Origin of the sequence: Paenibacillus luteus, assembly GCF_006542765.1 — a bacterium.
In the GTDB taxonomy this organism is placed as follows: domain Bacteria; phylum Bacillota; class Bacilli; order Paenibacillales; family Paenibacillaceae; genus Pristimantibacillus; species Pristimantibacillus luteus.
In genome coordinates, this window is the sequence record NZ_SKCD01000044.1 from 1 (window position 1) to 351,454 (window position 351,454).

General features: G+C 46.4%; 276 protein-coding genes, 1 pseudogene and 1 riboswitch. Of the genes and pseudogenes, 215 read left to right on the plus strand and 62 right to left on the minus strand.

Annotated elements, in window-relative coordinates; all coding sequences use genetic code 11:
• Positions 1 to 247: 247 nt before the first annotated feature.
• The 12 genes from E0496_RS26130 to pdxR all read left to right on the plus strand — a co-directional run bounded on the left by E0496_RS26130 (position 248) and on the right by pdxR (position 13,877).
• On the plus strand, positions 248 to 1,096 hold the full coding sequence (locus E0496_RS26130; RefSeq protein ID WP_141504686.1) for an alpha/beta hydrolase: 849 nt from the start codon (positions 248 to 250) through the stop codon (positions 1,094 to 1,096).
• A gap of 34 nt (positions 1,097 to 1,130) precedes the next feature.
• Positions 1,131 to 2,630, plus strand: coding sequence for an ABC transporter substrate-binding protein (locus E0496_RS26135; RefSeq protein WP_161601579.1), 1,500 nt, complete (start codon positions 1,131 to 1,133; stop codon positions 2,628 to 2,630).
• A gap of 66 nt (positions 2,631 to 2,696) precedes the next feature.
• Positions 2,697 to 3,611: an ABC transporter permease gene (locus E0496_RS26140; RefSeq protein WP_141504688.1), complete on the plus strand. Its 915-nt coding sequence runs from the start codon at positions 2,697 to 2,699 to the stop codon at positions 3,609 to 3,611.
• Between the two features lie 27 nt (positions 3,612 to 3,638).
• Positions 3,639 to 4,514, plus strand: coding sequence for a carbohydrate ABC transporter permease (locus E0496_RS26145; protein WP_141504689.1), 876 nt, complete (start codon positions 3,639 to 3,641; stop codon positions 4,512 to 4,514).
• 36 nt (positions 4,515 to 4,550) lie between these two features.
• Positions 4,551 to 6,044: a CE1 family esterase gene (locus E0496_RS26150; RefSeq protein WP_141504690.1), complete on the plus strand. Its 1,494-nt coding sequence runs from the start codon at positions 4,551 to 4,553 to the stop codon at positions 6,042 to 6,044.
• A gap of 15 nt (positions 6,045 to 6,059) precedes the next feature.
• Positions 6,060 to 6,734 (plus strand): SGNH/GDSL hydrolase family protein, encoded by a 675-nt coding sequence (locus tag E0496_RS26155; RefSeq protein WP_141504691.1) that lies wholly within the window; start codon positions 6,060 to 6,062, stop codon positions 6,732 to 6,734.
• Positions 6,735 to 6,774: 40 nt separating this feature from the next.
• Positions 6,775 to 8,013, plus strand: a complete 1,239-nt coding sequence (locus tag E0496_RS26160) for an MFS transporter (RefSeq protein ID WP_141504692.1) — start codon at positions 6,775 to 6,777, stop codon at positions 8,011 to 8,013.
• 20 nt (positions 8,014 to 8,033) lie between these two features.
• On the plus strand, positions 8,034 to 8,999 hold the full coding sequence (locus tag E0496_RS26165) for a carbohydrate kinase family protein (RefSeq protein WP_141504693.1): 966 nt from the start codon (positions 8,034 to 8,036) through the stop codon (positions 8,997 to 8,999).
• A 349-nt stretch (positions 9,000 to 9,348) separates the two neighbouring features.
• On the plus strand, positions 9,349 to 10,188 hold the full coding sequence (locus E0496_RS26170) for an alpha/beta hydrolase (protein WP_241675003.1): 840 nt from the start codon (positions 9,349 to 9,351) through the stop codon (positions 10,186 to 10,188).
• 576 nt (positions 10,189 to 10,764) lie between these two features.
• Entirely contained in the window at positions 10,765 to 11,328 is a 564-nt protein-coding gene (locus tag E0496_RS26175) for an RNA polymerase sigma factor (protein WP_241675004.1), read from the plus strand.
• Complete coding sequence (locus E0496_RS26180) at positions 11,309 to 12,001, plus strand: DUF4367 domain-containing protein (protein WP_141504695.1); 693 nt, start codon at positions 11,309 to 11,311, stop codon at positions 11,999 to 12,001. The genes E0496_RS26175 and E0496_RS26180 overlap by 20 nt, the downstream gene beginning before the upstream one ends.
• 445 nt (positions 12,002 to 12,446) lie before the next feature.
• Positions 12,447 to 13,877, plus strand: coding sequence for a MocR-like pyridoxine biosynthesis transcription factor PdxR (pdxR, locus tag E0496_RS26185; protein WP_141504696.1), 1,431 nt, complete (start codon positions 12,447 to 12,449; stop codon positions 13,875 to 13,877).
• 56 nt (positions 13,878 to 13,933) lie between these two features.
• Here the strand turns inward: pdxR and E0496_RS26190 are convergent, their stop codons facing one another.
• Positions 13,934 to 14,458 (minus strand): pyridoxamine 5'-phosphate oxidase family protein, encoded by a 525-nt coding sequence (locus E0496_RS26190; RefSeq protein WP_141504697.1) that lies wholly within the window; start codon positions 14,456 to 14,458, stop codon positions 13,934 to 13,936.
• A 660-nt stretch (positions 14,459 to 15,118) separates the two neighbouring features.
• Between E0496_RS26190 and E0496_RS26195 the strand changes: the two genes are divergently transcribed.
• The 24 genes from E0496_RS26195 to E0496_RS26310 all read left to right on the plus strand — a co-directional run bounded on the left by E0496_RS26195 (position 15,119) and on the right by E0496_RS26310 (position 52,301).
• Positions 15,119 to 23,362, plus strand: coding sequence for an immunoglobulin-like domain-containing protein (locus E0496_RS26195; RefSeq protein ID WP_141504698.1), 8,244 nt, complete (start codon positions 15,119 to 15,121; stop codon positions 23,360 to 23,362).
• A 715-nt stretch (positions 23,363 to 24,077) separates the two neighbouring features.
• A complete protein-coding gene (locus E0496_RS26200; RefSeq protein ID WP_141505042.1) occupies positions 24,078 to 24,689 on the plus strand; it encodes a nitroreductase family protein in 612 nt (203 codons plus the stop codon).
• A 266-nt stretch (positions 24,690 to 24,955) separates the two neighbouring features.
• Positions 24,956 to 26,506, plus strand: a complete 1,551-nt coding sequence (locus E0496_RS26205) for an aminotransferase class III-fold pyridoxal phosphate-dependent enzyme (RefSeq protein WP_241675005.1) — start codon at positions 24,956 to 24,958, stop codon at positions 26,504 to 26,506.
• A gap of 5 nt (positions 26,507 to 26,511) precedes the next feature.
• Positions 26,512 to 27,318, plus strand: coding sequence for a DeoR/GlpR family DNA-binding transcription regulator (locus E0496_RS26210; protein WP_141504699.1), 807 nt, complete (start codon positions 26,512 to 26,514; stop codon positions 27,316 to 27,318).
• 38 nt (positions 27,319 to 27,356) lie between these two features.
• Entirely contained in the window at positions 27,357 to 28,493 is a 1,137-nt protein-coding gene (gene ald / locus E0496_RS26215; protein WP_141504700.1) for an alanine dehydrogenase, read from the plus strand.
• Positions 28,494 to 28,506: 13 nt separating this feature from the next.
• On the plus strand, positions 28,507 to 29,982 hold the full coding sequence (locus tag E0496_RS26220) for a xylulokinase (protein ID WP_206669868.1): 1,476 nt from the start codon (positions 28,507 to 28,509) through the stop codon (positions 29,980 to 29,982).
• The gene (locus tag E0496_RS26225; protein ID WP_141504702.1) at positions 29,979 to 31,052 is read left to right on the plus strand and encodes an amidohydrolase family protein; all 1,074 of its coding nucleotides are present in this window, start codon (positions 29,979 to 29,981) and stop codon (positions 31,050 to 31,052) included. Before E0496_RS26220 ends, E0496_RS26225 begins: the two co-directional genes overlap by 4 nt.
• Complete coding sequence (locus tag E0496_RS26230) at positions 31,040 to 32,431, plus strand: L-arabinose isomerase family protein (protein ID WP_141504703.1); 1,392 nt, start codon at positions 31,040 to 31,042, stop codon at positions 32,429 to 32,431. The genes E0496_RS26225 and E0496_RS26230 overlap by 13 nt, the downstream gene beginning before the upstream one ends.
• A 74-nt stretch (positions 32,432 to 32,505) precedes the next feature.
• On the plus strand, positions 32,506 to 33,399 hold the full coding sequence (locus E0496_RS26235; RefSeq protein ID WP_141504704.1) for a fumarylacetoacetate hydrolase family protein: 894 nt from the start codon (positions 32,506 to 32,508) through the stop codon (positions 33,397 to 33,399).
• 48 nt (positions 33,400 to 33,447) lie between these two features.
• The gene (locus tag E0496_RS26240) at positions 33,448 to 34,626 is read left to right on the plus strand and encodes a Gfo/Idh/MocA family protein (RefSeq protein ID WP_141504705.1); all 1,179 of its coding nucleotides are present in this window, start codon (positions 33,448 to 33,450) and stop codon (positions 34,624 to 34,626) included.
• 225 nt (positions 34,627 to 34,851) lie between these two features.
• Complete coding sequence (locus E0496_RS26245) at positions 34,852 to 36,624, plus strand: cache domain-containing sensor histidine kinase (RefSeq protein ID WP_161601581.1); 1,773 nt, start codon at positions 34,852 to 34,854, stop codon at positions 36,622 to 36,624.
• The gene (locus E0496_RS26250; RefSeq protein ID WP_161601582.1) at positions 36,617 to 38,032 is read left to right on the plus strand and encodes a response regulator transcription factor; all 1,416 of its coding nucleotides are present in this window, start codon (positions 36,617 to 36,619) and stop codon (positions 38,030 to 38,032) included. The genes E0496_RS26245 and E0496_RS26250 overlap by 8 nt, the downstream gene beginning before the upstream one ends.
• 120 nt (positions 38,033 to 38,152) lie before the next feature.
• Entirely contained in the window at positions 38,153 to 39,895 is a 1,743-nt protein-coding gene (locus E0496_RS26255; protein WP_141504708.1) for an extracellular solute-binding protein, read from the plus strand.
• A 109-nt stretch (positions 39,896 to 40,004) separates the two neighbouring features.
• Positions 40,005 to 40,910 carry an ABC transporter permease gene (locus E0496_RS26260; RefSeq protein ID WP_141504709.1) on the plus strand — a complete coding sequence of 302 codons (906 nt, stop codon included), beginning with the start codon at positions 40,005 to 40,007 and terminating at the stop codon, positions 40,908 to 40,910.
• A gap of 13 nt (positions 40,911 to 40,923) precedes the next feature.
• The gene (locus tag E0496_RS26265) at positions 40,924 to 41,802 is read left to right on the plus strand and encodes a carbohydrate ABC transporter permease (RefSeq protein ID WP_141504710.1); all 879 of its coding nucleotides are present in this window, start codon (positions 40,924 to 40,926) and stop codon (positions 41,800 to 41,802) included.
• 42 nt (positions 41,803 to 41,844) lie between these two features.
• Entirely contained in the window at positions 41,845 to 42,987 is a 1,143-nt protein-coding gene (locus tag E0496_RS26270) for an aminotransferase class V-fold PLP-dependent enzyme (RefSeq protein ID WP_141504711.1), read from the plus strand.
• Between the two features lie 15 nt (positions 42,988 to 43,002).
• A complete protein-coding gene (locus tag E0496_RS26275) occupies positions 43,003 to 44,022 on the plus strand; it encodes an alcohol dehydrogenase catalytic domain-containing protein (protein ID WP_141504712.1) in 1,020 nt (339 codons plus the stop codon).
• A gap of 93 nt (positions 44,023 to 44,115) precedes the next feature.
• On the plus strand, positions 44,116 to 44,334 hold the full coding sequence (locus tag E0496_RS26280; RefSeq protein ID WP_141504713.1) for a hypothetical protein: 219 nt from the start codon (positions 44,116 to 44,118) through the stop codon (positions 44,332 to 44,334).
• Complete coding sequence (locus E0496_RS26285; RefSeq protein ID WP_141504714.1) at positions 44,312 to 45,502, plus strand: M20 family metallopeptidase; 1,191 nt, start codon at positions 44,312 to 44,314, stop codon at positions 45,500 to 45,502. Before E0496_RS26280 ends, E0496_RS26285 begins: the two co-directional genes overlap by 23 nt.
• A gap of 2 nt (positions 45,503 to 45,504) precedes the next feature.
• Positions 45,505 to 45,894, plus strand: a complete 390-nt coding sequence (locus E0496_RS26290; RefSeq protein ID WP_141504715.1) for a RidA family protein — start codon at positions 45,505 to 45,507, stop codon at positions 45,892 to 45,894.
• Positions 45,891 to 46,634 carry an MBL fold metallo-hydrolase gene (locus tag E0496_RS26295; RefSeq protein ID WP_206669869.1) on the plus strand — a complete coding sequence of 248 codons (744 nt, stop codon included), beginning with the start codon at positions 45,891 to 45,893 and terminating at the stop codon, positions 46,632 to 46,634. Before E0496_RS26290 ends, E0496_RS26295 begins: the two co-directional genes overlap by 4 nt.
• A 15-nt stretch (positions 46,635 to 46,649) precedes the next feature.
• On the plus strand, positions 46,650 to 47,660 hold the full coding sequence (locus E0496_RS26300) for a Gfo/Idh/MocA family protein (RefSeq protein WP_141504717.1): 1,011 nt from the start codon (positions 46,650 to 46,652) through the stop codon (positions 47,658 to 47,660).
• Positions 47,661 to 47,673: 13 nt separating this feature from the next.
• Entirely contained in the window at positions 47,674 to 49,641 is a 1,968-nt protein-coding gene (locus E0496_RS26305; protein WP_141504718.1) for a DUF4838 domain-containing protein, read from the plus strand.
• Positions 49,638 to 52,301, plus strand: coding sequence for a hypothetical protein (locus E0496_RS26310; protein WP_141504719.1), 2,664 nt, complete (start codon positions 49,638 to 49,640; stop codon positions 52,299 to 52,301). The genes E0496_RS26305 and E0496_RS26310 overlap by 4 nt, the downstream gene beginning before the upstream one ends.
• Before the next feature lie 122 nt (positions 52,302 to 52,423).
• On the opposite strand, the gene E0496_RS26315 is transcribed toward E0496_RS26310, so the two are convergent.
• On the minus strand, positions 52,424 to 54,088 hold the full coding sequence (locus E0496_RS26315; protein WP_141504720.1) for an S-layer homology domain-containing protein: 1,665 nt from the start codon (positions 54,086 to 54,088) through the stop codon (positions 52,424 to 52,426).
• 44 nt (positions 54,089 to 54,132) lie between these two features.
• The gene (locus E0496_RS26320; protein WP_141504721.1) at positions 54,133 to 56,466 is read right to left on the minus strand and encodes a carbohydrate binding domain-containing protein; all 2,334 of its coding nucleotides are present in this window, start codon (positions 56,464 to 56,466) and stop codon (positions 54,133 to 54,135) included.
• 386 nt (positions 56,467 to 56,852) lie between these two features.
• Between E0496_RS26320 and E0496_RS35690 the strand changes: the two genes are divergently transcribed.
• The 6 genes from E0496_RS35690 (at position 56,853) to E0496_RS26345 (ending at position 60,018) form a co-directional block, all read left to right on the plus strand.
• Positions 56,853 to 56,990, plus strand: a complete 138-nt coding sequence (locus tag E0496_RS35690) for a hypothetical protein (protein ID WP_206669870.1) — start codon at positions 56,853 to 56,855, stop codon at positions 56,988 to 56,990.
• 51 nt (positions 56,991 to 57,041) lie between these two features.
• Positions 57,042 to 57,578: a CPBP family intramembrane glutamic endopeptidase gene (locus E0496_RS26325; RefSeq protein ID WP_206669871.1), complete on the plus strand. Its 537-nt coding sequence runs from the start codon at positions 57,042 to 57,044 to the stop codon at positions 57,576 to 57,578.
• A 41-nt stretch (positions 57,579 to 57,619) separates the two neighbouring features.
• Positions 57,620 to 57,880, plus strand: coding sequence for a hypothetical protein (locus E0496_RS26330; RefSeq protein WP_141504723.1), 261 nt, complete (start codon positions 57,620 to 57,622; stop codon positions 57,878 to 57,880).
• A 96-nt stretch (positions 57,881 to 57,976) separates the two neighbouring features.
• Positions 57,977 to 58,633, plus strand: coding sequence for a response regulator transcription factor (locus E0496_RS26335; protein WP_206669872.1), 657 nt, complete (start codon positions 57,977 to 57,979; stop codon positions 58,631 to 58,633).
• Between the two features lie 131 nt (positions 58,634 to 58,764).
• Positions 58,765 to 59,382 (plus strand): acetate uptake transporter, encoded by a 618-nt coding sequence (locus E0496_RS26340; RefSeq protein WP_141504724.1) that lies wholly within the window; start codon positions 58,765 to 58,767, stop codon positions 59,380 to 59,382.
• Between the two features lie 267 nt (positions 59,383 to 59,649).
• Positions 59,650 to 60,018 (plus strand): DoxX family protein, encoded by a 369-nt coding sequence (locus tag E0496_RS26345; protein WP_141504725.1) that lies wholly within the window; start codon positions 59,650 to 59,652, stop codon positions 60,016 to 60,018.
• A gap of 103 nt (positions 60,019 to 60,121) precedes the next feature.
• Here the strand turns inward: E0496_RS26345 and E0496_RS26350 are convergent, their stop codons facing one another.
• The 3 genes from E0496_RS26350 to E0496_RS26360 are packed head-to-tail and all read right to left on the minus strand — an operon-like array spanning position 60,122 to position 61,987.
• Positions 60,122 to 60,487 (minus strand): GntR family transcriptional regulator, encoded by a 366-nt coding sequence (locus E0496_RS26350; protein ID WP_141504726.1) that lies wholly within the window; start codon positions 60,485 to 60,487, stop codon positions 60,122 to 60,124.
• Positions 60,487 to 61,140, minus strand: coding sequence for an ABC-2 transporter permease (locus tag E0496_RS26355; protein ID WP_141504727.1), 654 nt, complete (start codon positions 61,138 to 61,140; stop codon positions 60,487 to 60,489). Before E0496_RS26355 ends, E0496_RS26350 begins: the two co-directional genes overlap by 1 nt.
• On the minus strand, positions 61,133 to 61,987 hold the full coding sequence (locus E0496_RS26360; RefSeq protein ID WP_141504728.1) for an ABC transporter ATP-binding protein: 855 nt from the start codon (positions 61,985 to 61,987) through the stop codon (positions 61,133 to 61,135). The genes E0496_RS26355 and E0496_RS26360 overlap by 8 nt, the downstream gene beginning before the upstream one ends.
• Positions 61,988 to 62,185: 198 nt before the next feature.
• On the opposite strand from E0496_RS26360, the gene E0496_RS26365 reads away from it, so the two are divergent.
• Positions 62,186 to 63,535 (plus strand): FAD-binding oxidoreductase, encoded by a 1,350-nt coding sequence (locus E0496_RS26365; RefSeq protein WP_141504729.1) that lies wholly within the window; start codon positions 62,186 to 62,188, stop codon positions 63,533 to 63,535.
• Positions 63,536 to 63,839: 304 nt separating this feature from the next.
• Here E0496_RS26365 and E0496_RS26370 read toward each other — a convergent pair whose 3' ends face one another.
• The 4 genes from E0496_RS26370 to E0496_RS26385 form a co-directional block, all read right to left on the minus strand.
• A complete protein-coding gene (locus E0496_RS26370; protein ID WP_141504730.1) occupies positions 63,840 to 64,574 on the minus strand; it encodes a hypothetical protein in 735 nt (244 codons plus the stop codon).
• Positions 64,575 to 64,788: 214 nt separating this feature from the next.
• Entirely contained in the window at positions 64,789 to 66,210 is a 1,422-nt protein-coding gene (locus E0496_RS26375) for a HAMP domain-containing sensor histidine kinase (protein WP_141504731.1), read from the minus strand.
• Positions 66,194 to 66,880 carry a response regulator transcription factor gene (locus tag E0496_RS26380; RefSeq protein WP_141504732.1) on the minus strand — a complete coding sequence of 229 codons (687 nt, stop codon included), beginning with the start codon at positions 66,878 to 66,880 and terminating at the stop codon, positions 66,194 to 66,196. Before E0496_RS26380 ends, E0496_RS26375 begins: the two co-directional genes overlap by 17 nt.
• Positions 66,881 to 67,126: 246 nt before the next feature.
• Positions 67,127 to 68,023, minus strand: a complete 897-nt coding sequence (locus tag E0496_RS26385) for an AraC family transcriptional regulator (protein ID WP_141504733.1) — start codon at positions 68,021 to 68,023, stop codon at positions 67,127 to 67,129.
• Positions 68,024 to 68,171: 148 nt separating this feature from the next.
• On the opposite strand from E0496_RS26385, the gene E0496_RS26390 reads away from it, so the two are divergent.
• From E0496_RS26390 to E0496_RS26490, 21 genes are all read left to right on the plus strand, one after another.
• Positions 68,172 to 68,882, plus strand: a complete 711-nt coding sequence (locus E0496_RS26390; protein WP_141504734.1) for a PIG-L deacetylase family protein — start codon at positions 68,172 to 68,174, stop codon at positions 68,880 to 68,882.
• A gap of 70 nt (positions 68,883 to 68,952) precedes the next feature.
• Positions 68,953 to 69,903: a sugar phosphate isomerase family gene (locus tag E0496_RS26395; protein ID WP_141504735.1), complete on the plus strand. Its 951-nt coding sequence runs from the start codon at positions 68,953 to 68,955 to the stop codon at positions 69,901 to 69,903.
• Positions 69,904 to 70,164: 261 nt separating this feature from the next.
• On the plus strand, positions 70,165 to 71,826 hold the full coding sequence (locus tag E0496_RS26400) for a sensor histidine kinase (protein WP_206669873.1): 1,662 nt from the start codon (positions 70,165 to 70,167) through the stop codon (positions 71,824 to 71,826).
• Between the two features lie 2 nt (positions 71,827 to 71,828).
• Positions 71,829 to 73,511 carry a response regulator transcription factor gene (locus E0496_RS26405; RefSeq protein WP_161601586.1) on the plus strand — a complete coding sequence of 561 codons (1,683 nt, stop codon included), beginning with the start codon at positions 71,829 to 71,831 and terminating at the stop codon, positions 73,509 to 73,511.
• A 105-nt stretch (positions 73,512 to 73,616) separates the two neighbouring features.
• A complete protein-coding gene (locus E0496_RS26410) occupies positions 73,617 to 75,302 on the plus strand; it encodes an extracellular solute-binding protein (protein WP_161601587.1) in 1,686 nt (561 codons plus the stop codon).
• Positions 75,303 to 75,383: 81 nt separating this feature from the next.
• A complete protein-coding gene (locus E0496_RS26415) occupies positions 75,384 to 76,430 on the plus strand; it encodes a phosphotriesterase family protein (protein ID WP_141504739.1) in 1,047 nt (348 codons plus the stop codon).
• Positions 76,431 to 76,446: 16 nt separating this feature from the next.
• Positions 76,447 to 77,232: an amidohydrolase family protein gene (locus E0496_RS26420; RefSeq protein WP_206669874.1), complete on the plus strand. Its 786-nt coding sequence runs from the start codon at positions 76,447 to 76,449 to the stop codon at positions 77,230 to 77,232.
• Positions 77,229 to 78,059 (plus strand): amidohydrolase family protein, encoded by an 831-nt coding sequence (locus tag E0496_RS26425; protein WP_141504743.1) that lies wholly within the window; start codon positions 77,229 to 77,231, stop codon positions 78,057 to 78,059. Before E0496_RS26420 ends, E0496_RS26425 begins: the two co-directional genes overlap by 4 nt.
• Before the next feature lie 24 nt (positions 78,060 to 78,083).
• Positions 78,084 to 79,568: a hypothetical protein gene (locus tag E0496_RS26430; protein ID WP_141504745.1), complete on the plus strand. Its 1,485-nt coding sequence runs from the start codon at positions 78,084 to 78,086 to the stop codon at positions 79,566 to 79,568.
• Positions 79,569 to 79,614: 46 nt separating this feature from the next.
• A complete protein-coding gene (locus tag E0496_RS26435) occupies positions 79,615 to 80,811 on the plus strand; it encodes a M24 family metallopeptidase (RefSeq protein WP_161601588.1) in 1,197 nt (398 codons plus the stop codon).
• Positions 80,812 to 80,821: 10 nt separating this feature from the next.
• Positions 80,822 to 81,199 carry a sensory rhodopsin transducer gene (locus tag E0496_RS26440; RefSeq protein WP_141504749.1) on the plus strand — a complete coding sequence of 126 codons (378 nt, stop codon included), beginning with the start codon at positions 80,822 to 80,824 and terminating at the stop codon, positions 81,197 to 81,199.
• Positions 81,199 to 82,098, plus strand: a complete 900-nt coding sequence (locus tag E0496_RS26445; protein ID WP_141505045.1) for an ABC transporter permease — start codon at positions 81,199 to 81,201, stop codon at positions 82,096 to 82,098. The genes E0496_RS26440 and E0496_RS26445 overlap by 1 nt, the downstream gene beginning before the upstream one ends.
• 50 nt (positions 82,099 to 82,148) lie before the next feature.
• Positions 82,149 to 83,030, plus strand: a complete 882-nt coding sequence (locus E0496_RS26450) for a carbohydrate ABC transporter permease (RefSeq protein WP_141504750.1) — start codon at positions 82,149 to 82,151, stop codon at positions 83,028 to 83,030.
• A gap of 25 nt (positions 83,031 to 83,055) precedes the next feature.
• A complete protein-coding gene (locus E0496_RS26455) occupies positions 83,056 to 85,077 on the plus strand; it encodes a hypothetical protein (RefSeq protein WP_141504751.1) in 2,022 nt (673 codons plus the stop codon).
• A gap of 86 nt (positions 85,078 to 85,163) precedes the next feature.
• Complete coding sequence (locus E0496_RS26460; protein ID WP_141504753.1) at positions 85,164 to 86,906, plus strand: beta-galactosidase; 1,743 nt, start codon at positions 85,164 to 85,166, stop codon at positions 86,904 to 86,906.
• Positions 86,907 to 86,914: 8 nt separating this feature from the next.
• Entirely contained in the window at positions 86,915 to 87,994 is a 1,080-nt protein-coding gene (locus tag E0496_RS26465) for an alpha/beta hydrolase family protein (protein ID WP_141504755.1), read from the plus strand.
• Positions 87,995 to 88,186: 192 nt separating this feature from the next.
• Positions 88,187 to 90,799 (plus strand): cohesin domain-containing protein, encoded by a 2,613-nt coding sequence (locus tag E0496_RS26470; protein ID WP_141504757.1) that lies wholly within the window; start codon positions 88,187 to 88,189, stop codon positions 90,797 to 90,799.
• A 45-nt stretch (positions 90,800 to 90,844) separates the two neighbouring features.
• Complete coding sequence (locus E0496_RS26475) at positions 90,845 to 93,079, plus strand: alpha-L-rhamnosidase (protein WP_141504759.1); 2,235 nt, start codon at positions 90,845 to 90,847, stop codon at positions 93,077 to 93,079.
• A 175-nt stretch (positions 93,080 to 93,254) separates the two neighbouring features.
• Positions 93,255 to 93,422 carry a hypothetical protein gene (locus E0496_RS26480; RefSeq protein ID WP_206669875.1) on the plus strand — a complete coding sequence of 56 codons (168 nt, stop codon included), beginning with the start codon at positions 93,255 to 93,257 and terminating at the stop codon, positions 93,420 to 93,422.
• Between the two features lie 430 nt (positions 93,423 to 93,852).
• Positions 93,853 to 94,422 (plus strand): SF0329 family protein, encoded by a 570-nt coding sequence (locus E0496_RS26485; protein ID WP_141504763.1) that lies wholly within the window; start codon positions 93,853 to 93,855, stop codon positions 94,420 to 94,422.
• 116 nt (positions 94,423 to 94,538) lie between these two features.
• A complete protein-coding gene (locus E0496_RS26490; RefSeq protein WP_206669876.1) occupies positions 94,539 to 95,450 on the plus strand; it encodes an alpha/beta hydrolase in 912 nt (303 codons plus the stop codon).
• Between the two features lie 6 nt (positions 95,451 to 95,456).
• Here the strand turns inward: E0496_RS26490 and E0496_RS26495 are convergent, their stop codons facing one another.
• Together E0496_RS26495 and E0496_RS26500 are read right to left on the minus strand one after the other, a co-directional pair.
• Positions 95,457 to 96,071, minus strand: coding sequence for a carbohydrate-binding family 9-like protein (locus E0496_RS26495; RefSeq protein ID WP_141504767.1), 615 nt, complete (start codon positions 96,069 to 96,071; stop codon positions 95,457 to 95,459).
• A gap of 349 nt (positions 96,072 to 96,420) precedes the next feature.
• Positions 96,421 to 96,765: a ribosomal protein L7/L12 gene (locus E0496_RS26500; RefSeq protein ID WP_141504769.1), complete on the minus strand. Its 345-nt coding sequence runs from the start codon at positions 96,763 to 96,765 to the stop codon at positions 96,421 to 96,423.
• 145 nt (positions 96,766 to 96,910) lie between these two features.
• On the opposite strand from E0496_RS26500, the gene E0496_RS26505 reads away from it, so the two are divergent.
• Together E0496_RS26505 and E0496_RS26510 are read left to right on the plus strand one after the other, a co-directional pair.
• On the plus strand, positions 96,911 to 98,878 hold the full coding sequence (locus E0496_RS26505) for an AraC family transcriptional regulator (RefSeq protein ID WP_141504771.1): 1,968 nt from the start codon (positions 96,911 to 96,913) through the stop codon (positions 98,876 to 98,878).
• Position 98,879: 1 nt separating this feature from the next.
• The gene (locus tag E0496_RS26510) at positions 98,880 to 99,656 is read left to right on the plus strand and encodes an IucA/IucC family C-terminal-domain containing protein (protein WP_141504773.1); all 777 of its coding nucleotides are present in this window, start codon (positions 98,880 to 98,882) and stop codon (positions 99,654 to 99,656) included.
• A gap of 152 nt (positions 99,657 to 99,808) precedes the next feature.
• Here E0496_RS26510 and E0496_RS26515 read toward each other — a convergent pair whose 3' ends face one another.
• Complete coding sequence (locus E0496_RS26515; protein WP_141504774.1) at positions 99,809 to 100,591, minus strand: SDR family NAD(P)-dependent oxidoreductase; 783 nt, start codon at positions 100,589 to 100,591, stop codon at positions 99,809 to 99,811.
• A gap of 143 nt (positions 100,592 to 100,734) precedes the next feature.
• Between E0496_RS26515 and E0496_RS26520 the strand changes: the two genes are divergently transcribed.
• Both E0496_RS26520 and E0496_RS26525 read left to right on the plus strand, forming a co-directional pair.
• On the plus strand, positions 100,735 to 101,637 hold the full coding sequence (locus E0496_RS26520; RefSeq protein ID WP_141504776.1) for a LysR family transcriptional regulator: 903 nt from the start codon (positions 100,735 to 100,737) through the stop codon (positions 101,635 to 101,637).
• A 94-nt stretch (positions 101,638 to 101,731) separates the two neighbouring features.
• Positions 101,732 to 103,180 carry an aminotransferase class I/II-fold pyridoxal phosphate-dependent enzyme gene (locus E0496_RS26525; RefSeq protein WP_141505046.1) on the plus strand — a complete coding sequence of 483 codons (1,449 nt, stop codon included), beginning with the start codon at positions 101,732 to 101,734 and terminating at the stop codon, positions 103,178 to 103,180.
• Positions 103,181 to 103,375: 195 nt separating this feature from the next.
• On the opposite strand, the gene E0496_RS26530 is transcribed toward E0496_RS26525, so the two are convergent.
• On the minus strand, positions 103,376 to 104,065 hold the full coding sequence (locus E0496_RS26530; RefSeq protein WP_141504777.1) for a Crp/Fnr family transcriptional regulator: 690 nt from the start codon (positions 104,063 to 104,065) through the stop codon (positions 103,376 to 103,378).
• Positions 104,066 to 104,148: 83 nt separating this feature from the next.
• Between E0496_RS26530 and E0496_RS26535 the strand changes: the two genes are divergently transcribed.
• Positions 104,149 to 104,928, plus strand: coding sequence for an HAD-IIB family hydrolase (locus tag E0496_RS26535; RefSeq protein WP_141504779.1), 780 nt, complete (start codon positions 104,149 to 104,151; stop codon positions 104,926 to 104,928).
• A 123-nt stretch (positions 104,929 to 105,051) separates the two neighbouring features.
• Here E0496_RS26535 and def read toward each other — a convergent pair whose 3' ends face one another.
• Both def and E0496_RS26545 read right to left on the minus strand, forming a co-directional pair.
• Positions 105,052 to 105,582 (minus strand): peptide deformylase, encoded by a 531-nt coding sequence (def, locus tag E0496_RS26540; protein WP_141504781.1) that lies wholly within the window; start codon positions 105,580 to 105,582, stop codon positions 105,052 to 105,054.
• A 2-nt stretch (positions 105,583 to 105,584) separates the two neighbouring features.
• Positions 105,585 to 105,821: a helix-turn-helix domain-containing protein gene (locus E0496_RS26545; RefSeq protein ID WP_141505047.1), complete on the minus strand. Its 237-nt coding sequence runs from the start codon at positions 105,819 to 105,821 to the stop codon at positions 105,585 to 105,587.
• Positions 105,822 to 106,400: 579 nt separating this feature from the next.
• On the opposite strand from E0496_RS26545, the gene E0496_RS26550 reads away from it, so the two are divergent.
• The 14 genes from E0496_RS26550 (at position 106,401) to E0496_RS26615 (ending at position 126,271) form a co-directional block, all read left to right on the plus strand.
• Entirely contained in the window at positions 106,401 to 106,940 is a 540-nt protein-coding gene (locus E0496_RS26550) for a hypothetical protein (protein WP_141504783.1), read from the plus strand.
• 226 nt (positions 106,941 to 107,166) lie between these two features.
• Complete coding sequence (locus E0496_RS26555; protein ID WP_141504785.1) at positions 107,167 to 108,030, plus strand: RCC1 domain-containing protein; 864 nt, start codon at positions 107,167 to 107,169, stop codon at positions 108,028 to 108,030.
• A 135-nt stretch (positions 108,031 to 108,165) separates the two neighbouring features.
• Positions 108,166 to 109,920: an alpha-glycosidase gene (locus tag E0496_RS26560; RefSeq protein ID WP_141504787.1), complete on the plus strand. Its 1,755-nt coding sequence runs from the start codon at positions 108,166 to 108,168 to the stop codon at positions 109,918 to 109,920.
• 316 nt (positions 109,921 to 110,236) lie between these two features.
• On the plus strand, positions 110,237 to 113,368 hold the full coding sequence (locus tag E0496_RS26565) for a carbohydrate binding domain-containing protein (protein ID WP_141504788.1): 3,132 nt from the start codon (positions 110,237 to 110,239) through the stop codon (positions 113,366 to 113,368).
• Positions 113,369 to 113,440: 72 nt separating this feature from the next.
• On the plus strand, positions 113,441 to 115,075 hold the full coding sequence (locus E0496_RS26570) for an S-layer homology domain-containing protein (RefSeq protein WP_161601589.1): 1,635 nt from the start codon (positions 113,441 to 113,443) through the stop codon (positions 115,073 to 115,075).
• Positions 115,076 to 115,155: 80 nt separating this feature from the next.
• A complete protein-coding gene (locus E0496_RS26575; protein ID WP_141504792.1) occupies positions 115,156 to 116,691 on the plus strand; it encodes an ADP-ribosylglycohydrolase family protein in 1,536 nt (511 codons plus the stop codon).
• Positions 116,692 to 116,806: 115 nt separating this feature from the next.
• Positions 116,807 to 118,591 (plus strand): cache domain-containing sensor histidine kinase, encoded by a 1,785-nt coding sequence (locus E0496_RS26580; RefSeq protein ID WP_161601590.1) that lies wholly within the window; start codon positions 116,807 to 116,809, stop codon positions 118,589 to 118,591.
• 42 nt (positions 118,592 to 118,633) lie between these two features.
• Entirely contained in the window at positions 118,634 to 119,368 is a 735-nt protein-coding gene (locus tag E0496_RS26585; RefSeq protein WP_141504796.1) for a response regulator transcription factor, read from the plus strand.
• A 140-nt stretch (positions 119,369 to 119,508) separates the two neighbouring features.
• Positions 119,509 to 120,813 carry an ABC transporter substrate-binding protein gene (locus E0496_RS26590; RefSeq protein ID WP_161601591.1) on the plus strand — a complete coding sequence of 435 codons (1,305 nt, stop codon included), beginning with the start codon at positions 119,509 to 119,511 and terminating at the stop codon, positions 120,811 to 120,813.
• A gap of 99 nt (positions 120,814 to 120,912) precedes the next feature.
• The gene (locus E0496_RS26595; protein ID WP_241675006.1) at positions 120,913 to 121,782 is read left to right on the plus strand and encodes a carbohydrate ABC transporter permease; all 870 of its coding nucleotides are present in this window, start codon (positions 120,913 to 120,915) and stop codon (positions 121,780 to 121,782) included.
• Positions 121,779 to 122,591 (plus strand): carbohydrate ABC transporter permease, encoded by an 813-nt coding sequence (locus E0496_RS26600; protein ID WP_141504802.1) that lies wholly within the window; start codon positions 121,779 to 121,781, stop codon positions 122,589 to 122,591. The genes E0496_RS26595 and E0496_RS26600 overlap by 4 nt, the downstream gene beginning before the upstream one ends.
• Before the next feature lie 15 nt (positions 122,592 to 122,606).
• Positions 122,607 to 123,521: a glycoside hydrolase family 130 protein gene (locus tag E0496_RS26605; protein ID WP_161601592.1), complete on the plus strand. Its 915-nt coding sequence runs from the start codon at positions 122,607 to 122,609 to the stop codon at positions 123,519 to 123,521.
• Positions 123,496 to 124,278, plus strand: a complete 783-nt coding sequence (locus E0496_RS26610; protein WP_141504805.1) for an alpha/beta hydrolase — start codon at positions 123,496 to 123,498, stop codon at positions 124,276 to 124,278. The genes E0496_RS26605 and E0496_RS26610 overlap by 26 nt, the downstream gene beginning before the upstream one ends.
• Positions 124,279 to 124,309: 31 nt before the next feature.
• Positions 124,310 to 126,271: a glycoside hydrolase family 127 protein gene (locus tag E0496_RS26615; protein WP_141504807.1), complete on the plus strand. Its 1,962-nt coding sequence runs from the start codon at positions 124,310 to 124,312 to the stop codon at positions 126,269 to 126,271.
• A gap of 319 nt (positions 126,272 to 126,590) precedes the next feature.
• On the opposite strand, the gene E0496_RS26620 is transcribed toward E0496_RS26615, so the two are convergent.
• The 5 genes from E0496_RS26620 to E0496_RS26640 all read right to left on the minus strand — a co-directional run bounded on the left by E0496_RS26620 (position 126,591) and on the right by E0496_RS26640 (position 132,962).
• Entirely contained in the window at positions 126,591 to 128,030 is a 1,440-nt protein-coding gene (locus E0496_RS26620; RefSeq protein WP_141504808.1) for an L-fucose/L-arabinose isomerase family protein, read from the minus strand.
• A gap of 33 nt (positions 128,031 to 128,063) precedes the next feature.
• Positions 128,064 to 129,284: a carbohydrate kinase family protein gene (locus E0496_RS26625; RefSeq protein WP_141504810.1), complete on the minus strand. Its 1,221-nt coding sequence runs from the start codon at positions 129,282 to 129,284 to the stop codon at positions 128,064 to 128,066.
• Positions 129,271 to 130,173, minus strand: a complete 903-nt coding sequence (locus E0496_RS26630; RefSeq protein WP_141504812.1) for a sugar phosphate isomerase/epimerase family protein — start codon at positions 130,171 to 130,173, stop codon at positions 129,271 to 129,273. The genes E0496_RS26625 and E0496_RS26630 overlap by 14 nt, the downstream gene beginning before the upstream one ends.
• Before the next feature lie 166 nt (positions 130,174 to 130,339).
• Entirely contained in the window at positions 130,340 to 131,380 is a 1,041-nt protein-coding gene (locus E0496_RS26635) for a LacI family DNA-binding transcriptional regulator (RefSeq protein WP_141504813.1), read from the minus strand.
• Between the two features lie 121 nt (positions 131,381 to 131,501).
• On the minus strand, positions 131,502 to 132,962 hold the full coding sequence (locus E0496_RS26640) for an MFS transporter (protein WP_141504815.1): 1,461 nt from the start codon (positions 132,960 to 132,962) through the stop codon (positions 131,502 to 131,504).
• Positions 132,963 to 133,341: 379 nt separating this feature from the next.
• Between E0496_RS26640 and E0496_RS26645 the strand changes: the two genes are divergently transcribed.
• From E0496_RS26645 to E0496_RS26705, 13 genes are all read left to right on the plus strand, one after another.
• Positions 133,342 to 133,740, plus strand: a complete 399-nt coding sequence (locus tag E0496_RS26645) for a hypothetical protein (protein ID WP_206669877.1) — start codon at positions 133,342 to 133,344, stop codon at positions 133,738 to 133,740.
• A 254-nt stretch (positions 133,741 to 133,994) separates the two neighbouring features.
• Entirely contained in the window at positions 133,995 to 136,286 is a 2,292-nt protein-coding gene (locus E0496_RS26650) for a helix-turn-helix domain-containing protein (protein WP_141504818.1), read from the plus strand.
• A gap of 174 nt (positions 136,287 to 136,460) precedes the next feature.
• A complete protein-coding gene (locus tag E0496_RS26655) occupies positions 136,461 to 137,981 on the plus strand; it encodes an extracellular solute-binding protein (RefSeq protein WP_141504820.1) in 1,521 nt (506 codons plus the stop codon).
• Positions 137,982 to 138,178: 197 nt separating this feature from the next.
• On the plus strand, positions 138,179 to 139,099 hold the full coding sequence (locus E0496_RS26660; RefSeq protein WP_420799845.1) for an ABC transporter permease: 921 nt from the start codon (positions 138,179 to 138,181) through the stop codon (positions 139,097 to 139,099).
• Between the two features lie 32 nt (positions 139,100 to 139,131).
• Positions 139,132 to 140,007 carry a carbohydrate ABC transporter permease gene (locus tag E0496_RS26665; protein WP_139995171.1) on the plus strand — a complete coding sequence of 292 codons (876 nt, stop codon included), beginning with the start codon at positions 139,132 to 139,134 and terminating at the stop codon, positions 140,005 to 140,007.
• A 19-nt stretch (positions 140,008 to 140,026) separates the two neighbouring features.
• The gene (locus tag E0496_RS26670; protein ID WP_141504821.1) at positions 140,027 to 141,151 is read left to right on the plus strand and encodes a glycoside hydrolase family 88/105 protein; all 1,125 of its coding nucleotides are present in this window, start codon (positions 140,027 to 140,029) and stop codon (positions 141,149 to 141,151) included.
• A gap of 50 nt (positions 141,152 to 141,201) precedes the next feature.
• The gene (locus E0496_RS26675; RefSeq protein ID WP_141504823.1) at positions 141,202 to 142,878 is read left to right on the plus strand and encodes an MGH1-like glycoside hydrolase domain-containing protein; all 1,677 of its coding nucleotides are present in this window, start codon (positions 141,202 to 141,204) and stop codon (positions 142,876 to 142,878) included.
• Positions 142,879 to 143,001: 123 nt separating this feature from the next.
• On the plus strand, positions 143,002 to 143,631 hold the full coding sequence (locus E0496_RS26680) for a hypothetical protein (RefSeq protein WP_241675007.1): 630 nt from the start codon (positions 143,002 to 143,004) through the stop codon (positions 143,629 to 143,631).
• 195 nt (positions 143,632 to 143,826) lie between these two features.
• Positions 143,827 to 145,482 (plus strand): AraC family transcriptional regulator, encoded by a 1,656-nt coding sequence (locus E0496_RS26685; RefSeq protein ID WP_141504826.1) that lies wholly within the window; start codon positions 143,827 to 143,829, stop codon positions 145,480 to 145,482.
• Between the two features lie 127 nt (positions 145,483 to 145,609).
• Positions 145,610 to 146,566 (plus strand): iron-hydroxamate ABC transporter substrate-binding protein, encoded by a 957-nt coding sequence (locus E0496_RS26690; protein WP_141504828.1) that lies wholly within the window; start codon positions 145,610 to 145,612, stop codon positions 146,564 to 146,566.
• Between the two features lie 264 nt (positions 146,567 to 146,830).
• A complete protein-coding gene (locus tag E0496_RS26695) occupies positions 146,831 to 149,434 on the plus strand; it encodes a winged helix-turn-helix domain-containing protein (protein WP_338325880.1) in 2,604 nt (867 codons plus the stop codon).
• A 111-nt stretch (positions 149,435 to 149,545) separates the two neighbouring features.
• The gene (locus E0496_RS26700) at positions 149,546 to 150,484 is read left to right on the plus strand and encodes an NAD(P)-dependent alcohol dehydrogenase (RefSeq protein ID WP_141504832.1); all 939 of its coding nucleotides are present in this window, start codon (positions 149,546 to 149,548) and stop codon (positions 150,482 to 150,484) included.
• A 122-nt stretch (positions 150,485 to 150,606) separates the two neighbouring features.
• Positions 150,607 to 151,518, plus strand: a complete 912-nt coding sequence (locus E0496_RS26705) for a poly(ethylene terephthalate) hydrolase family protein (RefSeq protein WP_141504833.1) — start codon at positions 150,607 to 150,609, stop codon at positions 151,516 to 151,518.
• A gap of 222 nt (positions 151,519 to 151,740) precedes the next feature.
• On the opposite strand, the gene E0496_RS26710 is transcribed toward E0496_RS26705, so the two are convergent.
• Positions 151,741 to 152,622: an AraC family transcriptional regulator gene (locus E0496_RS26710; RefSeq protein ID WP_141504834.1), complete on the minus strand. Its 882-nt coding sequence runs from the start codon at positions 152,620 to 152,622 to the stop codon at positions 151,741 to 151,743.
• 137 nt (positions 152,623 to 152,759) lie between these two features.
• On the opposite strand from E0496_RS26710, the gene E0496_RS26715 reads away from it, so the two are divergent.
• The 5 genes from E0496_RS26715 to E0496_RS26735 all read left to right on the plus strand — a co-directional run bounded on the left by E0496_RS26715 (position 152,760) and on the right by E0496_RS26735 (position 159,612).
• The gene (locus E0496_RS26715) at positions 152,760 to 155,432 is read left to right on the plus strand and encodes an alpha-L-rhamnosidase (protein ID WP_141504837.1); all 2,673 of its coding nucleotides are present in this window, start codon (positions 152,760 to 152,762) and stop codon (positions 155,430 to 155,432) included.
• A 164-nt stretch (positions 155,433 to 155,596) separates the two neighbouring features.
• Positions 155,597 to 156,595 carry a glycoside hydrolase family 43 protein gene (locus E0496_RS26720; RefSeq protein WP_141504839.1) on the plus strand — a complete coding sequence of 333 codons (999 nt, stop codon included), beginning with the start codon at positions 155,597 to 155,599 and terminating at the stop codon, positions 156,593 to 156,595.
• Positions 156,596 to 156,759: 164 nt separating this feature from the next.
• Positions 156,760 to 157,749, plus strand: a complete 990-nt coding sequence (locus E0496_RS26725) for a cell wall hydrolase (protein WP_141504841.1) — start codon at positions 156,760 to 156,762, stop codon at positions 157,747 to 157,749.
• A gap of 139 nt (positions 157,750 to 157,888) precedes the next feature.
• Positions 157,889 to 158,980, plus strand: coding sequence for a glycosyltransferase (locus E0496_RS26730; protein ID WP_141504843.1), 1,092 nt, complete (start codon positions 157,889 to 157,891; stop codon positions 158,978 to 158,980).
• On the plus strand, positions 158,977 to 159,612 hold the full coding sequence (locus tag E0496_RS26735; protein WP_338325881.1) for a glycerol-3-phosphate acyltransferase: 636 nt from the start codon (positions 158,977 to 158,979) through the stop codon (positions 159,610 to 159,612). The genes E0496_RS26730 and E0496_RS26735 overlap by 4 nt, the downstream gene beginning before the upstream one ends.
• A 31-nt stretch (positions 159,613 to 159,643) precedes the next feature.
• On the opposite strand, the gene E0496_RS26740 is transcribed toward E0496_RS26735, so the two are convergent.
• On the minus strand, positions 159,644 to 160,285 hold the full coding sequence (locus E0496_RS26740; protein WP_141504845.1) for a TetR/AcrR family transcriptional regulator: 642 nt from the start codon (positions 160,283 to 160,285) through the stop codon (positions 159,644 to 159,646).
• Between the two features lie 237 nt (positions 160,286 to 160,522).
• Between E0496_RS26740 and E0496_RS26745 the strand changes: the two genes are divergently transcribed.
• From E0496_RS26745 to E0496_RS26770, 6 genes are all read left to right on the plus strand, one after another.
• On the plus strand, positions 160,523 to 161,305 hold the full coding sequence (locus E0496_RS26745) for an SDR family NAD(P)-dependent oxidoreductase (protein WP_141504847.1): 783 nt from the start codon (positions 160,523 to 160,525) through the stop codon (positions 161,303 to 161,305).
• A gap of 264 nt (positions 161,306 to 161,569) precedes the next feature.
• A complete protein-coding gene (locus tag E0496_RS26750; protein WP_141504848.1) occupies positions 161,570 to 162,556 on the plus strand; it encodes a nucleotidyltransferase domain-containing protein in 987 nt (328 codons plus the stop codon).
• Between the two features lie 523 nt (positions 162,557 to 163,079).
• Positions 163,080 to 163,451 carry a helix-turn-helix domain-containing protein gene (locus E0496_RS36705; RefSeq protein ID WP_241675008.1) on the plus strand — a complete coding sequence of 124 codons (372 nt, stop codon included), beginning with the start codon at positions 163,080 to 163,082 and terminating at the stop codon, positions 163,449 to 163,451.
• Between the two features lie 34 nt (positions 163,452 to 163,485).
• Positions 163,486 to 164,103 carry an adenylyl-sulfate kinase gene (cysC, locus tag E0496_RS26760; RefSeq protein ID WP_141504849.1) on the plus strand — a complete coding sequence of 206 codons (618 nt, stop codon included), beginning with the start codon at positions 163,486 to 163,488 and terminating at the stop codon, positions 164,101 to 164,103.
• A 43-nt stretch (positions 164,104 to 164,146) separates the two neighbouring features.
• A complete protein-coding gene (locus E0496_RS26765; RefSeq protein ID WP_141504851.1) occupies positions 164,147 to 164,965 on the plus strand; it encodes a helix-turn-helix transcriptional regulator in 819 nt (272 codons plus the stop codon).
• Positions 164,966 to 165,102: 137 nt separating this feature from the next.
• A complete protein-coding gene (locus E0496_RS26770) occupies positions 165,103 to 166,065 on the plus strand; it encodes an aldo/keto reductase (protein WP_141504852.1) in 963 nt (320 codons plus the stop codon).
• Between the two features lie 153 nt (positions 166,066 to 166,218).
• Here the strand turns inward: E0496_RS26770 and E0496_RS26775 are convergent, their stop codons facing one another.
• Complete coding sequence (locus tag E0496_RS26775; RefSeq protein ID WP_141504854.1) at positions 166,219 to 166,863, minus strand: transmembrane-type terpene cyclase; 645 nt, start codon at positions 166,861 to 166,863, stop codon at positions 166,219 to 166,221.
• Between the two features lie 388 nt (positions 166,864 to 167,251).
• Here E0496_RS26775 and E0496_RS26780 point away from each other — a divergent pair, with 388 nt between their 5' ends.
• Positions 167,252 to 168,460, plus strand: a complete 1,209-nt coding sequence (locus E0496_RS26780) for an MFS transporter (protein ID WP_141504856.1) — start codon at positions 167,252 to 167,254, stop codon at positions 168,458 to 168,460.
• A gap of 17 nt (positions 168,461 to 168,477) precedes the next feature.
• On the opposite strand, the gene E0496_RS26785 is transcribed toward E0496_RS26780, so the two are convergent.
• The gene (locus tag E0496_RS26785) at positions 168,478 to 168,927 is read right to left on the minus strand and encodes an Lrp/AsnC family transcriptional regulator (RefSeq protein WP_141504857.1); all 450 of its coding nucleotides are present in this window, start codon (positions 168,925 to 168,927) and stop codon (positions 168,478 to 168,480) included.
• A gap of 48 nt (positions 168,928 to 168,975) precedes the next feature.
• Complete coding sequence (locus E0496_RS26790; protein ID WP_141504859.1) at positions 168,976 to 169,848, minus strand: AraC family transcriptional regulator; 873 nt, start codon at positions 169,846 to 169,848, stop codon at positions 168,976 to 168,978.
• 154 nt (positions 169,849 to 170,002) lie between these two features.
• Between E0496_RS26790 and E0496_RS26795 the strand changes: the two genes are divergently transcribed.
• The 4 genes from E0496_RS26795 to E0496_RS26810 all read left to right on the plus strand — a co-directional run bounded on the left by E0496_RS26795 (position 170,003) and on the right by E0496_RS26810 (position 174,775).
• Complete coding sequence (locus E0496_RS26795; protein WP_141504861.1) at positions 170,003 to 171,898, plus strand: beta-L-arabinofuranosidase domain-containing protein; 1,896 nt, start codon at positions 170,003 to 170,005, stop codon at positions 171,896 to 171,898.
• A 187-nt stretch (positions 171,899 to 172,085) separates the two neighbouring features.
• On the plus strand, positions 172,086 to 172,685 hold the full coding sequence (locus E0496_RS26800) for a TetR/AcrR family transcriptional regulator (RefSeq protein ID WP_141504862.1): 600 nt from the start codon (positions 172,086 to 172,088) through the stop codon (positions 172,683 to 172,685).
• A gap of 106 nt (positions 172,686 to 172,791) precedes the next feature.
• Complete coding sequence (locus tag E0496_RS26805; protein ID WP_141505050.1) at positions 172,792 to 173,991, plus strand: MFS transporter; 1,200 nt, start codon at positions 172,792 to 172,794, stop codon at positions 173,989 to 173,991.
• 154 nt (positions 173,992 to 174,145) lie between these two features.
• Positions 174,146 to 174,775 (plus strand): glycerophosphodiester phosphodiesterase, encoded by a 630-nt coding sequence (locus tag E0496_RS26810; RefSeq protein WP_141504864.1) that lies wholly within the window; start codon positions 174,146 to 174,148, stop codon positions 174,773 to 174,775.
• 296 nt (positions 174,776 to 175,071) lie between these two features.
• On the opposite strand, the gene E0496_RS26815 is transcribed toward E0496_RS26810, so the two are convergent.
• Positions 175,072 to 175,746 carry a helix-turn-helix transcriptional regulator gene (locus E0496_RS26815; protein ID WP_206669878.1) on the minus strand — a complete coding sequence of 225 codons (675 nt, stop codon included), beginning with the start codon at positions 175,744 to 175,746 and terminating at the stop codon, positions 175,072 to 175,074.
• Positions 175,747 to 175,918: 172 nt separating this feature from the next.
• On the opposite strand from E0496_RS26815, the gene E0496_RS26820 reads away from it, so the two are divergent.
• The 3 genes from E0496_RS26820 (at position 175,919) to E0496_RS26830 (ending at position 179,031) form a co-directional block, all read left to right on the plus strand.
• Entirely contained in the window at positions 175,919 to 177,319 is a 1,401-nt protein-coding gene (locus E0496_RS26820; RefSeq protein ID WP_141504865.1) for an MFS transporter, read from the plus strand.
• Positions 177,320 to 177,405: 86 nt separating this feature from the next.
• Positions 177,406 to 178,095 (plus strand): Crp/Fnr family transcriptional regulator, encoded by a 690-nt coding sequence (locus E0496_RS26825; RefSeq protein ID WP_141504867.1) that lies wholly within the window; start codon positions 177,406 to 177,408, stop codon positions 178,093 to 178,095.
• 93 nt (positions 178,096 to 178,188) lie between these two features.
• Complete coding sequence (locus E0496_RS26830; protein ID WP_141504869.1) at positions 178,189 to 179,031, plus strand: DNA alkylation repair protein; 843 nt, start codon at positions 178,189 to 178,191, stop codon at positions 179,029 to 179,031.
• 37 nt (positions 179,032 to 179,068) lie between these two features.
• Here the strand turns inward: E0496_RS26830 and E0496_RS26835 are convergent, their stop codons facing one another.
• On the minus strand, positions 179,069 to 180,034 hold the full coding sequence (locus E0496_RS26835; RefSeq protein ID WP_141504870.1) for an alpha/beta fold hydrolase: 966 nt from the start codon (positions 180,032 to 180,034) through the stop codon (positions 179,069 to 179,071).
• A gap of 186 nt (positions 180,035 to 180,220) precedes the next feature.
• Between E0496_RS26835 and E0496_RS26840 the strand changes: the two genes are divergently transcribed.
• Genes E0496_RS26840 through speD form a run of 3 tightly spaced genes read left to right on the plus strand, consistent with a single transcriptional unit; the run spans position 180,221 to position 183,070 of the window.
• On the plus strand, positions 180,221 to 181,759 hold the full coding sequence (locus tag E0496_RS26840) for a bifunctional GNAT family N-acetyltransferase/carbon-nitrogen hydrolase family protein (protein ID WP_141504872.1): 1,539 nt from the start codon (positions 180,221 to 180,223) through the stop codon (positions 181,757 to 181,759).
• Positions 181,760 to 181,774: 15 nt separating this feature from the next.
• Positions 181,775 to 182,662 (plus strand): carbon-nitrogen hydrolase family protein, encoded by an 888-nt coding sequence (locus E0496_RS26845; protein WP_141504874.1) that lies wholly within the window; start codon positions 181,775 to 181,777, stop codon positions 182,660 to 182,662.
• A 3-nt stretch (positions 182,663 to 182,665) separates the two neighbouring features.
• Positions 182,666 to 183,070: an adenosylmethionine decarboxylase gene (gene speD, locus E0496_RS26850; RefSeq protein WP_141505052.1), complete on the plus strand. Its 405-nt coding sequence runs from the start codon at positions 182,666 to 182,668 to the stop codon at positions 183,068 to 183,070.
• Between the two features lie 86 nt (positions 183,071 to 183,156).
• On the opposite strand, the gene E0496_RS26855 is transcribed toward speD, so the two are convergent.
• Together E0496_RS26855 and E0496_RS26860 are read right to left on the minus strand one after the other, a co-directional pair.
• Positions 183,157 to 184,956 carry a sensor histidine kinase gene (locus E0496_RS26855; RefSeq protein WP_141504876.1) on the minus strand — a complete coding sequence of 600 codons (1,800 nt, stop codon included), beginning with the start codon at positions 184,954 to 184,956 and terminating at the stop codon, positions 183,157 to 183,159.
• Positions 184,953 to 185,714 (minus strand): response regulator transcription factor, encoded by a 762-nt coding sequence (locus E0496_RS26860; RefSeq protein ID WP_141504877.1) that lies wholly within the window; start codon positions 185,712 to 185,714, stop codon positions 184,953 to 184,955. The genes E0496_RS26855 and E0496_RS26860 overlap by 4 nt, the downstream gene beginning before the upstream one ends.
• A 215-nt stretch (positions 185,715 to 185,929) precedes the next feature.
• Here E0496_RS26860 and E0496_RS26865 point away from each other — a divergent pair, with 215 nt between their 5' ends.
• The gene (locus E0496_RS26865) at positions 185,930 to 186,964 is read left to right on the plus strand and encodes a peptidoglycan DD-metalloendopeptidase family protein (RefSeq protein WP_241675009.1); all 1,035 of its coding nucleotides are present in this window, start codon (positions 185,930 to 185,932) and stop codon (positions 186,962 to 186,964) included.
• 101 nt (positions 186,965 to 187,065) lie between these two features.
• Here the strand turns inward: E0496_RS26865 and E0496_RS26870 are convergent, their stop codons facing one another.
• Positions 187,066 to 187,686, minus strand: a complete 621-nt coding sequence (locus E0496_RS26870; protein WP_141504879.1) for a sensor domain-containing protein — start codon at positions 187,684 to 187,686, stop codon at positions 187,066 to 187,068.
• Positions 187,687 to 188,392: 706 nt separating this feature from the next.
• Complete coding sequence (locus E0496_RS26875) at positions 188,393 to 190,372, minus strand: Ig-like domain-containing protein (RefSeq protein WP_141504881.1); 1,980 nt, start codon at positions 190,370 to 190,372, stop codon at positions 188,393 to 188,395.
• Positions 190,373 to 190,578: 206 nt separating this feature from the next.
• A riboswitch (cobalamin riboswitch) is annotated at positions 190,579 to 190,777 on the plus strand.
• Positions 190,778 to 190,931: 154 nt separating this feature from the next.
• Here E0496_RS26875 and E0496_RS26880 point away from each other — a divergent pair.
• From E0496_RS26880 to E0496_RS26905, 6 genes are all read left to right on the plus strand, one after another.
• A complete protein-coding gene (locus E0496_RS26880) occupies positions 190,932 to 192,554 on the plus strand; it encodes an S-layer homology domain-containing protein (RefSeq protein ID WP_141504883.1) in 1,623 nt (540 codons plus the stop codon).
• A 72-nt stretch (positions 192,555 to 192,626) separates the two neighbouring features.
• Positions 192,627 to 193,571 carry a DUF4430 domain-containing protein gene (locus tag E0496_RS26885; protein WP_141504885.1) on the plus strand — a complete coding sequence of 315 codons (945 nt, stop codon included), beginning with the start codon at positions 192,627 to 192,629 and terminating at the stop codon, positions 193,569 to 193,571.
• The gene (locus E0496_RS26890) at positions 193,571 to 194,461 is read left to right on the plus strand and encodes an energy-coupling factor transporter transmembrane component T (RefSeq protein ID WP_141504887.1); all 891 of its coding nucleotides are present in this window, start codon (positions 193,571 to 193,573) and stop codon (positions 194,459 to 194,461) included. The genes E0496_RS26885 and E0496_RS26890 overlap by 1 nt, the downstream gene beginning before the upstream one ends.
• Complete coding sequence (locus E0496_RS26895; protein ID WP_141504889.1) at positions 194,434 to 196,104, plus strand: ABC transporter ATP-binding protein; 1,671 nt, start codon at positions 194,434 to 194,436, stop codon at positions 196,102 to 196,104. Before E0496_RS26890 ends, E0496_RS26895 begins: the two co-directional genes overlap by 28 nt.
• Positions 196,086 to 196,829 (plus strand): ECF transporter S component, encoded by a 744-nt coding sequence (locus E0496_RS26900; RefSeq protein WP_141504890.1) that lies wholly within the window; start codon positions 196,086 to 196,088, stop codon positions 196,827 to 196,829. The genes E0496_RS26895 and E0496_RS26900 overlap by 19 nt, the downstream gene beginning before the upstream one ends.
• Positions 196,830 to 197,063: 234 nt before the next feature.
• On the plus strand, positions 197,064 to 197,624 hold the full coding sequence (locus E0496_RS26905) for a nitroreductase family protein (protein WP_141504892.1): 561 nt from the start codon (positions 197,064 to 197,066) through the stop codon (positions 197,622 to 197,624).
• Between the two features lie 80 nt (positions 197,625 to 197,704).
• Here E0496_RS26905 and E0496_RS26910 read toward each other — a convergent pair whose 3' ends face one another.
• Positions 197,705 to 199,054 carry a lytic polysaccharide monooxygenase gene (locus tag E0496_RS26910; RefSeq protein WP_141504893.1) on the minus strand — a complete coding sequence of 450 codons (1,350 nt, stop codon included), beginning with the start codon at positions 199,052 to 199,054 and terminating at the stop codon, positions 197,705 to 197,707.
• A gap of 659 nt (positions 199,055 to 199,713) precedes the next feature.
• Between E0496_RS26910 and E0496_RS26915 the strand changes: the two genes are divergently transcribed.
• From E0496_RS26915 to E0496_RS26930, 4 genes are all read left to right on the plus strand, one after another.
• The gene (locus tag E0496_RS26915; protein WP_175598123.1) at positions 199,714 to 201,552 is read left to right on the plus strand and encodes a UbiD family decarboxylase; all 1,839 of its coding nucleotides are present in this window, start codon (positions 199,714 to 199,716) and stop codon (positions 201,550 to 201,552) included.
• Positions 201,553 to 201,654: 102 nt separating this feature from the next.
• A complete protein-coding gene (locus E0496_RS26920; protein WP_338325882.1) occupies positions 201,655 to 202,158 on the plus strand; it encodes a MarR family transcriptional regulator in 504 nt (167 codons plus the stop codon).
• A 192-nt stretch (positions 202,159 to 202,350) separates the two neighbouring features.
• Positions 202,351 to 202,842, plus strand: a complete 492-nt coding sequence (locus tag E0496_RS26925) for an RNA polymerase sigma factor (protein ID WP_141504895.1) — start codon at positions 202,351 to 202,353, stop codon at positions 202,840 to 202,842.
• Positions 202,839 to 203,804, plus strand: coding sequence for a hypothetical protein (locus E0496_RS26930; RefSeq protein ID WP_141504897.1), 966 nt, complete (start codon positions 202,839 to 202,841; stop codon positions 203,802 to 203,804). The genes E0496_RS26925 and E0496_RS26930 overlap by 4 nt, the downstream gene beginning before the upstream one ends.
• Before the next feature lie 128 nt (positions 203,805 to 203,932).
• On the opposite strand, the gene E0496_RS26935 is transcribed toward E0496_RS26930, so the two are convergent.
• The gene (locus E0496_RS26935; protein ID WP_141504899.1) at positions 203,933 to 204,883 is read right to left on the minus strand and encodes a helix-turn-helix transcriptional regulator; all 951 of its coding nucleotides are present in this window, start codon (positions 204,881 to 204,883) and stop codon (positions 203,933 to 203,935) included.
• Between the two features lie 166 nt (positions 204,884 to 205,049).
• On the opposite strand from E0496_RS26935, the gene modA reads away from it, so the two are divergent.
• The 3 genes from modA to E0496_RS26950 all read left to right on the plus strand — a co-directional run bounded on the left by modA (position 205,050) and on the right by E0496_RS26950 (position 207,335).
• Positions 205,050 to 205,907, plus strand: coding sequence for a molybdate ABC transporter substrate-binding protein (gene modA, locus E0496_RS26940; protein WP_141504900.1), 858 nt, complete (start codon positions 205,050 to 205,052; stop codon positions 205,905 to 205,907).
• Positions 205,907 to 206,578 carry a molybdate ABC transporter permease subunit gene (modB, locus tag E0496_RS26945; protein WP_141504902.1) on the plus strand — a complete coding sequence of 224 codons (672 nt, stop codon included), beginning with the start codon at positions 205,907 to 205,909 and terminating at the stop codon, positions 206,576 to 206,578. Before modA ends, modB begins: the two co-directional genes overlap by 1 nt.
• Positions 206,579 to 206,744: 166 nt before the next feature.
• Entirely contained in the window at positions 206,745 to 207,335 is a 591-nt protein-coding gene (locus E0496_RS26950; RefSeq protein WP_141504905.1) for a YdcF family protein, read from the plus strand.
• Between the two features lie 22 nt (positions 207,336 to 207,357).
• On the opposite strand, the gene E0496_RS26955 is transcribed toward E0496_RS26950, so the two are convergent.
• Complete coding sequence (locus E0496_RS26955; protein WP_141504906.1) at positions 207,358 to 207,936, minus strand: TetR/AcrR family transcriptional regulator; 579 nt, start codon at positions 207,934 to 207,936, stop codon at positions 207,358 to 207,360.
• A 156-nt stretch (positions 207,937 to 208,092) separates the two neighbouring features.
• Here E0496_RS26955 and E0496_RS26960 point away from each other — a divergent pair, with 156 nt between their 5' ends.
• Positions 208,093 to 209,310 carry an MFS transporter gene (locus tag E0496_RS26960; protein ID WP_141504908.1) on the plus strand — a complete coding sequence of 406 codons (1,218 nt, stop codon included), beginning with the start codon at positions 208,093 to 208,095 and terminating at the stop codon, positions 209,308 to 209,310.
• Positions 209,311 to 209,576: 266 nt separating this feature from the next.
• Here E0496_RS26960 and E0496_RS26965 read toward each other — a convergent pair whose 3' ends face one another.
• From E0496_RS26965 to E0496_RS26985, 5 genes are all read right to left on the minus strand, one after another.
• Positions 209,577 to 211,121, minus strand: a complete 1,545-nt coding sequence (locus tag E0496_RS26965; RefSeq protein ID WP_141504910.1) for an ABC transporter substrate-binding protein — start codon at positions 211,119 to 211,121, stop codon at positions 209,577 to 209,579.
• Positions 211,122 to 211,170: 49 nt separating this feature from the next.
• Positions 211,171 to 212,061, minus strand: a complete 891-nt coding sequence (locus tag E0496_RS26970; protein WP_141504912.1) for a carbohydrate ABC transporter permease — start codon at positions 212,059 to 212,061, stop codon at positions 211,171 to 211,173.
• Positions 212,062 to 212,078: 17 nt separating this feature from the next.
• Complete coding sequence (locus E0496_RS26975) at positions 212,079 to 213,056, minus strand: ABC transporter permease (RefSeq protein ID WP_139995049.1); 978 nt, start codon at positions 213,054 to 213,056, stop codon at positions 212,079 to 212,081.
• 211 nt (positions 213,057 to 213,267) lie between these two features.
• Positions 213,268 to 215,604, minus strand: coding sequence for a helix-turn-helix domain-containing protein (locus tag E0496_RS26980; protein WP_141504914.1), 2,337 nt, complete (start codon positions 215,602 to 215,604; stop codon positions 213,268 to 213,270).
• A 30-nt stretch (positions 215,605 to 215,634) separates the two neighbouring features.
• The gene (locus E0496_RS26985) at positions 215,635 to 217,707 is read right to left on the minus strand and encodes a right-handed parallel beta-helix repeat-containing protein (RefSeq protein ID WP_141504916.1); all 2,073 of its coding nucleotides are present in this window, start codon (positions 217,705 to 217,707) and stop codon (positions 215,635 to 215,637) included.
• Between the two features lie 201 nt (positions 217,708 to 217,908).
• On the opposite strand from E0496_RS26985, the gene galA reads away from it, so the two are divergent.
• The 5 genes from galA to E0496_RS36710 all read left to right on the plus strand — a co-directional run bounded on the left by galA (position 217,909) and on the right by E0496_RS36710 (position 229,739).
• Complete coding sequence (gene galA / locus E0496_RS26990; protein ID WP_141504918.1) at positions 217,909 to 220,335, plus strand: beta-galactosidase GalA; 2,427 nt, start codon at positions 217,909 to 217,911, stop codon at positions 220,333 to 220,335.
• The gene (locus E0496_RS26995; RefSeq protein ID WP_141504920.1) at positions 220,328 to 222,589 is read left to right on the plus strand and encodes a hypothetical protein; all 2,262 of its coding nucleotides are present in this window, start codon (positions 220,328 to 220,330) and stop codon (positions 222,587 to 222,589) included. The genes galA and E0496_RS26995 overlap by 8 nt, the downstream gene beginning before the upstream one ends.
• A gap of 5 nt (positions 222,590 to 222,594) precedes the next feature.
• The gene (locus tag E0496_RS35695) at positions 222,595 to 222,768 is read left to right on the plus strand and encodes a hypothetical protein (RefSeq protein WP_206669879.1); all 174 of its coding nucleotides are present in this window, start codon (positions 222,595 to 222,597) and stop codon (positions 222,766 to 222,768) included.
• 161 nt (positions 222,769 to 222,929) lie between these two features.
• On the plus strand, positions 222,930 to 226,040 hold the full coding sequence (locus E0496_RS27000; protein ID WP_141504922.1) for an S-layer homology domain-containing protein: 3,111 nt from the start codon (positions 222,930 to 222,932) through the stop codon (positions 226,038 to 226,040).
• Between the two features lie 318 nt (positions 226,041 to 226,358).
• A complete protein-coding gene (locus E0496_RS36710; protein WP_241675010.1) occupies positions 226,359 to 229,739 on the plus strand; it encodes an NPCBM/NEW2 domain-containing protein in 3,381 nt (1,126 codons plus the stop codon).
• Positions 229,740 to 229,840: 101 nt separating this feature from the next.
• Here the strand turns inward: E0496_RS36710 and E0496_RS27025 are convergent, their stop codons facing one another.
• Together E0496_RS27025 and E0496_RS27030 are read right to left on the minus strand one after the other, a co-directional pair.
• Entirely contained in the window at positions 229,841 to 230,662 is an 822-nt protein-coding gene (locus E0496_RS27025; protein WP_141504924.1) for an NAD(P)H-binding protein, read from the minus strand.
• A 181-nt stretch (positions 230,663 to 230,843) separates the two neighbouring features.
• Positions 230,844 to 231,311, minus strand: coding sequence for a MarR family winged helix-turn-helix transcriptional regulator (locus E0496_RS27030; protein ID WP_139995035.1), 468 nt, complete (start codon positions 231,309 to 231,311; stop codon positions 230,844 to 230,846).
• A gap of 216 nt (positions 231,312 to 231,527) precedes the next feature.
• Here E0496_RS27030 and E0496_RS27035 point away from each other — a divergent pair, with 216 nt between their 5' ends.
• The 10 genes from E0496_RS27035 to E0496_RS27080 all read left to right on the plus strand — a co-directional run bounded on the left by E0496_RS27035 (position 231,528) and on the right by E0496_RS27080 (position 245,058).
• Entirely contained in the window at positions 231,528 to 232,223 is a 696-nt protein-coding gene (locus tag E0496_RS27035; RefSeq protein ID WP_141505056.1) for a response regulator transcription factor, read from the plus strand.
• Entirely contained in the window at positions 232,216 to 233,220 is a 1,005-nt protein-coding gene (locus E0496_RS27040) for a sensor histidine kinase (RefSeq protein WP_141504925.1), read from the plus strand. The genes E0496_RS27035 and E0496_RS27040 overlap by 8 nt, the downstream gene beginning before the upstream one ends.
• Positions 233,221 to 233,321: 101 nt before the next feature.
• On the plus strand, positions 233,322 to 234,083 hold the full coding sequence (locus tag E0496_RS27045) for an ABC transporter ATP-binding protein (RefSeq protein WP_141504927.1): 762 nt from the start codon (positions 233,322 to 233,324) through the stop codon (positions 234,081 to 234,083).
• The gene (locus tag E0496_RS27050; RefSeq protein WP_141504929.1) at positions 234,073 to 236,019 is read left to right on the plus strand and encodes an ABC transporter permease; all 1,947 of its coding nucleotides are present in this window, start codon (positions 234,073 to 234,075) and stop codon (positions 236,017 to 236,019) included. The genes E0496_RS27045 and E0496_RS27050 overlap by 11 nt, the downstream gene beginning before the upstream one ends.
• A 408-nt stretch (positions 236,020 to 236,427) precedes the next feature.
• Positions 236,428 to 237,351 carry an ABC transporter permease gene (locus tag E0496_RS27055; protein ID WP_241675014.1) on the plus strand — a complete coding sequence of 308 codons (924 nt, stop codon included), beginning with the start codon at positions 236,428 to 236,430 and terminating at the stop codon, positions 237,349 to 237,351.
• Positions 237,351 to 238,250 (plus strand): carbohydrate ABC transporter permease, encoded by a 900-nt coding sequence (locus E0496_RS27060; RefSeq protein WP_141504931.1) that lies wholly within the window; start codon positions 237,351 to 237,353, stop codon positions 238,248 to 238,250. Before E0496_RS27055 ends, E0496_RS27060 begins: the two co-directional genes overlap by 1 nt.
• A gap of 39 nt (positions 238,251 to 238,289) precedes the next feature.
• The gene (locus E0496_RS27065) at positions 238,290 to 239,819 is read left to right on the plus strand and encodes an extracellular solute-binding protein (protein ID WP_141504933.1); all 1,530 of its coding nucleotides are present in this window, start codon (positions 238,290 to 238,292) and stop codon (positions 239,817 to 239,819) included.
• 40 nt (positions 239,820 to 239,859) lie between these two features.
• Positions 239,860 to 242,244, plus strand: coding sequence for an AraC family transcriptional regulator (locus E0496_RS27070; RefSeq protein ID WP_141504935.1), 2,385 nt, complete (start codon positions 239,860 to 239,862; stop codon positions 242,242 to 242,244).
• 11 nt (positions 242,245 to 242,255) lie between these two features.
• Entirely contained in the window at positions 242,256 to 243,953 is a 1,698-nt protein-coding gene (locus E0496_RS27075) for a glycoside hydrolase family 2 protein (protein ID WP_141504937.1), read from the plus strand.
• A gap of 325 nt (positions 243,954 to 244,278) precedes the next feature.
• Complete coding sequence (locus E0496_RS27080) at positions 244,279 to 245,058, plus strand: squalene/phytoene synthase family protein (RefSeq protein WP_141505058.1); 780 nt, start codon at positions 244,279 to 244,281, stop codon at positions 245,056 to 245,058.
• 44 nt (positions 245,059 to 245,102) lie between these two features.
• Here E0496_RS27080 and mprF read toward each other — a convergent pair whose 3' ends face one another.
• From mprF to E0496_RS27095, 3 genes are all read right to left on the minus strand, one after another.
• Positions 245,103 to 247,751, minus strand: coding sequence for a bifunctional lysylphosphatidylglycerol flippase/synthetase MprF (gene mprF, locus E0496_RS27085; RefSeq protein WP_141504938.1), 2,649 nt, complete (start codon positions 247,749 to 247,751; stop codon positions 245,103 to 245,105).
• Between the two features lie 284 nt (positions 247,752 to 248,035).
• Complete coding sequence (locus E0496_RS27090; RefSeq protein ID WP_141504940.1) at positions 248,036 to 248,272, minus strand: hypothetical protein; 237 nt, start codon at positions 248,270 to 248,272, stop codon at positions 248,036 to 248,038.
• A 226-nt stretch (positions 248,273 to 248,498) separates the two neighbouring features.
• Positions 248,499 to 249,368, minus strand: a complete 870-nt coding sequence (locus E0496_RS27095; RefSeq protein WP_141504941.1) for a LysR family transcriptional regulator — start codon at positions 249,366 to 249,368, stop codon at positions 248,499 to 248,501.
• A gap of 157 nt (positions 249,369 to 249,525) precedes the next feature.
• Here E0496_RS27095 and E0496_RS27100 point away from each other — a divergent pair, with 157 nt between their 5' ends.
• From E0496_RS27100 to E0496_RS27145, 9 genes are all read left to right on the plus strand, one after another.
• Positions 249,526 to 250,266, plus strand: coding sequence for an SDR family NAD(P)-dependent oxidoreductase (locus tag E0496_RS27100; protein ID WP_141504943.1), 741 nt, complete (start codon positions 249,526 to 249,528; stop codon positions 250,264 to 250,266).
• A 23-nt stretch (positions 250,267 to 250,289) separates the two neighbouring features.
• Entirely contained in the window at positions 250,290 to 251,159 is an 870-nt protein-coding gene (locus tag E0496_RS27105) for a DMT family transporter (RefSeq protein WP_141504945.1), read from the plus strand.
• Between the two features lie 184 nt (positions 251,160 to 251,343).
• Positions 251,344 to 251,796 carry a MarR family winged helix-turn-helix transcriptional regulator gene (locus E0496_RS27110; RefSeq protein ID WP_141504947.1) on the plus strand — a complete coding sequence of 151 codons (453 nt, stop codon included), beginning with the start codon at positions 251,344 to 251,346 and terminating at the stop codon, positions 251,794 to 251,796.
• A 76-nt stretch (positions 251,797 to 251,872) separates the two neighbouring features.
• On the plus strand, positions 251,873 to 253,285 hold the full coding sequence (locus tag E0496_RS27115; protein WP_141504948.1) for an MFS transporter: 1,413 nt from the start codon (positions 251,873 to 251,875) through the stop codon (positions 253,283 to 253,285).
• 718 nt (positions 253,286 to 254,003) lie between these two features.
• Complete coding sequence (locus E0496_RS27120; protein WP_241675011.1) at positions 254,004 to 256,283, plus strand: amidase family protein; 2,280 nt, start codon at positions 254,004 to 254,006, stop codon at positions 256,281 to 256,283.
• Between the two features lie 94 nt (positions 256,284 to 256,377).
• Positions 256,378 to 258,090, plus strand: a complete 1,713-nt coding sequence (locus E0496_RS35705; RefSeq protein ID WP_161601596.1) for an S-layer homology domain-containing protein — start codon at positions 256,378 to 256,380, stop codon at positions 258,088 to 258,090.
• Positions 258,091 to 258,322: 232 nt separating this feature from the next.
• Positions 258,323 to 258,979: an SDR family NAD(P)-dependent oxidoreductase gene (locus tag E0496_RS27135; RefSeq protein WP_141504952.1), complete on the plus strand. Its 657-nt coding sequence runs from the start codon at positions 258,323 to 258,325 to the stop codon at positions 258,977 to 258,979.
• Between the two features lie 153 nt (positions 258,980 to 259,132).
• Entirely contained in the window at positions 259,133 to 260,257 is a 1,125-nt protein-coding gene (locus E0496_RS27140; RefSeq protein WP_141504953.1) for an NADH-dependent flavin oxidoreductase, read from the plus strand.
• Positions 260,258 to 260,550: 293 nt separating this feature from the next.
• Entirely contained in the window at positions 260,551 to 262,173 is a 1,623-nt protein-coding gene (locus E0496_RS27145) for an MDR family MFS transporter (protein ID WP_141504955.1), read from the plus strand.
• A 65-nt stretch (positions 262,174 to 262,238) separates the two neighbouring features.
• Here the strand turns inward: E0496_RS27145 and E0496_RS27150 are convergent, their stop codons facing one another.
• Positions 262,239 to 262,703, minus strand: a complete 465-nt coding sequence (locus E0496_RS27150; RefSeq protein ID WP_141504957.1) for a MarR family winged helix-turn-helix transcriptional regulator — start codon at positions 262,701 to 262,703, stop codon at positions 262,239 to 262,241.
• A 105-nt stretch (positions 262,704 to 262,808) separates the two neighbouring features.
• Between E0496_RS27150 and E0496_RS27155 the strand changes: the two genes are divergently transcribed.
• The 4 genes from E0496_RS27155 to E0496_RS35710 all read left to right on the plus strand — a co-directional run bounded on the left by E0496_RS27155 (position 262,809) and on the right by E0496_RS35710 (position 264,880).
• Positions 262,809 to 263,225: a MarR family winged helix-turn-helix transcriptional regulator gene (locus E0496_RS27155; protein ID WP_161601597.1), complete on the plus strand. Its 417-nt coding sequence runs from the start codon at positions 262,809 to 262,811 to the stop codon at positions 263,223 to 263,225.
• 52 nt (positions 263,226 to 263,277) lie between these two features.
• Positions 263,278 to 264,024: a GTP pyrophosphokinase gene (locus E0496_RS27160; protein ID WP_141504960.1), complete on the plus strand. Its 747-nt coding sequence runs from the start codon at positions 263,278 to 263,280 to the stop codon at positions 264,022 to 264,024.
• 65 nt (positions 264,025 to 264,089) lie between these two features.
• Positions 264,090 to 264,599, plus strand: coding sequence for a hypothetical protein (locus E0496_RS27165; protein WP_206669880.1), 510 nt, complete (start codon positions 264,090 to 264,092; stop codon positions 264,597 to 264,599).
• Positions 264,600 to 264,703: 104 nt separating this feature from the next.
• The gene (locus tag E0496_RS35710; protein WP_161601598.1) at positions 264,704 to 264,880 is read left to right on the plus strand and encodes a hypothetical protein; all 177 of its coding nucleotides are present in this window, start codon (positions 264,704 to 264,706) and stop codon (positions 264,878 to 264,880) included.
• Between the two features lie 54 nt (positions 264,881 to 264,934).
• Here E0496_RS35710 and E0496_RS27170 read toward each other — a convergent pair whose 3' ends face one another.
• Positions 264,935 to 266,017, minus strand: coding sequence for a Gfo/Idh/MocA family protein (locus E0496_RS27170; protein ID WP_141504964.1), 1,083 nt, complete (start codon positions 266,015 to 266,017; stop codon positions 264,935 to 264,937).
• Positions 266,018 to 266,269: 252 nt separating this feature from the next.
• Here E0496_RS27170 and E0496_RS27175 point away from each other — a divergent pair, with 252 nt between their 5' ends.
• Complete coding sequence (locus tag E0496_RS27175; RefSeq protein WP_141504966.1) at positions 266,270 to 267,985, plus strand: ABC transporter ATP-binding protein; 1,716 nt, start codon at positions 266,270 to 266,272, stop codon at positions 267,983 to 267,985.
• A gap of 6 nt (positions 267,986 to 267,991) precedes the next feature.
• Here the strand turns inward: E0496_RS27175 and E0496_RS27180 are convergent, their stop codons facing one another.
• Together E0496_RS27180 and E0496_RS27185 are read right to left on the minus strand one after the other, a co-directional pair.
• Positions 267,992 to 269,608, minus strand: coding sequence for an AraC family transcriptional regulator (locus E0496_RS27180; protein WP_141504968.1), 1,617 nt, complete (start codon positions 269,606 to 269,608; stop codon positions 267,992 to 267,994).
• Positions 269,609 to 269,725: 117 nt separating this feature from the next.
• Positions 269,726 to 270,718 carry an ABC transporter substrate-binding protein gene (locus tag E0496_RS27185; protein ID WP_141504970.1) on the minus strand — a complete coding sequence of 331 codons (993 nt, stop codon included), beginning with the start codon at positions 270,716 to 270,718 and terminating at the stop codon, positions 269,726 to 269,728.
• A gap of 194 nt (positions 270,719 to 270,912) precedes the next feature.
• On the opposite strand from E0496_RS27185, the gene rpsN reads away from it, so the two are divergent.
• The 7 genes from rpsN to E0496_RS27220 all read left to right on the plus strand — a co-directional run bounded on the left by rpsN (position 270,913) and on the right by E0496_RS27220 (position 277,688).
• Positions 270,913 to 271,182 (plus strand): 30S ribosomal protein S14, encoded by a 270-nt coding sequence (gene rpsN, locus E0496_RS27190; RefSeq protein WP_141504972.1) that lies wholly within the window; start codon positions 270,913 to 270,915, stop codon positions 271,180 to 271,182.
• Between the two features lie 45 nt (positions 271,183 to 271,227).
• Positions 271,228 to 271,563 (plus strand): DUF3024 domain-containing protein, encoded by a 336-nt coding sequence (locus E0496_RS27195; RefSeq protein WP_241675015.1) that lies wholly within the window; start codon positions 271,228 to 271,230, stop codon positions 271,561 to 271,563.
• A 592-nt stretch (positions 271,564 to 272,155) separates the two neighbouring features.
• Positions 272,156 to 273,256 (plus strand): Gfo/Idh/MocA family protein, encoded by a 1,101-nt coding sequence (locus tag E0496_RS27200; RefSeq protein WP_141504973.1) that lies wholly within the window; start codon positions 272,156 to 272,158, stop codon positions 273,254 to 273,256.
• An 11-nt stretch (positions 273,257 to 273,267) separates the two neighbouring features.
• A complete protein-coding gene (locus E0496_RS27205) occupies positions 273,268 to 274,158 on the plus strand; it encodes a carbohydrate ABC transporter permease (protein ID WP_238403843.1) in 891 nt (296 codons plus the stop codon).
• 12 nt (positions 274,159 to 274,170) lie between these two features.
• Positions 274,171 to 275,013 (plus strand): carbohydrate ABC transporter permease, encoded by an 843-nt coding sequence (locus E0496_RS27210; RefSeq protein ID WP_141504975.1) that lies wholly within the window; start codon positions 274,171 to 274,173, stop codon positions 275,011 to 275,013.
• A 59-nt stretch (positions 275,014 to 275,072) separates the two neighbouring features.
• Positions 275,073 to 276,437 carry an ABC transporter substrate-binding protein gene (locus tag E0496_RS27215; protein ID WP_141504977.1) on the plus strand — a complete coding sequence of 455 codons (1,365 nt, stop codon included), beginning with the start codon at positions 275,073 to 275,075 and terminating at the stop codon, positions 276,435 to 276,437.
• Between the two features lie 210 nt (positions 276,438 to 276,647).
• A complete protein-coding gene (locus tag E0496_RS27220) occupies positions 276,648 to 277,688 on the plus strand; it encodes a LacI family DNA-binding transcriptional regulator (protein WP_141504979.1) in 1,041 nt (346 codons plus the stop codon).
• 85 nt (positions 277,689 to 277,773) lie between these two features.
• Here E0496_RS27220 and E0496_RS27225 read toward each other — a convergent pair whose 3' ends face one another.
• Complete coding sequence (locus tag E0496_RS27225; protein ID WP_241675012.1) at positions 277,774 to 278,634, minus strand: AraC family transcriptional regulator; 861 nt, start codon at positions 278,632 to 278,634, stop codon at positions 277,774 to 277,776.
• Between the two features lie 323 nt (positions 278,635 to 278,957).
• Between E0496_RS27225 and E0496_RS27230 the strand changes: the two genes are divergently transcribed.
• Complete coding sequence (locus tag E0496_RS27230; protein ID WP_141504983.1) at positions 278,958 to 279,806, plus strand: sugar phosphate isomerase/epimerase family protein; 849 nt, start codon at positions 278,958 to 278,960, stop codon at positions 279,804 to 279,806.
• 26 nt (positions 279,807 to 279,832) lie between these two features.
• Positions 279,833 to 280,843, plus strand: coding sequence for a Gfo/Idh/MocA family protein (locus E0496_RS27235; RefSeq protein ID WP_141504984.1), 1,011 nt, complete (start codon positions 279,833 to 279,835; stop codon positions 280,841 to 280,843).
• Positions 280,844 to 280,978: 135 nt separating this feature from the next.
• Here E0496_RS27235 and E0496_RS27240 read toward each other — a convergent pair whose 3' ends face one another.
• Entirely contained in the window at positions 280,979 to 281,815 is an 837-nt protein-coding gene (locus E0496_RS27240; RefSeq protein ID WP_141504986.1) for an AraC family transcriptional regulator, read from the minus strand.
• 217 nt (positions 281,816 to 282,032) lie between these two features.
• Here E0496_RS27240 and E0496_RS27245 point away from each other — a divergent pair, with 217 nt between their 5' ends.
• From E0496_RS27245 to E0496_RS27260, 4 genes are all read left to right on the plus strand, one after another.
• Positions 282,033 to 283,034 (plus strand): Gfo/Idh/MocA family protein, encoded by a 1,002-nt coding sequence (locus tag E0496_RS27245; protein ID WP_141504987.1) that lies wholly within the window; start codon positions 282,033 to 282,035, stop codon positions 283,032 to 283,034.
• A 62-nt stretch (positions 283,035 to 283,096) separates the two neighbouring features.
• Complete coding sequence (locus E0496_RS27250) at positions 283,097 to 284,035, plus strand: aldo/keto reductase (protein WP_141504989.1); 939 nt, start codon at positions 283,097 to 283,099, stop codon at positions 284,033 to 284,035.
• A gap of 281 nt (positions 284,036 to 284,316) precedes the next feature.
• Positions 284,317 to 285,126, plus strand: coding sequence for a phytanoyl-CoA dioxygenase family protein (locus E0496_RS27255; protein ID WP_141504991.1), 810 nt, complete (start codon positions 284,317 to 284,319; stop codon positions 285,124 to 285,126).
• Between the two features lie 12 nt (positions 285,127 to 285,138).
• A complete protein-coding gene (locus E0496_RS27260; protein ID WP_241675013.1) occupies positions 285,139 to 285,993 on the plus strand; it encodes a sugar phosphate isomerase/epimerase family protein in 855 nt (284 codons plus the stop codon).
• Positions 285,994 to 286,152: 159 nt separating this feature from the next.
• Here E0496_RS27260 and E0496_RS27265 read toward each other — a convergent pair whose 3' ends face one another.
• On the minus strand, positions 286,153 to 287,832 hold the full coding sequence (locus E0496_RS27265) for a DUF11 domain-containing protein (protein ID WP_141504992.1): 1,680 nt from the start codon (positions 287,830 to 287,832) through the stop codon (positions 286,153 to 286,155).
• Positions 287,829 to 294,527: a DUF7507 domain-containing protein gene (locus E0496_RS27270; protein ID WP_421924786.1), complete on the minus strand. Its 6,699-nt coding sequence runs from the start codon at positions 294,525 to 294,527 to the stop codon at positions 287,829 to 287,831. The genes E0496_RS27265 and E0496_RS27270 overlap by 4 nt, the downstream gene beginning before the upstream one ends.
• Before the next feature lie 377 nt (positions 294,528 to 294,904).
• Between E0496_RS27270 and E0496_RS37005 the strand changes: the two genes are divergently transcribed.
• The 11 genes from E0496_RS37005 to E0496_RS27320 all read left to right on the plus strand — a co-directional run bounded on the left by E0496_RS37005 (position 294,905) and on the right by E0496_RS27320 (position 304,877).
• Positions 294,905 to 295,036, plus strand: a complete 132-nt coding sequence (locus E0496_RS37005; protein ID WP_277755889.1) for a hypothetical protein — start codon at positions 294,905 to 294,907, stop codon at positions 295,034 to 295,036.
• Between the two features lie 56 nt (positions 295,037 to 295,092).
• Positions 295,093 to 296,871 (plus strand): sensor histidine kinase, encoded by a 1,779-nt coding sequence (locus tag E0496_RS27275; RefSeq protein ID WP_141504996.1) that lies wholly within the window; start codon positions 295,093 to 295,095, stop codon positions 296,869 to 296,871.
• Positions 296,864 to 297,919, plus strand: a complete 1,056-nt coding sequence (locus E0496_RS27280) for a response regulator transcription factor (RefSeq protein WP_141504998.1) — start codon at positions 296,864 to 296,866, stop codon at positions 297,917 to 297,919. Before E0496_RS27275 ends, E0496_RS27280 begins: the two co-directional genes overlap by 8 nt.
• A 101-nt stretch (positions 297,920 to 298,020) precedes the next feature.
• Positions 298,021 to 299,313 carry an ABC transporter substrate-binding protein gene (locus tag E0496_RS27285; RefSeq protein ID WP_141505000.1) on the plus strand — a complete coding sequence of 431 codons (1,293 nt, stop codon included), beginning with the start codon at positions 298,021 to 298,023 and terminating at the stop codon, positions 299,311 to 299,313.
• 90 nt (positions 299,314 to 299,403) lie between these two features.
• On the plus strand, positions 299,404 to 300,288 hold the full coding sequence (locus E0496_RS27290; protein ID WP_139991546.1) for a carbohydrate ABC transporter permease: 885 nt from the start codon (positions 299,404 to 299,406) through the stop codon (positions 300,286 to 300,288).
• A complete protein-coding gene (locus E0496_RS27295; RefSeq protein ID WP_141505001.1) occupies positions 300,285 to 301,112 on the plus strand; it encodes a carbohydrate ABC transporter permease in 828 nt (275 codons plus the stop codon). Before E0496_RS27290 ends, E0496_RS27295 begins: the two co-directional genes overlap by 4 nt.
• Positions 301,113 to 301,457: 345 nt before the next feature.
• Positions 301,458 to 302,489 (plus strand): LLM class flavin-dependent oxidoreductase, encoded by a 1,032-nt coding sequence (locus tag E0496_RS27300; RefSeq protein ID WP_421924788.1) that lies wholly within the window; start codon positions 301,458 to 301,460, stop codon positions 302,487 to 302,489.
• 195 nt (positions 302,490 to 302,684) lie between these two features.
• Complete coding sequence (locus tag E0496_RS27305; RefSeq protein ID WP_206669881.1) at positions 302,685 to 303,173, plus strand: hypothetical protein; 489 nt, start codon at positions 302,685 to 302,687, stop codon at positions 303,171 to 303,173.
• 42 nt (positions 303,174 to 303,215) lie between these two features.
• A complete protein-coding gene (locus E0496_RS27310) occupies positions 303,216 to 303,680 on the plus strand; it encodes a hypothetical protein (RefSeq protein ID WP_141505004.1) in 465 nt (154 codons plus the stop codon).
• Positions 303,681 to 303,757: 77 nt separating this feature from the next.
• On the plus strand, positions 303,758 to 304,075 hold the full coding sequence (locus E0496_RS27315; RefSeq protein WP_141505006.1) for a chorismate mutase: 318 nt from the start codon (positions 303,758 to 303,760) through the stop codon (positions 304,073 to 304,075).
• A 37-nt stretch (positions 304,076 to 304,112) separates the two neighbouring features.
• Positions 304,113 to 304,877, plus strand: a complete 765-nt coding sequence (locus tag E0496_RS27320) for a DUF3891 family protein (protein ID WP_141505007.1) — start codon at positions 304,113 to 304,115, stop codon at positions 304,875 to 304,877.
• Positions 304,878 to 304,940: 63 nt separating this feature from the next.
• Here E0496_RS27320 and E0496_RS27325 read toward each other — a convergent pair whose 3' ends face one another.
• From E0496_RS27325 to E0496_RS27340, 4 genes are all read right to left on the minus strand, one after another.
• Positions 304,941 to 306,065 (minus strand): Ger(x)C family spore germination protein, encoded by a 1,125-nt coding sequence (locus E0496_RS27325; protein WP_141505008.1) that lies wholly within the window; start codon positions 306,063 to 306,065, stop codon positions 304,941 to 304,943.
• Complete coding sequence (locus tag E0496_RS27330) at positions 306,062 to 307,162, minus strand: GerAB/ArcD/ProY family transporter (RefSeq protein WP_141505009.1); 1,101 nt, start codon at positions 307,160 to 307,162, stop codon at positions 306,062 to 306,064. Before E0496_RS27330 ends, E0496_RS27325 begins: the two co-directional genes overlap by 4 nt.
• Positions 307,159 to 308,667, minus strand: coding sequence for a spore germination protein (locus E0496_RS27335; protein WP_175598124.1), 1,509 nt, complete (start codon positions 308,665 to 308,667; stop codon positions 307,159 to 307,161). The genes E0496_RS27330 and E0496_RS27335 overlap by 4 nt, the downstream gene beginning before the upstream one ends.
• Before the next feature lie 154 nt (positions 308,668 to 308,821).
• Positions 308,822 to 309,763, minus strand: coding sequence for a ribose-phosphate diphosphokinase (locus E0496_RS27340; protein ID WP_141505010.1), 942 nt, complete (start codon positions 309,761 to 309,763; stop codon positions 308,822 to 308,824).
• A gap of 163 nt (positions 309,764 to 309,926) precedes the next feature.
• Between E0496_RS27340 and E0496_RS27345 the strand changes: the two genes are divergently transcribed.
• The 15 genes from E0496_RS27345 to hisC all read left to right on the plus strand — a co-directional run bounded on the left by E0496_RS27345 (position 309,927) and on the right by hisC (position 326,202).
• Complete coding sequence (locus E0496_RS27345) at positions 309,927 to 311,159, plus strand: multidrug effflux MFS transporter (protein ID WP_141505011.1); 1,233 nt, start codon at positions 309,927 to 309,929, stop codon at positions 311,157 to 311,159.
• Between the two features lie 112 nt (positions 311,160 to 311,271).
• On the plus strand, positions 311,272 to 312,924 hold the full coding sequence (locus tag E0496_RS27350; RefSeq protein WP_141505012.1) for a GAF domain-containing sensor histidine kinase: 1,653 nt from the start codon (positions 311,272 to 311,274) through the stop codon (positions 312,922 to 312,924).
• Between the two features lie 9 nt (positions 312,925 to 312,933).
• Positions 312,934 to 313,596, plus strand: a complete 663-nt coding sequence (locus E0496_RS27355; RefSeq protein ID WP_141505013.1) for a response regulator — start codon at positions 312,934 to 312,936, stop codon at positions 313,594 to 313,596.
• A 159-nt stretch (positions 313,597 to 313,755) separates the two neighbouring features.
• Positions 313,756 to 314,382 (plus strand): FMN-dependent NADH-azoreductase, encoded by a 627-nt coding sequence (locus E0496_RS27360; protein ID WP_141505014.1) that lies wholly within the window; start codon positions 313,756 to 313,758, stop codon positions 314,380 to 314,382.
• 245 nt (positions 314,383 to 314,627) lie between these two features.
• Positions 314,628 to 315,212, plus strand: coding sequence for a TetR/AcrR family transcriptional regulator (locus E0496_RS27365; RefSeq protein WP_141505015.1), 585 nt, complete (start codon positions 314,628 to 314,630; stop codon positions 315,210 to 315,212).
• Positions 315,213 to 315,272: 60 nt separating this feature from the next.
• The gene (locus tag E0496_RS27370; protein WP_141505065.1) at positions 315,273 to 316,715 is read left to right on the plus strand and encodes a DHA2 family efflux MFS transporter permease subunit; all 1,443 of its coding nucleotides are present in this window, start codon (positions 315,273 to 315,275) and stop codon (positions 316,713 to 316,715) included.
• Positions 316,716 to 316,858: 143 nt separating this feature from the next.
• On the plus strand, positions 316,859 to 317,536 hold the full coding sequence (locus E0496_RS27375) for a response regulator transcription factor (protein ID WP_141505016.1): 678 nt from the start codon (positions 316,859 to 316,861) through the stop codon (positions 317,534 to 317,536).
• The gene (locus E0496_RS27380) at positions 317,533 to 318,942 is read left to right on the plus strand and encodes a HAMP domain-containing sensor histidine kinase (RefSeq protein ID WP_141505017.1); all 1,410 of its coding nucleotides are present in this window, start codon (positions 317,533 to 317,535) and stop codon (positions 318,940 to 318,942) included. The genes E0496_RS27375 and E0496_RS27380 overlap by 4 nt, the downstream gene beginning before the upstream one ends.
• 230 nt (positions 318,943 to 319,172) lie before the next feature.
• Positions 319,173 to 320,312 (plus strand): Fe(3+) ABC transporter substrate-binding protein, encoded by a 1,140-nt coding sequence (locus tag E0496_RS27385; RefSeq protein WP_141505018.1) that lies wholly within the window; start codon positions 319,173 to 319,175, stop codon positions 320,310 to 320,312.
• A gap of 2 nt (positions 320,313 to 320,314) precedes the next feature.
• Positions 320,315 to 321,970 (plus strand): ABC transporter permease, encoded by a 1,656-nt coding sequence (locus E0496_RS27390; protein ID WP_141505019.1) that lies wholly within the window; start codon positions 320,315 to 320,317, stop codon positions 321,968 to 321,970.
• Positions 321,967 to 322,614 carry an ABC transporter ATP-binding protein gene (locus tag E0496_RS27395; RefSeq protein ID WP_141505020.1) on the plus strand — a complete coding sequence of 216 codons (648 nt, stop codon included), beginning with the start codon at positions 321,967 to 321,969 and terminating at the stop codon, positions 322,612 to 322,614. The genes E0496_RS27390 and E0496_RS27395 overlap by 4 nt, the downstream gene beginning before the upstream one ends.
• A 268-nt stretch (positions 322,615 to 322,882) precedes the next feature.
• Positions 322,883 to 323,830, plus strand: coding sequence for a carbon-nitrogen hydrolase family protein (locus tag E0496_RS27400; protein WP_141505021.1), 948 nt, complete (start codon positions 322,883 to 322,885; stop codon positions 323,828 to 323,830).
• 112 nt (positions 323,831 to 323,942) lie between these two features.
• Positions 323,943 to 324,083 carry a hypothetical protein gene (locus tag E0496_RS35930; protein WP_175598125.1) on the plus strand — a complete coding sequence of 47 codons (141 nt, stop codon included), beginning with the start codon at positions 323,943 to 323,945 and terminating at the stop codon, positions 324,081 to 324,083.
• A 128-nt stretch (positions 324,084 to 324,211) separates the two neighbouring features.
• Positions 324,212 to 324,853 (plus strand): HNH endonuclease, encoded by a 642-nt coding sequence (locus E0496_RS27405; RefSeq protein ID WP_141505022.1) that lies wholly within the window; start codon positions 324,212 to 324,214, stop codon positions 324,851 to 324,853.
• Positions 324,854 to 325,083: 230 nt separating this feature from the next.
• Positions 325,084 to 326,202 carry a histidinol-phosphate transaminase gene (gene hisC / locus E0496_RS27410; protein ID WP_141505023.1) on the plus strand — a complete coding sequence of 373 codons (1,119 nt, stop codon included), beginning with the start codon at positions 325,084 to 325,086 and terminating at the stop codon, positions 326,200 to 326,202.
• 143 nt (positions 326,203 to 326,345) lie between these two features.
• Here hisC and E0496_RS27415 read toward each other — a convergent pair whose 3' ends face one another.
• Positions 326,346 to 326,945, minus strand: coding sequence for a CAP domain-containing protein (locus tag E0496_RS27415; RefSeq protein ID WP_141505024.1), 600 nt, complete (start codon positions 326,943 to 326,945; stop codon positions 326,346 to 326,348).
• Positions 326,946 to 327,222: 277 nt separating this feature from the next.
• Between E0496_RS27415 and E0496_RS27420 the strand changes: the two genes are divergently transcribed.
• On the plus strand, positions 327,223 to 327,423 hold the full coding sequence (locus tag E0496_RS27420; RefSeq protein ID WP_053377054.1) for a cold-shock protein: 201 nt from the start codon (positions 327,223 to 327,225) through the stop codon (positions 327,421 to 327,423).
• Between the two features lie 115 nt (positions 327,424 to 327,538).
• Here E0496_RS27420 and fabV read toward each other — a convergent pair whose 3' ends face one another.
• Positions 327,539 to 328,729, minus strand: coding sequence for an enoyl-ACP reductase FabV (fabV, locus tag E0496_RS27425; protein WP_141505025.1), 1,191 nt, complete (start codon positions 328,727 to 328,729; stop codon positions 327,539 to 327,541).
• 196 nt (positions 328,730 to 328,925) lie between these two features.
• Positions 328,926 to 329,135 (minus strand): alpha/beta-type small acid-soluble spore protein, encoded by a 210-nt coding sequence (locus E0496_RS27430; protein ID WP_141505026.1) that lies wholly within the window; start codon positions 329,133 to 329,135, stop codon positions 328,926 to 328,928.
• 130 nt (positions 329,136 to 329,265) lie between these two features.
• Here E0496_RS27430 and E0496_RS27435 point away from each other — a divergent pair, with 130 nt between their 5' ends.
• Together E0496_RS27435 and E0496_RS27440 are read left to right on the plus strand one after the other, a co-directional pair.
• Entirely contained in the window at positions 329,266 to 329,922 is a 657-nt protein-coding gene (locus tag E0496_RS27435; protein WP_161601599.1) for an ATP-dependent DNA ligase, read from the plus strand.
• A gap of 162 nt (positions 329,923 to 330,084) precedes the next feature.
• Positions 330,085 to 330,966 (plus strand): helix-turn-helix domain-containing protein, encoded by an 882-nt coding sequence (locus tag E0496_RS27440; RefSeq protein ID WP_161601600.1) that lies wholly within the window; start codon positions 330,085 to 330,087, stop codon positions 330,964 to 330,966.
• Positions 330,967 to 331,047: 81 nt separating this feature from the next.
• Here E0496_RS27440 and E0496_RS27445 read toward each other — a convergent pair whose 3' ends face one another.
• Positions 331,048 to 331,533, minus strand: a complete 486-nt coding sequence (locus tag E0496_RS27445) for a C40 family peptidase (RefSeq protein ID WP_141505029.1) — start codon at positions 331,531 to 331,533, stop codon at positions 331,048 to 331,050.
• 166 nt (positions 331,534 to 331,699) lie between these two features.
• The gene (locus tag E0496_RS27450; protein ID WP_141505030.1) at positions 331,700 to 332,680 is read right to left on the minus strand and encodes an aldo/keto reductase; all 981 of its coding nucleotides are present in this window, start codon (positions 332,678 to 332,680) and stop codon (positions 331,700 to 331,702) included.
• 256 nt (positions 332,681 to 332,936) lie between these two features.
• On the opposite strand from E0496_RS27450, the gene E0496_RS27455 reads away from it, so the two are divergent.
• The 11 genes and pseudogenes from E0496_RS27455 to E0496_RS27505 form a co-directional block, all read left to right on the plus strand.
• Positions 332,937 to 333,722, plus strand: a complete 786-nt coding sequence (locus tag E0496_RS27455; protein ID WP_141505031.1) for an alpha/beta hydrolase — start codon at positions 332,937 to 332,939, stop codon at positions 333,720 to 333,722.
• A 288-nt stretch (positions 333,723 to 334,010) separates the two neighbouring features.
• Positions 334,011 to 335,747 carry a sensor histidine kinase gene (locus E0496_RS27460; RefSeq protein ID WP_141505032.1) on the plus strand — a complete coding sequence of 579 codons (1,737 nt, stop codon included), beginning with the start codon at positions 334,011 to 334,013 and terminating at the stop codon, positions 335,745 to 335,747.
• Positions 335,719 to 337,302: a response regulator gene (locus tag E0496_RS27465; RefSeq protein ID WP_141505033.1), complete on the plus strand. Its 1,584-nt coding sequence runs from the start codon at positions 335,719 to 335,721 to the stop codon at positions 337,300 to 337,302. The genes E0496_RS27460 and E0496_RS27465 overlap by 29 nt, the downstream gene beginning before the upstream one ends.
• 174 nt (positions 337,303 to 337,476) lie before the next feature.
• Entirely contained in the window at positions 337,477 to 338,433 is a 957-nt protein-coding gene (locus E0496_RS27470) for an ABC transporter permease (protein ID WP_141505034.1), read from the plus strand.
• Between the two features lie 33 nt (positions 338,434 to 338,466).
• On the plus strand, positions 338,467 to 339,363 hold the full coding sequence (locus E0496_RS27475; protein WP_141505035.1) for a carbohydrate ABC transporter permease: 897 nt from the start codon (positions 338,467 to 338,469) through the stop codon (positions 339,361 to 339,363).
• Positions 339,364 to 339,427: 64 nt separating this feature from the next.
• Complete coding sequence (locus E0496_RS27480; RefSeq protein WP_161601601.1) at positions 339,428 to 341,113, plus strand: extracellular solute-binding protein; 1,686 nt, start codon at positions 339,428 to 339,430, stop codon at positions 341,111 to 341,113.
• Positions 341,114 to 341,203: 90 nt separating this feature from the next.
• Positions 341,204 to 343,273 (plus strand): glycoside hydrolase family 65 protein, encoded by a 2,070-nt coding sequence (locus E0496_RS27485; RefSeq protein WP_141505037.1) that lies wholly within the window; start codon positions 341,204 to 341,206, stop codon positions 343,271 to 343,273.
• Positions 343,274 to 343,297: 24 nt separating this feature from the next.
• Positions 343,298 to 345,727 (plus strand): glycoside hydrolase family 95 protein, encoded by a 2,430-nt coding sequence (locus E0496_RS27490; RefSeq protein WP_141505038.1) that lies wholly within the window; start codon positions 343,298 to 343,300, stop codon positions 345,725 to 345,727.
• A gap of 95 nt (positions 345,728 to 345,822) precedes the next feature.
• Positions 345,823 to 349,038: a glycoside hydrolase family 2 TIM barrel-domain containing protein gene (locus tag E0496_RS27495; protein WP_141505039.1), complete on the plus strand. Its 3,216-nt coding sequence runs from the start codon at positions 345,823 to 345,825 to the stop codon at positions 349,036 to 349,038.
• A gap of 58 nt (positions 349,039 to 349,096) precedes the next feature.
• Entirely contained in the window at positions 349,097 to 351,157 is a 2,061-nt protein-coding gene (locus E0496_RS27500) for a beta-galactosidase (protein ID WP_141505040.1), read from the plus strand.
• A 2-nt stretch (positions 351,158 to 351,159) separates the two neighbouring features.
• Positions 351,160 to 351,454: pseudogene (locus tag E0496_RS27505) on the plus strand (hypothetical protein); the annotation flags it as partial.

Genomic DNA, 351,454 nt, shown 5'->3' on the forward strand with positions numbered 1-351,454 from the left:
CGTCACCGGTCCTTATAGAAAAATATGGCTCTACAACAACATTCCTCCATTACCTCTAAGATGTCGATGTTGAAAATCTAAGAACGAGTGAGAATACGGGAGTAAACATTACTTTATAGTGGGAGGTGATGCAAGAAAAAAATGATGTCATTCAGGATTAATGCAGGGGGCGTTAGTTCATTGGTTTATTCAACTTTAAAGGGAAGGACAAGAATGAGAGTCGTTGGCTTTCACTTGAGCAGATGATATGGGCATACTGAGATTTAATTATCGTTCCGAAATTTTAAGCCTTACGACTAATATTACGATATGTTATCCAACGGGCAATTTGACGTCAAGTCTGGGCTATGAGGATCCTCATTCGGAAATTCGAAGGAAAAAAGCGTATTGCCCGGGCATGAAGTTTCAAACCGTTTATTTACTGCACGGGGGCGGCGAGGACGATACCGTTCCTTACCGCTATACGCAGCTGGAGGAATATGCGGAGCGCAACATGGTCATGCTTGTTTCTCCTTCGGTTAATGACAGCTTGTATGCGAATACGAAGTACGGCTTTAAGTATTTCGATTATTTGACGCAGGAGTTGCCCTTGGTGGTGCAATCGCTGTTCGCATCGGCGCCGGGCAGGAGCCATACATTTGCAGTCGGACTGGCAATGGGAGGCAACGGGGCTCTAGCGCTAGGATTGATGAGACCGGACCTGTACGAGGCCGTGGTAGACTTGTCCGGCGGAATCGGCATGACGCTGGACCGCGAGGGTTACAAGGAAAGTTTGAACTGGGAGTTTCCTCTCGTCCGCAACACACTTCCGGGCGAGGACGAGTACATTGGCTCGGAGCATGACCTGCGCTACCATGCGGAGAGAATCAGATTGGAAGGCAAGAAGGCGCCGACGTTCTTTATAGGTGTGGGTACAGAGGATTTCATCCGAGATCGCGTATACCAAGATTACGCCGTGTTGGCTGAGCTGGGATTTGACACCAGGTATGAGGAAGCACCGGGTCTCGGCCATGACTATCGGTTCTGGAACGCGTATCTCGATAAAGCGCTCAGTTCATGGCTTCCACTTAAGCGGGCACCGATTTATGGGGTCTAATAAAAAGATTTTTACAACAAGGAGGATGTATGGCATGTTGAAAAAGACCATTAGCACGATATCCGTTCTGGCATTGACGCTTACTATGTTAGCAGGCTGCGCCAAGGATAACACAGGTGCAAACTCGGGAGAAAGCTCGTCTAAGGAAGAGCCATATACCGTTAACTTTGCCTATCACGCGCCCAAAGAAGGCAATCAGGCCGAAGTAAACGAACGGATTAACGAGCTGACAATGAAGGATCTGAATATGAAAGTAAATCTGATGCCGATTACATGGGATACCTATAATTCCAAAATGCCCATGATGCTGGCCGCGCAGGAGCCGATTGACATCTCCTTTGTATTTGCTTTCAGCTTGCCGAACTTTATTGATCAAGGCTATATTGTAGACGCTTCCGACTACGAAGAGTATACAAAGGATCTGTACAATGTGGTAGGTGATGACTTGCAGGGCGGCTATATCGGCGACATGCTAGCCGGCTTCCCTATGATGAACGTTCGAGGCACGCCATCGGGTCTGTTCGTTCGCAAAGATATTTTTGAGCAGCTAGGATACAAGACATCGGACTTCAACGTAACTACGAATGATATGTCGAGCTTCAATCAAATTACGGAATTGTTCGCTAAGGTTAAGGAGAAGTATCCTGACCTGACGCCGTTTGATGGTTTCCGCACTTTCGGACTTAATACGATTACGTATGTGGACGGAGTGGGCGACAACTTCGGCGTTCTGGAAAACTACGGTCAGACGGACGAAATAACGAACTATTATGAATCCGATCTGTTCAAGCAGTTCTCGCTGGTGAACCGCGAATGGTTCACCAAAGGTTATTCCTCCAAGGATATCGCCGTAGACAAGGAGCTTGGTCAGGCCAAGATGAAAGCAGGAAAAACCTTTGCTTTCTTTGCCTCATACGGAGCAAACGCCATTACTGACGTGAAATCGCAAACTGGCTACGATACGGTTCTAATTCCGGTATCAGACAAGATGAAGTCGACAACAGCCGTTAACGGAGCGCTAAACGTTGTGCTCAACACATCTGCCGATAAAGCAAAGGCATTCCAGTTCCTGAACTGGGCTTACAACAGCAAGGAGTTTAATGATCTGATTAACTGGGGAGTTCCGGACAAGGACTGGGTTGTCAATGCTGATGGTCAAGCCGATTATCCGGAGGGCGTCGATGCTACGTCTGTAAATTATCATTCTGATTACGGATTTATCTATCCAAATCAATATTTGATGACTCCTTGGGCAGGCAGTCCGCAAGATATCTGGGAAAAATATAAAGCATTCAGCGATGACGCGTTGGCATCCCGTGCATTCGGCTTTACTTTCGACTCCTCGTCAGTTGCGACGGAGCAGTCTCAATTGGCTGCGGTATTAGCCAAGTATGAGAATGCCATCTCGTTCGGAGCGGTCGATCCCGAGCCGGCGCTGAAGAAGTTTAATGAGGAATTGTACAACGCCGGTCTGCAGACGGTAATGGACGAGAAGCAAAAACAACTTGACGCCTGGCTGGCTGAGCAGAAGTAATGCCGTTTCGGAAGCGGCCGCGATGCGGCTGCTTCCTGATGATGGACAGGAAAGGAACTGACCGATATGAATAAACTAATCGTTTTCAAGAAACTAAAACCTTTCTTGCCACTGTATTTGATGATGATCCCATGTGTCACTTACCTCATTATTAATAATTACATTCCGATGGTGGGAATTATTTCTGCTTTCAAATCGTTTAAAGCAACAGAAGGGTTACTGGGCAGTCCTTGGGTAGGTTTGAAAAACTTTGAATTCTTATTCCGGACAAGCGATATAGGCGTCATTATTAGGAATACCTTGCTATATAATGTAGCGTTTATTTTGGTCAATAATTTCGTTGGCATTATATTGGCCATTCTTATAACCGGCGTCAAGAACGATAGGCTGAAAAAGGTATATCAAAGCTCCGTATTGCTTCCCTTTACCATGTCGATGGTCGTGATTAGCTATGTGGTCTTTGCATTTCTTAGCCAACAGAACGGGATGCTGAACAACAGCATCTTACAAAACAATCCTGTTGAGTGGTACAGTGATGCAACTTGGTGGCCGCTTATTCTGACGCTTGTACAATGCTGGAAATATGTGGGATACGGTGCCTTGATTTATATTGCCGGGATATCGGTGATCGATCGTTCGTTGTATGAAGCAGGCGCGATCGACGGTGCGGGCACATGGAAACAAATGACGCATATCACGCTTCCTGCACTGGTACCGTCTATCATTACGTTGTTCCTGCTCAGCATCGGAAGAATCTTTTATTCGGATTTTGGATTGTTCTATTTGATACCGCAAAATTCCGGTATGTTGTTCGATGTGACAGCGACGATCGATACGTACGTTTACAGCGCTTTGATGTCGCCGGGAGGCATTGGTCGTTCAGCTGCGGCGGGTCTGGTGCAGGCGATTGTTGGTTTCGTCCTTGTCTTGCTAGTTAATGCTATTGTACGTAAATTCAGCTCGAAAGACGCTATTTTCTAAAGAAGGAATGAGGGGAGGCAGAAGGCCATGACATACAATAAAACGCACCAGACGGTATCCCATATCATATTGATGCTTGTCACGCTGGCTATGATAGTCCCTTTGCTGCTGTTGTTTATCTCTTCCGTGACGGATGAGAAGATACTGGTTGCCAATGGTTATTCGTTTTTTCCCGAAAAGCTTAGTTTTGGCGCATACGAGTATATTTCGGCGAATTCAAGCACGATTTTCAAAGCATACGGCATTACAATTGTTGCAACGGCGATCGGTACGGTTGTCGGTTTGCTTATTACGGGCATGATGGGGTTTGCGTTATCGATCAAAGGCTTGCCTGGCAAAAGCGTTATCAGCTTTTTTGTATTTTTCACCATGCTCTTTAACGGAGGATTGGTCCCATCCTATATCATGTGGACAAGTCTTGGAATTGTCAATTCGATCTGGGCTTACGTCATACCGTTCCTATTGACGAATGCATTTAGCATTATTCTGATACGATCGTATTTTGCATCTAACATTCCAAATGAACTTTACGATTCTGCAAAAATCGACGGGGCGGGATATTTCCGTATATTCATGGTTATCGGCCTGCCGCTGGGCAAGCCCATCCTCGTTACGATAGGCCTGTTCGCATGTCTGAACTACTGGAACGACTGGCAGAACGGCTTGTATTTCATTAGCGATCCGGACATGCTCAGCATTCAGGCGCTCCTGAATAAAATGAATCAAAACATGCAGGCTGTCATTACCTACACCAGCACGAGTTCCAGTGCCGCAGCATCTTTGCCTCATGTGTCGATTCGAATGGGAATCGCCTTTGTAGCGATTCTGCCTATTCTGGTCATGTACCCGTTCCTGCAGAAATATTTTGCGAGTGGCATTATGGGTGGGGCAGTCAAAGGGTAACAGAATGAGAGGTTGGAAGGGAGGAGACGGTGCATAATGAATGAGATAAAAAAAACGGTCGTCGGAAACGTTTATATACCTCCAGGGACGCCAAATGATGAGAATCGGGATTATTTGCCTGAAGCTATCAAAGGTTCGGATATGGTTGTCAACGAAAACGGGAACAATTCCCGGCCTTATCCCGCCAGACTTAAGGAATATACGGCGGTTGTCGATGGAGAACCACCAAGTTCATGGTACGAATATGTTCCGTCATCCTATGACGGGACGAGCAAGGTACCGTTGGTCATTTCGCTGCATGGCGGATTAATGACCGGCTGGGGACAAGCTATTTATTCGTCATGGACGCTGATATCCGAGCGGGAAGGGTTTATCGTGTTATTACCCGATGCGAGCGAGAGACGGGTATGGATGGTCGAATGCGAGAAAAAGACGCTTGACCTTTTCGGCAAGCCGAATCCGGAAGGGTTCTACCTCCACACGCCACCGCAAGATCCCGATGAAAACCGGGATATGAAGGTTGTACGGGAGCTGATGGTGCTCATGGGGCGGAAATACAGCATCGACGAAAGCCGCATTTATATACACGGTATGTCCATGGGGGATATCATGGCGAGCCAATTGGCACGCCATTATGGCGGCAGCTTCGCCGGTGCGGCCGGCTCGGCGGGTCTCACCTGGCCCGAGGTTATCTGGGATGAGCATGGCGAAGTGATAAATGCTTCCGGGGCGCTTGCGGTATGGCAATCCCGCATGGAGCATGACAGCGTGCCGCTACACGATAAAGAAACGGATCAGTTCGTCAAGCTGAACCGGGAGTACTGGAAGCATGTGAACGGTTGTCACGATTTACCGGAAATTCGGATTGAAGGCGAGAACAACTTTGCATTCTACCGCGGGGAACTGGCGGATTACGTCTATCATGAAGTCAAAAACCGGGATCACGGACAGACGTTTGACGACGCGGAACTGGTGTGGGATTACCTCTTCTCCGGAGTCCGGCGCGATCAAACGGGAATTCCATCGAGCGGCGAGCCGCTCCTGCCAAGACGCGGAGATGGTTGGGCAATCGCGCTGGCGGACGGCAGCGCTAAAGCCTATGTGCATAACCGTCTGATTTCCATAAGCGGAGCGGTCTTTAAGCATCGGAAGCTCAAATATCACGGTTTGAACGGCGATGTCATTGTCCGTGGCGAATATTTTATGGTACCGGTGTCCTTCGCTGCTTCGTTGCTAGGCGGAACGCTTTACGTATCAGAAGAGGGGCGTTCTGCAGAAATCTATCTGGACCATGGAGTCGGATTTCAATTTGCGCAAGGGAGTGTGGGATGCGTGGCGGGCAATCGGGTACAATCCATGTCTTGTGAAGCTATCTATCGTGAGGGCGAGTTGTATATTCCTATCGAGTGGATATTCCAGCGGCACTACAATCGGCACGTTACTTCCTATGGCGATGTGCTCTACATGACGGACCATTACGCAGAATTGTCGCAATATATGGCTGAACTGATTCGCGATGAGATTCTATAAAGGAGTGGCTTATTTATGGAAGGGAAGAAATCAAATCAAGTACATGGAGCTCCCGAGCTTGATATGCTAAAGCAACTGGGGACGTTTATGCAGGAGCGAAGACTGGCTAATTACACCCAACTAAACCGTTTGGCGCACAGGAACGGCGTGGTATTCGCAGGTGATTCTATAACCGAGCATTTCCCCGTACATGAATTGCTTGTATCGGAGATACCTATCTACAACCGGGGCATAAGCGGGTATACGACACGGGGCATGCTTCGCAACCTGCGGCATCTTGTCCTAGATCTCGAGCCCTCGCAAGTGTTCTTGCTCATTGGCACGAATGATCTGGGAGAGGGGGATCAGCACCAAGAAATTGTTACCCGCATCGCTGACTTGTGCTCGGCTATACGGGACGGAGCTCCAGCAGCATCCCTGACTGTTTTGTCTGTTTATCCTGTCAATCCGCACGCAGAGCAAAACATGCCGTTTCCGGTCGTGGGCTCGCGTACGAATGAAGAAATAATTGAGATGAACGAGGCTATAAGCAAGTTCGCAGACCAACTGCACATTCAATATCTGAGCTTGTATGATCTTCTAGCGGACGAAAATGGATGGTTGCAAGCTGCGTATACGTATGACGGGCTGCATTTGAATGTATCCGGATACGAGGCGGTAAGCGCGGAAATTCAGAAGCTATTGTTATGACAAGCTTGCTCAGAAATATGAGCTACGAGGGACTACAAACATGAATAAAACCAACACGCCCGTAAGCCTGTCCGGAGACAGGCAAACCATTTGGAATCCGACGTTTACTTATATTTTTATTATTAATGTCGCTTTGAACATGGCACAGTTTATGATGAACACGCTCATCCCCAATTATGCAGAGCATCTGGGAGCTACGGCTGTTATTATCGGCGTGGTCTCAAGCTTGTTCGCGGTTACCGCGCTGGGCATTCGGCCCATTGTAGGCCCCGCGACCGGCTATTTTCGGAATAATAGGCTGCTTGCGGTTGCAGTTGGCATTATTGCGCTGGCGTTTGTGTCTTATGCGTTTGCTGATAGTATATCAATTCTAATGTTAGGACGATTGCTTCATGGCATCGGCATGGGCTTTCTGGCGCCGCTGTCGTTGGCACTAGCCAGCGATGCACTGCCGAGCAGCAAACTCGCTTCCGGCATTGGTATATTTTCTCTGGGACAAGCAGTCGCAACCGCTGTAGGTCCGATGCTTGGTCTGGAGCTGGTTCATGCGTTTGGCTATTCCGCCACGTTTATTATCGGAGCCGTCATTATGCTCGCGGTACTGCTAATGGCGTTGAGGCTGAAAACGGACGTACCGGACAAGTCAGCTGGGTTCAAAATATCACTGAACAATATCATTGCTGTCGAGGTGGTCGTGCCGTCGGTAATCATGTTTTTTCTTGCGGGGGCGTACTCCTGTATTAATTCGTTTATTCTGATCTATGGCAAGGCGAACGGAGTAAAGGAAATCGGCTTGTTTTTTACCGCTTATGCTGTCTGTGTCCTGTTCTCTCGTCCATTCAGCGGAAGAATAGCCGATAAATATGGTTTGAGCACCATGTTGGTGCCGGGCATCTTCATCTTTGCCCTTTCCTTTATCCTCATCAGTTTCGCCCGCTCGCTTCCGATGTTTCTCCTTGCAGGGGCGGTATCCGCCTTCGGCTACGGCATTTGTCAACCGATTATACAAACGATGTGCATGAAGCTGGTAGACAAAGAGAGGCGCGGTATAGCGGGCAATACTAGTTACATCGGCGTTGATCTAGGATATTTGTTGACGCCTACCATTGCCGGAGCTATCGTGACGTACGTGCAAAGCCGCGGCGGAAGCCCGGTGGAGGGGTATTCTATTATGTTTCAAACGATGACCATTCCCATTATCGCAGCATTTGTCGTCTTTATGATGACACGTAAGCGCCTGTTGAAACAGGAGCATGTCACTAAGGAAGTGCAATTGTAAACGGAGGGAGTAAAGGAAGCATGAGGGATGTTATCGCGGTTGGCGAATTGTTGGTCGACATGTTTCGTGACGAATCGATAGACGGCGGCGATTGGAGGTATGTCAGTCAGGCGGGAGGTGCACCGGCCAATGTGCTGGCTGCACTAGCGAGACTTGGAAGAAAAACCACATTGATCAGCAAAACGGGTAACGATGAATTTGGTCGCTTTCTGATGGAGGCATTGCTTAGTGCCGGCGTAGACGGAAGCGGGGTGATTCGGGATATGGGGAGCAATACGATGCTTGCATTCGTCCACTTGGACAGGGATGGCGATCGTTCCTTTAGTTTTTATAGAAATCCTGGTGCGGATCAGTTGCTGGAGGAGCGGGAGATGGACTGGAGTCTGATCGACAGCGGCTCCATTGTGCATGCAGGCTCAGTGTCGCTGACGCATGAGCCATCCGCATCCGCCACGCTGGCGGCATTACGGTATGCCAGAGCCTCGGGCAAAACCATTTCGTTCGACCCTAATTTACGGCCAGCGCTTTGGTCTTCTCTCGAGCATGCGCGAACGATGATTTACGAAGCGCTGTATTATGCCGATGTGGTCAAGGTGTCAGAGGAGGAACTAAAGTTCCTGACCGGCACCGACGATCCAAACCAGGGTTCGCTCCAACTGTTGGAACGGTTTGGTACCAAAGTAATTCTGGTAAGTCTCGGCGGCGAGGGGAGCTACTGCCGAATCGGCACGTGTACATGTGCCGTAGAGGCGTATCCGGTAAACCCGGTAGATACGACAGGTGCGGGCGATACCTTTCTTGGTGCGTTCCTGCATATGCTGCTGGAGAACGATAAACCTCCGGAGCAATGGAGCCTAGAGGAGATTCAAGCGGCATTATTGTTCGCCAATGCGGCTGCCGCTCTGGTGACGACGAGGAAAGGCGCTTTGAATTCTATGCCTGATTCGGAAGAGATTAATAGGTTGATGATGAGTTGTCAGAAGTAGCATTTAGGAAGTGCTACATAGCGGTACAGGGAGCTATTCCTGCATCGCTATTTTTTATTACAGCTCATAACTATTTGTTTGTCCTCATCCTTTCGAAGAATCAATTCGTGTTCCCACTGAACGGTCATTTGATTGCACATGTATAGCACAAGATGGAAGCGCTTTATTTTTTTGCGGACAAAAGGTTGCAGTGGTGGTAATATTGTTTCTACAAGAAATAATATTATTTCAAGTGGGTATAAAATTAGGATACGTCTCACTTGCCTCCATGTGATTTTGCAAAGAAATTCTCACACATGAAGCATATTATAAACCGCTCAGGGCTAGTGGATATCATTCTGCTTGATGCTTGAGCAAAGCGAAAGGAATGGGAATGATTATGAGCATAATAGAGACAACAATCGCATCCTTTGATGGTACAAAGCTGTATTTCAGCAAAAACCTAGTTAATGATGCTAAGGGTGCAGTTGTCATCGTTCATGGTTTATGCGAGCATGCTGGACGCTACGATTATTTGACGGAAAAATTAAACATACATGGTTTTCATGTCTATCGTTTTGACCATCGTGGTCATGCTAGATCTGAAGGGTCGCGCACGTTTTACAACGATTTTCATCAAATCATTGACGATGTAAATGTCATTGTTGAGGCGACATTGCAAGAGATTGGCGATATCCCTCTTTTTGTAATCGGACATAGTATGGGAGGCTTTGCATCTTCTTCCTTTGGAACCAAATACCCTGGAAAAGTCAAAGGAATTGTTTTATCAGGAGCTCTTACTCGCTATCATACGAAAGTTGCTGGAGAACTTCCGCTTGAGATTCCTTTAGGCACGTATTTCCCGAATGAGCTTGGCAGCGGAGTATGCAGTGATCCAGAGGTTGTATCCGCTTACGTGAATGATCCACTAGTAGAGAAACAAATTTCTGTTGATCTATTCAATAGCCTAGGGTATGGAATAGAGTGGTTAAAACAACATGCTAAACAATTTGTTGATCCGGTTTTGGTTCTGCATGGAGCGAATGACGGGCTGGTTAGCGAACGTGATTCTCGTGATTTTTACGGTGATATTGCTTCTTCCGATAAGACTTTGAAAATTTTTGCTTATCTCATGCATGAAATATTTAACGAGCCAAGTCGCGATGAGGTTATTGATGAAGCTATTAGCTGGATAGAAAAACGAATCTGATCTCTGTACATGAGAGGTGAAAGGAATACCCATGAAATTAGAATGGATGGGCAACCATTGAGCACTTATTGAGAAGATCATTAAATACTCATTTAAGCGGAAATCGCAAAGATATATATGTAAAACCTTCTGCCAAAGGACGCGAGGTGTATGAAAAGTACACTAAATTTGTTTGCCAAATTGGTGCTGTAAATGTTTAATTTCGCTACCATCTGTGAAAGATGAATTATTCATCCCGCATCAAAAGGAGTTTTCCCTAAGGCTCCATATAAAAAACGCCATAACATTAAGTGGCGGCGTTTTTGTATAGATTACTACACTGACAGCGAAGAGGTCATCTAGAGAAATTAGTTTTAGTATAAACGGATATTGGGGATCTTTTAAACCAAAGATGAAGTCGAAAAGCCGCATCAACAGGCATACTGTTCATATGGCTTTTCATCGTTTGAATTCATGTTAGAAGGAGTATGGGGACTTAAGCTCAAATTCACAAAATCTTTAATGGACTGTCAGATTTAAAACGCAGTGCAGCGAAAAATGCACTCAGGCCGTCTAATAGGTGGAGGTGATAATTCAGTGAAGCCGGCCGGCTCGAATAACAAAGAAAATTTCCCGAAAGATCCCTCTCAAGCTCTAGAGCAGCTGATGGAAAGCTTTGGATCAACGATCATGCGCACCGCTTATTTTTATACTGGCGATCGGCATTTTGCCGAGGATATCAGCCAGGAGGTATTCCTTCGCGCTTATCGCAACTGGAACTCATTTCGTGGAGATAGCTCGGTTAAAACCTGGTTGACGACGATCGCCATCAACGTTTGCCGGGACAAGATGGGCGTGCGGATGTTTACGGAACAGCCAACCGATCCAAGCAAGATGGAGCAGGGACGGACATTCAACGTGGAAGAAGAAGCGCTTAAAAGATTGCAGAAAAGCGAGATTTTGCGGCATATGCTGCGTCTGCCTCTGCCGTATCAGGAGGCCTTGTATTTATATTATTATCTGGACTTGGACACACGGGAAATTGCGAAAGCGACGTCGTCGCCCGAGGGTACCGTGAGAAACAGACTGTACCGGGCGCGCGAGGCGTTGGCTCGGGAAATGCGCAAGGAGGAGACAACCGATGACGGACATGGAGCGTAATTTACGTCAACATTTGCAAAAGGAGTTGGATGATATGTTATTTTCTAAAATGGAATTGAACGATAGCATTAAACAGAAGATCAGGAAACAAGCCGCCGCGGAGCAGAGAAGCCGCCGCCGATTCGTTCTTCCGAAAGCCTGGTTTGCAGGAGCGGCAGCGTTGGTCGCAGCAGTCGTCATAGTGACAGGATTGCCGATGCTGCAAGAGCCCGCCGCAGTACCGACGCCAACGGATCATTCATCGGGAATCGCGCTGCCCGGAAATGGAGGAGCCACAGGTTCGGAGTTGTCCCAATTGATTACAACTCCGTTGGGAACGGCGGAGGCAGCGAAAGTAGCTTTCGGTTCCGGTGTGCTTGTTCCTCAAGTCTCCCCGGAAGGCTTCAAGCTGGCTGAGATCGTCGGCGTGGGAATGAAGGACCAACCGCTCAGAGATTTAAACTTCACATACGGCTCGGGCGATAAGACGGTGACGTTCAGCGCAAGCCGCATGCCGGTGGCGTCCCCGACGGACCTGTTCACACAGACCAAAGTGGGCGGAGTGGACGGCTTAATTTTCGAGCAAGCCGAGTTCACGGAGCTGTTCTGGGTGGTTGACGGCATTCAATATGGCGTGTCTGGTCCGATTTCGGGCGACGAGGCCATGAAGGTAGCCGAATCGGTGGAGCCTTAATAAGTTGATACGTGTATATCGTGAATGAATTGAACGCCCCACCCGTCGAATGCTAGATAAATGGGGGTAGTGTAATAGCCCATACGGGAGAGCGCATCGCTGGCAGCGATGAGGTCAGGGGTTCGATCCCCCTAGGCTCCACCAAAAAAACCACTTCATCTGAAGTGGTTTTTTGGTGGAGTGCAAGAAGGGGACGAATCCCCGGATTCAATCCATGCGGACGGGTTCCGACACTTATATATCTGATGTGGTAATCTATTTCTCACAGCCTTTTGCAAGTTAAGGTTTGATGTAGTTGGAATGAGTATAATCATAACGTTGTTGCTTGGGCGGCGAGCACCATGATAGTATTTTAATTAATGGAAGGTTATTAAATAGTTAAAAGAAACAATTAAAGCAATCCATATATTAATCCTGTATTCGAATTCAACTAGAGGTGAAATGGATGCTGCAAATTAACCGTGATGACAAACGCCCAATATGGCAACAACTGCTTGACCAAGCTATTCATAATATTACAACCGGCAAATGGCCACCAGGCGAATTGCTGCTGCCTTCTCGTGAACTTGCACTATTGGTTGGTGTCTCCCGCTCAACGATACAGATTGTTTATGAGGAATTATTCAGTCGTGGCTACACGGTTACTTCTAGGCGCGGGGGAACAAGGGTAAGTGACTGGACCAGCAGAATAAGTTTTACAAAGGATGCCATGCCTCAAGGGCCTATTACCCCCGAGTTGCCATCGTTAAATGACGCAGTCAGCCAATTGCAGAGCTGGTTTAGAGGAAAAGAAAATAAAAATGTTGAGATCGATTTCAGTCCGCACGAGCCTTATTTGGATCAACATTTCCAAAAAAACTGGAGACATTCATTTTTGCAAGCCTCCAAAGAAACGGACCTAGACAGTTGGGCTTACGGCAACGCATATGGCTTCATTCCGCTACGCGAACAGATTAGGCGTTATCTGTCACTCGAGCGAGGCGTCCACGTGCAAATAGACCAAATTATTTTAACTTCTGGTGCACAACATAGTCTTGATTTAATCGCTCAAGCACTATTAAACGAAGGAGAAACAGTTTCCGTTGAAGATCCCGGCTTCCCAGCCGCTTGGATGGCTATGAAATATCGGCGGATGAATGTTGTTCCTGTCCCTGTAGACGATTACGGATTACAGGTAGACCACATTCATCCACAATCAAAACTCGTCTATGTTACGCCTTCACATCAGTGTGCAGTGGGGGTGATCATGTCTGAACCCCGCAGGCAACAATTGCTGCATATGGCCGCTGAACATCAATTTTGGATAATTGAAGATGATTACGATAGCGAGTTTCGATATCGTGGCGACCCGTTACCCACGTTGTTCAGCCAGCAATCTCAGAACACATTATATATGATGAGTTTTTCGAAGATGGTGGCTCCTGGTATTCGAATATCTGCAATTATTGGTCCCCAAAAAGCTATCGGCCAGCTTGCCCAAGTTCATGAGCTCACCTATCGTCATCTTCCGATTATGGAGCAATTGACACTTGCACACTTTATTGAGCATGGGTATTTCATGCGTCATATGAGAAGAGTCAGAAACATATATCGGCGCAGACATGAAGCAATGGCGAAAGCTATCATCTCAACTGGCCTAGGAGAACGTTTCAAACTAAGCGGCGTAGAAACGGGATTGCATATGCTTCTAGAAGCTGAAGACTCGTTTGACGAAGAAGCCTTTATGAACCAAGCGCTCGAAAATGGAATCCGTGTGTATCCGCTTAGCAATTATTGTTTGAATAGTAAGCGGAAAGGGTGGGTATTAGGCTTTGCTAAAGTAGATGAGTCAGCAATAGAAGCAGGTATTTACCGTCTTGCGAAGATGCTTATTTAATTCGAGAATCTCTGTCTCTTATGTTTCACGTCTACTTTCTGTTAGCGACTTTGTATTTAATGCTTGTACATTTTTTCTTCCTCAGTCGGATTTTCTTTCGCCGTTATATGATGGGGCTCAATTCGGTACACCTGAACAGAAGTATTGAAAACAGCAGACCTGTATTTGTCTACATGTTGTTTGGACAATGGGCGGTTATAATAACCTGGCACATATTTTTGGAGCATTTCCTGCAGCATGTATGTGGCTTCGTCTAGATCAACGATGAGCTCGGCCTTGCCGAAAATCATAACACTCATATAAGCAGTGTCCGTCTTAGCTGGTACTGGATCGGTAATGGTTCCATATTCTTCACAAACTGTAAAACAGACCTCTGGATTCGCACTTATGACCTGATTGCGTCTTCCACCTGAGGCTCCATGAAAGTAAAGCTTCTCATTTGCCCAGACAAAATTGAACGGAACAACATATGGCAACTGGCCATCAACCATACCGAGATGGCCAATTCGCGCTTTACTCAGGAAAGCTTCAATTTTGTTTCTATCCAACACTTCTCTACTCTTATATCGAACCATATCCATTCTCGACCACTCCTATACTATTGAATTGTTTTCGTAAGTATATCAGGCATTGGATTGAGTTAGTACGTCCATAAACGGAAATTCAAGCAATCCATAATTCCCCTTCTAGTTAACTCTAATCAGCCTCCTGACTATAAATGAGGTTCACGAGACAGCGCTCCGTTTTCATTAAATTAATATTGCCCCCGTAAAGGATAAGACTGCCTCATTGGAACTTTATTGCAACACTCGTATGATAAGATAAGTCCCCAATATACAGATTGTGTTCCGGGAAATGATTACAGGGTTAGAAGAAGCAGTGAGATTACGTTATTTGCACGTACGCTTATCGCTCTTGGAATCCTATTATTTTTTTGAACTTGTGAAAACGCTAACATGGAGTCGGTTGTAGACGGATGCGCTTTTACAAGATTGAACATATGGCATAGTAGAGGTGATGCGGCGACGGGCATAGAAGCGGGAATGTGTGGTCAGGCCACACAGGAGTGTCTCAGATCAAGATGAAAGCAGCATAGCTGCGGGCAATTCAGGATTACTTTGTTCTGTGCACTACATAAAATCATAGAAAGTTTTGAATTTGCTATTGAAGCGATGAAGGGTTTAAAGATTTAGGGGAGATCTTCAAAACCTGAAAATATGATGTATGGAGGAAATTTGAGAATGATAAAAAGACGGTTATTAGCATTTTTACTTGTGACGTCAATGCTATTTACTTTGGCTTCTCCGCTTATGACAGTCAGCGCGGCATGGGGAGATGCCGTATCTCTTCTGACCGTAAATGCAGGTACAGATGGTAATACGGCGACAAACGCCGATGCGCCGGACGGGCAGAAAGCGTGGAGTTTAAACACCGGAACCTCTAAGGGCGGTGGCCCATGGGATAACCTCTTCACGCCGAGCGTGGCGCCTCTCAAAGATGTATCCGCTTATAAAGACGGCTACTTCGCTTTCGAGATGTATATTCCAAATGCGAGCTTTAAAAATATGCAAGGAAATAACTGGCTCGTCATCGTAAGCGACAGCAATCCCGCTGCGGATAAGTTTAACGCGGATTCACGCCTTCAACTTGATGTAAGCGGGGTTACAAATGGAGCGGTGGGGACATGGGCAACAGTCTATACGAAATTATCGACGTCAAGCGCCGTAGCTGGGAATTTCAATGACGCCTGGCTAGACCAAGTAACCAGACTGGCCATGCATTTGCAATGGGATACTAATGTCCCTAGCACTGACGTTTTCATTAAAAACCCTCGTTTCCAGAAAAGTGCGTTAGGCGTTCCGGTTTCACCGTCAACGGCTCCCGCACTTGACGCAGCAACAAAAACAGTAACGGCGAACGCACCAGCTAGCGGGCAAGCTGTGGAATTCGCAATTAGCGAAGATGGGATCGCACCCGCAGCCGGCTGGGTGGATGGAAATAAAAACGGTAATGTGTATACTCATCAATTTGCCACATTACCTTCCGCACAGACTTACTATGTATTCGCGCGCTCGAAAGCAGACAGCAGTTACAACTTCATCGGCGCATCTTCAAGAATGACTGTCACGTCTATTGACGAACAAACATTGGTAAATGAGGCGGCGGCGTCTCTGACATGGGATACGATTAAAGGTAGTAATACTTCGAATACCGATGTGAAATCACAACTTAGTCTTCCGACGGCAATAGGCACAACTAACGTAGCATGGTCTTCGGACAATGCGGCAATAAGCAATACCGGAGGCGTAAATCGTTTATTAAATAGAGAAGTAGACAAAACCGTCGTACTCACAGCGATAATAACCAAGGGCAATGCAAGTGCTACGCAAACTTTTACCATGACGGTGAAAGCCGTGCCGGCGGAGGTCAACGCCCGGGCTGCGACGTATTTTCCTAATATAGAAGAGGGGACGAATAACGCTATTGCGCCGGATGGAAATAACGCGGTTAAGTTGGGAGCCGGAAAAATAGGCGCTGGCATTGAACGGCTTTGGGATGCCCGCTTTATTAATGACAGCGGCAATCAGGATTTATCAGCTTATGCGAATCAATATTTTGTTTTTGATATGTATGTTACGCATTCGGACCTTTTAAAGCTCAGTGGAAATAACTGGATCGCCATGGCAAGTGGCGGTAACAATCTTGACACCAATTCGCGTCTTAACCTTAATGTTAACGAAATCAAAAATGGAAAGGTTAATGAATGGATTACGGTTTATGCGCAATTATCAGCAGCCAATTCACCGAATGGTTTCAATCCCGTTCACTTGGATACGGTACAAGCGGGGAGATTGCAAATGCAATGGTCTTCCGTGCCGCAAGGCGACATCTACATCAAGAACCCGCGTTTTCAAAATAACGTGGATTCGCCGAAACCCATTCCCACGGCTGTTGAGACAACGGGCAACGTTACGTTATCCTCAGCAGCGCCTGCGAACGGCCAGGCTGTGCAGTTCGCGATCAACACTACCGGTGACGCTCCGGCAGCCGGCGACTGGACAACGGGTACTCTTAATGCAGGCACGTATACTTCAGCATTTGCAAAACCAACAGGCAGCACCTATTATACATTCGCACGTACAGCTCAAAATACGCAATATCCTTTTGCAGGAACGCATACAAGAGTTAAAGTGGTGCATCTTGATGACAATCAAGCCGTAACGGATGCAGCAAATAAGCTAACATGGGACACGATCAGGAATTCGAACGCTATTCAATCCGAAGTAAGAACCGGGTTGTCTCTTCATGCAACCGGTGCGAACGATACGGCTATTGCATGGACTGCTGAACCGGCAGGAATCATTGATCCCGCAACGGGCAGCGTAACTCGCGACCCTGACGTAGGAAAAGCCGTAACCCTTACAGCAACAATCACCAAAGGGAATGCGGCACCTGCTCATGTCATTTTTAATCTGACAGTAGCCAGTACGAGCAACGAGCTTGCTGAAGTGTTCATTGACTTCAATGATCCTGAATCATTTGATGCCGTTGATGCCATTGGAAGCGGTCTCGGCGACGGTGGAGATCCGGCTGGGCCGTTTCAAGGACTTCAAGGCAACGGCATTGGCATCAGCCTTATCGGAGATGGCGGTACCGCAGTGGATGTAGTCACTCAAAGCGGAGTAGACGCTGTGAAGGTTGGAAACTTTATGTACGTCATTGTAGACGACCTTAAACTTAAGCAAGCAAACAAGGCCGAATTAGCGGTCACATACTGGAGACCGAGCGCAACGGGCGGTATTCCGTTACAGTATAACACCATATATCCCGGCAGTTTCTCTGGATTTGAAGCGTATAGATCAGCAAGCCTTCCGGCGACAGGAAGCGGGAACGCTTGGGTGACTTCAAAGGTTGTGCTTAACGGAGCTAATTTTGCGATAGGAGCACAAAATCAGGGAGCACACTTCCGTATCGGTGCAGCCGGAGCCATCATCCAGAGCATACGGATAACCGAAATTCCTCCAACGGATGAAGAAGCGGTTAAACTTGTATCGGACGCATTGACTTGGGACGCTATCAAGGGCACGAATACCAGACAGGATCTGGTTGAAACCAATTTGACGCTTGCTAAGGCGGGTTCGGCGAATACGAACATTGTGTGGACATCTACCAATAGCACGGTCATAAACAGCAACACCGGCGCAATAGATCGCCAAGGAGTGAATACAGCCGTAACCCTCACGGCGACAGTAAGCAAAGGAACGGTAACACCGGTTGTTAAAACATTTAATATTGTCGTTCGCGGAACAGGTACCGGAACGGACGAGGATGCGGTAAATGATATGCTAAATAAACTGACTTGGAATTTAATTAAAGGCGTGAATGCTTCTGAGACTAACGTCACGACGAACTTAGTTCTTCCGTCCATGGGTGAAAATATGACGGATATTACATGGACGACATCCGCTGCTACCCTCATAACCGCTGCGGGCGCGATTCTGACAAACCGTCCGGACGGCGGCGGTGAGGTAACGCTCACGGCGACGGTAAAAAGAGGCCCGGTAGCCGCTCCTGTAACCATGACTAAAGCATTTGTGCTCACGGTTCCGGATCGATATGATTACGCAAAACATATGAGAACAGCAATTGTTCAGGATCACGATGCAAAAGATTGGGCGATATCGGACTTTAACGTACTCGCTTTCGGTGCGAAAACAGCAGAGATGGCAGAAGCGGAAGGCTTAGTTAATTTCGATAACAGAGAGGCTTTCCAAGCGGCGATTGATGCGGCTTATAATGACGGCGGCGGCGTAGTCTATGTTCCAGCGGGAACCTTTGCGTTCTACACGGAAACTACCGGCACAATAAGCGTTCAAAGCACGACAGGCAGTACAAACTACGAATATAAACAGGTTTTAAATTTACGGGCAGGCGTACAGCTCCGTGGCGAATGGGATAACCCGGATGCAGACGGTTACGACGGTAAAATCGACGGAACCATTCTAGCAGTCTATGCCGGACATAATTCCGCCAATTATGACACGTATGTTGACTCTGACGAGAGAGAAAATCAAACAGGCGGCAAAAAAGTAGCTAACGTATCCGATCGATTCATAGACATGGAACAAGGCACAGGTGTAACGAACCTTTCAGTCTGGTATCCAAATCAAGATATTCATGCTACAACCACGGTTGAAAAGAGGAACGCAGATGGTCAGAAGACAGGGGAATTTGAGGATATCAAAGGAATTCCATATCCATGGACGTTCTATCAGAGAACCGGAAACAGCGTCACGCTTGATAACGTTACTCTTGTAAACGCTTGGGGTGGATTCATCTCCCTGCCAAGTGAAATGCATTACGTTGTGAACAGCAATATGACGGCTCTCTACAAGGGCATCGTGGTTCACACGTGTACAGACATCGGACGTATCGAGAACGTGGACATGAACCCGAAATACTGGGCAAATTCAGGCCTTGACGGCGCACCGTCTCTTACGGACGCGAGAGCGTACACAAGAGCGAACGCTACCGGATTCATGATGCACCGATCAGATTGGGAATATGTCTCGGGATTGAATATTTCCGGGTATAAGACGGGAATGTGGATCGGAAGAGAACCTGGCGGCGACGAAGCTCCAAACGCGCAGTTCTACGGATTGAAAATCGAAGACAGTCAAACGGGTATTTACATTGACAACGTTAACGGATTCGGCCTGCTGCTCTCGAACTCGGAATTCGGAGGCGACACGGCAGTATATTTCAACGAACGTTTCGACACTTCTGTTCAATTCAATGGAGTTGCATTCAAAGGTCCAATCGTAAGCAACGCCAGAGGCGGCGTGATATCCTTTGAGGATAGTACGTTCGACGAATATGACGATTATGCGCTGAACTTCCTGGGCCGAGGCAACGCATTAGTCAGTCAGAGCAACTTCAAACAAGCAGACAAACATGCACATTTGGGAACAAACTTCGGAACATTCAAATCGGTAAATTCCGGTTATAACCTTAACATCGAGAGCGCTAACCTTGCCGCTCACATCGATAACCTTGAACTTGATGTTAAGGCTGACGGCAATAACACCGCGGTACAAATCGTGAATGATGTTGATTATCTATTTGAACCTATTCCGAAAGATGTAAAAACAGATATTGATGTACACCCGAGACCAACATCAAGCGCAGTGCTTAGACTTGACTTCCCGCGCTCGTTAACAGGCAACGCACCGACCGTGGATATTTCTGCAAAGTTGCAGGATGCTCTCAACTATATTAAAGCTAATCACGGCGGCGGCACCATCTATTTACCGGGTGGAAGATATAGGTTGAATAGTCCTGTCATCGTTCCGGAGGGTGTCGAACTTAGAGGAACATGGGACGTACAGCATCATACTCAAGGCGGCGGCACGGCAATCTTTACAGCGTACACCGGCGGGGCTGAGGGAGAAAACGGAAATTCCCTCATACAGCTTAAGGCAAACGCAGGCCTCAGAGGGCTTAACATTACGCAATCAAATATAACCAGCGTCAATCTCGACAACCCCAACCAAACGCTAAAAACTCCGTTTTTGGTACAGGGGCAAGGTGCAGGCGTATATGCAATCAACTTAACGATCCCGATAGGGGATAAAGGCATAGATCTGGCTTCCTATAAAACCGATGGCCACTATGTCGACTATTTAGGCGGCACGCTCCTTAGAGCAGGCATCTGGGTAGGAGGAGGCGCGGAAGGCGGATTTATTAGAAATATGCAATTCAATCCGCATTACGCGTTGAGGCTTCCGGGAGGCCAAGGATATTCGGCACCTACCGGCGATTTGTACGGTTTCGTACAAAGATACATGAGTGCGCTAAAATTCGCGGATGTGGAAGACCAGACGATTTTCAACAATTTCGTTTTCGGCTCGGTATACGGCATACATTTCCTGAAAAGAGACCTGGGGAACGGCGAATTCGCATACCCCGGAAAAATGACGATGATTGGCCACGGTTCGGACGGAACCACGTACGCTCTCTATGTGGAAGACGCGGACGAACATACCAAAATCATCGCGATCAACTCGGAATTGGTTAACACGAACATTACGACGGAGCCAAGCAGAGCGTATGTCAGGATGGGCGATGCAGCTAATACCGCAAAAATCGACCAAGACGCCGAACTTGTTCTGTACAACAGCGCGTTCTGGGGAAGCCCGACCGTAGCGGGAGCGATCGTGAATAACGGTATCGTTCGTTTACAGCAAGCCAACTTCACTCAGCTGCCCGGCAACAATCCGGGTATAGATGTCCAAGGCGGTAAGGCGCATGTATACACTTCCTATTTCCAGCCGTCTAAGAACGGCCAGAATAATAATGTATATGCCATGCTGCGCGAGGGCGGAACATCGGTAGAACTTAGCAACAATTATTACGCATCCGGTTTGAGAAACAGTACCCCACCAGGCAATCCGTACGGCATTTACGGCTCGGATTTATTGGCGGAACCGTTTGTATTTAACCTAACCAAAAACGGAGATAAACAACAATTCACCGTTAAGTATAATGTTGGAGGAAGAGCCTCTGCACCCGGAACATTAACGATTGTTTCCCCGGCTGCCTATGCTAAAGATCTCACTCCCATTAAATTTAACGCGCTTGAGGCAGGCGAATCCGTAACCGTAGATTTACCGTATTATGTTGCAGGCCTGATCACATTCAAGCTTCAACTCGAAGACGGAAAAGCATACACCTATACGGCAAAATTTGACGCAGCTTACGCTGAAAAGGTAAGTTCTGCAGGCGCAGAAAATCCGGCAAAGAGTGCCGCAACTCCGGCATTTGTCATGGACACAAAAGATTATGTCACTTCGGGAACGTGGGATGGTCCTCAAGACCTTAGCGTTGGATCTCATTTCGCATGGGACGACAGCAATTTATACGCGTACATTGTCGTTACAGACGACGTTCACTTCAACAGCCAGACCGGAGGAAATATATGGAGAGAGGATAATTTGCAATTAGGCATTGATATGCGCAATCCTGCAACCGACAGTATCACGCGGAATGAATTGGGATTCGCACTCACCAATGACAAGGAAGTTATCAAATGGGCTTGGACTCGTCCTACAGGCGCCAATGCACCGACTGCTCCGACAACGGATATAGGGGCAAAGATTACAAGAGATGAAGATACGAAAACGACGATTTACGATTTAAAGATTCCGTTTAATACCGTTCATAATAATCCTGCATCGGTGCTTACGAACGGAAGAATCGGAATATCAATCATGCTCAACGAATCTGACAGCTCGCGTGAATCAGACAGCACCAGATCCACCTTTGAAGTTGAAAGCGGACAATTAAAAAATTCAAGCTCATTTACAGACGTTTATCTGTTAGGCGCAGGCAAATACAGTGAAATGCTTGAAGCATCAGCAAGGGCTGCCGTTTCAAAGGCTCTCGCGTCTGGATCGGCTGCTGATATCGCTATGGCTCGCAACTTTGTCACTATTATGGCAGACGGCAAGGTTAAGAAGGATCTTCTTAACCAAATCAAACCTATCGTTCAGGATAGCGAAATCAGCCCAACTGCTGCTGAATTCGATTTGAACCCTAGCAAGCAGCAAGCAGTTGCAATCAAGCTGGAGCTTAAAGGAAATACACTGACGGCCATTAAGAACGGGAGTGTGCTGCTGCAGGCGGGAACCGATTATGTTGTAAATAACGATCAGATCTCGATTACGACGGCTTACTTGACGAAATTGCAAAAAGGGACTGCGCAGCTAACATTTGAGTTTAGCGCAGGCCAGCCACAAGTGCTGACGATTACAGTAGTTGATACAACGCCTGGCGACAACGGGGGTAACAATGGCGGTAACAATGGAGGTAACAATGGAGGCAACAACGGAGGTAACGCTGGCGGAAATAACGGAGGCAACACCGGCGGAAATCAAGAAAATCAGATTGAATTGAAGGATATTGCCGGTCACTGGGCAGAAGCTGCGATTCGTAAAGCAGTGACAAAAGGCTTTGTGGTTGGCTACAAGGATCAAACGTTCAAGCCAAATGCGGCGGTAACACGTGCGGAATTTGCAGTGATGTTATCCCGCGCATTACCTGTACAAGGCGATGGAAAGCAGCATGCCTTTAAGGATGAAGATAACATTGCTCCATGGGCAAAAGAAGCGCTTGAGCAGGCAGTATCAGCAGGGATTTTAAGCGGTTATGCGGATGGGACGCTGCGTCCCAATAGCGGTTTGACGCGTGCCGAGCTTGCGGTTATGATTGCTCGTGCTTTGAAGCTGGAAGATCAAAAGGACAAATCAGCAAACTTTACTGACCATGCTAAACTGCCAGAGTGGGCCATGGGCGCGATTGGCGCAGTAGCTGCAAAAGGGATTATGCAAGGCAAGGAAGCCGGCAAGTTTGACTTCAATGCAGTGGCAACCAGAGCGGAAGTAATTACAATTCTGCTCCGCATTTTGGAGCTGGATGAGAATTAAGAAGACCGTCCAGCAGAATTGTAGCTAGCGGGTAGCAGAGTTTTAATCAGAGAGGATGTCAGCGGCGATTAGCCAAGGCTGGCATCCTTTTTATTTGCCTTTGTATGATTAGGCATTGAAGCACCAATGCATTGACTGTGCGTACTTGTCCCGAACACTTAATCACCGAAATTGGAAAGATAAAGCATCGATTTTATCTTTTTCTCCATCAGACAAGACGGTATACTTAAGATAATTAATGAGAAAACGGCATCGGATATGCGGAGGAGCACTGCCTTGAATAAAATAAATCAATCCTGTAGGGGATCCTGCACGTTAATGAGATACAATCCATTGAATTTGCTGAAAACGGAGAGAGGAATTATGCAAGCTCAGGCGCCTATACTCTCATTATTTGCTTGCATGGTCAAGGATTGCTGCGTTGGGGGCAAGATGCGCGATTCGATTCATTGTCGGGTACGAATTAACATGGTTTGCGATGAGGCAGGGGTCCTACCTCCTTAGGCTCCATCAATATGAAATTAAACTACATCGAAAGATGTAGTTTTTTATGTTTTTTGAGTGTTTTAGCGAGTCGAGGATGCGCTGGAAAGGAGGGCATCTGCTTCAGACCAGCTTTTCAGATGTTTTGTCTAACTTTTATTTTGAAAAAACTTGATAACCATGTTACGATGAGATGAATGTAAATAATTCCAATGCGAAAGGTGTGTTTATGATGAGTCTGGAAGTTGTTCAAACCATTGCAGAAGAAGTGCAGGGAAACCGTACGCCAGAGAATGGAATTAGTCCGTTGTTTCTTAACCGGTGGTCGCCGCGAGCATTCACGAATCAGCCTATAACGGATGAGGATTTAAATGCTATATTGGAGGCGGCTCATTGGGCGCCATCTTCGTACAATGACCAGCCATGGCGGTTTATCGTTGCCAAGACCGAAGAACATCTGGGAGTCTTCCAAGCCTTTCTTGGTGATTTTAATAAATTATGGGCTTCAAGCGCGCCAGTTCTCGTACTTATTGCCTCGGATTCCAAACGCGAGAATGGCGATCCCAATGGCGCTCATGCATTCGATGCGGGCGCCGCTTGGAGCAGCCTTGCCTTGCAAGCCACGCTTAAAGGGATTTCCACACATGCCATTGGTGGATTTGATCGTGAGGTTGCGCGCCGCGTGCTAGAAATTCCTGAGCAGTTCGAGCTGCATGCTGTAATTGCGATTGGATATCGTGGCGATAAAAGCAGCCTGCCTGAGGGCATTGCGGAGCGCGAAGTGCCGAATGGGCGCAAACCGCTCAACCAAGTTGTATTTGAAGGTAAAGTAAGCAAAGAATAACATATTTTATTTGATGGTTATCAATGATGTGAACAATTGAAAATAATAAAAAGATAATCGCCCTCTGCTTTGCCATTCTGGCAAGTTGGAGGGCGATTTTTCGTTTCTGAAGGAAACGTAAGTCACAATCGTTCTGCAGATTCGAACACCTTTCTGAAATATCTATTGCCAAAAGAAATGATAAGAAATATAATACTGTTAAAATGAAAGTTAAACGAAAGTAAAAAGAAAGTTAAAACGAATAAAGGCTTGTAGAGGAAAGTGAGATGAAAAGAATGAAATCAGTGAAAAGCTCATTGTTTCAGCTAATAGGCGAAGACTATATGGAATCAACCTTGGCTGGAGCGGCATTTCTTTCTGATCATAAGGTTTCGGAATTGGAAAAAATCGCTCATGAAGAAATTGAGTTCATGCCTGAGGAATTTGTAAGCAGAATGGATGGATTGTTATCGAAGGTAGGTACAAGAATCATTCCTGAGCTAAATCAATCGAACGCAGGCGCGCCGACAAATGCTTTTAAAGCGGCAGCAAATTTGAAAGCAAGTCCTCTTGGAGGATTGGGCTATCTAAGATTGGGGGAGGATGGGAAGCTTTATCTTGTCACCAAAAGCGAGCATTACCATACGCCCTTGGGTCATAATTTCCCCGGGTACCAACTAATCGATAATGCTAGACGTCTCGGTATTACTAATGCAACACATAACAACACGCGGGGGTATATTACTCGTTTACTGGAAAGGGAGCTTGTTCGAACCGTAAACGGATTAGGTCAAAACGACACCGAAGCGCTGGAGAACATTTTGATTGCTCAGAAGCCCCACGTCCTAAACCGTGTGATCAATTTGGAAACAGGGACGTTAGCCTGTGAAGCTGCAATAAAAATGATGCTTGCGCGGTTTTACAAGCTTGACCTGACTTTCCCGGAACCTGAATTTAAGGATAGAATTCCTGTCTTTTTAGTTATGGCGGACAATGATGGGGGGGCTAAAGCGAACTATCATGGGACGACGGTGATTGCTCAGACTATGCGTGATTTGTGGCCTGGGATGTACGAGAAGATGAGCAGCGCGGGGATTTTGCAAGCTTGTCCGGTAAAGCTTAATGACATCGAGGACTTTAAGGCGAATTTCGAGCACTATAACAAGCCTCCATTTAAGGTGGCGGGCTTCCTGCATGAAATTATTATGATGAATTATGGCGGCATCAGACTTGAACAGCACTATTTAAAAGAAGCATACGAGCTTTGCCATGCTAACGACACTCCGGTAATGTGCGATGAAATTCAATCCTGTATGTGGTATCCCGGTATGTATCTGTTTAGGGAATATGGCTTGAACCCAGATTTCGTAGTCATAGGAAAAGGCTTTCCAGGTGGGCAGTATCCAGCTTCGCGCGTCATTACGACTTCAGAGATGGATACGTTGAACCAGTTTGGCGCACTAGTAACCAATGGCCAGCAAGAATTAGCGGCATTAGCTTATTTGATCACAATGAAATTTGCCGAAGAGAATCGAACGTATATCCGCGATATGGGCCTCTATTACGAAGAAAAGCTCAAAGAGTTGACGCTGCGACACCCCTCGCTTATTGAGAAGGTAGAGGGATTGGGACATCTTTCAACCTTATTCTTTCGCGATGCGGAGAAAGTTACGCAATTTACAAGCATTCTTAATCAGAATTGCATCGATATTAGCGCTCAAACCTATAAAGCGAAATGCCCGCCTGCTGCACTGACAAAACCGCCTATTATCGCTACCAAAATAATGATAGACTTCTTTTTGGATAAGATGGATGATGCTTTAGAAAGCATAAAATAACATGGATGGATGAAGGAGAAATTATGGTAGAACAAAATAGGGATGATATTGACATCGACGAGAGAAGAAAACGGATTTTGGAATTGCTCCATCGGGATGGAAAGGTAAAGGTAGCTGAATTAAGCAAATTCTTCGGCACATCAGAGGTCACTATCCGCAGTGATCTAGATGAGCTAGGTACACAGCAATTGCTGCAGCGCACGCACGGAGGCGCGATCAGCACTTACAAATCTTATTATAATATGAACTTTCAAGAACGTGCCGAAGCCAATAAAGAAGAAAAAAGAAAAATTGCGGTCGAAGCGGCTTCCCAAATTTCTGATGGTGACACCGTCATTCTCGGCTCAGGAACGACACCGCTCTATGTGATGAAAGAATTAAAGAATCACAAAAACTTGATTATTATTACGAATTCCTTGTCAATCGCGCAGGAAGCTGGGTTTAACAGGAATGTAACTGTTGTTATTTTGCTTGGAGGAGATCTTAATTTTGAGTACCAGTTTGTTTCCGGTGATGACGCTATTGCTCAATTGTACAAATATAAGGCCGATAAGCTGATCCTCTCATCCGATGGGATAAGCTCTGAGTTTGGGATTAGCACGTATCATCATCAGGAAGCGGAATTGTACAGACAGATGATAGCTAGAGTGGATAAGACCATTCTAGTAGCGGACTACTCCAAAATCGGCAGGGCTAATTTTTCACTTATTGCCGGTATCGATAAAATCGATTGCCTCATTACGAATGAAAATGCCAACAAGGAAGAAATCGAGGCATATAAAGAAGTGGGCATAGAGGTGCGGTTGGTTTAATGGTTGGTTTAATCATTCTATAGAAGCTGGTGATGACGGTGAAAATTGGATTGGTAAAGGAAATTAAAAACAACGAGAATCGGGTGGCGCTTACACCGGGCGGGGTAAAAGAATTAATAGGCCAAGGGCATCAAATATTTGTAGAGAAGAATGCGGGCCTAGGCAGCGGATTTGACGATGCACAGTATTTGGATGCTGGAGGAATGGTGCTAGAGGATAAGCGTGAGCTATTCAACAAGTCAGATATGATTGTTAAGGTGAAGGAGCCTATAGCATCGGAGTATGAGCTTTTCAAACCCGGGCAAGCGCTTTTTGCCTACTTGCATTTATCCGCGGAACTTTCCTTGAGCAAAATGTTGATTGAAAAAAAGATTTCAGGCATAGCGTTTGAAACGGTGCAGCTCGGTAATGGGCAGTTGCCTCTGCTTGCTCCAATGAGCGAGGTTGCCGGCAGAATGTCGGTTCAGATCGGCGCCACAATGCTTCAAAAATACAATGGCGGCATGGGGATTTTATTAGGCGGGGTTCCGGGGGTAAGCAGCGCAGAAGTCGTGATCGTCGGCGGCGGGGTTGTGGGTACGAATGCCGCTAAGATGGCCATTGGGCTCGGTGCCAAGGTCACCATTCTGGACGTGGATAAAAATAGGCTTGTTTATCTCGATGATATTTTCAGAGGGCAAATTACGACTCTCATATGCAATGAATACAACGTAGCTCAAGCCGTTAAGCAAGCGGATTTGCTCATCGGTGCGGTTCTCATTCCTGGGGCGAAAGCGCCTAAAATCGTGAAGGAAGACATGGTAAAGACGATGAAAAAAGGATCCGTCATCGTAGATGTAGCGATTGACCAGGGCGGATCGATCGAGACGATTGATCGGGTTACGACACATGACGATCCGTATTATGAGAAATACGGGGTGGTCCATTACTCGGTCGCCAACATGCCAGGGGCCGTTCCGAGGACATCTACCTTTGCGCTTGAAGCAGCCATGCTGCCATATCTTGTGAAGCTTGCGAACAAAGGGATAGAGCAAGCATTGACAGAGTATACAGATTTGCGACTTGGCTTAAATACTTACGACGGCGCGGTGACTTGCAAACCAGTGGCTATAAGCCTTGGAGTTGACTATACTGACCCAATGGCGTGTATCGGTATGAAAAGCGCTTCCGTTTGAGAGGGGTTTGATGATGTCGAGCGAGGATAAAAGGGTGTATCAGGAATGCCTAATAGGAATGGATATCGGTACATCTGCCGTAAAAGGGGTACTGATCTCTGCAAGTGGATCCGTCGTTTCAAGAGAGCGGATCGAAACTCAAACGCAAGTGTTCAAGGATGGACGTATCGAGTTTGACGCTGATCTATTGTTCCGTTTGACTAGCGATGTCATTCGTAGGCTGGTCAAAGCATTGCCCGAGGGGGCATGCGTTACCGGACTAAGCATAGCGTCGGCCAGCGGAAATACTATGCTTGTAAATGCTCAAGGGAAGCCTATGCTTCCGGCGTTCAGTTGGATGGACGAACGCGTAACGAATGAAATGGAATCGACGTTCGGGGATATGGAAGCAAGCGAGGTTCACGACTTAATCGGTTGGCCGCTGCTAAAAACTTTTCCGCTTGCTCACCTATCCTGGTTGAACATACACGAGCCGGACCTGTTGAGAAGCGCGGCAAAAGTTTGTATGAGCACAGATTATTTGAACTACAAGTTAACGGGCGCATGGGCAATGGACAGCTCCACGGCCAGCACCTTCTATCTTCAGGATCAGAAAGCGATGGAGTGGCATCTTCCTTTTTTACGGAAATTAGAAATTCCCGAGGAGAAGCTGCCGCGTTTGTTAGCTCCGGGATCGGTTCTGGGCTTTATTACGGCGGAAGCTGCTGTGGAGACTGGGCTTCCGCTTGGAATGCCTGTGACCGTTGGTTCTTTCGACCACCCGAGTGCCGCAAGAGGGGCGGGGGTACTGGATGAAGGACAACTTCTCCTATCCTGCGGCACCTCATGGGTAGGCTTTACGCCAATAAAGGATCGGCAAAGCGCGATTGATCTTAAGCTGTTGGTCGATCCCTTCCTTCAGCCCAATGGACCGTGGGGCGCGATGTTTTCACTTCCTGCAATCGCCACTTTGGTGGATAAATACATCTGCGATTATATTTCCGGCGCTCCAGACAGATACCTTACGTTTAATGAGCTTGCCAGCGCAGCTAATCCTGGTGCGAGCGGACTTCGCATAAACCCCATGTGGAGAGGAGAGCTCGGCGGTTGGGATAAGTTCGCGAAGACAGATATCGCAAGAGCGCTAATGGAAGGAACGGCATATCTGTTAAAAATGCATATCGACCAATTGGATGCGGCCGGAATATGTTTTCAATCCGTAACGATGGTTGGCGGGCCTTCAGAGACGCTCCCGTGGCCGCAAATCGTAGCGGATGTTCTCGGAAAAGAAGTAAGCGTTATCAATGGGGCCTGCGCGGGGGCTGCAGGGGCAGCCATTATGGCAGGTATCGGAGCGGGGCTATATTCGGATGAAAGAGGAGCATTCCTAGAGGCAGATTTCCAAAAGCTTGTTAGGAAGCCGGATGTAGCAGCGCATGAGGTTTATAAACGAGAATATCGGAAGTTTACCAGCGAATTGATTACGAAAAATGGGGGTTTGTCGCAATGAGTTTATTTCAGATGAAGGAAGTTGACAAAGTCTATTATGATACCAAGCTTAAAGAGTTTTTGCCCGACAAAATCATTGATATCCATACACATGTCTGGCTTGACAGCATTCGTATCCAAACCGCAAAAGCGCCCGTGAGAGCGGTTACTTGGCCGTCCTTGGTTGCTGGACAAAACCCGATCGAGGATCTATACGAGACTTATCGGCTAATGTTTCCAGGCAAGCAGGTTACTCCGCTCATCTTCTCGCAAGTGAGTTTGAACTACGATATTGAAGCCGGCAATGAATATATCAGGGAGTGCGCTGAGAAGCACAGCCTTCCTTCCCTGATGGTCACAAAGCCTGGAATGAGCGCCTCGGACTTTGAAGATGGGATTGATAGGGGCGGATTTCTGGGCTGCAAAGTGTATTTGAATTTTGCCGATTCCTATATCCCCGAGAAAGAAATAAGAGTTTTCGATTTCTTGCCTCATCATCACTTGGAGATTTTGAACAAGCGCGGTTGGGCCGCGATGCTGCATATCCCGCGAGACGGCAGATTGAAAGACCCCGTTAATCTCGCGCAATTATTGGAGATTGAAAGAAAATATCCGTCAGTCAAGCTGATTGTCGCCCATGTCGGCAGAGCATACTGCCCTGAGGATATTGGGGACGCATTCGAAGTTCTTGCTGAGACGAAAAATATGGTATTCGATATTAGTGCCAATACGAACGATTATGTATTCCAACAGTTGATTAAAGCGGTAGGTCCCAAACGCATTCTTTTCGGAAGCGATCTGCCTATTCTACGAATGAGAACTAGACGAATCTGCCAAGACGGAAACTATGTAAATTTAGTTCCAAAGGGATTATACGGGGATGTATCTGACGACAAACATATGCGCGAGGTGGAGAACGAGGAGGCGGAATCGCTAACGTTCTTCATGTATGAAGAAATCGATGCGTTTAGGTTGGCCGCGCAAGCGGAGGGTTTAAAGAAGGAGGACATTGAAGACGTATTTTACAATAATGCTTACGCAATGATCAATAGTATCGATAAGAAGAGGGAGAATATCGGATGGAGAAACTAAAAATCGGATTGTTGCCCTTGTACATTAAATTATACGACGATCACTGGCCGGAGATTAGAGAAAGAGCAGATTCTTTCCATCATACGATTGCAAGCGAGCTTCAAAGGAAAGGGATGGACGTGGTTTCCGTTCGGCTATGCCGAATTAAGGCGGAATTCGAGGAGGCTATTCAGATCTTCGAGGAAGAAGGGGTTGATGCTGTCGTAACCTTACATCTGGCCTATTCTCCTTCTCTTGAATCTGCAAGCCTCTTAGCGGCTACAGAGCTTCCGATCGTAATCCTTGATACGACTCCGACATATGATTTGAGTCCGCTGCAACTGCCGGATGAAATTATGTATAATCACGGCATACACGGCGTGCAAGACCTGTGCAATCTCTTGCTGCGCAGCGGGAAGGAGTTTCAGATCGAAGCTGGGCATTGGTCCCAGTCCAATGTGCTGGATCGGGTAATGGATGGCGTGAAAGCCGCAAAAATGACAAAACGAATGAAGACAGCGAGAGTGGGAAGACTGGGACGCCAATTCGATGGCATGGGAGATTTCCAAGTGCCGACGGATATTCTGCAATCTACCATTGGCATGGAGACTTTCGAATTTGAGCTTACCGATGGCAAAACGAGGTTTGAAGCGGTAACAGACGTACAGATTGAAGAAGAGATGAGAATGGACCAAGAGCGATTTAAGTCAACTAGCTTAGACCCAGGGATTTACAAGCAATCGACGGAAGCATGTTTAATGGTAAGAAGTTTAGTGGAGAAACACCAATTAACGGCGTTTACGATAAATTTTATGGAGATAACGAAGCAGTCGGGTCTTCCCTGCATGCCGTTCATGGAAGCAAGCAAAGCGATGGAAAAGGGGATAGGTTATGCAGGAGAAGGCGATGTCCTTACCGCTGCTTTAGTGGGTGCGCTGCTTTCCGTATATCCGGATACCTCATTTGCAGAGATGTTTTGTCCAGACTGGCAAAACAACCGCATCTTAGTCAGCCACATGGGGGAGATGAATATACGCATCGCGGCAGAGAAGATGACGCTTCAAGAAAAGGCATTTCCTTTTACTGACGCGGGAAATCCTGTCGTCGCTTATGGTAGATTCCGTGGCGGCAAAGCCGTCTATGTCAGTTTGGCACCGGGGAAGGACAACACCTATTCCATGATTTTATCGCCTGTGGAGATGTTAGAGGTGCTAGGCGAGGATCGGATGCCCGAGGCGATTCGCGGCTGGTTCGAGCCTAATATGCCGGTATCTGATTTCTTGGCCTCATTCAGCAAACATGGCGGTACTCACCATGGCGTTATCGTGTATGGCGATGTTGGGAACGTATTGGAACGATTTGGCGAGAACATGGGCTGGAAAGTCGTTAACATCGGATAGCCCGGAGGGAATACTAAGCGGTAGCCAGTGATCCTTGCATAATGAAATGACTAAATGAACGAAGGAGTAAAACGATGAAACTACTTACTTTCAAAACGGGACAACAATATAAGCTTGGCATTCGGACGGACAAAGGGGTTTTGGACGTTGCATCGGCTGCGAAGCAATTCGGTGCACAAGTACCGTCATCGATTCATGAGGTGATCGAGCAAGGAACGCCGGCGATCAACGCGCTGCAAGCCTTGGAGGAGCAAGCTTTATCTGCGAACTTGTCATCTTGTTGGTTGAACGAAGCCGACCTTCAGCTAGGGCCTTGTGTCACAAATCCAGGGAAAATCATTTGCGTAGGTTTGAACTATCGCAAGCATGCAGAGGAAACGAATTTGCCGGTACCCGAATATCCGATCCTATTCAATAAATTTAACAATACCTTATCAGGGAACAAGGAGGATGTTTTCCTTCCTAGAGCTTCCCAAAAAGTCGACTATGAAGCCGAATTGGTCATTGTTATCGGGAAAAAAGCGAAATATGTACTTAAAGAAGAAGCACTGAATTATGTGTTCGGATATTGCAACGTAAACGATTTGTCTGCTCGCGATTTGCAGTTGCGGACGCCGCAATGGTTGCTTGGCAAGACTTGTGATGGATTTTCACCGCTCGGGCCTTATTTAGTTACAGCCGACGAGGTGGGGAATCCAAATGATTTAACGATCAAGTCGATCGTTAATGGCGAGGTGCGCCAGGAGTCTAATACGAGTGACATGATCTTTTACTGCGACGAAATTGTCAGCTACATTTCGCAGCATTTTACCCTATCGCCAGGAGATATCATTCTTACCGGAACGCCAGAAGGCGTCGTGATGGGCTATCCGCCAGAGCGGCAAATTTATTTGAAGGACGGAGACGTCGTAACGATTGAAATTGAGAAGCTCGGAGCATTAACCAATCGTCTCGTGGCAGAGCAATAATCACTTTATCAAGCGATTTCATATTACAAATCTTGAGGAGGGGTTTAGGTGAGCAAAGTGGTTCGGCTTGCGGTTGTTGGCGGGCAAAGAGGGGCAGCATTCGGTAATGCGCTTAGCAGCTTGTTAGGGAAGGCGGAATTGACGGCGGTATGCGATTTAAATTCGGACGTGTTGAAGGGGTGGAAAGAGAGGTTTCCGGGTATAACCACCTACACAAGCTACGAGAGATTGTTAGAAAGCTCCGAGGTCGATGCAGTATTCCTTGCAACACCGATGTTGATTCATGCAAGACAGGCCGTGCTTGCGCTTAAAGCGGGAAAACATGTGCTAAGTGAAGTAATCGGTTCGCATACCATAGAAGAAAGTTGGGAGTTAATTGAAGCGGTCAAGGAAACAGGCCTGACTTATATGATGGCGGAAAATTACTGTTATACCCGTGAAAATATGATGGTCCAGCATATGGCCGGCGCTGGGGCTTTTGGGGAAATTACGTATGCGGAGTGCGGTTACATTCACGATATAAGAGAGCTAATGCATGGCAGCGACAGCAGCTTGACCTGGCGGGGAGACTACATTCGAGATTTTAATGGTAGTACCTATCCGACCCATTCACTCGGGCCGATCGCAAAGTGGCTCGGGATTAATAAGGAGGGTGGTGACGCGTTTGAAGAGCTCATTACCGTTAACTCCAAAAGTCGGTCATCCTCCAAATATTTTTTGGAGCATTTCGGCCCAGAACACTCAGGCTCGCAAGTTGGTTATTGGAATCAAGGGGACAGCTCTAGTACTCTTATTCGCACCAAGAATGGCGTCCTGATCTCACTTCGCGTCGATATACAGTCAGCCCGTCCGCACAACATGAACCACTACGGACTGCAAGGCACGGAAGGCTCCTATTTAGCGCCACGGTTTGGTGGGGAAGACCCACTTGTATGGTTAGAGAAGGATCAAATGGCTGGGCAACATCCAGAATGGAAATCTTTATGGGCCTACGAGCAGCAGTGGGAACATCCTAACTGGAAGCAATGGTCGGAACAAGCCCTTAATACGGGTCATGGTGGAGGAGATTTCTTCGTTATGCATGAGTTTGTCACTGCTATTCTGGAGAACAGAAAGCCAGCGATAGACGTGTATGATGCGGTGACATGGAGCTCGGTATTCCCGCTATCTATACAATCCGTTGCTAGCGGCTTGCCAGTGAAGTTTATTGATTTTTTTAAGGGGTAACAGGAAAAGGACGGTTTCTTAAGATGCTTTATGAATCTTAAAATCTATTATTTTACAAAAACAAAAGTGTTGGTATAGGAATAAGCTTCCTACATCAACACTTTTCACTTTGACCATGATTTTTTTATCTTATTATAAGATTGCCTCCATTTCGTGGGGATGATATATTGGGGGAAATTGGTGAGACTCAGGTTACAATTCCCATTAGATCAGGGAGGGAGTTCGATGGATTATTTGAAGAGAAGGCCTATCAAGCTGCAATTTTTAATGATATTTATTGTTTTCGTAGCGGTTGTCGCAGTAGTCATGCTCTTAACTTATTCTCAATCTAAGAAAATGATTTATGAAAGAAATGAAGAGTACTCGATTGAACTTTTGGATAAAATCACACAATATATCCAATCTCAAATCGAGAATATTGACGGATTGCTCATTAATACCTCTTACAATATGGATGTTCATCAGTATTTGAAAACCACTGATCTAATCGATAAGATTGAATTATTTAAAAAGGTCGACTCCCAAATAACCACCATTAGTCAGCTTGAAAACGGAATCGTCGATATGACCATCATAGGTGAAAATGGCAATAATGTGAATTTCATGTCAGATAAAAACAAAAGAAAGACGGTAATGGATACCATCGCGGAAATGAAAAATAGTCCGGATTTACGATTGAAGCCCTATTATGCAGGATTAAAAGAGTTGATAGATAACGGTGTGGGCCATCAATATTTTATTATCGGTTCCCGAATTAACAACATCTATCCATTGGAAACGCTAGGTTATTTTATTGTCATATTAGACTTGAACGCACTGTTTCCGAAATTTAACACCATGCTTGAGAATGGCTTTGGAAACTTCTATGTGCTGGATCGCAGTGGAACGGTTTCTTCAAGCAACGATATGGGGATGATCGGGAAAAAACTGGATACCGCCGCGATTAAGGACAACAAAAAATACATTATTCAAAGCACGGAGTTGCCTGATCTTCAAGGGAGAATAGTGAACATCTACTCGAAACAAAATTTATTCAGGGGACTGGAAAAAATTAAGGTCATGTATTGGTGGATTATGATCATTTTTATCCCCTTCATGTGTTTACTTCTTTGGGTAATCAGCCGTAATGTACTTGAGCCGATCAAGTCTTTCATGCGGTTTATTCAGATTCAAAAGGTCAAAAATATTTATCATAGTCAAAAGAGAATAGAGTTAATAGGATATAACGAGATTATGGTAATGGCTGAGAGGTTCAACAGCATGCTGGACGAAATTGATCATTTGACCAATGAAGTCATTTCATCGGAAACTAGAATTATGAAATTAGGATTATTGAAGAAGGAAGCGGAGCTCGCTTTTTTAAAGCTGCAAGTCAATCCTCATTTTTTGTACAATATGCTCGAATCGCTTAGAGGAATGGCAAACGAAGCGGGGGCGACGGACATACGGGATATGATTGCAGCGCTGGGCAAGATGCTTCGTTATAGCATTAAAGGCCAGGATGTGGTTAAACTCGGTGAAGAGCTGGATATCGCAAAGTCCTATTTAAAGCTGCAGCATTTCAGGTTCGATGATCGATTTGAGATCCATATTGAGTTTCCAGAGGAGTTATTAAGAAATAAAATTATTAAGATGATCCTTCAGCCTATTTTGGAAAATGCGATCACTCACGGACTCGAGAACAGAATGGTAAAGGGGAATTTGTGGCTCGGAGGGCAGATGACAGTAGAAGGTGATATCGTCATATGGATTAAGGATGATGGGCTTGGAATGACAAGTGAAAAATTGAGCTCTATCCAAGCGGAATTGGCTGCGGGCGAGCACTTTCTTGAGCGGATCAACAATCACGATAATGAACATCTCGGAATTGTAAACGTTCACAACCGTATAAGAACTGCTTATGGCGCCCCTTATGGTTTAAGGATTTTCAGTGAAGAGGACAACGGTACAGAGGTTGAGCTATTGCTGCCGCAGAGGGGAGATGAAGCTAATGCTTAAAGTGCTTCTGATAGATGACGAGAAATGGATCGTGAAAAGCTTGAAGTCAATCGTTGACTGGAACTCACTTGGATATGAGATTATAGCTGAAGCATTCAATGGAATAGAAGGATATGAGAAAATAAAGCAACTTTCCCCTGATCTGGTGTTTACCGATATTCGTATGCCTGGAATAGATGGTTTGGAATTAATAAGGAAAAGCAATGAATTGAACAGAGAGATTAGCTTTATTGTAACGTCGGGGTATAAGGAGTTTGAATATGCTAGAAAGGCGATTCAATATGGAGCATTATCCTATTGTCTAAAGCCATTTGATGAAGCAGAAATTATAGAGGTATTGGACCAATTTAGCAAGAAGCAGCAAAGGCATAGAGCTGTCCTTCAGATGGAATTGTTGAATATGTTACAGGAGAGCGAAGGATATTCAAACCAGCTGCTTCTAGAAACAATGAGCAAAATAGGCTTTGATTGGGATGAGAGAATCGGTGCTGCGGCTGTCGTTGTTGTGGGTACTGCTGAGCTTGAAATTTCAGTTGATGTTCCCTATATTTCATTGCAAATAGGCAGAAGTATGAAAGCCTATATCTTTCGAGGCGACTATATTACAGTACTGTCAGATTCGTTTTCTCAAGATCTTCCAGAAGGGGTTTCAGGCATTGGAATTGGCAACTGTGTGTATGATCCTACGAACCTCATCAACTCGATCGGAGATGCCAGTGTCGCAGCAAATTGTTTCTTCATCACTGGAAATAAGGGAATTTGGAATGCTCGTTTCCCAAGCGGCAATTTGGATGAGATCAAGGAGATTCTATGGCAGTTGAATCAGACTCGGAATTTGGGTCTTGTTAACGAACTGACCGAAAAAATAGTATCTTTAATTGCGGAAGGATCGTTTACGATAAGAAACGCAGTTTCTCTGTATAATATGGTTTTATTCCATGTTTATAATCTGGAAGAAGAGCAATTATTGTCCTACCAGCAATTATCGAATAGATTCAGTCATGTGAACGAGATGATCGTTTATCTAAAGTCTCTGCTATTGAACCATTACAATCGTTCCTTCGCGTCAAGCCCCAAAATTCTTCCTCCTACTACCTTTGGCAAAATCGTGGCTTATATAGACGAGCATTTCAAAGAAGATCTATCTCTGCAAATGATATCTGAAAAGATGTTGTTGAATCCGAGTTATGTTAGTCAATTATTTCGCAAAGAAGCATCCGAAACCTTCCTGCAGTATCTGACCAAGAAAAGAATAGCGAATGCTTGTAGATTATTAAACGAAACGAGTTTTTCCATTCAAGAAATATCGGAAAACTCGGGTTATTTGGATTACTTTCATTTTGCCAAAACATTCAAAAAATGCATGGGCCTAACCGCCTCGCAGTATCGGGAAGCGCATCGTAAATAAGCGAGTAAAATATAGACATAAGGGCACTAATGTATAAACATATGAAAGAGATTGTACATCCTATATCCTATAAAGTGTAAGCGCTAACAAATAGGTTGAAAACAAAGGGAGGATATTGAATTGAAAGCATCTCGAAGGAATATGACGTTATTGGTTATGGTCGCTTTTGTTTTGTTGACCGCGGCGTGCAGTTCTGGAAATTCTACCCCATTGGCAACTGAGCCAAGCACTAGCCCGGAAAGCACTTCGAGCAGCACGAACGAGGCTAAAGTGCCTCCGCAAGAAGAATATGTAATTAAAATTCTTACCCAAGATAACGATCAGATTAAAAGAAGCGACGAAACCAAAATCGGAAAAGCGATTAAAGAGAAATTTAATATCGTATTTGATTTTGTTCAAACACCGGGCAATTATACAGATAAATTAAATCTGATGTTGGCTGGCGGAGATTATCCTGAAATCATTACCATTCGGGACAATGCCACGTTTGATAAATATGTGCGTGCAAGTGCTCTGCTTCCTTTAGATGAGTTTGTGGAAAAATCACCGGACTTTGCGAACATGTTCAGCGTACAAATTCCATTATGGAAATTGACTGCCCCAGACGGAAAGTTATACAAGTGGGAGGGCGGTGTACCGGTTGATTTCAAAAATTATATAGAGGTTCTCGATATCGGAGTGCGGACTGATGTTCTAAAGCAGCAGGGTTGGCCGAATTTACTGTCAACGGAAGATTACATTAAATTCCTAAAGCAGGCGTTGAAGGATAATCCGACTACAAACGGTCAGAAGACACTTGGAATGGTTGTACCATTCGCTGAGCCTTGGGGAATGCAAGGAATTTCCACCATCATGTATGAGAAGGGTGGAAGGTATACAGCGGCAGCCGGAAATATGGGAGTCATTTGGAATCAGGTTGACAAACAATTTGAAGACATGATGATGAATGAATATGTGAAAGAAAGCTTAGGCTTCTTCAACAAGCTTTACCGAGAAGGAATACTCGATAAGGATTCCTTCACGGATAAATATGATCAATTTGTTGAGAAACTCAATAGCGGCAGGGTGTTGTCTTCCTGGTATGTAGTATGGGGACTCTCTACTGCGAATCAGGGACTGATCGACGCCGGACATCCAGAAATGCAATATATCAACATGCCCGTTCGCAGTATGACGCAGATGGAGCGGAACGAGAAACGTCAAATTCGTGTAGAGGATACACGCCCATTTGATATTTACGCGATTACTAAAAATGCTAAGCAACCTGAGAGAATTAAGGAATTGCTGGCGTGGGCAGCGACTGAAGAAGGACGGGTCTTGCTGCAGTCCGGTTTCGAAGGAGAAGAATATACGATTGTCGATAATAAGCGAGTACCGACTGAAGCTTACAAGAAAACACTGACTGACATGGATGCACAAAGAAGCGTCGGATTCGGTTTGTTCAACTTCTTGGGTAATGTATTGACGAATGGACAGGACGGAGTTCCTTACACCATGGCCTTCGATCCAATTATTCAAGATGAATTAGGGCTGACAAAAGAAATGAGAGAAGCCTACAACGCATTAGGGTGGGAGAACTCCAAGGACTATTATTTAGAGACCGGAGAAGTGGCCAATACCGGAATTGCCGGAACGGTGTCCATTGATTCTACTTCTGAGCTGGGTACATTGCATCAGAAGATGGTTGATTTCCGCGTTAAAAATTCTACTAACTTGATTATCAAACCAAAGAACGATGAAGAATTCGATACTTTGTATCAATCCGTCATCAGCGATTATCAAAAGCTGAATCCGGATCTTGTAATCAGTGAATATAATCGACTCTATCAGGAAAAGCAAGCACAGCTAAATCAACTAAAATAAGGTGAGTTCAGGGCTTGAGGATGTTGGGAACAATGAATATTTGGATCGACATTCGTTTCAATCTTCATTGTTTCTCTTCATCTCTTCCGAGTTGCGGAAAGGATAATTTATGATCACAAAAATCGTTAGACAACGATATTTGTATGCCATGCTTATACCGGCTGTCTTGATAGTATTTACTTTCTCGTATGTTCCTCTCTTTGGCTGGTTGATTGCCTTTGTTCATTATCAGCCCGGTTATCCGTTATTCAGTTCGGAATGGGTAGGATTGCAGCAATTCAAAGCGTTCTTCACCGAAACCAATGATTATATGTACCTATTACGAAATACACTTTCCATTAATATAGGGGCTCTCATTGCCAACCTAGGAACGGCATTTCTATTCGCTCTTCTGTTGAATGAAATCCGGCAGCGATTTTTCGGTAAACTGATTCAGACCGTTACTTTCTTTCCCTTTTTCATATCTTGGATCATCATCTATTCGCTTTCAAGTGCGTTGTTTGCTACCTCTTCAGGTGCAATAAATGAAACTTTAGTGCAGTGGGGCTGGATCGACGAAGGCATTAATGTGCTGGGGGATCCTACGTACTCGTGGGCTTTTATTATCCTAATTGGAGTATGGAAGTTTTTGGGTTACAACAGCGTCATTTTTATTTCAGCCATTGCCTCGATTCCATCTGAATTCTATGAAGCAGCCCAAATAGACGGAGCTAACCGATTTCAAAGAATGTGGCACATTACGATACCCAACCTTATCCCTACGCTAATTGTACTACTCATTTTGAACAGTGGATGGATACTTAATTCCAACTTCGAGCAGTTTTATCTGTTCACCAATACAACGAATTGGGAGAAGATGGAGGTTCTCGATATATACATTTACAGATATGGGCTTCAATTGCTTAATTATCCCTATGCGACGGCGGTTGGCATTATGAAGACGGTTATAAGCCTCATTATTATCGTATCAGTCAACGCCATCGCTAAAAAATCAACGGGGAAAGCCATATTCTAGATAGGAGAACAAGATGAAGGAACGGACGATAAGCGGCACCCTATTCGATATCGGCAATTTTTTGTTTATGCTGTTCATTTTGTTGCTCATGGTATTTCCATTCATTTATATCATCAGCTATTCCCTAAGCAGTCCGAATATGCTGAAAGGCGGACTTGTTCTGTTTCCAGCAGGATTCACGTTTGATTCTTACGCGAAAGCACTTGGAGATTCTGCGGTTCTGAAAGGGGCCCTCGTATCGATCGCACGTGCATTGATTGGCCCTGCAGTCATGCTGTTTTTTACCTCCATGGGTGCATATGTGCTCACGCGCAGTGATTTGGTCGGTGTAAAATTTTTTCGCAAATATTTCGTGTTTACACTTTACATTTCCAGCGGGATCATCCCGATGTATTTGCTAATGGGATATCTCCAGCTAAAGGGAACCTTTCTAATTTATATTCTTCCAGGCGCCGTCTCCGTGTTCAGCATGGTATTAATTAAAACGTATATTGAAGGATTGCCTAAGGAGCTGGAGGAAGCTGCCGTAGTTGACGGGGCGAACGATTTCAAGCTATTTTTTCAAGTGATATTTCCGATTTGTACACCAGTGTTTGCCGCTGTTGTATTGTTTGAATGCGTCAATCAATGGAATGCATTTATTGATACACAAATCTATAACACGATGTCTCCTAATTTGTACCCGTTGCAATACGTACTGTATAACACGTTGAATCAAATCAATTCGCTGGAGCAATTGAGAGATCAGGGGCAAAAGCAAATGAGTGCCATTACACCACAAACCTTTAAGATGGCGATTACAGTCATTACAGTTTTGCCAATAGCTTGTGTATACCCTTTCCTGCAAAAATATTTTATTAAAGGTTTATTGGTTGGATCCATCAAAGGGTAAGTTCAGCGAACAATTCATTATAAAAAAGACTAGGAGAAGCCCATGAATGCATTGATCAATAAGCAGTCTTTTGTCGGATTACAAGATTGCACTTGGTTTTACAATGGAGCTGAGACTCCACCGCACCAGGGCTGTCTGGATGCCGTAGCTGAATATTTCAATTACAGAGGCAAAGGACCGCATGGACGTGATCATAACGCTGAAATCGAGCAAGCCTGCAAAGTGAATTTAGCGAGGCTCTTAAACGGCAAGCCATCTAACATTGCTTTGTTGTCCAATTCATCGGAAGTCATCTCTATGATTGCGCAATCGCTAGATTTCGATGCTGGCGATAATATCGTGATCAACGATTTGGAATTTCCTTCAGGTGTTCTGCCTTGGGTTTTGTTGAAGCAGAAGGGGCTGGAAGTTCGTGTTGTGAACCATAGGAATTGGAAAATAACCGTTGAAGACATTATGGCGCAAGTGGATGAGCGGACCCGACTGGTCATGACCAGTCATGTGAGCTATTTGAGTGGGGCTAAGTTAGATTATCGTTCCTTATATGCGCAACTCAAGAAGACCAAAACCTTGCTTTTACTTGATGCTACACAGTCGCTTGGTGCAGTTTCGGTTGATATGAATGAATCCGATTTTGTAGTATGCAGCTCCTATAAATGGCTGCTATCCATTCATGGAATGGGTATTCTCGGAGTAAACCCGGCAAGAACGGCAGAGTTTCAGTCTTGTTCAGTAGGATGGAGAAGCGTTCGCGATATGTTTGGGTCGGACCGTTTCGAATCTTTCAAGTTCCATGAAGATGCTCGCCGCTTCGAGCTAGGCTATCCGAGCTTCGCTACGGTCTATGCAACCCGGTTCTCTACGGGGCTGCTACTGGAGCATGGAACCGATCGGATTGAGAATCATATTTTGACGCTTGGCAGCAATGTCATCGATCGGCTGCTGAAAAGTGGATATGAAGTGATGACGCCAGAGGATCCGGACCAAAGGGCAGGGAACATCAGCGTAGTTGCTGAAGAAGGCGAATCCATTGCTCGTTATTTAAGCGAACAGAATATTTACGTGTGGGGCGGAGACGGACGGTTTCGGATATCCATTCATGTGTTCAATGATGAAGAGGATATCAATAAGCTATTCAAAGCATTGGAATCATACAACAATGATCGTGAGACGGCCATGAAATAGAATGGAGGTACTTTAATGAAAGCGTTAGTGTGGAATGCAGCAGGAAGAATGGACTGGGAAGAACGGGAACGTCCCATTCCCCTGTACAATGAAGTGCTGGTACGAATCGAGGTTGTTGGAATTTGCGGATCGGAAATTGAAGGATATATGGGACATAACAGCCTTCGGATCCCTCCATTGATTATGGGACATGAGTTTTGCGGAATTGTAGAGCAGGTCGGTGATGAAGTCAATCATGCGTTAATAGGCATGAAAATTGTCGTTAATCCTCTTCTCTCCTGCGGAGATTGTGCAGCTTGCCGAAAAGGATTGCCCCAATTGTGCAAGAGCAGAAAAATAATTGGTATTCATTACCCAGGGGCATTTGCGGAGTGGGCAATTGTACCGGTCGAAACTGCTGTGGTCGTTCCTGAATCGGTGAGCTCCTATCGTGCTGCTCTTGCTGAGCCTCTTGCTTGCTCACTTCGGGCAACTCGAAGAGCGATGGAGCGTCATACATTTGCCAATGTGATTGTCTTCGGAGCAGGGGGGATCGGTTTGCTCTGTGCCAAAACAGCCATGCTTCTTGGTGCATCGAAGGTCATGATTGTGGATACGAACGAGGCAAGATTAAAGATGAGCCGAAGCATTGGGATCGCAGAAACAGCCAATGCGCTCGAGGGTAATCTGGAAGAGCGGACGAGGCAAGCGTTTGGTTCCAAAGGGATCGATGTCGTGATCGATGCTGCCGGCTTCCAACCGACCAGAGAAACAGCGATGAAGCTGCTCAATGCAGGCGGCACCTTCATGAACATTGGTCTTGGAATAGATGAAACGGTACTGCCAATCAATCATTTGATACGCAGTGAAATTGAAATACTAGGATCATTCTGCTATACGGGCAAGGATTTTCATGATGCTGTAGAGCTGCTAACCACAGGAAAAATTACAGAAGAAGGCTGGACGGAGATTCGACCGCTTGCCGAGGGAGACAAGGCATTTTCTGATTTGGTTGCTGGCAAGGTGACAAGCGGGAAAATATTACTAAAGCCGTAGCTGCGAACTCTCGGGTCAACATTGTTGCAGAATAAATTTTGCTTTGGGAGAGCGGGTATACCTACGAAAGCACTAATAACGAGGCAAACTTTTTTGCAAAAACAAAGCATGAGCGTTGATTTGGTTGAGTATATAAAGCAGCAAATTCTCGATGGGCAACTAAATCCAAGTGACCGTATCGTGGAAACAAAGTTCGCGAAGGAGCTTGGCATTAGCCAGACACAAGGGAGCTGCCTGAGACGAAGGGTTGGTCATACGATGACATTAATTGGCTCTAGGAGTGAGAAGGATGGATTTATCATCGGTGATTGATTCCGAAAGTGCAGCGCATCCAGCTGTAAGAATCCTGGACGATCTGCTGCGCATCCAAAGCGTAAATCCGCATTATGAGGAGGAGGCGCGAGGAGAGCGAGACGTTGCCGATTATGTCGAGGAGCGTATGCGTAAGGCGGGGCTGCAAGTCACCCGGCAGCCCGTTGTTGATGGACGTGACAATATTATCGCTGAATTGCGTGTAGGCAAGCCAGAATCAGCCTTGCTGTTCGAGGCGCACATGGATACCGTATCCATAGGGAGCATGGAAAATGCGCTAATACCTAATTACCGTGAAGGTCGGTTGTATGGTAGAGGAGCTTGCGATACGAAGGGCGCATTGGCCGGCATGATTCACATGATGGAGAGATGTGCGCAGCATCCGGAGCATCTTAACGCGGATCTTATATTTTGCGCTTCTGTTGACGAGGAATACGCTTTCCGGGGACTTACAACGTTTATGTCGCTTCATTTACCGTTATCAGGAGCTGTTGTTGGAGAGCCAACAGAGCTTGGTATCGTCGTGGAGCATAAGGGCTGTGCTCGTTTTACCGTGCAGACGTACGGCAAGTCCGCACACAGCTCGGTTCCGCACAAGGGAGAAAATGCCATAAATGCAATGATGGATGTTGTCCGTTATATTCATGAGCGCGTGGAACCGGGGCTGGCGACGACTAAGAGTGCATTGTGCGGGAAACCAACGATTGTTGTGAGCACGATCAACGGCGGAAGTCAGATTAACATCGTTCCGGAAGCTTGTGAAATTAGCGTCGATCGTCGTATCGTGCCGGGGGAGTCGCCGGAGCAGGTGCTATCTGAATTTGAACGTGATCTTAGGGCAGAGCTTAGCCAAACGAGGCTAACCATCGAACCGCTGCTGCTCGATCCCGCATTAAACACACCGCATGACGCTGCAGTTGTGCGGTCGGCGAAGCAGGCTGCCGCTACGCTTGGCTTGAATTCATCCCTGCGAGGCGTTACGTACGGAAGCAATGCAAGCAAGCTACAAGCATGGAGCGGCATTCCTTCTATTGTGTATGGCCCAGGCTCAATCGAGCAGGCGCACTCTGCGGAAGAATGGGTACCGGTTAATGAGGTTGTGCAGGCAGCTGAATTTTATTATCAATTGGCCTGTTCCTATAAGGGCAATCAAGAGGAGAGTAGCTAGCGATGAGAAAAGAAGTTATTTGTTCAGATAGAGCGCCAAAACCTAGCGGTGCTTATTCTCAAGCCGTAAAGCTTGGCGATATGGTCTATGTCGCTGGAACATGTCCATTTGATATCGTGACGGGAGAGCTGTTGTTTCCGGGAGATATGGAAGAGCAGACGCGTATCGTACTCGAATATATGGGCGAAATTTTGTTGGCCGCTGGAACTTCGTTAGAGCATGTGGTCAAGGTGACCTCCTTTATTGACGACCTGAACGAATTTGAGCTATACAATCGGACTTACCGTGAATTTTTCAAAGAGGAACCTCCAGCACGCAGCACGATTGAAATTGGCAAGTTTCCTGCAGGCATGCGCGTGGAAATTGAGTGTGTTGCCTACATTCCGTCATGATTAAGCTCGACGAGGGCATTTTCATGGTCGGAAGCGGTAAGTTTGGCGCTCAGATCAGTGATTCGATGGATTGCAATGTCTATTTGCTGGATGGAGGCAATGGCGAGTATGCGTTGATTGATGCAGGAGGCGGAGTGAATCCAGAGCGGATCGTCGCGAATATAGAACGTTTAGGTATCGCTCCCTCACAAATCAAGTATTTGGTGCTTACTCACGGACATGGCGATCATGCGGCAGGTGCTGCTTATTTTCAACGTCAATATGGAATTGCGGTTATCACTTCAAAGGAAATTCAACCGTGGATTGAGCGGGGAGACAGAAATAAGGTAAGCATCACTGCAGCGGTAAAGGCGAATGTGTATCCAAAGGATTACCAATTCCTGCCATGTGCAGTTACCCAGATCGTACTGGAGAATGATGAGATCATCATCGGAGATATCGTACTGAAGGTAATCGAGACGCCGGGCCATGCACGAGGGCATATTGCTCTTCTGTTGGAGAGGGATGGGAGAAAGCTGCTGTTCAGCGGGGATACTGTTTTTGCCGGGGGAAAGGTCGTTATTCAGAACATCTGGGATTGTAATATTTCAGAATATGCGGATACGGTCGCCAAACTACATCAACTCCGCGTCGACAGCCTTTTTCCAGGGCATGGCATGTTTTTGTTGATCGAGGCCTGGAAGCATATTGAGTGTGCGCAGGCTTGCTTCGAAAGGTTGGAGGTTCCGCCTAATTTATAGAGAGGGAGTCAACTCATGGACAAAGTGAAAGTAGGTATTCTTGGCTTGGGTAGATGGGGGATGAATCATCTGGAAGCCTTTTGCTCGCTCGCGCAAGCGGAGGTTGTGGCTGTGTGCGATCACTCGCCAGAGAAGCTGGAACTAGCCGGGCAGAAATACGGCATTAAGCAGCTTTATTCCAATGTTGATGACCTAATTCTTAACGATGATATCGATTTGATCAGTGTAGTTACCTTCGAAAGCCAACATCTGGAGCCGACCTTGAAAGCGCTTCGATCGGGCAAACATGTCCTTGTTGAGAAGCCGGTAACGATCAGGCCTGAAGAGGCACGGGAAATGCAGACTGTCGCGGCAGACAGCGGCAGGCTGCTGCTGCCTGGTCATCTGCTCCGCTTCGATCCCCGTTATGCGGCGATCAAAGAGGCGATTCAGTCAGGTAAAGTAGGTACTCCGGTGAGCATGTATATGAAACGGGCCAGGGAGCAGTTTTTATTCGATACGTTTAAGCGAGTGCATACGGTCTATGAGCTAATGATACACGACATCGACTTGGCCATCTGGTATGCCGGTTGTCGGGTTAAGAAGGTAAAGGCTTACGGAAGAACATTATCAGGTTCCTCCTCTCCTGAAGTGCTGTGGGCAAATCTTGAATTCGAGAACGGTGCGATTGCCGTCCTTCATAGCAACTGGATGACGCCTGACGCGGCAGGCATTGAAATTGCCGATGCGATCGAAGTCATCGGTCAAAGCGGATCGGCACATTTTGAATCGAGCCATTCGGGCTTGCATATATGGGATGGAGGAGGCAGATTAACGCCTGATATCCATATACATGTGAAGCTTCACGGCGAAACCATTGGAAGTTTACGTGAGCAGTTAACTTATATTTGTCGTTGCATCGCGCAGGGTGCAGAGCCATCCGTTATTTCATTCGCTGACGCTGTTCACGGGGTAGAAGTTGCCGACGCGATTGTCGCTTCGTGTGAGAAAGGGCAAGAAATTGTGCTTGGAGTGTCAGTGCAGTGAGGGGGAGAGCAGGATGTTACGTGAATTAATCCAGCAGCATGAGAATTGTGTTTACGTCATTAAACATGATAATCAAACGATCCAATACGCAGCAGAAGAATTAGTCCGTTACGTAGGAGTGATTTCAAATTGCAGTATGATTCTCAAAATCGTTGAAAAGTATGACAAGAGAGAAAATGGTCTATGGATCGGCTTAACAAACGATTTTCTAGCTGCTTCATGCATTGCTGGTGAACAGAATCCTTACGATGATGAGATGATGATAGAAGTATCTCACGGTAAAGGAATGATAACCGGGGTAAATCCGCGGAGCGTGCTGCTTTCGGTCTATCGTTTCCTGTTTGAGCTAGGCTGCAGATGGGTGAGGCCGGGAGTCGATGGTGAATATTTACCACATACGGATTTTAGGTCCTACGCCATAAATGTAAAAGAGCGAGCTTCTTATCGATACAGAGGGATATGTATGGAAGGTGCGGTTAGTGTTGAACATGTCACCGAGATGATCGATTGGATGGCAAAGGTTGGATTCAACAGTTATTTCATTCAATTCAGAGAAGGCTATCATTTCTTTGAACGATGGTACAGCCATTTGAATAACCCACTTAAGGTTTGCAGCGACGATTTTAATGTGGAATTAGCAAGAACCTATGTCGCTGAGGCGAAGCATGAGCTTCAAAAAAGAGGAATGATTTATCAAGCTGTTGGCCATGGGTGGACATGCGCTCCTTTTGGGATCCAGGGGATGAGCTGGGAGAAATGGGAAGAGGAGATCGATCCTGGAATCACTCCGTATTTCGCTCAAGTGAATGGTAAGCGTGAATTGTGGGAAGGCATTCCCATTAATACAGAGCTTTGTTATTCGAATCCTGAAGCCCGCCGTAAAATGATAACGGAAATCGAACTCTATGCATCCTTGCATCCGGAGGTCGATTTGCTGCATCTTTGGTTGTCGGACGGTTCCAATAATCAATGTGAGTGCGAACGATGTTTGCTTGAAACGCCATCCGATTTGTATGTGAAGTTATTGAATGAATTAGATCAGGCCTTGACGAATCGTGGGCTGGAAACCCGAATTGTATTCCTCATCTATCATGAGCTGATGTGGCCGCCCGAGAATGAAAGGATTGTCAATCCAAACCGCTTCGTTATGCAATTTGCTCCGATAACCCGCACATATCGACAGTCATTCGCTGCGATTGACCATGTTCCAGATGTTCCGTTGTTTATAAGAAATAAGCTGGATTTACCGCAATCGGTGGAAGGGAACGTAAGTTATCTTAAAGCTTGGAGGAATCAATTTCAAGGCGACAGCTTTGATTTCGATTACCATTTCATGTGGGCGCATCAAAAGGATCCCGGTTATTTGCAAATTTCAAAAGTATTATATGAAGATATCCTTCATTTGCAACCGTTAGGCTTGAATGGATTTGTCAGCTGTCAGGTGCAGAGATCCTTCTTTCCAAACGGGCTTCCTATGTCGGTTATGGCCCGAACATTATGGAACAAAGAGCTAAGCTTCAATGAAATCGCAGAGGATTATTTTGCAAGCGCATATGGAAGAGACGGAATGGCATGCTTGAACTATGCAATGAAGCTGTCAGAACTTTATTTTGAGCTTAATTTGGATCAGGCCTCTGATCGGAAAGTGATTAACAGTGAAGTTTTATTTTCGAGCGTTAATTCGCTTATTCATCAATTCGAGTCTGTGATTGAGAATAATAGGAAGCAGGATAACCATTGCCACGCCAGTTCGTGGAAATATATGAAGCTCCATACAGACATTTGGAAAGAGCTGACGCATGGCTTAGAGCTGCTGGATAAAGAAGAGGTCGTGCAAGCTCAGCTTGTATGGGAGGACGTGAAAAAAAGAGCGTGGCAAATGGAGGAAAGCTGTCACCATGTATTTGATGTATATAATTTTGTTGGTGTGTTTGATCAAGTTTTTTCTGCAAGAAGGTTAGAAGGGAGAATGGGGGAGTGACAATGATACTTGAACTGCAAGCTAGCCAAGACAAGCCGGCATTGAATTTTCCGCATTTCCCGACACGTATGCAGGCAGTCATTTGGCGGAATTGGAGCTTGGTGCCTATCGCTAGAGTCGCCGAAGTTCTAAGTGCTACGGAAGCGCAAATTAGAGAAGCGGCTGGTGAGCTTGGGCTTGAAGAATCACTAGTGAATACCGAGCAGAAATGGCTTGAACGAGGATATATTACGATCATCCGAGCAAACTGGCATCTGCTATCCTTCGTGCAATTGCTGCATTTGCTCGGATGGACAGAGGAACGTCTGGCTTTCACGTTGAAAGAGGACGATTTTTTATGGATCAAGTTAGGCAGTATGAAGCCTTGGACGGAGCCTGTCCAGTATCAGCCTTTAAGCGATGAGCAGCGAGCACAAACTAGGCGCATAAAAGAAACGTTGGCTGAGCGCTTCGATAGACATGCGGAAACCTCGGCACAGCTGAGCCGATTAGAGCAGCCTTTTGATTTTCTTGATCAATATAAGGTGGAAAATAGACCAAATGCAGCAGCGGTAAGGGATGTGAGACCGGATGAGCTCAGGCTTGATACGCGGTGGACAATTGTTTATCCGCAGGGGAATTCCGCTGTGGAAATGTCGGTCAAACGATTCGTAACAAAGCATGAACAGATTTGGGGAATCAAATGGGATATTCTCCAATGCTCAGATTCTTCGAAGGCTTTATTAGAGGGTTCTGTTATGCGTATCGAAATCATAACGGATAAAACTCAATTAGCAGAGAGTCATACGATTACAGCGGATGCTCATACGAATCAGATCTTGATCAGTGCCGTTGATGATGCTGGAATCATGAGAGGGCTGCAGTGGATTGCCGCGCAGATGCAAAAACGCAGGGTTCCTTATATGATCGCAGGAGAGTACCGAAGGACAACAAAGTTTGATACGCGCATCATATATTCTTACAGCGCCTTATATGGGGATCCGCTTCTCGCGCCTGAATTAAATCCGTTCCCCGACGATCTCTTGGAAAGATTGTCCGAAACAGGCATAAACGGGATTTGGCTGCAAAGCGTTTTGTACAGCTTGGTGCCATGGAAGGTGGCGCCTGAATTATCCGTGGATTCGGACAAACGCATAATCGGCCTTCGTAAGTTGGTAGAACGAGCCGCTCATTACGGCATCGGCGTTTACTTGTACTGTAATGAACCTCGTTCCATGCCTATTTCCTTCTTTGAGGATAAGCCTGGCTGGCAAGGCCATACCGAGGATGGACAGGGCATGCTGTGTACTTCCCATCCGGATATTCAACAGCTGCTTAGCAACAGTATAGCCTATTTGTTTCACGAGGTGCCTGGTTTGGCTGGTTTAATTACGATTACAATGTCGGAGAACTGGACGCATTGTTATTCGCGTGCGGCCGGTGGCGTGACGAATTGTCCGCGCTGCAGCAAGCGCAAGGCAAGCGAGGTTGTTGCAGAAGTCAACCGTTTGATTGTGGAGGGCGCTGTTCGGGAGAAACCGGATGCGCGTATTCTTTGCTGGACATGGGGATGGTCCCATCAAGCGGGTTGGACGGAGCAGGATATCGCCTCTGCTATTGACGCTCTTCCGGAGCAAGCGATCGTCATGTGTGTGAGTGAAGAAGCGATTCATACGAATATTGCCGAAATACCGGGAGAGGTTATTGATTACTCGATGTCCATAGTCGGGCCTGGAGAAAAGGCACTGCATAGCTGGCGGGCGGCCAATGCCCGTGGGCTACGTACTGCAGCGAAGGTTCAGTTCAACAATACTTGGGAGTGCTCGGCGGTACCGTTCCTACCTGTTTTTCAGCAGCTTGAAGAGCATTTGAATCGTCTGGACGCTTCGGGGGTCAGCGCTTTAATGCTAAGCTGGACATTAGGCGGTTATCCTTCGCTCAATCTGGAGTTAGCCGCAGAATATTATTGGGATACCGAGCAGGATGACCATAACCATGAGTTAACTGGAATCGTTGCGCTGCTCCAAGGGAAATTCGGCCGTGCGGCTGGACCATGGATAGCTGAAGCAACGGACGCTTTCAGCCGAGCATTTCGAGAATTCCCGTTTGATCTGAATGTCCTATATGCTGCACCACAAAATTACGGACCTGCTAACCTGCTGCATATGGAGCCTACTGGGTTTGACGCAACCATGATCGGATTTCCATATGATGATCTTAAGGGCTGGCGGGGAATTTACCCGGAGCCTGTTTTCGCCAAACAGTTTAAAAAGCTATCCAGTGGTTGGAAGAAGGGACTGCAGCTGCTCGAAAAATCGCACAAGTTTGTACTTCCCGAGGCCAAGCGCGAGTTTGACAGCTTAATGACAGCAGCTTCCGGAGCCTATTTTCATTTTCACAGCACCTATTTACAAATCGAATTCGTCAGAACTCGCAACCGATATCATAACACGAAACAAGAGGAGACACGTCTTAAATTACGTCGTAAGCTCATTGATATCGTAGGCGAGGAAGCAGATGATGTCCTGCTGTTGTATAATCTCGTTATTAAGGATTCCCGAATAGGATTTGAAGCGAGCAATCATTATTACTATACCGTACAGGATTTAAAGGAAAAGATCATAAACGGCAACTTCATTATTCAGCAGCTGCAACAAGAAGCGGAAACAATAAAACCGTAATAAACGTCTCTCAAACCAAATAAAGAAGGCGAATTGTAGCAGTAGAGGCTGAAGATATTCAAATAAAAAGAAACCTTAGCATCGAGCAGAAGGTTTCTTTTTATTTGGATTTTGGCAATCGCCTATAGCTTTTTAAGTAGATTAACGATAATTTGCGATGATTCAGCACGCGTTGACCATTCTTTCGGTGCAAAATGCCAATCCCCGCGCCCTGAAATCAAACCAAGCTCAAACGCAGTGTTCACATCGGTTTTAGCCCACGCAGAGATTTCTTTCACATCGATAAAAGTAGTGTGCTGCTCAGCCGTTGCCTGGATTCCCGTCTTGTATTGATAAGCGCGAACAATGATGGCTGCCATTTCTTCGCGAGTAATCGTTTCATTTGGAGCAAAGACAAACTCGCTGCGCCCTTTAATGATTCCCGTTTCTTCGGCAGCGGTCACGATTGAAGCATACCATGCTTTGTTACTCACATCGGCAAATGAGGATATTCCTGCTGCTTTTAGCCCAAGAGCACGTACAACAAATGCGGCAAATTCAGCGCGCGTTATATTAGCGTTAGGAAGGAATTGGGTATCATTTACACCAATTACGACATGCTTGGCTGCTAGTTCTTTGATTGCAAGTATCGCCCAATGCGTATCGGAGACATCTTCAAACGATTTATCATATGATAGTACAGCGTATTTACTAAAATGGCTTACTTCTGCGGTCATATATCCTTCTGCAATTACGCCACCGGCGTATTCAAGTTCACCGCTATCAGTGATAAAGTAGTGGCCAAGCAAACTTGATTGTGCGCTATAGTTAACTTTTAGCTTAACCGTAATAGGCTTATTGAATGTCGTTAGGGTCTGCACTTTGCCTTTTGCAGTGATGACACATAGGCTGTAATCAATGATATCGCCGTTAGCCGTTATTTTCGCCTTTGCTTTGTTCGATGCCTTAGTCAATAAATCATTTTTCACTTCGAGAGAAACTTTATTGAAGCTGAAGGAAATTTTCGCATCCTCCATTTCATCGAAGGATAACAGATCCTGCAAGCTTTTCAGCACTTCCACCGGAAGGTAAACAGATAAGTCCTTAAACTTCAATTCGAGCTTGTTGTTGCCGATGATTTCAGCGGCTTTTGCAGGCAGCAGGACAGTTTGCTTTCCGTCCGCAACTTCAATGACTACTTTACCGTCTTTGATATTATTCAACTCTTGCTTACTCACGTCGACGGAACCCAAAACATGTGGGGGTGTTTCCATTTTCGCTGAACTAACGGAAGCACTTTCCATCAGTGAATACGTTTGATAGCCTAAATTGTGATCCACTGCTTTAATTGATTTCCAGGCGACGGTGGATTGTCCGAGTTGCTTATACTTAAAGGTTAAAGTACCGATCACAAAATCTCCACTTTTACCAAGTACATTACCGGTTTTTGTATGGGCGATGACAATTTCGTTGCTATTGATTTTCGGGGATATGGAAAAACCACCGAGAGTCGACGTCGTTTCCACCAGCTCAAGATGATTAGGGTCAAACGTAAATCGTGCTTCATAGCCATATAAATCCACCACGTTTTTACCTGTCATGCTCACGACAACTTGATTATTGGATGCTCCAATAGAGGTTATTCGGAAAGTTGGTGTTTTCTCTACATTTGCGCTCGCTGGAAACGACAAGAGCGAACTAAGCACAGTCATGATTAGAAGAGTTAATAAATTACGTTTCATAATAGTTTCCTTTCCATGGGTGCAAGCTTTGATGAATCCGTTTTCTAAGAAATTGTGTAAAAACATGCTTGCAATTAGAAAGGGAGGGAAGAAGTCCCTCCCTTTTCATTCTAGCTAATTAATTTCTTGGCAATCGCTGAGAGATCGAGGATATCAATAATACCGTCGCCGTTAATATCGGCATTCTTGACCGTTTGCCAATCAGAACTGTTGCTGTTTTTGCCGTAATTAGCGGAAACGAGGGCTAAATCGCCGATTGATATTTTACCATCCTCGTTTATATCACCCGAGCCTCCTCCTTTCATTACTTCTATAGCAACGGAAGCTGCGTCAGCTTGGTATTCATTTCCGCGTACGTCCGCTAACATAGCGTTAAGAATCGAGATTAAGCCGGATGCTGTCTGAGAAACTTTTTTTGATTTAAAAGTTAGTTCTATGATTGGCGCGTTACCGGTAATCGCGTGTTCCGGACCTTCGCTGGCAATAATTAACCGAAGCTTTCCGGTAGGTGCCTTAACCACCTCGATAAGTTTGACACCTTCCTTCAAAGACTTAGCAGAGACAAATTCCATAACGGCAGGATTATAATCCAAATTGATGTCCTGTGCGTAGACAGGGTGGGTAATATCGTTTAGTCCAAAGCTTACTTTAAATTCCGTTCCAGATGTGATCGAGCTCATATTGGCGGATAAGGTGCTTTTGAATTGTGCGGGTTGATCCGGTTTCTTCAGGCTGAAATCATCCACATAATAAATGCCGGTTCCCGCCTCCGATTCCGTATAGATTCGTGCATAATTCAGGACGCCCGTCCAAGTAATGTAAGCCGATCCGGATGAAAGTACCCATTCTCCGTTATTTGCCTCTACAAAAGAGCCATTAAAGTAATGATCACCGGTACTATCGTTAATGAAGATATTTGCATACATGGTTTGCGTATCTTCCGACTTCGTGCGAAGCATAGCTCCGAAATCATAGGTGCCTTGCCCGTTGCTTAACAATATTGATTTTATATCCTGCATCGCGCCTGTGTAGTTCATGCTCCTTGCACTTATTTCAAGCGCATTTGCACCTGATTTCACTGGATCGGTAACAGATGTCAGTGTACTTGGATTGTATGCCGTCCAGCCCGTTAATCCGTCTTCAAAGCCTGGATTTACTAGAAGCTCGCCCATGCCTTCCGTCGGCAGTGCATAAAGACGTCCCTCACCGGGAGCAAATTCAGCCGAAATTACGCCTGTTGACGCATTATAATTCGTACTTACTTCATTGCCCGTAACTTTGGAAATTTCTTTGATCGTAGTAGGGGAAGAATTGACATGGAAAGACAGCGTCGCAGTATTGGCGTAGTCTCTATTAACTGCCATAATATATTTCCTGCCGTTTGCATCGGTGAAATAAGAGATGATTACGTTATCTGTGGTATTCTCAGGCTTCCAGAAAAAGTCGGCGGGAACAGCATTCGTTCCAGCTGCCATTACTCCTGAATGGTAAACATCTTCTGAATTTAATTTCATTAAAGTGGGGCCCCATTGTTCAATTTGCGCGTTCAAGTTTTGGAAGGGTTCGTACAGATCCGTCTTTGTTCCGTCTGTATGAATGATTGCCCCTTCGAAAGGCACGCCAGGGTGCCAATACGGAAACCAATAAAGAGCCTTCATACCATACGCAAGGGATGTAAATACGTTATATCGTAATTCGTCTCCAAGCGGGCGCCGCATATCAAAGTAACCAGCAGCTTGAATGTAGGCGCCAGTCTTCAAGTTGTGAGCCAAGCCCTTTTCCCTAATTATTTTTAAATTCGTGTAATAATCATCCAAGATGTCAAAATTCGTTGTGCCATTGGTTCTAAACGGATAATTATCGAATGTTAAATATTTAAGATCGGGAGTTGCTTCGATGATTTGATCCACATAGTCTTCATATTCCGGTTTATTCCAAACATAAGGTAATAAGTTTAAGTAAGGCACTGAAACTGGATCATGCTGCAGGAATTGTTGATAAGCATGTCCCGCGTAAGTAATATTTTCAAATAAGGGTTCGTCCATGACGTAATATCCGCCCAAACCAGGAAGACCTTTATAGTCGTTCACCATTGCAGCAATTTCAGCATCAGTAGCTGTATTATCATATACTTTATCGAATCTAGAATCTGCAACTACAGCTTTCATGCCTCTTTCAGCCGCTAATTCAAGCATCTGTTTGTTGACTTCTACGGTGTTCAAATCTGTGGAAGCAACATTAATAATCCAGTTGATATGTGCTTGTTGGAGATAATCGTAATGAGTCTCGTTGGTATAAGCAGCAGGTGGCACCCAAAATACGCCGATCTGGAAATCTTCATCCGCAGCTGAAACCTGTTTGGCAATCATCAAACTAAGAATTAAGCCTATTGCGACAAAAAAACCAAATACTTTAATTTTTCTTGGGTTTTTAACTAGTTCCACATTCAACGCTCTCCTTTGTAACACGATTATTTTAAAACCATGTCTACTCTCAGCTGTGAGTTCCTTTTACCCCTCAAGAACGATAAAGATCACCTCCTCAAATATTCAACTTGCATGAAATTGACTACATTAAGGATTAAGGATTATATATGAAGAATGGAAAAAAAATAAAAAGAAGCAGTTATGATAGCGCATACATTTTGTGTACAACGCTAATATAAACTTACTGTTGGCCAAAGCATATGTCAGGATTTTAGCAATCGTATGTTCATTTTATTTAATTCCGATTGATGACGATCGTCACTTATCATGTGACGGTCTTTTTTTTTATATTTATTTTAGAAATGGACTTTGCCTTAGAAGGAGTGGGAAGGTTGAATAGAGAAATGGAAACAAAACAATACATTGTTGGTAAAATGTGGTTGTTATGGGCTTTGGTCGCATTGCCGATGGCTTTCTTCCGATTCGTATTACTGCCGATTCTTGCGCCAATCGTCACTTTCCATCCGGGCATTCTCTATTGAATGCTTATGATTGTCGGCATGATTTGGCAGTTCGTATTATCTATGATTCTCTTGAAAAGAGAATTAGGCAATCTGGGCTGGGAGAGGCTGAAAAAAAGACTGTGGTTAAATCATCCGGTACATCCGAAGATGTTCAAGGTTTACAAAATCGCATATTCCTTTACTATTCCAATCATATTGTACGCTTTTTTCTTTGAAAGCTCGGGTTTGTTCGGGTTTATGGAAGAAACGATTAATCGTCTTTTTCCGGTATTGGCCCCTCAGGACTATACAAGGATTGAAAACCTGGCGACACCTGAATTTGTCGGCGCCTGGTATTTGCTCGGTATTGCTTTAATCAGTTGTCTGTTTAATTATTTCCTTGGGGAAGAGTTATTCTTCCGTGGCGTTCTTCTTCCTAAGATGAAGGGAGCCTTTGGCAAATGGGATTGGGCCGTGAATGGCATTTTGTTCGCAACGTATCATCTTCATAAAATATCAGAGATTCCTTTGTTTATCGTAGGTTCGCTATTTTACGGGTTTTTAAATGCCAAAACTCGCAGCTTCTGGCCGGCTGTCATCATTCATGGAGTGGAGTCCATTCCCTAGCTGTTCGGCGTTACAGCCGTTATTTTAGGATTAATAAAATCATGAATGATACAGCTCAGCAGACGGGCGTTCAATTTATGTTGTTTTTTGAGATGAACACCCCACTTATCTCCCTTCAGGAGTATGTGATGATCAACTCTATCAAGGAGTCGATCACCAATGCGCTAAAGCATGGCAAGGCGAGTAGGGTTGAGATTGCGATTACGGAGCAGCAAGATACGATTCATATGGATGGTAAAGGACAATGGAAGAGGCAGCGATTCGGTCATCTATGGCTTTGGTCTGAATTCGATGGAGGATAGAATTCAGGCTATCGGAGGGCAATTAAACGTAGTAAGTGAGCCGAATAATGGATTCATTCTCGAAGTCCATATGCCTGTTGCAAAGGGGGAAGAGCAGTGAATACAGATCGCAAGATCAGTATCATGCTTGTAGATGATCAGAAGCTTATGCTGGAAGGTTTGGAAACGCTGCTCTCGGTACGCTCGGACTTGGAGGTCGTTGGGACGGTTTATAGCGGAGAAGAAGCACTTGAACGGCTTAGCTTGTTCGTTCCTGATATCATTCTAATGGATATTCGAATGCCGGGCATGGGAGGGGTGGAGGCAACCAAAATCATCAATGAGCTGCATCCGAACGTGGTTATTCTTATCTTAACGACCTTCGATGATGATGCTTATATAATAGAAGCTTTATGCAATGGGACTGCAGGATATTTGCTTAAAGACATTGACGGAGTCAAGCTTGTTCAATTCATCTATGAAGCGCTTTCCGGCAATTTGCTGCTCACCGGCAAAGTGGCTCGCAAGCTTGCCCTTAATATCCGTAACCAGATCAGTCGAATTGAAAATGCGGGTAAGGAATTTGAGCTGACAGAAAGAGAGCATGACCTTGCAAGGCTTCTTGTGGAAGGCTGCAATGCAAAGGAGATTGCTGAACAGTTATATTTGACACAAGGTACGGTTAAAAATTATTTAAGCGATATATACGCTAAGATCGGTACCAATGATCGGGCTAAAGCGGTCTTGTTATTACAGAGCTACTTATCCATGTGACTATCCGTGAACTTTCTGTGAATAACAGACATGAAATGTGACAATATATATACGGACATATTCAGTATGTTAGATATGTGATAGAATAGGTCCTCAAATGGATATACTTTAAATCGGAGGCTTCTTAGTTCATGACATCACAGACACATCAAAATGTAAAAATCGTAACAGCAGACCCTAGTGCAATTGGGTTATTTGGTTTGGCCATCGTCACGCTGGTTGCTTCATCGCAAAAGCTTGGCATCACTACTGGACTCAGTTATGTCATTCCTTGGGCTATTTTTCTCGGTGCATTCGCTCAGCTATTCGCTTGCATTCAAGATGCTAAGCATAACAATACATTTGGAATGACGGCGTTTGGAGCGTATGCTTTCTTCTGGTTTGGAATGGCAGCAAGCTGGTTAATTAAATTGGGTGTTTTTGGCCCGGAACTAGCATCTGGACTTGATGTTAAGCAGCTAGGATTTGTATTTCTTGGCTATTTAATCTTTACGCTCTTTATGACCATTGGCGCAATGGAAACAAATAAGGTGCTATTCATTATCTTTGTATTGATTGATTTCTTGTTCATAGGATTAAGCTTGGATTCATTTGGTGTAGGGAATGGAGCTTTTCACACATTCGCAGCTTACTCTGAGATGGCCATAGCCATTGTTTCTTTCTACGGATGTGGTGTTGCCGTGTTGAATGCGCACTTCGGACGGGTTTTTCTTCCAGTTGGCGCTCCCTTTAGAATTTTCAAGAAATAATTGCACTTTCCTCAAATTGAAGCTGCTCGAATGGGCAGTGGGAATCCATATTAGAACATTGACCCGTAGGATAGACACTTTCAAAAAAGTGCTCTTCTACGGGTCTTTTTATGTTTTTATGAAGTTATTAGGGAAGTGAGGGATCAAGCTCTTGGTTTCCATTAATTCCTTCATAATAATTGCTTTACAGAATACGTATCTGTGTACTATTATAAAAAAGGACACCAAATGGTGTCTAATAAAAAACGGAAAAGGAAGAGGATTCGCATGCATATACTAACCATCGTTCTTCAAAGCTGGCTGCTTTTCTCCATGGTTTTCTTTGGCGGAAGCAAGATTGCAGGAGCCAAGCATCAGGTCGAACTATTTGATTCAATTAAACTTCCTCAATGGTTTCGCGTCATTACGGGCTATGTTCAAATTGTTGGATGCATAGGACTCATCATCGGTTATTGGTATCCGGAGGTTGCCGCATGGTCCGGAATAGGGATTGGCATTATGATGCTGCTGGCTATCCTCTCTCATCTTAGAGTCAACCATCCATTTGGAAAAGTGTTCCCGGCTATATTGAATCTGCTGATAGCTATTGCTGTAGTATTCTTATATGGAGATGAATTATCCAATCTTTTTGGGTAATTCTATTCGTGGCGACAGCAAGCTAATCTCTTTAAATCAAATATAAAGCACCAATAAAACAAATAAACCACGTCCTTAGGACGTGGTTTATTTTCATTCCTGTTCAGTAAACTTCCTTCAACAGCTCAAAGGCTTCTTCTAACGAGAGGCCAAAGGATTTGTAATACTCCGTGTCGGTAATCATTTGCTTCAAGATCATTTCATTTCGTTTCTGAAGCATCTCGTCGGGAGAGAGCTCGGCTATAAAACATCCTTTGCCGGTTACGGTGTAAATCAACCCCACTCGTTCGAGCTCTTCCCAAGCTTTTTTTACAGTAATGATACTCACACGAAGCTCCGTGGCCGCTTGACGTATGGGTGGCAAACTGTATCCCGTTTCTAGTTCGCCCTTGAGAATTTGTGCGCTGATTTGTTCAAAAAGCTGCTGATAGATTGGTTTATCAGAGGTGTTCGAAATTGCTATGTTCATTATATTTCCACTTTCTCAAATCGTTTTATGGCAATACGATAGGCGATTATCGTAAATATTGCAAAGATCATGATGCCCGCGATTAGGATAAATAAATGAGTTGTCAAATGCTCAGTGCCTGCCCCTTTAAAAAGATTAGACACGAACGAATTTTGTATGCCGAGCCATTCTGCGCATCCAGCAAACAGGATAGTGGCAGTAATGGATACAACTGTAGCTGCCCCGTATTTATATGCTGTTTTGTAATACATGGATATAAAAATAAGATTGAAGATCGCAATCATCACAAAGCATAGTCCCCAAAAACCAAAGGATGGCTTGAAAAATAAGTAGATCAGATTCGGATACAGGCGAACACTAATCATGCCATATATCATTGCAATAAGGATATGCATTAATTCCAGAATGACAATAACAGATACTTTTGCTTTTACGATGTCTTTTTTGGTTACAGGCAGCATGCTTGTAAATATTAAATCATTTTGCGTTTTATAGCCTGCAAACATGTTCGGTATCGTGAGGAAACAAAAGTAAAGCAGGACAAGGAAATATAACCATGAGGGAATTAGCATTAAGGCCCCTGTTAAGAAAGGCATGATATAGAAGAAAGGATTTACGCCCAGCTTTAATTCCTTCATTAGCAAATTATACATGAAGATTCTCCTTTTTCGAGAAATAGATCATAATCTCCTCAAGATTGGGTAAAGCCGATTTTATATCCCACGATGGATCAAAGTCTTTCGTATGGATCAAGCCTGTAAAGCCGAATGAATTCTTTTTGTAGGCAATTAACTGGTCTTTTATCGAATCCATTTGTTCTTCTTTCCCATTCACCAAGCGATAGGTATCAATAAATTCTTCTTTCTCAGAGCTATTGATAATTTGTCCGTTATCGATAAAAGTAATATAGTCGGCACATTTTTCCAAATCAGTTGTAATATGAGTTGAAAACAGGATGCTGATTTCACCATCTTCTACGAGTTCCTGAAAAATATCCAATAAATTATCTCTGGCAACCGGATCAAGTCCGCTTGTGGGTTCATCAAGAATAAGCAGCTTTGCACCGTGTGATAAAGCGATGGCCAAGCTGTATTTCACTTTCATCCCGGTAGATAATTCAGCTATTTTTTTGTTTTCATTCAAATTAAACCTTTTCAAATAATTGTAATAGGCATCATCGTTCCAATTACGATAAAACTTTTTAATTACGTTAGTTAATGTTTTGATCTTGTTTCGAGTATAGAAATTTATGTCTCCAAAGGCAGAGCCAATTTCTTGTTTTAATTCGAGTTCGTGCTCAAGCATCTCTTTGCCCAAAATATAAATTTCACCGCTATCCTTATGAATCAAATTCAAAATGGATTTTATAGTCGTTGTTTTTCCTGCGCCATTGGCCCCGATAAAGCCCATAATATAACCCTTCTCCAGTTGAAAAGAAACGTCTTTTAATTGAAAATGCTCATATTTTTTATTTAAATGTTTAATATCTAATGCAAGCATATAACGAGCCTCCTTAATTATTGTGTATGTTGTGTATGCACAATATATCATTGGGACTAATCGTATGTCAATTGCTATTATTAAATGTGACTAATTTCAGTACATCGGCCTATTCCATACACGAATGTCCTTCATACGATATAAGGTGTCATATTTTGATTAACAGTGTAATCATTTGCCTAATAGGAGATGTGATGATTGAAATCAAAAACGAAGCTTACCGGGCGAGTCATCTTTAGAGGTGATTCGGGTTATGAATCGGCACGTAAAAATTGGGATCCTCATACGGACAAATTTCCCAAGGTGTTTGTATTTGCTCAAAGAACGCAAGATGTATCAAACGCGATAAAATGGGCCCGCGAGAATAAAGTTCCCATTCGTCCTAGAAGCGGAAGACATTCTCTGGAAGTTAATCTTTCACAGGTCAATGGCGGCATTGTCATCGATGTAAGTGAAATGAACAAAATTAAGCTAAATAAAAAAAATGGAACGGTTGTTGTTGAGACAGGCAATCGAGTGGGAAGAATTGCAAACACGCTTGCACGACAAGGTTTTATAGCTCCCTTCGGTGACAGCCCTACTGTTGGGATCGGTGGCATCACACTTGGCGGTGGAATCGGGCCGCTTCAACGGTCGATTGGACTCATCAGCGATAATCTTCTCGCACTCGAAATGGTTGACGCGAAGGGAAAAGTTATTCGTGCCAACAAAAATTGCAACTCTGATCTTCTATGGGCTTCCCGAGGGGGAGGCGGTGGAAACTTTGGCGTCTATACAAAATACAAATTCAAAGTGCATCGCGCTCCAGTGAAGGCTACTGTATATCGTGTCACTTGGCCGTGGAATCAATTCGAAGAGGTACTCAAAGCCTGGCAAAAATGGTCTCCTTTCGTCAATAACAAACTAGGCAGCGAATTATCCATTGGCCCCAAAAAAGGCGGCAATGTGACAATGGAGGGGCTGTTCCTCGGATCAAACACGGAGGCGATCCGTCTATTAAAGCCCGTTACGAGTGTCGGCACTCCTACAAGCACAATCATCCGGTTATTGCCTTACACGGAAGCAGTGAAATTTCTATTGCCTCCCGATCCGGTGCTTACTCAACGGTACAGTAATCAGTTCTCTTCCGGTTTCGCTAGGAAGCCATTTCCGAATAAGGCCATAAAATCCATGCGTGAATTTTTAGAAAATGTAGAGGGTGAGTTCGCAGGGTTCTTTTTCCTCAACTGGGGTGGAGCAGTAAGCCGTAAATCACCTAGATCAACAGCATTCTACTGGCGTAAAGCACAATTTTATGTGGAATGGAACAGCTCATGGATCAAGCAATCGGAAGCTGCTAAAAATATCGCCATCGTTCGCAATACACGTCGGAAACTACAGCCCTTTATTGTAGGATCCTATATCAACGTTCCAGACCAAGGGATTAAAAATTCCGGTCCGGTTTACTATGGAGCAAACTTTCCTAGGTTACGGAGAATAAAAGCTAAATATGATCCTGGAAATGTCTTTAGAAATCCCCAAAGCATTCCTCCAGCTTGTAGGAGATAGGTTAATTAACTATTCTACCGGTCAGTTTATGTGGAAGCTGTCCTTTAATTATTGAGGGCAGCTTCTTTTGTTACGAAGCAATATGGGGGAGTTTAAGTTAGGACTAACTTATGGTTCTTATGGAGAATACGCTTGCCCGAAGCAGAGCTATTTTCTTGACGGCATAGCGGTTGTAATATGGTTATGATGAAATCCCATAACTGCTTATACGAAAAACGGCAGATCCTGATCAACAGGAACTGCCGTTTTTTTTTGCGAGGGTAGGGTTTGAACGAATTAGGAAATAGGGGAGAGACAAGCCAATTTATTGAAGTGTAATGGAAGCAAGGCTGCCGTTCGTCTTAAGATCGGTTGAAAAGGCCAAGGTAGCAACTGCGGTAAATGTCCCGCTTGGTCCCGTTATTTTTATGGTTGGATTGGATGAATATCCAGCACCTGCATTTGTGATCTTGATTCCAGTGACTACGCCATCGGTCAGTAGCGTTGTAGCTGTCGCCGCTGTATGAGTCCATACTTCGCATTTACTGCCGTTATAGCGGTAATAGTTGGACACCTCATCCAGTCGTTCATTCGTGATGCCGTAAGGTACAAGTACCTTTAGCAGTGCTGCTTTGTTCGCCTGCGCTTCCTCAGAGGTAGGGCCATCGCTATTTGCACCAGCAGGGGTTACGCCGCTGAAGGCTTTTCTAAATACTTCAGTAGGCACGCCAAGTGCGGCTGCAATAAGCACGACAGGTCTCCCATGATCAACAGCATCGGTTTCATAGCCGCCCGTGATTGAAATCGTATACCCGTTTTGATCGGTTAGAGTGCTGCTTGTTTTCACTGCTGTTTTTTCGGATGGTTTCTGATTTGGAGCAGGAGGAGCAGCAGCTGGCTTTTTGCCTGATTTCTTTTTCGCATAGCTTTGCGCTTCTGCTGCTGTGATTTCCTTGTTTTGCGTTGGCGCACTGCTGCCATAGGCTGTGGTCAGCTGAACAGCAACGGCACTTACCGCAAGAATGGAAATTAGGGAGAACATCATTTTCTTAGTTTTCATAGGGAGGCTCCTCTCAAATGGGGAATTGCTGTATTGGATTAAGCTTAACGCAACTATAAGTCAGCTATGTGTTCATAGGAACTGGAATTGAGGTTTTATGAAAATGGATGGAGAGCAACAACTGCTGGATTAAAAAAAGCCAGCCAGATGCTACTGGCTGACCTGCGATTAACAAAGAGACTTCGTGCGATACATGCTGCGTATGACAACTTACTTACGGCTGCTTAGGCAGCAAGAGCTGAAAAGTAGTACCTTCCTGAGGGCTGCTCTCCTTCAAAATAAGCTGGCCTCCCATGGCGGCAGCCAGCATTTGGCTATAAGTCAATCCGAGGCCGAGGCCGCTGACGGTATGCTTTTTTCGCTTGCCTCGAAAATATCTCTCGAAAATATTACGCTGCTCGTCTTCTGGAATGCCGGGGCCATTGTCTTTAACCTTAATTTCATAGCTTGTATCTGAATGCTGAGCTAGATGGACACGAATGCTTCCTTCGTCACCCAATGCTTGCCTGCTATTGTTCAGCAGGTTCACGATAATTTGCTGAATACGGCTGGCATCGCCAACCGCGATAGCGCTCTGCTCAGGAATATCTGCAGACACTTCGAGCCATTCTGTCGGATCGATCAGTCCCCATTGGTAGACGATTTCGCCTACTAGCTTACAGAGATCAAGTGAATCGTGCCGAACGTTTATTTTGCCGGAAGCGAAAGCGTTAAAGTCGAGCAGATCGGTGACCATATGCTGGAGTCTACGTGTCTGCTGCAGAGATATATCCAAAAACTCCTCTGCCTCGCTTCCCGTAACGACCTGATCTCGAACCGCATGAATCAACCCATGAATGGACGCTATAGGCGTCTTTAGTTCATGCGTTACGCCAGCAAGCAGCTCCGTCCGCAGCTCTTCCAATAAGCCAAGCCGTGCAGCCATCTTCTGAAAAGAGCAGAGCAAATCGTGAATTTCTTTCTCCTTCACTTGGCCTGGGACGACGACCTGATACTGGCCGGCTTCCATCTGATTTAGCGCTTCGGCTAACTGCTTAATCGGCTTTCTTAAATTCCGCGACAGAAAGAAGATGATCAGCCACCCCAGAAGCCCAGAACTGAAAAGAAGTGAGGCAATCAAGGCATAATTCTGATTAATATGAGCCAGTTCTTGATAGCTGTAGGAAATAACAAGCGATCCGATCACGATTTTGTTATCCAGTACAGGTATTTTCAAAGTATACAAACCGTCTGAGCTTGTAACGCTCGATTGTTCATTTAGGAGAGAAGCGGTATTCGAATGGGTTAACGAATTGGTGTTACCCGTCTGAGGGGCGCTTTTCACAAAAATAGCAACGCCGCGAGCATCAAATACGCTTAAAGAGAATTGCCCGGGAAGCAAGTAGCGGCGCTGGGTGAGATCAATCCATTCGTAAAAATCTTTAGGAATAGCTATTTTTCCAGTATTATCATTCACGTACTGCACGGCTGCCTGAGCAAATGTCTCGAGGTTTTGCTTTCGTTTGTTTAGAGTCCCCTCACGAATCCACACGATAGAGATTAACCCGATGATGATTAAGCCTATGAACAGCGTAAGCACGTAGCGGAAGGTCCAGCGGCTGAGCAGCGTTTGGCGGCGATTAATAGGTTTTTGCATAAAGCATATATCCCGTCCCACGCAGCGTGCGAAGTTCCCCTTCCTCCGGGGGCCAATGCAGCAGCAGCTTTCTAAGCCGCTTAATTGCCAAATCTACGGCCCGATCACTGCCCTCGTAATCCATGCCCCATACATTCTCAATCAATTGCTCGCGATAAAAAAACTGATTCGGATGTTCTGCGAAAAACATCAGCAGCGAAAGATCGCGTGGTGTTATGGATAAACTGACTCCGTTCAGGTAAACGCTGTGGGATTTAAAATCAATCCGGACGCTCCCAAAGGTTACTTGTTCCGAACTGACTAGTGAGCGGGGCGGTCGTCTAAGTACCGCATGAATGCGTGCAACGACCTCCTCTGGCTCAAACGGCTTCGTCATATAATCATCGGCGCCTTCATTGAGTCCAAGGATACGATCGCTGACCTCCCCTCTGGCTGTAAGCATGATGACCGGACAAGTGCTTTTGCGGCGAATATGGTTTAAAACCTCCCAGCCATTCATTCCCGGCAGCAGCACGTCTAGCAAGACAAGCATGGGCTCTGAGCAATCAAAGGCTTGAACCGCTTGCAGACTATCCCGGTAAATGTGGCAATCAAAGCCGGCCTTGCGAATATAAGCAGCGAGCACCCGTGATATGGCGTCTTCGTCTTCAACAATCATAATGGTTTTCATAAAAATCCCCCAATGCTGAGTAGGGCATAACATGCTTCTGCCTTTGAAAAGAGTATGTAGCCTGAAGTGTGAAATAACGTTAAGTCAGGCATCATAGTCTTTTCTATTTTAGCGATGGATTGTGTCAGGGGAACGTCAAGCAGGATCGGAGAACTCTGATTTTGTTCGCAGGAGGTAGTATCTTCACCACGGGACTCAGAACAAAGGCCGCTGCATTCATTTTTCTCTTTTGTCCAAAATAACATTTCAAATCTTCGCCATAACCGTACGTAAATATTCAGACGGCGACATGTCCGTGAACGATTTGAAATGTCTAGAGAAGCTATGTACACTGCCGTAATGAAGCAGCTCCGCAATTTCTGTGAAGGTATGCCGCTGCTCGCGAATTATGCGTTTGGCAAGTTGTATTTTCAAATGGCGATAATATTTCATAATACTGACGTCCTTGTTTTTTTTGAAAATGGTGAGCGCATGGCTTTTGCTTAAATGAAATGTTTTGTAGATGTGCTCGAGGCGAATATCTTCATAAATATGTTCTTCCATATAAGCGCACATACGGCTAACGAGATCCTCTTCGCTTCGCTGCTTGATGGAGGCTGACAATCTCTGCTCTCGTCTGACGAGCTTGTCCCCTGCATTTCTCAAGTGGATCAGAAGCATTTCCAAATATAGTTTGATCAACTGCTCCGAACCGATAGGCGCTGCTAAATTTCGGTTAAGGGTATGGTTTCGCGGATCATCGAAGGGTGGAGTAAAGGCTGCAAAGCCATGTTTCATAATTTTCGCTAATAACTCCTTCTGCTCAGCATCCAAAGTGAAAATTTTATTTTCGAAAAACGATATTTCTTTAGAAAAGCAAATGAATGACAAGATGATCACGTTCGGCGCGATTTTCTTATTGGCCCAAACGCCATGAAATTCGTTCGGTTTATGAAAAATCATATCCCCTTGCTTAAGATGATAGCCTTCCGTATCTGCAAAAACCTCCAGCTCTCCTTTATCTACATAAACGAATTCCCAAAAATCATGCTTCTCTCCTTCAAATGCAAAGTCTTTGGAAAACTCAAAATAATGGAAGGAAACTAGCTGTTTGATGGATAACGGCTCGTAAAGTTTGGTAGGCGTGAAGTCACTATCCTTCATTGGCTATGGCCTCCTTTGCACCGTTGAACATGATGTCCATTTTGGACTTATTGCTATTATTCAAGTTCTTTTTGCTAAAGATCAGTAGAAGGCGAACGCTTACACTTATAGTAGCAGATTAGCAATAAAAAGGAATGGGTGAAATGTGATGAATGTACTAGCTGTAGGCTGTCATCCGGATGATCTAGAGATTGGTTGTGGAGGAACTTTGGCGAAGCTCGCTTCGCAAGGGCATCAGGTAACGATGGTTCATGTGGCCAATGGAGATAAAGGGCATAAGGTGATCCAGCCAGAGCAATTGAAACAACTAAGAAGACTTGAGGCCATAAAAGCTGGACAACTGATTGGTGCGGAAGTGATTAGCCTAGACGTTCCCGATTTGGCAGTGAAGTCGGATCAAGATGAGCTTATATGTAAACTTGTTAAGGTGATTCGCAGGGTCAAACCGGATTATATCATCACGCATCCGCCTGAGGATTATATGAAGGATCATATGGAGGTATCTCGGGCCGTTTTTGATGCGAGCTTCGCGGCTACCGTTCCTCATTATAATCATGCAGAAGGGGAAGAGGTTCATCATAAGGTTGTCCCACTTTATTATATGGATACGCTTGCGGGAGTCCATTTTCTGCCTACCGATTACGTGGACATTAGTGACTTTATCGAGACGAAGATTCAAATGAATGACTGCCACGAAAGCCAGATCAAATGGCTGTATGAGCATGATGGCATCGACTTTCTGGATTTTGTCAGAACGGTCTCTAAATTCCGCGGACTTCAATGCGGGAAGCCTTATGCGGAAGGTTTTAAGCAAAGCCAAGCTTGGCCGCGGTTAACCACCGAGAGATTACTGCCGTAATTAAATGGCTGCATACGCTAGTTAGGACACATAAAAGTGAATAAATAAATGGAATGGGAGAGTGGCAAGCATGAATTTTGTGCAAACGGTGCAAGGGTCCTTGTTGGAAAATTTCTATCCGGCCGGTTGGAATATGGAAGCGATTGATAAGTGCTGCTCAAATCCTCCAGAGACGATCGGAGAACGCCAGCCTTTCTGGAACGAGGCGTTTCAACTCATTTCTTGTAACGAAGTGGAAGAGCTCGACGTAAAAATGGGACATGAGATTGCCTGGCAAATTCGTCAGAGCAAGCTTGAGGGGCGTAATGTGGCTTTTATTTTGCCAGTCGGACCGATGGGCATGTATAAATGGGCGGTTTACTTTCTGAAGGAATGGAATATCGATTGCTCGCATGTATATGGCTTTAATATGGATGAATGGAGCGACGCAGAAGGACGAACCTTACCGCCAGACAATAAAGGTTCGTTCCAATATGCAATGGAGCAGGCATTCTATGGACCGCTTGGCGAGCTGACTGTTCCAGTAAATCAGCGTCACTTTGCGACATTAGATTCATTGCCGACCTATGCGGCTAAGATCACTAATTTAAAAGCTGAAGGCGCGGAGCTGATTACCGTATTCGGAATCGGCCGTATGATGCATATCGCGTTCTGGGAGCCGCATTTTGGGGCAGAATTTACTAGTGATGAAGAATGGAGCAAGCAGACGCATCGAATCGGCGCGCAGCTTCATCCGCTGACGATTGAACAGAATGCGATTACGAGCTTCAAAAGCCGGACCACGTTAGTCCCGTGCCGTGCGAATACAATTGGACCGGGTTTATTTTTGCAATCCGACAAAGTGATAGGCGGCTGCGATGGAGCATTGGGCCGAGGCATGCAATGGCAGGGACTGTCGCTTTGGACCACGTTGCGATATGGTCCTGATCGATGGCTACCTTCCACCTATATGCCGACTTTGCCGGGCAAATTATTTTACCTCAATGAATTGGCAGGCCCTCTGGAGGCGGATGTTAATTAAGCATTAATTAGTTGTAAAGTACTTTTTAGAGAAGCCTTACTTAGCTAAGGCTTTTTTCTTTTTCAATATTGGCGTTTATAAAATTGCAGTTAAAATCAGTTATAGAAGAGGCATTTGATTTTCATAGTTAATTAAATGGAATTGCCGTATACTGTGGGAAAAAAGGAGGAGTGGTAGCCTTTGTTGTGGATAAAGCAGAAGATTGGTAATATTCCTATTTTCCCAAAGCTGATAATTACTTTTCTAATTATAACTACCCCCTTGTTTACATTAAGCCTCGTATTGAATGAGCTGGGTAAGCAAGAGGTTAAAAGCCAAATATCCAACTCGATTACAACCAATATCCATTACTATTTCTTATCGCTCGAGAAGGAGTTGGAGAGGATTATTCAAACGCAGCAGGAGTTTATCAATGATGAAGATCTTATGCAATTGAGTAACGCCATATCTATTATGTCGGATTACCAACGAGTGAAGGCCATGAATGATTTGAAGCTCAAAATAACTACGCTGAAGGATTCCAGCATTTATATCAAAGATATTACGATTTATATTGATTCCATTAACGGAGCTGTTTCAACCTCTAGTGCTGAAGAGACCTTAAGCACAAGAGAAAAGGCTGAGGAAATAGCAATAGCCACGAATAAGAGTAAAGTTCCGATTACCTTCTGGCAAGATCGTTTTTATTTGAATTTGACATATCCAAACAACGCTATGAATAACGCCAAGGCACCACAATTTATTCAAAATATCGAATTATCTACGGATGCGCTTACAAATGCGTTGAATGCCTTCCCGCAGGAAGGTGGAGCGATATTATTTAGCGATAACTGGATGATTTCCAATCATAAATATCCGGACCATCTAACGCAAATCCAACAAAAATTAAAGAATGCGATGCAAGAATCAACAGCGTTTACGAAACAAATCGACGTGGACAAAGAGAAGTATATGGCCGTCTATGAGAAATCATCCTTTTTGGAAGTCTCCCTGCTCTTCTTTTTTCCCGAGAATGTCATTGTTGGTCAACTGAAAACGTATGGAATATGGTTCTGGCTCATAGTAGGAAGCTCTTTCATTATCGTTACCCTATTTTCCTATGGCATTTATTTATTAATTCATCGGCCGCTTCAGCTATTGATCAGAAGATTCAGAAATGTGGAGGGTGGCAATTTTCAAACGACGACTCCGACGACCCGTCAGGATGAATTCGGCAATATCTTTAATCAGTTTGATCGAACGGTGCAGAACTTGCGAACGCTAATTGATGAGTTGTATGTCCAGAAAATCAGGCTGCAGCAGTCGGAATTAAAACAGCTGCAAATGCAGATCACGCCTCATTTTCTGTATAACAGTTTTTTTATTTTGCATCGTTTAATTAAAAATGATGAGAATGAAACGGCAGAGCTGGTATCGAAAAACCTAGGCGACTATTTTCACTATATTACTAGAAATGGCTTGGAAGAGGTTTCACTGGAGGATGAAGTGAATCATGCCCGTTCTTACGTCGAAATTCAAAATATAAGGTTCTCGAATCGAATATCGGTCAATTTCGAGCCGCTTCCTGAAGCCTATCGCGGAGTGATGATCCCGCGCTTAATCTTACAGCCGCTGGTGGAAAATGCTTACGAGCATGGACTCGGTGATATGGTTGCGGGTGGAAGCTTGGCCATTACCTTTGAAGCGACTGAGGATAGGCTGTATTTTTCCGTTGAGGACAATGGTTTGGGAATGACAGAAGAGCAAATGTCTAGCATGATCCGGAAAATCGCCTTTGAAGAAGAAGGAGAGACAACGGGACTTATTAATATTCATCGACGCTTAAAGCTGAAATATGGCGAGCATGGCGGACTTGAAGTTATGACCGGCACCAATGGTGGTTTACGGGTAAGGATTTATATTCCACATGACAAAGGAGAATGACTATGTACCGGGTACTTATCGTCGATGATGAGCCTATTATTGTGAATAGTATGTATCGATTGCTTCAGGAGGCTGTTCACTTAGAGCTTGAGGCTTATCGGGCTTATAACGTTTATGAAGCGCTGGATTGTATGCAGCAGGTCCGGATCGATGTGGTCATTTCAGATATTCGGATGCCTGGCATGAGCGGGATGGAGCTGCATAAAAAAATCGTCCAAAGCTGGCCGCGAAGCAAGGTGATTTTCCTAACGGGATATAACGAAGCGGACTATGCACGTCAGGCCATTCGGACAGGCGGTGTCGTGGACTATGTGCTGAAAAATGAAGATGACCACGTTATTTTGGCGGCCGTGGAGAAGGCATTCGCGGAACTCGATAGAGTTGAAGACGGCGTGGATTATATGATGAATGCAAAGAAAAAGCTGCAGCTGGCTATTCCCGCCCTGCAAAAAAACACGTTGTTTGAATTGATGCGGAGCCCTTCTTTATCGCTGCAAGAAATGGAGGCTAGGTTTGCCAAGTCTGAAATTCCGTTAGCGGCTGGCGAGGGGGTATTTCTCGTCCTCGGCAGAGTTGATATTTGGCCAATGACATTAAGTGATCTAGATCGTACATTGCTTATCTATGCTTGCCAGAATATTGCCGAGGAATACTTGGATCTTACGGTTGAACATGTTTTCGTCGTTGTCGAATCTAATAAATTTCTCTGGTTCATGCAGCCTAAAGAGCTGAAGGCCGCAGATCCTTTGAATGAGGAGCAGAAACTGAAGGCTTGGCAGAATTTGAAAACAAGAGTATACGGCATAATCGAGGCTGTTCAGCAGACATGCAGACAGCTATTGAAGCTGCCCTTATCCTTTGTCATTGGACGGGATGCCTATGAGTGGGGAAACATCGGCGCGCAATTCCACTATTTGAAGGCATTGCTTGGCGATGGCTCGCATAACCGACAGGAGCTTCTCATTCAGGACTCCGAGCAGTTCGGGCTTCATATGGATTCGGGTCGCAGCCATCCATTCTCTGACTCTATGAACAATAAGAAGCAATTCGAATTGCTGGAACAATACTTATCGAGTGGACAAGCGGAGCAGTTTACGACGTTATACGATGAAATTATGAATGGGGATGACTTACCCGGGTACAAGTTCCAGTTGGAGCTGTTTTATTCGGTTTCGCTTAGCTTGATCTCTTACGCAATTCGCGCAGGGCTGTTCAATGAGCTGTCAGTCAAGATGGATATTGGGAAAATGACGCAGTATGATGCACATGAATCATGGCCAGATGCGGTTATTTACTTAGCTAAGGTGGCTGATTACGTGCTTGGGCAATATGAGCCTGCTGCTGACGAGCAAGGTGAGCGCTTGATTTCAGCTATACATCACTATGCGCAAGCTCATCTTGGAGGTGATCTATCCCTGACGAAGCTATCTACAGTCGTACATCACAGTCCAACGTATTTATCCCGTCTATACAAACGAATGACAGGTACCATGCTCTCCGACTATATAACTAAAGAACGCATGAAGAAAGCACAGCAGCAGCTAGCGGAGACTTCCATGAAAATAGGGGAAATTGCTACCAAGGTAGGGTATGAGGCTGCTCCGCAATTCAACCGCTCCTTTAAAAAAATGTTTAAATTGACTCCTCAAGAATACCGGGATCGGTTTCAAACCATGCAAGAGTAGAAGAAAGCAATAGAAGTCAAGGAAAGCAAGATTGGCAAATAGCTTCGGCTTTTCAGTTATTTTATGATAATCATGCAAGAACTAATTGATATAGGGGGACAAAATATGAAGGGTAAGGCCGCTAAAAGTATCCTGTTGTCCGTATTGGTTTTCACGATGGTCTTTGTCTCGGCTTGCAGCACAAAAAATAATGAAGGGAAAGAACCAGAAGGGTCAAGTGCCCCGACGAGTAAGACGGAAACAAGCTCACCCGAGGAAACGGCTGTCAGCTACGACCCGCTTGGGAAGATTGATCCGCCAATTGAAGTGACGGCAGTAAGAATGCTGGACTCAACGACTAAATTCGCCGAAGGGGATTCTATTGACAAAAACGCTTGGAATCAACTCTACTTTGATGAGTTTGGCATTAAACTAAAATATTTATGGGTCGCTGACCCAACGCAATATAACCAAAAGTTTAATGTTACGATGGCTTCTGGAAAGCTTCCTGACATTATGCCAGTTGACGGCACGCAGTTTAACCAATTGGTTGAAGCGGATCAACTAGCCGATTTAACAGAGGCATTGGAGAATTACGGCACGCCGCTAACGAAAGAATTATTGAGTAAAGACGGCGGATTAGGCCTTGATTCTGCGTCATTTGGCGGAAAACTGCTAGGTATCCCTGTGAATCCCGGAGCGAATGATAATGCTCCGCTGCTCTGGATACGTACGGATTGGTTAAAGAAATTGAACCTGCCTGAACCAAAGACGATGGACGATGTATTTAAGATTGCGGAAGCGTTCGCCAAACAGGATCCCGACGGAAATAAGAAAGACGATACCTATGGCCTAGGTTTAGACAAACTTTTGTATGACGCCGTTTTTGGACTACAAGGTTTCTTCAATGGCTATCATGCTAATCCGCAAATCTGGGTTGAGAATGAAGCCGGTGAATATGTATACGGAAGCATCCAACCGGAAATGAAGGTGGCGTTAGCCAAGCTTCAGGAAATGTACAAAGCAGGATGGATTGACCGCGAATTTGGCGTAAAGGATATAGAAAAATTAATTCAAGCAGGCAATGCCGGCAAACTCGGAATGTTTTTTGGCGTAATGTACGCGAATAGTTATTTTGTCGAAGGAAAGAAATTGGATGCCGAGATGGACTGGATGCCATTTGCGCTTCCTTCCATAGACGATCAACAAGCAAAACCACAATTGGTGTTTCCTATTGGCAAATATTTTGTTGTGAGAAAAGGGATGGAGCACCCTGAGGCTCTAATTAAGATGTTGAATGCTTTCCACAACGACTGGGATAAGACAAAATATCCGCTGACTGCAATCAATCAAGATGGTGATATTGCGAAGTGGGTCTATGCTCTAGTCACAGGCTCTAATCCAACTCAAAATCTGGATATGTATACGAGGGTATCAAGTGCGTTAGAGAAGAATGACGAAACACTGCTCGATCCTAAGGCATCCGGGCAGAAAATATTTTATGATAGCCTGAAAAAATGGGAAGCAGGCGATAGTGAAGGGTGGATGTATGCCAGAATCTTTGATGCTCAAAAGCTGCTGCATGACTACCACCAAAGCAATGGGTTTCTTATGACGAAATATATTGCGGGACCTACACCGACGATGGTGGAAAAAGGATCAACCTTGGAAAAAATGGAATTGGAAACATTCACTAAAATTATTATGGGTGAATCATCCATTGACGCTTTTGACGAGTTCGTAACGAATTGGAAAAATCTTGGCGGCGATGCCATAACGGCAGAAGTGGCCAAATGGAAAGCAAGTAAATAAAACAAAGCCGACCGGGAAAACAGATGTTAGCTGGTAACAGCTGTTTTCCTAGAAGGTGACTAAGATGAGGAAGTGTTTGGAATGTCCGTGATGACAGTGACAGGTAAGGTGCGGGCGGACAGTCTCGGACTGGTGCTGCCCCATGAGCACGCTTTTATTGATCTAAGAGATCTTGTGCCTGCTCCGCATACGATATCTGGCAAGGTGCTCTCACAAGAGAAAGTAAGCTTGGCCAATCTCGGCAAGCTCCAAAGAAATCCTTATGCGGTGTTGGATAACGCGGTATTGGATGACGAGAAAATCATGGAATGGGAGCTCCATGAGTTTAAGAAAGCCGGAGGAAAAACATTTGTCGATCTCACTCTTCGTGATATTGGCAGAGACCCCATCTTATTGGCTCGGTTATCCAGGGCGCTTGATATCCATATCATAGCGGGCTGCGGCTACTATATTAATGCCTCTCATCCTCCTGATATGGATGATAAAACGATTGATGCCATTGCGGAAGAAATACTCCGAGAAATTAAATACGGCATCGATGGCACCGAAATTAAAGCAGGTGTCATTGGCGAGATCGGAACAAGCGAAATCATTTATCCGAATGAAAAAAAGACGCTGATCGCAGCGGCGACAGCCCAACAGGAAACGGGTCTTGGCCTTCATGTGCATACGGATCTATGGGCAACGAATGGTTACGAGGTCGTGAAGATACTTACAGAACACGGTGCATCTGCAGAGAAAATATGTATCAACCATATTGATGTTGATCTGAAAATGGATTATATGAAAGATTTGCTGAATAAAGGGGTTTATATTGAATTCGACAATTTCGGAAAGGAGTTTTATGCGGACAGAAGGCATAAGAGCGTTCTGAAAGGCCTTTTTGCCAGAGATATAGAGAGGGTAAGAGCAATCAAGGAATTAATTGATTACGGCTTTCTCTCCAAAATATTGCTGTCCAATGATGTCTGCCTAAAAACATGCATTCACCATTATGGAGGTTGGGGATTCGATCATGTGATTACCAACATTATCCCTATGATGCAGGATGAAGGCATAACAGATGAACAAATCCAAACCCTAATGGTAGGCAATCCTGCAGCTTTCTTGGATGACGGAAGAGACTAACAGGGAGTGGTAAATGATGAAAATTATCGATTGCAGCTGTGCTGTAGGATATAAGACCGTCAATTATGAGATCGTCAATCATGAGAATTTTATCGTTAGGGAGAAAGTAAAGCAGGCTCGTGACGCCGAGGAACTGCTTCAAGAGCTTGATTTCTGTGGAATCGATAGCGCGGTAGTTAGCCATAACACGATGGCTGATGTTGACCCAGATTATGGGAACCGTGCGGTTCTGGCTGAGACGAACAAGGCGCCAGACAGGCTGCTCCCAACGTGGACGATACTGCCGCCAATTACTGAAAGTCAGTATGCGCCCCAGCATTTGTTTCCTGCGATGAAGGCCAATGGGGTACAGCTGTTAAGAGCTTATCCAGAAAGGAATCGTTATTTGCTTAATGGTGTAGTTATGGGTGATCTCATTGGGGAAATTGCGGCAGCTAAAATTCCGTTGTATCTGACTCCGAGCGAAGGCTGGCATAGTATCTACAGCCTGATGAAGGAGTATCCGACCTTGACGGTTATTCTTCATAATTATGGTTTATGGAGTCATGCCAGGCTGACGTATCCGCTATTTCAAACCTATAAAAACCTGTATATCGAGAGCGGCGATATGCAAACAGCCGGGGAGATTAAGGACATCTGCAGCAAGTTTGGATCGGAGCGCATCCTCTTCGGCTCGAACTTTCCAAGTAACGCCATAGGCGGACCGCTGGCTGCTTTACTTGGCTCCGGTATAACGAAGGATCAAATGGAGAACATCGCATACAAAAACCTCGAGAGATTACTAGGTGAGGTGACACGATGAGTATATCGAAAATGACTAATCAATCGCAATTAGCTAAAGAGTTTGTTGAAACGGGAAGGCTGTCCAGCCTCCCATTCATCGATATGCACACTCATATGGGGCCTTTCTATGGCACATATTTGCCGGAAGCCAGCTTGGAATCCATGATTCGGACGATGGATAGGGAAAACATTGAATGGATTATATCAGCACCGCACAGCGCGTTATTCGATCCTTTAGAGGGAAATTCAGAGATAAAGCCTGCGATGGAGAAATACCCGGATAGGATTTACGGTTATTACGTGGTGAACCCGCATTATGATCATAACCTGGATCAGGATCTGGCTGAATTCGACCGTGTGAAAGGTTATGTAGGAATTAAGCTTCTGCCTGATTATCACAAATATCCGCTTACTGGCGAGAAGTTCCGTAAAATTTATGAATTTGCCAATGATCGCGGCCTGCTCCTATTATCCCATACATGGGGACATAGCCCTTACAATCCGCCACAAATGATAGGAGAGCTTGCGCGAAAATATGAGAATATTACGTTCCTGCTTGGTCATTCCGCTCCCGGAGAAACGGATTATGCGATCGAGCTAGCGCGGACTCAGCCGAATGTTTATTTGGAACTTTGCGATACAGGACGACTTAATGGCATGATCGGCAAAATGGTCCATGAGGCGACTTCGGAGAAGGTCGTTTTCGGAACGGATTTTCCTTGGTACGACCCGAACTATATGCTGGGAAGCGTACTATTCTCAGGCATTAGCGATGAGGAAATCAGTCATATTATTCACCATAACGCAGTGCGTCTGCTTCATAAGGTACGGAATCTAAAAGGATAGCCAACAGAGAGGACAGGATAGGAAATGACTGAAACGATAGAATCGTTTGAAACCGCAAAGGGCAACTTGTTCGGAGATTTGTTAACAACGAGAGTTGCTAGCAAAAAACTGAAAGTGGGTTTGATCACCTTAGGATTTTTCGAGTATTGGAGAATGTTTCCGGAAACATTAAAGGCTAATGTTACGGCGGATATGACCTGCGTCTATAACAATCTCCGTAACAATCTTGATCTGGATGAAGTCATCTGGCCGGGACTTATTGACACCTTAGATGCCGCAGAGGCTGCGGGTAAAGAGCTGGCAAGCCAGCAAGTCGATCTCATTGTCTATGTGGCAGGCACTTATTGTCCCGATTATATGGCGATTCAAGCTTTAGAGCATGTTCGTCACGTGCCCGTTGTTTTATTTAATACGCAGCATCATAACAAGATTAACCTCGACACGAATTATGAGAATATTCTGAGAAATAGCGCTTTGATTGCGAATTTGCAGTTGGCCGCCACGTTTAGAAAAATGGGCTGGTACCCCGATTTAAAGGTGGTTGTGGGATCAATCAACGATCATGCTGCTTTCGAAGAAATGACGAAATACATTCGGGCATACAAAGCCTATTTAAGTCTCAAAACAACAAACATCGGTGTCATCGGCCATGTTTTCAGAGGGATGTATGATTTTGAATTCGACAAGACGATGATCAAAGGCACGCTTGGGCCGAACATTATCTCGATTCAAGTCGATCATCTTCTGGAGCAATTTAGCAAAGCAGCGGATGTGGAAATTGAAACGATTATAGAACAGACGAAAAATAGATTTAATATTGTTGGATTGAACGAGGATGATATATATAAATCTTCAAAATTTTACGTTGCTCTTAGAAATACCATGGATCGCTTCAGGCTGGATGCGTTAACGCTGCTCGGCCAGCATTACGTGGAGCAGAAGACAGGCACCACCTCGTACCTAGCTAACACCATGATGCATGAAGAAGGAAAGCTGGTCGTTAACACAGAGGGTGATGTTCACGGTCTCATTATGATGACGTTAATGAACATGCTGAGCGGTAAAGTACCCGCCTTTGCGGAGTGGGGCGAATATGACGAGGAGCTTAATGCCTTGCTTATGGTTCACCACGGCTATGCGAATACAGAATATGCGACAGATCGGAATACGGTAAAGGTCAATCGCTCTCCTGAACAATGGGGCTTGCAGGGAGCTGGCTTCGGATTTGAGTATACGTTGAAGCCGGGTGAAGTGACGATCAGCCATCTCATTATTGATGCTGAAGGTTATAAGATGCTCATTGTTAAAGGCCAAGCCTTGTCTATTCCGAAGAACATTCCTTGTGAGGAAATTACGGCTGTCATTCAATTTGGTACGCCAATTAAGCCATTTCTCGCGGCTTTAATTAAAGAGGGATTTGCTCATCATTGCATTATTGGCTATGGGGATTTGACAGAAGAGCTATCCTATGTTGCTGATTTTATGGGAATTCGAAAAGTGATTTATTAAAGCTAGTTGACTTGGCAAATAGAATGTGATGGGAGAGTTGAAAGTAATGATACAAATTCAGTCTTCAGAGTTTATAGCTAGGGTAGAGAAACTAAAGGTGTTGATGGCAGAGCAAGGAATGGGTGCGTGCCTGGTTTACGGAGATGAATATAGAAAAGAAAATTTGCGCTATTTGAGTAACTATTGGCCATTGTTTGAGAGAGGGGCGGTCATTGTTCCGCAGAGCGGACAGCCCATTGTGCTGGCAGCACCGGAAGGGGAGCTGCTGTGCCGAGAAATGACTTCCTGGCCGGACGTTCGTCTTCTTTCCCAGTTCAATTGTGTAACCGTGCCGGATGAGATTGAATACCCGCAAGCCAACTACACGAGCTTGAAAGAAATATTCGCAGAAGTGAACGTGAATAATTCGTTAAAGCGGATTGGCATTGCTGGATTAGATGCCATGCCTGAACCGCTGCTGCGTGCGATTAAGGGAAGTTTGGATGACGTGGAATGGACCGACGCTGGCGACCTTTTGTTCCATTTAAGAATGACGAAGTCAACAGACGAAATTGCATGTTTAAAGGAAGCAGCTAGAATCGCTGACGAAGGCTACAAGCTGATGATTGAACATGTTAAACCAGGCATGACCGAGCTTGAACTATCAGCCTATGCGTATGGCGAATGTATGAAGGCAGGTGCAGAGTTCGTGCCATTCATCGTTCTGACCAGCGGCGAACGGGTGAATACCATTATCGGAAGGCCGACTCGCAAGGTTATTCAGGATGGGGATATGATTATGGCTGCGATAGCGGTTCAGTATGAAGGCTATGTCGCAACTGTAGGGTTTCCATTCGTGGCAGGACAAATGAGCAGCGAGCAGCAACAGTTCATCACGCTGCTTGTAGAGGCTGAGAATATTGCATTATCCAATCTAGTGCCAGGCGGAAAGCAAAGTGATCTCGTCAAATCTGTGAAAGATTATTTTGAATCCAAACAGGTAACCCAATATGACCTTTACCCGCCGCTGCATGGTTGTGGGCTAGCAGAAGCAGAGTCTCCTTACCCTGATGATAAATCTGAAGCACTCTTCGAAATCGGAATGACGGTCAATACGGATGTCAGTTTGTTCGGACATCCATACGGTTCTAACCGAGTCGAGGAAAGCTTAATTGTGACAGAAAATGGCTATGAATCGATGTCGAAGCTAGTCAGGCATTTGAGCAAGACCTGGGTCGAAACAGCGACGATTTCGGTTAATTAAGGAGGAGCGTATGGGTAAAGAGGGCGCGAAAAATTGGTATGTCATCGATGGATATCTACCTTACAAAGGCAAAATTGATCATGATTCGCTTGAAGGGCATGAAGCCATTATGATTCTGAATTGCCACGATACAGAGGCGAAAATTTTCATGGATATCTTTTATGAAGATAGAGAACCGGATCGAGATATCCGGCTTGTTGCAGCGGCAAGAAGAGTCAAGTGTATTCGAATGGACCATCCGGATGAAATTGGAGGAATCGCGTTAGACCGGCAATTACAGTATTCATTACGGTTTAAGAGTGATGTGGATGTCATTATTCAGTACGGAAGAATGGATATTGCACAGCCCAATCTTGCTTATATCGGCATGATCGGATACTCGGAATGATGAAGAATTCCAAACTCAAACGTGAAATTCCGCTGCATCTTATGTTGATCCCAGGCGTTGTTCTTCTATTGATTTATAGTTATTTTCCGATGGCGGGAATTGCCTTTGCATTCCAAAAATTTATTCCAATACAGGGTTTGTTCGGCTCGAAATGGGTGGGCTTCGATAATTTCCGTTACGTGCTGCAGATGCCTGATTTCTGGCAGGTGCTGAAGAATACGTTTTATATCGCAACCATGAAAATCATCGCAGGGCAAATGGTTCCTATCGTTGTTGCTTTATTATTAAACGAAATGAAAAGAGCCTTCATTAAACGAGGTATTCAAACGTTGATTTATTTGCCCCATTTTTTGTCATGGGTCATTCTTGGAGCCATTCTTGTTGATATATTGTCGCCTTCCGAAGGGATTGTAAATCAAGTGCTTCAAGCTTTTGGCATCGAACCTATCTTTTTTCTTGGAAGCAATCAATGGTTTCCTTCCATTCTCATTATTTCTGATGTTTGGAAAGAATTTGGGTTTAGTACGATTGTCTATTTAGCAGCGATTACAGGCATTAATCCTTCCCTATATGAAGCTGCTATTGTTGATGGCGCCAATCATATGAGGCAGACCTGGCATATTACGCTACCAGGCATGGTACCGATCATTATCTTGTTGGCAACTTTAAGCTTGGGCAGTGTTTTGAATGCCGGATTCGATCAGGTGTTTAATTTATATGGCCCATCCGTCTATCAGAGTGGAGATATATTGGATACATTAATTTATCGGATAGGTCTTGTTGATGCTCAGTTCGGAGTAGCGACCGCTATTGGTTTGTTTAAATCGGTCGTTTCGCTCGTGCTCATCACGGTCTCTTATGTTCTAGCCTACCGTTTGGCTAATTACCGTATTTTCTAAAATAATGAAGCAGATTCATGTGTTGAGTTTTGTAGAAAGGAGTGCAGCCGATGCATCATGCGTCCTTGAGCAGGAAAATATTTGTTATTTTCAATTACATTTTTTTGGTGTCGCTTTCCCTGCTTTGCTTGCTTCCTTTGATTCAAGTGCTGTCTATTTCCTTTAGCTCCAGTCCAGCGGCATCCGCCGGTTTGGTAAAGCTTTTTCCAGTGGATTTCAGTTTGGATTCGTATCAATATATTTTGCAGAAAAAAGAGTTTATTAACTCTTTCAGCATTACGTTGAAGCGGGTTGCTATTGGTTATACAGTTAATATTTTATTGGCGCTTCTGTGCGCCTATCCTTTATCCAAGGAAGTGAAGGAGTTTCGGGCGCGCACTTATTATGCTTGGTTCTTTGTATTCACCATCCTGTTCGGTGGTGGCCTTATTCCGACCTATATCATCGTTAGTGAAACAGGCTTGCTTGATACGATCTGGGCCTTGATTATTCCAGGTGCGGTAGGTGTGTTTAATATTATTTTGCTGCTCAACTTTTTCCGTGGATTGCCTAAAGAAATTGAGGAATCCGCCTTTATAGATGGAGCAGGGCATTGGACTGTACTAACAAAGATGTATGTACCGATGTCGATGCCGGTCATTGCCACCATTTCGCTATTTACATTGGTCGGCCATTGGAATGCCTGGTTTGATGGGTTGATTTACATGAACTTCCCAGATAAGTACCCCTTATCTACTTACCTGCAATTGATGGTGATTAACAGCAATCCAATGAAAATGGATATTAACAACTTAAATGGCACGTTGGAAATATCGGAGCGTACGACACGGGCGGCACAAATTTTCTTAGGTGCGCTTCCGATTCTAATTGTTTACCCGTTCTTGCAGAAGTATTTCGTCAAAGGAATTGTGGTTGGAAGCGTGAAGGGATAATAGCAGCTTATAGGGGGAGAACAGGATGAATGCTGTAAATTATGATCGATGGATATGGATAGAATTAATTGGTTTCGATAATAGAGAAAGCGATTATGGGGTTAGTGCGTATTTGAAAAATGCCGCGTTTATTCCAGATGGCATTTCATTGCTGTTGTTCACCCCCGATTTTGTGCATGCCCATAAAGGGATGGAGGAGGAGCATAGGCTGCCAATTGAAATATGCTCCTACGCCGCGCGCCCCTATGGCAAGCATCACAACCGGCAGGAATGGACCAACTACCAGCTTCGCGGATTGGTTGAAGAACTGCAAAAGCATAGGATTGATGTATATTGCAGCTTTTTCAATTTGTTTCACTTCCAGGACAATGGCCAAGACAAAACAAGTGAGTGGTGCTCCGAGCACCCAGAGCTTTATGAAATGAGGAAGACGGGGGAAGCCTTCCCGGTCATTAACCCGCTGAAGCGATTGAAAGACGGCTCCTATTATGAGGATCTATTTGTTGCTGACTTGATGACGGTCATGCGCGATTATAACTTTGATGGGTATCATGGAGCGGATGGTTACACGAGTCCTCGTCTTACGATTGCCGAAGCAGATTACTCCGATGATATGGTCGAGCAGTTTATAAGATTCAGCGGAGTGGAATTGGCAGATAGCCTCAATCTTATTTGTGACGGTGAACCGTTAGAAATGGAGAAACGGGGCGATTGGATCTGGACCTATAAACGAATGGAATGGATTAACTTCTGTGCCAACCGATGGGGCGAGCTTTGGCAGAAGATTATGCCGGCACTGCGCAAGGAAGGCAAAAAAGCCGTTCTTAATTCAGTCTGGACCAGAGATCCGTTCGAAGCCTTGCATCGTTATGGCGTGGATTACAAGCTGCTCGCAGCATCCGGCGTAGATGCATTTGTTATAGAATCGGTAGCCGCCTCGATGTCTGCCGGTGCTGGAGAGATTGAGTACGAACCGGGGACAGAATTTAAGGCCATGATCATGACGATCAAAGCTTATGTGCCGGATATGAAGCTGATCTGTTTAAACGCGATACAGGATACGAACGAGCAGTGGGATGCGATTAGCCACGCGCCGACTCTCTTGGAGAGAGATATTTACTCCTTTTCGAATCTATTTATGAAAGATCAGCAGGGAGTACATCGCTGTACTTCAGGGTTTGTTGCATGTCTCGGCGATGGAATAAGCGTAAGCGGATGGGAATGGATAATGAATCGCTGGAACCTAGGTTATGAGGGGCAGCCTGAGCGGATCATCGGAACCAGCTTTGTATGGGCGGATGAAGCGCTGTACCCTTCGTTAGAACGCTATCCGGCAACAAGGAACTGGCCTACTTTTAAATATCTGATGGCATTCATTGACCGTGGGGCGCCGCTGCACACGATGGTGAATGTGAAGGATTTGCAGCATACAAGCGGCGCGATTTGCGTAACCGATCTGCATTTGCTGCCAGATCAGGCATTACAGCAAGTGCTTGCCTACCGAAATGGTTCATCCACTCTGGTTGGCCATATGACGGAGCGGATAGCACAAGCTTTTGCAAGTATCGGCATGAATGTAAAGGCAGCGCCAGATGAGCTGTTTTGTATGGCGCGTGAAGCTAATGGGACCGTGATTCACACCATCGTTCAGACGAAAGAAAGCAATGCCATGGACAAAAAGTCTGAAGATTTGACCCATGTAGTTGATCCGGGGTCTTGGGTAGATCCTCTGTATTTTAGTCCTGTGCCTGATGACTTCTTAAGTGGATGTGTTCAAGCTATGATAAGCTGCTCGGATGCGCCTCTGATGATTAGAAATGAACAATATATTCGGACGACGACGCTGGAGATCAACCCAGGCAAATGGCGGCTTCTAATTCAAAATTTACATTTGAACTACAAGTCAGCACATATCGATGTAGGCCGGCCTGTTACGAAGGTAAACGTGTTGACCGATTTCCCGGGCATACCTGTATTTCCAAACGGTTCCACCTTTAATTTATATGTTCCGGGAAGAGGAATGGTTGTAGTGGAAGTTGATTTGTGATGCACTAGCAGTTTGGAATCAAAAGAAGTAAGCATTAAAGGTTTTATTTTCGAATAGCCGAAAGAAATAGAGGAGGTAGAATAACATTGAGTAGGCAAACAAAAGCAGCGAATCAAGCCAAAAGACCGTCTTTAACCGTTTCCGGTGAATTTCCTATTGGAATATTCGTTAACCCTGCTCCGTCCGATACGTCCGATGCTTCCTACGCGGACATTAGGGCTATGAATGCCAACTTCATCGTAGCGACTAATTTATTGACTACGCCAGCGACGACAGACTGGGCACTGGAGAAAGCGGCAGCTCACGATCTGAAAATACTCGTGACGGACACGGGAATTCGCTGGATTCAGTCCGAATGGCTATCCCAAAATGATGATAAGGGAGAGGGGCTGTATCTTCGAAACGACAGCTCCATTGGTCAGACCTTTACAACGCCTGACGTTGATGATTTAAGCGTTATGATTCTTTCCTTTAAGAAACCTGGAGGTTGGCCGGAAGAGGCAGCCCTAACCTTAAGCATCTACACTTCTCCTAGCAAAGAAACGCTTATCGTAAAATCAGAGCTTAAAGGCCCGTTCGAGAGCGATTATCCTGAATTTGTACTAAGTGAGTTTCCTCCACAAGCCCATACCAAGTATTATTCGCTTGCTGCCAATACGACTTATTATATGGAATTGACAACGGATAGCAGGGAAGAGCTGGGACCTTTTTTAACTAGTGAAACCGATGCCTACGCTGGTGGGAGTGCTTTTGTAAATGGCGAGCCGCTATGTAATAATCTTTATTTTCAAATCACATTAAAAACTCCTCACGGCGGCACTATTTCGGCTTTTTCACCAACGGGCAGGCCATCGGATGATTATATCCGTAAGCTGGTCGAGCATTATAAGGACCATCCAGCTGTGCTGGGCTATAACCTAATTGATGAGCCTTTCGCTGAACTGTACCCTGCTATGAAAGAGACATCGGATCGGATAAAGGCATTAGATCCTACTCGATTAATTTATACCAACCATTATGCGTTAAACGAGAACGGGCTTCACTATTTTGCCCTAGAGAACGGTCGTCCCATGGGGTATGAGGACTATATTAATGACTGGCTAGCTACCGACCCGGATATGCTCTCCTATGATTATTATCCGTATTTGTCGAGCGGGGTCGACGAGAAGGTCCACTATCAGACATTAGAGTTTTTGCGTAAACAGTGTTTATCGTATGACAAGGATTTGTGGGTTTATATTCAATCGGTGGCGTATGATACTTTCTTTATCGAAAAGCCTAATGAAAATCAAATGAGATTTCAGGTGTATTCTTCTTTAGCCTACGGAGTGAAGGGATATGTGTACTTTTCCTATGCGACGGATACAGGACCGGGACTTGAAGCTATGCATGATGGATTAATTCTGCCGGATGGTTCGAAGAACGATACGTATGAATATGCCAAAAAGATAAACGAAGAAGTGTTGAATCTGGGATCAACCCTTCTCTCGCTTACTTCCTTAGCGGTATATCATACTGGTGATTTGCCCCCATCCACGGAGGATTTGCCATCTGACTTTTTCTTGCAGCCTTCAAGCGAGGATGCTGATGCATCGATGATCATCTCATATTTCAAAAATGAGGCCGGCAAAACGTTTGTTATGTTCGTCAATAAGGATTTGGAAGAGGAGCACAGGTATTCGTTCTCGTTTGCGGATAGGCCGAAATCAATTAATGAAGTGAACAAAATGTCGGGGGAAGAAGAACTTGCAGTTTATGAGCCTAAAACCGGTACATTAATGATTAGCTTCCTACCTGGAGAAGGTAAGCTTTTTGGTCTAGAGAGCTGAAGAAGGGGATGAACAAGCCAAAGGATAACTTGTACACCGAGGCGCCGTCTGTCGGCAATCGTTACCGCGAGAAGCAAAAAAGAGAATTTGATGAGTTGATTATGAGTAGGCGTCAAGCTGCAGAGGAGAAGAGATTGTCTTTCTTCCGGCTGGATACGACGAGTGTTCCCGCATTTGAGAAGGATGCTTCTCAAATGCGGGAGGCGGTCAGAAGCATGCTTGGATGGCCGCTGGATATGGATGGCGAGACCGGATCATGCTCTGTTTCCGCATCGCCACCCGCAGCCAATGTTAGTTATATCTCTGAGGATGCGCTTGGTAGGATATACAGGGTAGAAGTAGAGGCTGGATTTGGCTTAACGACCTATGGGATTTTGTTCATTCCGAAGAAGGCGGGGCCGCATCCGCTTGTTATTTCTCAACATGGGGGCTGGGGAACGCCGGAGTTATGCTCAGGGTTCTATGGAGACTCCAATTATAACGATATGACACGAAGAGTATTGAAACGCGGCATTGCAGTATTTGCTCCTCAATTATTGCTTTGGAACCCGGACGCTTACGGTCCTGAATATCATCGACACCAATATGATAAGCAATTAAAGCATGTTGGAAGCTCTATGGCTGCTGTTGAAATTTATAAAATACAAAGGGCCATCGATTATCTGATTTCAAGGCCAGACGTCGATCATTCCAAAGTGGGAATGATCGGTTTGTCGTACGGCGGATTTTATACGATGTTTACAGCCGCACTCGATACTAGAATAAAAGCGGCATATTCCTCTTGCTTTATTAATAACCGCTTTGTAGCCGATTGGCCGGACTTTACTTGGTTTAACGCGGGCAATCGGTTTTTGGATGCGGAAATCTGTGCGCTTATCGCCCCTCGTTATCTGCATTTAGAAGTAGGGAAACGAGACGAAACGTTCCTTTACGAGCATGCCCAGCCAGAAATCGATAAAGTAGCGAGCCTTTATAAGCAATTAAACCTAAGTGATCGATTTTCTGCCAAGGCCTTTGACGGCGGACACGAGCTGGACCCATCAGATGAAGGGATTGATTTTTTCTGCCAATCACTCTTTGCCATTTAAGATAGCAACAGATGTCAATAAAAGCAAAATTAGCAAATAGTATCGAATAAACAGACGATTTATAATCTTCTTGTAACCGCTTACCAGTGCAGGTTTTGAAGGAAAATAGAGGAGGGATTTGAGGGGGAAGCGTTGTAAACGCAGTGCCGAAACGTAAGTTGAATACAAATTTGTAGGATGAGGTGAAAAGTAATGTTAAGAAAAACAATGCTTGGATTGCTCGTGTCTATAATGATGATTGGAATATTATTCAATTCCTCAGTGTATGCCAACCCCAATCCGACGCCTACGGTGTCGGGAGAATTTCCGATCGGTATTTTCGTTGAGCCTCCCCCGCCAGATGTCACCGATGCTTCTTTTGCAGATATCCGCGCGATGAATGCCAATTTTATCGTAGCTAGCAACTTAAATACGACACCTGCCACAACGGATTGGGCTTTGGAGAAGGCCGCGGCAAACGATTTGAAATATTTGGTTACCGATACAGGAATCCGTTGGTACCGATCAGAATGGGTATCCCAAAGCAATGATGACGGTGGCGAAGTGTTTATTAGCAATACTCATTCCATAGGGCAATCCTTTACAACGCCTGCACAAGACGAAATGGCCATCTGGAAGCTTTCATTTAAGAAAAGCGGAGTGTGGCCGGCAGGAACTACAGCTACGGTCAGTATTTATAACGGCCCTGATAAAACAACGCTGATTGGCAGCTCAACGCTTACAGGACCGATCGTGACGAATTACCCTGAGTTTGTCATCAATGGCGCAACGGTCACCTCAAACACAAGCTACTATTTGGAGTTAACTACAAACAGTACGTCAAATCTAGGCCCCTTCTTAACGAGTGATACGGATACGTATGCCGGAGGACAAGCCTATTCGAATGGTTCCCCGCTAACCAACGATCTATATTTCCAAATGACGCTGCCTAGAGCAGGCGGAGGAAATTGGAGCGCTTTCTCGCCTACAAACGATTTAAGCGACGAATATATTGAGACTTTTGTGAATCATTACAAATCCAATCCTGCTTTGCTTGGCTATAACTTGGTGGATGAACCGTTTGGCGATGTGTTTCCTAAGCTAAAGTCGGTGTCGGATAAAATAAAGGCTATCGATCCGGATCATATGGTGTATACGAATTTGTACGGAATATGTGAGGATTGCCAGCATTACTTTAGCGGTACGAATGATCCAGTAAACGGCGGTTACGAAAATTATGTTAACGGCTGGTTAGCAACCGATCCCGACATGATTTCGTTTGACTCGTACCCTTATTTATCCACAGGGTTTGATGAGAAACCTTATTATCAATCGCTGGAATATTTCCGCAAGCAGTCCTTGCTAAAAGGCACCGATCTTTGGGCTTATATTCAAGCCATGTCTTATGACTACTTTAATATGGTAGAACCAAGCGAGAGTCAATTAAGATTTCAGGTTTATTCAACATTGGCCTACGGGGCTAAAGGATATGTCTATTTTACGTACCATACACCGGATGGCATGGATAATGGGTTGATTTTACCGGATGGCACGAAAAATAATACGTATGAGTATGCAAAAAATGTGAATGGAGAAGTACTGAATCTTGGATCAGCTCTTCTGTCGCTTACCTCCAAAGATGTGTATCACACGGGTGGTGTACCGCCTTTTGCGACAGCGCTGCCTTCGACTTATTTCTGGCAGCCATCGACTGCTGAGCCCGTGATGCCAATGATTTTATCACGCTTTGAGAATGAGGACGGAAGAGAATTCGTTATGATCGTTAACAAAGATCTGGAAAATGCTTATACGCAGTCCTTTTCGTTAAGCACGCTTCCGGATTCGGTCAAAGAAGTGTCCAAGACGACCGGTTTGGAAGTGGCAACGACATATCATGCTGGAACAGGAGCGCTATCTGCTAGCTTTGCGCCGGGAGAGGGAAGACTTTACGCACTGGATGCTGCGGAAAGTGAACTGGTAGCGAATGACCTTACCGTTGCAGCTGTGACTAATACGGCAATCAACGGGATATTAGCCGGAAGGGGTCAGGCAGGGGATACACTGACTTACAGTATTGTGACGAATGGTACCAAAGGAGCTGCAGCAGTCACAAACGCAGCGACGGGTGCTTTCACCTATACCCCAAATCAAGGGGCAAGCGGAACGGATACGTTTACGTTCAAAATAAATAATGGGGCAAAGGATTCTAATATTGCAACGGTAACCGTCCATATTGCGTCCACGCTTCAGACGACGTTAACAGGAGGAGGGTCGGCCCAGCCAGGCAAGAAATTTACTGTCAAGTTCGGTCTCAGCGGCGCTGCTGAAAGCATCTATGCGCAGGATATCAAGCTGTCTTATGATTCTTCGGTTATGGAGTTTGTTTCTGCAAAGTCCATAAAGACGGGAGTCAGTCTTCTGCGAACGGTTAAATCACCAACGGGGCAGCTTCATTTCGTTATCGGTAGCGAGGGGGCTGGGAATGCAGTAACAGGAGATTCGGATATTGTTGAAATGACTTTCAAAGCCAAAAACATAACCCAAACAGCGTCGGGTACGATATCGATTACGAGTGCTGTACTTGGGGATGCTCAGGGTAACGAAAGCCAAGCTGCTGCCTCATCTATTAGCGTGTTTATAGCTAATGAAGGCGACTTGAATTTGGATGGAGTAGTTTCCGTCGGTGACTTGGCCATCATGTCCTATCATTTTGGAAAAAATGTTAACAGTTCAGACTGGGATCAAGCCAGAAGGGCAGATCTCAATCATGATGGGGTAGTCGATTTGCAGGATATGTTGGCCCTCTCTAAGAAAATAGCGGAGTAATTCAATTGAAAAGCCTAGACAAGGTAGTACGAGGAGTAGAAGCATATGGAGTGGACATCGGAATGGATCTGGCGCTCGCAGCGCGTTAGAAAGAATGATTTTTCATATTTTCGCAAAGAGTTTAATGGAAATGGGAATTGGGATTCCGCTCGTCTATACGTATCCGGGCATCATTATGTTCAGGTCTATTTGAACGGGGAGAAGCTCGGCGGTTATGGTACCCCTGCACCTACGGATCCGTGGAAGAAGAAGTTTTTTACGGAATATGAAGTCAGTAATCAATTAGTCGTGGGTACGAATTGTATAACAGCTGATGCGCATTATTTGGGAGGCGAGGGACAAAATGTTGTCAATGGCTTGCCGGGATTTCGATTGGAGCTGCATCTATCAAGCATAAACGGAAAGACAATGGTCATAAAGTCCGATACAAGCTGGGACACATTGGTCGAAATGCCGCATCGTATAGGAGCGCCCTACCAACAAAACCGAAGGATTTCGGCTATAGAAGACTATGATGCTAGAGTCTGGGACGAGACGTGGCGTTACGCAAACGGGAACCACAGCATGAAAACAGCCAAGGCAAAAAAGGCAAAAATCAGTCGTGATGATTGGCCAATGGTTCTGCAGACCATTCCTGAGGGGACCATTGAAGAGGAGATTGCGTTAACGAAGCTGGACCTCCATGGGGGAATGGAGGAGCAGGGGGAGTTTCCTCAAGTATTTGATGTCGGAAGAATCGTTTCTGGTTGGCCTAAGCTTAAGTTAAAAGGGATAGAAGGCATGACTTTACGCCTCCGGTATTCTGAGAATCTGGACGCTGGGGGCAGAGTGGATCATAACGTCACGAACGAGAAATCGGAGCACTATTACGACCAATATACGATGAGAGGCGATAAGGTAGAGACATGGCAGCCTAATTTCTCTTACAAGGCATTCCGATACGTTGAAGTAACCGGTTATCCTATATCAATCGAGTCGGCAAATGAGCTTACCGTCTGCTTGGCCCATACAGCTATTGAATATGCAGGAAGCTTTCGTTGTTCCGATGAGCATTTGAATGAGCTTTACGATGCTTGCATCCGAACGCAGAAAAATAATACGCTCGGGCAAACGGTCGATTGTCCTCACCGGGAACAAGCGCAATATATCGCAGACACGGATTTGCAGGCGGAAACCTTGCTCTACAACTTCAACGCACTCTCTATACTAGAAAAGACGCTTAGTGATTTCGCCGATTCACAGCTGCCAGACGGCACTTTCCCTTTCAATGCTCCATCTACTTACGAGCATCCGGATTTTAATATTCAAATTCCAGAATGGGATCTGCACTATGCGACGCTGCTTTGGAAGTTATACGCTGCTTCGGGAGACCTCTCACTGCTCAAAACCTACTACAAACCGCTGTGCCGGATGGTTGATTACTTCATAAGCAAGCTTGATCAGGCAACAGGTCTCGTTCCGCTGGATAAAGGCTGGCATATAAGCGATTGGCCATATCCTTCTGTGGAACATGAAGGGGACTTTCTTGCCGTACAGCAGATCAAGCTGCTGCAAGCGATCAGAATTGCTGGGAATATTGCGGATTTATTAGGCGAGCGTGAGGAACATAAAAAATATGTAGAACAGGCCCAGACGTTAAACGAAAATATGTATAAGCATCTGTTCCATAGCGAACGGGGCGCATTTAGGGACAGCACAAATTCGAACAACACTCATCAAGGAGTTACTGCCATTGCCCTGTATGCGGATGCGCTTCGTGAAGAAGACCGTGAGAGAGCCATTGCTTATGTGGCAGAAAAACAATGGGAGTGCCGTACCGTGCTGTCGCTGCCACTGCTGCAGATGCTGTTTGAGAATAACCGTGAGAAAGAAGCCTTCGCTTTATTGGACCGCAGGGAATACCCGGGCTGGGGCTACATGATTGAGCAGGGTGCAAAGACGATGTGGGAAGGCTGGGAAGATATCGAGAGCCATTCCCATGCCTGGAACGGATATCCAGCAAGGTTATTACAGCAATATGTAGTAGGTATTCACGCTGATGCGCCAGGTTTTAAGAAAGCTGTCATACGTCCCTTTTTTCCTGATACGCTATCCTTTGCAGAGGCGACAGTCTGGACAGTTCAGGGTCATTTGTTCGCTAGATGGGAAAAAAGCAATGATGGCACTATTCGCTTTAAGACAACGATTCCTGCTGGGATAGACGCACGACTGGAGGTCCGCCTCCAAGGACGCGATATTCTTATGAAGCTGGAGTCTGGGGAACTTGATTTCGTCTTGTAAATGCGTATCCGAAGGCTAGCCAACTAACAAATCTGCTTCCAAGAGTTGCTGCCAAGCTTCAAGCCGGCGAAGAAGTGGTCTATGTTGTCTAAGGCGATAGTATTAGTGCGGGGCGGCAAGAGTGGAGAGCGATGTCCTTCCCTTTCAGCCGGATCTTGTGTCATTTGGATATGGGATGAACGATCAGAACCTGTATGAACACGGGGTTGGCGTAACGCCTGAGGACTTTGGGTACAATCTTCGCCATATAATTGAAGCAATCAGATCGAATGGTGATACCGATATCTTGCTGGTTACGCCTTGCGAGCCTAATCCGCTCTGGCGCATACCAGTGGTGCCATAGACAGGTATTCGGATGTGATCCATCAGCTAAGCAAACAATATCACCTTACCGTGGCCGACGTTCAATTGGTATGGAAACAGGAGCTAGCAGCGGGTAAAACGCCGGAAAGCCTGCTTTTAAACAATATTAATCATCCCAATGATTATGGGCATTTTATTTATTTTACGGCGTTTGCAAAGATGTTCAATTAACAATGGTAACTGCTAGTGATGACTTTAGAAGTTAATCTATTTGATAACATGTAGGCTATTAACCTCTTCCCATAGCGGCAGAGGTTTTTATTATGTGAACATAAGCTTGGATATTTAAGGGGGAGGAAGAAACGCAAGCTTGCTTTTATTTAGTATGAACGATGTGTTCGTTATTGTATGATAGATAATAGAATGACTGCCACAATAGACATATTATTATTTAGCATATAGGAGGATACATGTCCTGGAGTAAATTAAAGCAAAATCTGGAGAGCTTTCTTTGCCCTGCGTTATACGGAAGGGTCGAATACCGTTCAACCAGTTACCGTTACTTACCTGATAAATCAGGTCTTTGTTATATTGCAGTAGATAAAAAGAACGTATTCAATATGAGTGATGCAACGACTTCAATCCGATGGTATCAGACGGAGCTGGAAATAAAAAATGATTCAAACATCCAAATTCCTATCCAGCAGGAAGAAATAGAAGCGGTTAGAAAAGATACCAAGGGGGTCGTTCCGGAGGATCGTCTAATCGTTATAGCAAGAAGCAGAAAAATAGCTGAATATGCAAAAGAGCTTTTTTCAGCACAGTCAGCATTAAGTAAATCAAATTTTATTGTGGTAGCCAATCATTTTTTATCCGCTCCTATAGAGCAAAGCCTAGAGAGTAGGGATATCTTATTGAATATACTAGCTTTGGTGGACAGAAGAGTTGGCAAAAAGCGAATTTTAAGCATGGCCGAGAAGATGAAGCTAAAGCATGCAATGGTGCAGTATTTTTATGAATTACGGCGCAGCACGCTATAAGTATTGTAATATGATACAAATAAAGGAAAACGCTGTTGTTTGGGGAATATAATTAATTTATAAATAGACAAACAGCAGAGTTGGAGTGATCGGAATTGAATGGAAAAAAAAGTTTTATGCTTCTGATGATAGCTATCGCATTGCTCGCAGGCTGCAGCACCAAGCAAGCAGAGAGAACAGAGATTGCGGCAGATAGCGAATTGAGTGAAGCAGCCGCCGCTGCAGCATCGACATCATCGATCACGCAATATTTGGTCGTGGACAGCACAGCCCTAGGCAAGCAAATGAAGATTAACGTCTATGTGCCAAAAGGCTACAGCAAGGAGCGGCAATTCCCCGTACTTTATGCGCTGCATGGCAAAAACGGCAACGAAAACACTTTTTTCTCGAATGGTCTTAATGTTAACAAGCGAGCGGACAAGCTTATCCAATCAGGTGAAATTGAGCCGCTGATCATCGTAGCTCCTGAGTATGACAACAGCTATGGCATCAATTCATCATCCGTATTGGCTGAGAAAAACGAATATCGGCTGGGGATGTACGAGGATTATTTGATTAAGGATTTAATCCCCATCATCGACGCTAATTACAGTACCATTGCCGGCAGCGAAGGCCGCTATATCGGCGGTATATCGATGGGCGGTTATGCTGCATTTCACCTGGCATTTACCTATCCAGATTTATTCAGCAAAGTCGGTGGGCATAGCGCAGCCGGTGGGCATAGCGCAGCCGTATGGAAGGACACACCGGACTATTTGTCTTGGCTGTACGAAGGCGGACAAGCTCAGAGCGAAGTCGATCCGGTTATGCTTGCCGCCTCAACAGATCTTAGCGGTTTGAGCATTTATCTGGACCATGAGGATAAGGAACATCAGCATATCGCCGACGGGAATATTGCCTTGCTCGAGCAGTTGGATAAGGTAAAGGCCACGTATGAAAACCATATCAGCAGCGGGGGACATAATAACAAATATTGGTCATCTCAAATGGACAATTATCTTCGGTTTTATGCTGGGACGGAGTCTTGACGAGCTTTAGCTTAAAATGAGCCAGCCGAAATCCTCGCTGCGGTGAAAGTCGGGCTCACTCGAGTTTACCTTGGACCAGCTTCCGTAGTGAGGAAAGGCTGTCTCGTCACCGCATTTGTAGAAATTGCCGCGCAACTTTGATCCGGAGACAGGTGAGAAGCCGGGAAATAAGGTGGAAAGCCAATCCATTGGAATACTCAGCTCGGCGGACCAGAATACTTTTCCATTTGTTTCGTCAATTCGATTAATCTCGGTTCGGATATGCAGCGGCGGATGATCCTCCGGTTCAATATAGAGGCGGTCAAGACGGTCTTTGCCAAGTCCGACGAGTAATGTACCGGCAGCATTCATTTCCAGATTGAGGTAACGTGCGTCTCGATCCGGCGTGGGTTGAATAAAAAATTCTACGCAGCTGTCTCGGTATACCGGTTCATTCTGACGTGTGTAGCGAATGAGCGGATTTTCCTCGTAAACATGAAAGCTTAGCTGAAACTCTTCCTTCGTATAAGACAGAAAAATGTTGACCTCTGGGAACTGCGGAGCCTGCGTCCATTGATAGTGTTGAATCGAAATAGCGTCGGTTATGCTCCCAAAGCCGACAAGCGCTTTTTGATAGGTCACTTTAAATCACTCCTATTAAATATGGTTGATATAACCAGAACGAAGATGTTGATAAAAGCTTATCATAGAAGCGATTCACTGCCTATGCGCAAGTTTTAGATTTAATATGCAGAATTGATACTTTTGCCGTTATTTCTGATATAACCTAAACAGGCTTCCTTCGTTTCCAAACGAGGAGAGGCTTGTTTTTGGTCGTTGCCAAGCTGATCGATCTAAAATATTTTGTTAAGCAACATCGTCTATAACGGCGATAACACCAATCCTTCGCGTATATTAGGCTATGATGAGGAAAGGCGAGTCAAAGACATATATTTTTTTTAGGAAGCTCGCTTTTTGCAATAGCGGCGGTTCAATAGTCGCTCCGCTCTAAGTGATCTACATAATCTTTGGCTTCTTTGAGGCCCGAACCGCTCGCTTCCCTGAACTCCTTGATGGCTTGAATCCTTTTGCCGGATGCAATAAGCATACGTAATCTGTCGTCAATGTTTGCTTGAGGGCTGACACGGCCCATATCCGGTGAAGAGGGAGGGGATTGTTGAAGTGGGTTCGAAAATCCAGATTTATCCCGCTGATGGTTCGGTGACTTTAGATCGAATTTTATTTCATTGAGCTGCCTCTGCAGGCGGAACACTTTCAGCAGCAGCAAGAGAGACAGGACGAGTGCGCTGAGTGCAATGATTTCTACGGTTTCCATTTGAAATCGCCTCTTTCCATAGGATAATTCATTATAGCATAAGACATATTTGGACTTGATTATGAAAATATTTTTTGATAATGAGAATGATTATTACTATAATGAGAGAATTGGAAGCTGTAAATGGTTAGGGAAGGTGGACGTAATGACATTACTAGAACAACTGCCACTATGGAATCATGCGGCTATTAGGGTGCTTGATGTTCGGCGGTCTACTTTGCAATCAAGAGAAAGTGTACACGGTTTCCTTTTACCAGCGAGTGCCTTCTTAGTAGCTGTTACTGGAAACGCGAAGATTCTCATCGATGGAGTCGAGCATATCGCAGATTGCTGTTATGTATGCCATGCCGGAAAAGGCGCAACGCTAGACATTATTCAGGTGGCTGAAAAATTCGATTATTATTTTATTTTTTATAAAGCGGTTCTTATGCTGCCCAGCCGCAAAGAATTGTTAAACGCGTATAGAGACCATAATCCCTTTCAAATGCAATATGGTTTTGCTCCGGCCTACCCGCTGGGGATCTTATCAAGAGTAGAGCAGATGCATACCTATTGGCTGCTTGATGCCGAGTTGGAGAGATTTCGTGTGAGGGCGATGTTTCATCAGTTAGTGTATGACCTCCTGCAGCAGCTTCATGCCCATGAGGGAACGGGAACGACTGCTGTTCAGCCGGATTATGTAAGCCAAACGATTCGCTATATGGAGGAGCGTTATGCAGACCCGATTAGTCTACAGGATTTGGCTAATGCCCTTCATTGCAATGAGAGAAAGCTGCAGCGACTATTCAAGGCGAAGCTGCGTATCGGACCGATGGAGTATTTAATTCAAGTTCGCATGAATCATGCTCAGGAAATGCTATTGAATACGAATCTACCACTGAAGGTAATCGCTGAATCGGTAGGATATGGGGATAGTTACTATTTTAGCCGAGCTTTCAAGAAGCATTGCGGAGTTTCGCCGCTTCATTTCAGGCAGAATCGTCGGATAAGTGCATCCTATATGTCGCGTTATTCCATTGGCTCGCGTCCTATTCTCTCCTATAATGATGATTGTGATAATCATTATCAACAACCATACGGGGGAGTAATTGGAATGAATAGGAGTAAGAGATCGGTTTTGGCGGTTAGTTTAATGTTGAGTTTAATATTATTATTGAGTGCATGCACGACGGGTAACGGTACGGGGAACAACGCCGGAGGAGCAAGTCCAACAGGATCACAATCCAATGTCGCCGCATCGAACAATAATACAGCGCAACCTGCGCAACAAGCCTATCCAGTCGTTATTAAACATATGAAGGGAGAATTAACGCTGGAGCAGCACCCTTCGAAAATAGCAGTGCTCGATACCAAATTTGTAGATCAATTGGTCACCCTAAATGAGCAGCCAGCGGGCAGCGTAAAGGCTGCGGCAGATAAGTCGGATTTTCCAGCGTATTTAACCGATAAGCTAACGGATGTTAAATTGCTGGGTACGAGGGATGAACCCAACTTGGAAGCCATCGCTGCGATGGAGCCGGACTTAATCATTTGTACAGAGTTTCAAGAAAAAGTATATGAAAGCTTGTCGAAGATTGCGCCAACCATCATGCTTGACTTTAATGAAGATTGGCGTGATACGTTAGTTACTTTTGGCAAAATTGTTGGAAATGCAGAAGAAGCAACGAACGTATTGGAAGCCTATAACGAGAAAACAAGCAAGTTGAAAGAAGAATTAAAGGCTAAGCTCGGAGATCAGACCGTTGCATTAATACGTCCACGCGATGAGGGCGTTCGCATCCATACTGCGGGCCATCGCACAGGTGCGATTTTATACAATGACCTAGGTTTGTCTGCGCCTCAACAAGTCATAGATGAGAAGGATACCGCTTATCAGGTTCCGCTAGAAGCTCTGCCAGAAGTAGGAGCGGATCATTACTTCCTCGTACAAGACGACATGTTTAAGGAAATCGTTGAGGAATTTCAGCAGACAGAGACTTGGAAAAGTATCGAAGCCGTGAAGAACAATCAAGTGTATGATGTGGATTCGAATGTATGGATTGCCTATTATGGCCCCATCGCCATCAATATGATCGTTGACAGAGTTGCAGAAATTTTCATTGGAACTCCATAATATGGTAGAGCTGCTTACAAAGCCGGAGTGGGAGGAGTTAGGGGATAGATTCAACTTCACTCCCGAAGGGATGGTCCAGCCTACCACCAGCTTCATTTTTTCAACAGACTTGCTGGATCGGGAGAAATGCGAGAGCTACCTGGATCGGTTTGCGAGTGAAATCGGTTCGCCATCGAGACGAGTAACAGCGTCGATGCTGGCGAAACGCTATGCCTTTTTAACGGTTACGCCTGTCTTATACGCGATGACGGCATACAATAAAGGGTTGCAGTTAACGCTGGAGAATTGTCGATTAGCTGCACCTCACGAAGATGTGAGTAATTCTAAATTTCCCAATCTGAGCTTTGAGGAATTGAGCGTTACGGAACCGGCAGCGGGGAAACGGATAGAGTGGCGGAACCAGGTTGTGAGCCAACTATTTGAATCTCATCTGTCCCAAGTGTTTCGCTCCTTATCCATTGCTGGACGAGTGCCTATGGCGATCTTATGGGAAAATGCGCTTGTCCGTATTATTCCGATATATGAAGAAGGTTTGGAAGAAGAACAGGACCCTTCCGTAATGCTGCGATTTCAAGACGACTTTCAGTTTATTTCGCAGACGGCGCCAGCAAGCCTATTCGGGGAACGTCGTAACCCCTTTGAGAAGTTTATGAGAGCAGTGAACGCAGGTGCTGCCGACAAGACGGTGGCCTATACTCGCCAAACGTGCTGCTTTTACTACGAGATGTCCCCGGAATACTGCAGAGCCTGTCCGAAACCACTCGACTGCCGCCCCTAATAGGGGAGGTGAAACCGTAATTACACTTAGCCTGATGCAAAGGGCTTAGGATTCCGTTTGTAAACGAAAATAACCTGCAGACTAGACCGTTACAACGGACATGTCTGCAGGTTTTTTTTATAGACCGTACCTTTGTTTTCTGTTACTCAGTCTTAAAACCAACGGCTTAAATCCGGATAACCACTCGTTGCCCAGCCTCCATCAACAATTAGGCTTGCCCCGTTCACATATCCTGCATCTTCGCTTGCCAAGAAGAGCGCGGGACCAGTCATTTCTTCCGGCTTCGCAGCACGCTTCATAGGTATGCGTTCCATATAAGCAGCTTTAATATCCTCTTGCTTAAGCAAATCTGCTGTCAATGGCGTCTCGATCAGACCCGGAAGAATTGCATTCACGCGAATGCCGCTGCGAGCCAGTTCCAGTGCACCGTTTTTTGTCAGCATGTCCACGCCTGCTTTGGCGGAAGCATAAGCGGAGCCTGCATACATCGGAACTAGTGCGTTAAGCGAGGCAACGTTCACAATCGATCCTCCGCCTTGCTTAGCCATTTGCAGTGCTTGATGCTTCATGCATAGAAATACGCCTTTCATACATAGGTCAACTGTAAAATCCCAATCCGACTCGGATAGCTCGGTAATCACACCTGCTTTCGATGCTCCTGCCACATTAAACGCAAGATGCAATCCGCCAAAGCGTTCAACTGCCGCACTTACGAGATTAGCCGCATCCGCTTCCACTGTCACATTGGCTTTAACGCCGTAAAAACGTTCGCCAAGCTGAGCTTGGATCGCCTGAAGGCGATCTATATTGAGATCCGCCGCTACAACGGAAGCTCCTTCTTGAACAAGCCGTTCGGCAATTGCGTAACCGATACCGGAAGCTCCGCCTGTAACGATGGCAACCTTGTTAGCGAATCGATTGTTTATAATAGTCATTGTTGCACTCCTTTTTGATAATATCCGCTTATTTGTTAGGGGATTGAGCTGTTTTGTAACCAGTATACTTTAGCCTTTTGATCATGTATATTTAATTAAAATGTATGTTTGTTAAAATAAATTAAACAAAGAGGTTAACGGATATGAACCTTGAACAAATGGCTTATGTTCTGGAAGTAGCGAAGACGGCTTCGATAACAACAGCGTCTGCTTCTTTATGCGTAACGCAGTCTACGATTAGCCAAGCGATAACAAGGCTGGAGAAGGAGCTTGGCATCAAGTTGTTCGAAAGATCCCGCAATGGTGCGTATCCATTGGAGCAGGCCAAGGCGATTTTTGATAAATTCAAATCGGTACTCGATACCGTTCAAATGATCAAAGAAGATGCGGAATACATTGGTGAATCGATTAGCGGGGAGCTGCGTCTCTCGGCCATCCCCGGCGGTATACCTGCCATCATAAAGGCTGTAGCCAGTATGAAAAATATCCACGCGGATCTGAATTTCGAGCTTTCCGAGAAGCCTTCTTCTTTAATTATTAAGGATATTCGTGATAAACAGGCTGATCTTGGCTTAATTGCCCTTTATCAAGAAGAGATTGACGAGCAGCTTCAAGGACTCCGCTTTTATCCAATTGACGAAGGCTTCATGCGCATCTGTGTGAATAGTAGCAGCGCTTTGGCAGCGAACAAAACGATAGCATTACAGGATTTGAAAGAGCAAACCTTTGTTTTATTTAACGATGAGCTCATTGATCAGTTCATTCTCGCTCTTTCTAACGAAATTGGCGATGTTAACATATTATTTCGAACGAACAATTCAGAAGTGATCAACGCTGCTTTACAGCAATTAAATGCCGTTACCGTCGGACATGAATATTCCTTTGCCCACCATACCAACTTTCAACGGAACGATTATTTTGCAAAAGAACTGGATATGCCGCAGCGCTTGATCTCGATTGGATGGGTGCTGCAAGAGAGCAAGGCCTCGAGCACGACGATCAGAAGGTTCTTGGACCGCTTTCAGTATGTTTCATTGTCGAAATAGCTATTGACATAGCTTTGAATTTTTTCTATATTTCTCTTATTTGCTATTTTTTAATAGGGATATAGAATGAAGAGGAGGCGCTAGATTGAAAGAAATGAATCAGAAGAGCACACCATTATTTGATGCTCTTAAAAGATATGTTGATGATAAGGTCGTACCATTTCATGTACCTGGACATAAACAGGGTCGAGGATTAAAGGAATTAAGTGATTATATAGGAGAACGTGCTCTGCAAATGGACGTTAACGGTATGGAAGACTTGGACTTTGCCAATAATCCGACGGGCGTCATTCTTGAGGCAGAAGAGCTAATGGCTGATGCATTTGCGGCGCAACATGCATTTTTTCTAGTGAATGGGACCTCAGCAGGCGTACAGGCTATGATTATGAGTGCTTGCGAGCCAGGTGATAAAATTATTATCCCGAGAAACGCTCATAAATCTACTATTGGTGGAATTATTTTAAGTGGGGCCATGCCTGTTTATATACAGCCTGAAATTAACGATCAATTGGGCATAGCTATGGGGATTACAGAAGAAAATCTCAAGAAAACAATCAAAGAAAATCCTCATGCCAAGGCTGTTTTTGTCATAAACCCTACGTATTATGGAGCTGTATCGGATCTAAAAGCCATCGTAAAGCTAGCTCACAGCCATAATATGGCTGTCCTTGTAGATGAAGCTCATGGTGCGCATATGTCTTTCCATCATGAACTTCCAGTAACGGCTATGGAGGCAGGCGCAGATATGAGCGCGGCAAGCATGCACAAAACGGCAGGCTCGTTGACACAAAGCTCTGTGCTGCTGCTAAATAGTGACATGATTTCAGTGGATAGGGTTAAGCAGGTGCTGAGCCTTACCTATACAACCAGTGCTTCCTATCTATTGCTTTGTTCACTTGATATCGCCAGAAAGCAATTAGCCATTAACGGTAACGCCTTGCTTGAAGAAGCGCTATCTATTTCTAGATGGGCAAGAGAAGAGATAAACCAAATTGATGGTTTATATGCTTTTGGTAATGACTTGAATGGAATGCCGGGCTGCTATGCTTTTGATGAAACGAAATTAAGTGTAAATGTGGCAGGACTGGGATATACGGGATATCAGATAGAAACGATTTTGCGAAAGCAATATAATATTCAAATTGAGCTTGCGGATATGCATAATATTATGGCGCTAGTTAGTTTAGGTGATAGAAAACAAGACCTTGAAACATTAGTTTTTGCATTTAAAGACATAGCTGAAAAAACAGAGAAGGTTAACCTATCTAAAACGATTGCCATCCCAGCGAGCGCTCAAATGATTGTATCTCCTAGAAGCGCATTTTATAGTCCAAAAAAAGCGGTACTGTTGGAGAATTCCATCGGAGAGATAGCTGGCGTGATGGTCATGGCTTACCCTCCAGGTATACCGGTGATATGCATGGGTGAACGTGTCACAAAGGAAATTGTGGAATATATCCAGGTCCTAAAAGAACAAAAATGCGAACTTCAAGGAACAGCAGATCCCTACGTTCATTACCTTAGAGTTTTGGGCTCGGAATAGATAAGAAAGGCGGCCAACAAATTCGTTGGCTGCCTTTAAACTTTATGAATCGAAACTCTTTTAGCTTGTATGTTTTCATAATGGCAATGCATCCGATGGAATTACGGGATTCTTTAGAAGCGTTTGTAGGAACGATTTTGATTAATATAGCTCTAGCAATTTTTATTCAAGGAAGATAGCTTGATCGAACAGTGTCTACTCGTATCGTAACCCATTTGACAAGTCGTCTAAACGTTTCCAGTCTACAACAAAGATGCTTTTATGCGCCTTGCCCAGTATTTTTATATCGCATAGGCTTTTGATTACCCGATTCAGGTGACGTGGTGTTGTTCCAAGCAAAGATGATATCTCAGAAATTTGTGAAGTCTGTATTTCTTTTCCGAACTGGTTTTCGAGCCTTATTGTTAATAAATAACTCGCAAGTCTTTCTTCAACAGAAGCTAATAAGTTAATTCTTGAAGCAGTCGTACAGGTTTGCAGCTTATATGACAAATGCTTTAAAAGTTCATTTAGGAAAATATGTTTGTGCATGAGCCTATTTTCAACTATGTGTTTATTTATAAATAGAAAACTAGAGGGTTGAATAGCCTCTACTTGTGATTGAATAACGACGTTTTGTATCAGCTCGATATCCCCGAAAACTGACAAAGGATAGCAAAAACGTAATAGTAATGATTTTCCAGTACCGACACTAGTAGAAACCTTTGTAAGCCCGCCTACTTGGAAATAAAGGCCCTGTAGTTCATTTCCTTCCACAAGTACCAGTTCGCCTGCTGAATAGGTATGAAGCTGAATAGGGAGAGAGTCTGACTCAGTGAGTTTTTCATTAAGATCAAATTCTGTGATGTAGTGTTTTATCTTATCTTTATCTAAAATGATTTCCATAGGAAACTCCTTCAATTGGACATTTGTCCTTTCCATTATACAAGATGCTGATATGATTTTAAGAAAAGAAGGAGGCCTACAAGGTGAAATTTGTTTTTGATTTGGATGGTACTATATGTTTTCAAGGTAAGCCCTTAAGTGAAAAGATGGTATATACATTAGATCTATTGGTGAAAAATGGGCATGAAATTATCTTCGCTTCAGCAAGACCGATTCGTGATTTGCTTCCTGTGTTACCGCTGCATATGCATCATTATCCAATGATTGGAGGGAATGGGGCATTTGTTGTAACAGCCGACCTCAATATCAAAACTGTTCAATTTGAACCATCAATAGCAGAGGGAATTATTCGAATAATAAAGACATTTGAAGCTGAATACTTAATTGATGGCGCATGGGATTATGCTTATAATGGAAGCCAGAAACATCCAATTCGGCGGAATTTAGATCCGAATCAAAGGGCGAGAAACATTCGATTGGAAGAGCTAAATGAGATTGTGAAAGTGGTTATTTTGCGCAGCCTTAATACTGAACAACTGGTTGAAGAATTGCAAAAGCTGCCCATTATCACGTATTTACACGGAGCCGAAAATATTATCGATATTAGCCCGCAAGGTGTTGATAAATGGACGGGACTGCAATCTATGGGAATACAATCTCTTGAGTTTGTTGCATTTGGCAATGATTCAAACGATGTGCCAATGTTCCAGCATGCCATGCGTTCTATCCGTGTCGGAGATCATCCCGAACTTATATTGTTGACAACAGAAAAAGTAATTAGCGAAGAAGAGCATGTCATTAATAAAATTTTAGAAGTGATGGGGGAACTTGATAAAGAAAGGTCGCCGATTGAGAGTATATAATTTGGGATAGAATGATGCTGACATTTGTCTGTCAGCACGCACCAACAGATTCATCTCGCATTTTACAATTCTTCCACTATAGAACGAACCCAGTACCAGCAAATTACTGGGTTTTTATATCCATTAAGGAAATGCATTCCCGTAATTATCGTGAGTTAATCTGCTAACATCAATTACATTGATTTTTTGTTTAGTATCCTCACGGTATAAGAAACCATTACGAACATGATCAATAAAAAGCACACCATTCAAATGATCCATTTCATGTTGAATGCATCTTGCTAATAACCCTTCTCCTTGTATAATAAATTCTTCTCCAGCTCTATTCAATGCCCGTACTTTTACGGATTGAGCCCTCTTTACTTCTCCAACATAGCCAGGATAGGATAAACAAGCTTCTAGTCCAATCTGTTCCCCAACTTGTTCAATAATCACGGGATTTATCAATTGAATTAATCCTTCACCACAATCCATAACAACGATTCTTCTGAGGATTCCAACCTGAGGAGCCGCTAAACCAGCACCATCATGAGAATAGAGTGTTTCAATCATATCATCTAAAAGTTTCGTCATGCGCGAATTGATTCCCTCCACTGGCTTAGCAACCTTTCGCAGAATGGGATCTCCAAAAGGAATAACTACTCGTATGGCCATGTTTATGCCCCTTTCGTTTGAGATGTATGAACCCAAAGATCATTGGGTTTACAATTTAAGGTGGTACATAACGCATCCAACGTGGCTGCTTTCATTTGTTTTGGATTACTTGTTAGCAGGGCACTAATAGATGGTGCTGACAGACTATAGTCTGCTTTCTCTCTTAAAAGCCGTGCTAATTCAACACCTGACCAAATTCCTCTTTCAGCCATTACTTGTCTCAACATCCACTCTAATATTACAACCCACTCCTTTTACTGGAAATTATGTGCTGCTTAATAAATTTAGTTACTGCCTAAAAATATACTAACAAAAATTAAATAAGGATACAATAAAACTTTGGTTTGATTAATATCATCGTTGTCTTTGACTAGAGTTTTGAATTATTGATATAGGGAAATCCTCACTGATAATTACAGTGTACTAATAAATTCGTCAACGTCTCATTGACCAGACGGATGATGTGATTTAGTAAATGGGGAGGTATTATATAGATAGAAATCAAAAATAAATTAGGGGAGCTTTTACTGATAAATAAAATAGATACAATTTGTGACATCACATATCGTCTAGCCTCGTTTGATATACCACAGAATCAAATAAAGAGTTCTGACGGAGAAGCCCCAGTAATTGATTATTGCCTTAAACATTTAGGAATTGGAAAAAAAGGCGATTCTTAATAAAAGATTGTTTTATTTATAAAGCCTTCACGAAGCCATTCATATCTTTGCTGACTCGTGGATTATGAATCCATATTAGCTCAGTACCGTATGATAAAATTATCGGGAAACTACCAACAGTACATGAAAATTAGGTGCGTGATTAAAATTCAAACGATTTATGTCAAAGTTAGACATTGGTTTTTTTGGTATGGAGTTTATGGCTTTTGCAACAAAAGCTGTAACGATGAAATTACACTTTATTCTGATAAAGGGCAAAAAAAATTTTTGGGTTATTTTGAACTTACAACTGAGCAATCTCTAAAATATCTATTAAAAAATGATATGGATATTATTGGAGACGATAAAGATTATTGTGATGAAATTGAAGGGTTTATAAATGGAAAGCAAGATATTCATTATTTTTATATATATCCTAGAGATTCAGAAGTGGATTCCCTCTCCCGCCAGGTTTCTCATTTTGCTCCTACGAATATAGATGGGTATAAACCAGTCTATATTGATATGTGGACTAAATTATCTAAATCATGGGACATTGATGAAATTAAGAAGAGTGTAAGAATGCTTGCAAAGGATTTTTTGTATTTGGATATAGAAAAAGTTGAACTGATTGATATTCCAAACTATGAAGAAACAAAATTATCCTACGAACAAGATTATTTGCCTTACGTAAAGTAGTTTAACCGAAGCCAGAAGATCGTTCTGGAGAAACGAAGTGTTCGCCTTTGTAGCCGGATTCTTACCTTTAAATGTCTAAGTCAATCAAAGAATCTGGTTACAACCGCGATCGTAAAGAATGATCTACTCGCGCAGCGGCCAAAACGATAACTTCAGTTCAACTCCCTTATATAGCTAGACACGTTATAGCAATTGAATGGCCACCTTCAACTAAGGAGCGATATTTATGAACGTTGTGAAACCCTTGCCTTCCATAGCGGCGGGTTATCGTCATACCGCCTTGCTTAAAGCGGACGGCACGGTGACGGCTGTGGGCGATAATAAATATGGCCAATGTGATGTGAGCGGCTGGCGCGATATTGTGGCAGTGGCAGCCGGTAATGCCCATACGGGTAATGCTCATACCATCGGGCTTAAAGCGGACGGAACGGTAGCGGCTGTGGGCTGGAATAAGCATGACCAATGCGATGTAAGCAACTGGCGCGATATGGTGGGAGTAGCGGCGGGTTGGCGTCGTACCGTCGGGCTAAAAGCGGATGGTACAGTGGTTGCTGTGGGGCATAATAAGGAAGGCGAATGCCATGTAAGTGACTGGCGTGATATGGTGGCGGTAGCGGCGGGTGACTGGCATACCGTCGGGCTTAAAGAGGACGGCACGGTGGTTGCTGTGGGTAATAATCGGTATGGCCAATGCAAAGTAAGCAACTGGAGCGACATTGTGGCGGTAGCGGCGGGATACCTTCATACCGCCTTGCTTAAAGCGGACGGCACGGTGGTTGCTGTTGGCCGAAATACGGAAGGCCAATGTGAGGTAAGCGGTTGGCACGGCATTGTAGCTATAGCGGCGGGTAGCCATCATACCATCGGCCTGAAATCGGACGGTACAGTGGCGGTTGTGGGCTGGAACAAGCATGGCCAATGTGATGTAAGTAGCTGGCGAGATATTGTGGCGGTTGCGGCGGGTTGCACTCATACCGTGGGACTTCAATCGGATGGCAAGGTTGTTGCTGTGGGTAATAATGAATATGGCCAATGCGATGTCAGCGGCTGGAGCGGCATACAGCTACCTAGCCATTTGTTTTCATTATAAATAACTGTTGACGAAGCAATTGTACCATGTTATCTTTACTGTAATAAAAAGGCAATGTAACCTTTGGGTTCAACCTCGTATACACGGGGTTGGGCCCTTTTTGCGTTGACCTGCGAAAAGGAGAATGAGCAGAATATGAATTTAGAAGCTGTTTATCATCGTGCAAAATTAAATTGGTCCTATGCGTATGACGATCGCACTCTTCATATCCGAATTCGGACGAAGAAAGCAGATATGAAGCAGATTACTCTTGTTTACGGCGATAAGTATGATTGGAGCAAAGCGAACTCCGAAGTTCAAATGGTACGATTGGCCTCAGATGCCATGTTTGATTATTGGGAGGCGTCTGCTCAGCCGGCATTTCGTAGAGTGGTTTATTTTTTTGCCTTAAACGACGGTGAAAGCATGGTCTATTTCCAGGAGAGCGGATTTTTTGAAGTTCCGCCTGTCATTTTTTATGAAGGTCTGTTCGATTTTCCTTTTCTGAATCCCGTGGACGTTCATACTCCTCCAGCATGGGTGAAAAAAGCGGTATTTTATCAAATATTCCCTGAACGATTTGCAAACGGCGATTCAACTCTCGATCCCGATGGAACGGAGGATTGGGGAGGTACGCCGACCCCGCATAATTTCTTTGGCGGAGATCTGCAGGGCATCATCGATCATTTGGAATATCTAGCTTCGCTCGGGATAAATGCGATTTATTTGAATCCAGTCTTCGAGGGGACGACTAACCATAAATACGATACGCAGGATTACTTCAAGGTTGATCCCCATTTTGGTACGAATGACAAATTAAAAGAGCTTGTGAAGGCTTGTCATAAGCGGGGAATACGAGTACTGCTTGACGCAGTATTCAATCATTGCGGCCATACGTTTAAACCTTTTGTCGATGTGATGGAGAATGGCCTTTCCTCTGCTTTTGCCGATTGGTTTCATATACGAGAATGGCCGCTAACGGTGAAGGACGGCGTTCCAACCTATGATACGTTTGGCTTCGAGCCAATCATGCCGAAATTGAACACGGAAAATGCTGAGGTGAAGGAATACTTGCTTAAGGTGGCAAAGTATTGGATCGAAGAGGTCGAAATCGACGGGTGGAGACTTGATGTGGCGAATGAAGTCGATCATGCCTTCTGGCGCGAGTTCCGCAACACAGTGAAGGCGGTCAAACCGGATGCTTATATTTTGGGCGAAATTATGAATGATGCGCTGCCATGGCTGCTCGGGGATCAATTTGATGCTGTTATGAACTATCCGTTCACGAAGGCATGCTTGGACTTTTTTGCACATGATCGAATTGGAGCAGGGCAGCTTGCCAATAAACTCACCGGTCAAATCGTTGGTTACCCGAAGCAAGTGAATGAAGCTGCCTTTAACTTGCTCGGCAGCCATGATACGGCTCGTTTGCTCACCCTATGCGGGGGCAGTACAGAGAGGATGAAGCTTGCCACTTTGTTTCAGTTTACTTACCCAGGTGCACCTTGTATTTATTACGGTGATGAAATTGGTCTGAATGGAAAGCAAGATCCAGATAACCGTAAATGTATGGAATGGGATCCGCAGAAGCAAAACGGTGCATTGCTCGCCTTTTTTAAGCAGACGATCCGTTTGCGCCAGCAATATTCTGCGCTGCAAGACGGAGCGCTTACCTTTTTGCAAGACCAGGTGAACGATCGGAATTTAATTTACGAGCGCCGTGATGAACAGGATCAGTTCGTTATCCTTATTAACAATTCAGAGCATCGTTCTGCTTTCCGGTCAACCATTGCGGAAGGGGTTTGGACAGACTTGGTGTCTAATTCGCTAGTCATCACCTTAAAGGGTCAATTAAACTGGGATCTCCCGCCTTTCGGTTATGCGATATTGCATAAAGAAGTTAACAGGTAATAAATGATGTATTACAAAAGGTTAAATCGATGCGAATCCTTCAAGACTTGGCTATGAAATGAATAAAGATCGTCATACTCATTGGACCACTGGGTCCAATGAGTGACGATCTTTGTTTGTTTTTACTGCCTAAATTCGAGTAGGATTCTCTGTGATGACCCAATATAGATCGTTATAGTCATCATAAGACTATAAATGTAAGGGTGATCCATTATCTGCTCCAAATGAATATGATAACATTTTTAATGTAAGCGGTATCATTTTGGAGTTCAAATCCATGGATACCTATAACATAATTTGAAGGGGCGAGAACAGGATGAGAAGTAAGCTTACAGCATCATATTTTTATTATGTAATGGGTTTTAGTTTCATTGTAATGCTAGTTGTGTTGTTCAGCACACCTACCTCAGCGTATGCGGCTAATTATTACATAAGTAATAATGCCTGCAGCAATGAGAACACGGGGAACTCCGGAACGCTCACGGCTGGAAACGAAGGTCCGTGGTGTGATTTCACGAATGTGAATGCCAAGACATTTGCAGCAGGTGATACGATTTATCTTGAGCGGGGAGGCAGTTGGACGCAAGAGTTCAAGCCTATTGGAGGGACGGGGACGTCAAGCAGTTGGATTGTTGTGGATGCCTACGGCACAGGTAATCGTCCTGTAATCCGCGGCAATAGCAATGCGACGGATAAAACATTGACGTTGATGAATGCTGATTTCTGGGAAGTTCGCAATTTGGAGTTCAGTCATGCAGGCATAGGACCGCAGTTTCTGTACTCGACAACCGGCCATCAAGGTATTATTTTCCGAAACAATTATATCCACAGCATGGTAGGGGGCCCTAATGCCATCGCGATGCAAGTCCGAAGTGCTGATATCGCGGCTACTCCATCTTCAGGACAGTGGCTGGTGAAGGATGTAGAGATTTCGCATAACGAGATCGGTCCAACGACCTCTTATGGCATTGTTGTCATGCATAATAACTCTGCAGCACCGACGAGCACATTCCAAAACGTACTAGTTAAAAACAACGAGTTGCATGACATTTCTGCCAAAGCTCTCGTATTTATGAGTACAAAAAATTCGTATTGGATTGACAATCGGATAGACAAAGCTGCCAACGCCAATCAGAGTGGTGGAACGACGGCAAGCTTTCTATTCGGGACTCAGAATATGACGATAGCCAATAATCTGTTCTTAAATACACCGGACACGGGTTCGACTGATCAATCCGCTATCGACAACGAAGGGAAAAATTACTCCAATAATTTTAGAGGCAATTATTTTGCTAATAATTATGGAGGAGCTTTGGAATGGCTGCTATGTAATTGTGTCGTTCCAGACAGGTTCGGTACTGATTTTAATAGCAACAACGAGGTGATAGGCAACACGTTTGTCCGTAATGGGGGAGGGGCCATTTGGGCAACGAGCGATACGGGGCAATCCACAGGAACAATTAAAGACAGCTTGTTCTTTGAGAATGAATTCATTATCGATGAAAGTAAATTTATCGAATGGTCGGAAATATCTAATAATGTTTCCATTCCAGCTGTTAGCAAAATCAATAATGCTGCTAACGAATTCGGAGCGACGGGAACTACAGGAAACTGGTCGTATCAGCTATTCGACGGGAATAGCTACACGAGCTTGACCTATGATCTGGCTGAGAATTGGTATGGGACTGCTGGCGGTCATATTTCACAGTTTAATCTAAGCGCATCCGATTCAGCGGACCATTGGATCTCTAACGCGTGGACTGCCCCGTATAATGGCGTAATTAGTATCCGAGGGCAAGTATTTAAGAATGAAATCGGTGGTGACGGTGCACTAGCCCGCGTGACCAAGAACGGTCAAGTCATTTGGCCAGCCGCTAATGCTGCGCAGTTGATCGCATCCGACGATTTGGCAGGCTACGCGACGAATTTGGATGCGATCTCTGTTACTCAGAACGATGTTATACGGTTTGAGGTTAATAATGGTGGAACCAGCGCAGTTCATGATGTGATCAGTTGGGCACCTACTGTAGCTTTTACGAGTGGTGGACATGATTCTGCAAGTGATTCCATGGTGCCTGGTGCCATTACAGATCTTGCGATAAGTTCAATTGATCATAACAAAGCGGTTTTAACTTGGACAGCATCAGGAAGAGATGGGGCTACAGGAACGGCGAATCGTTATGATATCCGCTACTCGACCTCGCCGATTACAGACGCGAATTGGTCAAGTGCTACGAGATTAGGGAATAGACCATTTCCTGAATCTTCTGGAACTGTACAGACCGTTACCGTGCCTTTTTTAACGGCTGACAGCCTTTATTATTTTGCCATGAAAACAGTGAACGATATTCCTAATGAATCTCTCCTATCCAACGTTGCAAACGCTTCAACACTAGCAGATATTACTGAACTCGTTAATCCCGGGTTTGAAGATGGGATAGCGCCATGGGCAGCGCAAGGGGCGTCCATTGATGTGAGCAATATCTATGCACATTCGGGGAATTATTCACTTTGGGCCTTTAATCGGACGGATACTTGGGCGGGAGCCAATCAAGACATTACAAGCTTACTGAATGTCAATGGACAAGGATCGTATTCCTTTGGGGTATGGGCAAAGTACGCTGACAGCTCTGCTGGGGGATTCGTAACGCTTAATATTACGGACAGCGCGGGGTCACGATGGTTCACGGCACCTATAACGATGATAAGCCATGAAAATTTCACAGAAATTATCGGTGTCGAAAATATTACATGGACAGGCACAGTTAGCAGCGCAATCATGTACTTTCAGTCAGATGGTTCGCTGGAAGACGTCTATCTGGATGATTTCTTTGTTAACAAGGTTACGGAATCCAGCAATGAATCGACACTTGTGGGTGTTGATCAGATTTACAGCGGGGCACAATTTAGCCTGACGTACGGACTGAAAGATTTTAACGTGAATGGGTTTGAAAACATCTACGCGCAGGATCTGATTATTACATTCGATCCTGCCAAGCTGGATTTTATCGATGCCATTTCTTTGAAGTCGGGATTTGCTGTGCTTAGCCGCCAGGTAGTTGAACCTGGGAAAGTAAGAGTCATTGCAGCAGCACAAGGGACGGGATTTGCACCTAACGGGGATTGGTTGAAATTTACGTTCAAAGCTAAGCCTTCGACTCAGATCATAGAAGCGGTCACCGCCTTAAGCGATATTGTGGTTGCAAACAGTCAAGGAGATGAGTTTGAAGTGGATGGCATTTCTCATACGATTCAGATTCAAAAACGAGGAGACCTAAACGCGGATAGCAGGATCAGTATAGGCGACCTTGCTATTGTAGGCTCCTATTATGGGAAAACATCCGCCGATGCGAACTGGAACAGTACGTATATGAAGGCAGATTACAATCAAGACAATGTGATTGATATTGCGGATATGTCTGCTATTGCACAGCTAATATTAAACTGAGTAACGGAATAGATGAGAGGGACAGCCGCGATGCTGTCTCTCTCGATTTCTATAAAAGGATGGGGTCCATTGATGAAAAATAGATGGCTGTTATTAAGCTTAGTAATTTCTCTAGCTTTTGCTGTTTTTGTACCGAATCAAGCAGCAGCAGCGCCAGTGCCTTCTTATTCCTTAATCCCTTCGACACTGTCGATTCAAGCTGGCAGTGAGTTCACGGTTAAAGTCGAAGGCAGCAATATCGTCGATCTTTATGGCTATGAAGTAAACCTAACGTACGATTCAACTCGCTTGCAGCTTCAGGAATCCAAAGATAAGATCGGCGGTTTTGCTATTGATCCAATCGTTACTCAGAATCAAATTCAATATGCGGGCACCAAGATCGGTCCTATGCAGGGGGATAATGGATCGTTAACATTAAGTGAATTTAAATTTAAGACAATTGCTACCGGTGCAGCTTCCATTTCCTTAACATCTGTCAAAGCGATTAATAGTCAATTGTTATCGACTGTACAATCCCCCACAGCTGGAGTAAGCATCCAGATTAGCTCGCATTCTGCTGTCAGCGGCAGTGAAGGCGTACAGGGGAATAGCAACGGTTTAACTCCAGTGAAAATAATCGATCAAATTGCTGTTGCGATAGTGGATTCCAATCAAAAATTCGTTTCTATTCTAAATAGCGACATTGGAAGCCTGCCGCTTAAAGTACAAACGCCACAGCTGACGATCAACGTTAAGCCGGAAGTGATACAAGGACTCCGAAACCAATTGGGGAATCTGAAGGATGCCTTGTTGATGGTTAAATTCATTCCAATTGTGGATGAGACAAGAAATGCCGAATCGATGCTGCAGCGTCACCATGCTAACGTGAAAATCGTCGGACAGCCTTATGATATTAGCCTTATGCTTGTTGCTCCAGACGGGCGCAAAGCAATAGCGGAGCAAGTGGGGTCTGGTGTAGAGCTTATTTTCTCTTACTTGGACAAAGAAATAGATGAAGAGCTTCTAGGTGTCTATTATTTCAACGAAGCATCAAGAAGTTGGGAGTATGTAGGCGGTACGCTCGACGCTCCAACACATCGTGTAGCTGTTTCACTTGATCATCTGAGCAAATATGTATTGCTGGAGTACAACAAAACCTTTAAGGACATTCCCGCTGCTCACTGGGCATTCAGAACGCTGCAGATCATGGCAGCCCGGCATATTGTTAACGGTGTGACGGATGACGAGTTCAAGCCAAACGCATCCACGACTAGAGCCGAATTCACATCATTATTAGTCCGAGCACTTGGTATGAAATCAGAAGGTGCAGCTGTTACTTTTTCATCATTTGCCGACGTTTCAGCTGGGGCCTGGTATGCTGGCGACGTGGAAATGGCATACAAAGCGGGGTTAATCAACGGAATTTCTGAAGGGGAATTCGTCCCAAATGGAAAGATTACACGCGAACAGATGGCCGCCCTTATCGTAAGAGCTTTTCAATGGAAAACCAAGCAATCTATTCAGTCAGTGGATGTTCTAGAAGAATATAGTGACGCTAACGCTGTTTCCGGATGGGCAGCCAAAGAAGTCGAAATGGCACTTGCTGCGGGTTTAATGAAAGGCAAACCAGGAGATGTGTTTGATCCAAAAGCGAATTCGCTTCGCGTGGAAGCGGCCCAGGCTATGATGAATCTCATGAACCAAATATCCATACTTGAAGGACTATAAATGTAATGTCAGACCATTAAGATCGAAAATCGGATTCGATATAATAAACTTGTTCATCTTTACTATCAGGAGGAGATACAGTGAAGCTAAGTTTTCAGGAATATAAAAGTAAATTGGAAGGCTGTTGGTTAGGGAAAAATATTGGAGGGACGCTCGGAGCTCCTTTTGAATGTAAACGCGGCGTATTCGATGTTTCGTTTTATACACAGGAGCTGTATGGGGAGCCTTTGCCGAATGATGATTTGGATTTGCAACTGATCTGGTTGAATGCAGCCGAAAAATATGGAAGCGCTTTGAATGCGCAAATATTAGGCGAATATTGGATTTCTTATATCTCTCCTAATATGGGGGAGTATGGAGCTGGAAAAAATAACTTGCGTGCAGGAATCGTTCCGCCTCTATCGGGCTACAATCATAATCTTTACCGCGATAGCAACGGTGCGTTCATACGCTCTGAGATTTGGGCCTGCCTGGCACCCGGCCATCCTGAAATTGCTGTTAAATACGCCTATGAGGATGCAATCGTCGATCATAGCCATGAAGGGGTTTATGCGGAGGTTTTCTGCGCTGCTATCGAAAGTGCAGCTTTCGTAGAAAGTGATACCTACCGTTTAATAGACATCGGACTATCCTATATACCTGAAGATTCCGGGATTGCGAAGGCCGTTCATACGGCCATTCATTCTTATCAATCGGGAGCTACTTGGCAAGAGGCGAGAATACATGTTTTAACGGCTGTTCCTGGAAGCTTTGGGCTTCTGAGTACTTCCGCGATACAGCCTCAAGCTGAAGGGGATATTCCAGTAGGGCCCATTGGTTACGATGCTCCTAGTAATGTAGGCATTATGATTATCGGTTGGTTGTACGGGGAAGGTGATTTCGAGAAAAGTATTTGTATCGCGACGAATTGTGGAGAAGACGCGGACTGTACAGCTGCCACGATTGGGTCCATTATGGGCATTATTCTTGGCAAAGAGGGGCTTCCTGCGAAATGGCTCGATCCCATTGGCGACTCCATTAAGACAATAACGCTTAATGTATGCGATCAGGGTACACGAATTCCTTCTACGGTCGGAGAGCTGACTGAACGAGTGATGCGGCTTGCTCCTGAATTTCTGGGCACCGAGTTTTGCGATCTGCTTCATCCGGGGGAAGGTTATCTGATCGAAATGAATGAAGGCGATCAACTGCTCGACCATCCCGTTCACATTAATGCATGGAAAGACAGAAGCTTTAAGGATACGTTATCGCTGAGTCCATTTACGGTAAAATATGATTTTACTATTTTCAACGCTTTCCTGTATTATGGGCAGGAACCGGTGGTAAGTGAAGGAAAGCCTCGCTCCTTTAAGCTGATGATTGAAAATAATTTGTACATGCAGCAGTTTATTCAGGTGAAATGGCATGTTCCAACTGATTGGGAAGTATCACCGGGGGCACATCTGAGCTTTCCTCTAGAGCACTATCATTGCAACATCGGCACGACTGAAATTGAGTTTACCGTTACCGGGCATCAACTCACGCAACCGAGATATGACCTCTTGATAGAAGTGACATCTGTAGGCCGCCCTACCAAAGGGATAATTCCTATCGTACTAATGAATAACGGCTATTGATACATGTTAGATCATATTGAAAAAAGTAAGCGTTCTCGCTTGCTTTTTTCATGTTTCCGGACAAATTATATGTTTTAATGAGGTTAACGGCTAACCGATAGAAATGAGGTGCAGGATGCACAATATTAGATTCAAATTTTCTAGTCTAGGCATGTCCAGAAAGCTGGTCATTATCTTTGTTTTCATGCTGATTATTCCGATTACCATCTCCGCGATCGTTTCTTATAACTATTACCGGAAATCAATTGAACAAAATACGGCTGATTACGTTTCACAAACGTCCTTGGAGGTTCTAAATCGAATAGAGGATTATATTGAAGATATGCGTATGATTACGAAGATTCCGATGTACTCCAGCGAGCTTCAGAGCTACATCGCCTCTCCTGAGAATGGAATAGAGAAGGACAGCCGCATCGATTTTTTTATCCGCTTGATGTCCGATATGAAGAAGGGGACGAATGCGGTGTACATTTTCGACAATTATGGCAACACCTTTTACCGCAACAGTCTGGATGGCAACAATAAGGAGATTGCTACGCACTATGACCGCTTAAAGCAAATTGCAAGGGACCAGAGCGGCTCTGCCGTATTAATTAACACGCAAGCAGCCACAACAGCTTCTGGAAAAACGAAATATGTGCTGACGATGGTTCGAGACATCATTGATCTAACGACGTATAAACCGGTGGGTTTCGTCGCGGTTGAGACGGATTTAAGTGCGGTAGAAGCTTATTTCAAACATCTGGATCAAATTACAGGTGGTAAAACGACGATTGTGGATAATGAAAATAACGTTATTTTTGATAGCGCTTACGAAAATATATCAAGTCCCTGGGGAGACTTGGAAAGCATTGAGAAATCACAACAGGATTCGGGTAATTTCCATATTAATCAGAAAGGCGAGCAATATTATGCCATTTATCTAACTTCTCAGAAGCTGGGCTGGAAAGTATATGTATACGTGAAAACAAAGGAATTGTTCAGCAAAGCAACGAAGGTTCGTAATTCCACGCTAATTATCACTTCCGCCATTTTGCTCGTTACCTTGATCAGCTCCGTATTCATTTCCTTGGCGTTTACGAAACCGCTGCGGGCATTAACGCGGTTGATGAAAAAGGTGCAGGAGGGGGATTTCACCGTCAGCTTCCCTGTCCGATTCTCGGACGAGGTTGGTATATTGGGACTTAATTTTAACCGGATGATTAAACGGATCGATGAATTAATTAAAGACGTACAAGCAGCCTCTTATCGCAAACAGGAGGCTGAGATGGAAGCATTGCAAGCGCAAATTAATCCACATTTCATCTATAACACCTTAGAGACTTTAAGGATGAAGGCGCTGCTTAATGAGGATAGAGAGGTATCTCAAATGTCGTTATTCCTAGGTAAGTTGCTGCGATACAGCATTATCCAAGGGCGAGAAATTGTTACGGTAAAACATGAAATCGAGCATCTGACGAACTATATCAAGCTTCAAAACTACCGATTCGAAAATCGGTTTCACCTGCAGAATCATATCGATGTCAAACTTGAAAACTACAAGATGATTAAGCTTGTCTTTCAGCCTATTGTTGAGAATGCCATATTCCATGGCCTTGAGAGTAGGTCGGGACAGGGAACCATCACGATTTCATCCAAGGTGGAAGGAGATTTCTGCTACTTCACCTTTGAAGACGATGGTATTGGCATGTCGCCTGATATGGTAAGTCAATTGAACAGCCGTATTCAGTTAGGAAATGCGAATGATAGCGGAAACAGGGCAACGGGGAGCGGCATCGGACTCAAAAATGTAAATGAACGGATTAAGCTTCACTTCGGTGCGAAGTATGGCTTGTTTGTTTACAGTGAGCTGGGGAAAGGTGCAATTGTACAATTGAAGCTTCCTTTTATCGAGAGTTGAATCTATTGGAGTAGTGTTTTCATCTAGAAAGGGGAGAGCCGTATGCTAAATATTGTAATTGTGGATGATGAGGTAGCCATCTTAAAAGGAATGACCAAGCTCATAGGTGAAATGAATGCAAACTATCATGTAGTAGCTGCCTATAACAACGGACAAGAAGCGATAAACGCGATAAATACTATGCATCCGGGAAAGATCGATCTGCTTATTACCGATATCAAAATGCCATTTATGGATGGTTTGGAGCTCATTAAGGAAATCAGGATCCATCATCCGGATTTGTCTTGCCTTATTATTAGCGGCTTCTCGGATTTTGATTATGCAAGGACAGCCATGCGCTACGGTGTAATTGATTATCTCCTTAAGCCGGTAGATCCGGATGAGCTCGATGAGAAGCTGTCTGCTATTCTTCTGGTCAAGCAGCCGCCAATTAAAGCGGCAGCAGTAAATGGGGATGAGAAGAAGGCGATTCGAGTCGTTAAAAGCTGGATATCGGATCATTATCAAATGGATTTGGATATGATCGCTATCGCAGAACTGGTACATTTGAATCCGAATTATTTATCTCGCTTATTTAAGCTGGAGACGGGGGAAAGCTTGACTGGATATTTAATTGATGTCCGGATGCAGAAGGCCAAAGAGCTTCTGATGGAGCAGACTGAACTAAAGGTTTATGAAGTAGCTGAACAAATTGGCTACCAGGATTCAACGTATTTTACTAAGCTATTTAAGAAAATGAACGGTTATACGCCTTTGGAATATCGGAATAAGTGCTGAGCTGTAAATTCGTAATCGTAACTATGGAAATGTAATTATAGACCATTAAGGTCATGGAAATGCTATGTTACAATTTTATATGTAAGCGATATCATCCGGCCGAATGGTTCAGCTGCAATAAGACAAATAGGGGGATTTCTATGAAAAATAAATCACTGAGCAGTTTATTGGCAGTCGTTCTTTCTATGTCCTTGTTATCCGCATGTGGTGGAAATAATACAAGCAATAACAGCGGGCAATCAGAGGCGAGCACACCTCCAGCCGAGTCTGCAGCAGCATCGGAAACGCCGTCAACTAGTGAAATTAAAGGAAAGATTACTTTTGCAATCAACCGTACGGATGTAGATGAGAAGCTCAAAGAATATGCGGACAAATTCCATGAGAAATATCCAGAAGCTGAAGTGGTAATCGAACCTATTAAGGATTATGAAGGCACTCTAAAAATCAGGTTAGCTTCCAATGAGGCACCGGATGTCATGTACATGAATGCGATTATCACGCCAACAACTGACTTATGGCCGGAGTTTTATGCTCCTATTGACGACCTTGATTACGAAGGGAAAACATACCTGCCGCTTTCTGAATATGAAGGGAAAGCTTATGCCGTAAGTGAAGGGGTATACGTGACTGGGGTTTTATACAATAAGAAAACATTTGCTGCAGCGGGTATTGACGCTGCTCCGAAAACCTATGATGAGCTGCTTGCTGCTTTGGAGAAATTAAAGGCCAAAGGGATTCTGCCGATGGGAAGCATGCTGAAAAGCAATTGGCCGCTCGGCACATGGGAGACGGTAGCCTTTGCGAATACAGCGGATTCCAATGCGATGTATGAGCAAATGGTTAACGAGGATGCCCCGTACAATCAAGAAAATCCGTTAGTAAAAGGATTCAGCTTTGTTAGAGATTTGGTGGATAAAGGGTATTTTGAGAAAGATCTATTATCCAGCGATTGGGATATTTTGCGGAAGCAAATGGCTTCTGGAGAAGTGGGTATGCTTTATCTAGCTAACTATGGTTTGGCAGCGTTAGAGGGAACGCCAGCAGAAGATATCGGATTTTTCCCGTTGCCCATTGATAATTCTGGAGAGCCCGTCACGATGATGACTCCAGGCTGGAATGTAGTCATTAATAAGAAAAGCAAAAATATGGAGACAGCCAAAGCTTTCTACAAATTTTGGATAGAGGAATCTGGTTATCAGGACTTTACAGGCATGATTCCTGCTCTTAAAGATATGAAATCCAATAATGCTCCGCTTGCCGAGTTCCTGGCTAACGGGCCACGCATCGTTACGGTATTGCCTCCGCCGGATCGTTACAACCAAATTTTGAATAAATCGCAAATTACGAATCCAACCATTCTACAAGAAATCATGTTGAACAAGGACAGCAACATTCAGCCTATATGGGATAAATACAATAAAAAATGGGCGGATGCAAGAAAATAATAAGGGGATTATTGGAGAGCAGGGGCTTCGCTATACGCGTTCAACTGTTCTCCAAATAAGCCGGAAAGGCTGCTGAATATGGCTGTTCTATCATTAAGAATGCAGAAAATTATTATTCTGTGGTCGTTTCTGATTATTCCTTTGCTGCTGCTAGGTATATTCACTTATTACCCTGCATTCAGTTTGATTACAATAAGCTTCACGAATTGGAATGGTATTTCATCAATAAAAACAGGAGTAGGCTTAGATAACTACATTCGGGTATTTAGTGATCCCAAGTATTTCGAAATCTTTAGTCATAACCTGATCTACTTTTTTGTAGGCTTTGTACAAATTGGGTTATCTCTTTATTTCGCTGTCATTCTAAACAGTAAGCTTCGTGGAAGAAATATCTTTCGTGCGATTCTGTTCTCGCCATATATCATTAATAGCGTAGCTATCGCTTTCATGTTTACCTTTCTGTTGAACAATGAAGTCGGTGCCCTGAACGTCGTGCTGAAGGAGATCGGTCTTGAATCTTTATCCATGAATTGGCTGAGTGATCCAAAAATTATTAACTATACGCTGGCTTTTATGTCAACGTGGAAGTACATGGGTTTTATGATGGTTATTATTATAGGAGCCCTTCAATCGATACCGAATGATATTTATGAGGCAGCGAGCATTGACGGAGCAAACGGATTTCAGGCGTTCCGCTTCATTACACTGCCCAGCCTAAGAAGAATATTGGAATTATGCTTTTTCCTCAACCTGAATGGAGCTTTATCGGCCTTTGAATTTCCGTTTGTCATTTTCCCATCTGGCTCGCCGCTGGGCATGAGTGATACCTTCGTAACGAATACACTGCTGACCTCTTTCCGCTATAGTGATTTTGGTCTAGCTTCGGCAATGGGAGTTCTGTTAATGATTATTACCATCATTCTAGTTCTTGCTCAAAGATGGCTGTTCTTCGGGAGGGATGAGAAATGATTCGTACGCTCAAATATATCAGTCTATTGATTGCAGCAATCTGCATCCTGTTCCCGCCCTACATCGTGATTGTTGCGGCGTTCAAGACTCCTACAGAGTTTGCCTTATCTGCGGGATATGCACTTCCAGGCAGCTTCTTCAACTTTGATAATTTTGCAAATGTTTTGCAAAAGGGTAAATTCCTGCGTTCTTACTTTAATATTTCGTATATTATTATTCTCTCTCTCGCTGGAAATATTTTATTAGGCACGATGGTAGCTTACGCACTTGGAAGATTCCAATTCAAATTAAAGTCTTTGATTCTAGGTGCATATGCAGGTGCACTTGTCATACCTGGAATTACAACTCAGGTAGCGACTTTCGGAATTATTAAAAACTTGGGTTTGTTTAATACTCACTATTCTATGGTACTTTTATCACTGGGTGCTGATGTTGTGCAAATCTATATTTATTTGCAATTTATTAAGAATATCCCTTATGAGCTGGACGAGAGCGCTTATTTAGAAGGAGCGTCCTTGTTCCGAATTTATCGATCTATTATCTTTCCGCTCCTGACGCCTGCAACAGCGACTATTCTGATCTTGCGCACGATCAGTATTTATAATGATCTGTATTCTCCATATTTGTATATGCCTTCACAGAGTTTAGGCGTTGTGACGACTGAGCTGATGAGGTTCTCGAACAGTTATGGCTCGTCCTGGACAATGCAGTCTGCTGCTATTATTCTCGTAGCGATTCCGATGGTTATCTTTTATTTGGTTCTTCAGAAATATATTTTTTCAGGTGTAGTTAATGGAGCCGTGAAATAAGAAGGGGAAATGATCATGAAAACTAGAGTGCTGACTAAATATGAGAATAATCCGATTATGTCACCTGAACAAATGCCGCAAGAGGTGTTGTACACGTTTAATCCGGGGGCAATCAAATTTAAAAATGAATACATCATGATGATGGACGTCACGACTTTGGATGACATTCATCGCATTTGGATTGCCAGAAGCCATGATGGGTATAAATTCACTCCAGACCCAGAGCCAGTCAATTGGCCTGCACCTGATCCGGACCATCCAGAGACCTGCACGTATGATCCGCGGATTACACAAATAAGCGAGAATGAATTTATTATCTTATACGCCAGTGACTTATCGCAAAACGATGTGAGAATCGGCATATTGCGTACTTCTGATTTTGTCCATTTCGAACGTGTTTGTACGGGAAGCGAGCTTGGCAATCGGAACGGCGTGTTATTCCCTGAGAAGCGGGATAATCTTTATGTACGTTTCGATCGCCCATTCGGTAATGAATTGAACCCCTCCTATATGTGGGTTAGTTATTCTCCTGATCTTGTATTTTGGGGAAAAAGCAAACCTCTTTCTTATGAAGGCAAGCCATTCCGGGATGGTTACAAGATGGGAGCAGGCGCTGTTCCAATCAAGACCGATAAGGGCTGGCTTGAGATTTATCATACTGTATCGCAGACTTGTAATGGATTTATTTACCGGCTCAAAGCTTGTTTGCTCGATCTAGAAGATCCTTCCCGCGTCATTGGTTACACAAGGGACTATATATTATGGCCAGAACATGACTACGAAATGAAGGGTAGAGTGGCGAACGTCGTATTTACTTGTAATGCGATCGTTGAGGAAGATGGTACGGTCAAGATTTACTACGGCGCGGCAGATACAAATATTGGCCTCGCAGAGGGGCGTCTGGATGACATTATCTCAGCCTGCGTTTAAATGGGAGTCACAATTGCATCCCTATATAGCCACCGCTGATCATCCAACAGGAGCCATCATCATTTGCCCAGGCGGAGCTTATGGGGGATTAGCAGAATATGAGGGTGAGCCCATAGCTCTTTGGCTGAACACATTAGGCATTTCTGCCTTTGTTCTAAAATACCGCGTATCACCACATAAGCATCCGGCTGCGTTGTATGATGTGCAGCAAGCAATCCGGCTTGTTCGCGAACAAGCCGGGAGTTGGAATATAGATCCTAATCGTGTAGGCGTTCTCGGTTTCTCGGCAGGCGGACATCTAGCTTCAATGGCAGCTACTCAGTTTGATAGGCGAATACCTGGCGATGACGAGGCTGTAAGACAGACAAGTTGTCGTCCGGATTTGATTATTGCTTGTTATCCTGTAATCAGTTTTGGCCAATACCGTAACGATCCTTCGATGATCAATCTGCTCGGTGCTTGCCCGGAGGAAGCGTTGAAGAGGCAATTATCCTCTGAATTGCAGGTCACAAGCCAGACCCCGCCAGCCTTTCTATGGCATACGGCTGACGACCAGGCTGTTCCCGTAGAGAACAGCTTGTTGTTTGCGCTCGCGCTCAGTAAACATAAGATTCCCTTTGATTTGCACATTTACGAGAGTGGCCCGCACGGAATGGGATTAGCGACTGAGAATGACCATGTTGGCGCATGGAAATCTTCATGTGTAGAGTGGTTGAGAATTAGGAAATTCATTCCAGCACCACAATCGAAATCATAATAATAGCTACCGAGTCAGGAGACGAATTCATATGTTTAAAAGAGTGAACAAAATACCTTACGATCAGGTGTCTATTCATGATGCTTTTTGGTCCGAAAGAATGGTTAGTATGCGTGAGCATACACTGCCGCATTTATGGGATAAATTCAGGGAAGACGGTTTTTTCCGCAACTTTGATAGAGCTTCTGGCAGCTTGAAGAGTGCCTATGAAGGGGCGATCTTCAACGATGGCATATTTTATACGATGCTGGAAGGTGCCTGCTGGATCTATAAGGAGTGTCAGTCTCCTGATGTTCTAGCTCTGATAGACGAAGTTGTTGACAAAATTATCGCCATGCAGCAACCGGACGGTTATTTGAATTCTTATATCATAACGGTTGCTCCGGAACAGCGATGGAGCGATCTGCTATTCGGACATGAGCTTTACACGGCGGGCACTTTTTTCGAAGCGTCCGTTGCACACTTTGAAGCAACCGGCAGTAAAAAATTGTTAACAGCGGCTTGTCGGTTTGCGGATTTAATTGATGCGACCTTTGGCGTAGATAAACGGCTTGTTTATGAAGGGCACGAAGAGATAGAGCTTGGCCTAATCAAATTATTCGAGCTTACAGGTGAACGAAGATATAAGCAGTTGGCGGAGTTCTTTATTGAGATGAGAGGCAATCCTGAAGCTGAAGAACAAATGTATAACGGTTGGTCGGCACTTGAAGGCGTTCCTCGTGAAAGAGGAGCGCTTCCCTTCAGAGAGTACGGCATAGCCAAGTATATGCAGGCACATTTGCCTGTTAAAGAACAAGATACGATAGAAGGTCATGCGGTGAGAGCAGCCTATTTGTATGCTGCGGTAACGGATATTGCTGGAATGAATAATGACGCGGAGTATGCGGAAGCTTTGCATCGCTTGTGGTCGAATATGGTGAATAAGAGAATGTACATTACAGGCGGTATTGGGGATAACGTCTGGCGGTGGGAAGGGTTCTCGACAGACTATAACTTGCCGAATGACGAAGCTTACTGTGAAACTTGCGCTTCTATCGGCTTGGTGTTCTGGAGCAGCCGAATGAATTTTCTGTTTGCGGATGCGCATTATGCGGATGTATTGGAGAGGGTTCTTTATAATGCGCTTTTGGCAGGAATCTCTTTGGATGGAAAAGCATTTTTTTACACAAATCCACTTGAGAACGAAGGAACTCATCGACGCCAGCCTACATTTAGCTGCGCATGCTGTCCGCCTAATCTGACCCGATTTATTCCCAAAATGGGGGAGTACATTTACGGACTGAAGGACAACGATTGTTATGTGAATTTGTATATCGGCAGTGAGACGAAACTAAACATGGAAGGAAATACTGTAAAACTGAAGCAGGAAACGCAATATCCTTGGAATGGTATGACAAAACTTACTATAAATCCTGATTCCCCAACTGCATTTACTTTAAAACTACGGATACCGAGCTGGTGTAATCAAGCGGAAATTCGAGTAAATGGAAATTCAATTCCTTTAATAACGAATAAGGGCTACGCGAAAATAGATCGACAATGGCAAGAAGGAGACATCGTCGAACTCTTGCTTGAGATGAAGGTTAGACGGGTGGAATCACATCCTAATGTCGAGAGCAACCGTGAGAAAACAGCTTTGGTGCGAGGTCCGCTTGTATATTGCCTAGAGGGTGCTGACCATGGTCATGATGTAAGAGATCTGGCTTTGACTCGAAATTCTGAGTTCAGAGTGGAACATGTTTCCGATTTTCTCGGCGGAGTGACTGTCATAAAAGGATCTGGAAGTGTTATAAGAAAAGCAGAATCCACACATAGGGAGCAATTCTGGCAGACGCGGTTGTATGCAGACATTGAGAGCTGCGAATGGCAGGAGGAAGCGGTGGACATTAAGGCCATACCTTACTATGCATGGGCTAATCGTGAGCCCGGAAGCATGGCAGTTTGGATTAATGATACGCTGAAATGGACGAAAGCTGGTAGAACTGGGTCATAACAATGCCTTCATTAGAATCAGTTTTCCTGCTGTTGTCTATAACCATTAGCTTAAATTGAAGTGCTTTATGAATGATCCACATTGAACCTCGGTATCAGCCGAGGTTCAATGTGGATTTTTACTATGAGATGGTGAAGTAGGAACGGAGATAGATATTTCTTTAGATATGGATAGTGAACAAGGTTTTTCCATATGCGAAATAAAATGCAGCTAACCTCACAGGGAGGAAAGCTGCATTCATATGAATTCATATAATTGCTAGTAGTGTGTTCTCTTTCATGTACAATCGCGCTTAATAATAGAAGCGTTGTGCTGCTGGTTATTGATCGTGACGATCCTCTTCATGACGGTAGGTTTTCCAGCCTATATACTTGCCAAACGCTTCATCCATAGAATCAGCAACGCTTGACATACTGGATGATACATGGTGCTCAAAGCCATTTTCGCAAATATAACGAAGCAGCTTTTGGAATTTCGGTACTTGGATAACACCGTAACCTCCGAACGTCAACAGTGGATCACGCGTAAACTGTCCTTCGCCCGTATAGGCTGCAATACCGCCGTTTAAGTCATCGGTTGCAATGCCGCAGTACGTGAAGGGACTTGCTTTAATTCGTCCTTGTATCGTACCAAGTGTATTTTCTCTGCCCACCGTACCTGATAGGATCTCATGGTAATCCATATGAATTTCTTCGAAGACTTCCTTAGGCAAATTACTGCAGTGGAATACTACGCCTTTGTTCGGATCTTCCCCATAATTATTGTTCCAATCCAGCAATGCGCTTGGTCTCCCTGATGCCTGTTGCAGCGCATACATGCCGACAAGACCTGTAATGTCTACTTCACATGCGCTTGGAATTAGGCTGCTGCTAAGCATACTCATAATGGTACAAGGCACTACACCGAAATACTCCTCCATAGAAGTCCAGCATTGCAGCGCCGTTCCCGATAGGTCGTTATCGTTCATCCATTCCTCAACGACAACGCCGAGAGACGCCATACGAACCAAATTAGCCTGTGGGAATCCCTTTACATCGACATAAGCTGCGATTTCTTCTAGCTTACGTTTCACTGCGGGATCACTTTCTTTGCGTTTGCCTGCTCGCCCGAATACTTCTGATAGATCCAATGTCTCAATCGTAATACCAGAACGTTCTAGCAGCTTCTCGCTGTAACGGACAGTATTGAACGAGGCTGGCCGAGCACCAATAGAACCAAGTCGAGCATTGCGGAGCGACTGGACGACACGACAGGTTGCTGAGAAGCGGCGCAAATCGATTCGAAAGCTTTCGCTACTCGGATCTACGGTATGTAGAGTGGTCAATGTGAACGGAATGCCGTACTGCTTCAGGTTATTACAGACCGACATTTTACCACAGAAGCTGTCGCGTCGATCTTGAATGCCCATTAAAGTGATATTGTCACTAAATGCATGGACAAGGATAGGGACGTTTAGACCCGAATAACGTATCGTGTTCGCGACAGCCTTCTCATCACCAAAGTTAGGCAATGTAATGAGAATGCCATCGATATGGTCGCGGTTAGCTTTGAATAAATTCCCGCACTTTTTGGCATCGTCCAATGTCATAACCGCACCGTTCTTGGTTTCATTAATGTCCAAAATGACGACATCGATGCCTTCTTCTTCCAGCACGCGCAGTATCTCCACGCGTCCTGTGTGACAGAGGTGACCAGGGAAAAACCCGCGATTGCCTACAATAACCCCAAGCTTCGTTCGTTTCGTTTCTTTCCGTGCCATCGCTTGTATCCTCCTATAGGGGTAGCCCTAATATTAATGGTTATTCGTTGTTTGTTTATCTGCCGGCCCTGCCCATATGCCTTCTAGTTCACTCCAATCCCAACCTTTTAATGGTCTACCGATCGGAAGCCGCTCCCAACCCGAATGGATTCGGTTCTGAACCGATTCCCATGGCTGGATACCGCCTGTTGCACCAAGGTGTTCTACGCTGAAGGCCCCGACAGCAACGGCTCCGGTCAACGCAGCTGCTGGACCAAGCTGAAGAAGAAGACCTTGTATGAAACCGGCAATCGTACAGTCTCCGGCACCTGTTGTGCCTATGACATTCGTACGAAAGCAAGGTGCCCATAGCTCACGGTTTCTCCATTCCTCATGAATGTCCAAGGTTAATTGGTTTGTAGGATTTAGCTGCAGTTGAGGGGAGCTGCGCATGTATAATCCTGATGCGCCTAGCTTGAGTATGACCATGCCGCAGCCCATTTGGAGAAGTTCATCTGCAAGTTCCTGAATTGTCTCCTCAGGCACTACCTCGCATAAATCTCCGCCTAGCTGAAGGTGTTTTTCATACTGGTCACGATTAATCATCATTAACATTTCTTCCAGACTAGGCATGAAAACATCGACATAAGGAAGACATTTAGTTAATATGCTAATCCAATCTGCTGAGAAAGCGGCTGTCCCTTTACCTGGCATCGCCATATCTAGAGAAACGCTCATTCCTTTCGCCTTGGCCGTTCGTAGAATGCTGGACAATTGATTGCCACCATCGGCGTACATGCTTTTCATTAATGGCGGATAACCGAAATGAAAATGGCGAGCTCCACTTACTTGGTCCCAAGCGATATCATGCTCGGAGAACGTGTCGTTTGTTCCAGGACAGTGCAGGAAAATACGATCTATTCCTGGAGGGTTGAGGACTATCGTATAGGAGCTGGTTTCTCCTGTTACCTGAGTAATGTCGTCAGAAAGAGAGACATCTACGTCTCTGAGTAGATTAAGGGTCAAGCTTCCGAAAAAATCGTCACTGACTTTTCCGAAGAGACTTACGTTCGTCCCAAGCTGATGTAAGGCAATACCTGTATTCGATACAGCCCCGCCTGTACAATATTCTGCCTCGCCTACCTCTACGAGATTGCCTGGTATTAGATGGCTGTTGCTGGGCCGAGCAGAGAGGAACCTCGGTATAATATCTACCGAGATATGTCCGCACACGATGACGTCTACCTTTTCGGTAGACTCCTTATTGCGTGACATATTCCCGCCAGTAAGCAACTGATTCCTGATGATCAGGAATAATGTCGAATTCGGATGACCATGCTTCACGATGATAAATTTCAAAGATCAGCTCCGCTTCCGTGGCACCGGATGCTTCCAGGGCTTCAATGACTTTATTAGCGTGAATAATGCCTATTTCGTTGTATGCACTCGTGAATGGCCAATGTCGGCTATGTCCAACCTCTGTTTGCTGGAGATGGATAATAGGCGATACACTACCCAATTCTCTGATCCAACGATACGGGTCGCGATCATTCGGATGCGGGGCATGACCGGGATCAAGACAAAGTTTAAAAGGAAGCCCTGCACCATCGTTCAACCTTGCGAGCAGTTCTCTCGTTTCCTCAACGGTATTGGCGAACTCACGAGGAATGGACATCGGCTCGAAGATCATACAGTTCATGCCGAGATCTCGACAGAACCAGCTGAGCTCTTGCCAATATTTGATGCCTTCTGTTGTTCTCTCTTCTCTGCATGCAAGATCATCGTAGTCATTGAAGGTAAGAATACCTGGATGCCCGCCAGTCATTTTAGCCCCCATCCTTGAGGATATAACAGCAAATTTCTTGAACCAATCAAGCCATGCCTTACGCTGTTTGGCATCGGGATGCATGAAATGATTGACTCTAGTGAATGAACTGAGGAAGCTGCTTGTTATCGAAAGCCCATATTTATCTGCATTCTCAATAATCTGCTCCGTTTGCTCCTCAATAATGTCATCAGGGAGGTAGACGTTAAGAAGGTCTGCGACGAATTGGACATATTTAAGTCCCATTTCTTCGGCGACAATTCGTGTCCATACTTTAGGTTCCGGGTACTTGTTATTCGCAAAACCCATATTAATTCCTAGCTTCAAATCAAGCGCCATTAAAAGATATCCCCTTTTAGTCCGATTTACATTAACGTTAATGTTAACGTTAATGTAAATTAATATAAAACATATTGAAAGTGCTGTCAACGATTTATTAAAGGGCTTGGCAACAAATAAAACCCTACATCCGGAGAGGATGTAGGGTTTTAGGAGAGGGGTGGTATTATTCCAGAAGCGATTTTGTGCTATTTCGGATAATCAGCTTTGCATCAACGATTTCGTGGTAGTGAAGCTCTGGATTTTGCTTATACATTCGTTTCATTAATATTTCGAACGCTTTACGAGAGGTTTTGCCTTTGGAGTTGCTTATACTCGTCAACGGAAAGGGAATATACATCCGTGATTGAATGTTATCAAAACCCACAACGCTAATGTTTTCGGGTACCTTGAACTTATATTTGTTTAAGATAAAGACGGATTCCCACGCCATCATATCGTTGAAGGCGAATATGGCCGTAAAAGGCAGCTTCGATTTGATCACTTCATTAAGCTCATCGCGAGAGCCTCCCGAGATTGTAGACACTTCACGAATCAGTTCCGCATTTACGGGTATTCCGGACTCTTCCAAAGCACGCTTGTATCCAATAAGTCGCTCACGAGCGCTGGAAATCGAATGATGGGCATTAAGAAATAAGATATCCTTGTGTCCAAGCTCTACCAGATGCTGGGTAGCTAAATACCCACCCTCTTCATCATTGCTAACGACATAATCCATCGTGTCATTCTCCAAGTGGCGACCGAGAAGCACAAACGGGATTCCTAAACGTTGAAGAATTTCCATATTGTTGTCGCTGCCTTGAGCTGGACAAATAATGATACCATCGACGTTCTTGGACAAAGCCGAAAATATCGCATTTTTCTCCACTTCTTGATCCTCATAGGAGTTTAAGATGAATGTGGTATATTGCTGCTTCCTTGCTGCTGTCTCGATTTCTTTCACAGCAATAGAGAAATGGGGATTCGATACGTCAGCCACAATCACTGCAATGGTCTTCGTCATTCCCGAACGAAGGGAGCTAGCTAATGCATTACCGATATAGCCAAGCTCCTGAGCTTTTAGTTGGATGAGTTCAATGGTAGTCGCGGAAATATCTTCTTTATTCTTAAGCGCACGAGAAACGGTATTGACCGTAAACCCAGTCTGCTCAGCGATATCCTTTAAAGTAACGGCTCTAGTGGTTTTTTGATCATTTTCTTTGCCCATTTCATCATTCCTTATCCCGCGTCTCGGCGGTCCATTAGTATATGGTTTAAATACTAATGACAGCTATGCTGGTTGTCAATGTGACCGAATAGCCAAGCATGGGTTAAGCATCCCAACGTAATTATGAATTCAACGCTAAATCCCTCCGCTTGTTAAAGGCGACGAAAACGGCACATACCAGCAATACAATTCCGGTGAAAATAAATCCTTCGGTGATGTCGAAGGGCAACCAGCCGAGTACGGAGGATCCTGCAACGACTCCCAGCGAGAAGAAGGCGTAGAAATAACCGTAAGCTTTTCCGCGAAGCTCGGCAGGGGTCGCTTTAATAAGCATCGTATTAATGGATGGAAATAAGAAGGCGAAGCCTACGCCATATAGTCCGAGCACGAAATATAAAGCTAACGTAGTTGTCGATTGGCTGATGAGCAGTTGGCTGATCCCCATCAAGCCAATACCGACGGCCATCGTCTTGGCGGGGGGCACCCGGTCAAAAATCAGGTTCGTAGGCAGGACAAAAATAAGGACAGCAATAATTCCGAACGTGCTCATTAAGGTTCCGCTTAGCCTTGAATCATAGCCGAGCGTTTGAACATGCAAAGGCAGCAAATAGGCGATTACGCCTTGGGAGAACATTAAGAAAAAAGCGCCGCCGTAAGCCTTGAGTACGCCTGAGTTAAAGAGCGAGCCTGATGGTTGAACGGCAGAACTGATTTTCTCTTTCTTCGCTACCTTATACTTGCTAAGGAAAATAGCCGAAAGAATAGAAAGTGAAAAACCTAATACAGCTACGCATGTAAAGACGAACGGCACTGAGGTTTTACTGGCCATTATACCGCTGAATGCGGGTCCGATTATGGCTGCGAGACCAACGAAGGTACCAGTGAAGGCAACTTTTTTGCCTTGCTGGTCATTAATCGTTGTATTTGCTGAAAAGGTAAAGGCAGCAGGTACGATTAATCCGGCGACAAAGCCATGCAGGATTCGAACGACGATTAAGAAGAAGGGCTGATCGACGAAATGATACAGCATGAGAGCGCCGCTGGATAATATCAAGCCGACCATTAATATTTTGAAAGGTCCAATCTTGTCCGTCATAATACCCGACAAAATATTGCCCACCGTATTGGCGAGCGAATAAAGTCCAATGACAAAACCAACCACAAATGAGCTGGCACCCACGGAGGCAGCAAAGGTGCTCATGACTGGCAGCTGCGAGAACAAATCAAAAAAGGAAAAAAATACGATACTGTATACAAGCAGGGCGTAATTGAATGGCCGTACCTTATATTTCGTTTGTGCCTTCTTGAGCTGCCAGTCCAGCAAAAAGTTGCCAAGCGGTACAAAGGCCGCCAGTACTGCTGCTGCAGGCCAAAGGAGGCTCCAGTTGATACGAATGGCCGCATATAGGATCGCAAGGGCATAGATACTGAAAATGCCGCCGTGGATGCTGCCTACAATCGTGACGGCTTGCTCGATTCCCCAAATATATTTTAAAGGCATAGCGATACTTAGCAATACGAGTAATGAAATACCATCTAATAGACCGGTAATACGTAAAATGGAAATGGGATGTGCGCGCACGGGTTTTGCTCCTAATTTATATTTTGAAATGATTACTCTATTCTAACATTTTATTAGGCGGGGAAAACAGGTTGGCAGGGATTGGTTTGCTCGTTTGGCTATTCGAATGTGACAAAAGTGTAACCATTCATCCATTCCGTTAAGCTGGCTATTTGTTTGATGCGACTGAACTGCAATCATAAAATGTAAACAATTGGTTTTAAAGTAAAATGATGCACGTTTTAACCGATCTGGTTTTCTGCCTATAATGAGAATGCGAGTCAGTGGCGATACAGAATGAAAGAGGTGGTGTATCTAGTAAGAAACAGGCCCCGGAATAAAAGATTTATGGGATGTGCCGGGTTTGAATGCTTATGACAATTTTGGAGGTGGATGTATGATGAAGAAGAAGTTTGCGATGGTAGTTACTGTATGTTTGATTTTTTTGTTAGCGCTTCCAATTTCGGCTTTTGCAGGTCCTGCAGTTCCTGGCAATGGGACTAATCTTAGTGAAACATTCGGAAACCGAAAACTTACGGTTAATGTCACTTCTTTTGATGCGAATTATCAGCCGGCGTCTAACGGACCGGTTGAGGTCAGAGTCAAACTTTTGAATGGATATCCGGGTAATTACATTTATCAAACGGTCAGCCTGACATTGACATCCTCGAGTCCAAGTCTAGGTTCGTATGTCTATACTTCAAACACGCTGGATTACGGTTGGAGGATTATTGAAATCGTAGTTGACTTTGGTAATTTCGTTATTGGGAAGGCAACTAACTATTTAGTAGAGTGGTAACATAAATTTTAATTGCATAAAAATCAGTTACTCAAGACATTGCTTTTACGATACTTTTTGATCGACAGATCAGGTATTCATATAAGAAAAGCAACAGATGCACTGAAGCCGTTCCATTTGGGACGGCTTTTGTGTTGGTTATTGTTCAATTTTGCTATCGGATGATGATTGCTAGTCCGAAGGACACATGCCTATAATATATGTAACCATTTGAGGGAATACATAATAGCTTTGCAGAAAGGTTGCCGTGCGATATGCGCAGAAAAAGCCTGTTGAACAAAATGATTCTTTTTGGAAGCGTAATCAGTATTTTACCCGTGCTCATTATTGGGCTGTTTTCCTATATCCAATCCTCCAAGCAAGTGCAGGAGCGGGTCAATCAGGCTGAGCTGCAGTATGTACGGCAACTGAACGCCAATATTGAACAAGTGCTCAAGACGGTTGATCATACACTCACGAATCTAGCCGAGTCGCGTGTGATGGAGGACGCTCTGTACAGTGTGATGAGCGCGCCAAATTTTCAACTATACAACAATTTAAAAAGCGAAATTACTCATTTACAATCCTTTGATACCAAGGTCGAGGATGTAATTATCGTGAACAAGCAGCGAAATTGGCTCATTAAAAATTCGGGCATCAAGCGGCTGAATGAGCATCCCGACGAGCGGACGTATCTGGATAAATTTGAATTGATTCATAATACTTCTTGGCTTTTAGTAGAAAAGAATAGCTATAAGGATGCGATCTCGAGTCGCAGCTGTCCTTATATGATCAGTCTGGTGAAAAAGCTGCCGAATATTACGATTAACAAATATGCGCTAGCGATTGCCAACATTCCGGCTTGCAGCATTGCCGAATTAATAACGGATGGAGAGGGCCAGGAAGAGATCATCGTGCTGAATGAGGAGCAGCGAATTGTGCTTCATAAAGACAGCGCCATGATAGGCAAGCCACTTTCGTCTCATCCGGTATATGGGGCCGAGATGAGCTTTGACGGTCCATCAGGGCAACTGCAGGCGATGTATGACAGTCGGCCTTACACGGTTACCTATTACAAATCCACCTTCAACGGCTGGACCTATCTGTCTGTCGTATCGATTGATCAGTTGACTGAGGAATCAAGGCAGATTGGCTGGTTAACGCTGGGCATTAGTTTATTCATCATGATATTATCGATTCTTTTTGTCCTGCTGGGTACGAATAAGCTGTATACTCCGTTGAAGCGTTTGGTCAAAGCGATTGAAGGCCGCGATTCGGGCAGCGAGGTTTCTCCTCGTAATGAAGTGCAAGTGATCGAGGATCATATTAAGCATCTGTTTAACTCTAACTCCAAGCTGGAGAGTGAGATGCGGAGCCAGGTGCAGCAGGTGAGCTCGCTATTTCTTCACCGCATGCTCAGCGGGAGTTTGCGCGACGCAGAAATTCACGAGAAGATGAATTATTTTGGCTTTCAACCTCATTGGCAGCAAATGGCGGTACTGGCGATACAAGTGGATACGCTCGAAAATACTCATTATGAATCCAAGGATCTGGAGCTGCTGCTGTTTGCCATGTTGAATATATCGGAAGAGGTTATACCAAAGAAAAACCGGCTACCAGTTATTTTGATGGATCGTTCGGTGGTCGTTGTCGCTGGTTATAAGGAAGAAAGCTGGCAGCAAGTGGAGGAGCCGTTTTATCAACTAACAGAATTGGTAAAGCATTTGATCACTCGTTATTTGGGCCTGTCCGCCAGTATTGGCATCAGTGCGCCGTTTCAGGAAATGAAATATGCTTCGCGTGCGTACGAGGAATCACTGGAGGCTCTGACGCACCGGATTCGACTGGGCAAAGGGATTATTGTACCTTTCAGTAGTCTGCATTCGGGCAAACCTTCCGTTGCTTTCGAATACCCGGCCCGCATTGAGCATGATTTGATTCAAGCGATCAAGCTGGCTGAGCAGGAGGAAGCGGTTTTGCTGCTCAGCAATTGGATGGCCGAAGCGATTAACCAGATTCAATTGCCGGATCATTATCAGCTGTCGCTGGTTCGGCTGCTCAATCGGCTGCTCTTGCTTGGGCAGGAAGCAGGGATTGCTCTGGGCAAGAGTGGGACCTACCGAATGTCGCTTTACGAGGAAGTATTGGCGCTGCATGTCAGCGGTGAAATAGAAGATTGGTTTAAAGGTAAATTGATCATGCCTATGCTTCAGCAATTCGCTGAACGCCGCCATTCGCAGGATCAGAAGCTTTCAGAACGGATTATCGATTTGATTCAAAATCACTATGATTTCGAATTTACGCTCGAAGACTGTGCTGTGCGCCTGCATTATAATGCAAGCTATTTGAGCAGCGTGTTCAAGAAAGAGACGGGCTACACCTTCAGTGAATATTTGGCCAGCTACCGACTGCATATTGCCAAGCAGTGGCTGACGGAAACGGATATGACGGTAAAGGAAATTGCAGAGCGGCTGAAATATAACAATTCTCATAATTTTATCCGAGCTTTCCGCAAGCAAGAGGATATGACGCCCGGGCAATATCGATCTCAGTATAGCAGCCTGTAATAAAGTTATGAAAAAGCGGTATGTCAGGCATAATCATTTGGTTGGATGGAGGCGTATAATCGCCGGAAAGTCACGAATGGCAAGGGTTCTAGCCAAATGAGTATAGGCGATATGCTTCTTAACCATTTACGATGAAGCAGCAACAGAAAATACAGGTTAAGGGGTTGAATTACCATGAAAAGAAAAGTCGCAATGGGGATGCTGATGGCGCTAGCGCTGCTGGCAAGCGCATGTAGTAATGGTAGCGGCAATGCTTCAACAGGGGGCAAAGAAAATGGAGGATCAGAAGGGACTGGCGGTCAGTCGGCTCCCGCAAAAATTTCCATCATGACGCCTTTGCATATGGCAGAGACGCCAGATCCCAAGATTGAGCAGTTAATTGAAGAGAAGCTGAATGTAGATTTGGATATTCAATGGATTCCGGCATCTACGTTCCCGGATCGAATGAGCGCAGCTTTTGCTACGGGAAGCCTGACGGACATCGTTAATATCTCGATTACAGGCGCCAACCGCGAGGCCATCCGTGACGGACAGTTCTGGGACATTTCTGCTTATATCGATCAATATGAGAACTTGAAGAAGCTGAACCCGGAAGTGCTGAATAATACCAAAGTGGATGGCAAACTGTATGCGCTCTATCAAGGGCGGCCATTATCCCGCCAAGGTATCATCTATCGTCAGGATTGGGCTAAGCAGCTTGGATTGTCCGATCCGCAAAACCTGGATGAATTGTACACGATGCTTGAAAAATTCACCATTGAGGATCCCGATCAAAATGGTCAAAAGGATACCTTTGGTCTGGCAGAGCGCGGAGATCTGGTATCCGGCGCATTCAAAACGATCGCTTCCTGGAACGGAACGCCGAATGAGTGGGGTGTAATGGACGGTAAGCTTGCACCGGCATTTATGTTCCCGGAATACAAGGAAACGATGGAGTTTTTCAAGAAGCTGCGTGCAAACGGATACATTAATTCTGATTTTCCAGTTACAAGCAAGACCGAGCAGCAAAATCTGATCATGAACAGCAAGGCCGGCGCTTATATCGGCTGTATGTGTGATGTGCAGCAGCTGTATACTGGATTGGCGCAATTGCAACCTGATGCACAACTCGAGGTGTTTAATCAAGTGAAGGGGCCAAGCGGCAAATTCACCGTATTCTCAGGACCAGGCTTCAACCACCCTTATCTGTTCCCGAAATCAGCGATTAAGACAGAGGAAGAGCTGAAGCAGGTGCTAGCCTTTATGGATGGCATGATGAGTCCTGATATCGCAAATATGCTGTACTGGGGCATTGAGAACGAGCACTATACCGTTGTCGACGGCAAGGCTGTACCCGTAAAGGAGCAAGCGAAAATTGACCGGGATGTAAAACCGTACAATACGATTGAGGTTGGTGATTCTGCGACCAATAGCCGTTTGGAAGGCAAGTATGATTACACACCAATGCAGAAAGCGCAGGAATTGTTTGTCGACAATGAAGCGTTTGTCGTGCCCGATCCAACGCTTATGCTGGATTCCGATACATTTACCAAGCACAAGGACCGATTGGCTCAAATCATAACGGATGCAACCTACAACTATATGCTGGGCGAAATGGATGAGGCCGGATTTAACAAGGCAGTGGAACGCTGGAAGTCTGAGGGCGGTATGCAAATGATCGATGAGTTTAACGCTGCCTACGAGCAAAACAAATAATGTACTGCTAAGCGGCGTGTTCCTGCTGAATACAAGCGGGGACAGCCGCTGTCATAACGATACTTGTATTTCTGCTTGCTAGATAGCAGTTTGAATAGAAACCTAATCGCCTATAGTCATATATCCTTGTTTTCCGCTAGTTAAACTTGTTTATAAAACGCTTTAGGAGGGCGGAAAAGATGAACAACCAACTGACAATGTCGTCAGGCAAGCGAGCCCATATCATGCGTAACATTCTAAAAAACAAGTGGCTGTACCTGATGATCTCTCCGGGACTGCTGTATATTTTGATTTACAAATATATTCCCATGTATGGTCTGATTATCTCATTTCAGAACTACAAATCCTATCAAGGGATTCTTGGCAGCGAATGGGTAGGCTTTGAGCATTTTGAACGATTGTTTGGCTCTCCGGACTTTTGGATGATCTTCTCCAATACGATTATTTTATTTGCTCTGCAGCTGCTGATCTTTTTTCCTATACCCATTATTCTGGCTTTGATGCTTAACGAGCTGCGGTCGGAGAAATACAAACGGACGGTTCAGACCTTGATTTATTTGCCGCATTTTATGTCGTGGGTCATCGTTGTATCGATTAGTTTTGTTATTTTCACGGTGGACGGCGGTATTTTTAATAGTTTGCTGGAGTTGCTTGGGTTTGAAAAAATCAACTTCCTGCTTAAAGAAGAGTGGTTTCGCCCAATGTATATTCTTCAGGTCATATGGCGTGAGGCTGGCTGGGGAACCATTATTTTTCTAGCGGCAATCGCATCGGTTGATCCACAGCTGTACGAAGCGGCCAAGATGGACGGTGCGGGTCGAATCAGACAGATGGTCAGCATTACATTACCGGCTATCAAAAGCGTGATTATAGTTTTGCTAATTCTGAAAATTGGCGACGTGCTGGAGCTGGGGTTTGAGCATGTGTATTTGCTGCTCAATTCCACAAATCGGCAGGTGGCAGAAATATTCGATACGTATGTATATGTGACGGGTATCCATCAAGGGCAGCTCAGCTATTCCACGGCAGTCGGCTTTTTCAAAGGATTCGTAGGGCTGGTTCTGGTTATTGGCGCGAACTGGCTGGCGAAAAAACACGGCGAGGATGGCATTTACTAGAAGCACGAGAGTGAACGGGGGGAGGAAAACAAATGGTAGGCGACAAATCATGGAGCGGACGGATTTTTAATGGAGTGAATGTTCTACTGCTAGGCATCATCGGATTGGTGACGGTACTGCCGTTTATTCACGTTTTTGGCAGCTCCTTTGCGACGGCAGGCGAAATAGCATCCAAAAAGTTTCTGCTGATTCCAACGGAATTTACGTTGGATGCATACAGATTTATTTTTTCTACTAGTACATTAACTCGATCCATGCTCGTTTCAATTGGCGTGACAGCGTTTGGAACCATTTGGAGCATGTTCATTTCGGTGTTAACGGCTTACGGGCTGTCACGCAAGGATTTGATGGGACGCAATTGGATCATGTTTTTGTTCGTATTTACGATGTTGTTCAACGGCGGAATGATTCCTACATTTCTGGCCGTTAAGGAAACGGGCTTGCTGGATTCATATCTGGCTTTGATTATTCCGGTATCCATTAACGTGTTTAATATGATCATACTTAAAACCTTCTTTCAGGGGCTCCCGGGTGCATTGGAGGAATCGGCTAAAATGGACGGCTGCAACGATTTCGGTATATTGTTCCGTATTATTATTCCTTGCTCTCTCCCGGCAATTGCAACGATTTCACTTTTTTATGCGGTGACCTATTGGAATACGTATATGCACGCTATTCTCTATTTAAGCGATGCGGCCAAGTGGCCGGCGCAAGTGCTGCTGCGGCAAATTATCGTATTGGCAAGCGGCCTGAGCTATGACAATTCCGTGTATACCGATGTACCGCCGCCTTCGCAAGCAGTGAAAATGGCCGTTATCGTCGTGGCAACGCTGCCAGTGCTGCTCGTATACCCGTTTTTGCAAAAGCATTTTGCCAAAGGCGCTCTGCTCGGTTCCGTTAAAGCATAATGAGGAGGAGAGGAGTCCTATGCCCACACAAAGCTGGTCGGTTCTAACGGTAGATTCTTTGATGAGGCAATATCCTCTGCTGTCGGATCACCCCTATTTGAGTGATTGCTGGAATTATGAAAGCGGCTGCCTGCTGCTGGCGATCGCCCGTTTGTATGAGCGAACCGGCTCGCAGGAATATTTGTCCTATATTCGCAAAAATATCGATGCCTACGTTGCCGAAAACGGTTCAATTCACAGCTATAATCTAAATGATTACAATCTGGATCAGGTCAATCAGGGCAAGGTGCTGCTGTTTTTGCATCAACAAACAGGGGCCGACAACTACATGCAGGCAGCCCGTCTGCTGATTAGCCAGCTGGAAGGTCAGCCTCGCACGGAGGAGGGGAGCTTCTGGCACAAAAAGGTATACCCTTACCAAGTATGGCTGGATGGATTATATATGGCTGCTCCATTTCTTGCTGAATATGCACGGATGGAGAAGCGGCTGGAACTTCTGGATGATGTGGCCAGCCAGCTTCTGATTGCCGAGTCTCGCACGCGTAATCCGCTGACGGGTCTGCTGCACCATGCCTACGACGAAAGCAGGGAGCAGGAGTGGGCGCACCCGGAGCATGGCCGTTCGCCTCATGCTTGGGTACGGGCGATTGGCTGGTACGGCATGGCTATCGTCGATGTTCTTGACTTTATGCCTATTAGCCATAGCTTGCGAGGACAGCTTATCGGCACGTATGAGCGGCTGTTTGCGGCTTTAATACGAGTGCAGGACAGCGCGACCGGGCTGTGGCATCAGGTGCTTGGCGAGGAAGGGCGCTTCGGTAATTATTTGGAAAGCTCCGGCTCGGCCATGATCGTGTACGCAGCTCAAAAGGCGCTCAATCAGGGCTATCTTAGCGGGAAGTACCGTGCTTCGGCTGACCAAGGGTATGACGGACTGCTGCAGCATGCAGCGGCGATAGATGATGCTGGGAATGTGCATGTGCATGGCATTAACCGTGTTGCGGGATTAGGCGGGGAGCCTTATCGCGACGGTTCCTTCACTTATTATATTAGCGAACAGGTGGTCTCTAATGACTCCAAAGGGGTGGCACCGTTTATTTTTGCCTGCATAGAGAAGGAAAAAGGTGAGGCTGCTCTAAGCTAAGAACGATGATACGGCGTAATGCTGCACAATAGGATGGAGGAGAATCAATTATGAGTACGAATGCTCCGCGTGAGCTGAACTACTTTCGGCAATCGTTTGGGGATCTGGATGTGGCTCAGCGGGTAGGTGAGCTAGGCAAACCGTCCGACGAAGCTATTTTGCAGCAGTTTATCGACTCTGGGGTGAAATTCTCTGCTTCGTCGCCTGTTCTGGAGTCAGTGTATTACCGGGCGGTGCGCAAGCTGCTGGATTGCATCGTTCCAAATGCACAACAAGCACCGATTCTTCAGGAGGGAGGGGTCTATCTAGGCTGCTGGCTGGAGAGTACCGGAACGATAAATGCCGAGCTTTGCTCTCGGTTTATCCCGTCTGTTGCTGAAGCAACCTACAGCCAGTTTGCAGCGCTGCAGCGTGAAGACGGCTTGGTGCCTTACAAAATTACGGCAGAGGGCGCTGTATTTAAGCAAATTCAGCTCGTTACGCCGCCGGCTAGAAGTGCCTGGAACCATTATGCGCTGCATAGAAATCAGACAGCGCCATCCTTTTTACCACAGATGTACGAGGCGTTATCTCGATATGATAACTGGCTGTCGCAATATCGCAATACGCGGGGAAAGGGCTGTGTGGAGGCGTTTTGTGCATTTGACACAGGCCATGATTTATCGCCAAGGTTTTGGCATGTGCCGGATACTCCTCATTTGAATGACCCGGCGCTCGTGAATCCCGATTCTCCTATTTTGCCGTTTTTAGCACCGGATCTGACTGCCAGCGTATATTGCAGCCGCAAATATCTTGGTCAAATGGCGCGCGAGCTTGGGCTCTCGGACGACCAGTGGCGGGAAAAGGCGGAGCATGGGTTGGAGAGTCTGATGAAGCATTGTTTTGACCAAGTGGATCATTTTTTTTATGATGTGGATAAGCAGGGGCAATTCGTGCGCGTTCAATCCGATGTGCTGCTCCGCGTCCTTGCAAGTGAGGTGGGAGACAGGGATTTTTTTGACGAGATGCTGAGGCGATATTTGCTCAATACCTCCAAGTTTTTTGCAAAATATCCGTTTACATCGCTGTCGATGGAGGATCCGCGGTTTGATCCCTTTTCGAGCTATAATACTTGGGCGGGTGCAACGAACTTTCTCAGCCTCATTCGTGCTCCGCATGCCTTTGAATATCATCAGCGCTATGTGGAGCTCACCTGGATATTGCAGCCGATTATATCGGCGCTGTCACGCATGACACAGTTCGGGCAATGCCTCAGCCCGTGGACCGGAGAGGAGGGCTATACGGAATCGTATTCCCCGTCCATACTATGCTTGCTTGATTATATTGAAAGGCTCTGTGGTATTTTCCCGACAACCGGGAGTGAGCTATGGTTTACCGGATTGCTGCCTTATCCATTGGATCATGGCATTTCATTGGCCGAGCATACCGCCTACAGCCGTACGGTTGATGGAACAGCTTATGAGCTAATTAATAAAGAGGAGATGGCGAGTATTTATGTCAGCGGCAAGCTGCGATACCGTTTCCCGTCAGGCATTCGCCTGGTGACTGACCGTGCAGGAAATCTGAAGGCGGTGATCGGGATGACTGCGCGCAGGGTTGAAGGTATTATTGAGTACGGTGAGACACATATTTCTTTTGGCGTGGACGGAAATGAGACGCTAGTTTATGAGAATGGTGCTTTTTATTCAGCTTCATCGCCGGGTGTCGTTTATCCGACGTATGGTTAAGAATGGTTTTATAACGTATGGATTCCAATAAAGTTCCCATTCTAAATTTAACCTATTTTCTCTTGCATTCAGGTAGTTCCAGCCGCTCCCGCTGAATGGTATGATAGAAGCTGAGGGGTGACGATGACAATGAACAATGAGACAACAAACGAGGAAGTAAACAGCACGGAACCGGTCATGACAGAGGAGAAATGGGCAGAGCTTCTAAAGGCTGTTCATCATAATGGTCTTGTAGCTCTAAAAACGCAATATGATAACGTCGAGGGGCAAGTATTGAATCTCGAAGCTTACGGCCCGGTTTTTGTATTTCATGTGAAGGATGAGACGGATAGTGTATACTCCTGCGGCTTTTTTCTGCGTGAGTTGATTGCTAGATTCCAATCAGGGAATGATCCAGCCTTATGGATGGCTTCTTTCTTTGTCGAGCTAATGGAAACCAAAGGTGGAAAAACTCTTCCGCAACCGGCTTCGAGCGAAGATGAGGCAAAGGCAATTATCGACAACCTTCTCGTTCCACAATGCATCAAAGCGGTAACAGAAGAGTTCGCTCCTGAGAAGGTACATGCAGGCCTTGCTTGGAACGAAGACCACGGTCCGGTCTTTGAAGCAGGATTTCCATCGATTATCGAAGGGAATAACGTTTGCGCTATTCCTCTGCATATCCTGCTCACGCATTTGCAGCTGAATCGGGATCCAGGGGAGCTGCTGCTTCAAGGCTTGTATGACATTCGGGAAAAGAATGGCATGGACTAGCTTATGTTTTTCTAAAAAAATAGGGGGTTATTCCGATGAAGGTTCTATGACCTTCAGAGGGATGCCCTCTTTTTTTGCCTAAGTGCTGGTCTTAGCGATTCCGCTGTGCTAATTTCTCATTGAATAATATGATACGATGGAGTCAACACAATCATTAGCATAAATGCACCGTATACCTTAATGGAGGCTTTGGTTATGAAAAACGTTGTCTCGGAATGGGCGGAGTCCCACTTTCCTTTATATACGATTGGCAGCATACATTCGCTGTACAGCACCTCTAATCAGCCCATGCATAAAATTCATGAGAGTCTAGCGGTGATTCTTGCGATTGCCGGAGGCAAGGGCACTTTCCGAATCAATGATCAATCCTACGAACTTGCGGAGGGGAGTGTCATCCTTCTCCCGGCACAAAGCCATGCTGCCTTAATTGGAAATTTATCACAGCCTCTTCATACTTACATGCTTTCAATCAGTTCCCAGGAGCAGGCGAGCCCGATGTCATCCGGTGCGTTGGTTCAAAGAAGCGAGATAGCCTCTCGTTCAAGTGTGTTGTTCTTCTCGCATGAGCCTCAGATTGTGGCTGATGTGGAGGAGCTTTATATCCACCGGTTGCCGGCAAACGAGGCAAGGCATGTACAAAATCAAATGACCTTTTATCAAATCATTCTAAGGCTTCTGGAGCAGCAGGACGCCAAATATGCGGCAAGTGAGCAGCCCTCTATGGAACGCAGCATTACTTATTTGGAGAACCACTATGGCGAAAAAATCACGCGTGAGCAGTTGGCCGCCATGGCGGGCATAAGCCAATCTCACTATTCGATTCTTTTTAGACAGTTGACGGGTTTCACTCCTAATGAATACTTATCACGGCTGCGCGTTCACCGAGCCAAAGAGCTATTAATGAGTGGTTCGGGCACACTGAGGGAAATTGCGCAGAAGGTAGGGTACAAGGACGAATTTTATCTCAGCCGACGTTTCAAGCAGCAAACCGGTGTTTCGCCTTCAGATTACAGCGGCGGGTCATTACAACGAATCGCCGTACTGCTAGCGCCGTATGCTAGCCACTTGCTGTTGCTTGGACTGGAGCCTTCTGTCATTATTTCGGAAAGTAGTGAATACTTGAATACGATAGACCTTCCGCAACCGCAAACCATGATGTTTATTAATGCCAATGGCTCTGCTGAACAGGTGAGGTCGGCTTTGTTGGATAACAACATTGAGCTGATTATTGCGGCAAATGAGCATATGCATCAATTTGGGCTGCATTCAGGCCATTTGCGGGGTGCAGCACCAATCGTTGAAGTTCCATGGATGAAAATGGGATGGAAGGATCATCTTCGGCTTATTGCTCAGGCGATTCAGCGCAGCGACCGGGCAGAGGAGTGGTTGGCTGTGTTTGAAAAGGAGGAGCAGGCTGCCAGAACCATGGTGCAGCAAAGTGGAGTTGCAAATGAAACCTTAACGATTATGGTTATCAAGCCCGAGGAGCTGCTCGTTTACGGAGCGCGTAATGTCGGATATGTGATGTATCAATCACTAGGGTTACAGCCCCCAGCAAAGATTGGACAAGAGCTCGAAAAGCTGGGTGATGAATTTCATTCCGTTCCGATTGAAAGATCAGAGCTTGTTGATTATGCAGGATCACGAATATTCGTCATTGTATTTCCTGATACCAAAGGCTCTACGGCGCATGCGGAAAGAATATTTCTCTCTTCGGATTGGAAAGAGCTTCCCGCCGTAAGGCAGAATCGTGTGCAGCTGCTGGATAAGGATGAATGGGTGCCTTACAACCCAGTTTCCATTCAATTGCAGCTTGGGCGTGCGGTAGCTTTATTTTCAGGCAACCAATAGTCCAAGCTCATTTCCGTACAAAAAGGCATGGATAGGTGCAGGATGGCACCCTATAATGATGATAATGATTTTCATAATCAGATAAAATCATTGCCACATCGTTATTCAAAAGGGAGAGAGTCATTGTATGAGAAAGTTTTTTATTCCGCTAGTCCTCATTTTTGGGGTGCTTGTGACTGCTTGCAGCGGAAACCAAGAAAATAATGCCAATCCTGCTAGCAATGCGCCAAGCCCGTCCCCAGAGGCTTCTGCGGATGCGGAATCTGCTACAGTAATCTATCAATCAGAGAAAGGGCCTGTCGAGGTCCCTAGAAATCCTAAACGCGTCGTCGTGCTTACTCGTTTTTTGACCGGTAATGTTATGGCACTGGACGTGCCATTGGTTGGGGTAGACGAAATGTCCAAATCGAATCCGAACTTTGAAGAGCAGTTAAAGGACGTTGAGGCGGTAAGTGACGAAAGTTTGGAGAAAATCCTTGAGCTGCAGCCAGACCTTATTATCGGGCTGTCTGATATTCAGAATATCGATAAATTTGAGCAAATCGCGCCTACGGTTACTTACACGTATAATAAATTGAATTATTTGGAGCAACAGCTTGAAGTTGGAAAATTGCTCAATAAAGAAAAAGAAGCGCAGGCTTGGGTCAACGATTTTCAAGTTCGAACCCAAAAGGCTGGAGAAGAGATTCGGGCGAAGATCGGGGAAAACGCGACGGTTTCCGTTATCGAGACGTTTAACAAGCAGCTCTACGTATACGGGTATAACTTTGGTCGCGGAACCGAGCTGCTCTATGGGGACTTAAAGTTTGCTATGCCCCAGAAAGTCGAAGAGGGAACGAAAACGGAAGGTTATTTAGCTTTATCAACGGAAGTGTTAAATGATTACCTTGGCGATTACGTTATATTCAGCAAGGATGCCGATGAAGACAACTCTTTTCAAGATACGCAGGTTTATAAGAGCCTTCCTGTTGTCCAAAACAATCACGTCTTCGAAGTCGATGCCAAGCGATTCTACTTTAATGATCCACTGAGCCTGGAATACCAGCTGGACGTGTTCATTGAGCATTTTTTAGGTAAGGAATAAGGTTATTCAAGCAAAGATGAAGCGGTTCGAACCTAAATATAGTTAAAGGGCCGTAATTATGAGTAAAGTCCTGTGCCGCGGGGAAGAAATTCCTCTGGAACAGGGCTTATTTTTGTTTTCTAAAATAATATTAATCCTTATCCTGTGCTTTAGTTGACGTTGGAGAACGACGGTCTTTATAATTTAAATATGACTATTCCAATCCTGTTTACAAAATTACATATGCCCCCGTCCCGTCCCGGCATTGTCCTGCGACCCCGTCTAATGGAGCAACTGGCAGACGGCTTGCACGGCAAGTTAACGGTCATCACTGCCTCTGCAGGCTATGGCAAAACGACGATCGTTACCGAGTGGCTGGCTGCTTGTGAACGACCAGTTGCCTGGTTATCCATGGACGAAGGGGATAACGACCCTGCACGCTTTCTGACTTACCTCACCGCGGCTTTGCAGACCATTGCCACAAGCAATAGAGAAGGCGTATTTGCTTTGCTCCAATCTCCTCAGCTCCCGCCAGTCGAATTGATCATTACAGCCTTGCTTAATGAAATCAGCGCCATTCCAGACCCTTTCATCCTTGTTCTTGACGATTACCACGTATTGGATACTGGACCCATTGACCATGCCATTGCGATGCTTATCGAGCGAATGCCGCCACAGTTGCATGTCATCATAACTACTCGTCAAGCTCCGCGGCTGCCCTTGGCGCGGTTACGTGCCAGAAACCAATTGGCGGAAGTACGCGCCTCAGACCTGCGCTTTACTTCGAGTGAAGCTGCCGAATTTTTGACTCGAGTGATGGGTTTAAGCCTTACAGTGAAAGATATTACCTTGCTCGAATCCCGAACGGAAGGCTGGATTGCTGGATTGCAGCTAGCCGCGTTATCTGTGAAGGGACATGAAGATCCCGCTAGCTTCATCCAATCCTTCACTGGCAGCCATCGCTTCGTTATGGATTATTTGGTTGAAGAAGTATTGCAGCAGCAATCCTTAAGCATCCAAGTTTTTTTGCTGCGCACCTCTATTCTCGAACGGTTGTCCGGCCCGCTTTGCGATGCCGTTCTTTGTAGCGATGACAAGGACAAGCGGTCCCCTTCTCCTTCCGGACAAGAACAATTGGAATTTCTCGAACGCGCCAACCTATTCATCGTCCCGCTGGACAACGAGCGGCAGTGGTACCGATATCATCACCTGTTTGCTGATTTGCTGCGGAAACGACTCCATCAGAACAATTCCTTTAATGCAGGAGATGGCGTTAGCCAAGTGGCACAATTGCATACACGAGCGAGCAAATGGTATGAAGAGCATGGCCAGGAGCTTGATGCCTTTCATCACGCGGGGGCGGCAGGGGATCATCGGCGCGCTGCCCGGCTTGCGGAGGGAAACGGGATGCCTTTGCTCTTTCGCGGAGCGGTGTACCCTGTCATGAAGTGGCTCGACTCCTTGTCCAATAAAGACCGGGATGAAATGCCCTCTTTATGGGTGATGCATGCCTCGGCCATGCTGATGGTTGGCCAATTGACGGGTGTTGAACAAAAACTGCAAGCCGCTGAACAAGCACTGCGGACTGCAGAGCCAGACGATAACAATCGTGATCTTTTGGGACATATTTCCGCTATACGCGCTTCACTGGCTGTCAGTAAGCATCAGGCAGACACCATCATAACTGAATCGATTCGTGCTCTTGAATATTTGCACCCTAACAACCTGCCCGTCCGCACAGCCACGAACTGGGCACTCGGATATGCATATCATCTCCAAGGTGATCGTATCGCTGCCCGCAAAGCGTATACGGAAGCTCTAGTTAGCAGTCAGATGATCGGGCATGCCATCATTTCGATCATGTCTACCCTTGGCTTGGGGCACATACATGAAACGGAAAACGAGCTTGAAGAAGCGTTACAGTCCTATCGGCAAGTTCTAACGATAACAGGAGACTCGCCCATTCCAGTGGCTTGCGAGGCGCATCTGGGATTAGCCCGCATCTTTTATGAATGGAACGACTTGGAGAGGGCTAAGAAGCATGGTGAGCAGAGCGTGCAACTGGCGAAACAGTTTGACAGCACGGATCGAGTCGTTGCGGGCGAGGTGCTTTTAGCAAAGGTAAAGCTTGCCGAGGGAGAGAGAAATGAAGCGGCTGCTCTCTTGGCTAAAGCTGAGCTTTTGGCGCGGCAGCATCATTTTACGCAGCAGCTGCCTACGATTGTTGATACGCTCGTGCTTGTGCGGCTACAACAGGGGGATATGCCCGCAGCCGACGATCTGGCACAAAAGCATGAGCGTCGCCTTAGTCAAGCTAGAGTACAATTGGAACAAAGAGACATGGCTGGGGCACTGGCACTGCTAGGACAGCTTAAGGAGGAGGCGGAGGCGGCAGAGCATAAGAATGAGCAGCTGAAGGTGATGGTGCTGTTGTCCGTTGTTCTGCAAGCATCTGGCGAAAAGTCACGGGCTTCGCAAATACTAGCAGAAGCCTTGAGGATGGCTGAACCTGGAGGCTTTATCCGAAGCTTTGTCGACGAAGGAAGGCCGATGCAGCGGCTATTGTGCGAAGCAGCGGCAACTGGAATGATGCAGCTTTATTTAGAACAACTGCTGACTGCTTATACGGTTGAGGGTTTTGATTCGGTTTTGGAACCCTCACAGCAGAAGTATGTGCAGCCTGCCGATCTGCTAATTGAGCGGCTGAGCGAGCGGGAGCTGGAGGTTTTGCGGCTGATCGCAGAAGGACGGTCAAATCGTGAAATCAGCGAGCGGCTTTTTCTTGCTCTGAGTACGGTGAAAGGCCACAATCGGATGATTTTTGACAAATTGCAGGTTACGCGGCGAACGGAAGCAGTTGCATGTGCCCGCAAATCAGGCTTGCTGTAAGCAGGGCTAGTGAGGTGGAGAATCTAATTTCAGCAAACCATACTTTAGTATCTATATTTCAATGCCGTGCAGCAGCTATACTAAATGCAAATTCAGGTTTGGAGGAAAACCATGAAAGCAATTGTATGCACAAATTATGGATCGCCGGATGTTCTGAAGCTTCAGCAAATAAAGAAGCCTATTCCTAAGGATAATGAAGTGTTGATCAAAATTCATGCGACAACCGTTACTTCAGGCGACTGCAGAGTTCGCAGCTTCAAAAGCCCTCTCTTGTACAAAATTCCTATGAGGCTATTTCTAGGCATCCGAAGACCAAGAAACCCGATTCTTGGAACGGAGTTATCGGGTGTAATCGAAGCGGTAGGGACAGGGGTTAAGGGATTCAAGAACGGCGACCCGATTTATGCATTTACGGGAATGAAATTTGGCGGTTATGCAGAGTACATTTGCCTCGCAGCAGATAGTACGGTGACCATAAAACCAACCAATACGACTCATGAGGAGGCCGCTTCGATCCTTTTTGGGGGAACGACAGCATTGTATTTTCTGAGGAAAGGAAAGATTCAAAGCGGCCAAAAAATACTGATTTATGGGGCTTCCGGCGCAACAGGAACTTCCGCTGTGCAGCTTGCTAAATATTTTGGCGCTGAAGTTACAGGGGTGTGCAGTACCGGCAATATGGAATTGGTGAAGTCTCTCGGAGCTGACGATGTCATTGATTATACAAAGGAGGATTGGGCGGCAAGCGGTAAGCGTTACGATATCATCTTCGATGCTGTAGGGAAAACCTCCAAATCCAAATGCAAGAACGTATTGCTACCGGACGGGGTGTATGTGACCGTTGAAGGACAGGGAATTGCAAAGGTTCGGCTTGAGGATTTAATTTTTCTCAAAGAGCTAGTGGAGGCAGGAGCAGTGAAATCGGTCATAGATAGCATCTATCCGTTTGAACAAACGCCAGAAGCGCACCGTTATGTTGAGAAAGGACACAAAAAGGGAAATGTAGTAATTTCGGTGATCCTGTTATCAAAAATAAGTGAAGCGCTATAGCTATGGTATAATTACCCTATTAAACAACTATGAATGCTCATAAGGCGAATTATCGTGAGTTTTGCATGAATATGCAGGTTCGGAAAACGGATACGTCTTACCTCATAGTGAGAGGAGATTGCATGCCGCAAATCAAGAGTGTGCTAAGAAGAAAATGGTTTCTATGGCTGGCTGGTTTTATGGTTATGATCATCGCAGCATTCTCAACGGTATCTTTCCTTCTCGTAAATTCGGTTTCTGCCACTTTTGTGAAGGGGAGTATTGAAGAGAAATATGCGGCACGAGGAGCGTACCAAGTCGAAAGGCAAGAAATTACGGGCGCGGATGGAGAGAAGCTGTACAGGGTCTACGTCCCGCAGTCCGGAGATTCCAACCATCCGCTCATTGTATGGGGCAACGGAACAGGGGCATTGCCCGATAATTATGATAAGCTGTTCAGCCACTTGGCCAGCTGGGGATTTGTTGTCGTCGATACGTACAGCAAAACAACGGGAACCGGAAAAGAGATTGTTGCCGCGATCGAATATATGATGGCTGAAAATGACAAGCCAAGCAGCCAGTTCTATAAGCGGATTCAAGTGGATCACATCGGAGCGGCAGGCCATTCTCAAGGCTCTACTGGCGTCATTAATGCACATACTCATTTTGAGCGCGGTGAACTTATCCAAACCGTGGTTTCGATTGCTCTCCCGGACTTGAAATATTGTGATCCAGAGGATGTATATGATACTTCGGCAGTGCAGGTTCCTTTTTTTGTGATGGGCGGAACCCGTGATTTTATTATTTCGCCGTCTGCTTCAAACAAATTAGCTTTGACAACGGCCAATCCCGAAATTCCGGCATTGATGGCCATGGCCAAAGGAGCCGCGCATACAGCGATTGAACAGGATGGCGGCAAGCATAGAGGTTATCTGACAGCTTGGATGCGATATCAGTTAATGAATGACTTAGAGGCAAAAAGTGCTTTTACCGGCAAAAAGGCAGAAATTTTAACAAATGATCGTTGGAAGGATATTTATTCCGCTAATTTGTAAGAATAATGAGCTGCTTCGATTTACCATAACGATCTTATTACTAAACAGGTTAAATACATTGTAAATAAAAAACTTCGTAACGCTTGGGATTCCAAGCGTTTTTTCTTGTAAATATAAGATTTTATAGGTTTCACGCGATAAAGTATTCTTCTATTTCTACGAGAAACGGATCCCCTCCTCTTGCAGAGGACGGCGATCCAATTTAGTTAGAACCGGAAGTTGTCAGAGTGTACCGTTCAATCTGTAAAGTTTGCGGTACTGCCTAGGTGGTTGTCCGACAATTTTTTTGAAAACGGCATTAAAGGAATCAATATCGCGGTAACCCACCCGTTCCGCGATGCTGCTGATTTTGTACTCAGAGCTTCGGAGCAGCTCGCAGCTTTTCTGAACGCGTAGATTTTGAAGATAGGAGCCGAACGATTGTCCGGTTTGCCGCTGGAACAAACGCTGCAAATGCCTATCGCTCCACTTGGACACACGGGCCAAATCAGTCAACGTTACTGCCTCATGCATATTCTGCTTTAGGAATTGCAGCATCTGATCAAAATTAGCCACTTCAGACCTTGGCTTATCGGGGTTAGACAGATTTTTTCGGAATACGGTTACGACTAATTGGCTAAGCAGGGTGTGCAGCATGGTGGCGGAGCCGATGCCTTGAACAGTCATTTCACGATAAAGCATCTGCATAAGGCTCTCGATTGAGCCGTCGTGATCGCTGACGGAGAAATAAGGGATCCTGCGATTTTTGAGGTCTGTGAGATGCTCTTGTATGGGTTGTTCCATCAGCATGACAGTGAGTTGGTCGACCATATGCGAGTCAAACAGGCAATTATATACAATCAGTGGATTGCCTTTAGCATCGGGCGAAGTCGGGCGGAATACATGGGATACGCCAACAGGAATCGCGAACAGCATGCCTTTGCTGACTGGAATGGTTTCCTGCTCAATATGGTGAAAGCCCTTTCCTTCAGCAACATAACAATATTCGATAAAGTCGTGCGCATGAAAGGGAACGGTGAAGTCTTCCGTATATCGGTTAACTAGTAAATGAATTGTATTGTCAAAGAAAAACTCAGCTTTAAACAATTGAGCGGACGGGTTCATTGCGGACTTCCCTTCAAATAAATTGTCATGATTACAGGGATATTATGTCTTTATCGCCAGGTGATATTAGAATCGTCACGGCTATAATTATAAAATAAAAGCAAGATTAAATCTATTGAAAAGAAGGAGATAGGTCTATGTTTCGTGTAGCCAAGCTTCGCTGTGAGTACAAACAAAATCCGATAGGAATCGATGTGGCTGAACCAAGAATCAGTTGGCAATTGCGTTCTGATGATAGGGATTGCGTGCAGTCAGCTTACCAAATCCAAGCCGCAAGAGAAGCTTCCTTTGAAGCGGTGCTCTGGGATTCCGGCCAACGAAATTCCGGGCAATCGATTCACGTTGGTTTGGATGGCCTGCTGCCAGAAGCTCGAACCAGGTATTATTACCGCGTCCGAGCATGGGATCAGAATGGTAAGGACTCGGATTGGACAGAGCCAGCTTTTTTTGAAACGGGTCTTCTGGATGCAAGCCAGTGGCAGGCGGAGTGGATTCGAGCACCGCGCGCACGCTTCCCTCAGGACTCGGAGATTTGTCCGCAGCTGCGTACGTTCGTAGACGTTAAGAGCCCTGTTGCGAGCGCAACCATTTATGTGACGGCACTTGGCTTGTATGAGCTGCAGTTAAATGGGCAGCGGGTGAGTGGACACTATTTCACTCCAGGATGGACCAGCTACGGCAAACGGCTGCAGTATCAAACCTATGATGTCACTTCGCTGATGAAGGAAGGATCCAATGCGCTTGGCGCGTGGCTCGGGAACGGTTGGTACAAAGGGCATCTCGGCTGGAAAAATCAAATGGAGATGTATGGCACAACGACGGCATTGCTACTGGAGCTGCAAATTCGTTATGAGAACGGCTCTGAAGAGCGCATCGTCTCCGGCAAGAATTGGGAAGCGGCGGAAAGCGCGATAAGAATGTCAGATATTTATATGGGAGAAACGTACGATGCGCGGCTTGAACGGGATTGGACGAATTCTGCTGAAGCTGGCTGGCATGAAGTGGAGGTTATCGAGCATTCTAAGGCAATCCTCGTAGCGCAGGAGAACGTGCCCGTAACCCAAGTCACGCTTTTAAAGCCGCTAGCGATTTTGACAACGCCACAGGGAGATCGGATTTTGGACCTGGGACAAAACATGGTCGGCTGGTTGAGGTTTACCTTGAACGGTCAATCCGGGCAGACGGTCGAATTGCAGCATGCGGAAGTATTGGACGCGGATGGAAATTTCTACAGAGACAACATTCGCGCTGCGAAGCAGATCATTCGTTATACACTGAAGGGCGGGGAGCAAGAAACGTATGAGCCGCATTTTACTTTCCAAGGCTTCCGATATGCGAAGCTGACCGGGTTTCCTGACACCATTCAGGCTGAAGATTTCACAGGGGTCGTCCTGCATTCGGACATGGAGCCTACCGGCAGCTTCCACTGCTCCGATCCTCTTATTAATCAGCTTCATCATAATATCCTTTGGGGACAAAAAGGCAACTTTCTCGATGTGCCGACCGACTGTCCGCAGCGGGATGAGCGGCTCGGCTGGACTGGCGATGCGCAAATGTTCGTTCGTACAGCCTCCTATTTGATGAATACGGCGCCGTTTTTCACCAAATGGCTGCGTGATTTGAAAGCGGACCAGACCTCTGAGGGAGGCGTTCCCTTCTATATTCCGAACCTTCAGGAGTCCTTCTCTGTTGGTTGGGGAGAAACCAGCCATTCCTCTTCTGCTTGGGGAGATGCTGCCGTAATCTGTCCTTGGACGATCTATGAAATGTATGGCGACAACCGGCTGCTTGCTGAGCAATACGAGAGCATGAAGAAATGGGTTTCCTACATTCATGAACAAGGGAACAATCCATATCTGTGGAATACAGGCTTTCACTTTGGTGATTGGCTGGCACTGGATTCCAAGCCAGACAGCTATGTAGGCGCGACAGACCGTGACTATATCGCGACTGCCTTCTACGCTTATGCGGTCTCGCTCACTTTGAAAGCAGCAGCAGCGCTTGAACTGACGGGGGATGCCGAATATTACCGCGACTTGCACGAGAAAATCGTAAACGAATTCCGCAGCGAATTCGTTACGCCATCGGGTCGATTGTCAGTACCTACTCAAACCGCTCAGCTATTGGCGCTTCGCTTCGGCCTATTGGAGGGGGAAGCCAAGGAACGTTCTATTCGGAAGTTGGTGGAGCTGTTAGCCGAGGCTGGCGATCATTTAACAACAGGTTTCGTTGGTACGCCTTATTTGAATCCCGTGCTCAGTGAAATCGGGCAAAACGAGCTGGCCTATAAGCTGCTCTTTCAACAGGATTACCCCTCATGGCTGTACCAGGTAACCAAAGGGGCGACAACCATCTGGGAGCATTGGGATGGCATCAAGGAGGATGGGAGCTTCTGGAGTGCGGATATGAATTCGTTCAACCATTACGCTTACGGTGCCATCGGCGAGTGGCTTTACAGTTATGTTGGCGGAATTAAGCCAGACGAATCGCAGCCAGGTTTCAAGGTGGTTCATGTTAAGCCGCACCCGGGACCTGGCCTTGATTGGGCAGAAACGCAGCTTGAAACGATGTACGGTCAAGTCGCTTCATGCTGGAAGCGGATTGAAAATAATGGAATGGAGATACGCGTTACGATTCCGGCAAATGCTGAGGGTATTGTCCTATTGCCTGGGGCAAAGCTTGATCAGATATTGGAAAGTGGGATTCCAGTGAAGCTGGCGGAAGGAATTCGCGGCATAGAGACCGTTCTGGACGGCGTTAAGGTTGTGGTTGGATCGGGCAGCTATGAGTTTTCATTTCAGCCGGGCTAAGAAATAAATGTACAGGGAGAAAACCATTTATTTTATCGAATAAGGACATCCAGGACAGCAAATCCATGTTACCATGAATAGGCAGACGACCTAAACAAGGTCTCTTCCTATTTAGGTTATTCAACTGCCATGCATCTTAATTTTAATTTGGAGGGATAGTCCAGATGAACGTGTATAATAACGCTTCCGATGCTGCTAATCCAAGATCCGGTCTCAAGCTGTCCGACATTCCGGCTCATGATCCTTTTGTCGTTGCAGACGAAGCTTCCCAAACCTATTATTTGTATACCGGAGGAAGCCCGAGATTAAACGGAATGGACCGCTACGGCGTTCTCGTCTACAAGAGCAGGGACTTGGCCGCTTGGGAAGGTCCATACGTCGTATTCACCATTGCGGATGGAGGCTGGGCGAATCCTCAGCATGGTGCATGGGCGCCGGAAGTGCATGCTTACGCCGGACGCTACTATTTGTTTGTTACGCTGCATAATAACGATCAAGTGTTGGAAGGACTGGGTCACGGAGGCTTTCCGCTTCAGTGGCGAGGGACCGCAATTGCTGTGTCCGATTCACTGGAGGGGCCGTTCGAATTAGTCAGTCAGGATGCTCCTGTTGTGTCCGAACAATTGATGACGCTTGATGGTTCGCTTTATATTGACGAAGACGGCAGCCCATGGATGGTGTACTGCCACGAATGGGTTCAGATAGCGGATGGCACAGTGGAAGCCGTACGATTGAAGGGCGATCTCACTGGCTGTGCCTCGGAGCCTATTCATTTGTTTAACGGCTCCGAAGCGCCTTGGGAAAACGGAGAACAACCGGAGGATGCTTCTCTGCCCGTGTATGTGACAGACGGATGCCAGCTGTACCGGACGAGTCGCAATCATCTGGTTATGCTTTGGTCTACTTATGAGAAGGGAAGCTATGTGCAGACGATCGCGCGGTCCGCATCCGGCAAGCTGGAAGGGCCGTGGGAGCAGTTGGAACCGCTTGTGTTCGATGATAGCGGCCATGGTATGCTCTTTCAAACGTTCCAAGGCGATTGGTTGCTTATTCTGCACTCTCCGTTCCGTATGCCTGAATCCAGATGCAGGTTGTATGATATGATCGATACTGGCGAATCCTTCCTCGTTAAATCGCCAAGAGCGGATTTGGACGGCAAATAAATTGAAAGCGTTACCGGTTAGAAATGGCTAAAAATCAGTCTTTTTGCGAAATGGTATGAATTCTGTGAAAATGTTAATCTTATGTAAGCGATAAGCTGTGTTATAATTTTGCCCAGAAGATAACGTTGGGAGATTACACCAACTGGATGGACTGGGAGGTACGCATGTTCAGAGAAAGCAAGCCAGTTAAAAATCTTATCTTGACCATGATTTTGGGAATGTTGCTACTTTGTATCGGACCGCTGTCTGCCGTTTCGGCGGCAGAAGCTGCGAGTGAAGTAACGATAAAGCTAGATGGTGAAACGGTGAAAATGACTGATCCTGCGCTTATGCGGGAGGGTAGGCTGTATGTGCCTATGGCTCGCGTAGCGAGTTTGTTCGGTGCAAAGGCAACTTGGGATGAAGACAATGAGGAAGCAACCATACATACAGCTTTAAATGATAAAATCGTGCTTGGAAGCGGCGTGCCTGTTGTGTATTTCAATGGCAGCCGGTATCTCATGGATGCTGCTCCTTTCTTAACGGATGGCAGATTATATGTGCCATTGCGTCAGCTGTCGGAATTGCTGCATGCGAATCTGAATCTGAATACAGAATCAGATGTGATTGAACTTACGAAGGTACAGCCCGCTGTCATAAAGGAACAGTACGGATTGGATGAAATCAGCAAAGAATTTGGACCAAGCAAGTTGGAACTGTTGAAGCGGAATGGATTCGATAGCAAAGCCGTCATCAAGCCTGGAACAAAGGTTAAGATTATTATTCCTTCCATCTTTGATACGGTCGCAAAATCGTTTACAGAAGCAGAACTCACACTGCTTGCCAAAATTACAATGGTTGAAGCAGGATATGAGTCTTATGAGGGACAGCTTGCCTTAGCAAATGTGATATTGAACAGAGTGAAAGATAGCAGATTTCCGGATTCGATACGAGACGTTATTTATTCGGGTAAGCAGTTCCCGCCAGCTCATAATGGCTTGCTTGACAAGAGCAAACCTAACGCAAGCGTTTTGCGCGCTGCCAAAGATGCTTTAAATGGCAAAAATAACATTGAGAATGCGGTTTATTTCTTTAATCCTGAGGTGTCCAAAGGATCATTCTGGTCCGGCTTGGATGTCATCACTACCATTGGCCATCATAGTTTTGCAAAATAGAGAAGTCCGTTATGGCACTAATGCCATAGGGGACTTTTTTTTTGAGCCGCAAATTCAAGTTCTCTTCCTTGTCAGATTTGAGAATGAATATAATACCGCGGCTCTCCTCATATATATAGATAGGGAAGGGGGTCAGAATATGTGGATGCTTATTCTTATGCTAGCCGGATGTCTAAGCGGTTTTATTTTGTTTAGAAGAAATATAGTGCCACGTTCGTCTGCGCCTGATCTGCATCTTATGAAGCTGTCTGTCATTATTCCAGCTAGAAATGAAGAAGGCAATTTGCCCTATCTCCTTGATTCACTCCGCTCACAAACTCTTCAGCCCTTTGAAATTATTGTTGTGGATGATTTCTCGGATGACCGTACGAGGGAAATAGCAGAGAGCTACGGTGTAAAGGTTATTGCAGGCAGCAGCCTTCCGGAAGGCTGGACGGGGAAAAGCTGGGCCGTCTGGAATGGTTATTTGCAGGCTGCCGGCGATATGTTTGTCTTTTTGGATGCAGATATCCGGTTGGCGCCCGACGCGCTGGCTTCGTTATGTAAGGCAAGGGAACGATCGAATGGTGTCATTTCGGTTGTTCCTTTTCACTATACGGAGAAACTTTATGAAAAACTCGCGCTGATTATGAACATGCTTGGCATTTTTACGTTTACTTCCGTATTTGAAAAAGGCAATCGAAGGAAAGGCCTTTACGGCTCCTGCATCCTTGCCTTGCGAGAGGATTACGAAAAAATTAATGGCCACGAGAGCGTCAAATCAGAGGTACTGGATGATTTGCTTATCGGAGCAAAGTTTATAGCTGCAGGCGTTTCAGTGACCAATTTTATCGGCTATGGCTTGGTTTCGTTCCGTATGTATCCAAACGGTATCCGAAGTGAGATTGAGGGCTTTAGCAAAGGTGCTGTACTGAGCACTTCAACGCTTAGTTCATTAACGATTATCCCTATAGCCATTTGGGTGGTGGGGCTCCTTATGTCAAATACGTTATTTATTTTTACGAACACAGAATGGGCGGTTCCTTTATTGATCGGGTATATCCTATACATGCTGCAATTATTTTATTTTATGAAATATGTAGGTACATTTGGCTTCTTAATTCCACTGTTACATGTTCTTGCATCCTTGTTTTTTGTTGTGATTATGATTTATTCGTTGTACCAGGTCGTTGTCCTGCGGCAAGTAAAATGGAGAGGGAGGTACATCCGGGTAGGGGGCAGGCGGAAATGATGATTATTTTGCTGACTGCAGGTTCTTTTTTGTCGGGATCCCTGATGTTTTCGTACTGGCTGGGGCTGCTGGGGAGAAAAAATATCACGGCTGTTGGTGACGGCAATCCTGGTGCCTTAAACTTGTGGAAAGCAGCTGGTTATAAACTCGGTTTTGCCGGTGTGTTGCTGGATTTTTTGAAAGGTTATCTTCCTGTTCTTTTGCTTGTCGGCAGCAGTTACGCCAAAGGTTTCTTTCTTATTCCGCTGGCACTTGCACCGATTGCTGGTCATGCCTTTTCTCCGTTTCTTAAAGGGAGGGGTGGAAAGGCAATCGCTGTTACCTTCGGGGTATGGAGCGCGCTCACAGGCTTTGAGGCTTCACTGGTGTATGCGATCATTTTGGCGCTGCTCGCTGGAGCAGCCAGCTTAATCTATAAAAACAAATCTAAAACTACCGATGGAGATGGACTTCAGGTTGTGATTGGCATGCTTATTCTTTCCATTTATTTGTCTATCCGAATGTTTTCCGTTATTCTCCTGCTGATCTGGCTCGGAAATTTTGCCATTCTTCTTTATAGGCATCGAAAGGAAGTTATGAAACGATTGAAGAAAACTCAAATCAATAAACAAACCGCCTCTAAGGATGAATAGGATCCTTGGAGGCGGTTTGTTTGATGGCTGCTTAGAAAAATGAATGAATTAATAGCGCTACAGAATGGTCATACAGCGCTTTGGCTGTTGCTTCGTTAGGAATATGTCCTCCTAAATACAAGTGAATGGTGCCATGGAGTGATGACCAAACCAGATTTACAACAAGCAGGGGATCTTTCTCGGAAATTAACCCCTGTGCAATTGCCTGACTAATGATGGTGATCAATCGTTGCAGAGCGGTAATGGTCGCCAATAAACTTTCCTCGCCCGGCTTGAAATCGCCAAAGGCCCCGCCAAACATCAGCATGTAGTAGCTGGTATGGTTTTTAGAAAATTGCCAATAAGCCTCGGCAAGCTCACGCAGATATTGTTTGAGGTCAGCTTGAGCTGGAACCTCTTCGAAGGCAGCAGCAAGTAATTTGCAGCCTTCTAGATAAAGTTGTTTGGCTAATCCTTCCTTGCTGCCAAACAAGTTATATATAATTTTGGTAGAGCATTCCATTTTCTCGGCTACCCGGCGGATGGTGACAGCTTCAGGTCCTTGCTCCTGCATAATCGTTGCCGCCGCTTCGATAATGTTAAGTTTCAGCATTTCGGCATGCTGGAGTTTAGCTTCAGGGTAAGTTGTCACCGCACGGCTATCTATAGATGGCTTGTCGGACGCCTTGTTCATTTCAGTTCACACCCTTAGAACGATAGTTTTATCCACAGTAACCTTGTTTTCTACAGCTTATTTTACTTGTTCTGTAGCGAAAATGCTACTTTATCCATAGCTAACAAGTTGACTTGGAGCGCAATACGGTCGATATATGGTTGTAAATCACATGTGTTGACACTTTGATTCCGTTAGAATACAATGAATTCATATAGAAACAGTGTTTCTTATGAGAAACGAAGGAGAGAATATGAAATGATATCGATACAAAACAAATGGACGCTAATTACAGGGGCTTCATCAGGAATAGGGGAAGCATTCGCACATGAATTGGCAGCAAGAGGGAGCCACCTTATTTTGGTTGCTCGTACAGAAGCCAAACTACGCGCGTTGGCAGAGAAGCTGCAGCAAGCTCATCGGATCAAAGCGGAGGTTATTGTCTGTGACTTAGCTGAGGAGGGTTCTCCAAACCGCCTCTATCAAGAGTGTGCAGATCGAGGTTTAAGCGTGGATATTCTTATTAATAATGCGGGGTTCGCTACGTATGGGCTATTTGAACAATTGTCTGGACCAAGGCAGCATGAAGAAATGATGCTTAACGTAGTGGCTGTTGCCGATCTTACGCATTTATTCTTATCCTCGATGCTGCAAAGAAAAAGCGGCGTGGTTATTAACTTAGCATCAACTGCTGGTTTTCAACCTCTTCCTAATATGGCGGTCTATGGTGCCACCAAAGCTTTCGTATTATCATTCACACAAGCACTTTGGGAAGAGAACAGGAAACGAGGGGTACAATTCCTTGCGTTATGCCCAGGGTCAACGGAAACGGACTTTTTCAACGTTGTCGCGGCTGAAGAAGCATCCGTGGGCAAAAGGGCTACACCTGAATATGTCGTCCAAACGGCCCTTCGTTCCCTTCAAGCCGAAAAATCCTATGTGATCCCTGGGCTGATGAATTATATCTCTTCCCAAATGTCTCGATTTGTACCTCGGAAGCAAATGCTGTATATCGTTGGACGAATGCTTCGCACTCGGTAAGCGATTCTGACAGACTGTATTAGAATAGTGATCCATAACATAAGCAACCTAATCGGTTGGACTGCCGTTATGCATATGAACGTGCTTACTCGGAAATCCTCATCCCTAGCAGTAGAGCAGATGCTGTGCTATTCATTCCTATCAAGAATAATGTGGAAAATAGTGAAATGATATCTATTTATTGTGCTAGAATGATATAGAGCTATTTACCATCATGTGCATATACGTATAGCAACAGCCAATCAGATTAGGAGTGACTAGGATATGGTGCATTGGAAGCAGCAGCTTTATGACTCGGCAAATCGTGTGGCAAATCAATTTAAGGATTACCCCGGCATTGTTTCCGTGGCTATTGGCGGCAGTCTCGCTCGTGGAATGGCTTGGAAGCACTCGGATTTAGAACTGTGTGTGATTGTAGATCAGCATTTGCAGGAGCTTCAATATTTTAATTACATGGAGAATATGGGAGTCGAGATCATTCAGATCAAAAAACAGCAGGTAGAAGAATTTTTGGCTGGAGAAGGCTTGCCTAAGGAAGCCGTTCTTCAGTTTCCGATCCAGATTTACAAATGCCGGATCGTTCATGATCCTTCTGGAATATTGGCGAAGTTTAAAGCGGCTTATGATGACACGCTGTTTCACTCTGATGTAACTGCAAAGAAAAGAGAGCAGGCGCTGCAAAGTGTTGATCAGCGTTATGCTCTGGCGGAAAGTCTGCTTAGCGGTGGCTTTCCGAACACAGCGCTTGCTCATCTGAGACTGGCAAGCAACGACCTTCTCTTAGCTTATTACTGGCATAATCATATTTTACCGAGAAGCCAAAACAGGACGGTTTATTTGCTGAAGCAAAACGCTGAACGTTTCGGTTTCGTGGACTTTTATAACACGTTTCTTCAAATTTTCGGCTTGAATCAACCGCTGCCAGCGATGAAGCAAAGTCTGTTCCAGTCTCAAAGCGAGATCTATCAATTGGCAAATGCAGGGTGGGGCAGCAACTCGGTCCTTTTTTTGCAAAATGCGGTGGATCAAAATTTGGAATGGGGCTATGACAAAAGCATTCTTTATGTTTATAAATGGTGCGTGCATCTGCTCAAAAGCGGGAAGTTGGAAGATAAGAACGTTTATGATCACAAGCAGTTTGAGGCTGACTACCCTAAGCTCTATCAATTTCTTGATTTCGATAAAATGACATCCGAAGAGATCCGAGGCTTGTTCGATCGGTTTCACGATGCTAGAAGCAAGCTTGCATGAGGATTGTTTGCAGACTCTTCGCAGAATGCTTGAAGGCATCCGTTAAATGGAAAGAGCGTCTATAATGAACTGCTAAGCTGCTCAAGTTACAATAGGTCGCCGGATATAAAGGAAAGAGACCGTACTTCGATGATGAAGGCGGTCTTCTTGCTATATAATCCCAGAAGAGATTATGATTCAAAATCTGAATTTCATCAGCAGTAGCTGCTGGCTAAGCTTTATTTTTCCTCCTTAGGTTCGTGAACCTCATTAAGATGGGCGCTGTCCATCATGCTTGATTCGTTATAAAATAGTGGAGTATGACTTCCTTTAGCTTAAACGAGGAGCTGGAGCGTTTAATGATTGCAGCTGCTGAGTATACGCAGGATGATCATTTTGGGCTTCATCAAGGCCAGATGACGGACTTTATGGATTGAGGCATTCTCGGCTATGTGATGATACACTCGGGTATGATTGCTGATTCATTGGCAGCATACCAGCGTTACAACGTTATTTTACGATTGGGCAGGAAACCACGGATGAGATGACACAGGCAGGGGGATTCTCAGAACAGGTCGCACAGTTGATGAAGAAGTCCATGCCCTCTTTCTTTCCCTCCTTGCAGCAGACTGCGGAATCGTTCGGTACTATCACAAGAACGCTTCAGCACAAATGGAAGGAAGAGAACACGACCTACAATAATCTTTCTATCCAGATACGCAAAGAAATGACGATGGGTTATTTGAGGAAATGGGAGTATTCGGTGGGGGAGATCGCTTATGTGCTGCACTTCTCGGAGTCTAGCGTCTTTCAGAGCGCCTTCAAGAAGTGGTCGGGATTCACGCCTGGGCAGTACCGTGCCGAGCTCATGAAAGAGCATGCGAGCAGTAAGAGAGAAGTTGAGAATAAGCGATAACAATAAGCGATAGATCAGGGATGCGTGAAAATAAATGGACCATCTTTCGAAGAATATAACATGGCACCAAGGCGGCACAGATCGCTTAGTCCAAGAGGAGCTCAAAGGACATCGCAGCAGGGTAATCTGGTTGACTGGGCTTTCCGGTTCCGGGAAGTCATCGGTTGCAACAGAGCTGGAGAGGAGATTGTTTCAGCAAAGCATACATACGACAACGCTGGATGGGGACAATTTACGCCATGGTTTAAATAGCGACCTTGGCTTCTCGTCCGAAGCAAGAAAGGAAAATATCCGCAGGCTTGGCGAGGTTGCTAGATTATTTACTGAGGCTGGATTAGTCGTTATTGTTGCCTCCATCTCTCCGTTCCAAGCAGATCGGGAACGGGCGAGAGCGCGGTTTACTCCTGGCGAATTTATCGAGGTATATCTTTCATGTCCGCTGGAGGTCTGCGAGCAGCGTGACCCGAAAGGGTTATATAAAAAGGCAAGGGTGGGGGAAATCGCCGAATTTACGGGGATTTCCTCTCCTTACGAGGTGCCGCTGCACCCGGAATTGAAAATTCCGACGGACCAAATGACGGTAACGAAGGCAGTCGATTGCATTTTAGCGTATATGACTGCATTAGAGAAAGGGAATTCCCATGAAAATTAGATGATGTGATTCCACGGATTATGCATCTGAGAAGAGGTGAACCATGACTAACGAGACCAGTAAGTCAAAAACAATGGGCGCTTTTTTAAAATCACGCCGTGAGCGGCTTCAGCCCGCACAAGCCGGCATTGCCAGCTCTTACGGCAATCGAAGAACGCCAGGGCTGCGCCGAGAGGAAGTGGCCATGCTCGCAGGCGTCAGTGCGACTTATTATACATGGCTGGAACAAGGAAGAGAGGTAACGGCATCCAAGGATATTATCGAGAGCATAGGCAAAGCTCTTCAACTAACGCATGATGAGCGGATGCATCTGTACCAGCTATGGAACCCCAATGAGCTGGAATTTGCCACTCCAATCAATACAACTCTAAATCCGCACTGGCGAAACATTATCGAGCAGCTTCCCTATCCCGCCTTCATCAGTAATGAAAGATGTGAGGTGCTTGCTTGGAATCGGGGGGCTAATCATGTGATTGCGGATTTCGATTCTTTGCCGGAAACCGGGAGGAACATGATAAGAATGCTGTTTCTGGATAAGGAACTGAGCCGCCGCATAGTGAATTGGGATGCATTTGCCTCCTATTCAGTGGCCGTGTTCCGCACCTATCATGATAAGCATCAGGATGATCCGTGGTTTAAGGAAACGGTAGAACTGCTCTCGAAGGAAAGTGTACATTTCGAAGCTATGTGGAAGCAGCATGATATACAGCTCAAAAAAGTAAGCCGGGTACTCATCCAGCTTCCAGGTGCAGTACAGGCGTCAGTATATGATATCCAATCCTTTGGTAATCATGCCGATTATCCGGAGTTGAATATTTGTATCTATATGCCGATCTTGGAAGCTGACACGGATCATCCTTAAGTTGAGTAGATGAAGCGATGGCTGGCAAGCGGGTAATCTGGTTACTAGCATAAACATACTGTGGTTGACTCTGGACACGCAGGTTAGAATGGGGACATGTTCAACCATCCATCTACTCTAAGAAAAGAGGAAACCGTATGCTAGAGAAAAGAAAACTGGGACGCGAAGGCTTAGAAGTTTCAGCGCTAGGGCTTGGCACGATGATGCTGGCTAATAATGAAGAGTCGGTACGCACGATTCAGGGAGCGCTTGATCTTGGTGTGACCATGTTTGATACCGCGGATCTATATGGCGAAGAATATTCGCTGCAGCGGTTCGGCGGTAATGAGAAGCTGGTTGGACGAGCGCTTAAGGGGCGACGGGATGAAGCGATCATCGCGACCAAGTTCGGCGTTACGCACAGCCAGGGACCTAAAGGTGATCCGGCTTACATCAAAAAGTCAGTGGATGCCAGCTTGTACCAGCTCGGCATTGATTATATCGATCTTTATTACCAGCACCGGGTAGACCCGAATACTCCAATCGAGGAAACGGTCAGCACGATGGCCGATTTGGTCAAGGAAGGGAAAATTCGTTATATCGGTCTGTCGGAAGCGACTGCGGATCAGATTAAGCGTGCCCATGCCGTGCATCCGATTACGGCGGTAGAAACGGAGTATTCGTTGTGGAGCAGGGAAGTGGAGGACGAGATTTTACCACTTCTAAATGAGCTTGGCATCGGCTTTGTACCGTATAGTCCGCTCGGAAGAGGTTTTCTCACTGGCCAGATCAAGAAGTTTGAAGACCTGCCCGCTGACGATTATCGCCGCTACTATCCAAGGTTTCAAGGCGACAATTTTGCCAAAAACTTGGAGGTGGTTACCCTGATTGAATCCATGGCCGCGCAAAAAGGCTGCACGGCTGCCCAGCTTGGGCTAGCATGGCTGCTTGCGCAGGGAAGTCAGATCGTTCCGATTCCGGGAACGAAGAGGCTGGAGCGAATCGCAGAAAACCTTGGCTCCCTTCAAGTCACCTTATCTGCTGAAGATCTTGCAGAGATTGAACATATTTCGCCTAAAGGCATTGCCGCAGGCAGCCGGTTTCCTGGAGCCAATGCATAAGAGCTGAACTTGATAGTTCGGTTCGTTGTTAGTGAAGGAGCTTTCCTGAGAGGGGGAGGCTCCTTTCTTTCTTTCTTTCTTTCATTCGATCGGATAAGAATAAAAGGACGATCCTTAGGTTGAATTTGAACCTAGGAATCGTCCTTTTTTCTGTTATTTTGCAGGTAAAGCCGGCTTGCGGATCGTCTTTATCGACTGGCGGTAGACGAGTAAGATATACGCAAGGTCCAGAATGAGAATTAAAACATACATGATGAACAGCAAAATGGAGTGAGGATAAAGTGAATAGCAGAGGATAGAAGCGCACAAGGTGCCGAACATTTTGGAATAGGCGATCGCAAGGGACTGGCCCCTCAGTTCTTTGGTGAACAATAATTTGATAAAAAGGATGGACATCATTAGATTGATGCCAAAAGCGGAGTAAATGCCCATTTTATCATGGAATTCAACCGCGATCCCATAATGCAGGAGCAGGGCTATGACGAGCAGGGAGAAGACCGATGCGTATATGGTGCGTTTGGAGAAGGGCACACCTTTGGAATAGTAAAGAAATTGCAGCAAAATGATGCAGTCTAGCAAAAACCAAATTAAAGTTACGATTTGTTGAAGCGGGTGAAACGGCATGATAAACGTAAATAAAAATTCCCATGTAATATTAGCGCAAATGGACGCAAGCGGCATGCCGCAGGACTGGTCTTTATACCCTTTGTAAATAACGAGAAGGTAAACAACCGTCCATAATACAGCGACACCAATCATCAGCAGATATTCGATTTTGAGCGGCAAGAGGTGTTCCATAGAGACGTAATCACATCCTTTCAGCAACTATTGGTCATTGAAACCCGGTTTTGGCTTGTCTATGTATATGAAACAAGATATTCCCGTAGACCAGCAAGGAGAAAGCGACGTTATAATTGGCAGCATAGAGCACTGAGTATGCTCAGCCAAGGATAATGGGGTCAAGCATAAAGATTGTGATTCCTATTTTTATAGACCATGGAATTAACGGAAAAATAGATAAACTGCGTGGAATACCACGGTGGAAATGAGGAAATACCTTAATCGTTTTATGTAATTCGGTCTTTGGAATAGGTAAACTTACTTCTAACAAGCGGATACTCGCGAGGATTGGCTTGGAAGCCAGATTTCAACCATTTGGCATAAAAGGATAGGAGTTGTTATTAGCATGAACCATCATATTGCATCTAAGGATCAGCGTGACGCCATAATGCCAGCTGCTGATCGTTTCCCGTGGGCTGGCCTGCTGACGTTAGCCATGGCAGTATTTATTGGCGTCCTTACCGAGACGATTCCAGCAGGTTTGCTCCCTCAAATTAGCGCTGGCCTTGGCATTTCAGAAGCACTCGCCGGCCAGCTCATTACATTATATGCGCTCGGCTCACTGCTGGCTGCAATTCCGCTAACTGCAGCGACACGCGGCTGGGGAAGAAGACGGCTGCTGCTGCTGTGCATCATTGGTTTTCTAGTATTCAATTCGGTAACGGCTTTGTCTTCGAGCTATGTACTCACGCTAGCTGCCCGTTTCCTAGCAGGCGTCGCTGCCGGCGTATTGTGGGGAATGGCCGCTGGTTTTGCCAGACGTATCGTACCTGATGCGCTTAAAGGCCGCGCCATGGCGGTAGCTATGGTGGGTACCCCTCTCGCTTTGGCTCTTGGTGTCCCTGCTGGAACAGCGCTTGGCGGAATGATAGGCTGGAGAGCGGTTCTCGGAATCATGTCGCTTCTGACCGTTGTACTCATTCCCTTAGTGTTCTTGAAGCTTCCGAATCTGCCTGGGCAACCCGCAGGAAGCAGAGTCCCGTTAGCTCAAGTGTTCGTTATGCCGGGTGTGCGTCCCGTATTGGCTGTCGTACTTGGCTGGGTGCTGGCCCATAACATTTTATATACCTATATTGCTCCATATGCTGCGAAGCTGGGTCTTTCCCAGCGGGTAGATGTGGTTCTGCTTATTTTCGGAATAACGTCCGTGATCGGAATTTGGATCACAGGGATGTGGATAGACCGCATGAAGCGGCAATTGGTATTAATCAGCATTGGCGGTTTTGTGTTAAGCTCCATCATGCTTGGACTTGGCAGCACGCACGCCGTAGTTATTTATGCAGCAGTTGGCTTATGGGGGATAACATTTGGCGGAGCAGCGACGCTGCTGCAGACGGCCGTAGCCGAAGCGGCTGGCGAGAATGCGGACGTGGCTCAGTCCATGCTGGTCACCGTTTGGAATCTGGCTATCGGAGGGGGCGGTCTCATAGGAGCCGTTTTACTGGAAACGCTTGGAGTAAGCTCATTCCCTTGGGCATTGGCGCTGCTGCTCCTGCTGGCTTGGATCATTGCGTGGCGTGCCAAGGCCTACGGCTTCCCACGCTCAAATCGTTGATCAGGTCTATTTTGATCTCATCGTTCACTGGCTTGATCGAGCATGGGAATAAGGAACTTATGGTCAATGGGAGAGGACATGACAATCAGAATAGTATAGGTGCCATATTTGTCGCACTGATTGCCAAACTCCTCCAGTGAGCGTGTGGAATCGGTCATTACTTTCAATAAATAGTTATGTTCGCCGCTGATGCGGTGACATTCGATCACATCGGGACTTGTCTGGATGAAATCAAGAAAGGCATGGCAATCCCTAGTACGAAACAACATATAGGCTGCTGCGCCTTTTCCAACCTTTTCTGGCGAGAGGATCGTACGGTATTCCTCGATAATTCCCTGTTCCTCCATACGCCGGACTCTTTCTGTTACGGCAGGCTGGGATAGTGCGACAGCTTTTCCTAGCTCGGTCATCGAAATTCTTGCCTGTTTCTGAAGATGAAACAAAATTTGTTTATCAATATGATCCATGTTCGATATCCTCCTAAAAATATAAGGTTAAATAAATTGTAAAATCTTTTATGTCTTATAGAATCGGCTCATATAAGAAGAGGGAGGTTCGCCCAGCACTTTCTTAAATACGCGGCTAAAATAATAAGGATTGCGGTAGCCAAGCCGCTCGCTGATCTCCGATACGTTCATAGAGGTATTTCTCATCCACTCAATCGCTTTTCCCATTCGCAGGCGGGCATGCGCTTCCACAATCGTTTGTCCCGTCTGTTTCTTAAAGGAGGCAGAGAGATAACTATAGTTTAGCCTCATATGGATGGCAATGCTTGTTGAATCAAAGTCCTCTTCAAGATGCTGCAGCAAAAAAGCGATTATCCGACCAGCGATTACATCTGATTTTCCTGTTTGCAGCCCGTTCTCCTTTTGCTGAAATTCCTTCTGCAATTCAAGAAACAGCTGACAGACCCGCAAGCTTATCTCCAGCATGCCATGATTGGCAGGTAGGAGATAATTCGAGGTTAAAGCCTTCAGGCGTGTTTCCAATCCTAAATGAAAGGGTGATGTTCCGTACTTTGGCATTGGAATTACATAGTGGTAATGATCCGGTTGGTAGTAATCAATTTCCGGCAACGGCGGGTGCTCACGATATACAATTCCGTCATCGAATGGGACATTGAAATGAATCCAATACCAGCATGTGCCGGGTGCTGTTGCGGGAAGACCCCAGTGATGCATTCCTCTTTTCAAAAATAAATGCTCATTCGCTCCAACGAAATATTCCACTCCCTCCTCAATGACCTGCATGCAGCCGCGAACGACAAACAGAAAGACATCATAGTCGGCAATGCGATCGGGATGCGTATAAGCAGCTTCCGTATGGCTCATCCCAATATCCCTTATTAAAGGGATGCGGTCGGCGCTTAAATAGACTTGACCATTCATGATGAATTCTTCGCCTCCGACGTCCGATTTTTGAACTTTGAATAAGATGTTAAAACCAAAAAAAGTATAGGTAATCTGAGGGTTTGTGCATTTTTCTTTATTCCCCTTCATTATACGATAAGGCTATCGAATAAAAAAAGGGAGGCTATCTCGAATGAACCATTTCAAACTCAAGGATTTTCCAAATGGAAGCGTGAGGCTTAATCAGGGACCACTGCAAGCACGGCTTCAATTAAATAAACAATATGTGATGAGCCTGACGAATGAAAATTTGCTGCGGAATTTTTATTTGGAAGCAGGGTTATGGAGCTACAGCGGAAACGGGGGAACGACTAGCGCCACAGCTACCAGCATGGATGGCCCTGAACAATGGCATTGGGGTTGGGAGTCGCCAACCTGCGAGCTGCGCGGGCATATGATGGGCCACTGGTTATCGGCTGCTGCACGCATCTATCGCCAAACAAGCGATAACCTTGTAAAAGCGAAAGCTGATTTCATCGTCACTGAATTGGCCAGATGCCAGGAAGCGATCGGCAGCGGTTGGCTGGCTGCTTTTCCAGAAACCTATATGCACCGGATTGTAAAAGGCAAATGGGTATGGGCACCGCATTACACGGTTCATAAGCTGCTCATGGGGCTCTATGAGATGCACCAGTTGGCAGGGAATGAGCAGGCGCTAACGGTCATGGTCGATATGGCGGCATGGTTTTATGAGTGGACGGATACGTTCTCGCGCAAGCAAATGGACGATCTGCTTGATCAGGAAACGGGAGGCATGCTGGAGACTTGGGCGGATCTCTATGGGCTAACCAAGGATGTGAAGCATCGAGAGCTCATCAGCCGTTATGACCGACGCCGTTTTTTTGATGCCTTGATAGCAGGCGAAGATGCGTTGACCAACAAGCATGCGAATACTCAGATTCCGGAGATATTGGGTGCGGCTAAGGCATGGGAGGTGACAGGAGAGGGGCGTTATCGCCAAATCGTTGAAGCATTTTGGAAATGCGCAGTTGAGGACCGTGGTTATCTTGTAACCGGAGCCGCAGATGATGCGGAGCTTTGGATGCCTGCCGGAAATATGACAAGGATGGGCGTGGGACAGGAGCATTGCGTGAATTACAATATGATGCGGCTGGCGCATGTGCTGCTTCGCTGGACAGGCAATCCTGCGTATGCGGATTATTGGGAGCGCCGCTTCATAAATGGCGTGCTTGCTCATCAACATAGCGAAACGGGCATGATCTCCTATTTTCTTGGCATAGGAGCGGGCAGCAGCAAAAAATGGGGCTCGCCGACGCAGCATTTCTGGTGCTGTCACGGTACACTCGTGCAAGCGAATGCTTCTTATGACGAGCAAATCTTTTTAAAGGATGAGGGTGGGATTGCTATTCTGCAGTGGCTGCCCGCGTCCTTAACGACAAAGGTTGATGATGCAGCCTTGACGTTGACCATCGAACAAGACGGACAGCATGGGTTATACCCGCTGAATTCCTGGAACGTGGCAGGCATGACGGCAATAACGAAAGTGGATCAGCCGCCTATTCCTGTACATCGCCCAGATCGATTTAAGTATGAAATGAACGTAGCCCTCTCTACGAATAAAGTGTTTGGCTTGAAGCTGCGTCTGCCATGGTGGCTAAACGGCAAAGCCTTGATTTATGTTAATGGCGTGCTGCAGGTAGGCGATTGGCAGCCATCCACGTATGCTGTGTTGGAGCGGGAATGGGCAGATGGGGACCATATTCAGGTGGAGCTGCCGAAGACGTTAACAGCGGAGCAGCTTCCAGGCGAGCCAGACACCTATGCTTTCCTGGATGGTCCAATCGTCTTGGCAGGATTAGTAGCGGAAGAAAGGCGACTCGCTGGCAATCCCGAGCGATTGGACACGCTGCTGGTCCCGGACCGGGAAAGAAACCATAGCTGGTGGAACTCCGGATATTATCGCACGAAAGGCCAGGAGTGCGGCATTCGTTTTATTCCGTTGTATGAAATAAAGGATGAAGCCTACAGCGTTTACTTCCCCATGAGGCCAGCTTCGGTTTATTCTTGAAACACCGAAAAGCCCCAGCTAATGAATAGACGAAGCTCTTATTACTCTTATCCATAAAGGGGCATAAGAGCTTCTTTTTTTGATAAAGGTTGCTATCGGTCTTGATCCACTGGTATAATACAAAACGAACGTTCAGTATTATTTGCGATAGAGGGAAGAAATAACCTCCGAATAGGTGTGTGGGCGAATGAACAAAAAACAAATGCAAACCGAGCTTACTAAAAAAAGAGTTGCTGACGCGGCTAGAGCACTGTTTGCTCAGAAAGGCTATAAGGGAACCTCCATTGAAGATATTGTCGATGCGACAGGCAGCAGTAAAGGGAATATCTATTACCATTTTAAGAGCAAGGAAGGATTGTTTCTTTATTTGCTTGACGAATGGGATTTGGAGTGGGAACGGAAATGGCGGGAGAAGGAGAACTCGTACCATACAACGGTAGACAAGCTGTTCGGGATTGCTGAGCAAATGGTTCTTGATGATCTGAATCATCCACTGACAAAAGCAGCTGACGAGTTTTTCAATAATGAAGAGAAGACCAATGAAGTTGATGAGCGGATGGCGGTTATGGTGGATCGGCATTTGTTATTCAATAAAGAATTGCTGCAGGAGGGAATAAACAGAGGGGAATTTAAGGATGATAACGTAGATAGGCTGGCGATTGTTTTTGAAGGTTTCTTTATGGGACTTGGCCAAATGTCGCGTCGTAAAAACAAGCCGGAGGAGGCGCTTCAGCTGTATCATGCAGCCGTGAAGGTCTTTTTATATGGTGTTGCGAAAGAAAAATAATAAGGTAACGGCGGGCAATTCCATAAGCAATGATGGAATGTGTACTGCCGCCTGAATACAGACCGAACATTCAGTATGATTTGAAAGTGATGAGAGGGTTTTGATGATGGCATTGTTGTTAAGGAATAGGGGAGCCGTGCTTCTCCTCATGTTTAATATTCTTCTAGTATTTATCGGCATCGGGCTTGTTATACCTGTCATGCCTACTTATATGAGAGAGCTGCATTTGAATGGCAGCATCGTTGGGTTGATGGTTGCCGCCTTTTCGTTGACGCAGCTCTTGTTCTCGCCATTGGCGGGCAGGCTGTCCGATACCTACGGCAGGAAAAAGAATATCGTGTTCGGAGTCATTATTTTCGCCATTTCGGAGTTTTTATTCGGGATGGTCAGCGAACCGGTGTATTTGTTTGCAGCACGCATGCTGGGTGGGATTGGTGCAGCTCTTATTATGCCATCCGTTATGGCTTACATCGCAGATGTAACGACGGTAGAGGAACGAGCCAAAGGGATGGGCTATATTAACGCGGCTATTACGACCGGGTTTATTATTGGTCCTGGTATAGGAGGGATATTAGCTGAATACGGCACTCGTGTGCCCTTCTATGCCGCAGGTATTGCAGGTGTGATTTCAGCCCTGTTAACCATATTTATTTTACCGGACTCGGGGGTAAGGAAAGTACAGAAGAGCGCCAAGCTGAGGGAAGCGACGGAGACCAGTTTTGCCTCGCAGCTGCTGCGTTCCTACCGGGAACCATATTTTTTAAGCTTGATTATCGTGCTGGTTGCTTCCTTTGGATTAGCGAATTATGAGACGGTATTTGGTTTGTTTGTGGATCAAAAGTTTGGTTTTACCGCGAAAGACATTGCCATTATTATTACGTTTGGCTCAATTGCCGGTGCTGTCGTACAAGTCACTATATTCGGATGGATCTTAAACCGATTTGGAGAGCGCAATGTTATATCCGCTTCTTTGCTTACGGCTGGGCTGTTTGTACTGCTCACTCTGTTCACGAAGAGCTACTGGATGATTTTGGCCGTTACCTTTGTTTTGTTTTTGTCGATTGATATTTTGCGACCGGCTATCGGTACGCAAATTTCCAAAATGGCAAATGAGCAGCAAGGCTATCTGGCAGGGCTGAACTCGGCATTTACCAGCTTGGGGAACATCGTTGGCCCGATCGTTGCAGGGTTTCTCTTTGATATCGATATTAATTTTCCATATATTTCAGCATCCATTGTATTGTTCCTATGCTGCGTTTTGTCGGTTAGGGCTGCCAAAGGAGACAAACGGAAAGCGAATGGCTAATTGATTCTTTATTATACAGAAGAAGCCCGCTCATGGTGAGCGGGCTTCTTCTATTTTCGATTAATAACAATTTGGCTATTCAGGGATTTTTTTTGCAAAAGTAAGGGTTGATCACCGGAATGGAAAATCGTTATAATATCGCTAAAACGGTGTAATGTCAAAATTTATAGTCAATGAGGTGGGTTATATGTACCGAACACTGGCCGCCGCGCATACGGGCTGCGGTGAGAGTCCTGATAACACGATGGCGTCTTTTGTGGAGGGCGTAAGGTCTGGCGCTGATATTGTAGAAGTTGATATTGTTGTAGCGAGGGATGGGAGTGCCATTCTTATGCATGACGACACACCTGAACTTCTATTGCATTCCTATGAGGAATGGAATCAGCCCCATTTGCGAGTGCTGCTGAATACGGCTTACGAGGAGCATGAGATCGCAACGCTAGAGCAAATTTTCCGGGCAGCCGAGCCGCTCGGCATTAACCTAAATTTGGATATCAAATCGGCTGCAAGCATTGAACCCACGATCGCATTGATTCGTAAATACAGGGCGCAGGAGCGGTCGTACATTACGGGTTATTCGGAATCGATTACGGAGACCTATCCGGATATTCAAGTCATGCTGAATACCCCCGTTGAACTTACGCCGGAACAATTAGACAACTATGAGAGGTACGCAGAAACGGCATGCCAGGAAGCGAAGCAAAGAGGATACAGCGGGCTGAACATGAAGGGGACGACTTGCCGTCCTTTCATGGTAGAAGCGGCTCACCATATTGGCCTGTAGGTCTGGGTCTATACCGTCAATGAAAAAGAGCTTATGCAGCAATTTATCGAAATGAGTGTTGATGCCATAACGACGCGTGAACCCGAAGCGCTTCTGAGCCTTTTGGGGAGGACGGCACGTTAGGCAATAGATGGTTCCGCAGCCATGTCTCTTTATATGCAGCTTCCGTCTTCCGGCACTCATCACTCTACTTGAAAATAAAAACGCCGTTTCCAACCATGCGCCCCCGATCATGTATCCGGGGGTTATGGTTTGGAAGCGGCGTTTTTTTCATGTTCGATGCAAACAAAGTTTACTTAAAGCACTGCGCTGCCCTTAGGCTTGATCGAATAAACGCAGCGGTTGCTGTTCGTCAGCATATGCGATTTGCGTTCCACGTCAACATCCTCCCCAAGCACCTGCTGAATCATCTCCAGCTCTTTGCTGCAAAGGCCGGAGCATACTTTCGCTGCTTCGCAGATGGGACAGTGCTTCTCCACAAAGCTATAGGATCCATCAACGTTGTCGATCACTTCCGCCATGTATCCCTCAGCCGTGCGCGCATGCGCAAGTGCTTCCAACTGCTCCTTCAACGGAAGGTCGGAGGGAGCTTTGCTTAAATATTGGATGATCTGCTTGCGGTTGCGGATCTCCAGCATTTTTTCCAAGCCTTCTTCTTCAAAGGCTTCCCGCATGGACTCAATCATGCTCACGAGAAGGTCCGCATGACCGTCAGGAAAGAGGCGATTTGCTTCAGGCGTTAGTCTCCACATTTTGGCTGGACGGCCCATGGGTCTCGCTTCCTCTTCAAATGCGACCAGTCGTTCCTCTTGCAGATTATATAAATGCTGCCGCACGGCCATGCCTGTTAATCCAAGCAGCTTGGCTAGTTGAAGCGCGTCTAAAGCGCCTTCTTGCTTCAGCAGCTTGATGATCTCCCGTTTCGTTCGTATTGCCATTCCTTCTTTGGAAGCTGTGGTTGTTTTTGCCATGCTACGGCACCTTCTTTTTATAGAAAAGTGGATGAAACGATCTATTAACATTGTAAAGAAAAAAGTTGACTAAGTCAAAATAAAACCTTATATTTGATTTTGTAAAGAAATATGTTTACAAAGTATCCGGATACAACGTATACATAAATCGCAGATTTTAGGGAGGCCAGGCATGATGACTGAGAAACAAAGTATTTTTGGACCACGTTATGTTGCTTTGACGATTGGGATTATTTTGGCTGTAATGGCTGTTGGATTCGAAGGCTTGGCCGTAACGACGGTTGCGCCGGCGATTGCTAATGATTTAAAAGGAATGGCGCTTTATGGTTGGATTTTTAGTGCGTACTTGTTAGCGCAAATTATCGGAACGCTGGTCGTTGGACGTGTGATTGACAGGAGAGGGCCCGCCATGCCATTCACGGCAGCGATTGCCTTGTTTGCTGTTGGGTTAGTAGCGGCAGCCATGGCTAGCGATATGATTATACTGATCGCAGCGCGTGCCTTGCAGGGATTTGGTGCTGGTGCGATGATGACCTGTGTTTATACGGCGATTTCATTAAGCTATCCTGATGAGCTGCGGGCGAAAATATTAGGAGCATTCGGAACCGCGTACGTTTTGCCTTCTATGATTGGTCCATACGTTGCCGGTGTCATCGCTCAGCAATTTTCGTGGAGATTCGTGTTTTGGGGTGTGCTTCCGTTTCTGGTGCTCGCAACCTTCTTAAGCCTGCCTGTTTTCCGAAAGTTGAAAATTCCCAGCGTTCAAAAGCAAAACGGCAGAGGAGCGACCTTGCTGTCCATCCTGCTTGCGATTGGAACCGGGCTTTTCTTAAGCGGTCTAGGCATGCTTCCAAGCGCAGCAGGAATTATGCTGGTGCTGCTTGGCTTAGTGCTCATGGCGCAGCCGCTTCGGAAATTGCTTCCGGCCGGTACGCTGGGCTTGCGCACCGGCTTGCCATCGCTCATTGCTTCGCGCGGTTTATTTTTTGCGGCTTATGTAAGTACGCAAAATTTTCTAGTACTGGCATTAACGGAAACCAAAGGTTTGACGGCAGATTTGGCGGGGCTAATCGTAGCAAGCGCTGCACTTAGCTGGTGTGTCGTATCCTATTTGCAGTCCCACTGGGATGCTGCGGATCAAGGAAGAGGCCGACACAAGCGAATAAGAATAGGCGTGCTGCTCATGATTGTAGGAATCGGCATCGTCGTTTGGGTGCCTGACCTTAATATTGCCCTATCCGTTATCGGCCAAATGATCACAGGGATTGGAATCGGGCTGGCTCATCCGACTAGCGGAGCCGTTGCTTTTGCAAATGCCAAAGAAGGTGAATCGGGCGAGGTATCCGCCAACCTCCAGTTTGCGGATTCATTCACGCCAGGTGTCGTTATCGGGATCGGGGGCGCAATTATTGCTATTGGTCAAGCTGCCGGGCTACTCATGGAAAATGGCATTTTTGGGGCAATGCTGCTTAATCTTGTATTGATTTGCCTAAGTTTGCTCGCGAGCTCTCGCTTAAAAACAAGTCGTTCAACCGGAAAAGCAACGGATGGAGCCACGGCTAGCATTCATTAAGTCATTGAAATTGGCAGGACTTCATGCGAAGTAATATAATAAACACAACCAACCTAAGGGGGGTTATATTCAAACAAGGAGCAGGTATGGATAAAATTCAATATTTATCACAATTTAATTTGCTTCATTCGCTGTCGATGGAAGAGTTGATTGAAATGGATCAGCTAACCTCTATCACAACGATTCCCAAGAATACGTTTATTCAAACGCCAGATACGTTTCGCGAAGGCCTTTATTTTGTGAAAAGAGGAATGGTTCGCCTATACAGGCTTAATGCCGAAGGGAAGCAGTTCACTTCAGATATCCTCAATGAAGGCAATGTATTTGGCGAGATGGCTAAAATTTCGTTCGGAACGCGGGATCATTACATTGAAACGATCGAGGATAGCGATATCTGTTTGCTGGACAAGACAAGGTTTGACGATTTCCTCATCAACCATCCCCGCTTTATGATGGCATTGCTTGGCGTATTGAGCGAGCGGATCGCCTCGATGAGCCTTTTATCGCAGCACCTGGCCCTTGGAAATTTGCATCATAAAATTATGTTTACGCTCGTAAAGCTGTCCAATCAATTTGGCATCATCAATGAGGGTGCCTATTATAAAATCGGAGTATCGTTGACTCATCAGGAGATTGCTCATTTTGCAGGCGCAACTAGAGAGGCTGTAACTGTAGCCTTGCAAGAGCTGGTGAAGGAAGAAGCAATCAAGACAGGGTTTAAAACTGTCTGGATTCACAGAGATAAGCTATTTGACATTCAGCGATCTCAAGTCTAGTTGTAAACCACATTACATCCTATCCTGTCAAAAGGCTGTATGCTGTTGGTAACGCCCGTCTAATGACGGACTTGCAGAGGAAGTGTGGTTACAATGGATAAGGAGAACAGTCGGAAAGGTTCTAATACTCTTTTGGAGCGAAAGGGAGCTATCCGAATATGTGATATTCCGATTGACGTTAGGCTGCTGCTGCAGGAAGGGAAACTGCAATCGGTCAATTTAACCGAATGGCTATCTGTCGATCATTTGCTATTGCTGAAAAACGTTCTGATTGAGTTCGGGCTTGAGCGCGAATCAATAGCTATCTTGCAAAGGCTGGAGCAATTAAACGAACCGAAAGTAATGAAAGTCATACCCGCAATCGCAAAAGAGTGGCTTGTTCTTATCGAACAGGATGAGAAGGCAAGCCGTATATTTGACAGGCTCTCTGCGCATTCATCCGATAGCGTTCGCTGCTGGGCAGCTTATATTATCGGATTGGATGCGCGTTCCAACCTGCAAGAAAAATTAAAAGCCATTCGGGTATTTGCCGCAGATCTGCATTTTGGCGTTCGTGAGATCGCTTGGATGGCTTTAAGGCAGCCCATTGCTGAAGATTTGAAGCGGGCGCTTTATTTGCTAAGCGTGTGGGTCATTGATCCTGATCCCAATATTAGACGCTTTGCAGTTGAATTAACGCGGCCTCAAGGCGTTTGGGCCAAACATATTCAGGAGCTGAAGTTGAACCCTGCGATGGCCATTCCTCTCCTGGCTACCGTTATGTCCGATCCGTCTAAGTATGTTCAGGATTCCGTAGGCAATTGGTTGAATGACGCTAGCAAGACCAATCCGGATTGGGTGATACGCATTTGCAGCGATTGGCTGGATAGATCGGATACAAAGGCGACGCAGCGCATAGCTGCACGAGCCCAAAGAAGTATGATGAGAAGCAAATAAATGCTGAATACTGCCGTAGTGAACTGCGGCAGCCCCATTATTCCTTGTTCAACATGTCTAATAGTTTGTTGAACACGAGATCGCTGTTGGTCCAATGGATATAATGATTCGCATTCGTGATGGTCTCTTGCATGCTGTTACTGGACCATTGCAGAAGCTCTTGCTGTACGTTTCGCCATGCTGCTCCACTGTCTGATGACAGGATAAGCAGGGGGATTTCCTTTAAATGACCGTGATCCAGAACGATTTGCGCGTTTTCATTCATTAGGCTTATGAAGCTTAGATTGCTCGTATTTCCTGCTTTGTTGTAATACATCGCTTTGTCCATCGCTCTTACTTCTTCAGGGAGCTGCGGATTCCGCAGGTTTTCAGCAGCAAACGGCAATAATATCCCTGCAGTTCCTAATGCCCTAATAATCCCGGTCACCCGGAGAGCCGCCACTAACCGATTCACAATATAAGATTTGGTTTCCCATTCTTTAGCGTAAAACTCAGGGCTTCCTCCATCGAGCAGTACGATGCCTTTAACTTCATCCGGGTATTTTTGGGCAAAATGTAAAACTTCAAGCGAAGCGAGCGAATGGCCCACCAATAAGTAAGGCGGTGCTTCATGGGCTTGTTCAAGCGAGTCATGCAGTTCATCAACCATAATTTCTACTGACCTTGGCCTGTCAGTTTCTCCACTCCATCCAAATCCAGCGCGGTCATAACTTACCGTCCTTGCGTAAGGCCGCAGTTGATTCTGTAAAAGATAATAATCGGTATAAGCCGAAGGGGTTCCGGAGCCAGCAACAAACACAACCGCTGTATCTCCTTCTCCTGTGCGATAGGCATGCAAATCAAATGATTTAGTTGCGAAAATCTCTCCAGGCGATGAGAACATGCTGCTTTCGCGCAGCATCATTTGATGCTGCCAAATTGTGCCGATCGCAAGCAGCAGACACATAATCCCCGTTAATTTTAACCACCGAGTCCTCTTGGATCTTCTATTTGTTTTTTCCATCCTGTATACCTTATCCTTTTCTGTATTGAAGGGGTTGATCTAAATCATACCTCATCAAGCTTAGGCATAACCACGATTACATCCAAATGGCCTTAAAAATTTACAATCCGATGACTATCCATTAATACGGCTATGAAACTCTCCTCTTATAATGAAGTCAAACTAACGTTTGCATGAGGAGACTATATGACATCCGATCAAATTTCGCAATTTGAAAAGAAAGTGATCATCCGAAATATCGAAGCGGCAGACTTTACTAAAATCATCGCGCTGCAGCATATTTGCTTTCCGAATATGAACCCTTGGCAAACCGATCATTTGGAGAGTCACATTCGAATTTTTCCCGAGGGGCAAATTTGCGTTGAGCTGGATGGGGAGATCATTGGCTCCTGTTCAAGCCTGATCGTTAACTTTGACGATTATTTAGAGCAGCACACGTATTCAGAAATCACGGACCGCGGCTTTATCCGCAACCATAATCCGCGCGGCGGCAGCTTGTATGGGATGGAGGTTATGGTGCATCCCGACTATCGCCGGATGAAGATTGGCAGAAGGCTGTATGAGGCGCGCAAGCGCTTGGCCGAGAAGCTGAACCTTAGAAGCATCATCGTCGGCGGTCGCATTCCGGGTTATCACAAGCATAGCGACGAGATGTCGCCAAGAGAATATGCCGAAGAGGTGCTTCAGCAAAATATTTATGATCCGGTGCTTACTTTTCAAATGATGAACGGCTTCACGCTGAAGCGAATCATTACGAATTATTTGTCCGATGACGAGGATTCGCACAACTTCGCTGCGCTGCTTGAATGGAATAACATTGACTATAAGATAAGCAGCAGCAAAACGCACTATAAGCTCTCGTTTCCTGTTCGCATTTGTGTCATTCAATATATGATGAAAAAAATCGATTCCTTCGAGGAATTCGCCACCCAGTGCGAGCATTACGTGGATGTTTCAGCAGATTATAAATCGGATTTTGCGGTGTTTCCGGAAAACGTTACGATGCAGCTGCTCTCTTTTTTGGAGGAGCGCTCACCAAGCCTTGCCGTTCGGAAGCTGACGACGTTTACCGCTCAGTATGTGGAGCTGTTCTCCGAGCTCGCCGTGAAGTACAACGTGAACATTATCGGCGGCTCCCATTTTGTTGAGAAGAACAACCGGATTTATAATGTGGGTCACTTATTCCGGCGGGATGGCACGATTGAACAGCAGTATAAGCTGCATATCTCGCCGAATGAACGCAGGTGGTGGGGGATTAACGGGGGTTCGAAGCTGGAAGTATTCGATACCGATTGCGGCAAAATATCCATTCAGCTGAGCAGCGATATCGAGTACCCGGAAATTTCGCGAATCGTCGCGGAGGAAGGGGCTCAAATCATTTTCGTGCCGTTCTGCGCAGAGGATCGGCAAGCCTTTCTTCGTATTAAATATTGTGCGCAGGCACGCGCTATCGAAAATCAAGTGTTTACAGTGACGTCAGGAACCGTTGGCAATCTTACGCATGTCGATAATGTCGATATTCAGTATGCGCAGTCAGGCGTATATACGCCTGCCGATTTCTCGTTTCCGCGCGACGGCATTGCCGGAGAATGCAGTGAAAATACGGAGACGGTGATTATGGCCGAGGTGGACATGGAAATTTTGCAGCGTCACCGCAAATCGACTGACGTGCTCACATTCCGCGATCGCCGAACGGATATCTATTCCCTTCAAATTCGCTCATAGACAAGGAAGAGCCCGATGAATATATTAACTGTCGCCGTTGCGCAATACAGCCTTTCGGATGTTCCGTCCGAAGAGGCGTTCTGGACTGGATTAGCTTTGAAGATTCGTAAAGCAGCCGAGAATGGCGCGGACCTGATTGTTTTACCCGAATATATGACCGCACATTTGCTTAGCTTTCAGCCGGAGTTGTCCCATGAAGAGGCATGTTTGCATTTAGACGAGTATACGGGAGAGTATCGCTCTTTTTTTCAGCGAAGCAGCCGGGAGCTGAATGTGATGATTTTGGGAGGTACCCATATTTGCCGAGAAGGGGAAAGGTTTGTGAACAAAGCCAGCCTTTTCTTCCCGGATGGCCGTATCGAGGAGCAAAACAAGCTTCATCTGACGCCCGAGGAACGGATGAGATGGCCGCTCTCCGAAGGAGATAAGCTGAATATCATTGAAACGAAATGGGGACGCTGGGCGATTCTGACCTGCTACGATATTGAATTTCCCGAGCTTTCAAGATTCGCTGCAGAGCAAGGAGTAGAGTTGATTTTATGCCCATCTTACACGGATACGGCTTATGGCTATCACCGCGTACGCTATTGCTGCCAAGCTAGGGCGATCGAGAATCAGCTGTTTGTTGCGCTAAGCGGAATCGTAGGCTCGCTGCCCGAGCAGCGTCCACAAATCGACCAGGGCTACTGCCAAGCAGGGCTATTTTCCCCATGCGATATGCCCTTTACAGCCTCTGGTTTAATCGGAGCGGGAAGGCTGAATGAGGATGAGGTTGTTTTGGGGGAGCTGGACTTTAGCCTTCTACATGAAAACCGTACGAATGGCGCAGTAGCGCCTTTTTATGACCGCCGACCTGCTCTATACGAGAAGCTATCGGACAAAATGACAATAGGGGAGTGCTAAATGGTGGAATATTCAACGTATGGTCGGCATGTGGCGGTTGATGCATGGGGAATTGCCTTTGAACATTTAAACGAAGCGGATTTGCTGCTCGCTCAAATGGTACAAGCTGCTGAAGCTAGCGGTGCAACGGTTTTATCGGTTCAGTCCAAGCAATTCGAGCCACAGGGCGCTACGGTGCTTGTGCTGTTGTCGGAGAGCCATATGTCGATTCATACCTATCCCGAGAAGGGCTTCGCTGCACTGGATTGCTATACTTGCGGTGAAACCGTCGATCCACGGGTGGCAATCGAGGCTATGCTCGCTTTTTTGCAGCCGTCTTCTTTTTCTGAGGTGAATATAACAAGAGGCATGGGAGAGCTGGACGTCCGCATCTTGAATGCGATAGAGAGGTTAGAAGCGCAACTATAGGCCTTAATGGCTGCGAAAATGATCGCTCAATATCGGATATCACGGAAAAGAAGCTGTTCCTTAATAAAGGACAGCTTCTTTTCCGTTCATTCATCAATGGTGATCTGCTCCTGGTGTTCAGTGCGAGCGGCCGCGTCGCGCCAAATGAGGCGAATGATCGTGCCTTTCCCCAAAGCCGTATCCACTTGAATGTGGCCATGCATGGCTTCGATCAGCCCTTTGGATACGGCCATGCCAAGGCCTGTTCCGTTTGGTGTAGCAGATGTGTCGGTTCCTCTATAGTATCGTTCGAACAGCCGAGCCGCTGTAACTTCATCCATGCCAGCTCCGTTATCTGCGAATTGAATCGTTATTTGCTCGCCATCCCTGCTTGCCACGACTGAGACGGTAAGGATCGTCCCCGGAGGATTATGCAGCAGAGCATTGGCAACTAAATTATGAATGACCCTCTCGAGCCAAGGGGCATACAGCTTAACCGTGATGTCGGAAGGAGCAGCCTGAAACTGGATTGCTTCTTTCTCATAATGAGGACTGGCTCCCGCTTGCTTTAACATGTCACGCAGCCAGCTATTCAGCTCCATTTCCTCTGAATCCGGCGCCCGAGCCCCGCTCTTTAATCGATAAGTCAGAGCAAGATCGTTAATCAGATTTTCCATATGCGCAGATTTCTCCAGCATGGTGCCGGAAAACTTGCGAACCTCCTCGGTCGTCCATTCATATTGCGGTTCAGCAAGTAAATGGGCATAACCTTTAATTGAAACGAGCGGCGTTTTCAAATCATGGCTAACTCCTGCGATCCATTCCTCTCTTAGGCTGTCCGTCTGTTGACGCAGTACCTGATCCTTCTGCAGAGTACCAGAGAGCTTATCGATGGAATGCATGACGTCGGCAAAAATACGGTAACGACGCCTCCATTTGCCTGATCGCATCCGGCTGCGATGGACGCCCCGGTGATTCACGGGCTCATGATATACGGCTTTGCCAAGCGCGTCGAGCCAGGTGAGCATATGAAGCAGGGGGACTCCGAAGCGGTGCGCCTGCCACAGGGAGAGGAATACGAATGAAAGGAATATGGCCGTGAACATGGCCGCCATGCCAATTAGAATCGTACGCTCTTCCGCGGGCAGAAACAAACGATTGCCGATAGCGATGCCGTCAGCATTGGGAAGGCAGACGACCCATGTGCGGCCGGTTTCATTATCGTAGGTTGAAGCCAGATGAAAACCGTATCTTTCATTATATATAGAGCGCAGAGCTAGCTCTTGCAGCGTATAGGCAGATGGTGCTGATTCAGGACGGTTATAGGAGACGAGCTCTGATCCGTCTGCATCAAGAAGCTGAACGAAGCCGCCTAGCTGCTTAATTCTGGCAGCCGTGTCACCGGGCAGCAGCAGTCCTTCCTCAGATGAGAAAGTTCCTTTGCTGCTTATTTTTTCTAATAGCATGCCTATATCATTTTGCTCGCCGTATAACAAAGTGAATATCCTTCCGTCTTTCTCCTGAATCCATAGATAAAGTTGGTAGGGGAACGGCGCGGTTCCCATCCAATAAGACATAAACTCGCCGGGCGCATATTTTTTCGGTACATCCTTGGGGGTATTATAAGATTGCTCGACCGCGCCATTCTCGTCAATGCTTTGCAGCCAGCCGCCGTTTTTCTTGACTCTTTCCAGCAAATCGGGATCGAAATGCACACCATCCTTGCCCATCTCCGAGGATTCGACCAATTGAGCCAGGCCGATGGAAGCAAAATCGTGGGAGATTCGGATTTCGACAAAACGGTTTAGGACCCAAAGGATGGTAATGGCGGATATGAGCAGAACGAAGGCGCCAGCGGTAGCCAACTGGAGAACAAAGCGCAGGGTGAGTTTCCGTTTGATGTTCATAATCGATCGGAACCCGTTGTTTCCGACTGAACAAGCTTATAGCCAAGTCCTCTCACATTTACGATAAAGATCGGGTTTGCTGGGTCAGGCTCAATTCGCTCTCTAATGCGGTGGATATGAACCATAACCGTATTGTCATCATGCAGCGCTTCTTCGCCCCAAACGCATTCATACAGCTCACTTTTGCTGAATATGCGATTAGGGTTTTTGCACAAAAACAGAAGCAGTTGAAAGACAAGTGCGGGACAAGCGACCGGTCTTTGCTCGACGCGAAGCTCACCTGCCGCTTCATCGACCTGGAAATGTCCGTAATCGTATACCGTCTTCGTTTTGGTGGAAGAGAGTTCGGATGATGCAGACGCCAAATCTAGGGCTTTATGTTTAGCGGCCAAGTAGCGGCGCAGATGGGAGCGAATGCGCGCAACGACCTCCAGCGGATTAAATGGCTTTGTAATATAATCATCCCCGCCTACCGCAAAGCCGGTCAGCTTGTCAAAATCGGATTCGCGAGCAGTGAGAAACAATATGGGCGCATCCGTCGTTTGACGGAGAAAAGGGCATATTTCAACTCCGCTGCGTCCAGGCAAAAGGACGTCTAATACGATCAGATCATAGGTTTTGGCTTCGCAAGCAGCAATGGCCGCTTCTCCTGTTATGACCATATCTACGTTCGTGTAGCCTTCCTTACGCAGTACAGTTTGCAATAAATCAAGGATGGATTGTTCATCGTCAACAAGCAATATAGCCGCATCGTTCATTCGTAAATTCCTTTCTACCGCGGTATCGTTACCCTCATCATAGCATGTTTTGCTGTAAATGAACGAAGCGCTGTCTTAACGGAACCTTAATTGTCTGCTTAGTCTGTGGTGAAGAGTTAAGTCGCAGTTAAAGCTGCGTTATACGGAAGCTAAGTCTGGCTTGTTAGACTAAGAAAGACAGAAGCGAAGACATCCATATAAGCGGAGGTGCGGAAGTGAAGAGAACAGACGGAAAGATTAAATGGAATGTGCTCTATTATAGCAAAACGGTACTGGCGGCTGGTGCGCTTGCAGCGCTCTTAACGGCATGCGGAGGAGGGAATTCGGCAGTGGCAACGGACAAACCAGCAGTGACCACGGAGGTACCGGCAGAAACAACGAGCACGGAGGTTAACAGGATCAAACCTGAGGATTTGCCAGCAGCTCTGCTTGACGGCAAGTATACGGAGGTGTACGCCGGATTTAGCAATGAGTTTAAAAAGCAAGTGAGCGAAGCCGATTTTGTGAGCATGTCTAATGATTTTTTGAAGGATATCAGCTCGTTCAAGCAGGCTTCGACCATGCAGCTTAATGGGGGCGACTACCGCTCATGGATTAGTGATTCTGAGGAAATGGGAATGACAGCCGTATTCGATGAAGAAGGAGTCGTTTTGGGGCTGCAGGCTAAGCCGCTTTCGGATTGGCCGGAAACGGATAACCGCTTGACGAAGACTGCATTTGATTTCCCTCTGAAAGGGGAATGGTTTATTTTCTGGGGTGGCCGCAACGAGCTTGTCAATTATCATTATGAGCATGAAAGCCAGCGGTATGCGTATGACATTATACAGAACAAGGACGGCTATTCCTATAAGGGTGACCCGCTAAAAAATGAAAGTTACTACGCTTTCGGCAAGCCCGTACTTGCGCCAGCGGACGGAACCGTAGTCGCCGTCGTCAATGACGTACCGGATAACGAGCCCGTAGGTGTCATGAACGAAAAGGTGCCCGCAGGCAATGAGGTTGTCATTGATCATGGCGGGGAGTATAGTGTGCTGGCCCACCTGAAGAAAGGCTCCGTTACGGTAAAGGTAGGAGACAAAGTGAAAAGCGGCGATGAAATCGGGCTGCTCGGCAATTCCGGCAATTCCAGCGAAGCTCATCTTCATTACCAGGTATCGGATGGCGCAGATTTGTTTGCGTCCCTCTCGCTGAATATTAACTGGAAGAACGGCATGACTCCTTTGCAGGGAGAAACGGTAACAGCTGAGTAATCAGTATGACATGAGTAAGCTAATAAAAAGCTGTTCCATGCGGTATTGAATCGCAGGAACAGCTTTTCTTTTTTACTAACTAGGTGTTCGAGTGGAAACGCTTATGCGTGGGAAACCGCTTGAATCCATGCCGCATATAACCTTCCGAGGCCGCGCAGAATCAGCGGCAGCAGCAATACAAGCACCAAACCTATGCCGGCAGCTACCCATGACCGTTCATAGGAGGTTAGTTCTGTGAAAAACGGGTAGTTCACCCATTCAAACGTATCAAGCTCATAAGAGAAGAATGATTCGCTGATTTTATAGGCTAAGGGAGCTAGCATAACGGCAAAGGCCGTAATCGGCAAAACGACAGCGATCGTAAAAGCTGCAATGCTGATAGGAAGCTGTACCAGGCTATACAGGATACTGCGATAGGAGCGTCCGTCCTTGAGTAAGGAGAAGAACGACGATGAAGCTTCGGATTTGAGCGCCGCCGGATGGTTTGTGATTGAATGCTGCGGATCACTGCCCCGCATCCATCGGCTGACTTGTTGTTCTTCTTGTTCCATGAACCCCCGGCATAGAGCAAAGGTCAGTGCCAGCATAGGCAATCCAATCCATAGAATGGCGAGCGGCAAGCTGACGCATATCCCCGCAATGGCAACGACAAACGCAATGATTCCTTTGGGCAGTGACAGGATAAGCAGGTTCCAGGCTTTAAATGCATTTTGTTTTTTCATCTTCGTATTCCTCTCCGGATCATATTGTTACCAGTATAGAAGTTTCACTTCGCTTCGGCATTTGTCTCCGGGCTGAAATTTGGCAGGACCTTGGTCTAGGATCGTTGGCGGGGGATACGATGCTTGTCTGGCTAACCTATTCTGATTCTGTATAAATTTCAAGTAATGACACATTGAAACACCTACTGAAAAAAATCCTCGAACTTGAGGTTATAGAAACCTATATCTCTTATGAAACAGGAGGAATTTTCAAAAATGAGGGAGTTCTGGCCAAATGCGAACACAGGAACAACAGAGACTGATCCAAATGCTGATGTCACATTTCCAGATTTTTCATTTGGGCTAAGCAAGCAGCCGAAGCGGGTGAACATCAATATAAAATTACAATTTCAAACAAGGACGGAAAGTGAGTTGCTCCACGACCTTAGGGGACTTCGATCGAGTGAGGAGATGCTGCTAACTTTTAACCTAGGCCATGTCCGAAGCAAGAAAGTCCTTGTTCACCCAGATCATGCCCCGATCTCCATGCAATGAAACTGGATTTCGCTTAGAGGGGAGAGCGTCACTTGGTTATGTAATTTCAGGTTCGCATTATGACGGCTATTAGGGTTAGTCTTCTTTATGCAAAATAGGATTGAAAATAAAAAATGGCGTTACAGTAAAATTAGCTCTGTTCCGCCATTCCTCTATGTAATCGATTGTTTACTTATTCAATATTTACACTAATATATTGGGTGACATAGGCGTTCCAATGGTATGAGACCATAATGCTCTGAGTTCCTTTTCTAAGTCCGGTAACCATACCTTTGCTGTCAACGGAAATGATAGAACCTGAGGAATAAAACTTTAATCCCATTTGACCGTAATCCAGCCCAAGTCGGTTATTTCCCTCTGGGTCGATAACTAGATTTAATGTTTTGCTTTCGCCGACTTTTAGGCTAAGCTTCCCCATCACGGAACCGTTTTCGTAAGTAGTTCCTGTGCTCTCATCATAATAGGACACTTTACGAATTGGCTGATCAATTACAAAGTTGAAATTGTTATCAGTAGGATCCCAATGAAAGTTTGTTTTGGCTTGAGTGTCTTTATCGAAGTTAGACCAACCTAGAAATTTGATGTAATTGTAACCGACGCGTAGGTATGGATATTTGTAAAAGCCAGAATAGAACTCTCCATAGATAGGGGCGCTTGGGAAAACTTGTTCTGCCATAGTTGCAATTTGCATTTGGAAGTCCCGAAGCTTATTTTTCGTTTGTAACTTTTCTTCGCTTGTTATGACTCTGCCATATTGTACAATTTCAAGATCCGGATAGTCCTGATCCAAAGTTAGTGGTGCCGGTCCCATCCAATCAATGCGAATATATACTTTGTATCCTGGAGAGCCTGTGACCTGAAATCGCGGATTCCAATCACCGAGTGCTGAAGGTAACGAAATATAATTCTGATTTAAAAATGCTTCAAATAGTTGAATGCTGCCTTCGTTAATAACATCTTGAAGAGTGATTAGTTTCTCTTTTACGTTGATGGTTAATTGATCGGATAGCTTCGTTCCTTCAGCAGTGGCTGTTATGGTTGCCTTTCCAGGAGAAACAGCAGATATAATGCCATTTCCGTCTACCAAAGCCACTTCAGAATTATCAGATCGCCATATGATTTTAGAGTTTTTGACATGACTTGGGTTGACAGTAGCTAAGAGTTGTCTAGTAGCACCTGCATTCATCTCAATTATTGAGTCGGAAAGCTCAACACTTATCACCTTGGCTTCACGAACGATCAAGTTGCTTTTTAAGACGATTTGATTGCCGATAAAAGCTTGAATAACTGTCGATCCAGCTGAAACGCCAGTTATTAAGCCCTCTTCGACCGTAGCTATTTTATTGTCATCGGTTGTCCATAATACCTTATAACCAATCGCGTCCACTGATTGGTTTTCTTTTTCGTTTAAAACCACCTTCATTTGCTCCGATTCTCCAGCCTCGATTGATACAGAAGATTTGCTGATTCGGACATCGGATGCTTGCAGGTTGGTAACACGGATCGTACAAGAAACGGAGTTGCCTTCACTGACAGTTCCGGTAATCTTTGTGCTTCCATTAGCTATTGCCGTGACTAGACCTTCACTATTAACCGTAGCTACCATGTCATTTGAGGATGTCCATATTATTTTTACACGTTGCAAGTCTATTTTTCCTGATACTGGTTTTAGTTGCGTAATGAGCCCAGGGAACATCTTAATTTCCGATGGTCTGCCTTCTAGATACAGAGAGGGACTTGTGATCGAAACGGCATGATCAGCTTTTTTCCATGTTACGTCATTTCCGGTGGCTTCCCCAATAAATCTTAGAGGAACGAGGGTATTGCCTCTTATCACCATAGGAACGACAGACAAGTTTCTGTACTGTCCGTTAACGCGCGCTTGCGACTGTCCAATGATAAGTTGAATGTCTAGACCATCTTTTTTACCCGTAATGGTTTGGCTGCGTTGATCCCAAGTAATTGTTAAACCCAGCTTTTCAAAAATCGTTCGGAATGGTACCATTACCGTCCCACTCACCATGACAGGTTCATTGCTTAACTTAATTGGTTGACCGTCAATATACACTTTGATGGGTGCTGCAGCGTCGTTAATTGATGGAACAGAGAGAAAAACAAATATCGAAAACATGGCAATCAAAATTTTTCGCAAAATACCAACTTCCTTTCAACTCAACTCATTGAAAAAATAACCATCTTATCATATCACTTCATCGGAAAATAATGGAAGTAATTTGAGAGGGGATTATAAAGATATAATTGAGGCGTTTTCTGCGTAGGGGGGATGAAGCTGATAAGTATTGAAAATTAAAAGTTTAACATGACAAACAGGCCATAATTCGATATGATGAGCAAGATAATTTAATATGAAAAACAGGTGCCAACGATGCGTTTAAACGATAAAAGCATGGATTGGTTAAAAGGGAAGCAGGTGAAATTCCTGCGCGGTCCCGCCACTGTAAGAGAGGAGCCCTTTCAAGAATGCCACTGGGAAACCGGGAAGGCTGCGAGGGCGATGATTCTGAGCCAGAAGACCTGCCTGTTTTTAATACACCATGAACTCTACGATGGATAGGAAGGTGTTTATTAGTGCATGCAAAATGTGACTGTATACTCTATTAAACCTCTTAACAATTCCTGTTGAGAGGTTTTTTTCTGTGCGGTTGCTGTTTGTGTCTGACTATCTATCTAAATAGAAAGGGGACTTATTTATGAAAATTCGCAAACCATTTCTTGCGTGGCTGTTGGTTGGAAGCCTGTTTTTGTCTATCTTCTCTGCGAATGTCAATCTTTCTTATGCAGCTGATGCGGAAAATGACGTGGATATAAAATCGTTATACTCCGATGCCAATGCCATCTCCCCATGGGCTGCTGGCGCGATTGGTAAGGCTACGCACAACGGTTTCGTTCAAGGCAGCAATGGGAAGTTTAATCCGAAGTCAACCGTGACCAGAGCGGAATTCGCCAAGATGCTTGTTGCTGTTCTGAATCTAGAAGTCAAGGCCGACGCAACCAGCAGCTTCACTGACGTAACGGCAAAGGATTGGTTCTATCCTTACGTAACAGCAGCTTCCAATGCGGGCTATATGACAGGGTTTAACCGAAAATTTGATCCGAAGGCAAGCATTACGCGCGAGCAATTGGCAGCAACGCTTGCAAGGGCATTGGCTTTGGAGCCGGCTAAACCGGCCGCCAACATCAAAGATATCGAAGCAGCATCCGCTTGGGCCAAATCCGATATCGAAACGATCGTCGCTTCTGAATTAATGCAGGGCGACCAGAACCAATTCCAACCAAAAGCATTCGTAACCAGAGAAATGGCTGCCGTAGTAGCCATGAGAGCATATGATTTTGAGATTATTAGCAAGCCGAGTGAAGGAAATAGCGATCCAAGCAAGCACGAAGCGGTAACGAAGCAGATAAAAGCGACGGCTGCTTTTATGCAGAAGGCTGTGGCGAATCCGGTTATAGCAAGCGTTGGCGGGGAGTGGACCGTACTCGGTCTGGCCCGTTCAGGCGTAAAGATTCCGGATGAATATTATGCCAATTACTACGCTAACGTAGAAAAAACATTGAAGGAAAAAGCAGGCAAGCTGCATAATGTTAAATATACGGAGTATGACCGCGTCATTTTGGCTTTGACAGCCATTGGCAAAGGCATCGATGACGTAGCGGGTTATAACCTTAGAGAACCGCTCGCTGATTACGAAACGGTAATCAAGCAAGGCATTAACGGACCGATCTTCGCGCTGATTGCTCTTGACAGCAAGCATTACGAGATTCCTGTCGTGGCAGGCGTAAAGACGCAGACGACAAGGGAGCTGCTTGTCGATTTTATTTTGAACAGGGAAATTAAAGCCGGGGGCTGGGCTTTAGGGGCGAATGCCGAGGTAGCGGACCCGGATATTACATCGATGGTCATCCAAGGACTGACGCCTTATTACGAAACGAATAATAAAGCCAAAGCTGCCGTCGACCGCGGCCTTGACTGGCTCTCGAAAGCTCAGAAAGCGGATGGCGGTTATGCGAGCGGAGGCTCTGCCAATTCGGAGAGCGCCGCGCAGGTCGTTGTAGCTTTATCCGGACTTGGCATTGATCCGCAGCAAGATGCGCGATTTGTGAAAAACGGCCACTCGGTTGTTGAAGCGTTATTCGGCTACGCTGCGGCTGGCGGCGGCTTCTACCATGTGAAGCAAGGCGGCGTCGATAATGGCGGGGCGAAGCCCGGGGAAGTGGACCTCATGGCATCGGATCAGGCGTTTTATGCACTGGTCGCTTATGATCGGTTCGTGACCAAGCAAACGCGTCTTTATGATATGACGGATGTGAAATAACCATTAAATCGGATGCTGAGCAAGGGTAGCTAGTGGACCCTTGCTTAGTTATTTAAGGAGGGAATGGGTGAAATGAGCAAAAAAAAGTGGCTGGCCGCGATTGTGGTTATCGGGGTATTGGCGATTGCATTCTTTTGGGGCGGCAATTATCCGAAAGGCTCGGTAAAGCTGAATGAAAGCAGCCTGGAAGCACAGTCATCCGCTGAGCCAGTGTCCACCGAACAGGCTGAACATTCCAATACGATAGAACCAAGTGCGGGGGAAGAAGCGACAGCAACAAATAGCGCGGAACCGTCGAGTAAGCCAGCGGTAGAGCCTATGGTTACACCAGACCTAGAAGAGACAGCGAAGCCGGAAACGTCGGACGAATCTGTCGTGCCAGACGATAAAGCAACGCCAAAACCGACGGCAACGGCAGCAGGGAACGAAGGCAAAACGCCTGCTACCAAAGCGCCGGTTAAGGAAACAAGCAAGCCGGATAAAGGCACACCCGCTAAGCCGGACACAAGCAAGGATAAATATTTGACGGACCCAGTGCCGGAAGGAAAGCCGAAGCCGGTTGAATGGCAGGACACCACCGTCGATAAGAGCCAGAAGCTAACGGTGACGTTGTCCGTTACGGCGGCTAGCATTTTGGACAATATGGATTTGTTCAATGAAGACAAGCTGGAAGTGCTGCCTGAAGACGGCATTATTTATAAAGCTCAGAAGGTTACCTTTTACGAAGGGGAGTCTGTGTTTGACGTCCTGCTTAGGGAAATGAAAAAGAGCAAAATCCACATGGAATTTGAAATGACGCCCATTTACAACAGCAATTATATAGAAGGAATTAACAATATCTATGAATTTGACTGCGGCGAGCTGAGTGGCTGGATGTACAAAGTAAATGGATGGTTTCCGAATTACGGGAGCAGCCGCTACCTGCTTAAGGACGGCGATGTCATCGACTGGGTGTACACCTGTGATTTAGGAAGAGATATTGGCGGGGAAAATGGCGCCGCGGGGAGCAAAGGATAATGAAGGACCGGTTCGCGAGCTTTCATCCCCTTGTTAATTTTGTTTATTTTGCTTCCATTCTCGTGTTTAGCATGGTCTTTATGCATCCAGTGCTGCAGGCCGCTTCCTTGATCAGTGCCGTTGTCTATTCCATTATGCTTAATGGGAAAAAAGCGGTCAAATTCAATTTGCTTTACATGCTGCCGTTATTATTGGTTGCGGCGGTCTTAAATCCGGTGTTTAACCATGCGGGCGTTACCATCTTGTTTTATTTAAAAAACGGGAATCCCATCACGCTGGAATCCATTTTGTATGGGATATCTGCTGCTTGTATGTATGTGACGGTCATCGTCTGGTTCTCCTGCTATAATGCGGTAATGACTTCGGATAAATTTATTTATCTGTTTGGCAAAATCATGCCCGCGCTATCGCTGATTTTCTCGATGGTGCTGCGTTTTGTTCCGAGGTATTTGGCTCAGATCAAGGTGATCTCGAATGCGCAAAAATGTATCGGCAGGGATGTTACGCAAGGCAATTTGCTTGCCAGAGCGCGCAACGGGATGACGATTCTGTCCATTATGACGACTTGGGCGCTCGAAAATGCGATCGAAACGGCCGATTCCATGAAATCGCGAGGCTACGGGCTGCCGGGGCGCACAAGCTTTTCTTTGTTTCGGTTCGATGCCCGGGATCAAAGCGTCATGCTTGTTTTAATCGGATTAATTGCCCTCGTATTGTTCGGTGCCTTGATGGGGGAGAACACGATACGGTTTTTTCCGTCGGTGAAATGGCTAGCGGTAACGCCGCGCAGCATCGCCGTCTACATCGCTTATTTTGGACTATGCATGGTGCCTGTAATCATCAATGTGGTGGAGGATATGAAATGGAAACGTATCGAATCGAGGATTTAGTTTTTTCGTTTCCCGGACAGGAAAGAGAGACGCTCTCCCATATTAACCTGACGATCGCAAGCGGGGAGTTCATAACGCTTTGCGGCAAATCGGGCTGCGGGAAGAGCACGCTGCTCAGGCAGCTGAAAACGATTCTAACACCGCACGGTGAGCGAAGCGGGAAGATTTATTTCTGCAACCAGCCTATCGAGGATATGGACCAGCGTACGCAAGCGTCAGAGATCGGCTTTGTCCTCCAGAATCCAGACAATCAGATTGTGACCGACAAGGTGTGGCATGAGCTAGCCTTCGGCCTGGAGAGCCTTGGCTACGACAATGCGACGATCCGGCTGCGGGTGGCTGAGATGGCGAGTTTTTTTGGCATCCATACTTGGTTTCACAAGAGTGTAACGGAGCTCTCCGGCGGTCAAAAGCAGCTCCTTAACCTAGCGTCTATTATGGCTATGCATCCTTCGGTGCTCATTCTCGATGAACCGACCTCCCAGCTGGACCCGATTGCGGCTTCCGACTTTCTGGAAACGGTCAAAAAGATCAACAGGGAGCTGGGCACTACGATTATTATGACGGAACACCGGCTTGAGGACATCCTGCCGCTTTCCGATCGTCTGATCGTTATGGAAGCGGGGGCGATTATTGCGGAAGGTTTGCCGAATCAGGTTGGGGCTTCGCTAGGCGATAAGAAACACCCGATGTTTCTGTCGATGCCCTCCCCCATGCAAATCCAGGCACGCGTAAGCGCAGAGCCTATCGCTCCCATTACAGTCAAGGAAGGCCGGCAATGGCTGAATGCCTTTCTTGCCGATAAGACAGCGGCTCCGATGCCGGAAGGCAAGGAAAACTCAAAAGCATCGGCCCCAGCGGTCATTCAGTTCAAGGACGTTTGGTTCAAGTATGAGAAGAACGGCACTGATATCATAAAAGATTTGTCCTTCGAGGTGAGGGAGGGCCAGTTTTATTGCATCGTCGGAGGCAACGGCACGGGCAAATCAACGACGCTGTCGCTGATCAGCGGGCTTTTGCAGCCCTACCGGGGGAAAATTCTAATCGGTGGCAAAAATCCGGCGAAAATAAGCGCGAAAGAGCTGTTTACTAGAAATATAGGCTTCCTGCCGCAAAACCCGCAATCGCTTTTCGTGAAAAAAACGGTCGAGCTAGATCTCCATGAAATGCTGGCCCAGACGCCGCTAAGCAAGGAAGAAAAATCGGAGAAAATCCGTTCCATCGTAAAGTTTGCGGAGCTGGAGCATTTGCTTGCTATGCATCCATACGATTTGAGCGGCGGAGAGCAGCAGCGGGCGGCGCTGGCGAAAGTGCTGCTGCTGGAACCTCGGGTACTGCTGCTGGATGAGCCGACCAAAGGACTGGATAGCTTTTTCAAGGAGAAGCTGGCGGTCTTCCTGCAAAAGCTGAATGAGGGCGGCGTGACTATCGTTATGGTTTCGCATGATGTTGAATTTTGCGCAAAGTATGGCGAGCTATGCTCAATGTTTTTTGATGGAAGCATCATTACAACGAATGCAACCCGCAAGTTTTTTGCAGGCAACAGCTTTTATACGACGGCTGCCAACCGGATGGCTCGGCATATTTGGACTGAAGGAGTAACCATTGAGGGTGTGATCGAGCTATGTCTGAGAAGCAAATAACGGGCCAGCCTTTAAGCCGCCGGAACTGGCTGTCCGCTGTACTTATTCTAGTTGTTATTCCGGCTACGATTTTGCTTGGCGTTTTTGTGCTAGAGGACCGCAAATATTATTTCATTAGTTTGTTGATCGTATTTTATACGATGATCCCATTTGCGCTCGTATTCGAGAAGCGTAAACCGCAGGCGCGGGAGCTGATCGTTATCGCGGTTTTGGCAGCGATTGCGGTCGCTGGCCGCTCGGCATTTTTTATGGTTCCGCAGTTTAAGCCCGTCGTCGCGATCGTCATTATCGCTGGAGTCAGCTTCGGAGCGGAAGCCGGTTTTCTCGTCGGCGCTACCGCGGGTTTCGTATCCAACTTTTTCTTTGGCCAGGGGCCGTGGACGCCTTGGCAAATGTTTTGCTTTGGGCTTATCGGTTTTCTAGCCGGCATTTTATTCAAGAAAGGCTTGCTGAAGAGGACGAAGCTATCTTTATGCCTTTTTGGTGGCTTATCGACCTTTTTTGTATACGGGGGCATTATCAATATAGGATCGGTCATGATGTTTTCTTCTCATTTCTCCTGGGAAGTGCTGCTCGCCTCCTACGTCTCAGGGTTTTGGTTCGATATGGTGCATGCGATTGCGACTGTTATGTTCCTCTTTATCCTTGCGCGGCCAATGCTAGAGAAGCTGGATCGCATCAAAACCAAGTACGGGTTGATTGAACCGGTGTCGGCCAAAAAATGAACTTCAAAGCAGGAAATAACCCCGCGCAATTTTGCGCTTCGGGGTTATTTCCTGACCGCTAACGCGGGTATTGACGAGCATGAAGGAAAGCAGTATATTTAAATTGTTTCATATGAAACAATTATTGGTCGGATTTATAAAATTAACTGATAAACATTTGAATATATTGTTTCATATGAAACAATATAAAGTGGTTTGTTATGCTTAAGACTACTCCAAAGGAGGATGAAATGAATGAGTATTGCAAATACGATTCGGTCAAGAAGAAGTATCCGTCAATTCAATGATCGGGCGGTTTCAATGGAATTAATCATTCAACTGTTAAACGATGCGGTGTGGGCGCCTAACCATGGCATGCGTGAACCATGGCGCTTTATCGTTGTGGAGCGCGAGGGAGCGAAGGAGAAGGTATCTCGCTTAATCCTCGATTCCATGAGCCATATGAAGCGTATAAAGCTGCTTCCCGAAAAAGTGAAGCAGTTAATGAGAACCCGATTGAATCAAGTGCCCGCACATTTAATCGTGGTCATGAAGGTGGACAAGGACAGGCACAAGCAAGAAGAGGACTATGCGGCGGTTAGCTGCCTCATTCAAAATTTTCAACTGTTGGCATGGGAGAAGGAGCTTGGCATGATTTGGTCTACGATGGAGTTTATTCGATCTCCATTATTTCATGAGGGTGTGGGCATACAACCGAATGAACAGGTCGTTGGGATGCTGCATATGGGCTATTTCGATAAAATGCCAAAAGGGAAGCCACGTACGCCTGCAGAGAAAAAGTTAACGGTGCTATAGCTAGCGATCTATTTAAGGAATTAGAGGGACAAACCGCCAACGAGCAGAAAGCTCTTTGGCGGTTTGTATTATCCTTGTTATTATTTCAGCAGCCAAAGTGCTGGCACGTTAGAGGGCTCCCAGCCTAGCAGAGAGGTATGAGCTTGGCGACACTCATAAACGGAGCCATTGTAGGTTACGAGCGTTCCGATTGCATAGGAAGTATTGGCAGCCCACGCCGGAGCGGTAGAAGCGGCAGCCGTTGTGCCGTTTACGGTGCTAGCCGCGGACTGGTTGCCCGCAGCGTCGATTGCGCGAACGTTGAAGGTATACGTAGTGCTTGCGCTAAGACCCGTAACCGTGTAGGACGTCGCATTGGCGGCTACGGTAGTGACTAAGGTAGCGCCGCGATAAATTTGGTAGCCGGTAACGCCAACATTGTCGGTCGAAGCCGTCCACATTAGCATAAGGCTGCTCGAGGTTGGCGCACCCATGACATGAAGCCCGCCAGGGGCAGTTGGTGCCTGCGTGTCGTTGCCCACAGGCGCATTCGTCGTTACCGTTACGGAGTTGCTGGCGCTAGATTCATTGCCTGCATTGTCTATAGCTTTTACATGGAAGGTATAGGCGGTGTTCGCTGTTAATCCTGTTACATTATAAGTAAGGGTCGTTCCGGATACGGTAGCTGCTATGTTAGAACCGTTATAGATGCGGTAGCCGGTAACGCCCACATTATCGGTAGAAGCGTTCCATGCGAGTGAGACGCTGGTTGTTGTTTTGGCTGGCGATGCCAAGGCAGTCGGCGCGGTAGGCGCTTGGGTATCAACAGGATTGGTGCCACTGAAGTTAACGTCAATGACATTATAGAAAGCATTTGCCGTATCGGCGACTTCCCAAACGGCGAGAATGATATGGTAACCGCTGCGAGCAGGCACGTTACAGCTGTTGGAATAAGAGAATGGCGGCTGCGCTCCGCCGTAACTTACGGAACAGAAAGGAGTCAGGTCGAAGGAATCTCGCGTAAGCGCGGCGTTCGGATTCCAGTTGGTTTTCGTAATATAGTATTTCCAGCTGGCTGTAGAGTGATTGGCCGTTAGCTTCCATGTAAACATGTTTTGGCCGGAGGACATATTCACTTTCGCCCAACGGGTAGCGGATTGCTCGTCAAGCTTAGGAAACGCGCCATTTGCGCTGGCAATTTTGCCGTCAGCAGGCCCAGCAGCAGGGAATCCCTTTGGTGCTTCTAGGCTTTGCGGCTCGTAGACAATCGATCCGCAATCGGTATTTTGACCGGATTTGCAAAGTGCGGCGCGGCTTGCAGGTCCTTCAACATAACCATGTGCAAAAAGCTGCTGGGAGAATAGCGTTGATCCTAGAACCGTAATGAGTAGAACCGCAAGATAAGTACGAAGTTGTTTCACCGTTACCTTTGATAAGCGAATAGTAGACAATGCATTAGCCTCCTTCAAATTGGGGGGATGAAATTGCCATTACATTTAAGCGCTTTAATTTTTAGGCGCTTCTTTATTGCTTTGCATGAACGGGTGATTAAACCTCCTTCGTTTCATTTTGTATATATAAACTCTATAGAGTTCATATCGTGATTCGCGTTTGGATGGTTTCCTGATGAACGGCTGTTCGGCTCATGCGGTATGGTGCAGGAACGGTAGGGTCGAGCTGGAGGCTGGAGCGGGTGTGTTAGGATGGACAATTTTACAATTTCCTTAGGGCTGAAATCATTGTACTACACCTCTGCCATATTTATGAGAGTATTTTGGAGTATTTAATCAAATATTTGATCGATAACAACAAAATATAGAATGATTAGATCGGAAGTAGGCGGTAAAGCCGCGTCATTATGGGGTTTTATACGGAACCCAATGAGGGTTTACTTTCAGCTTAGGCCCCATTAAGCGCACAGTGATAGGAAAGGGATCTAGGACTTTTGGATTAAAATGGATAATGATTAAGCGAGGGGCTAGTATTTTTATGCTCTGGGATTTTTATATTATAATAGAGGAGCGTACATAATGCCTTTTCATACCCGTCACGTTATAATAAAGCTTAGTTGATAAATGGGATTGTCATAGAGAGGGATTGGAGAATTGAAATGATCTATAAAAGTCTGGAAGAGTGTATCCTTGATTTAGAGAAAAACGGGCATTTGGTCCGAATAACGGAAGAAGTGGACCCGCATTTGGAAATGGCCGCTATTCATATGAAGGTATATGAAGCGGGCGGTCCTGCATTATTGTTCGAAAATGTGAAAGGCTCAAAATTCCGTTCGGTGTCCAACCTCTTTGGAACGATCGAGCGCAGCAAATTCATTTTCCGCCAGACATGGGATTCGGTCCAAAACGTGATCGCTTTGCGGAATGATCCGATGAAGGCATTAAAAAATCCGTTTAAGCAGGTCGGTTCGGGAATCGCTGCCATCTCTGCTTTGCCATTGAAAAAGTCCGATGGGATGCCGGTTGCCATGCACGAAATCAGCATAGCTGACCTTCCGCTAATTAAGTCCTGGCAGATGGATGGCGGAGCATTCGTGACTTTGCCGCAAGTCTATTCGGAGGACCCGGATAATCCGGGCATCATGAACTCGAATTTGGGAATGTACCGTATCCAGCTAAGCGGCAACGAATATGAATTAAATAAAGAAGTAGGCGTGCATTACCAGATCCACCGCGGCATTGGCATTCATCAGGACAAAGCGAATAGGCGAAATGAGCCGCTTAAAGTAAGTATTTTCATAGGCGGTCCGCCGGCACATACCTTGTCAGCTGTTATGCCTTTGCCGGAGGGAATGAGTGAGCTGACCTTTGCGGGGTTGCTTTCGGGGCGCCGTTTCCGATACAGCTATATCGATGGCCATTGTGTGAGCAATGATGCTGATTTTGTCATTACTGGTGAAATTCATCAAGGCGAGACGAAGCCGGAAGGGCCGTTTGGCGACCATTTGGGTTATTACAGCTTGACGCATCCGTTTCCGGTCATGAAAGTGCACAAAGTATATGCGAGAACAAACGCGATTTTTCCGTTTACCGTCGTGGGCAGGCCGCCGCAGGAGGATACTTCGTTCGGTGAATTGATTCATGAGCTGACAGGCAGCGCGATTAAGCAAGAGATTCCAGGTGTGAAGGAGGTTCATGCGGTAGATGCTGCAGGTGTACATCCTCTTCTATTCGCCATTGGCAGCGAGCGTTATACGCCATATCAGAAAGTGAAGCAGCCGGCTGAAATTTTGACGATTGCCAATCGAATATTGGGAACAGGACAGCTCAGCTTGGCTAAGTTCTTATTTATTGCAGCAGAAGAAAGTGAGCCGCTCAGTACACATCGGATGGAGTCGTTTTTAACCTATATGCTGGAACGCATGGACCTTCGCCGCGATCTTCATTTTTATACGAATACGACCATTGATACGCTTGATTACTCCGGAACGGGATTAAACAGCGGGAGCAAGGTCGTTTTTGCGGCGGCGGGAGATAAGAAGAGGGAATTATGCCGCCAGGTTCCCGCGGTTTTTGGTGATTTGCAAGGATTTGAACAAGCAAGCCTGGTTATGCCAGGCATCATTGCGATTCAAGGGCCTAAATTTACCGATTATGCACAAGCGCAGCGAGAGATGGATGCTTTAAGCGAAATGATTTTAGCTAAGGGAGCGCTTGAATCATGCCCAATGATTATCGTCTGTGACGATAGCCCGTTTATAAGCGCTGAGCTCAACAATTTTCTGTGGGCGACATTTACGCGAAGCAACCCGTCACATGATATTTATGGCGTGAATAGCGCATTTGAAAACAAGCATTGGGCTTGCGACAATGTCATCATTGACGCCCGGATCAAACCGCACCAAGCGCCTCCGTTAATTCCCGATCCGACAGTCGAGCAGCACCTCAAACGATTGTTTGCACAGGGAGCGAGTTTAAGCGGTGTTCCTATTTCTTAAATTATTAGCAAACGAGATAGAAGAAAGATAGCAAGCTGCAAAAGCCTTTCCCATCAAAGGATAAGGCTTTTGCTTGCTATTGCATAGAGGAGGAAGGGTTTGTTGGATCAGCATCAGATAAGCAAAGAGTACGTTTATGATCTATTTCTTAAATTTTTCCATCAAATGGAGCAATTCGAGGAGCATGAAAGCGAATTGCTGCTGGAGGAGCTTCGCAAAACGATAGCCATCGAAGGTTCGATGAATATGACGGAAATTCATGTCATCGCTTGTGTCGGGCAGCATGAGCCTATTAACCTGACCTCGGTTGCGGAGAAAATGGAATTGAGCAAAGGAAATATTTCAAAGGTCACGAACAAGCTCTTAAAGCACGGCTGGCTTCGCAAAACGCAATTAAAAGATAATAAGAAGGAAATCTTCTTCCGGCTGACGCCCACCGGGAAGAAGCTGTTTGCCGTGCACGAAAAATTGCATGAAAAAGCACAGGAGCAATTTATGGGCTTTTTGAGTCAATATGACGGAAGTGAGCTGGCATTTATCAAAAAGCTTATGCTGGATATCCTCTCATTTTATGAGCAGCGCATTATGCGTAATGCTTCGGACTAAGTTTTCGACTCTACGATTCGCGTCTTCAACCTTACCTTCGTGTTTTTCGCTTCTTCACTAGATTCTAATCACCCTGCTTCTTCATCTGCATCATGTAGAGATAACTAATCAACCCGTTTGATTAGGAGAAAAATAATTTGTGACCAAATGACTTTCCTATTTGTGTTAAAGGTAAAAGGAGGTCAAACCATCATGAGTAGCAATTCGCTCCGGCCGGGCGAAGATTTCTCGGCTGCTTATAGAATTTATGGCAGCATGCTTTACAAAATTGCCTTGCTTCATCTTGGCAGCAAAGAGGATGCGGAAGAGGCGCTGCAGGAAACGTTTATCAAGCTGATGTATAAAGCGCCTGCATTCCAGGATCTGGAGCATGAGAAAGCGTGGCTAATCAGAGTCATGACGAATCATTGCAAAAATGTTCGGAGCAGTCTGTGGCGCAAGCGCGTGGTTAAGCTGGAGAACATGGATCAATGGTTTGAAACGGCAGAGGATCGAACGATGCTTGATAACATCATGAAGCTGCCTTTCAAGTATAAAATGACCATCCATCTCTATTACTATGAAGATTATGCCATAAAGCAGATTGCCGACATTTTGCAAATCAGCGAATCTGCTGTTAAAATGCGCCTACAGCGCGGCAGACAGCTGTTAAAGCTTGATCTGGAAGGAGAGCAGCATGGATGAAACAGAGTGATTATAAAAGAATTATGGATCAGCTCGAACCGGATAACGAGTTGCAGAACCAATTGGCACAAGGGCTGCTGGAGAAGGGAGATACACCGGTTAGATGGCGACGACCCTTGTATCTCGCAGCAAGTTTACTCTGCGTCATAAGTATTGGCTATATTTCTTTTGAAGCTAGGAAGAGTGACTACAAGCTGGAATCAGTGATAAGCGTAGACCATAGTCAGAAGGAGGCTACGGGACAAGTCAGTCCACATGCGATTACGATTCCTAAGATTGAGCTCCCCAAGCAATCGCTTGAGATCGCAGATATGGTGGGCTTAATCGTGTATAAAGGCAATATTTATATGCAGGGTTCCTCTTCCATTACGCCGGAGGCAGCAACGAAGCTTCGTGGGGAGAAGCTGGGCCGAACGAAAGCGGGAATCGATGAATACAGCGGCAATGAAAGCTATGTGGAATTAGCGTCAACGATTGGCGTCACCGATGTTTTTTCCGTAAAGGGATATGATAGCAATTTTCGGATTATGTCTTATCAAGAGCATGAGGGAAACAATTATGCTGAGCTTTATGAGCGGCTGAACAGCATTACCCTAACGAATGGTGCGGACCTTTTTGAGAAAATGAAGCTAAAGAACAACATAACAACGGTGATGGCTCAGGATTACGATAATTGGAATAATAGCAAATCAACGTTTCATGAGCTGAAAGTGGATGATCGCTTTGGTACGTTTTTGAACAGCTTATATGAAGCAATTCCTCGTGATCATGGAAAGCTTTATGATGAGGGGATTTATAATCATGGAGAGCAAAATCAGAAGGTGCTGTTCTTAACGATGGCGGATCAGACAGAGATTACATTGTTTTTGTTCAACGGTAACTATGTGCAGTATCCTGGCGCTTCTGTATTTTTTGAGATGGAGCCAGTCGCATTCTCGGCCATATGGGATGCAATTCCTTAATGGGGCCACGAAAGAAGCTATTCGAGCAGCAGCTATCTGCAGCTCGAATAGCTTCTTTTCCATTTGTTGTGATACTCAGCCCTACCACATATCAGATCTGTACCCAAAGAAGCCCTGAGTCCTTTATTTTACGTTTCCAGTAATATCTTGCCTGTAAGTGACAAGTCGTATCCGGCTATATTTTGAAGCTCGCTCTTGAAAGCATCGGATTGAAGAATATACAAAAGAGAAGCAAGCCATGCTTGATTTTGCTCGGTTTTGAGCATAACGAGATCATAGCGCTCCTGAATAAGCGGGATAAAATCAATTTGCCCAACGATAGCGGCCGCTTTCTCGATGCCAACTCCGACATCGGCTTCCCCGGATGCTACTTTGGAAGCTACGCCAATATGATTGTTTTGCTCTAGCTCATAGCCTGCTAGCTTGTTTGCCGAAATGCCGTGGAGGCGCAGCTGTTCATCCAATAGCACGCGGGCGCCAGAGCCTTTCTCGCGATTCGCGAGGCGCAGTCCTTGACGGCCGAGGTCCTTCCAGCTTGTGAGCGCGAGTGGATTGCCTTGTTTTACATATAAGCCTGCATTCCTCGATAGCAAATTCACCACCAGATAAGACGAGCCGACGAGCAGCTTGCGAATATAGGGAAGATTATATTCCCCCGTATCCCCGTCCAGCAGATGGGTACTCACAATATCGGATTCACCACGATACATGGAAATCAGGCTGTCGAGACTTCCGACGTAAGCACGCAGCGGGCGTATGCCGGGTATGTTTTTCTCCATATGCTTGGCTAGAATATCAAGGCTAAGGTCTTGTCCAGTTATGACAACCGGATGCGGTCCTTTATGGGAAGCAACGGCTTGGTACGCAGCGGTCGGCCCGGACTGGGGACTGCGTTCATGGCTTTGCATACCCTTAGCCCGTCGTTTATAGGCTTCCAGATCGGCAGGGTCCACGCGCATCTGCTTGCCAACACGGTAAGAGGCCAGCTCACCCTTTTTGATAAGATCATATACCGTTAACTTTGATATTTTTAATAGCTTCGCAATTTCTTCAGTCGTGTAAGAGATGTCGCTTGACATGTGACTCCTCCTTGTTAGTAGATCATACCGTTTCAATCTAAAACTCATTGTATCACATTGAATCATGAACGTTATGTTAATTAAGTTTACAAAACAAATGCATTCTAGGTATAATTCATATTAGATTTATCAGGATATATCTAGATATAATACAGGAGGGAAACAAATGTTTAAAAAGATGAAGGGTTATATGTTTTTGTGTGCTTTCGTTATTGTGGCGCTGGTAGCAGCAGGCTGCGGCAACGGACAAAATACGCAAGCCAACGAGAGCAATGCTGCACAAGCGACAGCGACAGCTACGGCTGAACCAACCGCGGAGCCGCTTGAATCGGTAGAGCTGACGATCTCGGCAGCAGCGAGCATGACCGATGCTCTGAAGGAAATTCAAACGGCCTACCAAACGATTCATCCCAATATAACATTGAGCTTTAATTTCGGTGCATCCGGTGCGCTTCAGCAGCAAATTGAGCAGGGTGCGCCTGCCGATCTATTTTTGTCCGCTGCTGTGAAAAATATGACCGCACTCATCGATAAAGAGCTTATCGACGCGAATCAGCAAGTGAATTTGCTCGCAAATGAGCTTGTGGTGGTTATCCCGACTGACGCGAAAACAGCCATCGAGAGCGTTAACGATTTGACGAAAGCAGATGTGAAGACTGTTGCAATCGGCATTCCGGAGAGCGTGCCTGCCGGGAACTATGCCAAAGAAGCTTTGACAAGCGCAAACCTATGGGATGCCCTGCAGTCGAAGTCGGTGCAAGCCAAAGATGTAAGGCAAGTACTGCAATACGTAGAAACCGGAAACGCTGATGCAGGATTTGTTTACAAAACAGATGCATTAACCTCTGAGCAAGTGAAAATAGCATTTACAGTGGATGCATCATCCTACAAAGCTATTCAATATCCAATCGGCATCGTAAAAGCAACCAAGCACAGTAAGGAAGCGGAGGAGTTCTATACGTACTTGCAATCGCAAGAAGCATTGGACGTGTTCGTTAAATATGGTTTCTCCATTTCTAACTAATGAGGGATTTGTTAAGCGGAAATGAGTTTTGGTCACCGATTAAACTTTCGCTGCAAGTAGCTTTATTATCCAGCATCGTAGTGGTTATTGTCGGAGTGGCTATTGCCTGGTGGATGTCTCGCCGGTCCTTCAATGGGAAGCTGGCACTAGAAACAGTGTTTATGTTGCCGATAGTCCTACCCCCAACGGTCGTCGGCTTTTTGCTGCTCGTTATGCTGGGGCGCAGAAGCTGGGTTGGAGAGTTTATCGAGTGGTTGTTTTCAGCGCCCATTATTTTTTCCTGGTGGGCTGCAGTCGTTGCTGCTATTGTCGTTTCATTTCCGCTAGTTTACCAGACCATGAAGACCGGTTTTGCTTCCGTCGACCGAAATTTGGAGGATGCGGGACGTTCCATGGGCGCAAGCGAATGGCAGGTCTTTCGTCACATTACACTGCCGCTTGCTTACCGTTCGCTTAGCACCGCTTTTATTTTAGGCTTTGCTCGCGGCTTGGGAGAATTCGGTGCGACGTTAATGATTGCAGGCAACATTCCGGGCAAGACGCAGACGATTCCTACTGCCATTTATGTAGCGGTGGATTCCGGGAATCTCTCGATGGCTTGGGCTTGGACATGCGCCATTATTGTTATTTCATTTGTGTTGCTCCTGCTTACCGGGAGGAAAAGCTCGTAATCGAAGCTGACAGACGAGCTAATAAAGCTGCAAGTAAAACAAGCCTTCCCTCTAGTCTAGTAAAGGGAGGGCTTGTTTCCGTGTTGGACGATGCTGTGCGATGTGATACGCTAGTGACAGGACTCATTTGGTCTCAAATTTATGAACGAAGGCGAGGAAAGTCAGCATGCTTCGACGACTACGGATAGGAGCATTGGCTGCTGTCTTCATTCTTGTCCTATATTTGCTGTATACGGCGTACAGTATCGTTTCGTTTGCAGACAAAAATGAACGGGTCCGATCCGATGCGGCCATCGTGCTCGGAGCAGCCGTTTGGAGAGAAGAGCCCTCGCCGGTATTAGCGGAGCGAATGAATCATGCCATATGGCTGAATAACAATGGCTATGTCGCCAAAATTATTGCAACAGGCGGTATTGGAGACGGAGATGCCATTTCTGAGGCCGAGGCCGCCAAGCGATATGCGGTGCAGAAGGGAATACCCGAAGTCGATGTTATTCTCGAGGTGGAGTCACGCATCACAGAGCAGAATCTGGAATATGCCTATGCAATTGCTCGGCAAAATCATCTGCGCACGTTAACGATTGTCAGCGATCCGCTTCATATGAAACGCGCGGTACACATGGCCAAGGATCTTGGCATGGAGGCTTATTCTTCACCAACCCAGACCTCTGTTTATCAGAGCATGAGAACCAAATTTCCTTTTTTGCTCAGAGAAATCTTCTTTATGGTCGGATATCAAGTCAAAATGTTGTTCTAATGGGTGAGGCTCTTTGGTTGTGTTAATCGAGCAAAGAGAGCGTCACATTGACAGTGTTGTCGATAAATAAACGGTCGGGCTTTGCTTTCAACATAACCGTCAATCCGATTAATGAAACGACCAAAGCCTGCGCCAGTGCTACTGAACTCGTTCCCGGCTTAAGCTCTCCAGTAGAAATTCCCCGTTCAATGGTCTCTTGAAAGAGGGCAGATAAATAGAGCTGATGCTCCCTTGTCAGAATCTCGAATTTAGGATCATGCGGCGCCAGCTCAACCATCGTATTAATGCAAAAGCATCCCCGGCTAGGAGCATCCCCATTCTCCCTTTCCACTACGCCTTCAAAATAATCGCGAAACGATTGCTTCACGGACTGTTGTTTCAGTATCGCTCTAGCAGCGGCAGCATGCTGCCGCGCATATTGGCGGAGTGCAGCTTCAAACAGCTGCTTCTTGTCGCCAAATGCAGCGTACAGGCTTGGCCGTTGAATGCCCATCTTGGCGGTCAGATCACTTAATGAGGCAGCTTCAAATCCCTTTTCCCAAAATAACTGCATTGCCGAATCTAAAGCCTTATGCTCATCAAACTCACGGGTTCGAGCCATAATGATGTCCCCTTTTCATATCGATCGGTATGATATTATTTTACGATTATTATGGATAGTAAGTCAAATTGATTGACATATCGATGTAGTTATTATATATTCCTTGTCATTATAACGTACTGAATGGTACGTAATAAGAACAGGGAGTGAAGCATCATGTACGAGAGAAACGCAGACTTGGTTTTTACCGAAAAAGCTCCAGCGATTTCCGGTTCTGCTTTATTGTTCATTGCAATGGCCAGCGGCTTAGCCGTAGCGAATATTTATTTTGCGCAGCCGCTCCTTGATACCATGGGCCGCACATTCGGAATCGCGCAAGCGAATATTGGGATGATCATAACGATAACCCAAATTTTTTATGCGCTGGGGCTGTTTTTTCTGGTGCCGCTTGGTGATTTGCTGAATCAACGCCGGCTTGCTGTCGGCATGTTATCCATTTCGGCCTTGGCATTGCTTACCGTAGGAATAGCCCCCTCCGTGATTGTAGTCATGATTGGTATGGCGTTCATTGGCTTGTTTGCCGTTGTTGCTCAGGTACTGGTGGCGTATACAGCAAGCTTGGCGGCCCCAGAAGACCGTGGCCGTGCGGTCGGGTTGGTCACAAGCGGAATCGTTATTGGCATTTTGCTGGCACGGACGATAGCCGGTTTGTTGACTGACCTTGCCGGATGGCGTTCCGTCTATTATTTTTCCGCCGTATTGACGATGCTGATGGCGGCAGCTATCTATAGGAAACTCCCCCGCCAAGCAGCGACGCAAAGAAGCATGGCTTACCCTCAGCTTCTTCGCTCCGTATGGCAGTTGTTCGTTCAAGAGCCGCTGCTCAGGGTTCGGGCAGTGCTCGCTTTGTTTATTTTTACCGTATTCAGCATACTATGGACCTCGCTTGTACTGCCGTTAAGTGCGCCGCCGCTGTCGCTTTCTCATTCCTCCATTGGTTCGTTTGGCCTTGCAGGGGTGGCAGGGGCCCTTGCTGCTGTAAGGGCAGGGAAGCTTGCTGACCGCGGTCTAGGCCAAAGGACTACTGGAATCGCGCTTATTTTATTGCTGCTCGCATGGGTCCCTCTAAGCTTCACGGAACAATCGCTCTGGGCACTCATAATCGGCGTCATTGCGCTTGATTTTGCGGTTCAAGCGGTACATGTGACCAATCAGTCTATGATTTTGAGCTTGCGTCCAGAATCGCGCAGCCGATTAACGGCTGGATATATGATCTTTTACTCAATTGGCAGCGCTATAGGATCCATCTCCTCTACCGTCGCCTATGCACATGCTGGCTGGAGGGGCGTCAGCCTCCTTGGTGCCTCGGTTAGTGCGGCAGGCTTGCTTTTCTGGGCAGTGACGAGGCATATCGGATTTTCAAAGCGAAAATAAAGGAATTATGAGGAACTAGATATTTGCGTTATGCCGGACAGGCTCAAATCGCTCCTTGCATCCGAAGCATCCTTGCTGAAAGAACCGCTTAAGCATGCGCCTCATATCAAATCCATGCCTACCTTTGCACTCGTTGCAAAAGCCTAAGGCAGTAGGTGGATTTTCATAAACGCTATTTATTTTTATCATGCTCAGAGCTGCAGCAATCAAGACAAGAAGGCATTGCCGGAATGTAATCTCCCGGCAATGCCCCGTTCACCAACCGATTATTTGACAAGTCCTTTTTCCTGCTTGAATTTCTCCCACTGCGCTTCGATTTCCTTCTCGATCTTCTCTTGTCCAGAGGCAATTAGCTTCTCGCGGTACTTCGGAAGCTCCTTGGCTGGATCGACGGAGCCTGATTCCAGAGCAGCTTGGTATTCATTGTTAACCGAAGTTACGTTCGCGGTTTCCGCTTTCATGTTCTCTTCGTTTACGCCAAAGCCGCTCGTTGCTGGAACGAGTGCGCTGTCGTTGAGAGCGATCGTTCTCTCCCAAGTGTCAGCAGCCTGGCCAGGCTTCAGGTACGCATTGAATTGATTGCCGAACACCCAGTCGCCATTTGGCGCATAACCGGAATCCTTGATCGGTTCAATATACAGATCATCGGTTTTGGTATAATGCTTGCCTTCGATGCCGTTGCAAATCAGGTTATACAAATACTTATCCGTGTTGAGCAAATTGATCAGCATTAATGTGCGTTCCGGATTTTTGGAGCCTTTGTTAATGACGTGCATCGCGCCGGAAATGCCGGTGAAGTAGCTGTCGGAGATCGGAGCATAAACGACTTCATTGCCGCCGTTAATCGCCATTTCGCCTGCTTCTCCGCCTGGTTTGGAGGTGAACTCAAGCCCGACTGCTACGTTTCCTTTGCTCTTCAAATCATTGATATTTTGGATAATTGGCGCATCCTCGTTAATATAACCGGCTTGGTACCAGCTGCGCATCGTATCGAGATATTCTTTTTTATTGTCTAAAATTTGAAGGTTGCCGATGTACTTGAGGGACGGATCATCCTTGGCATAGCTCAGAGCAAGGCCTTCGCCGACAGTAGTCCGGTCGCTATATAAGCCCCAAGAGTTTTGCGCGAGTCCAAGCGGAATGATGCCGGGCTCGTTGTCCTTCAGGTTTTTTAGAAACGGCTCGATGTCTTTGTAAGATTGAATGGAATTAATGTCCAGGTTGTACTTTTCAACAAAACGTTTTTGGATAACTAGGCTCTTGGATTTGGCAGCAACTTGATAGATAGGAAAGCCGTATACTTTGCCGTCTACCGCGAGCATATCCGGCCAAAATTTATCCGGGATATTCGCACGTGCCTCAGGAGCGTATTCCGTGATCATATCTTCCGTGAGCTCAAGGTAGGCGCCGCGGTCGATATAAGGCTGATAATTGCCCAGCCAGCCCTTAGAGCTCCAAGCTAGGTCAAAATCTTCTCCGGCAGCAAGCATTGCATTCAGCTTCGGCTCGTATTCGTCGAAAGTGAGCGGTTTCAAATCAACCGTTGCATTGATTTTTTCTTTTAAATATTTGTTGATTTCATCGTTGACGAGCTTCTGGTCCGGGCCTGGGTTGGCCGATACCGGATAGATGAAGGTCAGCTTCACTTCAGGCAGCGAAGGGGCTTCGCTTGCTTCGGCTTCCGGCGATTTCTCGGCCGCACTAGTTGGAGCATTAGAAGCATTTGGCGTATTGCCATTGTTGGAGCACGCTGCGAGCATCGCAAGGCATAAGGAAAGCACGAACCAATTGACCCATCTTGTTTTTTTCACGTTGAACCCTCCGTTTATGATGTTTTATATATGGCACAATAGTCGCTCCTTATCCTTTCAAGGAACCTACTGTAATACCCTTCACGAAATACTTTTGAAAGAAAGGAAAAATAATGAGCATCGGTCCGCCTGCAAGAATCGCCATTGCCATCCGGACCGATAAGGTAGGAAAATTAGCATAAGCAAGCTTGTCGGCGACCTGAGCCAGCGGCGAATTAGCCAAAAATTCGATTTGGGACAAAATACGGACAAGCAGCAATTGAAGCGGGATATATTTGTCGTTATCGATGAACAGCAGCGCGTAATACCATTCATTCCAATAGCCGAAAGCGATGAACAAGCCCAAGGTAGCAAGCGCAGGCGTTGCCAGCGGCAAAATAATGGTGAAGAAAATTCGGAATTCCTTCGCGCCGTCCACCTTTGCCGACTCGATGATTTCTTTTGAAATCTTGTCCAGGAAGCCCTTCATGATCATAATGTTAAAGGGGCTTAGCAGGGTCGGAATGATCAACGCGAGCAGCGAGTTCTTTAGGTGCAAATATTGCGTCATCATGATATAGAACGGTATTAGTCCCCCATTGAACAGCATGGTGAAGAAAATGTAGAACGTGATGGGGCGGTTATAACGAAAGTCCATCCTGGATATGGGATAAGCGGTCATCGCAGTCAAAAGCAAGGATATAAAGGTACCGATGACAGTGATCAGGATGGTGACCATATACCCTTTTAGCAGCGGATCGGGCTTCTGGAATACGATTCGGTAAGCCTCCACGCTCCACTCCCTGGGCAAGAACTGATAGCCGTCCTGCACAAGGCTGTTCTCAGAGGTCAAGGATATAATGACGACCAAAACGAAGGGCAGGGCGATAGCTAGGCATAAGGCGATTAAAAACACATTGATGAAACCATTCATCAGGTTAAAACCTTTTGTATTTGGCATATAAGAGCTCCTCCATTTTAAAACAGCGCATTATCCTTATCTGCTTTGCGTACAAGAAAGTTGGCGGATAGGACGGTTACGAGACCGACGACTGATTGCAGGAAGCCGACAGCGGCTGCAGAGTTAATATCTCCGAGTTTGGTCAGTGCGCGATAGACATACGTATCAATAATATCGGTCGTCGGGAAGTTAGGTCCTACATTGTTCGGCACAAAATAATGAAGGCCGAAGTCGCCGCGGAAAATATTGCCGAGCCCGAGAATAAACAGAATAATGACCAGCGGCTTGAGCAGCGGGAGCGTAATGCGCCACATCATCTGAATGCGCGAAGCGCCGTCCAGCCGAGCGGCCTCATAATAATCCGTATTGATGCCGGTAATGCCGGCGTAATAGACGAGAGTTGAGAAACCAATACCCTTCCATAAAGCGACCAGCGGCAAAATAAAGATCCAAGGCGTCGTCTCCAAATACCATTTATGCGGTTCGAGTCCAAACCAGCCGATCATCGTATTTAGAAATCCTCCCTTATGGTCAAGGAAAGCATTCGTAATGTAACCGACAAGCACAAAAGAGATGAAGTAGGGCAGGAACATCGTTGTTTGATAAATTTTGATTAATTTTCCGCTGAGCTCATTGAGCAGAAGGGCGAGCAGCAAAGCTGCGACCGTGCCAAGCACAATATAGGTGATATTGTAAAGCAGAGTATTGCGAATGATGCGAACGGCGTCCTGGGCTTTGAACAAAAATTCAAAGTTGTTGAAGCCTACCCATTTGCTGCCGAAGATGCCTTGGTCATACCTGAAATACTTGAAGGCTAGTATCAGCCCGATCATAGGAATGTAGGCGATTACAAATTTGAATAACACACCCGGCGTTGCGAGCAGCAGCAGCTCGCGGTTCTTCTTTAAATGCTTCCATTCTTTGCTTAGCCAGCTCGGCTTAGGCGGCTGGCTCTCCGCCTGAATGCGAGTGGCTGCGGGCTCTGTCTTGGCCACTAATGATCTCCTCCATCTGAAACGTTCCTGTTCTGATGCCAATCATGCCATGAAGATATCGCGCTGGGTAGAATAGGTTTTGCGAATTACTGTATTGGAAAGGTGTACAAAATTCGATTTTGTGCATATTCAGGAGAAACCCAGGCATAGCAATGGCCCTTCACCCACTGCAAGCAGTGAAGGAAGGGCCATATGGATGATTCGAAGGTATTTAGGAGATGGATTTCTTCATCCGGTACTCCTTCGGCGTGCTGCCGACCTTGCCTTTGAACAGCCGGAAAAAGTAGCTTTGATTGGCATAGCCGCATTTGTCCATAATTTCTGATATCGTATAGTTGTCCTGTTCAAGCAGCAGCTGAGCATGATTCAGGCGAACCTCGTTAATATATTCGGTAATGGACATGTGATAGTTTTCTTTAAATAGCTTGCCAATGTAAGCCGACGACAGCTTTACGCTTGTGGCGATGGATTGCTGGCTTAAATTCATATCCGGAAACTTCTGCTCAATAAGTTCTTTGACCGTCTCCAGCATCATTTCGTTGCGTTCCATGTTGGCCGGCCGTTGTCCCTCGCAAATTTTGGCGCACACCGATAGGAGGGAGAGGTACATCTCCTCTAAGGTTTCTTTCTCTTGCGTAATTTGATGAATGTAATCCATATCATCGGAGAAGGAGATGATCCGGTTCTCATGGATATCGGCTGCCGTATTTTTGATTACCCATGCCAGATTGGAAACCGCGCGGATAATATCCTCATAATGGAATCCGGCGATTAGGGAGAAGGCTTTCTCCAGCTCGTTTCCCGCATTGGTCAACTGGCCTTTCTTAAGGGCCTCTGTCAGCTTCTTCTCGATGGCGTCAGGCAGGGACATTTGCTTGCTGGCGAGATTTTCTTTAATATCCTCCGATGCAATGATGGTTTTATGGCCTTTCACAATGACGTATTGGCTCAGGCGCAGCGCCTGTGAATAAGCCGTTGAAAGAAACGGGTACTGGGAAATGATATCGCTTATGCCACAGGACAAGGAGATGCCGTAATAGCGCTCAATCGTATCCTGAACCTCCCGAAGCAGCGGCGTCACTTGCGCAAATGGCGAAGGGGTCTCCTGCACTATTTGCGAGAGGATGAGCACGACATGGTCGCCGCGCACCTCAACGGCTTCACAAGGATAATAACGGCCCATTACCTCGCCCGCAATATTGACGATTGCGAAATTGTATAGTTTTTTGGATGTGCCTGTAATGCTGCTGTCGTAGGCCGCAAAGTTATCGATTCTCATGACGCAAACGAGCAACTGGTCCTTCACAGAAATGTTGAGCTCATGCTTCTCGATTAAATGCTGCATATCATGGTGCGAGAACAGCTGGCTGTCGGTTAGAAATCTGCGAATATAGTATTGGCTGACGATATGCTCGGAGCTAATCTCGCTAAGCTTCTCGGATAGCTTCATAAAATTGTCGCTCATCAGGCTAAGCTCATCGAAGGAAGCAGAGCCATCCTGCTTCTCGTCGGGAAGATGAGGCTTGATTCGCTTGATCATATTTTCGATAGGGTGGTAAAGCTTGTAGGATAGCCATACCGACATGCCTACCGCAAGCAGCAGGAAAAGGCCGGAGAGGAGCAGCGACTGGTTGCGTGCTTTCGTTACTTGCTCCATAAGCTTGCTATAGGACTGGATATATAGAATGGTCCAAGCGCCGATCCCGTCTTCCATATACGTGAGCATTTCCTTCTCTCCCGAAAGATCGCCGATGACAAAACCGGACATGCGGCTGCCGCTGGATTTATCCTCTTGAACGAGCTCTTTGATATGCGCTTGGTCCTGATCGGACATGAAGCTGGCAAGCGGATCAGAAGTCAGCAGCTGGCCGTCTTGCGTCTGGATGTAAATGTCGCCTTGATCGCGGTTGCTGGCGACGTTCATTTTTTTGAGGCTGTCGAACACCCAATCGGACTTGATAAACAAAATGATAGCAGACTGGATGTTTGAGAACGGTTTCAAAGAATCTGTAACGATGAACGCGAACGTATCGATACGCCCGTCGCTCTGCTCCAAGCTCATCGGGATGAGCCGGTTGGTAGGCTGAGGATGGCTCGGGTCCAGAAGCGCTCGCCTAATCTTCTCCTTCGTTACGCCATCGTCTAGAAGAAAGTTGCTGCTCGAGCCGTACAGCTCGGATTGCGCTTGATTATAAATGACCATCGAATGGAGGAAAGAGGAGCTCTCCATAATATTGGACATTTGGCGATGGCCGCGGATAAGGTCCATCTTGGGCAAAGTTTCGTTAAACATGAGCGGGATCAGAAAATGATCACGGTATGCGAAATTGGATAAACGGGAAATGATTTCATTCATATACGTAAGATTATATTGAATTTGGGAGAGAACCTTTAAATTGGACTCTTCTTGAATGCTCTTTACCGTTTTCTCCAGCACATACGTGTTGGATACGGAGGAGGCGACGAGCACGATGACCATCGTTGCCGTGATGGAGAACATGACTCGCTGCAAATATTTTTTGGATTTGTAAAATCCGAATACTTTCATCCGATCCAAGCCCCCCGGTGTACGATCTGTTTATTTTGGACCGATCTTTGAGAAATCAATGCTGCTCCAGCCTAAGCGGTAAGCGGGCGACTCAGGCCTCAGCCTGTAATCTGCCATCTCGGCATCGATGAATAATGGATCTGAAAATACGGTGTTTTTATCGTATTTTCCATTCGAAAGCGACCGCCACTCTTGGAATCCGTATTCCTTTCTCCCAAGTGGGTCATCCCCTCGATCGGGCAGAGGCAAGCAGCCGCCGATGAGGCAGGGTTTGCCGTTTCGAAAGTATAGATTACGGTCAGCGGCGGCGAAGCGCTCTTCGCTGTAATTGACGAAATAATAAAGATATCCTGAATTATAAATGATATTGCCTGCAATTTCGATATGTTTGTTTTCCTCGTCCGCCATCTCTTGGGAGCCGACGGCGGCAATGGCATCTGGATTGGACACAAGCAAATTATTGCTGATCCGGTTGCCGATTCCTTTGGCGAAAATAAGCATCCACAGCTTGCCGCTGCCGCTGCTGTAAAGCCTGGTGATGATGTTATTGGTGACGGTGAAATCATCGGCAGCGTCGTCCAAATAGATGCCAAAGCCGAAGGAGAAATGAATGCCGCTATCATGCAAATAATTGTGGTCTATCAAGTTGCCCCTGCCAACGCCCCATGCCTCGATCAGCCCTCCGTCCTGGCTGTCCGTCATCACGCGTGAAATATCGTTATAGGCGATAAGGTTGTTGCGGCTGTGCAGAAATGCCCAGTGATTGTCCCAGGTGACGTCGATCCCATACAGCTTGGAGGGCATCGTTTTGTGCCGCAGCCCTTTCATGGAAATTCCGTATCGCGGCAGATCGGCGATAAGATTGTTTGTAATTTGGTTATTGCCGCTTTGATAGAGCAAAATGCCGCAGCCATGCCCAACCAGCTCGCCGCCTTGCTGGATATGGTTATTGGCAATGCGGTTATGGCTGTTGGTATATGAGGCTTCAGGGTCCTCGAAGGGACCAGCACCCGGGGCAAAGCCATTTAAGCTGATACCGATATAGCCGAACTGGTTAATATCATTTCCTTCGATTGCGATGGATTTGGCGTAATGATCCAGAAAGATCGCACAGCTGCCCGCAAAGCCGATCTGGCAGGATTCAATCTGAATATCTTCCGCATGATTGATATAAATAAGTCCCTCACGGTGCTCCGTCTGCTCCACATTATCGTCCATCATCCGGTATTCCGGGAAGAAGTCGGTGCAGGCAAGCGTAAGGCGGGAGAAGGATAGCGACCTTACTGTTTGCCCGGGAGACCGGCCGTTGATATCCAGCAGCCTTGTCACCATGGGGGCAATGATGGTTTGTTTATTCGGGTCTGCGTGATCGTTCGCGGGCCAATAATATAAAGTGCTCTCCCCCTGATCAAAATAATATTGCCCAGGCGACTGAAGAAAGCTTAAATGGCCCTGGATATAATAGCGCGAGCCCGCGCCAATCGGCCAAGTGGAGGGGGACTCAAACTGGGCAAAGCGCTCGGTTCGGTTCACGGCCGCGACGGATTTTAATTCGGAGAACCAATTCCACTCTCCCTCTCCCGGCCATACGAATACCTGTGTTCCCGACAGGTCCTGTTCAAGCGGCATATCCTCCACGCGCATGAACAGTCCTTGCCGCGCTTCTTGCTCATTAGAAGCCGTGCTGGAGAGGTCCGTCTCGTAATAGCCGGACGCGGGCAGGCGGGCTTGCTTAACTCTTGCTCCCTCTGCATAAAGTGTATGAAAAGTTAGGCCGCTATCCAATTTGGCTGCCCAAATATTGCCTTTAAATACGGTCCATCCCGTTATTTTTTTGCCGCCGGCAATGACGGCTTCTTCGCCAGGAAAAGCACTATAACGGACCAAAAAGCCATCCTTCCCGCCATCCCTGTCATCAAAGCGCAGAGCAGCCTCTTGCTCATAAAGGCCTCCGCGAATATGCACGTTAACGTTGTGGTCCATCCCTTGCTCAATGTACTCCCGAACATGCTCCCGTGCTCTGCCGATTGTGCGGAAGGGGGCGTTCATGCTCCCGCTCTGTTTGTCGTTCCCGTCCATGGCTACGTAAAAGTTCCGATCCATCGCTAAAGACCTCCCTCTATCTACTGTACAATTTAGTTATAAAACCATTGCCGCAAAGGATGCAAGGGCTTTCAAATAAAGTACACTTAATCGTTATTTTCACAGTAGACTGCTCATGGCTGCCATGTTAACTTTACCTTCGATCCATCGTTTTCCAACGATAAAGAAGAAAGATAAAGCTAACATAAGGAGGCGGAAGGCATGTCGGCATCAGGCAGAAGCAGGGGGGATTTTGATCAGGGATGGTTATTTCATAAAGGGGATATTCCGATTCCCTACGCGGTAAAGGGCGGAATGACCGGCGGGCTGACGGACTGCGCGCAGCGAGAGGAAGGGGAGTGGCTCGACATTGCCTATGTAAACAAAGAGGCACAGCAGGTGCAAGACGGCTGGAGCCCTGTTCGGCTGCCGCATGACTGGTGCCTCGATGAGCAATACGTCAATGATCCCGAGCTGGGCTCCCGGGCAGGCAGCCATGGCTATTTGCCTACGGGCATCGGCTTTTACCGCAAGCGGTTTGCGATGCCCGCAGGGGAGCATGGAAGAACGATTGCCTTGCAGTTTGACGGTGTAACGGGAAGAAGCACGGTTTGGGTGAACGGGCATTTAATCGGGGAACGCTTTGGCGGTTATACAAGCTTCTCCTATGATATCTCGGATGTTCTCCGCTATGGAACGGAGGGTGACAATGTCATTCTCGTTAAAGTAGACGCAACTGATTTTGAGGGCTGGTGGTACGAAGGGAGCGGGATCTATCGGCATGTCTGGCTGCAATCGACGAATTCGCTGCAGGTTGCGGATTCGGGCACCTTTATTACCGCATCAAATCTCTCAGATGAACAGGCAACCCTCCGAATCGAGACTCGAATCAGCAATAAAGAAGAGCTAGAGCGGCCGTTTGAATTGCGGACCTTTATCAAGGAAAGCGAGAGCGGACGCGAGGTTGGCGCGCTTGTTATGCAATCAAAGGTAGTCGATATTGGGGAGAAGGTGATCGAGCAGGAGCTGATTGTAGAGACTCCAAGACTTTGGTCACCCGAGCAGCCTTTTTTGTATATCGCGATATCGGAAGTGTATGAAAATAATCAATTATTAGATCGTTATGAAACGACCTTTGGCATTCGCAGCCTGTTATTTGATGCAGATCGGGGATTTGTGCTAAACGGCAGCCCGTATCCGATTAAAGGCACCAGCAACCATCAGGATTTTGCCGGTGTAGGCGTAGCGATGCCGGATGCGCTTATCGCATACAAGCTGAAGCTGCTGAAGGAAATGGGCTGCAATGCTTACCGCAGCGCCCATCATCCTCCATCGCCAGCGCTTCTGGACCTATGCGACAGAATGGGCATGCTCGTGATGAACGAGAACAGGAAGCTCGACAGCAGTTCAAGAGGACTGGAGGAGCTAAGCCGCATGGTCATTCGCGACCGCAATCATCCGTCGGTTATTCTGTGGAGCCTGGAGAACGAGGAGGTGCTTGAAGGGACCGTCATGGGGGCACGCATTTTGAGAACGATGTCAAAGCTGACAAGGAAGCTCGACCCGACCCGGCCCACGATGGCGGCCATGAACCATGGCTGGAGCAGCGGCGGATATGCCGAGGCTGTCGATATTGTAGGCTACAACTACGGGCATCGGGGGGCAGACCTTGATGGGCGCAGCAAAAATCCGGACCGGCTCATCATTGGAAGCGAATCGGCGAGCTTTACGACGACAAGGGGCATTTATGAGGATGATCCGGTTAAGGGCTACTGCTCCGCTTACGGAACGAGCATCCCTTCATGGGGCTGCAGCCCGGAGAGGTCATGGTCGGATGTCATTCAGCATCCGTTCCTGACCGGCGTTTTCCTATGGACGGGTTTTGATTATCGGGGAGAGCCGACGCCTTATGAGTGGCCTTGCATCGGCTCGCATTTTGGGATGATGGATTCATGCGGTTTTCCGAAGGACATCTATTATTTCATGAGAGCGTTGTGGCGAGACGAGCCGCTTGTTCATTTGCTGCCGCATTGGAATTGGCCAGGGCGGGAAGGAGAACCTATCCGTGTCATGGTTTATACCAACTGCGATATGATTGAGCTGATTTTGAACGGACGCTCGCTTGGCCTGCGGCAAGTTCAGCCCATGTCCAGTCTCGAATGGCAAGTCCCCTATGAGCCGGGTGAGCTTAAAGCCATTGGGCGCAATCAAGGAGAGGTGGCAGCCGAGACGGAAAGAATAACGTCCGGTAAGCCTCATGCCATTTTTCTGGAAGCAGACCGGTTGTTGATTGCGGCAGACGGGGCGGACATTGCGGCTATCCGGGTGAGCATCGTAGACATGCGAGGGTATGTTGTGCCTTATGCGGATACGGAAGTGAGCTTTTGCGTTGAAGGCGCGGGCCTGCTGCTTGGGGTAGGAAACGGCAATCCGAGCAGCCATGAATCGGATCGGGCGAGCAGCCGCAGAGCGTTCAACGGGCATGCGCTTGCCTTAGTGCAAGCAGGATCGGAGGGAGGCGGCATTACCGTTAAAGCGGCAGCGGCCGGATTGCTGCCAGCGGTTTTAACAGTGGAAGCACACCCTGCAGCTGGTGCTTTCATGGAAGAAGCTGCCCTGCTTGGGGAAGGAGAGGAACGCTATGTCTAGGTCGCCTTTTCCACTCGGAGCAGCAGGCATAGAACTTGGTGCTTATATTACCAGATACAATCAAGCCGATCCCATCCAGAGCTGTGAAGTAAGCTGGGACGGAATGAGCGGTCATGCCAGCACGGCAGAAGGCGCGCAGTGGTCTGTCCGAGTCACCAAATCAGGAAAAATTGATGCCAAGGAGGGGCAACGGCTCGCTGCTGAGTTCCATTCAGTGGGAGTATCAGAGCAGTCGACTGTTAATCTGTCCTTTCAGGTCAGCGATTGGTCTGTTCAACATTACGTGCTCGTCCCCGGAGCCGTCTATGCTGGCAATCGGTTCGGCGTTCGAGAGCTTTCCTACGCCCCCTGCTGGACGAGGCTTAGTGATCACGGCGCGGATGTGCCGACGCTTATTACCGACGTTCCGCGTCTTTCGATCGATGAGGGAGCTCCTTCCGCCTTCCATCTGCTGACTGGCGATGCGGCTACACCCGCTATCGGCTTTGTTGATGAGAAGAACGCGATCGGCTGGCTGTTCGTCACGGAGCAAGGGACAGCTCTTGGCGATACGTCGATGCATCTGGAGGAGAACGGGGACCGAAGCACGGCACGAATTTCCTTCCAGGCGCCTGGTGTCAGACCAGCACTGAAATATGAAATGGCAACGACCAAGGTGCCAAGCACAGACAAGGGCTATGATTTTAAGCCGGGCGATTCAGTGGTGTTGAACTGCCGCGTCTATCGGTTTCCTTGCGGCAGCGTGCCGGCGCTGTTTGAGAAATTTGCCGAGGTGCGGCGCCAAGGCCACGAAGCGGTCAGCTTGGCACCGAGCTTGCCATTCTCCGCAGCTTGGGGCATTCAAGAGAAAAAGTATAACGAGCTGAATTGGAACGCTCCGCTGGGGTACTATGCGGTTGGAACGATAGATATGAAGCATCAGGATTGGCAAGTGGGCTGGGTCGGAGGGGGAATGTCCAGTCTGGCTCTGCTGCAGGAAGGCACGGAGCTGTCGGTTAGCCGCTCGCTAGATACGCTCCGCTTTATGTTCGGAAGCCAGACGCCGTCGGGCTTCTTCCATGGCGTATGCTACAACGGGCAATGGTTTGGAGATGAATTCAACGATGCCCCAAACCGTCCCTATCCTGAGCAATGGCATATTGTTCGCAAGAGTGCTGACGCCTTGTATTTTATTTTGAAGCATTTTATCGCTTTGGAGCAGGGGAATTCCGCATTCGTCATTCCAGAGCCATGGCTGGAGGGCACGAGAAAGCTTGCAGACGCCTTCGTCAGGCTATGGCAGAAATATGGGCAATTCGGCCAATGGGTGCACAACGAATCGGGAGATATGCTGATTGGCAATTCAGCGGGGGCAGCGATGGCGCCTGCCGGTCTTGCCCTTTGCGGGGAGTATTTCGCAGATCCAGCGTATTCTGAAATCGCCGAGGCTTCTGCTCTTTATTATTATAATCACTTCACTGCGATCGGCGTAACGACAGGCGGGCCAGGCGAGATCCTGCAATGTCCGGACAGCGAGTCGGCATTTGCCTTGCTGGAATCCTACATGGTGCTGTATGAGACAAGCGGCAATCGTGCATGGATCAAGCGGGCAGAAGAGGCGGCGCTGCAAGCGATGAGCTGGTGCGTCTCCTACGATTTTCGCTTCCCGGCAGGCTCGACCTTTGAGCGGCTGGGCATCCGCACAAGCGGCTCGGTTATTGCCAATGTCCAAAACAAACACAGCGCGCCAGGCATTTGCACGTTGTCCGGCGATTCCTTATTAAAGTTGTACCGTGCCACGGGCAAGGAGATCTATTTGGAGCTCTTGCGTGAAATCGCAGGCCATTTGCCGCAATATTTATCTCGCGAGGATCGCCCGGTTAAAGGCTGGGACGGCTATGATATGCCACCGGGGTATATGAGCGAGCGGGTCAATATGAGCGATTGGGAAGGCAAAGCTTACGTAGGCGAGGTCATCCCCTACTCCTGCTGGTGCGAGGTTTCGCTTATGCTGACCTATGCCGAGCTTCCTGGCATTTATGTAAATAAAACGAGTGGACGCGTGACGGCCATCGATCAAGTCGAGTGCCGCGTAGAGTCCGCTGCGGACGGTAGGCGAATGCTCTCCATTAGCAACCCCGGCATTTTCCCGGCGAGCGTCAAGTTGTTGATGGAAGATCAAAGCGAGGCAGAGCTTCCGCTTGGGTCGTGTGCATCATCGAGCTGGCAGCGGATAGCGATTGCTGCCGGCGAGACGGTTTATGTCATTTTATAAAAGCAATGGTTAAAGGAAGTGGAACGGCTGCTTTGCCGCAGATGACGGCAGCAGCCGTTTTGCATGAGCAGGCGAGCGTAAGCCTTTACGGTTATTCGAAAAATGTACAGCCGGACTATACAGGAATTGCCGGATTGTACACTTTGTTTTTGCAGTTTGACCCGTCATGCTCTAGTTAGCTGCCAGACAACAGCTTCAGGTCGGTCCAAAGGTACCGTATGGTGAAAGGAGGATAGGGAGCATCTAAGGGAAAGAAGCCGGCAAAGCGCGTACCAGCATTCCAGCTCAGATGCAGCCATTCAGAAGAAATGAATGCAAGAGAGACAAGGGAGGATTATAAATGATATCAGGGAAAAAATTAAACAAAAAGGTCATATGCTTGGTCTGCTCCGCGGCTTTGCTGCTGCCGGCTCTGCCCATGCCTGCCGTGTTTGCGTCCGTCATTAATGTAACCGCTTTCGGTGCGGATGGTACAGATGGACATGATGATTTAGCTGGCATTCAAGCTGCCATAGACAGCGCTTCAGCGGGAGAAACCGTCTATATCCCTGCGGGAACGTATTTCGTGTCCGACTCCATCGAAAGCAAATCAGATGTTAAACTTGCAGGGGAGAGCCGAGATACAACGATTATAAAATATACAGGGGAATCGGTGGGTTACCTCCTATCGCTTAATGGCAGGAGCCGGGTTGAAGTGTCCCAGCTCACGCTTGACGGAAACGGCAATGCGAACGCGGATGGCGGCATTACGGCTGACGATACGCTCGCCGCAGGTAGCGGCGGCCATCAGCTGCACCATAACCGGATTATCAATATGACAAGGGAAGAAGGATTCGGTCCGTTCGGCATTCTCGTTGCACATACGGACAATGTGGTCATTACGGATAATGAATTTTCGAATATGGGTCTCAACTCGACATGGGGAGCTGGCATGCGGGTCGGCTATGATTCGAATTATCCGGTCATCATTCGCAATACCATTGCGGATACGGGACGCGGGGGCATTTTTCTCAATGATGGGGTTGAGGGTGCAGTCGTTCGTCATAACATTGTAACCGGATCGGGCCATAAGGAACACGGCCTCTCCATTGAGCTTCATACGAATGTCAATCATTCACTCGTTGAGGATAATCAGGTTGATCATTGGCTGAGCGTCGTACGCTCAGAGTATAACGCGATTCGCCGCAATACTATTCAAACCTCCGGTGATACGGTTAAAGGGATGGGCCTCGAAATTATGTCCAACCATTCGGTAACATCCGATAATTTGGTGGATGGCGGCCAGCAGGTTGGCATGCAGCAATCGCCGGGCACCGGATATCAATATTGGGGCTACAACACGATTCAAAATCTGGTGATGTGGGGGATGCAGCTGCAAGGCGAAGGTACGGGAGAGATCGAGCAAAATCAATATTTTTACAAAAATATTTTCCAGCAGACGCAAACCGGCCATCCTTCCGTTGCCTACCCGGGCTATGACGGCTACGGCTTGCGCATCCATGGGAGCTCCCGGAACATTACGTTCGACAGCAATGTGATTCGCGATAACGGCGGCAAAGCGATAGATATTACGGGAGCCGCTGGCGTAGACCGGATCAGCTTTATTAATAATGTAATTACCGGAAATGCAGGCCCGACGATTGAAACCTATCCGGATGCGGCTGTAGATCTGGAATGGTCGGGCAATACGGTAAGCGGGAACGGAACGGACACGCAGCTTGAATCGCGCGGCTTCGCCGATCCGAAACCGACGGCTGAATTCGAAGCGCCATTAGTGGCAGAAGCGGGACAGCCGGTATATTTTAGCAATGGATCAAGCGGCAACGGAGGAACTATCGTCGAACACTTATGGGACTTTGGAGACGGCCTGCCTTCGACCGAGATCAATCCCTCCTATACGTACAACGAGCCGGGTGACTACCGCGTTACGCTAGTCGTGTGGAGTGATTTAGGGAGAGCGAGCTTGAAGGAGCAGATCATCCGAGTACAAGGCGCCGATGCTGAAGCGCCGAGCGCGCCAAGCGGGCTTACCGTCACATCGAAGTCGGAAACGAGCGTCGGTCTGTCTTGGACGGCCGCCACTGACAATGTTGGCGTAGCTGGTTATGAGGTGTATGAAGGTACACGGTTGGCGGGAACAGCTTCCGGCGAAACGGCTTACGTAGTAACCGGTTTGAATCCGGGTACGGCCTATAGCTTTACGGTGGTGGCTAAGGACGCGGCTGGCCATGTATCCGCTCCAAGCATTGCGCTTGAAGTAACGACAAACAGCTCAATCCCGACAACGCCAAGCGGACCAAGCGCTACAAGTGTTCCAGGTTCATCCACAACAGGCGAACAAACGATTACACGTGAGGAACTCGTCCAGCCGGGCAGCGGCGACAAGGTGGTCATTGCGGTTAAGGGCGGAGTTAACAAAATCAGTCTGCCTGCGGATGCGGGAGAGGCACTCACCGACCGACAGCTTGAGCTAAAATGGGACGCGATCGCGGTAACGATTCCGTCAGCAACGCTTAAGCAGCTGGCAGAGCTTACCGATCAAGCGGGCGTCAAGGGCGGCAGCATCGTGCTGAATGTCCAAATTCTCACGGCTTCGGAAGAGGAAGCACTATTGGCAAAAGCGGAAGAGATGGATTCACTCTCTATTAAAGCTCTCGGTTCCGTTTATGACTTTACGCTAGCGCTTCGCAAGGCGGACGGACACCTGCTCTCGCTTCCGGCATTCATAAGTCCAATTGGTCTACGTGTGAAGGCAGAAGCTGCAGGAAACCAAAGCACGGCTGGCATTTACGAGATTGCAGATAACGGAAAGCTTACTTATGCGGGAGGGGCAGCGGCAAATGGGGAAGTAAGCGGAGCTGCCTACCATTTCAGCAAATACGCGGCGCTTGAGGTTAGCCGAACGTTTCAGGATGTCCCTAAAACGCACTGGGCATATGCTACGATCAGTGAACTGGCTTCCAAACTGATCATTCAAGGAACTAGCCCTGCGGCATTTGAGCCTAAGCGGGAAGTGACGCGGGCCGAATTCATCGTCATGCTTATGCATGCTTTGGGTGCTGGAGGGCCGCAGGGCGATGCATTGCAGCTGCCGGAGTTCTCTGACCGGAACTTGATTGGCTTATGGGCGGAGCAAGCGGTTGCGCAAGCCGCGCAAGCTGGTTTAATCAGCGGTTACGGGGACGGCAGCTTCCGGCCTCAAGCAACGATCAGCCGGGCGGAAATGGCCGTCATTATCGCCAAAGCGCGCGGAACTGCTAATACGGAGGACGGAGCGCCGACGTTTACGGATAGTGCCGCGATTCCGGAATGGGCACGGCAAGCGGCAGCCGCATTAGCGCAGCAAGGCATACTTAAAGGACGGGCGGGCGGTGAATTTGATCCGCAGGCATCGTTAACGCGAGTGGAAGCGGCGATGGTTATCGCAGCGATTTTAAATGCTGTGAACTAGAAAATGGAGCAATCCCGTTCCAGCGGCTTGGGGCGGGACTCCTTGGTAATCATTGTAAGCGGTGGTGGTTGAGTGTATTGCCGGCCAATTGGCTTGAATCTTTATTGCAGTAATCCGTAAAAAATATAGCCGCTGAATGCAGGCTTTGGCTTATTGTACAGTTTCAATTGATTATGCAATTTGTCATGATGAGAGAGCAGAGATGCAGGAGTGATACCTTGCTGTGCCTATGAAAGTGAGAGGGGATGATGGATGCCATTAAACGGCTTGTTCGGAATTGAATCGCAAATTATAGCATAAAGGAGAGGATGTTCGATCATGAAGATGAAATCCTTGAAGGCCAAGCTGTTTAGCGTAACCTTGTCCATGGCTTTACTGCTGCCAGCTATTCCGCTGCCAGGAGCATTTGCAGCGAGTATAAATGTAACCGCTTACGGGGCGAGTGGTTCCGACGGAGCGGATGACAAAGCAGCGTTTCAGAGCGCAATCAATGCGGCTGTTTCCGGAGATACGGTATATATCCCGGCTGGTACTTATTATTTAAGCGGAGCGGTTACCGGCAAGTCAGGCGTCAGCATCAAAGGCGAAAGCCGCGATACGACGATCATCAAATCTACCTCCACCGGGCAGGAGCTAATGTTCAGTTTCTATAATCTATCCAATGTGGAAATTTCCGATCTGACGCTCGATGGGAACAGCAACAGCTCGATTCTCTCGGCTGTCGTATCGGAAGGCGGCAGCAATAACAAAATGCGCCATTTGCGTGTCAAGGATTTTACCGCTTCCGCAGGCTTTGGACCATTTGCGCTATACGCAATCGGCTCGCCGAATATCGAGGTTAGCGACAATATCATTACCAACATCGGCGTTAACTCCGCCTGGGGCGGCGCGGTGCGGACAGGCTGGGGCTCGGATGGCGCGAAAATTTTGAACAATACCATTCATGATACGGGCCGGGGCGGTATTTTCGCCAATGATGGCTGCCGATATGTGGAGGTAAGGGGCAACAACATTACCGGTACGGGCCATCATACGGAAGGGCTTGGCATCGAGCTCCATACGGACTGTGATTATTCGTTAATCGAAGACAACTATGTTGATCACTGGATTAGCGCGGTCAGATCGAAGTATATTGCCGTCCGCAATAACGTTGTTAAGGCGACGGATGGATCGGTTGGATATATGGGACTTGAAGTAATGGTGGAGCATGGCGTAACGACGGGCAACCTCGTCGATGGAGGCCAGCAGGTCGGGATGCAGCAGTCACCGGGAACCGGCTATCAGTATTGGGGCTACAATACGATTCAAAATATGGTGATGTGGGGCATGCAGCTGCAAGGCGAGGGCACGGGCCAAACGGAGCAGTATCAATACTTTTACAAAAACACGTTCAAGGACGGGCCGCGTGACAATCCGCAGGCAGCCTATGCTGGCTATGGAGGCAATGCGATTCGCATTCATGGCAACTCGCAAAATCTGACCTTCGACAGCAACCAGATTATTAACAATGGCCGCAAAGGCATTGAGATTACGACAGCTTCGGGCGTTGACCGTCTTAGCTTTATTAATAACACGATTACAGGAAACACGGGCGAGTCGATTGACCAGTATCCTGCGAGTGCCGCCAATCTAGAATGGAGCGGCAATACGGTCAGCGGCAACGGTACGAATACGCAGTTAACCAGTCGCGGCTTTTCGAATCCGAAGCCAGTGGCGAACTTCAGCGCGCCGCTTACCGTTCAATTGGGCTCATCCGTGACGTTTACGAACTCTTCAACGGATAACGGCACGATTGCCGAAAATTTATGGGATTTCGGTGAAGGCGTACCAAGCACGGCGGTAAGCCCGACCTATACGTATCAGAAGGCTGGCACTTTCCGCGTCACGCTCGTCGTATGGGACAACGAAGGAAGAGCGAGCCTGAAGGAGCAGAACGTTACGGTTAATGCAGGCCCGCCGGATACGCAGGCGCCAGCGGCGCCAGCAAGTCTGGCTTCGCCTTCAAAGACCGACGTATCGGTTAATCTGACCTGGTCCGCATCGACGGATAATGTTGGGGTCGTCGGCTACGAAATTTACCGCGGCGGAACGCTCATTGGCACGACCGCTGGCGCTAGCAGCACAGCGTTCAACGTGACCGGCTTGACACCAAGCACGGCTTACAGCTTCACGGTGAAAGCGAAGGATGCCGCCGGTAATTTGTCCACAGCCAGCAATACGCTGAATGTGACGACGAACGCGCCGGATACGACGGCACCTACCGTACCCGCTAATCTGGCCTCGCTAGCCCATACGGATGTGAGCGTCAGCTTGACTTGGTCGCCATCCACCGATAATTTGGCGGTCACCGGCTATGAAGTTTACCGCGGTGGCGTGCTTGCCGGAACGACAACGGGAGCGGCTTCAACAAGCTTTACAGTCACGGGCTTGACGCCAAGCACGGCGTACAGCTTTACGGTGAAAGCGAAGGATGCCGCGGGCAACTTGTCAGCTGCAAGCACGGTTGTTAGCGTGACAACGAATCCGCCAGCCGTTACCACCTATTTAAGCGATCTGACGTGGTCCTCGGCAACGACCGGCTGGGGCAATGTGCAGAAGGATAAGAGCAACGAGCAGCGCACGATCACGCTGAACGGGACGACTTATGCGAAGGGAATCGGTACACATGCAAATTCGGAAATTTTCTATAATTTAAACGGCAATTATTATCGCTTCCAATCCGATGTCGGCGTGGATGACGAAGTGTTGGCCATCAATAACGGTACTGTGACGTTCGAGGTTTGGCTCGATGGCGTAAAAGCTTATGAGAGCGGTGTGATGAACGCCGATACGGCCACCAAGTCCATCGATCTAAACGTCACAGGCGTTAACGTCCTTAAGCTTGTTGTCGGCGATGCGGGCGATGGCACTGGGTATGATCATGCAGATTGGGCAGGAGCAAGGTTAACCTCCGCCTCAGGCGGGAATCCGAATCCGGGCGATACCGTCGCGCCGAGCGCGCCTGCTAACTTGGCATCCCCAAGCAAAACGGCAACGAGCGTCAGTTTGACTTGGAGCGCTTCCACCGATAATGTAGGCGTGACAGGCTATAACATTTACAATGGTGCAAGTCTGGCCGGGTCGACTACCGGCGCAGCAGCTACTTCGTTTACCGTTTCGGGCCTGACAGCGAGCACAGCTTACAGCTTTACCGTAAAGGCTAAAGATGCGGCTAACAACTTATCGGCCGCTAGTACGGCGCTCAGTGTTACGACGAATGCTGCTCCTGGCGGAGGCGGAACGGGCAATGGCCTGCTCGGCCAATATTATGCCGGTAACTTTGGCAGCCTGGAGATGGAGCGGGTAGATGCTACCATCGATTTCGATTGGGGCGGCGACCGTCCTACGGTGAACGTGCCAGGCGAATGGTTTACGGTACGCTGGACAGGCAAAGTTCAACCGCAGTATACGGAAACCTACACGTTCTATACGCATACGGATGATGGCGTGCGCTTGTGGGTGAACGGCCAGCAGCTGATTACCCAGTGGCAATCGATGAACGGCGAGCTCAGCGCGACGATCTCGTTGACCGCGGGCGTGAAATACGACATTAAGATGGAATATTTGGAGAACGGCGGAAACGCGCATGCCCGCCTTTCTTGGTCAAGCGCTTCGCAAGCGAAGCAGATTGTACCGAATGAGCGGTTGTTTTTAAGCTAAAAATCATCAGGCAAGAGGAAAAGAGCGGAATGACTGGCGCTATAGGGCGCGGCATTCGGCTCTTTTTTCTATCCTGTGCAGAAGTGGAGAGAGGATAGCAGTTATTTTAATGTAATAAAAGGTTTAATGGCTTCTGCCAATGGAATAATAGGCCGGCCTGTTAATTTTATTAAATCATTAGAGGTGGATGCGGTATCGATTTTTCTTAAAAAGCCATATATCCAATTTTGAATTTGGGGATCGGGCCGAAGGGAAATAAGCTTTCCGGTTAGCGTCTGGAGGGCAGCGGCCAAATCTGGGAAGGTCCAACCCTGCGGCGCTGCAAGCTCGTAAATGTTATTCACATGCTCGTCCCCTTGCCGGATAAGCACTTTCGCTGCCGCCCCTGCAAGATCCTGTCGCGTCACGCTGTTGAAGGTCCAGTCTCCCGGAAGATAACGAAGCTCTCCAGCAGCAACGGCTTCATTTAGGCCAAGCACGCCAACGAAATCGGTATACAGCGCATTTCGAAGAAAGGTATAAGGAATGCCAGTGGCTTGAATAGCGTGCTCCGTTGCCGCATGTACGTTAGACGGAATATCCGCGTTATCTCGAATGAAAGCAAAGCTGGTATAGAGGAGTTGGGCCACGCTTGCTTTGTTGGCTGCGTCGATGACTTGCTTGTGCTGTCGCAAGCGGACGGCATCATCTGAGTTGGAGCTTGAGATGAGGAGGAGCTTGGAAACGCCGGCAAAGGCCCGCCCAAGGGATTCCGGCTGGTCATAATCGCAAAATCGTACCTGAATTCCCTGTTCTTCAAAAACACTCGCTTGCTCAAGGTCGCGAACGCAGGCGATGATGCCCTCCGCAGGCTGGCTATGCACAAGCTCCTTCAGAATTAAACGGCCTAATTGGCCAGTGGCGCCTGTAATGGCAATGGACATAACTATTCATCCTTTCTTTTTTTCTGTAAATGCTCTTGCTTTCATGCGGGTGCTGCGGTGAAAAGTAGGAGTGAATAAGTGAGTGGTTAAGTTCGCAACTCAAGACGATGAACATAAACCTTCCTAATTTAAATGGTTTGGATAGTAGTTGAGGACTTAACTAAATGAGCGAAAAGCCGCATCACGGATGATTTAGCTTCTTTAGTAACGTAAATAACTGGTTCAATTCTTGCTCGCTAAGCTTGCTCATCTTGTCCGTAATGCCTTGGCGGTTCTCGGGCAAATGCTGAAGCAAGAGGCTCTGTCCTTCCGTGGTAATGGAAATAATCGTTTTTCGGCCGTCCTGCGGGTGGCTGGCTCTGCGAATGAGTCCTTCACTCTCGAGCGGAGTAAGCAGAAGCGTAATATTGGATTTGGTCACGCCGATTTTTTTGGCAAGCATGGAGGGGAGGATAGTTCCGCCTTCCTTCATAATCTCCACGAGAAGCCGAATCCGGGCGCCGTTTTGACCTTTGGATTGCCAATATTTCTCCGAAACGTCGACTAATCTTGCCGTTGCTTCCACCAAAGAGAAAAAAACCTTCGTATGCAGGGGCAATTCGAGCACATAGGCTTGAAGCTCGTTCTTTGTTTCCTCTGTAAAGTCCATATCAGGAGTCACCACCGTTATATAGTTAAGTCCTTAACTAAAATGAATGTACTACAGCCAAAGGACTTCTGTCAAATCAAAATTATATTTCTCACAATCTCGAATTCATTCAGCAGATTGCATAAGTCATGCTTCCTAGAGTCCTTCTATTTGCTATCTAGATTGTGTAAATATTTTACTATAGAATTAGATGTAAAAAATGTGTGGTGAATGACTCTGTTTAAGCTATTGTTAATTGAAGATGATACGACGCTTTTTAAAGAGATCAAAGAACGATTATCGCTTTGGTCCTACGATGTGTATGGGATTCGCGATTTTAGCCAGGTGATTCAAGAATTCACATCTATTCAGCCTGACTTAGTCGTAATTGATATTCAATTACCCAAATTTGATGGATTTCATTGGTGCAGACTCATTCGAGCTAACTCCAACATCCCGATTATATTTTTATCCTCACGCGACCACCCTACGGATATCGTCATGTCTATGCAGCTTGGTGCCGATGATTTTATTCAAAAACCCTTTCATTTCGATGTGTTGATTGCAAAGGTACAAGCCATTCTTCGTCGCGTCTATAATTACAATTCCGAGAAAAACGAGCTCAAAACATGGTGCGGTGCAGCTGTCGATTATGAGCGAAATACAGTGATGAATGCTGAAGGCACCGTAGAGCTAACTAAAAATGAAGTATACATACTCAAGTTGCTTATTGATAAAAAAAATAAAATTGTAAGCCGTGACGAAATCATTAACCATTTGTGGAATGACAAACGTTTCATTAGCGACAATACGCTTACTGTCAACGTTAACCGTCTACGCAAAAAGCTCGACGAGCTTGGCTTGGGCGTGAACATTGAAACGAAAGTAGGACAAGGCTATATGGCGACTGAAGAGGCGAATGGCTATGATTAAACGATACCTAATTGAAAGACGCAGCTGGATCGCTTTATTTCTAATCATGCAGCTAATCGTTATCTTTGTATCTTTTATGGATGCAGCGGTCCCGCTAGCTTCCATGCTCTATATCGTTTATTTGTCCCTAATCATCTTTATTTTATTTTTTTTTAGTCGCTACCACATAGAGACGAAATATTACAAAAGTCTAGAAGAGCAAAATGAAAGTCTCGATTTATCGCGAATAAGCATGCCTGATCGTCCGTTTGAACAAATCATTGAAACCTGTATAATTAACCAAGTCCAATATTCAAAACAAGCTTCGGCGCAAAATCAGATGACTTTGGAGCAGGAAAAGGATGACTTGCTTGCTTGGATTCATGAAGTGAAAACACCTTTAACAGCCATGAGTTTAATGATCGATCGTATGGATGATGACACGATGAAATCAAATTTGACCTATGAATGGCTGCGAATCCATCTTTTGCTTGACCAACAGCTTCATCAAAGACGAATTCTTTTTATTGAGAATGATTTATTTATGGAGAACACCGAGTTAGAAACGGTCATATTCAATGAAATCAAAACGCTGCAATCCTGGTGCATTCAGAAAGGGATCGGCTTTGATATCGAATTAGAAGCAGCTACCGTTGTAAGTGATGCCAAATGGGTCGCCTATATTATTAGGCAACTGCTAACTAACGCTGTGAAATATAGTGAAGCCACAGATATTACGATTACTAGTTATAAACACGCTGATCAGACTATTCTTAAGGTGCGAGATTACGGTCGAGGTATTGACCCTAGAGATTTGCCACGCATATTTGATAAAGGCTTCACATCAACTGCGATTCATCGAGACATCACCGCTACAGGGATGGGCTTATATTTGGCCAAAAAAGCAGCTTTGTCTTTATTTATCCATATTCATGTGGAATCCATACTTGGTGAAGGCACGACCGTTACACTCACTTTTCCGCAAAAAAATGAATTTGTTCGAATTACAAGCATGTGACAATAATGTCATATGCTTTTTATATTTTGTTCGGACAATCGAAGGATGAACAGAACGGACCCATTTATAATAAAGCTAACGAGAAAAGGGAGTGTGTCGATATGGTAATTCTTGAAGCAAATAAAATTCACAAAATATATGGTAACAAGTTCAACAAACATGAAGTATTAAAAGGTTTGGATGTTCGGATTGAAAAGGGCGAATTTGTGAGCATCATGGGATCTTCAGGCTCAGGGAAAACGACATTACTCAACGTTCTGTCATCGATCGATCATATTAGCAGCGGCACCATTACAATTGAAGGAAAAGAAATTTCCGGCATGAAAGAGAAGCAGCTGGCTGAATTTCGAAAAAGTCATTTGGGGTTTGTCTTTCAAGAGTATAACCTGCTTGACACATTGACGGTTAAGGAAAACATTCTTTTACCCTTATCCATTACAAAGACGCCGAAAAAAGAAGCCGAGCTGCGGTTTCAAACTCTTGCAAACGAGCTTGGTATTTATGATCTAAAAGACAAGTATCCAAACGAAATTTCAGGCGGTCAAAAACAACGCACCTCCGCGGCACGAGCGTTTATCCATGAACCGAGCATTATTTTTGCTGACGAGCCGACTGGCGCACTTGATTCCAAATCTGCCTCAGACTTATTGAATAAACTAAGTGATTTAAATCAAAAGCTGAAATCTACGATCGTTATGGTCACTCATGACCCCGTTGCAGCAAGCTATTGCAGCAGAGTTATATTTATTAAAGACGGTCAAATCTTCACACAGCTAAATAAAGGAGAAGAAACAAGACAAGCTTTCTTCAGCGACATCATGAAAACACAGAGTGTTTTGGGTGGGGTACAAAATGAACATTAATGACCTGATGTTCCGAAATTTGCGAAAAAATTTAAAGAACTATTATCTTTATGTTTTCGCTTTAGTTTTCAGTGCCGCACTTTATTTCGCGTTTGTCACTCTGCAATTTGACCCTTCGATGGATGAAGTCAAAGGTTCCATTAAAGGAGGCGCTGCCATTAAGGCAGCCTCTGTCGTCCTTGTTGCTATCGTTTCTATATTTCTGTTATACGCCAATAACATCTTTATCAAACGACGCAGCAAAGAGATTGGCTTGTTTCAGCTTATTGGAATGACTAAACATAAAATCTTTCGTATTTTGACTGCTGAGAACTTTATTCTTTATTTCAGTTCATTGATACTCGGGATATTCGCGGGATTTTCCGTATCCAAATTGCTTATTATGATGTTATTTAAAATAATTGGCGTCTATGACATAGCAGAGCTTCATTTTTCAACGAATGCTTTAATCCAAACACTCATTGTGTTTTCTGTGATTTATCTCTTTATTATGCTTATGAATTATAAATTCATCAGAAGACAAACCATATTATCTTTATTCAAAGCCACTTCTGTAGCAGAAGGAAGAGTTAAGAAGATGTCATTCCTCGAAATGCTAATGGGCGTAGTCGGATTGACATTAATCGCTATAGGCTATTACGTTTCTTCAAAACTATTTGGCGGGGACTTCGTCTCGATGACAGAGCTATTCGCTGCGATGGTATTTATATTGGGCTCCGTTATTATCGGTACTTACTTGTTCTATAAAGGATCTGTCGGCTTTATATTTAATATGATTCGGAAGAAAAAGAATGGTCATCTGTCGATTAACGATGTCATGTCTTTATCCTCCATCATGTTTCGAATGAAATCAAATGCGGTATTGTTGACTATTATTACAACCGTATCCGCGCTTGCAATTGGTCTTTTATGTTTAAGCTATATTTCCTATTACTCAGCGGAAGCATCGGCCAAAAGTTATGTCCCTGATGATTTCTCAATTACAAACCTACAAGACGCTGACAAATTCAAAGCAGCATTAACGGCTAAAAACTTGTCGTATACCGAAAAAATAATTGAGGTAGTGCAAGCAAATATCAATATGAAGAGTATTTTGAAAACAGAATTGGACGGATTGAACATCGATCCGAATATTGTTACTTCCGCCGTTATCAGTGAACAAGCCTTCGATGGCTTGAATCTATCGGCAGACGAAGCCCTTCTCACAAAATCGAGCGATATGATGCAAAAATTTATGGAATTAGATAACGCTGGTCCGATTGAGCTACAAGGCATGAGCGAAGTTATTCCGTTGTCGTATAAAGAAACAAATCGAGAGTCACCGGTTTCATGGTCTTTCAGAAGCGGCGGCTTGCCCGTTTTGATTGTCGATGAAACGATTTTTAATCGCTTGAAACAAGATTTAAATCCAGTTATTCAGAAAAAATCTTCTATTTATGTTGGAATTGAGATGGACGATAAAACAAATGTGGAAGAAGCGAATGAGATTTTTAACGAATTAGGGTTTAATACGATTAATGCTTATGATTCTCAAATTGGTGTGCGCGACCATCAGAAGCTTAACATGGGGCTCATTATGTTTATCGTTGGTTTTCTCGGATTAACGTTCCTCATCACCTCCGGTTGTATTCTTTATTTTAAACAAATGGATGAAAGTGAAGAAGAAAAATCGAGTTATACGATTCTCAGAAAGCTAGGCTTCACACAGGTGGATTTGCTAAAAGGTATCCAAATGAAGCAGCTGTTTAATTTTGGAATACCATTAATCGTTGGCCTGCTTCATAGTTATTTCGCTGTCCAATCCGGCTGGTTTTTATTCGGAACTGAGCTTTATGCACCTATGATTATTGTCATGGTACTGTACACGGCATTGTACTCAGTTTTCGGAATACTCTCTGTGATTTATTACAAAAAAGTAATCAAAGAGTCGCTTTAATGAATTAAACCGACCACCCCAGTACATAGGTACTGGGGTGGTTTTGAGTTTTTATACATAAAAACATCTAAACCTCATGAACTTGTGATCGGTTTATGCAAGCATAAATTATCATAATTTTCAATTTATTCAGCGATTTGCATAAGTCATGTAGATTGAACTTCTCATTTTCATTTTAGATCATAGACCGTTTCTTCTTGTAGCATTCAACTTATTGAATAACAAGATTTTGTTAGCTCATTCAAGGGTTTTGCAAGTATTTTTTAATGAGTTCAAACGGAGCAGGCCGTATAGTTAGGGTTAGTTGCCGAGCTTGGACCGAGCAAGATGAGCAGATAGAGGAGTGGCTGACCATTGAAAGTGAATGTTGAGAGTTTGCAAGCAAAGCAGGATAAGGCGAGTTTAGGGCTGCGGCTGAAATTCAAGCTGTTGAACGAAGGCAAGCTTTTAAAGAGAGATTTGTTTCTCTACCTGCTAGTATTTCCCGGGCTATTATATTTCCTTGTCTTTAAGTACATTCCGATGTGGGGCGTGTTGATTGCCTTTCAGGAGTATTCGCCTTACTTAGGTTTTTTGCACAGTGAGTGGGTAGGCTTTGAACATTTTCAACGATTGTTTTCCAATCCTGAATTTTACAGAATATTCAGAAATACGATGGCGATCAACCTGTTAAGCCTCGTTTTTTTCTTTCCGCTGCCGATCATTCTTTCCTTAATGATGAACGAGCTAAGGCTGCAATGGTTTAAGAAAACGATTCAATCCATCGTTTATTTGCCCCATTTTCTATCCTGGGTCGTTATCGTTGGCATGAGCTTTCTGATGCTCTCGCAATCGGAGGGAGTTATCAATCAGCTTCTGGTCGTATTCGGATATGAAAAAATCGATTTTCTGACGAACCCCGATTATTTCTGGATTCTTCTAACGCTTCAATCGATTTGGAAAGAAGTGGGCTGGGGAACGGTCTTGTTCCTCGCGGCCATTGCAGGTGTCGATACGCAGCAATATGAGGCCGCCAAGCTGGACGGTGCAGGCAGGCTGAAGCAAATGTGGCATGTTACGCTGCCGGCGATTCGCAACGTTATTATTATTCTGCTCATCCTGCGCATCGGACACATCATGGATGTTGGGTTCGAGCAAGTGTATCTGATGATGAATGGTGCAGTGTCAGAGGTGGCTGAGGTGTTCGATACGTATGTGTACCGAGTCGGTATTTTGCAGGCACAGTTCAGCTACAGTACGGCAGTTGGCTTGTTTAAATCCTTTATTGGCGTAGCGTTGGTCATCTTTGCCAACTGGCTGGCGAAAAAAATGGGCGAGGATGGTGTTTATTAATGCGTGAAGCTCCTGTATCTACGATTCGCGAGAGCAGGTTTGACCGGCTATTTGGCGCCTTCAACGTCACGGTTTTGCTGCTGGTTGGATTGGTGTGCCTGTTCCCTTTCTATTATGTATTTGTCATTTCATTTACAACGCCGGAAGAATACCGTCAGGGAGGGCTGCTGCTATTCCCAAAAACATGGACACTTGTTTCCTATGAATATTTGCTTTCCACCTCAACCTTTATGAGAGCAACCGGCATTAGCGCGTTTCTAGCGGTTGTTGGAACCTTATGCAGCCTGGTGATTACATCCTCCTTGTCTTATGGACTTTCGCGAAAGCGGATGAGAGGCAGAAAGCCGTTGATGTTTCTTATTTTGCTTACGACCTTGTTTAATCCCGGCATCATTCCCGGCTATCTGGTGGTGAAGGAGCTTGGCATGATTGACAGCTTATGGTCGCTCATCATTCCCGTTATGACGAGCGGGTGGTATGTGCTGTTGATGAAAGGCTTCTTCGATTCGATACCCGTTGGTCTGGAAGAGGCTGCACGCATCGATGGCTGCAATGATATGAGCGTGTGGTTCCGTATTATTTTGCCGCTATCGCTCCCATCGCTCGCCGCATTCGGTTTGTTCTATGCTGTTTCGTATTGGAACACGTTTTTTAATGCCGTGCTGTTTATCAATGATACAGCAAAATGGCCGCTGCAAATTTTATTGCAAAATATGCTAATTGATTCTTCAACGGCCATGGGCGGGGCAGCGGCAAGCGACACCGGCATGGCAAGCATTCCATCGGAAACGAAAAAAATGGCGGCTGTCATTATTTCGACGATTCCTATTCTTCTGGTATATCCATTCCTGCAAAAGCATTTTGCCAAAGGGGCCATGGTTGGCTCCGTCAAGGAATGAGAGATATAATAAAAAGATCATCAGGGAGGCAAACAAAGTATGGACAGAAAGAAAGCATGGCTTGGTTGGTTTACAGCTATTTTGGCAATAACCGTCATTATTTCAGGCTGCGGAGGCAAAAATAATGCAGCTAACAATGGCGCCGCAGGCGGAGAATCAGGGCAGGGGCCGACGGACATTAGCGTACTGACGATTTATTACCAGAAGGAGCCGCCAGCCCAAGACAATCGGATTTTGAAGGAAGTCGAGAAGCGTACGAATACGAAGCTGGACATCACATGGGTGACGCCGAACAACTTCAATGAGAAGGTCAACGTGACGCTCGCTTCCGGCAAGCTTCCAGACCTGATGCTTGTCACCGATACAAGCAACGCCGCTTTTCAGAACATGGCTAAGCAAGGCGCGTTTTGGGATTTGAGCGAAATGATTAAGGAATACCCGAACTTAATGAAATTTCCTGATATAACGTTCACGAACAATTTGGTTGAGGGCAAGCTTTACGGGGTGCCGCGGGTAAGACCGACCGAAGGCAACGCCCAGCCGTTGATCCGAACGGATTGGCTGCAAAAGCTGAACCTTGAGGTGCCAACGACAATGGATGAGCTGTATACCGTAATGAAAGCGTTCAAGGAAAATGCACCTGATGGGCAAAAGGATACAGTAGGCTTATCTGGCTATGTCAACCAATCGGATATGGGCCAATTCACCTTTATTCAGGAAGCGTTCACAGGCACGGGCGGTAAATATAAAGTAGTGGACGGCAAGCTTGTTGATACCACCTTTGATCCTTCTATGAAGCAATCGCTGGAATGGCTGCAAAGTGCCTATAATGACGGTTTGATTCCTAAGGATTTTGCGCTGCTTAAGCATGATCAGGCGAAGGATATGGTTTACGCGGGCAAAGCAGGCATTTTCCCGGATAAGCCGAACCAAATTCCGATGATGGTGAAAGAGCTTCAGGCAGCGGGCAAAGCTGACGCGGATCTGGAATGGACGCCATATTTGGAAAGCGCTAACGGAAAATACGCCTCTAAAGGCACGGGCCACTTTGGGATGTTCGTGATTTCCAAGAGCGTTAAGGAAGATAAAGTGAAAAAGCTGCTGGCGTTTCTTGATTACGGCGCGTCGGATGAAGGCCATGAATTGGCGGCTTATGGGATGGAAGGCGAGGATTTCACGAAGGATGGCGACAACTATGTGCTGACAGAAGCAGCTTCCAAGGATCTCAGCTTCCAGTTTATGCAAAACTTTTTTATGAAATACGATAAATACGGTAATTTGGGCACAGGCCTTTCAGCAGAAAAGCTTGAGCATGAGCGTGCACTGATTGATCAAGCGGCTGACGCGAGCGTATCCAATCCTTCATCTGGGTTAATTACGGAGACGGGGTCCAAGCTGGGCAGCGATTATGACAAAAAAATTCAGGATTTGAAAACGAAAATTATAATGGGCAAAGCAAGCTTAGAGGATTGGGATGCGCTTGTGGCAGAGCTTCAGGCCGATCAAACCTACCAAAAAATAATTTCGGAAATGAATGAGGCTTACGAAGCGAGAAACAGCGCCAAATAAATAAGCTCCCCCTCATCATCTCTTAGGAGAAGGTGGGGGTATGCTGGCTTCCGGTCGTTTCTCCGCTAAATCGCTGGTGTTCGGGGGGATTGGATTGAGACAGAAATGGCCGATATGGCCTAAAACAGGGATGCTGCGAGGAGAATACTTCAGGAGGAGCCTGGTGCTCGTGCTTATCATTACAAGTATTCCTTCCTTTATCATCGCAGTGAGCAATTATATCATTGGCGTGAATCAAATTGAGAAGCAGGTGTTTAAAACCCATACGCTGCGCATTGAGCAGTTCTCCGATATGATGAACAGCCAGTTTGACCAAATTTCGATGCTCATGAGCAGATGGTCTAACAATCCCATGTTCGGCTCGTATCTGGAGAATTACAGTTTTCTGAACCATATCAACGAGACTCAGGAGCTTATGCAAACCATGACCGTTGTTGGCGGATCCAGCTTATTGGTTAACGACGCCTACTTATTTCTAAATGGACAGCAAGCCCTGTTGTCCGCAGACGGAATCGAATATTTGAATGCTGCTCTTATAAAGGATTATCAAGCGAGCCTGAACAACAACACAGGCCTATTCTTGTCCTATCGCCTGCCGATTAACAATAAAGGGAACGAGTCGCCTGTCTCGATTATTTTCAAGCTGCCATGGCACTCACAGCATCCGTTTGGCGCTTTCGTCCTGACGATCAGCCCAGCTGAAATCAAAAGAAATATTGCCTACTTGCAGGCCGGTGAGAAGGGGACGTCGTTTTTGCTTCAAAGCTCTGGTGAATTTGTGCTGGAGCCGTCTGCGGGCGAGGCTGAATTATCTGCGGAGCTAAGGCAATATTTGAAGGCTAATCAGTCGAATAACCTCAACTTCGATAGTTTCCCGTTCAAATGGAAGAGAGACACCTATCTAGTATCGCTGGGCCATGTTGATCTTGCAGGCTGGACTTATGTCACGGCAACTCCGTTATCTGAACTGACCAAGCCCGTAGCAGTTTCTTCGAAATGGATTTTGATTTGCAGCTTGGCTGGTTTGTTCATTGCTTTGCTGCTGTCGTGGTACGCCTCGCTTCGGCTATACAAGCCAATTGGTCGTTTAGTTACGCTTCTTGGCGCGGACCGGAGCAGCAGCCATACTGTGGTTCAACATGAGATGGAGTTTATTGAGCAAAAATGGATGACGGTGATGAACGAATCGAGAACGTTAAAGGAACGGCTGCAGCAAGCCGTTCCTTCCTTGCGGGAGGGGTTCCTGCTGCAGCTCGTTCAAGGACATTTGTATGCCAGCAATGAAGCCAGCTTAAGACAGCGAATGGAGAGCTTGGGGTGGAAGACCGAACACCGCCAGTTTTCGCTTCTGCTTATTCAGCTGTCCGGACTGAGTGAAAGCGAATCGCGCTTTAAAGAGGATGATCGGCAGCTTATTTCGTTTGCGGCAGGCAATATCTCGGAAGAGCTGGCGGCTAACCGCCAAATCGAGGCTCATCTCATCAACTTTCAGGATATGTCGGTCGGTTTATTATGTGCCGCTGATCTTAGCAGCAGTGCCAAGGAGCGGAGAGAACAGCTGCAAGGCTTGTCTCAGGAGCTTGTTACCACCTTGTCTGGTGTGCTGCGACTGCATGTGACCATCATCATCTGCAGATGGACAGAGCAAATCGGAGCGATTCCGGAATTATTGGAGCAAACCCGGCATGCGATCAGCTACCGTGAGCTTCAGGAAATACATCAGATTATTGATATGGAAGATATTAATCCGATGCAAGCCTACCAAATTCAATATCCATTTGTGGAGGAGAAGGAGCTGCTTCATGCTATGCGCCTCGGGTTCGCGGAGGAAACCGAGCTGCGATTTACGGAATATATGGCTGAGCTTGAACGAATGAGCATGCGGGAAATGCCCGTTCGCCAAGCATTGCTTCAATTGCTCGGCAGCGTGCGCCATATGCTCATTGAGCTGGGCTTTGTACAGCATCCCTTGTTCAAAGAAGGAAATGTGTATGGCGATTTGCTGGGACTTCCCGATATAACAGCGATGCGGCTATGGTTTCGAGAGAAAATTATTGCCCCTTATCTGGAAGAGTTTAATAAAGCCCAAAATATCGGTGCAAGAAGAATTGTGGAAGAAGCTGCTTTGCTGCTGAGCAAGGAATATATGAAGGATCTATCGTTGGAGGAATGTGCGGAGCGCTGCCGAACGAGCCCGTATATGCTGAGCAGATCCTTTAAGCAGGTAACGGGAGTCAATTATGTAGACTACATCATGACGCTCAGAATTGATAAAGCCAAGGAACTGATAGCTTCAACGCCAATGAAGATTAGTGAAATCGCGGAAAGCGTTGGCTATCAGCATTCGTATTTTAACAAAATTTTCAAAGGCGAGACCGGTATGACACCAACGGAATACCGAAAAGCATTCAACAGATATCATTAGGAGGAAAATAGATGACCCGATTGTTTCAAACGAATGAGCTTCGAAAGGTAACTTTGCTGGATGGCATGTGGGATTTCACGCCGGTTGATGCCAATGATGTAAACCTTGGGCAGCTCAGCTACGCCTATAAGCTTGCGGTTCCTGGCTGCTGGGAGATGCATCCTGAATTATTGACGTATAGGGGAAGCGGGGCTTATAGGAAACGGGTAACGATCAAAGAGAAAACCTCCCTACGATTCGTATTTAAAGGGGTGAGCCATACAGCCAAAGTTTATTTTGACGGTAAGCTTATCACAGAGCATTACAATGCCTATACGGCATTCGATGCGATCGTGGATGAAGCGGAAGCGGGGGAGCATGAGCTTATCGTGCTTGCGGACAACAGCTTTGGCGAATTTTCAGCCTTGCATATTCCAAACGATTATTACACGTATGGCGGCATTAACCGGCCTGTTTCAATGGAGGAAGTGAAATCGCTGTTCATTGAGCGGCTAGCTTTTACGCCAGTTTGGGAAAACGGTGGCTGGAGGGGCATCGTTCAAGCCTATGTTCGCAATATTGGCGTGGAAGAGCAGGTTTATCGCCTTTCTTTTGAGCTAGGCGGGAAGGTTATGGATCTGGGAGAAGGGCGTGCAGCGGCTGGGAACAATTCGGTTAGCGATGCAACCTTTGACTTTTCTGAAGCTGAGGCTTGGTCGCCGGAAAACCCCGTGTTGTACATGCTAAAAGCAAGGCTCCTAGTGGATAATGCGAATGTGGACGATTTAATTGAACGTGTGGGCTTCCGAGCCGTGACCACGAAGGATGGGAAAATTCAGCTGAACGGACAGGAAATCGTTTTTAAAGGCGTTAACCGTCATGAGGACCATCCCATGGTCGGCTCCGCGATTCCGCTTCAACTGATGGCGGTAGATGCCGATTTGATCACCGATATGGGCTGCAACTCGGTACGTACAAGCCATTATCCTAATGACGAGCTGTTTCTTGATTTGTGTGACGAGAGAGGCATTTTGGTGTGGGAAGAGAACCATGCGCGGGGACTAAGTTTGGAGCAGATGCGCAATCCTAATTTCCGCTGGCAGTGCGAGCAGGTGAACCGTGAGATGGTGGAGCAGCATTATAATCATCCGTCCATCGTAATCTGGGCGATTCTCAATGAATGTGCCAGTGATACGGCAGAAGGCCGGGAGATGTACAAGGAGCAGCTGGAGCAGATTCGGGCGCTTGATGCGAGCCGCCCGTTGACCTTCGCTTCCCACCATCGTGCAAAGGAGCTTTGCTTCGATTTGGCGGACATCGTCTCTTTTAATTTGTATCCCGGCTGGTACGGGGACGAGGACCCGGGCGAGCTGTGCGATCTGGCACGTGGATGGGCAGACGCTATCGGCGGATTAGGCAAACCGATGATTATGAGCGAGTTCGGGGGCGATGGCTATTATGGGCATCGAGATCCCAGCCGGGTGCGGGGTACGGAGGAGCGGCAAGCCGATATTATCGAGGCCAACCTGTCCGCTTATACGTCGAGGCCGTTCATATCCGGCATGTTCATCTGGCAATATTGCGATTGCAGAGTGACGGAAGGCACGGATTGGCTCATTACAAGAGCAGGAACTCAGAACAGCAAAGGGATCGTTGACCGCTATCGCAGGCCAAAGCTCGCTTATTCAGTTGTGCAGCGCTATTTCAAAGCTGATGCAAAGCAGAATTAGCGCTTATTATCGTTGAGATAGAGTATGCAGCAGTAAGCAGGCTGGAACAACGTTTTTATACCGAGAGGTCAATCAGATGATTCTGGTTGATCTTTTTTGTTATTAGAATTGCTGAAATGAACATACTAAAAATTAATTCCGTTTTTTGGACGAATGGAGTTTTTTTGATTTTATAGGCGAGATGTGGTACAAAAGCTTGCGTATTGGGTAGTAAATTGCAGTAACGGTGCACATCCAAATGGTTGTATGGTATTATAGTACTAACGATAAAACAAGCCTGAAGCAAAGCTGCCATAATGAAGGAGTTTTTATTTTGAATGATGCGATGATCATGTTGAAGAAAACGAGCCGTACTTTCTATATTCCCATTAACCGGTTAAAAGAAGGGTTAAAAGAAGCAGTAGCGGCTGCCTATTTATGTATGCGTGCCATTGATGAAATTGAAGATCATGAAACGCTGTCAGACGATTTGAAGGTGGAGCTTCTGCTTGGTGTTCACGAGGCATTCCAGTCTTCAGATGTGATTGGAAATTCACGTAAACTCCTTGCTCCTTACGCAGGTGTGCTGCCGGATGTTACGATGAGAATTGACGAATGGGCGCAACTTTGTCCTCCAACGGTGAATGAGGTCGTATATCGCAATACGGCAAAGATGTCGAAGCAGATGGGCGAATGGGTACACGCAGGATGGAACATCCATACGGAAGAGGACTTGGACAATTATACCTACAGCGTAGCTGGCATGGTTGGAGAAATGCTCTCTGAAATATGGCTATGGTATGATGGCACGAAATCGGATATGGTGAAAGCGGTAGCGTTTGGCAGAGGGCTGCAAGCTGTCAATATATTACGAAATCGCAAAGAGGATCTAGAACGTGGCGTCGACTTTTTTCCGGATGGCTGGGGTCCGAAGGAAATGATGAAGTATACGCGCCGAAACCTGAAAATTGCTGATGAATATATTAAGGACCTAAAGGGCGGACCTGCTCTGGATTTTTGCAAAATACCGTTGACGCTCGCACATGCTACTGTTAATCTGATTGCTGCAGGCGGAAATAAGCTTACAAGAGATGCAGTAATGAAGCTTGTCGGCAGCATTAATTAAATAGCAGTGGAACTAAAAAAACGCAAAGCCCATGGGCTTTGCGTTTATTTGCTTTTACTTGGATGACGGGCGATTAGCCGAACGAGCTCTACGAGCAATAGAGGCAACGATGTGGAGGAGGGGTACGCGAGATAACGAGGCTCCCACGCAGGCGAGAACTTTTCTTTGTACCTTCGCAGTCCAACAAAGCCATACCAGCTTCCTCCGTATTGGAACAAGATTCGGGCGAGCTTTTCCTCTTTTATCGCTTTTTGCGTTTGCCCTACGCTCGAGAGCGGGGCCATTCCCAAATTGAATCGGCTGTAGCCCTCTGACTTAGCCCATTCCAATAAGCAAATGAACAACTGGTCCATCGTACCGTTTGGCGTATCTTTTAAATATCGCATTAAATCAACAGACATAGTGGCGTTATCATAGCCAGGCGCGAGCGAAGCGAAAGCGACAATGTCATCATCTGGTTGGATGAGCAGTGCAATCGGCGCTTGCTGCAGATAGCTTTCCTCAAACCAGCCGAGGGAATAGCCTTTTTCTTTTTTGCCTCCAAGCCACTGGCTTGAAATGTTGGCGAGTCTCTTCATCAACGCTTCCGAATGCGGAGGATGGGTAACTTTAAAGCGGAAGCCTTCTCGTTCAAATCGGTTTTTGACCGTTCGCAGGTTACCATTTGATTTTCCAGCAAGTGTGAAGCTCTCTAATGGAACCAAGGCTTCCTCTCCGAGCTTAAAGAAGCGGAAACCATTCTCATGGTAAATCGGCAAATAGTCAGGTGCTGCCTGATAGAAAACAACCTCTAGCGCAAAGCGGTCCGCATATTGCTGGAATTGCTGAATTGCAGAGCTGACAAGGCTCTTTGCACCAATAGGATCGCCCAGCACAACCAGCTTGTTTCTAATTTTGGCATAGGGAATCAATACACGGTCGTCTACTGCCCAGAAGAAGCTTTTATCTCCCGTATAAAGCATATGTGTGAGTAAATTTCCTTGCTCCTTCTCCAAAAAGGCAGCTAATTTTTCTTGATCCTGTCGACTGGCCCCGTTCATATCAAGCGGCTTCGGCCGGAACACATACAACAGGGAGAGCATAAGCCAAGCGACTAAAAGTCCAAATATAGCGACAATCGTATGCTGGCTTGGCTCAAGCAGCCATTCCTTGTTCGCTTTCGGAGGCAAATGCTTCATAAATGCAGGGTGGATCAGTGAACCGATAACGGAATAGCCATAAACAATCAGAAGCGTAATAATTCCCCAGCCTAGGGCGCTCCATTTGCCAAGCGGGATGGCAACGCGGTAGAAACGATGCCTCGAAACCCATAGCAGCAGCGCGACAAGAAGAAGAAAGATCGCTTCTTCGTAATCAAATGCCTTCGCCAAGGTGAATAGCGCGCCGGAGCAAAGCAGCAGCAGCGCCCAGTAATATGCCCGTTTGACTCTGAGTGAAATTCCACGCGACAGTACGATGAGCATGATGCCGATAATAACGCTAAGCTGATGGGATAATCTCATAATCGGCAGCGATAACAGTTCTTCCGTAAAATGAATCCGGTAAAGCATGCCCGGCGTTGCGGCGGATAGCAGCAGGATGATGCCGCTAGCAAATACTAGCTTGCCCAGTGACCATGCGCCAACCTCGCCAATTAATTTAAATTGCCCTGGCCACCGCCATATTATCTGCCACAGATTGAGAGCACGTTCCATGGTGCTTCCTTCGGATGGGTCGGAGCGCTTCCGGTAGATTGGGAATTCGAAAGCCGCCAGCATGAGACCGATCAACCAGGGGATGATGTAATACAGCAGCCGAAAAAGAACGAGAATAACGGCGCATTTCTCAGGGGGATAACCAAGCAGCTGCAGGCCAAGAATGGCCGTCAGATCAAATCCGCCAATCCCGCCTGGCGCCAGGCTGACAATGCCGGCAATAGCGGCTATCGTATAAATGCCAATGGCGTGAGTGAATGAAAGTCCGGGAACAATCATCTCGCCAATGAGCCAGAAAGCCAATCCTGCAAAAAACCACTCCAAGAAGGAAGCGCCAATCGATGCGGCTGTGATTCGCCAGTTCAGCTGGCCTTGATTTCGGTTAAACCATTTTGAGAACAAGGTTGTCCGCTGAATGAGCAGAAACAGTGGCAAATAAAGAGCAACCCCCCACGTTGCGTAAGCCAGCCAAGGATGTTCCTGTAGCAAAGGCTTGATTGGAAAAATGCCCACGATGCTCAGCCACGCGAGTACGGATAAACCGGTAAACGTAATCGTAGATAAAAATGCTACAGATGCAGCAATACTGTTCATGGGGATATTGCGATTCCGATACAGAATCGTTCGCAGCCCAGCTCCGGTCAGTCCAGCAAACCCAATCAGATTGTTGGACGTATTCGCAATCCAGCCATAACGAAACGTATCCCATACGCCAATTGAAAAATGAAACTGCTTTCGGATTAAGAAATCATATGTATTCATAATGGATACAGCGAAAAAGGAGATGCCAAGCATAGTTAATACGGTTTTTGGAGACATGTGATGCAAATAATGCAGGGTAGTTCCCCAATCGATAGCCTTGAATTCTTTCTGGCCTTCCCAATACACCAGAGCGAATATGGCAAAGGGCAGCAGTATCCTGAGCAATTTGGCACGATAGAGGATGGAAAGAAACTTGATGAGCTGCAGCTTTTGCGCGAATTCTTGTAACCAATTCATGGTAGGACCCCTTGTAGGTGGAATGACTCTTCTTTGTTATTTTGACAGGAAGGAATCCTCTTGTACAGTCCGACGATGGAACGAGCTAATCTGGTTCCCGATTCCGTTTATGTATCATCGCATAACAGTCGCTTTAAGAACAACAACAAGCAGTTTGGCATAGAGCATGAGGACTACAGATAAATAAACGAATAGAGGCGGTTTACTCATCTATTATGATGATGTAAACCGCCTTTTTATGCTTGTAACAGGAGTAATTTGTAAGATAGAGCCGCTTAGGCTCATTAGGCTTGTACAATATTTTTTCCGGTTATGGAAGACGGGAGCAGAGAATAGACATTTTGCAGCAGGAGCACCTTTGGGCTAAGCTTGAATTTGGAGCCCATAAACGTGCAGCGGTCATAATTAAACCGCAGGGACGAAATATGAATCGTACAGTTGGTGAAAGAGCATCCAATGTAATGCGAACCGTCAAAGTATACGTCTTCGTTTTTATATTGTTTGTTTTGAATATATTCCATTTTGAATTTCCTCCTTCTATTAAAAACAATCCTATTAAATGATATGCAGCCAAGTTATTTCTATGTGTATAACCTATTAAGAATCATTTGAAACAGGAATGGGGGAAAATGTCCTGTTAAATGATTCCTATGAACCAAAATAGAGAGAATTAGAGAGTGGGTTCGGCTGCGTATGGTTTGCTTCGTGTTGCAGAAACACGTTTGCGGGATTGATTTTCCGCTCTAATTAATCCTGATCAGCAGCCACTCGGGGCAGTGTTTCTATAAATGCATACAAAGCGCTGCTGACAAAGGAATCTCTTCGCGTAATAAAATTGGTCTTCATATGTTTGAGGGATACGGGAATGGGATGGGATCGAAGGGTTCCTTCTGCTTCTTGTTTAACCACGACGATTCTGGGCATTAACGAAATGCCTAACCCAGCCGATACGCCTCCAATAATCGCCTCTAATGTGCCGAATTCCATGATGGTCGGGTACGCGGTGCCGCTGGCTTGCAGCCATTTCTCCAATACTGCCCGGTAGGAACAACCCATGCTGTACACAAGTATGGGTCTCGTCATTGCTTCCTCGATGCTGGATACAGAAGGATGCGAGATGATGACCAGCTCCTCGTTAAATACGGGAAAAGACTGCAGCTCCTGATGATCACATTCGCAGCCGATAAAAGCCCCGTCCAACTCGTATTGAAGCACCTTCTCCATCAAGGACTGCGAATGTCCCGTTGTTAAGGACAGGAGCACCTTCGGATGCTGGCCGTAATAGGAAGAAAGCAGAGTTGGCAAACGGACGGCTGCGGCTGTTTGAGTCGAGCCTATGGATAACGGGCCATTCGGTTCATCCGAGGAGGTTAAAGCCTGGGAGGCTTCTTCCAGGAGCCCGATAATTTTGTCGGCGTAGGTCAGGAGCGTTTTGCCGCTAGCAGATAGAGTCATGCCGCGGTTATGACGGAGAAATAATGACGTCCCCAGCTCTTGCTCAAGACCGCGAATTCTGGCTGTGACATTGGACTGAACATAACCAAGCTTCTGTGCAGCTTTGGTTATCGTGCCTTCGCGTGCAACCATTTGAAATATGCGCAAATCGGAGCTTTCCATTGTGATCAGCCTCCAGACAATAACAGGGGAATAACGCTCCTGCTTTGATATCATATTTTATGATACATAGTATCTTTAATGATCATTATACATAACACCAGAGTCGGATTACAATAATGGCAGAAGGAAGTAAAGAAAACGAAAGGAGTGGAGTACGATGGAATTTAATCATAAAACGGTGTTGGTTACTGGCGGAGGTACGGGGATAGGGCGTGCCGTTAGTATTGAGCTGGCGAGCATGGGAGCAAATGTAGCCGTAAATTATTCCCGTTCGAGAGAAGAGGCAGAGGAAACCGCAACGTTCATCCAGCGAACAGGCGGTAACGCGATAGCTATACAAGCGGATGTAGCTAAGGAGGTTGAGGTTCGAAAAATGGTTCAACATATCGCGGAACGTTTCGGTACCGTGGATATGCTAGTTAATAATGCAAGCATCACCCGACATATTCCACTTCATGATTTGGACAGCGTGACGGATGAATCGTGGGATGAGCTCTATAACGTGAATGTCAAAGGGATGTTTTATTGTGCCCGCGCCGTCAGTCCTTATATGAAAAAGAATAAAAAAGGAGTCATCGTGAACGTCGGCAGCGTGGCTGGTATAACCGGACTGGGCTCGTCGCTTCCGTATGCCGTCTCCAAAGCGGCGGTGCATGGTTTGACCAAGTCGCTTGCTCGTGCGCTTGCTCCGGAGATTAGAGTCTGCGGCGTAGCGCCGGGGGCGGTAGCGACCCGCTGGTGGGAGGGACGCGAGGAACAAATGAACCGGCTCGCCGGCCATATTTTATTGCAGCGGATTTTGACGCCGGAAGATATTGCCTTGATTATTTGTTCACTATTGCAGCAGGATGCGATTACAGGGCAAACGATAACGGCAGATGGCGGGCAAACCATATAATACGACGCAGGAAGGGAATCACCATGAACAAATACAAATATATGAGCCTAATCCTATTAACGACATTTTTGATGGGGATCGCTTTTCCGGTGGGAAAGATCGGCTTAGCTTATGCACCGCCGTTTCTTCTAATGGGCATGCGATATATCATTGCAGGAGGAGTGCTGGCATGGATCGTCAGAAGGCGCCCACGCCCTAAAGGACGCAAGCAATGGGGGCAGGCTGCGATGATCGGATGGTTTCAAACCGCCGCCGTTATGGGCTGTGTTTATTACAGCATGAGCTGGATAACTTCCAGTGAATCTTCGATCCTAACGAGTATAAGCCCGCTTATTGTTATTATCATCTCTACAGTCGTAATGGGGGCTTCCTACAGCAAGAGGCAATGGTTTGGCGTTTTCATCGGTTTTATCGGTGTAGCCTTTACTTTCGGATTTCATTTATCCCTTCAACCCGGAACCTTTATTTGCCTTGCAGGCGCCGCCTGTTTCGCAGCGGCAACATTGTTGATCAAACGCTGGGGGCCATCATTTGATATGACGGTTTTGGCTGCTTATCAGATGCTCGCAGGCGGGATTACGCTTCTCGTTATCAGCTTGTTCACGGAGCATCTTTATTTCATTGCCACGTTTAAATCGGTAGGGGTGCTGCTGGTGCTTGCCCTATTTTGCTCCATTGTGCAATTTTCCGTCTGGTTTTATTTGCTGCGAAGCGGCGACGCTGCCAAAACAAGCTCTTATTTGTTTTTAGCGCCATTTTTCGGCGTTTTGACTAGTTGGCTGCTTCTCGGAGAACAAGTGAAGTGGTATGCGGCCGTCGGTGGGGTGTTTATCTGCATCGGTATCATTATGGTGAACAGGGTGAGCAGGGCTCGGATTCCAGCAGTCACTTGAAAAATGTATGCTTTTGCGCATTCAGCTTCGATGATTTCGGCCATTGATATGGTCCTTTAGTTTGAGCGGCCGCTGCAGCAGTGCCTGACCGAGGGCGCTGCTTTTTATTTTTTCGTTGACAAATCAACTCACTCTATTTACTATTAGTTTGAATTCAAACAACTTTAGGGTGGTGAGGCTCCGTATGTGTAAAGAAGACCATGTCATTCGCTTCCCATGGGAGCATGAGGATAGCAATACATTACTTATTAAGCTTGCTTTCGTTACGATCAGGCGTGAAATTGAAACTGCTCTGCGTCCGCTCGGGTTAACTCCCCAGCAATCGCAGTCACTTCATTTATTATCCATGTCTCCTGGTGCGATGAATGCTGATTTGGAGAAACTTCTCTTTATTGACAAGTCGAGCGTTACTAGCTTGATTAATGGGATGGTCAGGAAAGAGTGGGTTGTTCGGCGCGATCACGAGCAGGATGCAAGAATGAAACGCATTTATTTGACGGAGAAAGGGATTGAAATGTATCAGCAGTCCTCGCAGGCTGTCAAGGCGGCTAAGGACAAATCGAACCAGATGCTTACGCATGAGGAATCCGCTACTTTGCAGGCGCTGCTTCGAAAGTTCATCAAAGCATATGAGTAAGGCGGCTTCGTTTTTTGCTTAAATAGTTTGAATTCAAACAATATGAGATAAGTGACCGGAAGGGAGTTTGTATGAAATGGAAGCAACAAGCGTTCAAAATAATGGCGAGAAGTTGATGCCGATCTTAGCCTTCACTTTGGTTTTTTCAATCATGAATGCTTCGATGTTTAATGTGGTCATGCCGGTGATTAGCAAGGAATTTGGTATTTCACCCTCGCAGGTAAGCTGGCTGCTCACCGGCTACATGATCGTTTACGCGGTCGGTTCGGTTACTTATGGCAAGCTTGCCGATAAATACCGCCTGAAGGATTTGCTTACCTTCGGCTTGATATTCTTTGCGCTTGGCTCCGTGGTAGGGCTGACTGCAAATGAATATTGGATGATCGTGCTAGGCCGAATTTTGCAGGCCAGCGGCGCAGCAGTCATCCCTGCTACGGCGATGATTGTGCCCGTGAGGTATTTCTCCCCTGAGAAGCGGGGTAGGGCACTCGGTACGGTTGCAGCTGGATTAGCGCTCGGAACAGCGCTTGCACCGATCGTTGCCGGTCTCGTTACGAGTGTTGCCAGCTGGCGATTTTTGTTCCTACTTTCGCTGATTCCTCTGCTCGCGCTGCCTTTCTTCCGAAAGTATTTGGATAACCAAAGAGGCGGAGCGCAAAAGATCGATTTCCTAGGCGGAATTCTGCTCGGTGGGGCTGTTGCGTTGCTGCTGCTGGCGATATCGCAAGGAAATCTTCTCCTTGGCCTTGGCGGCGCAGTGGCATTAGTTCTATTCATTATCCGGATAAGGACGGCAGCGGAGCCGTTTATCCAGCCAAAGCTGTTCGCCAACAAAAAATATTCCTTTGGCCTATTCATTACGTTTCTTGCTACTGCGTTAAGCTTTGGCATGCCATTTCTGACACCGCAATTTTTGGCAGGGCTAAACGGTCTATCGCCGGCAGTTATCGGATTAGTGATGTTCCCAGCAGCGATCATTTCAGCCTTTATGGGACGCCGTGGAGGCAAGCTTGCGGATGAGAAAGGCAACTCTTTTTTGGTCTATACCGCGATTTCGCTTAGTTTTACTTGTTTTGTATTGCTGTCTATTTTAGTCGGAGCGTCGCCATATCTTATCTTATTTGTATTGATCTTTGGCAATATGGGTCAGACCTTTATGCAAATTGCGATGTCCAACACGATATCTCGAACCTTGTCCAAGGAACAAATCGGTGTTGGCATGGGACTGATGTCCTTACTGAACTTTATCTCAGGGGCAATGACAACAAGTATTATAGGCAAACTGCTTGATGCAAAGGATACGACGATGCACCTTAACCCTTTTGTCATTCATCGTGGAGCTTATCTCTACAGCAACATCTTTTTCGCGTTAGCTATTCTAGCCGCCATTATTGTTGCGATTTATTATTTCTCCTTCAGCTCAGCCGGAGGCAAGGCCGGTTTGAAACCGAAGCGAAGCGAGAAGGAATCCACTTCTTCGACTGCGTGAAGGGGATAACTCTATCTTCTGAAAGCAGGATTCCATACGGACGCATAGTCGGTCAATGATAGTCCATTTATTATTGGGATTTCCTCCATAAATAATCTTTGAAATAGGTCTAAAAAATAGATCTAATCTAGCCTAGCGGATCCAAATAGGAAGAATATGGATGGGTTTTGGAGAAATAGAGAAGTTGAACGGAAGAAAAGAAGTATAAGCGAAGCGAGAAGATCGTTCTGGAGAAACGAAGTGCTCGCCTTTGTAGTCGGATTCTTGCCTTTACATGTCTAAATTAATCAAAGAATCTGGCTACAACCGCGACCTTAAAGAATGATCTTCTCGCACAGCGATCAAAACGCAAATCGTTAATTCAGCTGAACTAGGAGCGTTTTGATCTTATAATTACGGAAGGCTTCCTGAACTTTTCGGGAAGCCTTTTTTGTCATGTCAGGTTATGAACGTTTTCTGTGTAATAGAGAGAAAGGGGGAGAATGATAGAGGAATAGCTAGAATTTAAACTATGAAAGCGATTTTTTTGGCTAAAATCGATTTGATAAAGGGGTCAGCAGTAAATATACTAAGTGATTATATGTTAGTTAATATAACATTAGATATAGAGATAGGAGATGGGGAACCTTTTTTTACATCGTAATAGTAATCTTTTAGTTGTGATAGCAGAAAAAATGTTAGATTAATTTACATTTCGTAGGTGATTGAGGAGGATATGATGAAAAACTCATTAATGAAGAAGTTTTGTGCAGCAGTTGTTACGACCACCCTATTTACGAGTCTAGTTTTCATAGCCGCTCCAACCCGTACATATGCACAGCAGGATGAGACGGTTGCCGTAAATGAACAAGAAACAGAAAATATTATTACACTGGCAGCGGGATCACCCGTTCTTGGCATTAGCGGCCCCGTACTAGCAAAGATCGGTGAGCAGTTCCAGGTTAACGTTTCATTATCTTCTTACGCCAGTGACGTGAAGGCTGGTAAATACACGATAGAATACAATTCGGCCTTGTTTGATTATGTGTCATCCAGTCCGGCGACGGACAAGACGCAAATCCTTAGCGAAAATAAAGGCATTAGCCAAGTGACGATTGTTACTGCGGTGACGGGCAGTGCGCTTGCGGATGGGGAACAAGTATTGCACCTTTCCTTTATTGCAAAGGCGAGAGCCGGCGTAAATAACATAACGGTATCGGCTGAGCTTGGCTTGGGTGACGAGGGTACCACTTCGACAACACAAGCATCCACGCATGGCGTTGCGGTTACGGCAAACGAAACGGGAGTCAAAGGAGATTTGAACGGTAACAACGTCGTTGATATTGGAGATTTGGCTTTATTAATCGGATATTTCGGAATCGATTCGAGCAGTGTAGATTGGGTAAAAGCTGTCGCTGCCGATTTTGACGGAAATGGAATCATTGAAATTTCGGATTTGGCTGCGCTCGGCAAGCTTATCGTATTTGATGCCGGCAAACCCTTCGAGGTGATGGAGACCAGCGTCATGGATATTCAAAATGCGATGGAAGCCGGCACGCTAAGCGCTGTAGACCTGGTGAACATGTATTTGGATCGAATCGCTGCCTATGATTCGACAGGGCCAACGCTGAAATCTATTATTTCTGTAAACCCAGAGGCGTTAACAATCGCAGCAGAACTTGATCAAGAGCGCAAAACGAAAGGCCCTCGAAGCTTGCTGCACGGCGTTCCAATTATCGTTAAGGATAATTATAACACCATTGGCATGGCGACAACGGCAGGCTGTACGTGTCTGAAGGATAACTTCACGACAAGCGACGCGTTTATGGTACAAAAATTGAAGGACGCTGGAGCGATTATTTTGGCAAAGTCCAATCTGCATGAGTTTGCATTTGGTCTTTCTACGATCAGCTCGCTTGGCGGACAAACGCTAAATCCTTATGATCTGACTAAAAATCCAGGCGGCTCGTCTGGCGGTACTGGCGCAGCGCTTGCGGCAAACTTTGGTGTTATTGGACTAGGTACGGACACGGGAGGTTCCATCCGCGTTCCATCCTCCTATAACAACCTGGTTGGACTTCGTCCAACGATTGGATTAACTAGCCGAGAAGGCATCATTCCGCTGGCACTTTCACAGGATGTTGGCGGACCGATTGCTAGAACGGTAACCGATATCGCTATTTCGATGGATGTAATGAAAGGCTACGATCCGGAAGATGCTGCAACATTGTATAGTGTTGGCCGTACGCCTAGCACCTATACCGCATTTTTGGATGCTGATGGTTTAAAGGGAGCACGTATTGGAGTTATTGACGCCCTGCTTGGCACGAATGCAAAAGTTAAAGGTTTGACGGAGCAAGCGATCGCTGATATGGAAGCGGCAGGAGCAACGATTGTTCATGTTGAGGTTCCTAACTTAACTAAAATTTTAGGTTACAGCAGCTTAAGCGGCTTCGAATTCAAATCGCAACTTAACGAGTATTTTGAAAAATATATCAATAATGTACCTGGCACGCTTGTTCCTTATCGTTCGCTAGGTGACATTATCGCATCGGAAACAGACATGCTCGGCAGCCAATTGTCTTCATACAAGACAAGAAATGCGATTGGTGATTTGAGTACGAATACGGATTATATGGACATTATTGTGAATCGTCCTAAAATTACTCAGACATCGCTGCTTAAAACAATGACGGACAATGATTTGGATGCTCTTCTTTATCCGTCAACGGCTAACCCGCCTACTAGCTTATCATCAACGAACGCAGGTAGTGCCAACCGTCTTAGCCCGTTCTCTGGATTCCCGGCAATCTCGGTACCGGCTGGCTTTGTCGATAACGGCGAGCAGCCAAAGCTTCCTCAAAACATTGAGCTGCTAGGCAGACCTTTCGATGAGCAAACCTTAATCAAGCTTGCTTACTCCTTCGAGCAGCACACGCACCACCGTGAAGCTCCATCCACAACGCCGGCTCTTGTTGAAGTGCCGCAGACGCCGCCTGCACTTGTGCCGGCAGCCTAAACGAAGCATAGCAATTGGACAATGAAAGGGGCTGATCCAGCCCCTTTCATCCATCTATACGCATTATTTCAACCTGAAAGGAAGAGATCTACCTATGGCACGTAAATGGCTCCTTCTGTGCAGCTCGTTACTTCTAATTATACTCATGCTTCCCGTAGCAGCTTTTGCGGCTGAGACCTCTGCGGTATCTATTCTGGTTTCAAATAATCAGCCTTCCCTAGAGGAGAGCATTCAGGTCACCGTTAAGGCGGAGCAAGTGTCTGATTTGTATGCCTTCGAGCTATCCCTTTATTATGATCCGACTCAGCTGGAATTTCAGGAAGGCAGTGAGAAAACAGCACTAAAAGGCTTTGCTGTCCCTGTGAAGCAGTCAGAAGTTGGTGGTCATCATCTCGTATTTGCCCATACGAAAACAGGAACTACAGCAAGCGTTAACGGATCGGCAGAGCTGGTTACTTTTACATTCGTAGCCAAAAAAGCTGCAAATGCCGTCATTACGCTAAAGGATGTTAAGCTAATTGATTCAGGTTTGCATCAAAGTGTGACTGCTGCGGTTTCTTCAAACATCACGATTGCAGGCGGAGGCGGATCAGTGCCTAGTCCTAGCCCGAGTCCTAACCCAAGCCCTAACCCAAGCCCTAACCCAAGCCCAAGCCCTAATCCGAGCCCAATTTCGAGCTCAAGCCCTTCGACGGAGACTGACGTGGTAGACGTGACATCTTCACAGCTAACAAATGCAACGGGCAGCACGGTAATGGTTCAACTGCCGGAAAGTGCGACAAAAGTAAAGCTTCCTTATAATGCATTTGAGCTGCTCGGCAGCAGGCAGCTAGAGGTAAGTGCAGGCGAAATGAAGCTGCTTGTACCAAGCGCGATATTTAAGCAGCTTGAGGGAAAGGTTCCCGCAGAGCAGTTGAAGGATAGCGCCATCATTTTGAAAATCGAGTCCTTAGCCAAAGGTCAAGCGGATACTATGCTTGCTTTAATTGCTTCCGAATCCAAAGCGGGTGTGAAAGCAGGCGGAGACATTTATGAATTTAATCTCTACCTTCAAACCAAGGATGGTGGAATGCACGAATTAAAAGATTTTAACGAGGCGATGACGATTCATATCGCAGCTGGCAGCACGATCGATACAAAGCTTTCAAATATTTATTATGTGGCGGAAAACGGAAAGCTTGAATTTGTCGGCGGTGATTATACTAACGGACAGATGACTGCCAAGATCAGTCATTTTAGCAAATATGCATTATTGGAAATCAATAAATCGTTTGCCGACGTACAGGCGGATTTCTGGGCAGCCACTGTCATTAAGGAACTGGCCGCCAAGCAAATCGTAACCGGAACGGGTGATACGACCTTTGAACCGCTGCGGAGCGTAACGCGTGCTGAATTCACATCGCTGCTCGTCAGAGCTTTGAAGCTGACAGAAGCGGGCACTTCAACCTTTGCAGACGTGAAAGGTACCGAATGGTATGCAGCTGATATTAACATGGCTGTAAAAGCGGGATTGATTCAAGGACGCAGCGCAGCTGTGTTTGCGCCAAATGAGAAAATTACGCGGGAGGAGCTGGCTGTTCTTGTGCTTAGGGCATTCGAGCTCCAATCAGGCACGAAACCAGCTGGTGGACTTAAGGCCACCTTCCAAGATGCAGCCCAAATTAGCGTCTGGGCAGGTGCGGATGTAAGCAAGGCAGTGGAGCTAGGGTTGCTGCAAGGACGCACCAAGGATCAATTTGTGCCCAAGGGCATTTCCAATCGGGCGGAAGCTGCCCAAGTGATTTATAATTTGTTGTTTAAAGCATAATGAAGGATCGTCCCTCTTGCCGGATATGAATGCCTAGCATTCTTCCCGCAAGGGGGTTTTTTTGTGCATAATGGACCTGATTTTAATAAGGTTATAGAATTTATGAATTAGTAAAAACAGGAAATGAGTGTTAAAATTCGGTTACGGTAAAGCGATTAGCGTGTAAGCTGCAGGAATATTTTCACTACCCTTTTTTGAATGAAAAAAGCGAAAGCAATGAGGAGGACAAAATATGGGCAATCCTTTATTGGTCATCGTAGGGGCGGGGCCGGGCGTAAGTTCGGCTGTCGCCAAAAGATTTGGGAATGAAGATTTTCGCGTGGTACTGTTGGCCCGAAGAGCTGAGGCACTCAAAGGGTATACAAAGGAGCTTAACGAGCTAGGTATCGAAGCGCATAGCTTGACAGCAGACGCGTCAGATCCAGCTTCTTTGGCAACGGCATTCGAAACGATAAATAAGCAGTATGGAGCGCCGGATGTACTCGTTTATAACGCGGCGGTCATTTCTAGATTTAAACCGACGGAATTGACGGAGAAGCAACTGCTTGAGGAGTTTAAAGTCAATGTGGTAGGCGCTTTGACGAGCGCGAAGCAAGTCATTCCGGATATGATCGCGAGAAGACAAGGCACCATATTATTTACCGGTGGCGGCCTGTCGCTCTACCCTTCTGTGACGTCAGCTTCCTTGTCCATCGGTAAAGCAGGCATTCGTTCTCTTTCTTTTACGTTAGCAGATGAACTTGAGCCGCATGGTATTTATGTTGGCACCGTAACGATTGGCGGGTATGTGCAGAAAGGCAGCTTTTTTGACCCGGATGCGATTGCTGAGCAATACTGGGTATTGCATACAAACCGAAATGAAAAAGAATATTTATATTTGCAAGCCTAATTCGCCATGCTAAGAAAGCATTTCGAGCTGAAAAGCCGGAATGTTTTTTTATTTTGCTGCTTGACATAAACAACTGTATAAATTAAGATTACAGTATCAAAAAAAGTTACAGTTAAATGTGCAGATAAATAGATAGCGGGAGAGATGAATATAATGAAAACAAATTATAAGCCTTTGTTCGAGAAGGTTTTTTTACCAAGTGGCAGTGAACTGAAAAATCGTGTCGTGATGGCACCTATGACGAATTTTTCTTCCCATGATGATGGAACGGTATCCGATTCTGAGCTAGCTTATTATGAGCGTCGTGCAGGCGGAGTTGGCCTTGTTGTCACGGCATGCGTCTATGTCACGTCTAACGGCAAAGGCTTCCAAGGTGAATTCGGAGCCCATAGCGATGAGATGATACCAAGCTTAAGCCGATTGGCTGCATCCATTAAAGAGAAAGGTGCAAAGGCTGTGCTTCAAATCTTCCATGGCGGGAGAGAATGCCCGGTAAACTTGGTGCCGGGAGGCGATGTTGTAAGTGCTAGTGCCGTAGCTTCCGAGCAAAATCCAAATGTCATACCGCGCGCATTATTGGATGACGAAATCGAGTCGATCATTCGCGATTTTGGTGAGGCGACAAGAAGAGCGATAGAGGCTGGCTTTGACGGCGTGGAGGTCCATGGCGCTAACGGTTATATTGTACAGCAATTTTTCTCCGCGCATTCCAATACGCGTGAAGACCGCTGGGGTGGCGATATTGATAGTCGGCTTCGTTTTCCGCTTGCCATCGTAGATGAAGTGAAGCGGGTTGCAACCGAGCATGCGAAGCAGCCTTTTATCGTCGGCTATCGCTTCTCCCCTGAAGAAGCAACCACGCCAGGGATTACGATGGAAGATACCTTCCGTCTTGTAGATGAGCTTGCGACGAAAGAACTAGATTATTTGCATGTGTCGCTTATGGAATTTTGGTCTCTGCCTAGACGAGGAGCAGCCGAGTCGAAGACACGCCTCGAATGGATTCAAGAGCGAGTGGGGCACCTAGTTCCTGTCATTGGCGTCGGTTCCATCCATACGCCTGACGATGCCATTAAAGCTCTTTCAACAGGAGTTCCGCTAGTTGCCATCGGAAGAGAACTCATTGTCGAGCCCGATTGGGTGGAGAAGGTCGCAGAAGGACGCGAGGATGAAATAAAAACAACGCTTAACAAGGCAGACCAAGACCGTTTGGTCGTGCCAACCCCGCTTTGGCAAGCAATCGTTCATACGCCGGGCTGGTTTCCGTTAGGCGATTAACATAGATGCAATCCACCCATAAGCCTTTTTAATTAGGCGATGGGAGTGTTTGTAGAGTAAAGCGCGCGCGAAATAAATTAACAAAAAAGGCAAGCCGAAGTACCTTCGGTTTGCCTTTTTTGTGTTCCGTATGGAGTTGGATTCCAGGGGAACCGCTTAGAAGATTTGGCAGTTGTTTTAGTACTAAAGTTATTGTATGATCATATAATAGGTTGGCAACCTAACTAAAATAGTAAATTAGTTTTGTCGCCAATGGGCCATAATAAATTAAAAGGTTTAGGAGTGTAGGGCATATGGAGCAATTAACGCAAAAGAAGAAAGTGACCATCATGATTGCTCTGATGGCGGCGATGTTCTTTGCTGCTATTAATCAGACGATTGTAAGCACGGCAATGCCGAGGATTATTGCTATACTCGGAGGGATTGAATATTATACTTGGGTCATTACCATTTATATGCTTACCTCCACGATTGCTACTGTGCTTGTCGGCAAGTTATCCGATATTTATGGACGGAAGCCATTCCTGTTAGTCGGGATTGTATTTTTCATTATCGGTGCCTTCCTTTGCGGCACATCAACTAGCGTGTTTCAGCTTATTACTTACCGAGGAATTCAAGGCTTAGGTGGCGGTATTCTCATGTCAGCCACAGTCACGGCCGTCGGTGATTTATTCGCACCACGGGAGCGGGCAAAATGGACTGGCATTATGATGGCCGTATTCGGCTTCTCGAGTGTCATCGGGCCGACCTTGGGCGGCTTCATGGTTGATCATATCGCTTGGAAGTGGATTTTCTGGATTTTCCTTCCCCTTGGCTTAGTCGCATTCGGTATGATTTGGTCCATGTTTCCAAAAACCGCTCGCAAAACAACGGAATCGATTGATTATGCTGGTTCCCTGTTATTGTCGCTTATGTTGGTTGCTTTGCTGCTTGGATTCTCTTGGGCAGGTACGAAATACGCTTGGGCTTCTCCTCAAATCATTAGCATGTTTGCCGCAGCATTCGTTTTATTGGTCATTTTGCTGCTTGTTGAACGTAAAGCAAAAAGTCCTGTATTGCCATTGTCCATGTTTAAAAATAGTATCGTTACGATCTCGAATTCCATTGGCTTCTTGATGAATGCCGGCATGATGGGCGCAATGATGTATCTCCCGTTTTTCGTCCAAGGCGTGCTCGGAATTTCGCCTACCTATTCAGGCTTTGTTAATATGCCGATGTCCATTGCGATGATTTTCCTGAGCACATTGTCAGGACGGTGGATTTCCAAATCAGGTAAATACAAACGGTTCGCGATTGCAGGTATGCCGTTCATGGTTGTAGGCATGCTTATGATGGCCTTTATGAACAATGTCGGCGTTGCAGTGGCGGCGATGATCGTATTCGGTATCGGATTGGGTATATCGATGCCTGTATTTACTTTAACAGTGCAAAATGCGGTTGCTCCAACGCAGCTTGGCGTTGCAACGGCAACAGCTACCTTGTTCCGTAACCTCGGCGGTACCATCGGGATTGCGGTGATGGGAACCGTTATGAACTCCACCATGTCAAGCAAGCTTGAGGCTGCTGTCAAAGCAGGCGAAGGCCCGGATTTATCACAGGTAGATGCTGAAACGGCTCAAAATCTATCCAGCTTCCTAAATCCGCAAATGCTGCTCGATCAACCTAAACTGAAGGAACTGCACGCTACGCTGCCAGAACAAATTCAGCCTTTGTTTACGCATATTATTGAGATGGTAAGGGAAGTGTTAAGTGAATCTTTGACGGTGGTATTCCTGTTTGGTATGTCACTGCTCATTGTAGCGTTTGTACTCGTGTTTTTCTTGAAAGAGATACCGCTGCGCTCTGCAAATGATGCGAAAGCGAAAGCGAGCCCTGAAGCCGCAGAACAACTGAAAAAAGAGCCTGCTCTGAATTAACAGACTTTAAAAGAAGGGATTCCGCCAGCTGCAGTTACTGCGACCAGCGGAATCCCCTTTGTGTGTTACAGGTCTTTATTGTTATTAGCTGACTCTAGATATTGGAATACTTCGTTCAGCATTTCGACCAGCTGATCGCTTTTTTCTTTGCCCAATTGATCAATCATGCCGGTGAAAATAGCACGATAGCGATTTACCGCTTTCTGCGCAATCTGATCGCCTTTGACCGTTAACGTGATCTCTGTTATTCTGCGATCATTCTTGTCGGCCGTTCTAATGAGATAGCCGGCAGCGATCAAGCTGTTTAGCATTTGGGTTACGGTAGGTGAGGTCACTTGCAGTATTTTGCTGATCTCGGTTACGGTTGTGCCGGTGGTCCCTTTATCATTGCTTTGCTTGACACATACGAGCATCCGGACTTCACTGGCCTTTAATCCGCCCCACATTGTTTTTTTGCGCCAATCCGCCCGGGCAAATTGCTGGAACACATCCACAAGCGCCGGCATATTTTCATATTTATCTACGCTCATTCGATTCACCTCGGTGAATTTATTATACCGTTATACCGGTTGCCAAGGCAATTATAGTAACTCACATACGATGAAGTCAATATGAGGAACGAAAAGGGGTGCAAAATGAACGATTACGAAGAGTGGAAGGAGTTATCTCCGCTTTTAAAGGGTGTCTATAAAAAGATAAAAGCGGAATGGTATAAAGGCATGGATTGCAGCTTTTCCATTAATCAGACGAGAATGTTACAATATCTAAGTAAGCACAGTCCGATGAAGTCAACGGATCTCTCGGAATTACTGTTCATTACCGCTGGCGGCGTTACGCTGATGGGAGACAAGCTGGTAGAGAGAGGGTTGATCAGCAGATACCGCGGAGAAGAAGACCGAAGAGTTGTCTATCTGGCTATAACAGATGAAGGCAGAACCTATATTGATTCGTTTAAAGAGAATGATGAAATGATTATCCGCTATATAAGCGAACGAATATCCAAGCAGGATTTGGCTCAATTAAAACGAATATTTACGTTGCTTAATGATTAGCCCTTAACAAACGATCAGTTAGCAACAGCCTGTGGGAGGAGAACAATAGTATATGGTCATCGATCAAATGCAAAAAATGAAAGATATGAAGCAGCAGGTTACCCGTTTTCTAATGATGTACAAGTTTGCGCTGCAGGAGCTGGAAACAAAAATTGAAATTTTGAAGGAAGAGTTCCATCTCTTACACGATTATAACCCTATTGAGCATACGAGCTCTCGGATGAAATCGCCAAAAAGCATTCTGGAGAAGCTTCATCGCAAGCAAAGTGAGCTGACGTTCCCAAGCATTCGGAATAATATTAAAGATATTGCGGGGCTGCGGATTACTTGCTCGTTTATTTCAGACATCTACCGCATTAGCGATATGCTGAAAAATCAGAGTGACTTGAATCTGCTGGAAGTTAAAGATTATATCAAAAACCCGAAACCAAACGGCTATCAAAGTCTTCATCTGCTTATCGAGGTGCCGGTGTTCATCTCGGATCGACGTGAGAACGTATGCGTAGAGGTTCAAATCCGCACGATTGCCATGGATTTCTGGGCTAGCTTGGAACATAAAATTTATTATAAATATCAGCAAGCGATTCCGCCCCGGCTTCTGAGCGAACTGAAGGAAGCGGCGGATTCAGCTTCTGCGCTCGATCAGAAAATGGAGCGCCTTCATAATGAAATCGAGGCCATCAAGGAAGAACGGGAAAATGACATCGGCGATGAAATGATTCAGCTCTTGATGAACAACCAACGTTTCTCCATTCCGACGATGCTCATGGATTTGTTCGATGATGAACAATTGAAATAAAAAGTAGTGAACCCCGAAGCAGTGACATAAAGTGAAAGTAGTGCAATTTATGCTACCAAGCGAAAATGCGCTGGTTGAAGGGTGGTCATGCGGCGATGGTCATTGCTAGCTTTCAAGCCTTTATTGAGGTGTTTGGTTTATCCATTTCAATGAGCCTGGTTGGCGGGCTTATCGGACATTTTGTAAAAAATGGCATTATCGAGCTGCCGAAGCTCGTCATCGAATACGATGAGGATGATTTAAAGCTGTCCTCGAACTGGCTGATGAAGTGGCTTCAACGCGTGTATTATTTTATTATTTTTGTCATCGGGTTTAGGGATAACAGCAATGCGAAGAAAAAGATTTTTTTTGATCTAGGCTTTTTGGGTGATTTGCTGATTGCCATAGGGACGGGAATTCTTGCGAAAACGGCGCTCTCCATGGCGAATACAAGCGATAATTTTGCGGTGGTGAGCAGCTCCTTGCTTGCAGGTTATGCGGGCTTATCCTATTTGAAGGGCAAGCAAAACAAAGAGTTTGCAGACCTTTTCCCGGAAGAAATGGATGACCCAAATCCGCGAACGCCACCGAAATAACATGCAAGTTTGCTTACGATTTGCGTATAATGACCATAGAACATTAACTCGTGCCTTCTAGGGCAGTTATCTATCCTAAATTACCGTTAAGGAGGGTGGAGCATGTGGGGAAAAAATCGGTCAAAGTAACTCCTGAAGAAATGCAGGAGCTGAGGAAGCTAGCGGAGATTGTGAAAAACCCTCACCTTCCGATGTCTGACCGTCGAATTGCGAAGACGCAGTACGAGTCCATCATCAATTACGCCAAAAGCAGCAATCGGGGCATCATTACTTCTGTATAATCGGAAGGCACAAATAGTAAATCCGCTCTCATAAGAGAGCGGATTCTTTTTTTGTTATGGCAATTCAATCGTAACCTCGCGTTTGCTTGCGGCAGAGCGGAGAACGCCGTCAATGATGGCTTGATTGTACAATATTTCTGCACCGGGAATGGGGGCAGGGCGGTTTTCGGTAATCGCAGCGACAAAGTCTCTGACCTTCTCGTCGAATAAATTCAAGCCGTGCTGAATAACAGGAATGTCCGATTGCGTGTGCTGATTCACGACATCATGAAAGAGCGTCATGCTGCCTACGCTGCCATCCCATACGCCACTCCATGGGCCAATGCCTGCTGGAGTCACTTTAAGGCCGCCATCCGTACCTAGAAACATGGTTGCACCGAGTGAATCCATGTGCATCGCCCAGCTGATTTTGTAATTTAGGACGATATCCCCTTCAAGCCGGATCATCGCTACGCCAAAATCCTCGACTTCAAATTTTGAAGCCTCTTTGTGATACAAAGGGTTTGTTCCAAAATGATTGGACGTGTAGGCCGAGACTGTCAGAGGTTTGGGATAGCCAAGCGCATTCAGCGCCATGTCCAGAGAATAACAGCCAATATCAGCCATTGCGCCTGCACCCGCAAGCTCTTTGCTGATAAAGGTACCGCCAGGCATGCCTCGCCGTCTGCCACCGCCCGTTTCAACGAAATAGACATTGCCCAGCTTGCCGGATTGTACAATTTCTTTAATTAATGACATGTTAGGGTCATATCTGGGTTGAAAGCCTACGGTGAGCATCTTTCCACTGCGCTCAGCAGCTTCCACCATTTCGATAGACTGCTGCAGCGTGACCGACATTGGCTTCTCGACGAGCACATGCTTGCCCGCATTTAAAGCGTTTACAGACGTCTCATGGTGAGCGAAGTTCGGTGTACATATACTGACGCCATCCAAATCAAGGTCCAGCAGCTTGCGGTGATCCTCGAATGCAGTGGCATGGACAAGCTCTTCTTGCTCGATGAATGCTTGTGCTCTGCCGGGCAAGCTGTCAGCTACAGCAACTATTTCTACGTGCAGCGGCATTTTCTTATAGGCTGAAGCATGCGCTCTTGCTATGCCGCCGCTTCCGATAATTCCAATTCTAATCGTTCTTGTCATTCGATTTCCCTCTTTTCATTGTGTTGCTTCTACTTTAGCACAGCTGCAGGGCGCATGAAATGACGAGAATAGGACATGGAAACTACAAAATCATGACATCGAAGAGGAAGGCGTCAAGCTTCATTTTGTACAAAAAAATGCTCACGTTTGTCCATTGCCACCTGAAGCAATTATGCTATACGATAAAACAGATGTAATTGATAACGATTTTCATTTACACATATTATAAATGGGATAGGAAGGAAGTTGTTTATGCTGCGCCGTTTTTTTGCTTACTACAAGCCTTACAAGAAGCTTTTTATTTTGGATTTCTCCTGCGCCATATTGGCCGCGTTGCTAGAACTTGCTTTCCCGCTTGCAGTCAACCGCGTCGTCGATGATTTGCTGCCGAGCGGCAACTGGAAGTGGATATTGTATGCCTGTATCGCACTGCTTAGTATTTACATATTTAGCTCCGCTTTGCATTACGTTGTTACCTATTGGGGACATAAGCTGGGTATAAATATCGAATCGGATATGCGCAAGCAGCTGTTCGACCGTGTACAGAAGCTGAGCTTCCGTTTTTTTGATAACAATAAGACCGGCCACCTGGTTTCGCGCATGACGAATGATTTGATGGATATCGGAGAGATAGCCCACCACGGGCCAGAGGATCTGTTTATTGCCTTGATGACGCTTACTGGCGCATTCGCGATCATGCTAAGCATCAATTGGCAGCTTGCTTTGATGACCTTTATTATCATTCCGCTAATGATCTATTTATCGCTTTTTTTCAGCCGCAAAATGTCAGCAGCTTTCAATCGAATGTTCTCTGATATTGCTGATTACAACGCACGCGTTGAAAATAACGTAAGCGGCATTCGCGTAGTGCAAGCTTTCGCTAACGAAAAGCATGAAATGGCTCGTTTTGCTGAAAATAACGGCCGCTTCCGCTTGACGAAGCTGGTTGCATACCGCGTGATGGCGTGGAACTCATCGATCAGCTTTATTTTGATGAGATTGATTTCTTTGTTCGTTCTCGTATGCGGCACTTGGTTTGTTATCCAAGGGCAAATGAGCTACGGTGAGTTTATTGCGTTCGTCATGCTCTCTAACGTATTCTTAAGCCCTATCCAACAGATTAATTCGGTTATCGAAACGTATCCAAAAGGAATTGCTGGATTCAAGCGTTACTTGGAACTGCTCGAAACGGCGCCTGATATTGACGATGCGCCGGATGCAGTTGCCATGAGCAACGTGAAAGGCGATATTCAGTTCAAAAATGTAACCTTTGGTTATGAGAATAAAGATAAGGTTTTGAAGGGACTAAACCTGTCCATTCGCGCAGGTGAAACGGTCGCGTTAGTTGGCCCTTCTGGAGCAGGAAAGACGACGCTTTGCAGCTTGCTGCCCCGTTTTTACGATGTGGAGGAAGGTTCTATCGCCATTGATCATGTGGACATTCGCAAAATGACGCTGGAATCCTTGCGTTCGAATATCGGTATTGTTCAGCAGGACGTATTCCTCTTCGATGGAAGCATCAGAGAAAATATTGCCTATGGCAAGCTTGGGGCGTCGGATGAGGAAGTTATGCAGGCTGCACGCCAGGCACAGCTGGAGGAGCTTGTATTGTCGCAGCCTGAGGGGCTTGATACGTTGATAGGGGAGAGAGGCGTCAAGCTCTCTGGGGGCCAAAAGCAGCGGCTTTCGATCGCCCGTATGTTCTTGAAGAACCCGCCTATACTCATTTTGGATGAGGCGACCTCAGCGCTCGATACCGAGACAGAGGCGGCTATCCAGCTCGCTCTTGCCGAGCTGTCACGCGGCCGTACGACGCTTGTCATCGCACATCGCCTGGCAACGATTAAGAATGCCGACCGGATTGTGGTCGTTGCTGAGCAAGGAATTGCTGAGCAGGGCAATCACGATGAACTGGTCATTGCCAAGGGCGCATACAGCCGCCTTCACCAAGCTCAATTTGGCGCTTAAGGCCATTCAGGAGGTTTGGATGAGCAGCTCGGGGAGAAGCGATAACAGCTTTTCTCTCGTAGCTGCATCTTCATAATTCCAGTCCTCTTCATTCAGCAAGTAGCTGTATCCGTTCTTGACGGCAGGAAGATTTCTCCACAGCGCGCTGCTCATAAGCTCTTCCATGGCACCCCGAGATTCTGGGCTCTCAGGAAGTATCATAAATATACGGTCACCTGCATAATGATGAATCGTTCTGGCCGTGATTTCTTTATAAGGCCTGCCTGATCGGATCACTTCCTGGATCTTGCCAGCTGGGCGGAAGCCTTTGGGGTGGTACAAGATTGAAGATAAACCAATATTACCCATAACAAATAGCCGTTTGCCCCTATGAAAGACGAATACGGAAGCCGTTTCTTCCGGACCTATAAATTCCCGAAGCTGCTGCCACATAAATAACGTACTGCTGTTATGACGAAGAAGCCATTGTTGGGCTTCTTTTTTTTTGCCAAACCACTCTCCAAGCATCATCAATCTGGCATCCAGCGAGCCGCGTGAATTATAGGTAAGAGTAGGGGCAATCTGCGAAATTTTGGCGTACAGCTTCTCATCGGAATGGTCAAAAATAATTAAATCGGGTGAGAGCCGGGACGCTTCCTCTTCACTGATAGGCGTATCTTTGCAGAACATTTGTCCTCCGACAAGCGGAATATCCAGCATCTTCATATCGCCCACAGATTCCCCGCAATAAAGTACACGGCTAGGCTGCGAAGGGATTCTGACTTCATGTCCGGTCCAATCCTTGACAAGAATGTTTTGGTTCATGGATATGGCATATTGTCTAGGAGAATAACCGGTCATCAGACGGAAGCGCCGGCTAAAATAATACTCGTCCGCAAAGCCGACGCGCTCAGCAATTTCCCGGAGCGGATTTTCGGTATGAACCAACCATTCCTTCGCGCGATTAATTCGAAGCTGAGTCAAATAATCCAGCGGTTTTTTGCCGGTCAGCTCCTTGAAAATGGACGTATATTGCCAGGCAGGGACATGGGCCATTTGGGCAAGCTGCCTGACGGTAATATTATCTTGAAAATTCATTTCCATATATTCAATGGTATGCTCGACAGTTTGCGCGGAGCTTGCCGTGGGCTCAAACTTTAAATTATGCTCAAGCAAAAAAGCGATGACCGTCTGAAAATGAATCTGCTGGCGATGAGCTTCCCTATCGTCACGGTTGGTTAGGCCGATATTAAGCTGATTGATGAGGTCCGCCCACTGTGCCAGCGGATAGGTGCGAAGCTCTTGCCGGTCAGCGAACAAAGGTTTGACGAAGGGCTTGGCAGAACCGTCCTCGACATGGAAAACATGAAAGCAGATCCGGTAAAACTCGATCTTGCTATCCTCGCTGCTCTCAAATTGGTAGGCGGTGGAGGGGGAGAGCAGGAATGAGCTTTCCGGTGTGAATAGGCAGCCCTGTTCTCCGGTATAAAGATGGCCGCTTCCGCTTTTGAATACAATCAGCATATGGCTTGAGGCCATGTCCTCGGCTAACACAGCGCCTTCCGAATAGCTGAACAGCTCTATATCTATAAAATGAAAAAGCAAGGATCGCAGCGGTAAAGCGGCTAATGGCGATGCGGACATGATGCAGCCTCTTTTCAGTATTGAGAATAATTATCAATTAATATGATTATAGACAAAAAGAAGAAGCTTTTCAACAGAAGTTGAAGAGCTTCTTCGGATTATTGGTGAACTAGGGCGTTATTTATTCAAGAGAACTTTTGGAAGCTCGTCAATGAGCCATTCCCTTGAAGTGGCATCGCTGGATGCTTTGTTAATGTCAATGGTATAGACCTGTCCGCTTTGCGCTGCAGGAAGCTTTTTCCAGATCTCGCTTTCCATCAATTCGTTGGTCGATTGCTGAGCTTCCGGAACAACGGGATTCAGAATGAAAATTCGATCTCCTGCATATTCGGACAGCAGCTCGGGAGATATTTCTGCAAAGCCGGTTTCTTTATCGAGAAGGTCTTGGATGATTGGCGTTGGCTTAAAGCCGCCTTCTTCATATAAGAACTGTGGCAGGCCGGCGATGGCCATAATGAAGAGTCGGTTGCCCGGATACATCGTGAACACAGAAGCCGTTTCTCCTTCTTTAATGCCGCTCTCATGCAGTTGCTTCCACATGCTGGACGTTTTTTCTTTGTATGCGGCCAGCCACTCTTCAGCCTCCTGTTTCTTATTCAGCAGATCCCCAAGCGTACGCATCCGCACATCGAGCTTGTCAAAGGTGTTGAAGGTTACGGTTGGAGCCACTTTAGAGATGGCCTCGTACTGCTGCTCGTCTGAATTAGAGAAAATAATCAGGTCAGGCTTGAGCGACAATGATTTCTCTACGCTTAACGGAAAACCAACATCCTCGGCATCCGGCAATAGGTTTTCTATGACCGTACCTTCAATAGCATCCGTCATAATACCAATTGGCTTAACTCCCAGGGCAAGCAAGTCACCCGTTGTCTCGCCGTGAAAAATGACACGCTGCGGGGTTGTAGGAACTTCGACATCATGCTTGGTCCAGTCGGTAAACATACGGGTTGTTTCTGCCGCTTGTTCCGTTGTGGTAGGTGCTTCTGTCGTTTCTGCAGTAGGGCTCGCAGTATTTACAGATTTGTTCTCGTTGCTGCCGCAGGCTAGCAATAATGCCCCCATTAATGTAAATGTAGCCAAAATAGCAGCGGGTTTCGTGCCTCGATACATGTTATTTCTCCTCCGATAAATAAATTGATGTAAGATAATGAGAATCATTATCGATGTATACAATCGTAATGGATTGATTGCCGGTACTCAATGGACAAAACGAAGCAGGCCATTTTATTTTGTCCAAGTCTTTGCAAACGATTAATGATCTGATATATTTAATTAGTAATAATTACGAATAAAGAGGGAGAGCTATGGCTAAAAAATCTAAAGTGGTCAAAGAGCAACAAAGACAAGCGCTTGTCGCCAAGTATGCGGATCTTAGGAGAGAGCTGAAGGAGAGAGGCGATTATGCTGCATTGCAGAAGCTGCCTAGAGATTCATCGGCAACCCGACTGCATAACCGTTGCGAGCTGACAGGACGTCCTCACGGTTATCTGAACAAATTCAAAGTATCTCGGATTAAATTTCGCGAGCTTGCTCATGCCGGTCAAATTCCCGGCGTAAAAAAAGCAAGCTGGTAGACAAGGCCTGCTGTTTTAAAAGATTCAAAGAGGTGATTCTTGAAAATGATGGACCCATTTACCCTAAGAAGAATCGAGTCGATCATGGATGGCTATATTCATCAGAAGGTTCCTGGTGATCTAAGAGTATCGATTAGGCTGAAGCATGAGATTGTAGACAATCAGCTGACGTTAGCAGAGGAGAGGGCGACTTCGCTGCGAAATGAGTGGGTGCGCGTTGATATCGTACAATTTCGTTTGGAATCGCAGAAATGGAATGTGTATGCGAAGAACGGTGAAAATACATGGTCCTTTGTTGAAATCATTACTCCGAGCGAAGATTTCGAGCGACAGCTTGAACAAGTGGAGATCGATCAGGATGGTTTGTTTTGGAAGTCTTGAGACTTCCCCTGAAAGCGGAAACCCCGCAACAGTTGACTGGACATTCTATAAGCCTGGTCCAATTGTGCTTGAGCTGTTTTTGCGTATTCAGCAATCCGATATGGCCCCAAAAAAAATGAAAACGAAAGCAAGCGGCTGGTACCCTAAATGAGGGTGCCGGCTTTTTTTGTTATGCCGTGGGGCATTAATGTTTCTGCTTCAGTAATGTTGCCTACAATTCTTGGAAACTTAGCGGAGTTATGGACATGAACGGCGGACAATTTATGAAAATAGAGGAAAATACGAATCTAACATGCAAGTCACATATTAAAATTTGCGGCAAATGAAAAAGCTTACATTTTTCATGGGGAATGATTTTAAAATCAGAATAGCGAAACAACGAAGGGAAATGCGCCTTTAACATGGCGTATCAAGCCGTATTTTAATTTTTATAATATTTGCGGCAAATAACTGAAATAAATTAGCCAAAAAATATTGACAATATGAAAAAATTGCATTACTATCAAAACATGAACTGAAGCTGGTTAGCTTATCTGACATCTATTTTTTGGTAATGGAATTGGCGCAAAAAATGACAACGGAGTGTGGGGACATGGGAAAGATTAGAATGGCATTTATCGGTGTTGGTGATATGGGCTCGCATCATTGCATCGGCTTTGACAGGCTGGAAGAATGCGAGGTGAAGTATATATGCGATATGAACGAATCCAACGTTGCGCGTACACTGGTGGAGCTTGCAAATAGTAAGCCGGTGATTTGCACGGATTATCGCGAGCTGCTCGGCAAAGAGGATTTGGATGCGGTCGTCATTAGCGTGCCGAACTATTTGCACAGAGAAGTTGCGGTTGCTTTCTTGGAGGCCGGCAAGCACGTCTTTCTGGAGAAGCCGGTTGCCCATACGCTCGAGGATTGCGATGCCATTATCGAGGCCGCGGAGCGGCATGATCGCATTTTGCAAATCGGTCTTGTGTATCGTTATTCCAATCTGTATCGCAGGATGGCTAAGGAACTGGAGCAGGGACGCCTTGGTGATGTGAAGCTGATGTGGTGTAAGGAGTTCCGAGACCCGTTCCCGCCCACGGATTGGTTCTATGACAAATCCAAATCGGGGGGAGCGATTGTCGAGAAGGACTGTCATCACTTTGATATTTTCAACTGGATGATCAAAGCAAAGCCCGTTCGCGTGTTTGCTTCAGGCGGACAGCATGTGATGAAGCAGGGGCAGGAGAATCGGATTACCAATTCGTACAGCCACTACCCTGCCAAAAATATTGCGGATACATCGATCGTCGACCATGCCTTTATCACCGTCGATTACGACAATGGGAGCAAGGCGAATCTCGGTTTGTGCATGTACCTTAAGCCAAGAAATTTAATGGGAGAAGGACTTGAAATTGGCTTAATCGGGGAAAATGGTGGACAAATGGTGGCTAAGAACGATAAGACGATTGATATCGTTGGCGGTGAGGACTTCACGAAGGATCATCTTGAAATGGATGTAACCTCGGACTCGATCATGGGCGGACATACCGGTGGGCAAACCCAGCGAATTGAGTTTATCAAATGTATTCATGAAGGAAAGCAGCCGTTCGCAACTGCGCAGATTGGAAGAAATGCGCTCTTGATTGCTCTTGCTGCAGAAAAGTCCATTCTTGAGGAACGGTATGTCTATTTGGAAGAACTAACGAGCTAAGGGGTGTCATGATGAAGAGCTTGAGGAAGTATGACACATTATTGTTTTTTCTGTTCATTATGCCGTGGATCATCGGATTTATAACCTTTTTCCTTATTCCGTTTGGGACGTCGGTCTTTTATGCCTTTACCGACGCGAAGCTGCCTGGCGCGGTTAATTATAACTTTGTCGGCTTCAGCAATTTCATTCATATGATCGATGATCCGATTTTTATGAAAAGCTTGCTCAATACGATGTATTTCGTCGTATTCGGTGTTCCGATTGTAACGACGGGAATGCTGCTGCTCGCTCTGCTGCTGAATTTTAACGTAAAAGGAATTGCACTGTTCCGTACCTTCTACTATTTGCCTACGCTTGTGCCAATCGTGGCAACGGTCATTATTTGGCGGCTCGTATTCAACTCCGAGTTTGGCATTTTAAATGCGGGCCTTAGCATCTTCGGAATGGATAAAATCGACTGGATCGGCGGAGAGCATACGATCAAGCCTGTCATTATCCTCCTTCAGGTATGGATTTCCGGAAGCGGTGTTCTGATCTTTCTGGCCGCGCTCAAAAATGTTCCGAGGCATCTGTATGAAGCGGCTGAGATCGATGGAGCAGGCAGGCTCAGAAGCTTTTTCTCGATTACGCTCCCGATGATCAGTCCGTCGATTTTATTTGTCATTATCATTCAAACGATGTACAACTTTCAAATGTTTACAGAAGCCTTATTGCTCTCAAAGGGTGGACCTAACTACGCAGCGTATACGTTTGTGTACAACATTTATAAGTCGGCATTTACCGATCTGAAGTTCAGTATGGCCATGTCGCAATCGATATTCTTATTTGCCTTGATCGCGCTGGTTACCTTTGTATTAATGAAGCTGTCCAACCGTTTTGTCTATTACGAGGGTGAGAAATAGGGGGAAACACATATGAATGGCGGACAAAAAAGCAGCCTGGCCGGCACAACGCTGAAATATTTTTTGCTGTGTGCGACACTGATGCTGTTTGCCGGGCCTCTCCTCTGGATGCTCTCGACGATGATGAAAACAAAGATGGAAACCTACAAGGTTCCCCCATCCATATTACCGGAGCAGCTTACCTTTGAGGCCTTTGATCGATTATTTACCGTACAGCCGCTCATGTGGAAGTGGATACAAAATTCGTTTACGATATCGATCTTTGTTGCACTTGGTGCAGTCATTTCCAGCTCGATCGTAGCCTACGGCTTCTCGCGGTTTGCCACGAAATACAGAGACAAGCTGTTTCCAATTGTATTATTGACTTTAATGATTCCACCTTCCATCATGATGATCCCATCCTATGTGCTCTTTGCGAAGCTGCACTGGATCGACACCTGGCTGCCGCTTATTGTACCTGCATGGCTGGGGGGAGCGTATTATATTTTCTTGTTCCGGCAGTTCTTTCTCACAATTCCGCAGGAGCTGGATGAAGCAACTTATCTCGATGGAGGTAATCGTTGGACGGTGTACGCGAAGGTCATTATGCCGTTATCTAAGCCGATTATCATGACGACGATCATTTTTGCTTTCGTTAATTCGTGGCTCGACTTTCTTGGGCCGTTCTTGTATATCAAGAACAACGAGCTGTTTACCCTTAGCGTCGGCCTTCAAATGCTAATCGGACAGACGAGTCAGGATTTCCCGGCGCTTGCTGCCGGCGCATTTATAAGTATTATTCCCATTGGGCTGCTGTACTTTTTTGCTCAGCGCTATATCGTTGAGGGGGTGGTCCTTACAGGGTCCAAAGGATAGCTGTATGAGTTAGGCTCGTGTTTATTGTCTTCCAAACTATTGTAAAAGGGGAAATTTACATGAATACGAAACACAGATGGATGTTCAGTGCTTGGGTTATGGTTTTGGCAATGGCTGTACTATTTACAGGTTGCGGCAGCAATAATGGCAGCAGTGGCACGAATGCTACAAACAAGCCTGACACCGGCGAGAACGCAGCAGCGCCTTCAGGTGAGCCTGTAACGATTACTTATTCCCAGTGGGGAACGGCGGAAGAGCTGCAGCGTACACAGGAACTTCTAAATAAATTCATGGAAACGAATAAAGATATTAAAGTGAAGTTGGAAGGCAAGGATTGGGGCAGCTATTGGGATGGGCTGACTGCTAATGCCGCGGGTGGCACACTGCCGGATGTGTTTAAAACCAGCTATGCTTACATTGAAAAATATGCAGAACTCGGTATTTTCAAAGAGCTTGATGGGCTGCTGGCTGCGAACTCTTTCGATCTTGCTAATATTGATGAAAGTTTGCTGGGGCTGCATAAGTATCAGGACAAGCAGGTTTCGCTGCCGATCGATGCCAATGTTATCGTGTGGTATTACAATACGGCATTGTTTGCAGATTCCAAAACAAATCCTTATGGCGCGGCGATGCCTAGCCTTGAGCCCACATGGGATGAAATCGTAGATATCGCAACGAAAATGACGCTCGATAAAAACGGCAAGCATGCCGGCGAAGCTGATTTTGATGCAAAAAATATTGTGCAATGGGGCATGTCTATCTCGCCAGGCTCAACAATGGATTGGTTCCTAGAGCCCGAGCTATGGTCGAACGGCGCAAAATTAGTAAATGATGACGGCTCGCTCGCACTGGATACGCCTGAAGCGCTTGAAGTACTTAACTTTTTCATCGATCTGACCAAGAACAAAAAAATAAATACGACGCCAGCGCAAATCGAAGGATTGGGCGGCCAAGTTAATCTAAGCATCACGACGGGCAAGGTCGCTATGAATCCAGGCGGCAACTGGAATACAACGAATTACAAAGAAGCTGGCATCAAATACGGCATCGCTTATTTGCCGAAGTTCAAGACGAACCAAACGGTCGTTCAACCGGCAGGCATGGCGATCAGCGCGAATACGAAGCATGAAGAAGCTTCCGTTAAATTGCTTTCCTGGCTTGCTGGTCCAGAGGGCCAAACCGAGCTTGCAAAGCAGGGATACGCCATTCCGGCCAACAAAGCGGCAGCGGATGCTTATATTCAAACCGCAGGCAGCGAAAATAAAATTTTCCTGGATGCGCAGCAATATGGAATCATCTCACCGTTTACCGCAAAGAAAACCGATTTGGTATGGACGTATGGCGAACAGGCATTAAAGCTGCCGCTATCGGGTGAAGGCGACCTACAAGCTGCAATTAGCGATTTGGCTTCCAAAGTTAAATAGCAGCAGGTCATTATATGGTAAGAGAGAAAAAGCAGGGCAAACGCTGGAGAGGCGTTTGCCCTGCTTTTTACGCTAGATACGCTTGAATTCTTGACATCCTTATCCAAGCAATATAAAATTAAATTTGCCGCAATTTTTTGTGAGGAATTAAAATTTGCCCCAATAAAGGAAGCGTGCCTAGATTTTTTTTTGTGGAGAGAGGGCTGGAAAATGGCTAAACTGAAAGATATTGCGGATCGGGTTGGCGTATCCATTTCGACGGTATCGCGGGTGATGAAAAATGATGCCAACCGATCGGTTAGCGATGAGACGCGCAAAAAAATTTGGGAAACGGCAGAACAGCTCGGCTACCGTACGAATCGTGTGCCAAAGACGAAAAAAAATGAATCCAAAAGCGCGTATCATATTGGCTGCGTCGTGGCGATTCCACAAAATAAATATAATAATCCGTATTTTTCGGTTATTTTGGAAGGCATTGAAAAAGCGCTTGCTGCAGCGGGAATGCGCCTTGAATTTGTATACAGCATTGAAAATGAATCCGATGTCGATCAGCTTCGCACGCTCATCAAGGAGCATCGCATTGACGGCATGCTTGTGGTGGAACGCATCGATTCCGAAGCCTACCAATGGATAAAAGCTAACGTAAGGGCAGTCGTAGGCGTCGATATTTCGGACAAAGAGGTTCCTATTGTCAGCTATGATCGCGAAGCGGCGGCCAAGGAAGCGGTTCAGCATTTGATTGAACAAGGCCACCGACAAATCGGTTACATTGGCGGAGCGGAGCTGGATGATGATTTCCGCGACGAAAAACGTTTCTTAGGTTATCAAAGCGCAATGAAAGAAGCGGGTCTGCCTATATATGATCATTGGGTGATCGATGTCAAATGGGATGTAGCCTTAAGCTACGAGCTGACAAGGCAGGCGTTCGAGAAAAACGACCATACGCCAACGGCGATTTTTGCGGCGAGCGATATGATGGCGATAGCCGCTATGCGGGCCGCAACTGAACGTGAGCTGAAAATTCCGGATGACATCGCTTTCTTTGGCGTAGACAATATTGAAATATCGGAATTCACTTCGCCGCCATTATCAACCATTCATGTTCCGAAGCTGGAGATGGGGATGTTTGCCGTTAAGCTATTGCTTGATTATTTGGAGAATCAATATGCGATTCCGGTTAAAATGATTATTCCGTATCAATGTCTGCTGAGGCATTCAACGAGATTCAAAATCGAACGCGATACGAAATAGTGCCCTCTGATCTTCCTTAACCTCAAAAATCCCCAAAGCCCAAGTCGGCTTTGGGGATTTTTTCTGCGTTCCTCCATTCCTCCCTTTATAAAATCTTAGAGAGCTTTCTGTATTCGCGTGGGGAGATGCCCTCATGACGCCGGAAAATGCGGCTGAAATAGTGAATATCCGAATACCCGACGAGATCGCCGATCCGCTCAATGGATAAATCAGATTCGCGCAACCACTTTCTTGCTTCCCTGTGACGGATGGATTGCACGAATTCGCTTGGCGGCATGCCTGCAATTTGCTTGAACAGCTTAGCTGCATGATCAACGCTCATATTCATTTTTTTGGCGATGGCGGAATTGGTCCAATGCTGGGAAGGGGCGGCTTCAATTTGCTCCATTAGTTCAGCTAGGCGTGCGCCGTGTACGGTCGCTTGCGAGAGGGTACGCGATAAAGGCGTGCGAAGCAGTAGGGTAAGGATTTGCAGCATTAATCCTTTGCAAGCCAGCTCATATCCAAGCGGGCGCATCGTAAATTCCTCGACAACCAGCTCCATGAGCTGGACGCAGGCAATTGGAGGCGTATAAACCGGATGCTCGGATAAAGCAGAGTGACCTTCTACTACGGCTTCATAGCAAAATTTTTGCGGCCATACGGCAGATTCGTTGACGAGCATATCGGCTTCCGTCTGAATATCCAGCTCATCAAAAAAGTCGAAATGAATGCCAAGAAAACGAGCATCTGGAGCGGATACGATCTCATTCTGGTGAAAGATGCCGGAAGGCAGCAGGATTAGCTGACCGGCTTCAAGCTGATAACGCTGTCCTTGCATGAGAGTAGCAGCCTCGCCTTGACAGACGTACAGCAGCTCAAAATCATACAATCTTCGCTCGGAGAGCCTTCCCATGGGCATGCGTTGAAACTGGGCATAGTGCACGCTCGGGGACCATTCGCGCATGGCTGCCGAACGCTGCTGTGGATAGTGGTTGGAGGGGCTTTCCATGAGTCTGCATTCCTTCCTGATGATTGATTTGAATTTGCACGGAATCGTCCAAATAATCTCTATTTCAACTAAATAAATGGGATGATAAATCGTTTATTATATGTATTATCACATGTGAGTGGTTAACTTTCAACATCTCGTAATTAGCTAAAAATGTGCTTTAATCCATTGGAGGCTGCCACGATTCAGAGCATTAAAACTTACGTCGGAATGATCCGCTTTAAGAGCAGGCTGACATTTGTCTGAACTAATGATTTTAATCTACAGGAGGTCTATAGATGAAAAAAGGAATTAACATTTGGTCGTTCAAAGATGGCGAGACGATCGCAGATTGCATCCAAACGGCGAAGAAGGCTGGCTTCGACGGGATCGAGCTTTCGTTGAATGAAACGGGAGAGCTCAGCCTTGCTGCAACGGACAAGGAAATCAACGAGATCAAAGCTAGACTTGCGGATGCCGAGCTGGAGATCGCAGGACTTGCCACTGGACTTTATTGGTCATACCCGATGACGAGCGGGGATGCAGCCATACGTGAGAAAGCCGTCGATGTAGCCAAGAAGCAGTTGGAGCTTGCTGCAGCGCTTGGCGTTGACACGATCCTGGTCATCCCTGGAGCTGTCGGCGTGGACTTTATTCCGGGCAGCGAGGTAACGGATTATGAGTACGCATATGAGCGTGCGCTAGAATCCATCAGCAAGCTGGTTCCGTATGCCGAAAGCGCTGGCGTGTCCATTGGTATTGAAAATGTCTGGAACAAGTTCCTGCTCTCGCCGCTTGAGCTGCGCACCTTTATCGATGCGCACCAGTCGAGCTTTGTAGGCTCGTATTTCGACGTAGGGAATGCGCTGCAAAACGGATATCCGGAGCAATGGATTCGCATACTGGGACACCGGATCAAGAAGGTGCATTTCAAGGATTATCGCCGTCAGGCTGGCGGCTTGCATGGTTTTGTCGACCTGTTAGCTGGTGACGTTAATTATCCTGCGGTCATGGAAGCGCTTCGTGCGATTGATTACAACAACTACGTTACTGGAGAAATGATTCCTCCATATACGCATCATTCGGAGCAAATTATTTATAATACATCCCGAGCAATGGACGCGATATTGGGACGTCAAAGCAGCTAATTAAAAAAGAAACGGAGGTTATGGAGATGTTAAAGGTTGGATTAATCGGATTTGGATTTATGGGACGCATGCATTTTGACAATTATGTCCGCTTAGCTGCTGAGGGGGCGCCTGTGCAGCTTGTAGCCATCTGCGATCTGCTCATTGAGGAGCTTAAAGAAGGCAAGGCATCAGGCAATATGGCGACAGAGCAAGAGGTATACGATCTTACCCCTTACCGCCTGTACGACAACATTTCGGAGATGTTGGAGAACGAAGAATTGGATGTCGTGGATATTACGCTGCCAACCTACCTGCATGCCGATCTGACATGCTCGCTGCTGGAGCGAGGGCTGCATGTTTTATGCGAAAAGCCGGTAGCGGGAACGTCGGAGGACGGATGGCGTATGGCGAATGCGGCGGAGACTACAGGGAAAACGCTGATGATCGGTCAATGCTTGCGCTTCTGGCCTGCGTATGAATACTTAAAGGCTGCCGTGTCCGATGGCCGTTACGGAGCAGTTACTGGCGGTTACTTCTTTAGAGGTTCTGCTGCGCCTAAGGGCTGGTTTCTCGATGGCAGCAAAAGTGGCGGCTGCTTGCTAGACATGCATATTCATGATGCCGATATGATTCACTGGCTGTTCGGTAAGCCTGAGAAGGTATCTACGCTGGCTCGCAATGTGATTCCGGGCAGCGGCTATGATGTGGTTTCCACTCATTATATTTATCCCGACGGTAAAGTGCTGAATGCACAGGCCGATTGGACATTAGAAGGAGATTATGGCTTCTCCATGACGTTCCGCGTTAATTTTGAAGGCGGAAATGTAGTATTTGAGAACGGACAGCTAAAGGTGAATCCGAATGATGCGCCGGGCTTTGTTGCCGAGCTATCCGAGGATATGGGCTATTATCGCCAAATTAAGTATTTTATCGAATCGGTGAATGAAGGCAAAGCGGTGACGACCTGCTTGCCTTCGAGCGCGGTAGGTACGCTTGAGATCATTGAAGCCGAGCTTCGTTCGGCAGATCAGGGTGGGGCTTTCGTCCAATTATAAAATGACAGCGTTGTAGTTGTAAGAAAAGCGTTTAAGCTATTCACCCCTGTATTCGTTCATAAATAAGCAAAGAAGCTGCGTCCCGTGGGGGCGCAGCTTCTTTGCTTAGACAGGGGGGGGGAGCTTCCGCTAAGTCTAAATGCCATAAAGCTGGCGGTAAACGGTTGGCGTCATCCCTTCATGCTCCATAAAGCGCTTGTTGAAATAACTGACGCTTGGATAGCCGGCATCACTGGCAATTTGCCCAATGTTCATCTCTTTGCGCTCCAGAAGCCATTGCTTAGCCATTTGCAGCCGTGAGCGCGTAATGAAATCCATAGGCGTCATTTCCATGACGCTGCGGAACAATTTACAGAAGTAGTACGGACTAACGCCTGCTTGCTCTGCCCAATATTCTAGAACGAAAGGCTGCGCGGCTTCCTGCTGCATCAAGGGAAGCAGCTCCAGAATCCGGTTGCCCGAGCTGCTTGCTTTGCTGCCGGAAATCGGCACGGCCTGCTCCACGAACACGGCGAGAATGGCAAACGTAAGGGCTGCAAGCTTCGTTGGATGCAGCATGCGGAAGGTTTCTGCTTCGACGAGCAGCTCCTCATGGACCTGCTCCCAAGCAGCGGGCTGGCGCACTGTCCATAGCTGGCTTTTGTGAAAGCCTCTCTCAATCATGTAATCCTGCAATCCGCTTCCATAGAAATGAACCCAACGAATGTCCCAAGGATCATCCTTGCTGCTATAGTAATGCTGCTGCTGAAGTGGGAAGTAGAGGACGGCTTCCCCTGCTTCGAGCGTATGGACGACACCGTCACATTCTACATATCCCTTTCCGGATACAACGTAATGAATATTAAAGTTGTTTAAAGATCCGGCGTCCCGCACGGAGTAATGCTCGGGATGCTCCCAGTAATTTCCGACGGATTCCGGGAAAATAAAAAATGGATTTTGCGGAAGCGTAAGCAGATGGCTTTGTCTTTGCATATGCATTCTCTCCATGACAATATTGTTTTAGTTGATAACAAAATAATATCATTTTATTTTTGATTATTCTATTTTACACTATAGAAAAGTATATTCCACCCATTAAATTCTGCTTATTTAAGAACAACTGATAAGCAGATATCTTCTGTGGGAGGCAAGGCTAAAGCTGGTTCTTATCACAATATAATAATAATCATAGATATGGAGTGAGTCTGGGATGACAAGGGAAAAACTGAAATGGGGCATTTTAGGCTGTGCGGGCATCGCCAAACGGGCGATGATACCTGGACTTCATCTTTCGGAGTTAAACGAGGCGGCAGCGATTGCCAGCCGGGACCTGGACAATGCAAAGCGGACGGCGGAGGAACTGAATATTCCAACTGCTTATGGCAGCTATGAAGAGCTGCTTGCCGATCCGTCTATTGATGTCGTCTATATTCCGCTGCCTAACCATTTGCATAGGGAATGGGCGATCCGGGCAGCAGAGGCTGGTAAGCATATTTTATGCGAGAAGCCGCTGGCCTTGACGGCGAAGGAAGCGGCAGAAATGGAAGAGGCGGCAGCCAAGGCCGGCGTTCTCTTATCCGAGGCATTTATGTATCGCTACCATCCGCGCTATGACATGATCAAGAAGCTGATCGATGACGGAGAAATCGGTGAGGTGCGCGGTATCCGCAGTGCCTTTACATTCAATAATGCAGGGCACAAAGAAAATGTAAGATACCGCAAGGAATGGGGCGGTGGCTCTATTTACGATGTAGGTTGCTACCCAATCAACGCGGCAAGGCTGCTGTTGGGCAAAGAACCGGAAGCGGTGACGGTACAGGCCTTGTTCTCTCCGGAGCATGACCATGTGGATATGATGGCTTCTGGTTTAGTTGAATTTAGTGATAACGTATCTTTAACCTTTGATTGCGGAATGTGGGCGGCTTTCCGCAACCCACTCGAAGTACTCGGCGCCGATGGTATTATTGAGGTGCCTTCCGCTTTCGTAACCGGCGAGCCGGGAAGCGGGAATTTCTTCGTCAGCGCCAAAGGAGGTCGCCGCGAGGTTGAGGTGCCCCATGTGAATGCGTACACGGCTCAGGCTGATCATCTCTCCCGTGCGATATTAGGAGAATCGGAGCTGCAGTTCGGTGGGGCTGATGCAGTCAACAATATGAAGGTTATTGATGCTTGTCTGCAATCTGCGCAAGATCGTGCAAGAATTCGCTTATAATCCTTCCGGTTATAACCGGGGAGTACAAATAACAGGAATGAAGATTAGAGGAGGAAGCAACGATGGAATACATTCAAATTAAAGGTTCGCCAAAGAAAGTGTCGCGCTTAATGAAGGGTTCGGATTACTTTTATCATGACACTTACGAGAAAGCGGCTGCGAATCTGGACGCTTTCATGGCAATTGGCGGTAATTCGATTGACACCGCTCATATTTATTGCGGCGGGCAGAGCGAAGAAGTGATTGGTCGTTATATGCAGGAGCGCGGCAATCGTGAAGATCTGGTTATTTTGACCAAATGCGCACACCATGACCAAAATGGTCCTCGTGTAAACAAAGAGGCGATTCAAGCGGATCTTACGTCCAGCCTTGCCCGCCTGCAAACGGACTACATTGACCTCTATGCCTTGCACCGGGATGATCCTGCCGTGCCTGCGGGAGAGGTTATTGAAATTTTAAACGAGCATGTTAAGGCAGGAAGCATCCGGGCAATCGGAGTATCGAACTGGACTTGGCAGCGAATTAAAGAAGCGAATGAGTATGCGGAAGCTAATGGACTTGTCGGTTTTTCATTCAGCAGCCCTAATCTTAGCCTAGCCAAAGCGAACGAGCCATTCTGGGCAGGCTGTGTTTCTGCAGATGAAGAAACCTGCGGATGGCATGAACAGGAGCAGTTCCCGCTTTTATCCTGGTCCTCGCAGGCACGCGGATTCTTTACGGGACGTTTCACTCCCGAGGTTCGCGACAATGCGGATCTGGTACGCGTTTTTTATAGCGACGACAACTGGGAGCGTTTGGAACGCGCGAAGCAGCTTGCAGAGAAGAAAGGCGTTAGCGCCATTCAAATTGCGCTTGCTTATGTACTAAATCAACCATTTCCGACATGTGCTTTGATTGGCGCGCAAACAGCGGAGGAGCTGCATTCCTGCGATGCGGGATCTCTCATCCAACTAACTAAGGAAGAGATGGATTGGCTTGACCTCGCAGTTCAAACAGTATAAATCTGCGATACTTGAGCAAATGCAAAAGACAAAGCTATTCCTTGTGAATAGCTTTGTCTTTTTTTGGTTTGTGTGGTGATAATTTTGCAAGGAAGACAGGCGATTTCAGCTAGTTTGGGTTTGAGCCTAGGCTGAGGATTGGTCAATCAGAGCTTTCGAAGCTTTGGAGGAAATAGCAGAATACCGATACTTTTCAGCAGTAATCTTGCTTCCGCAAAAATAGCGAAAACCTTATGATGAGGTCAAGAAGAACGAATCTATCGCTAAAGGAGCAACCGCCCATGTCGAATGTATTAAACACATTAACCGAAGAACAAATTCAGCAGTTCCGCACGGAAGGTTATTTAATTGTAAAAGGGCTGTTCTCGGAAGAGGATGTCCGCATTATTGAAAATAAATTTGAGGAAATTAGCCATCAAACCATTCCGGGCTTGTTTGAGCCGGTACTTGATGGGAGTACCAATGATCCCTTGAAGCGGTATCCGCGTGTAATGCATCCGCATCGCTTTGATGAGACCGCTAAGCAATATTTGCTTCATAAGCCGGTAATGGAGGTACTGTCCGATTTGTATGGCGAAGAGGCGCTTGCTGCTCAAAGCATGTTTTATTACAAGCCGCCAGGCTCACGGGGCCAAGCGCTGCACCAGGACAATTTCTATCTGCAGGTAGAGCCGGGCAACTGCATCGCAGCGTGGACGGCGATTGATGCAGCGAATGAAGAGAATGGCGGACTGCTTGTTGTTCCGAAGACGAGCGAGCATGAGCTGAGCTGTCCGGAGATGGCGGATTCGTCAGAATCCTTCACCACCCATTACGTCAAGCCGCCGAAGGACCAGAAGGCGATGCCGGTCATCATGGACAAAGGGGATGTATTGTTTTTTAACGGCAACCTCATTCATGGCTCCTACCGCAACAAGACCAAGGACCAGTTCCGCCGCGCATTTATTTGCCATTATGCGAATGTTTCCGCCACACATATTAATACCCACTATCGTCCGCTGTTCAGGCAGGATGGGACGGCTGTCGATTTAGAAATCAATGCGAACGGAGGCCCTTGCGGAATTGATTTCGAAATGGCCTATCCGCACTAAATGGGGAAGAACATGAACGGAAAATTGCAGGTTGAAATGTCGTGGTGGGGGATGAACGGTTTGCATGGAACAGCCGGGCACCCCGCTGGAATGGAAGAGAAGGTAAAACGAATTGCAGAGAACGGATTCGACGGCATTAATGCCTTTGTTCCTCCTCTAGAGGAGAGCGGACGGTGGAAGGAACTGCTGGAGCAATATGGCTTAGCCTACAGTGTCAATGCTTATCCGACCTGTTTAACGGATATGGCCGAATTTTTGGAGAAGGCAGCAGCCTTTGGCAAGGTTCGCTACATTAATGCTCAGGTCATGAAGCCCTTCTTAACTGGAGATTCAGCACTTGAATTGCTCTCGGGCATCGATGCGCTGTCTCGGCAAGCGGGCATACCCGTCTATATTGAGACGCATCGCGGCACGATCACGCAGGATCTCATTCGCACGGCGCAATTTTTGGAGTCGCTTCCATCGCTGGAACTTACAATCGATTATTCTCATTATGTCGTAGCAGGGGAACTGCATACGGTCTCTCCAGAGGCGGAAGCGCTTCTTCAGTCGCTGCTGCCAAATGCCTCTAGCATTCACACACGTATCTCAAACGGTGAGCAGATTCAGATTGATCCGGGAGAAGCGGGTGCTCATCCGATGCTGCCGCATTTTGCAAGATGGTGGGAGAGTGCGATGAGGCACTGGAGACAAGCGGAAAGGAATGAGAATGATTGTTTTCCGGTTGTCATTGAACTTGGGCCTGCACCATACGCCATTACTTTAGATGAGTCTGGTTCCAGAACAACCGAAATTAGCGATCGCTGGGCGCAATCGTTATATTTGAAGAAACTTGTACAGCAGCTGTGGGATAAATCGAGCCTATAGCAAAAACCTGACTGGATGCGCGGTAGCGGCCAGTCAGGTTTTTTTAATAGTAGAAGATTTTAAAGGTTTCATACCATAAAGCAGTCTTCTATTTCTACGCATAACGGATACCCTCCTCTTAGAGAGGAGGGCGAAGCCATTTCTTGTTGCGTGAAGCTCCTATTCATCATCTTCACTGACAGATACGGTGAGTACGTTTGACTCTACTTCGCCGGTAAATGTCTGGTTTCCACTTGGATAGCTGTATTTGGCTCGGGCATACCCTATCATTTCATCTCCCGAGACCACATCGGTTACAATGGCAGAGTATACGATTTGCAGTGAATCGCCTGGTAGTAGGTTGCCGAGCTCCCAGCTCCCTTTTCCGTCATAAGCGTTAGGAGGGAGCCGTCTGCCGTCTACCCGGAATGATTTTGGCAAAATATCGACACCAAGAGGAAAGTCACTGATAAAAGCAAGGTCCGCAGCCAAATTACCTTTATTTGAAACCATCGAATGAATCGTGATTGAATCGCCATACTCTACGCTAGCTGGAGTTACATTCGCTTCAATCGTAATGATTGGCGAAGCCACCGTTGTCGCAGCTGTATTGGAGTAAGCGGTATAACTTACGACTCTCCCATCAGAGAGTCTAAATGTATAGTTGGCCCTAGCTGTATTGGTTATTGGCGAGCTGCCTGTGAAAGGCGAGGATATAATGGCGTCGAAGGTTACTATGTTTTGGGATTGACCAATTAACGTGCCAAGCATAATGCCATCCTCCATGTTTTCACCCAGCAGTTGCGCACCATTAAGCTTCAAGCTGCCGGGTGCGAATGCGGTGCCAGCAGGAATGATATCCTCAAGTACAGCGTCTACCGCGATGTTTTGCACATTGCTGATCGTGATGGCATAGCGCAGCCAATCACCAGGAATCGCGTTGTTTCGGTCTACCTGCTTGGTCACCGTGATTTCCGGCTTAATTAGCGTAACGGTAACCGTGTTAGATTCGATAAAGCTAGGCGTACCTGAGACCAGATAACGGATAATGGCTTGGCTGATGGACAATTCAGGAGAATCCTCTGTCGTTTGGGTACGGTACGTAATAAAGACAGTGGACTGCGTCCTCAACAAGCCAATCGGTATGCCGGTCCGAGGATCAGCCCCAGGGGAAATGACGGCATTGATCGTGACGCTGCCGGGGACAAAGAGTGCACCGACAGGTAGGGTGATGAAAGCAGTCGCGTCCCGAAGGGCAAGATTGCCTTCATTGACGACTGTTAAGCGATACGTTACATAATCAGACGGAAAGGTTTGATTTGTGCTTGCGCTTAGAACGGCTGCGATGGATACGTTGTTTACTGGAGTAACTAGCTTATTGGAATAGCTGGTGCTTGTAATGGAGCGTCCTTCGGCGGTTTGAAATACAGCATCGGCACGGGCTTGGTTGACGAGTTGCAGGCTTCCTGGCAAAGAAACAACGATAAGCTGGAACACGACACGCGTCGTTTCTTGTGGCGCCAAACTCCCAAGCGCAATTCCTGTATCAGGATTAGCGCCTGGGACGGGGACGCCGTCAAGGAGGACGCTATTGGCAACGAACGATGTCCCCTCTGGCAGCTTGTCGGTCAACGTGACCGTTCCCGCTACATTTCCGGCATTGGTTGCAATGAGGGAATAAGTGATCGTGCTACCAAGGAATACCTCACTCTCATAGGCGCTTTTGTCAATCAGGACGCGGGTGCCGATCAGAGCCGTGTTGACGGTATTGGAGTAGGTGACCATCTCTACACTGCCCGAAGCAAATTGGACGAGCGATTGGTTTTGGAGCATGGGTTGATTGAAAGGCAGCGGGCTCATATGGTTGTAACCAGCACCTGAAATGTTACGGTTGAGCTGGCTCCTGGAGCGATCGTTCCGATCGAAATGCCAGTGTTCGGATTTGCGGAAGGCTTTGGCGAGCCATCCACGGTGACGCTGCCTGCTGTAAAGGTCGTGCCCGCGGGAACCGGATCGACAAGTATGACGTTGTTAACGGCTGCAATGCCGTTATTCGTCGCAATAATGGTATACGTAATGGTGTCGCCTACGACCGCATCGATGGAAGAAGCGCTCTTTAAGACGGAAACATTTGGCGATGAGACCGGGATCGTTAATGTATTGGACAAAATGGTTCCGGTAAGCACACGCCCATCCGGCGGCGAGAAGGAGAAATTTGCTGTCGCTTGGTTAACCAACTGCTGAGGCGAAGGCAGGGCATCGACAGTCACCTGCAGTGTGATGACTACACTGATCGTTGCGCCAGGAGGCACGCTTCCAATGGGAATGCCTGCGGCTGGATTGGCACCCGGCTGCGGTACTCCGTTCACGAGTACGCTGTTTGGTATGAAAGCCGCACCAGTTGGGATGGTATCGAACACCGATACGTCTGCTGCAATATTCCCAGTGTTAGTAATGGCGAGTGAATAAGTAATCGTGTCTCCAACCGTCGCATTTGAGGTGTCAGCCGATTTGGCAAGCGATAGCAGCGGCTGATAGATCGGTGTCACCACGGTATTGGAGAAGGTGCTGCCGGAGAAAGCGCCTGACGTAAAGCTGACGGTGGCGCGATTGCTGAGCGATGCTGGATTTGGCAGCGTATTAACGCGCACATTGAAATCGACCAGTACGGTTGCGCCAGGCGCAATCGTTCCGAGGATGATGCCATTGGCGGGATCGGCAGCCGGGCGTGCAACTCCATCGACCAGCACGCTGCCGATCTGGAAGGATGCGCCTGTAGGAATCGGATCGACGACCTGAACATTATTAATATTGGCAATTCCGCTATTGGTTACGGATAAACGGTAAGTGACGATATCTCCAATAACGGCGTCAGTTGCCGTTGTGCTTTTGACAGCTGTCACGTTCGGCGAAGAAACCGGGATCGACAATGTGTTTGTGGAAAAAGCGCCGTTTAAGGTGCGACCATCTGGCAGCGTGAAGCTGTAGGTGGCCGAAGCTTGATTGACAAGCTGCTGGCCAGGCGGGAGAGCATTGATGACAAGAGAAAATGAAACCGTTGCTGTCGTGGAAACATTGCCTAATGGAATACCTGCAGCAGGATCTGCTCCTGGTACGAGCTGGCCGTTCACGATTACGCTGTTTTGCACAAGGCTGGTACCAGCAGGGATAATATCGGTGAGAATGACGGTTCCCGGATAGTTACCGGTATTTTGCACAGCTATCGTGTAAACTACGGTGTCGCCGATCGTAGCGTTGCTTGTGCTTCCGCTTTTGACGCCGGTCAGGATCGGCTGGTACACCGGAATGATGACGGTATTGGAAAAGGTTACGCCTGAGAATACTCCGGATGTAAAGCTGACGGATGACCGATTGCTGAGCTGCGCTGGAGATGGCAGGGAAGTAACCGTTACATTAAAGGAAACAAGCACCGTCTGACCTTGGGTAATCGTGCCGATGGCCACTCCAGTAGCTGGATTTGCGCTAGGTCTTGCTACACCATCAACGAGTACGCTACCTGGAATCAAAGCACTGCCGACGGGCAGCGGGTCCGTAAATATGACATTATTGACGGCTGCTATGCCGCTGTTAAGAATCGAAATGGAATAGGTGACGATATCTCCGACAGCTACGGATGTAGAAGCGGCGCTCTTGGCGACGCTAACATTAGGCGCGGATACCGAAATGACAACGGTATTGGAGCGTGCGCTTCCGCTGAGCGTTCGTCCACTTGGGAGCGTGAAAGAAAAGGTCGCATTTGCTTGATTGCTTAGCTGTTGCGGATTCGGGAGCGAATCGATAATAACCGAGAAGACGACGGAAACCGTTGTGTTTGGCGCCACGGCGCCAATGGGAATTCCGGCTACTGGATCTGTGCCAGGCTGGGGGGCCCCGCCGATCAACACGCTATTTGGGACGAAGACTGCACCTGCAGGAATATTGTCCGTGACGGTTGCCGTGCCTGCATAATTTCCCGTATTGCTGACATCGATCCGGTAACTAACCGTATCGCCGACTGTTGCGTTAATGGTATTTGCACTTTTTGCCATGGAAATGATCGGCTGATATACTGGCGTATTGACGAGGTTGGATATCGTCATGCCAGAGAAAACACCAGAGGTGAAGGTGACGCTGGCTTGGTTGCCAATTTGGCCTGTGACGGGAATGGCAACGACGGTAACCTGGAAGGTTACGGTTACTGTAGCAGATGCGACTATTGATCCAAGTGAGATGCCTGAAGCAGGTACGCCTGGATTGGGTACACCATTAATGGTTACGCTGCCTGGAACGAAAGCGGCGCCTGCGGGGATAGCGTCATTGAGAATGACGTTGTTGATGTTTTCTATTCCGCTATTGTTAACGGCTATGGAATAAGTGATGACCTCACCGATTGCTGCATCTACCGAAGCTGTGCTTTTTACTACGGCAACGTTGGGTGCGGAGACGGGAATCGATAGCGTATTGGATTGGGCATTTCCGTTAAGAAGCCTTCCGTCAGGCGGCGTGAACGTATACGCAGCCGTCGCTTGATTGACTAAAAATTGAGGACTCGGCAGTGTCGTGATGACAACGGAATAAGTGACGGGAATAGAGGCTCCTGGAGGAATGGATCCGACGTTGATGCCTGTGATTGGAGATTCCCCGGGATGCGGCACGCCCCCGACAACGACACTATTAGGAGAGAAGGTCGTTCCGGCCGGAAGTAAATCGCTAAGGGTAAGTAAACCTTCGAGGTTTCCAGCATTGCTAACGAGAACCGTATAAGTAACTGTATCTCCTAACGTAGCATTGCTGGTATTTGCGCTAAGCAATAAGGAGATTTGCGGCTGCGTGACAGGTGTCGTCGTCGTATTGGACGAGGATGATGCAGAGAATGCGCCCGAAGTGAAGCTAACTGTTGATTGGTTCGTGATCTGGGAGGGGACTGCCATCGTTACTCTCACCTCAAATGTTACGGTAGCAGAGCCGCCAGGGGCTAGGGTACCGATTGGAATGCCGGTGGATGGTGCTGCGTCCACGCGGGGACTGCCGTTTACAATTACACTTCCTGCGATGAAAGAAATATTTGCCGCTAAGGCATCGTTAAGCAACACATTGTTGACAGGAGCGATCCCGTTATTCGTCACCACGGAGGCATAAGTAAAAGTGTCGCCGACAACTACTGAAGTTGGCCCAACGGATTTTGTTAACGTGACATTCGGCGGTGAAACAGGAATGTTAACCGTATTTGAAGAAGAAACCCCGCTAAGTAATCTTCCATTAGGCAGGATATAGTTATATTGAGCTACACCTTGATTGACTAGCTGCTGAGGATTGGGCAAGAAAGTAACGGTCACAATAAAGCTGACTTCAGTTATTGTACCGGGGAAGACGTTGCCGATCGGTATGCCCGTAACTGGACTTAGGCCAGGAAAGGGAACCCCTCTAATGAGTACGCTGTTTTGGTCAAATACCGTGCCTGAGGGGATGTTATCCATCAGTGTAACAATGGCTTCGGTATTGCCGCTATTACTGATCCGAATCGTGTAAGTATACGTATCCCCGACCGTTGCGCTTTGCGTGCTGGCCAGCTTCTCAAGCGATAGGATTGGCTGGAAGACGGGGATATTTACCGTTCCAGATAAGGATGATCCGCTAAAGGCACCAGAAGTATAGCTGACGCCGGCACGGTTGGCGATAATAGCAGGAGTAGGCAGTGAAGTTACCAGTACTTGAAAGGCAACGGTAACCGTTGTTAACGGATTAATCGTGCCAAGTGAAAAGCCCGTGTTCGGATTGGCAGCGCTTGTCACGCCGTTAATCGTCGTGCTGCCGCTCACGAAGCTTGTTCCGCTAGGTATGGAATCTGAGAAATTAACGTTCGTTACAGGTACAATACTATTATTCGCAACGTTAATCGTAAAGGTTATGATATCGCCAATCGCGGCTGCTGTTGAATTGGCGCTTTTTGATACCATTACGTTTGGCGTTTGGGCGGTAAGGGTTACGGTATTGGAGCTGCTGCTTCCGGATAAGTTTCGACCGCTTGGCAGTTGGTAGGTGAAGCCGACTACGGCTTGGTTGATCAGTGTGGCAGGCGATGGCAAGGTGTTTAGCACCACTTGAAAAGAAACCGTTGAAGTAACCGCAGTTGTCAATGCGCCAAGTGGAATTCCGGTTACGGGGCTGGCACCTGGCTGGGCTAGGCCATTCACGATTACGCTCCCGGACACGAAAGCTGTTCCGCTTGGGATGTTATCTGTCAGCGAGCCTTGTGCGGTAATATTGCCTGTGTTGCTCACAATGAACGAATAGGTAATATTACCGCCAACGGTAGCATTAGACGGCGAACCTGTTTTGACAACTCTAATGATCGGTTGAAAGACGGGAGTTGTCACAGAGCCTGAAAGAGATAAACCTGAGAAAACGCCCGAGCTGTAAGAGACGGAAGCCTGATTGATGAAGGTGCCTGAGCTTGGAACCGCTACCGCGTTAATTCCAAAGGTAATGGTTACCGAGCTGCCAGGCGATATGGTTCCGATCGATATGCCGCTAGCAGGGTTTGCCGCCGGTTGTGAAGTTCCTGCGACGACAACGCTTCCTGCCACAAACTGCGCTCCGGAAGGAATAGGGTCCGTTACGCTGACATTCGTAACAGCTGCAATGCCGCTATTCGTGACGATAAGGGTATAGGTAAGAGTTTCACCAACTGCGATATCGGCCAGACTGGCACTCTTGACGGCCATGACGCTCGGAAGCCGAACTGGAATCGTTATCGTATTTGAAGCTAATGAGCCTGAAAAGATTCTCCCATCCGGAATTTGGTACGTATAGGTGGACGATGCTTGATTAACGAGCTGCGGTGGCGAGGGCAGCGAATTGACCTGTACTTGAAACGTAATGGTAGAAGACCCTCCGGCGGCTACTGAACCAATGGAGACGCCTGCTGGCGGGTTTGCTCCAGGAACGACGACACCATTAATGCGAAAGCTGTTTGGAACAAAGGTCGTTCCGGCAGGAATATTGTCTGTTAAATTGACAATCGCGGCTGAACTTCCACTGTTGGACACAAGCAGGGTATAAGTGAATTGATCGCCAACCGTTGCGTTCGTTGTGTTCGCACTTTTTACAATGGACAAATTAGGAGCATATACGGGAATCGTAACCGTATTCGATGGAATAACTCCCGTGATAATAGAACCGCCGGCAACACTTTGAAAGGTAAAAGCAGCATTTGCAGTGCTCGAAAGCTGCGCTGTACTTGGCAATGAGGTGACGACAGCTTGATAAGTAACCGTAATTGAGCTTGAAAGATTCAGAGATCCAAGCGGAGCACCTGTTCGAATGTCGAAGGTCGGTTTGGCGACACCTCCAACCGTAACACTGCCAGGAGCAAAGGTTACACCGGCCGGCAATGTATCTGTCAACACGATGCTGGCAGCGTTCGCCGTTCCTGAATTGCTGACTGTAACCGTAAACGTAATGATATCGCCGATCGTCGGCCCCGTTGCATTCTCACTTAGGGCAACGGTAATCAAAGGGGCATTGATGTTGACCTGAATCGCATTAGCATTGAGTACGTAGGCGTCCCCGGAAGTTGTCAGTGACAGTACTGCGGAGCTTTGGTTATTTGTGAGTCTTGCCGAAATATCGACGTTGGTAATGTCCCAGCCTTGGCGGCCACCAACGATATTGGAACCGGGAGCCCCGTTTATTTGATTGCGGTCACCGAAGGTTCCGGTTGTATTTAATGAGCCGCTGTCATTATTGATTTGTGATGCAAAGAAATTGTTTGCAAAGTTATTCGTTCCCGAGAGGGCAACCAAACTTGCCGACGTGGGCCCAAAAAGCGCCTGGTCTCCTGTACGGTTAGCATCGCCCTCTTGCCCGCTGAACAAGGCTCTGCCGCCAAGCGCTCCGGATATCGGTGTCGCGAATCCAGTGATTGTCGTATTAACAGGCCCAGACGTGCTCTGGACGAGAATAGCTCCTGCACGCAGTGACATGTTGCGAAAGGGCAAGGAAGGATTCTGATAGATAACGGCTAGTGTCCAGCCTGCGTGATTAGCCGTGGAATCGCCTGGTATGATAATCGTTCCGACGACACTGCCCGTTGTATACGTACCAGCACCTGCTGGCAGTACAAGAGCGGTAACGTTTGCCGATCGGGTATAACCGAAAGCGCCTCCCCCAAGATCAAAGGTATTGCTGGTTGCAGCATCTGGCGATACGCTCGATGTTCCAAGCGGTGTTTGAAATGAAACCGGATTATTGATGGCCGCGCTTAAATTAACGGTTCCATTAATATAGGTTCCGCCCCAAATCAGCTCCGCATAAAGGACAGTGCTTCCGGCTGGCAATACGAGAGTGGCCGCTGAACTGTTCTCTAAATAGTTGCTTGTCGTTCCGAGAGGGTATGTACCATATCGAACGGCAGTGTTTGTTGTAACGAAAGCGCCAATACTGTCAGATGTGCCCGGAACCCCTGCTACTTCGGAGCGGCTAAGGCCCAGTGTATTCCCTGTAAACGTAATGGCGCCGGTTGCATTCAAGGTTGCACGGACGACCAGAGGTATTGGATTCACCCCCTTTACTCAATAGGATTAGAACTAGGGGTTAAGGATGCCCCTCTTGATGAATCAAGATCTTATCTATTCAATTGTATGAATCATTTCAATTTTTTTGTTTGTCTACAAAAAAATAATTATAAGGTTTGAAAAAGATTAGACCGGATATCTTAATTAGGAAAAATGGCCCATCATGGAGTGGGAGAGCAGCTATTCAAGCCAATAAGTTTAAAATAGTCCAATCGATAAGGTTAAAATAATCCAATTAAACGTTTTCACGATAAAGCTATACTATTTAAAACGCTTACAACAAACAGGATTTGCAAGAAAAGATGTGAAACGGATACAATGGGGATCGAGCGCTGCAGCTGCATAGGGGCTATGCAATGTTAGCGGCGTCAACTGTTGAAGTTGGATATCATTATATAGCTGTCATTCCAATCGGGATGACAGCAGCAACCGAACTAACGCCTGATGGGACAAGGGTGTTGGTTTTTTGTGTGTGGCCGTCGATTTAAAGTAATGATCACGGATATCCTATCATCTAGAAGCGAAGCGGGGGGTGCCTGATCTGATGTTTGAGAGGCTTATTAGAATTGTGACTGATCCATTCCGGAGAAGCATTCGCAATAAACTGATTTTTACGATGATCTTTTTGTCCGTCATACCGATCGTGGCGGTGACGGCTCTCGCCACCGAAAACAACCGCAAGTCCATGGAAGAGGAAGTCATTAGCACGAATCTTTCCAATATGAAATGGACAGGCGTTTATTTGGGCGATCAGTTTACGCTTCTTAACAACATGATTTATACCGTACTGATCAGCCCTCATCTCAACGATTATTTGGCGAGTACGGAAGGATCTACCATCTATAACCAGTTCGCAGCTCAAAAAAATATTATGGACACACTCAGCAATTTGTTTTATTCCGCAGGAAATCAAGTTACTGGTGTTGAGCTTTATTTAAGCGAGCCGCGCAAGCTGTTTACCATTAGCTCCTATCAGTATGATCTTGAGACACCGAGGACAATTCCGGAACCTTACAAGCAGCTCGTAGAGCAGCAGAAAGACCTGATTATAAGATCGCAGGCTAAAAGTGGAGAATTCCAACTGATTCGCAGCATTAACCGATTCGAAAACCGGGACAAGCTCGGCGGTATTTCATTGAAAATCAAATGGTCGATGCTGGATCAAACGCTGGATTTGATCGGGAGGGGAGAGGAGCACAAAGTTTTAATTGCGGGTGAAGACGGTGATATCTTGTACCAGCCTTTTGGGGAAAAGCCGTCGGATGAGGTGATGGCCATGGTGCAGAAAGCCGGTGAAGGGCAAGGGTACTTCCGAATGCCCAAGGAATATGTCTTCTATAATTCCATTGATTCGGTAGGGCTGAAGTTGGTGACGATTATCCCAACCAGCTTTATTAACAAAAGTTCCCAGTCTACGATGCATTTTGGTCTTATTATTGGAGCGATAACGATCGTGCTGTCCATAGTAGTTGCCACGCTGCTGGCTTGGCGGACAGCGACCCCAATCGTCACGCTGGCAAGATCGATGCAAGGACTTGGCCTCATCAAAGAAACGGAATTACCGCAAACCACTCGGGTAGACGAGATCGGCTTGCTAGAGACGAAGCTATACAACATGTCCTACCGCATAAGAGAGCATATTAAAACAGAATACAGCATGAATCTCGAGAAGAAGACCGCGGAGCTAAAGGCGCTGCAAGCACAGATTAATCCTCATTTTCTGCAAAATACGCTCCAAATGATCGGCAGTATGCTTTTTACCAAAAAACCGATCGAGAGCTACGAAATTATCCGTTCACTTAGCGATATGTTCCGATATGTCATTCGTGACCCAAATGACCTGGCAACGTTAAAGGCAGAGATGGATCATTTGAACAATTATTTGCTGATCCAGAAGCAGCGATTCTCCTCTAGGCTAACCTATGCGATCAAAATAGATGAGTCTGCGTTGGGTTGCCGAATTCCGAAGCTGACATTGCAGCCTATCGTGGAAAATGCGTTTATGCATGGATTGGAAAATAAATCAGGCGATTGGCATCTTCAAATCTCGATCATTTGCGAACAGGAAACGGTAAGAATTCAAATTAGCGATAATGGTGTGGGCATAAGTGAGAACAAACTGACCAGCCTACAGAAACGGCTTCATAACCAGACAGGACAACTATGGACGCATGGGAACCGCATCGGCATACAAAATGTAGCTACCCGCATTCAAATGCATTTTGGCGCTTCTTTCGGGATTGCCATGGAGAGCGAGCTTAATCAAGGTACGATAGTAACGGTAATTATTCCGATGGAACGGGGAGGTGAGCTTCATGATTAAGGTATTGATCGTGGACGATGAGAGCTGGACAAGAGATATTATTAAAGCGTTTGGTGAATGGAATGAGCTCGGAATGCAAATTATAGGGGAAGCGGAAGATGGCAAAGAGGCGCTCCAATTAATCGAACAATTGCAGCCCCAAATCGTGATTACCGATATGCGCATGCCCGGTACTGACGGCGTCCAGCTGCTGCAAATGCTGAGTGAACAGCATCAGCACATCAAAACCGTCGTCATTAGCGGGTATGATGATTTTCAGTATGCGAAGCATGCGATCCGGTATAAAGCGGTTGATTATTTATTGAAGCCTGTTGATCCTAAGGAGCTGAATAACGCTCTGCAAAATTGCAAGCGGGTGCTGGAAGCTGCGCAGAACGAGCGCAGTCCCTTATCGCTGGATTTGTCATATTCGCTCGCGACCTTCAAGCAGCTGGTTAGATCCCACTATAACGATCTTAACCTTGACGGCGTATCGGCAACGCTTAGCCATATGATGAAGGAACTTGAGAGCAATGGTGTAACGAAGCCGGCGATGCTCGAGCAAGTTATGCAGGAGCTTTTACTGCTGCTGAAAGAACTTATGAAGGCTAACTCGCAAGAAAGCGAGGCATTGCATGCGGATTACGGACAGGAAGCCGTAGAGTCATGCGCTAATACAGAAGCTTTTCTGAAAGGGCGTTATACAGCCATGCTGGAGCAGCTTATTCAGCACCGGAAATTCAAAAATAAATTGAATTTGGCTGAGGTCAAGCTGTATATGGAGGAGCATTATACAGAGCCGGTCACACTGGAGCAGCTGGCAAGAGCATTTTTTGTAAGCAAGGAATATTTGAGCAAAATGTTTAAACAGGAATTCGGTCGCAATGTAACGGATTATATGCTCCATCTGCGGATGGTGAAGGCGAAGGACTGGCTGCTCGATGAGAGCATACCGATAAAAACGATCGCAGAAATGGCGGGATATGAGGACATTACGTATTTCTACCGTGTATTTAAAAAGCATTTTGGCATTGCGCCAGGTGAAATGAGGAAAAATAGCGAGGTTTAAAATTGTCCAAGCAAAGAGTCTAATTCTGTCCAATTAAACGCTTTCAAAAATTAGCTACAATGAAAGCGTAAACAAAACAAGCTTCTGGGAGGTCAATTTAGATGAAAAAGATAGTTAAAGGTATGATGATCACTGCTCTTGCAGCAACCGTGCTTGCAGGCTGCGGCAACAATGCGAACAGCACCGACAATGAAGGCGGTTCAACAGGAGGCGGAGAAGCAAAGAGCGTTAAGCTCAAAATGTTTATCGCTCAGCCAAGGTTCAAGGAACAATACGATAAATATATCGCAGCTTTCGTAGCGAAAGAAAAAGCGGATAAAAATATCGATGTTTCTGTACAACTTGAAATGCCAACGTCCGATAATGCGGCTCAAATTTTAAAAACACGGCTTGCATCTAATGATGCGCCTGACATTTTTGCCCTGCATGCAACGAACGAGATTCCTTCTTACTATAAAGCAGGATACCTCGAAGATTTGTCCGATCAGCCTTTCGTTGGCAAATTGCTGGACAGCGTGAAGCCAGCAGTTACAACGAATGACGGTAAAGTTGTTGCAGTTCCTTTGGAGACGATCTCATGGGGTTACTTGTACAACAAAAAGATTTTCACGGAACAAGGCATTACGCCTCCAACAACATTGACGGAAATGAAAGCTGTAACTGAGAAGCTGAAAGCGAACAAAATTACGCCTTTCGTTCTTTCTTATAAAGAAGCATGGATTCCACAACTGCTGCTTCCGCTCGCAGCAGGCGCGCTAATTGAAACAGGCAACAAAGATTTCGTTGAACGCATGAACAAGGACGAAGGTTCATTTACAGAAATGAAGTCGATGTTCGACATCTTTGACCTGATTAATGCGAATGGTACTGATAAAGCTACCGAGGTCGGCGGAGATGATGGCGCAGCTGCTTTTGCTGCTGGCAAAGGCGCAATGTGGCTGCAAGGTCCATGGTACGCAGAAACGATTTTGAAAAACGATCCGAATATGGACTTCGGCGTAGCGCCATTGCCGATCAATGACAATCCGGACGCAACGCTTATCAACATGGGTGCTTCCACTTCCCTTGCGGTATCCAAAACAACAAAAAACAAAGAAGTAGCGCTTGATTTCATTAACTATGTGCTCGATGATACGGCTTCCAACGATTTCTTCCAAAGCTTGAAATTCAACCCAATTTCAAACATTCACACGTATGACAGCTATCCTTGGGTCAACGATGCGATGGTGTACATCAAAGAAGGCAAAGCTTATCAAGAGCCTAAAATTCCTCAATCCGTAAAAGACGAGGTGGGCAAAGGCCTTCAAGCTTACTACGCTGGTCAATTGTCCCAAGATGACGTTCTTAAAGCGCTCGACAAGGCATGGCAGTCCTACAACAAAGTCAACAAATAAGAGCATAAGGTAAGGGATGAAGAGGAGTCGAGAGTTCTTCTTCGCTTCATCCCTTTTTTATTAGAGACACATAGGAGAGGGGCGGATACTGTGCCGACCAAGAGCTACAAAAAATACATCTCGCTGTTTACGTTTGTCGCGCCCGCATTTATTTTATATGCCGTCTTCCTGTTGATTCCGACGATAAGCGGAATGGTGTACAGCTTCACTGATTGGAACGGACTGAACAGAAACTACGACTTTATCGGCTTCGGCAACTTTGTCGAGGCGCTAACGGAGGACCCGGATTTCGTAGGTTCATTGCTGTTTACGTTAAAATACGTCGTGTTTATGGTCGTTTTGCAAAATGTGTTCGCGCTGCTGTTGGCTGTATTCATTGAATCGCGCCGCAAAACGAAAGGCTTCTTCCGGACCATTTTCTTTATGCCGAACATGATCAGTACAATTATCAGTGCATTTATGTGGACTTTCGTATTCGCTCAGGTGCTGCCTCAGCTCGCAGAGAAAACAGCTTTGACTTTTCTAGACCAAGCATGGATTGGAGATCCGAAGGTCAGCTTCTTCTCCATTCTAACCGTATCGTTATGGAACGGTGTCGGCTACATGATGATCATCTACTTGGCGGGTCTGCAAGGCGTGCCGCAAAGCTTGAAGGAAGCGGCGAGAATCGATGGTGCTAATGCATTCCAAACGTTCCGCAATGTGACGCTGCCCATGATTACTCATGCCATTACGATTTGTTTCTTCCTTACGCTCAATGGCGCCTTCAAGGTGTTTGAAGTCGTTTATGGCTTAACTGGCGGGGGCCCTGGCCGAAGCACTCAGGTCATTACGATGAATATTTACGAAGAAGCGTTCTCCAACAACTTCCGTTATGGCTATGCCAGCGCGAAATCGGTTATTTTGTTTATCATTATTCTGATTTTTACGTTTATTCAAATTCAAGTGATGAAGAGAAGAGAGGTGGAAGCATGAGGCAAAACAAGGCATCCTCCATTCTGATTACGGTCATTCTGTCCATTGGGGCGGCAATCTCTTTCTTTCCTATTTATCTGGCGATTATTAACTCTTTCAAAACGCAGGGAGAAATGTTCAAATCGTTCATTTCTTTGCCAACCAAGCTTCATTTCAACAACTATGCAGATGCTTTTAATCAAATTAATTTATTGAACAGCACGGTGAACTCCATTGTCATTTCGGTCATCGGAATCGGCGGGATCGTTTTTTGTGCCGCATTGGCCGGTTATAAGCTTTCCAGAACGAGCGGCAAAATCAGCAGTTTTATTTTCTTCTTGTTTATTGCTTCCATGCTCGTTCCGTTTCATTCGATCATGATCCCATTGACTAGAATGGCCAAAGCCTTGTCCGTTCAAGGCAGCACGTATGGGCTTGCAATCATATACATTGGGCTTGGCGTCAACATGGCGATTTTCCTCTACCATGGATTTGTAAAGTCGATCCCGAGAGAGCTAGAGGAAGCTGCGCAAATTGACGGCTGCAATGAATACCAAACGTTTTTCAAAATTATTTTTCCACTGCTCGTACCGATCACAGTAACGATCTCCATCCTTGATTTTCTTTGGATATGGAATGACTTCCTGCTGCCGCTCCTTATGCTTACGGATACCAGTAACTATACGTTAATCCTGTCCACGAATACACTGTTCGGCGAATACAACAAGGAATGGTCGCTTATCCTGGCTGCGCTAGTGCTGACTGCGATTCCGGTGATCATCATCTATTCATTTTTCCAACGATTCATCATGCACGGGATTGCTGAGGGCGCGGTCAAAGGATAACAGCAAGACAGGCTGCCGAAGTGCTTGCCTATTAATAACTTTCACCATTTAGTTTATAATGAAAAGGCTGATACAAGGAGACTTGTGTCAGTCTTATTTGTATTCGCTAGGGAAGAGGAAAATAAGGAAATTGAATACTCATTAACTTGACGTAACTTAATAACTTATGTAATATTACTTACGTAAAGTAACTAGGTAATTGAATAAAGACATCTGATGTCTTTGCATATAAAAGCAATGAAAGCGGTGTTTATCATCAAAGAGGAATTACAGAAAGAAGCTGCACGGCCGGGAGAAAGTGTTGAGCCATTTGAATTTGGCATTTATACGCTCGGTGATCTCAGTATGAATCCGGTTACTGGTCAATCCATAAGCCCGAGAGACCGCATGAAAGAAATCGTAGAGGCGGCGAAGTTGGCGGACGAAGCGGGTATTGATTTATTTGGCGTTGGAGAGCATCATCGTTTGGACTTCGTAGTAACCTCTCCACCTGTCGTATTGGCAGCAATTGCCCAAGCCACCAAGCGCATTCGCTTAACTAGCGCGACTACAGTGCTGGGAACTTCCGATCCGGTTAGGGTATTTGAGGATTTTGCAACCTTGGACTTGCTATCCGATGGCCGGGCGGAAATCATTGCCGGGCGCGGCGCATATGTGGAATCATTTCCTTTGTTTGGCTATGAGCTTAGTGAGTATAAACAGCTGTTTAATGAAAAAATCAAGCTGCTGCTGGAGCTGGGCGAAGCGGATAGAACGACTTGGAACGGCAGTTATCGCTCGGCTCTTCTAGATGCTGAAATCGCTCCGCGGCCGCTGCAGCCGCGATTGCCTGTATGGGTTGGCGTCGGAGGCACACCTCAGAGTGCTGAGCTTGCGGGTACGCTCGGCACTGGTATGGCACTTGCAATTCTTGGCGGTGATCCTTCGTATTTCAAGCCGTTGGTTGACGTGTATCGGACAGCCGGCATACAGGCAGGTCATGATCTGAAGTCGCTGAAAGTCGCGATTACAAGTCATAGCTATATTGCTGCAACAACCGAACAGGCCAAGGATGAATATTATCCCTATTATGCCTATTATTTAGAAAACTTCATGGGCGGAAACGCCAGAGGCGAGCAACTGACCAGAGAGCGCTTCGAGCAACTGGCCAGCCCAATCAATGCGCTTGCGGTAGGAAGTCCCGAGCAAATTATCGAGAAGATTTTGGCGCAGCATGAGATTTTTGGACATCACCGGTTTATGGCACAATTCGATATAGGCGGAATTCCCTTCTCGAAGGTTGCGACTTCGATCGAGCTGCTAGCCACAAAGGTTGCACCTGTCGTGCGGAGAGAGATCAGGAATGCAGCGATTAATAGAGCCCATCAGAATAAATAATGTGCAATAAGAGAAAAAATGGTCCCGGTCATTCATGCACGGGGTTGCTATACGTATGATTAGGTTAGCCAGCATGCCTGGTTGGCCTTTTTTATATTTTGAAACAAGCTGTTTTGGGCTAAAGGATTTGTTTTATCAGTTGGTTTTATTTGACATAAGAGGGGAGTTGCGCAATGATTTAATGATACACGAATTGTGAATCGTTTAAACTCGAAAGGAGATATCATGGTTCTAGATGACAAAGGTTATAAAGTTAGTCATCCTTCACAGCTGCCAACATTAATATCGATCGGCTTCTCAACGGCTCTCATCATTTACAGTTTGATTAAGTCCAACGACTATACTCATTTTTTATCCTATTTTTCATACATAGCTATTACCATTTGCCTTACCGGTATGGGTTTGACCCTCTATCGAAGCTTTAAGAAGCCATTCAAGATAAAGCTACATAGGGAATCCCTCTTTTTAAATGGGATGACAATTAAAGCGGAAAACATTAAAGCTATTTATATCATGGGATACTTCAAGCCTGTGATTGGTATAAAAACGACAGGGGAATTCATGGTTCCTTTTAAGCTGAGTTTTAGGTATTTGGAGGAGGAAATTCAAGGAATAACCGCAATAAAGGCGTGGGCAAAAGAAAATCAAATCAAAGTGACGCTTCAAGGCTTTATGACGAAATGATTGGCTGGTTGTACAAAATATCTCCTGATTGGGGAAGCAAAATTGGCGGAGAATCGTATTGAAGTTAAAAATATAAGAAGCGAGTATTGCACGGATGAGCATTTAGGTATCGTTATTGACGATGTTCCATTAGATATATTGCTCCATCGCGTTTATCCTGACAAACAGGTTCTTGGTCTTATTCCTACTATATTGAATTGGGTTCATGATCTAGAACAGAGGTCATTCCTTTTAAGCAGATACCAATCCTCTAAAGAGATAGAAACCATTCCTATTCTAATGTGTCCGGATGATTGCGATTTATGGTGCACATTAATCATTGCTGAGGTTGCTAAACAAGGAGAGCTCATCGTTTGGCGGAGAATCGGCCGTGATCAGAGTACAGGGCTAGATCTGTTGGGTGGCTATCAGGCAATTGGTTCGGAAGTGGAATGGCTGGAGAGCGTGCCGCAGATGACGTTTAAAGAAGCGGAGTATTACGTTCAAATGAATAAAATATTCAAATAAAATCAATTTCACCATACCTACTAGGGATGATGAAATGGTACAATTATAGGAAAATGGACAGATGAGGGAGAGGCGTAATGGAAGCTTCCAAACTAGATGGGTTAAGGCAAGGGATTGATCAATTGGACGAGGAAATTATTTCCTTGCTGGCAAAACGGTTTCAATTAACGGAAGAAGTGGGTATCTATAAAGCAATGAATCAGCTTGCGGCGCAGGACTCAGGCCGTGAATCCAAGCAATTTGAAAAGATTAAAAGGATCGCAGCCAGCAAAGAGCTGGACCCGGAATATGCCGTAGCCATTTACAGATGTTTGATGGATGTCGTCATTTCACGGCATAAAGATATTGAACAAGCCTATACGCAAAACGATTCAATGGAAAAAATAGAAGCCTGATCCCATACTTTTTGTCTCGCTGAGAAGGAGGACAACGATGATCGTATACGAGAAGGAAGATTCTTTCATCCTCATAGCACAGCATGATCACGCGCGCATATCCGGCGACCTTGTTAGCGCTTGGCAAGGAGAGTTGTTTCATAGCGCTGAGCGCAGAGATGAGCTTGCTTGTGCCGCGTATGAGCATGACAGCAGTTGGATAGAGCTCGACCGAATTCCGCTTTGGAATGATGCGGCAAATGCTCCGTTTTCTTTCCGTGATTTTCCGGGCAACATCAGGTTTACTTTTTACTCCAAAGGGCTGGACCGTGTGCAGGAAACAAATGAATATGCTGCCTTGCTGGGCAGTATTCTCTATACGACGCTTGCCGAGAGATTCAGAAACGAGGATACGATTCCGTTTGTGGAAAGGGAATTCTCGCGTCAGAGCTCGATTATTGAGCAGTTAGGGCTGGATGTGAAGCTGCTTCAACTGCATGCCAAGGCGCTGCTGCTATGTGATGAGCTGTCTTTATTTGTTTGCATGGAGCAGCCGGGCACACCGCGTCAAAATTACGAGTGGTTCGCCAAAGGGTTTCCTTACTGGTTCGATCGTTCAGGGCAAACCTCTTTGCTCGCTGATTGGAAGGGGCCGAATATCATTGAACTGGATCCGTTTCCATTCAGTAAAGCGGTGGATACGTCTCTTTGGTATAAAGAGGTAAGCAAGGCTTCAATCACCAAGTCTGGCGTCGCCGCAGCTTACCAGGATGAAGAGACTAGGGAGCATAAGCTGCGATTTCAACCGAAACGGGAAGAGTAAGAAACCATAGGAAATAGGCTCCGTCTGATAAAGGCGGCAGCCTTTTTTGTATTTAGACACTGCTTACTTGACAGGACCCATAGCAGCTATGGAGAGCTCCACTTTAATGTTTACAACTGCGTGGGAGAAAGCTTCGGGCCAATCCTCTTCCACCTTAATGTACTGCTTATATTGCTTAGCTCTTGCATATACGCCAAGGCCTATGGGATCTAGCCTATGCTTCTGCATTTTTTGAATCAGTCCCTCTATTTGCTTCTCCATAAGAGCAGAAGCTTGCTTCTCCAGTTTCTTCGCGTCTTGTGCTACATTAACAGGAAAGAGATGTTCGGAGAGGCCGATCTTGGTTTTAATATGGATGTCGAATGTAAATCTTCCATTCTCATATCCAGATTTAATTTTCGTTTTCAGTTTTCCCCCTGTGAAGCTCAGCATGTCGGTCTCGAATGGACCTTTAAGCGGCTTACCGGGTATTCGGTACGACATACTGAAACCGGGGTCCGCCTGCTTTTGCAAAATACTGAGCAATACGGTTTCCTGTGCGTTTAAGGACATCGCATATTTGCCCTTAGCATTGAGCAATGCCGAGCCTTTTAACTGGACTTGTTTGTTTGTGATTTTAATTTCAGCTATATAGGGGGTAACACCTTTATCAAAAAATTGACGGTGCAGTTCTTGAGCTGTTGTGGAGTAGGTTTCAGATCTTTTGGTCTTTGTATCTACCATGCCCCGGAGCAAGATCGGCATGAGCGGCTGATCCGGCGGGTTTAAGTAAATGACATCTTTCACCTGACCGTCTACGGCGATCATCCGGTCTGTAATTGTATTTCTTGCATCGCGAAACAGCACGTCAAGCATGGCGAACCAATCCTCTTGCTGCAGCAGGCGTCTGCCAAGCAAAATAACTTGATAATTACGTCCTTGGATGGTACCGGCAGTTTGAGCATCTTGAAAGGATCTGGATTGGCGAAGCGATTCAGCGGTTCCTGCAATCTCTTGGCTTTTTTTCTTAATGTTTTTGCTGAAAACGGGGACGGTGCCGTAAAAATGAAATTTGTCGTTCTTGTCTAGATCCATGCCAAGAGCGAGCGGTGTTGCTGCATTTTCCAAATATAACTGATCACTGCACGCGGAGGCAAAGATACTTGCAGCAGCAAGAATAGCGCAAACGTAAATAGTGGTCCGTCTCATGAGGCAGCCCTCCGGTGAAATCGCTTATACAGTGTTAAATAAACGAGCAGTAGACTCGGCAGGATATACTCTATGCAAAAACCGAAACGAGCAAGCCATAATTCAATTTTATCGCTTTGATTATACGTGGGCAGGTAGAAAAAAGTACCGATCGCAAGCACAATGACCAATGCACGAAGCGGAAAACGATGGTCGCTTAAACCAAACACCTGACTAATGCAGAAGGATGCAATATACATGCAAGGAATCCACACTAAAGAAAATACGAATAAATAAAAGGAGATAAACGGAATCTCGATTCGCTCAATAAAACGAAATTCAATCGTTTTCAATATACTGATGATGGGGTCATTAAAGACAGTGCTTTCATGAGGGCTATAATAAATGAAGCATATCGTTGTGATGAAAATATAGACAGACATGGTTATCGAATTTGATATAACAAGAGCGCTAACAGCCTTTTCTTTTTTTTGCAAATAAGGGTACAAAATAAATACGGCAATGATGCCAAGACTGGGGTAGATCGTTGCTTTCACAGCTGTTAAAACAGGCAGAAAACCGTCTTTGAAGAGAGGCAGCAAGTTCAGCCAATGAGCATATTTTAAGGTGAATAAATAAACAAACGGCAGCCAGCAGGAAATAACCGTCACCAGCTCGGCATATCTTCCTAGTATACGAGGGCCGCCCAAGGCGATTTTGTAGGCGGGAAATAAGAGCAGAATCATCAACACATAACCTTGTGTGTTCGGCATGAGCCATGTTTTAACAATAAGGATGGCGCGAACCAGTCCGTCATACATCAGGTGCAGGAAATAGAATGCCAGCAGCAGGGAAAAGCCTTTTGCGACCCATGCTCCCATCGTTTTGGATAAGGTATCGTATAGCGATTTCTCCGAGCTTTTTCTCATGACCATAATAATGATATAACCGCATAGAAGATTCAGCAAATAGCCGAGAGGAAGGGCGAGCAAGCCATCCGTACCAGCGGCTTCCGCCAGCTTTCTTGGCAAGGAGAGTACCGCTACACTGATCTGAATACCGGAAATAATAAAAATAAACTGCATGGACGTAATACTGTTTTTTTCCGTATTGATCAAGGTTTGCCCTCCTCCGGCTTATCATTTGATTGCGTAGTGTCTTGCTTGGCCAGCGTGCTCGTTGGCCTTTTGTTCAATAACCAAAGTGGAGCGCGTACAATTGTATCCTTCCAATCAGAAAAACGGACCGGCGCAAGCGGATTTCCATAAGGCATGCCTAATGATTTTAGCGTTAGCAGATGAGCGATCATGGTCATTAAACCGATGATGATCCCGACGAATCCGAATAGGGATGCCAAAATCATGAGAATAAAACGGATTAACCGCACAGCTGCGACCATATCGTAGTTAGGCAAAATAAAAGAAGAGATGGCGGTGAAGGCGACGACTATGACCATGACGTTGCTAATTAGCCCTGCCTGTACGACCGCTTGACCAAGCACAATGCCACCTACGATTCCAACGGTTTGGCCAACGGGAGCAGGAAGCCGAACGCCTGCTTCACGAAGCATCTCCAATGTGATTTCCATCAGAATAGCTTCTACGAATGGCGGAAAGGGTACTTGCCCGCGCGACTCTCCCAGAGTTAGTAGAAGCTTCAGTGGAATGATTTCAATGTGAAAGGAGGTGACAGCAATAAAGAAAGCTGGCAGGAAGGCCGCTGTAATGAAGGCAAATAACCGCAGCAAGCGCAAAAAGGTAGCAATGGACCAACGTGTACTATAGTCGTCGATACTTTGGAAAAAGGAATAAAAGCTAACCGGTGCGACTAGAACGCTGGGCGAGCGGTCAACGACAACGACGCATCTTCCTTGCAAAATTTGCGAGGCAGCAGAATCTGGGCGCTCCGTTAAGACGAATTGAGGAAATAGAGAGTAAGGATTATCTTCTATTAACTCGGACAGTTCTCCCGTATTTAAAATAACGTCTACGTCTATTTTTTGGATTCTTTCCTCCATGGAACGCAGAAGTTCAGGGTTCATCACATCAGCTAAATATAAGAGTGTAACATTCGTTTGTCCGCGTCTTCCGACGATCAAGCGGCGCATCTTTAATTCCCGGTTCGGAATGTAACGCCGAATCATCGCTATGTTTTGCCCGCTTGTCTCAACAAAACCCTGATGGGCGCCCTTTAATGACGCTTCCATTTGCGGGTCCTCAATCGCTCGTTGTGGCCAGCCGCCTGTTCCAAGCGCATAGGCTTTGTCTCTGCCATCGACGAGCAGAACGCTGCTTCCATGAAGTAACGATATTTCAATTTGAGACCAGCGGGACTCTTCTATAATATGACCTACGGTCATCATGAGCTCGTCGCCAGGCTTTCCGTCTTCGGTATGAACCTGTAGCGGGCGGAGGACATCATTATTAATGGCTTGCTGGTCGCTCAGCCCATCGATAAATAGGAGTGCTGCTTGCTCTTGAGTCTGTTTGATGGTGAAGGTTCTAATAAATAAATCGGGCGATTCAGAAAATAAGTTTCGGACGATTTTAAGATTTTCATCCAGGTTAAAAAGGATACCATCCTCTTGTTCAGGCTTGTCCATCTCGTTTTCTGCATGGATCATCAAAGATATCCTCCTTTCCCGGCTGAAGTCATGATCGGCTATTCTATTTTGCCACGCTTTACCATGAGTATACGTGGCCAACAAAAATCCCCCCTCGCATAGTGCAAGGGGGGATGGTGATTAATGGTCAATAGGGAAGCAACTTTCCCAGTACTTAGGTGCCTGCTTTGAACAAGGTGGCAATGGAGCCGCCTTCGGTAATGATTTTGATCGCTGTAGCTAGAAGCGGGGACATCGGCAAAACGATAAACTTATCGGAACGCTGTTCGCCGATATCAATCGTATCGGTAATGACGACCTCCCGAATATTCGGGTGATCAAGCTTCTCCAGCGCATTGGCGGAGAACAGCCCATGCGTTGCACATATGTAAGAGTCATGGGCGCCTTTTTTCTTAAGCGCTTCGACTACGTTAACGATCGTGCTGCCTGTGTCAATCAGGTCTTCAATTATAATCGGAGTCATATCTTCAACGTCTCCGATAATATGTGTAATCTCGGATTGGTTATGCGCTGGCCGGTTTTTAATCATGATCGCAAATGGACAATCTAGCAGGCCAGCAAGCTTTTCTGCTGTTGTTGCACGTCCTGCGTCAGGAGAGACGACGACAGGGTTTTTAATATTTTTGCCTCTTAAGTATTCGATAATCAGATCAAGCGCAGTCAAATGATCGACCGGAATATCGAAGAAGCCCTGAATCGGATCGGCATGCAAATCAACGGTAATGATTCGGTTAGCACCGACCGTCGTAAGCACATCTGCGACGAGCTTGGCGGAAATGGGCTCCCGTGGAGCTGATTTTCTTTCTTGACGAGCATAACCATAATAGGGCATAACAATGTTGATGGTTTTGGCGGATGCCCGCTTGGCAGCATCAATCATGACAAGCGTTTCGATTAAATGCTCGTTAACGGGATGGGAAAGCGATTGTACGATAAAGACGTCACAGGTACGAATGGACTCACCATAGGAAACATGAATTTCGCCGCTCTGTTGTCGTGAGATAGCGACATTTCCTAGGGGAAGATCAAGCTCTTTGCATAGCTCCTCGGCAAGCCTCTGATTCGAGGTGCCGGAAAAAATTTTAATCTTTTGCATAAGATCCTCCTTAAAACTACGATAAACGACATTCTTTGCTCAATCATAACAAACAAAGCATAGGAGGACAAATCATTGCGGTACTTTTTCGGGGATTGGAACAAATAAGGAAAGGTGATAAAGTACTTTAATGGGAAAGAAAGAGGAAAAGGAGATTTATGAAATGGCTGTTTACAATGAATCCCGACCCCAAATAGCCAATCAGTCAACGGGAGCTAAGAGGTTTTGGCTTATTTTATTGTTGGGTTGTCTTTCGGCATTTGGGCCCCTGTCACTGGACATGTATTTGCCTGCATTGCCTAAGCTTGAAGATGATTTTGGGACCAGCTCATCTCTTGTGCAATTAAGCTTAACCGCTTGTATGATAGGCCTGTCCGTTGGGCAATTATTTGCAGGAACATGGAGCGACGTTCGTGGAAGAAGGCTGCCGCTGCTTATTTTTCTTGCCATATATGGGGTGTCGTCCGTGTTATGCGCCTTTGCGCCATCAATCGGTTTACTGATCGTACTACGTTTCATACAAGGCTTCTCAGGATCTGCGGGCATTGTTGTTTCTCGGGCAATTGTAAGGGATATGTATTCGGGTCCAGAGCTCACCCGTTTTTTTGCAATGCTTATGCTTGTAAACGGAGCAGCACCGATATTTGCACCTATCTTTGGCGGGCAGCTGCTTAAGTTCACCTCTTGGGAGGGCGTTTTTGTCGTTCTGGGCATTTGGGGTGTAGTTATTTTTGCCGCTGTTTTATTCGGTATGCCGGAGACACTTGCACCCGAGAAACGGATGGTAGCCGGGATTCGCCCCATGCTATCCACCTTCGGCATGCTGCTGAGGGATCGTTCATTTATGGGATATGCGCTAGCTCAGGGCCTTGTCATGGCAGCCATGTTTGCGTATATTGCGGGGTCTCCATTTGTCCTCCAAAATATATATGGTGTTAGCCCGCAGGGCTTCAGCTTGTTATTTGCGCTAAATGGACTAGGCATTATTATATTTGGTCAAGTTACGGGACGACTTGCAGGTAAAGTAGGAGAGAAAAAGCTATTTGCTATTGGACTCATACTGGCTTCAACAGCGGGACTGTCCCTGCTTGTAATGATTATTTTAAACGCGCCGCTTTTTGCCTTACTGATACCGCTGTTTTTTGTTGTATCAAGCGTAGGCATCATATCAACGACAGGTTTCTCGCTTGCGATGCAAAAACATGGTCATGCTGCAGGCAGCGCTTTCGCACTGCTTGGGCTGTTATCCTTTACATTTGGCGGCATTATGGCTCCGCTAGTCGGGCTAGGTGGAAGTGCAAATGCGCTTCCTATGGGAATTTGGATTGCCCTTGCTGAGCTTGGCGCCGCAGCATGCTATATTTTCATGATTTATCTCCCTTCGAAAGGGCGGTAATTCTCGTAAAACGCAAGCCTGCCTCCGACAAACCTTATTTTCAGGTGTGAGGAGGCTCTTTTTTTGGGGAGGGCTGCGGGTGTATAATGTGTGCTTAGAAAGAGGTGGAAGCATGTCTCAAGAGATTAGAGCTTACGAGCTGGTTGCACTGAAGGAAATAGCGGAAATGCTCAACAGCACCAACAATATGAATCAAATGTTAGACGATGTGTTAATTAAGCTGCTTGAAGTTACGGGCTTTACGACTGGTTGGATCTTTATGACGGATAACCGAAGCGAGAAGCTGTGTGCGGCTTCCCATGCCTTGCCGCAAGGGCTGAACGCTAATAACCAGCAGGTGATGTGCGGAACGGAATGCTGGTGCCTGCAAAGCTACATGCAAAATAAATTGCATCATGCCGTTAATATTATAGAATGCTCTCGAATTACCTATGCCATTACTCATTCACTTGGAGATACGGAAGGCATATCTCACCATGCCACCGTGCCGCTAAAAGCCGGTACTGACAGCTTTGGTTTGCTAAACGTCTCACAGACCGGAAAGGTTTATTTCTCGGAGGAAGAGCTGGCGCTGCTTGAGGCGATCGCTTATCAAATTGGGACGGCAATCAAGCGGATTAGGCTGTATCAGCTGCAGGAGCAGCATGCGATTCATTATGCGAAGCTCGGCAACGTTATTCAGAGCATTAATGCAGTGCAAGACATTAATCAACTGCCGCTGCAGGCGGTTAAACATATTGGGGATACTTTCCACTGGCAGCATGTTTCGTTATTTATGTATGAGCAGCAGCAATTATCGCTTCGCGCTCATTATACGAACAACCAATTAAACAAAGAATGGCTCTCGCTTGCCATTGACGAAGGGGGACCTGTCAGCACGGCGTTCAGCGAAAATCGGCTTGTCGCCTTGGCGAATTGCGAGCAGGTGCCTTACAAGTCGTTGTCCTCTATTGGTATTCCGCCATTCTTATCGGCGGTTGCTGTACCGCTTCGTATCCGAAGCCGTTCAATCGGCGTACTATTCCTCAGCAGCCAGCTGCCGCATCAGTTCGATGATTACCTGGATGATTTCATGTATTCGCTGGGGGACCATTTTACGTTAAGCGTAGAAAATTTGCGGGTGTATGAACAGCGCCGAGAGCTGGCCTTAATGGAAGAGAGAAACCGGATGGCAAGGGATCTGCATGATTCGGTTATTCAGAAGGTGTTCTCGCTATCCTTTCTGGCGAAAGGCGCAGAGACGGTGCTCGCGGGCAAGGAGCCGATCGTGGAGCGTTCCTTGCAAGAGATCAGGCAGCTGTCGCAGGAAGCGTTGAAGGAAATGCGAACTTTGATTTGGCAGCTGCGCCCGGCAGGATTGGAGCATGGCCTGCTAACCGCATTGAAAAAATACGGAAATAGTATGGAGATCGTCGTATACGAACAGGTAGAAGGTGTGCGGGAGCTGCCCCGGGCAATCGAGGAAGCTTTTTGGCGGATCGGCCAGGAGGCTTTAAATAATGTCAAAAAACATGCGGACACGAATGTGGTGTACATCCGTTTGGTAAAATCAGAACAGCTGGCCAGCCTTGAGATTAGAGATAAAGGCCGTGGTTTCTCACCGGAAAAGCGCAAAGGGAAGCGCACGATGGGCATGCTATCCATGAGGGAACGGGCGGAAACGCTTGGCGGAGAATTAATGATTCAAAGCGGAAAGGGACAGCCGACGATTGTGAAGGCGACCATTCCCATTGCGTCAGAGATGGATACGTGGGAAGAGGAATGAGGAGTAGCCGTGACAATTAAAATTTTATTAGTGGATGACCATCAAATCGTTTTAAAAGGGATCTCTTTTTTCTTAAGCATGCAGCCTGATTTCGAGCTGGTAGGCGAAGCTAACAACGGCCGTGAAGCGGTGGAGAAGGCAGGTGAATTGCAGCCTGACCTCATCTTAATGGATTTGAATATGCCAATTATGGATGGATTAGAGGCGAGTAATCTAATCGCCAAGCAATTTCCAGATATGAAGGTGCTCGTGCTGACAAGTTTCTCGGATCTGAGCCATATCGTGCCTGCCCTTCAGTCGGGTGTTGTCGGTTATATGCTTAAGGATGTAGAGCCCGATCAACTGGCAGAAGCCATTCGCAGCGCGTATAAGGGGAATGTTCAGCTGCATCCGGATATTTCAGCAGCCCTTCTCAATCAGCTGGCTCCTTCGGAGAAGGCTGTGAAGGAACCGGTTAGAAGTGAGCTGTCCGATACGTTAACCCCTAGGGAGCTGGAGGTGCTTAAGCTGCTTACCAAGGGGATGAGCAACCGAGAAATTGCGTCTGCGCTGACGGTTGCTGAGAAAACAGTCAAAACCCATGTCAGCAGCATTTTGAGCAAGCTGAATCTGGCGGATCGAACACAAGCGGCATTGTATGCGGTACAATTCATGAACGTAAACAAAGTTTAAGCGGTGATCTAAGACTATAGTCGTAAGACTTGTACTCCGCCTTAAACGGTCAATAAGCGATATTTTTTCAGTCTATTAGCCGATGTGTTTCTCCTCAAAGCTATATACAATTAAGATACTTACAAAAAGTAAATCAAACACTGTGGAGGGAAACACAAAATGAGTACAGTATTATTTGTTAAAGCAAACGATCGCGGAATTGAACAGGCGACAAGCGTAAAGCTATACCACGCATTTCTAGACAGCTATAAAGCCAGCCACCCGGAAGATACGGTTGTTGAGCTTGATTTGTTCAAAGAAGAATTGCCATACCTGAATGCAGACATGATTAACGGTAACTTCAAAGCAGCTCGCGGCTTCGATCTGACGCCAGCCGAGCAAGCGGCAGTAACCGTATCCGATAAATACATTAACCAATTCCTAGCTGCAGATAAAGTCGTATTTGCTTTCCCGCTTTGGAACTTCACAGTACCTGCGGTATTGCATACGTATATTGACTACCTTTCCCAAGCTGGCAAAACTTTCTCTTATACAGCTGAAGGTCCGGTTGGATTGGTTACTGACAAAAAAGTTGCTCTTCTTAACGCTCGTGGCGGTGTTTATTCTGAAGGTCCAGCTGCTTCGGTTGAGATGGCCTTTAACCTTATCCGCAATGTAATGGGCTTCTTCGGCGTCACAAACCTCGAGAGCGTCATTATCGAAGGTCACAACCAGCTTCCTGATCAAGCCGAAGCGATTGTTGCGAACGGCCTAGAGCAAGCGAAAAAAGTTGCAGCAAGCTTCTAATTCAAAACCTATGAGCCAAGGCAACCGGTCATTTGACTGGTTGTCTTTTTTTTGAAATATAGGAAGTGTATCCTTATTCTATACATTCTCTATATTTATAGGAATGAAACGCGCCGCGCGGCCAAAGGACGGCGATAGCCGTTTCACCTTGGCGCGACCAATTTCCCTGAAAAAAATGATTGACTTCTTGGACAGGAAAATGGTTTTATTATATAGACCGATCGCTATAATCGAGGAGTGAATGGATGTCGGAAAAAACAAATACACGGCAAATGATATTGGATACCGCTGCGCGTCTTTTTTTTACGAAAGGGTATCATGCGACGGGTTTAAGCCAAATTATTAAAGAAAGCGATTGTCCTAAAGGCTCTTTGTATTATTATTTTCCCAAGGGCAAGGAAGAGCTGGCTCTGGAGTGCATCCAATGCACGAAATTGTTTGTTACCGAGAAATGGAAAGCCAAGTTCGATGCCTACAATGACCCGGCTGAGGCCGTGCAGGCCTTTGTGATGGAACTAGGAACGGATGCGGAAAAATGCGATTTTCAAGGTTACATGCCATTTAGCTTCTGGATGGCTGTAGAGACATCTGCCATCAGCGAGAAGCTGAGAGAGGCAGGACAAGACGTATTTGCTTCTTGGCAAGCGGTCGTATCAGAGAGGCTGATCCAGGCCGGCATGGAGAAGACGAGAGCGGAGGACGTAGGTGTCGTTATCGTTTCACTGCTGGAAGGTGCTCTTATCCTTGCCATTACGAAACGCGATAAACAGCCGTTAGCTACTGCGTCAAAATGTATTCCGTATTTAATTAATAAATGTCCTTCTCTTTGAGAAGTCATTCATAAAAAAAGATAGAAAGATTATGGGAGAGTGGAAAGCTTGCAAGCATCAATGGCAGAACCGCAACAAAATACGGGGCAAAAATATAAAGTAATCCCCATTATGATTTCGTTATTGTTAGCTGGATTTATAGGCATGTTCAGCGAAACGGCGCTTAACGTAGCGCTTAGTGATTTAATAAGCATATTTAATATCAGTGCTGCAACCGTGCAATGGCTCACGACGGGTTACCTTCTCACATTAGGAATATTGGTTCCCGTATCCGGTTTGTTGCTGCAATGGTTTTCGACTAGGCAGCTATTCATAGCTGCGCTTAGCTTTTCTGTTTTAGGCACTCTGGTTGCGGCGCTAGCGCCTAGCTTTGAAGTGTTATTGACTGCGCGTGTCATTCAGGCTGCAGGTACGGCATTGCTGCTTCCGCTCATGTTCAATACGATCCTCATCATTTTCCCAGCGGAAAAAAGAGGAGCAGCCATGGGCGTCATCGGGCTCGTTATAATGGTCGCGCCTGCCGTTGGGCCTACGATTGCGGGGTTATTGATCGAGAATTTAAGCTGGCACTGGATTTTCTGGTTGTCGCTGCCGTTCCTCGTGATCGCTTTGCTGTTTGGCATGCTTTACATGCAAAACGTATCCACGATTACAAAACCGAAAATTGATATTTTCTCACTTGTCTTTTCTACACTCGGCTTTGGCGGAATCGTCTTTGCATTCAGCAGCGCTGGCGAAGGAGAAGGCGGTTGGGGCAGTACGAAGGTTATTGCTTCGATGATTGTGGGTATAGTGGCGCTGGTTATCTTTGCCATTCGTCAGCTAACGATGAAGCAGCCGATGATGAACCTGCGTGCATTCAAGCATCCGATGTTCGTCGTAGGTACGCTAATGGTCTTCATTTGTATGATGGTCATCTTGTCATCCATGCTCGTATTGCCGATGTATTTGATTAGAGGGCTTGGCCTTAGCGCTTTGACAGCAGGGCTTGTTATGCTGCCAGGCGGCCTTATCAACGGTATTATGTCTCCCATTATGGGAAGCCTCTTCGATAAATTTGGACCGAAATGGCTCGTTATTCCTGGACTTGTCATTGTTGCTGCCGTGCTTTGGTTCTTCTCGGGCATCACGACAGCATCGACGCTCACGCTTATTATCGTGCTTCATTCCTGCTTGATGGTCGGTATTTCCATGGTATGGATGCCTTCCCAAACCAATGGCCTCAATCAGCTGCCACGTGAGCTGTATCCGGATGGAACCGCGATTATGAACACGCTCCAGCAAGTGGCGGGTGCCATCGGTACAGCGGTAGCGGTAAGCGTCATGACTGCCGGCATTAACGGCTTTATGAAGGATGCTGCCGATCCAACAGATCCAGCCAACGCACCACTCGCTTTGACAGCAGGCATTCAAAACGCCTTTATCTTTGCGACGGTGGTTGCGGTCATCGGCTTGATTGTCGCTTTCTTCATCAAGCGGGTTCATGTGGGCAAGCAGCATTAACAGAATAGAGTAAAGAGACAGTACCTATACACAGGTGCTGTCTCTTTTTTTTGGAAGGATTGACGTTGAGAAATATTATCATCTACAATAATGAGAATACTGCGATAGAGAAGCAAGGCTGCATAAAAAAGGCGGGTCAGGGAATGAAAAGAATATTGCTCATTGAAGATGAAAGAAATTTAGCACGATTTATTGAGCTGGAGCTGCGGCATGAATCGTTTGATATTGTTGTTGCATCCGATGGGAATAGTGGATTGGAGCTTGCGCTGCGCGAAGATTGGGATGCTATTTTGCTTGATCTGATGCTGCCAGGCTTAGATGGCCTGGAGGTTTGCCGCCGGATTCGCACTTTGAAATCTACACCTATTCTCATGTTGACGGCTAGAGATAGTATTTCGGACCGCGTCTCAGGTCTGGATAGCGGAGCAGATGACTATATCCCGAAGCCATTCGCGATTGAAGAGCTTTTAGCGCGGCTTCGTGTCGTCTTCAGAAGACAAGAGAAGCAGGCGGAAGAGCAGCGGTCCATGCTAGTGTTCGGCGAGCTTAGCGTTGATCTGGATGCCAGAATCGTGAGCAAAGGAAATCAAATGATCGGGCTGACGAAGCGGGAGTATGAGCTGCTGCTCGCTTTTATGCACAATCCGAACCGCGTGCTCTCACGGGAAACGCTGCTGGATAAGGTGTGGGGTTTCGACGCTGCGGTCGATACGAATGTTGTGGACGTTTATGTAAGATACTTACGCAATAAAATAGATTCGCCGGAGAAGGAAAGCTGTATTCAAACGCAGCGCGGCGTAGGATATGTGATGAGAAAATGAACAGGCTGCGACAATGGTTTTCTCGTTTTCCGATTAAGTGGAAGCTGACCTTATGGTCAGCTTTGCTGCTGTTTCTGCTGTTTGTTGCGTATAATGCCGTTCAATATGTTTTTGTTGAGAAATGGATGGTTAAGCAAACGGAAATGAATACGAAAGAGGATATGCGCGAGATTTTGAATTACTTATTGGAGAAGGAGTTTACGTTCGAAGAGTCAGAGATGGCCTCGATTCGCAGCTTCCTCGAAAAGGTAAATGAACGCAATCAGTTGATTCGGCTGTTAGACGAGAACGGGGATCAGATACTCGTTGTTTCAGAAAATATACCCGATCAATGGATGGATGTATATCCACGTACTAAGCTCGCCGGAAAAGGCACCTGGTTTCTAGATTCTAATTTGCTGCTCATGAGGAGCCCACTTACCATATTTTCTTTCAATGGCACGGTGGAAATTGTGAAAAATAATGAGGATTTCGAAAAGCTCAGCACGGCTTTTTTTCGTATCATGATCATTTGCTGTTTTGGAGCTGTCATTATTAGCGGCATCGGCGGAGGTCTGCTTGCGCGCCAGTTGCTTAAGCCGCTTCAAACGATGAACCAAGCGATGGTCGGTGTGAAGAACAAAGGCGTGAAGGAACGTGTAAGGCTGAATGAAAACAAAAACGATGAGATTGCTGCTTTAATGAAGCTGTTTAACGAAATGATGGATCAGCTCGAGCGCTCCTTCGGCCAGCAGAAGCAATTTGTCGAGGATGCCTCTCATGAACTCAGAACCCCAGTCGCGATTATGGAGGGCCATTTGCAGCTGCTGCAGCGGTGGGGCAAGGATGATCCAGCTATACTAGAAGAATCGTTGAACGCTTCCGTGGAAGAGCTGGCTCGCTTAAAGGGGCTTGTACAGGAGCTACTTTCCCTTTCCCGCGCGGAGAAGGAACTCCCTGCAAAGGATGAGCAATGGATGCATTCAGCTAAAACAATAGAGAAGCTCATTGGAAACATAACCTTGCTGCATCCTGATTTTCACGTGGAAGCGGAGCTTGGACCAATCTCACAAGCGGTGCTTTTTGTGTCGGAGCAGCATTTGGAGCAAATCATGCTCATTTTACTTGATAATGCGATTCGTTATTCAGGTGCGAGCAGGACGATCGAGGTGTCCGGCGCTCTTCATGAGGATGAAGTGCTCCTTTCCGTGAAAGACTTTGGTATAGGCATCTCGGAAACAGACCTCTCCTTCGTGATGAATCGCTTCTACCGGGCAGACAAGTCTAGGAGCGGCGCGAGCGGCGGTCATGGGCTTGGATTAGCGATCGCCACGCGGCTTGTTCAGCGTTATGACGGCCGATTGATCATGAAGAGCAGGGAGGGAGAAGGCACGACGGTTACTGTTTTTCTCAAAGTGAACGGCTAACGCCGTCCTTTGGCGGCGCGGCGTGTTTCATTCCGAGAAATATAGAGAATGTATAGCCTAAGGATATACATTCCTATATTTTAAAAAAGTTGCCCGAAATTAAATTTCGGACAACTTTTTTTGTTTTCACAGCATTTTCTCATTTTAGTCCGTTACAATAAGAACTGTTGAGTTGATGGTAATGATATTCATTATCAAATATAAATAAGCGAATGAGAGGTACCACCAAGATGAAAAAGAAAAACCTAGCAGGAATCATCATGATAACGATGCTCACACTGCTCGTATTAGCAGGCTGCGGAGCGAATAATACAGGAAATAACAAGTCAGCAGCTTCGTCTCCGTCACCTGAGGCAAGTGAGAAGGCTGCTAATTCGGAAGGTAATAAGAATGAAGCTGTTAAGGATAATGGCAAGGACCAGATCGTAAATGTATTTACAGCAAGACACTATGATGTAGATAGCCAGCTGTTTGATGCTTTTACAAAGGAAACGGGCATTAAAGTGAATGAAATCAAAGGTACAGCCGAAGAGCTGGTCGAACGATTGAAGCGTGAAGGCGAGAGTTCTGAAGCGGATTTGTTCATTACCGTTGATGGCGGGGTATTGAATTATGCGAAGCAAAATGATGTGCTTCAGCCAATTCAATCGGCTTCGGTTGATGCCAATGTGCCGGCGGAGTGGCGGGATAACGATAACAATTGGGTAGGGATTGCAACGCGAGCTCGCGTTATCGTCTACGCCAAGGACCGCGTGAAACCAGATCAGCTGTCCACATATGAGGATTTGGCAAGTGATAAGTGGAAAGGGAAAGTATTAGCGCGCTCTTCCTCCAGCTTGTATAATCAATCGCTGCTGGCTTCCTTCATCGAACTGAACGGGGAAGAGGCTGCTGAGACTTGGGCGAAAGGGATTGTCACAAATTTTGCTCGTAATCCAGAAGGCGGAGACCGCGATCAAGCGAAAGCAATTGTAGCTGGAATAGGCGACGTCGCCATTATGAATACTTATTATGTTGGGCAAATGCTTCATTCCAAGGATGCTGAAGAGGTTAAAGTGGCCGAGCAAATTGGCGTATTTTTCCCGAATCAAGACACCACAGGTACACATCTGAACATCAGCGGCGTTGGGCTTACCAAACATGCGAAAAACAAGGATAACGCGATTAAGCTGATCGAATATATGACAGGCAAGGACGGTCAAACGCTGCTGACGCAAGGAAGCTTCGAGTTTCCAGTCAATGCAGAGGCTGACAAGCCAGAGCTGCTGAAAGGCTGGGGAGATTTCAAAACTCAGCAGCTCAACTTCTCCAAGCTGGGCGATCATAATAAAAAAGCAGTTGAGCTTCTAGCGAAGGTAGGCTGGAAATAAAAATGTTCGTCTCTACCTTGCTGCGAAACTTGAAAAGAAGGCTAAACGGCTGGGTAATCTTGAGCGTGATAGGGGCCGTAATGGCCCTTGTCCCGTCTCTTTATATTTTATTTGGCTTATTCCGCAGACCGAATGAAAACTGGCAGCAAATTAAGGACTACATGCTGTTTGATTCGATTATGCAGTCCATGTGGCTGGTGCTTGGCACCGTTTTCTTCTCCGTTATCATCGGGGTGTCGCTTGCGTGGCTTATGGCTGCCCATGACTTTCCGCTGCGCGGATTTTTTCATTTTGCCTTCCTGCTTCCACTTGCGATCCCGCCTTACATTGGGGCCTATACTTACGGCTCAATGCTTAGCTATACGGGGAGCATACAAGCATTTATGCGTAATTCACTTGGCGTAACACCTAATCAGGCTTATTTTGATATTTTGTCCATGAAGGGCGCCATCTTTATATTTACTCTTTTTTTGTTTCCTTATATTTATTTGATAACCAAAACATTTCTGGAGAAGCAAAGCGCTGCGTTTATCGAAAATGCTAGGCTGCTTGGGAAAGGGAAGCTTCATGTTTTTTTTCGAATCGTATTGCCCTTGTCTCAAGCGGCAATCGTTGGCGGAGCAAGCCTGGTCGCTTTTGAGGTTTTGAACGATTTTGGCGTTACGAAGCATTATGGCATACCTTCGTTTACGGCGACTATTTTCAAAACCTGGTTCGGCATGTATGACGTGGATTCAGCCATTCGGCTCGCGGCATTGCTAATGAGCGTCATAATTGGCTTGTTCATCGTAGAGCGGCTGCTGCGCAGACGCAGAAGGTTTCATTCGCCCACAAGTCGGACGAGTCCGCTCAGAAGAAGGCGCTTAAACAAGCTGGGGACCGCGGCAGCGGTTGCTTCCTGTACCGTTATTTTTGCACTTTCTTTTGCGATCCCAGTTGTTCAGCTGATTGTATGGGCGACATGGACCTATGCGGATGTGTTCAATGGGAAGTTTGTTCAACTGATACGCAATACGCTGGTGGTTTCCCTCGTTTCGATTGGACTGCTCATGCTTCTTGCCGTTATTGTTGCTAACGTAAGCCGCTCCTACAAGCATTCGACCTTTGCGATTGCGATTACTAAGCTTATTTCGATGGGTTACTCTATACCGGGAGCTGTGTTGTCGATTGGCGTGCTGGCGGTGTTCATATCCATTGATCATCAGCTCGGCGGATTCTACGGCTGGTTAGGCTGGGGTTCAGGCAAACTAGTGCTAAGCATGTCGCTGGTTATGCTCGTATTTGCTTACGTGATCCGTTTTTTGGCGGTGGGCTTTAACGCCGTCGAATCGGGCTTCGATAAAATAGGCAATCGTTATTCGGAAGCTTCACGAACACTTGGTATGAGCATGACCAAAACGTTCTTCAAGGTGGATTTTCCTATGATTAAAGGCTCGATCCTCGCAGGTTTCCTGTTAACGTTCATGGAAATGGTCAAGGAGCTTCCGCTTACGCTGCTGCTGCGCCCTTTTAATTTTGAGACACTGGCAACCAAAGCATACCAATACGCTAGCGATGAGCAGATCCATCAGGCATCGGTTCCTTCGCTATTCATTATTGCAGTTGGTACACTATCCGTCTTTTTCTATCATTGGTTGGGAGAGAAGAAATCAACATGACATTTTTTGAGCTGACAGACGTCTCTTTCGGATATGCGAAGCGGAATGCTTCCGTTCTGAAGCAATTCTCCATGAGTGTGGAAAAAGGGGAAGTGGTTGGGCTGCTTGGGCAAAGCGGCTGTGGCAAAAGCACCCTGCTGCGAATCATTGCCGGACTTGAACTGCCAGATTCGGGACGAATCACCATTAACGGCAGAACGTTGGTCGACCAGCAGCATTTTATCGAGCCCGAGCAGCGTGGTGTGGGCATGGTATTTCAGGATTATGCTTTATTTCCTCATTTGACCGTTGGCCAAAATATATTATTCGGGCTGCATCAGCTATCGAAAAAGAATAGGTTGCTTCGTCTGGAGGAAATGTTGGAGTTCATTCAACTGCAGCATCTCGTGAAGCGGTATCCACATGAGCTTAGCGGAGGGCAGCAGCAGCGGGTTGCTTTTGCAAGGGCGCTAGCTCCATCGCCAGAATTGTTATTAATGGATGAGCCATTCAGCAGCCTGGATGCTCATTTGAAACAAGACATTCGAGAAGAGCTGAAGCAATTGCTGCGTGCGGCTAATATGACCTGTCTGCTCGTTACACATGATCAAGAAGACGCAGCTGTCATCTGTGACCGTATCGTGCAGATGACAAGCCAGGCATAAAAGAAAAAGGACATTAGCCATTAGGCTAGTGTCCTTTTTGAAATTACAGGAGAGTATATCATTTCGCTATCCCTTCTCTACATTTCTCGGAATGAAACGCGCTGCGCCGCCAAAGGACGCCGTCAGGCGTTTCTTCTTAAGCAATTGGCTAAATGGTTGGTCAAATTACATGCCAATTGGACGGTTTCGATGTGGCTAAAACACGATATGCTAGTGTTATATCCATAGCTCAGGAATACCGGTTGATAGCATAAAGGAGACGGCGACGATGAAACAACGAAATGCAAGGGTAGCAGTCGTTCAGGCAGCCCCCATCCTGTTTGACAAACAATCGGCCTTTCAGAAAATAGCCAGCTGTGCCAAAGAAGCGCAAGCGAAGGGAGCTCATTTGCTGCTTTTTCCCGAGGTTTTTATTTCAGGCTATCCGAGAGGACTCTCCTTCGGTGCCAGAGTCGGCAGTCGAACAGCAGAAGGGCGTGAGGACTGGGCTAGATATTGTGATAGCGCGATTACGATTCCCGGCACGGATACGGATCTGCTTGGAGAAATCGCAAGAGAAGCAGGCTTGTATTTAATCGTCGGCGTCGTGGAACGGGATCAAGAATTTAGCCACTCTACACTCTATAACAGCATTGTATATTTCGGACCAGACGGTCAACTGCTCGGTAAGCACCGCAAACTGATGCCAACCGGATCGGAACGGTTATTATGGGGGCAGGGTGACGGAAGCTCACTTACCGTCATCGATACCCCTTTCGGGCGAATTGGCGGATTAATCTGCTGGGAAAATTATATGCCTCTTGCGAGAACGGCAATGTATGCCAAAGGAATCGATATTTTGGTTACGCCGACAGCAGACGCGCGTGATACATGGCAAGCAACGCTGAAGCATATTGCCTGTGAAGGAAGGTGTTATGTTCTCTCAAGCAATCAATATGTAACGAAGGCCATGTATCCACGTGATTTGAATGGTTATGATGAACTAGAACAGGATGTGGACCCCCTTTGCCGTGGCGGAAGCGCTATTGTAGGACCTTTGGGTGATTATGTTGCAGAGCCGGTATATGGGGAAGAAACGATTTTGTATGCGGATTTAGATATGTCGCTTGTAACCGCCAGCCGATTCGATTTTGATGTCGTCGGTCATTATAATCGTCCGGATATTTTCCAGCTTCATGTCAACGAAGCCAGCCAGCGCATTGTTACTTTTAGCTAGTTAAAACGGACTTAAGATGCTATACAAATAGGCTAGCCTTCATTCGTTTTTTGGGAGGTTCCTGCAGCGTTGAATCACGTTTATCTTTGCATAACATTTAGGAGGGATTCAGATGGAAGTGCCAGTTGGCGTATGGGTGGCTTCGGCCATTATTGTTGTTATTTTAGCGTGGATTACTTTCTGGATAACGAATAAAGCTTATTCGCGCAGATGGGAAGACAAAGATACCGAGGATCAGGGCAAGCATTATTAGTCCATAAGATACTTGGTAAGAGCACAATAGTAGGAAACTCCACTCATGATCTAATTAATGCTACAATAGTAGAAAAACATGAGGGGACGAGAACGGGAGTGCACAACAAGCTGCGCCCCGGATAAAAGATGGATGTAACGGAGCCTCTAGAAACGAAGCCATGTGCCGTATGCAAGGAAATAAAGCCGATCACGCAATTTTTGCGAAGAACCGGCAAGCGCTCCAGCATGGGATCACGCCGCGGGGCGTGCCGAGCCTGCCGCAAGGCTAAGACGGCAGCAGTAATGCCGGCAGATGCCCAGCTTCAGGATCAAAAGGCGATGAGACGAAGAGCACAGGCCAATAAACCGCGGTTATCCCCACCCATGCCTTCTATACCGCTTCCGAATGATCCTGCCGCTTTGAAGACGACTCGCCAAGGAACCATATGGATGAGAGGCAAGACGGATAAAGGCAGGCGCTGGTATCAAGAAATAGAGCTTGAGCTTGCTGTCACACTGGTGAAGGAGCATGCTGCGGTTATCGTTAACCGACATACGATTCGCCGGTTGTTTAGCAATAAGGATTTTCGGCGCTATATTTTGGAGCGCGACAACCATATCTGTTACTTTTGCGGAGAGTTTGGCGATACGATCGACCACATGCTGCCACGTGCAAAGGGTGGCCATACGACGCCTGTCAATTGTGTCTGTGCATGCAACGCTTGCAATCAATCCAAGGCTGATCAGGATTTGCAAGTTTTTATGAAATATGAAGAAGATAGACCGTAATGTAGTTTCATGTTATGGGCTAGCTTCTTTTTTTATTAAGCTTATAAATAAAAGTAAGTGATGATCCAACCTTTCGTATTGGAGCTCATTAATATTCGTTCGTGTAGGAACCTTCATCTCCACAGCAATTGTGGAGATAAAGGTTCTTTACACTAACACTTTACTGCTAAAAAGGATTAATGTATTATCGTGATAAAGGAATTCAACTACATACGATGAGGGTGATTTTGATGCAAACGAATCAACACGAGGTACAGCCGCGCAAAGCACTGGAGCAAATGAAGCCCTATTCTCCTGGGAAGCCGATATGGGAAGTTCAGAGAGAGCTAGGTCTGGATCGGGTAATCAAGCTAGCGTCCAATGAGAACCCGTTGGGGCCTTCCCCAAAAGCGCTCGAAGCTATTCAGGCGGTATTAACCGATCTTCACCGTTATCCAGACGCTCAAACGATCGATTTGAAGCACGCGATTGCGGGCCATTATGACCTTAGCACCGAACAAGTCATCGTAACGAATGGCGGAGACGAGCTAATAACGCTAGTATCGGAAGCTTTTTTGGATGCCGGTGATGAAATTATCGTCCCAGGACCGACTTTTAGCGAATATGAATTCGGTGCGCAGCTCATGGGGGCGAAAGCCATAACCGTTCCGTTAACCGAGGATTTTGCTTTTGATACGCAGGCGATCCTGACCGCCGTAACAGAACGTACAAAACTCGTTTATATTTGTTCTCCGAACAATCCTACCGGCACCATTTTAACTTATTCTGAGCTGAAGCAGCTGCTGGATGCCTTGCCTAAACGCATACTTGTTGTGCTGGATGCGGCATATAGTCATTTCGTGTCTGTTGAGCCCTATTCTGATGGTATATCGTTTGTTCGAGAAGGTTATCCGCTGCTGGTGTTAAAAACCTTTTCCAAAATATATGGCCTTGCGGGTATACGCGTAGGTTTCGGGGCTGCTCCGCAGCCTATCATTCAGAGCATTCTGCAGGTCAAGGAGCCGTTTAATGTGAACACGCTGGCTCAGGCTGCAGCGGTGGCGGCTATTGCTGATGAAGGGCATGTCATACGCTCGCGCGAGCTAGTGGTTCGTGAACGGGAACGGCTATATGCGGGATTTCGCCAGTTAGGCGTTGAATACACAGAGAGCATGAGTAATTTTGTACTTGTCAGGCTGGGGCTAAAAGCAGAGGATGTATATGGTCAGTTAATGACACGAGGGATTATTGTGCGATATGGGAAGATATGGGGGCTGCCGGAACATATTCGCATTTCAATCGGTACACCGGAGGAGAATGACAGCCTGTTATCGGTTTTAAGCGATGTCTTGGTTAAACTCAACGTATAATGGAATAAGGAAAAAGAAAAGCAGCCTCCAGCATCGTGATTAAACGTGGCTCTGAAGGAACCCATTAGTTGTTAACAACAGTGGATTCAAGAAGGCCGAAGTTCAATCCGTACTCTTTGGCTGCTTTTTTCGTTGCTTGTTTCTTAGCCCGTAAATTCCTGCACCCATGTGCTTTTAAAATAGGCGATCCCGACTTTAGTAAAGCTGCTGCTCATAATATTAGCTCGATGGCCCGCGCTATTCATCCAATCGTTCATGACCTTTTTAGGGGTGGGTTGACCCTTAGCGATATTTTCTCCTGCTGCGTTATAGTTGATTTGAAATTTTTTCATCATATCAAATGGTGAGCCATAGGTGGGAGAGTTATGGTCAAAATAACGGTTATTATACAGATCCTGTGCTTTCACCAATGCCATTTTGGATAAAGCGTCATCCATAACAAGAAGGCTTAAGCCTGTCTTAGCCCGTTCTGCATTAACCATTTCCAGCACATCCTGATCATAATGGATGGAGGTCTGGGCTTGATCTGCCGGGTATTCAGCTGAAGCAAGGTCATCTGATGTCCATTTGGATTTGAGTTGGCCGTTCTGCTTCATGGATAGCGTTGAGCTTTTGGATGGAGCAGCAGTAATGGACGAGGCTTGAGTCACATTAGCGGCAGATGACGGCTTGGTACCTTTGTTTGAATGTGTGGAGCATCCGGCAACTAATAGTAGGACAAGCAGGAGGAACAGTTTTTTCATGTTTGACACACCTTTATCGTTTAATGGGGGATTGTGAATAAGCTTATTTTTCCCTTCAAAAAGTGATGTAATCCTTCAGCAAAAGAAAATTTCGATTTTTTGAAAGATGACTTGCTTATTATAAAAGCCTATGGTATATTATCAATACAAACAACAAATTTAACCTTAAATTCACTTATTGAAAAGGTTGTCATTTGTATGATGATATCTTTTTCAATGTGTGATTTTTAGTTTTTCTGGAAAAAACATGTTAATAACTTATTGGAGGTAATCAATTATGGAACAAGGTACAGTAAAATGGTTTAACGCAGAGAAAGGCTTTGGCTTTATTGAAGTAGAAGGCGGAAATGACGTATTCGTACATTTCTCCGCTATTCAAGGCGAAGGCTTCAAATCGCTTGACGAAGGTCAACGCGTTGAGTTCAACGTAACTCAAGGCAACCGTGGACCACAAGCAGAAAACGTTGTAAAACTGTAGTATTCAAACAAAGAGCTCTTAACCTTCTGGTTAAGAGCTTTTTTTTGTCTAGATAAGCCAACAAAAAAAGCCGATCTCCGCATATTGACACGGAGATCGGCTTTTTAGCTTATGATTAACGCAAATTGGTAATGTTTACTTCAGGGTTAACGTCTGCTTCGTAATCAATGCCATCAGTCTCGAAGCCGAACAGTTGGAAAAACTCGCGGCGGTAGCCTTCCAGATCGGAAAGACCATAAACGTTCTCTGTTGAGAGCTTGGCCCAAACGTCAGCTACCTCAGCTTGAATTTCAGGTCTCATTTCCCAATCATCTACACGGATCAGGCCTCTATCATCAACAAGCGTTTCGCTTTTGCCGTATAGGCGTTCGGAGAACAGGCGATACATTTGCTCAATACAGCCCTCATGGATGCCTTTTTCCTTCATAACTTTATATAGTGCAGATATATAAAGCGGCACAACCGGGATAGCGGAGCTTGATTGTGTAACAAGCGCCTTGTTGACGGATACGAAGGCTCGTCCACCATTAGCGCCAAGCTGCGCATTAAGGCGGTGCGCTGTCGCTTCAAGATCGTTTTTGGCAGCGCCAATTGTTCCTTCGCGGTAAACGGCATGCGTAATCTCAGGTCCAATATATGAGTAAGCAACGGTTGTCGCGCCATCTGAAAGTGCGCCTGATTGCTGAAGCTCGTCAATCCACATTTGCCAGTCCTCACCGCCCATGACTGCAATCGTCTGGCGAAGCTCGTCTTCAGTAGCTGGCTCGATGGTCGCCTGAGAAACCTCGCCACTGTGGAAGTTAACGGTCTTGTTCGTATAAGTGCCGCCTAGTGGCTTGATTACGGATGAAAAAGTTTCGCCAGTCTTTGGATGAGTACGGCGAGGGGACGCAACGCTGTACACGACAAGGTCGATTTGCCCAAGCTCTGTGCGAATGAGATCAATCGTCTTTGCTTTGATTTCGTCAGAGAAAGCGTCTCCAACGATGCTGTAGGATTTGCGTCCGGCAGCCGCAGCGGCCTCTTCGAATGCTGCAGAGTTGTACCAGCCAGCCGAAGCCGTGCGAGCGCCTTCAGCGGCTTTGTCGAAATAAACGCCAACCGTATTGGCGCCTGCAGCGAAAGATGAGACGATACGGGAAGCCAGGCCATAGCCTGTCGAGGCACCGATAACAAGCACATTGCGAGGGCCTTCGATGGATGGCTTAGCATTAACATAATCAATTTGGCGCTGTACTTGCTGTGCACAGCCTTCAGGATGAGCAGTCGTACAAATGAATCCGCGTGTTTTCGGTTGAATAATCATATTAGAATATTCCTCTCTCTTATGGAATTGGTTAGTAAGGGTTATGTAGCGTTAGAACTCTATCTTATTTTACCGACTTTTTCTTCAGAAGGGAAGTTCCCTGAAAGGACAAATCAGAATTATTCCGGTATCATTCAAAAAAACAAATAAGCGCCGGAAAGGCATTGCTGCTTTCCCTGCGCTTATCTTGTGAAAATTAATAACGGCCCGCGAGCTGCTGCTCAGCCATTTGAACGAGCCGGCGTGTAATTAATCCACCGATGGAGCCCATATCGCGAGTAGTCATATTGCCGTAATAGCCATCTTGTGGAAGTTGAATGCCAAGCTCTTGGGCAACTTCAAATTTAAGCTGTTCAAGTGCTGCGCGTGCTTGCGGGACAAGAAGTTGGTTTGTTCGGTTTGCCATCTTTTCTCAGCCTCCTTCTAAACCTATTATGCGGAATAGAAACAGAGATTATTCGTTAATTTCACCTAAATTTACCGCCGATTTCTGGTATGCGTCCATGTTAAAATGGATACACGGGAGGGGAGGCGTTATGTTTATGAAACCTATGCTCATGACGGAGCTGGATAAGCCTTTTGATGACCCGAATTATATTTTTGAACCGATGATTGAGGGGCAGCGTTTGCAATTATCCTTTCTGGGGAGCAAAGCGAAATTATATTCCCGGCATTTCAATGATTTGACGCGCCAATATCCAGAATTACATAATGTTCCGCTAAGAGAACCTGCTGATGTCGTTTTGGACGGCGAAGTGGCTTATGTAAATCCGCTGACGGGAATCGTTGATTTCGAAAGGCTGCAGGAGCGTTATAGACTTAATAAAGAGCCTCGCATCCGTGATGCAAAACGAATGTATCCGGTCAAATTTTTTGTATTCGATATTCTTTTTTATAATGGCATAGACCTGAGAGCAACACCGCTGCATGAGCGAAAAAAGCTGCTCAACCAGGTATTGGAGGATAACGCATTCTATACGAAGATGTTATTTGTAGACACAGTGGGTATCGTTCTATTTGATCTCGTTCAACGCTTCGGGCTTGAAGGCATCGCTTGTAAACGAAAGGATAGCCTTTATGAGGAAGGACGGACAAGCAGCTGGATTAAGATAAGAAATCATGATGATCATCAACCCGCTTTTCGTCATGCTCCTGCAGAGGACGCTGTTCTACCTAGAGTGGCAATTAGTTAGGAGTTTCATAAAACGGGGATTGAATAGTTACGGCATGCAAACGATTCAACGTTTGTGTGCCGTATTTTTTTTTGAGCAAGAAAAACTTAAGCTGTTCAAAGACTTTAAAAGTTGTCATACTAGGGATGCAAATGTTGTTATCTTGTCATGGTGAGGTGCAATATGAACTTTTTGTTCGATCCTGTCAAGTTCGACGGTCAGACGTTTTTATGGTCGCATAGGGCCAGAGCGGATATGGCCTATCCGGGTTATTATCACTGGCATCAATGCATGGAGCTCTTATATATTCATGAAGGCGAAGGCAGCATTATCGTTAATCAGCATTCCTATGAGATGAAGCGAGGGATGCTCTTTCTATTTCAGCCCTTTCAATTGCACAAGGTGTTTGCAAATGTGAGCCCAGACAAGCCTTATACGCGGTCAATGGCTTACTTAGATCCGGCTGTCGCAGCAGAGGGCTTGAACTCGTTTCCGCTGCGCCACAGCTTGTTTATGAAGGTATGGCAGGGGAAATCGGTTGGTCCAGCATTTCAACTGGAGGAGGTAGCCAAAGAACTAGAGGACTGCTTCATGTTGTACGATAACCTTTACAACCAAGGAAGGGGACAGGCACAAGAAGAGGTAGTGATGTTGATTTTGCAGTTGATGGGGCTAATTAATCACGCGCAGAGCAGATCGGGAAAGCAGCTGGATGTGGGAGCCGAGGGAAGGGCCCTACGATATTCAGAGCAGATTATGCAATGGATTGAGGAGCATTTTGCGGAGGAAGTCAGTTTGGATCATTTGGCCGACTTCATGCATTTATCTAAATTTTACGTTTCCCGTGTCTTCCACGAGGAGACTGGCAGCAATATTACAGATTATTTGACAGCTAGAAGAATCAAGCAAGCGAGCAGGCTGCTGCAGTCTACATCGCATTCAATAGAGCAGGTGGGTATATTGGTGGGGTATCCAAATGTTTCATATTTCATCCATATGTTTAAGAAAGTAGTAGGCGTTACACCACTACGGTACAGACAGCGGCATCTCGGAAGCTTAAAGTAGATGCTGCCAATAATAAAGGAAAAGCCGCCTTCGCGAGAGGCGAAAGCAGCTTCATTTTAAGCTTTAAAGCAAAGAGTTGACTTAGGATACGACGCGTTTTGCCGTTACATAGCTCTTGGTCCAGTAGCTGGTATTTAAATTGGAGACCGTTACGCCTTGGCTAGTGGAGCTGTGAATGATTTTATTATTTCCTGCATAGATAGCCACATGGCTGATGGTCTTGCCATTTGTCTTGAAAAATACAAGATCGCCCATGCTCAAAGAACCTTTCGCTACCGTCTCGCCTACCTTCGCTTGAGCAGACGAAGTGCGTGGAAGGCTTACATCAAGCCCTTTAAATAAAAACTGGGTGAAAGAAGAGCAGTCAAATGCGTATGTAACGCCAGCTGGTGCACCGAATTTATATGGAGTACCAATATATTCTTTTCCCGATTCTATAAGATTGATGGTTTCAGGTGTTGCTGCGTGTGCTTTTGGTGCAAATGCTCCGAATGTGATTGCCGACATGACGATCGCGCTGCAAATGCCTGCTTTGGCAATCGATTTCATTATGTGTAGTTTTCTCATGCTGTCAGGATGTCCCTCCGCGTTTCGTATTATGTGTTTGACTATAACACATGCGAAAAGCGGCTTTTTTCGCTTATTAGAGCGAAAAGATGGCCGCTAAAGGGATTATGAGCAATTATGAGAAAAAAATGAAAAATTATTAATAATTATCCGCTTGAAATATGCCTTAAGGCATATTCGCGCCTCTAGCGCTTACCAGAAGGGTATACCATTGTTCCCTTGTCATTAGATCTGCTTGTCTTGCCGCGTCTTTGCAGGCAATAATACGCTCCGGATTTACCGTGCCGATGACTGGCTGAATGCGTGCAGGATGCTTCATCAGCCACCCCAGCACAATGGCCTCAGTAGTGGTTTCATTTTCCTCGGCTAGCTGCTTAACGAGAGCGGCGGTTTGTATTTCAGCTTCAGTGGCATTCTCAGACAAACGTCCGGAGAACCGGCCCTGAGCAAGTGGTCCCCATGCTTGAATTTGGATATTTTCCATTTGCATAAATTCCATGAGTCCTTCGGCAAAATTGTCTTTTAAGCCTGCTTTTTGATTGACATGAATGCCTTGATCCACCCAGTCATGACGCAGCAGGCTGAGTTCCAGTTGGTTAACGACAATCGGATCAGGAAGCGCCCGCTGCAGAAAACGAATTTGTCCGGGACTCATATTGGATACGCCGAAGTTGCGAACTTTACCGGACAGCTTGAGCTTGGTAAATGCTTCGGCTATTTCATCTGGCTCCATAAGCGGGTCAGGGCGATGCAGCAGAAGTACATCCAGATATTCCGTGCCAAGACGTTCAAGAATCCCATCTACCGATGGCAAGATGTGCTCCTTAGAGAAGTTGAATCGTCCAGGCAGTACGCCGTCGGAGAGCTCAATGCCAACCTTGGATTGAATGACAATTTGCTCACGAAGCTTAGGCTGGCGCTTAAGGACTTGTCCAAAAATAAATTCAGCCTTGCCTCTAGTGTAGATGTCTGCATGATCGTACATAGTTATGCCAATCGACAAAGCCGCTTCAACGGCTGCCTCAGCTTGCGTGATATGATCCGGCGTAATAGGATCTGCAAGATCCCAGCTTCCTCCAAACCCCATACACCCAAGTGCAAGTCGGCTATTGGAAATTCCTCTACGCTCAAGCGGCATTAATTTCATTGTTCATCAACCTCCGTATAATGGGATACCAGCTTTGACAGGTCCTATTATACCTTGCTGATATTATTCATAGAAGGACTGAAAAAAAGTTCACTAACTAACCTTAACAAGCATACCCGTATTCCATTGCAGCTTTTCTAAAAAATATTTGCAAGCGCTTCATGAGAATACTGCCATAGGAGTCATAAATAAGGTAGAATAGAACATTGATAGATCTGTTAAATTAGCATCTAGACGTCCAAGGGAGGAATAGAGTTTGGCTTTCATTACATGTAATTTTCATTCAGAAGTGCTAGGCCTCAGTACGTCGATGACCGTTATTTTGCCTCAACAGACAACCACGCAGATCGGAATGAACAACCGCAGCAGCCAGAAGCTTCACAAAACGCTATATTTGCTGCACGGCTTATCCGATGATGATACGATCTGGTCGAGAAGAACCTCGATCGAACGTTATGTAGCTGAGCTTGGAATCGCCGTAGTCATGCCTAATGTGCATCAAAGCTTTTATACCGATATGGAGTATGGCAATAAATATTGGACCTTCTTGTCGGAAGAACTTCCGGCTGTAGCCAGATCCTTCTTCCCTTTATCAGACGCTAGGGAAGACAATTATGTTGCAGGCTTGTCGATGGGAGGATATGGAGCATTTAAATTGGCGCTTCGTCATCCCGACCGTTTTGCTGCTGCTGGCAGCTTATCGGGAGCGCTCGACATGGCCAGTCATATTCAGGATCCTGCATTTCCTCACATGGTGCCGTATTTCAATCTGATTTACGGAGGCAAGGATATCACCGGCACTGACGAGGATCTGCTGCACCTGCTTTCCGCGAATTCGCCATCTATGGCGGAGAAACCCGCACTGTACCAATGCTGCGGCACAGAGGATTTTTTGTATAAGGACAATCTCGCTTTCAGGGACAAGTGCAAAGCCGTAGATTATCCGCTGACGTATGTAGAAGGACCAGGCAACCACGAATGGGGTTATTGGGACACGCATATCCAGCATTTCCTTGCTTGGCTGCCAGTGTCATTCCGCTAAAATCGGATGTTAAGAAAAGACTGTCTCTGTCGTAGTTTTAACTACAAGGGGCGGTTTTTTTCTGTTTTTCGCATAAAAAGATTCTCTCATAACAAGGTGACCATATGGGAATGGATGGAGCCATTCACTTTGCAGGTGTGGAGAGGTGAAATATGATTTGGCTCTACATTTCACAACCAGTTGTTGGATAAAGTGGATTGACACTTGAAATTTGAAGAAGTAACATGGGGCACATAAGGTGGAGGGGGTTCTCCTAAATAAAGAAAGGTGAAGAGGTGCTAATGGGGGATGCGTAAATATATTCCATTTTCCTACAAAATGATGCTGCCCTATCTGCTGTTAGTCATGATAACAGATGTGGTCATCGGTTTTTTCTCTTATCAGACCGCACTGCAATCCAGAACAGAGCTCGTTCAAACGAACGTGAAATGGACGATGCAGCAGATCAGTGATAACATCCAATACAAAATGTTAGATATGCAAGCGGTTTCAGACTCGCTGTTTGGCAGCACTTCCTTCCAGAAGTACCTGCAGATAACCGGGGACAGTCTGGAAGTATATGAGATGACCTCTCGTAATCTGCTCCCTACGTTGGAGACATCTCTAGGTATGTCCGTCCAAAAAATAAGGCTTATCTTGTATCCTGCCAATAAAAAAATCAACGAAGTATACGGGAAGCTGGACACTGCGATTACGAGCCAAAGCTATCATATCCTTTCTTTTTCGCGGCTAGAACAGCAGGTTGATTTTCGCGAGTTCGTCCAGTCGGGTAAGGACAATAAGTGGATTCAGATGGACACGGACAAAAGCTTGAACAATATTTCGCTGCTGCGAAAGCTCATATCGTTTAATGATTACCAGACTGAGATTGGTTATTTGCGTATGAGCATTCCATTAAAGGACATTTTTCTATCCTTTGCTGCTTTGGATCTGAACGAAGGCAGTGTCATTCGGATTATCAATCAAAGAGATGGAGCTACTCTTATTCAGAACGCAGAGGCCAGCGGTTCTTCGGATGAATATCTCAAGGTGAAGATTGACATACCAGCCTCCGATTTTAGGCTCGAAACGATGGTTCCTATGAAGATATTGAAAGAGGATGCGGGTAAGATTCGTAATATTACGATGCTTGTATGCGGCATCAGCTTTGTTATTATCGCCTTGATCGCCGTCATCATTGCTCGCTATTCAGGCCGCAAGATGCTTCGGATCGTTACGCATGTACGCTCCTTTCAGAATGGGAATTTTGAGATGAGAATCCCCTTCAAAGGCAATGATGAATTCAGCCTTCTCTCCGTTGCTTTCAACCGGATGGCGCATCATATTGACGAGCTGATTCGTGAAGTTTATTTGCAAGGCATGCAGAAGAAGGAGAAGGAGCTTGAAGCGCTTCAGGCTCAAATCAACCCTCATTTTTTGTACAACACTTTATCCTCAATTAACAGCTTGGCCAATATTGGCGAGATCGAGAAGCTGAGTGCGATGGTATCGCAAATGTCAAAATTTTATCGGTTAACGCTAAACGATGGGAAGATGATTATTTCACTAAATAACGAAATCAATCAGGTGAAAGCCTACCTCGAAATTCAGATGATCAAATATGCCAACCGCTTTTCAGTAAGCTATTCGATTGAGCCTGAGCTTGCTGATTGTCCGATTATTAAGCTGATCCTGCAGCCTTTTGTGGAGAATGTGTTCCAGCATGCATGGTTCGATGAGCATATTCATATCGGCATTACTGGCAGGAGAGAGGGCGGAAGCATTATTTTGCAAATAAACGATAACGGCATCGGCATGCCACCCGAAAAGCTTCAGGTACTGCTCCAGCCAAGGGAGGAACCGGGAGGTTATGGCATTCGGAATGTCAATGAACGGATTAAGCTGCAATACGGTGACGACTATGGTGTCTACATCGATAGTAAAATCGGCATCGGCACTTCCGTGCGCTTGACGCTGCCTTATCTTAAATCTCAGCCAAACGAAGGAGGAGCAAGCAATGAATTACCATATCCTGCTGGTGGATGACGAGTCCATCGACTTGGAGTGGCTGAAGCGCCGCGTGATGAACAGCGTAGCAGGCAGAGGCACAGTAACAGCAGTGAACAGCGCTTTCGCAGCACTTAAGCGGCTGCAGGATTCATCGATTGATATCTTGCTTTCGGATATCCGCATGCCGGTTATGTCCGGGCTGGAGCTGGCCGCAAAGGCAAGAGAGCTGCAGCCGAAGCTCAAAATCGTGTTCGTGAGCGGACATGAGGATTTTGGGTATGCCAAGCAAGCGATGCAAGTCAGCGCCACAGCATATTTGCTTAAGCCGATTGAGGATCATGAGCTAAGTACGACCTTGCATAGCTTGATGGCTGCGATTGATACAGAGAGGCAAGCTGCCCAATCTGACCAACAGTGGAAAGAGGCGCTGCCGCTTATCGAGAAGGAGCTTGTGTTGAGCTGGCTGGAGGGCATAGCTTCGCCGCAGGTTAGGCATGTGCCTGAAAATGCCCTTCGGCATCTTGCCTTGCAGCGTGATCCTGCCGTTGCGCTTATCGAGATCGATGATTGGGAGTGGAAGCGGGATCAGCTGTCAGAAAACGAAAAAAATCGGGTCCCGATAGATATCTTCAAAGCGATTGAAAATTATGCCAAGGAGCATAACTACGGCTACTGCATTCGGGACAAGCAGCGCAGGGCGCTCATTATTTCTACTTGCGGCAAGGAAGGGTTTACCCAGCTGTCTGAGAGACTGGTTCGATTCATTAGCGATCGCTTTCCCTTAACCATCACGATCGGAATCGGAAACAGCGTGGCGGAAGCTTCTGAGCTTGGGAGCTCTTACCAGCAAGCGGTCCAGGCGGTTAAGGATAAGCTGTTTCTTGGGAAAAATCGCGTGATCACCTATTCCGCAGGGAAGGAGCGAGGTGGAGCTGCCGTCATCGACATGGATGCGATCAGCGAGGCTATCTTTCAAGACATGCTGCAGTACCAGCTTGTTTCCCTTAGCGAGCGGCTGGAGAGCTTGTTCATGCAGCTCGAGAAGCTTGAGGAGAAAGCGACAATTATTCATATAGCCGTCCAGTTTATTTCCCGGCTGCACATGCATTGCCAGCAGCTGAACGAGGACCTGTATGTCCTGCTGAACTGGGAGTATATTCACTTGAATGTGATGTTCCATTTCGAAACGATTTATGATTTGAAATCCTGGCTAAGAAGAAGGCTGTTTGAGCTCTCAGAGCTGCTGTACAGCAAGAAACAAAAACAAGGGAGAACTATTATTGAGCAAATCAACCAGTATATTGGCAGTCAGCTGGATCAAAAAATTACGTTAAAGCAGGTTGCAGCCAAATTCGAATTTTCGCCCAACTATCTTGGCCAAATGTTTAAGGACGAGACCGGGGAGCATTTCAGCGACCACTTGATCAAGCTGCGGATTAACCGGGCTTGTGAGCTGCTGCTGCAGCCCCAATATAAAGTGTATGAAATCGCGGATCAGCTTAGCTACAAGAATATTTTGTATTTTAACCGGCAGTTTAAGCAAATAACGGGCATGACTCCGGGAGAATATCGGAAGACGAATAAGGTATAAGTGATGAAAAATAGTGGCATCTTGAGGGGCAGGAGCTAATCCTGCCCTTTTTTGATATGTTTTTTGGACTCATCGTTGAATTCGTATTATATATCGTTGTTTCGCTCCATAGTGAAAACGCTGACATCCCTGTATGGTTAGTATAGAAACTTTAAAGCAAAGGTTGTGAGCAGCATGAAGCAGGCAGGCGCGGTGAAGGGGAAGCAAACAGAATCAGCACTCCATCGGTTTGCGGCGCAATGGGAAGTCCAGTCGATGATCTGGCCGGGCATCTTATTTATCCTTGTATTCAGCTATGTCCCGATGTGGGGGATTATATTGGCATTTAAGGAATACGACATTTTTGAAGGCGTGTTGAAAAGCCCGTGGGTAGGGTGGAAGCAGTTTCGCCTGTTTTTTGAATCGCCGGATTTAGTTATGGTCATTAGAAATACAATTGTGATTGCTTTACTAAAGCTCTTTATTATTTTCCCAGCACCTATTGTGCTTGCCTTGATGCTTAACGAAGTGAAGCATATGGCGTTTAAACGAATCGTTCAAACGCTTACGTATTTGCCGCATTTCATTTCGTGGATCATTGTTTCGGGTCTTGTATTCTCGATCTTGTCCGTGGACAGCGGAAGCTTGAATCTGCTGCTTCAGAAGCTAGGCATCATCAAACATGGTGTGAACTGGCTGTCCTTTCCCGAGTACTTCTATGGTATTTTAATTACATCGGGGTTATGGAAGGAAATAGGATTCAGCTCTATTATTTACCTAGCAGCTATCGTTGGCGTAAATCCGCATTTGTATGAGGCTGCTTCGATTGACGGTGCCGGCCGAATAAGAAAAATATTTTCGGTCACCTTGCCAACGATTGCACCCGTCATCACGATCTTCCTCATCCTCAATATCGGAAATTTGCTGAGCGCGGGTTTTGAGGATATTCTCGCTATGACGAACAATGGGAATAACGCGATTTTGCGAAATGTTTCGCAGGTTATCGATACGTATGTATATACGATAGGGTTGAATCAACAGCGTTACTCCTACGCCATTGCCGTTGGACTCTTCAAAGCGGTGATCAATATTATGCTGCTTTGGGGCGCTAACAAGCTGGCGAGAAAAGTAGGGGGGTCCTCATTGTGGTAGTTCATGCAAATAGGATTGGAGGCGGCAGAACATATGAAAACTAGCGGATCTGACCGCATCATGAACACGGTTATCTACGGAGCGCTCGCGCTTCTCTCATTCTTCTCGTTATACCCCTTTTGGAATGCTTTCATCATTTCATTGAACGAAGGGACGAATACTTCTTTGGGAGGCTTAACGTTCTGGCCAAGGCAATTAACCTTTGATAATTATGAGGTCATTCTCAATGACAACCGTTTTTTTAAAGCAACCTTTGTTTCTGTCATCCGGACGGTTGCTGGAACGGCCTCTGCTATTTTTCTAACGGCTTTGTTTGCCTACGGGCTGTCGAAGAAAGGGGTTATCGGCCATAAATGGTATATGCTGCTGGCGATTTTTACGATGTATTTCCAAGGCGGCCTGATCCCAACGTATTTATGGTTTCGCGAGCTTGGACTCTTCAACAATATATGGGTACTGTTCGTGCCATGGATGATTTCGGTATGGAATATGATTGTGTTTCGCACCTTCTTCAAAGGTATACCAGAGGGGCTGGAAGAATCGGCTAAAATAGACGGATGTTCGAATTACGGCTTGTTCTTCCGGATTATCGTCCCTTTATCGGGCCCTGTTGTCGCCACATTGTCGCTGTTCCAAGCGGTTTTCTTCTGGAATGAGTGGTTCCACTCCGGTATCTACATTAACGATGCCGCCTTGCTGCCCGTTCAGAACTATTTGGTCAATATGATCAATTCGAATTCGGCTCAAGAAATGATTTCACAGCTTGGGAATGTGCCAGGAGGCGCAGGCGATGTCGTATCACGATCGATTACGCCAAAATCATTGCAAATGACTGCGCTCATTGTCGTCAGCTTGCCGATTATTATGGTATACCCGTTCGTTCAGAAGTTTTTTGTTAAAGGTGTATTAATTGGCTCAATGAAAGAGTAGCTTTGCATTTTCGGGCTTAACAAGCCCTTGAATGATAGATTACATTCTTGAAAGGGGACTCACTATGAAACAGAAAAAACGGTTTTCAGCTTTCATCATGATGGTATTAGCTTTTACAGTCGTATTGGCAGCATGCAGCAGCAATAATAATGGAAAGACAACAGAAACGCCATCATCAAAACCTAGCAATACCTCGCCGCAGGAAGAGGCGGGATCAGGCGACATTGTGCCATTTGGCGAGCAGCCGCTAGAATTCAGCCTCTATTCCAACTATGACTTCTCTACGCCGATCGGTTACGGGGACGATGTAACGAGCAAATGGATGAAGGAAACGATGAAGCTGAATTTAATTGAGATTGGTTCTAACGGAAATGCCAAACAGAAATTCGGCACAATGATGGCTGCCAATGAGCTGCCGGATGCGATCATGATGGACCGGGGGTCACCGGAATACAATACGATGGTGAAGAACAAGCTGCTTGTTCCGCTTGATGAGTATTACGAGAAATACCCGACACTGCGGAATCTGATCGACGACAGCACCTTTAATATGCTGAAGCACGAGGATGGCCACATTTATGTCATTCCAAACTGGTTCGACAGCGAGAAAAATCCTTACAAATATTCAAATACAGGCTGGACTGTAAATCGGAAAATTTATAAAGAGCTTGGCGAACCGGCGCTTGCTACCTTTGAGGATCTATATGCTTATTTGAAGCAAGTGAAATCAAAATATCCGGATGTCGTTCCGCTCGAAACCGGCATTACGATGAACGGCGTCAATATGCTGTTTAAGCTTTTCTATACAGGCTATGGCGAAAACCGCACCATCTGGAACATTGGGGATATTCCGAGATTCCCTAATACTGCTACCTCAACGATGGAATCGATCTTTAACGATTCGGCTTATAAAGAAGCTTTCGTATGGATGAATAAGCTTTACCGTGAAGGACTAATCACACAGGATATGTTCACGCAGAAGCAAGAACAGGTCGTCGAGAAGCTGAACTCAGGCAGGCTTGCTATGACAGGCTTCTCCAATATTACAGGTCAAGGCATTACCGCTAATAACATCTTGAAGGCTTCTGACCCGGATGCCGGCTATGACTATATTCCGTTTCTGGCTGCACCTGAAGTAGATGTAGATTCGGTAAATCCACATACCTTTGGTACATTGGGCTGGAATGTAAACGTTATCACTTCTACAGCAAAAGAACCCGAGCGCATCTTTCAATTTTTCGATTGGTTTGCCGGTGCAGAAGGACAGCGCCTAAACTCCTTTGGTCCTCCGGGGGTACTGTACGACGAAGTCGATGAGAATGGTGCGCCGATTGACAATGAAAGAGCGAAGACGATCTCAGCGGAAGAGAAAGCCAATCTGAAGCTTGGTATTTTTAATCCGGAAGGCTCCTGGATGTTCTATGTCATTGGCCATCACAAAAACGCACAAAACCCTGAAACCGCGAACTGGGGCAACGAAGCCAGTGAGTTTTTTGGCAAGTATGCCAAGGTGAACACCGACCAATTCAACAACATGGTCATCGATCCGAAATCGGATACTGGCATCGTGCAAGAGCAGATTAAGCAAATGTGGTTCGAATACAACGCTAAGCTGATTTTCGCCAAATCAGATCAAGAATTTGAATCCACTTTTGAGAAGCTGCAAACAGGTGTGAACAAGCTAGGCTATGATAAGGTGCTTGAAGCCTACACGAAGGTGTGGCAAGCCAATCTTGAGCTAATGAAATAAACGGAAGCGAACGGCGGCCGGTTTCCGATCTCGAATCGGGAGCCGGCCGTCTTTATAAATGGACACGAACCGTAGGGAGGAAATGAACAGATGATTGACCGCAAAGCTTTGGTTAGTCGCCATAATCCGGTGATTCGCGGATTCGACCGATACAGCTGTCTCTCCGTTGGGAACGGCGAATATGCGTTTACCGTGGATGCAACGGGACTGCAAACCTATCCAAAGGAGTATGAGGAGGAGGGAGTGCCCCTCGGGCACTTCTCGAACTGGGCTTGGCACACGGACCCCAACCCGGAAGGATATCGGATGGAAGATTTTAAATTAACCTATTACGAGACCTTCAATGGGAGAAGCGTTGGATTTCCTTATATGCCATCCGGTGAGATGACGGAGGAATATAAGTTCCTCAAATTAAATCCACATCGACTTCATCTTGGAAGAATTCAGTTCAGCTTGAAGCTGGAGGACGGTGAGCCAGCGCCAAAGGAGCATTTGACTGGTACCGAGCAGGTATTGGATTTGTGGAGCGGAGTGATAACAAGCCGGTTTCAGCTTGCGGGAAAGCAGACCACGGTTCAAACCTGCTGCCACCCCGAGAAGGACATGATAGCGATCCATGTGGAATCCGAGCTGATCCGCACAGGCCAGCTGCAAGTTGCTTTTCACTTTCCCTATGGAGAGTGGAGCCGGACTGGCGTGAATTGGGGCAACCCGGAAGGGCATCGAACCGACATAACGGCGGGAAGCAGCGCGAGCGCTTGCCTAGTTCGAGAGATGGATCAAACGAGCGTTGCCGCACAGATTTTGTGGTCAGCTGGCAAGCTAGTCCGGGACGGGGAAGATGCGCATCGCTTCTTGTTCATTCCAGATCCTATGAGCGAGTCTTTTGATCTGAGTTTTCATTCCGTACCGACAATCTCCAAAGCCGGGGCTGTGAATTTTCAGGAAACGCTGACCGCCAGCGCTCTGTACTGGGAAGGCTTCTGGAGCAGGGGAGCCGCCGTTGAACTCATTGAAAGCAGCGATAAGCGTGCATCGGAGCTGGAGCGGAGAATCATTTTATCCCAGTATTTGACCGCCATTCAATCATCGGGATCGCTCCCTCCACAGGAATCCGGGCTTACGCATAACAGCTGGGCAGGGAAATTTCATTTGGAGATGCATTGGTGGCATGCCGTGCATTTCGCCTACTGGAACCGCCATGACTTGCTGGAAAACAGTTTGGCTTGGTATGGCAGCATTTTGGGAAAAGCACAGGAAACAGCAGCATTTCAAGGGTATGAGGGCGCACGCTGGCCAAAATGCGTTCCGCCTGATGGCGTAAATGCTCCTTGTTATATCGAACCGTTTCTGGTCTGGCAGCAGCCGCATCCCATCTATTATGCGGAACTGATTCACCGGATAACAGGCAGCAGTGAAACTTTGGCGCATTACGCTGAAATCGTCTTCGAGACGGCGGCCTTTATGGCCTCCTATGCCGAATGGGATGAGACGAATCAACGGTATGTGCTGGGCGCGCCAATCGCTCCTGCACAAGAGATTTACGATCATGCAACCACGATGAATCCAACGTTCGAGCTATCTTATTGGAGCTTCGGACTATCCACAGCGAATGCTTGGAAGGAAAAGCTGGGACAACCACGGGTAGAGCTGTGGGACCATGTTATTGCCCATCTATCTCCACTGCCTGTTGTTGAGGGATTATATGTCGCAGCGGAGACAGCCAGCAATACTTTTACAGAGAAAGCCGGACTGAAGGATCATCCCACGATGCTTGCTCCGCTTGGGCTGCTTCCCGGTTGTATGGTGGACGAAGAGACGATGCGCCGTACGCTTGAACAGGTCGTACAGCAGTGGGACTGGGACGCAACATGGGGCTGGGATTACCCAATGGCGGCGATGACGGCAGCGCGGCTTGGCGAAGGGAAGTTGGCCTTGGATTTGCTGCTGATGGACAAAAAGACGAATACCTTCTTGCCGAACGGCCATAATTACCAGCGCCTGCAGCTGCCAACTTATTTGCCTGGAAACGGCGGCTTGCTTACAACGGTAGCTATGATGGCCGCAGGCTGGGACGGTGGGCCAGACCTTGCAGCTCCTGGATTTCCTCAGGACGGTACGTGGACCGTACGGCATGAAGGACTTATAAAGATGATTTAAACCAACCGCTTGGAGGAGAGCCAGATGGATTCGAACGAATGGAAGCTATGGTACGAGCGCCCGGCTGAGGATTGGGTCGAGGCGCTGCCGATCGGAAACGGCCGGCTCGGAGGAATGGTGTTCGGCGGGACCAGACACGAGCACATCCAGCTCAATGAGGATACCTTGTGGTCCGGATACCCCCGTGATTCATCTGCTTATGATGCAAAGCCTTACTTGGAGAAGGTTCGGGCTCTGGTTGCGGAGGGCAGCTATGCCAAGGCGCAGCAAATGATTGAGGAGAACATGCTTGGTCCATGGAATGACTGCTATCAGGCCATGGGTGATCTGCATATCGCCTTTGCAGGCGGTGATAGCTTTGCAGATTACCGCCGCGGTGACGAGCCGATCCATTATCGGCGCGAGCTGAATTTGGCAACGGCAGTCGCAGCGACGGAGTTCAGCTTAAGCGGTGTGAGCTTTAAGAGGGAGTCCTTCGTATCGGCTGTCGATCAAGTCATGGTAATTCGGCTTACAGCTGACAAGCCAGGCAAATTGAATTGTCAGCTGTCGCTGAGCAGCCCACTCAATCATGCAGTGTACAAAGCTGGCGCCGATCTTATTTCACTTAGCGGTCAGGCGCCAAGCTACACCGAGCCCTATGCTTACCGCATTGCTGAGCCTGTTCGATTTGAGGAAAACAAGGGCTTGACGTTTGGAATCGAGCTGAAAGCATTCATTGAAGAGGGACATCTGGAGGTAACTGGCGGTCGCATTCTCATTAGCGGAGCAAGCGCGGTGACACTGCTGCTCAGTGCGGCGACCAGCTTCAATGGTTTTGACAAGGACCCGCATCCGGACGCGGAGGGCAAAGATCCGCTGCTCGCATGCAGGCATCAGCTGCAAGAGGCGGCAGTCTACACGTACGAGGAACTGAGGAGCCGGCATATCGCCGATCATAGCGAGTTATTTAATAGAATGGATCTTTCACTTGGCGATGGAGGCTGTTCAGACCTGCCGACGGATGAGCGGATTTTGAAGCTGCGGGAAGGGCAGGAGGACCACTCGCTGGCAGCATTATTTTTCCAATATGGCCGTTACCTGCTCATAGCGAGTTCCCGCCCAGGCACGCAGCCGGCCACGCTGCAAGGGATATGGAATGAGATGACGCGTCCTCCCTGGCAGTGTAATTATACGACCAATATCAATGTGCAGATGAACTACTGGCATGCCGAGGCTTGCAATCTGTCAGAATGTCATTTGCCTTTGTTCGATATGCTTGACGATTTAAGAATTACCGGAGCAAAAATGGTCATGGAGGATTACGGCTGCCGCGGCTGGACAGCTCACCATGGCGTCGATTTGTGGAGAGTTGCCGCGCCTTCCGGAGGACCATCGAAAGGTCCGGCAAGTTGGGCTTTTTGGCCAATGGCGGGACCTTGGCTCGCGCAGCATCCCTGGGAGCATTATCAATTCAGCAAGGACAAGGTTTTTCTGGCTGAACGTGCTTATCCGATCATGAAGGAAGCGGCATTGTTTTGTCTGGATTGGCTCGTTGAAGATCAGGAGGGACGCTTGGTCACGAATCCTTCGACGTCGCCGGAGAACACGTTTATTGCTCCGGATGGCCAGAGAAGCGCTGTAAGCACCAGCTCAACGATGGATGTGGCACTGATTAGGGAATTGTTTACGAATTGCATGGAGGCTATTGGCATCCTGGAGGAAGACGAAGCTTTCGGCCTTGAACTGAGACAAGCAAGAGAGAGGTTGCTTCCGCTGCGCATTGGCAAGCATGGCCAGCTGCAGGAATGGTCAGAGGATTTCGAGGAGGCAGAGCCGGGCCATCGGCATACCGCACATTTGTATCCCCTTCACCCTGGACAAGAAATCAGTCCGAGAACGACGCCTGCGCTGGCCGAGGCTTGCCTTACGACGCTGCGTCGTCGTCATGCGCATGAGGGCGAGGATGCCATCGGCTGGTGCTATGCCTGGATGGTGAATCAATATGCACGGCTGGGGGATGCTCAAATGGCGCATAGCTATTTGATCAAACTGCTGAAAAATCCTTACTCTAATCTGTTTAACGCGCATCGCCATCCGAAGCTGACCTTTTATCCGCTCACCATAGAAGCCAATTTTGGCGGTACCGCAGGCATCGCGGAGATGCTGCTGCAGAGTCATTTGAATGAGCTGCATTTGCTGCCCGCACTTCCCAATGAATGGTCTAGCGGCTATATCAGAGGCTTGCGTGCAAGGGGCGGGTTTGAGGTTGCGATGGAATGGAAGTCTGGCCAGCTGCAGCGAGTTTCGATTCGTTCCCAAAGCGGCGAGAATTGTCGGGTTCGGACACCCATGCCGATGAGGCTTGCAGGGGCAGCTTGCCCAAGTGATCCTCTTCAAGAGGGCAGGGAATCGGAAGTGCTGTTCTTCCCTACCGTACCTGGTGAAGTATACGAGCTTTATCCGCTGAGCTAACCAGAAGGCTGCTTGATTGAGGCTTGCGGGAGCTAGAAACAAACGCAGGATCAAGTGGTGGGTCATAATCAAACAACGGCTAAAGGAGCTGCAACATGACAATCAATGAGCTTCGAGATTGGGAAAACCTTGAGGTGCTGAGCCGGAACTTAGAACGGCCGCATGCTCATTTTATCCCTTATGCGGATAGAGATGCAGCCATGCAGGGGGAGGGTAATGACAGCCCTTATGCGATGCAGTTAAATGGCAGTTGGCCGTTTTATTACGCAGAATCGCCATCCGAAGCTCCGGATGGGTTCTATGAGAAAGGGTTCAATTGCGAGAATTGGGAGCAGATTTCCGTTCCCGGCAATTGGCAAATGCATGGTTATGGTCGTCCGCTGTACAGCAGCAGTAAGTATCCATTCCCGATGGAGCCGCCGCTGGTACCGGACCGAAATCCGACTGGCTGTTATTTAAAAACTTTTACGGTGCCGGACATGTGGGCTGAACGGCGAATCTATTTGACGTTTGAGGGTGTAGATTCTGCTTTTCATGTATGGATCAACGGCGAGTTGGCGGGTTATAGCCAAGGAAGCCATATGCCTTCTGAATTCGACATCACGGCTCTTGCACAGCCAGGCGAAAATAGGTTGGCTGTACGCGTATATCAATGGTCGGATGGAAGTTATTTGGAGGATCAGGACAAATGGCGGCTGAGTGGGATTTTCCGGGATGTCCATTTACTTGCAAGGTCGGAGCAGCATATTCGCGATGTGGCTGTTACGACGAAGCTGGATGCTGCTTACGCGGATGCAGAACTGGATGTTGAAGTATCGGTTTGCAACCGATCCATGGACGAGGACGTGACGCGCCTCCTGCATGTAACGCTGATTGATCCCGAGGGTCATATCGTGCTTGACGATACGGAAATGGGAGGCTTTCGGCTGGCAGCCGGAGGGGAAGAGACGACTGTTCTGAAGCTGCCTGTTGCAGCGCCGTTCAAATGGAGTGCAGAGACGCCAAGCTTATATACGTTGCTGCTGACGCTGCATGGCGGACTGGAGCAAGCAGAGGAAACCGTGCGGCTAAAGGTTGGCTTTCGTTCTGTAGAAATCAGGCAAGGCGAGCTCCTCGTGAATGGCCGGTCGGTTATTTTGAAGGGCGTTAACCGGAATGAATTTGATCCAAGGCTAGGTTTTGTCGTGACGGAGGAGATGATGCTTGGGGATATCGTGCTGATGAAGCAGCATAACATTAACTCGGTTCGCGCTTCACACTATCCAAATGATACGCGATGGCTTGATTTATGTGACGAATACGGGCTTTATGTGATGGACGAAGCGGATATTGAAACGCATGGTTTTCATTTTATCGGCAACGAGGGGCACTTATCCCAAGACCCTACATGGGAGAGGGCGTATTTGGACCGTCTCGTTCGAATGGTGGAGCGGGATAAAAACTATCCTTCGATTATTATATGGTCGCTCGGCAATGAGTCGGGATTTGGCTGCAACCAGGATACGCTGGCCGCTTGGGTTCGGCGCCATGAACCGACAAGACCGATTCATTATGAACGGGCGTATGACGCAGAACTGGTCGATATCGTAAGTGCAATGTATCCGTCCGTTGATACGGTCATTAAGGAAGGGATGAATACGACGGAGCAAAGGCCCTACCTGATGTGTGAATATGCGCATGCCATGGGCAATTCGGTTGGCAACTTGAAGGAGTATTGGGACGCTATCTACCATTATCCTCGTTTGCTCGGTGGACATATCTGGGAGTGGGCGGATCACGGGATCGTCCGGCAGTTGGAAACGGGTGACGAATGTTACGCCTACGGTGGAGACTTCGGCGATTATCCGAACGCCGGGACTTTCTGCCTTGACGGCTTGCTGTTTCCGGACCGTGGCTTGAAGGCTTCGATTTTGGAGCTGAAAAAAGTTATCGAGCCCGTAGCGGCGGAGTGGGAAAATCAAACAGCAGGCACAATTAAGCTGACAAATCGATATGATTTTGTGGATATGAGCCATTTACGGGCAATCTGGTCGCTGCGAAGGGATGGGGAGGAGCTGGAGCGGGGGGAGCTAGACTTGCCTGTGATTCCTGCCCGCACGCAAGGAAAGTTGACCATTCCCTATACGACTGGCCTGCTGGAGCAGAAAGGTGAATGCTGGATTCATATTAGCTTCACGCTTTGCGAGAATGTGCTTTGGGCAAGCAGCGGTTATGAGGTCGCGTGGGCCGATTTGATGCTGGCTCCCATGCCGAACAAGCAGCTAGAACAACATGTTGTGCCAACCGGCCGATGGGCAAAGCTTGCCGTAGCTCAGACAGAACAGGACATTGCGGTAACCGAGACGGAACGGGATATTTCGGTAACGGGGCAAAGGTTTGAGCTGGGTTTCTGTAAGCGAAGCGGAACGATCAGCCGCTGGTCATACGAGGGGATGCCGCTTATTTCAAGCGGTCCGCGGCTTAACCTATGGCGGGCGCCTTTGGATAACGACGTGCATCTAAAGAAGGAGTGGATGGCTGCGGGCTATGACCAGCTGCGGCAGGTGACGAGATCCGTTTCGATGGATCAGACTGTGGATGGCGCGCTGAGCATCCAAGCGACGTTTGCGCATGGCGCAGATGGACTAGGCATGTGTTTTCATTCGGAATCGCTCTATACGGTGTATGAAAGCGGAGAAATAACGGTAACTACCCGTTTATATCCCTTGGAGCGCAAAAGCGTGCCTGAGCGCGCGCGGACCGGGCTGCATTTGGATGTGATGGTGGCGGCGAGCTCGCCATTTCGCGCAGAGCTTCCTCCACTGCCTAGATTCGGCATTCAGCTTGAAATGCCGGAGGGCTTTGATCGTTTTGATTGGTATGGACTTGGGCCTCATGAATGTTATGCGGACCGTAAAGAGAGCGGCAAGCTGGGCATTTATGGCGGCACAGTGCAGGAACAGTTCGTTCCTTATATCAAGCCCCAAGAAAATGGGAGCAAGGCTGATGTGCGCTGGGCTGTCATCTCCCATCCGTCAGGCATCGGGCTGATGATGGCGGGCGAGCAGGTTATGCAAGCTGGGGTGCATCACTACAAGGCGGAGGATTTAGCTGCAGCGACACATGTGCATAAGCTCGCAAGGCGCAAGGAAACGATTGTCAGCCTCGATGCGAGGCAAAGCGGAATCGGCAACCACAGCTGCGGCTATGCACCTACACTGCCGCAATATTTAGTGGAAGCAGGCGAGCAAGCCTTTACTTATCGGTTAAAGCCGTTCGCTATGGATGAAAGTTCTCCGATGGAAATGAGCAAGCAACCGCCTGGCTTCTAAAGAAGTCAGGTAAGAGAGAGAATGGACCTGATCAAAATGGAGCGAGGAGAGATATTGAATGTTTAATGGAAAAGCAGCCAAAATTCTTTATGGCGGCGATTACAACCCGGAGCAATGGCCGCGCGAGGTTTGGCAGGAGGATATGCGATTATTTCAGCTTGCAGGCGTGAATATTGCAACGGTCAATGTGTTCTCTTGGGCGCTTAATCAACCGGATGAAAATACGTATAGCTTTGAATGGCTCGACGAAACACTGGATCTGCTTCACGCTTCCGGCGTCCATGTCTGCATGGGCACAAGCACCGCCGCTCATCCAGCATGGATGGCGACCCAATATCCGGATGTGCTGCTTGTCGAATCGGACGGGAAAAAGCGGAAGTTCGGACGGCGGCATAACTCTTGTCCAAGCAGCCCCACTTATCGCAAATATGCTACACGGATGGCTCAGCAGCTGGCGGAGCGCTACAAGGACCATCCAGCGATTCTACTATGGCATGTGAATAATGAATATGGCTTGCGCTGCTATTGCGAAAATTGCGAGCAAGCCTTTCGGGACTGGCTGCAGCAGAAATACGGCACGCTCGATAAGCTGAACGAGGCTTGGTACACACGCTTTTGGGGGCATACCTTCTACGACTGGAAAGAGATTGTCGCGCCAAGCGCGCTAAGCGAGCATTTTCAGATTAACGGCGTGGAGACGACCTGCTTTCAAGGCATTTCGCTCGATTATGCCAGATTCACTTCGGATAATATTCTCGATTGTTACAAGCTGGAGCGAGATGCGATTAAGGCCATTATTCCGGATGCGGTTGTGACAACGAATTTTCAAAGCAATGGGACGTATAAACCGCTTGATTACTTTAAATGGGCAAAGGAACTGGATGTCATCGGGCTGGATGCGTACCCTACGAGCGATATGCCAGTCAGCTATACGTCCATGCGCCATGATCTAATGAGAGGTTTGAAGGACGGTGATCCTTACCTGTTGATGGAATCCTGCCCAAGCCAATTGAACTGGAAACCGCAAAATGCGTTGAAGAGGCCAGGCGTGAACAGGCTATGGGGTTATCAAGCGATTGCGCGCGGCGCTGACAGCATTATGTATTTTCAACTGCGCAGGTCTTTAGGCGCGTTTGAGAAGTTTCATGGTGCGATGATTGATCATGCAGGGCATGAGCATACGCGGGTGTTTCGGGAGTGCGCGGAGCTTGGAGCGGAGCTTGATCGGCTCGGGGATACGTTGGTAGGGGCGCGGACAGAAGCGAAGGTTGCGATTTTGTTTGATTGGGAGAACTGGTGGGCTATTGAATATTCGAGCGGTTTGACCGTTGATTTGAAATATTTGAATGAGGTACAGCATTATTACGATGCATTTTTCAGTCAAAATATTCAGGTTGACCTGATCGGTACGGATTCGGAACTAAGCGGGTACGACCTGGTTGTCGCGCCTGTTCTATATATGGTCAAAGAGGGGTATGCGTCCAAGCTGGAGCAGTACGTGCAAAGCGGGGGCACTTTCGTAACCACTTTCTTCAGTGGGATCGTGAATGAGAATGACCGTGTTACTCCGGGAGGTTATCCTGGAGAGCTGCGCAAATTGCTTGGCATCTGGGTGGAGGAAAGCGATGCGCTTTTGACTTCCAAAACGAATCAGCTGAAGATGAGTGCTTCGCTAGGCAGCCTTGAGCAGGGCAGCACCTACGACTGCCGCATATTATGCGATCTTGTTCATTCGGAGGGGGCTGAGGTGCTAGCTGAATATGGCTCTGATTTCTACAAGGGTATGCCAGCGTTGACAAAAAACAGCTATGGCGCTGGAGAAGCCTGGTATGTTGCGTCGAGTCCCGAGCCTGTTTTTCTGCAAAAGCTGATGGGCAGATTGTGTGAGCAAATTGGCATTCAGCCGCTTCTCGCGGCTTCTGATCTTGTAGAGGTCAGCAGCAGGCAGAAAGGCGACAAACGTTTTCTATTTGTTCTTAATCATAACGATGAACCAAGAACGATTGAGCTCGGCCAAACAGTTCAGACTGATTTATTAAGCGGGAATGACGTCAGCGGCAAGATTGAGCTTGCGGCTAACGGCGTTCTGATTCTAGAAAGCGAGCAGAGGAGAGATTAGCAATGGCAAAAAGATTATTACCAGACACGCTGACGTTGGAGGCTCGCGCGGGACATGCGATGAACGCAATCGTTGGCATGGCGGATCGCGATTATGACGATATTCCGTTTTTTGCAGCTAACCTGATGACGGAGCCTGCGAATCTGACGCATGGAGACTGGGATTACGGGTCTTCGCACGGACGGATGGTTGACGGCATGATTTTGGCGCGGCATATGTCCGGGGAGACGTTTGGGTCAGACATTGAAGCCAAATACAGATCGAACCTGCTCTCGTTCTTCAAGGAAGACGGGCTGA

Excerpts from the sequence above, each read along its gene's own strand:
- E0496_RS26130 (WP_141504686.1), top strand. The coding sequence starts at position 248 with ATGGGCATACTGAGATTTAATTATCGTTCCGAAATTTTAAGCCTTACG.
- E0496_RS26135 (WP_161601579.1), top strand. The coding sequence starts at position 1,131 with ATGTTGAAAAAGACCATTAGCACGATATCCGTTCTGGCATTGACGCTT.
- E0496_RS26140 (WP_141504688.1), top strand. The coding sequence starts at position 2,697 with ATGAATAAACTAATCGTTTTCAAGAAACTAAAACCTTTCTTGCCACTG.
- E0496_RS26145 (WP_141504689.1), top strand. The coding sequence starts at position 3,639 with ATGACATACAATAAAACGCACCAGACGGTATCCCATATCATATTGATG.
- E0496_RS26150 (WP_141504690.1), top strand. The coding sequence starts at position 4,551 with ATGAATGAGATAAAAAAAACGGTCGTCGGAAACGTTTATATACCTCCA.
- E0496_RS26155 (WP_141504691.1), top strand. The coding sequence starts at position 6,060 with ATGGAAGGGAAGAAATCAAATCAAGTACATGGAGCTCCCGAGCTTGAT.
- E0496_RS26160 (WP_141504692.1), top strand. The coding sequence starts at position 6,775 with ATGAATAAAACCAACACGCCCGTAAGCCTGTCCGGAGACAGGCAAACC.
- E0496_RS26165 (WP_141504693.1), top strand. The coding sequence starts at position 8,034 with ATGAGGGATGTTATCGCGGTTGGCGAATTGTTGGTCGACATGTTTCGT.
- E0496_RS26180 (WP_141504695.1), top strand. The coding sequence starts at position 11,309 with ATGACGGACATGGAGCGTAATTTACGTCAACATTTGCAAAAGGAGTTG.
- pdxR (WP_141504696.1), top strand. The coding sequence starts at position 12,447 with ATGCTGCAAATTAACCGTGATGACAAACGCCCAATATGGCAACAACTG.
- E0496_RS26190 (WP_141504697.1), bottom strand. The coding sequence starts at position 14,458 with ATGGATATGGTTCGATATAAGAGTAGAGAAGTGTTGGATAGAAACAAA.
- E0496_RS26195 (WP_141504698.1), top strand. The coding sequence starts at position 15,119 with ATGATAAAAAGACGGTTATTAGCATTTTTACTTGTGACGTCAATGCTA.
- E0496_RS26200 (WP_141505042.1), top strand. The coding sequence starts at position 24,078 with ATGAGTCTGGAAGTTGTTCAAACCATTGCAGAAGAAGTGCAGGGAAAC.
- E0496_RS26205 (WP_241675005.1), top strand. The coding sequence starts at position 24,956 with ATGAAAAGAATGAAATCAGTGAAAAGCTCATTGTTTCAGCTAATAGGC.
- E0496_RS26210 (WP_141504699.1), top strand. The coding sequence starts at position 26,512 with ATGGATGAAGGAGAAATTATGGTAGAACAAAATAGGGATGATATTGAC.
- E0496_RS26220 (WP_206669868.1), top strand. The coding sequence starts at position 28,507 with ATGTCGAGCGAGGATAAAAGGGTGTATCAGGAATGCCTAATAGGAATG.
- E0496_RS26225 (WP_141504702.1), top strand. The coding sequence starts at position 29,979 with ATGAGTTTATTTCAGATGAAGGAAGTTGACAAAGTCTATTATGATACC.
- E0496_RS26230 (WP_141504703.1), top strand. The coding sequence starts at position 31,040 with ATGGAGAAACTAAAAATCGGATTGTTGCCCTTGTACATTAAATTATAC.
- E0496_RS26235 (WP_141504704.1), top strand. The coding sequence starts at position 32,506 with ATGAAACTACTTACTTTCAAAACGGGACAACAATATAAGCTTGGCATT.
- E0496_RS26245 (WP_161601581.1), top strand. The coding sequence starts at position 34,852 with ATGGATTATTTGAAGAGAAGGCCTATCAAGCTGCAATTTTTAATGATA.
- E0496_RS26250 (WP_161601582.1), top strand. The coding sequence starts at position 36,617 with ATGCTTAAAGTGCTTCTGATAGATGACGAGAAATGGATCGTGAAAAGC.
- E0496_RS26260 (WP_141504709.1), top strand. The coding sequence starts at position 40,005 with ATGATCACAAAAATCGTTAGACAACGATATTTGTATGCCATGCTTATA.
- E0496_RS26265 (WP_141504710.1), top strand. The coding sequence starts at position 40,924 with ATGAAGGAACGGACGATAAGCGGCACCCTATTCGATATCGGCAATTTT.
- E0496_RS26270 (WP_141504711.1), top strand. The coding sequence starts at position 41,845 with ATGAATGCATTGATCAATAAGCAGTCTTTTGTCGGATTACAAGATTGC.
- E0496_RS26275 (WP_141504712.1), top strand. The coding sequence starts at position 43,003 with ATGAAAGCGTTAGTGTGGAATGCAGCAGGAAGAATGGACTGGGAAGAA.
- E0496_RS26285 (WP_141504714.1), top strand. The coding sequence starts at position 44,312 with ATGGATTTATCATCGGTGATTGATTCCGAAAGTGCAGCGCATCCAGCT.
- E0496_RS26290 (WP_141504715.1), top strand. The coding sequence starts at position 45,505 with ATGAGAAAAGAAGTTATTTGTTCAGATAGAGCGCCAAAACCTAGCGGT.
- E0496_RS26295 (WP_206669869.1), top strand. The coding sequence starts at position 45,891 with ATGATTAAGCTCGACGAGGGCATTTTCATGGTCGGAAGCGGTAAGTTT.
- E0496_RS26300 (WP_141504717.1), top strand. The coding sequence starts at position 46,650 with ATGGACAAAGTGAAAGTAGGTATTCTTGGCTTGGGTAGATGGGGGATG.
- E0496_RS26305 (WP_141504718.1), top strand. The coding sequence starts at position 47,674 with ATGTTACGTGAATTAATCCAGCAGCATGAGAATTGTGTTTACGTCATT.
- E0496_RS26315 (WP_141504720.1), bottom strand. The coding sequence starts at position 54,088 with ATGTTTTTACACAATTTCTTAGAAAACGGATTCATCAAAGCTTGCACC.
- E0496_RS35690 (WP_206669870.1), top strand. The coding sequence starts at position 56,853 with ATGGAAACAAAACAATACATTGTTGGTAAAATGTGGTTGTTATGGGCT.
- E0496_RS26330 (WP_141504723.1), top strand. The coding sequence starts at position 57,620 with ATGAATGATACAGCTCAGCAGACGGGCGTTCAATTTATGTTGTTTTTT.
- E0496_RS26340 (WP_141504724.1), top strand. The coding sequence starts at position 58,765 with ATGACATCACAGACACATCAAAATGTAAAAATCGTAACAGCAGACCCT.
- E0496_RS26345 (WP_141504725.1), top strand. The coding sequence starts at position 59,650 with ATGCATATACTAACCATCGTTCTTCAAAGCTGGCTGCTTTTCTCCATG.
- E0496_RS26350 (WP_141504726.1), bottom strand. The coding sequence starts at position 60,487 with ATGAACATAGCAATTTCGAACACCTCTGATAAACCAATCTATCAGCAG.
- E0496_RS26355 (WP_141504727.1), bottom strand. The coding sequence starts at position 61,140 with ATGTATAATTTGCTAATGAAGGAATTAAAGCTGGGCGTAAATCCTTTC.
- E0496_RS26360 (WP_141504728.1), bottom strand. The coding sequence starts at position 61,987 with ATGCTTGCATTAGATATTAAACATTTAAATAAAAAATATGAGCATTTT.
- E0496_RS26370 (WP_141504730.1), bottom strand. The coding sequence starts at position 64,574 with ATGAAAACTAAGAAAATGATGTTCTCCCTAATTTCCATTCTTGCGGTA.
- E0496_RS26375 (WP_141504731.1), bottom strand. The coding sequence starts at position 66,210 with ATGCAAAAACCTATTAATCGCCGCCAAACGCTGCTCAGCCGCTGGACC.
- E0496_RS26380 (WP_141504732.1), bottom strand. The coding sequence starts at position 66,880 with ATGAAAACCATTATGATTGTTGAAGACGAAGACGCCATATCACGGGTG.
- E0496_RS26385 (WP_141504733.1), bottom strand. The coding sequence starts at position 68,023 with ATGAAGGATAGTGACTTCACGCCTACCAAACTTTACGAGCCGTTATCC.
- E0496_RS26390 (WP_141504734.1), top strand. The coding sequence starts at position 68,172 with ATGAATGTACTAGCTGTAGGCTGTCATCCGGATGATCTAGAGATTGGT.
- E0496_RS26395 (WP_141504735.1), top strand. The coding sequence starts at position 68,953 with ATGAATTTTGTGCAAACGGTGCAAGGGTCCTTGTTGGAAAATTTCTAT.
- E0496_RS26405 (WP_161601586.1), top strand. The coding sequence starts at position 71,829 with ATGTACCGGGTACTTATCGTCGATGATGAGCCTATTATTGTGAATAGT.
- E0496_RS26410 (WP_161601587.1), top strand. The coding sequence starts at position 73,617 with ATGAAGGGTAAGGCCGCTAAAAGTATCCTGTTGTCCGTATTGGTTTTC.
- E0496_RS26415 (WP_141504739.1), top strand. The coding sequence starts at position 75,384 with ATGTCCGTGATGACAGTGACAGGTAAGGTGCGGGCGGACAGTCTCGGA.
- E0496_RS26420 (WP_206669874.1), top strand. The coding sequence starts at position 76,447 with ATGAAAATTATCGATTGCAGCTGTGCTGTAGGATATAAGACCGTCAAT.
- E0496_RS26425 (WP_141504743.1), top strand. The coding sequence starts at position 77,229 with ATGAGTATATCGAAAATGACTAATCAATCGCAATTAGCTAAAGAGTTT.
- E0496_RS26430 (WP_141504745.1), top strand. The coding sequence starts at position 78,084 with ATGACTGAAACGATAGAATCGTTTGAAACCGCAAAGGGCAACTTGTTC.
- E0496_RS26435 (WP_161601588.1), top strand. The coding sequence starts at position 79,615 with ATGATACAAATTCAGTCTTCAGAGTTTATAGCTAGGGTAGAGAAACTA.
- E0496_RS26440 (WP_141504749.1), top strand. The coding sequence starts at position 80,822 with ATGGGTAAAGAGGGCGCGAAAAATTGGTATGTCATCGATGGATATCTA.
- E0496_RS26445 (WP_141505045.1), top strand. The coding sequence starts at position 81,199 with ATGAAGAATTCCAAACTCAAACGTGAAATTCCGCTGCATCTTATGTTG.
- E0496_RS26450 (WP_141504750.1), top strand. The coding sequence starts at position 82,149 with ATGCATCATGCGTCCTTGAGCAGGAAAATATTTGTTATTTTCAATTAC.
- E0496_RS26455 (WP_141504751.1), top strand. The coding sequence starts at position 83,056 with ATGAATGCTGTAAATTATGATCGATGGATATGGATAGAATTAATTGGT.
- E0496_RS26465 (WP_141504755.1), top strand. The coding sequence starts at position 86,915 with ATGAACAAGCCAAAGGATAACTTGTACACCGAGGCGCCGTCTGTCGGC.
- E0496_RS26470 (WP_141504757.1), top strand. The coding sequence starts at position 88,187 with ATGTTAAGAAAAACAATGCTTGGATTGCTCGTGTCTATAATGATGATT.
- E0496_RS26475 (WP_141504759.1), top strand. The coding sequence starts at position 90,845 with ATGGAGTGGACATCGGAATGGATCTGGCGCTCGCAGCGCGTTAGAAAG.
- E0496_RS26480 (WP_206669875.1), top strand. The coding sequence starts at position 93,255 with ATGAACGATCAGAACCTGTATGAACACGGGGTTGGCGTAACGCCTGAG.
- E0496_RS26485 (WP_141504763.1), top strand. The coding sequence starts at position 93,853 with ATGTCCTGGAGTAAATTAAAGCAAAATCTGGAGAGCTTTCTTTGCCCT.
- E0496_RS26490 (WP_206669876.1), top strand. The coding sequence starts at position 94,539 with ATGCTTCTGATGATAGCTATCGCATTGCTCGCAGGCTGCAGCACCAAG.
- E0496_RS26500 (WP_141504769.1), bottom strand. The coding sequence starts at position 96,765 with ATGGAAACCGTAGAAATCATTGCACTCAGCGCACTCGTCCTGTCTCTC.
- E0496_RS26505 (WP_141504771.1), top strand. The coding sequence starts at position 96,911 with ATGACATTACTAGAACAACTGCCACTATGGAATCATGCGGCTATTAGG.
- E0496_RS26510 (WP_141504773.1), top strand. The coding sequence starts at position 98,880 with ATGGTAGAGCTGCTTACAAAGCCGGAGTGGGAGGAGTTAGGGGATAGA.
- E0496_RS26515 (WP_141504774.1), bottom strand. The coding sequence starts at position 100,591 with ATGACTATTATAAACAATCGATTCGCTAACAAGGTTGCCATCGTTACA.
- E0496_RS26520 (WP_141504776.1), top strand. The coding sequence starts at position 100,735 with ATGAACCTTGAACAAATGGCTTATGTTCTGGAAGTAGCGAAGACGGCT.
- E0496_RS26525 (WP_141505046.1), top strand. The coding sequence starts at position 101,732 with ATGAATCAGAAGAGCACACCATTATTTGATGCTCTTAAAAGATATGTT.
- E0496_RS26530 (WP_141504777.1), bottom strand. The coding sequence starts at position 104,065 with ATGGAAATCATTTTAGATAAAGATAAGATAAAACACTACATCACAGAA.
- def (WP_141504781.1), bottom strand. The coding sequence starts at position 105,582 with ATGGCCATACGAGTAGTTATTCCTTTTGGAGATCCCATTCTGCGAAAG.
- E0496_RS26555 (WP_141504785.1), top strand. The coding sequence starts at position 107,167 with ATGAACGTTGTGAAACCCTTGCCTTCCATAGCGGCGGGTTATCGTCAT.
- E0496_RS26560 (WP_141504787.1), top strand. The coding sequence starts at position 108,166 with ATGAATTTAGAAGCTGTTTATCATCGTGCAAAATTAAATTGGTCCTAT.
- E0496_RS26565 (WP_141504788.1), top strand. The coding sequence starts at position 110,237 with ATGAGAAGTAAGCTTACAGCATCATATTTTTATTATGTAATGGGTTTT.
- E0496_RS26570 (WP_161601589.1), top strand. The coding sequence starts at position 113,441 with ATGAAAAATAGATGGCTGTTATTAAGCTTAGTAATTTCTCTAGCTTTT.
- E0496_RS26580 (WP_161601590.1), top strand. The coding sequence starts at position 116,807 with ATGCACAATATTAGATTCAAATTTTCTAGTCTAGGCATGTCCAGAAAG.
- E0496_RS26585 (WP_141504796.1), top strand. The coding sequence starts at position 118,634 with ATGCTAAATATTGTAATTGTGGATGATGAGGTAGCCATCTTAAAAGGA.
- E0496_RS26590 (WP_161601591.1), top strand. The coding sequence starts at position 119,509 with ATGAAAAATAAATCACTGAGCAGTTTATTGGCAGTCGTTCTTTCTATG.
- E0496_RS26595 (WP_241675006.1), top strand. The coding sequence starts at position 120,913 with ATGCAGAAAATTATTATTCTGTGGTCGTTTCTGATTATTCCTTTGCTG.
- E0496_RS26600 (WP_141504802.1), top strand. The coding sequence starts at position 121,779 with ATGATTCGTACGCTCAAATATATCAGTCTATTGATTGCAGCAATCTGC.
- E0496_RS26605 (WP_161601592.1), top strand. The coding sequence starts at position 122,607 with ATGAAAACTAGAGTGCTGACTAAATATGAGAATAATCCGATTATGTCA.
- E0496_RS26610 (WP_141504805.1), top strand. The coding sequence starts at position 123,496 with ATGACATTATCTCAGCCTGCGTTTAAATGGGAGTCACAATTGCATCCC.
- E0496_RS26615 (WP_141504807.1), top strand. The coding sequence starts at position 124,310 with ATGTTTAAAAGAGTGAACAAAATACCTTACGATCAGGTGTCTATTCAT.
- E0496_RS26620 (WP_141504808.1), bottom strand. The coding sequence starts at position 128,030 with ATGGCACGGAAAGAAACGAAACGAACGAAGCTTGGGGTTATTGTAGGC.
- E0496_RS26625 (WP_141504810.1), bottom strand. The coding sequence starts at position 129,284 with ATGTCACGCAATAAGGAGTCTACCGAAAAGGTAGACGTCATCGTGTGC.
- E0496_RS26630 (WP_141504812.1), bottom strand. The coding sequence starts at position 130,173 with ATGGCGCTTGATTTGAAGCTAGGAATTAATATGGGTTTTGCGAATAAC.
- E0496_RS26635 (WP_141504813.1), bottom strand. The coding sequence starts at position 131,380 with ATGGGCAAAGAAAATGATCAAAAAACCACTAGAGCCGTTACTTTAAAG.
- E0496_RS26645 (WP_206669877.1), top strand. The coding sequence starts at position 133,342 with ATGAAGAAGAAGTTTGCGATGGTAGTTACTGTATGTTTGATTTTTTTG.
- E0496_RS26650 (WP_141504818.1), top strand. The coding sequence starts at position 133,995 with ATGCGCAGAAAAAGCCTGTTGAACAAAATGATTCTTTTTGGAAGCGTA.
- E0496_RS26655 (WP_141504820.1), top strand. The coding sequence starts at position 136,461 with ATGAAAAGAAAAGTCGCAATGGGGATGCTGATGGCGCTAGCGCTGCTG.
- E0496_RS26660 (WP_420799845.1), top strand. The coding sequence starts at position 138,179 with ATGTCGTCAGGCAAGCGAGCCCATATCATGCGTAACATTCTAAAAAAC.
- E0496_RS26665 (WP_139995171.1), top strand. The coding sequence starts at position 139,132 with ATGGTAGGCGACAAATCATGGAGCGGACGGATTTTTAATGGAGTGAAT.
- E0496_RS26670 (WP_141504821.1), top strand. The coding sequence starts at position 140,027 with ATGCCCACACAAAGCTGGTCGGTTCTAACGGTAGATTCTTTGATGAGG.
- E0496_RS26675 (WP_141504823.1), top strand. The coding sequence starts at position 141,202 with ATGAGTACGAATGCTCCGCGTGAGCTGAACTACTTTCGGCAATCGTTT.
- E0496_RS26680 (WP_241675007.1), top strand. The coding sequence starts at position 143,002 with ATGACAATGAACAATGAGACAACAAACGAGGAAGTAAACAGCACGGAA.
- E0496_RS26685 (WP_141504826.1), top strand. The coding sequence starts at position 143,827 with ATGAAAAACGTTGTCTCGGAATGGGCGGAGTCCCACTTTCCTTTATAT.
- E0496_RS26690 (WP_141504828.1), top strand. The coding sequence starts at position 145,610 with ATGAGAAAGTTTTTTATTCCGCTAGTCCTCATTTTTGGGGTGCTTGTG.
- E0496_RS26695 (WP_338325880.1), top strand. The coding sequence starts at position 146,831 with ATGGAGCAACTGGCAGACGGCTTGCACGGCAAGTTAACGGTCATCACT.
- E0496_RS26700 (WP_141504832.1), top strand. The coding sequence starts at position 149,546 with ATGAAAGCAATTGTATGCACAAATTATGGATCGCCGGATGTTCTGAAG.
- E0496_RS26705 (WP_141504833.1), top strand. The coding sequence starts at position 150,607 with ATGCCGCAAATCAAGAGTGTGCTAAGAAGAAAATGGTTTCTATGGCTG.
- E0496_RS26710 (WP_141504834.1), bottom strand. The coding sequence starts at position 152,622 with ATGAACCCGTCCGCTCAATTGTTTAAAGCTGAGTTTTTCTTTGACAAT.
- E0496_RS26715 (WP_141504837.1), top strand. The coding sequence starts at position 152,760 with ATGTTTCGTGTAGCCAAGCTTCGCTGTGAGTACAAACAAAATCCGATA.
- E0496_RS26720 (WP_141504839.1), top strand. The coding sequence starts at position 155,597 with ATGAACGTGTATAATAACGCTTCCGATGCTGCTAATCCAAGATCCGGT.
- E0496_RS26725 (WP_141504841.1), top strand. The coding sequence starts at position 156,760 with ATGTTCAGAGAAAGCAAGCCAGTTAAAAATCTTATCTTGACCATGATT.
- E0496_RS26730 (WP_141504843.1), top strand. The coding sequence starts at position 157,889 with ATGTGGATGCTTATTCTTATGCTAGCCGGATGTCTAAGCGGTTTTATT.
- E0496_RS26735 (WP_338325881.1), top strand. The coding sequence starts at position 158,977 with ATGATGATTATTTTGCTGACTGCAGGTTCTTTTTTGTCGGGATCCCTG.
- E0496_RS26740 (WP_141504845.1), bottom strand. The coding sequence starts at position 160,285 with ATGAACAAGGCGTCCGACAAGCCATCTATAGATAGCCGTGCGGTGACA.
- E0496_RS26745 (WP_141504847.1), top strand. The coding sequence starts at position 160,523 with ATGATATCGATACAAAACAAATGGACGCTAATTACAGGGGCTTCATCA.
- E0496_RS26750 (WP_141504848.1), top strand. The coding sequence starts at position 161,570 with ATGGTGCATTGGAAGCAGCAGCTTTATGACTCGGCAAATCGTGTGGCA.
- E0496_RS36705 (WP_241675008.1), top strand. The coding sequence starts at position 163,080 with ATGACACAGGCAGGGGGATTCTCAGAACAGGTCGCACAGTTGATGAAG.
- cysC (WP_141504849.1), top strand. The coding sequence starts at position 163,486 with ATGGACCATCTTTCGAAGAATATAACATGGCACCAAGGCGGCACAGAT.
- E0496_RS26765 (WP_141504851.1), top strand. The coding sequence starts at position 164,147 with ATGACTAACGAGACCAGTAAGTCAAAAACAATGGGCGCTTTTTTAAAA.
- E0496_RS26770 (WP_141504852.1), top strand. The coding sequence starts at position 165,103 with ATGCTAGAGAAAAGAAAACTGGGACGCGAAGGCTTAGAAGTTTCAGCG.
- E0496_RS26775 (WP_141504854.1), bottom strand. The coding sequence starts at position 166,863 with ATGGAACACCTCTTGCCGCTCAAAATCGAATATCTGCTGATGATTGGT.
- E0496_RS26780 (WP_141504856.1), top strand. The coding sequence starts at position 167,252 with ATGAACCATCATATTGCATCTAAGGATCAGCGTGACGCCATAATGCCA.
- E0496_RS26785 (WP_141504857.1), bottom strand. The coding sequence starts at position 168,927 with ATGGATCATATTGATAAACAAATTTTGTTTCATCTTCAGAAACAGGCA.
- E0496_RS26790 (WP_141504859.1), bottom strand. The coding sequence starts at position 169,848 with ATGAATGGTCAAGTCTATTTAAGCGCCGACCGCATCCCTTTAATAAGG.
- E0496_RS26795 (WP_141504861.1), top strand. The coding sequence starts at position 170,003 with ATGAACCATTTCAAACTCAAGGATTTTCCAAATGGAAGCGTGAGGCTT.
- E0496_RS26800 (WP_141504862.1), top strand. The coding sequence starts at position 172,086 with ATGAACAAAAAACAAATGCAAACCGAGCTTACTAAAAAAAGAGTTGCT.
- E0496_RS26805 (WP_141505050.1), top strand. The coding sequence starts at position 172,792 with ATGGCATTGTTGTTAAGGAATAGGGGAGCCGTGCTTCTCCTCATGTTT.
- E0496_RS26810 (WP_141504864.1), top strand. The coding sequence starts at position 174,146 with ATGTCAAAATTTATAGTCAATGAGGTGGGTTATATGTACCGAACACTG.
- E0496_RS26815 (WP_206669878.1), bottom strand. The coding sequence starts at position 175,746 with ATGGCAAAAACAACCACAGCTTCCAAAGAAGGAATGGCAATACGAACG.
- E0496_RS26820 (WP_141504865.1), top strand. The coding sequence starts at position 175,919 with ATGATGACTGAGAAACAAAGTATTTTTGGACCACGTTATGTTGCTTTG.
- E0496_RS26825 (WP_141504867.1), top strand. The coding sequence starts at position 177,406 with ATGGATAAAATTCAATATTTATCACAATTTAATTTGCTTCATTCGCTG.
- E0496_RS26830 (WP_141504869.1), top strand. The coding sequence starts at position 178,189 with ATGGATAAGGAGAACAGTCGGAAAGGTTCTAATACTCTTTTGGAGCGA.
- E0496_RS26835 (WP_141504870.1), bottom strand. The coding sequence starts at position 180,034 with ATGGAAAAAACAAATAGAAGATCCAAGAGGACTCGGTGGTTAAAATTA.
- E0496_RS26840 (WP_141504872.1), top strand. The coding sequence starts at position 180,221 with ATGACATCCGATCAAATTTCGCAATTTGAAAAGAAAGTGATCATCCGA.
- E0496_RS26845 (WP_141504874.1), top strand. The coding sequence starts at position 181,775 with ATGAATATATTAACTGTCGCCGTTGCGCAATACAGCCTTTCGGATGTT.
- E0496_RS26855 (WP_141504876.1), bottom strand. The coding sequence starts at position 184,956 with ATGAACATCAAACGGAAACTCACCCTGCGCTTTGTTCTCCAGTTGGCT.
- E0496_RS26860 (WP_141504877.1), bottom strand. The coding sequence starts at position 185,714 with ATGAACGATGCGGCTATATTGCTTGTTGACGATGAACAATCCATCCTT.
- E0496_RS26870 (WP_141504879.1), bottom strand. The coding sequence starts at position 187,686 with ATGAAAAAACAAAATGCATTTAAAGCCTGGAACCTGCTTATCCTGTCA.
- E0496_RS26880 (WP_141504883.1), top strand. The coding sequence starts at position 190,932 with ATGAAAATTCGCAAACCATTTCTTGCGTGGCTGTTGGTTGGAAGCCTG.
- E0496_RS26885 (WP_141504885.1), top strand. The coding sequence starts at position 192,627 with ATGAGCAAAAAAAAGTGGCTGGCCGCGATTGTGGTTATCGGGGTATTG.
- E0496_RS26890 (WP_141504887.1), top strand. The coding sequence starts at position 193,571 with ATGAAGGACCGGTTCGCGAGCTTTCATCCCCTTGTTAATTTTGTTTAT.
- E0496_RS26895 (WP_141504889.1), top strand. The coding sequence starts at position 194,434 with ATGGAAACGTATCGAATCGAGGATTTAGTTTTTTCGTTTCCCGGACAG.
- E0496_RS26900 (WP_141504890.1), top strand. The coding sequence starts at position 196,086 with ATGTCTGAGAAGCAAATAACGGGCCAGCCTTTAAGCCGCCGGAACTGG.
- E0496_RS26905 (WP_141504892.1), top strand. The coding sequence starts at position 197,064 with ATGAGTATTGCAAATACGATTCGGTCAAGAAGAAGTATCCGTCAATTC.
- E0496_RS26915 (WP_175598123.1), top strand. The coding sequence starts at position 199,714 with ATGATCTATAAAAGTCTGGAAGAGTGTATCCTTGATTTAGAGAAAAAC.
- E0496_RS26925 (WP_141504895.1), top strand. The coding sequence starts at position 202,351 with ATGAGTAGCAATTCGCTCCGGCCGGGCGAAGATTTCTCGGCTGCTTAT.
- E0496_RS26930 (WP_141504897.1), top strand. The coding sequence starts at position 202,839 with ATGAAACAGAGTGATTATAAAAGAATTATGGATCAGCTCGAACCGGAT.
- E0496_RS26935 (WP_141504899.1), bottom strand. The coding sequence starts at position 204,883 with ATGTCAAGCGACATCTCTTACACGACTGAAGAAATTGCGAAGCTATTA.
- modA (WP_141504900.1), top strand. The coding sequence starts at position 205,050 with ATGTTTAAAAAGATGAAGGGTTATATGTTTTTGTGTGCTTTCGTTATT.
- modB (WP_141504902.1), top strand. The coding sequence starts at position 205,907 with ATGAGGGATTTGTTAAGCGGAAATGAGTTTTGGTCACCGATTAAACTT.
- E0496_RS26950 (WP_141504905.1), top strand. The coding sequence starts at position 206,745 with ATGCTTCGACGACTACGGATAGGAGCATTGGCTGCTGTCTTCATTCTT.
- E0496_RS26955 (WP_141504906.1), bottom strand. The coding sequence starts at position 207,936 with ATGGCTCGAACCCGTGAGTTTGATGAGCATAAGGCTTTAGATTCGGCA.
- E0496_RS26960 (WP_141504908.1), top strand. The coding sequence starts at position 208,093 with ATGTACGAGAGAAACGCAGACTTGGTTTTTACCGAAAAAGCTCCAGCG.
- E0496_RS26970 (WP_141504912.1), bottom strand. The coding sequence starts at position 212,061 with ATGCCAAATACAAAAGGTTTTAACCTGATGAATGGTTTCATCAATGTG.
- E0496_RS26980 (WP_141504914.1), bottom strand. The coding sequence starts at position 215,604 with ATGAAAGTATTCGGATTTTACAAATCCAAAAAATATTTGCAGCGAGTC.
- E0496_RS26985 (WP_141504916.1), bottom strand. The coding sequence starts at position 217,707 with ATGGATCGGAACTTTTACGTAGCCATGGACGGGAACGACAAACAGAGC.
- galA (WP_141504918.1), top strand. The coding sequence starts at position 217,909 with ATGTCGGCATCAGGCAGAAGCAGGGGGGATTTTGATCAGGGATGGTTA.
- E0496_RS26995 (WP_141504920.1), top strand. The coding sequence starts at position 220,328 with ATGTCTAGGTCGCCTTTTCCACTCGGAGCAGCAGGCATAGAACTTGGT.
- E0496_RS35695 (WP_206669879.1), top strand. The coding sequence starts at position 222,595 with ATGGTTAAAGGAAGTGGAACGGCTGCTTTGCCGCAGATGACGGCAGCA.
- E0496_RS27000 (WP_141504922.1), top strand. The coding sequence starts at position 222,930 with ATGATATCAGGGAAAAAATTAAACAAAAAGGTCATATGCTTGGTCTGC.
- E0496_RS36710 (WP_241675010.1), top strand. The coding sequence starts at position 226,359 with ATGAAGATGAAATCCTTGAAGGCCAAGCTGTTTAGCGTAACCTTGTCC.
- E0496_RS27025 (WP_141504924.1), bottom strand. The coding sequence starts at position 230,662 with ATGTCCATTGCCATTACAGGCGCCACTGGCCAATTAGGCCGTTTAATT.
- E0496_RS27030 (WP_139995035.1), bottom strand. The coding sequence starts at position 231,311 with ATGGACTTTACAGAGGAAACAAAGAACGAGCTTCAAGCCTATGTGCTC.
- E0496_RS27040 (WP_141504925.1), top strand. The coding sequence starts at position 232,216 with ATGATTAAACGATACCTAATTGAAAGACGCAGCTGGATCGCTTTATTT.
- E0496_RS27045 (WP_141504927.1), top strand. The coding sequence starts at position 233,322 with ATGGTAATTCTTGAAGCAAATAAAATTCACAAAATATATGGTAACAAG.
- E0496_RS27050 (WP_141504929.1), top strand. The coding sequence starts at position 234,073 with ATGAACATTAATGACCTGATGTTCCGAAATTTGCGAAAAAATTTAAAG.
- E0496_RS27060 (WP_141504931.1), top strand. The coding sequence starts at position 237,351 with ATGCGTGAAGCTCCTGTATCTACGATTCGCGAGAGCAGGTTTGACCGG.
- E0496_RS27065 (WP_141504933.1), top strand. The coding sequence starts at position 238,290 with ATGGACAGAAAGAAAGCATGGCTTGGTTGGTTTACAGCTATTTTGGCA.
- E0496_RS27070 (WP_141504935.1), top strand. The coding sequence starts at position 239,860 with ATGCTGGCTTCCGGTCGTTTCTCCGCTAAATCGCTGGTGTTCGGGGGG.
- E0496_RS27075 (WP_141504937.1), top strand. The coding sequence starts at position 242,256 with ATGACCCGATTGTTTCAAACGAATGAGCTTCGAAAGGTAACTTTGCTG.
- E0496_RS27080 (WP_141505058.1), top strand. The coding sequence starts at position 244,279 with ATGATCATGTTGAAGAAAACGAGCCGTACTTTCTATATTCCCATTAAC.
- mprF (WP_141504938.1), bottom strand. The coding sequence starts at position 247,751 with ATGAATTGGTTACAAGAATTCGCGCAAAAGCTGCAGCTCATCAAGTTT.
- E0496_RS27090 (WP_141504940.1), bottom strand. The coding sequence starts at position 248,272 with ATGGAATATATTCAAAACAAACAATATAAAAACGAAGACGTATACTTT.
- E0496_RS27095 (WP_141504941.1), bottom strand. The coding sequence starts at position 249,368 with ATGGAAAGCTCCGATTTGCGCATATTTCAAATGGTTGCACGCGAAGGC.
- E0496_RS27100 (WP_141504943.1), top strand. The coding sequence starts at position 249,526 with ATGGAATTTAATCATAAAACGGTGTTGGTTACTGGCGGAGGTACGGGG.
- E0496_RS27105 (WP_141504945.1), top strand. The coding sequence starts at position 250,290 with ATGAACAAATACAAATATATGAGCCTAATCCTATTAACGACATTTTTG.
- E0496_RS27110 (WP_141504947.1), top strand. The coding sequence starts at position 251,344 with ATGTGTAAAGAAGACCATGTCATTCGCTTCCCATGGGAGCATGAGGAT.
- E0496_RS27115 (WP_141504948.1), top strand. The coding sequence starts at position 251,873 with ATGGAAGCAACAAGCGTTCAAAATAATGGCGAGAAGTTGATGCCGATC.
- E0496_RS27120 (WP_241675011.1), top strand. The coding sequence starts at position 254,004 with ATGAAAAACTCATTAATGAAGAAGTTTTGTGCAGCAGTTGTTACGACC.
- E0496_RS35705 (WP_161601596.1), top strand. The coding sequence starts at position 256,378 with ATGGCACGTAAATGGCTCCTTCTGTGCAGCTCGTTACTTCTAATTATA.
- E0496_RS27135 (WP_141504952.1), top strand. The coding sequence starts at position 258,323 with ATGGGCAATCCTTTATTGGTCATCGTAGGGGCGGGGCCGGGCGTAAGT.
- E0496_RS27140 (WP_141504953.1), top strand. The coding sequence starts at position 259,133 with ATGAAAACAAATTATAAGCCTTTGTTCGAGAAGGTTTTTTTACCAAGT.
- E0496_RS27145 (WP_141504955.1), top strand. The coding sequence starts at position 260,551 with ATGGAGCAATTAACGCAAAAGAAGAAAGTGACCATCATGATTGCTCTG.
- E0496_RS27150 (WP_141504957.1), bottom strand. The coding sequence starts at position 262,703 with ATGAGCGTAGATAAATATGAAAATATGCCGGCGCTTGTGGATGTGTTC.
- E0496_RS27155 (WP_161601597.1), top strand. The coding sequence starts at position 262,809 with ATGAACGATTACGAAGAGTGGAAGGAGTTATCTCCGCTTTTAAAGGGT.
- E0496_RS27160 (WP_141504960.1), top strand. The coding sequence starts at position 263,278 with ATGGTCATCGATCAAATGCAAAAAATGAAAGATATGAAGCAGCAGGTT.
- E0496_RS27165 (WP_206669880.1), top strand. The coding sequence starts at position 264,090 with ATGCGCTGGTTGAAGGGTGGTCATGCGGCGATGGTCATTGCTAGCTTT.
- E0496_RS27170 (WP_141504964.1), bottom strand. The coding sequence starts at position 266,017 with ATGACAAGAACGATTAGAATTGGAATTATCGGAAGCGGCGGCATAGCA.
- E0496_RS27175 (WP_141504966.1), top strand. The coding sequence starts at position 266,270 with ATGCTGCGCCGTTTTTTTGCTTACTACAAGCCTTACAAGAAGCTTTTT.
- E0496_RS27180 (WP_141504968.1), bottom strand. The coding sequence starts at position 269,608 with ATGTCCGCATCGCCATTAGCCGCTTTACCGCTGCGATCCTTGCTTTTT.
- E0496_RS27185 (WP_141504970.1), bottom strand. The coding sequence starts at position 270,718 with ATGTATCGAGGCACGAAACCCGCTGCTATTTTGGCTACATTTACATTA.
- rpsN (WP_141504972.1), top strand. The coding sequence starts at position 270,913 with ATGGCTAAAAAATCTAAAGTGGTCAAAGAGCAACAAAGACAAGCGCTT.
- E0496_RS27195 (WP_241675015.1), top strand. The coding sequence starts at position 271,228 with ATGATGGACCCATTTACCCTAAGAAGAATCGAGTCGATCATGGATGGC.
- E0496_RS27200 (WP_141504973.1), top strand. The coding sequence starts at position 272,156 with ATGGGAAAGATTAGAATGGCATTTATCGGTGTTGGTGATATGGGCTCG.
- E0496_RS27205 (WP_238403843.1), top strand. The coding sequence starts at position 273,268 with ATGAAGAGCTTGAGGAAGTATGACACATTATTGTTTTTTCTGTTCATT.
- E0496_RS27210 (WP_141504975.1), top strand. The coding sequence starts at position 274,171 with ATGAATGGCGGACAAAAAAGCAGCCTGGCCGGCACAACGCTGAAATAT.
- E0496_RS27215 (WP_141504977.1), top strand. The coding sequence starts at position 275,073 with ATGAATACGAAACACAGATGGATGTTCAGTGCTTGGGTTATGGTTTTG.
- E0496_RS27220 (WP_141504979.1), top strand. The coding sequence starts at position 276,648 with ATGGCTAAACTGAAAGATATTGCGGATCGGGTTGGCGTATCCATTTCG.
- E0496_RS27225 (WP_241675012.1), bottom strand. The coding sequence starts at position 278,634 with ATGCGCGAATGGTCCCCGAGCGTGCACTATGCCCAGTTTCAACGCATG.
- E0496_RS27230 (WP_141504983.1), top strand. The coding sequence starts at position 278,958 with ATGAAAAAAGGAATTAACATTTGGTCGTTCAAAGATGGCGAGACGATC.
- E0496_RS27235 (WP_141504984.1), top strand. The coding sequence starts at position 279,833 with ATGTTAAAGGTTGGATTAATCGGATTTGGATTTATGGGACGCATGCAT.
- E0496_RS27240 (WP_141504986.1), bottom strand. The coding sequence starts at position 281,815 with ATGCAAAGACAAAGCCATCTGCTTACGCTTCCGCAAAATCCATTTTTT.
- E0496_RS27245 (WP_141504987.1), top strand. The coding sequence starts at position 282,033 with ATGACAAGGGAAAAACTGAAATGGGGCATTTTAGGCTGTGCGGGCATC.
- E0496_RS27250 (WP_141504989.1), top strand. The coding sequence starts at position 283,097 with ATGGAATACATTCAAATTAAAGGTTCGCCAAAGAAAGTGTCGCGCTTA.
- E0496_RS27255 (WP_141504991.1), top strand. The coding sequence starts at position 284,317 with ATGTCGAATGTATTAAACACATTAACCGAAGAACAAATTCAGCAGTTC.
- E0496_RS27260 (WP_241675013.1), top strand. The coding sequence starts at position 285,139 with ATGAACGGAAAATTGCAGGTTGAAATGTCGTGGTGGGGGATGAACGGT.
- E0496_RS27265 (WP_141504992.1), bottom strand. The coding sequence starts at position 287,832 with ATGAGCCCGCTGCCTTTCAATCAACCCATGCTCCAAAACCAATCGCTC.
- E0496_RS37005 (WP_277755889.1), top strand. The coding sequence starts at position 294,905 with ATGTTAGCGGCGTCAACTGTTGAAGTTGGATATCATTATATAGCTGTC.
- E0496_RS27275 (WP_141504996.1), top strand. The coding sequence starts at position 295,093 with ATGTTTGAGAGGCTTATTAGAATTGTGACTGATCCATTCCGGAGAAGC.
- E0496_RS27280 (WP_141504998.1), top strand. The coding sequence starts at position 296,864 with ATGATTAAGGTATTGATCGTGGACGATGAGAGCTGGACAAGAGATATT.
- E0496_RS27285 (WP_141505000.1), top strand. The coding sequence starts at position 298,021 with ATGAAAAAGATAGTTAAAGGTATGATGATCACTGCTCTTGCAGCAACC.
- E0496_RS27295 (WP_141505001.1), top strand. The coding sequence starts at position 300,285 with ATGAGGCAAAACAAGGCATCCTCCATTCTGATTACGGTCATTCTGTCC.
- E0496_RS27300 (WP_421924788.1), top strand. The coding sequence starts at position 301,458 with ATGAATCCGGTTACTGGTCAATCCATAAGCCCGAGAGACCGCATGAAA.
- E0496_RS27315 (WP_141505006.1), top strand. The coding sequence starts at position 303,758 with ATGGAAGCTTCCAAACTAGATGGGTTAAGGCAAGGGATTGATCAATTG.
- E0496_RS27320 (WP_141505007.1), top strand. The coding sequence starts at position 304,113 with ATGATCGTATACGAGAAGGAAGATTCTTTCATCCTCATAGCACAGCAT.
- E0496_RS27325 (WP_141505008.1), bottom strand. The coding sequence starts at position 306,065 with ATGAGACGGACCACTATTTACGTTTGCGCTATTCTTGCTGCTGCAAGT.
- E0496_RS27335 (WP_175598124.1), bottom strand. The coding sequence starts at position 308,667 with ATGATCCATGCAGAAAACGAGATGGACAAGCCTGAACAAGAGGATGGT.
- E0496_RS27340 (WP_141505010.1), bottom strand. The coding sequence starts at position 309,763 with ATGCAAAAGATTAAAATTTTTTCCGGCACCTCGAATCAGAGGCTTGCC.
- E0496_RS27345 (WP_141505011.1), top strand. The coding sequence starts at position 309,927 with ATGGCTGTTTACAATGAATCCCGACCCCAAATAGCCAATCAGTCAACG.
- E0496_RS27350 (WP_141505012.1), top strand. The coding sequence starts at position 311,272 with ATGTCTCAAGAGATTAGAGCTTACGAGCTGGTTGCACTGAAGGAAATA.
- E0496_RS27360 (WP_141505014.1), top strand. The coding sequence starts at position 313,756 with ATGAGTACAGTATTATTTGTTAAAGCAAACGATCGCGGAATTGAACAG.
- E0496_RS27365 (WP_141505015.1), top strand. The coding sequence starts at position 314,628 with ATGTCGGAAAAAACAAATACACGGCAAATGATATTGGATACCGCTGCG.
- E0496_RS27370 (WP_141505065.1), top strand. The coding sequence starts at position 315,273 with ATGGCAGAACCGCAACAAAATACGGGGCAAAAATATAAAGTAATCCCC.
- E0496_RS27375 (WP_141505016.1), top strand. The coding sequence starts at position 316,859 with ATGAAAAGAATATTGCTCATTGAAGATGAAAGAAATTTAGCACGATTT.
- E0496_RS27380 (WP_141505017.1), top strand. The coding sequence starts at position 317,533 with ATGAACAGGCTGCGACAATGGTTTTCTCGTTTTCCGATTAAGTGGAAG.
- E0496_RS27385 (WP_141505018.1), top strand. The coding sequence starts at position 319,173 with ATGAAAAAGAAAAACCTAGCAGGAATCATCATGATAACGATGCTCACA.
- E0496_RS27390 (WP_141505019.1), top strand. The coding sequence starts at position 320,315 with ATGTTCGTCTCTACCTTGCTGCGAAACTTGAAAAGAAGGCTAAACGGC.
- E0496_RS27395 (WP_141505020.1), top strand. The coding sequence starts at position 321,967 with ATGACATTTTTTGAGCTGACAGACGTCTCTTTCGGATATGCGAAGCGG.
- E0496_RS27400 (WP_141505021.1), top strand. The coding sequence starts at position 322,883 with ATGAAACAACGAAATGCAAGGGTAGCAGTCGTTCAGGCAGCCCCCATC.
- E0496_RS35930 (WP_175598125.1), top strand. The coding sequence starts at position 323,943 with ATGGAAGTGCCAGTTGGCGTATGGGTGGCTTCGGCCATTATTGTTGTT.
- E0496_RS27405 (WP_141505022.1), top strand. The coding sequence starts at position 324,212 with ATGGATGTAACGGAGCCTCTAGAAACGAAGCCATGTGCCGTATGCAAG.
- hisC (WP_141505023.1), top strand. The coding sequence starts at position 325,084 with ATGCAAACGAATCAACACGAGGTACAGCCGCGCAAAGCACTGGAGCAA.
- E0496_RS27415 (WP_141505024.1), bottom strand. The coding sequence starts at position 326,945 with ATGAAAAAACTGTTCCTCCTGCTTGTCCTACTATTAGTTGCCGGATGC.
- E0496_RS27420 (WP_053377054.1), top strand. The coding sequence starts at position 327,223 with ATGGAACAAGGTACAGTAAAATGGTTTAACGCAGAGAAAGGCTTTGGC.
- fabV (WP_141505025.1), bottom strand. The coding sequence starts at position 328,729 with ATGATTATTCAACCGAAAACACGCGGATTCATTTGTACGACTGCTCAT.
- E0496_RS27430 (WP_141505026.1), bottom strand. The coding sequence starts at position 329,135 with ATGGCAAACCGAACAAACCAACTTCTTGTCCCGCAAGCACGCGCAGCA.
- E0496_RS27435 (WP_161601599.1), top strand. The coding sequence starts at position 329,266 with ATGTTTATGAAACCTATGCTCATGACGGAGCTGGATAAGCCTTTTGAT.
- E0496_RS27440 (WP_161601600.1), top strand. The coding sequence starts at position 330,085 with ATGAACTTTTTGTTCGATCCTGTCAAGTTCGACGGTCAGACGTTTTTA.
- E0496_RS27445 (WP_141505029.1), bottom strand. The coding sequence starts at position 331,533 with ATGAGAAAACTACACATAATGAAATCGATTGCCAAAGCAGGCATTTGC.
- E0496_RS27450 (WP_141505030.1), bottom strand. The coding sequence starts at position 332,680 with ATGAAATTAATGCCGCTTGAGCGTAGAGGAATTTCCAATAGCCGACTT.
- E0496_RS27460 (WP_141505032.1), top strand. The coding sequence starts at position 334,011 with ATGCGTAAATATATTCCATTTTCCTACAAAATGATGCTGCCCTATCTG.
- E0496_RS27465 (WP_141505033.1), top strand. The coding sequence starts at position 335,719 with ATGAATTACCATATCCTGCTGGTGGATGACGAGTCCATCGACTTGGAG.
- E0496_RS27470 (WP_141505034.1), top strand. The coding sequence starts at position 337,477 with ATGAAGCAGGCAGGCGCGGTGAAGGGGAAGCAAACAGAATCAGCACTC.
- E0496_RS27475 (WP_141505035.1), top strand. The coding sequence starts at position 338,467 with ATGAAAACTAGCGGATCTGACCGCATCATGAACACGGTTATCTACGGA.
- E0496_RS27480 (WP_161601601.1), top strand. The coding sequence starts at position 339,428 with ATGAAACAGAAAAAACGGTTTTCAGCTTTCATCATGATGGTATTAGCT.
- E0496_RS27485 (WP_141505037.1), top strand. The coding sequence starts at position 341,204 with ATGATTGACCGCAAAGCTTTGGTTAGTCGCCATAATCCGGTGATTCGC.
- E0496_RS27490 (WP_141505038.1), top strand. The coding sequence starts at position 343,298 with ATGGATTCGAACGAATGGAAGCTATGGTACGAGCGCCCGGCTGAGGAT.
- E0496_RS27495 (WP_141505039.1), top strand. The coding sequence starts at position 345,823 with ATGACAATCAATGAGCTTCGAGATTGGGAAAACCTTGAGGTGCTGAGC.
- E0496_RS27500 (WP_141505040.1), top strand. The coding sequence starts at position 349,097 with ATGTTTAATGGAAAAGCAGCCAAAATTCTTTATGGCGGCGATTACAAC.